The organism is Corynebacterium falsenii (genome assembly GCF_020099275.1).
Lineage (GTDB): Bacteria > Actinomycetota > Actinomycetes > Mycobacteriales > Mycobacteriaceae > Corynebacterium > Corynebacterium falsenii.
The window spans coordinates 1210050-1671422 of record NZ_CP083646.1 but is presented as its reverse complement, the minus strand read 5'-3'; the positions used below and the strand labels follow the sequence as shown (position 1 = coordinate 1671422).

386 protein-coding genes, 7 tRNA genes, 3 rRNA genes, 1 other RNA gene, 7 pseudogenes and 1 riboswitch (2 of these 405 running past the window's edge) are annotated in these 461373 nt (G+C 63.2%); of the genes and pseudogenes, 175 read left to right on the top strand and 229 right to left on the bottom strand.

Annotated features, from left to right (window positions below):
• A protein-coding gene (locus tag LA343_RS07360; protein WP_025402692.1) for an Lrp/AsnC family transcriptional regulator crosses the window boundary here: on the top strand, positions 1–430 show its 3' portion. 32 nt of this gene lie to the left of the window's left edge; the window shows 430 of its 462 coding nt (coding positions 33–462); its start codon lies off the left edge, out of view; its stop codon occupies positions 428–430.
• A gap of 42 nt (positions 431–472) precedes the next feature.
• Here LA343_RS07360 and LA343_RS07355 read toward each other — a convergent pair whose 3' ends face one another.
• From LA343_RS07355 to LA343_RS07335, 5 genes are all read right to left on the bottom strand, one after another.
• A complete protein-coding gene (locus LA343_RS07355) occupies positions 473–1228 on the bottom strand; it encodes a hypothetical protein (RefSeq protein WP_025402691.1) in 756 nt (251 codons plus the stop codon).
• An 80-nt stretch (positions 1229–1308) separates the two neighbouring features.
• On the bottom strand, positions 1309–2685 hold the full coding sequence (locus LA343_RS07350) for a PFL family protein (protein ID WP_025402690.1): 1377 nt from the start codon (positions 2683–2685) through the stop codon (positions 1309–1311).
• A 70-nt stretch (positions 2686–2755) separates the two neighbouring features.
• A complete protein-coding gene (locus LA343_RS07345) occupies positions 2756–3025 on the bottom strand; it encodes an ACT domain-containing protein (RefSeq protein ID WP_025402689.1) in 270 nt (89 codons plus the stop codon).
• Positions 3026–3164: 139 nt separating this feature from the next.
• On the bottom strand, positions 3165–3758 hold the full coding sequence (locus LA343_RS07340) for a TetR/AcrR family transcriptional regulator (RefSeq protein WP_025402688.1): 594 nt from the start codon (positions 3756–3758) through the stop codon (positions 3165–3167).
• Positions 3759–3977: 219 nt separating this feature from the next.
• A complete protein-coding gene (locus tag LA343_RS07335) occupies positions 3978–6785 on the bottom strand; it encodes an aconitate hydratase (protein ID WP_025402687.1) in 2808 nt (935 codons plus the stop codon).
• Between the two features lie 338 nt (positions 6786–7123).
• Here LA343_RS07335 and LA343_RS07330 point away from each other — a divergent pair, with 338 nt between their 5' ends.
• Together LA343_RS07330 and LA343_RS07325 are read left to right on the top strand one after the other, a co-directional pair.
• Positions 7124–7696, top strand: a complete 573-nt coding sequence (locus LA343_RS07330; RefSeq protein ID WP_317986375.1) for an Rv1476 family membrane protein — start codon at positions 7124–7126, stop codon at positions 7694–7696.
• 481 nt (positions 7697–8177) lie between these two features.
• Positions 8178–10043, top strand: a complete 1866-nt coding sequence (locus LA343_RS07325) for a DIP1281 family NlpC/P60 protein (RefSeq protein ID WP_025402685.1) — start codon at positions 8178–8180, stop codon at positions 10041–10043.
• A gap of 38 nt (positions 10044–10081) precedes the next feature.
• On the opposite strand, the gene LA343_RS07320 is transcribed toward LA343_RS07325, so the two are convergent.
• Positions 10082–10918: an Rv1486c family protein gene (locus LA343_RS07320; protein WP_025402684.1), complete on the bottom strand. Its 837-nt coding sequence runs from the start codon at positions 10916–10918 to the stop codon at positions 10082–10084.
• Positions 10919–10943: 25 nt separating this feature from the next.
• Between LA343_RS07320 and LA343_RS07315 the strand changes: the two genes are divergently transcribed.
• The 3 genes from LA343_RS07315 (at position 10944) to LA343_RS07305 (ending at position 13737) form a co-directional block, all read left to right on the top strand.
• Positions 10944–11789 carry a DUF3097 domain-containing protein gene (locus tag LA343_RS07315; protein ID WP_025402683.1) on the top strand — a complete coding sequence of 282 codons (846 nt, stop codon included), beginning with the start codon at positions 10944–10946 and terminating at the stop codon, positions 11787–11789.
• Between the two features lie 26 nt (positions 11790–11815).
• Positions 11816–12256, top strand: a complete 441-nt coding sequence (locus LA343_RS07310; RefSeq protein ID WP_025402682.1) for an NfeD family protein — start codon at positions 11816–11818, stop codon at positions 12254–12256.
• 251 nt (positions 12257–12507) lie between these two features.
• Positions 12508–13737 (top strand): SPFH domain-containing protein, encoded by a 1230-nt coding sequence (locus tag LA343_RS07305; protein ID WP_025402681.1) that lies wholly within the window; start codon positions 12508–12510, stop codon positions 13735–13737.
• Positions 13738–13761: 24 nt separating this feature from the next.
• Here LA343_RS07305 and LA343_RS07300 read toward each other — a convergent pair whose 3' ends face one another.
• Together LA343_RS07300 and LA343_RS07295 are read right to left on the bottom strand one after the other, a co-directional pair.
• On the bottom strand, positions 13762–14436 hold the full coding sequence (locus LA343_RS07300; RefSeq protein ID WP_025402680.1) for a hypothetical protein: 675 nt from the start codon (positions 14434–14436) through the stop codon (positions 13762–13764).
• A gap of 113 nt (positions 14437–14549) precedes the next feature.
• A complete protein-coding gene (locus LA343_RS07295; protein ID WP_025402679.1) occupies positions 14550–15410 on the bottom strand; it encodes a TVP38/TMEM64 family protein in 861 nt (286 codons plus the stop codon).
• A 499-nt stretch (positions 15411–15909) separates the two neighbouring features.
• On the opposite strand from LA343_RS07295, the gene LA343_RS07290 reads away from it, so the two are divergent.
• Positions 15910–17808, top strand: coding sequence for an HNH endonuclease signature motif containing protein (locus LA343_RS07290; RefSeq protein WP_025402678.1), 1899 nt, complete (start codon positions 15910–15912; stop codon positions 17806–17808).
• Between the two features lie 193 nt (positions 17809–18001).
• On the opposite strand, the gene LA343_RS07285 is transcribed toward LA343_RS07290, so the two are convergent.
• A tRNA-Leu gene (locus tag LA343_RS07285) sits at positions 18002–18087 on the bottom strand.
• Positions 18088–18446: 359 nt separating this feature from the next.
• On the opposite strand from LA343_RS07285, the gene LA343_RS07280 reads away from it, so the two are divergent.
• Positions 18447–19010: a YbhB/YbcL family Raf kinase inhibitor-like protein gene (locus LA343_RS07280; RefSeq protein ID WP_025402677.1), complete on the top strand. Its 564-nt coding sequence runs from the start codon at positions 18447–18449 to the stop codon at positions 19008–19010.
• Between the two features lie 216 nt (positions 19011–19226).
• Here LA343_RS07280 and LA343_RS07275 read toward each other — a convergent pair whose 3' ends face one another.
• On the bottom strand, positions 19227–20384 hold the full coding sequence (locus tag LA343_RS07275; protein WP_025402676.1) for a quinone-dependent dihydroorotate dehydrogenase: 1158 nt from the start codon (positions 20382–20384) through the stop codon (positions 19227–19229).
• Between the two features lie 159 nt (positions 20385–20543).
• The gene (locus tag LA343_RS07270; RefSeq protein WP_025402675.1) at positions 20544–21686 is read right to left on the bottom strand and encodes a hypothetical protein; all 1143 of its coding nucleotides are present in this window, start codon (positions 21684–21686) and stop codon (positions 20544–20546) included.
• Between the two features lie 79 nt (positions 21687–21765).
• Here LA343_RS07270 and LA343_RS07265 point away from each other — a divergent pair, with 79 nt between their 5' ends.
• The 3 genes from LA343_RS07265 to LA343_RS07255 are packed head-to-tail and all read left to right on the top strand — an operon-like array spanning position 21766 to position 24671.
• Complete coding sequence (locus LA343_RS07265) at positions 21766–22638, top strand: undecaprenyl-diphosphate phosphatase (protein WP_025402674.1); 873 nt, start codon at positions 21766–21768, stop codon at positions 22636–22638.
• A gap of 11 nt (positions 22639–22649) precedes the next feature.
• Positions 22650–24041, top strand: coding sequence for a cysteine--1-D-myo-inosityl 2-amino-2-deoxy-alpha-D-glucopyranoside ligase (gene mshC / locus LA343_RS07260; RefSeq protein ID WP_025402673.1), 1392 nt, complete (start codon positions 22650–22652; stop codon positions 24039–24041).
• Between the two features lie 39 nt (positions 24042–24080).
• A complete protein-coding gene (locus LA343_RS07255) occupies positions 24081–24671 on the top strand; it encodes a hypothetical protein (protein ID WP_025402672.1) in 591 nt (196 codons plus the stop codon).
• Positions 24672–24719: 48 nt separating this feature from the next.
• Here LA343_RS07255 and LA343_RS07250 read toward each other — a convergent pair whose 3' ends face one another.
• Positions 24720–25577 carry a thioesterase family protein gene (locus tag LA343_RS07250; RefSeq protein ID WP_025402671.1) on the bottom strand — a complete coding sequence of 286 codons (858 nt, stop codon included), beginning with the start codon at positions 25575–25577 and terminating at the stop codon, positions 24720–24722.
• Between the two features lie 219 nt (positions 25578–25796).
• On the opposite strand from LA343_RS07250, the gene LA343_RS07245 reads away from it, so the two are divergent.
• The 3 genes from LA343_RS07245 (at position 25797) to aspA (ending at position 30291) form a co-directional block, all read left to right on the top strand.
• Positions 25797–26903: a phosphoribosyl-ATP diphosphatase gene (locus tag LA343_RS07245; protein ID WP_039910914.1), complete on the top strand. Its 1107-nt coding sequence runs from the start codon at positions 25797–25799 to the stop codon at positions 26901–26903.
• An 85-nt stretch (positions 26904–26988) separates the two neighbouring features.
• Entirely contained in the window at positions 26989–27834 is an 846-nt protein-coding gene (gene hisG / locus LA343_RS07240; RefSeq protein WP_025402669.1) for an ATP phosphoribosyltransferase, read from the top strand.
• Between the two features lie 900 nt (positions 27835–28734).
• The gene (gene aspA / locus LA343_RS07235; protein ID WP_025402668.1) at positions 28735–30291 is read left to right on the top strand and encodes an aspartate ammonia-lyase; all 1557 of its coding nucleotides are present in this window, start codon (positions 28735–28737) and stop codon (positions 30289–30291) included.
• Positions 30292–30358: 67 nt separating this feature from the next.
• On the opposite strand, the gene LA343_RS07230 is transcribed toward aspA, so the two are convergent.
• A complete protein-coding gene (locus tag LA343_RS07230; protein WP_052337650.1) occupies positions 30359–31153 on the bottom strand; it encodes a RecB family exonuclease in 795 nt (264 codons plus the stop codon).
• A gap of 191 nt (positions 31154–31344) precedes the next feature.
• Here LA343_RS07230 and LA343_RS07225 point away from each other — a divergent pair, with 191 nt between their 5' ends.
• From LA343_RS07225 to LA343_RS07150, 17 genes and pseudogenes are all read left to right on the top strand, one after another.
• Positions 31345–32178, top strand: coding sequence for a tRNA (adenine-N1)-methyltransferase (locus LA343_RS07225; protein WP_025402666.1), 834 nt, complete (start codon positions 31345–31347; stop codon positions 32176–32178).
• Between the two features lie 45 nt (positions 32179–32223).
• Positions 32224–33894 (top strand): proteasome ATPase, encoded by a 1671-nt coding sequence (gene arc, locus LA343_RS07220; RefSeq protein ID WP_025402665.1) that lies wholly within the window; start codon positions 32224–32226, stop codon positions 33892–33894.
• A 53-nt stretch (positions 33895–33947) separates the two neighbouring features.
• Positions 33948–35714, top strand: coding sequence for a depupylase/deamidase Dop (dop, locus tag LA343_RS07215; protein ID WP_081737309.1), 1767 nt, complete (start codon positions 33948–33950; stop codon positions 35712–35714).
• 52 nt (positions 35715–35766) lie between these two features.
• Entirely contained in the window at positions 35767–35970 is a 204-nt protein-coding gene (locus LA343_RS07210) for a ubiquitin-like protein Pup (RefSeq protein ID WP_025402663.1), read from the top strand.
• A gap of 98 nt (positions 35971–36068) precedes the next feature.
• On the top strand, positions 36069–37478 hold the full coding sequence (pafA, locus tag LA343_RS07205; RefSeq protein ID WP_039911366.1) for a Pup--protein ligase: 1410 nt from the start codon (positions 36069–36071) through the stop codon (positions 37476–37478).
• Entirely contained in the window at positions 37475–38563 is a 1089-nt protein-coding gene (locus tag LA343_RS07200) for a helix-turn-helix transcriptional regulator (RefSeq protein ID WP_025402661.1), read from the top strand. Before pafA ends, LA343_RS07200 begins: the two co-directional genes overlap by 4 nt.
• The gene (locus LA343_RS07195; RefSeq protein WP_025402660.1) at positions 38560–39645 is read left to right on the top strand and encodes a WYL domain-containing transcriptional regulator; all 1086 of its coding nucleotides are present in this window, start codon (positions 38560–38562) and stop codon (positions 39643–39645) included. The genes LA343_RS07200 and LA343_RS07195 overlap by 4 nt, the downstream gene beginning before the upstream one ends.
• A gap of 94 nt (positions 39646–39739) precedes the next feature.
• On the top strand, positions 39740–40138 hold the full coding sequence (tatA, locus tag LA343_RS07190; protein WP_025402659.1) for a Sec-independent protein translocase subunit TatA: 399 nt from the start codon (positions 39740–39742) through the stop codon (positions 40136–40138).
• A 133-nt stretch (positions 40139–40271) separates the two neighbouring features.
• On the top strand, positions 40272–41333 hold the full coding sequence (gene tatC / locus LA343_RS07185) for a twin-arginine translocase subunit TatC (RefSeq protein ID WP_025402658.1): 1062 nt from the start codon (positions 40272–40274) through the stop codon (positions 41331–41333).
• 113 nt (positions 41334–41446) lie between these two features.
• On the top strand, positions 41447–44173 hold the full coding sequence (locus LA343_RS07180) for a DEAD/DEAH box helicase (protein ID WP_025402657.1): 2727 nt from the start codon (positions 41447–41449) through the stop codon (positions 44171–44173).
• Positions 44166–44939, top strand: a complete 774-nt coding sequence (locus LA343_RS07175; RefSeq protein WP_025402656.1) for an SDR family NAD(P)-dependent oxidoreductase — start codon at positions 44166–44168, stop codon at positions 44937–44939. Before LA343_RS07180 ends, LA343_RS07175 begins: the two co-directional genes overlap by 8 nt.
• 668 nt (positions 44940–45607) lie before the next feature.
• A pseudogene (locus LA343_RS11750) lies at positions 45608–45913 on the top strand (Na/Pi symporter); the annotation flags it as partial.
• Positions 45914–45946: 33 nt separating this feature from the next.
• On the top strand, positions 45947–46603 hold the full coding sequence (locus tag LA343_RS11780; protein ID WP_396021880.1) for a Na/Pi symporter: 657 nt from the start codon (positions 45947–45949) through the stop codon (positions 46601–46603).
• A gap of 13 nt (positions 46604–46616) precedes the next feature.
• Positions 46617–46901, top strand: a complete 285-nt coding sequence (locus LA343_RS07165; RefSeq protein ID WP_025402655.1) for a hypothetical protein — start codon at positions 46617–46619, stop codon at positions 46899–46901.
• A 207-nt stretch (positions 46902–47108) separates the two neighbouring features.
• The gene (locus tag LA343_RS07160; RefSeq protein ID WP_025402654.1) at positions 47109–47636 is read left to right on the top strand and encodes an FxsA family protein; all 528 of its coding nucleotides are present in this window, start codon (positions 47109–47111) and stop codon (positions 47634–47636) included.
• Positions 47636–49201 (top strand): apolipoprotein N-acyltransferase, encoded by a 1566-nt coding sequence (gene lnt / locus LA343_RS07155; RefSeq protein ID WP_025402653.1) that lies wholly within the window; start codon positions 47636–47638, stop codon positions 49199–49201. The genes LA343_RS07160 and lnt overlap by 1 nt, the downstream gene beginning before the upstream one ends.
• Positions 49202–49266: 65 nt before the next feature.
• Positions 49267–50064 carry a polyprenol monophosphomannose synthase gene (locus LA343_RS07150; protein WP_025402652.1) on the top strand — a complete coding sequence of 266 codons (798 nt, stop codon included), beginning with the start codon at positions 49267–49269 and terminating at the stop codon, positions 50062–50064.
• Between the two features lie 110 nt (positions 50065–50174).
• On the opposite strand, the gene LA343_RS07145 is transcribed toward LA343_RS07150, so the two are convergent.
• Positions 50175–50555, bottom strand: a complete 381-nt coding sequence (locus LA343_RS07145) for an RNA polymerase-binding protein RbpA (RefSeq protein WP_025402651.1) — start codon at positions 50553–50555, stop codon at positions 50175–50177.
• A 157-nt stretch (positions 50556–50712) separates the two neighbouring features.
• On the opposite strand from LA343_RS07145, the gene LA343_RS11775 reads away from it, so the two are divergent.
• The 4 genes from LA343_RS11775 to mgtE all read left to right on the top strand — a co-directional run bounded on the left by LA343_RS11775 (position 50713) and on the right by mgtE (position 53641).
• On the top strand, positions 50713–51165 hold the full coding sequence (locus LA343_RS11775; RefSeq protein WP_317986376.1) for a hypothetical protein: 453 nt from the start codon (positions 50713–50715) through the stop codon (positions 51163–51165).
• Positions 51166–51292: 127 nt separating this feature from the next.
• Positions 51293–51988 (top strand): YceI family protein, encoded by a 696-nt coding sequence (locus tag LA343_RS07135; RefSeq protein ID WP_025402649.1) that lies wholly within the window; start codon positions 51293–51295, stop codon positions 51986–51988.
• 96 nt (positions 51989–52084) lie between these two features.
• The gene (locus LA343_RS07130; protein WP_182840924.1) at positions 52085–52261 is read left to right on the top strand and encodes a hypothetical protein; all 177 of its coding nucleotides are present in this window, start codon (positions 52085–52087) and stop codon (positions 52259–52261) included.
• Positions 52262–53641 (top strand): magnesium transporter, encoded by a 1380-nt coding sequence (gene mgtE, locus LA343_RS07125; protein ID WP_025402648.1) that lies wholly within the window; start codon positions 52262–52264, stop codon positions 53639–53641.
• 161 nt (positions 53642–53802) lie between these two features.
• Here mgtE and LA343_RS11855 read toward each other — a convergent pair whose 3' ends face one another.
• Positions 53803–53931 carry a hypothetical protein gene (locus LA343_RS11855; RefSeq protein WP_374957143.1) on the bottom strand — a complete coding sequence of 43 codons (129 nt, stop codon included), beginning with the start codon at positions 53929–53931 and terminating at the stop codon, positions 53803–53805.
• Between LA343_RS11855 and LA343_RS07120 the strand changes: the two genes are divergently transcribed.
• Positions 53923–55872, top strand: a complete 1950-nt coding sequence (locus tag LA343_RS07120) for a heavy metal translocating P-type ATPase (RefSeq protein ID WP_025402647.1) — start codon at positions 53923–53925, stop codon at positions 55870–55872. The two genes, LA343_RS11855 and LA343_RS07120, sit on opposite strands and share 9 nt — an antisense overlap.
• A 108-nt stretch (positions 55873–55980) precedes the next feature.
• Here the strand turns inward: LA343_RS07120 and LA343_RS07115 are convergent, their stop codons facing one another.
• The 4 genes from LA343_RS07115 to LA343_RS07100 form a co-directional block, all read right to left on the bottom strand.
• Entirely contained in the window at positions 55981–56694 is a 714-nt protein-coding gene (locus LA343_RS07115) for an MOSC domain-containing protein (protein WP_081737307.1), read from the bottom strand.
• A 176-nt stretch (positions 56695–56870) separates the two neighbouring features.
• Positions 56871–57080, bottom strand: a complete 210-nt coding sequence (locus LA343_RS07110; RefSeq protein WP_025402645.1) for a hypothetical protein — start codon at positions 57078–57080, stop codon at positions 56871–56873.
• A gap of 91 nt (positions 57081–57171) precedes the next feature.
• Complete coding sequence (locus tag LA343_RS07105; protein WP_025403885.1) at positions 57172–58542, bottom strand: dihydrolipoyl dehydrogenase family protein; 1371 nt, start codon at positions 58540–58542, stop codon at positions 57172–57174.
• 198 nt (positions 58543–58740) lie between these two features.
• Positions 58741–60186 (bottom strand): lipase family protein, encoded by a 1446-nt coding sequence (locus tag LA343_RS07100; RefSeq protein ID WP_224209144.1) that lies wholly within the window; start codon positions 60184–60186, stop codon positions 58741–58743.
• Between the two features lie 167 nt (positions 60187–60353).
• Here LA343_RS07100 and LA343_RS07095 point away from each other — a divergent pair, with 167 nt between their 5' ends.
• Positions 60354–61145 carry an SDR family NAD(P)-dependent oxidoreductase gene (locus LA343_RS07095; protein ID WP_039910909.1) on the top strand — a complete coding sequence of 264 codons (792 nt, stop codon included), beginning with the start codon at positions 60354–60356 and terminating at the stop codon, positions 61143–61145.
• Here LA343_RS07095 and LA343_RS07090 read toward each other — a convergent pair.
• Positions 61142–62977, bottom strand: a complete 1836-nt coding sequence (locus LA343_RS07090; RefSeq protein WP_052337542.1) for an NAD(P)/FAD-dependent oxidoreductase — start codon at positions 62975–62977, stop codon at positions 61142–61144. The genes LA343_RS07095 and LA343_RS07090 overlap by 4 nt on opposite strands.
• A 181-nt stretch (positions 62978–63158) precedes the next feature.
• Complete coding sequence (locus LA343_RS07085) at positions 63159–64868, bottom strand: FAD-binding dehydrogenase (RefSeq protein ID WP_039911354.1); 1710 nt, start codon at positions 64866–64868, stop codon at positions 63159–63161.
• A gap of 277 nt (positions 64869–65145) precedes the next feature.
• On the opposite strand from LA343_RS07085, the gene LA343_RS07080 reads away from it, so the two are divergent.
• Positions 65146–66531: an MFS transporter gene (locus tag LA343_RS07080; RefSeq protein ID WP_025402643.1), complete on the top strand. Its 1386-nt coding sequence runs from the start codon at positions 65146–65148 to the stop codon at positions 66529–66531.
• Between the two features lie 80 nt (positions 66532–66611).
• On the opposite strand, the gene LA343_RS07075 is transcribed toward LA343_RS07080, so the two are convergent.
• The 3 genes from LA343_RS07075 to LA343_RS07065 all read right to left on the bottom strand — a co-directional run bounded on the left by LA343_RS07075 (position 66612) and on the right by LA343_RS07065 (position 70092).
• Positions 66612–67304 carry a potassium channel family protein gene (locus LA343_RS07075; RefSeq protein WP_025402642.1) on the bottom strand — a complete coding sequence of 231 codons (693 nt, stop codon included), beginning with the start codon at positions 67302–67304 and terminating at the stop codon, positions 66612–66614.
• On the bottom strand, positions 67297–68658 hold the full coding sequence (locus LA343_RS07070) for a TrkH family potassium uptake protein (RefSeq protein ID WP_025402641.1): 1362 nt from the start codon (positions 68656–68658) through the stop codon (positions 67297–67299). The genes LA343_RS07075 and LA343_RS07070 overlap by 8 nt, the downstream gene beginning before the upstream one ends.
• A gap of 132 nt (positions 68659–68790) precedes the next feature.
• Complete coding sequence (locus LA343_RS07065) at positions 68791–70092, bottom strand: class I SAM-dependent methyltransferase (RefSeq protein WP_025402640.1); 1302 nt, start codon at positions 70090–70092, stop codon at positions 68791–68793.
• A 229-nt stretch (positions 70093–70321) separates the two neighbouring features.
• Between LA343_RS07065 and LA343_RS07060 the strand changes: the two genes are divergently transcribed.
• Positions 70322–71752: an NAD(P)/FAD-dependent oxidoreductase gene (locus LA343_RS07060; protein ID WP_025402639.1), complete on the top strand. Its 1431-nt coding sequence runs from the start codon at positions 70322–70324 to the stop codon at positions 71750–71752.
• 106 nt (positions 71753–71858) lie between these two features.
• On the opposite strand, the gene LA343_RS07055 is transcribed toward LA343_RS07060, so the two are convergent.
• Entirely contained in the window at positions 71859–72416 is a 558-nt protein-coding gene (locus LA343_RS07055) for a PaaI family thioesterase (RefSeq protein ID WP_025402638.1), read from the bottom strand.
• Between the two features lie 184 nt (positions 72417–72600).
• On the opposite strand from LA343_RS07055, the gene gndA reads away from it, so the two are divergent.
• The 6 genes from gndA to LA343_RS07025 all read left to right on the top strand — a co-directional run bounded on the left by gndA (position 72601) and on the right by LA343_RS07025 (position 80555).
• Complete coding sequence (gene gndA, locus LA343_RS07050) at positions 72601–74097, top strand: NADP-dependent phosphogluconate dehydrogenase (RefSeq protein ID WP_025402637.1); 1497 nt, start codon at positions 72601–72603, stop codon at positions 74095–74097.
• A 369-nt stretch (positions 74098–74466) separates the two neighbouring features.
• Positions 74467–75669, top strand: a complete 1203-nt coding sequence (locus tag LA343_RS07045) for a DEAD/DEAH box helicase (protein WP_052337645.1) — start codon at positions 74467–74469, stop codon at positions 75667–75669.
• A gap of 9 nt (positions 75670–75678) precedes the next feature.
• Positions 75679–77046, top strand: coding sequence for a hemolysin family protein (locus tag LA343_RS07040; RefSeq protein ID WP_025402635.1), 1368 nt, complete (start codon positions 75679–75681; stop codon positions 77044–77046).
• Complete coding sequence (locus LA343_RS07035) at positions 77046–78107, top strand: hemolysin family protein (RefSeq protein WP_025402634.1); 1062 nt, start codon at positions 77046–77048, stop codon at positions 78105–78107. The genes LA343_RS07040 and LA343_RS07035 overlap by 1 nt, the downstream gene beginning before the upstream one ends.
• Complete coding sequence (locus tag LA343_RS07030; RefSeq protein WP_039910907.1) at positions 78100–79077, top strand: hypothetical protein; 978 nt, start codon at positions 78100–78102, stop codon at positions 79075–79077. Before LA343_RS07035 ends, LA343_RS07030 begins: the two co-directional genes overlap by 8 nt.
• A 116-nt stretch (positions 79078–79193) precedes the next feature.
• Entirely contained in the window at positions 79194–80555 is a 1362-nt protein-coding gene (locus LA343_RS07025; protein ID WP_025402632.1) for a vWA domain-containing protein, read from the top strand.
• 18 nt (positions 80556–80573) lie between these two features.
• On the opposite strand, the gene LA343_RS07020 is transcribed toward LA343_RS07025, so the two are convergent.
• The 6 genes from LA343_RS07020 to secA2 all read right to left on the bottom strand — a co-directional run bounded on the left by LA343_RS07020 (position 80574) and on the right by secA2 (position 87428).
• A complete protein-coding gene (locus LA343_RS07020; protein ID WP_025402631.1) occupies positions 80574–81104 on the bottom strand; it encodes a MerR family transcriptional regulator in 531 nt (176 codons plus the stop codon).
• 171 nt (positions 81105–81275) lie between these two features.
• Positions 81276–82595, bottom strand: coding sequence for an alpha/beta fold hydrolase (locus LA343_RS07015; protein ID WP_374957147.1), 1320 nt, complete (start codon positions 82593–82595; stop codon positions 81276–81278).
• Positions 82596–82740: 145 nt separating this feature from the next.
• The gene (locus LA343_RS07010) at positions 82741–83457 is read right to left on the bottom strand and encodes a hypothetical protein (RefSeq protein WP_025402629.1); all 717 of its coding nucleotides are present in this window, start codon (positions 83455–83457) and stop codon (positions 82741–82743) included.
• Complete coding sequence (gene ftsR / locus LA343_RS07005; RefSeq protein ID WP_025402628.1) at positions 83450–84202, bottom strand: transcriptional regulator FtsR; 753 nt, start codon at positions 84200–84202, stop codon at positions 83450–83452. Before ftsR ends, LA343_RS07010 begins: the two co-directional genes overlap by 8 nt.
• A gap of 154 nt (positions 84203–84356) precedes the next feature.
• Positions 84357–84791 carry an oxoglutarate dehydrogenase inhibitor Odhl gene (odhI, locus tag LA343_RS07000; protein WP_025402627.1) on the bottom strand — a complete coding sequence of 145 codons (435 nt, stop codon included), beginning with the start codon at positions 84789–84791 and terminating at the stop codon, positions 84357–84359.
• A gap of 234 nt (positions 84792–85025) precedes the next feature.
• The gene (gene secA2, locus LA343_RS06995) at positions 85026–87428 is read right to left on the bottom strand and encodes an accessory Sec system translocase SecA2 (RefSeq protein ID WP_025402626.1); all 2403 of its coding nucleotides are present in this window, start codon (positions 87426–87428) and stop codon (positions 85026–85028) included.
• 185 nt (positions 87429–87613) lie between these two features.
• Between secA2 and LA343_RS06990 the strand changes: the two genes are divergently transcribed.
• From LA343_RS06990 to LA343_RS06980, 3 genes are all read left to right on the top strand, one after another.
• Positions 87614–88492 (top strand): alpha/beta hydrolase family protein, encoded by an 879-nt coding sequence (locus LA343_RS06990; RefSeq protein WP_025402625.1) that lies wholly within the window; start codon positions 87614–87616, stop codon positions 88490–88492.
• Between the two features lie 106 nt (positions 88493–88598).
• The gene (rraA, locus tag LA343_RS06985) at positions 88599–89099 is read left to right on the top strand and encodes a ribonuclease E activity regulator RraA (RefSeq protein ID WP_025402624.1); all 501 of its coding nucleotides are present in this window, start codon (positions 88599–88601) and stop codon (positions 89097–89099) included.
• A gap of 149 nt (positions 89100–89248) precedes the next feature.
• Positions 89249–89325, top strand: a tRNA-Pro gene (locus LA343_RS06980).
• An 836-nt stretch (positions 89326–90161) separates the two neighbouring features.
• On the opposite strand, the gene LA343_RS06975 is transcribed toward LA343_RS06980, so the two are convergent.
• Complete coding sequence (locus LA343_RS06975; RefSeq protein ID WP_025402623.1) at positions 90162–91625, bottom strand: glyceraldehyde-3-phosphate dehydrogenase; 1464 nt, start codon at positions 91623–91625, stop codon at positions 90162–90164.
• Between the two features lie 162 nt (positions 91626–91787).
• On the opposite strand from LA343_RS06975, the gene LA343_RS06970 reads away from it, so the two are divergent.
• Together LA343_RS06970 and LA343_RS06965 are read left to right on the top strand one after the other, a co-directional pair.
• Complete coding sequence (locus tag LA343_RS06970) at positions 91788–93575, top strand: formate--tetrahydrofolate ligase (RefSeq protein ID WP_025402622.1); 1788 nt, start codon at positions 91788–91790, stop codon at positions 93573–93575.
• A gap of 53 nt (positions 93576–93628) precedes the next feature.
• Positions 93629–93976 carry an antibiotic biosynthesis monooxygenase family protein gene (locus LA343_RS06965; RefSeq protein WP_025402621.1) on the top strand — a complete coding sequence of 116 codons (348 nt, stop codon included), beginning with the start codon at positions 93629–93631 and terminating at the stop codon, positions 93974–93976.
• Positions 93977–93985: 9 nt separating this feature from the next.
• Here LA343_RS06965 and LA343_RS06960 read toward each other — a convergent pair whose 3' ends face one another.
• A complete protein-coding gene (locus LA343_RS06960) occupies positions 93986–95323 on the bottom strand; it encodes a thymidine phosphorylase (protein ID WP_025402620.1) in 1338 nt (445 codons plus the stop codon).
• 146 nt (positions 95324–95469) lie between these two features.
• Between LA343_RS06960 and LA343_RS06955 the strand changes: the two genes are divergently transcribed.
• From LA343_RS06955 to LA343_RS06945, 3 genes are all read left to right on the top strand, one after another.
• Positions 95470–95907 carry a cytidine deaminase gene (locus LA343_RS06955; RefSeq protein ID WP_025402619.1) on the top strand — a complete coding sequence of 146 codons (438 nt, stop codon included), beginning with the start codon at positions 95470–95472 and terminating at the stop codon, positions 95905–95907.
• 38 nt (positions 95908–95945) lie between these two features.
• Entirely contained in the window at positions 95946–97160 is a 1215-nt protein-coding gene (locus tag LA343_RS06950; RefSeq protein WP_025402618.1) for a NupC/NupG family nucleoside CNT transporter, read from the top strand.
• Between the two features lie 290 nt (positions 97161–97450).
• Positions 97451–99688: an AAA family ATPase gene (locus tag LA343_RS06945; RefSeq protein ID WP_081737305.1), complete on the top strand. Its 2238-nt coding sequence runs from the start codon at positions 97451–97453 to the stop codon at positions 99686–99688.
• Between the two features lie 80 nt (positions 99689–99768).
• Here LA343_RS06945 and LA343_RS06940 read toward each other — a convergent pair whose 3' ends face one another.
• From LA343_RS06940 to steA, 15 genes are all read right to left on the bottom strand, one after another.
• Entirely contained in the window at positions 99769–100425 is a 657-nt protein-coding gene (locus LA343_RS06940; protein ID WP_081737304.1) for an IS30 family transposase, read from the bottom strand.
• A complete protein-coding gene (locus LA343_RS06935) occupies positions 100379–101587 on the bottom strand; it encodes a DUF3322 domain-containing protein (protein WP_224207684.1) in 1209 nt (402 codons plus the stop codon). The genes LA343_RS06940 and LA343_RS06935 overlap by 47 nt, the downstream gene beginning before the upstream one ends.
• 40 nt (positions 101588–101627) lie before the next feature.
• Positions 101628–104969, bottom strand: coding sequence for an ATP-binding protein (locus tag LA343_RS06930; RefSeq protein WP_025402615.1), 3342 nt, complete (start codon positions 104967–104969; stop codon positions 101628–101630).
• The gene (locus LA343_RS06925) at positions 104966–105589 is read right to left on the bottom strand and encodes a DUF4194 domain-containing protein (protein WP_025402614.1); all 624 of its coding nucleotides are present in this window, start codon (positions 105587–105589) and stop codon (positions 104966–104968) included. The genes LA343_RS06930 and LA343_RS06925 overlap by 4 nt, the downstream gene beginning before the upstream one ends.
• Entirely contained in the window at positions 105576–107090 is a 1515-nt protein-coding gene (locus tag LA343_RS06920; RefSeq protein WP_025402613.1) for a DUF3375 domain-containing protein, read from the bottom strand. The genes LA343_RS06925 and LA343_RS06920 overlap by 14 nt, the downstream gene beginning before the upstream one ends.
• A gap of 36 nt (positions 107091–107126) precedes the next feature.
• Positions 107127–109523, bottom strand: a complete 2397-nt coding sequence (gene der / locus LA343_RS06915) for a bifunctional cytidylate kinase/GTPase Der (protein ID WP_025402612.1) — start codon at positions 109521–109523, stop codon at positions 107127–107129.
• Between the two features lie 114 nt (positions 109524–109637).
• Positions 109638–110513: a pseudouridine synthase gene (locus LA343_RS06910; protein ID WP_025402611.1), complete on the bottom strand. Its 876-nt coding sequence runs from the start codon at positions 110511–110513 to the stop codon at positions 109638–109640.
• A 616-nt stretch (positions 110514–111129) separates the two neighbouring features.
• Positions 111130–111705, bottom strand: coding sequence for an SMC-Scp complex subunit ScpB (gene scpB / locus LA343_RS06905; RefSeq protein WP_039910905.1), 576 nt, complete (start codon positions 111703–111705; stop codon positions 111130–111132).
• A gap of 77 nt (positions 111706–111782) precedes the next feature.
• Positions 111783–112601, bottom strand: coding sequence for a segregation and condensation protein A (locus tag LA343_RS06900; RefSeq protein ID WP_025402609.1), 819 nt, complete (start codon positions 112599–112601; stop codon positions 111783–111785).
• Between the two features lie 79 nt (positions 112602–112680).
• Positions 112681–113568: a ParA family protein gene (locus LA343_RS06895; protein ID WP_039910904.1), complete on the bottom strand. Its 888-nt coding sequence runs from the start codon at positions 113566–113568 to the stop codon at positions 112681–112683.
• An 82-nt stretch (positions 113569–113650) separates the two neighbouring features.
• A complete protein-coding gene (locus LA343_RS06890) occupies positions 113651–114586 on the bottom strand; it encodes a tyrosine recombinase (protein ID WP_025402607.1) in 936 nt (311 codons plus the stop codon).
• A 9-nt stretch (positions 114587–114595) separates the two neighbouring features.
• A complete protein-coding gene (locus LA343_RS06885; RefSeq protein WP_025402606.1) occupies positions 114596–115255 on the bottom strand; it encodes an NUDIX domain-containing protein in 660 nt (219 codons plus the stop codon).
• An 85-nt stretch (positions 115256–115340) separates the two neighbouring features.
• On the bottom strand, positions 115341–117005 hold the full coding sequence (locus tag LA343_RS06880) for a CTP synthase (protein WP_025402605.1): 1665 nt from the start codon (positions 117003–117005) through the stop codon (positions 115341–115343).
• 223 nt (positions 117006–117228) lie between these two features.
• Positions 117229–118146, bottom strand: a complete 918-nt coding sequence (locus LA343_RS06875) for a copper transporter (RefSeq protein WP_025402604.1) — start codon at positions 118144–118146, stop codon at positions 117229–117231.
• Between the two features lie 91 nt (positions 118147–118237).
• Positions 118238–119425: a putative cytokinetic ring protein SteA gene (gene steA / locus LA343_RS06870; RefSeq protein ID WP_039910903.1), complete on the bottom strand. Its 1188-nt coding sequence runs from the start codon at positions 119423–119425 to the stop codon at positions 118238–118240.
• Between the two features lie 581 nt (positions 119426–120006).
• On the opposite strand from steA, the gene LA343_RS06865 reads away from it, so the two are divergent.
• Positions 120007–121089, top strand: coding sequence for a cation diffusion facilitator family transporter (locus LA343_RS06865; RefSeq protein WP_317986476.1), 1083 nt, complete (start codon positions 120007–120009; stop codon positions 121087–121089).
• 56 nt (positions 121090–121145) lie between these two features.
• Positions 121146–122060 carry a ribonuclease HI family protein gene (locus tag LA343_RS06860; protein WP_025402601.1) on the top strand — a complete coding sequence of 305 codons (915 nt, stop codon included), beginning with the start codon at positions 121146–121148 and terminating at the stop codon, positions 122058–122060.
• 32 nt (positions 122061–122092) lie between these two features.
• On the opposite strand, the gene recN is transcribed toward LA343_RS06860, so the two are convergent.
• From recN to LA343_RS06805, 11 genes are all read right to left on the bottom strand, one after another.
• Positions 122093–123799 carry a DNA repair protein RecN gene (gene recN, locus LA343_RS06855; RefSeq protein WP_025402600.1) on the bottom strand — a complete coding sequence of 569 codons (1707 nt, stop codon included), beginning with the start codon at positions 123797–123799 and terminating at the stop codon, positions 122093–122095.
• A gap of 12 nt (positions 123800–123811) precedes the next feature.
• Positions 123812–124723: an NAD kinase gene (locus tag LA343_RS06850; protein ID WP_025402599.1), complete on the bottom strand. Its 912-nt coding sequence runs from the start codon at positions 124721–124723 to the stop codon at positions 123812–123814.
• Positions 124720–125553 (bottom strand): TlyA family RNA methyltransferase, encoded by an 834-nt coding sequence (locus tag LA343_RS06845; RefSeq protein WP_025402598.1) that lies wholly within the window; start codon positions 125551–125553, stop codon positions 124720–124722. Before LA343_RS06845 ends, LA343_RS06850 begins: the two co-directional genes overlap by 4 nt.
• A 26-nt stretch (positions 125554–125579) precedes the next feature.
• Positions 125580–125753 carry a hypothetical protein gene (locus LA343_RS06840; protein ID WP_224209143.1) on the bottom strand — a complete coding sequence of 58 codons (174 nt, stop codon included), beginning with the start codon at positions 125751–125753 and terminating at the stop codon, positions 125580–125582.
• Positions 125750–126766 (bottom strand): HAD-IIA family hydrolase, encoded by a 1017-nt coding sequence (locus tag LA343_RS06835; protein WP_025402597.1) that lies wholly within the window; start codon positions 126764–126766, stop codon positions 125750–125752. Before LA343_RS06835 ends, LA343_RS06840 begins: the two co-directional genes overlap by 4 nt.
• 3 nt (positions 126767–126769) lie before the next feature.
• The gene (locus tag LA343_RS06830; RefSeq protein ID WP_081737301.1) at positions 126770–127756 is read right to left on the bottom strand and encodes a tetratricopeptide repeat protein; all 987 of its coding nucleotides are present in this window, start codon (positions 127754–127756) and stop codon (positions 126770–126772) included.
• Positions 127757–128019: 263 nt separating this feature from the next.
• Positions 128020–128137: ribosomal RNA gene (rrf, locus tag LA343_RS06825) — 5S ribosomal RNA — on the bottom strand.
• Between the two features lie 196 nt (positions 128138–128333).
• Positions 128334–131415: ribosomal RNA gene (locus LA343_RS06820) — 23S ribosomal RNA — on the bottom strand.
• Between the two features lie 384 nt (positions 131416–131799).
• Positions 131800–133323: ribosomal RNA gene (locus LA343_RS06815) — 16S ribosomal RNA — on the bottom strand.
• Together the 16S, 23S and 5S rRNA genes form the textbook arrangement of a ribosomal RNA operon.
• Before the next feature lie 542 nt (positions 133324–133865).
• The gene (gene tyrS, locus LA343_RS06810) at positions 133866–135137 is read right to left on the bottom strand and encodes a tyrosine--tRNA ligase (protein WP_039911341.1); all 1272 of its coding nucleotides are present in this window, start codon (positions 135135–135137) and stop codon (positions 133866–133868) included.
• A 200-nt stretch (positions 135138–135337) separates the two neighbouring features.
• Positions 135338–135514: a Trm112 family protein gene (locus LA343_RS06805; protein ID WP_039910902.1), complete on the bottom strand. Its 177-nt coding sequence runs from the start codon at positions 135512–135514 to the stop codon at positions 135338–135340.
• A gap of 157 nt (positions 135515–135671) precedes the next feature.
• Positions 135672–135786, top strand: a riboswitch (TPP riboswitch).
• A 2-nt stretch (positions 135787–135788) separates the two neighbouring features.
• On the opposite strand from LA343_RS06805, the gene thiC reads away from it, so the two are divergent.
• From thiC to LA343_RS06770, 7 genes are all read left to right on the top strand, one after another.
• A complete protein-coding gene (gene thiC, locus LA343_RS06800) occupies positions 135789–137660 on the top strand; it encodes a phosphomethylpyrimidine synthase ThiC (RefSeq protein ID WP_025402594.1) in 1872 nt (623 codons plus the stop codon).
• Between the two features lie 44 nt (positions 137661–137704).
• Positions 137705–138379 carry a thiamine phosphate synthase gene (locus LA343_RS06795; protein WP_396021879.1) on the top strand — a complete coding sequence of 225 codons (675 nt, stop codon included), beginning with the start codon at positions 137705–137707 and terminating at the stop codon, positions 138377–138379.
• Positions 138376–139605 (top strand): glycine oxidase ThiO, encoded by a 1230-nt coding sequence (gene thiO / locus LA343_RS06790; RefSeq protein ID WP_025402592.1) that lies wholly within the window; start codon positions 138376–138378, stop codon positions 139603–139605. Before LA343_RS06795 ends, thiO begins: the two co-directional genes overlap by 4 nt.
• Positions 139606–139611: 6 nt before the next feature.
• Positions 139612–139815: a sulfur carrier protein ThiS gene (gene thiS, locus LA343_RS06785; RefSeq protein WP_025402591.1), complete on the top strand. Its 204-nt coding sequence runs from the start codon at positions 139612–139614 to the stop codon at positions 139813–139815.
• Positions 139816–139824: 9 nt separating this feature from the next.
• Positions 139825–140643 carry a thiazole synthase gene (locus LA343_RS06780; RefSeq protein ID WP_025402590.1) on the top strand — a complete coding sequence of 273 codons (819 nt, stop codon included), beginning with the start codon at positions 139825–139827 and terminating at the stop codon, positions 140641–140643.
• The gene (locus LA343_RS06775) at positions 140643–141818 is read left to right on the top strand and encodes a ThiF family adenylyltransferase (protein ID WP_025402589.1); all 1176 of its coding nucleotides are present in this window, start codon (positions 140643–140645) and stop codon (positions 141816–141818) included. The genes LA343_RS06780 and LA343_RS06775 overlap by 1 nt, the downstream gene beginning before the upstream one ends.
• Before the next feature lie 127 nt (positions 141819–141945).
• Positions 141946–142419: a hypothetical protein gene (locus LA343_RS06770; RefSeq protein ID WP_025402588.1), complete on the top strand. Its 474-nt coding sequence runs from the start codon at positions 141946–141948 to the stop codon at positions 142417–142419.
• 67 nt (positions 142420–142486) lie between these two features.
• Here the strand turns inward: LA343_RS06770 and LA343_RS06765 are convergent, their stop codons facing one another.
• From LA343_RS06765 to infC, 15 genes are all read right to left on the bottom strand, one after another.
• A complete protein-coding gene (locus LA343_RS06765) occupies positions 142487–143203 on the bottom strand; it encodes an AMIN-like domain-containing (lipo)protein (protein ID WP_025402587.1) in 717 nt (238 codons plus the stop codon).
• Positions 143204–143321: 118 nt separating this feature from the next.
• Positions 143322–144785 carry an argininosuccinate lyase gene (argH, locus tag LA343_RS06760; protein WP_025402586.1) on the bottom strand — a complete coding sequence of 488 codons (1464 nt, stop codon included), beginning with the start codon at positions 144783–144785 and terminating at the stop codon, positions 143322–143324.
• Positions 144785–145978, bottom strand: a complete 1194-nt coding sequence (locus LA343_RS06755) for an argininosuccinate synthase (RefSeq protein WP_025402585.1) — start codon at positions 145976–145978, stop codon at positions 144785–144787. The genes argH and LA343_RS06755 overlap by 1 nt, the downstream gene beginning before the upstream one ends.
• Before the next feature lie 91 nt (positions 145979–146069).
• Positions 146070–146534, bottom strand: coding sequence for an arginine repressor (argR, locus tag LA343_RS06750; protein ID WP_025402584.1), 465 nt, complete (start codon positions 146532–146534; stop codon positions 146070–146072).
• Positions 146519–147469, bottom strand: coding sequence for an ornithine carbamoyltransferase (gene argF / locus LA343_RS06745; RefSeq protein ID WP_052337538.1), 951 nt, complete (start codon positions 147467–147469; stop codon positions 146519–146521). Before argF ends, argR begins: the two co-directional genes overlap by 16 nt.
• 1 nt (position 147470) lies before the next feature.
• On the bottom strand, positions 147471–148688 hold the full coding sequence (locus LA343_RS06740) for an acetylornithine transaminase (RefSeq protein WP_025402582.1): 1218 nt from the start codon (positions 148686–148688) through the stop codon (positions 147471–147473).
• Positions 148681–149604, bottom strand: a complete 924-nt coding sequence (gene argB, locus LA343_RS06735; protein ID WP_025402581.1) for an acetylglutamate kinase — start codon at positions 149602–149604, stop codon at positions 148681–148683. Before argB ends, LA343_RS06740 begins: the two co-directional genes overlap by 8 nt.
• 79 nt (positions 149605–149683) lie before the next feature.
• The gene (argJ, locus tag LA343_RS06730; protein WP_025402580.1) at positions 149684–150937 is read right to left on the bottom strand and encodes a bifunctional glutamate N-acetyltransferase/amino-acid acetyltransferase ArgJ; all 1254 of its coding nucleotides are present in this window, start codon (positions 150935–150937) and stop codon (positions 149684–149686) included.
• A 12-nt stretch (positions 150938–150949) separates the two neighbouring features.
• Entirely contained in the window at positions 150950–151966 is a 1017-nt protein-coding gene (argC, locus tag LA343_RS06725; protein WP_025402579.1) for an N-acetyl-gamma-glutamyl-phosphate reductase, read from the bottom strand.
• A gap of 104 nt (positions 151967–152070) precedes the next feature.
• Positions 152071–154629, bottom strand: coding sequence for a phenylalanine--tRNA ligase subunit beta (gene pheT / locus LA343_RS06720; RefSeq protein WP_025402578.1), 2559 nt, complete (start codon positions 154627–154629; stop codon positions 152071–152073).
• A gap of 87 nt (positions 154630–154716) precedes the next feature.
• Positions 154717–155772: a phenylalanine--tRNA ligase subunit alpha gene (pheS, locus tag LA343_RS06715; protein ID WP_025402577.1), complete on the bottom strand. Its 1056-nt coding sequence runs from the start codon at positions 155770–155772 to the stop codon at positions 154717–154719.
• A gap of 97 nt (positions 155773–155869) precedes the next feature.
• Positions 155870–156709, bottom strand: coding sequence for a TrmH family RNA methyltransferase (locus LA343_RS06710; RefSeq protein ID WP_025402576.1), 840 nt, complete (start codon positions 156707–156709; stop codon positions 155870–155872).
• A gap of 78 nt (positions 156710–156787) precedes the next feature.
• Positions 156788–157171: a 50S ribosomal protein L20 gene (gene rplT / locus LA343_RS06705; RefSeq protein ID WP_025402575.1), complete on the bottom strand. Its 384-nt coding sequence runs from the start codon at positions 157169–157171 to the stop codon at positions 156788–156790.
• 64 nt (positions 157172–157235) lie between these two features.
• A complete protein-coding gene (gene rpmI / locus LA343_RS06700) occupies positions 157236–157430 on the bottom strand; it encodes a 50S ribosomal protein L35 (RefSeq protein ID WP_025402574.1) in 195 nt (64 codons plus the stop codon).
• A 62-nt stretch (positions 157431–157492) separates the two neighbouring features.
• Complete coding sequence (gene infC / locus LA343_RS06695) at positions 157493–158014, bottom strand: translation initiation factor IF-3 (RefSeq protein ID WP_081737300.1); 522 nt, start codon at positions 158012–158014, stop codon at positions 157493–157495.
• Between the two features lie 711 nt (positions 158015–158725).
• Here infC and LA343_RS06690 point away from each other — a divergent pair.
• On the top strand, positions 158726–160636 hold the full coding sequence (locus tag LA343_RS06690) for a DUF2339 domain-containing protein (RefSeq protein WP_224209142.1): 1911 nt from the start codon (positions 158726–158728) through the stop codon (positions 160634–160636).
• 28 nt (positions 160637–160664) lie between these two features.
• On the opposite strand, the gene uvrA is transcribed toward LA343_RS06690, so the two are convergent.
• Positions 160665–163511 (bottom strand): excinuclease ABC subunit UvrA, encoded by a 2847-nt coding sequence (gene uvrA, locus LA343_RS06685; RefSeq protein ID WP_025402571.1) that lies wholly within the window; start codon positions 163509–163511, stop codon positions 160665–160667.
• A gap of 64 nt (positions 163512–163575) precedes the next feature.
• On the opposite strand from uvrA, the gene LA343_RS06680 reads away from it, so the two are divergent.
• From LA343_RS06680 to LA343_RS06670, 3 genes are all read left to right on the top strand, one after another.
• Positions 163576–164280 carry an MBL fold metallo-hydrolase gene (locus LA343_RS06680; protein ID WP_081737299.1) on the top strand — a complete coding sequence of 235 codons (705 nt, stop codon included), beginning with the start codon at positions 163576–163578 and terminating at the stop codon, positions 164278–164280.
• Between the two features lie 61 nt (positions 164281–164341).
• Entirely contained in the window at positions 164342–165061 is a 720-nt protein-coding gene (locus LA343_RS06675; RefSeq protein WP_025402569.1) for a DoxX family membrane protein, read from the top strand.
• A 3-nt stretch (positions 165062–165064) separates the two neighbouring features.
• Positions 165065–167377 carry a helicase domain-containing protein gene (locus tag LA343_RS06670; protein WP_025402568.1) on the top strand — a complete coding sequence of 771 codons (2313 nt, stop codon included), beginning with the start codon at positions 165065–165067 and terminating at the stop codon, positions 167375–167377.
• A 39-nt stretch (positions 167378–167416) separates the two neighbouring features.
• Here LA343_RS06670 and LA343_RS06665 read toward each other — a convergent pair whose 3' ends face one another.
• The 4 genes from LA343_RS06665 to LA343_RS06650 form a co-directional block, all read right to left on the bottom strand.
• Positions 167417–167857: a universal stress protein gene (locus LA343_RS06665; RefSeq protein ID WP_081737298.1), complete on the bottom strand. Its 441-nt coding sequence runs from the start codon at positions 167855–167857 to the stop codon at positions 167417–167419.
• 10 nt (positions 167858–167867) lie between these two features.
• Positions 167868–170054, bottom strand: a complete 2187-nt coding sequence (gene uvrB, locus LA343_RS06660) for an excinuclease ABC subunit UvrB (RefSeq protein WP_025402566.1) — start codon at positions 170052–170054, stop codon at positions 167868–167870.
• A 23-nt stretch (positions 170055–170077) separates the two neighbouring features.
• Positions 170078–170668: a dephospho-CoA kinase gene (gene coaE, locus LA343_RS06655; RefSeq protein WP_025402565.1), complete on the bottom strand. Its 591-nt coding sequence runs from the start codon at positions 170666–170668 to the stop codon at positions 170078–170080.
• Positions 170669–170984: 316 nt separating this feature from the next.
• Positions 170985–172301, bottom strand: coding sequence for an acetyl-CoA C-acetyltransferase (locus LA343_RS06650; protein WP_025402564.1), 1317 nt, complete (start codon positions 172299–172301; stop codon positions 170985–170987).
• A gap of 187 nt (positions 172302–172488) precedes the next feature.
• Between LA343_RS06650 and LA343_RS06645 the strand changes: the two genes are divergently transcribed.
• Positions 172489–173838, top strand: a complete 1350-nt coding sequence (locus LA343_RS06645; RefSeq protein WP_025402563.1) for a 3-oxoacyl-ACP reductase — start codon at positions 172489–172491, stop codon at positions 173836–173838.
• Positions 173839–173916: 78 nt separating this feature from the next.
• Positions 173917–174846 (top strand): MaoC/PaaZ C-terminal domain-containing protein, encoded by a 930-nt coding sequence (locus LA343_RS06640; protein ID WP_025402562.1) that lies wholly within the window; start codon positions 173917–173919, stop codon positions 174844–174846.
• Between the two features lie 794 nt (positions 174847–175640).
• On the opposite strand, the gene LA343_RS06635 is transcribed toward LA343_RS06640, so the two are convergent.
• Positions 175641–176036: a hypothetical protein gene (locus LA343_RS06635; RefSeq protein WP_025402561.1), complete on the bottom strand. Its 396-nt coding sequence runs from the start codon at positions 176034–176036 to the stop codon at positions 175641–175643.
• Between LA343_RS06635 and LA343_RS06630 the strand changes: the two are divergent.
• Positions 175923–176198: pseudogene (locus tag LA343_RS06630) on the top strand (CPBP family glutamic-type intramembrane protease); the annotation flags it as partial. The gene LA343_RS06635 and the pseudogene LA343_RS06630 overlap by 114 nt on opposite strands.
• A gap of 299 nt (positions 176199–176497) precedes the next feature.
• Here LA343_RS06630 and rpsA read toward each other — a convergent pair.
• Positions 176498–177961 (bottom strand): 30S ribosomal protein S1, encoded by a 1464-nt coding sequence (gene rpsA / locus LA343_RS06625; protein WP_025402560.1) that lies wholly within the window; start codon positions 177959–177961, stop codon positions 176498–176500.
• Positions 177962–178204: 243 nt separating this feature from the next.
• Here rpsA and LA343_RS06620 point away from each other — a divergent pair, with 243 nt between their 5' ends.
• Positions 178205–179113, top strand: a complete 909-nt coding sequence (locus tag LA343_RS06620; protein ID WP_224209141.1) for a DUF368 domain-containing protein — start codon at positions 178205–178207, stop codon at positions 179111–179113.
• Positions 179114–179142: 29 nt separating this feature from the next.
• Here the strand turns inward: LA343_RS06620 and polA are convergent, their stop codons facing one another.
• Complete coding sequence (gene polA, locus LA343_RS06615; RefSeq protein ID WP_081737296.1) at positions 179143–181794, bottom strand: DNA polymerase I; 2652 nt, start codon at positions 181792–181794, stop codon at positions 179143–179145.
• Between the two features lie 112 nt (positions 181795–181906).
• Here polA and LA343_RS06610 point away from each other — a divergent pair.
• The 5 genes from LA343_RS06610 to LA343_RS06590 all read left to right on the top strand — a co-directional run bounded on the left by LA343_RS06610 (position 181907) and on the right by LA343_RS06590 (position 185997).
• Positions 181907–181983 (top strand) — tRNA-Leu (locus tag LA343_RS06610).
• A gap of 305 nt (positions 181984–182288) precedes the next feature.
• Positions 182289–182924 carry a TetR/AcrR family transcriptional regulator gene (locus LA343_RS06605; RefSeq protein WP_025402558.1) on the top strand — a complete coding sequence of 212 codons (636 nt, stop codon included), beginning with the start codon at positions 182289–182291 and terminating at the stop codon, positions 182922–182924.
• 199 nt (positions 182925–183123) lie between these two features.
• Positions 183124–184155, top strand: coding sequence for an ABC transporter substrate-binding protein (locus LA343_RS06600; protein ID WP_025402557.1), 1032 nt, complete (start codon positions 183124–183126; stop codon positions 184153–184155).
• A 2-nt stretch (positions 184156–184157) separates the two neighbouring features.
• Positions 184158–185108: an amino acid ABC transporter permease gene (locus LA343_RS06595; RefSeq protein ID WP_025402556.1), complete on the top strand. Its 951-nt coding sequence runs from the start codon at positions 184158–184160 to the stop codon at positions 185106–185108.
• A gap of 97 nt (positions 185109–185205) precedes the next feature.
• Positions 185206–185997 carry an amino acid ABC transporter ATP-binding protein gene (locus LA343_RS06590; protein ID WP_025402555.1) on the top strand — a complete coding sequence of 264 codons (792 nt, stop codon included), beginning with the start codon at positions 185206–185208 and terminating at the stop codon, positions 185995–185997.
• A 34-nt stretch (positions 185998–186031) separates the two neighbouring features.
• On the opposite strand, the gene LA343_RS06585 is transcribed toward LA343_RS06590, so the two are convergent.
• Positions 186032–186409, bottom strand: a complete 378-nt coding sequence (locus LA343_RS06585; RefSeq protein ID WP_025402554.1) for a hypothetical protein — start codon at positions 186407–186409, stop codon at positions 186032–186034.
• Positions 186410–186479: 70 nt separating this feature from the next.
• On the opposite strand from LA343_RS06585, the gene LA343_RS06580 reads away from it, so the two are divergent.
• Together LA343_RS06580 and LA343_RS06575 are read left to right on the top strand one after the other, a co-directional pair.
• Positions 186480–187838, top strand: coding sequence for a DUF4921 family protein (locus LA343_RS06580; protein ID WP_025402553.1), 1359 nt, complete (start codon positions 186480–186482; stop codon positions 187836–187838).
• Positions 187839–187913: 75 nt separating this feature from the next.
• On the top strand, positions 187914–189167 hold the full coding sequence (locus tag LA343_RS06575) for an amidohydrolase (protein ID WP_025402552.1): 1254 nt from the start codon (positions 187914–187916) through the stop codon (positions 189165–189167).
• Here the strand turns inward: LA343_RS06575 and pyk are convergent.
• The 7 genes from pyk to LA343_RS06540 form a co-directional block, all read right to left on the bottom strand.
• Complete coding sequence (gene pyk, locus LA343_RS06570; protein WP_025402551.1) at positions 189164–190582, bottom strand: pyruvate kinase; 1419 nt, start codon at positions 190580–190582, stop codon at positions 189164–189166. The two genes, LA343_RS06575 and pyk, sit on opposite strands and share 4 nt — an antisense overlap.
• Positions 190579–191472, bottom strand: a complete 894-nt coding sequence (lgt, locus tag LA343_RS06565; protein WP_025402550.1) for a prolipoprotein diacylglyceryl transferase — start codon at positions 191470–191472, stop codon at positions 190579–190581. Before lgt ends, pyk begins: the two co-directional genes overlap by 4 nt.
• A 1-nt stretch (position 191473) precedes the next feature.
• Positions 191474–192268, bottom strand: coding sequence for a tryptophan synthase subunit alpha (gene trpA, locus LA343_RS06560; protein WP_025402549.1), 795 nt, complete (start codon positions 192266–192268; stop codon positions 191474–191476).
• On the bottom strand, positions 192268–193623 hold the full coding sequence (gene trpB / locus LA343_RS06555; protein ID WP_025402548.1) for a tryptophan synthase subunit beta: 1356 nt from the start codon (positions 193621–193623) through the stop codon (positions 192268–192270). Before trpB ends, trpA begins: the two co-directional genes overlap by 1 nt.
• A gap of 31 nt (positions 193624–193654) precedes the next feature.
• Positions 193655–194464, bottom strand: coding sequence for an indole-3-glycerol phosphate synthase TrpC (trpC, locus tag LA343_RS06550; RefSeq protein WP_025402547.1), 810 nt, complete (start codon positions 194462–194464; stop codon positions 193655–193657).
• Positions 194465–194572: 108 nt separating this feature from the next.
• Positions 194573–195262 carry a TIGR02234 family membrane protein gene (locus LA343_RS06545; protein ID WP_025402546.1) on the bottom strand — a complete coding sequence of 230 codons (690 nt, stop codon included), beginning with the start codon at positions 195260–195262 and terminating at the stop codon, positions 194573–194575.
• Between the two features lie 61 nt (positions 195263–195323).
• Positions 195324–196862 carry an anthranilate synthase component I gene (locus LA343_RS06540; protein WP_025402545.1) on the bottom strand — a complete coding sequence of 513 codons (1539 nt, stop codon included), beginning with the start codon at positions 196860–196862 and terminating at the stop codon, positions 195324–195326.
• An 87-nt stretch (positions 196863–196949) separates the two neighbouring features.
• Here LA343_RS06540 and LA343_RS06535 point away from each other — a divergent pair, with 87 nt between their 5' ends.
• Positions 196950–197963 (top strand): TIGR00730 family Rossman fold protein, encoded by a 1014-nt coding sequence (locus LA343_RS06535; protein ID WP_081737295.1) that lies wholly within the window; start codon positions 196950–196952, stop codon positions 197961–197963.
• Positions 197964–197983: 20 nt separating this feature from the next.
• On the opposite strand, the gene hisI is transcribed toward LA343_RS06535, so the two are convergent.
• The 9 genes from hisI to hisD form a co-directional block, all read right to left on the bottom strand.
• Positions 197984–198343 carry a phosphoribosyl-AMP cyclohydrolase gene (gene hisI / locus LA343_RS06530; RefSeq protein WP_025402544.1) on the bottom strand — a complete coding sequence of 120 codons (360 nt, stop codon included), beginning with the start codon at positions 198341–198343 and terminating at the stop codon, positions 197984–197986.
• Positions 198340–199119 (bottom strand): imidazole glycerol phosphate synthase subunit HisF, encoded by a 780-nt coding sequence (hisF, locus tag LA343_RS06525; protein ID WP_025402543.1) that lies wholly within the window; start codon positions 199117–199119, stop codon positions 198340–198342. Before hisF ends, hisI begins: the two co-directional genes overlap by 4 nt.
• A complete protein-coding gene (locus LA343_RS06520) occupies positions 199116–200081 on the bottom strand; it encodes an inositol monophosphatase family protein (RefSeq protein ID WP_025402542.1) in 966 nt (321 codons plus the stop codon). The genes hisF and LA343_RS06520 overlap by 4 nt, the downstream gene beginning before the upstream one ends.
• On the bottom strand, positions 200078–200827 hold the full coding sequence (priA, locus tag LA343_RS06515; RefSeq protein ID WP_025402541.1) for a bifunctional 1-(5-phosphoribosyl)-5-((5-phosphoribosylamino)methylideneamino)imidazole-4-carboxamide isomerase/phosphoribosylanthranilate isomerase PriA: 750 nt from the start codon (positions 200825–200827) through the stop codon (positions 200078–200080). Before priA ends, LA343_RS06520 begins: the two co-directional genes overlap by 4 nt.
• A gap of 87 nt (positions 200828–200914) precedes the next feature.
• Positions 200915–201631, bottom strand: a complete 717-nt coding sequence (hisH, locus tag LA343_RS06510; RefSeq protein WP_052337643.1) for an imidazole glycerol phosphate synthase subunit HisH — start codon at positions 201629–201631, stop codon at positions 200915–200917.
• A 28-nt stretch (positions 201632–201659) separates the two neighbouring features.
• Positions 201660–203066, bottom strand: a complete 1407-nt coding sequence (locus LA343_RS06505; protein ID WP_025402539.1) for an MFS transporter — start codon at positions 203064–203066, stop codon at positions 201660–201662.
• Positions 203067–203687: an imidazoleglycerol-phosphate dehydratase HisB gene (gene hisB, locus LA343_RS06500; protein ID WP_025402538.1), complete on the bottom strand. Its 621-nt coding sequence runs from the start codon at positions 203685–203687 to the stop codon at positions 203067–203069.
• Positions 203688–203860: 173 nt separating this feature from the next.
• Positions 203861–204970: a histidinol-phosphate transaminase gene (locus LA343_RS06495; RefSeq protein ID WP_025402537.1), complete on the bottom strand. Its 1110-nt coding sequence runs from the start codon at positions 204968–204970 to the stop codon at positions 203861–203863.
• Complete coding sequence (gene hisD / locus LA343_RS06490) at positions 204963–206384, bottom strand: histidinol dehydrogenase (protein ID WP_052337536.1); 1422 nt, start codon at positions 206382–206384, stop codon at positions 204963–204965. The genes LA343_RS06495 and hisD overlap by 8 nt, the downstream gene beginning before the upstream one ends.
• Before the next feature lie 71 nt (positions 206385–206455).
• On the opposite strand from hisD, the gene LA343_RS06485 reads away from it, so the two are divergent.
• Positions 206456–207616, top strand: a complete 1161-nt coding sequence (locus LA343_RS06485) for a hypothetical protein (protein WP_025402535.1) — start codon at positions 206456–206458, stop codon at positions 207614–207616.
• Between the two features lie 29 nt (positions 207617–207645).
• On the opposite strand, the gene LA343_RS06480 is transcribed toward LA343_RS06485, so the two are convergent.
• Together LA343_RS06480 and LA343_RS06475 are read right to left on the bottom strand one after the other, a co-directional pair.
• Positions 207646–208131, bottom strand: a complete 486-nt coding sequence (locus tag LA343_RS06480) for a hypothetical protein (RefSeq protein ID WP_025402534.1) — start codon at positions 208129–208131, stop codon at positions 207646–207648.
• Positions 208132–208141: 10 nt separating this feature from the next.
• Entirely contained in the window at positions 208142–208795 is a 654-nt protein-coding gene (locus tag LA343_RS06475; protein ID WP_025402533.1) for an Rv0361 family membrane protein, read from the bottom strand.
• Between the two features lie 19 nt (positions 208796–208814).
• Here LA343_RS06475 and LA343_RS06470 point away from each other — a divergent pair, with 19 nt between their 5' ends.
• The 3 genes from LA343_RS06470 to LA343_RS06460 are packed head-to-tail and all read left to right on the top strand — an operon-like array spanning position 208815 to position 212421.
• Positions 208815–209396: a TetR family transcriptional regulator gene (locus LA343_RS06470; RefSeq protein ID WP_052337535.1), complete on the top strand. Its 582-nt coding sequence runs from the start codon at positions 208815–208817 to the stop codon at positions 209394–209396.
• A gap of 10 nt (positions 209397–209406) precedes the next feature.
• Positions 209407–211590, top strand: coding sequence for a glycogen debranching protein GlgX (gene glgX / locus LA343_RS06465; RefSeq protein ID WP_039910897.1), 2184 nt, complete (start codon positions 209407–209409; stop codon positions 211588–211590).
• A gap of 60 nt (positions 211591–211650) precedes the next feature.
• Entirely contained in the window at positions 211651–212421 is a 771-nt protein-coding gene (locus tag LA343_RS06460; RefSeq protein WP_025402530.1) for a BRCT domain-containing protein, read from the top strand.
• Between the two features lie 46 nt (positions 212422–212467).
• Here the strand turns inward: LA343_RS06460 and LA343_RS06455 are convergent, their stop codons facing one another.
• Positions 212468–213904: a cation:dicarboxylate symporter family transporter gene (locus LA343_RS06455; protein ID WP_039910896.1), complete on the bottom strand. Its 1437-nt coding sequence runs from the start codon at positions 213902–213904 to the stop codon at positions 212468–212470.
• Positions 213905–214246: 342 nt separating this feature from the next.
• On the opposite strand from LA343_RS06455, the gene treY reads away from it, so the two are divergent.
• A complete protein-coding gene (gene treY, locus LA343_RS06450) occupies positions 214247–216580 on the top strand; it encodes a malto-oligosyltrehalose synthase (protein ID WP_025402528.1) in 2334 nt (777 codons plus the stop codon).
• A gap of 43 nt (positions 216581–216623) precedes the next feature.
• Positions 216624–217631, top strand: coding sequence for a GTP pyrophosphokinase (locus LA343_RS06445; RefSeq protein ID WP_025402527.1), 1008 nt, complete (start codon positions 216624–216626; stop codon positions 217629–217631).
• Here LA343_RS06445 and LA343_RS06440 read toward each other — a convergent pair.
• Genes LA343_RS06440 through LA343_RS06430 form a run of 3 tightly spaced genes read right to left on the bottom strand, consistent with a single transcriptional unit; the run spans position 217603 to position 218856 of the window.
• Positions 217603–217956, bottom strand: coding sequence for an RNA-binding S4 domain-containing protein (locus LA343_RS06440; RefSeq protein ID WP_025402526.1), 354 nt, complete (start codon positions 217954–217956; stop codon positions 217603–217605). The genes LA343_RS06445 and LA343_RS06440 overlap by 29 nt on opposite strands.
• Positions 217957–217960: 4 nt before the next feature.
• Entirely contained in the window at positions 217961–218197 is a 237-nt protein-coding gene (locus LA343_RS06435) for a hypothetical protein (RefSeq protein WP_025402525.1), read from the bottom strand.
• 14 nt (positions 218198–218211) lie between these two features.
• A complete protein-coding gene (locus LA343_RS06430; protein ID WP_025402524.1) occupies positions 218212–218856 on the bottom strand; it encodes an IMPACT family protein in 645 nt (214 codons plus the stop codon).
• Between the two features lie 31 nt (positions 218857–218887).
• Here LA343_RS06430 and treZ point away from each other — a divergent pair, with 31 nt between their 5' ends.
• Entirely contained in the window at positions 218888–220525 is a 1638-nt protein-coding gene (treZ, locus tag LA343_RS06425) for a malto-oligosyltrehalose trehalohydrolase (RefSeq protein ID WP_025402523.1), read from the top strand.
• Here the strand turns inward: treZ and LA343_RS06420 are convergent.
• The 4 genes from LA343_RS06420 to dnaE all read right to left on the bottom strand — a co-directional run bounded on the left by LA343_RS06420 (position 220444) and on the right by dnaE (position 227205).
• Positions 220444–221850: a PepSY-associated TM helix domain-containing protein gene (locus LA343_RS06420; RefSeq protein ID WP_025402522.1), complete on the bottom strand. Its 1407-nt coding sequence runs from the start codon at positions 221848–221850 to the stop codon at positions 220444–220446. The two genes, treZ and LA343_RS06420, sit on opposite strands and share 82 nt — an antisense overlap.
• Positions 221851–222044: 194 nt before the next feature.
• Positions 222045–223148 carry a HoxN/HupN/NixA family nickel/cobalt transporter gene (locus tag LA343_RS06415; RefSeq protein ID WP_025402521.1) on the bottom strand — a complete coding sequence of 368 codons (1104 nt, stop codon included), beginning with the start codon at positions 223146–223148 and terminating at the stop codon, positions 222045–222047.
• Positions 223145–223633 (bottom strand): hypothetical protein, encoded by a 489-nt coding sequence (locus LA343_RS06410; protein ID WP_025402520.1) that lies wholly within the window; start codon positions 223631–223633, stop codon positions 223145–223147. Before LA343_RS06410 ends, LA343_RS06415 begins: the two co-directional genes overlap by 4 nt.
• On the bottom strand, positions 223630–227205 hold the full coding sequence (dnaE, locus tag LA343_RS06405) for a DNA polymerase III subunit alpha (RefSeq protein ID WP_025402519.1): 3576 nt from the start codon (positions 227203–227205) through the stop codon (positions 223630–223632). The genes LA343_RS06410 and dnaE overlap by 4 nt, the downstream gene beginning before the upstream one ends.
• 102 nt (positions 227206–227307) lie before the next feature.
• Here dnaE and LA343_RS06400 point away from each other — a divergent pair.
• Both LA343_RS06400 and LA343_RS06395 read left to right on the top strand, forming a co-directional pair.
• Positions 227308–228544, top strand: a pseudogene (locus tag LA343_RS06400) (alanine racemase).
• Entirely contained in the window at positions 228544–229878 is a 1335-nt protein-coding gene (locus LA343_RS06395) for a D-arabinono-1,4-lactone oxidase (RefSeq protein ID WP_025402518.1), read from the top strand. The pseudogene LA343_RS06400 and the gene LA343_RS06395 overlap by 1 nt, the downstream one beginning before the upstream one ends.
• Here LA343_RS06395 and rarD read toward each other — a convergent pair.
• From rarD to lspA, 4 genes are read right to left on the bottom strand one after another with little or no spacing between them, the layout of a single operon-like run.
• The gene (gene rarD / locus LA343_RS06390) at positions 229875–230768 is read right to left on the bottom strand and encodes an EamA family transporter RarD (RefSeq protein WP_025402517.1); all 894 of its coding nucleotides are present in this window, start codon (positions 230766–230768) and stop codon (positions 229875–229877) included. The two genes, LA343_RS06395 and rarD, sit on opposite strands and share 4 nt — an antisense overlap.
• Positions 230765–231430, bottom strand: coding sequence for a hypothetical protein (locus tag LA343_RS06385; RefSeq protein WP_025402516.1), 666 nt, complete (start codon positions 231428–231430; stop codon positions 230765–230767). Before LA343_RS06385 ends, rarD begins: the two co-directional genes overlap by 4 nt.
• A complete protein-coding gene (locus tag LA343_RS06380) occupies positions 231423–232337 on the bottom strand; it encodes an RluA family pseudouridine synthase (RefSeq protein ID WP_025402515.1) in 915 nt (304 codons plus the stop codon). Before LA343_RS06380 ends, LA343_RS06385 begins: the two co-directional genes overlap by 8 nt.
• A gap of 28 nt (positions 232338–232365) precedes the next feature.
• Positions 232366–232884, bottom strand: coding sequence for a signal peptidase II (lspA, locus tag LA343_RS06375; RefSeq protein WP_025402514.1), 519 nt, complete (start codon positions 232882–232884; stop codon positions 232366–232368).
• Positions 232885–233032: 148 nt separating this feature from the next.
• Here lspA and LA343_RS06370 point away from each other — a divergent pair, with 148 nt between their 5' ends.
• Positions 233033–233821, top strand: a complete 789-nt coding sequence (locus LA343_RS06370; protein WP_025402513.1) for a DUF6263 family protein — start codon at positions 233033–233035, stop codon at positions 233819–233821.
• Here the strand turns inward: LA343_RS06370 and LA343_RS06365 are convergent.
• The gene (locus tag LA343_RS06365; RefSeq protein ID WP_025402512.1) at positions 233818–234327 is read right to left on the bottom strand and encodes a WKL family lipoprotein; all 510 of its coding nucleotides are present in this window, start codon (positions 234325–234327) and stop codon (positions 233818–233820) included. The two genes, LA343_RS06370 and LA343_RS06365, sit on opposite strands and share 4 nt — an antisense overlap.
• Positions 234328–234390: 63 nt before the next feature.
• Here LA343_RS06365 and LA343_RS06360 point away from each other — a divergent pair, with 63 nt between their 5' ends.
• Entirely contained in the window at positions 234391–235458 is a 1068-nt protein-coding gene (locus tag LA343_RS06360; protein ID WP_025402511.1) for an asparaginase, read from the top strand.
• On the opposite strand, the gene LA343_RS06355 is transcribed toward LA343_RS06360, so the two are convergent.
• From LA343_RS06355 to LA343_RS06250, 22 genes are all read right to left on the bottom strand, one after another.
• Positions 235455–236774 (bottom strand): DNA polymerase IV, encoded by a 1320-nt coding sequence (locus LA343_RS06355; protein WP_081737293.1) that lies wholly within the window; start codon positions 236772–236774, stop codon positions 235455–235457. The genes LA343_RS06360 and LA343_RS06355 overlap by 4 nt on opposite strands.
• A gap of 3 nt (positions 236775–236777) precedes the next feature.
• Positions 236778–239981 carry an isoleucine--tRNA ligase gene (ileS, locus tag LA343_RS06350; protein ID WP_025402509.1) on the bottom strand — a complete coding sequence of 1068 codons (3204 nt, stop codon included), beginning with the start codon at positions 239979–239981 and terminating at the stop codon, positions 236778–236780.
• Positions 239982–240581: 600 nt separating this feature from the next.
• Complete coding sequence (locus LA343_RS06345; RefSeq protein ID WP_025402507.1) at positions 240582–241679, bottom strand: DivIVA domain-containing protein; 1098 nt, start codon at positions 241677–241679, stop codon at positions 240582–240584.
• Positions 241680–241965: 286 nt separating this feature from the next.
• Complete coding sequence (locus LA343_RS06340; RefSeq protein ID WP_025402506.1) at positions 241966–242256, bottom strand: YggT family protein; 291 nt, start codon at positions 242254–242256, stop codon at positions 241966–241968.
• Between the two features lie 19 nt (positions 242257–242275).
• Positions 242276–242812, bottom strand: a complete 537-nt coding sequence (gene sepF / locus LA343_RS06335; RefSeq protein ID WP_025402505.1) for a cell division protein SepF — start codon at positions 242810–242812, stop codon at positions 242276–242278.
• Between the two features lie 29 nt (positions 242813–242841).
• Positions 242842–243540, bottom strand: a complete 699-nt coding sequence (locus LA343_RS06330) for a YggS family pyridoxal phosphate enzyme (protein ID WP_025402504.1) — start codon at positions 243538–243540, stop codon at positions 242842–242844.
• Positions 243541–243545: 5 nt separating this feature from the next.
• Positions 243546–244322, bottom strand: coding sequence for a peptidoglycan editing factor PgeF (gene pgeF, locus LA343_RS06325; RefSeq protein ID WP_025402503.1), 777 nt, complete (start codon positions 244320–244322; stop codon positions 243546–243548).
• Positions 244322–245587: a cell division protein FtsZ gene (gene ftsZ, locus LA343_RS06320; RefSeq protein WP_025402502.1), complete on the bottom strand. Its 1266-nt coding sequence runs from the start codon at positions 245585–245587 to the stop codon at positions 244322–244324. The genes pgeF and ftsZ overlap by 1 nt, the downstream gene beginning before the upstream one ends.
• 173 nt (positions 245588–245760) lie before the next feature.
• The gene (locus LA343_RS06315) at positions 245761–246417 is read right to left on the bottom strand and encodes a cell division protein FtsQ/DivIB (RefSeq protein ID WP_025402501.1); all 657 of its coding nucleotides are present in this window, start codon (positions 246415–246417) and stop codon (positions 245761–245763) included.
• Entirely contained in the window at positions 246417–247811 is a 1395-nt protein-coding gene (gene murC / locus LA343_RS06310) for a UDP-N-acetylmuramate--L-alanine ligase (RefSeq protein ID WP_374957155.1), read from the bottom strand. Before murC ends, LA343_RS06315 begins: the two co-directional genes overlap by 1 nt.
• A gap of 109 nt (positions 247812–247920) precedes the next feature.
• A complete protein-coding gene (murG, locus tag LA343_RS06305) occupies positions 247921–249006 on the bottom strand; it encodes an undecaprenyldiphospho-muramoylpentapeptide beta-N-acetylglucosaminyltransferase (RefSeq protein WP_025402499.1) in 1086 nt (361 codons plus the stop codon).
• A complete protein-coding gene (locus LA343_RS06300) occupies positions 249006–250481 on the bottom strand; it encodes a peptidoglycan glycosyltransferase FtsW (protein WP_025402498.1) in 1476 nt (491 codons plus the stop codon). The genes murG and LA343_RS06300 overlap by 1 nt, the downstream gene beginning before the upstream one ends.
• Positions 250482–250483: 2 nt before the next feature.
• The gene (murD, locus tag LA343_RS06295) at positions 250484–251935 is read right to left on the bottom strand and encodes a UDP-N-acetylmuramoyl-L-alanine--D-glutamate ligase (RefSeq protein ID WP_025402497.1); all 1452 of its coding nucleotides are present in this window, start codon (positions 251933–251935) and stop codon (positions 250484–250486) included.
• A gap of 27 nt (positions 251936–251962) precedes the next feature.
• Positions 251963–253072, bottom strand: coding sequence for a phospho-N-acetylmuramoyl-pentapeptide-transferase (mraY, locus tag LA343_RS06290; protein ID WP_025402496.1), 1110 nt, complete (start codon positions 253070–253072; stop codon positions 251963–251965).
• A 7-nt stretch (positions 253073–253079) separates the two neighbouring features.
• Positions 253080–254597 (bottom strand): UDP-N-acetylmuramoyl-tripeptide--D-alanyl-D-alanine ligase, encoded by a 1518-nt coding sequence (locus LA343_RS06285; protein WP_025402495.1) that lies wholly within the window; start codon positions 254595–254597, stop codon positions 253080–253082.
• Positions 254597–256165, bottom strand: a complete 1569-nt coding sequence (locus LA343_RS06280; protein WP_025402494.1) for a UDP-N-acetylmuramoyl-L-alanyl-D-glutamate--2,6-diaminopimelate ligase — start codon at positions 256163–256165, stop codon at positions 254597–254599. The genes LA343_RS06285 and LA343_RS06280 overlap by 1 nt, the downstream gene beginning before the upstream one ends.
• Before the next feature lie 2 nt (positions 256166–256167).
• Positions 256168–257985, bottom strand: coding sequence for a peptidoglycan D,D-transpeptidase FtsI family protein (locus LA343_RS06275; RefSeq protein WP_025402493.1), 1818 nt, complete (start codon positions 257983–257985; stop codon positions 256168–256170).
• Positions 257986–258109: 124 nt separating this feature from the next.
• Entirely contained in the window at positions 258110–259060 is a 951-nt protein-coding gene (locus tag LA343_RS06270; RefSeq protein WP_025402492.1) for a cell division protein FtsL, read from the bottom strand.
• Positions 259057–260100, bottom strand: a complete 1044-nt coding sequence (rsmH, locus tag LA343_RS06265) for a 16S rRNA (cytosine(1402)-N(4))-methyltransferase RsmH (protein ID WP_025402491.1) — start codon at positions 260098–260100, stop codon at positions 259057–259059. Before rsmH ends, LA343_RS06270 begins: the two co-directional genes overlap by 4 nt.
• A gap of 288 nt (positions 260101–260388) precedes the next feature.
• On the bottom strand, positions 260389–260820 hold the full coding sequence (gene mraZ / locus LA343_RS06260) for a division/cell wall cluster transcriptional repressor MraZ (RefSeq protein WP_025402490.1): 432 nt from the start codon (positions 260818–260820) through the stop codon (positions 260389–260391).
• Positions 260821–261206: 386 nt separating this feature from the next.
• Positions 261207–261596 (bottom strand): DUF3040 domain-containing protein, encoded by a 390-nt coding sequence (locus LA343_RS06255; RefSeq protein ID WP_025402489.1) that lies wholly within the window; start codon positions 261594–261596, stop codon positions 261207–261209.
• A gap of 205 nt (positions 261597–261801) precedes the next feature.
• On the bottom strand, positions 261802–262188 hold the full coding sequence (locus LA343_RS06250) for an SAV_6107 family HEPN domain-containing protein (protein ID WP_025402488.1): 387 nt from the start codon (positions 262186–262188) through the stop codon (positions 261802–261804).
• 157 nt (positions 262189–262345) lie between these two features.
• On the opposite strand from LA343_RS06250, the gene LA343_RS06245 reads away from it, so the two are divergent.
• On the top strand, positions 262346–262957 hold the full coding sequence (locus tag LA343_RS06245; protein WP_025402487.1) for a GNAT family N-acetyltransferase: 612 nt from the start codon (positions 262346–262348) through the stop codon (positions 262955–262957).
• Here LA343_RS06245 and metF read toward each other — a convergent pair.
• Entirely contained in the window at positions 262954–263922 is a 969-nt protein-coding gene (metF, locus tag LA343_RS06240) for a methylenetetrahydrofolate reductase [NAD(P)H] (protein ID WP_025402486.1), read from the bottom strand. The two genes, LA343_RS06245 and metF, sit on opposite strands and share 4 nt — an antisense overlap.
• A gap of 127 nt (positions 263923–264049) precedes the next feature.
• Here metF and LA343_RS06235 point away from each other — a divergent pair, with 127 nt between their 5' ends.
• The 3 genes from LA343_RS06235 to LA343_RS06225 are packed head-to-tail and all read left to right on the top strand — an operon-like array spanning position 264050 to position 268370.
• Positions 264050–265144, top strand: coding sequence for a polyprenyl synthetase family protein (locus LA343_RS06235; protein ID WP_025402485.1), 1095 nt, complete (start codon positions 264050–264052; stop codon positions 265142–265144).
• The gene (crtI, locus tag LA343_RS06230) at positions 265144–266784 is read left to right on the top strand and encodes a phytoene desaturase family protein (RefSeq protein WP_039910894.1); all 1641 of its coding nucleotides are present in this window, start codon (positions 265144–265146) and stop codon (positions 266782–266784) included. The genes LA343_RS06235 and crtI overlap by 1 nt, the downstream gene beginning before the upstream one ends.
• Positions 266781–268370 carry an alpha-(1->6)-mannopyranosyltransferase A gene (locus LA343_RS06225; protein WP_025402483.1) on the top strand — a complete coding sequence of 530 codons (1590 nt, stop codon included), beginning with the start codon at positions 266781–266783 and terminating at the stop codon, positions 268368–268370. Before crtI ends, LA343_RS06225 begins: the two co-directional genes overlap by 4 nt.
• Here LA343_RS06225 and LA343_RS06220 read toward each other — a convergent pair.
• Positions 268270–268644 carry an Rv2175c family DNA-binding protein gene (locus tag LA343_RS06220; protein ID WP_081737292.1) on the bottom strand — a complete coding sequence of 125 codons (375 nt, stop codon included), beginning with the start codon at positions 268642–268644 and terminating at the stop codon, positions 268270–268272. The two genes, LA343_RS06225 and LA343_RS06220, sit on opposite strands and share 101 nt — an antisense overlap.
• A 168-nt stretch (positions 268645–268812) precedes the next feature.
• Between LA343_RS06220 and pknB the strand changes: the two genes are divergently transcribed.
• Complete coding sequence (gene pknB / locus LA343_RS06215) at positions 268813–271116, top strand: Stk1 family PASTA domain-containing Ser/Thr kinase (RefSeq protein WP_025402481.1); 2304 nt, start codon at positions 268813–268815, stop codon at positions 271114–271116.
• Positions 271117–271211: 95 nt separating this feature from the next.
• Here the strand turns inward: pknB and LA343_RS06210 are convergent, their stop codons facing one another.
• The 8 genes from LA343_RS06210 to LA343_RS06175 form a co-directional block, all read right to left on the bottom strand.
• Positions 271212–272600 (bottom strand): class II 3-deoxy-7-phosphoheptulonate synthase, encoded by a 1389-nt coding sequence (locus LA343_RS06210; RefSeq protein WP_025402480.1) that lies wholly within the window; start codon positions 272598–272600, stop codon positions 271212–271214.
• A gap of 31 nt (positions 272601–272631) precedes the next feature.
• A complete protein-coding gene (locus LA343_RS06205) occupies positions 272632–273150 on the bottom strand; it encodes a polyadenylate-specific 3'-exoribonuclease AS (RefSeq protein ID WP_025402479.1) in 519 nt (172 codons plus the stop codon).
• 8 nt (positions 273151–273158) lie between these two features.
• On the bottom strand, positions 273159–274259 hold the full coding sequence (locus LA343_RS06200; RefSeq protein ID WP_224209140.1) for an acyltransferase family protein: 1101 nt from the start codon (positions 274257–274259) through the stop codon (positions 273159–273161).
• Between the two features lie 144 nt (positions 274260–274403).
• A complete protein-coding gene (locus LA343_RS06195) occupies positions 274404–275132 on the bottom strand; it encodes a lysophospholipid acyltransferase family protein (RefSeq protein WP_025402477.1) in 729 nt (242 codons plus the stop codon).
• A 9-nt stretch (positions 275133–275141) separates the two neighbouring features.
• Positions 275142–276101, bottom strand: coding sequence for an ROK family protein (locus LA343_RS06190; RefSeq protein WP_025402476.1), 960 nt, complete (start codon positions 276099–276101; stop codon positions 275142–275144).
• 25 nt (positions 276102–276126) lie between these two features.
• The gene (locus LA343_RS06185; RefSeq protein ID WP_025402475.1) at positions 276127–277332 is read right to left on the bottom strand and encodes a glycosyltransferase family 4 protein; all 1206 of its coding nucleotides are present in this window, start codon (positions 277330–277332) and stop codon (positions 276127–276129) included.
• A 158-nt stretch (positions 277333–277490) separates the two neighbouring features.
• A complete protein-coding gene (locus LA343_RS06180) occupies positions 277491–278633 on the bottom strand; it encodes an NlpC/P60 family protein (protein WP_039910893.1) in 1143 nt (380 codons plus the stop codon).
• Positions 278634–278798: 165 nt separating this feature from the next.
• The gene (locus LA343_RS06175; protein ID WP_025402473.1) at positions 278799–279413 is read right to left on the bottom strand and encodes a C40 family peptidase; all 615 of its coding nucleotides are present in this window, start codon (positions 279411–279413) and stop codon (positions 278799–278801) included.
• Positions 279414–279829: 416 nt separating this feature from the next.
• On the opposite strand from LA343_RS06175, the gene LA343_RS06170 reads away from it, so the two are divergent.
• Positions 279830–280441, top strand: a complete 612-nt coding sequence (locus LA343_RS06170) for a 3'-5' exonuclease (protein ID WP_039910892.1) — start codon at positions 279830–279832, stop codon at positions 280439–280441.
• Between the two features lie 176 nt (positions 280442–280617).
• Here LA343_RS06170 and qcrB read toward each other — a convergent pair whose 3' ends face one another.
• From qcrB to ctaE, 4 genes are all read right to left on the bottom strand, one after another.
• Entirely contained in the window at positions 280618–282255 is a 1638-nt protein-coding gene (qcrB, locus tag LA343_RS06165) for a cytochrome bc1 complex cytochrome b subunit (protein ID WP_025402471.1), read from the bottom strand.
• The gene (gene qcrA, locus LA343_RS06160) at positions 282252–283457 is read right to left on the bottom strand and encodes a cytochrome bc1 complex Rieske iron-sulfur subunit (RefSeq protein WP_025402470.1); all 1206 of its coding nucleotides are present in this window, start codon (positions 283455–283457) and stop codon (positions 282252–282254) included. Before qcrA ends, qcrB begins: the two co-directional genes overlap by 4 nt.
• Positions 283454–284353, bottom strand: a complete 900-nt coding sequence (qcrC, locus tag LA343_RS06155; protein ID WP_025402469.1) for a cytochrome bc1 complex diheme cytochrome c subunit — start codon at positions 284351–284353, stop codon at positions 283454–283456. The genes qcrA and qcrC overlap by 4 nt, the downstream gene beginning before the upstream one ends.
• A 72-nt stretch (positions 284354–284425) precedes the next feature.
• Positions 284426–285037 (bottom strand): aa3-type cytochrome oxidase subunit III, encoded by a 612-nt coding sequence (ctaE, locus tag LA343_RS06150; protein WP_025402468.1) that lies wholly within the window; start codon positions 285035–285037, stop codon positions 284426–284428.
• A gap of 364 nt (positions 285038–285401) precedes the next feature.
• Here ctaE and trpD point away from each other — a divergent pair, with 364 nt between their 5' ends.
• Positions 285402–286478, top strand: coding sequence for an anthranilate phosphoribosyltransferase (trpD, locus tag LA343_RS06145; RefSeq protein WP_025402467.1), 1077 nt, complete (start codon positions 285402–285404; stop codon positions 286476–286478).
• A 120-nt stretch (positions 286479–286598) separates the two neighbouring features.
• Here the strand turns inward: trpD and ctaF are convergent, their stop codons facing one another.
• The 3 genes from ctaF to LA343_RS06130 form a co-directional block, all read right to left on the bottom strand.
• Entirely contained in the window at positions 286599–287030 is a 432-nt protein-coding gene (gene ctaF, locus LA343_RS06140) for an aa3-type cytochrome oxidase subunit IV (protein WP_025402466.1), read from the bottom strand.
• A gap of 24 nt (positions 287031–287054) precedes the next feature.
• A complete protein-coding gene (gene ctaC / locus LA343_RS06135) occupies positions 287055–288164 on the bottom strand; it encodes an aa3-type cytochrome oxidase subunit II (RefSeq protein ID WP_025402465.1) in 1110 nt (369 codons plus the stop codon).
• Positions 288165–288447: 283 nt separating this feature from the next.
• Positions 288448–290208: a pyruvate dehydrogenase gene (locus tag LA343_RS06130; protein ID WP_025402464.1), complete on the bottom strand. Its 1761-nt coding sequence runs from the start codon at positions 290206–290208 to the stop codon at positions 288448–288450.
• 117 nt (positions 290209–290325) lie between these two features.
• Between LA343_RS06130 and asnB the strand changes: the two genes are divergently transcribed.
• On the top strand, positions 290326–292263 hold the full coding sequence (gene asnB / locus LA343_RS06125) for an asparagine synthase (glutamine-hydrolyzing) (protein ID WP_025402463.1): 1938 nt from the start codon (positions 290326–290328) through the stop codon (positions 292261–292263).
• Between the two features lie 197 nt (positions 292264–292460).
• Here the strand turns inward: asnB and erpA are convergent, their stop codons facing one another.
• Positions 292461–292805, bottom strand: coding sequence for an iron-sulfur cluster insertion protein ErpA (erpA, locus tag LA343_RS06120; protein ID WP_025402462.1), 345 nt, complete (start codon positions 292803–292805; stop codon positions 292461–292463).
• 231 nt (positions 292806–293036) lie between these two features.
• Between erpA and LA343_RS06115 the strand changes: the two genes are divergently transcribed.
• Entirely contained in the window at positions 293037–293792 is a 756-nt protein-coding gene (locus tag LA343_RS06115; RefSeq protein ID WP_081737291.1) for a DUF3043 domain-containing protein, read from the top strand.
• A gap of 3 nt (positions 293793–293795) precedes the next feature.
• Positions 293796–294794 (top strand): nicotinate-nucleotide--dimethylbenzimidazole phosphoribosyltransferase, encoded by a 999-nt coding sequence (locus LA343_RS06110; RefSeq protein ID WP_025402460.1) that lies wholly within the window; start codon positions 293796–293798, stop codon positions 294792–294794.
• On the opposite strand, the gene LA343_RS06105 is transcribed toward LA343_RS06110, so the two are convergent.
• Positions 294770–295891 (bottom strand): branched-chain amino acid aminotransferase, encoded by a 1122-nt coding sequence (locus tag LA343_RS06105; RefSeq protein ID WP_081737290.1) that lies wholly within the window; start codon positions 295889–295891, stop codon positions 294770–294772. The two genes, LA343_RS06110 and LA343_RS06105, sit on opposite strands and share 25 nt — an antisense overlap.
• Before the next feature lie 233 nt (positions 295892–296124).
• Here LA343_RS06105 and LA343_RS06100 point away from each other — a divergent pair, with 233 nt between their 5' ends.
• Positions 296125–297741, top strand: a complete 1617-nt coding sequence (locus LA343_RS06100; protein ID WP_025402458.1) for a leucyl aminopeptidase — start codon at positions 296125–296127, stop codon at positions 297739–297741.
• Here LA343_RS06100 and LA343_RS06095 read toward each other — a convergent pair.
• On the bottom strand, positions 297738–298175 hold the full coding sequence (locus LA343_RS06095; RefSeq protein ID WP_025402457.1) for a hypothetical protein: 438 nt from the start codon (positions 298173–298175) through the stop codon (positions 297738–297740). The genes LA343_RS06100 and LA343_RS06095 overlap by 4 nt on opposite strands.
• Before the next feature lie 251 nt (positions 298176–298426).
• Between LA343_RS06095 and sucB the strand changes: the two genes are divergently transcribed.
• The 4 genes from sucB to LA343_RS06075 all read left to right on the top strand — a co-directional run bounded on the left by sucB (position 298427) and on the right by LA343_RS06075 (position 303708).
• Positions 298427–300730: a 2-oxoglutarate dehydrogenase, E2 component, dihydrolipoamide succinyltransferase gene (sucB, locus tag LA343_RS06090; RefSeq protein WP_025402456.1), complete on the top strand. Its 2304-nt coding sequence runs from the start codon at positions 298427–298429 to the stop codon at positions 300728–300730.
• A 177-nt stretch (positions 300731–300907) separates the two neighbouring features.
• Complete coding sequence (gene lipB, locus LA343_RS06085; RefSeq protein ID WP_025402455.1) at positions 300908–301624, top strand: lipoyl(octanoyl) transferase LipB; 717 nt, start codon at positions 300908–300910, stop codon at positions 301622–301624.
• 90 nt (positions 301625–301714) lie between these two features.
• On the top strand, positions 301715–302764 hold the full coding sequence (gene lipA / locus LA343_RS06080) for a lipoyl synthase (RefSeq protein WP_025402454.1): 1050 nt from the start codon (positions 301715–301717) through the stop codon (positions 302762–302764).
• 170 nt (positions 302765–302934) lie between these two features.
• A complete protein-coding gene (locus tag LA343_RS06075; RefSeq protein ID WP_025402453.1) occupies positions 302935–303708 on the top strand; it encodes a DUF4191 domain-containing protein in 774 nt (257 codons plus the stop codon).
• Between the two features lie 178 nt (positions 303709–303886).
• Here the strand turns inward: LA343_RS06075 and LA343_RS06070 are convergent, their stop codons facing one another.
• On the bottom strand, positions 303887–304363 hold the full coding sequence (locus LA343_RS06070; RefSeq protein WP_025402452.1) for an RDD family protein: 477 nt from the start codon (positions 304361–304363) through the stop codon (positions 303887–303889).
• 331 nt (positions 304364–304694) lie between these two features.
• Here LA343_RS06070 and glnA (LA343_RS06065) point away from each other — a divergent pair, with 331 nt between their 5' ends.
• From glnA (LA343_RS06065) to LA343_RS06055, 3 genes are all read left to right on the top strand, one after another.
• Positions 304695–306131, top strand: coding sequence for a type I glutamate--ammonia ligase (glnA, locus tag LA343_RS06065; RefSeq protein ID WP_025402451.1), 1437 nt, complete (start codon positions 304695–304697; stop codon positions 306129–306131).
• A gap of 290 nt (positions 306132–306421) precedes the next feature.
• Positions 306422–307147, top strand: a complete 726-nt coding sequence (locus tag LA343_RS06060; RefSeq protein WP_025402450.1) for an ATP-binding cassette domain-containing protein — start codon at positions 306422–306424, stop codon at positions 307145–307147.
• Positions 307144–309279: a YhgE/Pip domain-containing protein gene (locus tag LA343_RS06055; RefSeq protein ID WP_025402449.1), complete on the top strand. Its 2136-nt coding sequence runs from the start codon at positions 307144–307146 to the stop codon at positions 309277–309279. Before LA343_RS06060 ends, LA343_RS06055 begins: the two co-directional genes overlap by 4 nt.
• A gap of 160 nt (positions 309280–309439) precedes the next feature.
• On the opposite strand, the gene LA343_RS06050 is transcribed toward LA343_RS06055, so the two are convergent.
• The 4 genes from LA343_RS06050 to LA343_RS06035 all read right to left on the bottom strand — a co-directional run bounded on the left by LA343_RS06050 (position 309440) and on the right by LA343_RS06035 (position 312479).
• Positions 309440–309958: a DUF421 domain-containing protein gene (locus LA343_RS06050; protein WP_224208602.1), complete on the bottom strand. Its 519-nt coding sequence runs from the start codon at positions 309956–309958 to the stop codon at positions 309440–309442.
• Between the two features lie 207 nt (positions 309959–310165).
• Complete coding sequence (locus LA343_RS06045) at positions 310166–310858, bottom strand: hypothetical protein (protein ID WP_224207751.1); 693 nt, start codon at positions 310856–310858, stop codon at positions 310166–310168.
• A 12-nt stretch (positions 310859–310870) separates the two neighbouring features.
• Positions 310871–311395, bottom strand: coding sequence for a hypothetical protein (locus LA343_RS06040; protein ID WP_224207752.1), 525 nt, complete (start codon positions 311393–311395; stop codon positions 310871–310873).
• Positions 311396–311576: 181 nt separating this feature from the next.
• Entirely contained in the window at positions 311577–312479 is a 903-nt protein-coding gene (locus LA343_RS06035) for a fructosamine kinase family protein (RefSeq protein WP_052337533.1), read from the bottom strand.
• A 161-nt stretch (positions 312480–312640) separates the two neighbouring features.
• Between LA343_RS06035 and bioB the strand changes: the two genes are divergently transcribed.
• From bioB to LA343_RS06010, 5 genes are all read left to right on the top strand, one after another.
• Positions 312641–313678: a biotin synthase BioB gene (gene bioB / locus LA343_RS06030; RefSeq protein WP_025402446.1), complete on the top strand. Its 1038-nt coding sequence runs from the start codon at positions 312641–312643 to the stop codon at positions 313676–313678.
• Positions 313679–313721: 43 nt separating this feature from the next.
• Positions 313722–314081, top strand: coding sequence for a biotin synthase auxiliary protein BsaP (gene bsaP, locus LA343_RS06025; RefSeq protein ID WP_396021861.1), 360 nt, complete (start codon positions 313722–313724; stop codon positions 314079–314081).
• A gap of 188 nt (positions 314082–314269) precedes the next feature.
• Positions 314270–315457 (top strand): aminotransferase class I/II-fold pyridoxal phosphate-dependent enzyme, encoded by a 1188-nt coding sequence (locus LA343_RS06020; RefSeq protein WP_025402444.1) that lies wholly within the window; start codon positions 314270–314272, stop codon positions 315455–315457.
• 47 nt (positions 315458–315504) lie between these two features.
• Positions 315505–315999 carry an SRPBCC family protein gene (locus LA343_RS06015; RefSeq protein ID WP_025402443.1) on the top strand — a complete coding sequence of 165 codons (495 nt, stop codon included), beginning with the start codon at positions 315505–315507 and terminating at the stop codon, positions 315997–315999.
• A gap of 36 nt (positions 316000–316035) precedes the next feature.
• On the top strand, positions 316036–317283 hold the full coding sequence (locus LA343_RS06010; RefSeq protein ID WP_081737289.1) for a glycosyltransferase family 87 protein: 1248 nt from the start codon (positions 316036–316038) through the stop codon (positions 317281–317283).
• Between the two features lie 24 nt (positions 317284–317307).
• On the opposite strand, the gene LA343_RS06005 is transcribed toward LA343_RS06010, so the two are convergent.
• The 4 genes from LA343_RS06005 to glnA (LA343_RS05990) all read right to left on the bottom strand — a co-directional run bounded on the left by LA343_RS06005 (position 317308) and on the right by glnA (LA343_RS05990) (position 323375).
• Positions 317308–318057 (bottom strand): sulfite exporter TauE/SafE family protein, encoded by a 750-nt coding sequence (locus tag LA343_RS06005; protein WP_025402441.1) that lies wholly within the window; start codon positions 318055–318057, stop codon positions 317308–317310.
• Positions 318058–318075: 18 nt separating this feature from the next.
• Entirely contained in the window at positions 318076–318747 is a 672-nt protein-coding gene (locus LA343_RS06000) for a hypothetical protein (protein WP_025402440.1), read from the bottom strand.
• A gap of 84 nt (positions 318748–318831) precedes the next feature.
• A complete protein-coding gene (locus tag LA343_RS05995; RefSeq protein ID WP_025402439.1) occupies positions 318832–321948 on the bottom strand; it encodes a bifunctional [glutamine synthetase] adenylyltransferase/[glutamine synthetase]-adenylyl-L-tyrosine phosphorylase in 3117 nt (1038 codons plus the stop codon).
• A gap of 86 nt (positions 321949–322034) precedes the next feature.
• Positions 322035–323375 (bottom strand): type I glutamate--ammonia ligase, encoded by a 1341-nt coding sequence (gene glnA, locus LA343_RS05990; RefSeq protein ID WP_025402438.1) that lies wholly within the window; start codon positions 323373–323375, stop codon positions 322035–322037.
• A gap of 68 nt (positions 323376–323443) precedes the next feature.
• Between glnA (LA343_RS05990) and panB the strand changes: the two genes are divergently transcribed.
• The gene (gene panB, locus LA343_RS05985) at positions 323444–324343 is read left to right on the top strand and encodes a 3-methyl-2-oxobutanoate hydroxymethyltransferase (RefSeq protein WP_025402437.1); all 900 of its coding nucleotides are present in this window, start codon (positions 323444–323446) and stop codon (positions 324341–324343) included.
• On the opposite strand, the gene LA343_RS05980 is transcribed toward panB, so the two are convergent.
• From LA343_RS05980 to LA343_RS05945, 8 genes are all read right to left on the bottom strand, one after another.
• Positions 324321–324665 carry a DUF202 domain-containing protein gene (locus LA343_RS05980; protein WP_025402436.1) on the bottom strand — a complete coding sequence of 115 codons (345 nt, stop codon included), beginning with the start codon at positions 324663–324665 and terminating at the stop codon, positions 324321–324323. The two genes, panB and LA343_RS05980, sit on opposite strands and share 23 nt — an antisense overlap.
• A gap of 17 nt (positions 324666–324682) precedes the next feature.
• Positions 324683–325090, bottom strand: a complete 408-nt coding sequence (locus LA343_RS05975) for a YidH family protein (protein ID WP_025402435.1) — start codon at positions 325088–325090, stop codon at positions 324683–324685.
• Positions 325074–325247, bottom strand: coding sequence for a hypothetical protein (locus tag LA343_RS05970; protein WP_224207756.1), 174 nt, complete (start codon positions 325245–325247; stop codon positions 325074–325076). The genes LA343_RS05975 and LA343_RS05970 overlap by 17 nt, the downstream gene beginning before the upstream one ends.
• Before the next feature lie 52 nt (positions 325248–325299).
• Positions 325300–326763, bottom strand: coding sequence for an RNB domain-containing ribonuclease (locus LA343_RS05965; protein WP_025402434.1), 1464 nt, complete (start codon positions 326761–326763; stop codon positions 325300–325302).
• A gap of 39 nt (positions 326764–326802) precedes the next feature.
• Positions 326803–327272, bottom strand: an RNA gene (rnpB, locus tag LA343_RS05960) — RNase P RNA component class A.
• Positions 327273–327286: 14 nt separating this feature from the next.
• Positions 327287–328084: a histidine phosphatase family protein gene (locus tag LA343_RS05955; RefSeq protein ID WP_224209139.1), complete on the bottom strand. Its 798-nt coding sequence runs from the start codon at positions 328082–328084 to the stop codon at positions 327287–327289.
• On the bottom strand, positions 328060–328848 hold the full coding sequence (locus LA343_RS05950; RefSeq protein WP_025402433.1) for a zinc ribbon domain-containing protein: 789 nt from the start codon (positions 328846–328848) through the stop codon (positions 328060–328062). The genes LA343_RS05955 and LA343_RS05950 overlap by 25 nt, the downstream gene beginning before the upstream one ends.
• A 3-nt stretch (positions 328849–328851) precedes the next feature.
• The gene (locus LA343_RS05945) at positions 328852–329976 is read right to left on the bottom strand and encodes a Nif3-like dinuclear metal center hexameric protein (protein WP_025402432.1); all 1125 of its coding nucleotides are present in this window, start codon (positions 329974–329976) and stop codon (positions 328852–328854) included.
• Between the two features lie 105 nt (positions 329977–330081).
• Here LA343_RS05945 and LA343_RS05940 point away from each other — a divergent pair, with 105 nt between their 5' ends.
• Together LA343_RS05940 and LA343_RS05935 are read left to right on the top strand one after the other, a co-directional pair.
• The gene (locus LA343_RS05940) at positions 330082–330798 is read left to right on the top strand and encodes an HAD hydrolase-like protein (RefSeq protein WP_025402431.1); all 717 of its coding nucleotides are present in this window, start codon (positions 330082–330084) and stop codon (positions 330796–330798) included.
• A gap of 30 nt (positions 330799–330828) precedes the next feature.
• Entirely contained in the window at positions 330829–331329 is a 501-nt protein-coding gene (locus LA343_RS05935; protein WP_025402430.1) for a low molecular weight protein-tyrosine-phosphatase, read from the top strand.
• A gap of 12 nt (positions 331330–331341) precedes the next feature.
• Here LA343_RS05935 and LA343_RS05930 read toward each other — a convergent pair whose 3' ends face one another.
• From LA343_RS05930 to LA343_RS05920, 3 genes are all read right to left on the bottom strand, one after another.
• Positions 331342–332466, bottom strand: coding sequence for an SURF1 family cytochrome oxidase biogenesis protein (locus LA343_RS05930; protein ID WP_224209138.1), 1125 nt, complete (start codon positions 332464–332466; stop codon positions 331342–331344).
• Between the two features lie 142 nt (positions 332467–332608).
• Positions 332609–332681, bottom strand: a tRNA-Val gene (locus LA343_RS05925).
• Positions 332682–332822: 141 nt separating this feature from the next.
• Positions 332823–333266, bottom strand: a complete 444-nt coding sequence (locus LA343_RS05920; protein ID WP_025402428.1) for a DUF3052 domain-containing protein — start codon at positions 333264–333266, stop codon at positions 332823–332825.
• Positions 333267–333899: 633 nt separating this feature from the next.
• Here LA343_RS05920 and aceE point away from each other — a divergent pair.
• Positions 333900–336680, top strand: a complete 2781-nt coding sequence (gene aceE, locus LA343_RS05915) for a pyruvate dehydrogenase (acetyl-transferring), homodimeric type (RefSeq protein ID WP_025402427.1) — start codon at positions 333900–333902, stop codon at positions 336678–336680.
• A gap of 66 nt (positions 336681–336746) precedes the next feature.
• On the opposite strand, the gene LA343_RS05910 is transcribed toward aceE, so the two are convergent.
• The gene (locus tag LA343_RS05910; protein ID WP_259342716.1) at positions 336747–337526 is read right to left on the bottom strand and encodes an alpha/beta fold hydrolase; all 780 of its coding nucleotides are present in this window, start codon (positions 337524–337526) and stop codon (positions 336747–336749) included.
• A complete protein-coding gene (locus tag LA343_RS05905) occupies positions 337514–337768 on the bottom strand; it encodes a hypothetical protein (RefSeq protein ID WP_025402425.1) in 255 nt (84 codons plus the stop codon). The genes LA343_RS05910 and LA343_RS05905 overlap by 13 nt, the downstream gene beginning before the upstream one ends.
• A gap of 118 nt (positions 337769–337886) precedes the next feature.
• Here LA343_RS05905 and LA343_RS05900 point away from each other — a divergent pair, with 118 nt between their 5' ends.
• Together LA343_RS05900 and LA343_RS05895 are read left to right on the top strand one after the other, a co-directional pair.
• A complete protein-coding gene (locus tag LA343_RS05900; RefSeq protein ID WP_025402424.1) occupies positions 337887–338294 on the top strand; it encodes an acyl carrier protein in 408 nt (135 codons plus the stop codon).
• A gap of 11 nt (positions 338295–338305) precedes the next feature.
• Positions 338306–339181 carry a serine hydrolase domain-containing protein gene (locus tag LA343_RS05895; RefSeq protein ID WP_025402423.1) on the top strand — a complete coding sequence of 292 codons (876 nt, stop codon included), beginning with the start codon at positions 338306–338308 and terminating at the stop codon, positions 339179–339181.
• Positions 339182–340030: 849 nt separating this feature from the next.
• Here the strand turns inward: LA343_RS05895 and LA343_RS05890 are convergent.
• A protein-coding gene (locus LA343_RS05890; RefSeq protein ID WP_224209234.1) for an IS3 family transposase occupies positions 340031–341190 on the bottom strand; the annotation gives its coding sequence in 2 pieces (ribosomal slippage) (positions 340031–340915 and positions 340918–341190; 1158 coding nt in all).
• Positions 341191–341501: 311 nt separating this feature from the next.
• On the opposite strand from LA343_RS05890, the pseudogene LA343_RS05885 reads away from it, so the two are divergent.
• Positions 341502–341756: pseudogene (locus LA343_RS05885) on the top strand (tyrosine-type recombinase/integrase); the annotation flags it as partial.
• Positions 341757–341780: 24 nt separating this feature from the next.
• On the opposite strand, the gene LA343_RS05880 reads toward LA343_RS05885, so the two are convergent.
• A tRNA-Ile gene (locus LA343_RS05880) sits at positions 341781–341857 on the bottom strand.
• A 382-nt stretch (positions 341858–342239) separates the two neighbouring features.
• Here LA343_RS05880 and LA343_RS11740 point away from each other — a divergent pair.
• The gene (locus LA343_RS11740; protein WP_263437054.1) at positions 342240–342374 is read left to right on the top strand and encodes a hypothetical protein; all 135 of its coding nucleotides are present in this window, start codon (positions 342240–342242) and stop codon (positions 342372–342374) included.
• Positions 342375–342466: 92 nt separating this feature from the next.
• On the opposite strand, the gene LA343_RS11735 is transcribed toward LA343_RS11740, so the two are convergent.
• On the bottom strand, positions 342467–342595 hold the full coding sequence (locus tag LA343_RS11735; protein ID WP_263437052.1) for a hypothetical protein: 129 nt from the start codon (positions 342593–342595) through the stop codon (positions 342467–342469).
• Positions 342596–342804: 209 nt separating this feature from the next.
• Here LA343_RS11735 and LA343_RS05875 point away from each other — a divergent pair, with 209 nt between their 5' ends.
• Entirely contained in the window at positions 342805–343098 is a 294-nt protein-coding gene (locus LA343_RS05875) for a sulfate permease (protein WP_224209233.1), read from the top strand.
• A 101-nt stretch (positions 343099–343199) separates the two neighbouring features.
• Complete coding sequence (locus tag LA343_RS05870) at positions 343200–344447, top strand: AlbA family DNA-binding domain-containing protein (RefSeq protein ID WP_025402418.1); 1248 nt, start codon at positions 343200–343202, stop codon at positions 344445–344447.
• A 19-nt stretch (positions 344448–344466) separates the two neighbouring features.
• On the opposite strand, the gene LA343_RS05865 is transcribed toward LA343_RS05870, so the two are convergent.
• Positions 344467–345617, bottom strand: a protein-coding gene (locus tag LA343_RS05865; protein WP_144084486.1) for an IS3-like element ISAar43 family transposase whose coding sequence is annotated in 2 segments (ribosomal slippage) — positions 344467–345347 and positions 345347–345617 — 1152 coding nt in all. Because the reading frame shifts where the segments join, the coding sequence is not laid out codon by codon here.
• Positions 345618–345759: 142 nt separating this feature from the next.
• The gene (locus tag LA343_RS05860) at positions 345760–345963 is read right to left on the bottom strand and encodes a hypothetical protein (protein WP_224209232.1); all 204 of its coding nucleotides are present in this window, start codon (positions 345961–345963) and stop codon (positions 345760–345762) included.
• On the opposite strand from LA343_RS05860, the gene LA343_RS05855 reads away from it, so the two are divergent.
• On the top strand, positions 345952–346647 hold the full coding sequence (locus tag LA343_RS05855; RefSeq protein WP_224209231.1) for a hypothetical protein: 696 nt from the start codon (positions 345952–345954) through the stop codon (positions 346645–346647). The two genes, LA343_RS05860 and LA343_RS05855, sit on opposite strands and share 12 nt — an antisense overlap.
• Positions 346648–347084: 437 nt before the next feature.
• Here the strand turns inward: LA343_RS05855 and LA343_RS05850 are convergent, their stop codons facing one another.
• Both LA343_RS05850 and LA343_RS05845 read right to left on the bottom strand, forming a co-directional pair.
• Entirely contained in the window at positions 347085–347510 is a 426-nt protein-coding gene (locus tag LA343_RS05850) for a hypothetical protein (protein WP_025402416.1), read from the bottom strand.
• Positions 347510–347731 (bottom strand): SHOCT domain-containing protein, encoded by a 222-nt coding sequence (locus LA343_RS05845; protein WP_025402415.1) that lies wholly within the window; start codon positions 347729–347731, stop codon positions 347510–347512. The genes LA343_RS05850 and LA343_RS05845 overlap by 1 nt, the downstream gene beginning before the upstream one ends.
• Before the next feature lie 512 nt (positions 347732–348243).
• Here LA343_RS05845 and LA343_RS05840 point away from each other — a divergent pair.
• From LA343_RS05840 to LA343_RS05780, 13 genes are all read left to right on the top strand, one after another.
• Positions 348244–349212: a YncE family protein gene (locus LA343_RS05840; RefSeq protein WP_091971431.1), complete on the top strand. Its 969-nt coding sequence runs from the start codon at positions 348244–348246 to the stop codon at positions 349210–349212.
• Positions 349213–349294: 82 nt separating this feature from the next.
• Positions 349295–349999: a response regulator transcription factor gene (locus LA343_RS05835; protein ID WP_039910887.1), complete on the top strand. Its 705-nt coding sequence runs from the start codon at positions 349295–349297 to the stop codon at positions 349997–349999.
• Positions 349996–351096, top strand: coding sequence for a sensor histidine kinase (locus tag LA343_RS05830; protein ID WP_025402409.1), 1101 nt, complete (start codon positions 349996–349998; stop codon positions 351094–351096). The genes LA343_RS05835 and LA343_RS05830 overlap by 4 nt, the downstream gene beginning before the upstream one ends.
• A gap of 80 nt (positions 351097–351176) precedes the next feature.
• Positions 351177–351425: a hypothetical protein gene (locus LA343_RS05825; RefSeq protein ID WP_025402408.1), complete on the top strand. Its 249-nt coding sequence runs from the start codon at positions 351177–351179 to the stop codon at positions 351423–351425.
• Positions 351426–351583: 158 nt separating this feature from the next.
• Positions 351584–353179: a multicopper oxidase family protein gene (locus tag LA343_RS05820; protein WP_025402407.1), complete on the top strand. Its 1596-nt coding sequence runs from the start codon at positions 351584–351586 to the stop codon at positions 353177–353179.
• A gap of 35 nt (positions 353180–353214) precedes the next feature.
• Positions 353215–353706 (top strand): DUF3105 domain-containing protein, encoded by a 492-nt coding sequence (locus LA343_RS05815; RefSeq protein WP_025402406.1) that lies wholly within the window; start codon positions 353215–353217, stop codon positions 353704–353706.
• 210 nt (positions 353707–353916) lie between these two features.
• Positions 353917–354258: a hypothetical protein gene (locus LA343_RS05810; RefSeq protein WP_025402405.1), complete on the top strand. Its 342-nt coding sequence runs from the start codon at positions 353917–353919 to the stop codon at positions 354256–354258.
• 50 nt (positions 354259–354308) lie between these two features.
• On the top strand, positions 354309–356807 hold the full coding sequence (locus tag LA343_RS05805; protein ID WP_025402404.1) for a copper-transporting P-type ATPase: 2499 nt from the start codon (positions 354309–354311) through the stop codon (positions 356805–356807).
• Positions 356808–357059: 252 nt separating this feature from the next.
• Positions 357060–357704 carry a TlpA family protein disulfide reductase gene (locus LA343_RS05800; protein WP_224209230.1) on the top strand — a complete coding sequence of 215 codons (645 nt, stop codon included), beginning with the start codon at positions 357060–357062 and terminating at the stop codon, positions 357702–357704.
• Between the two features lie 52 nt (positions 357705–357756).
• Positions 357757–358953, top strand: coding sequence for an NRAMP family divalent metal transporter (locus tag LA343_RS05795; protein ID WP_025402403.1), 1197 nt, complete (start codon positions 357757–357759; stop codon positions 358951–358953).
• Positions 358954–359106: 153 nt separating this feature from the next.
• Entirely contained in the window at positions 359107–359415 is a 309-nt protein-coding gene (locus LA343_RS05790) for a thioredoxin domain-containing protein (protein ID WP_025402402.1), read from the top strand.
• Positions 359412–360359, top strand: a complete 948-nt coding sequence (locus tag LA343_RS05785) for a cytochrome c biogenesis CcdA family protein (RefSeq protein ID WP_224209229.1) — start codon at positions 359412–359414, stop codon at positions 360357–360359. Before LA343_RS05790 ends, LA343_RS05785 begins: the two co-directional genes overlap by 4 nt.
• Positions 360356–360985, top strand: coding sequence for a peroxiredoxin family protein (locus LA343_RS05780; protein WP_025402400.1), 630 nt, complete (start codon positions 360356–360358; stop codon positions 360983–360985). The genes LA343_RS05785 and LA343_RS05780 overlap by 4 nt, the downstream gene beginning before the upstream one ends.
• Before the next feature lie 234 nt (positions 360986–361219).
• Here the strand turns inward: LA343_RS05780 and LA343_RS05775 are convergent.
• Positions 361220–362089, bottom strand: a pseudogene (locus LA343_RS05775) (IS3-like element ISAar43 family transposase); the annotation flags it as partial.
• Positions 362090–362187: 98 nt separating this feature from the next.
• Here LA343_RS05775 and LA343_RS05770 point away from each other — a divergent pair.
• Both LA343_RS05770 and LA343_RS05765 read left to right on the top strand, forming a co-directional pair.
• Positions 362188–363156, top strand: coding sequence for an IS481 family transposase (locus LA343_RS05770; protein WP_127822715.1), 969 nt, complete (start codon positions 362188–362190; stop codon positions 363154–363156).
• Between the two features lie 112 nt (positions 363157–363268).
• Positions 363269–364528 (top strand): IS256 family transposase, encoded by a 1260-nt coding sequence (locus LA343_RS05765; RefSeq protein WP_025402398.1) that lies wholly within the window; start codon positions 363269–363271, stop codon positions 364526–364528.
• A 125-nt stretch (positions 364529–364653) separates the two neighbouring features.
• On the opposite strand, the pseudogene LA343_RS05760 reads toward LA343_RS05765, so the two are convergent.
• From LA343_RS05760 to LA343_RS05715, 10 genes and pseudogenes are all read right to left on the bottom strand, one after another.
• Positions 364654–364929: pseudogene (locus tag LA343_RS05760) on the bottom strand (transposase); the annotation flags it as partial.
• A gap of 143 nt (positions 364930–365072) precedes the next feature.
• Entirely contained in the window at positions 365073–367592 is a 2520-nt protein-coding gene (locus LA343_RS05755) for a S8 family peptidase (protein ID WP_224209228.1), read from the bottom strand.
• An 83-nt stretch (positions 367593–367675) separates the two neighbouring features.
• Positions 367676–368632 carry an AAA family ATPase gene (locus tag LA343_RS05750; protein ID WP_025402395.1) on the bottom strand — a complete coding sequence of 319 codons (957 nt, stop codon included), beginning with the start codon at positions 368630–368632 and terminating at the stop codon, positions 367676–367678.
• A 111-nt stretch (positions 368633–368743) separates the two neighbouring features.
• Entirely contained in the window at positions 368744–372292 is a 3549-nt protein-coding gene (mobF, locus tag LA343_RS05745) for a MobF family relaxase (protein WP_025402394.1), read from the bottom strand.
• 109 nt (positions 372293–372401) lie between these two features.
• Entirely contained in the window at positions 372402–373463 is a 1062-nt protein-coding gene (locus LA343_RS05740) for a DUF3644 domain-containing protein (RefSeq protein WP_025402393.1), read from the bottom strand.
• Positions 373464–373506: 43 nt separating this feature from the next.
• Positions 373507–376587: a type III restriction-modification system endonuclease gene (locus LA343_RS05735; RefSeq protein WP_025402392.1), complete on the bottom strand. Its 3081-nt coding sequence runs from the start codon at positions 376585–376587 to the stop codon at positions 373507–373509.
• A 5-nt stretch (positions 376588–376592) separates the two neighbouring features.
• A complete protein-coding gene (locus tag LA343_RS05730) occupies positions 376593–378455 on the bottom strand; it encodes a site-specific DNA-methyltransferase (RefSeq protein WP_025402391.1) in 1863 nt (620 codons plus the stop codon).
• 4 nt (positions 378456–378459) lie between these two features.
• Positions 378460–379125, bottom strand: coding sequence for a DUF4391 domain-containing protein (locus LA343_RS05725; RefSeq protein ID WP_025402390.1), 666 nt, complete (start codon positions 379123–379125; stop codon positions 378460–378462).
• Entirely contained in the window at positions 379118–382390 is a 3273-nt protein-coding gene (locus LA343_RS05720; RefSeq protein WP_025402389.1) for a helicase-related protein, read from the bottom strand. Before LA343_RS05720 ends, LA343_RS05725 begins: the two co-directional genes overlap by 8 nt.
• A gap of 5 nt (positions 382391–382395) precedes the next feature.
• On the bottom strand, positions 382396–382596 hold the full coding sequence (locus LA343_RS05715) for a helix-turn-helix domain-containing protein (RefSeq protein ID WP_025402388.1): 201 nt from the start codon (positions 382594–382596) through the stop codon (positions 382396–382398).
• A gap of 134 nt (positions 382597–382730) precedes the next feature.
• On the opposite strand from LA343_RS05715, the gene LA343_RS05710 reads away from it, so the two are divergent.
• From LA343_RS05710 to LA343_RS05650, 13 genes are all read left to right on the top strand, one after another.
• Positions 382731–383699 (top strand): helix-turn-helix domain-containing protein, encoded by a 969-nt coding sequence (locus LA343_RS05710; protein WP_025402387.1) that lies wholly within the window; start codon positions 382731–382733, stop codon positions 383697–383699.
• Positions 383700–383895: 196 nt separating this feature from the next.
• On the top strand, positions 383896–384975 hold the full coding sequence (locus tag LA343_RS05705) for an ArdC-like ssDNA-binding domain-containing protein (protein ID WP_025402386.1): 1080 nt from the start codon (positions 383896–383898) through the stop codon (positions 384973–384975).
• The gene (locus tag LA343_RS05700; protein WP_025402385.1) at positions 384975–385913 is read left to right on the top strand and encodes a bifunctional DNA primase/polymerase; all 939 of its coding nucleotides are present in this window, start codon (positions 384975–384977) and stop codon (positions 385911–385913) included. Before LA343_RS05705 ends, LA343_RS05700 begins: the two co-directional genes overlap by 1 nt.
• A gap of 29 nt (positions 385914–385942) precedes the next feature.
• Positions 385943–386704: a DUF2637 domain-containing protein gene (locus tag LA343_RS05695; protein WP_052337637.1), complete on the top strand. Its 762-nt coding sequence runs from the start codon at positions 385943–385945 to the stop codon at positions 386702–386704.
• Positions 386701–387072: a hypothetical protein gene (locus tag LA343_RS05690; protein WP_025402383.1), complete on the top strand. Its 372-nt coding sequence runs from the start codon at positions 386701–386703 to the stop codon at positions 387070–387072. Before LA343_RS05695 ends, LA343_RS05690 begins: the two co-directional genes overlap by 4 nt.
• Before the next feature lie 96 nt (positions 387073–387168).
• Complete coding sequence (locus LA343_RS05685) at positions 387169–388035, top strand: hypothetical protein (protein ID WP_025402382.1); 867 nt, start codon at positions 387169–387171, stop codon at positions 388033–388035.
• Between the two features lie 6 nt (positions 388036–388041).
• On the top strand, positions 388042–389061 hold the full coding sequence (locus tag LA343_RS05680; RefSeq protein ID WP_025402381.1) for a ParB N-terminal domain-containing protein: 1020 nt from the start codon (positions 388042–388044) through the stop codon (positions 389059–389061).
• A 33-nt stretch (positions 389062–389094) separates the two neighbouring features.
• Positions 389095–389778, top strand: coding sequence for a hypothetical protein (locus tag LA343_RS05675; RefSeq protein WP_025402380.1), 684 nt, complete (start codon positions 389095–389097; stop codon positions 389776–389778).
• Between the two features lie 16 nt (positions 389779–389794).
• Positions 389795–391432, top strand: a complete 1638-nt coding sequence (locus LA343_RS05670) for a M23 family metallopeptidase (RefSeq protein ID WP_025402379.1) — start codon at positions 389795–389797, stop codon at positions 391430–391432.
• Positions 391432–391698, top strand: a complete 267-nt coding sequence (locus LA343_RS05665; protein ID WP_025402378.1) for a DUF6112 family protein — start codon at positions 391432–391434, stop codon at positions 391696–391698. The genes LA343_RS05670 and LA343_RS05665 overlap by 1 nt, the downstream gene beginning before the upstream one ends.
• Before the next feature lie 139 nt (positions 391699–391837).
• A complete protein-coding gene (locus LA343_RS05660) occupies positions 391838–392158 on the top strand; it encodes a DUF6112 family protein (protein WP_025402377.1) in 321 nt (106 codons plus the stop codon).
• Positions 392159–392188: 30 nt separating this feature from the next.
• Entirely contained in the window at positions 392189–393595 is a 1407-nt protein-coding gene (locus tag LA343_RS05655) for a TrbL/VirB6 family protein (RefSeq protein WP_025402376.1), read from the top strand.
• A gap of 5 nt (positions 393596–393600) precedes the next feature.
• Positions 393601–395061 (top strand): SCO6880 family protein, encoded by a 1461-nt coding sequence (locus LA343_RS05650; protein WP_025402375.1) that lies wholly within the window; start codon positions 393601–393603, stop codon positions 395059–395061.
• Positions 395062–395075: 14 nt separating this feature from the next.
• On the opposite strand, the gene LA343_RS05645 is transcribed toward LA343_RS05650, so the two are convergent.
• Positions 395076–395600: a hypothetical protein gene (locus tag LA343_RS05645; RefSeq protein WP_025402374.1), complete on the bottom strand. Its 525-nt coding sequence runs from the start codon at positions 395598–395600 to the stop codon at positions 395076–395078.
• Between the two features lie 108 nt (positions 395601–395708).
• Here LA343_RS05645 and LA343_RS05640 point away from each other — a divergent pair, with 108 nt between their 5' ends.
• From LA343_RS05640 to LA343_RS11850, 11 genes and pseudogenes are all read left to right on the top strand, one after another.
• Positions 395709–396488 carry a hypothetical protein gene (locus LA343_RS05640; RefSeq protein ID WP_025402373.1) on the top strand — a complete coding sequence of 260 codons (780 nt, stop codon included), beginning with the start codon at positions 395709–395711 and terminating at the stop codon, positions 396486–396488.
• A complete protein-coding gene (locus LA343_RS05635; protein ID WP_025402372.1) occupies positions 396485–397975 on the top strand; it encodes a VirB4 family type IV secretion system protein in 1491 nt (496 codons plus the stop codon). The genes LA343_RS05640 and LA343_RS05635 overlap by 4 nt, the downstream gene beginning before the upstream one ends.
• Before the next feature lie 166 nt (positions 397976–398141).
• Entirely contained in the window at positions 398142–398507 is a 366-nt protein-coding gene (gene cmtR / locus LA343_RS05630; RefSeq protein WP_025402371.1) for a Cd(II)/Pb(II)-sensing metalloregulatory transcriptional regulator CmtR, read from the top strand.
• The gene (locus tag LA343_RS05625; RefSeq protein ID WP_025402370.1) at positions 398504–400474 is read left to right on the top strand and encodes a heavy metal translocating P-type ATPase; all 1971 of its coding nucleotides are present in this window, start codon (positions 398504–398506) and stop codon (positions 400472–400474) included. Before cmtR ends, LA343_RS05625 begins: the two co-directional genes overlap by 4 nt.
• 170 nt (positions 400475–400644) lie before the next feature.
• On the top strand, positions 400645–400824 hold the full coding sequence (locus tag LA343_RS05620; protein WP_224209226.1) for a hypothetical protein: 180 nt from the start codon (positions 400645–400647) through the stop codon (positions 400822–400824).
• 345 nt (positions 400825–401169) lie between these two features.
• Complete coding sequence (locus LA343_RS05615; RefSeq protein WP_052337635.1) at positions 401170–401700, top strand: hypothetical protein; 531 nt, start codon at positions 401170–401172, stop codon at positions 401698–401700.
• Positions 401697–403478 carry a type IV secretory system conjugative DNA transfer family protein gene (locus LA343_RS05610; protein WP_025402368.1) on the top strand — a complete coding sequence of 594 codons (1782 nt, stop codon included), beginning with the start codon at positions 401697–401699 and terminating at the stop codon, positions 403476–403478. Before LA343_RS05615 ends, LA343_RS05610 begins: the two co-directional genes overlap by 4 nt.
• A gap of 89 nt (positions 403479–403567) precedes the next feature.
• Positions 403568–404026, top strand: a complete 459-nt coding sequence (locus tag LA343_RS05605; protein WP_025402367.1) for a single-stranded DNA-binding protein — start codon at positions 403568–403570, stop codon at positions 404024–404026.
• Positions 404027–404045: 19 nt separating this feature from the next.
• Complete coding sequence (locus LA343_RS05600; protein WP_025402366.1) at positions 404046–404627, top strand: hypothetical protein; 582 nt, start codon at positions 404046–404048, stop codon at positions 404625–404627.
• Between the two features lie 5 nt (positions 404628–404632).
• Positions 404633–404833, top strand: coding sequence for a hypothetical protein (locus LA343_RS05595; RefSeq protein ID WP_025402365.1), 201 nt, complete (start codon positions 404633–404635; stop codon positions 404831–404833).
• Positions 404834–404977: 144 nt separating this feature from the next.
• Positions 404978–406057 (top strand): annotated as a pseudogene (locus tag LA343_RS11850) (recombinase family protein); the annotation flags it as partial.
• Positions 406058–406685: 628 nt separating this feature from the next.
• Here LA343_RS11850 and LA343_RS05580 read toward each other — a convergent pair.
• Together LA343_RS05580 and LA343_RS05575 are read right to left on the bottom strand one after the other, a co-directional pair.
• Positions 406686–406761, bottom strand: a tRNA-Ala gene (locus tag LA343_RS05580).
• A 208-nt stretch (positions 406762–406969) separates the two neighbouring features.
• Positions 406970–407494 carry a hypothetical protein gene (locus LA343_RS05575; protein WP_025402364.1) on the bottom strand — a complete coding sequence of 175 codons (525 nt, stop codon included), beginning with the start codon at positions 407492–407494 and terminating at the stop codon, positions 406970–406972.
• A 271-nt stretch (positions 407495–407765) separates the two neighbouring features.
• On the opposite strand from LA343_RS05575, the gene LA343_RS05570 reads away from it, so the two are divergent.
• A tRNA-Asn gene (locus tag LA343_RS05570) sits at positions 407766–407838 on the top strand.
• A gap of 323 nt (positions 407839–408161) precedes the next feature.
• A complete protein-coding gene (locus tag LA343_RS05565; protein ID WP_144084484.1) occupies positions 408162–408608 on the top strand; it encodes a hypothetical protein in 447 nt (148 codons plus the stop codon).
• Positions 408609–409061: 453 nt separating this feature from the next.
• On the opposite strand, the gene LA343_RS05560 is transcribed toward LA343_RS05565, so the two are convergent.
• The 4 genes from LA343_RS05560 to LA343_RS05545 all read right to left on the bottom strand — a co-directional run bounded on the left by LA343_RS05560 (position 409062) and on the right by LA343_RS05545 (position 413775).
• Positions 409062–409418: a metal-sensitive transcriptional regulator gene (locus LA343_RS05560; RefSeq protein WP_182840935.1), complete on the bottom strand. Its 357-nt coding sequence runs from the start codon at positions 409416–409418 to the stop codon at positions 409062–409064.
• Positions 409418–411880 carry a heavy metal translocating P-type ATPase gene (locus LA343_RS05555; RefSeq protein WP_025402361.1) on the bottom strand — a complete coding sequence of 821 codons (2463 nt, stop codon included), beginning with the start codon at positions 411878–411880 and terminating at the stop codon, positions 409418–409420. Before LA343_RS05555 ends, LA343_RS05560 begins: the two co-directional genes overlap by 1 nt.
• Positions 411881–411994: 114 nt before the next feature.
• Positions 411995–412678 carry an MBL fold metallo-hydrolase gene (locus LA343_RS05550; RefSeq protein ID WP_025402360.1) on the bottom strand — a complete coding sequence of 228 codons (684 nt, stop codon included), beginning with the start codon at positions 412676–412678 and terminating at the stop codon, positions 411995–411997.
• Entirely contained in the window at positions 412678–413775 is a 1098-nt protein-coding gene (locus LA343_RS05545; RefSeq protein ID WP_025402359.1) for an S-(hydroxymethyl)mycothiol dehydrogenase, read from the bottom strand. Before LA343_RS05545 ends, LA343_RS05550 begins: the two co-directional genes overlap by 1 nt.
• A gap of 264 nt (positions 413776–414039) precedes the next feature.
• On the opposite strand from LA343_RS05545, the gene LA343_RS05540 reads away from it, so the two are divergent.
• Positions 414040–414351 carry a hypothetical protein gene (locus tag LA343_RS05540; RefSeq protein WP_025402358.1) on the top strand — a complete coding sequence of 104 codons (312 nt, stop codon included), beginning with the start codon at positions 414040–414042 and terminating at the stop codon, positions 414349–414351.
• Positions 414352–414392: 41 nt separating this feature from the next.
• Here LA343_RS05540 and LA343_RS05535 read toward each other — a convergent pair whose 3' ends face one another.
• Together LA343_RS05535 and dnaG are read right to left on the bottom strand one after the other, a co-directional pair.
• Entirely contained in the window at positions 414393–416516 is a 2124-nt protein-coding gene (locus LA343_RS05535; RefSeq protein WP_025402357.1) for a RecQ family ATP-dependent DNA helicase, read from the bottom strand.
• 29 nt (positions 416517–416545) lie between these two features.
• Entirely contained in the window at positions 416546–418528 is a 1983-nt protein-coding gene (gene dnaG / locus LA343_RS05530) for a DNA primase (RefSeq protein ID WP_025402356.1), read from the bottom strand.
• 225 nt (positions 418529–418753) lie between these two features.
• On the opposite strand from dnaG, the gene LA343_RS05525 reads away from it, so the two are divergent.
• Complete coding sequence (locus LA343_RS05525; protein ID WP_025402355.1) at positions 418754–420508, top strand: FAD-dependent oxidoreductase; 1755 nt, start codon at positions 418754–418756, stop codon at positions 420506–420508.
• Between the two features lie 7 nt (positions 420509–420515).
• Entirely contained in the window at positions 420516–421109 is a 594-nt protein-coding gene (locus tag LA343_RS05520; RefSeq protein ID WP_025402354.1) for a ribonuclease domain-containing protein, read from the top strand.
• 12 nt (positions 421110–421121) lie between these two features.
• Here LA343_RS05520 and LA343_RS05515 read toward each other — a convergent pair whose 3' ends face one another.
• The 4 genes from LA343_RS05515 to LA343_RS05500 all read right to left on the bottom strand — a co-directional run bounded on the left by LA343_RS05515 (position 421122) and on the right by LA343_RS05500 (position 425096).
• Positions 421122–422120: a PrsW family intramembrane metalloprotease gene (locus LA343_RS05515; RefSeq protein WP_025402353.1), complete on the bottom strand. Its 999-nt coding sequence runs from the start codon at positions 422118–422120 to the stop codon at positions 421122–421124.
• Positions 422121–422765: a hypothetical protein gene (locus tag LA343_RS05510; protein ID WP_119664568.1), complete on the bottom strand. Its 645-nt coding sequence runs from the start codon at positions 422763–422765 to the stop codon at positions 422121–422123. It abuts the gene before it with no gap.
• 355 nt (positions 422766–423120) lie between these two features.
• Positions 423121–424404: a deoxyguanosinetriphosphate triphosphohydrolase gene (locus LA343_RS05505; protein ID WP_025402351.1), complete on the bottom strand. Its 1284-nt coding sequence runs from the start codon at positions 424402–424404 to the stop codon at positions 423121–423123.
• Positions 424398–425096 carry a YdcF family protein gene (locus tag LA343_RS05500; protein WP_119664675.1) on the bottom strand — a complete coding sequence of 233 codons (699 nt, stop codon included), beginning with the start codon at positions 425094–425096 and terminating at the stop codon, positions 424398–424400. Before LA343_RS05500 ends, LA343_RS05505 begins: the two co-directional genes overlap by 7 nt.
• A gap of 50 nt (positions 425097–425146) precedes the next feature.
• On the opposite strand from LA343_RS05500, the gene LA343_RS05495 reads away from it, so the two are divergent.
• Entirely contained in the window at positions 425147–427147 is a 2001-nt protein-coding gene (locus LA343_RS05495; RefSeq protein ID WP_025402349.1) for a TPM domain-containing protein, read from the top strand.
• Positions 427148–427317: 170 nt separating this feature from the next.
• Here LA343_RS05495 and LA343_RS05490 read toward each other — a convergent pair whose 3' ends face one another.
• From LA343_RS05490 to LA343_RS05475, 4 genes are all read right to left on the bottom strand, one after another.
• Positions 427318–428961, bottom strand: coding sequence for an inorganic phosphate transporter (locus LA343_RS05490; protein ID WP_025402348.1), 1644 nt, complete (start codon positions 428959–428961; stop codon positions 427318–427320).
• Between the two features lie 212 nt (positions 428962–429173).
• Entirely contained in the window at positions 429174–429761 is a 588-nt protein-coding gene (locus tag LA343_RS05485; RefSeq protein ID WP_025402347.1) for a DUF1990 domain-containing protein, read from the bottom strand.
• Between the two features lie 48 nt (positions 429762–429809).
• Positions 429810–430352, bottom strand: a complete 543-nt coding sequence (locus LA343_RS05480; protein WP_025402346.1) for a hypothetical protein — start codon at positions 430350–430352, stop codon at positions 429810–429812.
• 4 nt (positions 430353–430356) lie between these two features.
• The gene (locus LA343_RS05475) at positions 430357–431736 is read right to left on the bottom strand and encodes a glycine--tRNA ligase (RefSeq protein ID WP_039910883.1); all 1380 of its coding nucleotides are present in this window, start codon (positions 431734–431736) and stop codon (positions 430357–430359) included.
• Positions 431737–432261: 525 nt separating this feature from the next.
• On the opposite strand from LA343_RS05475, the gene LA343_RS05470 reads away from it, so the two are divergent.
• Both LA343_RS05470 and LA343_RS05465 read left to right on the top strand, forming a co-directional pair.
• The gene (locus LA343_RS05470; protein ID WP_025402344.1) at positions 432262–434136 is read left to right on the top strand and encodes an HNH endonuclease signature motif containing protein; all 1875 of its coding nucleotides are present in this window, start codon (positions 432262–432264) and stop codon (positions 434134–434136) included.
• A 1003-nt stretch (positions 434137–435139) separates the two neighbouring features.
• Complete coding sequence (locus tag LA343_RS05465) at positions 435140–435601, top strand: Fur family transcriptional regulator (protein ID WP_025402343.1); 462 nt, start codon at positions 435140–435142, stop codon at positions 435599–435601.
• Here the strand turns inward: LA343_RS05465 and LA343_RS05460 are convergent.
• The 14 genes from LA343_RS05460 to LA343_RS05395 form a co-directional block, all read right to left on the bottom strand.
• Entirely contained in the window at positions 435598–436464 is an 867-nt protein-coding gene (locus tag LA343_RS05460; RefSeq protein WP_081737408.1) for an isoprenyl transferase, read from the bottom strand. The genes LA343_RS05465 and LA343_RS05460 overlap by 4 nt on opposite strands.
• A 39-nt stretch (positions 436465–436503) precedes the next feature.
• Entirely contained in the window at positions 436504–437274 is a 771-nt protein-coding gene (recO, locus tag LA343_RS05455; protein ID WP_052337526.1) for a DNA repair protein RecO, read from the bottom strand.
• Positions 437275–437279: 5 nt separating this feature from the next.
• Positions 437280–437816: a DUF4282 domain-containing protein gene (locus tag LA343_RS05450; protein ID WP_025402340.1), complete on the bottom strand. Its 537-nt coding sequence runs from the start codon at positions 437814–437816 to the stop codon at positions 437280–437282.
• 3 nt (positions 437817–437819) lie between these two features.
• Positions 437820–438659 carry a DUF4282 domain-containing protein gene (locus tag LA343_RS05445; protein WP_025402339.1) on the bottom strand — a complete coding sequence of 280 codons (840 nt, stop codon included), beginning with the start codon at positions 438657–438659 and terminating at the stop codon, positions 437820–437822.
• A 289-nt stretch (positions 438660–438948) separates the two neighbouring features.
• Positions 438949–439905, bottom strand: coding sequence for a GTPase Era (gene era / locus LA343_RS05440; RefSeq protein WP_052337634.1), 957 nt, complete (start codon positions 439903–439905; stop codon positions 438949–438951).
• A gap of 119 nt (positions 439906–440024) precedes the next feature.
• On the bottom strand, positions 440025–441440 hold the full coding sequence (locus LA343_RS05435; protein ID WP_025402337.1) for a hemolysin family protein: 1416 nt from the start codon (positions 441438–441440) through the stop codon (positions 440025–440027).
• A gap of 26 nt (positions 441441–441466) precedes the next feature.
• Positions 441467–442093, bottom strand: coding sequence for an rRNA maturation RNase YbeY (ybeY, locus tag LA343_RS05430; protein ID WP_025402336.1), 627 nt, complete (start codon positions 442091–442093; stop codon positions 441467–441469).
• Positions 442090–443250, bottom strand: coding sequence for a PhoH family protein (locus LA343_RS05425; RefSeq protein ID WP_025402335.1), 1161 nt, complete (start codon positions 443248–443250; stop codon positions 442090–442092). The genes ybeY and LA343_RS05425 overlap by 4 nt, the downstream gene beginning before the upstream one ends.
• A 20-nt stretch (positions 443251–443270) precedes the next feature.
• Positions 443271–444029 (bottom strand): 16S rRNA (uracil(1498)-N(3))-methyltransferase, encoded by a 759-nt coding sequence (locus LA343_RS05420; protein ID WP_025402334.1) that lies wholly within the window; start codon positions 444027–444029, stop codon positions 443271–443273.
• A gap of 32 nt (positions 444030–444061) precedes the next feature.
• Positions 444062–445207: a molecular chaperone DnaJ gene (gene dnaJ, locus LA343_RS05415; protein ID WP_025402333.1), complete on the bottom strand. Its 1146-nt coding sequence runs from the start codon at positions 445205–445207 to the stop codon at positions 444062–444064.
• A 188-nt stretch (positions 445208–445395) separates the two neighbouring features.
• Complete coding sequence (hrcA, locus tag LA343_RS05410; protein WP_025402332.1) at positions 445396–446421, bottom strand: heat-inducible transcriptional repressor HrcA; 1026 nt, start codon at positions 446419–446421, stop codon at positions 445396–445398.
• A gap of 139 nt (positions 446422–446560) precedes the next feature.
• Positions 446561–447913: a radical SAM family heme chaperone HemW gene (gene hemW / locus LA343_RS05405; protein ID WP_039910882.1), complete on the bottom strand. Its 1353-nt coding sequence runs from the start codon at positions 447911–447913 to the stop codon at positions 446561–446563.
• Between the two features lie 40 nt (positions 447914–447953).
• Positions 447954–448841 (bottom strand): hypothetical protein, encoded by an 888-nt coding sequence (locus LA343_RS05400; protein WP_025402330.1) that lies wholly within the window; start codon positions 448839–448841, stop codon positions 447954–447956.
• A gap of 182 nt (positions 448842–449023) precedes the next feature.
• A complete protein-coding gene (locus tag LA343_RS05395; protein WP_025402329.1) occupies positions 449024–450856 on the bottom strand; it encodes an AMP-dependent synthetase/ligase in 1833 nt (610 codons plus the stop codon).
• Positions 450857–451328: 472 nt separating this feature from the next.
• Here LA343_RS05395 and LA343_RS05390 point away from each other — a divergent pair, with 472 nt between their 5' ends.
• Positions 451329–453581: a 4-alpha-glucanotransferase gene (locus LA343_RS05390; RefSeq protein ID WP_025402328.1), complete on the top strand. Its 2253-nt coding sequence runs from the start codon at positions 451329–451331 to the stop codon at positions 453579–453581.
• 117 nt (positions 453582–453698) lie between these two features.
• On the opposite strand, the gene LA343_RS05385 is transcribed toward LA343_RS05390, so the two are convergent.
• Entirely contained in the window at positions 453699–453977 is a 279-nt protein-coding gene (locus LA343_RS05385; RefSeq protein ID WP_025402327.1) for a hypothetical protein, read from the bottom strand.
• A 4-nt stretch (positions 453978–453981) separates the two neighbouring features.
• Positions 453982–456117 carry a M3 family metallopeptidase gene (locus LA343_RS05380; RefSeq protein WP_025402326.1) on the bottom strand — a complete coding sequence of 712 codons (2136 nt, stop codon included), beginning with the start codon at positions 456115–456117 and terminating at the stop codon, positions 453982–453984.
• A 60-nt stretch (positions 456118–456177) separates the two neighbouring features.
• Between LA343_RS05380 and LA343_RS05375 the strand changes: the two genes are divergently transcribed.
• The 4 genes from LA343_RS05375 to LA343_RS05360 form a co-directional block, all read left to right on the top strand.
• The gene (locus tag LA343_RS05375) at positions 456178–457737 is read left to right on the top strand and encodes a carboxylesterase family protein (RefSeq protein WP_025402325.1); all 1560 of its coding nucleotides are present in this window, start codon (positions 456178–456180) and stop codon (positions 457735–457737) included.
• A 64-nt stretch (positions 457738–457801) separates the two neighbouring features.
• Positions 457802–459055 carry a MalY/PatB family protein gene (locus LA343_RS05370; RefSeq protein WP_025402324.1) on the top strand — a complete coding sequence of 418 codons (1254 nt, stop codon included), beginning with the start codon at positions 457802–457804 and terminating at the stop codon, positions 459053–459055.
• 12 nt (positions 459056–459067) lie between these two features.
• Positions 459068–461008 (top strand): ABC transporter ATP-binding protein, encoded by a 1941-nt coding sequence (locus LA343_RS05365; protein WP_025402323.1) that lies wholly within the window; start codon positions 459068–459070, stop codon positions 461006–461008.
• 24 nt (positions 461009–461032) lie between these two features.
• Positions 461033–461373, top strand: partial view of an aminotransferase class III-fold pyridoxal phosphate-dependent enzyme gene (locus LA343_RS05360; RefSeq protein WP_025402322.1) — the 5' end (the start) only. Its footprint extends 1060 nt past the window's final position; only the first 341 of its 1401 coding nucleotides appear in the window; it begins with the start codon at positions 461033–461035; the stop codon falls past the right edge of the window.

Below are 461373 nucleotides of genomic sequence, written 5' to 3'. Positions count from 1 at the left end.
CCTCCAGCTCGTCATGTCCGAACCCAAAGCCGGCGTGCGGGAGTACTCCCGCAGGCTCGGCATCGCCCGAGCCACCGCGCAAAGCAGGCTGGACAAGATGGTGGAAGCGGGCGTGATCCGCAGCTTCGCCCCACACATCGACCTGGCCAAGGTCGGTTTCCCCTTGAGCGCCTACATCCACCTCACGCTGCGCCAGGTCGATTTCGACAAGGTCATCGCGCGCGTGGGCACCATTCCCTACGTCACCCAAGCGGATTCCATGGCCGGGGCAGAAGACCTCACGTGCCGGGTGGTCGCCCGCGACCACGAGCACCTCGAGACCATTTCCCTCGGCCTCATGCGCATCGAGGGGGTAGAACGCATCCGAACGGACATCGTGCTGCGCCACCGCATCCCACACCGGCTCTCGCAACTCATTCGGGAGCTGTAGTTGGGCGCGCCTGGTGGCGTCGAGAAAAAAGAAAGAAACAGCCTAACGCACGCCAGCGGCTGCAAGAGCGGCGGCGATCTGACGACGGGACAGGTCCGTCGTGATCGTGGCACTGTTGGGCTGACCGGCGATGTAGCGACAGATCGTCCACCCATTGAAAAACTCGGGTTCGAAGACGTCCAGCGGCCCATAGGCTTGGTTGAGATCCACGGGCATGCCCTCCCACGACGCGATCGCTTCAAACTCCGTGCTGGTAAACGTGAAGGGCTGGGAACCATCCGTGGGAAACACCTGCACCGCAGCACGGTAGTAATAGTTCCGATGGTAATTCAGGCGGTCTTGGTGCGGGTTATGGTGGACCACCCGGTTGATCCACACACCACCCACGCGAGCCGGAGCGAAGCGAACCCAGCCCTGGCGCCACGCTGTACCCAGCACACTGACGTTGCGACGCCGCTGAGCGGTACTAATCACGGCAGTCATCAGCAGCAGCAAGGCTACGCCCAGGATGACCACGCCGATGACCCGCGTACCACCGCTGCCTAATGCTGTTGCCAGTGTGCCAATCGTACCCACCACAAGCGCTCCCACACCCACGACCACCTGAATGGGCGATAGCGGCCACTTACTTCCCGCAACGGGCATGGTGCCAGCGGATTCGAGCGCTGCCACGATCGCTGGATTATCCGACGGAAAAGGACAGCGATTGTTGAAAAGACCCGCTGCGGCGCCGTGGGACAAGACATTGCCGGGGTCATCAATCATGGAGGAGGTTCGGGCGTACTGGAAAATCTTCATGGGTGCTCTGTGCTCGATCTCGTGGACAACAGGGGCTGCCTAGTGGCGCTCGTCGCGCTCTCGTTGCGCTTGCTAATGCGCTAGTTGCGGAAACCGTGAATCGGGGCGGGAATGAAACCGCCGCGATTGATGAAGTTCGCACTCGAGGCAGTGTTGACCGGGATCACCGGCGCGTAGCCCAGCAGACCACCAAAATCGACCTCGTCGCCCACCTTCGTACCGGGGGCGGGGATGACGCGCACAGCGGTGGTTTTATGGTTCATCACACCGATGGCAGCTTCATCGGCAATCATACCGGCGATGCTCTCGGCTGGGGTGTCACCGGGGATGGCGATCATGTCCAGGCCCACGGAGCAGATGGCCGTCATTGCTTCGAGCTTGTCGATGGACAGCGTTCCCGCACGGACGGCGTCGATCATGCCCTTGTCCTCGGAGACCGGGATGAAGGAGCCGGACAGCCCACCCACGCGCGAGCAGGCCATCATGCCGCCCTTCTTCACCGCATCGTTGAGCAGCGCGAGTGCTGCTGTGGTGCCGTGCGTGCCGACCTGGCCGAGGCCCATGTGCTCGAGGATGTGAGCGACCGAATCGCCCAGCTCCGCGGTGGGAGCCAGGGAGAGGTCCACGATGCCAAATGGCACGCCGAGGCGCTGCGCCGCCATCACTCCCACGAGCTGACCGGAGCGGGTGATCTTAAACGCGGCGCGCTTGATCTCTTCCGCGACCTCGTTGAGGGTGGCGTTCTCTAGGGATCCCACGGCCCGGTCGACCACGCCGGGCCCGGATACGCCCACATTGATGACCACGTCTTGTTCCTCGACACCGTGGTAAGCGCCGGCCATGAACGGGTTATCGGACACGGAGTTTGCGAAGACCACCAGCTTGGCACAGGCGATCGCGCCCTGGTCGGCGGTGGCTTCGGCACATTCCTTGATGACCGTTCCCATCTTCTTGATGGCGTTCATGTTGATGCCGGCCTTGGAGCTGCCCACGTTCACCGATCCGCAGACCACATCCGTGGTGCTCAGCGCCTCGGGAATGGAGGCGATGAGGTTCTTCTCACCCTGGGTTGCGCCCTTTTCCACGAGCGCGGAGTAGCCGCCGATGAAGTTCACGCCGACAGCGCGGGCCGCCCGGTCGAGGGCCTCGGCGATGCGGACGGGATTGCCTTCCACAGCGCTGGCGAGCACGCCGACGGGCGTCACGGAAATGCGCCTGTTGACGATGGGGATGCCGAGTTCGCGCTCGATGCCTTCGCAGACGGGAACGAGGTCACCGGCGCAGCTTACGACGCGGTCGTAGACGGCCTCGCACGTTTGCTCCATGGTGGCGCGGATGCAGGGAATGAGGTTGATTCCCATGGTGACGGTGCGGATATCGAGGCGGTAGCGCTCGATCATCTCGATGGTTTCAAGGATGTCTTGGCTGAGCGTGCCTGCGCTGAGACGGGGCTCCATGCTGGTGTGTTCTTACCTTTGTCTTTTTGTTTTGTCTTTTTGTCTTGTCTTTGAGGGAGCTGGGCGGGCCTTAGATCTCGTGCATGGCGCTAAACAGTGCGTCAGACTGCACGCGGATCACGAGCTGTTCCTGCTCTTCCACGGTGGTCATGCGTTCTTGGACCGCGGTGATGTCCGTGGTGTTGTCGTCCAGTTCCACGCGCAGGATCATGGTGAAATAGTTGTCCATGATCGTCTGGGAGACGTCGAGGATATTGACCTTGAGCTCGGCCAGCGCAGTGGAGACGGCCGCGATAATTCCGGTGTGATCGGGGCCGGTCACAGTCATAATGGCAATCATGGCCCTTATGCTACAGAGGAGCTATCGGCGGCCTGCGCATTGGGGCGCAGGGTTGAATGCAGGGTTAGGTGCAGGTTTTTCGTTCGACGCCACCAGCCAGCATCGTTTCCAGCATCCACTTGGCTTGCAGCGAGCGCTGCTAACGGGCCGAGGTGTCGCGCAGCGTGTGCTCGACCGTGTCGAGGGCGGCGTGGATCCTGGCCGCCGATGCGCCCTGCGACATCTGCGCCAGTACACCGTCGAGGAGGAGCTCCAACAATTGAGTCTGGGTGTCGATGTCGATATCCGTACGCACCCTACCAGCCTGGCGTTGTTCACTGAGGCGTTCCACGATGACGTGGCGCAGCCCGCGTTGATCGTCCTGCCAGTGGCGTGCGAAGGTCGGATCGGTGTTGATGCGGCGGATAATTTCCACGCGCATTCCCCACCAGTCGCGGAAGTCGGTGGAGTCCACGAGGAATCGGATAGCTCCGATGAGACCGTCTTCGGCAGCCAGCTCGGCCATCATGTGCATGTCCTGGTGGGCGACGGCGAGAAACAGCGCATCCTTGTTGTCGAAGTGGTGGAAGATGGCTCCCCGTGATTTGCCGGTCGCGTCCTCGAGTCTCGCCACCGTGGCGCCGTCGTATCCGAACGTGGCGAAGCAGCGCCGAGCGTCCACGATGATATCGGCACGCTTATCCCGCGGGGTGTCGCCGGCGTTAGGCGTTGGGGTGACGGCTGAATTCTTCACGGTGTCGGTCCTCTAGTTAACCTCTGCTGAACTGGGTGCGCTGAGTGCTTGGTCTGGTTGGGTGCGGCTGGTTCGGTGGGGAAGTAGTCGGAGAAGTAGGAGGGAAACAGGTAAGGCGGTGGCTCCACACAGATAATTCTGTGGGAACCACCGCCTTACGTCTGATACAGCAGCATGACCGTGCCTAGAGGCACGGTGCTATGCGTGGGAAGAAGAGTGTTACTGCTTCTTCATCATGTTGCGCAGCACGTACTGCAGGATGCCGCCGTTGCGGTAGTACGCAGCCTCACCGGGGGTGTCGATGCGGGTCACGGCGTCGAACTCGATGGTCTCGCCGTTCTCCTTGGTTGCGGTGACCTTGACGGTCTTCGGGGTCTTGCCCTCGTTGAGCTCCTCGATGCCGGAGATGTCGAAGGTCTCGGTGCCCTCGATGCCCAGGGACTTCCAGGACTCGCCTTCGGGGAACTGCAGCGGGATAACGCCCATGCCGATGAGGTTGGAGCGGTGGATACGCTCGAAGGACTCGGCGATGACGGCCTTCACGCCCAGCAGCAGGGTGCCCTTGGCAGCCCAGTCGCGGGAGGAACCGGTGCCGTACTCCTTGCCGCCGAGGACGACCAGCGGAGTGTTCTCCTTCTGGTAGTTCATTGCGGCGTCGTAGATGTAGGACTGCGGTCCACCCTCCTGGGTGAAGTCGCGGGTGTAGCCGCCGGAGACACCGTCGAGCAGGAGGTTCTGCAGGCGGATGTTGGCGAAGGTACCGCGGACCATGACCTCGTGGTTACCACGACGGGCACCCAGGGAGTTGTAGTCCTTGCGCTCCACACCGTTTTCATCCAGGTACTGCGCGGCGGGGGTGCCGGGCTTAATGGTGGATGCGGGGGAGATGTGGTCGGTGGTGACGGAGTCGCCAAGCAGTGCCAGCACGCGAGCGCCCTGAACGTCGTTGACGGGCTCCGGTTCCTTGCTCATGCCGTCGAAGTACGGTGCCTTGCGGATGTAGGTGGACTTCTCATCCCATGCAAAGGTCTTGCCGGACGGAACGTCCAGGGAGCGCCAGCGCTCGTCGCCCTTGAACACGTCGGCGTAGTCCTCGGTGTACAGGTCGCGGGAGATGGAGGATGCGATGACGTCCTCGATGTCCTGGGTGGAGGGCCAGATGTCCTTCAGGAAGACATCGTTGCCGTCCTCGTCCTGACCCAGGGGCTCGTTCTCGAAGTCGAAGTCCATGGTGCCGGCGATGGCGTAGGCGATAACCAGGATCGGGGAAGCCAAGTAGTTCATCTTGACGTCCGGATTGATGCGACCCTCGAAGTTACGGTTACCGGACAGCACAGCGGTGGCGGACAGGTCGGCCTCGTTGATGCCAGCGGAGATCTCCTCGGGCAGCGGGCCGGAGTTACCGATACAGGTGGTGCAGCCGTAGCCTACGAGGTAGAAGCCCATGGCCTCCAGGTCCTTCCACAGGCCGGCCTTCTCGTAGTAGCCGTTCACAACCTGGGAACCGGGGGCGATGGAGGTCTTGACCCACGGCTTGGACTTCAGACCCTTGGCAGCAGCGTTGCGTGCAAGCAGGCCAGCGCCGACCATGACGGACGGGTTGGAGGTGTTGGTGCAGGAGGTGATGGAGGCGATAGCCACCATGCCGTGATCCAGCTCCATCTTCTCGCCGTTGTACTCGACGGTGATGGGGTTGGAGGGGCGGCCGTCAGCGCCAGCGGCGGCGGACGGGATGTTGCCCTTGGCGTCTGCAGCGCTAGCGGGAACCTCAGCAGCAGAGGAGGTGTCGTCGGTGGACGGACCCTCGGCGTCGAAGTCGCTTGCGGTCTCCTCGGTGGAGTCGTCCACGTAGTTGTGCAGATCCTTGCGGAACTGTGCCTTGGCATCGGTCAGCTCGATGCGGTCCTGCGGACGCTTCGGGCCGGCGATGGACGGAACAACGGTGGACAGGTCGAGCTCGAGGTACTCGGAGTACTGAACCTCGTTCTCCGGGTCGAGCCACATGCCCTGAGCCTTGGCGTATGCCTCGACGCGATCCAGGGTCTCCTGGTCGCGGCCGGTGAGCTCGAGGTACTTGATGGTCTCCTCGTCGATCGGGAAGATCGCGGCGGTGGAGCCGAACTCGGGGGACATGTTGCCGATGGTGGCGCGGTTGGCCAGCGGAAGCTCGGCCACGCCCTTGCCGTAGAACTCAACGAACTTGCCCACAACGCCGTGCTGGCGGAGCATGTCGGTGATGGTGAGCACCACGTCGGTGGAGGTCACGCCGGGGTTGATCTCGCCGCTCAGCTTGAAGCCGACAACGCGGGGGATGAGCATGGAAATCGGCTGGCCGAGCATGGCAGCCTCGGCCTCGATGCCGCCCACGCCCCAGCCCAGGATGCCCAGGCCGTTTTCCATGGTGGTGTGGGAGTCGGTACCGACACAGGTGTCGGGGTATGCCAGGCCGTTGTTGTCGAACACGGAGCGTGCCAGGTACTCGATGTTGACCTGGTGGACGATGCCGGTTCCCGGGGGAACAACGCGGAAGTTCTCGAAAGCGCCGGTGCCCCAACGCAGGAAGCGGTAGCGCTCGTCGTTGCGCTGGTACTCGATCTCAACGTTCTTTTCGAGGGCGTCGGAATCGCCGAATGCCTCGATGATGACGGAGTGGTCGATGACCATCTCGGCCGGGTTCAGCGGGTTGACGTCGTCGGCGTCTCCACCCAGGGCGACGACAGCGTCGCGGATGGTGGCGAGGTCAACGATGCAGGCAACACCGGTGAAGTCCTGCATGATCACGCGAGCTGGGGTGAACTGGATCTCGATGCTCGGATCTGCGGACGGATCCCAGTTAGCAACAGCTTCGATGTGCTCCTTGGTGATGTTCTCGCCGTCTTCGTTACGCAGCAGGTTCTCACCCAAGACCTTGAGGGAGTAGGGCAGCTTCTCCATGCCGGGAACAGCGCTGAGGGCGAAGTAGTCGTAGGACTTGTCTCCAACCTCGAGGGTGCTCTTGGCATCAAAGGAGTTAATGCTTTCGGTCACGATAAGCTCCTTGGATTCTCTTCTTTTAGTCGTTTCGTCGCCACCACAGGAGTGGCCGGCGCATGTATGCCCCGGTTCGTCCTCGGTGCCGTCACGGACGCAAGCACGGTGGCTACACCATCCATTGTTGCAGCATTTGCTCCGCCACGTATGTTCGACAGGGTAACAGTACGTTCGTTATGCCGCCGAATTACCTCGTGATCTGCGCGTGTCCCACCTACCCCCAGGGGGCACAATCGGGTAGAACCAGGTAGAAGCATTAATTCTGAGATATCTTTCGAACCATTATTGTTGTCCCAGCGCACCGCACCTAACCACTCATTTCCGGGAGCCCCGCAGTGATTCCTTCTGACGTCGACATCGCGAAGCTGACGCATTCTCTATCCGACGCCAACGTGGTTATAGAATCAGGTTTTCCTTTGGGACCTGACGTTTCTCCGTCATCAGTGAAAACAGCTCTGAATGTTTCCACCCAGGGGGAGACCCCGGCGGGAACTGTAAAGACGGCATACATCGCGAATGATGGCCTCACGGCTCCGGATCTGCGCGATATCGCACAGAAGATCAAGGACGCCACGGGCGCCGACACTGTTATCGTCCAGTCGCCATCCCTATCGGCTGTCGTCTCCGATAGTGCCTCGCGGTTCACGATCGAGTCCAAGACTCCTACTTTGGTGAATCCCGCCAACGCGCAGAGCGTCAATGAGATCACAGCGAGCGAGCAGGCCTTCTTTCAGTCTTTGGCCGACTCCCACCCACCCGTGGCAATGACTAATGCCCTCGTGGGTGCCGTGCTCGTAGTGGCAGTTGCGTGTGCGGCAGTCTTTGCCGCCTTGTCTCGCACGTTCACCGGGACCAGCGAGCCGACGGCCCGTGACACTAACGAGACGCGACGATCAATGAACGCATAGCTCAATAGCTATAACGTCAACATCATCTGGTCACAACTGTCACATCAGCCCCATGAGTCACATTTAGCTCATGGGGTCTTTTCGTTCCCGCAATTCACCGTAGTCAAGCCCTGAGACGTGACCTACCTCAATCAAGTATTTAGACTTGAGTAGGGTTTGCTAGCAATAATCAAACCAACACGCCACCGCGCTAGTTTTTGTGATGTATTTCACAGTAAATCTTTTTACGACTAATAACGCAGGTCAAGGCAATAGCTATGACTCAAGGGACTTACGAGACAGCTGTTACTTATGTTGAAGAAGTTCACTTCTCTGATCACCGTGCCCTAGGGTTCCACATGTCAACTTTTGTAACGGGTTGATCTCAAAGTGACATTTGAGACTGAGACCTCGGGACCGGTACTGATCACATGGGGAAGTGTGGCCAGCCGGACCGGGTCCAAGCCTGTTACGAAGCCTAAAGTTTGCAGGAGTAACCAACGTGAACCTTCGTCCACTCAGCCGTCCGCGAGCGGCGACCAACATCGCCCGGTCTTCCCGAGCCCTGCTGGCCTTCGCCGTCACCGCCGGCGTGACGTTCCAGGGCACAACGTTCGCCTCTGCCCAGGATGACGCATCTGTCGAAAGCTACCTAGCCGATCTGGTGAACCAGGCGACCGATACCAAGAATCAGGTCACCACCATGGAAGGTGAGATGGGCGGCCTGCGCGAGAGCGCGAACAAGGCCCGCGTCGATCTCACCGAAAGCCAGAAGAAGGCGCAAGAGGCGCAGAACCAGGTGCTTGATGCCCGTGGTCGCCTCAAGCAGTCTGATAAGGACGTGCAAGAGGCGCAGAAGCGACTGGATGAGATCGCTCGCTCTGCCTACGCGCAGGGCGGCGACGCTACGCCCGTGCACCTTGCGGCAGGCGGCGGCGATGCCGCAGCCGACACGTTGGATCGTGCGAGCTACATCCGCATGGCGAGCGAGAAGCAGCAAAATGAAGTCCAGAGGCTTGACCTGGCTCGCACGCAAACGGCCAACGAGGAATCCACCCTTCGCGATTCCCGCAACTCCGCCGACCAGGCAGTGTCCGCCGCTCTGGATGCGTACAAGGCAGCATCCGAGGCGCTCGCTTCCTCCCAGCAGAAGCTCAAGGACATCCAGGCTGCCTACAAGAAGCTCGTCGCTGAACGCGACGCAGCCCAGAAGCGACTGGAAGCCGCACGCAAGGCTGTTGACGCTTTCAGCAACACGCACCCGCAGGCATCGAGCTGGGATAAGCGCCGCGTTGCCGAAGCCGCAGCTGATGGTGCGGGTAAGGCTGCTGACTCGAAGGCTGAGAAGCCGGAGAACTCCGCAACGACCACGGAGTCCGCAGCTCCTGCCGAGGCTACGAAGCCCAATGAGCCCACCGAGCCCACCGAGCCCACCGAGTCTGAGTCCGCGAACTCAACCGAGCAACAGGACGCAACTGCTGAGAGCAAGACCGAGGACAAGACTCCGGCGTCCGAAGACCCGGCAACCTTGCCAGAGATGCAGGACGTTCCAACCGACTTCGAAGGTTCCGCTGCCGGCGATAACCAGCGCCAGCAGGCACTCGACGGCCTCGCAGCAGCTGGCCGAGATGCCGCCATGGCAGGCTTCGCAACCGCCAACGCGGGTGGCAGTGCTCAGAGCGCCATCAGCGCCGCAGCCAATGCCGGTCGGGAAACTGCCGGAAACGCCTACGACGCGGCGATGGGTGTCGACAACACCGGAACCGGTGGCACCGATGGCATCACCGGTACCGAAGGTGGCGCCGCGGACACCAACGCACCCCAGCGTGAGGATAACGCCCCTGTCGATGCCGTGGCCGACCCAGTTCAGGATGCCGTCAACCAGGCTCAGACCAACCAGGATCTGCCACCGTCCGATGCCTCCGTCGATTCCAGCGGCACGGCTGCCCAGCAGATCGAGCGAGTCATCGAGCGGGCCCGCAGCCAGCTGGGCGTGACATACGCCTGGGGTGGTGGCAACTACTACGGCCCCACGAAGGGCATTCGCGACGGCGGCGTTGCCGACAGCTACGGAGACTACGCGAAGGTTGGTTTCGACTGCTCCGGCCTCATGATGTACGCCTTCTACGCCGTGGGCATCGAACTGCAGCACTACTCCGGTTACCAGTACACCTCCGGCCGCCAGGTGCCGGTGAGCGAGGCCAAGAGGGGTGACATGCTCTTCTGGGGCCCGGGTGGTTCCAACCACGTGGCTCTGTACCTGGGCGATGGTCAGATGATCGAGGCGCCACAGTCCGGCTCCACCGTGCAGATCTCGCCAGTCCGCTGGGGTGGCATTGCTCCCTACGCGGTTCGCATGATCGAGTGATTCAGACCATCTGAGGCTGAAGGCTTGAGGCTGAAGCCCTAAGACAGCTGCTCACGCACCAGCTCCCGCATCGCGTAATCAATCGCCACCATGCGCGCGGTACGCACCGCCCGCATGAGAGGCAACACGTGCGGATCCACACTAGCTCCCACATGGGAGCTTTTTGTGACTTCGACAATGGCCGCCACCGTATCGGCCCGCGCCATGAGTCCCGCCGCTCGCGGCGCCATCCCCGGTGGCAGGCCTGGCAGTCCAAAGGCATCATGCAGCGCACCCACGGCCAACCGAGCTCGATCCACCTGCGACCGCCCCTGAGGCACGTAGCCGGAGGCCCTAATCAGCTGAGTAGCCCGGTCAGAGGCCTCCCGCAGCATCTGATCCGCCTCGCCAGGGCTGTACACGGGCAGGGCAGCGGTCGGACCCACAGCACGGATGTGCCGCCACTCCACGATGCCTTCGGGGTGCACGCTGGGGATGAGCACGTGGGTCACGTCGGGGTCAGCATCGGCCACCACGAGCCCCGCCCCAGCGGCGATGAGTTCCCGGGCCGCATCCGATCCCGCTGGTACGAACGCGGCATCCCCAGGCCCGGTGAGGGACAAGCTCACGAGCGGCCGCTGCTCCACACCCACGGGCGCGCCGTCCGTGGCCGCACGGACAAAGCGCAGCATCTCGGTGATCCCGGGGCGGGCTGGGGAATCGCCGAGGTTGGCGTCGGGAATAAAAGAATGAGCCTTGCCCTGAACGGCGGCGAAGGCGTCGATGAGCTCATCGGTGCTGATTGCCCCGTGGGCCCACCAGCCCAGCCATGCCGCAGTGTTCTGCACGGGCGACCACAGTTGCTCCCGGAGGGAGACTGACTCGGGATGTGTCATTCGCTCTAGCCTAAGCTGGTTGACCATGAGCTTCAACAATCGCGACCCGTACTCGGGCGATATTCTTCGTGGCCATTCTCGCAATGCCTCACCTCGTTACCCTAGGGTGACGCCAGAACTCGGCATGGTCGTGGAAGTCATTGCGGATGATTTCGTGGGTGCCGTCATCGGAGGCGAAAAGACGGCGGAGGGCGACTTCATTCGGCTCGAAGACCGCCACGGGCGCAGCCGGTTGTTCAAGCTGCGCGAGGGGGCATTCCTCCTTGAAGGCAAGCCAATTACCTTGACTCGTTACGTGGATCCCAGGATGATCCCGGCGCAGCCACAGCGAAGCAATTCGGGTTCCCGGCGGGTGGCCAACGTCCAGGCGAAGGTGGCGGCACCCTCGCGCATTTGGGTGGAGGGCGTGCACGATGCCGCGATTGTGGAGAAGGTGTGGGGTCACGATCTGCGCGTGGAGGGCGTAGTGGTGGAGTACATCGAAGGCCTCGATAATCTGCCCGCGATGCTGAAAGAATTCCAGCCGACCGCCGAGCGGCGCGTGGGCGTGCTGGCAGACCACCTCATCGAAGGCACCAAGGAAACTGCCTTGACCCGCAACGTGGGGCCGCACGTGATGGTGACCGGCCACCCTTATATTGATATCTGGGAGGCCGTGAAGCCGGCGAGCGTGGGGATCCGGCAGTGGCCCAAGGTGCCGCGCGGCATCGATTGGAAGACGGGTGTGTGCCAGCAGCTCGGGTGGGGCGACCCGCGCGACGGGTGGCGGAGAGTGTATTCGTCGGTGCACACGTTTAGGGATCTGGACTCCACGCTCATCGGAGCCGTGGAGCGGCTCATCGACTTTGTGACGGTGCCGCCGGAATTCTGAGACCGTTGCCTTTAGACTCGGTAGGCATGGGACCGATTATTTGGCTGATAGCCGCGGGAGTTCTGGCACTCGCCGAATTCGCCGTGATGGACTTTTCACTACTTATGCTGGCGGTGGCTGCATTGATTACCGCCGGAGTGGCTATCGCCGACATTCCCGTGTGGGCGGAGGTCGCCGTGTTCGCAGTATCCGCGGCAATCACGATCCTGGGAGTGCGGCCCATATTGCGCAAGCGTCTGCTCACCCCCCAGCAGCAGACTCAGTTCACCCCGAAGCAGTTGGAGGGGCAGAAGGCCACCGTTGTGGAGCCCGTGACCGATGCTGATCACGCGGGCGGCATGGTGCGGATCGCCGGCGAGTTGTGGTCGGCCCGGGCGGCGAACCCCGGCGATACCTTCGCGGAGGGGGAGACGGTTAGCGTGCTGCAGATTGACGGCACCACGGCTGTAGTGTGGAAGCACCTGTGAAGCATGTGGCGTACTCGGCAGCTCGGGCAGTTCACATGCCGTAGGGCAGTCGCGCGATAGGTCAGTCATAGGTCAGCCATAGGTCAGTCATAAAGTTAAGGAATGACCGTTTATCGGTCGAAGGGCTGACCAAAATGCTGACCAAGATTAGGTCGAAAGGCAGAACAAGAGACAAGTCAAAAGATAGATTCAGAGATAAGTCCGAAGAAAGATCCAGAGACTAACTTAAAGACAGATCGGAAGGCACGAACATGAGTGGAATCATTGTTCTCGCAGTTGTGCTTGTCCTCGTTGTCATCATCGCGATGAAATCTATTGCGCTGATCCCGCAAGGCGAGGCGGCCATTATTGAACGTTTGGGAACGTACACCCGCACGGTGTCCGGGGGACTGACGTTCCTCATTCCCTTCATTGACCGCATTCGCGACAAGGTCGACACCCGCGAGCAGGTTGTGAGCTTCCCGCCGCAGGCGGTGATTACGCAGGATAACCTCACGGTGGCCATCGATACCGTCGTGACATTCCAGATCAACGACCCCGCGCTGGCTATTTATGGTGTGAACAACTACATCGTGGGTGTGGAGCAGATCTCCGTGGCCACACTGCGCGACGTGGTCGGTGGCATGACGCTGGAAGAAACCCTCACCTCCCGCGAAGTGATCAACCGCCGCCTGCGCGGAGAGCTCGACGCCGCCACGACCCGCTGGGGTCTGCGCATCGCCCGCGTGGAGCTCAAGGCCATTGATCCGCCACCGTCCATTCAGCAGTCCATGGAGATGCAGATGAAGGCGGACCGCGAGAAGCGCGCGATGATCCTCACCGCCGAGGGTCGGCGCGAGTCGGATATCAAGACCGCCGAGGGTGAGAAGCAGGCTCGCATCCTGTCCGCTGAGGGTGAAAAGCACGCGCACATCCTCGCCGCTGAGGCCGAGCGACAGGCGACGATTCTCCGCGCCGAAGGCCAGCGTGCTGCGAAGTACATCGAGGCACAGGGCCAGGCGAAGGCTGTTCAGAAGGTCAACGCCGCCATCAAGTCTGCCCAGATCACACCGGAGGTCTTGGCCTACCAGTACCTCGAGAAGCTGCCGGAGATGGCCAAGGGCTCGGCGAACAAGACGTGGATGATCCCCATGCAGTTCGGGGATTCCCTGGAGCAGTTCGCCCGAGCCATGGCCAAGAAGGACGAGGAGGGCGTGTTCCGCTACGAGCCCAGCCCAGTGGATGACCACACGCGCGAGCAGGCCGAAGAATCCAGCTCCGAAGATTGGTTCAGCACCGCTTCGTCCCCGGAGATCGCAGAGGCGGTCGCGGCCGCCAACGCTGTGGCCAACCGCCCGGTGGATACCGAGGGCGATGTCGGGGGCGGGGTCGGGGAGACCTCTCAACGCTCGATCGGCTCGCAGCCTGCACATCGCGCGCCCGCCCCGACAGATGCTTCACAGCCGAACGCCCAGGCTGACGGGGATGCTCAACCGCAGTAGCTGCAGTGGCTGCTGCTGCGGCGGTTAGTATCCGGTTGCCGCTAGCTCGTCCACTCGCGCCAGCATGTGCACGGCCAAGCTCCACCCGGCCTGCTCCGCGTGCCAGCCAGCGGCATGGAGCCGTTGGCTCATGGCTTGCTTGCTGATGCCCACGATCTGCGCCGCTTCGGACTGCAGGTGCCCGGCCCGCAGCAGGGCAGTGGCCTCGCGGCCCTCTTTTGTTCGACGCCCCAAGACGTGCGCTAGCAAAGTAAATGCCGAGGTAATATCTTCGGCGATGTCTGCAGCCCGGCCAGGGGCGAGTACGCCGCCAGGGCCTGCCTTCTCTACCCGTACGGCCACCGATCCAGCTTTCGCTGCAGGCTTCATCGCTCGCTGAGCGGCCGCGATCGTTTCTCGGCGAAGTTCGGCCTCCTCAGCGGATTCTTCTGTTGCGTCATCGCTGGCGTCGTCGTCGAGAATAAGTTGTTCCGCACCCACAACCGCACCGATGGAGATGGCGAAGTCCCCGGCCTGAAGCAGGGAGAGTACAAGGCCCCCTGTGTCTTCTGGTCCGGTGGTCACACAGACAAAATCTTCCACGCCTTTGGCATAGATGGCGTCGACCATGCTGGACTGTTCGAGGGCGCTAGCGACATCCCGAACATAGTCAGCCCGCCGACGAGAGCGGCCGCGGTAGGAGGCGTGAACGGCAAACATGCCTTCAATGTACTCCACCTGTGGTTTATTCCGGGTTGTCTACCCCTGTGTCTTGACTATTCAGGTGCGCGTGGTCTGCTCGTGTGCGTCGGCTGAAGTGCTTGGCCTGCTGCCTAAAGTGCTTGGCTTGTTGCCGTGCGTCGCCTGATGTACTTGGTCCACAGGCGGAACTCCCGCGCGGACAGAATGAAGCCAGCGGTTACGACCACCAAGCTCACGAGGAGGACCCACGGACTACTGCCGGTTGCCACGGCATCCGTGGCCATGACAGTTGCGACAGTATTCGGAGCAGAGCCGAGGACCGTGGCAGCGAGGAACGGGATGACGGGGAACGCGCCGAGACCGCAGGCATAGTTGAGAAGGAAGAACGGGACCGCAGGCACCATCCGAAGCCCTAGGACGGCTACCCACCCGCGCTCCACGATGACGTCTTGCAGGCTGGCAAGTCGGCCGTCGGATGTGACGCGTTTGTTGACCCAACTTCGGCCGAGCAGGCGAACGAGGGTGTAGGACAATGCCGCGGAGATCGCGAGCCCAAGCAGTGCGAGCATGCTGCCTTTAAGGCTGCCGAAAAGAACGCCCGCAGCGATGGTCCACACGGTCCTGGGGACGGGGAATTGGGTGAAGGCGACCATGAGTACAAGGTAGGCGAGTGGCGCCCACACGCCGGTGGATCCGACCCACGTGCGAATGTCGTCGACGGCGGGTGTGGGGACAGCAATGACGGCGACCACGAGCGCTACGGGGATCAGAATGCTCAGGAGGCGGTGCTTGAGTTTCCAGCTCCACCACGCACGGAACGCGCGGAGGACTACGTTGCGAGGGCGGTTGCTGGAGCGGGGATTGCTGGTGGTGCGGGAGCGGTTGGTGGAGCGGGAGCGGTTGCTCGTGTCGGCGTTGGTACCGGAGCCCGAGCCATCGTGTGCGCCGAATTGGCGTTCCGCGTTGGGCGGAAAGTTCCGCTCTGAGTTCATACGCATCATTGTAGAACGGAGGATTGACGAGCCAGTAGGGAGGTTCACTAGACAGCGTGGGGCTAGTTGAGGCTCGTGTTGCTTGAGGGGCTGGAACTTTAGTAACGGTGATCAAGGGGCGGGGGCTGTAGAAATGGTGGTCAGGGGGCGGGGACTGTAGAAAGCGGGGCGACAAGTGGGGAATCTGCAGGCTAGACGCAGCGGGCAGTCACTGTAGAGACTTAGGCGGCTCCTGCCAACCGCACCTAATAGGCGTTCGCTTGGAACTCCCCTTTTGAGTGCTTGCCGGAACCAAATATTTTCGAAATTGTTTCCGAAACCTCTTGCTGGGTGTCCCACACGCCTGTACTATAGAAGGTAACAACACCACACGGGGGCACCGCACTGCGGGGAAACGCCAACCATCATCCGAAAACATTGGTTTTCTACCAGCTATAGCGAGTTATGCTTCAAGCCAAGTCAGGGACCACAATAGGGGAATCGTCGGGGAACCACCATCATGGCCACCACACCACACACCATAGAACCAACCAGAAAAGACGAACACACAAACGATACCAGTATCGACAGTGTCGCTGATCTGACCACGCATGTTGATGTCATCGAAGCGTCCATGGCCACGGTCACTGACATCCTCACCACACCGACCGCCGAGTTGTTCCACACCCACCGCGCCGACATCATCCGCCTGTTGAAAACCATCAGCCACACCGACACCCTGTACGCCGCATTCGCTTACGCCGCCCACGAAGCGGGCATCTCCCGTGTGGCGGGCACGACACGCACATCGACCTACCTCGCCAGGTTGTTGGACACTTCCGAATACCAAGCACGACAGTGGATCAACCTTGGGATAAGCCTGTATAAACCACCTGAACCACCCGCAGATAAGACCACCACCACCCCTGAGGATGACGCAGCCAACAATGACGACGATGGTGATGGTGCTGCCCAGAGTCGTGCCGACCAATTCGCCGAACGCCGCCGGGCACACGAGGCCCACCAAGCCCACCTGGCCGCCCAAGCCCAGGCACGGAAACAAGCCCGCAAGCTCTCTGATGCGAAACTGGCGGAGATCAACCGCGAACTCGAACACCTCCACCCCAGCCTGCACACCGAGCATCACCACATCCTGTTCGACAACGCCACCACCATGGCAACCACCACCACCGTCGACGACCTCAAACTCCACCTGCGCACCCAAGTCCGCACGTTGAATAGCACTGTGGTGGATCCGACCGCTGACTACCGGGCGCGCAAACTCCTCTGGTCACCCGCCGACACCCACGGCAACATCCGCCTCACCGCCGTCCTACCTAGGACTGGGCATGCATTGTTGGAAACCCTGATGTCCCCGGCACGGCTAGCGGCCTTCGATCGCAGTCGTGGGGTGAACACAGACGAGGACCGTAGGACCATGGCGCAACGCCGGGCGGATGTGTTCATGTCCATGTTGGAAACCTGGGCCGAGGATGCTGACGCCGCCACCGCCCCACGCACACGAGGACTCGCCTCTTTGGTGGTGGCACTGTCGGCCAAGGACCTCACCACACTACCCACCACCAATGATGACGCCGGTGATGGTGCCGGTGATGGTGCTAGTGCCATCACTAGCGGCACTGCCACCAGCGTCGCTACCGGCAGCATCTCGAGCGGAGCCGTTGACTCGGCACCCGTGGCACCTGGTACTGCCGAGTCGCTCAACGCACCTAGCGTGTGGTTTCCCACCAACACCAACGCCCGGCTGCACCCGATCGATATTCTCCGACTGGGGTTGGCTGAGCATGATCTGGGGGTGGTTCTCGATCCGGATTCCGGACGCGCCCTTGCTTCAGCGCGGATGAAGCGGCATGCCACGGTGGAGCAGAAACTCATGCTTGTTGCTGAGCAGCTGTGTTGTGCGTATCCGGGGTGTAACCGGGCTGCGGTGGACTGCGATGTTCACCACATCAAAGCCTGGTCCCATGGGGGACGAACGAGCATTGATAATTTGACGTTGTTGTGTCGGACGCATCACCGGATGAATAGGGATCAGCATGATGGTGGTGTGGGTATGGGCCATGCCGAGGTTGATCCGGATTCCGGACGCGTCGGCTGGCGCGAAGCCCGCCACACTCATGAGGGCTTACCGGACCTGCCTGGGGCGCCACCACCAACCACATCAACCACCGCGCGGGAAGGATCAGGCACTGTTCAAGAGCAACCATCCCGTGGTGGCTCTGGCGCACGCCCGCGTCCGCACCCGCGGTTGAGTGACACAGTGGTGGTCAATACGTCCACCACCGCCAGCCAAGCCCCCGGAGCCAAAGTGACCGACCAGGACTGGGGTAGCACGGAGGTTCAAGCACTGTTCGACCCACCACAACCCACACGGCGCCGCAGTGATCGAGCATCATGACCGACCACCAACACCCAGCAACCCTGCACCGAACCCCACCCCAAACCCGAACCAAACCAATCCGAGCCGGTCCGGAATCCGGACGCAGCCACACGAGAACGAAAGAACTGGGAGAGCCTTAAACCTTGCCCCGAAGCATTAGCCACGCAAAAAGAAAAACCACCACCGGTCGAAAACCGATGATGGTGAAGTGTGTCCGGAGGGGGACTTGAACCCCCACGTCCGTTAATAGGACACTAGCACCTCAAGCTAGCGCGTCTGCCATTCCGCCACCCGGACAGGGATGCGATCCGACCCCGTGGGCCGTAGCTCCCGTCACTTTAATGCCACCCGTGTCTTTTTACAAATTCCCAGGTAAATTACCCCTTTCGGCACGATCAATTCACCGAAGAAGATTCGTCGCCAACACCGCCGACCACAGATCGGTCCGACCGAGCGCCGAACAAGTACCAAACGAGTGATGAACTAATGACAGGGAGCGTCCCCACGTGCAATCAACAAGCAAGCATCCAGCAAGCGGATAGCAAGCGGCCATCCAGCAACCGAATCAAGCAAGGACTGAGCAGCCCAGATAGTTTTTGATATATCCCCATAACCTATACCTGCAGGCTAAGGCCCATTTCAGTATTCTTGGGCACATGTCGAACGCGAACACCAATCACAAGCCCACGTACATCGACGATCGGTTCCCCGGTCCTGATCCGTACGCCCCCTTGGCCGACCTTCCCGCGCTGAAGGTGACCAGCGAATCCTTCAACGATGGCGACCGCCTTCCCGAAGATCAGCTGGCCGAGAAGAGCATCTCTCCGCAGCTGTCTTGGGAGCCCGGCCCCGAGGGAACCAAGACCTATGCGGTTACCTGCTTCGACCCCGATGCCCCCACCGCCAGCGGTTTCTGGCACTGGGCCGTGTTCAACATCCCCGCCGATGTCACCTCCCTGCCACTGGACGCAGGAAACGACAGTCTCACCGAACTTCCCGAGGGCGCCGTTGCCTTGCGCGGCGATAGCCGCTCCTGGGGTTACTACGGCGCCGAGCCCCCAGCAGGCCACGGACCCCACCGATACCTGTTCGCCGTCCACGCTGTAGGCGAGGAGCTGGATATCAACGACCGGCAGACCCCCACGGTCCTGGGCTTTAATTTGAATTTCAAGGCTACGGCCCGCGGCATTATCTGGGGATGGGCCGAGACCGAAGCCTAGGTGCGAATGGTTGGGCTCAACCGCCACAGTTGGCACCGAGCCCAACCACGCTCCACAACTGGGCGTCGACCCCCAATCCGACGCGCGCTTATCCCGGCGTGCGATCTCATCTCGGCGCGCACCCCTAACCCGGCGTGCGAGCCTATCCCGGCGCGCACCCCAAACAGGCACGCGCCTAGCCCAATGATCTAACCCAGCGACCTATAACCCAGCGACCTAATCCAGCGTCCACTTCAGTTCCGTACCCACGGCCTCAGAGATATTACTCAGCCCGTGGGCGCGCAACTGCTCGCCCAATCCCAGATGGATGTCGCGGATCCAGTCCGGGCCGCCGTAGATCAGCTGCGTGTAGCCCTGCAGCAACTGGGCACCCGCCGCGATGCGCTCCCAGGCGTCCTGTGGCGTCACGATGCCACCCACCCCAATGAGCACCAGCTCGCCATCAGCAGCAGCACTGCGCCGAGAGATCCGCCGCAGCACCTCCATAGCCCGCTTCGCCACCGGCGCCCCCGAGATGCCGCCCGCGCCCAGAGACCGCACGTAACCGGGGTCAGTCTTCAACCCCGCCCGACTGATCGTAGTGTTCGTCGCGATGAGGCCCGTGACCCCCAGCTCCAGGGCGAGATCCGTCACCGCGTCTACGTCGTCATCGCTAAGGTCCGGCGCGATCTTCACAAACAGCGGGCGATCCGACTCGTCCTGCACCGCCGCAATAATCGGGCGCAAGCTATCGACCGCTTGGAGATCGCGCAAACCCGGCGTATTGGGGGAGGACACGTTGATGACCAGGTAGTCCGCTGTGTCGCCCAGCGCCTTAGCCGACTCCCGGTAGTCGTTCGCCGCCACCGCGGGGTCCGTGAGCTTCGTCTTGCCCAAGTTCGCACCAATCGGCACCGACGTGCGCCGGCGTTCGAGGCGCAGAGCCGCAGCCCGCGCGCCCTCATTGTTGAATCCCATGCGGTTGAGCAGGGCCTTGTCTTCGGGCAGTCGGAACAGTCGGGGAGTGGGGTTACCCGGCTGTGCGACCGCAGTCACCGTTCCCATCTCCGCGAAGCCGAAGCCCAGTGGCCCCCACACGTTGACCTCCAGCGCGTCCTTATCGAACCCCGCCGCCAAACCCAGCGGCCTAGGGAAGGTCAGACCCGCAACGGTTTGCACCAGCGCTGGGTCGTGCACCGCCCACATCTTCTCCACCGCAGCCAGCGCACTGGGGGATTGGGACAGCCGAGACAACGTTCCGGTCATGCGTCCGTGAATCCGCTCGGGAGCCATGCGGAACATAGCCCGCAGCGCTGCGTCGTACCCCACACCACGAGCAGTGCGCAGGATGCCGCCGCGGTGCGCGGAGCGTGGGGTGTCTGTTGTGTCGGCCATCGTTCGTTCTCCTAGTTTTCCGTGCTATCCGTGCTCTACGGTGCTTGCGGTGCTTTCGGTGCTTTCGGTGCTTTCCGTGCCCTACGTGCTACCCGTTCTTTTCGGGGTTTTGGGGCTACTGTGCCCAGCGAGTCTACTGTGGCATTCAGGCAACCCGCGTCAGTTCCCGTCACCCACCGGACGGGCAGGGTAATCACCATCACGCTGATTGGGCGGTCCCGGCTTGACCAGCCCCTTCACCTCGTCGCCACTGAGCTTCTGCACATCGCCGGTCTTGCCCACCACAACGAGCCCGCCGTCACCAGTCACGAACAACCCCCGCACGTTGGCGATGCTGTCGAACTGCGCCACCTTCTCGGGCGTGCCGTTGGGGACCTTGTAGGCAGTGATCTTATTGTCGTGAGTCGTGGACACCCACACCACCGAACGGTTGCTATCCCACGCCACGGCCCACGGCGAGGCCCCGGTGGGAGCCGACTGGTGCAGCCGCACCACATCGTTCATCGTGTAGAGCATCACTTGGTTCTGGCGCGTGTCGCTGGCCACGACCACGCCGTCGTCGCCGCGTCCGCTGGCCGCCATGCCCACGCCCTGGCCGATGCGCAGCGAGGCGGTGTATGCCTCGTCCGCGAGCGAGACGTCGTTGATGCTCGTTTGCCCGCGGTCAATCACAGCGACCTTTTCCTTGCCCTCGGTGGGGCGCACCAGCACGGTTTGGTCGATGCTGCGGCTGACGATCTCATCCTTCGTCTGCTTGCCGTCTGGGTTGATGAAGTACACGCGGTCGCTGTCCTTCTTGCCGAGCAGGGCATCGCCATCTTGGGCGATGGTCGCGCTCGTCACCGTGCCGTCAGTGTTGATCGTCCGCGTTTCTTCGCCCTGTGCGTTGTATTCGATGACCTTGTCTTTGCAGCTCACGGCCACGCCGGTGGCGGTGGTGGAGATGTGGTCGCAGCTACCGTCCACGGTCCGCGGGTTCGGGGTTTTTTGGTTCGACGCCGCTACGTAGTCCAATTTTCCGGGGCTCAACACGGCCACCATGTCGTTGTTCCCCGTGCCGTTGAGCCCAACGCGCGCCGCCCCGATAATGGTGGCACCGTTTGCCACGCTGTTGACCTTGGAGCTCGAGCCGGGCAGGTTCGCCGCGGCGGGCGGCGAGACTTCGGCCTCGGCGGGAGTGCCTGCCACCGGCGCTTGGTTGTCGCCTTGGCCGGATCCTTGGTCGGATGGGGCGTCTCCAGTGCCGTTGGAGCTGCATCCGGCTACGAGGAGAGTCGCGCAGGCGATAGCTGGCAGGATCATTCGAGTTCGTCGGGAGCTTCGGCTGAGTTTCACATGGTCAACGCTACCAGCAGTGCTTCAAGGGGTAAGCTCTGTGCTCATGACTACTGACATGTCGTGGGCACAGACAATCATTTTGTCTCTAGTACAGGGCCTCACCGAGTTTCTTCCGGTGTCTTCTTCCGGGCACCTCCGCATCATTTCTTCGCTCTTTTGGGGCGAGGACGCCGGCGCCTCGTTCACCGCTGTGATCCAGCTGGGTACGGAGCTGGCTGTGCTCGTGTACTTCGCCAAGGACATTTGGAACATTCTCACGGCATGGTTCAAGGGCGTGGGGGAGCAGATCACGGACTGGCAGCGCAAGCACGGCGTGCGTACCTACCGCGACCGCTTCGACTACCGCATGGGGTGGATGGTGATTGTCGGCACGCTCCCGGTGGCCATTCTTGGGTACTTGGGCAAGGACGTCATCCGCGAGAATCTGCGCAACCTGTGGATCACTGCCGCCATGCTGGTGCTGTTTTCTTTCGTGTTCATCGTGGCCGAGCGTGTGGGCCGCAGACAGCGCAGCTTCGGCGAACTGACGATGAAGGACGCCGTCATCATGGGCCTGGCTCAGTGCCTGGCGCTGATTCCCGGTGTGTCCCGCTCCGGTGGCACCGTGTCCGCAGGTTTGTTCCTCGACCTCGACCGCGAGGTTGCCACGCGCTTTTCTTTCTTGCTGGCGATCCCCGCGGTGTTAGCTTCCGGACTGTTTTCCCTGCCCGATGCGTTCGCTCCGCAGGCGGGCCAGGCCGCCAGCGGCATGCAGCTGCTCGTGGGCACGGCCATCGCCTTCGTGGTGGGTTATGCCTCCATCGCCTGGCTGCTGCGCTTCGTCGCCCACCACTCCTTCGCCTGGTTTGCTGCGTGGCGTATTCCCTTCGGCCTGTTGGTTATGGGTCTACTGGCATTCGGAGTTCTGCAACCATAAACTTGGCTTTCATGCACTCGTGGCCGAATCCTGAAATACCCAAGCTCGACATTGCAGATACTGCTAATACTGCTGATACTTCTGATACTTCCGGTGTTCAAGCACCAGAGCTCTTTCTCTACGACACCGCAAATGACGCGGTGAAACCCGTCAAGCGCCCCGATCCCGGCCACGAGGTCGGGGTGTACGTCTGCGGAATCACCCCGTATGACTCCACGCACCTGGGGCACGCGGCCACCTACCTCACGTTCGACCTCATCAACCGTTACCTCATTGCGACGGGCTCGCCGGTGCACTACGTACAGAACATCACCGACGTTGATGATCCACTATTCGAGCGCGCCGAGCGCGACGGCGTGGACTGGCGAGAACTCGGAACCAGCCAGATCAACCTGTTCCGCAGTGACATGGAGGCACTCGAGGTCATCCCGCCTCGCGATTACATTGGCGCGATGGAATCCATCGATGAAGTGGTCGCGATGGTTGAGCGTCTCCTCGAGGTCGGCGCCGCCTACCAGCTCGATGACGAGTACCCGGACATCTACGCCGACCACACCTTCACCTCCCAGTTCGGTTACGAATCTCGGTACGACGAATCCACCATGGATGAACTGTTTGCCGAGCGCGGTGGAGATCCCGACCGCCCCGGCAAACGGCACCCGCTCGATGCCCTGCTCTGGCGCGCCCACCGCGAAGGCGAACCCGCGTGGGAGGCGCCCTTCGGCGCGGGCCGACCGGGCTGGCACATCGAGTGTTCCGCTATCGCCACCAACCGCCTGGGGGCGTCCTTCGCCATCCAAGGTGGCGGCAGCGACCTGCGCTTTCCTCATCATGAGTACTCCGCAGCCCACGCCGAGGCCGCGCACAACACCCCCCGGATGGCTGAGCACTACGTGCACGCCGGCATGATCGGCCTCGATGGCGTGAAGATGAGCAAGTCGCTGGGCAACCTCGTCTTTGTGTCTAAGCTCACCGCGCAGGGGCACGACCCGTCAGCAATTCGCCTGGGCGTATTTGCTAGCCACTACCGCGGCGATCGCGACTGGTCGGACGAGGTTCTCGCCACCGCCGAGCAGCGACTTTCCACCTGGCGCGAGGCGCTTCGCCGTGCCGAGGAGTCCGCACTGAACGGATGGACCGCACCAACAGCAGAGGAGGTGCGTGACGTCATCCAGGACATCACAGCCCGGATTGCTCAGGATCTCGACACTCCGGGGGCGCTCGCCGCGATGGATCAGTTCGCGCAGCGCCTCCTGGCACGCCCCGACGAGGAGGCACAGGATGGTCGGAGCCTGGCGGCGTCGGATATAAAGGTGGAGACTACTGCGGAGACAACCGCGGCGACAACGGCGGCACAAAAGGTGAGGAGCGCGCTGTATGCGCTGCTAGGAGTGCGGGTGTAGCGCTACCATGAGTGCAACCACAACCGAAAGGCTTGCACCATGACTCCACGGACTGGACGGACTGAACGGACTGAACGGAACTCGCACAAGGCGCAGACGTCGCTGAGCACAGCCACCGACGCCGCCGCGCGCGAGTTCCTCGACAACCTCACCGCGATGGCGACGGGCAGCTACCTCCGGGACGAAGACAAAGAATTCTGGGAACCGCCGTATCCCGCGGAGGTCGTCGACGAGGCGCAGAAGATCGTCCACAGCCTGGTATCCGCCGGCCGGGCGATCGGACAGAAGGACCCGGCGGCCTTGGCTCGGATCGCTACGAGCGCGGAGATCATGCTCGACGACACTCCGGTGCACCGCGGTCAGAGCTCAACGGTGGTGCGCGGAGAGACCGACCAGGGCCCGGACGAGACCGCAGGGGCGAGCCAGCCGGACGCGATCTCGCTGGCGCTGGCCGCGGTGATCACGCCGGATCTGCGGAAGCTGGCGGACCTGTCGGAGGACCACGACAATGCGATCCTCGATGACGAGGAGATTCAGGATCTGCTGGAGCTCATCGGCGCGCTGGCCAGCGAGGTGCACGCGAGCCCGGCGGTGCTGCGGGCGCATACCGAAGCGGTGCTGATCGATTAAACGCGGGGACCAGCGGCGGGGACTAGACGCGTGGATTAGTGGCGGGGACTAGCGTCGGTTGAGGATCAGCCCCTGGTTGCAGCTACCGATAGGGCCGTGCTCGTCGTAGATGCGCGTCACGGTGGTGCCGATGCCGTCTGCGCCATAGTTGGCCTCCGCGTTGAGCCCCAACCACTCGCCGCGCATGAGACGGTGCAGGTACACAGTGGTATCCACGTTCATGTAGGTCCACTCGTCGGTGTCGAGGATGTTGTTGAGACCATTGGCGATATCGACGGTCTTCATCACGCGCATCCACGGGGAGTCCTCGCGGCCGGCGACCACGGGCAGGTCGGTGCGGCTCCAGTAGATGTTGCGATTGCGGTTTTTCTTGATCGCAAGCTGCTGGTCGGATAGCGGGGCGCGGGTGACCTCGATGGAGTCGATGTAGCCCGAGGACCACCGGCCGAGGAAGTCATCGGCCGAGGTGGCGCCTTCCGGACCCGGCATGTCCTCGCCGACGCCCCGCTCGATGGAGGCGGAATCGGAGCCCTTGATCCACCAGCCGGTGCCACGGATGTACTCGCGCCCGGATTCGTCTTCCACCACGGCCTCGAGCAGGGAAATGCGCTTGCCCGGGCGGATGACCTGCGCGCGGGTGCGCAGCTCAGTGAGCGGCACGGCGCCGAGGATTTCGACGGTCATGCGGGAGAAGCGGCCCGCGTTGAGATCGAGGCCGTTGTCGCGGGCGCCATCCTCGAGCACCGTGGCCACCAGCGCGGCAGGCGGGGAGCCGTGCTGGAATCCCTCGCCCCAGGGGCTTTCGGTGTGCTTCGTGGGCTGGTAGTCGCGGTAGGTGAGCCCGTCTGCGTCGTGGCTGCCGTTGGCGATGAAGTAAGCGTTGTCGGTGGGTGGGGTGGCAGTCATCGTGTGCGGTGGTCCTTTGCGGTTGTTTGTGATTGTTTGCGTTTAGGGAGTCGGTTTCGGGTTACGTTTCCGCCCGAAACGTACGTATGCGTACGAGCCTACAAACCTCCGGGGTTCCCGCGGGGCTAATTCGGGGCTATTCCGGGGCTAACTGAGGGGATCCCACCGACCCGTGCCCATTCTGCGGTTGCCGCCGGGCTGCCTTAGGGTGGAACCATCATGAAGGCAATCTTGTGGGATATGGACGGCACCCTCGTGGACTCGGAGCCACTGTGGGGCATCGCAACGTACGAGCTAGGGGAGGCGATGGGCCGCCCGCTCACGCCCGAGGTCAGGGCAAAGACCGTGGGTTGCACCACGCCCAACACTGTCCGGATCTGTGGCGCTCACGCTGGTCTTTCTATGGACGACGCCACAGTGGACCACTGGGTCGCATGGATGTATCGGCGTGTCGAGGAGCTGCTCTCCACCCAGCTACCGTTCCGCCCTGGTGTGCCGGAGATCCTCGCTGAGGCGGATGCGTTGTCAGCAGCAGGGCAGGGGACCCCGATGGCACTGGTGACGAACACGAATCGCGCGTTGACGAACGTGAGCTTGCGATCGATCGGTGTGGAACACTTCGATTTCACGCTGTGTGGTGACGAGGTCCCGGCTGGTAAACCTGAGCCGGATATTTATGAGGAGGCGGCTCGCCGGTGCGGTGTGCACCCGAACGAGTGCCTAGTGTTGGAGGATTCCACCACGGGCATGTTGGCTGCTCAGCGGGCTGGATGCCGGGTGGTGGGCATTCCGACGGATGATTCCACGCAAATCCCCGAGGGCGTGCCCACCTTGGAGCAGCTTCGGCCCGGCCACAAGGATCTGAAGGGTTTCACCTTGGCGGACCTCCGGGGTTTGTATGAGGACGCGGAGGTTACTTCTCCGTCAGCATCGTCGACTTCCGGCGTGGAGTCTTCTGGTACCGCAAAGTCGGAACCGACACTCGCGATGGATCACGGTCATGAGACAATGAAGCACGTGAGCGAATCAAAGAGTGAATCAACAAGTGAATCAGAGAACGCACTAAAGAACTTTGAGTCTTTGTTCAAGGAACTAGCCACCAAGGCGGAGCAGCGGCCCGAGGGTTCCGGCACCGTCGAGGCCCTCGACCGTGGCGTGCACTTCCTGGGCAAGAAGATCATGGAAGAAGCCGGCGAGGTGTGGCTGGCCGCCGAGTATCAGTCGGATGATGAGCTGTCCGAGGAGATCTCCCAGCTCATTTACTGGCTGCAGGTGGTTATGATCAACCGTGGGCTCAAGCCCGAGGACGTCTACAAGCATCTGTAGACCTCGGGGCCCATCGGTGGGGTTTCCCCGTACTCTTCTCCTCTCATTCCTCTCTTCATGCGATAGAAAGGCTGGCAGCGGTTCTATGCTCCGCGTTGCAGTTCCCAACAAGGGCTCGCTTTCGGAAAAAGCGACCGAAATTCTCAAAGAAGCAGGTTACGCAACCCGCGGCGACTCCAAGTCCCTCACCGTGGCCGACGAGGCCAACGGTGTGGAGTTCTACTTCCTGCGCCCCAAGGACATCGCCATCTACATCGCTTCCGGCCACCTAGACATGGGCATCACGGGACGCGACCTCGCCGCCGACTGCCGGGAAGAGGTCGACGAGCTGCTAGAACTAGGCTTCGGCGCCTCGACCTTCCGCTACGCCGCGCCAGCTGACGAAGAGTGGAGCATCGACAAGCTGGAGGGCAAGCGCATTGCCACCAGCTACCCGAACCTGGTTCGTAAGGATTTGAAGGAGCGGGGCATCTCTGCGGAGGTCATTCGCTTGGACGGGGCAGTGGAGATTTCCACCCGCCTCGGCGTGGCCCACGCAATCGCCGATGTGGTTTCGACCGGGCGGACCCTGCGCAAGCAAGGCCTGAAGCCGTTCGGTGAGGCACTATGTGTGTCGGAGGCTGTGATCGTGGGCCGCAAGGGCGCCACGGTAACGGACGAGCAGCGTGTCTTGATCAAGCGCATCGAGGGCATCCTCCATGCGCAGACGTACCTGATGCTCGATTACAACGTGCCGCGCAAGAACCTAGATCAGGTCTCGGCCATCACTCCTGGCTTGTCCGCTCCGACGGTCGCCCCTTTGGCGAATCCCGAGTGGGTCGCGGTGCGTGCCATGGTGCCGCGTGCCCAGGCTAACTCGCTCATGGACGAGCTGTCTGCGCTGGGTGCGGAGGCGATCTTGGCCTCTGACATCCGCATCGCCCGCATCTAGAGCCCTCTAGCTATCGAGCTACCGAGCTATTTAGCGCGCCCTGCACCCACCCACGACCACCGCGCTCGGACTCGGTGCGCGTTCAAGTGACCCGCGCCTAGGGCTCGGTGCGCGGCCAAGTTGCTCGTGCCCAGGCCCGAAGCACGGCCAGGTTACTCGTGCCTGGGGCTCGAGGCGCGTCCGGCCTGCCCAGGCGCAGGATCGAGCCGTCCCACACGCTAGGTAGCAGATCTGCTGCGAAATGTTGGCCCGAAATGTACAAAAATCAGCGCTCAACGTACCCCTTCGGTAGATATTTTCGCAGCACATCCGCTTCCTATGGCCTACCTTAGAGACCGCCACAGCGCCAACCCTCCGTCCGCTGAGGTCCTTTACACCGGAGCACCCTCGGTTCCTCGCAGAGACCAACCTCCATGACGCAGCCATAGGACCCGCCGCGCAACACTTCGCAGAAGTCAGCACCAGGACCCACCGCGCAACACGGCGCCCACATGCTCAACACGCCACGGACTCACAGCACCGGGACGCACGGTCACCCCCATAGCTCACCCCCTCCCGCGACAACCGAGCGCCCATCGGCGGTGTCTACCGGCGTGACTACATCGCTGCAGCAAACAGGCGTCGACAATAAGGTGAATGTGTTGAACAATACACGTGTAAGGTTGGGATTCCTCGCGAGAAATAGAGCTGCAAATATAACTGTGATCTGGGAAAACGCACGCATCCACCGAGCTTCCACACCAACCACCAAATTCGCGTTAGGGTGGGGTAACTGACGCGACTAAGCCGCCACAAAAAATGGCCTGGTCGCCGATAGCAGACCCGTCGATAGCTGATCGCACGTCGATTGCACGCCGATCCAACGTCGATCGCACGCTCACCGTACAAAGGACCCCACCCATGTCTGAAACCCCAACCCCGTCACCGAACGCGCTTGCCTCCACCTCCGGCAAGGTCGTGGCGTCCACCGACATCATCACCTCTGCCGAGACCTACTCGCAGAAGGCACGATCCGCCGAGAGCTTCCGCACGGAAGTAGACCTGCTCGGCCCCATGCAGGTGCCGGAGGAGGCCTACTACGGCGTGCACACCCTCCGCGCCGTGGACAACTTCCAGATCTCCCGCACCACCATCAACCAGATCCCGGAGTTCATCCGCGGGATGGTCATGGTGAAAAAGGCCACGGCCATCGCGAACCGGAATGTACATGCGCTTCCCAACCACAAGGCTGAGGCCATCATCTGGGCATGCGACGACGTCCTCACTAACCACCGCTGCATGGATCAATTCCCCATCGACGTGTTCCAGGGCGGCGCCGGCACGTCGGTGAACATGAACACTAACGAGGTCATCGCCAACCTCGCCCTCGAGCACCTCGGCGAGCCCAAGGGCAGCTACGACGTCATCAACCCCAACGATGACGTGAACATGTCGCAGTCCACCAACGATGCGTACCCTACGGGATTCCGCCTGGGCCTCCACTTCGCTATCGACCAGCTCACCAAGCATCTCGACGCCCTCGAGCGCGCGTTCCTTGCAAAGGGCAATGAGTTTCGGAACATCCTGAAGATGGGGCGCACGCAGTTGCAAGACGCCGTGCCGATGTCCCTGGGCCAGGAGTTCCGCGCCTTCGCGTTCAACCTCGCGGAGGAGAGGCTGCAGCTCGAGCGCGCACAGGAGCATTTGCGTGAGGTCAACATGGGCGCCACCGCGATCGGCACCGGGGTCAACACGCCACCCGGCTACCAGGCTGCCGTGATCGAGGCGTTGAACGAGGTGACGGGCATCGAAATCAAGCCTTCACGTGATCTCATCGAGGCCACCAGCGACACGGGAGCGTACGTCAACGCCCACGCCGCGGTGAAGCGGGTGGCGATGAAGCTATCGAAGATTTGTAACGACCTGCGCCTGTTGTCCTCCGGGCCGCGTGCTGGGTTGAATGAGATCAACTTGCCGGAGCGTCAGGCCGGTTCGTCGATCATGCCGGCCAAGGTCAACCCGGTGATCCCGGAAGTGGTCAACCAGATTTGTTTCAAGGTGTTCGGCAACGATGTAACCGTCAGCATGGCGGCCGAGGCCGGACAGCTGCAGCTCAACGTCATGGAGCCGGTCATCGCTCAGTGCGTGTTTGAGTCCGTGCGCTACCTGGCTCGCGCCTGCACAACGCTGCGCACGCTGTGTGTCGTGGGCATCACCGCAAATCCCGAGGTCTGCCGCCACTACGTGGACAATTCCATCGGCATCATCACGTACCTCAACCCGCTCATCGGCCACCACAACGGTGACGTGATCGGTAAGGAAGCCGCCAAGACCGGTAAGCCCGTTCGGCAACTGGTTCTGGACAAGGGCTTGCTGGATGAAGAGACCCTCGATGAGGTTCTCAGTGTCGAGAATCTCTTGAGCCCCACGTTCCAGGGCACGCTCTATGACGACCAGGATCAGCCGATCACGCGCTAGTCGGCGCGGAGTTGGCGGGCAAAGTTGGCGTGGAGTTGGCGGGCAGAGCCGGCGCGCAGCTGACTGGCTAGCCCGGCGCGCCCGGGTACTCCGGCGGGGTGCCGCCGAACGCGGGGCAGAGGTCCTGGTGGGGGCACCAATCACACAGCTTCGACGTGCGCGGGGCGAACTCACCCGTCTCGACGTCGTGCATGATCTGGGCCCACAACTTCTCCACGTCACGCTCGAAGTAGTTCAGCTCGGCGGGGGACGGGCTGAGGACCATGTCGTCGGCCACCTTCAAGTACATCAGGCGCAGCTGAGCCGGAATCTCCCCGGTCATGCGCCACCACACCAGGGCGTAGAACAGCATCTGGAACTTGGCCTGCTGGGAGTAGCGGGGAAGTGGCTTCTTACCCGTCTTATAGTCCACCACGCGCACCTCACCGGTGGGAGCAGTATCCACTCGGTCGATGAATCCGCGCACCGGCACACCGTTGGGCAGAGTGAAGTTCACGTATTTTTCGCAGTCGGTGGCATCAAAACCCTCGGGGTTCTCCATGCGGAAATACCCTTTAACGAGTTCGCGGCACTCCACGAGGAAATCCATGGTGGCGTCGACGGGAACGAGTTCCTTCAGCTCAGCGTCCTTGTCGACCATGGTTTCCCACCGGGGTTTGAGCATCTTCACGGCGGCCGGGTAGGTGCGCTCACCGCGGGGTAGCTTGTGGAGGTCCTCGAGAACGGCATGAACCAGCGTGCCCTTGACCTGGGCGACAGTCTTCGGCTCCGGCAGCTTGTCGATGGCCCGGAAGCGGTACAGCAGCGGGCATTGCTGGTAGTCGTTGGCGCGGGATGGGGAAAGGGCAAGGCTAGGTTTCACAACGACCAAGTCTAACGACCTTGAAACCCAGCCCGACGTCCGCGCCTACTACCCCCTTACCAACCGCGCCTACCGTCCGGCACCGCAGTCATCGTCCGGCACCCCGGCTCCTAGGTTTTACGCCCCTCCTCACCTAGGATGGAGCACTTGACGAAGCCTTAGCTCCTAGCAGAAAGTTCCACCCTAACCCCATGGCATACTCCGGCCGATTCACCGCAGGCGACCGCGTTCAGCTCACCGATGCCAAGCGCCGCCACTTCACAATCACCCTGGAAGAAGGCAAGAGCTTCTTCACCCACAAGGGCGAAATCAAGCACGATGACATCATCGGGCAGCACGAGGGCACGGTGGTGACGTCGTCCGGGGCGGGGGAGTACCTATGCTTCCGCCATCTGCTCGTGGACCACGTGCTGTCCATGCCGCGCGGCGCCGCCGTGATCTACCCGAAGGATGCGGCGCAGATCCTCGTCGAAGGCGATATTTTCCCCGGCGCGACTGTGCTGGAAGCCGGTGCCGGTTCGGGTGCAATGAGCATGTGGCTGCTCCGCGCAGTCGGCGAGCACGGCAAGGTCATCAGCTACGAGATCCGCGAAGACCACCTGGAGTACGCGGAGAAGAACGTCTCAGAATACATGGGTGGGCACCCCGCGAACTGGGATCTGCGCCTAGGCGACCTCAAGGAGGTTCGTAAAGAAGACGTTGGCGAAGTGGACCGCGTTCTGCTCGACATGCTCGAGCCGTGGGAGATGCTCGATACCGTCAAGGACATCCTCATCCCCGGCGGCGTGTTCATGACCTATGTGGCCACCGTCCCGCAACTTATGAAGGTCATGGAGGGCATCCGCGAGACCGGGTGCTTCACCGAACCCAAGGCGTGGGAGTCCCTGGTTCGCGAGTGGAAGGTCGAGGGGCTCGCCACCCGACCAGAGCATCGCATGAATGCGCACACGGCGTTTCTTATCTGGGCGCGTCGCCTCGCCGATGGTGTCACGGCCCCGCGGCCACAGCGCAGGGCACGCCGCTAACCCCGGCACTCCACCGCTGTCTCTGGGCTTAGTATGGTTATAACTATGACCCAGAACACGCCGGAAGCACATGACAGCAGCTCCGCCGCGGCCCCGCAGTCGTCGCAGGGGCCAGCTCAGCGCACGTCGCAGGGCCCCACGTCGCTGCGCGAGCTCCAAGCCGCCAACCGCACCCTCGGTGCCCGCAACGCGAAGCTCGTCGACATGCTGCAGGCCAGCCGCGCCAAGCTGGCGGAGCTCAACGGCCGCCTAGAGGCACTCGCTGAGCCACCCAGCACCTACGGCACCCTCCTCGAGGTCGGTCCTAAGGCCGAGACCGCGGAAGTGTTCACCGCGGGGCGTCGCATGCGGCTCATGGTCTCACCGCTGGTCAACCGCGCTAGCCTCACCCCCGGTTCCACCGTGCGCCTCGGCGAGGGTCAGCAGGTCGTGGAGGCCACCGGCTATCAGGATTCCGGCGATATCGCCCAGGTGGTTGAGATCGTCGGCAATCGCCTCATCGTGGCGGACAAGGTCGGCGAAGAATCCGTGGTCAAAGTCGCCGGCGAGTTGCGCGAGGATGTGCTTGCCAAGGAGGTCGGCACGGGCGATTCCGTCATCGTCGATCGGCGTTCGGGTTGGGCGTTTGAGGCGCTGCCTCGCCAGGAGGTCAGCTCCCTTGTTCTGGAGGAGGTCCCGGACGTCTCGTACGAAGATATCGGCGGCCTATCCCGCCAAATTTCCCAGATCCGCGACGCCGTGGAGCTGCCCTTCCTCCACCCGGAGATCTACACCCAGTACGGCTTGCGCCCGCCCAAGGGTGTGCTGCTGTACGGCCCTCCCGGCAACGGCAAGACCCTCATCGCCAAGGCCGTGGCCAACTCGCTGGCCAAGTCGATGGGAACGGACGACACCTCGTACTTCCTCAACGTCAAAGGCCCCGAGCTGCTCAACAAGTTTGTCGGCGAGACCGAGCGCCAGGTGCGCCAGATCTTCGAGCAGGCCCGCCGCGTAGCCAGTTCCGGCCGGCCAGTGATCGTCTTCTTCGACGAGATGGAGGCCCTGTTCCGCACCCGCGGCACGGGCGTGTCTTCGGATATGGAGTCCACGGTCGTCCCGCAGTTGCTCAGCGAGCTCGATGGTGTGGAGGCCGTCGGCAACGTCATCATCATCGGCGCCTCGAACCGCGAGGAACTCATTGATCCCGCCATTTTGCGCCCCGGTCGCCTGGATGTGAAGATCCGGATTGAACGTCCTGATCTCGACGCCGCTACGGACATTCTTGCCAAGCATCTCACCAGCGACATCCCGGTGAGCCCCGCCCTAGTGGAGGAACAGGGTGGCGTGGTTCAGGCGGTGGATTTCCTGCGCCGCCGGATCGCCGAGCAGCTGTTCGCCAAGGATCCCGCGCATCGTTACGTCACACTGCACTTCGCCGATGGCACGACCCAGGATCTGTACTGGGCGGATTTCGTCAGCGGCGCGATGCTGGCGAACATCGTGGATCGGGCGAAGACTCTGGCCATCAAGGAAGCGCTGCACAGCGTGGAAGCAGCAGACAGTGGCGCGGACACCACCCACGGTATTGCGGCGCGCCATGTGGATCAGGCCGTGCTCGCCGAGGTGGGCGATACGGAGTCCCTGCCGGACACCACGAACCCGGCGGAGTGGGCACGCATTTACGGCCACACCACCAAGCGCGTGGTGGACATCAGCGTGGCGGCTGCAGGGCGCTAAACCACTCGGGCACAACACCGCTGGTACTAAACCGCCGGCAAGACAACACTGGCATGAGACCCCAGGGTGCACTCCACGGCGGCGCACCCTGGAACGACGAAAGGCACAACGTGGAGTATCGGAACCTGTTGGCGTCGAATAACGAAGGCAACAACGCCCAGAACGACCCGGCGCGAGACGCCGCGACCGGGCCGTACATCATCGGTTCGGAGACTGAATACGGCATCGTGGCTGTCAATGAGCCGGAGGCCAGCCCCATTGTGACCTCCACCCAGGCCGTGGTGGCGTGGGCGGAGCACTCGGGTCAGGGCGTGAACCGGCGGACGCGGTGGGACTACGAGAACGAGTCACCGCTGCGGGATATTCGCGGCTTCGACCTGCGGCGGTATCGCAGAGGCTCGGCGCCGGTGCTGGATCCGAATGCGGTGGGCGCGGCGAACGTCATCGCTGCAAACGGGGCGCGATTCTACGTGGATCACGCGCACCCGGAATACTCCTCGCCGGAATCGACCACGGCGCGCGCGGCGGTGATCTGGGATAAGGCTGGGGACATCATCATGCACCAGGCGGCGCAGGCCTCCGGCGCGATCGAAGGGCAGCCGGAACTGAAGATCTACAAGAACAACGTGGACGGCAAGGGTGCCTCCTACGGTTCGCACGAGAACTACTTGTACCCGCGCGACTGGGACGTGGAGAAGGTCAACCAGGCGCTGATCCCGCACTTCGTCACCCGGCAGATCTACACCGGGGCGGGGCGGATCGGGCTGGGGCAACAGGGTCAGCAGCCGGGATTCCAGATCTCGCAGCGTGCCGATTACATCGAGACGGACATCTCGCTGGAAACCACGCTGAACCGCGGCATCATCAACACTCGTGACGAACCGCACGCAGTGGGGGCGCAGTGGCGCAGGCTGCACGTGATCATTGGTGATGCGAACATGAGCGAAACCGCGGCGTACCTGAAGTTCGGTACCACGGCGCTGCTGCTGCGCGCTGTGGGTGCGGGAGCGGATTTCTCGGATATGGCGATGTACGAGCCGGTATCGGACGTGCAGAAGATCTCGCGAGACCTGACGTGCTCGGAGCCGCTGCGCTTCTACGGCAACACCACGATGACGGCCATTGAGGTGCAGCGGGAGATCCGCCGACGGGTTATCGCTGCGTTGACGGGGGAGTCTGGGGCAGATGCTGGCGCAGAGCTGTCCGCCGATGACCGCAATGTTGTGGACGTGTGGGAGCAGACCCTCAACGACCTCGAGTCCGACCCGCTGAGCACCGCGGACCGGCTGGACTGGACCGCGAAGCTGGCTCTCATCAATGGCTACCGGGCGCGCGGTATCGAGTGGACCGATCCTCGGCTAGCCCTCGTGGACCTGCAGTACTCGGATATCGATCCCGCCCGCGGGCTGTATCACGCGCTGGTGGCACGTGGCCGGATGCGCACGATCGTGGAACCTGAGGCCATTGAGCACGCGGTGCACTGCCCGCCCCGGGATACCCGCGCGTGGCTGCGCGGCCAGCTAGTGGCGGCGTATTCGGACCATGTGCTGGCGGCCAACTGGGATTCCGTGGTGGTGGACACTCCATTCAACGGACAGCAGGCCGCCCGGATCGTCATGGATGATCCGCGCGCTTTCACCGCTTCCGAGGTGGCGGGGATCTTTCCGTGCTACAACCAGAAGAGTGCTGGCGCGAACGGTGGAGACGGCGGCGACAGCGGCGACAGCGCTGGCGGAGCCACCCTGGACATCGCCGAGGTCGTGCAGACGCTGGCCGCCCTGCGTCCCGACAAGGTGGAGGGCGTCGGCACCTTCGTGTAGCTCGGCGCTAACCTAAACGTTAAGAATCCAACTTTTTCTCAGGAGGTTCCCCATGACGACTGGTGGACAGTCTCAGGTCACCGGCGGCGGTGGCCGCGACGACGATCAGGACGATTTCTCGCAACCAACCGGCGGCTCCGGCACCGAACAGCTCCACGTCACCGGCACCGACGACCTCCTGGACGAGATCGACGGCCTGTTGGAGAACAACGCCGAAGAGTTCGTGCGCTCCTACGTGCAAAAGGGCGGACAGTGAGCGCCCCAGCACCGGAGGCATCATCGGAGGCAGTATCGGAAGCAGCAGCACACGCTGCGCAGCCGTCCCACGAGAGCGCAGCACACGTGCGCCGCATCATGGGCCTGGAGACGGAATACGGCATCACCAACGTGATGGAATCCAGCCGTCGATTGGGCCCGGACGAGATCTCGCGGCAGCTGTTCAGCCCCATCGTGGAGAAGTACCGCAGCTCCAATATCTATGCGGATAACGCCTCGCGGTTGTACCTGGACGTGGGCGCCCACCCGGAGGTCGCCACGGCAGAGTGCGATAGCCTCCATCAGCTCATCACCTACGACCGCGCCGGCGACATGCTGGTCCAGCAGCTCGCCACCGGGGCCGAGCAGGCTCTTGCGGACAAGGGCGTGGGCGGCAGCGTCTACCTGCTGAAAAACAACACCGACTCCCTGGGCAACTCCTACGGCTGCCACGAGAATTACCTGGTCAGCCGCGATATTCCGCTGCGCAGCCTCGGCGCACAGCTGCTGCCGTTCTTGGTCACCCGCCAGCTCATCTGCGGTGCGGGCAAGCTGTCCATCCCGTATGCCGGCGCGCCGAACGAGAACTTCGGACCGGGCTACACCATGAGCCAGCGCGCCGACCACGTCTGGGAGGGCGTGTCGAGTGCGACCACCCGCTCGCGGCCGATCATCAACACCCGCGACGAACCGCACGCGGATTCCTCTCGTTATCGCCGCTTGCACGTGATCGTGGGTGATTCCAACATGTCGGAGGTCACCACCGCTCTCAAGGTCGGCTCCACCCTGCTGGTGCTGGAGATGATCGAGGCCGGAGTAGCGCTGCCGGACTTCGAAATGGCCAACGAGATCCGCTCCATCCGCGAAATCGCCCGCGATTTCACCGGTCAGATCCCCCTGGACTTGCGCCGACGTGGCACGGCCACCCCGTTGGAGATCCAGCGTTCTTTCTTTGACGCCGCCACGCGCTACCTCGATTCCAGGGAAGAACCGGAGTTCACGGAATTCGGTTGGCAGGGCACGCCGCGGGAGCAGCTGCAGCCAGTGGTGGATCTGTGGGGCCGTGTTCTCGATTGCTTCGACACAGGCGATTTCACTCCCGTAAGCCGGGATATCGATTGGGTGATTAAGAAGACCCTCATGGACAAGATGGCCGCCCGCCCCGGGTTGGAGCCGACGGATCCGCGACTGTCCCAGGTGGACCTGACCTATCACGACATTCACCCGGACCGGGGCTTGTTTAACGTGCTGGTCAAGCGCGGTTTCGCCAACACGGTGGTAGATCCTCAGGCTGTGCAGGCTGCGGTGAACGAGGCTCCGGCCACCACGCGCGCCGCCCTGCGCGGCCGTTTCCTGGCCGCGGCGCGGGCTCACGACGTGCCCGTCACCGTGGATTGGATGCGCCTGAAGATCAATGGCGAAAGTGGCTGCGAGGTCCTGCTCGGTGATCCGTTCGCCAATTCCAACGAGGCCGTGGATCGCATGATCGCGGCGATGGAGGGTCAGTGACTCCAGCCGCGTCGTCTCGCTCCAATGCGCACAATCGCCCGACCAAGCCCCAGTGGAAGCAGGGCGCCGAGCGCCTGTTCAACCTCATCATCGCCTTGGTCAATGAGCGCCGGCCACGATCGGTGAAGTGGATCCTCGACAATGTCGCGGGCTACGAGGGCGAGCCGCGCTCCGCCGAGAAGCGCTTCCAGCGCGACCGCAAGGCACTCAGCGACATCGGTGTTCACCTGACACGCAGCATGGATGTGGACGTCACGGATGAAGGGAGCAGGCCCCGCGAATTGTGGAGCTTGGATCCATCCAGCCTGTTCCTCCCAGAGATCGAGTTCACCCCAGAGGAATCGGACGTGCTTGCGGTGGCGGGCAGTTGGGCGCGTAGCGGTGAGATGGCCGAAGCCGGCGCATCGGCTTTTGCCAAGCTCGCGGCCGCAGGCGCGCGCAGTGCCGTGCGGGATACGCCGGGAGAGCAGAGTTCGCTGGTGGCCACTCTGCCGGATGCGTTGCGGTTGGATTCGCAGTCTTTCGATGCGATCTTCCGTGCCCTCGAATCTGGCCTGGTGGTGAGCTTTTTCTACTACCCCTCGCTGCTCGAAGAACCGCAGGAGCGCACCATCGAGCCGTGGGCCTACGGTGCCGTGGGCGGCAAGCTCTACCTGACGGGGTTCGACCGGGATCGTGGTGGCCAGCGCACGTTCCGACTCGCGCGCATCGACAACATCGAAGTCCACGCCGACTTCGCCGAAGCGCAGCGCCCTTCGCTGCCCGCCACGGATCTCATCATGCAGGGGCTGCAGCGCGCCGGTGAGATGGTCACCGCCACGGTGGAGTTTCCGGGCGAGGGGGCATACGAGCTGCGCACCAAGATGAACGCCGATGGAACCATCGGCCCGGTGGAGCGGGCCTGGTTGGTGCGTACGGCGGCGGCCTACGCCCCGAACGCGCTGGTGACGTCGCCACCCGACGTGGTGCAGGACATCGTGGACACCCTCGCGTGCGCCGCCAGCACCGGTAGCACCGCCAGCACTGGCAGCACCGGAAGCACCGGCAGTTCCGTCAACTCAGCCGAGCACGAGGAGGACCATTGAGCACAGCCGTGACGAACGCCGAGCAGTTCCAGCGCACCCTTACCGTGCTCGCGTGGTTCCGCAACCACCCGGACGGCACCTTCATGGAGGCAGCCGCCGACCTGAGGATGAAGACCACCCAGATCAAGCACGAGCTGCACCAGATCACTCTGTGCGGCCTGCCCGGCCACTACCCGGGATCGCTCGTGGAAGTGTCGATGGACCGGATGCGCGCGACCGTGGAGTACACCGCCGGGCTGGATCACCCCGTGCGCCTGAGCCCCATGGAGGCCGGCGTGGTGTTGCTCAGCCTGGAGGCGATCCGTTCCACGCTGCCTGCGGACAAGCAGCCCGCCGTGGCGAGCGCCTCAGCGAAGATTCAGCGCGTCCTTCCGCACGGTGGTCAGGGCACCAGTGATACCCCGGATGAGGCTGGGGAGGTGCCGGCTGGTGGCGTCGAGAAAAGGGAAGTAGCCGAACCATCGCCGACGATCCTTGCGCTCCGCACGGCCATCGACGAGCGCCGGACGGTGGCCATGCTGTACCACTCGGTATCGAGTGATTCTTTTCGACGCCGCCACGTGCGCCCCGATTATCTCGGGCTTATCGATGGCGAGACCTACCTGTGGGCGAGGGAAGAGAACGAGCACCGGGCTGACCAGGGCGACGAGGGCGACGAGTCAGTGCAGAAGCGCTTTGCCGTGTCACGGATTGACGATGTCACCCTCGGCGAGGAGGGAAGCGCCGGGGCCGCGGTCCAGCCCACGATCGACCGGGAGGATCCGTTCGACTTTGCGGAGTCGGAGGAGTGGGCGCGCGTGCGGGTGCGAGCCGATCATGCCTGGATGTTGGAGTACTACCCGATGTGGTTGGTTGACGGTGACGGCGACGATGCCAACGATGGCGACGGCGCTAGCGATAGCGAATTTTTCGACGTCTACCTCCCCAACACGGGGCCATGGACGGTTCGGCTTCTCACGGCGTTTTCACAGGGATTACGTGCGGTGGAGCCGCTAACATTGGCCGAAGAGGTCCGCCAGCGAGCGGAAGATGGACTGAACGCCTATGCTGAACATTTAGGCGTGAAGCCCTCACAGCCTTAACAGTATTTTCGATCGCAGATATTGCCGGTGGCGGTATCGGGTCGCACACCTCCCACGAACGTGGGCGAACGATTGCTAAAGGACACAGACTTTCATGAACCTAGGCCCCTGGGAACTGCTGATCATTGCGCTCGTCATTTTCCTGCTTTTCGGAGCCACGCGGCTGCCTAACGCAGCTCGCTCCCTGGGACGGTCGATGCGCATTTTCAAGTCCGAGATGGACGAGATGAAGAACGACAAGAACCAGCCGGAAGCACAGCAGCAGGCTCAGCAGGATGCTGCGATCACCCAGGCTCAGCAGCAGGCACCGGTGCAGGGTGAAACCCCGGAGCAGACCCGTATGCGCCTGGAGGCTCAGCAGCAGGCGCAGCAGGGCTACCAGCAGCCGGTTCAGCCGCAGCAGCCCATCCAGCCGCAGCAGGCTCAGCAGCCCGTTCAGCCGCAGCAGCCGGTTCAGCAGCCCAACCCGAACGCCAACGGGCAGAACAACTAATCCACTGTCATAGAACTAGGGAAAGATCTTGACTGATTCTTCCTCCGCCATGGTGCCCGCATCTTCAGCGAAGAAGGTGCGGGTTCCACGGCTAGTGCGCAAGAACAAACCCAAAAAGCCCGCCGATGGCAGCATGACCATCGTCGAGCACATCAATGAGCTGCGTCGGCGCATCCTCATCGGCCTAGCAGCCATCGCTGTCGGCACGATCATCGGCTACATCTGGTATTCCAAGGGCGTTGGCCCCGTGCCCTCGCTGGGTGAGATTCTGCGCCAGCCGTACTGTAACTTGCCACCGGAATCGCGTTTCGGCGCCAGCGACGGCGAGTGCCGCCTCCTGGCGACCAGCCCGTTTGAGATGTTCATCCTTCGTCTGAAGGTGGGCGCCTTGGCTGGCTTGGTCTTTTCCTCCCCGGTCTGGCTCGGCCAGATCTGGGCGTACATCACTCCCGGCCTGAAGAAGAACGAGCGGCGCTGGACTGCAGGTGTGAGCACCGCCGCAGGCATCCTGTTCGCCATCGGTGCCGTGCTGGCCTACTTCGTGCTGTCCTTCGGCCTGGAATTCCTCATGACCATCGGCGATGAGGCCCAGATCGCGGCACTGAACGGTGAGAAGTACTTCAATTTCGCCATGGCCCTGCTGCTGATCTTCGGCGTGAGTTTCGAGGTGCCGTTGATTACGGTGCTCATGAACATGGCGGGCGTGATCTCCTACGAGCAGCTGAAGTCGAAGCGTCGCTACATCTGGGCTTTCCTCTTCCTCTTCGCAGCCTTCATCACCCCTGGTCAAGATCCCATCTCCATGGTGATCCTCGCCATAGCCCTGTGCATGTTGATGGAAATGGCAACGCAGATCGCCCGCGTGCACGATAAGCGCAAGGCAAAGCAGCAAGAGGAATGGCTGGATCTTGACGACACCGTGGGGTCCACCATTGACCGTGCAGCTCCCATCAACGGCAGCGGTTCAGCCGGTACGGGGGCATCCAGCGCAGTGGGCCTTGCACCTGCACCGATCGCTGCGCCCGAGTCGCTCGATGGTGTATCGGCCACCCCGGCGCCGCAGTCCAGCAGTGGAGCACGGCCTCGCCAAGATGGCGTGTCCGGAACGTATGGTCGCCGGGATTCGCTGGATCTGCGTCACGGCAGTGACAACGACAAGTCCAACGGATCGGACTTCTTCGGGGACGTGCTGTAGCAAACGCGTGCTGCAGCAGCCGCCCCAGAGCAAACGCGAACTGCAGCGCCCTCGTCTGCAGCCCCCTCGGCGTGCCACTCCGCGATGCCAACGCCTAGAGTGGTGGAAGAACTATGGCACACATTATTAATTCTTCCGCCCTCGGCGACTATCCCCAGCAAGTGAGGGAGTTCGCCGCTGGATACGATTTCCCGCTTGATGAATTCCAGCTCTCCGCAGCGTCGTCCATTGCGCAAGGCCGCGGAGTTCTCGTCGCCGCACCCACGGGTGCAGGCAAGACCATCGTGGGGGAGTACGCCGTGTACGCCGCCTTCCACAACGATGGAACGTGCTTCTACACCACGCCGATCAAGGCGCTGAGCAACCAGAAGTACCACGACCTCGTCCGCCGCTACGGCCCAGAGGACGTCGGCCTGCTCACCGGTGATGTCACGCTTAATGGCGATGCTCCCATCGTCGTGATGACCACCGAGGTCCTGCGCAACATGATCTACGCCGAGTCGGATCGCCTCGATACCCTCACCCATGTGGTGATGGACGAGGTGCACTTCCTCTCGGACAAATCCCGCGGCCCGGTGTGGGAAGAGGCCATCCTCAACCTCGATCCGCGCGTCATTCTCGTGTCATTGTCCGCGACGGTGTCCAACGTCGAGGAATTCGGTGGTTGGCTATCCACCGTGCGTGGCGAAACTGACATCATCGTCACCGAAAAGCGGCCGGTTCCTCTGAACCAGTTTATGATGGTGGGTCGGCACATCCTGCCGCTGTTCGAAGGAGATCAGCAACACATCGGCGCGATCAACCGCAAGGTCGTGGCCGCCGCGGCCAAGGCAGAGGAAACAGGCAAGCGCCGCGGCCCCAAACGCGCCGACGTGGTGCAGCACATGGCCGCCGCGGGAATGCTGCCGGCGATCTACTTCATCTTCTCCCGCATCGGCTGCGATAGTGCGGTCAAGCAGCTCTTGCTCGACCGGGTGGATTTCACCACCGAGGCCGATCGCAAAGAGATCCTCCGCACGGTCGATGAGGGCGTGGCCGACCTGTCCGAGGAAGACCTCAACGTTCTCGGATTCCGCCAGTGGCGCCGGGCGCTGTCCTGCGGTTTTGCGGCCCACCACGCCGGCATGCTGCCCGCGTTCCGGCACATCGTGGAGGATTTGTTCTCTCGGGGGCTGCTCAAGGTGTGCTTCGCCACCGAAACCTTGGCGTTGGGTATCAACATGCCCGCCCGCTCGGTCGTTCTGGAAAAGCTGACCAAGTTCAACGGCGAGGAGCACGCAGATCTCACACCTGGGCAGTACACGCAGCTGACCGGTCGTGCGGGTCGGCGCGGCATCGATACCAAGGGCAATGCCGTGGTGTTGTGGAGCCAGGGCTTGGATCCCTACGGGGTGGCGGATTTGGCCTCCACCCGCACGTATCCGCTGGATTCCACGTTCCGTCCCGGCTACAACATGGCTGTGAACCTGGTGAATACATTGGGTCTGGAGGACGCACACCGCCTGCTACTGCGTTCTTTCGCGCAGTACCAGGCCAACGGCTCCATTGTGGAGCAGGCCGAGCAGGTGGAAAAGCGCCGCCGCGAGCTCGCGGACATGGAAAAGCAGCTCAAGCGCGAAATTGCTCATCAGCGCCGCCAGGAACACGACCGGGACCGCGATTTCGAGCTCGTTGTGGAGTATGCCGGGCTTCGCCGCAAGCTCAGCCAGGAGGAGCGCCGCGCCAAGCGTGAGGCCGTCGATGAGCGCTCGCAGGAGACCATCAAGCTGCTGCAGTCGCTCAACACGGGCGACGTGATTGCCCTGCCCACCGGAAAGAACCCCATGACGGCCGTGGTCGTCCGTTCCGATTCCGCTCCGCATTTCCCGCGGCCGACCATCATCACCGAGGACGGGTGGGTGGAGCGCGTCAACCCGGACATGTTTGGCAACACGCCCGTGGTCGTGGGGCACATGCGCCTGAATAGGGGTGTGTCTCGCGCCCCGAAGCGCCAGGCCCGCAGCGTGGCCGCGAATCTGCGCCGCCTGAACGTGGATAAGCCGAAGCGCCTCAAGCCCCGTGCCAAGGGCAATACGGCCCAGACTCAGGTGTTCCGCGACCAGGTGCACATGCACCCAGTGCACGCGTGGGAGGGTCGCGAAGACCTGACCCGAGCTGCAGAGCAGTTCCTCAAGGCCCAGCGCCGCCTGGCTTTCCAGCTGGACGAGACCACGCCGAACACCGATTCGCTATCGAGCCAGTTCAACCGCATTTTGTTGCTGCTACAGGAGCTAGATTACGTGGAGCTGGACATTGACCCAGCCACCGGTGATCCCACGTCCGCCAGCATCACGATGGAGGGTGCCCGTCTGGCGCGGGTGCACCACGAGTCCGATCTCTTAGTCGCGCAGTGCTTGCGCCGCGGGATCTGGGATCAGCTCGATCCAGCCGAGCTCGCGGCGGCAGTGAGCTGCTGCGTGTTTGAGAATCGCCGGGAGACGGAGAACTCGATGGAGGTTCCCACCGAGGAGCTCTCCGATGCGATCTCGCAGACCTTGCGCATTTATCAGGAGCTCAGCTCTGATGAGCGACGCCACAATCTGTCGGTGACGCGCGAGCCTGAGCTGGGCTTTGCCACCGCGGCTCATCAGTGGACGGCGGGTGCGCCGCTGGAGTATTGTCTCTTGGCCGCCGAGGCCTCCGGCGCATCGTTGACCCCGGGCGATTTCGTTCGGTGGTGCCGCCGCGTCATCGACTTGTTGGAACAGATTAAGCACACTGGCTATTCGGACGAGGTCAAGGCCGCCTCCCGCGCGGCTGTGAAGGCTATGAAGAGGGGAGTTGTGGCACTCGATGCCTAACACGTCACCAAGTACTGGTCAGGAAATCACCGGTCAGAAAATCGCGATCTTCGGAGCCACCAGCGAGATCGGCGGCGAGATCGCACGCCGCGTCGCCCGTGGCAACACCGTTGTGCTCGCGGGGCGTCGCATGGATGCCCTCGAGCAACTCGCCGCTGAGCTGCGGAGCCTTGGCGCTGCGGAGGTTCGCTGTTTCTTTTTCGACGCCGCTACGACCGATTCTCACGAAGCCGTCATCGGCGATATCGAGTCGGATGGGCCCATCGATGTGGCCTTGGCGATGTTCGGTGTGCTGGGGGATCAGGAAAAGGCGGAGGCCGACTGGCGGGAGGTCCAGCGCGTGCTGCATACGGATTTCACTGCCCAGGCGGTGTTGCTGACGGAGTTAAGCACTCGGATGAAGCGCCGCGGTGCTGGCACGTTGGTGGCATATTCCTCTATTGCGGGTGCGCGGGTGCGTCGCCCCAATTATGTGTACGGGTCGGCCAAGGCGGGTCTCGATGGGTTCTGCCAAGGCATGCAGGACGCGCTGCGTGGCACGGGAGTGCGGCTCGTGGTAGTCCGACCCGGCTTTGTGATTGGCCGGATGACGGAGGGCATGTCCCCGGCGCCGATGTCCACCACGCCGGGCGTTGTGGCTGATGCCACAGTGGCGGCGATTGCCGATGCTTCGCGTACGGATGTGTGGATTCCCCGCAATCTGGAGGTGCTGGCTCGGGTGATGCCGCTGGTTCCGCGCTGGTTGTGGCGCCGGGCTCCCCGCTAGTGGGCCACTCGCAGAAACACACACGGTGGCGGTCCTAGGCCGTACCGCTCGATTCGTCACCCGCTTAGTCGCCTGCTTTGTCGCTGCATCTCCAGCCTTTCACCTGATCCTCATTGTTTATTAGCGTTTTTCTTACGTTTCAGTTACCTGTCCTCTGAAAAATGCGAACCACCCTGACGCATATATGACGCCAACGGAGGATGCATGCCCACCGATCGACATTCCGCTGATGACGCGGATCATAACCAGAGCACGAGCGGCGAGCAGAGCTCGCACAACACAACCGCGACGGTGATTCCTGAGGTCGATTCGGACTCCTCGGAGACCTCAGCAGCCTCATCGTCCCGACCCTCCCACAGCCAACGCCCCGCCAACAGCCAGTCCCGCAACGTCGAGGAGTCTGCGAAAGCTGAGGCCCCTGAAGACTCAGAGGTTTTTGAGGGCTCTCAAGGTTCTGAAGACTCACAGCGCTCTGCAGATACTGCAGACACTTCAGAATCCGAGGAAGGGAAGGATCAGCAGAAGCTGAAGAAGCTCCCTACCTGGAGCCTCGCCATTCTCGCGATCGGCGCCCTCTACATGCTGCTGGTCGCGATCGGCGTGATCGGTGACGGCTTCAAGGAGATGGGGTCGGATACCGCCAAGGGCCTTTTCGACTTCGCACCAACCCCTTCATTGCCCTGTTCGTGGGCATTCTGGCGACCTCGATCATCCAGTCTTCATCAACGACGACGGCCATCGTCGTCACCATGGTTGCCGCGGGAGCGGTGCCCATGGAGGTCGCCATCCCCATGGTCATGGGTGCGAACATCGGCACATCGGTGACGAATACCCTTGCCTCGCTGGGACACGCCGGTAAAGATAACGAGTTCAAGCGGGCAATCACGGCCGCGACGGTACACGACTACTTCAACCTGTTCGCCGTCATCATCCTGCTGCCTATCGAGCTGATTTTCCACCCCATTCAGCACAGCGCGCAGTGGTTGAGCAATGCGCTGTACGGCAATGTGCTGCCCAACCCCGAGGAGGCGGATTTCCTCGGCATCATCACCGACCCGGTCGTGGAAGCCATCGGCCCGAAGGGGCTGCTGGGGAACCTTCCTGGATCCAACGTGGTGGTCGGCGCCGTGACCATCCTGCTCGGTGTGGTCATGATCTTCCTGGCGGTGCGTTGGTTGGGCAAGATCCTGCAGCTCATCGTCGTCGGCCGAGCCAAGAAGCTGTTGGAGAAGTCCATCGGCGGCAATCCCATGGTGGCCATGGGTGCTGGCGCGGCAGTGACGGTGGCGGCTCAGTCCTCGTCGGTCACAACGTCTGTGATGATTCCGTTTGCTGGATCCGGTGCGCTTACTCCGCGCCAGATCTACCCCATGACTCTCGGTGCCAACGTCGGCACCACGGTCACTACGATCATCGCCGCCATGGCCGTCACGGGCGGCGGCGGGGAAGCGGCTCTGACGATCGCTTTCGTGCACCTTCTGTTCAACGTGTTCGGCATCGCGATCATCTACGGTATCCCGTTCCTACGCCCCATCCCGCTGCGCTGTGCCGAGCTGTTGGCCAAGGTGGCCGCACAGCGCAAGTACATCGCGATTGCCTGGGTGCTCGGCGTTTTCATCATCCTTCCCACTGCCATGATCTTCGCCAAGGTCGTTTTCTTCTAGAAGGGGTCAACCATTGAGTGACAACAACACCACCACCAACAACACCACCACCGACACGGCACTGCCGGCCCCCGGGTCCCCCGACCTCGACCACGCCACGCTGGACCAGCTCGAGGCAATGCTCAAGCAAGCCGAGGAGAATCTCCAAGCGGTCTACAGCGAGATTGAGCACCGCCGCCGAGACCAGCTCGAAGAACAGCACAGCCAGCTGCCAAACGATATGTCGAGCTTCAAAGGAAGCTGGCGCAGCCTCGTCACAGCGTTCCGCCAGGTTGCTCACCGCAAGGATTCCGAATAGGCCGCCGAATAATCCGCAGAAGTAGGCCGCCGAAACCAACCAGCAACCAACAACCAACACAGAGCCCGCGATACCCCGCGATACCGGCGGGGCAGTAGTCGCAGGGAACTTTCCGTGGCATAGAGTCGTTCTCAGGTTGTAAGCCTCAACAGGCACCCCCTTATCGCGCACCTTTGTCACGCACCGTATGCAACGGAAGGAACCACCATGCCAGTCATCGGCGCGGCCTATCTCATCGTAGAAATTGCCGCTTTCATTCTCCTCGGCGTTTCCCTCGGCTGGGGTTGGGCTCTGCTCATCGTGCTGGGTCTGTTCGTCATTGGTCTGTTCGTCGCCACCTGGCAGATGCGTGCTCTCGCCGTGCGTGCCGTGAACCAGCCCGATCACCCCGGCCAGCTCACCGCAGACGCCGCCCTGTCCGCCGTGGGTGCGGTCCTCGTGGCACTGCCGGGCGTGGTCACCTCCGTGCTGGGAATTCTCCTGCTCCTGCCGCCGACCCGCTCACTGACCCGCAAGATGCTGGGCAGCGCTGCCCGACGCACCCTGGAGAACTTCGGTGGCACCACGTTCACCACGGTCTCCCGGTTCGGAGCCCCCGAAAGCCGGAATATCCCCGGCTGGGGTCAGGTCATCGATCACCGCACGGACGAGTTCCGCCCCAAGGATTCAGGCAGCCAAGATTCCAGCAGCCGGGATTCCAACAACCAAGATAAGCCCAAGGGAATCTCCGAGTAATGCCCACGACACTCTCCTTCGGGCAGAGACTGCGCCACTTCTTCACCCCCGCCAACCTCCTCAGCATCCTTGCAGCCGCGTTCAGCGGCCTCATGCTGTTTGCCGCCTACCAGCCCACCGGATTGTGGTGGGCAGCGCCGTTGGCTTTCGGCTTGTTCTTCGCCGTCGTCCGGTCTCACAACGCGGTGCTATTGGCATGGGTCCAAGGACTCAGCCTCTACGGCTTCCTTTTGCCGTGGGTCGGCGAGTTCGTCGGCCCCATCGCATGGATCGGCCTAGCCGTGGCCCAGTCGCTGTATAGCATCCTGTTCGGGCTCGGCCTGCGCTACCTGTTGCGCCGACGCTTCCTCCAGGTCGCGATCCCATTCTGGTTCGTCGCCGTGGAATACCTACGCTCATCGTGGCCGTTCGGCGGGTTCCCGTGGGGTCGCATCACGTGGAGCCAGGTCGGCGGCCCATACGCCGAGCTGATCCGTTGGGGTGGCCCGTCCCTCGTGACGTTCGCCGTGGTCGTCACCGGCCTGGCTCTCGCCGTCGCGACCCGGCGCGCCTGGGCCGCCAGCCTGCCGGTTCTCGCGGTGGTGGCCGCGGCCTTGGTTGTCGCCACCGTCACCGCTCCATCGTCTGCGTCGTCTCCATCGTCTCAATCCGACGCCACCATCATCAACGTCGCCGCAGTCCAGGGAAACGTGCCTCGCATGGGCTTGGACTTCAATGAGCAACGCAGGGCTGTGCTGGACAACCACGTCCACGAGACGGACAAGCTCGCCCAGGCCGTCAAGGCAGGGGAGGCGCCCCAACCGGATCTCGTCATCTGGCCGGAGAATGCGTCGGATATCAACCCGTTTGTCAATGAGGATGCTTCCCAGCTCATCAGCCAGGTGCAAGGCAACATCAATGCGCCCATTCTTGTGGGCACCATCACGCCCGAGCACAACACGATGGTCGTGTGGGACAACGGCCCGCAGGAACGCCACAACAAGAAGTTCCTGCAGCCCTTCGGCGAGTACATGCCGCTGCGGGACCTCCTTCGCCACGTCAGCCCCTATGTTGACCGAGCAGGAAACTTCCAGCCGGGGGAGGGTAACGGCGTCGTGACAATGACACCCCACACCGGCAAACCGCCCGTGGCAGTGGGTGTGGCGACGTGTTATGAGGTCAGCTTCGATGGAGCATTCCGGCAAGCCGTGCGGTCCGGGGCTCAGGTGCTCACGAGCCCCACAAACAACGCCACGTTCGGCTTTACGGATATGACATACCAGCAGCTGGCGATGTCGCGCATGCGAGCCATCGAGTATGACCGGGCGGTTGTGGTCGCGGCGACCTCGGGTGTGTCCGCAATTGTGATGCCAGACGGACAGGTCGTGGAGCAATCGCGCATCTTCACTCCGGACGTGCTCCAAGCCAATGTCCCATTACGGGATACAATGACACTGTCTGCCCGGATCGGACCGTGGCTGGAATGGGTGGTCAGCGCTGTAGGACTCGCCGGTGTGATTATCGCGTGGTTCCTGAGGAAGCGGCCCTCGCCCCAGCAGGCGCGGCGAACGTCGCGCACGAAGTAAGAGATCCACGCTGCACTAGTAGAAACGTGCACTAGTAGAAACGAAGGAAAGGTTGACATCGCACCATGGCGAAGCTCAGTGACTCCACGCTGGTTATCATCCCGACGTACAACGAAAAGGAAAACCTGCCGCTCATTATTAAGCGTCTGCTCGAGGCCGAGCCCGAGCGCGTGAACGTGCTGGTAGTGGACGATGCCAGCCCGGACGGCACCGGTGACATCGCCGACAAGCTCGCAGCCGATAACGACAAGATCCACGTGCTGCACCGCCAGGGCAAGGGTGGTCTCGGCGGCGCGTACATCGCCGGTTTCCGCTGGGGCCTGGAGCGTGACTACCAGGTTCTCTGCGAGATGGATGCCGATGGTTCCCACGCTCCCGAGCAGCTCCACCTGCTGCTGGACCGCATCGACAAGGGCGCTGAGCTGGTCATCGGCTCGCGTTACGTGCAGGGCGGCAAGACCGTGAACTGGCCGGCCTCCCGCCAGCTGCTGTCCCGCGGTGGCAACCTGTACGCTTCCGTGGCGCTGGGTGCTGGTCTGTCGGACATCACCGGTGGTTACCGCGCGTACCGCCGCGAGGTGCTGGAGGCCATTGACCTCGACGCTGTGGATTCCGCAGGCTACGTCTTCCAGGTCGATCTGGCATGGCGTGCAGTGCAGGAGGGCTTCGACGTGCGCGAGGTTCCGATCACCTTCACCGAGCGTGAGATCGGTGATTCCAAGATGAGCGGCAACATCGTTGGCGAGGCCATGATGCAGGTCACCAAGTGGGGCGTGGAGTACCGGCTGACCCAGGCGAAGAACCTTTTCAGCGAGTTCTACCGCATCGGCTCGGGCACCCTGGGCGCCATGCTGGAGCGCTAAGAGTTCGAGGGCGCTGGAGCTAAGAAAACCCTCGCGCCGATGACCCTGTCATTGGGGTCATCGGCGCGAGGGTTTTGTTGTGGCGGAACGCTGCAGCCTGTTGGGAAGTCTTAGGACTTCTGCTGCGCGGCTTCCTGCTCCTTCATGAGCTTGACTGCGTTGCGGCGGCGCTTGCGGAGCAGCTCGATGCGCTCCTCGAGGAGCTCGTCGAGCTCTTCGAGGCTGCGGCGCTCACGCAGCATATCCCAGTGGGTGCGCGGGGGCTTGGCGGGCTTAGACTCCTGGCCTTCACCCTCCATCAGGGTGCCCGGCATGCCGTTCTTGCACATCCACTCTTGCGGAATTTCGGCGTCGTCGGCAAAGGGAACTTCGAAGACCTCTCCGTTTTCCGTCTGGTACTTCACCATGCGGCGGGGGGCTAGGTCGTGGTCGCGGTCCGTCTCGTACGAGACCGCACCCATCCGACTTCCGCGGAGAACTCGATCAGCCATCTTTACCTCACTCCTTAGTATCTGTGGACCCTTGCAATAGTAGCTGGTGCCCGTTGGTTCGTGTCAGGTGCCTCACGACTGGCACGAGTGCCCAGACCCAGCTGTTGCTTCTGCCGCTTCTGTTACCTACAACGGTTGGGCAGTAGACTTTGTTCCCGTGACCACCGAATCCGCCGCTGATCCAGGTACTAATCGAGCCACTGATCGAGCCACCACTCCAGGGACTAGCCCGGGCTCCGATGTTGCCGAGCCTTCACCTGACACATCGCCCCGGCGCTCGCGGGGGTCCGTGTTGCACTGCGCGTGGTGCGGAAAGACGATGGAGGCTAACACGCGGGGGAGGAAGCGGAAGTTCTGCTCGCAGTCCTGTCGGCAACGCTCTTACGAGCAGCGGCACCAGGTTCAGGGCACCGGCATTCCAGCAGATGCGCTGATCCTGCGGCCCGAGCTGGCGGAGCAACTGCACGATGAGCTGTTCGAACTGCGGTGCGCCGCCGAGGATGTCCAGACGGCAGCGCGAGATCGGGAGGATTATCACAGCATCGAGGAGTTGGCCGAGGAGCTGGTGGATATAGCCCGGCGCATCGAACAGATCAGAGGACAACGCTAGAACGCACCCCACAGATGCAAGACAGATGCGGGACAGTTGCAGGGTTTCCACCAAGTGTGGGGCTCGAGCTGGGGCGGCGTAGTCTATGGATTATCACCAAGGCTAAGGCGCGGATAGGGTAGAGGGTATGCGTAAGGCAATCATCACACTGGGTGCAGTCGCCATCGTCGTTTTGGCGCTCATGGGCATCGGCCCACTGGTCATGAACTTCTTCAACGACCGCGGACTGCAAACGGCAGATATCACTGCGGGCGGGGAGCCGGCGTCGGTAGGGATGAACGGCACCTGGCATGTGGTCAAGGGGGCTGGCGCCAACCATTCGCAGGCGGGGTACACGTTCGATGAGAAGCTTCCTGCGGGCAGTAAGACCACGTCCGGGCGCACCGACAACATGGAGCGCGACAACATCACGGGTGAGTTCGTGGTGGCCAACGACGTGCTCAAGGAGGGCGGGGTGAAGGTCGATGTTGCCTCCATCTCCTCGGACGTGGAGAAGCGAGACATCAACGTCCGCAACCACATCCTGCACACCGATGAGTTCCCGTATGCCACGTTCACGCTGACAAAGCCCGTCGACGTGGCGGATCTTCCAGATAACGGCACCACTGTAACGAAGAAGGTCACCGGCAAGCTCACGCTCATGGGCACGACGAAGCAGGTCACCGCTGATCTGAAGATCCTGCGCACCGGCCCGCACGTCATCGTGGCGGGCAATATCCCCTTCAATAGGGACGACTTCGGTATTAAAACTCCGCAATTTGTCGCCTCCTCAATCGCCCAACGGGGTACTATCGATCTGCTTTTGGTACTCGACCAGCAATAAACCTGGCTGCTGCGGTTGAGAAGGCCCCCAAGCACCCACAAGCACCTACAAGTGCCTACAAGTGCCCGCCCACCTACAGAAACGAGGTCTCACACCGTGTCACCTGAACTGGTCAAACTCATGCGCATCATGCGCTTAGTTGTCCTCGTCGTCTTTATCGGCATTATGCTCTGGCAGGCAACCACCGTGTCCTATATCTTCGCGGCAGTGGGTGTGGCGTTCTTCGCCGCCACCGTGTGGCAGCTGTGGGTGACTGCAAAGGACGGTGACTAGATGGCAGCACGCACTGCGCAACTGCGGGATCTCATTCGCGACGAGGACTTCGAGGGCGCACGCGCTGTGCTGTCCGACCTAGGCCCGGTGGATACGGCCGAGGAGTTCGGCTGGCTGGATTCCGAGGAACAAGCGATCGCATTCCGCTTGCTTCCGAAGGATCGCGCGCTCGGCGTGTTCGAGTACCTCGATCCGCCGCACCAGGCCGAGCTCCTCCAGGCGCTGCGCAAGGATCACGTGTCGGAGTTGTTCGCCGGCCTGGAGGCCGATGACCAGGCGCGCTTGCTCGATGAGATGCCCGCCAAGGTAGCCACCCGGTTGTTGCAGGGGCTGCCCAAGAGCGAGTATCAGGAAGTCGCGTCCCTGCTGGGATATCCCCAGGATTCCGCCGGACGCCTCATGATCCCCATGGCCACCGTGCTGGATCCGGAGGTGACCAGGGAAGAGGCGATGAAGAAGCTGCAACAGCGTCGCGCCGATCCAAACCTCAAGAGTTTGGAGCGAAGCCCCATCGCCGTACTGCCTGTGACTGATCGTTCTCGACGCCTCATTGGAATGGTTCGCTTGGCGGATCTTATCGAGGCACCAGACGGAACTCCGATCAAGGAGATCCTGGAGCCGGAGAACCACCAGGTGACGGCTCATGTGGACCAGGAAATCGCCGCTCGCCTCATGCAGGAAGCCGACTTGCTGGCGCTTCCTGTCGTCGACGATGAAAACCGCCTCCTGGGCATCATCACCGTTGACGATGCGATGGAGGTCCTCGAAGCCGAGGCGACCGAGGATGCGTTCCGTTCCGGTGGTTCCGAGCCATTGAACGAGCCGTACCTCTCGGCGACGGTGCTGACATTGGCCAAGAAGCGTGGCGTGTGGCTCATCGTGCTGATCTTGGCGGCGTTTTTGACGATCAACGTCATGGAGGTGTTCGAGTCCACTCTGGAAGCCGTGGTGGTGCTGAGTGTGTTCGTGCCGATGGTCATTGGTGCCGGCGGTAACGCGGGCTCCCAGGCAGCAAGTTCCGTGGTCCGCGCGCTCGCCGTTGCCGAGGTGAGACCGAGAGACGTGCTGCGCGTCATTTGGCGTGAGGTTCGCGTGGGGTTGATGCTCGGGCTATTCCTGGGCGCAATCTTGTTCCCGATCATCACGATCATGTATGACCCGCAGGTTGCCATCACGATTTCGATCACTGTGGTGTTCATTTGTGGTTGGGCCTGTGTGGTGGGTGGCGTGCTGCCGTTGGCCGCGCGGAAACTTGGCGTGGACCCGGCGGTCTTCTCCACGCCTGTGGTGTCCACGCTGGTCGATGCTACTGGTTTGATCATTTACTTCACGGTCGCTGGGATCATCATGGCTGATCAAATCGCTGCCGCGACAGGGTAGCAGTGCAGCGATGCGGCCGAGTAGCGCAGGGTAGGTGCGCGCTCGGTTGCTGACACATCCTTGCAACATACCCCATGGGGGTATACGGTGGTTGGTGAACCTAACCACTGACAATAGGGAAGAAGCTGGGGGACAGAGCATTGCAATCCCACGACGAACATTCAGCCAGCGATCATCACGATCACCACGATCACGCTGATCACCACGACGCAATCCACAGCGAACACGCCAGCCACGGCGGACACGGTGATCACGGTGGCCACGGTGGCCATGCCGGGCACGTGGCGCACTTCCGCCGCTTGTTCTGGATCATGACCGTCATCGCCATTCCCGTTGTGGCCTGCAGCGCGATGTTTGCCCAGCTGATCGGCTATTCACTTCCAGATAACCCAATCATCACGTGGGTCTCGCCGATCCTCGGCACCCTAATGTACTTCTGGGGCGGGAGGCCGTTCCTCAGCGGTGGGGTAGAGGAGATCAAGAACCGGCAGCCGGGCATGATGCTGCTTATCGCTCTGGCGATCACCGTCGCCTTCGCCTCGTCTTGGCTTTCCACGTTGTCCATCATCTCGGGCGATCTGGACTTCTGGTGGGAGCTGGCGCTACTCATCGTCATCATGCTGCTGGGGCACTGGATTGAGATGCGCTCGCTTGCCCAGACCAGCTCCGCGTTGGACTCGCTCGCCGCCCTGCTTCCCGATGAGGCTGAGCGTGTCGTCGACGGCGAGATAGAAAAGGTTGCTCCCGCTGACCTTCAGGTTGATGATGAAGTTCTCGTTCGCCCCGGCGGTTCCGTACCGGCCGATGGCGACATCATCGACGGTTCGTCCAGCATGGATGAGTCGATGGTCACGGGTGAATCGACCACGGTCAGTAAATCCGCAGGTGACCACGTGGTCGCTGGCACCATCTCGACGGACTCCAGCATCCGCGTGCGCATCACTGCGGTCGGCGACGATACCACGCTGGCAGGCATCAACAAGCTCGTGGAGGATGCACAGGAGTCATCCTCGCGCACGCAGCGCCTGGCCGATCGCGCGGCGGCATGGTTGTTCTGGTACGCACTCGGCGCGGCCATTCTCACAGCCATCGTGTGGTTTGCGATCGGTCGGCCGGATAGCGCGGTCGTCCGCACCATCACTGTGCTCGTCATCGCGTGCCCGCACGCCTTGGGTCTTGCTATCCCGCTGGTCGTGTCCATCGCCACGGAGCGCGCCGCCCGTCACGGCATCCTCATCAAGGATCGCCTCGCGCTCGAAACCATGCGCAAGGTCAATGCCGTACTGTTCGACAAGACCGGCACACTCACCGCAGGTCAGCCGCAGGTTCTCGACGTCGAGGCAGTGGGCGAGCAGTCCGCAGACACCGTGCTGGCGTGGGCCGCTGCCGCGGAAATGGAGAGTGAGCACCCGCTCGCGAAAGCCATCGTTTCCGCAGCTCAGGACAGGAATGTTACCATTCCAGATGCCTCCGATCACAGTTCTCAGCCGGCTGTTGGGGTTTCTGCGACCATCGACGCCCATACGGTCGAGGTGGGCGGACCAGCGCTTTTGGACAGCCACGGGCGTTCCGCCGTGGAGGCAACAGATCAGTGGAGCAAGGACGGCGCCATTGTGCTGCACGTACTATCTGATGGCGAGGTCGTGGGAGCCATCAAGCTGGGCGACGAAGTCCGACCGGAATCGCGTAAGGCCATCGAGGATTTGCATGCGTCCGGTACCGAGGTCGTCATGATCACGGGCGATGCTGAGGCCGTCGCCCACAAGGTCGCTGACGAGCTGAACATTGACCGTGTGTTTGCGGGCGTGCGCCCGGAGGATAAGGCCAGCCAGGTCGAGAAGCTCCAGCATGAGGGCAAGACGGTGGCCATGGTTGGCGATGGTGTCAATGATGCGCCGGCGCTGGCGCAGGCCGATGTGGGCGTGGCGATTGGTGCCGGCACGGATGTCGCAATCGGCTCAGCGGGTGTCATCTTGGCGTCCGATGATCCGCGCGGCGTGTTGGCGGTGCGGACGTTGTCGCGGGCGACCTACCGGAAGATGAAGCAGAATCTGTGGTGGGCAGCGGGATATAACCTCATCTCGGTGCCGTTGGCGGCCGGTGTGCTGGCCCCAATCGGGTTCGTCATGCCGATGAGCGTGGGCGCGCTGTTGATGTCTGCATCCACGGTGATTGTTGCGCTCAACGCTCAAACGTTGCGCAAGGTCGATCTGGGCGCCGCGGATTACTGAGTACAGATTCGAGGAAGAGCACAAGTACAGCAAGCAGATCGCACTATATTCGTCACAGTGACAAAATATAGGGTAGATTTCCATCACGGGAACGCGCCCAGTTTTTACCTAGGAGAGCCGTTTTCTCAGCTGTTCGAGGTGATGCTCGGGCAAACACGCAGCCTCGAGTACGCGAAGCGCGAGATCATTGTCGCCCATCTTGGCGAGGAAGGCATCGCGCATCGTGACGCCGTGGTCCGGCGCAAGACCGAACTCCACGGCATCGCCGGGACGAATCCGCCCGGATGCGATGACACGAAGGTAACTTCCGGGGTTTGCTCGGTGAGTGAACGCCTTCATCCAACCGCGTTGCTCGAGCCATGCACCGAAGGTGCGGCAGGGCTGGCGCGGAACTGACACCTCAAGTTCCGCGGTGCCGACGCTGACGCGCTGACCGATGACGACCGTAGCCCAGTCGATGCCTGTGGTGGTGAGGTTGTCACCGAAAGCGCCGGAGGCAACGGGCCGGCCGAGTTCTGACTGCCAGAAGTCGAGCTCTTCGCGAGCGAAGGCATAGACGGCTTTGTCGGCGCCGCCGTGGTGCTTGGTGTCGCCAACAAAGTCGCCGTGGACCCCGGAACCGTCGCCGTAGTGCGGTCCAGGCGCGAAGACGTCGATGAAATCCTGCGGGCGCTTGTCGATCCCGGTGAGCCGGTCGGCGCCGCCCGGATCCGACTGCGGCAGCGCGACATTGACCGACAGAATGCGGGCGGATGGCAGATCGTGCTCAACGGCAGTCACTGAGCTGGCAGTTCGGTCGGAGGGCGTGGCGGTGGCGTTCATAATTTGGGATAGTACACGGAAGAACACTGGTCAGACCCATAATCTCATGTTCCCGTTTTACCGATAATATACATTATGACACTTTAAGAAGATGGGCCACTGCCCGAGCAGGAATCTTTCCTACCCCGGCTCGTGGCCACTCTCTCACTGATGGGACACAGTGACGCCAAGCGAACTTAGTTGTCAGAGCCCGAGGTGTTCGTCCCGCCATCGGTCTGATCGAGGAATTCCCACTCACCGTCGTAGTTGACCTCCAGGCCGTAGCCCAGAGAATCATCGGCGGCGTCGGACTGCTCCTTGAACCAGTCGTAGGCCTTCTCGTTGGACTCAAACTCGGCCTCCTGGACAACGTCCTTATCGGCGTTGATGATCCGGAACTTCGGCATAAGAAACACTCCTTGTGTGTTGGTGGGGTCTCCTAGGCTCATACGACACATTCGTTGAACCTATGAGACGTGGCTTACACCATTGTGCCACCTATCCCAGCAGAGCGTTGAAAACCTCGGAACTGCTGGGGTGCGTGTAGATCCCGCCACCCAGAGCTGATGCCGACACACCATTGTTCATAGCAACCGCCACCGTGTTGATCAGCTCCTGGGAATCCACGCAATACAGCGTGGCACCCATAATGCGATCATCCTCGCGATCAACGAGGAACTTTGCCATGCCCTGGGGCTGTCCCACGATCTTCGGCCGCGGCATCACGGGAATGTCTGCCACCTTCTTTACCTTCACATCCAAGGTGTGTCCTCGGGACTCAGCGTCCTTGCGGGCTTCATCCTCCCCCATGCCGATCTGTGCCAGTGGCGGCTCTAGGAAGGTCGTCGTGGGGAAAATGCGCCCGCTCGTGGTGCGGCTACCGTCGCCCCACCGGTCGGACAGAATCACCCGGTGGTCGTCGAAGGAAATGTAGGTGAACTGCGGCCCACCGTTGACATCACCGGCGGCATAGACTCCATCGACCGACGTGCGCAGGTGCTCGTCCACCACGATCGCCCCGCGATCGCTGACGTCAACGCCAGCCGCCTCGAGGTTGAGCCCCTCGATGGCGGGCTTGCGACCCGTTGCGAGCAGCACGTAATCGACAGACAGGCTCTGGTCACCGCCCGACTCCCCTACGGTGTAGGTGACCGTAGCGGCGTCGTCGCCCGAGGAAAGAGACGACACAGCAGCGCCGGAGATGATAGTGACGCCGAGGTCAGCCAGGTCGCGGCCCACCTCCTCGGCGATATCGCGATCGGCCACGCTGAGAAACTCCGTGGAGCGATCCAGCACGGTCACGTCGGTGCCGAACTGGGCAAACATGGTGGCAAACTCCAGGCCGATGGGGCCGCCACCCACGATGGCCAGCGACGATGGGCGCTCCGGCAGCGTCTGCACGGCCGTGGAATCCACCACGCGGGAGCCATCCGCACCCTCGATCGGCGGAACCACCGGCGTGGCACCAGTGTTGATCACGATAGTCTCTGCCGTGATCTCGAGGGTCTCCTCCCCTCCCGTGACCCGCACGGAATGAGCGCCGGTGAATGCGGCGTGCCCGTCGATGATAGCCACACCCTTGCCGTTCGCGAGGTCATAGTTGGCGCGATTCATCTTCGCGGTCAGCCCATTGCGGCGCTGCTGCGCGGACGAGAACGCGTCATCGGCATCGGCCTCGGGGGTCTCGGCGAAGTGGTGGGCATCCGTCAGCAGGGTCTTGGTGGGCACGCAGGCGATGTTGATGCACGTGCCGCCGTACATGGCTCGCGACTGTTCCACGAGAGCCACCTTGTTCCCGGCTGCGGCGCGGGTCATGGCGATGGTCTTGCCGGCCTTGCCGAAGCCGATGACGAGCACGTCAACGTCCATGGTGGTGGACTGTGCGGCTCCAGCGGCGTGGGCGGCAGGGTTGGTGTCGTTGTCCGTCGATGCTGTTTTTTCGCTCATACTTAAGTGCAGCGCGAAAACTGCAGCGTTTATTCCACCGATTTCGCTGATTCCACCGATTCCACCGATTTCGCCTTGTACACCTCCCCCTACACAAGCCTCTGCCGCGCCACGACCCTCCTACCCCGCCTGCCAGAACTTGCTCATAATGAACGGCATACCAAAAGCCCCGCCGGAGACCGCTTGGGCAAAGTGGTTGTACTCCCCGATCGGCGGCAGGATGTCATCGCGATAGGTCACATCCCCACCGTGATCCCGCCAGTGCTGTGCGAGGTCGCGGCCTTGCTTGTACTCCACGTTCTGGTCGTAGCGGCCGGAGACGATCATCACCGGTGCCGCTGGTTTCCCATTACCGATGTACTGGTCGGCCATGGCGGCCTGCGCTTCCGGCATGGTCTTCAGCAACTCGTCGAGGGACTCCCCGGACTTCGTCCACTGATTCGTGCGCTGATAGCCGAACTCGTCCGTGATCTCGCCTGTGCACATGCCGGACAGGCGCTGCAGCGTGTCCTGCCCCTTCGCGGAGAGGTGCTGGTCCAATAGCGGGCGCAGGTGCGGGTAGCGCTCCAGCAATCCGTTGATCGTAAACCCGATCGCGCCCACCAAATCCGAGCCGTCGATGTTGCGCTGCACCGCGTCGAGATCCGCCGGTGGCGCGGACGCGTACCCGGCCGCGACCGTGAGATCTGGCGCATAACCTGCCACTTCCTCGAGTGCTGCAGCCGAGGCCCCGCCGCCCTGCGAGTGCCCGTAGAACGCCACCTTGCCGAACCCTTGTTTTCCTCGCGGCGACTGCGCACCCTCTGCGGCATTCGGGCCCGTCACGAGCTCCCGTGCGGCGCGCGCGGCGTCGATCATGGCATGTGCTTGGTCGAGGCGGTTCATATAGGTGTGCACGCCCGGCGTTCCCATACCCACGTAATCCGTCACGACCACGCGCACACCTTGGTTGGCGTAGACCCAGTCGTACAAGCCCTCGAGGTTGACCAGACGCTTCGCGCTGATCGGGTCGGGCTGCCCATCGAGCGGCCAGTTCCGTGACGGCGCGCACTGATCGCCCTGCCCCACCGTGCCACGCCCGATGACGATAGTGGGCCTCTCCCCTGGCCCCAGCCACGGTGCGACCGGCTCCACCACGTAGCCCGTCACCGGTGTGAGCTGGCCTGCCTGGTTTGTTGTGGTGTACATGATCTTGGTGGCGGTGCTCGGCAGGTTGTAGTCCAGGGTTCCGAACACGCGCGTGTAGGGCGCCACCTGTGTGCGCAGCACTTCGCCTGGTCGCTGCGGGCTCACCGTCGACGTGTCGTAGAACGGATCCTGCTGCCTCGCGGCCACGGGCGGGGTGTGGTTGCTGGAGCCCATGCTGCTGGATCCCATGCTGCTCTGCGCGGCTGCGACGGGCACGAGTCCCAGCATCGCTGCCGTCGTTGCGCCCACCACGGCCGCTGCCATTGTTCTCGACGCCACCCCGCGCCTCCCCGACTGTCGAGACGTGTGATGGGGAGTGTCAAACCGCCCACCTTTCGGGGCGCGGAGCGATTCGTCATCCTTCTTGAAGTATGTCATGGGTCACATTGTTATCCCCTATCGTTGTTTTGCGTATGAAAACACCAAATCTTTTGACCAGCTCTTTGGTGGTTGCTGGATGGGGCTCGGCAAACCCTGCACCTCCGCCCTAGAGTTGCGTGCGGTCGCGTCTGCACGCTCGAGAAATCGCCTGTACAACTATAAGTATGACTTCTGTGGACTACGCGTCAGAAACCGTGATGATTACCGGAGCCAGCTCCGGGTTGGGCGTGGAATTTGCCCACCAGCTAGCCGCCAAGGGCGCCGACCTTGTGCTCGTCGCACGCCGACAGGACCGTCTCGAAAAGGTCGCCAAGGACGTACGCGACCGCCACGGCGTGACCGTCACGGTCATCGCCAAGGACCTCTCCAAGCCCGGCATCGCGGGTGAAATCGCGTGGGAGCTGTCTCAGCGGCAGGTCACGGTGACCTCGCTGATCAACAACGCCGGCTTCGCCAATTACAAGCCTTTTACCGAGATCCCCACGGATCGTCTGCGTAGCGAAATCGCCGTCAACATCGGCGCCCTTGTGGAGCTCACTCACACCTTCCTGCCGAAGTTCGAGGAGCGCGGCAGCGGGTTCATCATCAACATCTCGTCCATCGCCGGTTTCCAGCCCTCCCCAGGAATGGTCGTTTATGGCGCGTCCAAGGCCTTCGTCCTCTCCTTCACCGAGGGGTTGTGGTCCGAGCGTAAGGATAAGGGCGTGCGCTTCTTGGCGATCTGCCCCGGCCCCACGGAAACGGAGTTCTTCACCGTGGCCGGCAGCGACAAGGCGGACGGCGGTCTCAAGCGGATGGAATCCGCCGAGGTCGTTTCCATCGGTCTCGATACGCTGGACCGCAAGACTCCGCCACCGTCCGTGGTGACCGGTCTGCAGAACAAGGTGCTCACCAGCGTGTCTCAGCGGATGCCGCGCCGCCTGGTGGCGTCGGTGCTCGGAAAAATGATGGGCTAGCTGGCGTGGTACACCGGTGCTAGCTTGTAGACCGGTGTATCCATACCCTCGTACCTGGCCTTGAGCTGCAACGACAGATACCTGGAGTAGTGCCTGGATTGGTGCAGGTTTCCGCCATGGAACCATAGGTGTGGCACTTGAGTTGGTTTCCACATGTTGCGTAGCTCGCCTTCCCACGGTCCGGGATCCTTGGCGGTCTCGGAGCCGAGACCCCAGCACTTTCCGACCTTGTCTGCCGTATCCTGATCGACGATTTGCGCCACCCACCCGTTCATGGATCCGAACCCCGTTGCCAGCACCACAACATCCGCGGGAAGCTCAGTGCCGTCCGTGAGAACGACGGAATCTTCCGTGAGATGATCGATGCTGACCCGTGAATGCACTGGGATCTTCCCCTCGGCAACGAGTTGTGACGCGCCGACGTCGATGTAATAACCAGATCCACGCCGGAGATACTTCATGAACAGGCCGGAATCGTCATCACCGAAGTCAATGAGGAAGCCCGCATCCTCCAGTTGTTGATAAAAGTCGCTATCGTCCTCGCGGATCTTGTCGAAGATCTGGCGCTGCGGATTCGGCAATTCCTTGTAGGGCCACGAGGCAAACAGGAGGTCAGCATCGTCAGTGGACAGACCCGCCTCCACAGCATCTTCGGAGTACAGGGGTCCAAAGACTTCTCGCATAAGCGAGTCAGACTTCACGATGTGAGTTGACGATCGTTGGACCATCACCGGATGCGCTCCGTTGTTGTACAGATCTGCGCAAATGTCGTGAGCAGAGTTGTTTGCGCCTAGAACAATGACGTTCTTTCCTGCGTCGCCCTCGCCACCTGGATGCTCAGATGAGTGCCGAATCTCTCCCGCAAACTTCTCTTCACCCGGGATGTGTGGCTTGTTGGGTACACCAGACATTCCCGTCGCAAAGACCAGATGGTGTGGATGCAGAGTGACTTCCTCCCCCTCGCGATTCACACTAACGGTCCACGTTTCCGATGCGTCGTCATACGTCGCCTGCTCGCACTCGGTGTTAGTCCAGTAATCCAGATCCATGATTCCCACGTAGTGTTCCAGCCAATCCCCCATCTTGTCCTTGGGGGTGAAAACCGGCCAATCATCGGGGAACGGCAGATACGGCAGGTGGTCGTACCACACTGGATCATGCAGACACAACGAGTGATAGCGGCCTCGCCACTGATCTCCTGGTCGGTTGGACTTCTCGACGATGAGAGTAGGTACACCCAATCGCTTCAGCCGTGCGCCGAGTGCAATGCCTCCTTGGCCTCCGCCAATGATGACTACGTATGGCTGATCGGAGTAGCCCAGGTTCTCCTGACGCTCACGCCTCCTGTCAGCCCAGTTCTTCTTGCTTTGTTCTGGCCCATGCTGGGCACCCATGATGCGCTTGCGGCCCTTCTTTTCTGGGTACTCGATGAGTTCTCGGGCAGAGGTGAGGACTGTCCACGTCTGGCCGTTCTTGAGGCGGGCAATTCCGTGGCAGTGGAAATCCTGGCTATCGCAGGTGAAATGCACCCGAACGACTCCTTCACCCTCATCGTCGCTGCTCGTGAGGTTGAAGTTGGAAAGACGAGACGCGGGCCAGGTCGCGGATATCATGTCGCGAACTGCAGGCAATCCCTCTGCGGTGGTGAGGTTCCAGGAAAAAGCGGTGAGATCCCTCCAATAGCAGTCATCCAGAAATAGGCTGCCCAGTGCTTCCGCAGCGTCGTCACCGCTGGCGACATCGAAAGCTGCAGAGAATTTCTCTAGCCAGTTGTGAGCAATCTCGTGGGCAGTGGTGCTAGTTGTGCTCGTCGAGTGGGCATCGTTGGACACGGGTGTTCCTCCTTGTTCAAGATAGTCACGCGCGAGCACCCAGGGAATTTCCGGTCGCTCACGCGTGTGGGCGTCGCACGAAGAAAACTATCCCCGAACCAACCAAACCGGCGAGCACGAGAATCATTCATCAAGCGTGTGGAGCAGAGTGTAGGTGATCATTTTGTGTACAAAGGTTGTTTTAGTGATTTCCGAACTCTGCGGCGAGCGCCTCGCCCACACGTTTGCCGGAGTGGATGCAGCCGCCAAGGAACGTGCCCTCGAGCGCGTTCTTGCCGTGCATGCCACCGCCACCGAAGCCTGCGACCTCGCCCGCGGCGTAGAGGCCTACCAGCGGTTTTCCGGCTGACGTCTGGCAGCGCCCGGAGAGGTCGGTCTCGATGCCACCGAGGGTTTTGCGGGTGAGGATACGCAGCCGAACGGCGATGAGCGGGCCGTGGGAGGGGTCCAGGATCTTGTGCGGTGGGGCGCAGCGCACGATCTTGTCTCCCAGGTAATTGCGGGCCGTGCGAATGTAGTTCACCTGCGCATCCTTGCTGAATTTATTATCAATCTGGGAGTCGCGGTCGTCGATGATCGCCCGGAGGGCGGCGACGTCAATGACGTGAGGCTCAGCCTGTTCCGCTGCCAGGCGGTTCATCCCCTCGACGAGCGTGCCCAAGTCGTCGGCGATCACCCAGTCCTCGCCGTGATCCATAAACGCCTTGACCGCCGGATGGGTTCCCGGCCCGATCTTCGTCAACAAATCCTTGACTTTGCGGCTGGTCAGGTCCGGGTTTTGCTCGGAACCGGAGAAGATGAATTCCTTGTCCACGATGGTCTTGTTGAGCACGAACCAGCTGTAGCCGTGCCCGGTGGCACCGATGTGTTTCAGCGTGGCGATGGTGTCGCCGCCGGGGATGAGGTGCGTGGGAAGGCGGCGCCCGTCGGCGTCGAGCCACAGCGACGACGGCCCCGGGATAATTCGGATGCCGTGGCCTGGCCAGATGGGATCCCAGTTCTTCATGCCCTCGGTGTAATGCCACATCCGGTCGGTGTTCACCAGGTTCGCACCGGCCGCGTTGCTAATCCCGATCATGCGGCCATCCACGTGCGCGGGCACGCCGGTGACCATGTCCGCCGGCGGCTCACCCCACGATTCGACGGGCCAGGATTTCCGCACGAGGTCCAGGTTGCCGCCAATGCCGCCGGACGTCACCACGACCGCGTCGGCGCGCAGCTCGAACTGGTCCACCACGGTGCGAGTGCTGGCCACGCCGCGTTCGGCGTCGGTGGGTTCGAGGATGCTGCCGCGCACGCCGACCACGCGCTGCTCGCCGCCTTGCTCGCCACTCTGCTCCTCAACGATGAGCTCATCGACCCGGTGGCGGAAGCGGTAATCCACCAGCCCCTCCTTCTCAGCGCGCGCCACCTGCTCGGCGAACACGCGCACGACCTCCGGGCCGGTCCCCCACGTCAGGTGAAACCGCGGCACGGAGTTGCCGTGGCCACTCGCATCCCCGCTGCCGCGCTCTGCCCATCCCACGGTCGGCAACACTCGAAGACCAAGTTGGCGCAGGTAGTCGCGCTTTTCGTGTGCGGCGAAGCGGACGTATTCCCGCCCCCACCGCCTGGGCCAGTAATCGTGTGGGGCGTCGTCGTAGTCCGCAGAGTTCTTCCAATCGCGCCAGGCGAGTTCTTCGGAATCCTCCACTCCCATGAGCTTCTGCTCCGGACTGTCGACATAGAACAACCCGCCCAGCGACCAGAACGCCTGACCGCCGAGATTGTTGCGATTTTCCTGATCGAGGATGGTTACGCGCACCCCGCCCCGCGTCGCCTCGTACGCCGCGACCAACCCCGCGAGCCCCGCGCCGACAATTATGACGTGTCCCGCGCCACCATTTTCCACGATCCGTCCCACCGCTTTCTATAAAATCATTTCCTTTTGCAACCCATGCTAAATGGCCGGGTGTAGTTGGGTAGGGGTTTTGCTGTTCTTTTCTCGACGCCACCAGCCAGTTGTTTTGTCTATTTCCCACTAGGTGAGATACATTTCTCATTATTGGAAACGACGCACGGGAGGACACTTCCGCGCGCAACGATTCAAGACAACATTCCATGGCTGCTTTGGATGCCACGGATTGCCGTCCACCCCTGATGTTTCTACGAGAGATGGAGGAAGACCGATGACTTCGGCCACCCCCACCAGCACCTCCCCCGGAGGCCAGCCTGTCGCTGGAGGAAAGCGACTAGTCGACAAGAAGACTCGGCGACGAATCATCATCGCCTCCACCGTGGGTACCACGATTGAGTTCTACGACTTCTACGCCTACGCCACCGCCGCGGTCGCGGTGTTCCCGTTCCTGTTCTTCCCCAAGAACGAAAACCCAACGGTGAGCCTGTTGGCCTCCTTCGCCACCTTCGGTCTGGCCTTCGTGGCCCGCCCCTTGGGGTCCGTGGTGTTCGGCCACTTCGGCGACCGCGCCGGGCGCAAGGTGACGTTGGTTGCCTCCCTGCTGACCATGGGTATCGCCACGTTCATCATTGGCTTGCTGCCCACCTACGCCTCCATCGGCATTGCCGCCCCGGCACTGCTGGCGCTGATGCGCTTCTGTCAGGGCTTGGGACTGGGTGGCGAGTGGTCCGGCGCTGCCCTACTGGCCACGGAAAATGCGGAGCCGGGCGCCCGCGCCCGGGCCGCCATGTGGCCTCAGTTGGGCGCGCCGTTCGGCTTCATCCTGGCCAACGGATTGTTCCTGATCCTCGTGCTGTTCATGGGTCACGAGAACGGCCAGCGCGATGGAGCCTTCATGGAATGGGGTTGGCGTATTCCCTTCCTTCTGTCCGCAGTCATGGTGATCGTGGGCCTCTACGTACGCTTCAAGCTGGAGGAGACCCCCGTGTTCAAGGCCGCGGTGGAAAGCGGCAAGAAGGCCGATTCTCCCCTCGGCGAGGTTTTCAAGACCGCGTGGCGCCCGATGATCCTGGGCACCGCGGTGATGCTGTCCACCTACACGCTGTTCTACCTGGTCACCACGTGGGTACTTTCCTACGGCATTGCCAACCCGGCCAAGTCCGCCGGCCTGGGTATCCCCTACGTGACCTTCCTGAAGATGCAGCTAGTCACCATCTTATTCTTCGCCGCGGCAGTGCCGCTGGCGGGGCGCTGGGCAGACCAGATTGGCCGCAAGCGCTTCCTGGGGATCGTCTCGGTGCTCATGCTCGTCTTCGCTGCAACCTTCGCGGTGTTCCTCACGCAGGGTAGCGCAACCATCGCTACCGTGACGGTGTGGCTGGCGATTGGCATGTTCCTCATGGGACTCATCTTCGGTCCCATGTCCGCCGTACTGCCGGAGATGTTCCCCACCAACGTGCGCTACACGGGCTCCGGCATCGCCTACAACGTCAGCTCCATCCTGGGTGCTGCGGTAGCGCCGTTCATTGCAACCGCACTGGTCAACGCCTACGGTGTGGGCAGCGTGGGCCTCTACCTGGCGGTTGTCACGGGCATCACGCTCATCGCGATTTTCCGCATGACGGAGACCAAGGACATCGACCTCCACCACGTCTAGCCGCGGGGAGAGACACCCCGCGCAAGCGACGGTATCTAGACGGTTATCTGGCCGCTAGGTCCGACCGCTAGATCCGGCCATTAGATCTCCGAGAACTTCTCCAAGTTCTCGGGGTTACCGGCCACGATAATGAGATCCTCGGTACTCAGTGGGTGGTGCGGCAGGAATGGTGCCCAGCCGCCGTCCTTGGTGTGCACCGAGACAATAGCGACGTGGTGTTGATTCCACAGCCGCTCGGCGTCGATTTCCCGCGAGCACAGGCTTGATGGTGGTGCCATCTTGATCATGCCGTAGCTCTTGTCGAACACGGCGAAATCCTGGAACTTGCCGCCCAACAGGTGAGCGACACGACGGCCCGTGTCGCGCTCAGGGTGAACCACGTGGTGCACACCGAGCTGGGTGAGGATGCGTGCGTGCGCCGTGGAATCGGCTTTCGCCCAGATATCCGGGATGCCCATTTCCACGAGGTGTGACGCGGTGAGGATCGATGCCTCCAGGTCGGAACCGATCGCCAGAACCACACGATCGACGTCGTGGACGCCAAGTTGCTTGAGAGCCTCGATATCGGTGGTATCGGCCATGGCAGCCTCGGTGAGCACCGCAGAGTGCTCTGCAATGACCTTCTCGTGCTCATCGATGCCCTGCACCTCAACACCGTTGTCGATGAGCTCCTGGGCCAGCGCGGAACCGAACCGGCCAAGACCGATGACCGTTACCGGCGGGATGTTGATGCGGTGCTTCGTCCGGAACAGGTTGTTGAACGAATTAACCAATGAACGGCCTTTCTACTGGGTATTCGAAACGTCTCTTGATGTTGCGCATAGCTAGCGAAGAAACGAGTGTGATGGGTCCGATACGGCCCAAGTACATCATCGCACAGAGAACAAGCTGGGAACCGGTGCTCAGTTGTGCTGTAATGCCGGTACTCAGGCCCACGGTGGCGAAGGCCGAGACCACCTCGAAGGTGACTTGGTCTCCATTGAATTGTGGGTCCATCCACCGCAGAGCACCGATGGCGATAACGACAAACGTCACACCTGCAGCGGCCACAGTCATGGCCTGACGGATCACGCCACTGCTAATCCTGCGCTTGGCAACGATGGCGCTCTTCTCGCCCTTGAACTCGGCCGCCATGCCAGCCGCGAGCACCACGATGGTGGTGATCTTGATACCACCGGCGGTACCGGCAGAACCACCACCGATGATCATGAGGATGTCCGTACCCATGAGCGTGATGGGGTGCATTTGGCCGTAGTCCAGGGAGTTGAAGCCTGCGGTACGTGGTGTGACGCCCTGGAAGAAGGACGCGAGGAGTTTTTCCCCGAACCCCATTCCGGACAGCACGCCGGACCACTCAAGAGCCAGCACCATGAACCAACCGGCGAGGACGAGGATCGTCGTGCCGAACAGCGTCATCTGGCACGTCACCGAAAGGTGGCTGGGCACCTGGATTCCCCTGAGCTTGCGCAAGGTGCGCGAGACGAGCTCTGACAGCACGGGAAAGCCGAGGCCGCCGATCATGAACGACAGCGCGATGGGAATGATGATCCAGGCATCGCCCACGTAGGGCACCAAACTATCCGACCGCAGTCCGAAACCAGCGTTGTTAAACGCGGACACGGAGTGGAAGATGCCCTCCCAGATGGCGTGTTTGAAGCTCATGTCGTAGTTGATCATCATTCGTCCCGTGATGATCACGGCAACGAAGGCCTCGGTCGTGAACGTCAGTGCCAATGTCCACCCGAGAATGCGGCGCACCCCGCCGGCGGATTGGCTACGCCCCTCCGCAGCGGCATTCATGCGGGACTTCAACCCCACTCGGCCCGTCAAAAGCCAACCGGCGACGGACGTCATACTCATGATGCCCAAACCACCGAGCTGAATAAGGATGACCACGACAGCCTGGCCGAGAAGATTCCAGTGTGATCCCGTATCCACGGTGATCAGACCGGTCAGGCTCACTGCGGACGTCGCAGTGAACAGGGCGTCCTTGAACGACGTCGATGTACCGCTGGCAGTCATGACTGGCAGCGTGAGCAGTAGCGCTCCTGAGAAAATGAGTACTAAGAAACCAGCGGCGACGACTCTGGCCGGACCGAGCTTCTTGAGACTCCCTTCGTTACCCACCCGGATAATGCTAGAACCGCAGGTGTCAAATGTCTATTAAAATCCTTGCCGTTGCCATTGTGTGGTGCTAATCACCCATCTATTCAGCCTGTTTGTTCAGCTTCTCCGTTGGGTTCTTAGCGCCAGGGATTGTCACCGTCGAGGCCGCAGCACAAACTGAACACAATCAATGTCCCCACCGGCAACCAATGCATCATGCAGAGCCAGCTGATAATCCCACAGCCTGCGGAAAACCTGGTCAAAGCCCGCTGCCGCCGCCTGCCGCTCGCGTGCCATGAAGTTGGCTCGCCACAGGGGAATAGTGGCGGCCAGGTGCGCCCCCATGTAGTTTTCGGCGGCTACCCGCAGCCCCGTGTGCCCCGCGACCGTGGTCCGCACCGCTTCCACCGTCGGATACTCGAGGGCTGGCCACACGTACGACCGCATCACGTCCAAGGATTCTCGCGCAGTCTCCCGCATTGATTCGGTGGCCACCACCGTTTGAATGACCGCCACTCCATCTGCTGCGAGCATCCGGTCAACGGCTCTCAGGTACTGTCGCAGACCTGCAGTACCCAGCGTTTCCATCCGCTCCACAGAAAATACCGCGTGGTAACGGCCGGACCACTGCCGTGGCGAGGGAATCGGCTGGTCAATGACCTCGATCTGGATGGCCCCGCCCACCCCAGCTGCCCGCACACGGGCTTCCACAGCGAGGGCGTGATCCTCGTCCGAGCACAGAATATCCACGCTGGCCCCGCGCAGGGCTGCCTGGATCGCCAGCTGGCCGCCGGTGCTTGGGAGCTCCAGCACTCGGTCACCGCGGCCTACGCTGGCCTCGGTGAGCATTCCCTCAATCCGCCTCATCTGGCAATCGTCGAGGTCCAGCCGGTCTGCTCCATCGGGTTCCCCGAACCATGTGAAGTCCACGGTGGCGGGAACTGTCTTCCGGGATCCCTGCGCCACCGGAACTTCGATCATCTCGGTAGCCGTTGTTCTCGACGATGAACTGAATTGCGCCGCTCCGGTTGCGCGCGTGGCTCCGGCGTAGAGCTCCACCAGTCCTTCGGGGAGTTCACCGGTTCCGGGCACTGTACCTTTCGCCCGCTGCTTCGCTGCCCGACGGGCGAAGACCCGCCCGAGTTTTCCCTCCAGTGGCTGGTCCAAGAGCGCGCTGAGGACGTCGGGCAAAGGATCAGCCGTCCACTCGCCCAGCATGTACCCTTCGGCCAACCCCAGCCATCCCCGAGCGACCATCCGGTCGATCACTTGGCCGTCGTACATGTGGAAGTAGGGCACCGTGCGGGAGTCCAGGCCAATGCCGTGAGCGACGAGGCTCTGCTCGAGCCGCTGCGACACGTCCTGCGCACGCCGACCCATCAACGGCGCTTGCGGCTGGTCTACGAGGTAGGGCCAACGGCGCGCGTCAACGTACGACCGGTTGTACTCCGGCATAAACCGATACCTCCTCCGTTGGCGCTGCTCCCCCGAAGTTACTAGGAAAACAACATTTTCCCACGGAGGCACAACCACTTTCTGCTCATTCTTTGGCCACAAGTGGCTATTTGGGTGTCTTTTTCCCTCAGCTTTCCCTAAGCACAACTTTTCAATGTGAGGCATTCCGCACAAAGGGCTAGGATGGGGCGAACGAAGTGTTTGTACATTTTTTAGGAGAGCCAACCATATGAGCAGCACACCCCACCGCCCGGCTGGCGGACGCCACCACGTCGTCATCATCGGCGCGGGCTTTGGCGGACTTTTTGCAGCTAAGCGTTTCAAGGACGAAAACGTCTCCGTGACGATCGTCGATCGCACCAACCACCACCTCTTCCAACCGCTGCTGTACCAAGTAGCGACCGGTATTCTCTCCGAGGGCGAAATCGCCCCCGCCATCCGCCAGATCCTGGCGGACCAGGACAACGTGCGCGTCGTCAAGGGCGAAGTGCGCAACGTCGATCTGAAGGCCCAGACCGTCACCGCCGACCTGGGCGGCAAGGATGCCGTCCTGGAATTCGATTCCCTCATCATGGCAGCGGGCGCTGGCCAGTCCTACTTCGGCAACGAGCAGTTCGCCGAGTTCGCGCCGGGCATGAAGTCCGTGGATGATGCTCTGGAGATCCGCGCTCGCCTCACTGGCGCCTTCGAGCGTGCGGAAATCACCGAGGATCCCGCTGAGCGTGAGCGCCTGCTGACCTTCGTGGTCGTCGGCGCCGGCCCCACCGGTGTGGAGCTGGCCGGCCAGCTCGCCGAGATGTCCCACCGCACCCTGCGCGACGAGTTCCGCGAGATCGACACCGAAAACACCCGAATCCTCCTCGTCGACGGCGGTTCCCAGGTTCTCGCCCCGTTCGGCAAGCGCCTCGGCCGCAAGGCTGCCCGCCGCTTGGAAGACCTCGGCGTCGAGATCGTGCTCAACTCCCTCGTCACCGACGTCAACAAGCAGGGCGTTCGCTTCAAGAACATGAAAACCGGCGAGGAGACCTTCGTTCCCTCCTACGCCAAGATCTGGTCCGCTGGTGTGGCCGCATCCCCGCTGGGCAAGCACGTTGCCGAGCAGGCTGGCGTGGAAGTCGACCGCGCTGGTCGCGTTCCGGTCAACGATGACCTGACTCTGGGCGAGTACCGCAACGTCTTCATCATCGGCGACATGATGAGCAAGGATCGCCTCCCGGGTGTGGCTCAGGTTGCCATGCAGGGTGGCCAGTACGCCGCCAAGACCATCATCGATGAGGCCACCAACGGCACCTCCCCCGAGGCACGCGCGCCGTTCAGCTACTTCGACAAGGGCTCCATGGCCATCGTCTCCCGCTTCAGCGCTGTGGTGAAGATGAACAAGGCCGAGGTATCCGGCTTTGTTGGCTGGGTCATGTGGCTGATCCTGCACCTGCTGTACATGGTTGGCTTCCGAAACCGCGCGGTCGCAGCCTTCAGCTGGGGCCTGAACTCCGTTTCTCGCCGACGTTGGCAGCTCGTGGCTACCCGCCAGCAGCTCCACGCCCGCAACGCACTGCGTAAGCTGCGCGAGATGGAGGATAAGGAAGGCATCCGCTCCATCGAGGTTCGCGATAACCTGCGCTTCGGCGAGGGCCGCGATACCCGCGCCATCTCCGACTAGGGGCTGTAGCGCGGCTGGACTGCCTACTAGCTGCTGCACACCGCGCCCGACGGACTCACAAACCCTGAGTCCGGCGGGCGCGGCTTTTTGGTTCTACTTGTTGGTTCTACTTGTCCGAGAATGACTTATCTACGACCACGGTCGTCTTGAGGAAAGTCAAGGCGCACAACTTGCCCGAACCCTCGTTGCGGTGCTCAATCCGCCACAGGTGCGAAGTTCTTCCCAGGTTCTCCGGGGTCGCCGTCGAAACAATGACATCCCCGGCCGAGCTCGGACGCAGGAAGTGCGTCTCATTCGAGGTGCCCATGACGATCGGCCCCGAACCCGCGGCCAAGAAGCTGGCCATGGACCCCGCCGTCTCCCCGAGCGATGAGTACACGCCACCATTGGTGATGCCCCACGGTTGCAGGTGATCTTCTCGAATGGTCAGCGCGATCTGGATGCGCTGTGGCTCCACCACTCGGTAGCGCACGCCGAGCAACCTATCCAGGGATGGGTGCCGCGCGGTGAACTCGTTGACCTCCGCCACTTCATCGTCGGTCAGCGGACGTTGTGCGCCAGCGACCGACAACTCTTGGAACCGCTGAAGCGCGCGCAGCGCTTGTTCCGCTGCCTGCTCGGGCGACTGAGTTGATTCTGGCGCCTGTCCGTCGGATGTGCTCACTCTACGATCTCCTCTTTCCTTCATCCTCGAGCTTCGGTTGTCGACCCTTGTCCCTTGGCCGACTGCTATCGACGGCCACTAGCAACGATCAACAACAACTGAATCTAGTTATTACTGTGTGTGACTCTGTGTGAGTATGGTCTGCCAACCATAACCCAGCGTTTGGCCTGTAGAATATGAAACCATGACTATTGCTTCGGACAATTCCTCGGATTCTGCACAGGATGCTTCCGCCACCACCGGTTCTGCACAGATTGGCGTGGTCGGTCTCGCCGTGATGGGATCCAACATCGCACGTAACTTCGCCAGCAAGGGTCACACTGTGGCCGTCTACAACCGCACCACGTCCAAGACGGACGCTTTCATGGAGGAGTTCGGCTCCACCGGCAGCTTCGTCCCGTCTGCAACGATCGAAGAGTTCGTCGCCTCCTTGGAGCGCCCTCGCCGCGCTCTCATCATGGTCCAGGCAGGTAAGGCCACGGACGCCGTCATCGGCCAACTTGCCGATGCCATGGAAGAGGGAGACATCATCATCGATGGCGGCAACTCCCTCTACACCGACACGATCCGGCGTGAAGCTGAGATGTCCAAGCGTGGACTGAATTTCGTCGGCGCCGGCATCTCCGGCGGCGAGGAGGGCGCCCTCAACGGCCCGTCCATCATGCCCGGCGGCCCGGAGAAGTCCTGGGAGGCTCTCGGCCCGCTGCTCGAGTCCATTTCCGCCCACGTGGATGGCACCCCATGTGTCACCCACATTGGACCCGATGGGGCCGGCCACTTCGTGAAGATGGTTCACAACGGCATCGAGTACGCGGACATGCAGGTCATCGGCGAGGCCTACCAGCTTCTCCGTTACGGCGCTGGCATGGAGCCCGCGGAGATCGCTGAGGTGTTCAAGCAGTGGAACCAGGGTGACTTGGATTCTTACCTCATTGAGATCACTTCCGAGGTTCTCGCTCAGGTCGACGCCACAACGGGCAAGCCACTGATCGATGTCATCGTGGACTCTGCAGGCCAAAAGGGTACCGGCCGTTGGACGGTGAAGGCCGCCCTCGACCTGGGTATTCCTGTGACCGGCATTGGCGAGGCCGTGTTTGCCCGCGCTCTGTCGGGTGCTCGCGCTCAGCGTGATGCGACCATCGGCAACCTGCCCTCCGGCGAACTCACCACCCTCGAGGAGCTGGGCGTCGATCGCGATGCGTTTATCGACGACGTTCGCCGCGCGCTGTACGCCTCCAAGTTGGTCGCGTACGCGCAGGGCTTTGACGAGATCAAGGCCGGGTCGGATGAGCACAACTGGAACGTGGATCCCCGCGATCTGGCAACGATCTGGCGCGGCGGTTGCATCATCCGCGCGAAGTTCCTCAACCGCATTCGCGATGCCTACGACTCCAACCCGGATCTCGCCACGTTGCTGCTGGCTCCGTACTTCAACGACGAGCTGAAGGGCCTGGTGGACTCGTGGCGTCGCGTGGTCATCGCTGCTACCCAGCTTGGTCTGCCGGTTCCGGTGTTCGCGTCCTCGCTGTCGTACTACGATTCCCTGCGTGCCGAGCGACTACCGGCCGCTCTCATCCAGGGGCAGCGTGACTTCTTCGGTGCGCACACCTACAAGCGCGTCGATGCCGAGGGCACGTTCCACACTCTGTGGTCTGGTGACCGTAGCGAGGTCGAGGCGTAAGTGCCGTCTCGGTCTCATTCCGCATCTGATTCACCCTCAGACTCCTCGTCCGGCTCCAGATCGGGGTCCTCTCGGGGATCTGGGGGTTCATCCCGTCCTCGGCGTCGCGTGGTACGTCGAGGCAGCCGCGCTGTGCAGCGCAACAACCCCCCGGGTCGCTCGAAGCGCAGCTCTCAGGGCAGCTACCAGGGCGGCTCTCAGGGAAGCGCGAAAAATGGCGCTAAGGCAGGCTCAAAGCGCAGTTCAAAGAAGAGCTCAACAAGCCGGCCAAAGAACGCTGCCAAGGGCAGCTCAAGGAACCAGCCCCGCTCCCAGCGGAGCAAGCAGGCTCGGCAGCCCCAGAAGCCCCAGCGACTCCAGCCAACGCAGCTGAACCAGCGCAGCCAACCGGCCCAGCAGCCATCCCAGCTTGCGGATACCGGCACAACGTTTGCGGACTTGGGGTTGTCCGACCCCATCGTCCGCGCCCTGCGGGCCGAGGGACTCACTCACCCCTTCCCCATCCAGGCTGCGGCGATCCCGCAAGCTCTGGAAGGTCGCGATGTGCTCGGCCGCGGCCCTACGGGGTCGGGCAAGACGTTCACGTTTGGCCTGCCCATCATCCAGAAGCTGGCTCAGGGTGCATCCAAGCCGCGCCGTCCACGGGGCGTCGTTTTGGTCCCTACGCGCGAGCTGGCCGCCCAGGTCCGCGAACGGCTCGAACCGCTCGCGAACGCCATGGGCCAGCGCGTGCTCGAGGTCATTGGTGGCGTGAAGATCCAGCGCAACATCACGGCACTCGCCCGCCCTGTTGACATCCTCATTGCCACACCGGGCCGGGCGCAAGACCTGCTCAACAATAAGGAGCTGAGCTTTGACGACGTCACCATCGTCGCCCTCGACGAGGCCGATCAGATGGCGGACATGGGTTTCCTTCCGCAGGTCACCAAGCTGCTCAACGCGATGCCCCCACGCGCCCAGCACCTGTTGTTCTCCGCAACGTTGGATGGAGATGTCCAGGTGCTCGTGGATAAGTTCATGCACGATCCGGTCACCCACTCAACCGGTGAAGCTGAAGCAACGGTCGATTCCATGACCCACTTCCTTGCCGTGGCGCAGGACCGGGAGGATCGTTCCCGGACGGTTATTGATCTTGGTTCTTTGGGCGTGAAAACGGTAATGTTCATGCGAACCAAGCACGCGGTTGACCGGCAGGTAAAAAAGCTCACTCGCGCGGGGATCACGGCAGTGGGGCTGCACGGGAACAAGGGCCAGGGAAGCAGAACGTCCACTATGGAGAATTTCGCTTCTGGCAAGGCCAGTGTTCTCGTCGCCACCGACATTGCCGCCCGAGGAATCGACATTAAGGGAGTCGAACTCGTGGTGCACATTGATCCTCCCGCCGAGCACAAGGCCTACGTCCACCGTGCCGGTCGCACGGCCCGGGCGGGAGCCTCGGGTACGGTCGTCACACTCACATTCACAGAATCAGAAAGCGACACTCTGACGATGATGCGCAAAGCCGGGGTGGAACCCACAGTCGTTCCGGCCCACGACATTGCAGCAGTTGTTGCGCGGGACATTCGCGCGTAAGGGGCAACTGTGGAAATTCTCTTATCGATAGTCGGGCTCATCCTGTTCGTCCTGCTCACCGCGGCAACAGGCATGTTCGTGGCGGTCGAGTTCGCACTCACGGGCGTGGAGCGCTCCACCGTGGAACAGCACGTCCGGGAGAAAAATGACAGCACTGCCAAGCTCATCCGCAAGGCGCACGGTGATCTCTCGTTTGTGCTCTCCGGCGCTCAGCTGGGCATCACGATTACTACCCTTGCCACGGGTTACCTCGCAGAGCCCATCCTGGCGAAGTTCTTCACCCCGCTTTTCCGGCTCATCGGTGTGCCGGATTCTGCCTCCGTTGCCATCGCACTCGTCCTCTCGCTGATCGTGGCGACGATTCTGTCGATGGTCTTTGGCGAGCTGGTGCCCAAGAACCTCTCCATCACCAACCCAATGGGTATGGCGCGGGCGACCGTTCGCCCGGTGTGGATTTTCAACACCATCTTCAAGTGGTTCATCAACCTCTTGAATAAGTGCGCCAATGCGGTCGTTCGCAAGCTCGGCATCGAGCCCGCCGATGAACTGGCCTCGGCACGATCCGCTGAAGAGCTATCGGCACTTGTCCGAAACTCCACCGGCTCCGGCGGTTTTACTCAGGCAAAGGCCCGCATTCTTGATCTTTCCCTGCGCTTTAGCGACGCTACCGCCGAGGACATCATGACCCCGCGCTCCACCGTGGAATCCCTCAACCAGGATGACACCGCGCTGGATCTCATCAAGCTCGCCTATGACACGGGATACTCCCGCTTCCCCGTCACCCGCGGCGACCTGGACGACACCATGGGTGTGGTTCACGTCAAGGATGCTCTCACCATCCCTGCTGATGAGCGCGCCACCACCACGGTGGCGTCCATGGCAAAGCCCGTCCCCTCAGTCCCCGATTCCCTCTCCGGCGACGACGTCCTCAACCAGGTACGCAGGGCCGGTTCTCAGCTGGTCCTCGTCGTCGACGAATACGGCGGCACCGCCGGTCTCGTCACCATCGAAGACGTGGTGGAGGAAATCCTCGGCGAAGTCTGGGACGAACACGACAACAAGGAAGAGGACGAAGAAGTCCGCCGAAATGGCTCCACCTGGGAGATCTCCGGCCTTGTTCGCACGGACGAGCTGCACGATGCCGTGGGGTACACCGCCCCCGAAGGTGACTACGAAACCCTCGGTGGCCTCATCATGGCCACGCTGGGCCGCATCCCGAAGGAGGGCGACACCGTGCTACTCCCCCTCGGCGACAACGAAGGCATGGACAGCTTTGAAACAGGCATCCCCAACCGCTGGGAAGCCACGGTCACGACGATGGACAATCGCCGCATTGACCGCGTCACCCTCCAACCGATCAAGGAGGGGGACAAGTAATGGGAACCTCTGATATCTTCGCAGTTCTCTTTGCGATCTTCCTGCTATTCCTCAATGGCTTCTTCGTGGCCGTGGAGTTCGCGCTCATTTCCAGCCGCAAGGACCGCCTGGATTCGATGATCGCCTCGGGTAACCGCCGGGCAGGCAAGGTGTTATTCGCCACCGAGCACCTGTCCATCATGCTTGCGGGCGCTCAGTTCGGCATCACCGTGGCCTCGCTGCTTCTGGGTAAAGTCGGCGAGCCCGCCATCGCGCACATCATCGAGGCCCCCTTCAACGCCCTAGGGCTCCCGGAAGAGTTGCTCCACCCGGTCGGCTTCGCCATCAGCTTGCTCATCGTCACGATGCTGCACATCATCATCGGCGAGATGGTGCCGAAAAACATCGCGTTGGCGGGCCCGGAAACCGTCGCCACGTCCCTGGTGCCTGCGCACCTGCTGTTCGTCAAGATCACTCACCCGATCATGGTGATGCTCAACTGGATCGCCCGGCAGACGCTGAAGCTCATGGGTGTGGAGCAAAAGGACGAGCTGGACTCCACCGTGTCCGCCTCCGAGTTGGCCAGCATGATCCAGGAATCCCGCTCCGAGGGCCTCATCGCTCCCGCTGAGGCGGCCCGCCTTGATAAGGCGCTGACTAGTTCGAAGCGCACACTCCAGGAGGTTCTCATCCCCGTCGACCGCGTGCGCACCATCGTCCGCACCGGGGAATGCGTATCCGTCAAGGACGTCGAGGAAGCCGTGACGGAAACGGGTTTCTCCCGCTTCCCCGTCACCGATCCGGACGGAAAGTGGGTCGGCTACGTCCACGTCAAGGACGTGCTCGATAACCTCGCGCCCATCGCGGATCCGTCCACCACCATGCTGGATTCCCTTGATGTTCGCCCCCTCATTGAGGTCGAGGCTGGTGTGAACTTCGACGTCGCCATGCGCCGCATGCGCCTATCCTCCAACCACGTCGCAGCAGTGGTGGACGACTCGAACACGATCATCGGCATGGTCACCCTTGAGGACATCATTGAGGAATTGGTGGGAACCGTGCGAGATTGGACGCATGACTAACTCCCCCATCCGTCGCGTGCTCACAGCCGGCGAGTGGACCGCCCGCCAACAGGCACACCGTGCTCGCGTGGAAGAGCTCACCGCCGCACATCTGCGCCGCCGCAGCCACGGCGAGCGCCACCCCGTGTGGGATTTCATGTTCAACTACTACCCCACCACCCCGGCCAAGCTGGGGCGCTGGCACCCCGGTGCTGGGGTCGGGCTGGAGGTTCCATCGGACTCCGCGAGCGAACAGGGCGCTGGTGCGCCCTCCCGGTCGTTGCCCTCGTTTAAGGACCAGTATGGCTGGTGGGAATGGGAGCGTTGTGGCGTCGACTATGAAGGGCATGCCGAGGAAGGCACGGCCTGGGCACTCGATGTGACGGCTCACCTGGACCAGCGCGGGAAGACAATCGACTACATTGAGCGCCTGCTGCGGGCCACGGCCGGGCGCGCACCTCAGCTCGGGTGCTTCGGGTTGCACGAGTGGGCGATGGTGTACCGCGACACTCCCCGGCATCCGGAACCGCTGCGGCTCGGTCGGGAGGAAACGGACGCTGTGGTGGAAGCTAGCCAGCTCAAGTGCACGCATATCGACGCGTTCCGCTTCTTTACCCGCGAGGCCGCACCGCGCAACGCGCACGCACCCACGCGGGAGACGCAGATCCAGATGGAGCAGCCCGGATGCCTGCACGCAACGATGGATCTGTACAAGTGGGCCACCAAGCTCGGGCCACTCGTGCCGGGCGAACTGTGGCTAGAGACGTTCGAGTTGGCGTGCGACGTACGTCGGCTCGACATGGAAGCCAGCCCGTATGACTTGCGCGAGTGGGGGTTCGACCCAGTGCGGATCGAGACTCCTGCAGGGCGGGCGGAATACGTGCGGCGCCAGCAGGGACTCATGGAGCGGGGCCAGCGGATGCGGGTTGAGTTGTTGGACGTCATTGCCGAGGCGCGGGAGATTGCTGGGGCCACGGCGGCTGCACGCTGAGCTGGCCTAACAGCCCCATATTTCGGCCCAGCACTGTGGCCGATGTGAGTGCTTTAGACTAGAGGGACAGTACCGAATAACAAACATGAGCAGAACTGATCGCGGAAAGGTTGTCCATGGGTCGTCACGGAAGCGGAAAGTCGAACTATCGCATCGCGGGGTGGATCTGGGCTGCCATCGCAGCGCTCATCGCGATCGTGGCGGTAGTGATCGCGTGGACGGTTGTCGATAACCGCAACAACGACAACCTCGCCGCGCCCGAATGCACGGGGCAAAAGTTCGACCTCACCGTGTGGGCGGCACCGGAGGTGGAAAACGCCGGGGCCAAACAGCTCGTCGATTCCTACAACGAGTCCAATCCTTCGGCGATGGATACCTGCATCCACGCCACCGTGGTGTCCATGCCGGATAACGAAGCGCTGCAGCGCTACCGCGAGTGGACCCCGGATACGCCGGCGGCCAACCTTCCCGCCGCGGTGTGGATCCCCAACGATGGTCCGCAGATGGTTCGAGCCCTCGGAGATACCACCACGACCATTCGCAACACCAAGGCACCGGTGATCAACAACGATCACCCAGTGTTGGCTCCTCAACTGCAGGGCACGCCGTCCCCGGAGATCGAGCTGCGCGCCTCCGACCTGCTGGTGGACTACGGCGAGAATGACTTCCCCAGCGTTGCCACTGACGATGGTCTCAACGTCACCGTGGAAAATGTCGGCGAGTTCGCATCCAAGACCGCTGGTGATCCGAATAATGCGAATAATTCGAACCCGGTTGATCCGGCCGCCACGCCGAACACGCTGCCTGCCACGCCGGATCCGTCGGCACCATCCCCCGCTGCCCAGGGCAACACTGCCCCGGCAAAGCCCCAGAATGTCACCTTCGTGCTCGATACATCCGGCTCGATGGGCCTAGTGGAGGGCAACGGGACCCGCATGGATAACGTCAAGGCCCCGCTTACGGACGCGATGCGCAAGGTGGGCTCCACCGGAGGGTCCGTGGGGCTGTGGAACTACTCTTCCCCGCTGAACCCGAAGACAGTGAATCCCTACCGGGACAACGTGGACATCACGGTCCGCGATAACGGCGATGCGTCCGCTGCCGCGCTGCAGCGGCTGACCTTCGGCGGCGCAACGCACACCTACAGCTCAATCATGGCTGCCTATGGTTCCGCGGCCGCCGGTGCGGAGCAGTTCGCGAATGAGGCGAAGGCGGATAATCGCCAGCCGCTGCCCAACAAGGTTGTGCTGATTACTGATGGCCCCAACGATGGTGGCTCCGCCTCGCTGGAGCAGGCAGTGGCGGCAATTAAGGCGCGGTACGCGCAGACCCCCGTTGCTTTGGAGATTGTGCCCATTGGCGATCGCGTGGATCGCGGTGCGCTCGATCAGCTGGCCGCCGCTGCCGGCGGCAAGGTCTTCCCCGCTGCGGATTCTCTGCAGCTCGCCCCCGCGCTGCAGTCTGCCCTAGCGGCGTAGAAGAGCTAGGCAGAAAGGCTAGGCCATGCGGCGACGGCGGCGCTCAGCCAGCTCGTCGATGGCCGGGTCCTGCACGACCTTCTCCGACGGGAAGGACGTGATGGTGCCGGTGAGCTCCTTCATCAGGCCCGGAACGCCGATGCCGAACACTCCCTGACCGCCGTTGAGCAGGTCGATGACCTCCTCGTTGGAGCGGCATTCGTACACCGTGTGGCCATCGGAGACCAGCGTGATGCCGGCGAGGTCATCGACTCCCAGGTTCTCCAGCTTCTCCACGGCCTTGCGGATGTTCTGCAGAGAAATGCCGGTATCGAGCAGACCCTTGACGATCTTCAGCACGAGGATGTCGCGGAAGGAGTACAGGCGCTGCGATCCGGAACCGGCAGCGTTGCGGATGGAGGGCTGCACGAGCTTGGTGCGGGCCCAGTAGTCGAGCTGGCGGTAGGTGATGCCTGCGACCTGGCATGCGATGGGCACGCGGTAGCCGACCTCGTCGTCGGGGCCGTGAACGTCAAAGAGCGCGTCTTGCTGCGGTGCGTTCTTACTCATGGGAGTCTCCTGAGGTGCGGCGCCTATTGCACGCCTGTTATTTAGTCTGCTTGAAACTTTAGACCGGTTTGGGTGGGAGTCAACTGCTCACAACCAAACCTTCAACGTCAACTTCAGACTTTACACTAACATGAGTCACAAATTTCACATATGTAACAACACGCGTGTTGTCTAGTACTCGTTCACCTTCTCCCGCAGCGTCCGAAACAGCTCGGCCCCGTCGGTCCGAATCCCATCGTGTTGCAGGGCATTGGTGACGTGGATGCGCATATCTCTATATTTCGACGCCGCCACGCGCGACCTTTCGAAAGGCACAAACGCGTCGTCCAGGTAGACCACCCCGGCGCCAACGGGAGCGCGTTCGGCGAGCACGTCCGTATCGTATGGACTCGAGCTCCACTGCCACTGCGCCAGCGCCTCCGCGCTCTCGGCGAAGGCGTGCAGGGCTGGATCCTCCTGGAATTGCCACGGGTAAATGTGCTCGCCGGTCAAGTAGTAAGGATCATCACCGCGCGGATCAGCATTCTCCTCGAACCCGGGGATCTCTTCGCGGATACGATGTGCCGACCAGCGCGTCGCGCGCTGGTCGGCTTCTCCGCTGACGGCCACTCCGCCGTAAATGGATTCGTGAATCGCCGCATACAGCGGCGCTCCGGCGAACGACACCTGCGCACCAATGGCAGTCAGCACATCCGTGGTGAGGCGCTTGTCCCCGCGGACCGTGCGGAACGGGTCCTCCAGCAGGTAAGCCAGCGAGTGGAGCCCATGACCCCGCCCCAGGTTGATGCCGATGGTGCGGAAACGCCGGGAGCTCAGCCGTTCACCGGTCGGCAAGATCTCCTGGGAGTTATCAAGGTGGTGCCCGATCTCGCGAATGCGCCGATCCATCCACGGGAAGCGCTCATACAGGTGGCCGTGACGCACAGCGATCGCACCGTAGGTCTCCCGGTACACATCGTCAATCGGCCGATCAAGCGAGGGAAGCCCGCCCGTGAGGAAGCATTCGCGCACGGACTCTGGAAACAGCGAGCAGTAGCTGGTGATGCAGAAACCGCCGAAACTCTGGCCATACAACGACCATTGTTCTTCCCCAAGGGCCTCGCGCAGCCGTTCTGCGTCTCGAACAATGTTGTCTTGGCGCAAGTGCACCAGCCGCTCGAGGCTGAGGTCTTCCGGCTCGCACCCCTCGTCGATCCGGTGCGAGCGGCCCGTGCCTCGCTGATCCAGCAAAACCACTCTGTAGTGCTTCAGGGCTTCGCCAATGAGGCCGGAGGTGCTATCCAGTGGCCGCGGCGCCGGTGAACCGGGCCCGCCTTGCAAGTACAGCAGTGCGGGGAGGTCCTCGCCGCCATCGGGCACGAGCTCTCGGGCGTAGAGGGTGAAACTCTCGGAAGCCCCAGAAGACGCAGCGCTATCAGAGTAGTCCCACGGGCACTCCAGCCAGTGGTTCTTCACGGTAAGACCCATGGCTCGGCTCTGTTCGGTATGCACTGAACGGGCGGAATGTGCAGAATGTTCGGTCATGCTTTCCGATTGTAGAGCCGAGGGTGGACAACGGGCCGTTACCGCTCCTCGCTCCCGATACTCTTAACAGTCCCCGCGACTCTCCCGGCCCCACTGCACTCACACGCTCGGGTCAGGCGTGGGGGTCCTCCGGATTGTCCCGAGTTTGGGAATCAAGCCAATCATCCAACTCCTTCGACAGTCCCATCCCCTCCCACAGTTCTTTAAAGCCCTGCTCAGGGTCAGCGGACGAAGTGAATCCCATGTCCTCGGGATTCCACAGCAGATCAAACTCAATGGGGTCGCCGTCTTCGTCCACGGCGCTGAGCTTCTCCGCGAGCTCGCGCGTCCACTCGGGGTTGACGTCCAGCAGAGCCGGCACCACAGAAGGCTTCAACCGAATATCGAACAGCACACCCGCGTGCCACAACGGCTCCAAGGTGGAGGGGCGCACATCGATGTAGCGCTCCACGTATTCGCCGCTGAACTCCCCATCGTCGTCGATGATCTCATCCTCCGAGTCTTCAACGGGCACGCCGTTGACGATCCGCTGGCTCAAGCCAGCGGTGAATTGACCACGGGAATTCGTCACGATCTCTGCAAACCAAGGCTGCTCGAACTGATTAGACGCAAGAAGGTCGGCGAGGATCTCCGCGTCTGTCGGCCGCCCGCCCAAATCAGCTGGCGGATCCACCCAGACGGGAAGAAGCGCCGTGTGGTCCGGCGTCGAAAAGAACAAAACATCCACACCGCGCCCAGCAAGATCCGCGGCGGCCCGGCCGAGGAAAATGACCTCGATATCCTCCGAGCCCATAGAGTGCTGGTCGGCGTGCGGGTCGTTGCTAGCCAAGGTTGCTCTTCACCAGCGCGGTGTTGAGGGAAATGATGAGCGCCGAAACCTCGCGAGCGGTTTCCAGTGCTCGCTGCTTCGCGTTGACGTCCCGGCCATGAGCCAGTGGTTCGGACACGCGGGAGACCATATCGTACTGGCGATTCGCGATGGTCATCAGCGACTTCAGATGGCGGGAATCAAGGCCGTGATCCGCAAGCCGTGCGGAGAGCTCCACAATGGTGACGTCATCGACGGAGTAGAAACCCGCGTGATCGGCGGTGATCAGGCCCATGCGGATGAGCGAACCGGTGAAGGAATCCTCGACACCTGCGCGAGCCGTAACATCGGCGCGGGTAAGGCGGCGGGATTCCGCAGCCTTGAGCTGCTCGGCGGACACGGCGCCACGAGCGGACTTGGCTCCAGCGGTGACCGGGGTGACCTTGCCAGCGTCCATAGCTTCGAGCTGCTCGCGGATCACCTTCAGCGGAAGGTAGTTATCCCGCTGGTGCGTCAAGATGTAGCGCAGGCGGGCAATATCCTCAGGGGAAAAACGGCGGTATCCACTCTGGGACCGCCGGGGGCTGATGAGCCCCTCCGACTCTAGGAACCGGATCTTGGACACAGTCACGTCTGGGAAGTCGGGGGTAAGCTGCTTCATCACGTCACCGATGGACGATGTGGGGAGTACGCCACCCGGCTTTGCTGCCGATGCGCCTGCAGCTGCCTGTGCAGCATTCGCGCGGGGCGTTGCCTTAGCCGACATTGATTCTTTGGGCTGTGCACTCACGGGGTGGATCCTCACACTGTCTTCACGCCGAGCCTTCGAGTGGAAGGCTTCAGGCGACAACTAGCCGATGGGTGGAAGCAGGACTATGCGGCAGGCGGGGCGTTTCATCGCCTCCACCTGCGCGAAAACCTTAGGACTCCTTGGAGCCGTTCAGGAATACCAGACGGAACTTGCCGATCTGGATTTCGTCGCCGTTGGACAGCACGGCGCTGTTCTTCGGCTCGCGGTTCACGTAGGTGCCGTTCAGCGATCCCACGTCAACGACCTCGTACTCGTCACCGTTGCGGCGGAACTCAGCGTGGCGGCGGGACACAGTCACGTCGTCGAGGAAGATGTCGCTATCGGGGTGACGACCGGCTGCGGTGGTTTCCTGGTCAAGCAGGAAACGGGAACCCGCATTGGGTCCGCGCTTCACGACGAGCAGTGCGGAACCCTCGGGAAGGCCCTCCACACCGGCGGGAGAAGCGTCTGACTGCGAACCAGACTCCATCTCCTTCAAGAGGTCTGCGCGGAAAACCGAGGTGGTCTCGACAGATGCCTCTGGCGCTCCGGTGTTATCGCTCATGTCTTGGTCCTCTCTGGAACTAATTGGTTCACCGCCGAGTACGAGTCCGAGCCCTGCGAGCTGCGCACATACAGTGCGAACCGTCTCGCTCGCCGAACTCACGGCGGTGTTAATGGATCACGCTCAACAATACTACTTAGAGCGACCACGCGAGCGCGCAGTCCCTAAGTTGGAATCAAACCTTTATAAAACCCAGGCGGATACCGGGCGAATTGTAGTTTGATGTGAACGAATTTAACGGAACATATTGGCGATCGATCCCATGACCGAACCGCCGCCGGAAGACAAGGGATTATCGTTGACCATGTAGGTCCACGTGGCGCTCGGCTTGTGCAGACCGAGATCATCCAGCTGGGCGCCGTCTTCCGTGATCACGACCGTGTCGAACGTCTCCCGGGCCTTGCGCACCGCCGTCTCGGCGAGGTCGCCGAAAGCCGCGATGGACATGCGGTGGAACTCGTCGATGGGCGATTCGCGTGCGATGGCACGCAAGTGAATCGACTCACGGATATCGTCCAAGTAAGCCAGGTGCTCCGACCACTGGTAATCCAGGTGGTACAGCATGATCTCGCGGGCGGCCTGCTCGAGAACGTCCTGGGGAATGCCCTGCTTCTGCAACTGGGCGGCCTTGTCCACGTTGTGGTAGCTCAGATCATCCCACGCTGCGGCAGTATCGAGCAGCACGTCGCGACGATCGTTGATGATGTCGCGCTGATCCTTGACCAGCTTGTTGTACTTCCACGTCGTCGCATGAATATCGAGCATTTGCCCCTCGGTGACGCGCTGGCAATGGTCCACAAACTGCAGAACCTTCTTCTGCGGCAAGCGGCCATCAGCCTCGGGCTGAGCCTGCAGCTCCTCCCCGGCGCCTCCGACTGCCACCACGTCGTCTTCCAGGCTTACGAAGAACACAGAGCTGCCGGGATCTCCCTGGCGCCCCGCGCGGCCGCGGAGCTGGTTATCCAGGCGCTCCGAGCGGAATCGCCCCACGCCTACGACGCGCAGGCCACCGGCCTCCACCACCTCGTCACGGTCCTGTTCCTGGGCACCGCCGAGCTTGATGTCCGTGCCTCGACCGGCCATCTGCGTGGATACGGTCACTTTTCCTGGTCGACCTGCTTCGGCGACGACGGCAGCCTCTGCCTCGTGATTCTTTGCGTTAAGCACTGAACACTCCACGCCCGCAAGAACCAGTTGGTCGGCGATACGCTCGGATTCCGCGACGTCCTGGGTACCGATGAGCTGCGGCTGACCCGTCTTTTGCACCTCAACGATGTGCTCGATCACGGCTGCATCGCGCTCCGCAGCGGTGACGTACACCCGATCCTGCTCGTCGAAACGCTGAGTGGGCACGTTCGGCTCGATAACAGAGACATCGAGCCCGTAGAACTGGCGCAGCTGGTCCCGGGCAGCCAGCGCCGTACCGGTCATGCCGCAGACCTCGGGGTACATGCCCACGAGCGCTTGAATGGTGATCTGGTCCAAGATGCGACCACCATCCGTTACTGCCAAGCCCTCCTTGGCCTCCACCGCAGCCTGCAGACCGTCGGGCCAGCGCTGCAGATCGGCCACACGCCCGCGCGAGCCGTCGATCAGTGCAACCTTGCCGTCGCGGACGATGTAGTGCACGTCGCGGGTGAGCAGGTGCTCGGCGTGCAGTGCCACGTTGATCTGCACCAACGTCTGGCCTGCGTCGTCCGCTGTCCCCCCGTTGCCACTGTGGCCACTGTCACCGCCGTTGCCAGCGCTACCTGCGTTGCCAGCGCTCCCCGACTCAGCGGTGCCGTACAGCGACTCGATCCCCAGCTCGCGCTCGACAAACTCGGCGCCATCGTCAGTGAGAAAGACGTTGCGCTGATCCTCCGACACGTTGAAGTGCTCGCCCTCCACCATGCGCTTGACCAGATCGGTGATCTGACCGGCCGGTGCAGGGCCGGGCTCGGAACCAGCGAGCACGAGCGGGACGAGCGCCTCGTCCACCATGACGGAATCCGCTTCATCGATGACGGCTACGTCTGCATCCACCCGGACGGCATCTTCCCGGCGCGTGATGAGCTGATCGCGCAGCACGTCGAAGCCCAACTCATTGATCGCGCCGAAGATGACATCGCGTTGGTAGATATTCCGGCGCTCATCAGTGGTCAGATCCTCGTGAATAGCACCGTGAGACAGCCCGAAGAAGTCGAACATGGGCCCCATCCACCGGTCGTCACGACCGGCTAGGTAGCTGTTCACGGTGATGATGTGGACGCGCTTGCCCTGGAGAGCAAAGCCGACGGCTGCCATGGCGCCGGCCAGCGTTTTACCTTCACCGGTAGCCATCTCCACCACGTCACCGTGGAGCAGGCGGTAGGTGCCCTGCATCTGCACGTCGAACGGCGGCAGGTTCAGGGTGCGGCTGGCAACTTCGCGCAAAGCTCCCAGTAGTTGCGATGCTTCCTTAACGTATGCCGGGCGCTCCCCATGCTCGTCGCCGGAAGAGCCCCGGACGATGGCCGACGTAGCGGCGTCGCGAAGCTCATCATCGGTCATGGCCGAAAACCGCGACGAATCGGCTTGCTCGACCACCGCCTTGCTCTTCTTCTGATTCTTATTGGGCGAAGAACCCATGGCCTTCCAGAACCAGTCAAATGCCATTCGACGGCCTAACCTTTCCGATCCGTGCTGGGTGCTCCCGGATACTACGGGGCACTGCGGACTGTGTGGACTACGTTGCAATAATGAAGCGATGGCGGAATATGCGGCCACGGCACTCACCGAGCGGCTGCATAACCGGTATCACCTAATAGTCCCACGATAGTCCACAGCGAAAGGGAGGGGTCATGTCCCACGGCGACAACACTGCAAGCGGTGGCCCTGATGGACGCTCCGTACGCCCTGTGTCGGTCAAGTCCGTGCAGGTGAAGATACCTACCGAGCGCGGAATCACGTTGGCCGGAACCCTCGACCTGCCTGGGTGGGTCAGTGCCTCTGAGCGTAGGAATCTTCCGACGGCGGTGGTTGCGCACTGCTTTACGTGCAACAAGTCGTCCCCTGGGGTGTCGCGGATCTCGAAGACGCTTGCACGCCACGGGATGGCAAGCCTGCGGATCGACTTCGCTGGTCTGGGCAAGTCCGAGGGCGAATTCGCACGGTCGAGTTTGGATACGAACGTAGCTGATGTGGTCGCTGCCGCCGACTGGCTGGCCGAACAAGGCAGCTCTCCCCTGCTGCTGGTGGGCCATTCGCTGGGTGGCGCGGCCGTGCTGCGTGCGGGGTCGCTCGTAGACAGTGTGCGGGCTGTGGCGACAGTGGGCGTACCCTACGATCCGCGCTATGCCGCAGCAACCATCCCGGATGTGGTGCGGGAGCTCAGCGACAATGATCTCGAGGAGGCTGGTCTGGCTTCTCGGCCCATCAAGATCGGGGTGGAGTTGCTACAGAGTCTGGCTGCCTACGACCCCGCCGAGGTGCTGCGGAAATTGGGATCCGTGGAGGATCGCCGCACAGACGGCAGCGGGGTGTCCCTGCTGTTTGTGCATTCTCCCCTGGACCGGACGGTGCCGTTCCGCAATGCTCTGCAGCTGATTGAGACCGCGGACCAACCGGCGAGCTTGATCGCTGTGCCCGAGGTTGATCACCTGCTCACCTGGAAGGGTGCGGGAACACGCGTGGGTGAACTCATTGCGACCTGGGCCGAACCCCTCGTGCAGAAGGGCTAGAGACAAGAGGCCAATGGACCAAAGGGCCAGGCCTAACTGGTCGCGTCCAGTGATCGTCCAGTGATATCGGGAAGCTGTGCGCCGGGCTGCCAGTAGAGTGGAGACTATGAGCACTATTGATTTCATTCCCACCGCTGACCTTGTCGACATCATCGGATCGGACGTGCGCAGTTGCGACACTCAGTTCCGCAACCTGGGTGGCACCGTTGAATTCTGCGGCCCCATCACCACCGTGCGTTGCCACGAGGACAATGCACTGCTGAAGTCCATTCTCCAGGAGGATAACCCGGGCGGCGTTCTCGTCATCGACGGCGGCGCATCCATGCGCACGGCGCTGATTGGAGACATTATTGCAGGGCTTGGCAAGGATCACGGCTGGGCCGGAGTGATCGTCAACGGCCCCATTCGTGATTCCAAGGTCATCGGCGAGATGGACTTCGGCTGCAAGGCTCTGGGAACTAACCCTCGCAAGTCCAGCAAGACCGGTGAGGGCGAGCGCGACATCACCGTGGAGCTGGGTAGCGTGGAGTTCGTGCCGGGACACATCGCCTACTGCGATTCCGACGGCATCGTGGTGACGGAGAAGCCGGTGGCCAAGCCGGAGTAGCAGACTGACCCAACGCACGCAGTCGCGCGACTGCTCTCTACTTACTCTCGGCTCTTTACCCCCGCTCTCCCCTTAATTTTCCCCCTCTACGCTGGCGATTAGGGCGGAGAATCATCGTGATGTAATCTGTTGAGCGTCCTTAAGGACGGCGGACTGTGGCGCAGCTTGGTAGCGCACTACACTGGGGGTGTAGGGGTCGCAGGTTCAAATCCTGTCAGTCCGACCACCAGCAGCCACTCCACACGGGGTGGCTGTTTTGTTATTTTCGCGCCCTTCGAGGCTCCCCTGCCAAGTGGAAAAACCTCTAACTGAACGCGGTTTCACCTGATTTTTTCAACTTTCTTCGAGCCTAATAACCAAAGGTCACGGCACCTTTTCAGTCATACGGCACAAAAATCTCAGAATTTTCTCAAAGCTTTGTGTAACGAAACAGAAACACGAGCGTTGTAGTAGGTGAAGGTTCCAGAAGGCACAAGGCACTGGGATCAACTACACACTCGAAAGGAATTGATCTCACATGATCGACATTCTCTCCGACTTCTTCACCTCCGCCATCGAGCTCGTTGCTAAGGGTCTGGGCGGTTTCCTCGGCGCCATCGCCAACCTGCTCAAGGGCTAATTCCTAGCCTCACGAGCAACCCTCTGGAGGCTCCCACACACCGCCTCCACCCCATTGCTCTGTCACCGGAGCAATTGCGTTGAGCTCGCACCCCACAGGCGAGTTCAACTCACTCACTACACACGATATCTCCCTCAGTGGCTCATCTCTCACATCTCCGATGAGTACACATCACTCGAAAGGACAGATCCCATGATCGATCTCTTTGCTGAATTCTTCACCACCGTTGTCAAGCTGATCGCCACCGGCGCAACCGGCGTGGTTGACCTCTTCTCCAACCTCTTCGGCGGCAACAAGTAAGTCGTTGTTGGCCCCGCGCCAACAGTGCTGACAGCGCCAGCATCGCTGTCAGCGCCTATAGAGCAAACAGCGCCCGTGCAGGAAATTTCCTGCACGGGCGCTGTTTCTTATCTCACATCGCTCCCGCGGTACCGCTGCATTAACTACAGCTCAACAGCCTCCACACGCTGCGGCAGCACGCGCGGACGCACGCCGGCGATTTCCTCCACGATGCGGATGACCTGGTTGGAGTAGCCGAACTCGTTGTCGTACCACACGTACAGCACCAGGTGGTTGCCGGACGCGATGGTGGCCAAACCATCGACGATGCCTGCGTGGGTGGTGCCCACAAAGTCGGTCGACACAACTTCCGGGGACTTGATGAAGTCGATCTGCTGGCGCAGCGTCGAGTGCAGGGACACGCGGCGCAGGTAGTTGTTCACCTCGTCGGCGTCCACCTCCTTGTCCAGGGAGAGGTTCAGCACCGCCATAGACACGTCCGGGGTGGGCACGCGAATGGCGTTACCGGTCAGCTTGCCCTCGAACTCCGGCAGGGCCTTAGACACGGCCTTCGCCGCACCCGTGGCGGTGAGCACCATGTTCAGGCCGGCTGCGCGGCCGCGGCGCTCGCCCTTGTGGAAATTGTCGATGAGGTTCTGGTCGTTGGTGAACGAGTGCACCGTCTCCACGTGACCGTGCTGCACGCCGTAGCGGTCGTTGATGACCTTGAGCACTGGGGTGATGCCGTTGGTGGTGCAGGATGCGGCCGAGAGAATCCGGTCGTCGTCGTTGATCGTCTGGTGATTGATGCCGTAGACAATGTTCTTGATGTCGCCCTTGCCCGGCGCGGTTAGCAGCACGCGGGACACGCCCTTGGACTCGAGGTGCTGCTCGAGGCCCTTGCGATCGCGCCACACACCGGTGTTATCCACCACGATGGCATCGTTGATGCCGTATTCGGTGTAGTCGATCTCTGCCGGGCTGTTGGCATAAATCACCTGGATCGGCGTGCCGTTGGCCCAGATGATGTTGTTCTCCAGGTCGGTGGTGATCGTACCGTCGAAGGCGCCGTGCACGGAGTCACGTCGCAGCAAGGATGCACGCTTGATCAGGTCGCCTTCGCCCTTTGAACGCACGACGACAGCCCGCAGGCGTGCCCCGCCGTAGGTGGCTTCACGGGCAACCAGGATGCGCGCCAACAGGCGGCCGATGCGGCCGAATCCGTAGAGCACGACGTCCTTCGGCTCCAGCTGAGCGCTGGTTCCCACCACGTCCTTCAGCTCGCGCTCGAGGTACTCGCGCAGGCTCAGACCCTCATCGTCCTTGTTGTAGCGGCTGGCCAGGGATCCGATGTCGATGGAGGCCGTGCCCAGGTCCATGTCTACGAGCTCCTGCAGGACCGGCAGGGTCTGCTCCAACGGCAGTTCCTTTTCCACCACGCGGCGGGCGTAGCGGTGAGACTTGATGATGTCCACATCCGTGCAGTTGACCAGCAGGCGACCGAAGATGGAGGTCACCACGTTGTGCTCGCGGTGCAGGCGGCTGATCAGGGGCAGCATCTCCTGCGCCAGGTGCAGGCGGTGGTTCCAATCATTCTGGATTTCCTGAGTGTTCCTCGGCAGAGTCATCGATCCTCATTTACTGGTTGCGGATGGGTACATGCGAAAGCTAGGCGGGGGTCACCCGTCTACCCCTTAAATGATAAATCCTTTGGTGGTCAATACTGGTATTTGGGGGTGTTGGGTGCCTCACCCAAGGCCCGCAACTCCCCCCGATATAGTCTGGAGGCCATGAGCCAGAAGAAGACCCAGACCCCGTCCCAACCATCAGACGTTGAGATCGCCCAGGCCCACTCGCTCGAGGACATCCACACCATCGCGGAGCGCGCCGGAATCCCAGAGGACGCGTTGATCCCCTTCGGTAAGACCAAGGCAAAGATCGATGTGCCGGCGCTCAAGGAAGCGCTGCATGGTGGCGTCGAGAATGAAGAAAGTAAGGAAGCCACACGGGGCAAGCTCGTGCTGGTCACGGCGATGAGCCCCACACCCGCGGGCGAGGGCAAGTCCACCACCCTGATCGGGCTGGCCGATGCGATGAGCATGGCCGGGCACAAGACGATGGTGGCGATCCGCGAACCATCGCAGGGGCCCGTCATGGGTATCAAGGGCGGCGCAGCCGGTGGCGGTTATGCGCAAATCGTGCCCATGGAGGACATCAACCTGCACTTCACCGGTGATATGCACGCCATCACGGCGGCGACAAACACGCTGGCCGCGATCATCGACAATCACATCCACCACGGCAACGCCCTCAACATCGACCCGCGGCGAGTCACGTGGCGGCGATGCTTGGACGTCAACGATCGCGCTCTGCGCAACATCGTGACCGGGCTGGGCGGCCCCGCCCACGGCACGCCGAAGGAAGCCGGGTTCGACATCACCGCAGCCAGCGAGATCATGGCCATTCTGTGTCTGGCGACGGATCTGGAGGACCTCAAGAAGCGGATCTCCCGGATCGTGGTCGGCCAGACGTACGACCAGGCGCCCGTCACCGCAGGCGACCTGCAGTGCGCTGGGGCGATCACGGCGCTGCTCAAGGACGCGATCAACCCGAACCTCGTGCAGACCCTGGGCGGAACCCCGGCGCTGTGCCACGGCGGGCCGTTCGCCAACATCGCGCACGGCTGCAACAGCCTCATTGCTACGACCACCGCGCTGGACCTGGCGGATGTGGTGCTCACCGAGGCCGGTTTCGGTTCCGACCTGGGCGCGGAGAAATTCTTCGACGTGAAGTCGCGGGCGGGTGGCTTGGACGTCTCGGCGGCAGTGGTGGTTGCCACGGTGCGATCGCTGAAGTACAACGGCGGGGTGGCCCGGGAGGACCTCGGCGCAGAGGACCTGGGTGCGCTCAAGCGAGGCATGGCAAACCTGGAGCGGCACGTTTCCAACATCCGGAAGTTCGGCGTGGAGCCGGTCGTGGCCCTCAACGTTTTCGATTCGGATACCTCCGCAGAGAAGAAAACCGTGCTCGAGTGGGGAGACAGCATCGACCCGGCCGTGCGCGTGGTGGAATGCCGCGTGTGGGCCGAGGGCGGCAAGGGCGCCGCTGAGCTAGCCGAGGCCGTGGGCCAGGTGATGGAACAGGCCGAAAGCGGCACGCCGGATACCACGCACGCGCCGGCGGACTCCCCCGCTGCCGACCATCAGGGACACCAGATCTACTACCCGGTGCACGGGTTGGAGGCGTCCATCAACACGATCGCCACGGAGATCTACGGGGCGAAGGACGTGCAGCTGAGCGCTCAGGCGCGCAAGGACCTGGCGTTCATCAAGCGCCACGGTTGGGACAAGCTGCCGGTGGTGATTTCCAAGACGCAGTACTCGTTCTCGGACGATCCCACGCAGCTCGGCGCGCCCAGCGGTCACACCCTGCACGTGCGCCAATTGGTGCCGAAGGTCGGCGCTGGGTTCGTGGTGGCGCTGACCGGTGATGTGATGACCCTGCCGGGGCTTCCGAAGCGCCCGGCCGCTGAGAAGATCGACGTAGACTCCCAGGGGCGGATCTCCGGGCTGTTTTAGCCGGGTGGCTGTTCCGCAGTGCTCATCTGCGGTTCGTCGGTATGCTCGAGCGCATGAGCATCATCAAGATCAACGCCATTTCCGTTCCCGAGGGCAAGGGCGAAGAGCTGGAAAAGCGCTTCGCCGCTCGCCAGCACGCAGTCGACAAGGCACCAGGGTTTGAAGGATTCGAGCTGCTGCGCCCCGCCAAGGACGGCGACCGATACTTCGTTGTGACCCGCTGGGCCGACGAGGAATCCTTCGCCAACTGGCGCGATAGCGATCCACACACTCGCAAGCCCTCAGACGGGGACGACCACAAGCCCCAGGCCGGCGAGCACACCGGTGGTCAGAAGCCCGTCGCCACCGGGGCGGAACTTCTGGAGTTCGAGGTCGTGTTGAGCTCCTACCCACAGAAGTAAAAGCCGCGGCTACCCGCCGATGCGGTCGATAATCACGCTCCCACGCGTTTGCGGCTCCTCGGACGTGATGGACCAGCCGGAGTTCAGCGATTCCAGCGCGCGGTCGAAGCGCTCTGGCGTGTCCGTGTGCAGGGTGAACAGCTTCTCCCCCGCCTTCACGGGCTCGCCAATCTTCTTGTGCAATTCAATTCCCGCGCCCAGCTGCACGGGATCTTCCTTGCGGGCACGCCCCGCGCCCAAGCGCCACGAGGCCACGCCGACGGCCAGGGCATCGAGGCTGCCCAGGTAGCCGTCCTTGTCGGCCGTGACGGTGTGTGTGTGCGCGGCGGTCGGCAGCGGCGCGTCCGGGTCCCCGCCTTGGGCCTTGATCATCTCCCGCCAGGTGTCCATCGCCTGACCGTTGTCGAGGGCTTCTTGGGGGTCGGCGTCGGATAAACCGGCGGCATCCAGCATCTCACGGGCGAGTGCGAGGGTCAGTTCCCGCACGTCAGCCGGGCCCCCACCGGCGAGAACCTCCACGGATTCCTCGACTTCCAGAGCATTGCCGACCTTGCGGCCCAGTGGGGTGTCCATGTCGGTGAGCAGCGCGGTGGTCGCACAACCGGCATCGTTGCCGAGGGTGACCATCGTGGTGGCGAGCTCGCGGGCCAGGGCTTCGTCCTTCATGAATGCGCCGGAGCCGACCTTGACATCCAGCACCAGCGAGGCCGTGCCCTCCGCGATCTTCTTGGACATGATCGAGGAGGCGATGAGCGGGATGCAGTCCACCGTGGCGGTGATGTCGCGCAGTGCGTACAGCTTCTTGTCCGCGGGCGCTAAACCCGAGCCGGCGGCGCACACGACCGCGCCGGGTCCGCGCAGAATCTCCATGAGCTCGTCGTTGCTGATGTCCGCGCGCCAGCCGGGGATGGCTTCCAGCTTGTCGAGCGTGCCGCCGGTGTGGCCCAGCCCGCGCCCGGAGAGCTGCGGCACGGCCACGCCGAAGGAGCCGACCAGGGGCGCGAGCGGCAGGGTGATCTTGTCGCCCACCCCGCCCGTGGAGTGCTTGTCGGCGGTGATTTTGCCGAGGCCGGAGAAGTCCATCGTCTCGCCGGAGCGGATCATTGCCTGGGTGAGGCGCAGGATTTCGGGGGATTCCATGCCGCGGATGAAAATGGCCATGGCCAGCGCGGCCATCTGCTCATCGCCGACGACACCGCGCGTGTAGGCATCAATGATCCAGTCGATCTGGTCGTCGGTGAGGCGGTGGCCGTCGCGCTTGGTGCGGATGACGTCCACGGCGTCGAACGGTTCGGCAGCGGGTGAGCTGGGGTTTGGGCTTGGGTCTTGGCTGGGGGTGTGAGCCATGTCTATTCCCTCTTTTACTTTTGTTCGAGTGAAATGTGCCATAAGTGCCTATCCATTGTGTAGCTTAATACACATCCGAGTGCTGCAAATAGCCTTTCGCACACCGGACACGACTTCGGCCACACATCACGAGGAAGGACACCCCCATGTCCCCCGAAGCTCTTCTTGACAAGGCTCGCGAAGCCGCAGCCAGCGCTTATGCCCCCTATTCATCCTTTCCCGTGGGGTGCGCTCTTCTTCTCGACGACGGCAGAGTCATCACCGGCTGCAACGTCGAAAACGCCTCGTACGGGCTGACCTTGTGCGCGGAGCGCGGGGCGGTGAGTCGCATGATCATCGACGGTGGCCGCGAGCCCGCTAGCTCGGATGCAGCTGGTGCCGCTGGTAGTGGTCGGCCGCGAATTGTGGCTGCTGCCATCGCTGGGCTGAAAGCGGCTCCCTGCTACCCGTGTGGCGCGTGCAGGCAAGTGCTCCACGAGTTCGATTGCGAACGTATTGTCGTCGAAAATAACGAGACGGAAAAGCCGGTCGTTATTGATTTTGCTGAAATTCTCCCCCACGCATTCGGGCCCAACGATCTGTAAGACGCGGATCGGCCCGCCAAACTGACTAGGACACGCTGATGGATAGGCTCCAAGGCTTAATTGGCATCGCGCTGATTTTCTCCTTTCTGATTTTATTTTCGCGCCACCGCAAGCACATTAAGTGGCGCACATTGGGCGTGGGTCTGTTGCTGCAGATCGCATTCGCCTTGCTGGTGCTCAAATGGGAGCCCGGATTCCAAGCGCTCAAGGGTGTGGCGCATGGGCTGGAAAAGCTCACTGAGTTTACGAATGAAGGCACGAAATTCGTTTTCGGCGGGCTTTTCCCGGAGGATAAGGGATTTGTTTTTGCACTGAATGTGCTGCCGGTGATTATCGTGCTGGGTGCGATTATCGGCGCGCTGTACTACTGGCGAGTGATCCAGTATTTCGTGGATTACCTCGGTGGTGCGCTGAAGTGGCTGCTGGGTACGTCCAAGGTGGAGAGTGTGTGGGCGTCCACGGTAATCTTCCTGGGGCAGTCCGAGGCGCCGCTGGTTATTCGGCCCTATCTGCCGAAGCTGACGAAATCTGAGCTGTTTACGTGTATGTCGGGCGGGTTTGCGTCGGTGGCGGGCTCCACGCTGATCGGTTACTCGCTGCTGGGTGCGCCGCTGGAGTACCTGCTGGCGGCATCGCTGATGAACGCGCCGGGCTCGCTGATTGTGGCGAAGGCGTTTTGGCCGGAGACAGAGGAATCCTCGCTGGACGCCACCGTAAAGGACGTCCGCGACGAGGATTCGCGGAACATCATCGACGCGATCGGCGCCGGTGCTATGGCTGGTGGCCGCATTGCCGTGGCGGTGGGCTGTTTGCTTATTGCGTTCATCGCTATCATCACCATGCTGTCCGCAATGATCGGCGGCGTGGGTGGCTGGTTCGGCCACCCGGATTGGTCGCTGCAGGGCCTGTTCGGCTGGGTGTTCGCGCCGCTATCCTGGGCGATAGGTGTGCCGTGGGATCAGGCGCCGCTGGTGGGCTCCTTCATCGGTGAGAAGACCGTGATCAACGAGTTCGTGGGCTTCACCTCGATGGGTGAGCACCTCAAGCAGCTGGACGAGAAGTCGCTGATGATCTCCACGTTCGCGCTGGCAGGCTTTGCGAACTTCTCCTCCATTGCGATCCAGATCGGCTCGATCGGCGGGCTGTGCCCGGAACGCCGCGGCGAGGTGGCGAAGCTGGGGCCGCTGGCGCTGATGGCTGGCTTCCTGGTGAACATGCTAAACGCCGCGATTGTGGGCGTGGTGGTGTTTTAGGAGCGTGGTGGAATAGATAGAACTCCAAACGAGAATCGAACACGCAAATTTGCTGTCTACATTCTCGCACCCCCAATGTACGCCAAGACTAACAACTATCGCTGGCCACAACAGGACTATATATAGGAATCGAGTATATCTCAACCGTCACAGAACGCGCGAACTTATAAAAACAAATTCCAAATGCCCTGCAACTCCCATCAGCTTGCAGTAAGATTATTCTAGCCCCTTGCACCTAACCCAAGAATAATCGCCACAGCCCACCAGAGGAACTAACCCGGAGGAAGAAAATGATCAGGTCAATTACACTCAACCAAACCCACTGCTTTGCTCCCAATACAACAATGAGAGAGCTAAGAAAAGTCAATCTCCTCTATGCAAATAATGGATCTGGGAAAACTACACTTTCGAATGCAATTAAAAATTGCACTTCAGGAGTAGAAATATCATGGAAAAATGACGAGCAAAAGGTTTATGTCTACAACCGAGATTTCTATCGAGCGGCTTTCACCAACAAGGATAATGACGAGCCAGGCGTGTTCTTACTAGGAGAAGAGAGCCCTGCTGCCCACCTCAAGATCAGCGAGGCCCAGGAAGCGAAAGATACCGCTTCTAAAAAAATAGCGAATATTGAAACACAAATAATAGACGTCTCGGATGAGCTCCAGAAACATAGAACTACGGCTAAAGAAGCATTGTGGAAGGATCGGGCGGCTATCCCTAGTAAGATCGGCAAAGAACTCAGCGGATTCAAAAGCAATAAAAGAGTATTTCTCGATAGTTCTATAGAAGCTTATGAGAAGAGCTCAAACAAAAATGATCCTTTAGAAGCTGACTACACAGATCTATCTGAAGAGTGGGAAATGACTCTGACGCCCGAGAGTCAATACCCCCAGAAGGTTCCGCCGCTCCCGGACTTTAACTTCGATTGCGAGATTATTCAAGAAGTACTAAATAGAACACCAGAAGTTGGCTCCCTTTCATGTTTTGCAAACAGGGCCCACGAACTGGAGCTCGACTGGATACAACAGGGATTGAAACTTTTTCACGCAGACGCAGACTCTCAGAACTGCCCATTTTGCCAACAGGATATCACTTCAAATATTCTCGAGGAACTTAGTAAGCTTTTTAGTCACGCATATGAAGACTTATCGGAAGATATCAAAAATTGGATTAATCTACTCGAAATAGATATAAGAGAAATCGCGAACTATAGAGCGCTCACTATCCAATTCAATAGTGAATACAACGGAGAGCAGTATGATACCGACGCCCTCGGCGCTTTCGAAAGGATACTATCGTCAACAATTTCCCAACTCAAATCTAAGCAACAAAAACTTTCTCAGCCACTATCTTTCCCCTTTACGGATAAAGAACTTCTGGATATCGTGACCCATCATAATCGGGTCAGCAATGACCTATCAGTCAGACGCGAAAAAGCGCGAAATAAATGGTCCGAGCGTAAACGGATAGAGAAGCGAACACTAGAGCGCTTTGCCCTTGGTAACGGGCGAACAACAATTGAGAGATGGATCAAGGATAGCAGAGAACTGCAATCCAGGCTTACCGGCCTCAGAAAGTCAAGAGACAAGCATTTAGCTAGAGAGAGAGCATTCGCCGAAGAAATTCGCAATCTACAGAATTCGCTCAAGAGCAGTAAACATGCGATTGACGGAATTAATAAGCTACTCAGGTCTTGCCAGTTTTACAGTTTCCGCCTCGCTCCATCTATTAAAATTAGAGACGGCTACACCGTAATCCGAAGTGACGATAGCGTTGCAGATATAGAATCGCTGAGCGAAGGCGAGCGAACCTTTCTCACTTTTCTTTATTTTTATTATCAGCTCCGTGGCGTTGGCGAGGATGGTGGCTCATACTCGCGCGTGGCCGTAATCGATGATCCGGTATCGAGTTTGGATCTAGAAGTGATGTTCGTTGTTTCATCATTGATTCGAACCTTAATTGAGAGCGTCGCAAACGGCTCAAATCGAAATGTATCGCAAGTTTTTTTATTCACTCACAACGCACGATTCCATAACGAGATATCTGAAAGGCACCCGGATTCCATAGCTAATGAAATTAAGTTTTTTCGTATCATTAAGAAGTCGCCTGAGCCTAACGTTATCTCCGATCTAGGTTCAAAAAGTTCGGTAAGAAATGCTTACCGGCAACTCTGGGATCTCGCTGCTGAGGCTGAGCTTTGTAGCGATTTAAATCACGCTTGGTTACCAAACACACTTCGTAGAATTTTGGAGACTTACTTTACGGAGCTGGGCGATGCCAAGAACTTATACACCATTGGCGACACACTTGATTTTGAACAGCGACATTTCCACTATGCTCTTACTGCCTGGTCACACAGCGGTTCGCATAGTGTGCTAGACGGTGAAGGGTTCGAGCCAGATTCGAGTTCGTCGTTCCGTTGGCTCGAAGCTTTTGAAAATATTTTCCGTTTAGCGGAGGGTGGTATTCATAAAAGGCATTACGATTTAATGTTAGGGCGAGCACGGCATTTCATCGGGAAATAGTGCCGCCGGGTTCGAGCTTTAACCGTGTGGTGGTGTGAATGTCGTTTTTGGTTCCTTTTTAGGGCTACTACCTTGCCGGTTCAGCTCGCGGCCGATTTCTCGGCGGCGGCGCAGGTTTCTTTATTGCCGTCTCGGAGAGCAACCCTAGGCGTATCGTTGATCAACTCTTGAACCCGGTGAAGATCGGCGTCAGTGACATCATCAAAGTCGGTCTTCTTGGGGTGAAACCGCCGCAACTCAGCATTGATGTTCTCATTGCTGGGCCGCTGCCACGGTGAGTGAGAATCGCAGAAGTACACGTTCAGTCCATCAATCTCGGATTCAAGCTCAGCAACTCGAGCCATTTCCGTCCCCTGATCCCAGGTCAGGGTGTCAATTCTGCCCACACCAGAGGCTTGCATCTGATTAATTTCCAGCAGCACGGATTTCAGCATGTCAATGACCATCAGCGAGCTACGGTCGCCAGTCAACCGACGGCAGAAAAACATCCTGCTCCGACGCTCAACTAACGTCACTACCGCAGTTTTACCCCCTCGTCCGATGACCAAATCGCCTTCCCAATGCCCAGGAACGCTCCTATCATCCGCCTGCGCAGGCCGATCAGAATTCCGCTCTTCGTGTTTTGGAGTGCGTAGACGTCCGACATGGTGAGGAAAGGTCCCGTCCAACTCAGAAGTGCAGGGTTTTGGCTCACTCGAAAATGTCCGGCCAATGCCGGGCAATCTCGGCGAGGACATGGCGCACGGGGAGGCGCTCCTGCTCCAAGCGAAGAGTCCCAATGCGCTGGTAGGTGGCCTGCTCGGCTGGTGTGAGGCGGTCGAGGATGCGGTCTGGGTTCACCGCCCGGCTGGCTACGAGCGTCTCGCCCCTCTCTCCAGAGGTCACGCTTTCTACGCTGAATTTCTCAAAAGCATCCCACGTCTCCGAGTCCATACAGATGCTCGGCGCGTCCGGAAGTACTGCTCGGATGCCGTTCACGATTGCGAAACCATCGGCGTCGAGGTCGCTCCACAGCAGGGCCTCACGGCACCACGGCAGGCCTGCCACCAATGCGGGAGCCTGGTAACCACTCCCCCACACCGCCACCACCCGGCTACCCGGTTTGGCCTGTGGCAGAAGCTGAAATGGCAGCTGGTTCTCGACCACGATTACACGGACCGGCTCGGGAAACATCCTCGCTGCATCTGCAAGGGGCACGTTGATGTCCCGCAAATATTGCGGCAGTCGGCCGCCCTCCGGTTGCAGCTCCGGATCCAGCAACCGCACCGAGACGCGCACGCTCGGGCGTGCTGCGGCGGGAATATTCACGAGTGCGCGGACTGCGCGGGTGTTTCGCTCGATCCACTTCGTATCCACCCCTGGTACATCCCACTGCCGGAAAGGCACATCGTCGTAGGGATTCTCGAGGGCCCAGCGGCACACGCGCACCAGCGGATTGATATCTGCGCGCCGCCATTGCTTCACCGTGGCCTCTACGTGCGCCCGGAACGTCGGATCCGGGGATACCTGAGCCAGCAGGCGAGCTGCTTCGCGCAACCGGTGTATCTCCTCCGTAGCTCCGGCCACCTCCACGATCTCATCACCAACAAGCGTGATGCGCACAGGCAACTCCTGAGTGCCCAAGCCCACGCGGTTCCACCTCCGCTGCCCCCACTCCACGCCCGGGTAGCCCTGCCAGCTCGCCACAAACTGCCGGACCGCTTCTAGATCCTCCACCGCCTCTTTCTGATTAGGTGGCTTCAACCCAACCGTCACCGTACGCTCAGGGGCAGGGACGGGCGTGGGCGCCGAAAAATCGATGGAGGATGCGGAGTCTGGGGTGGCGTCGGCGATAAAGAGTCGCAAATGGCGCTCGATGTGGCGGCGGCAGCGCTCCCGGATTTCAGAGGGCAAAAGCATAGACCCCGCAGAGTTAACAGAGCCAGCGGGCCGAGGGGAACTAGGCATCCTCATCCCCCCCATCCTTATCAGTGGTCATGGTCACGTTGGTGATCAGCGACTGGGGCTTATCATCGCGCGTATCCAGGGAAACGATCGCCACGCCGTCGACGTAGCGGGAAAGCGTCTGGACCTGCTTGCCCGGGGTCACCAAAATCATGTGGAAACCGAAAGCAACGAAAATGTCCATGGCCATGCGGGTGAAGGCGGCGTCCGCGCGGTCGAATGCCTCGTCCAGCACCACCGTCGCGTAGGTGGGGTACTGCGCACCCGCGTCCGCCAAGCGGTAGCGGAGGGCAGCGGCGAGGCAGAAAAAGACCAGCTTCTGGGCCTGGCCGCCGGACAACGAGGCCGAGTTAACGTGGGTGCTGACCGTCTCCCCCTCCGGGGAGACCTCGTTGCCCACGAAAGACACGTGGCGGCGGGTGTCCAAAACTGCAGAGCGCCAGCGGCGATCACCAGACTCGCGGGAACCGAGGCGCTCCAACAGCTTGGCCAAAACGTGGTAGCGCTTCAACGCCAGGGCCTCATCCGTAGTATTCAGCCCACCCGAGACGGCCTCGTTGAGGTCTGCCAGAAACTGAATGACCTCGGCGCCGCGGCGCTCACGGGTCTCAATGGCTAGGAAACGCCCCGGCGCGAACTGAGACTTGGACAGGGAGGCATTAATCGGCTCCAGCCTGCGGTCGATGGCGGCCTTGGCGCGCCGAATGTCGGCGTTAATCTGGGAGAGGTTGCGCGTCGCCGTATCGTTCATGAGCTCCAGGAACTTGCGGCGGAACTCGCCCAGGCGCTCAGAGGTGAGGTGATCAAGAAGGGCCAGTGCCTCACCGGCGAAGGTCGGCTCAGCCGCCAGGTCCGCGAGTTCCGAAGGCCAGCGGCGCAGGAACTCGCTGAGGATTCGACTGATAGCGACGTTGGCGGTGTCGATCCGCTGCTCGGCGCGCGCGATCTCGGTTTCGAGGTCCTTATCAACCTCCTCAGCGTAGGTGCGGATATTCTCTGCGGAGCGGTTGCGGCCTTTGGCATCGATCCGCTCGGAAATCGCACGTCGGACATCCTGGTCGATATCTTCCGTGAGGGTTATGCGGTCTCTTTCCCCGTGCAGTTTCTGCAGATGATCCTCGAGAGAGGAGCGCCGGGTCAGTTCCCCATCGCGGGCGACCTCAGCCTGCCGGAGCTGCTCGCTGGCGCGTTCATGCTGGGCGCGGAGCTGGGCGTGCTCGGGATCGCTCAGAGCCTCGTCATACTCTTCATTGAGCCGGCTGAGCTGCTCCTCAACGCTGCGGACATCGATGTCGGCCCAGCGGAGCATCTGCAGCTCATTACCTGCGTTCTGGCGGTTCTGCAGCTGGGAACGCTCGGCGCTCAATCGCTCGCGTTGGCCTTGGAGGGACTGGATCTCGGCGGTCACCTCGTTGAGCTGGCTGCGCAAGAGCTCTAGCTTCTCATCATTGCTGGACCCCAGGCAGTACTGCCGACGATCCCCCAGTGCGAAGCGATCGTCCTTGTCATACCGGCGGGACCTCGTTCGATCCTCCGGATAGCGCACCATGCCCTCCATAGTGACCGCGCGGATGCGGTGGTCTTCGAGGTCCTCCACGGAGTCCACACAGATGTACTGCCAGTAATCCTGGATGTGGGCCCGCAGCCACTGCTGCATGGGGTGGTCCACGACCTGCAGCTTCAAGCTCAAGCTCCGGCGGTTGCTGACCTTCTGCGGCTCAACCTGATCCTGTGGAACAGAGCGCAGCGTCAACCGCTGGCCGATGTGGTGGGAGTTCACCCAGGCGATAACATCCCGCCGGTAATTCTCGGGAACCAGCAGTGTGCTGCCGAGTGGGCGGAGTAGGCGCTGGATCACCGGTTCCCAGTTGGCTTCCTCCCGCTTGATGTCAATGAGTTCACCAGCGAACGGCAGCAGGCTGGGGCTAAGCCCCAGCTCCTCGCACATGCGGGTACGCAGCTCGATCATCGGACGGGCGATGTTGCTGCGCCTGCTCGCCAAAGATGTGATGTCCTGATGCAAGCCCGCGCCCTGTTCTTGCAGGGTTCTGATGGTGCTAGCCAGTTCATCGCCTCCGGCAACCATGGCCTCCAGCTCCGCCGGGTAGTCCTGCAAGAAGGCCGCAACTCCGGCCAGGATCTCCCGGTAGGACGCACCATCGGTGAGCTCCACTGTGCCGAGAGTCTCGCAATAGCCCTGCGCACGCGCCCGGTTGGCACGAACGGTGACGAGTTTCTCCTTGATTGAGTCAATGGCAAGCTGCAACCTCGCGGTATCGTCGGTCTGCGTAGCGGTCATCCGTGCATAGAGCCTCCGCTCTGTGTCCCTCACACGAGCCAGCTCCGCATCCGCCTGTGCGAGAGCCTCCTTCTGGTCACGCAGCGCCGTCTCCGTGATCTCGATGGCGGCAGTGAGAGCTTCATGAACCCGCAGGTCACGCACACTCGTGACATTCTCCCGCAGCTTCGAGGCGTAGTCCTTCTTCCCCACCGCAGCACTGCGTGCGTTGAACTGTGCGCGGAGTGGCTCCAGCACGTCAATCTGCTGCTTCACTTCATCCACTCGCCGGTAGGCCTCGCGGAGATCTCCGAATTGTTCCACGGCCACGTCGGCGAGATCGAAGGTCTGTGGCTTGGGCAGCATGTAATCCCGGAACAACTGATCAAGGCTACCCAGAGACTTGGCGGACTGAGTGCGGTGTAGCAGCAGCTGCGCTTCCTCCGAGTACAACCCCAACAGGCTCCGGAAATACGCGGCGAAAGGGCTATAGGTGGTAAACCAGCGTGCTTCTTCAAGTTCCTCCTTGAGGCCCTTCTTGTCAACGCCATGGCCCAAGTGGGCGACCAGACGGCGCAGATCCACGGCACCAGGGGCCACCGCGAAATTCTTCACGATCTCGTCGTCCCGCATCACGCCAGCACGGACGTAGTAGATGGCCATGAGCGTGTACGTGCACTCCTTGCCACCTTCCTCGATGCTGCGATAGGTCAGCCCCACCACGCTGTACGTCGCCCGCGGCCGGAGAAACATGTCACGGATGTCGCCGGTCTGTGCATCCTCGATGGTCTTCCACGCGCCGCGCACATAGCCGATGAGGTTGCGTCCGTCTTTCTTGCGCCCCTCATACTGCGTGGCAGCGTTGAAGCGCACATGCCCAGGGGGAACCAGCACGGTGGACATGGCATCCACCAGCGTGGATTTTCCCGTGCCGGACTCGCCGTTGATAAGGAAACCACGCCGCGTCACGGGAATGTCAAAATGGCCATTGAAAGTTCCCCAGTTAATCAGCTGGATCTTCTCGAGGCGGAATTGGCCATACAGCTCGTCTGCGCTCATAGATCTACACCCCGTCCTTGCTCTGCCAGGCGCCGATATTCCTCAATAATCGACGTGGTGGTCTTGACATCAAAGACGTGGCGTAACGCTCGGCTAATCTCGTAGCGCTGGGGTGTTTCCGTCTTCTTGAGCAGGCTAAACGTGTCGCTAATTCTTTTCATTGCCGCGTCGAAGCGCTTATTAAACCCGGCCTCATCCCTATTGTCTGGGTTGCGCATGGACCAGATTTGCTGCCGCAGTTCATCGGCATCCACAATCACACGCTCACCCGGATTGTTCAGTGCGAGCTCCTGCCGCAGCTGCAGCAAAATAAGCGTGTCAATATGCTTGAGCGTTTCCGTTCGCAGCACCCGCGGGATTGTCACCCCTTCCGCCGGCTCCACCATCCGGGTAAAAGCAATCTGATCGGTCTCGTCCAGCACGAGGTCGAGGAACACGTTGTGCAGCGCCGACGTGATCGCCGCCGTATCCGTCACCACCGCGTTCCACAAGTGCGGCTCGCCCTGCGCCGTCAGCAGCGGACCTTTCAACAGCCGCGCCAGCGCGCGTCTCGAGTCCAATGAGAGCGTCCCCGTATCACCCTCAAAGATCTGCTGCTCCGGTGAGTTACTCTCGCTCATCGCCTCTCCTCTCCCTGACAAACACTAGCCGCGGAATGACCGCCCGCCGGGTTGTGCCTTCTTCATCCCAACTCACTGTCTCGGTGTTTTTCTCGCCGACGCCACCAAGCATCCCCACCTCACCCAACTCTTCCATCTCAGCATGGTGCGCTGCCTTTCGGACAAGAATGATGAGCCCCACCACGCTAGCCAACCCCTGTGTCGCCGGATGGCGCTCGAGCACGTCTGCGATAGACGCCTCCGGCTGCTCCTCCAGCACCTCAGCCACACAACTCTCCAGCTCGGCGAAGTCGATCTCGCTCTCGCGCACCGCTTCCAGCAGGCCCTCCAACGTCTCCGAGCCGCTGGAATACTCAACGAGAGGCTCCTCGACAACCTCAGCACCTGGATTGCGAAGTTGCAGCGCACCGACAGAGCGCACCTCCATGCCCATACGCATCAGCGGCGTGGCCATCTTCTGAAACGCTTTGAGATCCGCAGCCTCCACCGCTTCGGAGGCATACTTGCGTGCGGTGCGGATCAGTTCGATGAGCCGCCGATCCTCGGCGAACTGCTCACTAGCAACATAGTGCCGCAAGTTCCGGGCCAGCGAGGTGATAGCGCTATTGACCGAGTATGCCTCTGACTCGAAGGTGGTGAGGAGGGTGACGAAGCGCTCGCGTTCCTGAGCGCTCAGCTCCGCCGCCACGCGCTTGGCTACGTTGTCAATGTAGTGCTCCACGTAGGCGATGGTTTCGTTGTCCACCAGCACCTCGAAAAAGCCATTGAAGCTCCGTCCGGCCTCGGATTGGCTAATGAGGTCCACGCCCTCGAAGATCTGCTCCAGCACGGTGCCTCGGCCGCCGTCGCTATCAAGCAAGCTGCGGCGGAGATCCAGGTTGAGCCGCTCAAGCTCCTGGCGCACCCGGGCAAAGTCCGCGGGGATGCCAGCGGCCTGGTTGAGAATGTCCTGCACGCGCTCCCGAGCAGCAGACTGCGGGAGGACATCCACCACGTTGCTGTCCAGCTGCTCCAGCTGCCGGTCGATTGCCTCGCGCTGGCGCAGCAAGCTGGCTCGCCGAGTCTCAATATCCGGGTCCGTCTCTCGATCCAGCTGGGCCAGCGCCGTGGTGATGGATTGAATACGTGAGGCCGTGACCGTCGATCGCCCAGCGTCCACCTCTTCCACAAGCTGCAGGGCTTGGAGGCCTTCTCGAGTGGGCTCCAACGTCTCGCCGGTGGAAGGAGATCCTGCCCTCCGGATTAACCACCCGGCTTTGATCCACTCCGCGGCATACTCCGCCGGGGTGCGGCGAATTGTGAAACCGGCATTGCGAAGCACGTCGAAGGCCCCAGCCATGTACTCGTACGTCGTGGAGGCAGGAACCTGGACGGAGCCATGCGGAAAGATCTCGCCAAGGACGGCAAGAACAATCGGGGCGTTATCGGCTCGAAGCAGGCGGACGACAGGCGACTCTTCACAGATGCGCTTCGCCGAAAGCGCGCGGGCCTCCACTGACACTGTGAGCTCCTACCACCACCGATCCGCCAGGCCGGGCTACTTCCGCTTCCCCTTCTTCTCCCGCACGCGCACAGCGATGCGCACCGGGGAGCCCTGGAAGCCGAAGGCCTCACGCAGCTTGCGCTCCAGGAACCGCCGGTACCCGTGCTCCAGGAAGCCCGTGGTGAACAGCACGATCACCGGAGGCTTCGTCGAGGCCTGCGTGGCGAACAGCACGCGCGGCAAGCGTCCACCACGCATCGGCGGCGGCGTCTCCGCAATCACGGCGCGCAGCCACGTATTCAGCTGGCCCGTGGAGATGCGCTGGTCCCAGCTATCCAGCGCCTCAATCATCGCCGGCTCCAGCTTATTCAGCGCGCGCCCCGTCTTGGCGGAGATATTCACCCGCCGCGCCCACGGAACGTGCGCCAGCTGCAGCTCGATCTCGCGCTCCAGCAGATCGCGGCGATCCTCGTCCACCAAGTCCCACTTGTTGTAGGCCACCACCAGGGCCCGCCCGGAGTCTAGGATCATGCGCAGCACTCGCTGATCCTGCTCGGCGATCGGCTCGCTGGCGTCGACCAAAAAGACCGCAACTTCGGCCGAGTCAATCGCCGCGCGCGTGCGCAGCGACGCGTAGAACTCGTGACCGCGGGCCGTCTTCGTCTTCTTGCGGATACCTGCGGTGTCCACAAACCGCCAGGTGCGCTCGTCGAGTTCCACGATGGAGTCCACGGGGTCCACGGTGGTGCCGGCCACGTTGTCCACCACGGAGCGCTCCTCGCCCGTGATCTTGTTAAGCAGCGAGGACTTGCCCACGTTCGGCCGTCCCACCAGCGCCACGCGCCGCGGGCCGGACACGATCGACGTCTCGCGCGGAGTCTCCGGGAATTTCTTCAGCACGGTATCCAGCACGTCGGCCGCGCCGCGTCCGTGCTGCGCTGAGACTGGGAACGGATCGCCCAGGCCCAGGCCCCAGAACTCGGCCATGTCCGCGTACTGGTTGTCGGAGTCGAACTTGTTGGCCACGAGGATCACCGGCACGTCACTGCGTTGCAGCTTCCGAGCGATGACCTCATCGGTGCTGGTGATGCCCACCTTCGTGTCCACCACGAACACGATCACGTCGGCGGTGGCCATCGCCGTTTCGGCCTGGCGGGCGATGGCGCCGTGGATGCCCTTGGCGTCCGGGTCCCAGCCGCCGGTGTCCTGCACCCAGAATCGCCGGCCAGTCCACTCGCCGAGGTAGGAGATACGGTCACGGGTCACGCCCGGGAAGTCCTCCACCACGGCCTCGCGGCGGCCGATGAAGCGGTTGACCAGCGTGGACTTGCCCACGTTCGGTCGGCCCACGATCGCCACGGTGCACAGGGCCTCGCGCTCTTCCTCGTCGGCGCCGAGCACGCCGAACGCTTCCTCCACGGCATCCCAGTCGGTGCTGCCGTCGTCTGCACTGAGCAGGTCGAAGTCATCGGCGTCGGTGAAGTTTTCTACGTAGAAGTTCTCGGCGGCGTCGAGGTCTTCGAACTTGCCGTCGATGTCGTCGTACTCTTCGTCGTCGCCATCGCCGTAGTCATCGGCGGCGTCGCCGAACTCATTGGTGTCATCGCTATATTCGACGCCACGCCGCGCCTCCCCATCAATCATCGCCCCATCGGCGGTGCGGAAGACGAGCGGGTCCAAGTCCTCGGCGGGGTTCTCCCCTGCGGCGCCAGCAGCCTCGGCGCTGTCCAGCACCAAGCTTGCCAACGTCTCCACGACCTCATCGATGGTGAGGTCACCGGTATCGATAATCGTCGCGTCCTCCGCAGGCCGCAGTGGCGAGGTTGCCCGCGAGGAGTCAGCGGCATCCCTGCGCTCAACGTCGGCTAGAACGGCGTCGAAATTAACATCACGACCAGCGGCTACATCCTGATCGAAGCGGCGCTGAGCCCTGATCTCTGCAGACGCCGTCATGAACGCCTTGACCGGCGCATCCGGCAGCACAACGGTGCCGATGTCGCGGCCCTCCACCACGCAGCGACCGGCCGCGTCGGCGAGGTCGCGCTGCAGGGCAACGAGGTTCTCACGCACCTCGGGAATCGCCGAGACGGCCGAGACGTGCGCGGTCACTTCCCTGCCACGGATCTCCCCGGAGACGTCCTCGCCATCGAGGATCACCTCCGTAGACGCCGGATCTTCGTTAATCTGCAGCGGCAGATCTGCGGTGGCTTCGATGATCTGCTGCTTCTGCTCGTCGGACGGCTGCGCATCGGGGGTGATGCCCTGGCGCAGCACATGCAGCGTGGCCACGCGGTACATCGCACCGGTGTCGAGGTACTTCGCATCCGCCGCCTGGGCGAGCCTGCGGCACACCGTGGATTTGCCGGTGCCGCTGGGGCCGTCCACGGCGATGATGAGGCCGCCGCCCGGGATGTTGGTCGCTGTGGTGAGCTGGTCAATCGCGTTTGTCATAGTTCTTAAGCTCTGCTGTTCTTGTTTGTGTTGCTTCGGTGGTCTGTGTTCGCTGCGGGCGCTGTTGGCGCTGCAGGCTCTGCTGGCGCTGTGCGCACTGGGCGCTGCAGCCGCTTACAGCCCCACCGCCTTGTACAAACTCTGCAACTCGGACTGGTTCAATGCGCGGATGGTGCCGGGGCGTTGCTCACCCAGCTGCACGGTGTGGATCTTGGTGCGCACCAGTTGCTGCACCGGGAATCCGGCTTCCTTAAGCATGCGGCGCACGATGTGCTTGCGTCCCTCGTGCAGTTCAATCTTCAGCAGGGACTTGCCTTGCCACACGTCCACGATCTGCACGTGGTCGGCGCGGGCGATGCCGTCGTCGAGGTCCACGCCTTCCTTGAGCTGGCGGATGAGGTCGCGCTTCGCCTCGCCGAGCACGGTGGCCATGTAGGTCTTGGTGATCTCGTAGCGTGGGTGCATGAGGCGGTTGGCCAGCTCGCCGTCGTTGGTGAGCAGCAGCAGTCCTTCGGTCGCAGCATCCAGACGCCCAACGTGGAACAGCCCCTGCCCCTCCTTCAGGCGCGTGCCGATGAGGTCGCCCACGCAGGGGCGGCCCATGTCGTCGCTCATTGTGGAGTGCACGCCCTGCGGCTTGTTCAGCGCGAAGTAGACGTTCTCCTCGTTGACCTGGATGCGTTGGCCGTCCACGCGCACCACGTCCACGCTGGGGTCGATGCGGGTGCCCATTTTCTGCACCACTTCCCCGTTGACCTCCACGCGACCTGCGGCGATGAGCTTCTCACTCATGCGTCGGCTGGCCACGCCTGCGGAGGCGAGGACCTTCTGCAGGCGGACGAGATCCTTCTCGTCCTTCTTCCCCTGCGACGCCTGAACACGCGCAGCCTCATCCGGCATCAGGTGCTGACGCTTGGCGGGCTTGGCTTGGGGGATGAAAATGTCTTCGATGTTTTCCGGTGTACCGTCTCGGCGAGCGGGTTTATTCAATTGCGTTTCCTCTGCGCTTTCTCACGCTGGGCCTTGCTCGTTACTGATCGCAAGGCGTGGGTGTTCACCATCCGAAGTGATCCGTCGGGATCGGTAGGTGTCAAACGCCCAGTCTATCCCACGACACCGCAATTCCCCACGTCCCTGGCCCCCACCGTCACAACGGCCCCTCGTACCACACGTGCCATGCACACCACGTCCCAAGACTTCCCAGTCACAGAAACCCCACGTTTCCGACCTCAGCACCCCACGTTCCCCGAGCCTCCCCGTCACAGTAGACCCACACACCACACGCACCACACCGCATCTCGGCGGTGGAGGCTTCACATGTGACAATGTTGTGTTTTGACCACTTTCAAAAAATCCGACCTGGGCTTTTGCAACGCGCAAAACCACAAAACACAACATTGTCACACCTGCAGCCCCGAGCGGCATGCAACAGCGGTGTCAGAGCTCGCCGGAATTGACGGAAATAAGCCGGAACAAGCGGGAACAAGTCGTCACTGCTCCAACCTGTGGCCGCAATAGCCCCGACGACAGCAACGGCCGCAGTGTGCACAGTGGCTGCGGTGGCAGTGCTGAGGCAGCCGTGTACGAGTGACGCGGTGGAGGGATGCTAGTCGTCGATGCTGTCGACGTCGGGCAGCAGTGGGGCCAGGTCCGGGAGCTGCGACAGCGACTCAATCCCCAGCTGTTCGAGGAACATCTCGGTCGTGGAATACAAGTTCGCACCGGCCTGCTCGCCCGTGACAGCGATCAGGCCGCGGAGGGCAAGGGTGCGCATGACGCCGTCGCAATTAACGCCGCGAACAGCGGCAACCTGACTGCGGGTGACGGGCTGCCGGTACGCCACAACAGCCAGAGTCTCTAGGGCAGCGCGGGACAGGCGCTGCTGGGTGCCATCGAGGAGCTTCGCCTCAACGGCATCGGAGTTCGCGCGGCGGGTGTGGAGGCGGTAGGCGCCGTCGTTGTCGCGGAGTTCGAAGCCGCTGCCGCGGGCGTCGAATTCATCGGCGATCTCGGTGAGAGCGGCGCGGGCATCCGCTTCACTGACCGGAGAATCGTCCGTGCTGAGCACGCGCGCGAGTTCCTCCGGGGTGACCGGCTCGTCGCTGACCAACAGCAAGGACTCCACCCGGGAGCGCAGCGTGGAGATGATCGGCAGCGAGGTGGAGGGGTCAGGATGAGTCATAGTGAGAGAAAATCCTTTCGCGTCATCTGGACTCTAGCAGCGAGGCGTGCGGCAGGGGCTCAGCCCCGGTCCCTGGCCTACGCCCAGTTTGAGGCGGCAACCACAGCCGGGTCAACGTCCAGCCCAGTCCAGGCCACGGACATGTCCTCCAGCGGTTCGGGCTGCTCAATGCCGATCGCGCGAGCCTTGTACAGCTCCAGCAACGCGAGGAAACGGCCGACAATGACCATGTTCACCTCACAGTCACTGACCAGCGACGCGAAGCTCACCCAGTGGTTCTCCCCCGCTACCTTGAGCGTATTGAGGATGTGACCTGCCTGTTCGGGCACGGACACTGCCACCTGGTGAATGTGGCCCGTCTCCACATGCTCCGCTTTGGGCCGGAAGACTGCGGCGGCGAGTTCGGCAAAACTGGTGGCGTCGTGATCAATCTCCACCGGAGGAAGCAGACCAGCTTGCCAGGGTTCCAGCGACAGATTCACGGGATACGAGCGAGCGGCCTGGCGCTGCCATTCCGCGAACATGTCCGCGACCTTCTTGTACGCGCGGTACTGCAAAAGGCGGGCGAACAGGAGGTCTCGGGTCTCGAGGAGGGCAAGGTCCTCCTCGCTTTCGACCTCGCCACGGGGCACCAGGCGGGCGGCCTTGAGGTCCAACAGCGTGGAGGCGACGACGAGGAACTCAGTCACCTCGTCCAAGTCCTCCGCGCTCTGGGACAGGCCGCGAGTGTAGGCGATGAATTCGTCCGTGACCTGGGCGAGGGCGACCTCGGTGATGTCCAGCTTGTGGGAGTTGATGAGCTGCAGCAGCAGGTCGAAGGGACCGTCGAAGTTAGCCAAAGCCACGCGGAAGCCGGTGATCTCGGGCTGCACGGCGTGGTCGGGCTCGGTTGTCATGATCTCCTCAGCCACGCGCCATCACCGCCGACCCCACACACCCCGCACGCATCACACACTCACGCACCACCAAAGGCCCCTACGCCTGCCGCGATACGCGCTCGATGACTTCCTTCGCCAGGTTCCGGTACTGCACCGCACCGGAGGAATTCGGCGCCCACGTGTTGATCGGCTCGCCGGCCACGGAGGTCTCAGGGAACCGCACCGTCCGGGTGATGACCGAATCGAAGACCTTATCACCGAAGGCCTCCACCAGCCGCTCCATCACCTCGCGGGCGTGCAGCGTGCGCCGGTCAAACATCGTCACGAGGATGCCCAGCACCTCCAGCTTGAAGTTCAGCCGGTCTCGCACCTTATCCACCGTGTCCATGAGCAGCGCCAACCCGCGCAGCGAGAAGTACTCCGACTCCACCGGGATAATCACCGAATCCGCACACGACAAAGCGTTGACCGTCAGCAGCCCCAGCGACGGCTGGCAGTCCACGATGATGAAGTCGTAATCCTTCATCACCGGCCGCAGCGCCCGCGCCAGAGCCTGTTCGCGGCCCACTTCGTTGACAAGCTGGATCTCGGCCGCCGACAAGTCGATGTTCGCCGGCACCACGTCTAGACCGTCGACGGGGCTGTCGTAGATGGCGTCGAGAATAGTGGCCGAGTTGTCGACGAGCAGGTTGTAGACGGTCACATCGAGTTCGTCGTGGCGGATCCCCAGACCTGCCGACAACGCACCCTGCGGGTCGAGGTCAACGAGCAGCACCTTGCGCCCAAACGCCGCCAGCGCTGCACCCATATTGATGGTTGAGGTGGTCTTTCCCACCCCGCCCTTTTGGTTGCACATGGCGATGATGGCCGCGGGGCCGTGGTGGTCCAGCGGTTCCGGATCGGGGAGCTCATGGAGCGGTCGCCCGGTCAGTCCAATCTGCTGCTCGGGCTTATCGAACAACGCGTCTGCTTCTGACACTGTCAAGCCCTTTCCCTTGTCTGTGACGCCTGCGGCTACACGTCAACCTTGTCGCGTTGATAATTACACTTTAGAGATTATCAGCACATTAAGCACGGGGGTGAGTCGCCGCCATCGTGGACTGCAAATGCTGCGCCGTCACCTTGGTATAGATCTGTGTTGTGGAGACATCCACGTGCCCCAACAGCTCTTGAACCGTGCGCACGTCCGCCCCGCCGTCGAGCAGATGCGTGGCGAACGAGTGCCGCAGACTGTGCGGCGATACCGCCCCCAGCCCCGCCGCCTCGGCCGCCTCCGACACCACTTTGAACCCGGATTGCCGCCCCATCCGCGCCCCGCGGTTGTTGACGAACAGCGCCGCGATGCCCTTCTTGTTGAGGCTCGGCCGCGCCCGCACCACGTAGGCTTCCAGCGCTGCCAGCGCGTACGAGCCGAGCGGCACCAGCCGTTCCTTGTTGCCTTTGCCATGCACGATGACGGTCTGGTCGTCGCTATCAACGTCGTCGACGTCGAGGTCCAGCAGTTCCGTAATGCGCGCTCCGGTCGAATACAGCATCTCCACAAGCGCCCGGTCGCGTAGCTGAATCGCCGTGGCGGCCTCGCCGTTGGGGATCGCCTCGATGAGCGCGGTCACCTCGTCCACGGTGAGGGCCTTGGGGATCGACGCACTCCTCGCCGGGACGGGCACGCCCCTGGCCACGTTATTTTTTAGCCTTTTTTCTTCGACGCCAAAAGCATGCAATCCCCGGATCGCCGCGAGGTGTCGCGCAGCGGAGCTGCGCGACAGTGAGCGGACGTCCTGCAAGTGGATGAGGTATTTTTCGATGGTGTCCGTGGTGACCTCACCCAAGGGGGTGGGGCCGAGCCATTCGCAGTACCGAGTGATGTCTCGCGTGTAGTTGCTGATGGTGTGGGGCGACACGCCCCGTTCGATCCGGAGGTGGGTGATCCAGTCCCGCACTAAGGCCGAGTTGGCTGCGCTGGCTGCGTTAGCCGTGCTGGCTGCGTTGGCTGCATTGGTCACAGCCGCGCGCTACCTGATCTTCTTCATGTCGTCACCGGGATGCACCCCGGGACGGGACGACCGGCGTGCGGCCATACCGGAGCGGTACGCAAACGGCTCGTCGGCCTCCCGCCGCGTCCCGGCAGCCAGGTGCAGGATCGCTGCCACGGCGATGGAGTTTTCCACCCGCCCGGTCTGCACCCACTCGATAGCTTCTTCGACGGGCACCCAGCGGCGCTCCAGGTCGGCCTCTTCGTCGGCGGGTTCCTCAAGTTCCATATCGCCCACGCCGTCCTCGATATTCTCCGCGAGGTAGATGCGGCACATCTCCTCGCTGAACCCCGGCGACGTCACCACGTCACCCAGCAGCGCCCAGCTCTTGGCGCGCACGCCCGCTTCCTCGGCGAGTTCACGCCGGGCGGCATCGAGGGGTTCCTCCCCCACTTTGTCCAGCAGACCCGCCGGGATCTCCCACAGGTAGCGACCCACGCCGTGCCGATACTGACGAATCATCATGATCCGCCCCTCACGCACTGCGGCGATCGCTACCGCGGAGAAATGTTCCACGATCTCGCGGCTGGCTGATCCTGTGGGCGTCGAAATAGTGTCTTTGCGAACAGCAATAATCGGGCCGTCGAACAGAATGTCGCTGTCCGAGACCCGATAGAGATCTTCTGCGTGGCTAGCCATAAGCCCTAGTGTAGCGCTTGCGCCGACGCTCGCTCGGCGCTTGCACCGGCGATCGCCCAGCGCTCATTGAGTGCTTGCTCGACGGCTAGCGAGCGGCCTGGTGCTCCAGGGCCGCGTCCATGAGACCCTGGAACAGGGGGTGCGAGCGGGTCGGGCGGGACTTGTACTCCGGGTGCGCCTGGGTGGCCACGAAGTAGGGGTGCACGTCCGTGGGGTACTCCACGAACTCCACGAGCTGGCCGTCCGGGGAGGTACCGCTGAACTGCAGCTGAGACCCCTCGGTGATGGCATCGCGGTAGGCGTTGTTGACCTCGTAGCGGTGACGGTGACGCTCGGTGACGTCCTCCCGACCGTAGAGCTTGGCCACGAGAGAATCGGGCTTGAGGGTGGCCGGGTAGGAGCCGAGACGCATGGTGCCACCGAGGTCAGCCTTGCCGGAGACTGCTTCCTTCTGCTCCTCCATGGTGGAGATCACCGGGGTGGCGGCGTCTGGATCGAACTCGGTCGACGAGGCATCCGTCAGACCAGCGTTGCGGGCGGCCTCAATGACGATGCACTGCAGGCCAAGGCAGATGCCGAGCAGCGGCAGCTTGTGCTCGCGGGCGTAGGTGATCGCACCGATCTTGCCTTCGATGCCGCGGATGCCGAAACCACCGGGGATGACAACTCCGTCGACATCCTTGAGCGCCTCAGCGGCGGACTCGGGGGTTTCGCAATCGTCGCTGGCGACCCACTTGACCTTGGCACGGACGTTGGCGCCGAAGCCACCGGCGCGGATGGCCTCCGCCACGGACAGGTATGCATCGGGAAGATCGATGTACTTACCGACGATTCCGATGGTGACCTCACCCTTGGGGTTGTGCACAGACTCCAGCAGTGCGCCCCAGGTAGTCCAGTCCACATCGCGGAAGGGCAGGTTGAGGCGACGGATCACGTAGTTATCCAGGTGCTGAGAGTGCAGCACCTTCGGGATGTCGTAGATGGAGGCCGCATCCGGGCAGGAGACCACGCCTTCCTCATCGACGTCACACATGAGGGCGATCTTTTCCTTCATGGCCTGCGGGACCTCGCGGTCGGCGCGCAGAACGAGGGCATCCGGCACGATACCGATGTTGCGCAGGGCGGCCACGGAGTGCTGGGTGGGCTTGGTCTTCAGCTCACCGGACGGTGCGAGGTAGGGCACGAGCGAAACATGGATGAAGGCGATGTTTTCGCGGCCGACCTCGTGGCGCACCTGGCGGGCGGCCTCAAGGAACGGCTGGGACTCAATATCGCCCACGGTGCCGCCGACCTCGGAAATGACGACATCGGGGACAATGCCCTCGGCGTCCGGAAGGGCCATGGCCAGCACGGATGCCTTGATCTCATCGGTGATGTGCGGGATGACCTGCACGGTCTTGCCGAGGTACTCGCCGCGGCGCTCCTTGGCGATGACGTTGGAGTACACCTTGCCGGTGGTCACGTTACCTGCGGCCGACAGGTTGCGGTCGAGGAAACGCTCGTAGTGTCCCAGATCTAGGTCAGTCTCGGCGCCGTCCTCGGTGACGAAAACCTCGCCGTGCTCGAAGGGGTTCATGGTGCCGGGATCCACATTGAGGTAGGGATCCAGCTTCTGCATGGTCACCCGCAGTCCCCGCGAGGACAGCAGCTGGCCGAGGCTCGCTGCGGTCAGTCCCTTTCCCAGGGAGGACGCTACGCCGCCCGTGACGAAAATAAACTTGGTCTTGTGTTCTCCACGGTGGTTGGACAACGGCGCTCCCGAACGTCTCGAAAAGCGGGACCTTGTGCCAGCGCGCACCTCGTCGTGTGGGTGCGGATGTCCTGGCAAAAAATAATCCCGCAGGTGGTTACCTACGGGATTTCAGCCTAACACAGAGTGACGCTCAGCAACGATTTTTCTCACGCCAGCGCGACGCTCCGGCTCGGCTCCTGCTTGGCAATTACTTGGCGACTACGTGGCAGCTACTTGTCGACTACTTGTCGATGCCAGGAGCCGCGGCGTTCGCAGCCGCGCCGTAGTGGCCAGCTTTCTTGTCTTTTTGCTGCTGAAGGGCTCGAATGACCGTGATGCGACCTGCTTCGGAGTCCACGTTGTCGACGGTGGAGACTTCCTCCTTGTACTCGCCGCTGACTCGCACCATGCCCAGGGCGCCCTGCGGCTCCGCACTCCCCTGCTGCCCGGCGAGCACCACGCCACCCATGCGGGAATCCAGCCCGGCAGCGAAATCGGCCAAGAATTGCGTGGAGTAGTTGCCGTTGCCCGCGTCTCCGGACGAGTTACCCGTGATGACGACGGCCAGGTCAGCCGGGGCGGGAGCGTCGCCTTCTTCCTGCAGGTAGCCATCCTTCGTCAAGGCGCCGAGAACAACCGCGCGATCAGACTCGCTGGCTGCCTTGTCGCCATCCTGCAACGCGGCACCGAGAACCTGGCCGGTGTGCATACCCGGATTCAGGTTCTTCTCCGACAGCTTCGCGCCGGACGGCAAGGAATTCGCCGCGATGGACTTGAGATTGTCGCCGGAGTCGGGGTTGAGCATCTTATCGGTCAGCTTCGCCGTGCCGGTGACCGTGCCGCCAGCATCCTTGATGAGCGATCGGACACTGTCGACAGCCTTCGGTTCGGCGTCGGAGGTAACAAACACCGCAACCGACGCGCCATCCAAGCGGTTGCGCACAGCAACATCGGCGACGGAGGTCAAGACGTTATCCGCGGCCTTGGCCTGCCCCTCAGCCTCATCGCGCTGCTTCTCTGCCTCGGTGAGCTGCGTCTGCACCTCAGCCGACGAACCCGACGGGCCACCCTCCACGTTGGGAGCCAACCCGTAGAAACCGAACGCCGTGCCGATGGCAATGCCGAAGCCGAGGCCGGCAATGACCTTCGCCTTACTCATACGCTAACCGCCCTTGTTGAAACCTGATCGAGAAAACCTATTTGAGGAAAAGCCTGAAAAATGGAACCTAACACCACGAAGCTACAGCCAGCTATCCGTTGCCACCAAAGAGGTTCTGGAAGCTGATCGCCAAGCTATTCCACGAATCGATGAGGTTCTGAACGAAGTCGCCGTCACCGGTGAAGCCAGCGATAGCGATGATCACAGCGATGGCCACGAGGATGCCGACGAGAGCCCACAGCCAGCCGCCGCCGGACTTCGACACGCGGTACAGCTCCGCCACGGCGGTGGAATCCACGAACCGCGGTCCCACGCGCAGGCGAGACATCAGCGCCGAAGGCGTGTCCTGCCCCTCCGACTCGTTGAACACGTAGCCGAGGTCGACGGGGTGGCCGAGGTTCACGATCATGGATGCGCCGTGGTAGTTGGCCAGCAGGATCGCCAGGTCGGTCGGATCTTGCGTGGCGGCCGGGAACGTCATGGCACCCACACCCAGGTCCTGGATGCGCTCAAGACCCACGGCGTGGCCGTCCGGTTCGGCGGGCAGAATGACCGTGGCGCCGGAGCGCAGGGCGTTGCTGGAAATCCGTTCGGGATCGCCGATGATGACCTGTGGCTTGTGTCCATCGTCCAGCACGTCATCGGCGGCGGTGCCCACGGCGATGATGATCGGGTCGTACTCGCGGATGAAGTAGCGCAGATCCTTGAGCTTTTCGCGGATCTGCGGGTCCGGGCTGACGACGAGCACCTTGCGATCGTCCATGTCCACATCGACCTCGGGGATACCCAGGCCGTCAATCAGCAACGGCGCCTCCGAGCGAACGAACTCGGACATGTTGCCGGACAGCGCCTCCATGTGATCGCCGAGGGCCTCCCGAGCCTCCTCGAAACGATCCATGGCGGTGTCCATATCCAGCAGCTCGCCGCCACCGATGGATCGCTCACCGTAGTAGACCTGCCCGTTGTCCAGGCGGCCCTTCTTACCGTTTTTCAGGCGCTTGACCACGGTATCATCGGCGTTTTCTACCAACACGATGCCGGAATCGAGCATCATCTGCGGCCCGAAGTTGGGCACCTTACCGCTGGTGAACGGGCGGGTGTTGACCACCGCGCCCACCTTCGCATCGATCAGGCGCTGCGCGACAGCACGGCTGATGTCTTCCTGTTCGATGATAACAATGTCGCCCGAGGACATCTTCGCTTTGTGGAAGCCCTTGGGTCCGGTGAGGTCGCGGGTAGCGCCATGCAGGCCAGGCAGATCTGATCGGGAGAAAATCATAGCCCCTATTGTGAGGCCAATGTGACAGATGTTGTTTAAGGCGCGCCGGGCACGCTGGGAAAATTCGTCAGATGTGCTCCGCTTACGGCTCGTTCCACATCACCGTGACTGTCGTCACAAACCACCGCTGCCGGTTACACCACCGGTTACACCACCTGTTGCCAACATCAGGGCGCCTCGGTAATCTCGACATCTGTTGAAGGGGAGTAGTTCTTTCCCTCGTTCGCACCCCGCCCGGTGGGAATCCCTCGCGGGATTACGTCACGGTGGCGGCGCGAACAGCCAGTGGAACGTTCTGTCGACATACTGGTGGCCTCCGCGCTCGTCGCGGTTGGTAACCCGGCAGCGCGGTCACGATCCCGCCCTAGGCGGGACCACGTGGTGAACGAGACCTTCGGCCAGCTATCAAACGACTCGCTGACCGAAGTGACCGTCCGTTGAAGCTCGCAACTAGGTGCCCCATGCACATCCGTGCAATCCGTGCAGATCCGTGCTCGGCTCCCGTGTGCTCCCGCGTGCCCTCGCCCCGGCCAGCGCGTCGAAAGTTTCGTACTTTCTTCGTACTTCAAAGGACAGCGACCGTGGCCTCAACTCATCAGACGCACCAAGCGCACCAGACGCACCACCCCCACCCCGCCCCGTACCCGGCTCCCGACGCGCCCATGGCGACCTCCAACAGCCCCGTCCCCCAGCAGCCCGTCGAAAACGCCACCCTCTACAAGTTCATCTACCTCTCCATCGCCGCCGCGCTCATCACGATCATCCTCAAGTTCGCGGCCGCAGGCGTGACCGGTTCCATGGGCTTCCTCTCTGACGCCCTCGAATCGACCGTCAACCTCGTCGCCGCTGTCGTGGCGCTCTTCGCCCTCAAGGTCGCCGCCAAACCCGCCGACGAGAACCACCACTTCGGCCATAGCAAGGCCGAATACATCTCCGCACTCGTCGAGGGTGCCATGATCTTCGTCGCCGCCGCGGTGATCCTCTTCACGTCCATCCAGCGCTTGTTCCGCCCCCAGGAGCTGGAGCAACTCGGCATCGGCTTCATCTTCACCATCGCCGCCACCGCGGTGAATCTCACCGTGGGTGTGTTGCTGCTCCGCGGCGGCCGTAAGCATCGCTCCACCACCCTCACTGCCGACGGCAAGCACCTCCTCACGGACGTCTGGACCACCGTCGGCGTGGTCGCCGGTGTTCTGGCCGTGATGCTCACCGGGTGGTTGTGGCTGGACCCCGTCATCGCCATTGTCGTGGGTGTGAACATTCTTTTCACCGGCTTCCAGTTGGTTCGCGAGGCGATGAGTGGCCTGCTCAATGTTGCTTTTTCGGATGACGACGCCGCAACGCTCAACGAAACCCTGCGGATCTTCGCGGAGGATCACGACGTGGAATTCGCCAGGCCACAGACGGTGGAATCTGGCCAGCAGCGCTTCGTGTATGCCACCATGTTCGTTCCCGCCACGTGGACTGTGGGGGACTCCCACAAGGTCGCGGATCAGCTGGAGATCGCCGTCTACAAGGCCCTGCCCGGGGCACGGACGTTCATCCACCTGGAGCCGATGGAGCTCTCGCACGTCGCACCCGGTGCGCAACCGGCCCGTGAGAATGGCGAGCACGATGCACACAGCGGAGACAATTCCACTGACTCTTCTGGGTCGAAGGCCTAGCTGAGCCACCTCAATCGCCGCGAAGGGGTGTCCGGGACGGCTGCTACAGTCGTTGTGTGGAATCTTTAGTTGTCGCTGCCGATGGGTCATCTCTATCGAACCCGGGGCCGGCCGGATGGTGCTGGTTCGTCAACGAATCATGTTGGCACGCAGGAGGCTGGACCAAGGGGACGAATAACCAGGCTGAGCTCACGGCCGTTCTGGATCTTCTCCGCGAGACCCGTGAATTCTCCGGCCCGATCACGATTCTGTGCGACTCCCGCTACGTCATCGACTGCTGCACCAAGTGGATGGCTGGGTGGAAGGCACTCGGTTGGAAGAAGGCCGATAAGAAGCCGGTTCTCAACCGCGACATTCTCGAACAGCTCGATAAAGAACTGGCCGACCGCGACATCACGTTCAAGTGGGTCAAGGGGCACGCCGGGCATGACCTCAACGAAGCGGCCGACGACCGTGCGCGTGCCGTCGCCACTGCTTTCAAGAAGGGCACCGCGCCCGATGAGGGCCCGGGTTTCACGCTGAGCGCGCAGAATGCAAAGAGCGCAGAGAGCACACCGGTCGCCGAGCCTCATCAGGACACAACAGAAGCATCGACCGAGTCTGCAACCATCGATACGTTCGCACGTCTCGAGGCCGAGCTGGTCTCCGATGAGGTTCGCAGCCAGCCAGACGTTGCAGCCACCTACCTGGCAGACGATTTCGTTGAGCATGGCACCTCCGGGGCCGTGCGCAACCGCGCCGAGGTGCTGCGAGCGTTGCGCCCCATTGGCTCCCCGGTAGAGGTCACCCCACTCGAGCTCGTCGAGCTGGGTGCTGACACGTACCTGTTCCGTTGGCACTCCGCCGTGCGCGGTTACGGCGCCAACCGCGCGACGATCTGGGTTGCAGGCGGGTCTCACGGCTGGCAGGCGCGCTTTCACCAGGGCACCACAGCGCCCATCACCCCGCCGTCCTCGTCACCGTCCTCGTAGCTGTCTACGACCCCCGACAACTAACTAGGCAACTAGTCCTGCAGCTCGGCCTTGGCCTTCCGCGCCATCTCCACGAGCTCCTCGGCGTGAGCGCGCCCCGTCTCGGACTCCAAGCCCGCCAGCATGCGCGATAGCTCCTCGACCCGCGCATCCTCATCGAGCGTCACCACCGACGAGCTCACGGTGGAGTCCGTCGCGGACTTCGCCACGTACACGTGCGCATCGGCAAACGCGGCAACCTGCGGCAAGTGAGTGACAACAATGACCTGATTGTCCACGGCCAGCTTCGCCAACCGGCGACCGATCTCCACCGCGGCTTTGCCACCCACACCGGCATCAACCTCATCGAAGACCATCGTGCGCCCGCCCTCCGTGCCAGCGGCGAGCACCACCTCGAGCGCCAGCATCACGCGAGATAGCTCACCACCGGAGGCGGAGCTGGCCAGCGGGTTCGCGTTGCCGCCCTGAACAAGCTGGAACTCAACCTCATCAATGCCCCGCGGTCCCGGGGCCGGGCTGGCCGGCTCCCACGAGTCGCTGATCTTCTGGGCTGTCACCTCGACCCGGATCTCGGCCGACATGTGCAACCCACGGATCTCCTCGGTCACGGCAGCGGCGAAGGCGGAAGCGGCCTTCGCCCGACGCGCGGAAAGCTTCTTGGCGCTGGCGATCATCGCCGCCCACGCCTCGGCAACCTGCTCTTGAAGCTTCTCGATCGCCTCGCCCGAGACGTCGATGCTGGCCAGCCGCTCGCGCGCCTGATCCCGCCACGCGATAGCGCCATCGACATCGACCGCGTACTTGCGGAGCTCCCGCAATTCCTGCTGGCGTTGCAGCAACTCCTCGAGCGAATCGGGGTCCGGCACGTCGATGAGGGCCTGGCCCACCTCAGCGGAGATGTCGCTGAGCAACACCGCCACCTCGTCCAACCGCTCGGCCAAGGCCTGCAACTGCGCGTCATCGCCGCGCAACTGTGCCGCGGCCTGGGCAACCAGCTCGCTGGCGCCCTGAGCCTCCATGTCGTCTTCCGCACCGTCGATCGCGGCCAGGGCCTGCTGCATTGCCGCGCGAAGATCATCGGCATCCTGCAGCCGCTGGATCTGGGACTTCAGATCCTCGTCCTCACCCGGTTGCGGGTCGATCGCGTCAATGGTCTCGACAGCCCGAGCCAGGGTTTCGGATTCCAGCGCCAGCTCGCGGCGCGTCTCCAGACGGGTGCGTAGATCCTTCGCCAGCTTCTTCCACTGCGACCGCAGCTCGCGGTACGCCGCCACGGCGTCCTCGAGGCCCGCGTACTGGTCCAGCGCAGCCAACTGCCGCGCCGGATCGAGCAGCCGCAGCTGATCATTCTGGCCATGGATGGTGATGACGTGGCCGGAGAACTCCCCCAGCACGCCTGCCGCCACGGTCTTGCCCGCCAGGTGAGCCCGCGAGCGCCCGGCCGCCGTTACCGTGCGGGAGGCGATGACTTCGCCGTCCTCCATGAAGCCCCCGACCTCATCGACCATCGCACCCACGGCGGGTGAATCCGTGGTGAAAATCCCCTCCACCACAGCCTTGTCCATGCCGGAGCGCACGCGGGAGGCATCCGCGCGGTGGCCGGACAGCAGGCGTAGCGAACTAATCACCATCGTCTTGCCGGCACCGGTTTCACCGGTCACGACCGAAAGGCCACCGGCGAACTCCGCGGTGGCCTCCTGGATCACGCCCAGGTTTTGAATGTGCAGTTCATTGAGCATATCGGAGCGACCCTAGTGCAGCGGTCCCCGCCACCCGGTCACCGGCAGGCGGAACTTGTGCACCAGCCGGTCAGTAAACGGCGCGGAATCCAGGCGCACCCAACGCACCGGCTGCGGTCCCCTGCGGATCTCCACGCGCGCTCCCGGGGGCATGTGGATCTGGCGGAACCCATCCATGACCGCCGTCGCCGGCGAGGTCGTGGGGTTCGTCTCCACAGCAATGGAAGAATTCGGAGACACCACCAACGGACGGCTAAAGAGCGTGTGAGCGTTCGACGGAACCACGAGGATCGCGTCCAGTTCCGGCCACAGAACCGGCCCGCCCGCACTGAAGGCATAGGCGGTGGAGCCTGTCGGCGTCGATACCAAAACCCCGTCACAGCCGAACGACGAGACAGGTCGCTCATCTACTTCCAGAATCGTGTCCAACACGCCCTGGCGGTTGAGGTTTTCCACCGAGCACTCGTTGAGCGCCCAGCCCGTGCCGAGCACGCGGCCGTCCATGTCCCGGGCGGTGATGGACAGCGTCATGCGATCCTCCACCCGGTAGTCCTTGGCGATCACCCGGTCGATCGCTTCCTTCAGCGACTCCTGCTCCCACTCCGCCAAAAAACCGATGTGGCCCATGTTGATGCCCAACACGGGCACGTCCGCGGAGTGCGCGATATCGGCGGCGCGCAGGAACGTGCCATCGCCGCCGAGCACGAGCACCATCTCCACGCCCGTGGCGGCCTCGCGCGTGTGGCCGTAGCGCTTGAAGCGCCCCAGGATCTCGTGGCGGGCCACCGGTGCAGGATCGGCCGTGGCCATCACACGCACGTTAATGCCGCCATCTTTCAGCTGGCTCGCCGCTTCGGCGGCCAGGCCCAAGTTCTCGTGCACGCTCGTGTGTGCGACGAGAAGAACCTCGCGCTCTTCGGTCACTGTGGGCCCTCCTCAATCGCCGTGGCAACCATCCGGTCTAGATCCTCCATGCTAGGTGAACAAGCGCCCCCATCTTTGACCAACCAGAGGAAATATTCAACATTTCCACTCGGCCCGGGTAGCGGGGACGCCACCACACCCTTCGTAGATAAACCATACTGCACCGCTGCCCGTGCGATGCGGCCAGTGACTTCGGCCCGCAGCTCCGGGCTGCGCACGACTCCCCCGCTCCCCAGCCGATCCTTGCCCACTTCGAATTGTGGTTTGACCATCGGCAGCAGGTCACCGCCTTCGCGCACGCACTCGGCGATGGCGGGCAGCACCAGCTCGATGGAGATGAAACTCAAGTCTCCAACCATGACATCAACCTGGCCGCCGAGCTGCTCCGGCGTGAGGGTGCGCACGTTGGTGCGATCCAGCACGTCCACGCGCGGGTCGTTTTGCAGCCGCCAGATGAGCTGGCCGTAGCCCACATCCACGGCCTTGACGCACTCCGCGCCGCGGTCGAGGCACACGTCTGTGAAACCACCGGTGGAGGCGCCGGCATCGAGCACCGTGGCGCCGGCCAGGCTGAGGCCGCGCGGCTCGAACGCCTCGAGGGCGCCGAGGAGCTTATGCGCACCGCGGGAGGCCCAGCGGTCGTCCTCCGACTCGGCAACCTTGATGGACATGTTGCCGTCCACCCCCGTGGCGGGCTTCGTGGCGGCCATGCCGTTGACGGTCACGCGCCCGGCCTTGATCATCTCCTGAGCGTGCTCGCGGCTGCGGGCGATCTTGCGCTTGACCAGCTCCGCATCGAGGCGGCGCAGCGCAGGGCTTTTCTTTGCCAACTAGCGGGCCTTCCTGTGCTGGTGGTTTAGTGGTTGCTGCCGAGGGCGTCGTTGACGAGTTCCTGGGCCTGTTCCAGGATCGCTGCTTCCTCAGCGCCGGTCACATCGTGGGCGAGCAGCTCGTCGACCTGTTCGGCGAGTCGCCGGGCGGTGGTCTCCGGCGATTGGGGGCTGGGATGGGGTGCGCTGGGGTGGGTCACTTGCGCCATCCTTCCACTGCAGCCTGGGCGGCCTCATCGGCCCCGTTGATGGTGAGATCGTTGAGGCTTTGGGCGTCGACGCCACCATGATCAATCAATTCCCACACCACCGGGGCCACCACAGCGAGTGCCTCGGCGGCCATGACGGCGGTGGGTCCGTGCTCGCCGGAGCGCACCTGAACCGTGGTCCCCTCGGCGGAGGCCGACCAGCCGGTGAGGTGGTCACGCATGTTCGCCGCGATGAAGGTGGGGCGGTGTTCCGGGGTGCAAGTAAGCACGTCCCAGTGGGAGGACACACCCGTGACAGTGCAGAGCGTGTCAAAGCCAGCCGCGTTGCCACCGGCGATATCGGTATCGAGGCGGTCGCCAACCACGAGCGGCTTCGTGGAACCGAGTTTGTCGGCGGCGACGTGGAACATGGCGGGGCCGGGCTTGCCCGCGCTCGACGGGCGCACGCCGGTGGCGGAGGTCACGGCCGCGACCATTGAGCCGTTGCCGACGAGCAGGCCGCGCTCGGACGGAAGCGTGGTGTCCAAGTTCGAGGCGATGTACCGGGCACCGCGGCGAATGGCCAGGGCGCCTTCGGACAGGCGCTTCCAGTCGTTGTCCGGGCTGTGGCCCTGCAGGACAACGGCAGGTTCGTCATCGGCGGAATCCACGATCGAAAAGCCAGCGCGGCGGGCGAGTTCTTTGAAGGAGTCGTTGCCGATCACGTAGGCCTTGACCTCACCGTGGGAGGAGGGGTCTTGGTCTGCGAGGCCGAGCTCCGCCCGTGCCATGTCGCAGGCTGCCATCGCGGAGGTGAGCACCTGGTCGGCAGAAGTGGCAAAACCAATGCTGGTGAGGTGTTCGGCCACCTGCTCCGGAGAGCGTGAGGCGTTGTTGGTCACGTAGATGACGTCGTGGTGAGCCAGGCCCTCGGCGGCACCGTCGATGGGATGGCTGCCTTCAAAGACGGTGCCATCGAGGTCGACGAGCAGGGCATCGTAGTGCGCCAGAATGGGGTGAGCCATGGGTTAGCTATCTGCCTCGGCGGGGTTGGTGATGGCGTTGATGCGTTCTTCGGAATCCATCATCTCTTCCGTATCGAGTTCTGCGGATGCCTGGAACCACTCCACGGCGTCCTCGGGGCGACCGGCTGCTTCGAGGGCATCGGCGTAGGCGTAGAACAGGCGCATGCGGGTCACGGCTGGTGCTTCCTTGTTATCCAGCTGCTCCTTGAGCGCCAGCAGGGCTTCATCCAGCTCGCCGAGATCGTGGTGCGCACCGGCGACGACAATAGCCAGCTCTGCCTTGGACTCAGCATCGAGTTCATCGGCCTGCGGATCGGCTGCCACTTCGAGGGCCTTACGCGGGCGGCCGAGGCCACGCTCTGCGTCTGCGAGGACGGGCAGCAGGCCGGGGCCGCCGGACATGCGGCGGGCGGCGCGGAGCTCCGAGATGGCTTCCTTCCATTCGCCTGTGTGATAGGCGACGATGCCACAGGTCTCGCGAGCGACGGCGACGCGACCGGCTCGGTCCTTGGCTGCTCGGGCGTGCGCGAGGGCCTTCTCCGGCTCCTCGTCGAGGAGCAGAGCTGCCATGATCAGGTGCTTCGCGGTCATGTCCGCGTTGTCCTTCGACAGGCTGCGGAGTTCTTGGCGAACCGATGGATCCAGATCCTTGGGATCAATTCCCTCGGGGATCTGAGGCTCGTTCTGACGCTTGTTCAGGCGCTCCTCACGATAGCCGGGACGCTGGGGTGCAGACCGAGGACCGCCTCCTTGGTTAGAGCCACCGCGGTTGGGCTTGTAACCGCCCTTGTTGCGATGCGACGGCTTGCCGCGGCGGTTGCCGCCGTCGCCGTTGTTGCCCCTATTTCCCCTGTCGCCTCTGGCGCCCCCATTGCTACGGCCACCGGCATTGCCGTAGCCACCACGGCCAGACTGCGAACTACCGCCGCGATATCCCCCGCTTCGGCGGTCGCTGCCGCCGTTATTTGAGGACCTGGAGGATTCAGCCATCCTGGGTAACACCTTCCTAGTTGACCAGTGCGACGGTGTGGTGCGCACGACGGGACTTTCAAGACACAATCGAGGCCAATCTTACGTGGCCTTGCCGTCTTTGGATACGTTGGGGCTACTTGGGCAGCAGTAGCTGCCATCACCAGAGCACCCCGAATTGGAAAAAGAAAATCACAGAAAAAAGGGGTGTGGGTGGTGTGCGACCATGACCATCAAGGCCACGATTGCACACCACCCACACCCACAATATTTCTTAAGTTTAAGGCCGGCGGTGACTTACTCTCCCACACCCTCCCAGGTGCAGTACCATCAGCGCAGGTAAGCTTAGCTACCGGGTTCGGAAAGGGACCGGGCGGATCCTTACCGCTAACAACCACCGACACAACAAACGGAACCAAAACACACCCACCCACACACACTGTGGTGGTGTGCCGTGTCGTTCCAGACACTGCATAACAGACGCGAGCAACCCACAAACAGGGCAACAAATATTCATTCATCCAACACGCTAGGCGTAACCAGCCGAACACCACCAAACGGGTGCCACGGGTGTGATCCACACAAACCAACAATATTATGTGTGTTGAACATTGGTAAATTAGTACCGGTCACCTCCACACCTCACAGTGCTTCCAGATCCGGCCTATCAACCCCATCATCTCTAGGGAACCTCAAAAGAAACCTCATCTCGAAACAGGCTTCCCGCTTAGATGCTTTCAGCGGTTATCCCTTCCATACGTAGCCAACCAGCCATGCCACGGGCGTGACAACTGGCCCACCAGAGGTATGTCCGTCCCGGTCCTCTCGTACTAGGGACAGCCTTTCTCAAGTTTCAACGCGCACGGCGGATAGAGACCGAACTGTCTCACGACGTTCTAAACCCAGCTCGCGTGCCGCTTTAATGGGCGAACAGCCCAACCCTTGGGACCTACTCCAGCCCCAGGATGCGACGAGCCGACATCGAGGTGCCAAACCATCCCGTCGATATGGACTCTTGGGGAAGATCAGCCTGTTATCCCCGGGGTACCTTTTATCCGTTGAGCGACACCGCTTCCACAAGCCGGTGCCGGATCACTAGTCCCTACTTTCGTACCTGCTCGACCTGTCAGTCTCACAGTCAAGCTCCCTTGTGCACTTACACTCAACACCTGATTACCAACCAGGCTGAGGGAACCTTTGGGCGCCTCCGTTACTCTTTGGGAGGCAACCGCCCCAGTTAAACTACCCACCAGGCACTGTCCCTAACCCGGATCACGGGCCGAGGTTGAGATGCTCAATACGATCAGAGTGGTATTTCAACAACGACTCCACCACCACTGGCGTGATAGCTTCACAGTCTCCCACCTATCCTACACAAACCGAACCAAACACCAATACCAAGCTATAGTGAAGGTCCCGGGGTCTTTTCGTCCTGCCGCGCGTAACGAGCATCTTTACTCGTACTGCAATTTCGCCGGGCCTGTGGTTGAGACAGCAGGGAAGTCGTTACGCCATTCGTGCAGGTCGGAACTTACCCGACAAGGAATTTCGCTACCTTAGGATGGTTATAGTTACCACCGCCGTTTACTGGGGCTTAAATTCTCCGCTTCGACCCAAAAGGGTCTAACAGGTCCTCTTAACCTTCCAGCACCGGGCAGGCGTCAGTCCGTATACATCGACTTCACCGTCTTCGCACGGACCTGTGTTTTTAGTAAACAGTCGCTTCCCTCTATTCTCTGCGACCACCACCAGCTCAAAACCAGTCTGTCACCAGCAGTGGCCCCCCTTCTCCCGAAGTTACGGGGGCATTTTGCCGAGTTCCTTAACCACAGTTCACCCGATCGCCTTAGTATTCTCTACCTGACCACCTGTGTCGGTTATGGGTACGGGCCATGTATGCACTCACTAGAGGCTTTTCTCGACAGTACAGGATCACCAACATCCCCACAACGGGTACGCATCACGCCTCACACATCATGTGCCCCGGATTTACCACTGGGCACGTGCCACACGCTTACACCACAATCCAATAAGTGGCTTGGCTACCAACCTGTGTCACCCCATCGCTTGGCTACTACCAGATCAGGTCCCACGCATCACCACACACCACACACCAAAGGTGCGTTAGTGGCGGGTCAGGGTGGTTAGTATCCCCGATTCACCATTGGGCGCACATACACGGGTACGGGAATATCAACCCGTTATCCATCGACTACGCCTGTCGGCCTCGCCTTAGGTCCCGACTCACCCTGGGAAGATTAGCTTAACCCAGGAACCCTTAGTCATCCGGCGGACAAGTTTTCCACTTGTCATTCGCTACTCATGCCTGCATTCTCACTCGCATAGCCTCCAGCACTGGGTCACCCCGCACCTTCACCGGCCACACGACGCTCCCCTACCAACCCACACAAAATGCGAGTTCCGCGGCTTCGGCGGTGTACTTGAGCCCCACTACATTGTCGGCGCAGAACCACTCGACCAGTGAGCTATTACGCACTCTTTCAAGGATGGCTGCTTCTAAGCCAACCTCCTGGCTGTCTTCGCGATCCCACATCCTTTTCCACTTAGTACACTCTTAGGGGCCTTAGCCGGCGATCTGGGCTGTTTCCCTCTCGACTACGAAGCTTATCCCCCGCAGTCTCACTGCCGCGCTCTAACTTACCGGCATTCGGAGTTTGGCTGATGTCGCTAAGATGATAGTCCCGCTAAACCAACCAGTAGCTCTACCTCCGGCAAGAAACACACGACGCTGCACCTAAATGCATTTCGGGGAGAACCAGCTATCACGGAGTTTGATTGGCCTTTCACCCCTACCCACAACTCATCCCCTCAGTTTTCAACCTAAGTGGGTTCGCGCCTCCACAACCTCTTACAGCTGCTTCACACTGGCCATGGGTAGATCACCCCGCTTCGGGTCCAGGACATGCCACTACAAACACACTAGTTAGTATTCGCTTTCGCTACGACTACCCCACATACTCGGGTTAACCTCGCGACATGCCGCTGACTCGCAGGCTCATTCTTCAAAAGGCACGCCATCACCCCACAAGAGGGCTCTGACGGATTGTAAGCACACGGTTTCAGGTACTATTTCACTCCCCTCCCGGGGTACTTTTCACCATTCCCTCACGGTACTAATCCGCTATCGGTCACAACAAGTATTCAGGCTTACCGGATGGTCCCGGCAGATTCACAGCAGATTCCACGAGCCCGCTGCTACTCGGGAACAAACACACACCACCACAGTCATGCTTTCACGTACCGGACTCTCACCGTCTACGGCAGGCCATTCCAAACCACTTCCGCTAACACACTATGACAATGCACGGCATGGCAGCACCGCACGCATTCGTCCCACAACCCCACACACGCAACCCCTGCCAGGTATCACACGCATATGGTTTAGCCACATAATCCGCGTTCGCTCGCCGCTACTAACGGAATCATTATTATTTTCTTCTCCTACGGGTACTGAGATGTTTCACTTCCCCGCGTTCCCTCCACACCAGCTATGAATTCACTGGCAGGCGACCACCCATAACGATGGCCAGGTTTCCCCATTCGGACACCCTCGGATCAACGCTCTATTGGCAACTCCCCGAGGCCTATCGCGGCCTTACACGTCCTTCATCGGCTCATTGTGCCAAGGCATCCACCGTGCGCCCTTCACAGACAACACACACAAACAATCAGGTTTCTATGGATACACCACAAACAAAATCACACTAAACAAGAAGAATAAAGAATATTCAACACCCACCACACACAAACACACACAAGCATTCACGCGTGGCGAGTAAAGATACTCGCGTCCACTATACAGTTCTCAAACAACACGAACCCCACACCCACACACAACCAACCAGTCATGCGCAAACCATGGGAATCCCACTCCAAGGAACAACACAAGCCGTTCCAGACACCCAACAATATGACAAACCAAGAACAAACAACAATTCACATCAACCACTGGTGTTGATCATCCACCACACCAACCCCACACCAATCGTGGGGCACGGTCCGTGAACTACCCAGATGAAAATAATGAAAATATAACTCCTTAGAAAGGAGGTGATCCAGCCGCACCTTCCGGTACGGCTACCTTGTTACGACTTCGTCCCAATCGCCGATCCCACCTTCGACAGCTCCCTAACGAGTTTGGGCCACTGGCTTCGGGTGTTACCAACTTTCATGACGTGACGGGCGGTGTGTACAAGGCCCGGGAACGTATTCACCGCAGCGTTGCTGATCTGCGATTACTAGCGACTCCGACTTCATGGAGTCGAGTTGCAGACTCCAATCCGAACTGAGACCGGCTTTCAGGGATTAGCTCCACCTCACGGTATCGCGACCCTCTGTACCGACCATTGTAGCATGTGTGAAGCCCTGGACATAAGGGGCATGATGATTTGACGTCATCCCCACCTTCCTCCGAGTTAACCCCGGCAGTCTCTCGCGAGTCCCCACCATAACGTGCTGGCAACACAAGACAAGGGTTGCGCTCGTTGCGGGACTTAACCCAACATCTCACGACACGAGCTGACGACAACCATGCACCACCTGTATACAGACCACAAGGGAAACTACATCTCTGCAGCGATCCTGCATATGTCAAGCCCAGGTAAGGTTCTTCGCGTTGCATCGAATTAATCCACATGCTCCGCCGCTTGTGCGGGCCCCCGTCAATTCCTTTGAGTTTTAGCCTTGCGGCCGTACTCCCCAGGCGGGGCGCTTAATGCGTTAGCTACGGCACGGAAATCGTAGAAAGATCCCCACACCTAGCGCCCACCGTTTACGGCATGGACTACCAGGGTATCTAATCCTGTTCGCTACCCATGCTTTCGCTCCTCAGCGTCAGTTACTGCCCAGAGACCTGCCTTCGCCATCGGTGTTCCTCCTGATATCTGCGCATTTCACCGCTACACCAGGAATTCCAGTCTCCCCTACAGCACTCCAGTTATGCCCGTATCGCCTGCACGCCCGGAGTTAAGCCCCGGGATTTCACAGACGACGCGACAAACCACCTACGAGCTCTTTACGCCCAGTAATTCCGGACAACGCTCGCACCCTACGTATTACCGCGGCTGCTGGCACGTAGTTAGCCGGTGCTTCTTATCCAGGTACCGTCACCACAAGTGGCTTCTTCCCTAGCGAAAGAGGTTTACAACCCGAAGGCCGTCATCCCTCACGCGGCGTCGCTGCATCAGGCTTGCGCCCATTGTGCAATATTCCCCACTGCTGCCTCCCGTAGGAGTCTGGGCCGTGTCTCAGTCCCAATGTGGCCGTACACCCTCTCAGGCCGGCTACCCGTCGTCGCCTTGGTAGGCCATTACCCCACCAACAAGCTGATAGGCCGCGGGCTCATCTTGTACCGAAAAAACTTTCCACCACACACACTAAAGCATGGTCCTATCCGGTATTAGACCCAGTTTCCCAGGCTTATCCCGAAGTACAAGGCAGATCACCCACGTGTTACTCACCCGTTCGCCACTCGAGTACCCCTGCAAGCAAGGGCCTTTCCGTTCGACTTGCATGTGTTAAGCACGCCGCCAGCGTTCGTCCTGAGCCAGGATCAAACTCTCCATAAAAACGTTTTCAGAACAAAGAGCCTGAACAACTGGCAAAATAACCAAAAATTACTGACAAAAAATCAAAACATTCATCATCAGACCCCCACCCACAAAAACAATGGGAAGGGGATTACGCACCAAAATATTTAACGCGGCGGCGTTACCCACCCGCGCTGGCACGAACCACACCAACCACACACCCATACTGGTATGCAGCCATGCGGCCAACGATGAACAATCAACAAGGTTGAAAAAATAATCATTCAACAGCACACAACAACAAAAAACATGCCATCATGCACTGCACTTGGTTCATCACACTATTGAGTTCTCAAACAACTTACGCACACAGACGCTCGCTGGGATCTTGTCCCGCTCGCTCTCTGCGACTTGGATAAATCTACACACCATCACGCATCTACACAAATTCCCTGGTCAGAGCGTTAAAACCGTTAACACTCTGCCAGGGAATCGTAGTCGTGGCCGCTAGCTTCGGCTCACTGCCACGCAATGCAGTCGGCAACCGCGCTCATGCGTCTACCGTGCTCGCACGCCCGCTGCTACTGCACCCGGGCGCCAGCGAAGCGCTTCTTGCCCTTGCGCAGCACCAGCCAGGAACCGTGGAGCAGATCCTCAGCGGCAGGCGCCCACTCAATATCTTCGATGCGCTGATTGTTCACGTAGGCACCGCCCTCGCCCACGGTCCGTCGAGCAGCACCCTTGGAGGATTCCAGCCCGCTTTCCACCAGCAGGTTCACGATGGTGGTGCCCTGAGCAACCTCAGCAACCTCGGTCTCCTGCAGCGCGGCAGCGAGCGTGGCCTCGTCCAGGTCCGCCAGGTCGGCCTTGCCGAACAGCGCCTGCGATGCCAGCTCCACCTTGGTCACCGCATCCTCGCCGTGCACCAGTGCGGTCATCTGCTGTGCCAGCACTCGCTGCGCCTCTCGCTTGAATGGGCGCTCCTTGACCTCTTCTTCCAAGCGTTCCAGCTCAGCCTGGTCTAGGAAGGTGAACCACCGCAGGTAGCGCACCACGTCGGCGTCGGCAGTATTAATGAAGTACTGGTACCAGCTGTAGGGGCTGGTCATCTCCGGATCCAGCCACAGCTTGCCGCCGCCGGTGGACTTGCCGAACTTGTTGCCTTCGCTGTCGGTCACCAGCGGAACGGTCAGCGCATGGACGGTTTCGCCGTCGAGGCGTCGGTTGAGGTCCACGCCGGAGACGATGTTGCCCCATTGATCCGATCCGCCCATCTGCAGGCGCGCATCGTAGGTGCGGCGCAGGTGCACGTAGTCGTTGGCCTGCAGCAGCATGTAGGAGAACTCCGTGTAGCTGATACCGTCGGCTTCCAGGCGACGCTTAACGGTATCGCGGCTGAGCATCGTGTTGAGCGAGAAGTGCTTGCCCAGGTCACGCAGGAATTCGATGACGTTCATCTTCGAAATCCAGTCGTAGTTATTGACCATGATGGCCTTGTTCTCGCCCTCGAAACTGACGAAGCGGCTGAGCTGTCCGCTGATCCGCTCGGCCCAGCCGGCTACGGTGTCTTCGTCGTTCATGGAGCGCTCGCCCACGTCACGCGGGTCGCCGATCATGCCGGTAGCACCGCCTGCGAGCACGATGGGAGTGTGCCCCGCCATCTGCAGTCGCTTGAGCATGAGCAGCGGCACGAGGTGCCCGGCGTGCAGCGACGGCCCGGTCGGGTCGAATCCCACGTAGGCCGTGGTGGGCTTATTCATCTGCTCGCGCAGCGCTTCCAGGTCCGTGGACTGCGCGATGAGCCCGCGCCATTCCAGTTCGTCGATGATGTTCTGCGACTGCTGTTCAGCCATGCCTTCTTCCTTCTCGCTTTCTCTGTAATCCATCATGGGATCCAACAAGGGATCCATCTGCCACCCGCCCGTGCGGCTGGTGATTGTGCTTCTTTTTTGTGTTCGACGCCACCCCGAACCCACTTCTTCTCCCAGTGAGCGTAAGTAGCTTCCGACCTGCCCTTCCTCGGGCGAGTCTAGGTTTCTGACTTGTCTGGAGGCTAGTTTGATGCCTCGAGCGGCCAGTCCACGGCCTCATCGACGAGCAGTACCGGGATTCCCTCCTGAACCGGATAGGCCTTGCCCAACCGGGGGTTGACCAGATAGTCCCCGTGGTCCTCCAGCGGCTGTTTGTCGACAGGGCACGCGAGGATCTCCAAAAGTTTGTGGTCAATCATGCCGTTCAGTCTAGCCCCTCCCCTAGTTTCCTGCGGCTTATGACCCCGTGTTGCGCGCTCCCTGCGATTCCCCGCAGTGGCATAGGGGGCGGGGGTGCGTGGGGTGGCGTCGGATATTTTCCCGCACGAGTTTTCGTTTTGGGCTACGGTGGTTGCCAAGACCGAACACGGGAGCTCGATGGCAACGAGCTGAGATCCGCGCTGAAACCCGCGCGCCAACCGTTTGAACCTGTCTGGTTAGCACCAGCGAAGGAAGTATCAGGAGTGTCCCTTCATGGACGATTACGCAGCTGAAATCCACCCGAAGCACAGCTTTGCCCCCATCGAGAAAAACGGCCTGTCGGTTCCGGAAACCGCCATCCACCTCGATGATTCCCCGACTGGCCCGAACGAGCCACTGAAGATCTACCGCACTCGTGGCCCCTGGGCCGAGCCCACCGAGGGCCTGCCGGGGCTGCGCAGTGATTGGATCGCTGAACGTGGTGACGTCGAGGAGTACGGTGGCCGCTCCCGCAACCTGCTTGATGATGGCAACCGTGCCGTCAAGCGTGGCCAAGCCAGCGAGGAATGGAACGGTACCCGCCGCGCGCCGCTGCGGGCCAAGGAGGGCAAGCGCGTCACGCAGATGCACTACGCGCGCAACGGACAGATCACCCCGGAGATGGAGTTCGTGGCGCTGCGCGAACACTGCGACGTGGAGAAGGTGCGCAGCGAGGTCGCGGCGGGCCGGGCGATCATCCCCAACAACGTCAACCACCCGGAGTCCGAGCCGATGATCATCGGCAACGCCTTCCTCACCAAGATCAATGCGAACATCGGTAACTCGGCGGTGACGTCCTCCATCCGCGAGGAGGTGGACAAGCTGCGCTGGGCGACCCGCTGGGGTGCTGACACGGTGATGGACCTGTCCACCGGCAACGACATCCACACCACGCGCGAGTGGATCCTGCGCAACTCGCCGGTGCCGATCGGCACGGTACCGATCTACCAGGCGCTGGAGAAGGTCGATGGCGTAGCGGAGGACCTCACGTGGGAAATCTTCCGCGACACCGTCATCGAGCAGTGCGAACAGGGTGTGGACTACATGACCGTGCACGCGGGTGTGCGCCTGCCGTTCGTGCCGCTGACCACTCGGCGTGTGACCGGCATTGTCTCGCGCGGCGGTTCCATCATGGCCGGCTGGTGTCTGGCGCACCACAAGGAGTCCTTTCTCTACGAGAACTACGACGACCTCTGCGAGATCTTCGCTGCCTACGACGTGGCGTTCTCCCTGGGCGATGGCCTGCGCCCCGGCTCCATCGCGGATGCCAACGATGCCGCGCAGTTCGCCGAGCTCAAGACCATCGGCGAGCTGACCAAGCGGGCGTGGGAGTACGACGTGCAGGTGATGGTGGAAGGCCCCGGCCACGTTCCGCTGAACATGGTGCAGGTCAACAACGAAAAGGAACAGGAATGGTGCGGCGGCGCCCCGTTCTACACCCTAGGCCCGCTGGTGACGGATATCGCGCCTGGTTACGACCACATCACCTCCGCCATCGGCGCGGCGAACATCGCGATGGGCGGCACGGCCATGCTGTGCTACGTGACCCCCAAGGAGCACCTGGGCCTGCCGAACAAAGACGACGTGAAAACCGGTGTGATCACCTACAAGGTGGCCGCCCACGCCGCCGACGTGGCCAAGGGGCACCCCGACGCCAAGGACTGGGACGATGCCATGAGCAAGGCCCGCTTCGAGTTCCGCTGGCACGATCAGTTCGCCCTATCGCTGGATCCCGATACCGCGCAGGCCTACCACGATGAGACCCTGCCCGCGGAGCCGGCGAAGACCGCGCACTTCTGCTCGATGTGTGGCCCGAAGTTCTGCTCCATGCGCATTTCGCAGGACATTCGCGACACCTTCGGCACCGACCTCAACGACCTCGGCATGCCCGGCATGGGAATGCCCGCGGAGGTGGCGGAGTCCATTGCCGAGGGCAACCAGAGCGCTGACGGGCTCGGTGAAGGGCTCGACAAGGAGACCGCCGAAGCCGGCATGGAGCAGAAGTCCCGCGAGTTCCGCGAGGCCGGGGCGAAGATCTACATGACGGACGAGGAGGCCCACGAGCTCGCCGAGAAGCCCGACCTCCCGCAGCACCAGGAGGCCTAGGAGGCACCGTGAGCGTTTCCGCAATCGGGGCACCGGCACACACGCTGGACCTGCGGTGCTACTTCGTCACGGGCACCGGGGCCGACGGTTCCATCGCGTCCGTGCCCGCCATCGCCGCGCAGGCCGCAGCCGGTGGCGCGGGCATCATCCAGGTGCGCAGCAAGCCGATCAGCGTGCGGGACCTCACGGCCCTGGCCATCGACGTTGCCGCCGCCGTGCACGAGGCCAACCCCGCCACGCGCGTGGTCATCGATGACCGCGTGGATGTCGCCGCCGCTCTCATGCCCCACCACCACATCCACGGCGTACACATCGGCCAGGACGACCTCGACCCGCGCCTGACCCGCCAGGTCCTCGGCCCCGATGCCATCATCGGTTTGACCACCGGCACTCTCGAGCTGGTCCGGGCCGCCAACGAGTACGCGGACGTCATCGACTACATCGGTGCCGGCCCCTTCCGCCCGACCCCCACGAAAACCTCTGGCCGCACGCCGCTGGGTCTGGACGGCTATCCCCCGCTCGTCGCGGCCTCTGCCGTGCCGGTCGTGGCCATCGGTGATGTGCAGCAAGACGATGCCGCCGCTCTCGCTGCCACGGGTGTCGCGGGTGTAGCTATCGTCCGCGCCTTCATGAACTCTGCTGATCCCGCAGCGTTGGCGGCCGCTGTGGTTCGTTCCTTCGATTCGACGCCCAACCACGGCGCCACCCCCCGCTCATGACTAGTGCTTCACATTCCCCTAATTCAGTCGATAACGCTTCAGCCGATAACGCTTCCGGCCGCTCCTTCGAGCATGTCATCATCGGCGCTGGCATTATCGGCTTGACCACGGCCTTCGAGCTGGTGGATGCCGGTGTGCCGCCGCAGGCCATCGCCGTGGTGGATCCCCAGCCCATCAGTGGGGCCACGTTCGTCGCCGGTGGCATGCTGGCACCAGTCGCCGAGGTGCAATACCGGCAGGAGCCTTTGTATCCGCTGATGGTGGCGTCGGGTGAGATGTACCCCGATCTGCTCCGCCGACTGGGAGGCAAGACGGACGCGCCCACGGGGCACCGACGCGAATCGACCCTGGTGGTGGGCGCGGATCGGGCCGATGGTGTGCACGTGCGGGAGCTGCTCGCGGTGCAGCACAAGCACGCGATGGATGCGCAGGCGCTGACGATCCGGCAGGCGCGCAGGTTGGAGCCGGGGTTGAGCCCGCAGCTCGCGGCGGCGGTCGAGATCCCTGGCGACCACCAAATCAACCCGCGGATGTTCACGGCGAGCGTCATGGGTTACCTGCAGCAGGCCGGCGTGCGGTTCATCGCGCGGGCGGCCGAGCACGTTGAGGGGCAGACGGTGAACCTGTCCGGCGGCGAGACGATCACCGGCTCGGTGATTTACCTGTGCAACGGGCTGGGCGCGCGGGAGGTCACTGGGTGGTACGAGGGTGAGTGCCCGCTGGCGTTGCGGCCCGTCTACGGCGACATGCTGCGGCTGCGCGTACCGGATGCCCTGGTGGCCACGAGCGGCGAACCGCTGACCAGGGTGGTGCGGGCGTTCGTGGAGGACCGGCCGGTGTATGCCATCCCGCGCACGGACGGCACCATTGCAGTTGGGGCGACGAGCCGGGAGGATGACCGGGGCGGCCCGGCTGTGGACGGGGTGTACACCCTGCTGCGGGATGCGATCCGCGTGGTGCCGGGGCTGGAGGAATGCGAGTTCATTGAGGCCATCGTGGGCGCGCGACCCGGCACGCCCGATGATCTGCCCTACCTGGGGTTGGTGCGCGACGGGCTGGTGGTATCCACGGGGTATTTCCGGCATGGGATCTTATTGTCCGCACTGGGCGCTAAGGTGGGTGCCGAGTTGGGCCTGAGTACCACGCCGGGGGTCGATATCTCAGCGTGCGACCCGCTGCGACACGCGCACCGTAGACAGCACCCGCGCCAATCCGGAAGGAAGTAGAAAGACATGAAGTACACACTCAACGGAGAGCCGCGCACGGCCGCAGGATCGGTAACTGTCGCGGATGTTGTGGAAGAGCACACCGGAGATGCGGCACCCAAGGGTGTTGCGGTTGCCGTCAACGGTGAGGTTGTGCCCGCCAGCGACTGGTCGCGCGTCATAGCAGATGGCGATGGATTGGACATCCTCATCGCGGTCCAGGGCGGATAGGAGTAGGCCATGCTCACGATCGCGGATAAGACCTTCGACTCGCACCTCATCATGGGAACCGGTGGGGCGAGCAGCCAGTCGATTCTCGAGGATTCCCTGGTTGCCAGCGCCACCCAGCTCACCACCGTGGCGATGCGCAGGCACAGCGCGGCTGGCGCGGGCGCGGGCTCGGGTGCGGACGGAGGCGCAGGCGGGCGCGGGGAATCGATTTTCGAGCTACTGCAGCGCCTCGGCATCGACGTGCTCCCCAACACCGCGGGGTGTCGCACGGCACGCGATGCCGTGACCACCGCCAAGTTAGCGCGGGAGGCACTGGGCACAAACTGGGTGAAGGTGGAGGTCATCGCCGATGATCGCACGCTGCTGCCGGATGTCGTGGAGCTGGTCGATGCGTGCGAGCTACTCATCGCGGAAGGATTCGTGGTGCTGGCCTACACCAGCGATGATCCCATCGTCGCCACTCGCCTGGAGGATGTGGGAGTGCATGCCGTCATGCCGCTGGGCTCGCCCATCGGCACTGGACTGGGGATCCTCAACCCGCACAATATCGAGCTAATCTGCTCCCGCGCATCCATTCCTGTGTTGCTCGACGCCGGGGTGGGCACGGCCTCGGATGCAGCGCTGGCTATGGAGCTAGGTTGCGATGGCGTGCTGCTCGCCAGCGCGATCAACCGCTGCCAGGACCCCGTGGCGATGGCCGCGGCGATGCGGCATGCCGTGGAAGCCGGGCGGCTTGCTAAGTCGGCGGGCCGGATTCCGCGCCGGGAGCACGCGGTGGCGTCGTCCTCCTTTGACGGCCTGGCTAGCTGGGCGGACGAGGTGCTGTGATGAGCCAGTTGCCCCGCGAAGAGCTCCAGCGCGTCGCCCGGCAGACCCTGCTTCCGGGCTTCGGTGTTGCCCAGCAGGAAGCGCTGCACGGCACGCACGTCTTCGTCATCGGTGCCGGGGGCCTGGGCTGCCCGCTCATGCAGCAGCTCGCCGCCGCCGGCGTGGGCGAAATCTCGGTCATTGACGATGACACAGTTGACATCACCAATATTCACCGCCAGATCCTGTTCGGCGCAGGCGACGTGGGTCGACCCAAGGTTGAGGTGGCATCCGAACGGCTGCGGCAGCTCCAGCCGGGCATTGTGGTTCACGCCATCCGCGACCGCTTCAGCGCCAGCAATGCCCTAGAGTACTTGCGCGGCGTGGACATCCTCGTCGATGGATCCGACACGTTCGCCACCAAATTTCTCGCGGCGGACGCGGCCGAGGTCACCGGTATTCCGCTGGTGTGGGGATCAGTCCTGCGCTTTCGCGGCGATTGCGCCCTGTGGTGGTCCGGCCCCGGCGCCAAGGCATGCGTCGGCATGCGGGACCTCTACCCCACCCAGCCCGATCCGGATTCCGTCCCAGACTGCGCCACCGCGGGCGTGCTGGGCGTGACCACCAGCGTGGTCGCCGGGCTCATGGCCACCGAGCTCATCCAATTCGCCAGCAGGATGAACCGCGAGCGCACGGGCTTGCTCAGCATCTACGACGCTCTGACCGCATCCATCACACACTTCCGCGTGCCGCACGATCCCGCCCGGGAGCTCGTCACCGAACTGCCCGACGGCTACGCCCCCACGGCCTGCTCCGTTCCCGAACCCGAGGACGATGCACACACCATGCTCCGCGACCTTCGCGATGGTGCCGTGGCCATCGACGTGCGCGAGGCCGGTGAGAAGGCCATCGATGATTTCTTTTTCGACGCCACAACCGAGCACTACCACCTTCCCACCTCGGTATGGCACGACGACCCCACCACAGCACTGTCGCTGCTCGATGCCATTGCGGGTGAGGATTCCCGGCACGTTTGGGTTTATTGCGCGTCGGGGAAGCGCTCCGGTGACTTCGTCTCCACCTTCGCCGAGGAGGCAGCGGGCCGCAGCATCACAGTGCACAATCTTCCGGGTGGGATTTCGGCCCAAGACGGCACGCTGCACGGCATGCCGGGAACGTCACCGGGAACACCATAGTCCCGGTGGGTGGGCTCATAATTGACGGTTAATTGACGGTGCAATCACCTAGTAATACGTTATAACCAGTAACAGTGACCCAATGCACAAGCCGAGCATTGTTCGCTCGTGAAAGGTGGTTAGTCCCGTGACGTCGTGGCCAAAGCGAGGTGCCGTGCTTGCCTGTGCAGCCGGCGCGCTGGCGCTGACCGCGTGCAGCTCCGATGTGGAAAATTACCTCGTTCATAACCACGAGTCCCTGGCGAAAATCTCCATGCGGGACGTGTACGGCCACGACTGGGAAGACTTTGCGGTCCAGTGCCCCGGTGTCAGTAAGGAATCCATGGTGGCGTCGCTTCATATCAGCCCCGACGACGCGAAAGATACCGCCAAAGACGAGGGCGTGGAGTATGTCTACCTGCGCAAAGCCGACGGCGAGTTGAAGACCGAGGAGCTGGAAAGCGAGCACATCACGATGTGCCCGAACAAGGCCGACCCGACGTTCACCGCGCTCAAGGGGTGGACCCCAGCCACGAAGGAATTTTATTTCTACCGCGCCGATCCTAAGGCTCAGTGGCAGATCATGAACGATGCGTCAGTGATGACGGACAAGCACGACTGAGCCCCGATACCCCCTTAGGCTCCCCCAAGCCTTCATCTTAATGCTTTTGGGTTCTCGCGTGTGAACCCTAGTGCATGATGTCGATGACCACGCGGGTGGGGCCGCGCAGGAGGTTTACCTTGAACTCGGGGTTGCGCTTCTTCAAGCCGATCACGAAACGCTGCCCGCCTTCGAACCAGCCCTCGTTACTGATGGAATCAATGACCTTCGTGTGAGCCTCCACCTTCGGGGCTTCCACCTTGGGCCTGATCGAACCATCCGGGTTGATGGGGGCCTCGATACCGCGGAGGCCGATCACCATCGCCTGAGCTCCGTTGTACTCGATGGGGAGACCGGAACCCATGCCACGCGGTTCCTCGGTGAGCTGAACAAACCAGCCAGGTTGCCCTTCCCCATCCAGTTCGACAACAAAACGGTCGAAATCGCGGTGGCCACCATCGCGGACGTCGACAACCTTGAGGTGGGCACCCTGCCCTGGGAGCACGTCCAAAGGCTGGGAGCCAGCCATGGGCTCAAGCTCGTTGGAGGCGGTCACGCTGGACTGGGCGGCGGCGGACGATTCACTGTCTGCGGAATCCTTCGACGAGGACTGTGAGGACTGTGTGGCCTCTGCTGAAGCGGTGCTCGTGGTCTGATCGACTTCAGCAGTGTTCTGACCAGCGATCGAAGACGGGGCTTGGCTAACGCTATCGCCATCGTTGCACGCTGACACAGTAAGGCTCACCGCAGCAAGTGCGGCGATCAGAGCCGTCGATCGGAGGGGCTTTCCTTCTGTCCGGTTCATAGGTATCCAGGGTACAAGACGTGTCCCCCGGCTCCGAAGAAAGGCCACATTTCTGCTGCAATTGTTATAGAAAAGCAACAGCAGGATGTGGCCTTGAGTGTGACGTTTGGTGCAAGAGTTACGACGGGATCGGGGACTCCTGGGCCCACTGACGATCCTGAGCCGCGCGTTCCCGCACGCGTTCCTTCTGCTCAGCGACACGCACGCCGGCGGTGCCACCGCGGGTGCTGCGGCTGGCCACAGCACCGTCGATGGTGAGAACCTCGCGTACCTCGGGGGTCAGCGCCTCGTGCACGCCAGCGAGCTCCTCGTCGGTGAGATCAACCAGGCCCACGCCGCGGGACTCAGCAATGCGCACGCACGCCCCCGAGGCCTCGTGGGCCACGCGGAACGGCACTCCCTGTCGCACCATCCACTCGGCCAGGTCGGTGGCCAGGGTGAACCCGGCAGGGGCCAGCTCGCGCAACCGCTCCGGGTGGAACGTCAGCGTACCCACCAGGCCCGCCATCGCCGGCAGCAGCAGGTTGAGCTGGGTGACGGAATCCACGATGGGCTCCTTGTCCTCCTGCAGGTCGCGGTTGTAGGCCAACGGCATGGCCTTGAGCGTGGCCAGCAGGCCAGCGGCGTTGCCGATGAGTCGGCCTGTCTTGCCGCGCATGAGCTCCGCGACATCCGGGTTCTTCTTCTGCGGCATGATCGACGATCCGGTGGACCACTCATCCGCCAGAGTCACATAGCCGAACTCCGGCGTGGACCAGGCGATGATTTCCTCAGCCAGGCGCGAGAGATCCACTGCGGTCTGCGCAAACACGAAGGCCGCCTCAGACGCGAAGTCGCGGGAGCTGGTGGCGTCGATCGAGTTATCGGCAGCCGAGTCGAAACCGAGCTCGGCGGCAATAGCCTCCGGATCCAGGGCCAGGGACGACCCTGCGAGCGCACCGGAACCATAGGGAGACACGGCCAGTCGCTTGTCCAGGTCCTGGAACCGGTCGACATCGCGCAGCAGCGGCTGGGCATGAGCCAGCAACTGGTGGGCCAGTAGGACCGGCTGGGCGGCCTGGAAGTGCGTCTTGCCCGGCATGATGGCATCCGGGTGGGCATCAGCCTGAGCCACGAGGGCATCAACGACATCGAGGATGCCCGCCGACACGTCGCGGATTGCGTCGCGCACCCACATGCGGAACAGCGTGGCCACCTGGTCGTTGCGGGAACGACCGGCACGCAGTCGCCCGCCCACCTCGGGGCCCACGCGGTCGATGAGGCCGCGTTCCATCGCGCCGTGCACATCCTCATCGGAAGGCTCGGGGCCGAAGGCACCGCTGGCGACATCCTCGCCGAGCTTCTGCAAGCCCGCGAGCATCGTCTCCAGGTCCTCGTCGGAAAGCAGGCCAGCGCGGTTGAGCACGCGAGCGTGGGCCTGGGAGGCCAGCACGTCGTACGGTGCGAGAACCCAGTCGAAGTGCGTGGACTTCGACAGCGCCGCCATCGCCTCCGTGGGGCCGCCGGAGAAGCGGCCGCCCCACAGGGCGCCTTCGTTGGTGCCGTGCGGCTGATTACCGGGGGTGGATTGTGCCGGTGCCATTAGGCCAGGTCCCGCTTCGCAGCGATCTTGGAGGACAGTCCGTGCAGCTCCACGAAGCCGCGGGCCATGGACTGGTCGAAGCTATCGCCCTCGTCGTAGGTCGCCAGGTTGAAGTCGTACAGGGACTCGGTGGAGCGGCGGCCGTTGACGGTGATGGAGCCAGCGTGGAGCACCAGGCGGATGTCGCCGGTGACGTGCTCCTGGGTGGACTCGATGAAGGCGTCCAGGCTGCGCTTGAGCGGGGAGAACCACAGGCCGTCGTAGACCTGGTTGGACCACTCGGCCTCAACGTTGCGCTTGTAGCGAGCCAGCTCGCGCTCCACGGTGACGGCCTCGAGGGCCTCGTGGGCGCGGATGAGGGTGATGGCACCCGGTGCCTCGTAGACCTCGCGGGACTTGATGCCCACCAGGCGGTCTTCCACCATGTCCAGGCGGCCCACACCCTGGGCGCCTGCGCGGCGGTTGAGCTCCTCGATGGCTTCGAGAACGCTGACCTTGCGGCCGTCGATGGCCACGGGCTTGCCCTTCTCGAAGGAGATGATGACCTCGTCCGGGGCCTGGCCGAGGGCGGGGTCCTCGGTGTAGGAGTAGACGTCCTTGGTCGGGGCGTTCCACAGGTCCTCGAGGAAGCCGGTCTCCACGGCGCGGCCCCACACGTTCTGGTCGATGGAGAACGGGGACTTCTTGGACTGCTCGATCGGGATGCCGTTTTCCTCGGCGAAGGCGATGGCCTTCTCGCGGGTCCAGGCGTAGTCGCGGACGGGGGCGATGATATCCAGGTCAGGAGCGGTGTTGGCGAAGCCAACCTCGAAGCGCACTTGGTCGTTGCCCTTGCCGGTGCAGCCGTGGGCCACGGCGGTGCCGCCGTGCTCCTTGGCGGCGTCTGCCATGTGCTTGACGATGAGCGGGCGGGAGATCGCGGAGACCAGCGGGTACTCCTTCATGTACATGCCGTTGGCCTTGATGGTGGGCAGGCAGTAGTTCTCTGCGAACTCGTCGCGGGCGTCCACCACGATGGACTCCACGGCGCCGGCGCCGAGTGCGCGCTGGCGCACGGTCTCCATGTCTTCGCCGCCCTGGCCGAGGTCGATGGACACGGCCACGACCTCCGCGTTGCGCTCCTTGGCGATCCAGCTGATGGCGACGGTGGTGTCCAGGCCGCCGGAGTATGCGAGTACGACGCGATCCTTCATGGAATTGCGATCCTTTCGGTTATTATGAGTAGTTAAGTTGAGTGATATGCACTTGTCGGAATGTCACACGTAAATCTGCTACGCCACGAGTTTAACTGTGCGAGAGGTTGTAGAAATACTCCCCTAGCTCTTTGCCGTTGAGCGGCTCCCGAGCCAGCACGAATACGGTGTCGTCGCCGGCGATCGTGGCGACCACCCGGCTCATGTCGGAGCGGTCGAGGATGCTCGCCAGATACTGGGCCGCCCCTGGTGGGGTGCGCAGCACGGCGATGTTTCCCGAGTGGTCGTAGTCCACCAGCAGCTCCGTGAGCACGCGGCGTAGCTTGTCCGGCCCATCGACCCGCACGTCATCGGACAGGGAGTAGTAGGTCTCCCCGTCGCTGCGCACCTTCTTCGCGCCGAGGTCCACCAGATCGCGGGATAGCGTGGCTTGTGTGACGTCGATGCCGCGGTTGAGCAGCAATTCCAGCAGCTCCCGCTGGCTGGAGACCTTCTCTGCCCCGATGATGCGGCCGATGAGGTCTTGGCGCGCCGTGCGGGTTAGCGGAGTAGCCATGTCAGCAGTGCCTTCTGTGCGTGGAGTCGGTTTTCGGCTTCGTCGAAGACCACGGACTGATCGCCGTCGATCACCTCGGCCGTCACTTCGGAACCGCGGTAGGCAGGCAGGCAGTGCATGAAGATCGCATCGTCGGCAGCGGTCTTCATGACCTCGGCGTTGACCTGGTAGGCCTTGAGCGCGCTGCGGTCCAGGCTGGCATCCATGCCCATGGAGACCCAGGTGTCGGTGATGACCACGTCTGCCCCGGCGGCGTCCACCACATCGGTGACGGTCACGGTGGCCCCGGTCTGCTCGGCGCGGGCCAGCGCCCGGTCCACGAACTTCTGCTCCGGCTGGAAGCCCTCGGGCGCGCAAATGGTGATGTTCACCCCAGCGTTGGCGAAGCCCAGCATGTAGCTGTTGGCCATGTTGTTGGCACCGTCGCCGAAGTAGATGGCGTTGATGCCTTCCAGTCGGCCCTTGTGCTCCTTGATGGTCTGCAGGTCGGCGAGGATCTGGCAGGGGTGGAAATCGTCGGACAGCGCGTTGACGATCGGCACCGTGGCGGTCTCTGCCATCTGTTCCAGGTTCGATTGTGCGCTGGTGCGCCACACGATGGCGCTGACGAAGCGCGAGAGCACTGCGCCCGTGTCCTGGTAGGTCTCGCCCTTACCCATCTGGGACGCACCCGAGTCGACCACGATGGCGTTGCCGCCGAGCTCGTTGATGCCGGCATCGAAGGAGAATCGCGTGCGCGTGGAGGTCTTGTCGAACAGCACGGCCACCGATTCGCGCTCGAGCAGGTTGCGGTGCTTGCTGTAGTAGCGGTCCTTCTTCAGGTCCTCGGCCAGCGCCAACACCTCAACGAGTTCATTGGGCTGCAGATCATCATCTGCCAGGATGTGCCGCAGCACTCGCTTGTTCACCGTCTCATTACCCGTCGCGTTGGCCATGTCATTCTCCTTGCTTCGCACGGTTGTCATCCAACATTGTCGTTATTTTTTCGACGCCATCATGCGCCTGCTCCGCCGTGATGTTCAACGGTGGCACGATTCTCAGCACCTGTGGATTCGGCCGGTTGAGGATCAGCCCGTAGTCCAGCGGATCCACGGTGAGCGGCTGGTCCAGCACCACACCGAGCATGAGCCCACGGCCGCGCACTTCGGTGACGCTCGGGTGCTCGGCGAGTGTCGCGAACACCTCGGATTGCTCGCGCACGTTGGCGAGGATGTCCTCGGCCTTGATGGTCTCAATGACGGCGTTGGCGGCGGCGCAGACCACGGGGTTTCCGCCGAAGGTCGTGCCGTGCATGCCCTTGGCAAGTAGCTGTGCCGTGGGCAGTGCCACGCAGGCGCCGATGGGCAGGCCGCCGCCGAGGCCCTTGGCCATCGTGATGACGTCCGGCACGATGTCTTCCACCTGGTAGCCGAACCACTGCCCGGTGCGTCCCATGCCGGCCTGGACTTCGTCCACGACCATGAGGATGCCGAGCTCATCGCACAGCGCGCGGACGTCGGTGAGGAAGCCCTCCGGTGCGGGGATCACACCCGTCTCGCCCTGGATGGATTCCAGGAAGATCGCGGCGGTGGACTCATCGGCCATGTCCCGCAGCGCATCGATATCGCCGTATGGGTAGAACTCCACCCCGGCGGGCAGGGGCTTGAATGGCTCCTGCTTGTCCGGCTGCCCGGTCAGCGCCAGTGCGCCCATCGTGCGGCCGTGGAAGCCGCGCTCGGCGGCGAGGATCTTCGTCTTGCCGGTGGCGCGGGCGATCTTGAAGGCGGCCTCGTTGGCCTCGGCCCCGGAGTTGCAGAAGAACACCTTGGCATCCTCGGCGGCGGGGCCGATGAGGGTCTTGATGTTCTCCGCCAGGGCGATGACCTGGGGGTGGGCGAAAATGTTAGACGTGTGGCCGAGTGTGGAGAGCTGACGCGTAACGGCGTCGATAATAGCGGGATGACCATGGCCCAGGGCGTTCACGGCGATGCCGGAGAGCAGGTCGAGGTAGGTCGCGCCAGCGGAGTCGGTGACGATAGCGCCCTGGCCGCTGACGAGCTCGCGTTGCGGGGTGCCGTAGGTGTCCATCACGGCGCCGTTCCAGTGCTGCTCCCACGAGGCAGCAGCAGAGGCAGGGGCAGGTGTTGTAGCAGAGTTTGCCTCAGAATTAGACATGGATTCCTTCCCAATCTTCTGGGGTGATCATGGTTCCGATGCCGCCCTCAGTCATGAGCTCGAGAAGCACGGAATGGGGGATGCGGCCGTCGATGACATGCGCGGCATTCACCCCGGTGCGCAGGGCGGAAAGGCAGGCCTCCATCTTCGGGATCATGCCCGAATCGAGGCTCGGCAGCAGCTCCTCGAGCTCGTCCGGGGTGAGGCTGGAGACGAGGGAGTCCTTGTCCGGCCAGTCGGTGTACAACCCCTGGACATTGGTGAGCATGACGAGCCGCTCGGCACCGAGCGCGGAGGCCAGAGCGCCCGCGGCGGTGTCGGCGTTGATGTTGTAAATCCGGCCGTGCTCGTCCGGGGCGATGGTGGAGACCACGGGAATGCGGCCGGCATCGATGAGGTCGAGCAAGCTCTCGGCGTTAACGTGTTCGATCTGGCCGACCCGGCCCAGATCCACCTCTTCCCCATCGATCTCAATGGTGCGCTTGGTGGCGGTGAACAGGCCGGCATCTTCGCCGCTGGTGCCCACGGCGTAGGGGCCGTGTTCGTTGATCAGGCCCACGAGTTCGCGGCCGACCTTGCCGAACAGCACCATGCGGACGTACTCCATGACCTCAGGCGTGGTCACGCGGAAGCCGCTCTTGAACTCGCCTTCGAGCCCCACGGTCTTGAGCATCTCGTTGATCTGCGGGCCGCCGCCGTGAACCACGACGGGCCGGGCACCCACGGCGCGGAGGAACACCATGTCCGCGGCGAAGGCGCGCTTGAGGTTGTCATCGATCATGGCGTTGCCGCCGTACTTGACCACCACGATCTTGTCTCGGAAGTGCAGCAGCCACGGCAGCGCCTCGGCGAGGACGTGGCTGCGCACCTCGGGGGTGAGCCCTGTGGTGTCTATTGCCTGGTGAATTTCAGCCATTGTTGTTCGGTTTCTCTTGTCGCGTTCTGGCTCGTGTGCTGGGTTGTGTTGGGTTGTGCTGGCTCGTGCTGCACTCGCCCTAGGACGAGTACGCCGAGTTGATCTCCACGTAGTCGTGGGACAGGTCCGTGGTCCACACCGTGGCACGCCCCTCGCCCACCGCCAGGTTGACCTCCACGGCGATGTCCGCGCCGCTCAAGTCCACCTCGCGGGCGCCGGGTGCTCCCGTGGCATTGACGCACACGGGGTGGCCGTTGAAGGACACGCTGATCCGATCCGGCTCCATCTCCACTGGGGCCATGCCCACTGCGGCGAGCACGCGGCCCCAGTTCGGGTCGGAGCCGAACATGGCGCACTTGAACAGGTTATCGCGACCAATGACCCGGGCTGCGTCCTTGGCCTCGGCGTCCGTGGCCGCTCCGCTGACGGTGATGGACACGCGTTTGGTCACGCCCTCGGCGTCTGCCTGCAGCTGCATGGCGATGTCCAGGCACACCTGGTGCACGGCGGCGGCGAATTCCTCGGGGTCCGGGGACACTCCGCTGGCGCCATTGGCCATGAGGATCACCGTGTCGTTGGTGGAGGTGGATCCGTCCACGTCGATGCAGTCGAAGGTGGTGGAGCTGGCCCCAGTCAGTGCCTTCTGGGCCTGGTCGGCGGATTCGATGGTGGCGTCGGTCGTAAGAACCACCAGCATGGTGGCTAGCGACGGTGCCATCATGCCCACGCCCTTGCCCATCGCGCCGATGGACCATCCGTCGCCGTGGTACACGGCTTCCTTGGAGACGAGGTCGGTGGTCATAATCGCCTCAGCCGCCCTGTGACCTGCGGACTCCTCGCTGCTGAGCTGCGGCACCATCGCGTCCACTCCGCCCAGCACCTTGTCCATGGGCAGCACGTCGCCGATGAGGCCGGTGGAGCACACGGCGACCTCGGCGGCGTCGATCCCGAGCTTGTCTGCCACAGCCTGAGCCGTGGTCTCGGCGTCGCGGTCGCCCTGGGCGCCGTTGCAGGCGTTGGCGTTGCCGGAGTTGAGCACGACCGCGTGGAAGGTGCCATCGTTGTGCGCCCGGGTGTATTTCACCGGGGCGGCCTGCACCCGGTTGCGCGTGAACACTGCGGCCGCGGTGTATTCCGGGCCTTCGTTGACGACGAGCGCCATGTCTGGCTTCCCCGAGGGCTTAATCTTCGCGGTGGTCGACGCTGCTACGAACCCCTTGGGTACCGTCACGCCCTTGGCGGCCTGGCGGGAATCCTGGCTTGAGCCGTGCGGTGTGGGGTGCTGGTTCTGCTGATTCTGCTGCTGTTGGTTCTGCTGATTCTGCTCGTTCATGGGGTTGTGCTCCTACATTCCCGTTTGCGGAAGACCCGCGGTTTCCGGCCACCCCAGCATGAGGTTGAGGCACTGAATGGCGGCACCGGCGGTGCCCTTGGTGAGGTTGTCGATGGCGCTGGTGGCGATAATCATGCCGTCCGATACCTCCACCTGGAGGTGCACCATATTGGACCCCATGACCGACTTCGTTTCCGGCTGTTGACCCTGCGGCAGCAGGTGCAGGAAGGGCTCGTCGGCGCAGAAGTCCTCGTAGGCGTGGCGAATGTCCTTGTCCGTGCCGCGGGCGGGCGCGGTAACGGTGGTGAGGATGCCGCGCGTCAGTGGCGCGAGGATGGGGGTGAAGGTCACGTGCACGCCGTCGGTATCCGGCACGAGCTCTTCGAGGTTCTGCTTGATCTCCGGGGTGTGGCGGTGCGTGCCCACGCCGTAGGCGCGCAGGTTGGCTTGGGTTTCGCTACCGAGCAGGTTGACCGCGGCCTTCTTGCCCGCGCCGGAGGTACCGGTGACCGAGACCACGCTGATCTGCGGTGCCATGAGGCCGGAGGCGATGCCGGGCATGGCGGCGAGGGTGGCGCCGGTGGGGAAACAACCGGGCGCCGCGACGTACGAGCTGGCGGCGATCTCTTCCCGGTGGCCGGGCATCTCGGGGATGCCGTAGGTGCGCGACCCGGCGTGTTCGGTGCCGTAGAACCTGGCCCAGTAGTTGGCGTTGCGTAGCCGGTAGTCTGCTCCGCAGTCCACGACCTTCATGGTGTCGGGGAGGTTGAGATTGGCGGAGACTCCGTGCGGGAGCGCGAGGATGGCGGCATCGTGGCTGCCGAGGATCTCCTCGGTGGTGTCCTCGAGGCGGCGATCGGCCAGAGCCGGGAGGGAGGGCACCAGGTCACCGAATCGGGTGCCTGCGTTGGACCCTCCGGTGAGGGCTCCGATGGTGAAGTCGGTGCCATATCCGGGGTGGTTGAGCAGGAGGCGAAGTGCTTCGCCGCCTGCGTAACCGCTGGCTCCTGCAACTGCAATCGAAATCATTCTGCCTACTTTAGCAGAGAATGAAAATTATGCAGAAACATGAAATTTATGCACCCCTGGGGGTGGGGTGGACACCACCATGGGTGGCCGATCACGGAGGGTGGCTACGCGCGGAGCGTGGCGCCCACTTCGCGAGTGGCGTTCTCCAACGCGGCCTCGCGGGCCTCGCTGGCCTCCTCCTCCGTGAGCGTGCGATCCGTCGCGCGGAAACGCAGCGAGAAGGTCAGAGAACGCTTGTCCTCCCCCAGCGAGTCACTGCGATACACATCGAACAACCGGATCTCCTCCAGCAGCTCGCCAGCGCCAGCCCGCAAAGCGTCCTCGACGGTCTGGGCGGGCGTGGCGGCGTCGACCACAACGGCAATATCCTGCAGCACGGCCGGGTAGGCGGAGAGCACCGGGCGTGGGAACGTTTCCTTCAGCGGCAGTGCGTCCAGGTTCAGCTCCACGGCCACCGTGCGGGCCGGGATGTTCGCGCGCTCGCAGACCTGCGGGTGCAGCTCGCCGGCGTGGCCCACGACCTCGCCGTCCACGAGAACCTCAGCGCACCGGCCCGGGTGCCACGGCAGATACTCGGCATTGCGGAACTCCACGTCCACGCCAGCGGCACGAGCGATGATGCGGGCGGCCTCGATCGCGTCGGCGGCCTCGAACGGCACGGCCTGGCCCCACGTGCCCTGCAGCTCGCGGGCGCCGGATGCGACCACCGCGACGTGCAACGGCTGCTTCGGCAGGGAGTCCATGAGCTCCTGAATCTCCTCGGCAGACGGGCGCTGCGCCACGCTCGGCATCGGGGAATGCTGCTCAGAGGTCTCCGGGATAGCGACCTGCTCCACACCGTAGAGCGCCACATCACGCTGACCGCGGGTGACGTTGCGGCGCAGCGACTCGATCATCGACGGCAACAAGGTGGTGCCGATCTGCGCGTAGTCGCTCTCCAGGGGATTTTGCACCTTGACGGTGACGCGGCGGGGATCATCCGCGGGAAGATCCCACACGTCGAACACGTCGTTGGCGATGAACGGGGTGGGCAGAATCTCCGCGTAGCCCGCCCAAGCCAGGGCGCGGCCAACGCTGCGGCGCATGCGCTGGCGCGGGGTCAGGCCGGTACCAGCGGGTGCGGTCGGGACGATCGATGGGATGTTCTCCAAGCCCTCGAGACGCAGGACCTCCTCCACGAGGTCAGCGGGCATCGTGAGATCCGGGCGCCACGTCGGCGGGGTGACCTCGATCTCGCGGGCGCCGTTGTCATCCCGGGAACCGGTTTCGCGCACGGTGCAGCCGATCTCCGTGAGGCGGGAGATCGTGGTGCCGTCCGGGTAGATCGTGCCAGCGACCTTGCCGGGGCGGGACGTGTGCATCGTGATGGTGGGCATCTGCGGGACGGAGCCCACGATGGTGCGGCCCTCCACGATGGTGCCACCGGCGATCTTGGCCAGCAGCGCCACAGCGAAGTCGAGGGCTTCCTCGATGACCGCCGGGTCGGTGCCACGCTCGAAGCGGCGGGAGGCCTCGCTGGACAGCTTGTGGCGGCGGCAGGTGCGCGCCACCGTGATCTGATCCCAGTGCGCGGCCTCGAACAGCACGGTGGTCGTGGAATCCGTGACCTCGGAGGTCGACCCACCCATCACGCCAGCCAGCGACTGGATGCCATTGTCATCGCAGATCACCACGTCTTCGGCATCGAGGGTGCGCTCCACATCATCAAGCGTGGTGAGCTTCTCACCGGACTGCGCCAGACGGACGTGCAGGTCGCCGCTGACCTGGTCGGCGTCGAAGGCGTGCATCGGCTGGCCGAGCAGGAACATGACGTAGTTGGTGATGTCCGTGGGCACGTTGATGGGTCGCTGGCCGCAAAGCATGAGCTCGCGCTGCAACCACAGCGGAGACTCCGCGGTGGGATCCACGCCGGTGACCTTGCGCATGCCGAACATCGCGCACTTCGTATCCTCGTCCACCCGAATGGACTGCACATCGCCCTGGGTGCCGGGCAGGCCCGCGAAAAGGTCGTCATCGAGGGCGGCTGCGGCCGGGTCCGTGGCGGGGTCGCGGAACTGCAGATCGAAACTGGAAGCGAGTTCGCGAGCCAGGCCGCGAGCAGACAGGGCATAGCCGCGGTCAGGGGTGATGTTGACGTCGAAAACCGTGTCATCGAGGCCGAGCAGGCCGCGGGCATCGTCGCCGATGCTGAGGCCATTGGCGGCCAGCTCGGCGCTAGAGATAGTCATGATGCCGGGGTTCTGCTGGCTGGCTAGGCCCACTTCCATGGCGGAGCAGATCATGCCTTCGGAGATCTTGCCGTAGGTCTTGCGGGCAGAGATCTCGAACGGGCCGGGCAGCACGGTACCGGGCAGAGCTACGACCACGTTATCGCCCTCGGCGAAGTTCCGGGCGCCGCAGATGATGTGCTGAGGCTCGCCGGTGCCGTTGGCCTGGCCGACGTTGACGGTGCAGTAGCGGATGGGCTTTTTGAAGCCTTCCAGCTCCTCGATGTTGTCCACATGGCCGATCACGAGCGGGCCGGTGGTGTTGGGGATGGCCTGGTATCCCTCAGTTTCGAAGCCCACGCGGACGAAGCCCGAATCGAACTCCTCGGCGCTCACAGACCAATTGGGGTTGGAGGTCTGCAGAATGCGCGTCAGCCAAGACTGTGAAATCAACATGCTTTAGGTTTCCTCGAGTTTCTTCGTGGAGGTAGTGGGAGGTAGTTGGGAGTTAGTTGGAAGTGGTGGAGACTAGCTGGGATCCGGTTAGCTGCGCACGCCGAACGGCAGCGTGAAGCGAACGTCGCCCTCGACCATGTCGCGCATGTCCGGCAGGCCATTGCGGAACTGCAGGGTGCGCTCGATGCCCATGCCGAATGCGAAGCCGGAGTACTCGTCCGGGTCAATGCCAGCCGCGATCAAGACGTTGGGGTTGACCATGCCGCAGCCGCCCCACTCGATCCAGCCTGCGCCGCCCTTCTTGTTGGCGAACCACACGTCCACCTCAGCGGAGGGCTCGGTGAACGGGAAGTAGTTGGGCCGGATGCGGGTCTTGGCTTCCGGGCCGAAGAGGGTCTTGGCCAGGTGATCGAGGGTGCCCTTGAGGTGAGCCATCGTCAGGCCGCGGTCCACGGCAAGTCCCTCGACCTGGTGGAAGACCGGGGTGTGTGTGGCGTCGAGCTCATCGGTGCGGAACACTCGCCCAGGGCAAGCGATGTAGATGGGCACATCGCGGGAGAGCATGGTGCGCATCTGCACCGGGGAGGTGTGGGTGCGCAAGACCTGCTTGGAGCCGGTCGGGGCAATGTGGAACGTGTCCTGCAGCGTGCGGGCCGGGTGGTCCGGGATGAAGTTGAGAGAGTCGAAGTTGAAGTACTCCGCCTCAATCTCGGGGCCGTCTGCGATCTCCCAGCCCATGCCGACGAAGATGTCCGCGATCTGCTCCGACAGGATAGTGATCGGGTGCTGCGCGCCGTTTTGCCCCCGGGTGGTGGGTTGGGTGACGTCGATACGCTCGGCCTTGAGGACTTCCTCGTTGCGCTTACGCTCGAGGGCTTCCTTGGCCTGGGCATAACTCTTCTCGACGCGACCACGCGCCATGTTGACCATTCGGCCCGCGTCCTTGCGCTGATCCTTGGGCAACGAGCCGAGGCTACGGCGTGCTGCCGGGATGGGCGCGTCATCGCCCAGGTGGTCGCGGCGTGCAGCGGCCAGGTCATCCAAGTCCTGTGCGGACTCGAAAGCAGACACTGCAGCGTCGGCAGCTGCATTCAGGTTCGCCTCGGTCAACTCTGTGGTTGGAGTTTCCGTGGAATCAGACACTATGTGTGCTCCTCTAATGGCATCTCATGACCCCGTGGGGGTTCCCGCGCCGTAACGTCAGACTTTTAACCGAAACAATAATACCCGCTCCGGTCCGTTACGGCTTACTTGGTTGTGCTTTGGCGGCGGACGACTGGTACATGCAAATCGAGGCGGCCGTTGCGAGGTTCAACGATTCGGCGCGTCCGCGGATGGGGATGGAGACGCGGTGATCCGCCAGCTGCTGTACCTCATCGCTAAGGCCATGCGCTTCGTTGCCGAAGAGCCAGGCGGTGGGCCCGGACAGCATTGGGGCAGCATCGTCGAGGCTGACCTCGCCGTCGGCGGTCGTGGCCAGGATGGTAAGACCCTGGGCGCGGAGCTGGCCGATGACGTCCTTGATGTTCGTTGAGCGTGCCACGGGGATATGGAACAGCGAGCCCGCGGAGGCCCGTGCGGCTTTGCAGGACTGCGGATCGACTGTCTCGCCGGCGAACACCACGGCGTCTGCACCCATGGCGTCTGCCACCCTCATCAGGGTGCCTGCGTTGCCGGGATCGTTGGTTTCCACCGGGACGCTGACCAGCTGCGGGTTGCCGGCGAGGGCCTTGCCCACGCTCCATGTCACGGGCTTGCACAGGGCGAACAGGCCCGTGGTGGTGACGGTGTCCGAGAGGTGCTTGGCGGCCTTGTCCGTGATGAAGTGGATGTAGACGTTCATGTAGGAGGCCGTGCGCAGCACGGGTTCGAAGCGCTCTGCGGCATCCAGCGTGGCGAAGATATCGGTGGCAGAGCCGGTCGATACTGCTGCTTCCACGCAGTTTTCGCCTTCGACGATGAACACGCCTGCCTTCTTACGGGCTGCCGCGCGGTGGAGCTTCGCGGCGTTGACGATCCGCGGGGTGCGCTCGGTGAATAGTTCAACATCGTCTGGCGGCTGGAAACGCAGGGAACTCATGGCTTCTCATCCTATCCGTTCGGCGCCTAGACATGCGAAAAGGACCCGGATGGTCATCCGGGTCCTGGCATCACGCTCTTAGGAAGCGGCGGGGGCGTTAACATCCTCCGGCAGTGCGGCCTTGGCGGCGTCGCACAGAGCGGTGAAGGCGTCAAAGTCGTTGACGGCCAGCTCGGCGAGGATCTTGCGGTCGACCTCGATCTCGGCCAGGCGCAGGCCCTGGATCAGGCGGTTGTAGGTGATGCCGTTCTGGCGAGCACCAGCGTTGATGCGCTGGATCCACAGCTTGCGGAAATCGCCCTTACGAGCGCGACGATCGCGGAACTCGTAGGTCTTGGAGTGGAGCATCTGCTCCTTGGCCTTGCGGTACAGGCGAGAGCGCTGACCACGGTAGCCCTTTGCGGAATTGAGTACTTCGCGACGCTTCTTCTTTGCGTTCACTGAGCGCTTGACACGTGCCACTGTGATACGTCCTTTGCTTGAAAAATGTGTGGTTTAAGGGGCAGCTTTGGGGGCGGGAAGTGTCTTAGGACTTGCCCAGGAGGCGCTTGATGCGCTTGACGTCAGCAGGAGCGACGTCCTCGGTGCCCTTCAGGCGACGGGTGCGCTTGGACGGCTTGCCCTCAAGGAGGTGGCGGCGGTTAGCCTGCTCGCGGCGGAGCTTGCCGGAACCGGTGATCTTGATGCGCTTGGCGGCACCCTTGTGAGTCTTCTGCTTCATTGGTGAAAATCCTCTAAACGAATAGTTGAGTGTGGACAGGCCCGGCGGGGTCCTGCCAGGAACTACTTCTTACCCTTGCGGATGGGGCCCAGGACCATGGTCATGTTGCGGCCATCCTGCTTGGCGCGGGTCTCGACGACGCCGTATTCTTCGACGTCATTGGCCAGCCGCTCCAGCAGACGGAAGCCCAGTTCCGGACGAGACTGCTCACGTCCGCGGAACATGATGGTGACCTTGACCTTCGAGCCCTTCTCCAAGAAACGAATCACGTTACCCTTTTTGGTTTCGTAATCGTGATCGTCGATCTTCGGGCGGAACTTCTGTTCCTTCACCACGGTCTGCTGCTGGTTCTTCCGAGCTTCGCGGGCCTTCTGAGCCTGCTCGTACTTGAACTTGCCGTAGTCCATGATTTTTGCCACGGGCGGCTTGGCGTTCGGCGCCACCTCTACGAGGTCGAGGTCAGCTTCATAGGCCAGCTTTCGCGCATCATCAGTCTTGACGATGCCGACCTGTTCGCCGCCTGGACCGACGAGACGGACCTCATGGACTCGAATGCGGTCGTTGATGCGAGCTTCTGCGCTAATGTGAACTCCTCAGTAGCAGTTGGTTTACGTGTTGTACCGATTGCTCCGAGTGAAACTCCCCATATCCCCCAACATGGCACATCCTGATGAACGCGCACCGCCTTAGCGATGCACAATGTATTGTGTGCCAACGACCCGCGCCCAACCCAATTCCTCGGGCGGTCACTAGGTGGGAGAAGGAACTCCACTTGCAGCATGCAGGCAGTCAAAATATCCCCGCATGACGGTAGTGGGTAAGAGCTTAGCAGCTCGACCCCGATAATTCAAAAAGAGCCACGCCATAGTGCGATGCACTCCTTTACCCCTCTTTGGGACCATTGTGTGTGAGTTATCCACAGGCTGATTGTTTTGAAAAGAAAAAAAGGCAGTAATCCTGCTACTTTCCGAATTATGAAAGGCACTGATCCCAGGTTAGAGGCTATTCGACACGCTGCCATCGACTCCGCACGAGCCAGCGCCCGCCTAGCTCAACTTATCGAACGCTACACGCTCGAGACGGCGCAGTCACCACCCACTGCGCCGTCTCCGTCTCCGAATAATTTAGATAATCCAGCTCAACGGTCGCACGAGGGCCCTCCACCACAGGGTGCGCCACAGGCCTCATCTCAGGGCTCACCACAACAGCCTCCGCAACAGGGCCTCCCGCTGCCCCAACGACTGTCTCCGCAGCAGGGCTACCCGCTACCGCAGCAGCCAGCTCCTAGGCCTCCGATGGGATACCCGATGGCGCCGCCGCAGGCCGTCCAGCGACCATCATGGTGGAAGCGAGAAGATCTCGTCACCAAAATCCTCGCCATCACTGGAGCGATCATCACCGTCATGGGACTCACGATCTTTGCATCGCTCGCGTTTTCATCCGGCAGATCCGGACAAATCGTCACAGTGGTGATGGTCGCGATGGTGTGTCTCGCGGTAGCCGCCGCATCAATACCCGCCCATCGGCGCAATCCTCACAGCGCCGTCGCTCCCGCCATGATGATCACAGCCACGCTGGGTGCACTGGCAGATATTTGGGTTTCGGCATTTGCCGAGCCTCTACCGCTTATCGGACCGGACATCGGCGTTCTTCTGACCACCATCACGTGCGCAGCCTCCTTGGGCGTCGCATACATGTGGCGCAACCAGCCTCAGGCAATCCTCGTCACAGTCCTGGCTCCCCTATTCATCGTTCCGGTGTCGATCTACATCCTCATGCATCCTGAGGACTACTCCATCCCCGCCGTCTTCTTCCCCAGCTGTTTGGCCCTACTCGGCGTTTTGGGTATCGCCACTCGGTGGAACCGCCCGTGGTTTGCTCAACAGGTCGTCGCAACCATTACTTTCCTCGCAAGCATCTTCATCGTCGACGGCAATCCATTTGTGGTCTTGTTCTGTGGCGTACTTGGCATCATTGTTGTGATTGCCATCGGCTATTCACACCCTTATTCGTCTACCGCACTCACACTGGCCACCACGGTGGTTGTTCTCGCAACCCCAGCCTTGGTTCTTGTTAACTCCCGTATCTATTGGTTTGCCCTCATCATCCCCGTCGCCACGGCGTTGCTGGCTGGTTTCCTCATACTTCCCAAGACCAAAGCCCTGGCACTTCCACCTCTGAAGACGCCCGCAACACTCGAGGTGACACTTTCCGCGACAACTCTTGCTGCAGGCATTACAGTGGCGATCACGTTGTGGGCCATCTCGGCACGCCCTGAGCCCATCCCGGTCGTATCTGCGGCATGCATCGTAGGGGTTGCAGCTCTTGCTGCATGCGCTGTCAGCGCCATTCCACGATTCTTCGCCTCGGGAGCATGGGCGTTCCTCATTATTGCGCTTCTTGCAGGAGTGCCCTATGCCCTGAGCAGTTGGCAGATGGATCGAGTTCGGGCATCGGTCCCCAACGTGCTGGTGACCGCAGCTCTGGTCGGCGTGCTGGGAATTGCCATTGCGAAGCGACGGGTGCTCATCGGACAGCGTCTTACGGTTGACCCGTGGCTTCTTGGAATCATTTTCGCGCCTGGCTTGCTATACGCCTCGTCCACCGTGTTGGCGATTTTCACGTTGGTCAATCCCACCGAGCAGTTCTACATGATTGCGCAGGTTGTCATTTCCATTGGCTGGATGGTTGCCGGAGTGTACGCGCTGAACCGTCGGCACAACGTAGTCGGACTGGCGCTGGCCGGGTTCGCAACGATGAAGCTGGTGTTCTTTGACCTTTCAGTCCTCGGCGGCTTGGTCCAGGTCATTGCCTTCCTGGTGTCCGGAATTGCGCTGCTTGTCGCGGCGATGGCGCGGGACAAGCCAAGTCAACTCCCCAATGGAAACGTGAACGGCGGCCCCAATGGCGGCCCCAATGGCGGCCTAGGAAATTTCCGGGGCCCATTCAATCAGCCCGGCCCGATGGGCACTGGCGGACCAATGAGCCCTGGTGGACCGATGGGGCCCGGTGGACCAACCGGCCCAGGTGGCACGGTGGTTCCCGGTGGACCAATGGGACCGGGTCAGCCATCAGGACCTGGTCAACCACTAGGCTCCGGGCACCCCGCAAGCCCCGGGCGCCCCGCAAGCCCCGCGAGCCCGGCCACCCCTCCCGAGCAAATGGGACCCAAGAAGCCCATGGGACCAGGTGCCCCACGCCCCTAGCGCTACTCCCCCAGTCCCCCGCTCGCCGCTACACCAGCGAAGCCAGGTAGCGGCCCGTGTGGGATTCCTTCACCTTCGCGATCTGCTCCGGCGTGCCCTCCGCAACCACGGTGCCGCCGCCAGATCCGCCCTCCGGACCCATGTCCACGATCCAGTCGGCAGCCTTGATCACGTCCAGGTTGTGCTCGATGATGAGCACGCTGTTGCCCTTGTCCACCAGCCCCTGGATGACCAGCATGAGCTTGCGAATGTCCTCGAAGTGCAGGCCCGTCGTCGGCTCGTCCAGAATGTAGATCGTCCGGCCGTTGGATCGCTTCTGCAGCTCCGCGGCCAGCTTCACGCGCTGGGCCTCGCCACCGGACAGCGTGGTGGCCGATTGCCCCAGGCGCACATAGCCCAGCCCCACGTCCACGAGGGTGTCCAAGTACCGCGAGATCGAGGTCACGGGCGCGAAGAACTCCGCTGCCTCGGTGATCGGCATGTCCAGCACTTCGGAGATGTTCTTGCCCTTGTAGTGCACTTCCAGGGTCTCCCGGTTGTAGCGGGCACCGTGACACACTTCGCACGGCACGTACACGTCCGGCAGGAAGTTCATCTCGATCTTCAGGGTGCCGTCGCCGTGGCAGGCCTCGCAGCGCCCACCCTTGACGTTGAAGCTGAAGCGCCCAGCGGTGTAGCCGCGCACCTTCGCCTCGGTGGTTTCGGCGAACAGTTTGCGGATCTTGTCGAACACGCCGGTGTATGTGGCCGGGTTGGATCGCGGCGTGCGACCAATCGGCGATTGGTCCACCTGCACCAGCTTGTCCAGGTGTTCGGTGCCGCTGATCTTCTTGTGGTGCCCCGGCACCAGCCGCGCGCCGTTAAGCGTGTTGGCCAGGCTGCGAGCCAGGATGCCGTTGATCAGCGAGGACTTGCCACTGCCGGATACGCCCGTGATGCATGTCAGTACGCCGAGCGGGATGTTCACGTCCACGTTTTTCAGGTTGTTTTCCTGCGCCCCGTGCACGGTGAGCATGCGCTTCTTATCCACCGGCCGCCGGCTCTCCGGCACCGCCAGCACCCGCGCGCCCGAGAGGTAGTTGCCCGTGAGGGATTCCTCCACGTCGTAGATGCCCTGCGGCTCGCCTTGGTACACCACCTCGCCGCCGTATTCCCCGGCGCGCGGACCGATATCCACCAGCCAGTCGGCGGTGCGGATCGTGTCTTCGTCGTGCTCCACAACGATCAGTGTGTTGCCCAGGTCGCGCAGGTGCTCGAGTGTGCGGATGAGCCGTTCGTTGTCGCGCTGGTGCAGGCCAATCGAGGGCTCGTCCAGCACGTACAGCACGCCCGCCAGGCCGGAGCCGATCTGCGTGGCCAAGCGGATGCGCTGTGCTTCGCCACCGGATAGCGTGCCTGCGGAGCGGGACATGGAGAGGTAGTTCAGGCCCACGTCCAGCAGGAATTTCAGCCGCGCTTGGATCTCGCGCAGCACGGCTCCGGCGATCATTTCTTGCCGCTTGGTCAGTGTGAGGTTGTCGAGGAACTCGCTGGCGTCTGCGATCGAGAGGTCGGAGACTTCGGCGATGGACAGTTCCTTCTTCCCCGAGGCGATCGTTACTGCCAGCACCTCGGGCTTCAGGCGCGTGCCGTTACAGGTGGGACAGGCTACTTCGCGCATGTAACTGCGGTAGCGATCCTTGGCCCAGTCGGAGTCGGTCTGGTCCATCTTCCTGGTGAGGAATGGCATCACGCCTTCGAACGGTGCGCTGTAGTTGCGGGCACGTCCGTAGCGGTTGCGGTAGCTCACCTTGATGGTGGCGGAGTGCCCGTGCAGCACGGCCTTGCGCTGGGTTTTGGTGAGCTTGCTCCAGGGCGTGGTGGCCTCAATGCCCAGTTGTTCGGACAGTGCGGTGAGGAGCTTGACAAAGTATTTGCTGTTGGGGCTGGATGCCCACGGCGCGATGGCGTGGATCAGCGGCGCGTCTTCGTCGGGGATCACCAGCTTCTCGTCCACTTCAAGGCGGGTGCCCAGGCCATCACACGCCGGGCAGGCGCCGTATGGGGAGTTGAAGGAGAACGTGCGCGGTTCCAACTCGTCCAGGGTGATGGGGTGTCCGTTGGGGCAGGCCATCTTTTCGGAGAATCGCCGGGTACGGTTCGGGTCGTCGTCGCCAAGCCCCACGAAGTCGAGCACCACGATGCCGTCGGCGAGGTTCAGTGCGGTCTCTACGGAGTCGGTGAGGCGCTGCTTTTGCGTGGGCTTGACCTGTAGGCGGTCCACCACCACGTCGATATCGTGCTTGACCTGCTTTTCCAGCTTCGGCGGGTTCGAGAGCTGGTGGACTTCCCCGTCGACCATCACGCGGGAGTAGCCCTGGCTGGCCAGGTCCTCGAACAGGTCCACAAACTCGCCTTTGCGGGTGCGCACCACGGGCGCGAGCACCTGGAACTTCAGCCCTTGCTCCATGGCGAGGATCTGGTCCACGATCTCCTGCGGCGTTTGCCGCTGGATGACTTCGCCGCATTCCGGGCAGTGCGGCACGCCCGTGCGAGCGTAGAGCAGGCGCAGGTAGTCGAAGATTTCGGTGACGGTGCCCACGGTGGATCGTGGGTTGCGGTTGGTGGATTTCTGGTCGATGGATACGGCCGGCGAGAGGCCTTCGATGAGGTCTACGTCCGGCTTGTCCATCCGTCCGAGGAACATGCGGGCGTAGGAGCTCAGCGATTCCACGTAGCGCCGCTGCCCTTCGGCGAAGATCGTGTCGAAGGCCAGGGAGGATTTGCCTGACCCCGACAGTCCGGTAAAGACGATCATCTTGTCGCGGGGCAGATCAATGTCCACGCCCTTGAGGTTGTGCTCTCGTGCACCGCGGACGACCAGCGTGTCAGCCACCACAACTCCTTTATTTTTGCGTTAGTCGCGTTCGACCTGCCTAGTGTACGCGTAGCCTGGGACCATGACTATTTCGATTTCTTCGGTCAATGAAATTGCTTCGCTATCTTCTCCCCGTGAGGTTCAGGCTGTGTGCCTTTCGGGTTCGCCTTCTTCGGTCGACGCCACCAGCCTGACCCACACCACCGTCGGCGATATGGATAACAACGTGTGGATCCTGTCTCGGGGTGGTCAGGCGTTGCTTATTGATGCGGCTACTGATGCCCCACACCTGTTGGAGCTCATTGATCAGCTCGGCGTGACGGTCACGGATGTGCTCACCACTCACCGGCACCATGATCACGTCCAGGCGTTGCAAGAGGTTTTGGAGGCCACGGGCGCCCGTCACCACGCAGGCCGCAAGGATGCCGAGGCGTTGCCGGCGTCCGTGGATGAGGTCTACGGCAACGATGAGGGCACGCCGGAGCCGCTGCGTTTGGCCGGTGATCAGCTGGCTGATCTGGGACTCAAGGCCGTGGAGCTGCGTGGCCACACACCGGGTGGCATTGCTGTGCTGGGGCTGGGCCGCGCCTTCGTGGGAGATAGCGTTTTCCCTGGTGGTGTGGGTAAAACGAATTCGTCGGAAGATTTCGCCCAGTTGCTGGATGATGTGGAGTCCCGCATCTTTAGCCTGCCTGGTGAGACGATCATTCACCCCGGTCACGGCGATTCCACCACGGTGGCTGAGGAAAAACCCAAGGTCGATGAGTGGCGCCAGCGAGGCTGGTAGGCTAATTCTTCGTGAGGCGTACCATAAGACGTACCCACCAACTAATAGGAGTGTGTAGAACATGATCCGTACTCTCGCCCGCCCGCTGCTGGCTTCTTCGTTCGCCGTTGACGGCGTGCAGATGCTGCTGCACAGCAACAAGTACTCCAAGGATGCGAAGGCTGTGAACTCCACCCTCCGCTCCGTGATCCCCGCTGGTTACCGCAGCTTCATCCCGAGGGATCCCGATACCACCGTGCGCGTCGTGGGTACCACCAAGGTTGTGGCTTCCCTGGCTCTCGCCAAGGGCAAGTCTCCGCGCTTGGCTGCCGCTACCCTGGCTGCCCTGCAGATCCCCACAGCCCTGTCCCGCCACGCTTTCTGGAAGGCGTCGAACGAGGGCGAGAAGAAGGAAGAGGTGCGCGGCCTCGTCACCGACCTGGCTCTGCTGGGCGGCCTGGCCATCACCAGCGCTGACACCGCTGGCAAGCCGGGTCTGAAGTGGCGCGTGCAGAAGGCCATGCCGGGCAAGTCCGAGCAGCAGAAGATGCTCGAGAACGCTCAGGGCCAAGCACAGTCCTTCTTGGAGAAGACCAAGGACGTGGCTTCCCAGGTGCAGGAGAACGTGGCTGACTACGTGGATGACCACTCCGATGAGTGGAAGGAAGCCGCTGGCAACCTCAAGGATCAGGCCGTTGTTCTCGGCGCTCAGGCGCAGGACATCGCTTCTGACTTCATTGGTGACGTAGACACCAAGAAGCTGAACAAGAAGGCCAAGAAGCTGCGTAAGAAGCTCGGCTAGCACTTGGATAATTCCGCAACTGATATCGCCGCGGAGCAGGAACACCTCGACCAACTGTTGGCTCGGGTGGACCATGCTCGCGGCGTTTTGGAATCTCGGTTCAAAGATGTGCGCAAAGAAGCGGACATTGACGATCCTCAGGGCCTGATGATGCGCGACCGCGAGGCGCGCGATATCGCCCTGCGCCTCGAGTCGTACAGCGCCGCCGAAGTGGGCCTCATGTTTGGCCGCATCGACGTGCACGACCCTGAAGCGGAGAACCCTGTCCCCGGCCACCCGGATGTGGACCGGCGCTACATCGGCCGCATCGGTCTGCACGATTCCGATGACACCATGCGCACACTCCTCATGGATTGGCGTGCACCCATGGCGCGGCCGTTCTACCTCGCCACCACAATGCACCCCGATGGCGTGACCACGCGGCGGCACATTAAGACCCGCGGCAGGACCATTGTTGGGGTGTCGGACGAGACCCTGTCTGCGCCAACCGGGCAGGCTGAATCGTCTGACTCCGCCGAGTCCCGTAGTGGCATGGTGGAGGGGGATGCGCGGGGTGGCGTCGGGAAAGAAACAGCTCTGCTGGAGGCCGTGACGCGCGCACGTACGCCACAGATGCGCGACATCGTGGAGACGATCGCGGCGGAGCAGGATCAGATCATCCGCAGTGAGCACCGGGGCGTGACCGTGGTGCAGGGCGGACCCGGCACCGGTAAGACGGCGGTGGCGCTGCACCGCGCGGCGTACCTGCTGTACACGTGGCGTGAGCAGCTGAAGAACACGGGCGTGCTCATCGTGGGGCCGAATGATCGGTTCCTCACCTACATTTCGCAGGTGCTGCCCTCGCTGGGTGAAACGGGCGTGGTGCTGGCCACGCCCGGCACGCTGCTGCCTGGGATCCAGACCACGCCGGAGACCGACCTGCTGGCGCGGGAGGTCAAGGGCTCCACAGAGATGCTCACGATCCTGGCGAACGCGGTGAAGACGTGGCAAACGGTGCCGGATGCCGAACGGCGGCTGCGCATCGACGGAGTGGAGATCACTCTCACCCCGGCGATGGTGCGCGCGGCGCGGACGCGGGCCAGGCGGTCGCGCAAGCCGCATAACCTCGCCCGGCCGGTGTTCGCCGAGCACCTGACGGGGTCGCTGACGGGGGCCTTGGCGGACGCGATCGGTGCCGATCCGCTCGATGAAGCCGGTGGCGGCAATCTGCTCTCGCGGGCGGATCGGGCGCAGCTGCACCAGGATCTGGCGCAGGAGCCGGTGGTGGAGGAACTCGTGGAGGAGTTCTGGCCGGAGGTCACGCCGGAGCAGGTGCTGCGCCGGTTGTACGAGGAGCCGGAGGCGGCGGCGAGCGATTACGACGATGCCACGCTCGACGGCTTGCGGCGCGGCGGTTCGGCTGAGTGGGAGTGGACCGATGCCGACGCTCCCCTGCTCGACGAACTCACCGACCTCGTCGGCTTCATCGACGACGAGGAGGCAGCCCACGCCGAGCGCGAGCAGTGGCTGGAGAAGATCGCTGAGGCGCAGGAAGCGCTGGACATTCTGTCGGGGTCGGCGTCTCAGGACTTGGATGACGGGTTCGCCCCCGAGATCCTCATGGCCTACGACGTGCTGGATGCGGAAACGTTGGCGAAGCGGCAGCGCACCACGGATAACCGCTCCACCGCGCAGCGCGCGGCGGCGGATACCCGCTGGGCGTTCGGGCACGTCATCGTGGACGAAGCCCAGGAGCTGAGCCCGATGGCGTGGCGCATGATTTTCCGCCGCTCCCCCAACCGGTGGATGACGGTGGTGGGCGACCCCGCGCAGACCGGTAACCCTGCCGGAGTGGAGGCATGGTCGGACACGTTGGAGCCCTTCGTGGCCGACCGCTGGAAACTCCACGAGCTCACGGTGAACTACCGCACGCCGCAGGACATCGCGTATGTGGCGGCGCAGTTGCTTCCGGAGATCGCCCCGGAACAGCGGGAACCGGTGGCGTTGCGCGCCACCGGCACAGGTGTGCGCTACGCCCCAATGAGCGAGCTCGAGCGCGAAGTTCACGGTGCCATGGATCGGGCCGGCGAGGGACTAGTCGGCGTGATCTCCGCTGACCCCGGCAATATGTCCGCCCGGCTGGGCCTGGGCGACGAGCGCGTGATCGTCGCGGACACGTCGCGGGCCAAGGGCTTAGAGTTCGATGAGGTGGTCGTGGTGGAGCCTGCGGACATCGTTGGTGCGTCTCCTCAAGGGCTCAACGATGTGTACGTGGCCATCACGCGCGCCACGCAGGGCCTCACGGTCGTGCACGACGAGCCGCTGCCCTGGGACTAAGCGGGACCACGCCGGGCTAAGCCAGATTAGACCGAGCGGCTAGTCTACCGTGTGAACAATCATCACGTCGCAGTGCGCCTGCCGGGCCACATCGGCCGGGACGCTGCCCAAGAGGCGGCCGGTCAGGGAATTGATGCCGCGGTTGCCGACCACCAGAAGGTCGGCGTTTTCGCTGGTCACCACATCCATGAGAGCCTCAACGGGCGTGCCTTCGCGGAGCACGGTGCGTACCCGCTCCGCGCCCTTTTCCCGCGCGAAGTCCTCCGCCGCCGCCAGAACGGACGAGGCAGCCTGTTCCCCATCCAGGGTGGCTGAGCGCCCCTGCATTGCGGCTTTGTCTGCCTTGTTGGCCGAATCTCCGATATAGGCGCTGGCCAGCACGAGCTCCGCCCCCACGACGGCCGCTATGCCTGCCGCTCGGCTGACTGCCAGCATCGAAGAATCGGAGCCGTCGGTACCCACCACTACAACGTTATACATAGGTGCCATCCTACATTCCGGCTTCCTTCATGCCGCGCAGTTCCTTGCGCAAATCGGCGATCTCATCGCGCAGCCGACCGGCGAGCTCGAACTTCAGCTCCTTGGCGGCTTCCTTCATCTGGCGGGTCATGTCCTCGATGAGCTTTTCCAACTGCGGTCGAGCCATCGACCCATCGGCATCCGCCCCACCGGCACCAGAGCCGCCCCCGAATCCCTGGTTGACCAGCCCCTCGGAGGCCAAGATGGCATCGGAGCTGGGCGAGCTGGCGGCGTCGGCGGCAGCATCGGAATCGGAATCGACACCAGCGCCGGCAGCGGCTTCCAGCTCGGCGACCTGATCCAGGATGTCCGCGATCTTCTTCCGCAATGGCTGCGGGTCGATGCCGTGCTCCTTGTTGTAGGCGATCTGCTTTTCACGGCGGCGCTCGGTCTCGTCGATGGCGTATTGCATCGACTCGGTGACCTTGTCCGCGTACATGATGACCTCGCCGGAGACGTTACGGGCGGCGCGGCCGATGGTCTGGATCAGCGAGCGGGTGGAGCGCAGGAAGCCTTCCTTGTCGGCGTCGAGGATCGCGACCAGCGAGACTTCTGGCAGGTCCAGGCCCTCGCGCAGCAGGTTGATGCCCACGAGCACGTCGTATTCGCCCAGGCGCAACTGGCGCAGCAGCTCCACGCGCTTGAGCGTGTCGATATCCGAGTGCATGTACCGCACCTTCACGCCGTGTTCCAGCAGGTAGTCGGTGAGGTCCTCGGCCATCCGCTTGGTCAGCGTGGTGACCAGCACGCGCTCCTTCTTTTCCACGCGCTGGCGGATCTGCTCGATGAGGTCGTCGATCTGGCCGTCGGTGGGGCGCACCTCCACCTTGGGATCCACCAGGCCGGTGGGGCGAATGACCTGCTCCACGTATTCGCCCTGGGCGGCGGCGATTTCGTAGTCGCCGGGGGTGGCGGACATGTACACGCATTGGCCCTTGCGGTCGTCGAACTCCTCCCACGTCAGCGGGCGGTTGTCCAGCGCGCTGGGCAGGCGGAAGCCGTGCTCCACGAGGTTGCGCTTGCGGGACATGTCGCCTTCGAACATGCCGCCGATCTGCGGCACGGTCACGTGCGACTCGTCGATGATGGTGAGGAAGTCCTCTGGGAAGTAGTCAATGAGCGTGGCCGGTGCGGAGCCCGCGGGGCGGCCGTCGATGTGCCGCGAGTAGTTCTCAATGCCGCTGGTGAAGCCGACTTGCTGGATCATCTCCAAGTCGTATTCCGTGCGCATGCGCAGCCGCTGGGCCTCCAGCAGCTTGCCGCGGTTTTCCAGCTCCGCGAGCCGGTGGTCCAGCTCTTCCTTGATGTCCTTCATCGCGCGTTCCATGCGGTCGGGGCCTGCCACATAGTGCGTGGCCGGGAAGATCCGCAGCTCTTCGACCTCGCGGATGACATCGCCGGTGAGGGGGTGGATGTAGTACAGCGCGTCGATCTCGTCGCCGAAGAACTCCACGCGCACGGCCAGTTCCTCGTAGGCCGGGATGATGTCCACCGTGTCGCCCTTCACGCGGAAGGTGCCGCGGGTGAAGGAGATGTCGTTGCGGGAGTACTGGATGTCTACCAGCAGCCGCAGGAACTGGTCGCGCTCCACTTCCTCGTTGAGCTTCAGCATCACTGATCGGTCCAGGTAGGACTGCGGGGTTCCCAGGCCGTAGATGCACGAGACCGAGGAGACCACCACCACGTCCCGGCGCGACAACAGCGCCGATGTGGCGGAGTGGCGCAGTCGCTCTACGTCCTCGTTGATGGACGAGTCCTTTTCGATGTAGGTATCCGTCTGCGCGATGTACGCCTCTGGTTGGTAGTAGTCGTAGTACGAGACGAAGTATTCCACCGCGTTGTTGGGCAGCAGGCTGCGCAGCTCGTTGGCGAGCTGCGCGGCGAGGGTCTTGTTCGGTGCCATGACCAGCGTGGGCCGCTGGACTTTCTCGATGAGCCACGCGGCGGTGGCCGATTTGCCGGTACCCGTGGCGCCCATGAGCACCACGTCTCGTTCTCCCCGGTCGAGCCGTTCGGCCAGTTCTGCGATGGCGGCGGGCTGGTCACCAGCGGGTTCGTAGTCGCTGATGACCTCGAAGGTGCCCTTCGCCCGTTCCACGTCCCCCACGGGACGGAATTCTGAATAGGACAGTTCCGGACGTTCTGCTGCAAAGGCCATAGTGGCCTATTCTACCGCGCCTTCTACTGCGCCCGTTCCTGCCAGGCCCTGTCCACCTGTGCGAGCAGTTCTTCTACGCTGCCGCCGTTATCCAGCACGGTGTCTGCGGCTGCCAGGCGAGTCTCGCGGTCGATTTGGGCGTTGATGCGCCGGCGGGCGTCGTCTTCATCGAGTCCTCGGTGGTCGACGAGCCGTTGGATGCGCACCTCGTCGGGGGCGTCCACCACCCACACGGCATCCATCTTTTCTGCCTCGCCGTTTTCGATGAGCAGTGGCATGTCGTAGACCACCACGGGCTCCCCTTGCGCTTCGGCTTGGTCGAATAGTTCTTGGGTGCGGGCGCGGATGCGCGGGTGGGTGATGTTGTTGAGTACCTGGGTTTTTTCTTTGGTAGCGAAGGCTTGCCGCGCGAGTTCTTGGCGGTTGAGGGTGCCATCGGGGTTGATCACTCCGTCAAAGGCGTGGTCTAGCTCCGCTAGTGCTGGTTGTCCGGGTTCTACGATCTCGCGGGCGATCTTGTCGGCGTCCACGATGAACGCGCCGTGTTCTGCGAGGCGGCCGGAGACGGTGGATTTTCCTGAGCCGATTCCGCCGGTTAGTCCGATTTTTTTCATGTGCCCTCCACGAATCGTGTGTCTGCGTGTGTACCCGCTGGGTGCTGTTGGAGCGAGCGGTTGCCCCGGCGGGTCGGTGGCCAGGGGGTTCCTGGCATACATCTTTTGATCATACGACGCCGCTACGTGCGCGCTCTCCCCCGAATCCCCGTGGCGGTGACCAGTGGTGGCTGAATGATGACGGGTTGGAGGCAGTGGGGTCCTGGTGGCGTCGAATAAAAGAATCCCCCGCGACCCACGCGCCATAAGGGGCGCGGGATCGCGGGGGTTGCACTCGCGGGGGTGCCGGTGCGCGAGTGAGCTAGGTACAGTGCGCCTAGCGCTCGATGATGGCGACGATGCCCTGACCACCTGCGGCGCAGATGGACACGAGGGTGCGGCCGCCACCGTTTTGCTCCAGAACCTTCGCGGCGGTGGCGATGATGCGACCACCGGTGGCGGCGAAGGGGTGGCCGGCTGCCAGGGAGGAGCCCTTAACGTTGAGCTTGGAGCGGTCGATGGAGCCCAGCGGCTTGTCCAGGCCCAGGCGGTCCTTGCAGTACTCGGCGCTTTCCCAGGCCTTCAGGGTGGCCAGGGTCTGGGAGGCGAAGGCCTCGTGGATTTCGTAGAAGTCGAAGTCCTGCAGGCTCAGGCCGTTGCGCTCCAGGAGGCGAGGCACGGCGTAGGTGGGGCTCATGAGCAGGCCGTCGGGGGTCATGCCGTTGCGGCCGTGGATGAAGTCCACCGCGGCGATTTCGGAGTCGACCAGGTAGGCCTGCACCGGGATGTTGTGTTCCTTGGCCCAGTCCTCAGAGGAGATGAGCACGGCGGAGGCGCCGTCGGTCAGCGGGGTGGAGTTACCGGCGGTCATAGTGGCCTTGGTGCCGTGCTGCTCGGCATCGCGCTTGCCGAAGACGGGCTTGAGCTTGGCCAGCTTCTCCACGGTGGAGTCGGGGCGCAGGTTGGTATCGCGCTGCACGCCGAGGAATGGGGTGACGAGGTCCTCGAAGAAGCCCTCCTCGTAGGCCTTGGCGAGGTTCTGGTGGGAGGTGGCAGCCAGCTCGTCCTGCTCCTCGCGGGTCAGGCCGAACTCGCGGGCGGTGATGGCGGCGTGCTCGCCCATGGACAGGCCGGTGCGGGGCTCACCGTTGGAGGGCTGCTCCGGGGCGAGCTGGCCTGGGCGGATGGAGCCCAGCAGCTTCACGCGGGCGCCGGCGGTCTTGGCGTTGTTGAGCTTGATGAGGGTCTTGCGCAGCTCGTCGTTGACGGCCAGCGGGGCATCGGAGGTGGTATCCACGCCGCCGCCGATGCCGGACTCGATGCGGCCCATGGCGATGGCATCGGCGACCTGCACGATGGAGGCCAGGCCGGTGCCGCAGGCCATCTGCAGATCGAATGCGGGGGTGGTCGAGGACAGGGCCGAGCCCATGACAACCTCGCGGGTCAGGTTGAAGTCGCGGGCGTGCTTGAGCACGGCGCCGGCCACGACCTGGCCCAGCTCCTCACCCTGCAGGCCGTAGCGTGCGACCAGGCCGTCGATGGCGGCGGTGAGCATGTCCTGGTTGGATGCGGAGGCGTATTCCTTGTTGGAACGGGCGAAGGGAATGCGGTTGCCGCCGAGGATGGCGACCTTCCGGGGGGATCCTTTAGTCAATGTAGTCACTCCAATAAAGTTTGTGAGCTGTGTAGTCAATTCGTTACACGGTGCGCTCAATCACACTCTAATGTTATACATGAGAGTATAGATTGTCTCGGTTTTTCCGCATGCGCGGTGAACCTGCTGCGACTGTCCCGATGACAGCCCCAGTGCAGACGAGCACTTTGTGAGGAGTTGAACACCCGTGCCATCCAATCAGGACGCATACCTGAAGTTCATTAATTCGAATGCTGGCAAGAAGATCGCCAAGAACGTGGGCATGCCTGTGCCCACGAAGTTGCGCCGTTACAAGAAGGGCGAGCCTGCCTTGGACGGTCGTGTTTTGCTCGGCGGTTCCGGTCGCTTGGCGGACGGCATTGAGAAGGCCCTGACCGGGGATTACAAGATCTCCCGCACTGCTGGTGATAGCAAGTACGCTGCTTTGGTGTTCGACGCCACCGGCATCACCAAGCCCGAGGATCTGAAGGAACTGTACGATTTCTTCCACCCCGTGATGCGACAGATTCAGCCTTGTGGCCGTGTCCTTATTATTGGCACCACTCCGGAGTTGGCCGAGTCTTCGGACGAGCGCATCGCACAGCGCGCCCTCGAGGGCTTCAGCCGTTCCGTGGCTAAGGAGCTGCTGCGCGGCGCGACGGCGCAGTTGGTGTACACCGACCCGAAGCTGACTGGCGACAACATCGCCGGCCTGGAGTCCACCCTGCGCTTTATCCTTTCGGGTAAGTCTGCGTTTGTGGATGCTCAGGTGATCCGCGTGGGTGACGAGAAGACGGAGACGCCCGCCGATTGGGATAAGCCCTCCGAGGGCAAGATTGCCGTGGTCACCGGTGCTGCCCGCGGCATTGGCGCGACGATCGCTGAGGTCCTAGCCCGCGATGGCTCGAAGGTCATTTGCGTGGATGTCCCCCAGGCGGGCGAGGGCCTTACCGAGACCGCCAACAAGGTGGGCGGCACTGCCCTGCCGCTGGATGTCACCGCGGCCGATGCTGCCGACAAGCTCAAGGCTCACGCGGAGGCTCGCCACGGTGGACCGATTGACATCATCGTGCACAACGCTGGCATTACCCGCGATAAGTTGCTCGCCAACATGGATGATGCTCGCTGGAGCTCCGTCATCGCGGTGAACTTGGTTGCTCCCGTGCGCATCACCGAGGGCTTGGTTGCCAACGGTGGTTTGGCGGATAACGGCCGTGTTATTGGTGTGGCTTCCATCGCCGGTATCGCAGGTAACCGTGGCCAGACCAATTACGGCGCCACGAAGGCCGGCGTGATCGGCTTCGTTGATTCCTTCTCTGAGGAGTTGGCCGCTAAGGGCATCACCGTCAACGCTGTGGCTCCGGGCTTCATTGAGACTCAGATGACCGCTGCCATCCCGTTCGGCACCCGTGTTGCTGGCCGCGTGCTGTCTTCCCTGAACCAGGGTGGCGAGACCATCGACGTTGCCGAGACCATCGCCTACTTCGCCTCCCCGGCCTCCCAGGCTGTCTCGGGCAACGTTGTGCGCGTGTGTGGCCAGGCTCTGCTGGGCGCGTAAGAACACAACCTCGGCTCAAGGACGAACTTTCCGCGGCCGAGGGTTGAGAGAATCACTACCGTCAAGGAGAGCAGGCGAATGCCGCAATACACAGAGTTGAAGTCCATTCCCGTCCTCATGGATGAGTACCGCAATGCGGTGCGCGATGTGCTGCCCGTGGTGGGCACGAAGCACGTTGCCAAGGACAACCCCACCACCGCCTTCGAGGTCAAGGGTGTGCAGGTTAATCCGAAGCACCTGGCGGAGTACACCAGCGCCACGGGTCTGCGCCTGGGCAACGAGTTGCCGCTGACCTATCCGTACGTGCTGAGCTTCCCGCTGGTCATGAAGATCCTCACTGCGAAGGATTCCCCGCTGAATGCTGTGGGGTTGGTCCACTTGACCAACAAGATTGAGCAGACCCGTCCGCTCACTGTGGATGATGTGTTGGACATCCGCGTTCATGCGGAGAACTTGCGCCCGCACACCAAGGGTGTGTTGTTGGATCTGGTCACCGTTGTCAGTGTTGCTGGTGAGGATGTGTGGACGCAGACCTCCAGTTTCCTGTCCAAGGGCGCGAAGCTTTCCAGCAGCTCGCCGTTGAAGGATCAGCAGCCCACGGATGGTCGCATCATCGAGCCCATCGCATTCGATGAGTACGAGGACACGATGACGGCGACGTTCCGCGTGACCCCGGCCGATATCAAGGTCTATGCCGATGCATCCGGCGATAAGAATCCCATCCACGTCTCCGGCGCAGGCGCGAAGGCCTTTGGCTTCCCGTCTGTCATCGCCCATGGCATGTGGACTGCTGCGGCCATGCTGCGCCCCCTGGAGGGTGTGCTGCCCAGCGCTGCCCGCTACAGCGTGGAGTTCGCCAAGCCGGTCACACTGCCGGCATCCGTGGCACTGTTTACGTATGCGGCAGGCGATAAGGCCTACCCGAATCCATCTGAGTGGAAGCTGCAAGCCCGAAAGAGCTCGAAGCTGGGAACGCTGCACGCCAGCGCGACCATCGAAAAGCTCTAGGAACTAGAGCCAAAGGCACTGGAACCTGGAGGGCCAGTTCGCGATTGCGCGGGCTGGCCTTTTGCTCGTTGATAACAGTGTGTGCACCTCTTGCGCTGAACGACCCCCGAGACGCTCCGAGGACACATATAGTGTCACCGCCCCGCACCGTTCACGTGACCGAACTGCGCCAATAACCTCACTAGATGGAGAAACGCCTTCCTGAGTTGTGAAACTCATTTCACGTTGTCATGCCCATGTTGCTGCTTTTCTAAATGCAAAGACGTAACATGTTCTTCTCCGATCGTGAAGTTTGGGCAGCTCAGCGAAATCTTTCCGAGTCTTGCTAGGTCGGTTGCCATCACCAACATCGGCTGAGCGCATCCACTCATGCAAGGTCACCGCGTGGATACCGAACTTCCTGGCGATTCGGGTGTGCGTGATGCCGTCTCCACGGGCGCGGGCCACGCGTACGACATGATCACGCAACGCTTAGGGTGGGAAATAGGCATGGGATTTATCCTTCGACGCTGCTGGGGAGCCAACCCAGATCAGATGTCACCAGACAGGCCTCAGCCCCCTTCCAGACCAGCAAATCTTCCGACCGATTTGGCTATTGCTATGGGCCGCTTCGGCTGGGATGGCGACTCCCACTTCGATTAAGCAGGTTTCTACGCCGACCGCATCCTATCCGTCACCATTTTCTCGGGGAACATTCAGCAGCCACCCAGCAGAATCGAACGGGCACACGCCTCCACGTCGGCTACATTGATTGTTCAACAACTTTCACCCTGTCGACGAAAGGACGGTTCCAGTCACGTGCTCCCCAAACTAGCCACGATGACAGCCATATACGCCAGCATCTCCGCCATCGGCTTCGCCCTCATGCGCACCGTATTCGGCGTGGAATACAGCGACCCGAAGATGCAATACCTCGGCATCAGCTTCATGCTGGTCTCCGCAGCATTCGTGGCATTGCTGCTCCGCGGCCGTCTCACACCCCTGCGCTGGAACGGCCCCGCACCCTCCCGAAGCGCTACCGCATCGCCCTCGGCGCGCTCACAATCACCACCATCGTCACCTTCGCCGCCGCCCCCATCGAATTCGCCCTGCGCGGCACGCTCAGCCCGCTCATTGTCGCCGCTGCCGTCCTCAGCCTGCTCATCGGCTTTTCCGAGGAGGGATTCTTCCGCAAATACCTCCTCGATCACGCCGCCCCTTCGGCCCCGATGCGCACGAAGGCGCTGTGGCTGGTGGCGTCGGTGCTCATCTTCGGGCTGCTGCACATGACCAACGTGTTCAGTGGAATGGACGTGGCCTCAGCATTCAATCAGTCCGTGAAGGCGATGGCGATGGGGCTGGTCGCCGGCCTGATCTACCTCCGCACCCGGGCGCTCCTGCCGCTGGTTCTGTGGCACGCGAGCGTAGACTTCACGCTCTTTGCGAACCTGGAGCAACCCTACTTCTTCGGCGGGGTGTGGGGTTTTCTTATCGACGCCACCATGGCCATCCTCACCCTATTCGTCCTCTGGGATCTCACGCGGGAGCTTCTTAAGTCCCGCTCCCGCACGCGGCACCGCACAGAGCTAACGCGCCTCAGACAGCGCAAAAAGACCCCGCCCCATCCCTTCACAGGGATCGGGCGGGGTCTGCGCTTAGCGCTTCTTAGTGCTTACTCACCACCGGCGAGCTTCTCGCGCAGAGCGGCGAGCTGCTCATCGGAAGCCAGGGTGCCAGCATCGGAAGCCGGAGCCTCGGAGGAGGAAGCGGCCTCAGAACCGGACTCGGAGGAGTAGCCGCCGTCGCCGGCTGCTGCAGCCTCGGCAGCAGCGGCGCGGTTGCGCTCGATCTGAGCGGTGTGCAGGCGGTGGCGACGCTCGGACTCTGCGTAACGAGCCTCCCACCCCTGACGCTGCTCGTCGAAGCCCTCGAGCCACTCGTTGGTCTCCGGGTCGAAGCCCTCGGGGAAGATGTAGTTGCCCTGCTCGTCGTAAGAGTCGGCCATGCCGTACTTGGACGGATCGAAGTCCTCGGTGTAATCCTCGTCAGCCTGCTTGAGGGACAGGGAGATACGACGACGCTCGAGGTCGATGTCGATGACCTTGACCATGGCATCCTGACCCACGGTGACAACCTGATCCGGAACCTCAACGTGGCGCTCAGCCAGCTCGGAGATGTGAACCAGGCCCTCGATGCCCTCTTCCACGCGGACGAATGCACCGAACGGAACCAGCTTGGTGACCTTACCGGGCACGATCTGGCCGATAGCGTGGGTGCGTGCGAAGACGCGCCACGGATCTTCCTGGGTTGCCTTCAGGGACAGGGACACGCGCTCGCGGTCCAGATCCACATCCAGAACCTCAACGGTGACCTCGTCGCCCACAGCGACAACCTCAGACGGGTGATCGATGTGCTTCCAGGACAGCTCGGACACGTGCACCAGGCCGTCTACGCCACCCAGGTCCACGAAGGCACCGAAGTTGACGATGGAGGACACAACGCCCTTGCGGACCTGGCCCTTCTGAAGCTGGTGCAGGAACTCGGAGCGGACCTCGGACTGGGTCTGCTCGAGCCATGCGCGGCGGGACAGCACAACGTTGTTGCGGTGCTTATCCAGCTCGATGATCTTGGCCTCGATCTCCCGGCCGATGTAGGGCTGCAGGTCGCGAACACGGCGCATCTCGACCAGGGAAGCGGGCAGGAAGCCACGCAGACCGATGTCCAGGATCAGGCCACCCTTGACAACCTCGATGACGGTACCGGTGACCGGCTCTTCGTTCTTCTTGAGCTCCTCGATCGCGCCCCAAGCACGCTCGTACTGAGCACGCTTCTTGGACAGGATCAGGCGGCCTTCCTTGTCCTCCTTGGTGAGAACCAGTGCGTCGATCTCGTCGCCGACCTCAACAACCTCACCGGGGTCTACGTCGTGCTTGATCGACAGTTCACGGGAAGGGATGACACCCTCGGTCTTGTAGCCGATGTCCAGCAGGACTTCGTCGTGGTCGACCTTGACGACGGTGCCTTCGACAATGTCACCATCATTGAAGTACTTGATGGTGGAGTCGACGGCAGCGAGGAAATCCTCAGCGGAGCCAATGTCGTTGATGGCTACCTGAGGGACGTTGTTGGTGGGCATGTGTTAAATGTCTCCGAAACGGATAAATATAGAGATGGACAGTTTCTTGGTGTCGCTCCCCCGCAACACGCTCTCACCTGGAACTTTGCCAGTTGATCGGAAGACGTCCAGCATGGATCGGCTGGGCGTCGAAAAAGAAAAACAATCGAAGAACCAGTTCGCGGCGCGCGCAGAAATAGCGAACAACAGCGCTAACGGTACACCAGCAATCTGATCTGCGCAAACATGTACAATACCCAAACGATGAATATTCTATGGAACATGATCCGCGGCGCCCTCATCGGCATGGCGGAATTGGTACCCGGAGTCTCTGGCGGAACGATTGCACTCGTGACGGGGGTGTACGAGCGCGTACTCTACAACGCCAACCTTGTCCTCGACGGAATCAAGAGCCTCGTCAAAGACCGCTCCTCCGCCGGTGAAAAGTTCAAGGCAGTGGACTGGAAACTCCTCATCCCCCTGGCCATCGGCATGGGCATCATGGTCCTGACCATGGCCGGAGTCCTGGAAAGCTTCGTCACCGACCAGCCCCAGGCCTCCCGCGGCCTGTTCTTCGGCATGGTGCTGGTGAGCATCAGCGTGCCCATCATGATGATGGACAAAGCCGAGCTGCGCGCCAAAGCCGTGAAGGCAGGCCTCGGCTTCGCCATCGCGGCGATCGGCACCTTCATCCTCACCGGCCTCACCAGCGCCCCGCAGGAAAACCCCAACCTGCTGTGGGTCTTCTTCGCCGCCGCCATCGCGGTGTGCGCCCTGGTTCTGCCCGGCGTGTCGGGATCGTTCTTCCTGCTCGCCGTGGGCCTGTACTCGGCCACCATGAGCGCCGTCGACAACCTCAACGTGGCCTACCTCGGCGTGTTCGCCCTCGGCGCGATCACCGGCCTGATCTCCTTCGTTCGCCTGCTCGAACATCTGCTGACCACGCATCGCACGGTCACCCTGATCGTCATGTCGGGCCTCATGTTCGGCTCCCTGCGTGCCCTCTGGCCGTGGCAGACCGGCGACGCCGAACTGCTCGCTCCCAACGAAAACATCGGGATCGCACTGATCCTGTTCGTGGTGGGGGCGCTCGCAGTGCTGGCGATGCTGGTGGCGGAGCGCATGTTCACCGCGCCGCCGGCCCCGCCGCAAGAAGAGGCTGCGCGGAGCTAGTGCGGAGCTGGTGTGGAGCTAGTTCGTCACTAGTGCCCAGCCAGATCCCAGTTATCGCCGTGGCCCGCGGACACATCAAGCGGCACGCGCAAGTTCGCCGCCTCATCCATCTCCCGCTCCACCAAGGCCTGCACGTCGTCTAGCTCACCCTCGGCGACTTCCACCACAAGTTCATCGTGCACCTGCAGCAGCACGCGCGAGGCGAACTCCCCAGCCGCGAGCGCACGATCCACCCGAAGCATCGCCAACTTGATGATGTCCGCGGCCGTGCCCTGAATCGGCGCGTTCAACGCCGCCCGCTCAGCGTTCTCCCGAGCCACCCGATTGGAGCTCTTGAGTTCGGGAAGGTAGCGGCGTCGACCATAAAGAGTCTCCGTGTACCCAGTTTCCCGCGCGATCTCCACCACGTTATCGAGGTATTTCTTCACCCCACCAAAGCGCTCGAAGTAATTGTCCATGATGCGCTTGGCCTCGCCCGCACTGATCTTCAACTGCTGAGACAAACCGAAAGCAGACAGGCCATACACCAAGCCATAGCTCAACGCCTTCACCTTGCGGCGCAGCTCCGGAGTGACCTCATCGACGGGCACGCCAAACACCCGCGAACCCACGAAATTGTGCAGGTCCTCGCCGGACTTGTAGGCCTCGATGAGCCCCTCATCCTGGGACAAGTGAGCCATCACACGCATCTCGATCTGCGAATAGTCGGCCGTGAGCAAGGTCTGGTAGCCATCCCCCACCTGGAACGCGGCGCGGATCGTGCGCCCGGCCGACGTGCGCACCGGAATGTTCTGCAGATTCGGGTCGGAAGACGACAACCGGCCGGTCGCCGCACCCTTCTGGTTAAAGGTGGTGTGGATGCGCCCATCATCGGCAATCGCGTCCACAAGACCGTCGATGGTGGTCTTCATCTTCTGATATTCGCGGTGCGCCATGAGGTGCCCGAGGAACGGGTGATTGCTCTGCGCGGCCAGCTTCTCCAATTCCGCGGCCGCGGTGGAATAACCAGTCTTGGTCTTCTTCGTCTTCGGCAGATCGAACGTCTCGAACAACACCTTCTGGAGCTGCTTCGGAGACGACAAATTGAGCTTCGGATCGTCCGCCAGCGACCGAGCGGCAGCGGTCTCCTCCTCGATCTTCGCGCCGTACTCCTCGGAGAGTTCGCGCAGCGATTCCTCGTTGACAGCGATTCCCGCGTGCTCCATCCGAGCCAGAATGAGGCTCAGCGGCACCTCCATGTCGTAGTACAACTCCGCGGCGCCGATCTTCTCGATCTCGGGGGCCAGGGCCTTCACCAGCTCCGCGACGGCCTGGGCGCGCTCGAGGCCGCTGGCCTTCTCCGACAACTCATTGCCCACATAGCGCTGCACCGTGTCTTCCAAGCCACTCGTGCGCACGTCCGGGCGGATGAGGTAAGCCGCGAGCGACGTATCGTGCTCCACCCCGTCAAGCACGAGGCCTTGATTGATCAGCCCGTGGTACATGGCCTTGGCGTCGTGAGTCCACTTGCTCACCGTGGGATCGGCGAGCCACTCCTTCACGGCCTTCTCGTCCTTGGGATCCACATCGGCAAGGTCAATGGTGGTGCCGGTGTTGTCGTGATCGAGCAGCGAGAGCTTCTCCCCCGTCAGGTCCACCGCAATACCGCGAGACCGCTTGCGCAGCCACGCGCCGAGCCTGCCGGGCTTGGGGTTTTCCTCGCTGATCGGCAGCGCCGCGGACTCCTCGAACTCCACGCCCAGGATCGAAAACGTGCGGCTGCGCAGCCGGTTACCGAACTGCAGATCGTCGAATACCTGCATCGCCTCGGCGGCATCGACTGCGGAGGGGCGCAGCTCGTCCAGATCGCCCACGAGGTCCAGATCGCGCACCATCTCCGTGACATCGCGGGCCAGCACCACGTTGTCGATGTTGTCGCGCAGGCTGGTTCCCACCTTGCCGCCGATGCTGTCCATGTTGTCGATCACGCCCTGCAGGCTGCCGTACGTGTGAATCCACTTCTGCGCGGTCTTCGGCCCCACACCAGGTACGCCCGGCATGTTGTCCGACGTATCGCCACGCAGCGCGGCGAGGTCAGGGTACTGCTTTGGGGTGACGCCATACTTCTCCTCCACCGCAGCCGGCGTAAACCGGTGCAGTTCGGACACGCCCTTGAGGGTGTAGAGCACGGTGACGTCGTCCGTGACAAGCTGCAAGGAATCCCGGTCGCCGGTGCAGATAAGCACCTTCATCCCGGCCTTCGCGCCCTCGGTGGCCAACGTGGCGATGATGTCATCGGCCTCGTAGGACTCCTTATCCAGGGTCACCACGCCGAAGGACTCCAACGCGGAGCGGATCAGCCCGATCTGGCCCTTGAACTCTGCCGGAGGCGACGGGCGCTGGGCCTTGTACTCCGGGAACGACTCCTCACGGAACGTCGGGCCGGACAAGTCGAACGCCGCGGCCACGTGGGAGGGCTTTTCCTTCTCCAGCAGGGTGAGGAACATGCCGAGGAAACCGTAGACGGCGTTGGTGTGCTGGCCGCCGGTGGTGGACATCTTATCCGCAGGTAGCGCGTAGAAAGCGCGGAACGCCAGGGAGTGCCCATCGAGAAGCAACAGCGTCTTTTCGTGGGCGTTGTTCTGGAGCGCTTCATTGAGGCCAGAGCCGGCCGCGTCCTTCAGACTCACGTTGTCACTCATGCGCCCTAGCCTAGTGGACAGCGGAGGTGCGACAGGGGTTCGGCAGGAGTTCTGCCGGAGCCGCGGGTGTTTTTGGAATGGGTTGGCGCGTCGCGTATGATCTTCCCGGTACGCCCCAGTAGCCCAATTGGCAGAGGCAACGGATTCAAAACCCGTCCAGTGTGAGTTCGAGTCTCACCTGGGGCACCAAGAACGATTAATCCCGGCGGCTTCAGATCTCCTTTGAGCTTTCCTTGGAACACGGTAATACGGCACCAAGAAAAAGGATTCTGAGGTCGCTTTTTCTCTACGGTGATTCTCGCGTAGTCCCCACGATGACATTCATGAGATTTACGTCACCGTTTTCTCCCCCAAAGAGAATTTAAGAACTACGATGGGTTAAGTTCTTCATCACAACAACACACGACTGTGGGTTCGCACGCCCGCAGAGTTTCACTGTGGATCCACTTCACCTCATCACTGTCCCTGTCCCCTTCGACATACTGGATATCCTCATGCAAACTACCTCTCGCACCCCTCGCAAACGTACCGGCCCGAAGCCCAGCTTCGACAAGCAGGATGTTATCCATGAGGCCCTCAAGCTCGGCCTCGATTGCTTCACGATGTCCGAGATTGCGAACCGCCTCGGCGTGGCCACCTCCGCCCTCTACCGGATTTGCAGCACGAAAACTCTGCTCGACTTCTGCCTGGAACAGGCCGCAGAACACTTCCCTTTCAGCCCCACCGGCGACTGGCACCACCTCGTCCGCGACTACGCCCGGAATACGTGGCTGATCTGCGAAAACTACCCCGGCATAGAAAACATCCTGCTGACCAACCCGCGGTCGCACCGCCACTTCGAGAAGCACCTCGCAGCACTCGTCAGCGCACTGATCACGGAAGGCTTCAGCGCCGATGAAGCTCGCAACATAGTGGAGCTCGTTTCCACAATAACAGTGTCCATTCACCTGGCGGCCCGCGCCTACCGGCTGGCCGAAGAGCGCGTTTCCCCCGTTGATCCGGTCAAGGGTGTGTACCCAGAATCCTTCCCACTGCCCGCTCACGAGAGAGAGGAGAGCTGGTCGCACCTCAACGACAAGATCGATCTCATCATCGATGGCCTGAGCGCGCGGTGTGCCGCCGCTGCCTAAGCACGCGGTCCCAACCCCGGCCCCAGGCCCAACCCCCGCCTCCCCGGGGCCACAGCGGAAAATCGACACGATTTTCCGCTTATTTTTATGCGCGCAGACGTTGCGGCTACAAGAGAGCTGCGGGCAAGTTTCGAGTAGGTCATAGGAAATTAACGTGGGAAATGAATGAATTTCGACTATTCGTATATAATTACCGCCCATGAGAAAATCCCTACCTGCTCGCGCGGCCATCGGCGCGGTTGCCATTGCGGTTGCCGCCAGTATGGCTGGGTGTGTCACCAACGAAGAGCTGGGGAATCCTGACGGCTGGAAGAAGATCATGCCAGCCAAGGATCCGCAGTTAGCGGCGCTCGTCCCCGCTAACATCGCCCAGAGCGGATCAATCAGCGTGGGAAGCAACACTCCCTACGCCCCCAACGAGTTCAAAGACTCCTCCGGCAACATCATCGGCTTCGAAATGGACCTCATCCGCGCCGCCGGGTCGATGCTGGGACTAAAGGTGGACGTCCGCCAGATGGACTTCAACCTCATCCTCCCCGCCATCTCGGCAGGCTCCATCGACGTGGGAGCCTCCGCCTTCACCGACACCGAAGAGCGCCAGAAGCAATACGACTTCGTCGATTTCTACAATGCCGGTATCTCCTGGGCCACCCAGCCCGGCAACGAGCGCAACGTTGATCCCAACAACGCCTGCGGCCTCACCGTCGCCGTGCAAAAGGGCACGTACTCCGACACGGACGAGGTGCAAGGGCGCTCCGATGAGTGTGTAGCTCAGGGCAAGGAACCGATTTCCAAGCTGGTCTACGACAAAGCCGATGCCGCCGCGACCGCAACCATCTTGGGTAAGGCTGATGCGTATAGCTCGGACTCCCCGGTCATCGATTTCGCCGTTGCACGCTCCGATGGCCGTCTGGCGGCTGTCGGTGAGCCATTCGATACCGCACCCTTCGGCTGGGCAGTGAAGAAGGGCTCCGAATTGGGCCCCGCGCTCGCGGCAACGCTGCAGGTGATGATGGACGACGGCACGTACAAGCAGATCCTCAAGCCCTGGGGTCTGGAAAAGTGCGGGTTGAAGAAGGTCACATTCAACCTGCAGCCGTACTCGTTACCACCGAATATCAACCCCAACCCATTCAGCGCGAGACGCACGCAACGCAAAAAGCGCACCCCACGTGATTCCGGCGGGTTCCAAGGTTCTACTGCCGCCCGATCCTCCCGAAAGAAGGCATAGTGATGAGCACGACCGTATCACCCGATAGCCCGAACGCGGCGCGGCCAGAGGAAAACAAGGCCGTCCCGCTACGCCATCCCGGCCGCTGGATCGCAGCGGCGGTGCTCATCGTTCTGCTGGTCTGGTTCATTATCAGCGCAGCGGGCAACGAGAACTACCACTGGGATACGTACTTCCAGTACATTCTTGACACCCGCATCGCCAAGGCCGCGCTGCACACCATTGCCCTGACCATCCTCGCCATGATCGTGGGCGTGGTCTTGGGCGCCATCATTGCGGTGCTGCGCATGTCTCCCAACCCCGTTTTGCAGGGCATTTCGTGGCTGTACCTGTGGATCTTCCGTGGCACCCCGGTGTACGTGCAGCTGGTGTTCTGGGGTCTGCTCTCCAGCCTGTACCAGGGCATCAACGTGGGCTTCGCCGAGATTGACCTGCAGGAAGTCCTGAAGAATGCGTTCATCCTCTCCATCATCGGCCTGGGCCTCAACGAAGCTGCCTACATGGCTGAGATCGTGCGAGCCGGTATCCAGGCCGTGCCCGAGGGGCAGTCGGAGGCATCGAAGGCCTTGGGCATGACGTGGTGGCAGAACATGCGCCGCACGGTGCTGCCCCAGGCGATGCGCATCATCATCCCGCCCACGGGCAACGAGTTCATCAGCTTGCTGAAGACCACCTCGCTGGTCATCGCCGTGCCCTACGCCGGTGAGCTCTACGGTCGAGCCACCGATATCTCCAATGCCCTGTTCCAGCCGGTTCCGCTGCTGTTGGTGGCCGCCACGTGGTACCTGGTGATCACCAGCGTGCTGATGGTGGGTCAGTTCTACCTGGAGCGCTACTTCTCCCGCGGATCGACCCGCCAGTTGACCAGCCGCCAGCTGGCCGCCCTGGCTGATGCCGAGGGCGTTCCGCCGCGCAACACCACCGTGTCCGATACTCGGAACACCGATCGTTAATCCACTGCACAGAATCCGACAGAGTCAGTCACAGTCCGACAAGCAGACACAGTCAGACACAGTCAGACAGACCACGAAACCAAGGAAGGCACACACAATGACCAGTGCATCTCGTGCAGCACACGGCACAACCCCCATGATTGCCATCAAGAATGTGTGGAAGCGATACGGTCGCCTGGACGTCCTTAAAGGCATCAACCTTGAGGTCCCCGTCAGCGGCGTCACCTGCCTCATCGGCCCCTCCGGCTCCGGCAAGTCCACCCTACTTCGCTGCGTAAACCACCTGGAACAGGTGACCTCCGGCCGCATCGAGGTCGATGGGGAGCTCATCGGCTACCGCGAAAAGAACGGGACGCTCTATGAAATGTCGGCCAAGGACGCGGCGAAGCAGCGCGTAGGAATCGGCATGGTGTTCCAGCAGTTCAACCTATTCACCCACCGGACCGTCCTGGAGAACATCATCGAGGCACCCGTGCAGGTGCTCGGTGAGAACAAGCAGACCGCCGAGAACCATGCGATGGAGCTGCTCCAGCAGGTGGGGTTGGCGCATAAGGCCGATGCCTACCCCGTTCAACTCTCCGGCGGTCAGCAGCAGCGCGTGGCCATCGCCCGTGCACTCGCCATGCGCCCCAAGCTGATGCTCTTTGATGAGCCCACCTCGGCCCTCGACCCGGAGCTCGTCGGCGACGTGCTCAACGTGATGCGACGCCTCGCCGACGACGGCATGACCATGCTGGTCGTCACCCACGAAATCGGGTTTGCCCGCGAGGTGGCAGACGAAGTGGCCTTCATGGATGGCGGCGTGATCGTGGAACACGGCCCCTCCGCCGAGGTGCTGGGCAATCCGCAGCACCCGCGCACCCAAGAGTTCCTCTCGAACCTGCTCTAACCCCCGGGCTCAAACCCCAGACTCCAACCCTGGGCTAGGGCCGAACCTCCACATGCCAGGGCACGCGCGGCGTGCCCTGGTCGTCCTTTACCTGCCGCAAAACCGGCTCTGCCGGTTCCTTCTCCCGCACCGTGAGAAGCTCGGCGAAGTTCATCGCCAGAGACGAGATCGAGCCGATATCGTAGCGGCGCACGGTCACGGTGAGTTCGGCGCCCTCCCCCGCCTCCGCGGGCTCCTCACCGAAGATCTCCACCCACGTGGCGACCAATTCCGGATCCGGCGTGCGGTGAGCCGACACGCTCAGATCAGCATCCAACGCCCCCTCGAGGGCAGACATCATCGAACGGAAATCCTGCTCGATCTCCTCCAACTGGCGCTGCGTGGCCAGAACCCTAAACACAATGCGTGGCATGTGCCCCAGTCTTGCACAAGCGCCCACACCCTCCACCACCCAGGGTGGTTCGTGGACTAGAATTTAGACTGTGATTGGTTCCCACGCACCCCGCCCTGCCCCCGTTCCGCCGCTCACGACGTTGCCAGACGGAACAATCAAGCAAGTCAACCCCTTTTCCGGCACCGAGGTCTGGACGGTGCCGGGCCGCGGGAACCGGCCGATCGCGGAACACCGTAGCGGCGTCGAACCAATAGGCGACCGCGATGCCACCACGGCATTTGGGCTCAAGCGCAAACTGGATACCCCGCCCGAAAAATCGCGCCTCATCATCGACGAGGACGGCGAAGCGCACATCCTGCGCGGACTGCCCGTGAGCAAGCTCGAGGACACCACACCGCTGTTCCGGCGCGTGGCCAACCTCTTCGAGATCCTCACCTACGAATACTGGTCGATGAACTACGGCTACCGGATGAGCCCAGCCTCCGCGAAGCACATGACCGACTACCTCTCCGAGGAAGCGGGCATCGACCACGTGGAGAAGATCCTGCGGATGAAGTGGACCGCCGCCGGCATGCCCGCCGCCGAGATCGACGAAGCGTTTAACGACGATAACCGGATGATGACCATCCAAGAGAAGGCACCCGCCCTGTTCGCCGGCGGCCACGACGTGATCATCGCCCGCGACCACTACGTCCCCGGTGCCGAAACCACCGATCAACTGGCCTCCAGCGGCCAACTGAGCTGGCAGGACCACCGGCACTTCATTGCCTTCACCGTGGACGGGATGGACCAGCTCTACCGCGCCAACCGCTACGTGCGCTACGTCGCCGCGTTCCAAAACTGGCTGGCACCGGCCGGCGCCAGCTTCGAACACCTGCACAAGCAACTGGTGGCCATCGACGAGCACGGGCTGCAAAACGAGATGGAAATCGCGCAGGTGCGCAGCAACCCGAACATGTACAACGAATGGGCCGTGGACTACGCCTCGCGGCACAACCTCGTGTTTGCGGAGAATGACCACGCCGTGGCCTTCGCCGGGTTCGGGCACCGCTGGCCCACGCTCGAAGTGTTCTCCAAGTCCGCGACCACCGAGCCGTGGCTCATGAGCGCTGAGGAACGCGATGGCGTGGCCGACCTCGTGCACGCCTGCCACGTGGCGGCTGGCCCGCACGTGTCCTGCAACGAGGAATGGCTGCACCGCCCGCTCGATGTGGACATTCCCATGCCGTGGCGCATCGTGATCAAGTGGCGCGTGTCTACCGTGGCAGGATTCGAAGGTGGCACGAAGATCTACATCAACACCATCTCCCCCGCTGACTTGAAGGATCGGGTGCTCAGCGCGCTCGAGGAGGCTCGCGAGGACGGGCGCCTCGCCCCAGGCATCCGCTTGGGAGATGAATGTGCGCACACCCCGAACATGCTGAAGTACAACCCGGCGATCCGCTGATCCGATCCGATAACCGGACCAGCCGCGGGAGCCACAACGACGCTCCACACACTGCCTAGGAGGCACAACCACCCCATGACCGACTCGACCGACTCCACTTCCCACGAGGCCGCCACTGCCGATGCAGCATCCATTGCCGAGTTCGTCCACTCCCACGGTGTGGATATGGACTGGCAGGAGGACTTCTACCAGTGGATGCACAAGCACCCAGAGCTATCGCTGCAGGAGGAGAAGACGGCGGAGTTCCTCGCCGAGAAACTGCGCGGCATGGACTGCGAGCTCACCACGGGCATCGGCGGCCACGGGATGACCGCCGTGTTCCGCAACGGCGAGGGGCCGGTCATCCTCATGCGCGCGGACTTTGACGCCCTCCCCGTCCACGAGACCACCGGCCTGCCCTACGCATCCACCAACGAGGGCGTGATGCACGCCTGCGGTCACGACGCCCACTCGTCCGCGCTCATGGGTCTGTGCGCGATTCTCAATGAACGCCGCGATGTATGGAGCGGCACGTTCATCGCACTATTCCAACCCGCTGAGGAAGTCACCAAGGGTGCGGGCATGATGGTGGACGACGACCTCGCCAGCATCATTCCCCGCCCGGACGTGTGCCTGGGCCAGCACATCGTGCCTGGCGAGGCGGGGACCGTGATGTCTGCACCAGGTCCGGTGCTGGCCGCGTGCGACACCATCACCATCACCCTCCACGGCCGCTCGGCCCACGGCTCCCAGCCGCACGAATCCATCGACCCGACCTTCCTGGCCGCCATGATCGTGGTGCGCCTCCAAGGCATCGTGGGCCGCGAGACCGCCCCGGACGAGTTCGCCGTGATTACCGTGGGCACCCTGTCTTCCGGCCACACCAACAACACCATCCCGGATTCAGCCACGCTGGTGCTCAACTGCCGGTTCTACGACACTGCCGTGCGCGACCGCACCTACCGAGCAATCGAGCGGGTGGTGAAGGCTGAGTGCGATGCCTCGGGCTGCGAGCAGGATCCCGACATTGAGTACTCGGCCCACGGCGAGCTCACCGACAACGATTCCTCTGTCTTCGAGCATGTTCGCCCGGTGTTCGACGCCACCTTTGACCAGCGCTCCCTCACCGCCGAGCCGTGGACTGCCTCGGAGGATTTCTCGGAGATCCCGCGCCACTTCGGCGTTCCATACCTGTTTTGGACGGTCGGCGCGACGGATCCGGAGCTGTGGAACTCCGGCAAGCCGGTGCCGGGCAACCACCACGGCACCTTCGCCCCGGCTCCGGGCACAGTAAAGGCGGCAACGGACGCTGCCGTCGCCGCCTGCCTGAGCTACCTCTTCACGAGCTAGCGGTGGCGCTCCTGCCCCAGCAGGTGCACCTGGATCATGTTCGTGTTGCCGGAGATTCCGGGGGGCGAGCCGGCCACGACGACCATCATGTCATCGTGCTTGTACTCCGGCATGTGCAGCAGTGACTTGTCCACGGTTTCCATCATTTCGTCCGTGGACTTCACGTCGTTGGTGAGGAACGTCTCGACACCCCACGTCAGCGCCAATTGTGAGCGCACGGCCTGTGACGGGGTGAACACCAGCAGCGGCAGCCGCGAGCGCAGGCGGGCCACGCGCTTGGCGGTATCACCCGAGGAGGTGAAGGCCACGAGGGCGCGGGCGTTGAGGCGCTCGCCGATGTCCTTAGCCGCGTAGGAAATCACGCCGCGGCGGGTGCGCGGGCGGTGAGTCAGCGGCGGCACTTCACCATCGATCTCGGCGGCGGCCACGATGCGGGCCATCGTCTCCACGGTGGTGATGGGGTGCTTGCCCACGGAGGTTTCGCCGGAGAGCATCACGGCATCGGCGCCGTCCAGCACGGCATTGGCCACGTCCGAGGCCTCTGCGCGGGTGGGGCGCGAGTTTTCGATCATGGAATCCAGCATCTGGGTGGCCACGATCACGGGCTTGGCGTTTTCGCGGGCAATCTGGATCGCGCGCTTCTGCACCAGTGGCACGTCCTCAAGGGGAACTTCCACGCCCAGGTCACCACGGGCAACCATCACCGCGTCGAAGGCGAGGATGACCGGCTCGAGGGCGTCCACGGCCTCCGGCTTCTCCAGCTTGGCGATGACCGGCACGCGGCGGCCGACCTCATCCATGATCTCGCGGACCAGCTCCACATCCGATGGGCTGCGCACGAAGGACAGCGCGATGAAATCCACGCCGAGCTGCAGGGCGAAGCGCAGATCGTCGCGGTCCTTCTCGCTCAGAGCCGGCACGGAGATGTTCATGCCGGGCAGGGATACCCCCTTGTTGTTGGAGACGGGGCCACCCTCGATGACCTCGCACACCACGTCGTTGCCGTCCACTTCCTTGCAGACGAGCGCGACCTTGCCGTCGTCGACGAGAAGGCGGTCACCCGGGCGGGCATCGTTGGCCAGGCCCTTGTAGGTGGTGGAGACACGGTCGTGGGTGCCCTGCACGTCCTCAACCGTGATGCGGACCGTTTCGCCCGTAGCCCACACCGTAGCGCCCTCAGTGAAGCGGCCCAGGCGGATCTTCGGGCCCTGCAGGTCGGCCAAGATACCCACAGCCTTGCCGGACTCGTCCGTGGCCTCGCGGACCCACTTGTAGTTCTGCTCATGGTCCGCGTGCTCGCCGTGGGAAAAGTTCAGGCGAGCCACATTCATGCCAGCATCAACAAGGTCCCGGATCTTCTCCTTGGAGGCGACGGCGGGACCTAGGGTACAAACGATCTTGGTTCTTCTATTCACTCTGTCGAGGATAACCGCGACGCAGACTGTTCGCCACCAGAGCCCTCGCGCTTACGCTGGCGCCAACCCGTCCAGATGAACAGGGCCATCGCGGCCACGAAGACCACCGCGGAGACCACCACGTTGATGCGAATATCGCCGAAGACGGTCGTGGCCGGATCGGTGCGCAGGTTCTCGATGAAGAAGCGGCCGAAGGTGTACAGCGCCACGTAGAGGATGAAAAGGCGCCCACCGTGGATCCGGAAGCGCTTTTCCAGCACCAGCAGTGCCACCACGACCGCGAGGTTCCACACCAGCTCGTAGAGGAAGGTGGGCTGCACAGTGGCGATGACCTCGCCCGTTGAGTGCCCATAGATCGGATCCACGTACCCCGCGTCATTGACGCGGCGGTAGATTTCCAACGCCCACGGTGCGTCGCTAGGCCCGCCGTAGAGCTCCTGGTTGAACCAGTTTCCCAGCCGCCCAATGGCCTGGGCCAAGATGATCGTGGGTGCGGCGGCGTCGGCGAAAGTAGCAAGATCCAGCTTCTTGACGCGAAACAGGATCCATACCGCCAGCGAACCGGCGATCACACCACCCCAGATGCCCAAACCACCGTTGGTGATTTTGAACACGTCCATGGGGTTGCGGCCGGGCCCGAAGTACTTATCGTGGTCGGTGATGACGTGATAGAGGCGCGCACCGATGATGCCGAACGGAATGGCCACGAGCAGCGCGTCGATGGTGACCTCCGGATTACCGCCCTTGGCGGCGTAGCGCCGGCGGGTCCAGAAGTACGCCACGATCACGCCCGTGAGGATGCACAGCGCGTACGCGCGGATGGGGATGGGGCCCAGCATCCACACGCCCTGCGGCGGTGAGGGGATGGTGGCCAGGATGTCGGTGTGCATGTTAGGAACGCACTCCCTCGGCGAGCTCGCGGGCCAGGTCCTCCAAGGTTCCGGCCTCCGCGGCCTGAATCAGCGCGGAGCCCACGATCACGCCGTCGGCGAAGCGAGCGATGTGCGCGGCGTGCTCGCCGGTACGCACACCTAGGCCCACGGCCACGGGAAGGTCAGTGCTCTGGCGCACGCGCTGCACAAGATCCTCGGCGGAGGAGGCAACCTCCTGCTGCGCACCGGTGATACCCATGTGGCTGGCCGCGTAGATGAAGCCATCGGCGGCCTCCACGGTCAGCGCCATGCGCTCCGGCGTGGTCGAGGGAGCCACGAGGTACACCGGCGAAAGATCGTTGGCCCCGCAGGCTCGAGCCCAGCGCTCGGCCTCCTCCGGCAGCAAGTCCGGGATGATCGAGCCCAAGCCACCGGCCGCGGCCAGTTCCTCGGCAAACTTCTCCGGGCCGTACTGCAAGATGGGGTTCCAATAGGACATGACCACGGCGTTACCCCCGGCCTCGGTCACGGCGCGGACAACCTCGATGGTGTCTTTGACCCGAAAGCCGTTCCCCAGGGCGGTATCGGCGGCGGCCTGGATGGTGGGGCCGTCCATCATGGGATCAGTGAAGGGAATGCCCACCTCGATGAGGTCTGCGTGCTGGGCGAGGCTCGCCATGAGCTTCTTGGATTCCTCCACCGTGGGATAACCGGCGGGCAAATAGCCCACGAACGCGGCGCGACCCTCGTTGTTGGCGGTGCGGAAGACCTCGGCGAGGCGGGAGGTGGTGCTGGAGGTGGTGTTGTCGCTCATTACTTGCTGTCCTCCTGGTTGGTCGGGGCATCCGTGGCGGTGCTGCCCGTCGCATGGGCCTTCTCGTCGCCCTCGTCGTGTCCTCCGAGTTGGGCGTCCTGGGTGGCGTCGGGATCAACAAGCCCGAACCACTTCGCGGCCGTGTCCACATCCTTATCCCCTCGTCCGGAGATGTTGATGATCATCGTGCACCCCGGGCGATCCTGGGCAACCTTGACTGCGGCGGCCACGGCGTGGGCCGACTCGATGGCGGGGATGATTCCCTCCGTGCGGGAGAGCTGCTTAAACGCCTCCATCGCCTCGGTGTCGGTGATGGGCAGGTAACTGGCGCGCTTCTCGTCGTGCAACTTACTGTGTTCTGGTCCGACGCCAGGGTAATCCAGACCCGCAGAGATGGAATGAGACTCGATGATCTGCCCGTCCTCATTCTGCATGAGGTCGGAGAACGCACCCTGGAACACGCCTCGGGACCCCATGGTGATGGGGGCCGCGTGGCGGCCGGTGTCCATGCCATCTCCGGCAGCCTCTGCGCCGATGATGGCGACGGACTCGTCCTCGATGAACGGGTGGAACAAGCCGATCGCATTGGAGCCGCCGCCGACACAGGCGATGACGGCATCGGGCAGTTCCCCGGTCTCGTCGAGGATCTGCTGGCGGGCCTCGGTGCCGATGACGCGCTGGAGATCGCGCACCATCTGCGGGAACGGGTGTGGGCCGGCGGCGGTACCGAAGCAGTAGTAAGTGTCATCCGCGTGGGAGACCCAGTAGCGCATGGCCTCATTGATCGCGTCCTTGAGGGTGCGCGAGCCGATGGTCACCACTTCCACGTCCGCGCCGAGCAGGCGCATGCGGGCGATGTTGAGGGCCTGGCGGTTGGCATCGACCTCACCCATGTAGATACGGCATTCGATGCCCATGAGGGCGCAGGCGGTGGCGGTGGCCACGCCGTGCTGACCGGCGCCGGTCTCGGCGATGACGCGGTTTTTGCCCATGCGCTTGGCTAGAAGAACCTGACCGAGAACGTTGTTGATCTTGTGCGAGCCGGTGTGGTTGAGATCCTCGCGCTTGAGCCACACGTCTGCGCCGATGGCCTCGGAGAACCGAGTCGCATGGTACAGCGGGGAAGGCCGCCCGGAATACGTCCGGTGCAGCTCATCGAGCTCGTTGAGGTAGGCGGGATCTGCCTTGGCCTTGGCCCAGGCATCGGTGATTTCGTCGATGACGGCCATGAGGGCCTCGGGAACGTAGCGGCCACCAAATTCTCCCCAGTGACCACGCTCATCGGGCTCGTGGTGGGTGGGGGTGGCAAGGACCTGTCCCGCGGTGGGCAGTGCAGTTTGGCTCTGTGTACTCACAGCACGCCATGTTACCTGCTGCGATTTTTTCTTAGTGCACCTGTGGGCAGGAAGGGTGCCGACCGGCAGCCACGAGGTCGCGGCAGGCCTGCGCCGGGTTGCCTGCGGTGACGAGCCCCTCGCCCACCAGGACAGCGTCCGCGCCGACGGAGGCGTAGCTGAGCAGGTCGTGCTTGTTCTTCACGCCGGACTCGGCGATCTTGACTACGTCGCTGGGCAGGCCGGGGGCGATGCGGGAGAACACGTTGGTATCGACCTCGAGGGTCTTGAGGTTGCGGGCGTTCACGCCGATGACCTTGGCTCCGGCGGCAACGGCGCGCTCGGCTTCTTCCTCGGTGTGGACCTCAACGAGGGCGGTCATGCCCAGCGATTCGGTGCGGTCGAGCAGGGATTCCAACCGCTGCTGATCCAAGGCGGCGACGATGAGCAGAATGATATCCGCCCCATGGGCGCGCGCCTCGTGGATTTGATAGGGGTTGACCATGAAATCCTTGCGGAGCAATGGGATATCCACGGCCTTGCGGACGGCGTCGAAATCCGCCAACGATCCCTTGAAGCGGCGCTGCTCGGTGAGGCAGCTAATCGCGGTGGCGCCGTTATCCTGATACGCCTGGGCCAGAACCTCCGGCTCGGCGATGTCCGCCAGGTGCCCCTTGGACGGGCTAGCGCGCTTGACCTCGGCGATGACCTTCACGCAGGGGCCAGACAAGGCCTCGAAGGCATCGAGCGCCGGCGGAGCATCCAATGACATTGCCTTGATCTCCTTGTAGGGGATCTTGGCTTCCCGTTCGGCCTGGTCTTCCAGCACGCCTTCAATGATGTTGTCTAGAACGGTAGTCATTGTGGTTGATCCTGACATGGTCGATCGAACTAGGTGAGTACGTTGCCCCCGCACCAGGATGCTGTGCTGCAGTGTTACGGCGGTCACGTACCGTCTCACTCCATGAGCTTAACGGTGCTTGCTGGAGCTACGAAATTCGTCATCTTCAGTGGGGTCTACCCCCGCATCGAGCGCGTCCCACAGCACTCGCGAGGAATCCGGGTTGTTAGCGAGATCCTCTTCCGCATCCGCTCGGCGCACCTCCGGGGTCTCGTAGCGACTGTGGCCCTTGGACGCCTCACCAGGGCGCATCACCAGGATGATGCCGCCGACAAGCCCCAGCGCCGCGGCCACCAGTGCAATGATCACCGGTCCGTTGTGCACCGAGGCATCGACTACCCGCGCCCAGTCGGAAATCTGGACCGGGCTGGATTGCTTCTGCGTTGCGGCACCGGAGGCCAGCAGGCTCTGCGCGCGGCCCAGGTCCACGTCGCTGACGAGCAACTGCACCGCACGGAAGCTGGCCACCGCCGCGAGCAGCGCGATGATCACACCGAGGATGCGGCGGGCCAGGGGCTGCACTGCCATGGACAGGATGAGCGCGGCGATCATCGCCAGCGCCAACGGCGTGGCCGCGGGGTCCCATACGGAGCCGACGAGTTCCTTGACGGAATCGCCCGCTTTGTCGTCGGATACAGACACCGTGACAAACACCATGCGGCCAGATGCCCACAGCCCTGCTGCGGACAACACCACCAGCAGCAAAGCGATCCGCCGGTTCCGCTTGGCTACGTTCCCGGACTTAGCTTGTTCCGCCATGACTTCGGCGCCTTCTTTCTCTGTCTTGCCTTGTCTTGTCTTGACTGACGCTGAACTGTCGCTAGCTTTCCGACTGGCTCGTTGCAGCGCGCAGGGTCTCCGCCGCCGCCACGGCGCGGAGCACGGCGGCCGCCTTGTTCCGGGTTTCCTCATCCTCCGCGTCCGGGTTCGAATCGGCAACGATTCCACCGCCGGCTTGCACATAAACGGTACCGCCTTTGTACAAACCAGTGCGAATAGCGATGGACTGATCGGTATTTCCCGAAAAGTCGAAGTACCCCACCGTGCCGCCGTACACGCCACGGCGCGTGTCCTCGAGCTTGTCGATGATGCTTAGCGCACTCGGCTTCGGCGCGCCAGAGAGCGTGCCCGCAGGGAACGTTGCCGCAAACGCATCCACGGCAGTCTTGTCAGGCGCCAACTTGCCAGACACTCCAGACACCAGGTGCATGATCGCGCTGTAGCGCTCCACGTGGCGGAAATCATGCACCGCAACGGTGCCGGGCACGCACACCCGGCCCAGATCGTTGCGACCCAGGTCCACGAGCATGAGGTGCTCCGAGTTCTCCTTTTCGTCGTTGACCAGCTCCTTTTCATAGAGCTGGTCCTGCTCCAAGTTGTCGCCACGCGGCCGCGAGCCGGCGATCGGGTAGGTCGTCACCGTGCCTTCTCGCACCTGCACCAGGGACTCCGGCGAAGAGCCGATGATCTGAAAATCCGTGGCCGTGAAGTCCTCGTTCGGCACGTTGAGCAGGAACATGTACGGCGAAGGGTTGGCCACGCGCAGCATTCGGTACACATCGAAGGCATCCACATCCGTATCCATCTCGAAACGCTGCGACAGCACCACCTGGAAGGCATCGCCGGCGCGCACGTGCTCCTTGACCTGCTCGATACGGTTCTTGTGGTCCTCGAGGGTCCGCTGGCGCCGCGGCTCGGGGGTCGGCGTGTTGTACACGGCAACTCCGCTGGTGGGCAGCGGCTCGTTGAGTTTGGCCAGCATCGCGCCGATGCGCTCCACCGCTTCGTCGTAGGCCTCATCTACGCGGTGATCGGTGTTGTCCCAGTTGATGACGCTCGCGATGAGCCAAATCACCCCCTCATAGTGATCGACCACGGCAAGGTCCTCCACGAGCAGCTGAACCATGTCCGGAATGTCGAGGTCGTCTTCACACGTATCGGGAATGTCCTCGATGTAGCGGATCATGTCATAGCCCATGTAGCCCACCAGGCCACTGGTCAGCGGCGGCAGGTCCGGCATCGGGGCAGTCTTGAGGCTGTCGAGCGTGTTGCGGATCGCCGTGAGCGGGTCGGTGTCCGCCGGGATGTCCACTGGCGGGTCACCGATCCAGCGCGCGGCAGAATCCTTCGCCGTCAGGGCGCACCGTGCCCCCGTGCCGATGATGGAGAACCGATCCCATGATTGGCCGTGAGCTGCGGATTCCAGCAGAAACGTACCGGGCTTGCCGTCGGCGAGTTTCCGGTAGGCAGTCAGTGCAGTTTCCTGGTCCGCGAGGACTTTCTGCACGACCGGCACCACGCGGTGATTCGCGGCGAGGTGTCGGAAGGTTTCCCTGCTGGTCAGTTGCGCGTCAGACATGCCCTTTATTCTGCCTCATGAGGTTTCGCTTCGTCTCGACGCCACCCTCAAACTCCCCGCCCACCACGGTGGTCTAGGGTGACGATTATGTCTACTCCCATCATTCGCGTCAGCGCCGTGGTGTTGCGCGATCCGCATGGCCGTGTCCTCACAGTGCGCAAGAAGGGGACCTCCACCTTCATGTTCCCCGGCGGTAAGCCGGAGGCAGGGGAATCCGCGGCGGACGCGGCCGTCAGAGAAGTCCGCGAGGAAGTGGGCCTTCCGCTCAGCACGGATGACCTCATCGAACTCGGCACCTTCACCACTGCGGCGGCCAATGAAGCTCACCGCCGCGTGGAAGCTGTAGTCTTTGCCGCGCCGTTGACCGGTGCACCGCAGGCAGCCGCTGAGATCGCGGAGCTCGCGTGGGTTGATCCACGCCACCTCGGCTCCGATCATTCAGGCGATCTTCCGGGTGGTCTTCCGGGCGATCTTTCGGGCAACCGATCGTTGGCCCCGCTGCTCACCGACGCCGTCCTGCCAGCCCTGGCTCACCACCCCGTGCGCTTCCTCGCGGTGTTCATGGGCGCCCGTCTGGGCGTGGCCCCTGCAAACCTGCGATTGGCACAGGAGTTGGGGACCCTGATGGCGTCGAATAACACCCGCTTGATCTACGGCGGCGGAAAAGTGGGACTGATGGGAGCAGTGGCAGATGCGGTTATCGAAGCCGGTGGCCACGCCACGGGTGTGATCCCGCAGCACCTCGTGGATCGCGAGGTCGCACACCCAGGGCTGACCACGCTGGAGATAGTCCCCACGCTCAACGCGCGCAAGCAGCGGATGAGTGAACTCGCAGACGGGTTCGTGTGCCTCCCGGGCGGAGCAGGCACGCTCGACGAATTCTTCGACGCCTGGACCGGCCAGCAATTGGGAGAGCATACGAAACCGATCGCACTGCTCGGCCGCGAGTTCTGGGCACCGACCCTGGCAATGCTGGACCACATGGTCACCCAGGGTTATATCCGTAGCGAAGACCGCGACTCATTGATCGTCGCGGACACTGCCGAGGAACTGTTCACGGAATTTGCGGCCTGGCAGCCTCCGCTGCCGAAATGGGCCTAGGCCAGGCAGCCGCGGCAGTGCTAGAGCAGCTGGTCGGAATCGAAGCAGCTATGCGTGCCCGTGTGGCATGCGGCACCGGTCTGCTCAACCTCCATGAGGATGGTGTCCGCATCGCAATCCAAGCGCAGCGAGACCACGCGCTGGGTGTGGCCGCTGGTCAGGCCCTTAATCCAGTATTCGCCGCGAGAGCGCGACCAATACGTGCCTTGGCGCGTGGCCAGGCTGTAGGCCAGCGCGTGGTCATCCATCCAGGCCATCATGAGCACCTCGCCGGTGCCCGCCTCCTGGACGATCGCTGGAACCAAGCCATCGGCGGTGCGCTTGAGCCGGTCGGCAACTGCCGGGTCGAGCTCGTAATCAGCGGGGTTGGTGCTGCTCATCGGCGGACCTCGTAACCGGCCTCGGCCATCGCGTCTTTGACCTCGGGGATGCTGACCTCACCAAAGTGGAAGATCGACGCCGCCAGGACGGCATCCGCCCCAGCCGCCACGGCGGGCGGGAAGTGCTCCGCTGCTCCGGCTCCGCCGGAGGCGATGACGGGGATGGTCACAACCTTGCGGCATGCCTCGGTCATCTCCACGTCGAAGCCGGCCTTCGTGCCGTCGCCATCCATGGAGTTGAGCAGGATCTCCCCCACGCCCAGCTCTTCGCCCTTCTTAGCCCATTCGAGGGCATCCAATCCGGCGGACTTTGTGCCGCCGTGGGTGGTGACCTCGAAGCCGGAGGGGTACTGCTCGCTCGGGCCACCGGGCACGCGGCGGGCATCGACGGAGAGCACGATGCACTGCGCGCCGAAGCGCTGAGAAAGTTCGCGCAGCAGCTCGGGGCGGGCAACGGCGGAGGAATTGACGGAGACCTTGTCTGCGCCCGCGCGCAGCAGAGCATCAACGTCCTCGGCGGAGCGCACTCCCCCGCCGACGGTCAGCGGGATGAACACCTGATCAGCGGTTCGGCGCACCACGTCCAGCATGGTGCCGCGGCCGTCCTTGGAAGCAGAGACGTCGAGGAACGTCAGCTCGTCGGCGCCCTCCTGGTCGTAGCGCTTGGCGAGCTCCACGGGGTCACCGGCATCGCGGAGGCCTTCGAAGTTCACGCCTTTGACCACGCGGCCATTGTCCACGTCGAGGCAGGGAATAACTCGGACGGTCACACTCATCGGATTCCTCCCCGATCCATGATCTCTTGGGTTGAGCGAGCTGCGGTGCCGATGGGCACGCTTTGGATGTGTTGCAGCAGCGTGGCATGCACCTCCGGCTCGCCGGCCACGAGGCCGGAGACGCCGGGCCGCCACGGGTTCCCGGCGAAGTCGGTGGCGATACCGCCATTCTCCTGCACCGCGAGGATGCCCGCAGCGTTGTCCCACAGGTTGGGGCTGAACGTCACGGTGCCGCCGAAGACTCCCGCGGCGGTGAAGGCCAAGTCGATGCCAACCGATCCGGTGACGCGCATGCGCGGGTAGGACTTGCCGATCTCGGTGAGCATGTCCTGGCGGTAGGAAATGGGCAGGTTGCCGCGACGCTGGGACAGGATCGAGCCGAAGCTGATCTGGGTGACGCCCGGATCGGACGGTGGCATCGCGCGACACGGGTGGCCGTCGACGAACAGGCCGTGGCCCCGGCGGGCGGTGATGCGCTTGCCGAGCAGGGGCATCTCGGTGACGGACAGCTGCGTTTCGCCCTGGTGCACCAGCGACACGAGGATGCAGGCGAACGGGTTACCCACCGCGTAGTTGGCTGTGCCGTCGATGGGATCGACCACCCAGTAGGTCTGCGGCATCTCTTCATCCTCGAGGGCTCGACCCACGCGCCGGGGGCCGTCGAGGCCGTCTGCATCCTTGTCGCTGGGGTTGTGCTCGAGGGGCATCTCGCCGGGGCGCACGGTGCCGAACTCTTCGCCGTGCACGGGCAGGCCGGTGTACTGGGTCAGCAAAGTGCGCAGTTGGCGCTCGACGGTGAGGTCGGCCTCGGTGGCAAAGTCGCCGGGCGACTTGATGATTTCCGGTTCGGCCCCCACCGCGGCGGTGAAGGTGGTTTCTGCTTCGTCCACAGCCGCTTCAGCAATGGCGAGCAGAGCCCGGGTATCGAGTTCGTTCGATCCGGGCTGGGTGGGCAGGCTCATCGTCGTGCGACCTCCAGGGCCTCTTCCAGGGTGAACTTCCCGGCGTACAGCGCCTTGCCCACGATGGCGGAATCCACGCCCTCATCAACGACCTCCGCGAGGGCGCGGATATCGTCCAGGCTGGAGATACCGCCCGAGGCCACCACGGGAGCAGAGGTGGCCGCTGCGACGTCGCGCAGCAGGTCGATGTTGGGGCCGTTGAGCATGCCGTCGCGGCTCACATCGGTGACGACGAGGCGGCTCACACCTTCGGCGTCGAGCCGTTCCAGGACCTCCCACAGCTCGCCGCCGTCGGCGGTCCAGCCGCGGCCGCGCAGCCGCCACTCGCCATCGACCTCGCGGGTATCCAGGCCGATGGCCACGCGATCGCCGTAGCGCTCAATGACGGACTTGCACCAGTCCGGATCCTCGAGAGCGGCGGTACCAATGTTCACGCGGCGGCAGCCGGTGGACAGGGCGCGCTCCAGCGACTCATCATCGCGGATTCCGCCGGACAGCTCCACTTGGACGTCCAGCTGGCCGGTGACATCCCGCAGCAGCTCGAAGTTGCTGCCACGGCCGAAGGCCGCGTCTAGGTCAACCAAGTGGATCCACTCTGCCCCAGCGCTTTGCCACGCGAGGGCGGCATCGAGAGGCGAGCCGTAGGTGGTCTCGGTCCCGGCGGCGCCTTGGACGAGGCGTACTGCCTGTCCGTCCGCGACATCGACGGCGGGGAGCAGGGTCAGCGGGGTCTTGATTTCAGCCATGGAAAAGATCCTAACCTGTGTGAGCGGCCGGGAAGGCCAATTTATAAATTCAGAAATGAAGTCGGCACCGGGCCCGGCGCACCTTCTTTACCTGCGGAGGGTTGCCACCCAGTTGCGGAGCAGCTGGGCACCCGCGTCTCCCGACTTCTCCGGGTGGAACTGCGTGGCCCACAGCGGTCCGTTTTCCACTGCAGCGACGAAGCGGGAGCGACCGTGTTCCGCCCAATGCACCAACGGCGCTTCGGTGCGGCCATCCGTGACAAGCTCCCAATCTTTGACGCCATAAGAGTGCACAAAGTAAAAGCGCTCGTCGGGCTTACAGCCCGCGAACATGACAGACCCCGGAGCAACATCGATGGTGTTCCACCCCATGTGCGGCAGCACGTCGGCATCGAGCCGGCTCACCGTCCCCGGCCACTCGCCTGCGCCTTCGGTCACAGTGTTGTTCGTGGCCTCGGCAAATTCCTCGCCATACTCGAAGAGGATCTGCATGCCCACGCAGATGCCGAGGACGGGGCGGCCGCCCGCGAGGCGCTGGCCGATCAAGCGATCACCCTTGACCTGCTTGAGTTGGTCCATGCAGGCGCTAAACGCACCTACGCCGGGGACGAGCAGACCGTCGGCGTCGAGAACAGTAGCCGGATCGTTGGTAACAACAACGGTGGCACCGGCGCGCTCCACCGCGCGCTGCGCCGAGCGCACGTTACCGCTGCCATAATCCAGCAGTGCCACCGTGGGCTTACTGGTGGGCTGCGCCGCAGACTCTGCTGCAGACTGGGAGGCGGACTCGGAGATGGTGTCCATGGATTGTTCCTCGTTCATGTGCCGTATCTTACTTGTCCTTCTTCGCACCCGAACGCTGGCGTAGGCTGCGCAGAGTCTCGCGGACATTGTTGTACTCGGAAATGCGGTGGCGGCCCACGACACGGTCCAGACCGGCGGCGATAAGAGCCACCGTGACCACGGCAGCGGAAGCCACGAACGCGCCCTGGTACGCGAAGGCACCAGCCACGAAGCCCAGCACGACCGCGCCCAGGCCGGTACCGGAGTCGAAGGTCATGTTCCACAGTGCAGACGCCTTCGCGGATTCCTCACGGGGCAGGCGGTCGAACATCATGAGCAGCGCCTCGGTCTGAACCACACCGAACCCGGCGCCGAACAGCGCTGCCGACCCCAGAGCACACAACGCGAGCGTGAGGCCCGAGGAACCAGCCGTGATGGTGGCCGCCGCAGCCGCCAAGCCCAGCAGACACAGCAGCAGGCCGATGCCATACAGCCGGCCCGGCTCGCCGACACGGTCGGCATACCACCCGGAGAACAGGCGGGTCATGATCTGCATGCCGCCGATGATGGACAGCGTGAAGCCGGAGATGGTGGCGGCCGCGCTGGCGTCCAGCTGTGCTGCAGCGGGAGCCAGGAAGGTGGAGAACGCCGCGAAGCCGCCCGCGGCCGCTCCGATGGCGAAGCCGGGGATGGTGACGAGCTTCCAGGTGGATGCTCGCGGCCGGGCCGGGGTGAAGTCCATGGACTCTGTGGAGTGCTCGAGGGCTTCGGCATCATCACCTGTGCCGTGCCCGGCATGGGCGCCCGTTGCATCACCGTGTTCTGCGGCGAGCTCGGCGTGCTCGGCGTGCTCATCGCGGGGGCGAGGCAGCTGGAGAGCCGCGATGCCGCCCACCACGGAGTACACGGACGCTACGAGGAGCACCACGATCATGCTGAACGAGCCGTAGAGCCACATACCCAGCGGGAAACTCAACAATTGGGCAATGCCCACGGTCGCGCCGAACACGCCGGATGAGCGGCCGACCAGCCGCGGGGGAACGAGCTCAGCGATGAGCGCGGCCTCCGTGACCGTGGCCGCACCGAAGCCCACGCCACGGATAGCGGCGACGACGAGGACAGTGCCAGCGGACATGTCCGCCGCATAGATGATCGCGGGTATGCCCAACAACAGCCCAGCCACGAACATCACCGGCATATAGCCCACCGCCCGCAGCACGCGCGGGGTGAAGGCTTGGGTGAGCACGGTCGCACCCATGAACACGCCGGTGGACAGGCCCGCCAGTCCGTCCGACCCGCCGTTGTCGATGATCGCCAACGGGATCACCGGCAACAGCAGGGCCCAACCGCCGAAGGCGCAGAAGACCGCCACGAGTGTGGGCCTCAGGCCTGGGGCCTTCCACACTGAGTCGATCTGTTCGAGTTCTTCGGATGACAGTGCGGTTGTGCGCGCCATTTACAGGGCGCCCTTGGTGGAAGGGATTCCGCTGACGCGCGGATCGTCCTCCACGGCGGCCCGCAGGGCGCGGGCGACTGCCTTAAATTCGGCTTCGGTGATGTGGTGCGGGTCGCGGCCGTAGAGGCAGCGCACGTGCAGGGCGATCTTCGCGTTGAGCGCCAGCGATTCGAAGAAGTGCTGGTTGATCACGGTGGCGTAATGCCCACCGATGACGGCCGAGATCATGGCCTCGGGTTCCCCGGTGCCCACGTAGTACGGGCGGCCGGAGACATCCACAGCTGCGTGCGCGAGGGTTTCGTCCATGGGGATGAACGCATCCCCGAAGCGGCGGATGCCCTTCTTCTCCCCCAGCGCATCGGCCAGCGCCTGGCCCAGAACGATGGCGGTGTCCTCCACGGTGTGGTGGGCGTCGATATCAATGTCACCGGTGGCGCGCACCGTCAGGTCAAAGCAGCCGTGGGAGCCCAGGGCAGTCAGCATGTGATCGAAGAACGGGAGGCCCGTGGAGATGTCCGTCTGGCCGGTGCCATCGAGATTCCACTCGACGGAGATATCCGATTCCTTGGTGGTTCGTTGTGCGCGGCCGATGCGCTGTGGCGCATTGGTCTCCGGTGACATGGGGCCCTCCCTTTCTTCGCGTTGATGCACTGCGTACGTTGCAGGTGCGCTTTGCTGGTGTGCTTTGCTGGGTGATTCTCTTGGTGCCTACCCCGGGGCATCGACGGCCACCGGGATACGCATGCACCTACTAACACTAGTGCCCCGCACCCTCCCCAGCTCGTGCAGGTCAGCTAAGCAGACTCGGTGATGTCCCCAACGAGTTCCCGCGCTGCCGCCAGGAACGCATCGTTTTCCTCCGGCAGGCCCACCGTGGCACGCAGCCATCCGGGCACTCCGACGTCCCGGATGAGCACATCGCGGTCGAGGAAGCGCTGCCAGGTGGTGTGCGCATCGGCGAAGCGTCCAAAGAAAATAAAGTTCGCCTGGGAGTCGATCACGTCGTAGCCCATCGCGGTGAGCTCACCGACCACCCGATCACGCTCCGAACGCAGTGTCTCCACGGTGGCCAGAGTGTCGGCCGAGTGCCTCAGCGCCACCTCTGCCGAGGCCTGCGCCAGAACCGATAGGTGGTACGGCAAGCGCACCAGCATCACGGCCTCCACGAACGCGGGGTCGGCAACGAAGTAGCCCAAGCGACCACCGGCGAAGTCGAAGGCCTTGGACATGGTGCGGGAAACCACCAACTTGGTGGGATAGTCCTGCAGCAACGTGCACGCCGAGGGCTGATCGCAGAACTCTGCATAGGCCTCGTCCACGATGACGATGCCCGGCGCGGCCTGGATGATCTTCTCAATGTCTTCCAGCGGGGTCACCCCGCCCGTGGGGTTGTTCGGGGTGGTGACGAACACGATGTTCGGCTGGCGCTTTTCAATGGCTTCAAGCGCACGGTCCATGTTGATGGCGAAGCGCTCCTGCTCCAACCGTGGCTCGGAGATGAACTCCGTCTGCGTGCCGGTAGACAGGATCGGGTGCATCGAGTAGCTGGGGGTGAAACCCAACGCCGTGCGCCCGGGGCCTCCGAAGGCTTGGAGCAACTGCTGCAGTACCTCATTGGACCCGTTGGCCGCCCACAGGTTGTCCACCGTCACGGCCACGCCGGTCTGTTGGGAAATGTACTCAGCCAGGGCCGTGCGCAACTGCACAGCATCCCGGTCCGGGTAGCGGTTTAACGAGGCACCCAGTTCCTGAACGCGCTCCACCAGCTCGTTGATGATCGCCTCGCTCGGCGGATACGGGTTCTCGTTGGTGTTGAGCTGGTTAGCCACAGTCAACTGCGGGGCGCCGTAGGCGGACTTCCCGCGCAGTTCATCGCGCAATGGCAGATCGGATAGTTCAGTCATTGCTGGTCTCCTCACCGGTCTTTTCGCTGGTTTCCTCCGCAAAGCGTGCCTTGACTGCCTCGCCGTGGGCGGGCAGCTTCTCGGACTCGGACAGGGCGATGACGGTCGGTGCGATACCCCGCAGCGCGTCCTCGCCGTACTCGATCACGTGCACGGACTTGAGGAACGTCCGTGTGGACAGGCCGGACGAGTGCCGGGCCGTACCACTGGTGGGAAGCACGTGGTTCGAGCCAGCCGCGTAGTCGCCCAGAGGCACGGGGCTGTACCGGCCGATGAAGATGGCGCCCGCGTTGGTGATGCGCTGCGCCACCTCCGCCGCGTCGGCAGTGTGAATTTCCAGGTGCTCTGCTGCGTAGGCATTGGCCGCCTTGATGGCGTCGGCGATAGTGTCCACCACAACCACACCCGACTGCTGGCCTTCGAGGGCCTCCTTCACGCGCTCGGCGTTCATGGTGATCCGGTAGCGATCGCTCATCTCCTCCACCACGCGATCCGCCAACTCCGGCGAGGTGGTGATGAGAACCGAGGCGGCCATGGGGTCGTGCTCGGCCTGGCTGATGAGGTCGTAGGCCACGTCCACGGCATTGGCAGTCTCATCGGCGATGATGGCGATTTCGGTCGGGCCGGCCTCCGAGTCGATACCCACCACGGAGCGGCACAGGCGCTTGGCGGCGGTGACGAAGATGTTGCCCGGGCCGGTGATCATATCCACCGGCTCCAGCGCCTCGCTCACCTCGCTGCTCTGGCCGCTCTCGCTTCCCACGCTGCCGTAGGCCATAAGCGCCACAGCCTGGGCACCGCCCACGGCCCACACTTCCGTGACTCCCAGCAGCGAGCACGCCGCCAACACCGTGGGGTGCGGCCAGCCGCCCTCCTGCGGCGGTGAGGCCACCACCAGGCTTTCCACGCCCGCTTCCTGGGCCGGAACTACATTCATGATCACGCTCGAGGGGTACACGGCCTTGCCGCCGGGCACGTACAGTCCCACGCGCTGAATGGGAATCCAACGCTCGGACACGCGACCGTCCCCATCGAAGCTGACTTCATGTCCGTCCGGGACTAGCTGGCTGTGGAACGCCCGCACGCGGCTCATCGCCTCGTTGAGTGCATCCACGACCTCGGGTTCCAGCGTGGCGACCGCATCGTCGATGACCTGCTGGGGCACGCGCACGGATTCGGGCACCACGCCATCGAACTTCTCGCCGTACTCCACCGCCGCGGCGGCCCCGCGCTCGCGCACGGCCTCCACGATCGGTTCCACCGTCGGCAACACAGCATCCACGTCCGTGCCACCTCGCGGCAGGCTATGGCGCAGCTCGGCCGTACTGGGAGTGGATCCGCGGAGATCGATCCGGGAGAAATCCAACAACTCAACCGACTCCGGCAACTCGGTGGTCTGAGCCTTGCCTGGCATGGGATAACCTTTCACAACAAACGTCGAGATAACGAGATAACTGTCGAAATAACTACCGGGGAGTTTACGCCATGGCCAGCACGCTGGAATCACTACTCCAGGACAGCACCGCTGCGGCGCGCGCTGGGCGGACCGAAGACAGTTGGCAGCTGGCCTCCCGATTCGCCACAGAGTTCTGGTTGACCACCCCGCACGACGCCCCGGATGAGCTCCGCGGCGAGTATCTCGCCCTGCGTTCCGCGGCCGCCGATAACCTCGGCCTTATCGATGAGGCCATCGAGTCGTTGCTGGCTCTGCAGGACTGGGCACGCTCCAACGACGACCACGCAGTGGCTCTCATCGCCGCAGCTCACCTGGCATATCAATCGCTCAACCAGGACGATGACAGCCTCCACACCCTCTCCTCGCCCACCGAACTGCTGGCGCGCTTGGCCGAAGACTTCCGGAACTTCCGCCCCGACCCGGATTCGCCGACACTCGGCGAGGATTCGTCGCTTGACTGGCGCTCGCTGGAGCCGCGCATGGCCGCCAAGCTCACCCAGGCAGCGACCACGGCCTACACTGTCGCCACCAATCTTTCTTTATCCGACGCCACCACGCCCGAACTCATCAATGCGTTTTCCGGTTATATCCGGCGGTTCGGCCGGGCGGAGCCCAAGGAGGCCGACCGGATCTTGTGGTTTGCCCAGGAAGCTTGGATGAAAGGCGACAGCACCAAGGCCCGGGAGTTGGCGAACAGCGTGCTGGAACTGCCGCAGCCGGGGCGAGTCTCCCAGTTTGAGGCCCACGACATGCTGGGGCATTTCTGCCTCCTTCAGGCCACGGGACAGGCCGAGGTTCCGGACCAGCCGGGTGCTGATCCGGAACAAGAGCTGGCGAGCCACTGGCAGGCGTGCGCGCTTCTTGCCTTGTCTATGCAGGCGCCCGTGGTGGCGTTGAAGCGCACGGAGCTCTCCGGTCATCTGCTCATGGATGTGGGCCAGTCATGGCAGGCCAACGAGATGATTCGCGACACCTTGGAGGCCATGGAGGGCGCGCCGATGGGAGCGCCCGCAATGCTCAACCTGCGGCTGGCAGGCGCGCGGGCCGCCCTGGAGGTTGGCGATGTGGACCGGGCGGCCCAGCTGGCCAGCGGTGTGGCCGAGTGGTCGGCATTTACCGCCGATGACCAGCGCACGGAGGCAGCGCAGACGATCTTGACGATGGCACGGCAGCGCGGCGGGGAGAGCTAGCGCCGAGCTTGGACCGAACTGGGACCCAGCTAGAACCGCTGGGTCCAGCAGGCCTGCCCCCAATAGACCACCGCTGCAGCGGCGGGGGCGCACACAAGCACCACGGAGAAGGGCACCGTTTGGGCCACATAGGCGACCTGGCCGGGTTGGATCATGGTGGCGTCGAAAGAATGAAGATGCTCCACCACGATCGAGCCGAAGATCAGCGACCATACGGCACCGATGGCCGCGCAGAGCGTCACCCATAACAACATGCTGAGACTGCGAACGCGGGTGTGATACGCCCACAGCGCCAACAGAGCGCCGAGTCCCGTGCTGTACGCGGCGAAGATTGCGAAGGCGCGGAAGCCGGCGTCTTCGGTGCCGGGGGTCGGGTCGGCGCCGAGCGACGCGGTGATCGTGATTTCGGTGGACGGATACCCCCAGCCCCACAGGGCCGCGGCAATGGTGAAGGCAACGAGGGTCACGGCAAAAACAAGCGCGCCGTCGCCGACAGCGTGAGAGATTTTCTTCATCAACGTGCGGCTAGCCGGTCGGGCACATCTTCCACCGGCCGTCCTCGCGGGTGAAGTTCATCTTCTGCGAGAAACTCTGTCCACCCTGCTCGGCATGGACTACAGCGGTGGCCTGATCCCCATTGACGGTGATGTCATCGACGGAGGTGAACTTCGGCACGCGGGCGATGTCGTTGAAACTGCCTGCGTCCTGGACCGCGTTGGCGGACTGGCGCGCGGCTTCCTCGCCACCCTTGCTGTCGATGTAGGCCTTGCACGAGTTGTCGATCAGCTGATTGTTGAACTCGGCGGCGTTCTTGCTGCCCTGCCCCAAGGTCAAGACGAGATTGGTGATCTCTTCCTTGTCTTTTTGCGACGCAGACCCGGACATCGGCACCGGCGGCTGACCCTGGTTGGCCCCGCCCTGAGCTTGATCGTTCTGGCCCGGCTGACCCTTTTGCCCCTGCGCGCCGTCAGCATCGGGCGACTGCGGATCCTTCGACGGGTCGTTGGAAGACGCGGTCTTGTCGGTCTCGGACTTCTGCGTGGACGGCCCAGCGGTGGTGGTGGACGAGGATGCGCTCGACGATGCGGAGGAATCCCCCGAATCACCATCCGAGCCGCACGCCGTCAGCGCAAACGGCAACACGCACAGTGCAGCCGCGAAAGTCTTTCGATAACTCATGTGGTTCAGACTACCCTCTATGGGTGTGCAACTAAACAAGCCCGTCATTCTCGACGCCGCCCAGGCCATTCTTCAGGAATACGGCCTGGCGGACCTGACCATGCGGCGCTTGGCCACATCGCTGAGCGTGGCGCCGGGCGCGCTGTACTGGCATTTCCCCAACAAGCAGGCGCTGCTCGGCGGGGTGGCGCAGGTGATGATGGAGCAGGTGCCCAGCGTGACTGCTGGCGTAACTGGCGCGGCCGGGGCGGCCAATGCTGCCGGCGTTGCCGGGGCTGAGGAGTATTGCGCCGCGCTACTCACCGCCATCACCAGCGTGCGCGACGGCGCCGAGATCATGGTGGCGGCGCTGGCCTCCGAGACGATGGACCGCGACGTGGTCGCCGAGCTCGCCCACCTCTGCGAGGGTGGGCACCACCAGGCGCAGGCGCTCGTGCGCTTCGTGCTCGGCTCGGCCTGGGACCTCCAAACGCGCCAAACCGTCCGGGAGCGGCTGAACCCCGCCGAGGAAGCCGATCCTGCAGGTGACGCCGATGACAGCACCGACCGCCACGAGGTGCTAGCGGGAGTGCGCGCAATAGTGGCCGGTTGGAGCAGTTAAGATAACGCTTATGACTTCTGGTTTGTCAGATAAGAGCGGCCTTCGGGCCCCCGGTGAGCCCCTTCTCGTGTGGCCCGGAAAGGCCTATCCGCTGGGCGCCACCTTCGACGGAAACGGAACCAACTTCGCCCTCCACTCCGACGTGGCCGAGAAGGTGGAACTGTGCCTGTTTGATAAGGAAGGTGATGAAACCCGGATCCCCCTCACCGAGGTGGATGCCAACATCTGGCACGGTTTCATCCCCGGCATCACCCCTGGTCAGCGCTATGGATACCGTGTGCACGGCCCCTGGGATCCGGAAAACGGGCTGCGTTGCGATGCCTCGAAGCTCCTCGTGGACCCTTACGGTAAGGCCTTCGACGGCGAGTTCGATGGTGATAGCAGCCTGTTCAGCTACGACATCAACAACCCCGAGCAGCGCAACCAGGAAGACTCCGCCGCCCACACCATGCGCTCGGTGGTCATCAACCCCTACTTCGATTGGTCGAACGACCGCCGCCCCCGCATCGAGGCCAACAAGACGGTGATCTACGAGACCCACGTCAAGGGCCTCACCATGACCCACCCGGATGTGCCCGACCACCTGCGCGGAACATACGCCGGCTTGGCCCACCATTCGATCATCGATTACTTCACCGAACTGGGTGTGACGGCCGTGGAGCTCATGCCCGTGCACCAGTTCGTCCACGACGATCGCCTGCGCGAGCTGGGGTTGAAGAACTACTGGGGCTACAACACCCTGGGCTTCTTCGCTCCCCACCGCGATTACGCGGCATCCCAGAGCGCCGAGGGTGCAGTCGCCGAGTTCAAGCAGATGGTGCGCAGCTACCACGATGCCGGCATCGAGATCATCCTCGACGTGGTCTACAACCACACCGCCGAGGGCAACCACATGGGCCCCACCTTGAGCTTCCGCGGTATCGATAACGCCGCCTACTACCGGCTGGTCGATAAGGACGCCGCCCATTACATGGACTACACCGGCACCGGTAACTCCCTTAACGTCCGCCACCCGCACACGCTGCAGCTCATCATGGATTCGCTGCGCTACTGGGTGGAGGAAATGCACGTCGACGGGTTCCGCTTCGACTTGGCCTCCACCCTGGCCCGCGAGTTCCACGACGTCGATCGCCTCTCGGCCTTCTTCGACCTTGTGCAGCAGGACCCCACGGTCTCTCAGGTCAAGCTCATCGCCGAGCCGTGGGATGTCGGCGAGGGTGGCTACCAGGTAGGCAACTTCCCCGACCTGTGGAACGAGTGGAACGGAAAATACCGGGACACGGTGCGCGACTTCTGGCGCGGCGAACCCTCAACCCTGGGGGAATTCGCCTCCCGGCTCACCGGATCATCGGACCTCTATGCGGGTCGCCGGCCAGCGGCGTCGATTAACTTCATCACTGCCCACGACGGGTTCACTCTCACCGATTTGGTGAGCTACAACGAAAAGCACAACGAAGCCAACGGCGAGGACAACCGCGACGGCGAGAGCCACAACCGCTCGTGGAACTGCGGCGTGGAAGGCGACACAGACGATGAGGACGTGCTGCGCCTGCGCGCCCAGCAGCGCCGGAATTTCCTCACCACGCTGCTGCTGTCGCAGGGCACGCCGATGATTTCCCACGGCGATGAGCTCGGCCGCACCCAGCACGGCAACAACAACGTGTACTGCCAGGACAACGAGATCTCGTGGATCGACTGGGAGAACGCGGACGAGGATCTGCAGGCCTTCACCCGCCGCCTCATCGAGCTGCGCCAAAACCACCCGGTGTTCCGCCGCCGTCGCTTCCTCGCCGGTGGCCCCCTGGGCGAGGACGTGGCCAAGCGCGACATCGCCTGGCTGACCCACGACGCGAAGCTCATGACCGACGAGGACTGGAACTTCGATTTCGGCCGCTCGTTGATGGTTCACCTCAACGGCCAGGGCATCGTGGAGCCGGATCTGCACGGCCGCCCGATCGAGGATGACTCGTTCATCCTGTGCTTCAACGCCTACCACGAAGCGCTGACGTTCACGATGCCGCGCCGACACAACGTGATGCACGTGGAGCCGTCTGAGGAGGATAGCTGGACGGTGGTCATCGACACGTCCGTGCCGAAGGGCGTGCCCGAGGAGCGCCGCGAGCTGGCGCCCGGCGAGGAGATTGAGGTGCCGGCTCGCTCGGTGATCGTGATGCAGCGCCCGCTGTCAGATTAGTTCGTACTGGAACAGAGCTGGAACAGAGCCAGATCAGAGCCGGAAGAGATTGGAGACGCCATGACCGCACTACCCGCCCGAGGCGCCGAGGTGACGATCGAGCCCGACCGCATCCGCGTGCAGCGCTCGGAGTTGGCCGGATCCCTGTGGCCCGACGTGGATCGCGACCCGGCCGACCTCATCGGCTGGTATCGCCAATCTCCTGGCAATGGCTCTGTGGGCTACATCGAGCTTCTTTTTCCCGACGCCACCCCACGCATCAACTTCTCGCCTGGTGACGAAGAGTTGTACCGGGCCATCGACCACCGGTTGACGATGCTGCAGGCTGGCTACAGTCTCGACGACGTTTCCGAACAGGAGTGGATCGCCGCCGCATCGTCGGAGGCTGCCGTGTCGGCGTCGAACAACAACACCGACGGCGGCGATACCGTCGCGGAAGCAGGCGGCGACCATGGTGCCAAGAAAGGCGCCCAAGGAGGCGCCCGAGAGGGTGGCAAGAAGCGCCAGCCCGCACCGTGGGCGAAGGTCGCCACGCCGGACGAGGTGCCGGAGGCTAATAAGGATGCCGATATCGACGGGCCGATCTACGGCCAGGTCGTGTGCGTCACCGGCGACGTGGAGCCCTACGACAAGGGTGACGTGTGGGACATGATTGCCAGCCGTGGTGGCACGGTGGCGAAGAACGTGACAAAGAAGACGACCATGCTCATCGTCGGCGAGTGGTCCAGCATGACGACCAAGGAAAAGCGCGCCCGGGAGCTCAAAGACAAGGGTCAAGAGATCCAGATCGTGCCGTTCGCTCAGTTCCTAGAGATGGCTGGAAAGGCGTAAAGCCACGTGGCTCGGCTCGCTACAGCGAGCCGTTGCACGAAAGCTACTAGTGGGAGCCCTTGTACTCGTCGAGATCGACCTGTGGCGTAGGCTGAAGCTTGTCCGCGGGATTTTCCACCGTGGGGTTTTTCAGGTTGACGTGCGGATCGTCGTCGGACTCAACGAAGGGGATCTTGCCGTCAAGGACGTCGTTGACCCGCTGGCGATCGATCGTCTTGGTCCACGTACCGACCAGCAAAGTGGCGATGGAGTTGCCCGCGAAGTTGGTGAGCGCGCGGGCCTCCGACATGAAGCGGTCGATGCCGACGATAATGCCCACGCCGTCCAGCAGTTCGGGGCGGTGGGACTGCAGACCGGCTGCAAGGGTGGCGATGCCCGCGCCTGTCACGCCGGCTGCGCCCTTCGATGCGATCATCATGAACAGCAGGAGCCCGATCTGCTCCGAGATGCTCATGGGCTTGTGCATGGCATCGGCGATGAAGATGGACGCCATGGTGAGGTAGATGGCCGTGCCGTCCAGGTTGAACGAGTAGCCGGTGGGCACCACGATGCCGACTGTGGACTTGTCCACGCCTGCATGTTCCATCTTGCGCATGAGGTTAGGCAGCGCGGATTCCGACGAGGACGTTGCCACGATGAGCAGGAACTCTCGACCCAAGTACTTGAACAGCTTGAAGATGTTGAAGCGCCCGAACACCGCCAGGATCGAACCAAGGACGACGAAGATGAACAGGACACACGTCGCGTAGAAACAGAGCATGAGCACGGCCAGGGACTTCACTGCCTCGATGCCGGTCTCGCCGACCACGCCTGCGATAGCGCCAAACGCGCCGATCGGGGCGAGCCTGAGGATCATGACAAGGATCTTGAAGACGAGCTTTTGCAGGTGGGCGACACCGGCCAAGATCGGCTCACCGCCCTTACCCATGGACTGGATGGCGAAGCCCACGAGCAGTGCAACGAAGAGCGTCTGGAGGACTGAGCCCGACGTCACCGACGAAAACAGTGTGTCCGGAATGATGGAGTTCACGAAGCCGGCGATGCCGTGGCCGGCCTCGCCGGTGTCTTTGACGTACTTCGCGCCGGAGCCAGATGCTGGGATTGAGAGATTGGAGCCGGGCTCAATGAGGTTGCCCACCACCAGGCCAATTCCCAGTGCGAAGGTGGACATGACGATGAAGTAGGTGAGGGCAATCGCTCCGGCCTTGCCAACGGATGCGGCGGCGCGGACGGATCCGATGCCGAGCACGATGGTGCAGAAGATCACCGGGGCGATCATCATCTTGATCAGGTTGACGAACATGGTGCCCAGGACTTTGAAGCCCTTGGCGTGTTCGGGGTCAACGAGACCGAAGGCGATGCCGGCGATGACGGCAATGATCACTGCGATGTAGAGCCAGTGTGATCGGTCCTTGCGAGGCTTTTTCGGTTCCGCGATCTGCGGTCCGTTGTCCTCTTCGTAGGGGGAAGGTGAGCGTGACATAGCTGGAAAATTACTCCTTGCTGCACCCCGGGTGATCACTTCCGGGCAACACGCTGCCAAAGCGCTGAAAATTTGCATGACCAGGCGTCACAGCTACCCCCTGATGGGGTGATATCGGCGTCTCTCGCCGTATTTTTTCTGTATAAAGCTCGAGCTTTCCTCGGTCTTTTGCTCGTTCTTCTGCTCGCTTTGGTCGCTCGTTGAAGTTCTCTATCGTTCTTCACTGTCCGGCCAACTATCAAGAACCCCAATGGTGATCGCGAGCACCATTGTCCTCGCTGGGATCGACACTGGACTTCACCGCCTCAGATGATGTCCGGGCTAGGCACTAAGCTGGGGATCATGTCTGCCACCTACCGTTTGCAACTTCGCGGCCCAGCCTCCGACCCGTCGGAGGCGTTTACCTTCGCCGATGCCACTGAGCAGGTGGAATACTTCCAGCAGCTCGGGGTGAGCCACCTGTACTTGTCCCCCATCATGACGGCACCTCCGGAATCCACCCACGGCTATGACGTCACTGATCCGACCACCATCAATCCCGAACTGGGCGGCATGGAAGGGCTCCGAGAGCTGTCCAACGCTGTCCACGAAGCCGGCATGAAGATCCTGCTCGATATCGTGCCCAACCACGTCGGAGTGGATGTTCCCAAGCTCAACCCCTGGTGGTGGGACGTGTTGAAGTATGGGCAGGACTCCGAATTTGCCTCGTACTTCGACATCGACTGGTCCGACAACAACGGTGCAGGAGGCCGGCTGGGATTGCCCGTGCTCGGCAGCGAGGATGACGTGTCTGCCCTCACCGTCGAGGGCGACGAGTTGGTCTACTACGAGCACCGCTTCCCCATCTGTCCGGGTACCGAAGGCGGCACCCCGCAGCAGGTCCACGACCGGCAGCACTACAAGCTCATGTTCTGGCGCGATGGCATCATCAACTATCGCCGTTTCTTCAGCATCAACGGTCTCGCGGGTGTGCGGCAGGAAGATCCTGTGGTCTTTGAACACTCGCACCGCATCCTCAACCAGCTCATCGCCGCGGGCATCATCGACGGTGTTCGCGTGGATCACCCCGATGGCCTGGCTGATCCCTTCGGCTATCTGCAAAAGCTCCGTGCGCTCATCGGCCCTGATCGCTGGTTGCTCGTGGAGAAGATCCTGGGTGTGGAAGAGCCCCTCGATCCTCGCCTCAGCGTGGACGGCACCACGGGTTACGACGCGCTGCGGGAATTCGATGGTGTCTTCCTCAACCGCCGGGCTGTGCTTCCGCTCGGTGACATCGCCGCCGAGCATGCCGGGAGTCGGTGGGATGCCGAGGCCTTCAACGCGGCTGAGGAAACCCTCAAGGCAGAGGTGGCCCGCAACGAACTGGCCGCCGAGATCAGGCGCCTCGCCGCGGCTGTCCGACGCGACAACTGGTCCACCAATGGAGAGAACGTCTCCGATAAGGACCTGCAGGAAGCCCTCGTTGAGCTCATCGCATCGATGCCGGTCTACCGCGCCGACTATGAATCGCTCTCGCGCGTGACCTCAACCGTGATCGCGCAGATGATCATTGAGCACCCTGAGTGGGCAGACCCGCTCGATCTCATCGCTACCGCACTCATTTCCCGTGGCGAAGCGAACACGCGTTTCGCCCAGGTGTGCGGTGCCGTGATGGCCAAGGGTGTAGAGGATACGGCGTTCTACCGTGGCTCCCGTCTCGTGAGCCTGCAAGAAGTCGGCGGGGCACCGCAGCGGTGTGGCCTGTCCCCTGCTGAATTCCACCTCCTCCAGGCCGAGCGCGCCCGCTTGTGGCCGCACGCCATGACGACCCTGACCACCCACGACACGAAGCGCGGAGAGGTCGTGCGGTCCCGCATCGGTACCATCTCCGAGGCTCCGGAGGAGTTCGCGGAGCTGTGCGCCTCCATCGAGTACGTGGATGGCCCCACCTGCCACTTCCTGCTGCAAAACCTCATTGGTGTGTGGCCGCACGGGGAACCGCTGACCGATGAGCTGCGCGAGCGATTCCACGCCTATGCCGAAAAGGCCATGCGCGAGGCCGGGGTGCGCACCACCTGGTTCGACGTGGAAGAAGACTTCGAAGACAGCATCCACGCCTGGATCGACGATCTCTTCGACAACCAGGCGGACAAGATCTCCGCCTTCGTTGATCTCATCGCACCGGCTGCCCAGACCACGGATTTGTCGAAGAAGCTTGTGCAGCTCATGGCTCCCGGCATCCCCGACATCTACCAGGGCACCGAGTTCTTTACCGACTACCTGGTGGATCCCGATAATCGCCGCTCCATTGACTACGCCTCCCGCCGAGAGGCGCTGGATAACGTTGGCCGCGGCAACATCCAAACGCCAAATGATGAGCGCATGCACCTCATCGTCACCGCATTGAAGACGCGCACGCAGTACGAGTTGGATGATGCCAGCTACCTGCCGGTCATGGGCACCGGTCAGATGGAGCGCCACGTGCTCGGCATGATGCGCGGAGATAACGTCATCGTGCTGGTGACCCGCCGCCCGCTCGATCTCTACAAAGAAGGCGGCTGGGGTGACACCACCGTTGTGCTGCCGGAAGGCGTGTGGAGCAACGCCCTAGACACGGGCATGTGGCAAGGCGAAGCGCGCCTCGCCGAGCTGTTCAGCGAGCGCGGCCAGGCGATCCTCACACGGGTGGGGAGCTGATTCGACGGTGCCTACAGTGCCTAATAAGCCTAATGAGCCCAATGTGCCCAATGAACCCACCTCCCGCACGGCGTCCCAAGCCCTGAAAAACTACGACGCATGGCTCCGCCGCCACCCCAATGCCGACGAGCAGCTCCACGACCGCATCGAGGACATCCTGGAGGACGCGGGCCTGACCTACGACCGTGTCTCCGTGCGCATCAAGGACCGGGATAGCTTCAAGGCGAAGCTCGCCAACGACAACTACCCGGAGTATGTGGATTTCAACTCCGCCTACGATCTGCTCGGGATCCGCGTCATCACCTTCCATTCTTCGGAGATCCCGCAGCTCACCGAGGCGCTCAGCGACGAGTTCGACATTGTCTCCATCATCGATAAGGCCGCCGAGAATGCTCGTGCCGGTCGGTTCGGTTATGCCAGCCAGCACCTCATCGTGCGCGACCCCATCGCCGACAAGCATGGCCCTGCCCTGTTGGAAATCCAGCTGCGCACCGTGCTGCAACACGCCTGGGCCGAGTTCGAACACGACATTCGCTACAAGAACAGGGAGGACGTGGACCCCCAGATCAACCGCGCGTTCACCCTCGCCGCGGGCCTCATCGAACTGGCCGACCAGCAGTTCGACATGATCGCCGAGCACCTCGAGGAGCGCAAACGCGCGGAGATCGAACGAGCCGCGCCCATCGAGGCCGCCTCCCTACCGGGCGAAATCAGCTCCCTGGTTGGCGAGAAATACCCCACGTCCCGCTCGGAGTACTACTCCTACGCCGTGGAGATGCTCGCCACCCACGGCATCACCACCCACGGCCAGCTCGCCGACCTGCTCTCCGAGGAACACGTTGCCGCGCTCGAGGAGGCGATGAACTACCCCTACCGCCCCGGCCAGGTGCGCCTCATCGACGACATGCTGCTGTTCACCTACGGGCGCGACCACATCAAAAAGACCGTGCACATCGGCAAGTACACCGAATCCCGCCCCGGCAGGTTGGGCAACCGGTGGCAGAAGCTCGGTCAGACCACGCTCAAGGCTGCTTCCCCATCAAGCGATTAAGTTGCCGCCGCTCCCGCTTCGTCGGTCGCCCCGCTCCCCGATCCCGGCGCGGCATCGGCGGGATCACCGGCGGCGGTGGCGAATGATCAATGTAGGCCGTCCGGGCCACCGGCGCCCCCACGCGCTTGGAGAGCAATTGGGTGACCTCCACAATGTGCTCGCGGTGGTTCGCCCACACTCGCACCGTATCGCCCACCACCACGGGTTGCGCGGGCTTGACCGCAACGTCGTTGATTTTCACGTGCCCGGCGTTGCACGCCTGGGCCGCAGCTGTACGAGTCTTGAACAGCCGAACGGCCCACACCCATTGATCCACGCGGACCATTAACTCACCACTGATCCTTGTGGTTCACAATCTCCTTGATCTTGTACCCGCTGTAAGCCATGAATCCCAGCGCGAGCAGCGGCAGGATAATCGTGAAGAACGCGTTGTTGGCCACGGTCAAACCAACGAGCACGCTCACGGCGGCCACGCCACCGGCGATCTTGATGTTCTTGCTGTGCTTCCGGACCTCGGCCTTGCGCTGGGATACGGGATCGCTACCTGGGGTATTGCTCATTGTCATGCGCCCCATTCTAACTACGCCACGGGCGAATCGACCCACTGCTCCCCCGCGCTGGTCACCTCCGCGTCGCCACCGGTCAGGCTGGCCACGGCCCCGACAACATCAGTGCCCGGTTCGGCCGCAATCGTCATCGTCACCTCGGCAGAGTACTCAACATCCGCGATCGTATAACCCGCCACCCGCAGCTCTGCTTCCACCCGACCGGCCTTGTCATGCCCAACGGTGAACTGGTGAAGGGCAACGTGGTGGCGTCGAACGAGAGAAAGAGAATCCACCGCAGCCCGCGTGGCCTGTTGGTAAGCGCGCACCAACCCACCGGTGCCCAGCAGAACTCCGCCAAAGTACCGGACAACCACCACCGTGATGTCCAGAATCTCCCGGCCGCGCAGCACCTCGAGCATCGGCTGGCCAGCGGTGCCGGCGGGTTCCCCATCGTCGCTGGAACGCTCGATCGGCTGGGCGCCATCCTGGTGGATGATGTAGGCGGTGCAGTGGTGGCGGGCGTCCGGGTAGGTGGAACGCACGTCGTCGATGAAGGCGCGGGCGGCGGTCTCCGAATCGGTGCGCTGGGCCACGGCGATGAACTGGGAGCGTTTGATCTCCACGGTCTCGCTCACCTGGCCCTGGGCTGGTCGCAGATATGGTTGCTCGGTGGGCATTGCACCATTATCGCAGTTAGTCTTGGGAACCATGTATAGCGTGTGGGCTCCGAAGGCTAGGAACGTGGATGTCGTTGTGGACGGCACCTCCCATCCCATGACCGCCGGCGACGATGGCTGGTTCACCTGCGATATCCCCGCGACCGACGGGGCGCGCTACGGATTTTCCGTCGACGGCGGCCCGGTGGTGCCGGATCCGAGATCCCGGCGCCAACCCGATGGCATCCATGGCCTGTCCCAGGTATGGCACGGCAGCGCGGACCTCGCCCCGCTCGGGCGGGACCTGCAGGGCGAAGTGCTCTACGAAATGCACGTGGGCACGTTCACCCCGGACGGCACGCTGGATTCCGCCATTGAGAAGCTGGATTACCTCGCGGACCTCGGCGTGACCGCTGTGGAACTCATGCCCCTGCAGCCGTGCGGCGGCACCCGGAACTGGGGCTATGACGGCGTGTGCTGGCACGCGGTGGCCGAAAACTACGGCGGCCCGGACGCGCTCGAACGCTTCGTCGCGGCCGCGCACGACCGGGGGCTGGCCGTGGTCCTCGATGTGGTGTTCAACCACTTCGGCCCGGATGGCAATTACACGGGCATGTTCGGCCCCTACACCGCCGGCGGCTCGACCGGCTGGGGCGAGGTAGTGAACCTCCAAGGGCCGGATTCGGACGAGGTTCGCGCGTACATCCTAGAGGCCGTGCGCATCTGGACCGAGGAATTCGGGATGGACGGGCTGCGCCTCGACGCCGTTCACGCCCTAGACGATACCGGCGCAGTGAGCCTCGTGGAACAGATCCGCGACGTCGCGGAACCGTCCTGGGTGATCGCCGAGACGGACCAGAACGATCCGAAATACACCGAGGCGTTCCGCGTGGCGCAGTGGAACGATGACGTGCACCACGCCATTCACGCCGCGGTCTCCGGCGAGGACCACGCCTACTACGGCGACTTCGGTTCGGTGGAGGTGCTGGCCACCACGTTCCAGCGGGTGTTCTGGCACGACGGTCGCTACAGCAGCTTCCGCCGCCGCACGCACGGTAGGCCGGTGAGCGATCCGGACTATTGGCGGTTCGTGACGTACACGACCACGCACGATCAGACCGGCAACCGCGCCGCCGGTGACCGACCGAGCATGAACTTGACCGTGGAGCAGCAGATCGCCAAGGCCACCCTGGTCCTGACCAGCCCCTTTACACCGATGCTGTTCATGGGCGAGGAATGGGGCGCGTCCACCCCGTTCGCGTTCTTTGTGGATCACGAGAGCGAAGAGCTCAACGAGGGCACCCGCCAGGGCCGCACCCGCGAGTTCGCCCGCGCCGGGTGGGATCCGAAGGAGGTTCCCGACCCGGCGGCGCTGGAGACTTTCCTCGACTCGAAGCTGAAGTGGTCCGAGCTGGACGAGCCCGATCATGCCCGCGTGTTGGCGGAGTACCGTCGGCTTCTCGATCTTCGTCGACGCCACCAGCTGGACAAGGCCTCGCTAGTGGATATCTCGTGGTTTAGCGAGGACCCGGCTGACCGGGTTGACGGGGGTGTGAACCCCACGGTTCCGCCGGTGGATCACGGGTCAGGTCGCTGGATTGAGCTGACCTACGAGGCGCCAGAATCCGAGGTTGTGGTGCGGGTCAACTTGGGCGCTGGCTCCTGGGAGTCCACGGTAAACGTGCGCTGACGGGCGCGCTTGGCCAGCGCACGGTCGGCGAGGAGCATGGCGATGAGGCTGGCTCCGAACAGGGGCAGGAATGTGCCGACGATGCCGATGAAGGCCAGGATGATGAGCCAGTCCGTGGCGCTGAGCTCGGTGTTGGGGCCGGGCACGCCGGCCACGCCACCGAGGGTGGGTCGGCGCTTCCACCACATCATGTAGCCGGTGACCACGAGACCTGCAATGGCGAGTGCCACGAGGAACAGGAGGATCTGCAGCGGCAGGCCGAACATGATGCCCATATGCAGGTAGATGCCCCATGAGGTCAGCTTGGAGAACAGCGGGAGCTCGGAGAACGGGAGCCGGTCGACTACTTTGCCATTGCTGCCGTTGACGGTGATGGCATCGGAGCTGGTGCGGTAGGGAACCCAGCGTTCGCTGACCTGCCATGCGGTGTTGACGTCCTCGCCGGGGAACATGCGCACCGAGCCGGTGAGGCCTTCGGCGCGGGCGGTGGCCAGGACGGTGGCGGCTTGGTTGGCGACTTCCTTCGGCGTGACCGCGCGGGGCTCAGTCTTGGAGCCTGCTGAGCTGTCGGTGCCGGTGGCCTTGGAGCCTTCAGCCTTGGAGCCGTCTTCCGTGAGGGATTTGTTGATGGGGTCAGCCTTCCACTTCAGTGCCTTGACGGTGGTGCTGACATTCTGGCCGGCCACGTTGGACCAGGTGATACCGGTGGCGGATAGCCCCACCATCGCGATGAGCAGCCACACACCGGCCACGGCGTGCAGGTTCATGATGCGCTTGCGGGTGCCTTTGCCACCAGAGCCCAAGCCCAGGACCGCCTTCTTGGCGCTACGAGTGCGCTTGAGCCAGAGGTACAACCCGCCGAAGGCGATGAACCACATCCAGGACGCTGCGAGCTCGGAGTAGAGCGCTCCGGGATCACCGAGATGGAGGTCCTTGTGGAGCTGGGAGATCCAGAAGCGCATGGGGAGCTCGCCCCGCCCGGAGTAGGTCGGGGCATCCCCCACGATGTCGCCGGTGCCGGGATCCACAAAGACGCTGCGCAGGCGGTCTTCGCCCACGGACTCGTCGCTGAGCAGCACGCGGGTGGTCTCTCCTGGTTCGGAGGATGGCCAGATCTGCGCGACCGGCATGTCTGGGTGCTCAGCTTGGGCGGCGCTCACCTGCTGCGACAGGGGAACGCTGGTCGAGGATTCGGGGACGCGCAGCATGTCGCGGTACGCGATGGCTTCCATCGTGGGGGCGATGGCGTACAGTGCGCCGCTGATGGCGGCGACGAGCAGGAATGGTCCGATGAACATTCCGGCGTAAAAGTGAATGCGCCGCATCAGCGGGCCTAGCCCGCTGCGGCGTTGTGGCTCTTTCGTTGGAGCCGGTTCTTTTTGTTCAATCAGAACCATGAAACCCACCTGTCTACGTCAGTCAAGAGACCTGCGATCCGCAAGAAGTGCGGAATCTCGTGAAAAATAGTCGGAGATTCGGGTGGGTTAGTTCCCCTGACTTTTCGTGAAGGGGTATCCGGCTACCCCCGCCTGAGCCCGCTCGATAGCCTGCGTGTACGGACGTTCCACCGGATCCGAGACGCAGCATAAATGGCGATAAAGATTCCGAGAATCCAATACCCAGAATTATCGAGTTCGAGGTTATTGACCCACGAAACTGGTGTGAATCCGAGTTCGTCGGCAAGGAAGATGAGACCGGTAATTCCGATGAACAATGCAAAGACTACCGAGATGGTTGTCATGACAATGTTGTAGCGGAGCTTCATTTCCGGGCGGTCAAGTGCCCACCGGTATGCTCTCGCCATGAAAATGCCATCGGCGGAATCCATCGCGGCCATGCCAGCGGTGAAAGCAAGTGGCAGCAGCAGCATCGTCCACCACGGCACTCCGAGGGCCACGCCACTGGCAGCCAGAATAAGCAGCGAGATCTCCGTGGCGGTGTCGAAGCCGAGACCAAATAGGAATCCGACGGGGTACATGTGCCAAGGTTTGGACACGCGTTGCACCATCGGGCCGAGAATCCTGCCCAGAGGGCCAGATGGAAGCTGGTTCGAGGTCAGTGATTCGGGCGCCGCAGATTGTGTAGTTGAGGCATCAACCGGGCGGTTGGTTGCGCGGAGCTGCCGTTCCATTCGGAGCATGACCCGCAATTTGCTGAGGTTAATCAGGGCGAGGACCAGCAGAACAACCCCGGAAAACGTTGCACCCCAAATGCCCAGCGCCTGCGTGAACGGCGAGTCCTCGGTGAGGTTCGCCCAGCGAGCGGATGCTGCGATAAGTCCTGCCGCGATAATCACCACGGTGGAGTGCCCCAGCGCAAAGAACATTCCGATGTTCTGCGGCGTGCGCGCGTCGTTTTGCAGCGCCCTAGTGGTGTTATCAATCGCGGCGATGTGATCCGGGTCGAAGGCGTGGCGCAGCCCCAAGGTGTAGGCGGTGGCCAACAGCCCCACGGTGAATGCGCTCGTGAATAGTCCTTGGGACCACGCCACCAGGCAACCGATCAGCAGCAACCCATGGAGGATCACATTGACCCAGACCACCCGCAGCACGCCGGGGTCTCGCCACCACGCCGGTTGTGCCGGTGGACCGGCCAGTTGGACGTTCGATGTGCTTCGGTTCATTCGACTTTCCCCTTGCGGCGCGACGGACGTTCGGCGGGCGAATCCCTGGTGACGACCTCCGCCGATGCCCAGAGGTCAGTCAGGGTGCGTTTCATCGGATCCCTCGTGGACGTAAGCCACAACAGAAGCACCACGAACATTGAGGTTCCCGCCAGGCCCGGATTGATCAGCGGCAAGGCGATGGCAAGGAAGATCCACGAGTTGCGCTTCACAACATTGGCGACTCGCCTGCCTCCCTGACCGTCAATCTTCACGGTGGTGGCGAAGAAGCGCTTGGAGGAAATATTCTTCCCGGTGGATTCTCCGTACAGCCGGATGGCGAGCAGGAGGGCAAAAACAATGGCCTCTTTCACGTTCGTGGCGAGCGTGAAACCACTATCCGCCTTCGAGACACCGAATTCGCACAGGGACACGATGATCTGCAAGACCCACAGGTCAATGAAGAAGCACACCACACGGGTGAGAAATGGAGCGGGAACCGTCACAGGATGTCACCCCAGAAGTTGGCCTTCAGGGAGCCGATAAGTGAGGGGGTCTTGTCGACGCGCATCTCTGGAGCCAGCATGAACTGCAGCTCCTGCTCGCCATCGACCAGCGTGAGGTATACATCGGAATCACCCCTATTCTGGCCCAGCACTCGTTTGAGACGATCCATGTTCTCGGTCGTTGCCTGCTCCACGCGCATGCTCAGCCGCAGGGGCACGCCCTTGCCTGCACCCACGCTCAGCTCCGCGGACTTGAGGTCCTCGCAGAACAGGCTCATGCGATCGTCCTTGTAGCTGATCCGCGCCTTGGCCAACACGATGTTGTCCTCGACGATTTGCGGGGCGACCATCTGGTAGGTCTTGGCGAACACCAACAACTCCACCTGGGCACCGTGGTGATCCTCGAGGGTGGCGATCACCCACGGGGAGCCGTTCTTATCCACGCGCCGTTCCACCGAGCTGATGATGCCGCCGATCTTCACCTCCTTGTTGTTCGGAAGCTCACCGGAAAGCACACTGGTTAGCGGTGTATCGATCTGCGAATCCAGCGCATCCTCGAAACCATCCAGCGGGTGTCCACTGACGTACAGGCCCAGCATGTCGCGTTCCAGCGACAGCTCGTGCTTGCGCTCCCAGCGCTGATCGGGGATGTCCACGCGGAACACGTCCGACACGCTCGTGTCCTCATCGTCGCCGCCGAATCCGGCGAAGAGGTCGAACTGGCCCTTGGCCGCGGCCTTCTTTGTGGAAATCACGGAATCCACCGCGCCCTCGTGCACCAGCACCAAGCCCTTGCGCGGGTGCCCCAGCGAATCGAATGCACCGGCCTTGATCAGCGAGTCCGTCACTCGCTTCGAGCAGGCCACCACCTCGATCTTGTCGAGGTAGTCGGAGAAGTCCTTGAATAGGCCCTTTTCCTCGCGGGTCTGAACGATAGAATCCACCACGTCCTCGCCCACGTTGCGCACAGCGCCCAGGCCGAAGCGGATGTCCTTGCCCACCGGCTGGAACGTGTAGCGCGATTCATTGACGTCCGGCGAGAGCACCTTGATGCCCAGGTGGCGGCAGTCGGCCAGGTAGATCGCGGACTTGTCTTTCTTGTCCGCCACCGAGGTCAGCAGAGCCGCCATGTACTCGGCCGTGTAATTGGCCTTGAGGTAGGCGGTCCAATACGAGACCAAGCCGTAGCCTGCCGCGTGCGATTTGTTGAATGCGTAGCCGGCGAACGGCAGAATCGTGTCCCACAACGTCTTGATGGCGTCGGCGCTAAAGCCGTTGTCTTTCATGCCGGACTCGAAGTTGACGAACTCTTTTTCCAGCACCTCCGGCTTCTTCTTACCCATGGCCTTGCGGAAGCCGTCTGCCTGACCTGCCGAGTAGTTCGCGACCTTCTGCGAGATCCTCATGATCTGCTCCTGGTACACGATCAGGCCATAGGTTTCCTCCAGGATGTCCTTCAGTGGCTCTTCGAGCTCTGGGTGGATCGGGACGATCGGCTTGCGGCCGTTCTTGCGGTCGGCGTATTCCCAGTGCGCTCCCACACCCATGGGGCCCGGGCGGTACAGCGCCAGGGCGGCCACGATGTCGTTGAAGCCCGTGGGCTTCATGCGCTTCAGCAACTCCTGCATGCCGCCGGAGTCCAGCTGGAACACGCCCAGCGTCTCGCCGCGGGCCAGCAGTTCGTACGACTTCGTGTCATCCGTGGCCAAGCCCTCCAAATCGAGGTCCTCGCCGCGGTTGGCCTTGATGTTGTCGATGGCATCGCCAATCACCGTGAGGTTGCGCAGCCCCAGGAAGTCCATCTTCAGCAGGCCGATGGCCTCACAGGCCGGGTACGGCCAGCCCGTGATCAGCGCACCATCCTGCTTGCGCTTCCACATCGGGATGCAGTCCAGAAGCGGAACGCTGGACATAATCACCGCACAGGCGTGCACGCCGGCCTGGCGAACCACGCCCTCCAGGCCCAGCGCATCCTTGTAAATCTTCGCCACATCCGGGTCCGTCTCGATGAGCTGACGAACCTCGGCGGCTTCGTTGTAGCGCTCGTGCTCGGGGTTGGTGATGCCGTGCAGGGGAATGTCCTTGGCCATGATGGCCGGCGGCAGCGCCTTGGTGATGCGGTCTGCCATCTGGAATCCCGCCTGCCCGTAGTGGGCACGGGCGGAGTCCTTAATGGCCTGCTTCGTCTTCACCGTGCCGAAGGTGATCACCTGGGCGATCTTGTCCTCGCCCCAACGGTCCGATGCGTAGCGGATCATTTCACCGCGGCGGCGATCGTCGAAGTCGATATCGATATCGGGTGCGGAGGGACGCTCAGGGTTGAGGAAGCGCTCGAACAGCAGGCCATGTTCCATCGGGTCGATGTTCGTGATGGTCAGGGCGTAGGCCACCAACGCGCCCGCGGCGGAGCCACGGCCCGGGCCTACGCGGATGCCCACCGAGCGGGCATGCTTGATGAGCTCGGCCACGATGAGGAAGTAGGAAGGGTAGCCCTTCATGTCGATCACGCCGATTTCGTACTTCGCGCGGTCGATGTACTCCGTGGGCACGGGCTTGCCGGGGAAGCGTTCCTCCAGACCACGCATGACCTCGTGGGTCAGCCACGAGGTCGGGGTGTGTCCCTCCGGCACGTCGGCGATGGGCATGCGGTCGTGCGGGTGTTCCTCCCACACCTCGCTATAATCCTGCACGCGCTCGGCCACCCATAGGGTGTTGTCGCAACCCTTGGGCACTTCCTTGTCCCACTGTGCCCGCAGGTCCTCGGCCGTGCGCAGGTAGTAGCCACTACCGGAGAAGGCGAAGCGCTTACCGCCGTTGTCGATGGTCGGCTCGTCCAGGGTGGACCCGGTCTGCACACACAGCATCACCTCGTGCGCGGGTGCCTGCTGCTCGATCACGTAGTGGCAGTCGTTGGTTACCAGCGGCGGCAGCTCCAACTTCCGGCCGATCTCCAGCAGGTCGTCGCGCACCCGCTTTTCGATGTCCAGGCCGTGGTCCATCAGCTCGAGGAAGAAGTTGTCCTTGCCGTAGATGTCCTGCCACATCGCGGCGGCTTCCAGGGCCTTGTCGAATTGCCCGAGGCGCAGGCGGGTCTGCACGTCACCCGACGGGCAACCGGTCGTGGCGATGATGCCCTCCGCGTGCTCGGCGATGAGCTCGGCATCCATGCGGGGCCACTTACCCAGCTGGCCTTCATAGCTGGCCATCGAGGAGAGGTAGAACAGGTTGCGCAGGCCCGTCGCGTTCTCCGCGATCATGGTCTGGTGCAGGTAGGCACCGGAGGCCGAGACGTCGTCCGACTTCTGCTCCGGCTTGCCCCACCGCACGCGCTGCTGGTTGAAACGCGATTCCGGTGCGAGGTACGCCTCGATGCCGATGATGGGCTTGACCCCCGCCGCCGTCATCGCCCGGTAGAACGCATCGGCGCCGTACATGTTGCCGTGGTCAGTCATGCCCACGGCCGGCATTCCCTGGCGAACCACCTCTTCGGCGAGCATGTCCACCTTCGCCATGCCGTCCAGCATGGAGTATTCAGTGTGATTGTGCAGATGGACGAAGGAAGAACCGCTCATGCTGCGCCATCTTAGCGCGTGATGCCCCGCCCAAAAATACCGCCCAAAAATACCGCCAACGAGAATCACTCAAACCAGCAAATGTGATGTGCGCACAACTATATGCTTTTGGGTGTGAGACCATCTATCCGCTCCGCCGTCGCCCACCTCGATGCCCCCTTCGCCGTGCTGGATCTCGACGCCGCCCTGGACAACGCCCGCGCCATGACCATGCGCGCCTCCGGCGTGCCCATCCGCCTGGCCAGCAAATCCGTGCGCATCCCCGAGCTGCTCCGCCGCGTCGGCGAGCTCCCCGGCTACCGCGGCATCCTGGCCTACAGCCTCGAGGAGGCCCTGTGGCTGTTCGATACCGGCGTGAGCACCGACATCCTCGTGGCCTACCCCACCGCCAACCGCGCCAGCCTCCGCCGCCTCGCCGAGCACCCCACCGGCGCCGCCGCCCGGCGCGCCATCACACTCATGGTCGATAGCCCCGGCCATCTCGATCTCATCGCCCAGTGCTGTTCGGCCCCTATTCGTGTGTGTATCGACGTCGACGCCAGCCTCCGCATCGGCCCCGTTCACCTGGGTGCTCGCCGCTCCCCTGTCCACACGGTGGGCCAAGCAGTTTCCCTGACCCGGCTCATCAGCACGCATCCTGTCTGCACCCTCGTGGGGCTCCTGGCCTACGAGGGGCAGATCGCGGGCACCACGGACACCTCTGCCGCCGTCGGGGTGATGAAAAAGATCTCCGCCGCCGAACTGGCCACCCGCCGCGCGGCCATCGTGCACGCGGTGGAAGATGCCCTCGGCGCGCCCCTGGAGTTCGTCAACGGCGGCGGCACCGGCTCCATCGAAACGACCGCGGCGGAGCAGGTCATCACCGAAATCGGCGCCGGCTCTGGAATCTTGGGCCCGGGCCTGTTCGACCATTATCGCCACTTCTCCCCCACGCCCGCTGAGTGGTTACCACACCGTAGGGAGCGCGTCTTCGTCGTTGCACTTCTCCCCCACGCCCGCTGAGTGGTTCGTGCTGCCAGTCGTGCGGCGGCCAGCTACCGATACGGTCACCGTGGCAGGGGGCGGCAGGGTGGCGTCGGGAGTGATTGGCCGCGACCGTCTGCCCACGGTGGACTGGCCAGAGGGGCTCACGATGAGCTCGCTGGAAGGCCCCGGTGAGGTGCAAACACCGCTGACGGGAGCGGCGGCGCGCAACCTGCGCATCGGCGACCATGTCTGGCTTCGCCACGCCAAAGCGGGCGAACAAAACGAATTCAACAACGAGGTGCAGGTGGTCAGCGGTGGCGAAGTCATCGCCACGTGGCCCACCTACCGCGGCGAAGGAAAGGTCTTTGTCTAATGAGCAGTCTGAAAAGCACCACAGCGACGTGGCACAACTGGTCCGGTGTGGAAAAGGCCCAGCCCCGAGCCATCGTGCAGCCGACGAGCGAGGCAGAGCTCATCCGCATCATTGACCGCGCCGGGGCCAGCGCCGAGCGGGTCAAGGCCGTGGGTGCGGGCCACTCGTTCATGCCCGCCGCCGTCACCGACGGCACGCTGGTGAACCTGGACAAGATGGCCGGGCTGATCCGGGTGGATAAGGACGCGATGACCGCACGGCTGCGCGCCGGCACCCGGTTGCGGGACATCCCCGCGCTGCTGTGGCCCCACGGTGTGGCGCTGGCGAACCAGGGCGACGTGGACCCGCAGTCGGTCGCCGGCGCGATTAGCACCGGCACCCACGGCACCGGCATGGGCTTCACCGGTTTTGCGGGCATGGTGCGGGCATTCCGCATCGTCACCCCGGACGGGCAGGCCATTGAATGCCACCCGGATGCTCCCGGCCTGGCCGGGCGGCTGTTCCACCTGGCGCGGATCTCGCTGGGCGCCTACGGCATCATCACGGAGGTGGAGCTGGACGTGGTGGACACTTTCGTGCTGCACGCCGTGGAAGCCGCCGAGCCGGTCGGCCCCGTGGTGGCGAACTTCCCGCAGCGGGCGACGGCGGTGGATCACTTCGAGTTCTACTGGTTCCCCACCACCGGCGTGGCACACACCAAGACCAACACGCGACTGCCCGGGGACACTCCCACCCAGCCCTCCGCCCGGTGGAAGGCGGTTCTGGAAGACGAGGTGCTTAACAACGGCGTGTACTACGGCCTCAACACGCTCGCGCACTACGCGCCGGCGCTCACCCGCCCCATGGCGAAGCTCTGCGCGGCCACCCTGGCGCAGCGGGAGTACTCCAACGTGGCGCACGACGTGTTCGTCTCCTCGCGCCGGGTGCGCTTCAACGAGATGGAATACGCCGTGCCCCTGGCCGACGCGCCGGAGGTCATCAAGGACGTCATGCATGCGATGAACACCTGTGGCGAGCGCGTGCTGTTCCCCATCGAGGTGCGCGGCACGGCAGGCGATGATGTGCCGCTGTCCACGGCGAAGGGGCGCGAGAGCTGCTACATCGCCGTGCACCGCTTCCACAAAGACGATCACCGGGCGCTATTCCGCCACATCGAGCCGATCCTCAAGACCGCAGGCGGGCGCCCGCACTGGGGCAAGATCCACACGCTGACGCACGAGGATCTGCTGGAGCGCCACGAGGACTTGGCCGCGGCCTGTGAGCTGCGGGCGGAGGTGGATCCGGCCGGGATGTTTCGGAACTCGATGGTGGACCGGGTGTTCGGCTTGGCCTAAGCGTCTGCCCCGCCACGCCGCAGCCGCGTGACCCGCGTCGCCGAGCGCGGACGGTGGATCACCAGGTCCACCACGAACACGGTCACCGCCACCCAGATGATGACGAAGCCCACCCACCGCACGGGCTCAATATGCTCGTGGTTGATAAACACCGCCCACAGCATCTGCATCACGGGGGTGATGTACTGGATCATCCCCAAGCTGGTCAGCGTAATTTCCTGCGCCGCGCGGGCGAAACACAACAGCGGCAGGGCCGTCACCACACCCGCGCTCATGAGCAGCGCAGCGTGGCCAGCACCGAACTGCGTGAACGTGTTATCCCCACGTGTCTGCAGCCACCCCAGGTAGAGCAGCCCCACGGGTGCCAGCACCAGAGTTTCGGCGGTGAGGGATTGGGTGGGCGCCAAACGAACACGTTTCTTGACCAAGCCGTACAACCCGAACGAGAACGCAAGGGCCAAGGAGATGATCGGCGGCCGCCCCAGCGCCACCGTGAGCACGACCACGGCCACCGCCGCGATCGCCACCGACGTCTTCTGCAGTGGGCGCAGGCCCTCGCGCAGCACGATCACGCCCAGCAACACGCTGACCAGGGGGTTGATGAAATACCCCAGGGCGGCATCCGCCACGTGATCGTTGTTGACCGCGTAAATATACAGCCCCCAGTTCGCGCCGATGAGCACCGCCGCGACCGCCACGATGCCCCACTGCCGAGCCGTGATGGTGCGCAGCTCCCCGAGCCGCCGGACGATCAGCAGCACGATGAGCATGAACACCAACGTCCACACGAAGCGGTTCGCCAGAATCTCCATCGGGCTGGCCGGGCGCAGCAGCGGGAAGAATGCGGGGAACAGTCCCCACATCACATAGCAGGCGATTCCCCAGATCATGCGGCACCGATGGGGCGGATGCCGATGCGCCCGTAGGCGGCATCGGGATGTGCGGGTTCCACGGCGTAGACCTTCTTGGCCAACTCGCGCAGCACGCTCGGCGTGGCGTAGACAAGTACCCCGTCGAATCGAACGTCCGATACGGGGATTTGTGCTCTTTGGGCGACGCCCTCAGCCACCTGCCTAATCACGTCCGCTCGGGTATGCCCCACGGCTGGCTCGGCCACGGCTCGTTGCGTGCCCGGCCCCAGGTAGAACGTGCTCACGCGGGCGTCCACTCCCTTGAGGATCTCCGTGAGTTGGTCCACCGTCCACCAGTGGTTCGGATCGGGCGAGACCAGCGCCCAGCGGGGCTCATCACCGGTGGCCTTATCCAGTTGTTCCTTCGCGTAACCGGCGTATTGCTGGGCGGAGACATCGAGCGGGCCGAGCTGATCGCCGTTGACGTTCATGGGCTTGTTTGTGCGATCCGAATTCGCCAGCATGATGAAGCCCAAGAAGAGCACGATGAGGCATAGGACGGATACCCAGGCGACCCAGGCGGGCAGGCGCGTGTCTTCCCAGTCGAGCTCGCGCTGCCGTTTGCGGTCGGCGCGAACGTGTTGCGGGGAGCGGTTGCGGTAACCGGAGTTGCTGCTGTGATCTGTCCGGTTGTCACTCATTGGCTTGCCTCAAGGTGTCAAGGGCAGCTTGGAGATCATCTGGGTACGGGGAGGTCACGGTCATCCAGCGGCCATCTGGGTGGGGGAACCCCAACTCTACGGCGTGCAGCCACTGCCGCGTCAGCCCCAGCTTCTCCGACAGTGTCGGATCGGAGCCGTACATGGGGTCGCCGCACAAGGGGTGGTGCAGCGAGGAAAAATGCACGCGGATCTGGTGGGTGCGCCCCGTTTCCAGCTTCACCTTCAACAGGCTGGCCTGGCGGTGGGCCTCCAAGGTGTCGTAATGCGTGACAGCGTGTTTGCCATCATCGCGGACCGCGAAGCGCCATCCCGCGCTGGGGTGTCGCCCGATGGGGGCGTCGATCGTTCCGGTCGTGGGATCGGGGTGACCTTGCACGAGTGCGTGATACGTCTTGGACACTTCGCGGTTGCGGAAGGCCCGCTTGAGGACCGTGTAGGCCCGCTCGCTGGCGGCCACGATCATGGCCCCGGAGGTGCCCACGTCAAGGCGTTGAACGATGCCCTTGCGCTCGGGCGGGCCGGAGGTGGAAATGCGAAAGCCGGCCGCGGCGAGACCGGAGGTGACGGTGGGGCCCTCCCAGCCAAGGGTGGGGTGGGCGGCCACGCCGACGGGCTTGTCGATGACGATCACGTCATCATCGGAGTACAGGATCTCCATGCCCTCGACGTGCTGCGGCGGTTCGGCCGCGAGATCCCGTGGGGGCTCGGGCAGGGTCACATCGAGCCAGGCTCCTGCGACGAGCCGGTCGGACTTGCCCGCTGGTTTGTTGTCCTGGAGAACGTCGCCTGCGGAGGCGAGGTCGGCGACGACCGTGCGGCTTAGTCCCAGGAGCTTGGACAGGCCCGCATCGACCCGCATACCGCCGAGGCCGTCTGGAACGGGCATGAGCCGGTGCTCGCGGCTGCTGGAACTGCTATTCACTCACGGTCACCTCCTCGGGTTCTTCGGTAGCGCGGGCTCGCTGGCGGGGCTCCACGAAGAATGCGTAAATCAGGTACAGGATCACCCCCACCGTGATGGCGGCGTCGGCAACGTTGAAGATGGCGAAGCTGCCGAAGGAGAAGAAGTCCACCACGTGGCCGTGCAAGCCGCCCGGGCTGCGAAAAATCCGGTCGGTGAGGTTGCCAGCCGCGCCGCCGCCGATGAGGCCGATGGGCCACGCTGCCCACGTGCTCGTGTTCCGCAGAGCCAGGTAGATGCACACCACCACAGCGGCCATCTGGATGAAGGAGAACACGATGGTGGCGCTGGTACCGAAGGAAAAGGCGGCACCGGGATTGCGCACCAGGTAGAGGCGGAAGATATCGCCGATGACGGGGTAAGCGGTCTCCGGCTGGAGGTTTTCCACCACAGCCCACTTGCTGATCTGGTCAATGGCCAGGATTCCGGCCATCAACGCCAGGGCGAAAAGCTTGGCTGGTTTTGAAGTCACGCTTAAAGAGTCTAACGGCAGCCTGTTACGCTGTGAACTTGTGGGTATTTCAACCAAATCGGTGCTAGGACTGTGCAGCGCCCTTGCGCTTGCGTTATCAACCGCCGCCTGCTCGTCGGATAATTCCCAGCAGGCGAGGCCAGCCAACGTGAACGTCCCCGGCGTGAACGTGGAGCTCATCGATGCCGGCGCTGCGCCGCGCGAGCCACTGGTGTGGTTTTCCGACGATTCCGAGCAGAAGCTGACGTTCAGCGCCACGCAGGGGTTGGAACAGAAAACAACCGGCGGATCTGCTGAGAACGTGCCGTACGCCGAGGTGACGATGAACCTTCCTCTCACCGCGTCCGCCTCCACGGATGGCAAGGAGCGCACGTCCACCGTCACGGTTGGCAAGCCCTCCGGCACCAACAAGGAACGAAACGAGGACATCGCCTCGGCCGAGGGATTCCAGATGGTGTCCACCCAAGGAGTCGATGGGCGTGTGAAGACGCGCACCTACACCGCCCCCGATGCCGCCACGGATTCCGCGCGCGTGAGCATTGAAAAGGCCATGAATCAGATGAACGACTACCCGCTGGTGTTCCCTTCCGAGCCGGTAGGTGTCGGTGGCCAGTGGAAGGTCTCCAGCCGTGTTGATGACGGCATCTCCATGCTGCAGGACCTCACCTACACACTCGTGGAGCGCAAGGGGCAGGCCGTGTCGCTCAAGGTGCAGGTTCAGCGCCGCCCGGCGGTGTCCAGCCTGCCGGATACGGACCTGTCCGTCCTCAATGTGTCCTCCACGTCCAACGGCCAGTTGAACCTGGATCTCAACCGGCCACTTCCGGTGCGCGGCACCATCGACGTCACCACCAATGTGACATACGGAAAGGAGGACTCGGATGTCCGAGTCCTCCAAGAAATCACCGCCAAGAGCCGGTGGGAGCCGCGCAGCTAGACCTGGTTACACATCGGGGGAACCTGGTCCGGCAGCACGTTCTGCACCAGGGTGCAGGCCCAGCGCTGGTCAAGCTTCCACTTGCCGTTGTCGTTGACGAACTCCACCTCGGAGATCACCTGCGGGGGCTGATTCGGCAGGGTGATGTTCACCGTGGCGGATGCGTTGCCGGGGGTCAGGGCCGGAAGCACGGGGTCCACGACCTGCAAGGTGGCGCCGGACTGCTGCTTCGCTGCGGTCAGAGCATCGAACAGCTGCGGAGCCTGCTCGCCGTTGACCACAGTGTCAGTCTTTTCAGCGGTGGGGATGTTGGGGTCGACGGCGCGGTTGAGAACGTCGCTGAGCTCCTGGGCGGTGGGCAGCTGGGCCGCCTGCTGGGTGGCGGAGGTGCTTGCAGCCGTGCTGGATGAGCTGGAGTCCTTGGAGGAATCGTCGTTGCCACACGCCGCCAGCGTGAGGGTGGCCGTCAGTGCCGTGGTCACGGCTAGTGCCTTTGCGATGCGCACAGGTTGTGCTCCTTCACTGGAAACATTCTTGGGAATGGACGTTAACGATGTTACACATGTGATATGACTCTTCCCATTCGCGTGCTCGGCACCGGCGGCACGATCTCCTGCACCCACGATGCAGCCGGAGCACTTGTGCCCACCCTCGATACCGCCGCGCTGGTACGCCAGGCCGACTGCGACCGCGGGGACATCATCGCCGAGGACGTCATGAGCCTCGATTCCTCCTCAATCACCCTCGCGCAAATCGACGAGCTCCTCGACCACATCGAGGCCGCACAGCGCACCTCCCGCGCAGTCGTGGTGCTCCACGGCACCGACACGATGGAAGAAACTCTCATGGCGGCGCACCTGCTGCTCCCCCCTGCTGTTTCTTCTGTGTCTTCTGTGCCTGCCGGGTCTTCTGTGCCTCCTGTTCCCATAGTGTTCACCGGCGCCCAGCGCCCCGCCGACGACCCGCACCCGGACGGGCCGGCCAATATCTCCGGCGCTATTAACCTCGCCACCGAGCTCGCCACCAAGCTCGCCACCGAGCTCACCACAGCCCGAGCTGCATCCGGCACTAGCGGGGTCTTCCTCCACTTCGGTGGCCGCACACTCGCCGCCGCCGGTACCTACAAGTTCCACACCACGGACGACGACGCCTTCAGGTCCTCCTCCCCGCACCCCGCCGGGGTAGCACTCGGGGGCGCTCCCCTCAGGACACAGGGGCCGCGCCCCCGCCTGCAGGGTCGAACCGTTCCCATCATCACCACCTACGCCGGAGACGACGGCCGCCAACTCACCGCGCTCAGCGCCCGCCTCGAGGCCGAACCCATCGACGGGCTCGTCATCGCAGCCCTGGGCTCCGGCAACCTTCCCCTTCCGGTGGCCGATGCCCTGCGCGAGCTCCAGGCCACGCACCCCAGCCTGCCCGTGGTGTTGAGCACCCGCGTCCCCGAGGGCTCAGTCCACGCCGTGTACGGCGGCGCTGGTGGCGGTGCCTCCCTCGTGGAGGGCAGCGACGGCGCATTGAGCCTCGCAGGGTTCCTCAGCCCAGCGCAGGCCCGCATCCAGCTGCTCGCCAACGCAGCAGCCGCAGACACCACTGAGTCCGCTGAGTCCGCTGAGTCCGCTGGAGCCTCCCGCTAGTCCTCGTCATCGGCGGAGATGCCCTCCCAATCCAGGCTCTCCAGCGGATCCGCGTGGCTGAGCTTGGGATCGTCCACCGGGAACGTCCGCGTCTTCCCCGGCCCGGTCGAGCGGGTCTCGAAGCGGATGCTCACCACTCCCGAGCCCGTGCCCTGCACCCACCCATGTCCGTAGTCCTCGTGGTGAATGTCTTGGGTGACCTGCCAGCCAGAAATCACCGTAGCGGCGTCGGATATCTGCACAACGGGAGCCGGGGTGCGGTCGAGTTCGGGGAACAACAGCTCCTGGCGATCCGCGACCAACCCCGACACGCTCACGCCGACCAGCCGGAAGGCGCCGGCCTGTTCGGGCCGGGGCAGCAGCCGCTGGGCCAGCGCGAGGATCTGATCAAAGTCGTCCGTCGGTGCAGGTAGCCCGGCCGAGCGAGTGTGCAACATGAAATCAGCCGTGCGGGTCTTCACCGTGACCGTACGCGCGGCGCGACCGTCCTTGAGCAAGCGGCGGTGCATGGCACGGGCGGTGTCATCGAGGGCGTGGAGAGCCTCCGCGGTGGTGCGGGCATCCACGGCCAAGGTCTTCTCCGCGCTGACCTGCTTGGCGCGGGCACGCGGGGCCACAGGGCGTGGGTCGTCGCCGGAGGCCATGCGCTGCACCTCCACGCCCACCGAGCCCAGAAGCGTGGACACGTCGCCGGGGTCAAGATCCACGAACTGGCCGATGGTATCGACCCCGATGCTGTGCAGCTTGCCTTGGGCAACCTTGCCAATGCCCCACAGATCGCCGACGGGCCGGGGGCCGAAGACTTCCATCCGCTCGTCAGCACCAACCACGGCGATGCCGTGCGGTTTGGCCAGGTCGGAGGCCATCTTCGCGTCCAGCTTCGTCGAGGCCATGCCAACCGACGCGGGCAGACCCGTCTGCTCCTCCACTGCCGCCTGCAGATCCCTGGCCCATTGCTCGGCAGCGGCTGCGTCGGTGAGCCCCTGGGGTTCGGCGAAACCCTCATCCACAGATAGCTGCTCCACCAGCCCGGCATAGCCAGAGATGACCTCGAAGATGCGTCGCGACGCGGCGGAATACACCTGCTTGCGGGGGCGCACCACGACCGCGCGGTTGTGGCACAGCCGCACGGCCTGGCTCATGGGCATGGCCGAGCGGGCACCGTACTCACGCGCCTCGTACGACGCCCCGGCGACCACTCCCCGCCCGCCGATACCGCCGACGAGCACGGGCCGGCCGCGCAACGTCGGCCGCGTCAGCTGCTCGACGGATGCGAAGAACGCATCCATGTCGATGTGGGCCACCCAGCGGGTCACCGGTTAGTTGACCTCCACGTCCGCCGAACATCCATCGGCGACGTCGAAAGCCAGCGACTCGTCCACAACGATCTCGACATCCGTGGCGAGCACCTCACGGGCGATGTCATCGGCGTGCTCCTTCGCCCACTGCTCCTTGTCCTGGGGCACGGACAGGCGCAGCCGGATGCGGTCGGTGACCTCTAGGCCCTTTGCCTTGCGGGCTTCCTGCACAGCGCGCACGCGGTCGGCAGCCCAGCCTTCGGCCTCAAGCTCCGGGGTCACGGTGGTGTCCAGAACAACCAGACCGTTGAGCCCGGCGACCTCGGCGGTGTGATCGGGGTCGGCAGCCACGAGCTTGCGGCTGAACTCGCCATCCTGCAGCTCGATGCCGTCGGCGACGACGGTGGTGCTATCACCGTTGTCTTCGACGGTGTAGTTGCCGGACTTCACCGCCTTGATGACGCGCTGCATGTCCTTGCCCAACCGGGGGCCGGCCACGCGAGCGTTGACGACGACCTCGAAGCCACCGACGGAGGCCACATCCTCGGTCAAGACGACGTTCTTGACGTTGACCTCATCGGCGATGATCTGCGTAAAGTCGCTCAGCGCATTGGCATCCGGCAGGGCCACAGTGAGCTGCGGCAACGGCAGGCGGTTGCGCAGCTTGTGGGCCTTGCGCAGGGAGCTCGTGGCGGAGCTGACGGAACGCACGGCATCCATGGCAGCGACCAGCTCGGAATCGGCGGGCAGGTCGTTGGTATCCGGCCAGTCGGCCAGGTGCACGGAACGACCACCGGTGAGGCCGCGCCAGATGACCTCGCTGAGCATCGGCAGCAGCGGAGCCGCCACGCGGGTGAGCGTCTCCAGCACGGTGTAAAGCGTGTTGAAGGCCTCTGGGTGACCGTCCTCGCCCGTGTCGCCGGCCCAGAAGCGGTCGCGGGAACGGCGGACGTACCAGTTGGTCAGCGCGTCGCAGAACCAGCGGACCTCGTCGCAGGCAGCAGCCACGTTGGTGTTGTCCAGCGCGTCCGTGACGGCGGCGACGGTGTCGTGCAGCTTGGCCAGGATGTAGCGATCCAGCACGTTGGTGCTGCTGGTGTCCCACGTGGCCGGCTGCGAGGCGTACAGGCGCAGGAAGGAGTAGGCGTTCCACATCGGCAGCATGGCCTGGCGCACGCCCTCGCGGATGCCCTGCTCGGTGACGATGAGGTTGCCGCCGCGCAGGATGGGGCTGGACATGAGGAACCAGCGCATCGCGTCGGAGCCGTCGCGGTCGAAGACCTCGTTAACGTCCGGATAGTTGCCCTTGGACTTGGACATCTTCAGGCCGTCGTCGCCCAACACGATGCCGTGAGCCACAACCTTCTTGAACGCCGGGCGGTCGAACAAGGCGGTGGACAGGACATGCAGGGTGTAGAACCAGCCGCGGGTCTGGCCGGAGTACTCCACGATGAAGTCCGCCGGTGAGTGGGTGTCGAACCACTCCTTGTTCTCGAACGGGTAGTGCTTTTGCGCGAACGGCATGGAGCCGGACTCGAACCAGCAGTCCAGCACCTCCGGCACGCGCCGCATGGTGGACTTCCCGCTCGGGTCATCTGGGTTCGGGCGAGTCAGCTCGTCGATGTCCGGGCGGTGCAGAGAGGCCGGGCGCACGCCGAAGTCCGCTTCGAGCTCGTCGAGGGAGCCGTAGACGTCCATGCGCGGGTACTCGTCATTGTCCGAGACCCACACCGGGATCGGGGCACCCCAGTAGCGGTTGCGGGAGATGTTCCAATCGCGGGCACCCTCGAGCCACTTGCCGAACTGGCCGTCGCGGATGTGCTCGGGCATCCAGTCGATCTGTTCGTGGTTAAGCTCCACCATGCGATCGCGGAACTTCGTCACTGCGACGAACCAGGAAGGCAGTGCCATGTAGATCAGCGGCTCGCCGGATCGCCACGAGTGCGGGTAGGAGTGCTCGATGGTCTGGTGGCGCAGCACGCGGCCAGCCACCTTGAGGTCCTTGATGATGCTCTTGTTGGCATCGAACACAAGCTGACCCTGGTACTCGGGCACCTGGGAGGTAAACTTGCCGTCCATGTCCACGGGGATGACGAGGTCGATGTCCGCGGCCTCGCAGGTGTTCATATCGTCTTCACCAAAGGCGGGGGCCTGGTGAACCACGCCGGTGCCGTCCTCGGTGGTGACGTAATCGGCGGAGAGCACCTGGAAGGCGTTGCGGGTATCGCGGAAGTAATCGAAGACCGGCTCGTAGGTCAGGCCCACGAGCTTCTCACCGGGGAAGGTGGCCAGAACCTCGGGCTCGGAACCCAATTCCTTGGCGTAGGCACCGATGAGGTTCTCAGCCAGCACGAGGGTCTGGCCGACGAATCCCTCCTCGCCGTCCTCGGCGACCTTGACCAACGCGTAAGTCACCTTCGGGTTGACCGCGAGAGCCAAGTTAGAAGGCAGGGTCCACGGCGTGGTGGTCCAGGCGATGGCGGCGGCCTTGGACAGCTCCGGTACGTCCTGCAGGGTCGCCTCGGCCGGCGAACCCTCGCGAGCACCGGTGAACGGCATGGTGACCGTTAAGGTGGGGTCCTGGCGCATCTTGTAGGAATCGTCCAGGCGGGTTTCCTGGTTGGACAGCGGGGTGTGCTCCGCCCAGGAGTACGGCAGAACGCGGAAGCCCTGGTAGATCAGGCCCTTGTCGTAAAGCGCCTTGAACGCCCACATGACCGACTCCATGAAGTCCAGATCCATGGTCTTGTAGCCGTTATCGAAATCCACCCAACGCGCCTGGCGAGTGACGTAGTTCTTCCACTCGTCGGTGTAGCGCAGAACGGATGTGGCGCAGTAGTCGTTGAAGGACTTCATGCCCATCTTTTCGATGCCGGCACGGTCCTTGATGCCCAGCTGCTTCTCGGCCTCGAGCTCGGCGGGGAGGCCATGGCAGTCCCAGCCGAACACACGGCGCACCTGCTTGCCGCGCATGGTCTGGTAGCGCGGAACGATGTCCTTGACGTAACCGGTCAGCAGGTGGCCGTAGTGCGGCAGACCATTGGCGAACGGCGGGCCGTCGTAGAAAACGTACTCATCGGCTCCGTCGCGGGCAGTGATGGAAGCCTCGAAGGTCTTGTCCTTGGCCCAGTAGTCCAGAACGTTGCGCTCGAGGTTGGGGAATGCGGTCGAACCGCCTTCGGACATGTCTTCGCGGGGGTAAGCCCCGCCTGCAGGTGTACTCATAGCTGTTGTCTGTCCCTTTTGTCGTCCCTGTGATGTGGCTAAAAATGTGTTCCTGAACCCGGTCATTGCGGTTCAGTGTTTTTTGCCAGGGACGTCTTGTGCCTTCTCCCCGGTGACCGGGGATCAGGTGGGACGCGGTACCACCCTGCTTGGAACACCACAGCGTTCGCTTCGGCATTCCCTCTCATCATGCAGCGATATCGTGCTGCGAACCCGCCCGGTTCTACTAGGCCCCTCGAATCTTCCTGCGGCTGCTGGCAGAAAAACGTGGGCCGTTCTTCCGGTGACACTCCCCGGTGATGGCCGGATCATCGTGATGGTGGTCAACATACCGTTGACTGTTGACTCATGAAATTATCTGGTTGTTCCACGGCGCCCTTACAGCGCCTCACCGATACTGTCCCCGTTCGGCGGCACCCCGCCCTTATGAACGGTGACGCTTGGAACGGTGCTTGTACCAGTCGATGACGAACAGTATAACGCCAATGGCAGCCACAATGGTACACGCCCATGCCCACCCCGTGGATCCCATCCACAAGGCAAGGACAAGGCTGAGAAACCCAATGGCTGCCAGAAGAAGTGCTGCGACGAGCATGGAGTTTAGCGGTTGTCTCCATCAACATCGATGGAACCGGCCGGAGCGGCCGTTCCGCGGCTGTTGAGCTCATCGAGCTGAGACTCGAGGAAGGTCTTCAGGCGGGTGCGGTACTCGCGCTCGTAGGTGCGCAGCTCCTCGATACGAGCCTCCAGAGCAGCCTGCTGCTTCTTGACCGTGGTCATAATCTCGGTGTGCTTGCGCTCTGCGTCCTGCTGCAGGGCGTTTGCCTTCTCCTGAGCGGAGCGGATCTGGGCCTCGGACTGTGCGTTGGCGTCGGAGATCATGGTCTCGGAGCGCTGCTTGGCGTCACTGAGTTGCGCCTCGGACTTCTGCTTGGCCTCGGACAGCATGCGCTCGGAGCGCTCCTTGGCGTCGCTGAGCTGTGCGTCTGCCTTCTTCTGAGCGTCGGACAGGGTTGCCTTGGAGCTGGACTCCGCATCCTGCACGATCTTGCGGGCGGTGCTGCGTGCTTCCTCCAGCATGGAGCTGGCTTCGCTCTTGGCATCGTCGGTGAGGCGGTCTGCCATCTCCTGAGCCAAGGCCAGGACGCGGGTTGCCTGCATGTGAGTCTCGGCGGTAGCGACACCGGACTTTCCATCGCCGGACACAGCAGCAGCCGAAGCTGAGTTATCCTTCTGAGCGCTAGCCTGAGCGGCCTTCTTGGCCTGATCCTTAGCCTCAGCGGCCTCGGCCTCAGCCTTGCGGGCGCGCTCCTCAGCAGCGCGGACACGGTCTTCCGCATCCTTGGCGCGAGCCTCAGCACGGCGAACCTTCTCTTCGTACTCGGACTTCACGGAAGCATCCTGCTGGGACGAACGCTTGCGGTTCTCCGCCTCAACCTCGGCGCGGACCTCGGATTCGATCTGGCGGCGCAGGGCGGCCTCGTCAACCTTCGGAGCGGACGATGCAGCTGCAGCACTGGAGTTCTTGCCGAGCTCGTCGACCTTCTGCTTCAGGTCAGAGTTCTCGTCCTGCAGTTCAGCGAGGGTGTCCTCGACCAGGTCAAGGAACTGGTCGACCTCATCCTCGTTGTAACCACGCTTGCCGATTGGCGGCTTGCTGAACGCGACATTGTGCACATCAGCTGGAGTGAGCGGCATAGGTTGTCCCTTTCCAAGTCGGAGAGCCTCGCTGTGCAGGAGGACCTTCAGTTCACTTAAAGAATTTCAATTAGGTAAAAGTCTACCACTAGCTGCTAGCTAAGGCTCAACTTTAGGCTCAACTTTAACGACATATCTGCTGGGGAAATGAAAAACCGCCGCTCCCCGAGACCCACATTCTCAGGAAGCGACGGTTTTAATCACTACACACGACATCTCCGCGGCCTCACTCACATACCGCGAAGATGTTATAACCCTATCAGTTGATGGGAATAATTTCAAGTCCTTAGCGGACAAATGCTCCCAAAATCAATTGGAGCAGCTGCAGGATGAAAAACAGCACCAGAACCGACACATCAAGGCCCACATTTCCCATCCGCAGCGGCGGAATGAGGCGGCGCAACGCCTTCACCGGCGGGTCGGTAATAACAAACATGGGTTCGGCAATGATCGTGAACCACCGCTGTGGCCGCCAGTTCCGAGAGAAGGACTGAATCATCTCGATGATGATCCGCAGCAAGAGGATGAGGACGTAGAAGCGGATCAGCAGGATCAGCAGATAAATTACTTCGTTCACTGGGCTAAAATCTCACAGATCACAGATCATCTGCAACTGCGTCGAGCTGATCCTGCTCCAGGGTCACACCGTTCGGGATCAACACGAAGTTGCGCACGCCCTTGAGCTTCTCCAGCTTGGCGTCCAGTCCACGGGCCAGGCCAGCGGCGAAGTCCAGCACGCGGCGTGCTTCGGACTTCTCCAGACCACTGAGGGAAAAGGCAACGATGTCACCCTTCTTCAGCTCCGCAGCCAGGTCGCCGGCCTGGGTGTAACTACCCAGGGTCATCGCGGTGTAGCTAGGCTGAGCCGGCTGCACGGGCTGGCTGCGACGAGCCGGGATGTCATCCACCCGTGACGCTCCCGAGCCGCCGTAGCGGGCGCGGGGGCTGGGGGCGTCGTCGTAGGACGAGTAGCTGGAGTGGCGGGAACCGTAACGGTCCTCGCGAACGTCGGAGCGGTACGAAGGGTAATCGCGCTCCTCACGGAAGCGGTCGTCCTCGTAATCATTCTGGTAGCTATCTACCGTGCCGAAGCCGAAGAACTCTTTGATCTTGTCCATGGAGTTGTTTCCCATCCCGTTGATCCTTTCACCATTACTGCTGTTCAAATTACTGGTCGAGGGCCCATGATGTCCGTTCCGACACGCACCAGCGTGGACCCCTCGGCAATGGCGGTTTCCAGGTCACCGCTCATGCCCGCCGAGTACACCGGTGCGCCCAACACACGGTCGGCGATGCTGTCAAGCAGGCGCCGTCCGGTCGCAAAAACCTCGGCCGCGTTCGCCCCGAGCGGCGGAACCGTCATAAGGCCGCGCAACTCCAGGTGCTCGGCTGCGGCGGCGGCATCGGCGAGACGATCAATATCCTCAGCCACTGCCCCACCCCGATCCGGGTCGCCATCGGCACTGAACTGCAGCAACACCGGCAGCGCACCCTCACGATCGCCACGCTCAATGGCCAACCCGGCACCGCGATCGAGCGCATGCAGGAGCTTGTCGCTATCCACGGTGTGCACCGCAGCCGCCCATCGCGCCACGGAATTGGCCTTCTTCGTCTGAATCTGCCCCACCATGTGAATGGCAGGGTCGCCGCCGAGCTCGGCGTGTTTCTGCTTCGCTTCCTGCTCCCTGTTCTCACCCACAGCTCCGACGCCGAAAGCGCGCAACAACTTAATGTCCGCGACCGGGTGGAACTTGGTGATGGGTAGCAGGTCGGCCCCTCCGGCGTCCGCAATCCGCTGGCGGACAGCACGCAGGTTGGCAGCGAGTTCATCGGAACGGTTACCGCTAGGTGCTCCAGTCATTCCAGTCACTCCATCCAGACTACGCCGGCCTGGCGACCCGTCTTTCCTTCCCGGCGGTAGGAAAAGAAGTTGGGCGACTCGATGGTGCAGCGCGGGTCCGCGTCGATGCTGCGTACGCCCATGCTGAGCAGTTGGCGGGTGAGCCCGGCACGGATGTCTAGGCCGGTGGTCCCCTTCGAGGTGCGGGTCTTGGAGCCAGGCAGCTTGGACTCCACATCGGCTGCCATGGCGTCCGGAACCTCGTAGTTGGCACCGCTGGCGGCGGCCCCCATGAGCACGTGGATGTTCGCGGGGATCGCTCCCAGCTGCTCCATGCGATCCACGGTGCGGCGGACGATGCCATTGCGGGCACCCATCCGTCCGGCGTGGACGGCGGCGATCACGCCGGCATCCTCGTCGGAGAGCAACAGGGGCACGCAATCGGCGGTGAGCACCACTAGACCCACGCGGGGCACGGTGGTGATGAGGGCGTCGGTGGTCTCGACGGTTATACCGGTGCCGTTCGCACTGTCGGTGCCTGCTTCACCTGCGTTGCCGGCGACCGTCGCGGCGGTGACTTCGGTGACGTTGGGCGAATGGATCTGCTCCATAAACACCAGGTCCACACCCAACAACGAGCTCAGTCGCTCGCGGTTGGCGGCGACGGCGACTAGGTCATCGCCCACGTGATCCCCAAGGTTGAACGTGCCGAAGGGCTCAGCGGATGCTCCGCCGTTGCGGTCGGTGAAGACCTTGCGCACCCGGCGGGCCTTGCCAACCGTGGGGTCGTCACTGCGAGTCATTAGCGGAAGTCCGGGAGATCCAGGTCGTCTTCGTCGTCGACCGGTTCCGGCTCATGCTGAGTGAACAGGCCGCGGTCGGAAGCCGGTGCCGGGGTGGGCTCCGGGCGAGACGGGTTGCGCTTGGCGAAGCTGCTGACGGGCTCGCGGCGGGTCTCGGACTCGGGGGCCTTCTCGCCGTCGAAGATGCTGGTGGAGGTCCTAGCGGAAGCGGACTCGGCAGCGCTGTGGGCGCCACCCTGGGCGGCAGCGTGGGCACCGCCCTGGGCGCTGGCGGATTCCTGCTTCACGGAGCCTCGCTGAGCAGCGGACTCGGCTGAGGGAGAATCGTCGAAGCCGGTGGCGATGACGGTCACGCGCACCTCATCGCCCAGCTGGTCGTCAACGATGGTGCCGAAGATGATGTTGGCATCCTCGTCAGCCTGCTCCTCGACGAGCTCGGCGGCCTCGGAAACCTCCATGAGGCCCAGGTCGGAACCACCGGCGAAGGAGAGCAGCACGCCCTTGGCGCCGCGCATGGTGGACTCGAGCAGCGGGGAGTTGATGGCAGCCTCGGTGGCCTTCACTGCCCGTTTCTCGCCGCGGGAGGTACCAATGCCCATGAGGGCGGAACCTGCGTCGCTCATAACGGAGCGGACGTCGGCGAAGTCCACGTTGATCAGGCCCGGGGTGGTGATGAGCTTGGTGATGCCCTCAACACCGTTGAGCAGCACCTCATCGGCCTTACGGAACGCTTCCACCATGGACATGTCTTCATCGGACATGCGCAGCAGAGAGTCGTTGGGGATCACGATGAGCGTGTCGCACACTTCGCGCAGCTCTTCGATGCCCTCCATGGCCTGCTTGGCGCGGCGCTTGCCCTCGAAGCTGAAGGGGCGGGTCACCACGCCCACGGTGAGTGCGTGCTGCTTCTTGGCGATGTTGGCCACCACGGGGGCAGCGCCGGTGCCGGTGCCGCCACCTTCACCAGCGGTGACGAAGACCATGTCGGCACCTGCGAGGATCTCCTCGATCTGGTCCTTGTGGTCCTCGGCGGAGGTGCGGCCGACCTCGGGGTTTGCGCCTGCACCAAGACCGCGCGTTTCGTCGCGGCCGATTTCCAGCTTGACGTCCGCGTCAGTCAGCAGCAGCGCCTGAGCATCGGTGTTGATAGCGATGAATTCAACGCCCTGCAGCTTGGCGTCGATCATTCGATTGACGGCATTGACGCCGCCGCCACCCACGCCTACTACCTTGATTTCGGCGAGTTTGGGTCCTGGAGTTGTCATGAGTGTTACTCCGCCTTCCTTGAACACACGTATTCGATGGAGTCCGTTTTCGTGTTTTCCATCTTCCTTGGTAGGCGGTGATTTCACGCGCACATTTTTCGTGGCGTGTCGTATATCTAAAGCTCTACTTTAGGCTTATTCTGTGGTGATTAACGCGCACTGCAGAACTGCTGCTAGCCCCGCACGCTCGGCATAGCTGGATTAGACACATTCCACGTCGTACCCTCTTGGCCTTCCCTGCCTAGGACGATCCGCGTTGCTTCGGCCTTTTCCTTCTCCCGATCTGCCGAACCCCAGAACACAGTCTTGTTGTCCTTGAACTTCAGCGTTACAGCCTCGGCATTGGGCACATCGACCTGTTCCAACTGTTGGCGCAGCTCCGGCACCAGCGAGGCCACGGCGCCCGCCGCCGCCCTAATGGCCTGCTCGTCGTCCGGCTTCACCCGGGCGAATTCCACCGCACCGGGCGGCTGGATACCGGAGAGGAAAATATTTCCATGAGCATCCACCGCCAAGGGAGTGGAACCATCCTTGATGTATCCCACAGCGTCGTGTTCAGTCACGGTGATATTCACCGTGCGGGGCCAATTGCGCGCCACGGTGACTTTTTCCACCCACGGCACTTTCGCCACCCGCTGGGCGGCTGCGGCCGCGTCAATGCGCAGCATGTTCTCCCCCGCCGTAATACCCGCCGCGTCCTCGATGGCGGCCACGTCCGCGTTCGTGGCCCCTTGCACCTCCACCTTGTTCACAGTGATGACGGGGAAGAAAAACACCACCGCAGCAGCGATGGCGATCAGCGCCACGCCAATAGCCACGACCTTTTTCACTAGCTGTCCAACTCCCGCAGGATCTCGTCGGCCAGCATTGTCACAGTTCCGGCGCCCACGGTGAGCACCATGTCACCGGGCTGGGCGATCTCCGCCACTGCCGCCGGGACCGCAGAAAAGTCCTCCACGTAGTGCCAATCAGACGTGATCTTTCGGCCGATAATCCGCGAATCCACACCCTCCACGGGGTTTTCACGAGCTCCGAAGATATCGAGCAGCACCACCGAATCTGCCAGAGACAGTGCCTGCGCGAACTCATCGGAGAACGTGATCGTCCGTGAATACAGGTGCGGCTGGAAGGCCACGATGACCCTGCCCGCGCCCTTCGCAGAGATGCGCTCCCGCGCCGCGGTCAGCACTGCCGTCACTTCGGTCGGGTGGTGAGCGTAATCGTCGTAGACCTCCACACCACCGGCAGTGCCGTGGTACTCGAAGCGCCTGCGCACGCCATCGAACCCGCCGATGCCTTCCACCAACTTCGCCGTATCGGCACCAAGCAGGTGACCACCCAGCAGCGCCGCTAGGGCGTTGAGGACCATGTGCGAACCCGGGATACCGACCTTGAGCGTGTAGTGCTCATCGCTGACCACCACGTCCGAGGAGGTCCCATAGCTGGTCACGGTCGACGATTCGATCACCGCACCCACCGGCACGGTCGGATGAGCGTCGACGCCACTACGCGTGCCATAGCCGAGGACCGAGAAGGTGTTTTCCCGGGCGACCAGCTTCTCGGCGAGCTCGGCGGCACCCTTATCGTCCAGGCACAGCACAAGATACCCCCCGGGCTGGATGCGCTCGGCGAAGCGCTCGAACACTTCCCGGTAGGCCTCTTCCGACCCGAAGTAGTCCAGGTGATCCGGCTCGATGTTGGTCACCACGGCCACTTCCGGCGAGTAGGCCAGGAAAGAACCATCGGATTCGTCGGCTTCGGCCACGAAGATGTCCCCGGTGCCCTGGTGGGCATTGGTGCCGGCCCGGTTGAGCTGGCCACCGATGGCGAAGGAAGGATCTTCGCCCGCGGCCTGCAGCGCGGCCACGGCCATGGACGTGGTGGAAGTCTTGCCGTGCGTGCCCGCCAGTAGGAACGCGCGGTTATCCTCCATGAGCAGGGCTAGTACGTCCGAGCGGCGCAGCACGGGGATTCCGGCCTCGCGGGCCGCGACGAGCTCGGGGTTGTCCTGGGGAATCGCGGCAAAAGACGTCACCACGACGGTCGGCAGCTCTCCCCCAAGGCGAAGATTCTCGGCCGCGTGACCGATCTCGACGGTCGCGCCGGCGCTGCGCAGCGCGAGGATGCTGCGGGAATCCTTCATATCCGACCCGGTGACGCGGTAGCCGCGAGCCAGAAGAATACGGGCGATGCCGGACATGCCAGCTCCGCCGATGCCCACCATGTGAACCCGGCTGAGGTCAGCCTGGTCGGGGGTGGTGCCGCCCTGGTTCTGCGAACCGGATACCTCGTGTGGGTCAACCATTCGAATTCCTACCCTTCTCTGACCTTGTCTACTCTGTCCGCTGCCCGTGCGCGGCCTTCAGAAGCATGTCTGCGATTTTACCCGCTGCATCGCGGTGGCCGGCTTCCCGAGCAGCCTCGGATGCCGCGGCTAGGCGCTGCTCATCGTTGAACATCGGCACGACCTCCGCGGCCAAACGCTCCGGCGTGAGCTCTGCATCCGGGACGATCACCCCACCCCCGGCCTCTACGATGGGCAGAGCGTTGAGCGCCTGCTCACCGTTACCGTGCGGCAGCGGTACATACACGGCCGGCAAACCCACCGCCGACACCTCCGCAACGGTCATCGCTCCCGAGCGGCACACAATAACGTCCGCCGCGGAATACGCCAGATCCATCCGGTCGATGTACGGCACGGCCACGTAGGCGGGGTCACTATCAGGAGCCACCACCTCGTTTTTCTTCCCATACGCATGGAGCACGCCGATCCCGTTCGCCGCCAGGTCGGCTGCTGCGCCCGTAACGGCGTCGTTAATAGAACGAGCTCCCTGCGAGCCGCCAGTGACGAGCAACACGGGCGCGTCTGCGTCGAGGCCGAAGAACTCCCGAGCCTCGGCGCGGCGGGCGGCACGATCGACGGTGAGCACGGCCTCCTTGACAGGAATGCCAACCACAGACGAGCGCAGGCCGGAGCCCTTGACCGCCGCCAGGCCACGACCGCCCAGCGCCACGCCGAGCTTGTTGGCCACACCCGCGCGGGCGTTGGCCTCATGGACGAAAAAGGGAATACCCAAGGACTTCGCGGCCAGGTAAGCCGGGGCCGAGACGTACCCGCCGAAGCCAATGAGTACGTCGGCCTTCACACGCTTGAGCTCCCGGCGGGTGATCCACAGAGCGCGTGCCAGGCGGAATGGCAGCGTCAGTGCGTCCTTGTTGAGCTTGCGGGGCACCGGGACGGGCGGGATCATGCTCAGGTCGAAGCCACGGGCGGGAACCAGGGTGGATTCCAGGCCCTTTGGAGAACCGAGTGCGGTAATCCGGGCAGACGGGTCGGCGTTGCGGACCGCCTCGGCTACCGCCATTGCGGGCTCGATGTGCCCCGCCGTACCGCCACCTGCAACCACTACCGAAACCACTAGCGCCTCCTTGACCTGTTTGAGGGGTTGACCCTACGCTTGACGCTCCCGCTCGGGGGAAGCGTTTGTCTCCGCGCCCCATCGTAGCCCCGCCGTGGGGCACCACCAACGCGCTGCATCGACTGCTCCACGCGGTCGCGCTCGCGGCGCACATCCTGGCCGCTGCGGCCAGCGGAACGCTGCTGGCGCGTGACGGGCTCACCGTAGTGCTCGGTTGTCGTGCGGCGCTCTACACGGCGCTGAATGCCGGGAACGTACGGCTGCGGCTCCGGCAGCATGAAGATGCGGTCGAAGCGGCAGCGCCCCTCGTGCTGCATCGAGCTGATCGCCGCGGGCTCGTGCCGGGCGCAGTTACACAGCAACCCCAGCGACACCAGGGTGATGATCGCCGAGGAGCCGCCAGCAGAGATCAGCGGCAACTGCACGCCGGTCATGGGGAAGAATCCCACCACGTAGCCCATGTTATAGAACGCCTGCGCCACGATACCCACGGTGAGGGTGGCGGCAAGCAAGCGCAAGAACGGATCGACCTGTGCCATGGCCGTGCGGATGCCGAACCAGCCCAACAGCGCGAACAGCACGACCACACCGATGGTGCCGAGGATGCCGAGCTCCTCGCCGATCACGGCGAAGATGAAGTCGTTCTTTGCCTCGGGCAAGTAGAACCACTTCGCGCGGGATTGGCCCAACCCAGCGCCGGTGAGCCCGCCATCGGAGAGTGACAGGATGCCCTGGTAGGACTGGTACGCCGAACCCTGCGTGGTGGAATCGGGAAAGTTCAGCCTCAGGGTGCTCAGCCAGGTGGAGATACGAGCCGAACGGAAGCTCTGCGCCACGATCGAGGCAATGCCCGTCACTGCGATAACCGCGAGGGCGGCAAGCAGGGCACGCGAGTTCACCCCAGAGAAGAACATGATCGCGACCACCACGATGCCCACCGTAAGCATCATGCCCAAGTCCTTTTGCAACAGCACGAGAGCGAGGATCGCGGCGCTCACCGTGAGGAACGGACCTAGCACGGAATTGAAGCGGTGGGTTTGCCGCATCGCCTTGGACACCACCGTGGCACCCCACACGGCCAGCGCCAGCTTCGCGGCTTCGGAGGGTTGCACGCCCACGGGGCCGAGGCGGATCCAGGAGTTGGAGCCGACCTCTTCCCCACCGACACCGATGAACAGCACTGCGATGAGCAGCACAAACGCGATGGCCAGCATCCAGGGGGCAAGCATTTGGATGGTGGTGGGGCGCAGCCGCATCGCAAACCACATGCCAATCAGGCCGACGAATACAATGGCCGCCTGCTTGAGAAATTCGGCGAAGGCTGAGGAATCCTGGGCGTAGGAGACCACCATCGACGACGATTGCACCATCACGAGGCCAAACGCCACGAGGACGAACGAGACCAACAACAGCATGTAGTAGTTCGTCTGTGGCCGGCCCAGATAGGCGCGGATCTTATCCCTCAACATGGACATGGCTACTCTCCCCCTTCGGCGGTGGGCTGTGTAGTGGGCTGTGCATTGGGTAATGCGTTGGCGAACTCGGCAAACAGATCACCGCGTTGGGACATCCCGGTGTACATATCGAGCGACGCCGCCGCGGGCGCCAAAATCACCCTGTCACCGTCGGCGGCGTACCGGGCAGCCCGGGCCACAACCGCACGCATGGCGCTCACCGGATCAGTATCAGAGACAACCTCCACGGGAACCTCCGGAGCATGGCGCCGGACCTCGTCCGCGACGATTGCCCGATCCACACCGAGCACAACGACAGCCTTGAGGCCGTCCTTGATTTCGGAAACAAGGTCCGCCACGCTCGCTCCCTTGAGCTGCCCGCCAGCTACCCACACCACGTTCGACTGACCACGAAGTGCAGCCGCAGCGGCGTGCGGGTTGGTGGCCTTCGAGTTGTCGATCCACTCGGCCCCACCTGCGTGGGACACCACCTGGCCGCGGTGAGCCTGGACGGTAAAGGTCGACAACGCCGCGGCGATAGACTCCGGGCGCGCGCCAGCGGCGGTGGCCATCGCGGCGCTGGCGGCGGCGTCGGCGACACCGGCGGGGCCGGGCGGGCTGATGCCCTCCGCGCTGGCGAGTGGGGTGGAGTTGTAGGTCAGCATGCCGTCTCGAACGCCCACAACGTGATCGATCTCAGAGGCCACGGGTTCGCCCGTGGTGTATGCCCAGCAATTCGAGCTCAGAGCGCTACGGGCAGCAGGAAGGTTCATGACGGTGGGATCGTCGAGCGCCAGCACTGGATAGCGCGCAGTCAAGACCTTTGCCTTGTCTTCGACGTAGGCGCGGAAGCTACCGTGCCAGTCAAGGTGATCCTCGGCGAGGTTGAGCACGCAGCCGACATCCGGGGTGAAGGTCGGCGCCCAGTGCAGTTGGAAGCTCGAAACCTCGGCGACGAGCACATCCGCGCGCGGCTCGCCGCGGTGTTCCGCCGACAGAGCAACACCGGGCGAAGTGCCGATATTGCCCACCGACTGAGCAGCCCGGCCGTCTGCCACCATCATGGCGGTCAGCATGGCGGTCGTGGTGGTCTTGCCGTTGGTTCCCGTCACGGCGAGCCACTGGCGCGGCGCGCCGAATGCCCCCGCCTGGTCGGCGAGCCACGCGGCTTCGATATCGCCGATGACGGGGATGCCCTTGTCTGCGGCTGCGACGAGCAGCTCGGATCGTGAGCTCCAACCGGGAGAGGTGATCACGACCGCGGGACGGGTGTCAGTCCCGTCGAGACCGTCGAGACGCGCAATGGCCTCGGCGACCGTCACGTCTGCGTCAGGAGCATGATCGTCGACGACGACGACGTTGCGGGCATTGAGAGCATCCAGCATCGCCATCACGCCGCGGCCAGCCACGCCCAGCCCGGCGACGAGCACGGACTGCGTTCGCATGATGTCTACGGCTTCGTTTGGGCTTAACATGACTTTTGCTGTCTCCTGAAGAAGTTTTTATTGGGCTTGAAGGTCAGCGACGGTGAGCCACTGGCCGTAGAAGATGCCGAATCCGGTGAGGGCTGCGAGCACTGCGATGAGCCAGAACCGGATCACCACAGTGGTTTCCGCCCACCCTCCGTTTTCGAAGTGGTGGTGGATGGGGGCCATGCGGAACACCCGCTTGCCCGTTAGCTTGAAGGACACGACCTGAATGACCACGGACGCGGCCTCGGCCACGAACACCAGGCCCACGATGACCATGAGGAGCTCGGTCTGCGAGGTGATGGACAGGCCGGCGACGAGGCCGCCCAGTGCGAGTGATCCGGTATCTCCCATGAAGATCTTGGCCGGTGCGGCATTCCACCACAGGAAGCCCAGGCAGGCGCCCAGACCGGCGGAGGCGAGCATGGCCAGATCCAGCGGATCACGCACCGCGTAGCACCCCACTGCAGCGCCGTTCGCGCAGGAGTTGCGGAACTGCCAGAAGGTGATGAGAACGTAGGTGGCCATGACGATGGCGGTCACGCCGCCGGCTAGGCCATCCAGGCCGTCGGTCAGGTTCACGGCATTTGACCACGCGGAGATCACGAGGTAGATGAAGACGAGGAACAGGATCGTTCCGATCACCGCACCACCGATGGCAATGTCAAAGGTGGGAAGGTCGCGCAGGAACGACAGGTGCGTGGACCCCGGGGTGAGGCCGTTAGCGTTGCGGAACTGGAGGATCAGCAGCCCGAAGACCACCGCGGTCACGAGCTGTCCCACGAGCTTCGCCTTAGCGTTGAGCCCCAGGTTCCGGCCCTTGACGAGCTTGATGTAGTCGTCGGCGAAGCCCAAACCACCCAAGGCCAGGGTGAGTCCGAGGACGAGCCACCCGGATACGCCCGGGCCGGCACCCGTGGTGGCTAGGCCGATGACCACCGCCACGAGGTAGCCCACCACGATGCCCGCGAGGATGGCGATACCACCCATCGTGGGCGTGCCGCGCTTCTTGAAATGAGACTTCGGGCCTTCCTCGCGGATCTCCTGCCCCAAGCCCTCAGCGGAGAACTTGCGGATGAGGTACGGGGTGAGGAACACAGCGACGAGGAACGCGACTGCACCTGAAATGAAAATCTGCAACATAGCTGTTTTACGCTCCTTCGCTTTCCCCGAACAACAGGCCCTCGGCCACGGCCCAGAGGCCCTCGGATTGGGAAGCCTTCACCAACACCACGTCTCCCTCGCGCAGGTTGAGGTCAACGTAATTCACTGCGGAATCGATGTCCTCCACCTGACGGGCGTCCACACCGGCCTTCTTGGCGGCGGCTGTCAACGCCTGCTGGTTGACACCATTGCCCACCACCACGGCAGCCGTGATTCCCAGTTCGCCCAGGTAGGTGCCGAGTTCGGCGTGTTCGTCGTAGGCGTTGTCACCCAGCTCACCCATCTGGCCGAGCACTGCCCAACTGCGGCCACTCTCACCGGTCTCGCCGCTATTACCGCTCTTGGACGTATAGGCCAAGGCCTGCAAGCCCGCGCGCATCGATTCCGGGTTGGCGTTGTAGGAATCGTTGATGATGGTCACGCCGTCTCGGCGCTGGCGAACATCCATCCGGTTTGCGCTGGTAGCGCGGTGCGTACCGAGGGCATCTGCCACGGTCTCGGCAGACAATCCGGCTTCCATGCCCACCGCGGCGGCAGCCAGGGCATTGGATACCTGGTGTTCGCCGAAGACCTGCAGGGAGACCTCCACGGGTTCGCCGTGCGGATGATGCAGGGTGAACGTCGCGCGGGCCAGGGCATCGAGAGCAATGTCGGTCGCGTAGTAGTCGGCCTTATCCCCGCGTGCGCACCCAGTCTCCCCGTTCGTAGAGAAGTACACCACGCGGGCCTGCGTGCGCTCATCCATCGCGGATACCTGATCGTCATCGGCGTTCAGAACCGCAACGCCTGTGGCGGGCAGAGCTTCCACGAGCTCTCCCTTGGCCTGGGCAATGGCCTCGCGCGAGCCGAATTCTCCGAGGTGAGCGCTTCCCACGTTGAGGACAACACCAATCTTCGGCGGAGTGACCTCCGTGAGGTGGCGGATGTGCCCCACTCCACGGGCGGACATCTCAGAGACGAGGTACTTCGTGGTCTCCCCCGCGCGCAGCGCTGTGTAGGGCAAGCCGATCTCGTTGTTGAAGCTTCCGGGAGGGGCCACGGTCTCGCCGTCGGCCCGCAACACGGCCCCGATGAGGTCCTTCGTTGACGTCTTGCCTGCCGATCCCGTGACACCCACGACGGTGAGACCGCGAGCCGCCAGCTCATCGGTGTTGTAACGCGCGAGCTTATCCACGGCGGCCAACACAGCGGCTCCCTGGCCGTCCACGTCGTGCTCGAAGGCGGTCGCATTGGAGGACTCCTCCGAAACTTCCACGGGCTGCGCAACGATAGCCGGACGGCGCACATCGTGACCCACCAGCAGCAGCGCAGCACCCTGCTCCAGCGCCTTGTCCACGAAGTCGTGACCGTCGACGTTCGCACCCGGCAGCGCCATGAAGATGCTGCCAGTGGCGACCTTGCGCGAATCAAACTCGACGGGCCCCGTCACCACCTGGTCGGGATCAACGTCAACGCATTGCCCGCCGGTGATATCTGCGATCTTTCCTACTGTTAACTCAAGCATTACTTTTCTTCCACATTGTCGCCACTGTCGCCACTGTCGCCGCTGTCGCCGCTGTCACGGTTCTCGGGATTATCGCGCCCGACCTCAGGCGACATATCGTTCATCCGCCGCTTCAGGGCCTGCTTCACCACTTGGACATCATCGAAATCGTGCACCACGTCACCGACGATCTGACCAGTCTCGTGGCCTTTGCCCGCGATCACCACAGCATCACCAGTGCATGCCCAGCGCACCGCGGCATCGATCGCCTCAGCGCGCCCGGCGATATTCTCCACAAGTGCATCCGTCCCAGCCTCCACCGCTCCGGCGTACACCTCAGAGCGGATCTCAGATGGATCCTCGTCGCGCGGATTATCATCGGTGATGAACACCGCATCGGCGAGTTCACCTGCCCAACGCCCCATGATCGGTCGCTTGTCATGATCGCGGTTGCCACCGGCGCCGAGGACGATCCCGATACGGTTGTACTCGTGCAAGCTGCGTAGCATAGCGGCAACCGCACCAGGCTTGTGCGCGTAGTCCACCATCACCAAGAAGTCTTGGCCCTCGTCGACAAGCTGCATGCGCCCAGGGACGTGCACATCCGCCAGCCCTCGCGCCGCCGTCTCAACATCACAACCAAGCTCAGCAACGCACGCCAGCGCAACGAGACTGTTCGTCTGGTTGAACTCACCGGCCATGGAGATCGAATAGTCCAGTCGTTTATCCCCCATCCGAGCGTGAATGTCCTGCCGCCCGGAAGGCCGCACATCGGCGGACTCCACTGCCCAGTCACGGCCAATCGCAATCGTATTATCGGCGCCGGCATTGGCATCATCCTCGGCGATGGCCAGCATGCGCTCGCCCCAGTCATCGTCAACGCACACCACAGCGTGCGGCACGCCTCGGAACAACTTGGCCTTGGCCTGGAAGTAATCCTCCATCGTGGGATGGAAGTCCAGGTGATCCTGGGAGAGGTTGGTAAACGCGGCGACGTCGAACCGAATCCCCTTCACCCGGCCGAGCTCGAGAGCATGGCTGGATACCTCCATGACCACGTGGGTCACGCCCTCGTCCACCATGCGCGCGAGCAACGCCTGCATCGTCGGGGCCTCCGGCGTGGTCAGCTTCGTGGGGATGGGCTGGCCATTGATGCGCGTGCCCGTCGTTCCAATAATGCCGACTGACGCACCCGTTGCCATCAGGGCTGCTTCAGCCAGGTAGCTCGTGGTGGTCTTTCCGGACGTACCGGTGATACCGACGATCGTCAAGGACGCCGACGGGTGCCCATAGATCTCCGCCGCCACTGGACCCATCCATTCCCGCACGTCGCCAACAATCACAACGGGCAGGTCGGCCGTAGCGGCGTCGGACGAAAGGATATCCGCACCAGCAGCATCGGTGAGAACGGCAACAGCATCGGACGATGCGGCAAAGGTAGCACCGTGTGCCTTGGTTCCGGGGACGGCGCAGAACAGGCCACCCGGCTGAACATCCGACGAACCGATCGCGGCGGAGGTAACCTCAACGTCACCGGATCCGACGAGGTGGCCTCCGGTGATCTCGGCAATGGTGTGCAACGTTGTCATATCTAGTTCGCCTCCAGCATCAACTTGGGCCCGGGGTCGCCGGACAGCGGCACGTTGTAGTGGTCGAGCAGCCACGACGCGATCTCGTGGAACGTCGGGGCGGCCGACCCACCGCTTTGGGGATTATCCAACATTATGCCCACCACGAAGCGCGGGTTATCAGCCGGGGCGATGCCCGCGAACGTGATCCAGTAATTCGAGTTGGAGTACGCGCCGGTCTTCGGATCGGTTTGCTGAGCGGTACCAGTCTTGCCGGAGATCTGATAACCCTCGATGCCCGCGGCGGCGCCGGTTCCCTGCTGCACGCCGCTGGGGTCCGACTGGGTGACGGCGCGGAACATGTCGACGACCGTGCGGGCCGTCTTGGGAGACACCACGCGGGTTTCCTTCGGCGCATCCGGGGTGATCGTCTGGCCGTCCGGGGTGGTGATGCTATCGATGAGGCGCGGTTCGATGCGCACACCATCGTTGGCGAGGGTCTGGTAGATGCTCGTCATCTGCAGCAGGCTCGTGGACATGCCCTGGCCGATCGGGAGGTTGGCGAAGGTACCGCCCGACCACTGAGATAGTTCGGGCAGGTAGCCGGCCGTTTCGTACGGCAGGGCGGAGCCGGGCTGCTGGCCGATGCCGAACGTGCGGAAGTAGTCGTACATCTTCTCCTCGCCAACCCGCTGAGCCAACATGAGGGTGCCGACGTTGGAGGACTTACCGAAGATACCCGTGGTCGTGTACGGAACCACGCCGTGATTCCAGGCGTCCTTGACGGTGACACCGGCCATGTTGATGCTGCCCGGGACCTGGAGGACCTCGTCCGGGGTGGTCTTGCCCTCCTGGATCGCGGCGGAGGCAGTCATGATCTTGGCGACCGAACCCGGCTCGAACACATCGGTGGTATTGCGATCGCCGAAGACCTTGCCGGCCTTGAGCTGCTTTTCGATGTCACCATTGGGGTTGATCGTGTCGCTTGAGCCCATCGCGATGATCTTGCCCGTGTGGGCATCGAGCACCACGGCGTTCGCGGACTTGGCCTTGGTCTTGTCCTTGGTCTGCTGCAGCACCTGCTGGATATAGGCCTGCGCGTCTACGTCGATGGTCAGCTTGTAGTTCTCGCCGTTGACCGCAGGATGCTGGTCGCGGGTGGAACCGGGGATGAGGTAACCATCGCCGGCCACGTCCACGGTGCGAGAACCGTTGATGCCTTGAAGGCGAGAGTCCTGGGAGAGCTCAAGGCCGAACTGGCCCTGGTTATCCGTGTTGATCTTGCCGATCATGTTCTCGCCCACGGCACCGTTCGGGTATTGGCGCAGGTCTTGGCGCTCGGAAGTGATTTCCGGGAACTCTTCGGCAACCTTCTGCGCCACATCGGGATCCACGTTGCGAACGAGAACTACGTAGGGCTCGTTGGATTCGAGCTTCTTGCGCAGATCTTCCTTCTTAATATCGACACCTTCGCCGCGGATCATCTCCGGAAGCTTGTCGACGATCTCATCGATCCGCTTGTCAGGTTCGGGAACGGTATCCGGGTAGAGATCGTGGCGCTGCTGCATGAATTCGCGCAGCTTGTTGGGGTGCACGGACAGCGACCGGGCATCCATGGTGTAGGCAAGATCATTGCCGTTGCGGTCGGTGATGGTGCCGCGCTTGGCGGGTTCCACGATCACCGCGGTTCGTTGCTGCTGAGCCTGTTCCGACAGCGCCGAGCTGGCGACGAACTGCACCCAAACCAATCGCAAGACGAGGGCAATGACCAGGATAAAGATAACGAGGAGAATGAGGCGGACGCGCTTGTTGAATCGGCCAGACGAGGTATCCAGGATCATCCAGGAATTACCGTCTACCGAGCGTGGTTTGGCCAACGCTGCCCTCCTTTTCCATTCGGTTCATTCTCCCCTTGAAAAACACAAGGGGCCGGGGATTGTCCCCGGCGTGTTGCAAAGTTGTGGCTTAAGGCGCAGGAGGCGCGGTGGGAGCGAGTCGGTCACTATACGGCAAAGCTCCGGGCTGGGCAGCAGGAGCTGCAGGTGCGGCGGGCGCTGCCGGTGCGCCAGGGTTCGAGGCGGCAGGCGGCGCTGCCGGAGCGGGCTGGCCGGGTGCGGCGGGGTTGGGGGCAACCGCGTTGGGGGCAATGTTGCCAGCGGCCACGGCCTCGTTTGGAGCCAGGCCCTCCACGTGGTTAGTACGGTTCGGGTCACTCGTGGCGCCCCGGCGACGAACATCACCGTTGACATCCACCACCGGCGCGTCCTTGGACGAGTCGGCCGGACGGGCCTCCGTGACCGCGCCACTGTTGTCCACAAGAACTCCCGCTTGGCCGGGCTTGACCATACCCAGTCGGGTGGCCTCGGCCGTAATGTGGCCGGATGACTGCGCGTTGGCGACATCCTTCTCCAACGTGGCGAGCTCGTTAGCCAGGGTGGAGCTCTTGTTCTTCGCCGCTGCGATCTCGAAGCTCTGCTGGGTGGACAGGCCCGAGAAGTACATCACGCAGGTGATTCCCACAACGAGTGCCGCGATGCCAATGACCACGAGCCGAGTGAGGCGGCGGTCGCCTTCCTTGGCGATGATCCGGCGCCCGCGGATAGAGACCTGCTGCTGCGACCCCAGGCGGCGCGTCTTCTGCTTGCGCTGAGCGGGCAGCGGCGCTGCCGGGTGAAGGGGCTTCGCACGGCCGGGGGCGGTGCGCTGCGGAATCACGGCGGTCGATGCCACAGTCGCGCCGGCACCCGCGCCCGCGCGGGAGGTACCGCGGGGGCTACGTCGAACGGTATTCGGCCGTGAAGCACCACGAACTGTGCCTGCCGTTACTGCCGTGCCTACGCTGCCTGCAGCGCCTCGCGAGGCGCGTCCGGTCGCGGTGGCGCGCAGGTCGTGGAGGGAACCTGTGGTGGCGGTCATGCTCGATCCTTTGAACGGTGTAGTGGGAATGTGGTTTGCTCTCGTGCGCTTACTCGTTGGGCTGCCCGCACGCGGACTGGTGCGGCCCGCGGATTGGATTCGATCTCCTCCGGCGTGGCTTTTTCGCTGCCGCGGGTGATCATCTCGAACTCCGCTTCGGTGCCCGGCAGGTCCATGGGCAGCCCGGGCGGGGTGCTCGACGTGCACAGCTTCGTGAGCGCTTGCTTGACGATCTTGTCTTCGAGGGACTGGTAGGACATGAACACTCCCACTCCCCCGATCCCGAGCCAGCGGGTCGCCTCGGGGATGAGCTGCGAAAGGCTCTCCAGCTCAGCGTTCACCTCCACGCGCAGGGCCTGGAAGGTGCGCTTGGCGGGGTGACCGCCGGTGCGCCGGGCGGCCGCCGGGATGGTGGCGTACAGCAGCTCCACGAGCCGGGCGGACGTGGTGAACGGCTCTTTCTCCCGCTCACGTACTACGGCCGAGGCGATCTTGCCCGCGAAGCGCTCATCACCGTAGGTCTTGAGTACCCGGGCGATATCGCCGTGGCTGTACGTGTTGAGAATTTCTGCTGCGGTCAGCGACGTGCTGGGATCCATTCGCATGTCGAGCGACGCATCGACGCTGTAGGCAAACCCACGCTCGGGCTGATCCAGCTGCATGGAGGAGACACCCAGGTCGAAGAGGAAGCCCGAAATCCCGGTCTCCCGCACGCTCTCGGGTACGTCGCCGTTGGCGATGAGATCCTCGAGCGCGTCGGTAATGCCATCGAAGCGAGTGCGGTAGCTGCAGAATCGATCGCCGAATCGGGCCAGGCGCTCCTGCGCTTCAGCCAGTGCGTTGGGGTCGCGGTCCAGACCCACGACGATCGCATCCGGGAAGGCCTCCAGGAACGCTTCACTGTGACCGCCTGCGCCGAGTGTGCCATCAACGATGACGGGCGCAGCACCGTTCATGCCACGCCCAATCAACTCGACCATGCGGTCGCGCATGACGGGAGTGTGTCCGTGCTCCTTGTGCTGCTCCTTCTGCTGTTCCATGTGTGCCTCCTTTCTCGGATGGTGTCGTGAGTGCCTGCGCACTGTTGTTCTCTTTTGCGGTCTTTCTTTTCTCGACGCCACCATGGGGCGCTTGGCCCCTTGCGCTGTGGAGAAAAGCAAAGAGAGTGCGGACAGGGCCTCACCTGCGTGGGTGCGGGCTTGATATTGGGGAAGTACATCAAGTCACCACGTCGTCCACGCAGGTAAGGGCCTGCGCACACTCTCTGATCTCTATTAAGTTGTTCTCTTTCGTTAGGGCCGAGCCGTTGGAGTCGAGCAGCGGAGCTGCTAGAGGAACTCTGCGAAGGCTTCGTCGTCGGCCTCCGAGAAGTCTTCCTCGTGCTTGGCGCTGTAAGCCTCCCAGGCCTGGGCATCCCAGATCTCAATGAAGTCCACGTTGCCGATGACCACGCATTCCTTGTTCAACCCCGCGTAGGTGCGGTGGTTGGCGGACAGGGACACGCGACCTTGCGAGTCGAGCTCCTGCTCATCGGCACTGGCAGCGAGGTTGCGCAGAAACGCACGCGCCTTGGGGTTCGACCGAGAGGTGGCCGTTGCCTTACGCGCCCGGACGAGGAATTCATCCCGGGGATAGACAGCCAAGCTGTGGTCTTGTCCCTTCACGACCATGAGGCCATCGGCCAGGTCGTCCCGGAACTTGGCGGGCAGGGTCAAGCGACCCTTGTCGTCCAGCTTCGGAGTGAAGGTGCCGAAGAACATGTTCGGCCCCTTTCCTCGTGTGTGGTGCCTTGCCTAGTGAGACCTATCTAGCGCGCGGCATCTTCGCTGCTTATGCCGCATTCCCTATGAAGTTTGTCGTCGCTGCAGGCGCTCTACCCCTCCAGCACGCCCCACTTTACCCCACTCTCCCCCACGAACACCACCACACACGGCAAAGTTGGGAATATTTTCGCCAATTTTCTTGTTCTCTTAGCCCAGCTACCAGCACTAATGCATCCAGACTTCCTTGTGGGGGAAAGTGGGGCAAAAGGTGATCTATTATGCCTACGCCGACGCTCATGCAGGTTCCAGCAGAGCCAAGAAAAGCCCTACAGACACAAAAAACGCCCCCGAGGGGGCGTTTCGTGTTGAGTTTTTTTGGGGGGTTAGCGCTCAAAGCGGCGACGGAAGCTGTCTTCCATCTTGTCGCCAATCCCACCTTGCCGTGGCGAGGACTTCGGGGACTTCTTCTTGTTCTTGCCTGCGTTGCGCTGCACAGCACCACCGGCTCCGCCCCTGAAGGCCATGAGTCCGCCAACGAACATCACAATGAAGCCGAATACGCTCAGAACAACGAACCAGAGGGACGTTTGCGCGAGAGCAATGCCGCCAATCAGGCCAACGAGCCCCAGCATGATCAGCGCCACAGAACGGATGTTGAATGAGACGCCACCTGATTCAGCCTTGGATGCTCGCTTGGCGAAGCGGGGATCCTCAGCGATCAGAGCCTGCTCGATCTCCGCGAGCATCTTTTGTTCTTGCTCCGAAAGGGCCACTGTGACCTCCAGGGGTTGACCGATAGTCGTTGGAAACGTTGTTGTCCTTACTACAACGCGTAGCCCACGTGAAAAGTTCCACGACAGCCAATTTCTCAGCTGGACTACAGAATAGGAACTCCGCATGAGTTCAGCGCCGGACGTTCCCCCTCCACAGGAAGGGTGCGTCTATGTAAGCAATTGCACTAATCCAAGTCTACCGCAGCTAGGCAACGTCTGGTAGCGAATAAACCGTTCCCCTCACTTCACTGAGGAAGTTGACGGCATCCGTGTACAGCGCCCTCACGACCACTTCCGATATCTCTGACTCCAATCCCATACCCGCTCGGCTGGCAAGCCGGGCGTGAGCTTCGAATACGTCTGCCCACTCCGAGAACTCCGGTTGCACTTTGCGCAACTTAGCCCACGCACTTCCAGTAGGCCTCCGCTTCCGGTCTCGCATCCCCCACTCAATCAGGGCGCCGGCTGCGCGCAGCGCGGCACGGTAGGAGTAGATCAGCGATTCCGGCCCCCGTGTTTCCGCGGCGGCATACGCCAGCTGCTGCTCCGCGTTCGCGATATACGCCTCGGCAGATAGCTTTCGAGCTGCCATGACGCTCTCCTTTCCTTGTGTTATCCACAACGATACGAACGACTGAGACATTCCCTCGCAGGTCTCTCCCCCAATTAGGTCATGTGTTCTATTTAATGTCGATTCAGTTTCCCCGTATCGCCACCATCAGCACTCATGACGTGGCACGATAATCCCTATGAGCATCGAGCAGACCACAGCGTTCACGGTGGATACCGTCCCAGCGACTAATCGGGACTTTGTCCGCCGCCTGGACGAGCTCGTCGACGTGCACCTGCGGGCGATGGATTACCCAAGCAGCACGCGCGCCCAGCGCGCCTCACTGTGGCTCCATAATTCTTCCTACCCCGACTTCACCTGTGCCATGGCCATGCTCCACTCCACGGCAGCGCCACCGGACCCCAGCGACAGCCGGCAGCGCTGCGTGGGCATCGCCTTCACCTTCCGTGGCACCCCGGAAACGTGGTGGTACCGGCAAGTAGCCCGCGGACTCGCCGAGACCGAAATGACGCAATTGGAGATCTCGCACACCCTGACTGACTACGCGGAGCTGTCCGAAATCCACGTTCAGCCCAACATGCAGGGCCAGGGAATCGGGCGGGCCCTGTTCGAAAGCCTTCTGCCCCGTATCCCCCAAAGCACCGTGATGCTGTCCACGCCGGAAGTGCCCGGTGAGAGCAACGCGGCCTGGCGGCTTTACCGCAGGCTCGGGTTCACGGACGTGTTGCGCAATTTTCAGTTCCCCGCCGACCCACGCCCCTTCGGAATCCTGTCGCGACCCGTGCGCTAGCGAACCATGTCGTGGCCCAGGTCCGGTCCCCACGCCGGGGCCATGCCGAGGTTGTGGAGCACCTCCTGGGTGGCGCGTACGTTATTCATGGTCATGAAGTGCAGGTCGGGAGCACCCTCCGCGATGAGACGCTCGGCCATCTCGGTAGTGACCTCGATGCCGACCTCGCGGATGGCATCCTTGTTCTTCACCTCGTCACCGTTGGCGGCATCTAGGAGTCGACGCTCAAGATCGGATGGCAAGCTAGCCCCAGCCAACTCCATCTGACGACGCACACTGCGAAGCGAGGTGATGGGCATGAGCCCCGGAATGATCGGCTTCGAGCCATGCTCGCGATCCGCGCGGGCCAAGCGATCGCGCAGGCGCAGGTAGTGATCAATATCGAAGAACATCTGCGTAATCGAATACTGCGCCCCGGCGCGCAGCTTTTCTAGGGTGAAGGCGGTATCGGCATCTAAGTCTGGGGCACGGTAGTGGCCTTCAGGGAAGCTGGCGATGCCGATATCGAAGTTCTCACACTCCGGCATCTCGCGCACCAGCTCAATAAGTTCCTTGGCATACTCCAGGCCGCCCTCAGTCTTCACCCACGGCGCGTTCGGGTCACCCGGCGGGTCGCCACGCAGCGCCAGCAGGTTGGTGAGGCCGCGTTCGGCATAACCGCGGAGCATGTCCTGCAGCTCCTCGGTGGTGTGATTCACCAACGTCATGTGCACCAATGCGGTCAACGGCTTGGTGGCCAGGCGCTCGGCAACGCGCAGGGTGCGCTCCCGGGTGCCACCACCGGCTCCGTACGTCACCGAGGCAAAACTCACGCCAAGGTCATGGAAGGCCTCGGCCGCATTCCACAGTCGCTCCTCAGCGGCATCGTCACGCGGCGGCATGAATTCCACAGAAAAGGGCACGCGACCCGGGGTGTTCAGCGCCAGGGTCTGCGAAACAGCGATCTGCCTATTCATGCCAGTCATGGGTGTTGATCATATAGACAGAGCTGTTCATTTCAACCCGGATCGCCGAAATCACCCCCACGCTGACACATTCCAGCCCGCCGAGCAGTTCACGAAAGGACCCGGCAGCCAACTACAATGAACCACTATGAATGCGCCCTGGCACATGAACTCCTCCCTTCGCGACGTCCCGGACGCGGTGAACGCGCGACTCGATGACTACCTCACCAGCTCAGCTGAGGAATTCGGGCACATCAACCCGGCAGTCGACACGGCCATTGACATCCTGCGAGGGTTCATCCTCAACGGGGGTAAGCGGGTGCGCCCCACCTTCGCCTGGGCCGGCGTGCGAGCCGGGCTCAGCCACACAAACCCAGACGCGGAACTCCCCGCCGCCAGCTCCCTGCTCACCGCTATCAGCGCCTTAGAGTTCATCCAGGCCTGCGCCCTCATACACGATGACATCATTGACGCCTCCGACACCCGGCGCGGCCACCCCACCGCGCACCGGTCGTTCGAGGCCGAGCACCGGGAGAATTCCTGGCACGGTTCCGCCGAACACTACGGCGTATCGCAAGCCATCCTCTGCGGCGACCTCGCGTTTTCCTGGGCGGACGACATGTTCAACGGCGCCGGCCTGCCCGCCTCCGCCCTGGAGCGCACCCGCCCGGCATGGCGCGCCATGCGCACCGAAGTCATCGCCGGACAGATCCTCGATGTCGCCGTGGAGGCCAACGGCAGCGAGGATGTGGCCGATTCCATGTCGGTCATCACGTACAAGACGGCCTCGTACACGGTCGCGCGACCCTTGCACATCGGCGCGGCCCTGGTCGGCGCCGATCGACAGACCATCGACCTGCTCCGAGGCATCGGCCACGATATCGGCGTGGCTTTCCAGCTCCGCGACGACCAACTGGGAGTGTTCGGCGACCCGGCAGTCACGGGCAAGCCAGCCGGCGACGATCTGCGTTCCGGCAAGCGCACCACATTGATCAACTACGCGCTCAGCACCAACGACTCCGCAGCCGCCACCCGGCTCCGCGCAGGCCTGGGTGACCCGAATGCCAACGTGGACGAGCTCAAGAGCATCATCGTGGACACCGGCGCCGATCAGCGCGTGGAAAACCTCATCGCCAAGCACTCCACGCGGGCGATCGACGCTATCCACTCGGCGGACTTCGACCCAGATATCACCAACGAACTCGCTGCACTCGCCGAGAAGCTAACCCACCGGAGCTTTTAATGCCACGCCACCACCTCAATCTCCCCCGCCCGCTGGTTCCGATGACGCGCCCCACGGTGCGCGAACGCCTCGCCGGCCCCACCGACCGCGTCGTCATCATCGGCGCGGGCCTCGCCGGGTTGTCCGCTGCGTTGCGTCTCCGCGCCTCTGGGCGCGAGGTGACGGTCCTCGAGGCCAGCGACCAGGTCGGTGGCCGCTGCCGCACCGAAACACTCACCAGCCCCGCTGGCACATTCGAGGCAGATACCGGCGCCACGGTTCTCACGATGCCGGGGCTCATCGAGTCGGCCGTCTCCGCCGTGGGCATCGACCCCAAGGGCTTCCAGGTCAATCGCCTGCGCCCCGCCTACCGCGCAGAGTTCGCCAGCGGCCGCTACGCCGAGGTGTTCAACGACAGCAGCACCATGTGCGAGGAAATCCGCCGCTTCGCCGGGACCAAGAACACCCCGGCTCAACCGCTCATCGACGGCTACCTCGCCCACCGCAGCTGGGCCCAGGAAGTCTTCCAGGCCAGCTTTGAAAACTTCCTTGCAGCGGACTTCGATGGCGTAGCCGATCTGTTCGCCACTCCGGCCTCGGCCACCGATCTGGGCATGCTCGCCTCCCTCGGTGCTTTCGGCCGGATGGGCCGGATCGCTCATCGCCATATCGGCGACGCCGAACTCGAGCGCCTCTTCACCTTCCAAGCCCTCTACGCCGGCGCGGCGCCGAAGAAGGCCTTGGCGGTGTATTCGGTCATTTCCCACATGGACACGACGATGGGCGTGTTCTACCCCCGGCACAGCATGGGCGAGGTACCCGAATTCATGGCGTCGGCTGCGCAGGCTGCGGGCGTCGATATCAGGACAAACACGCCTGTGAGCAGCGCAACCTTCGCCGATAATCGGATCACCGGAGTGATCACGGCCGATGGTGAGCAGGTCCTCGCCGACGCGGTGATCGCCACCCCGGATCTGCCCGTCGTGGGGCAGATGCTGGCGGAATCGGGCCGGTCGAGCCAGCTCGTCTCGCACTCCGCCGCGCGTAGGTTGTGGCGGCGTTTCGCTCCCCTGCGCTGGTCGCCGTCCGCGGTGGTTGTCCATGGTTTGGTCTCGACGACACAAGCGGCAGCGTGGTCGTCACAGCGCCACCACACCATCAGTTTCGGCGAGGCATGGGACGAGACCTTCAAGGAAATCACCGGCTCGTCGCTGATGTCCGACCCGTCGATGCTCATCACCCGCCCTGCTATGAGCGCACCGACCCGCCGAGTGGGCGAGTACGAACCCATCAGTGTGCTGGCCCCCGCCCCGAACCTGCAGACTGCAGAGATCGATTGGGCGGCGATTCAGGACCACTACGTGGAGGACATGCTGGGTGTGCTGGAACAGCGTGGCTTTACGGGGATCTCCGACATGTCGATCGCCCGGGTAGACACGCCGCTGACGTGGCGGGCGCAAGGCTTCGGCGCGGGTACGCCGTTCGCACTGGCGCATACGTTCACGCAGACGGGGCCGTTCCGCCCGCGCAACGCGGAGGCCTTCGGCATCGACAACCTCATCTTGGCCGGTTCCTCCACCACCCCGGGCGTGGGCGTGCCGACCGTCATCCTCTCGGGCGCGCTGGCCGCGCGGCGAATCACCGGCGGTGGCGTGCGGTGATCTCCAACAAGCTGCGCGGTGCGACCTACCGGTCGGGCATCATCATTGGGCTGGTCGGAAGCATCATCATCATGCTGTGCTCGCACGCGGTGGGCGCGATCCGCGCGCGTGGCGGCATCATGCAGGGTTTGGGCCTGACCTCCCTGACCTTCGGCCACGCCGCGGGCATGCTGCTCACGGTGATGTGGGTGGGCGTGGCTGGTCTGCTGGTGAGCTGGATTATCGTCGGCGGCCGGATTCTTCGCTTCGGGGAGCACCTGCGGCCGTCCGCCGTGGCGGCGTGGATTGGTCCGCTCGTGTTCGCGGGACCACTGATGTCGCGGGACGTGTACTCGTACCTCATGCAGGGCACGTTGACGAGGGACGGCTTCAACCCGTACCACGACGGCGCGGCCTCTAACCCGGGCCCACTGTTGTACGAGGTCAGCCCGGATTGGCGCAACACCACGACCCCGTATGGACCGCTGCACCTCGGCATCGGCGATGCCATCACGTCCATCACGGGAGACAACATCACCGCGGGCGTGTTGGCCTACAAGGCACTGTCGCTGATTTCCGTGGGGATCATGGCGTGGGCCGTAGTGCAGCTCGCCCGCCATTTTGGCGCCCGGCCCGCCGTGGCGCTATGGCTCGGGGTGTTTAATCCGCTGAGCATCATTCACCTCATCGGCGGCATGCACAACGAGAACATCATGATGGCGTGCGTGCTGGTGGCGATTGTCCTGACGGTGAAATACCGCCCTGCGTGGGGCTTTGCGGGAGCAGCACTCATTGGCGTGGGCGTGGCCATCAAGGCCACGGCATTCATCGCGTTGCCCTTCATGGTATGGATGATGGTCTCGCGCTTCGGCGGCAACCGGTTTTTCACCTTGCTCTGGACCGGCGTGGTGTCCGTGGTGGCGATGCTCGCGAGCTTGGCGGGGCTGACCGTGGTGACGTCGCAAACATGGGGCTGGGTGGCCGAGGTCACCGGCAACACAAAGGTGATCAACCCCCTGGCACTGCCGTCGTTTATCGCATCGACGTTGGCGCCGGTGCTGTCCAGGTTTAACGACGACATCACGTTCAACGCGATTCTCGCCGTGGTGCGCCCCGCCACCGCCATCGCCATGGTGATCGCGATGGTGCCAGTGTGGCTGATCTACCGCAAGGACGAGATCACCGCGCTCAAGGGCATGACCATTGCCTACCTGGTCACGTGCGTGCTCAACTCCGTGACCCTGCCGTGGTACTACACGGCTCCCCTGGCGCTCATTGCGCTGTGGGCCAAGGATCGGCGCGTCATCTATGTCACTGCGGTGCTGTCGATGTGGATGTGCATGATGTTCGATGGCGGCGGCAACAACCGCCTCTACGAACTCTGGTGGGTCATTGGCCTCGCCGTGGCCATCGGATGGGTCGTCATGGTCACCCTGGGCTACCGGCCCGGGCTGCCACCGGCCAAGACGGACACGTGGTACCTGCGTTGCTCGGCCAGCGGCGAGTTTATAGAATCGCCATCGCCTGCGCCCGGCGCATCACCTCGCGAGCCAGGTGACCATGCAGGGCGTCTACCGGACGACCTGGCAGAGAATCATCGGCGGTGAACAGGTACTCCAGGATCTCCCGGTTTTCGTAACCGCCGTCGCTGAGCAGGGCGATCACGCCGGGCACGAACTTGTTGAGCTCGCCGGAGGGGTTGAAGAATCGCTCGGGAATGTGGCGGACTCCGTTGACCTCTACGGCTAGGACTCGCTTGCTGCGCAGCATGTCCATGACCTTGGTGACGACCACGTTCATGCGTTCCGCCGCATCCGGGACAGTGATCACGGGCTCGCCGGCGGGAACTCCATTGGTTTCTTTTTCAAGCGTTGTACTCACGGAGGTTAGTGTACTTGACTGTACTCATGCGACTTACGCGTCGACTCACGATCTGTGTGCGGCTGCGGCGCGGTTGCCGTTCGGTGGGTGTCTCTGAGGGCCGTATAATCGAGTAATCGAGATTTTCATATCAGCTAGCGAGACCAGTGAGATCGGCAAAGGAGAATTGTGAGCCAGTTGTATCCGGGGGACCTTCTGGAAGGTCGCTACCGCATTGGCGCGCAGATCGCCAAGGGTGGCATGTCCACCGTCTACATTGCGGTGGATACCCGTTTGGACCGGGAAGTGGCCGTCAAGGTCATGGATCCCGCACTGGCTACGGAGCCTGCCTTCCGCACTCGCTTTGAGCGCGAGGCCCGCGCGGTGGCCCGCTTGAACCACCCCTCCCTCGTGAACGTCTTCGACCAGGGCGTGGATCGGGACTACGTGTTCTTAGTGATGGAGCTCGTAGAGGGTGGCTCGCTGCGCGAGCTTCTCAAGGAACGCGGCCCGATGCCTCCACACGCGGCGATGGCGGTGATGCAGCCGGTGCTCACGGCGTTGTCCGTGGCCCACTCCGTGGGCATGATCCACCGGGATATCAAGCCCGATAATGTTCTCATCAGCGATCGCCACCGGGTAAAGCTGGCGGACTTCGGACTGGTCCGCGCCACCAACGCGGTGGGTGATCAGACCACGGGCCAGGTCATCGGCACCGTTGGTTACCTGTCCCCCGAGCAGGTTCGCGGCGAGCAGCTCACCCAGGCCAGCGACGTGTACTCCGCAGGCATCCTGCTGTTCGAGCTACTCACTGGCGCGGTTCCCTTCCGTGAGGACAACCCCACGGACACCGCCGTGGCTCGCCTGCACCGCGACGTTCCGCCGCCATCCAGCTACATTGACGGCGTTCCGGTCGAAATCGATGACCTTGTGCTCCGCGCGTGCCACTCCGATCCGGAGCTTCGCTTTGCCGACGGCGAGGAATTCCTCGATGAAGTCGGTCGAGTCGTCGATGAGCTGGACATCCCCGCCTTTAATGTCCCAGCGCCGCACGATAGCGCTGTGCACCGGGCCCTTGAGGGCACCGACTTCGGCGAGCGTAAGTCGTGGGATCACGAGTCCATGGCAACCCGCGTGGTGGACGTTCCCCCGCAGGAGGGGCCCGCCACCTCCCAGACGGCCCTGCAGAACTACGATCCGGCTGGGTATTCGCCCTATACGCCCCCGCCGCGCAACGAGGTCACTCCCCCGCCCGCGTCCGGCACCGCGGCGGCACCACTTCCTCCGCTGCATGCGCAGCCAACCAACCCCGCTCATCCACACAACCACAACCCGAACGGCCCGAGCGGCCCGAGCAGCCCGAGCAACGGCGCGCAGCAGCGGCCAGCGCCCAGCCGATCCGTTCCGGCCCGCGCCCCGCTGACGAACCGCTCCCCCGTGAAAACCATCGTGTGGTCTGCCACGATCGTCCTACTTGTGGCGGCTGTCGTTGTGGGCGCCTGGTGGTTCAGTAGTGGCCGGTACGGAACGATCCCTGATGTCGTCGGGATGGATACCACCACAGCCCAGGCAACAGTGGAAGATGCGGGCTTCACCAGCACGCTGGAGGAACGCTACGACAACATCGCAGCCGCGCAATCGGTGATGGGCACCGATCCCCCTTTTGGTGATCGAGCAACGCGAGGAAGCCGGGTAGCGGTGCTCGTATCACTCGGCAAGCCGACCGTGCCGCCGATTGGTGTGGCCGAGTCGGTAACTAGCTACACCCGGAAACTCCAGGAACGCACCCTTCGGCTCCGAGAATCCAGCGAGGTGTACTCCGACGACGTCGCTGCGGGTCATATCGCCTCGGTATCTCCTTCGGGCGGCACTGAAGTACCCGTCGATTCCGCGGTGGAAGTGCACGTGAGCAAGGGACCCAAGCCAGTCGATGTGCCGGACGTGAGAGGCAAGGATAAATCCAGTGCCGTGCGAGCCTTGGAGAAAGTGGGCCTTGAGGTCAAGGTCGTCGAAGAGTTCAGCAGCGACGAGGATGGCGGCGGTGCCATCCGCACCGAGCCAGCATCCGGGACGAAGGTTCCCGGCAAGTCCGAGGTCACCCTCGTGGTGTCCAACGCGATCAAGGTTCCCGACGTTGAGGGCAAGAGCCTCGACGACGCCATCCGGATCCTCCGCGACAAGAGCCTAATCCCGGTGGAGGGCGAGCCGGTCGCGGATAGCAGCGTTGACGCCGGAGACGTGGCACAGCAGAGCCCGTCGAAGGACTCGAGGCTCGATCCGAACGGCGACACGAGAGTGACGCTTCGCGTATCCAACGCGCAGAAAGTGCCGTTCGTGCTGGGCAAGACGGGTGAATCGGCGAAGCGCCAGCTACAGGAGCAGGGCTTTGATGTGAAACTCAACGGCGACCCGAACGGCAGGGTGTACCGGCAGTCCCCGAGCCCAGGGTCCACAGCCGAGGAAGGCGACACCATCGAGATCAGCACGATCTAGCTGACGCACCGTGAGATGACACACACGAAGGCCACATCCCAGGGGCTTGGATGACCTGGGGTGTGGCCTTTTGTTGTGCTTATATGCTTACGGTGCTAGTTGCGCAGCATCTCCGCCACGAGGAACGCCAGCTCCAGCGACTGCTGGGTGTTCAGGCGCGGGTCCACGGTCGTGGCGTAGCGCTCCGGCAGGTCCAGGTCGGTGATGGACTGGCCGCCGCCGACGACCTCGGTGACATCCTCGCCGGTGAGCTCCACGTGGATGCCGCCCGGGTGGCTACCCAGCGCGCGGTGCACCTCGAAGAAGCCCTGTACTTCGTCGATGATGCGGTCGAAGTCGCGGGTCTTGTATCCATTGGATGAGGTGTAGGTGTTGCCGTGCATGGGGTCGCACTGCCAGATGACCTTGTGGCCGGTGGCTTCCACGGCCTTGACGATGTCGGGGAGGACGTTGCGCACCTTGTCGTAGCCCATGCGCGAGATCAAGGTCAGGCGGCCGGGCTCATTATGCGGATCCAGGGCGCGCACGTAACCCACGGCCTCCTCGGGCGTGGTCGTGGGACCGATCTTCACGCCGACCGGGTTGGAGATCATGGCGGCGAAGCGGATGTGGGCATCGTCCAGACCGCGGGTGCGCTCGCCGATCCACACCTGGTGTGCGGAGAGATTGTAGAGCGCGTCGTTGCCCTCAGCGTCGTGAGCCAGGCGCAGCATGGAGCGCTCGTAGTCCATCACCAATGCCTCGTGGGAAGCGAAGATGTTGGCACTGTGCAGCGTCTCCGAGCTCACGCCACAGGCGGACATGAACTCTAGGCCACGGTCGATCTCCTGGGCCAGCGCCTCGTAGCGCGCACCGGCCGGGGACTGGGAGACGAACTCGCGGTTCCACGAGTGCAGCTTGTACAGGTCGGCGGTGCCAGAGGTAGTCAGGGCGCGCACCAGGTTCATCGCGGCCGATGCGTTGGCGTATGCCCGAACCATGCGGGAAGGATCGTGCTTGCGGGCTTCCTCGGTGGCTTCCACGCCATTGACGAGGTCACCGCGGTAGCTCAGCAGGCCGCTAGAATCGCGATCTGCAGAACGCGGCTTGGCGTACTGGCCGGCGATGCGGCCCATCTTCACCACAGGAGTAGAGGCACCGTAGGTCAGCACCACGGCCATCTGCAGCAGAGTCTTGACGTTGCCGCGGATGTGCGGTTCGGTGTTGGTTTCGAAAGTCTCGGCGCAGTCGCCGCCCTGCAGCAGGAAAGCCTTGCCCAGAGCAACGTCGGCGAGCTGCTTCTTCAGCGCGCGGATTTCCGGTGCCACCACGATTGGCGGGACGGATTCGAGGATGCGGCGCACGCGGGCAGCGTGGTCCGGGTCCCAGCTCGGCTGCTGCTTGGCGTCGCGGGAAAGGACATCGTCCAGTTGCTTGGCCAGCTTGTCGGGCAGTGGCGGGAGGTCGGGCAGTTCTTCTAGCGGTACATCAATATTCCAAGCCATAGGAAGAGCATACGTTACGTCGTTTCACTCTTTACCTTAAGGACCGCAAGGCAGCGGCACTGAGCCGATATTTCACGGCATTGAACCGCGCATCTGCCAAGGCGTCGTGCGCATTGGACGGCGCTTCGGGCAGCCGTGGCCGCCCGGCCAGCTCCCATAGTTGCTTGAGTTCGTGGGTGAATCGCGGCAGTTCTTGTGGAAGCTTGGTCATGTCGCCCCACAGTTGCGCCAGCGCTACGTGGTCGTAGGCACCAACCCAGGCCCATAGTTCGGGACGATCACTCGGGTGCAGCCGCTGCCCCGGCTGGTGTCCCGGCAACAGGAAGGCGTAGAGCTTGTCGCGCAGCTGTGCTCGGTTCATCCATACCTTGGATGAGCGCGGCGGCAACTGTGGCAACACGTTCTTGCGGACCCACGCTCCGGCCCGGCTGTCGTCGAATTCCGTGGACACGGCGTAGAATTCGCGGCCGTCTTCGGCCACGATCCCGATGCTCACGAGGTCGATTGTGGTGCCGTCTTCGATAAATTCTGTGTCGTAGAAGTAGCGCATGGGTGTGGCTAGACCGTCTTTCTTTCGTGCGTTCTTGTCTCTCGACGCCGCAAGGACGGCGGGTACAACACCCAGCGTAGGACCGGAATTTTACCCACGGTATAGAAGATCGCGCCGGCGAGGAAGCACACCGCCAATCCGTACCACGTGGCGCCAATGGGGGTGTCAAGGAATCCGAAGAGCTCGGGGTCGGAATTAATGAGCGCGGGAATTTCGGGCAGGAGGAAGAACAGGAAGGCTTGGTGTGAGACGTAGATCGGCAGCGTGATTCGGCCGAGAAATTCCACCACCGTTCCGATGAGCGGAGTGTTGCTCAGCCACGTGGCGACAACTATTCCGAAGGGAATGGCTGCCAGGGCCCGCACGAGGCCGGTACCGACCGTGACGGCTGCCACGGTGTCGTCCCACTCGGAGAAGACAGTCCGGTAGGCAACGCGGTGTGCGTATTCCGATGCGATGAACAAAGCTGCTGAGATGATAATCGGTGCTGGGCGGAACGCGTTGTCCGCCAGGGCGAAGAAGAACTTCCTGCAGTGCAGACCGATGAAGAACACCGGAGCCCACGTCAAGGCCTGCCGGAAGCTCTGCTCCTGCATGAGGCCACCTACAGATGCAATGAACATGGGAACAGTCGATAGGGCGATGGCCACCCAGGCGGGTTGTTTGCGGAGGAACCACGCAGCCACGTTGTACAGCATGAGGCAGTAGAGGAACCACAAGCCTGGGTCGCCGAAGAGAATTGCCCTGATGACGTTTTCCAGCGATAGCTTGTCATCCAATTGCAGCCGCAGAGCGGCCTGGATTGGGGTGAACACCAGGTAGGGCACCAGCAGGAACCACAGGCGGCGATACCAGAGATCCCCGAGGGTTCGCTCCAGGATCCGGTGGGAGAACAGGCCGGATACCAAGAAAAACAATGGCATCCGCAGGGGATCGAGGATGCTGGACAGCAGTCCCAGCGAGGTCTCGGTTCCCCCGGGAATGGCGGTTACCACGTGCATGAGGCACACGCCGATAATCGACATTCCTTTGGCGCTATCGGCCCACTCCACCCGGCGACGGGGGGCCACGGCCAATTCGGGGGTCAGAGATCTCTCTGTAGTTTTCATGGGTAGGGTGTCGGCTTCGTCCTGTTGGTCAGTCCTGGGGTGCAGGAAGCTTGGTGTTGATCACGGCGCATCCACAGCTGCGGTGTTTCTGCGTCGGGGCGGCGCTGGGTGTTCGACAGATGTGTGCTGGGCTACTGGTCAGGCCTAGTGCCTCGGCTCCGAGCCGGGCGGGTAACCGTGGCCTTGTTCCAACGATTTCTTCACATCCGCGGCATAAAAGTCCGGAACGTACTCCTGGCCGGACAATTCCGCCAGAGATTCCATGATCGCGTTGGTCATTGCGCGAGCCTGGGCGTACTCGTCGCCGGCATCGCGGAAGTCATCCGGGCTGATGGGATCTCCCACGTACACGCCACAACGGTACGGTCGCGGAATCCAACTGCCGATCGGATTGACCTTGTTGGTGTTGATCATGGCGACGGGGTAGACATCCACGTTGGATTCCAGCGCGATGCGCGCCAGCCCGGTCTTGCCCTTGTAGAGGCGACCATCGGGCGACCGGGTACCCTCCGGGTACATTCCCAGCGGGTCGCCCTTTTCCAGCACGCGCAATGCGGTCTGCATCGCCGCGTCCTGGGAGCTTTTGTCCGCCCGGTCGATCGGCACCTGCCCCACGGAGGAGAAAAACCACTTCTGGATCCCGCCAACAAGGCCCGGGGTGGTGAAGTATTCCTTTTTTGCCAGGAACGTCAACTGCCGCTTGGCCACCAGCGGCAGGTAGAAAGAGTCCATCACGGCGAGGTGGTTGGAGGCGAGGATCACCGCGCCTTCCTCTGGGATCTTGTCCAGACCTCGAGTGAAGGGACGGTTATACACGCGCAGGAAAGGGCCGATGAACACGTTCTTCAGCCACCAGTAGGTACGGTTTTGCATAGTTATCCCCTAGCCAATGAATTTCTTCCGCGCGAGTAGCGCCACGCCGATCATACCGGCGTCTCCGCCCAATTGAGCCGTCGCCACACGGGCAACTGGCCGATGACCTGCACCAACTACGTTATCGTGAAGCGATGCCACAGCCGAATCGAGGAACAAATCCGCATCGGAACTCAGGCCGCCACCGATGACGATGAGTTCGGGGTCCATGACATCTTGGACCAGAGCCAGGGCGTGTCCCAGCCACCGCCCCACCTCAGCGATGACACTCTGGGCAAGCTCATCGCCTTGACGAGCCAGGCGCACCACGGCTCGACCGCTAATCTCCTCCGGGTGCGCGGCGTACTCCCTTGCCAGGGGCGACTCAGGGTGCTGGCCCGTCGCGATGAGGTCTTGCGCCGTCAGCGCGAGCGCGGAGCCGGAGCAGTAGCGCTCTAGGCAACCCCGCTTGCCGCAGGGACAGGCGCGCCCGCCGGGCATGACAGTAAGGTGGCCAAACTCGGGCGCAGTGCCATAGGCACCGCGGTAGATCTCGCCATCGATCATGAGCGCCGCACCGATCCCCGTGCCCAGGGCAAACAGCACCCACGTGCCCGCGTCCTGTGCGGCACCGCTGAGGTATTCCCCCCATGCGGCAGAGTTCGCATCGTGCTCCAGCACCACCGGCAGGCCGAACTTCGAGCTCAGCCGAGACGTGATCGGCGAGTTGCGCCACGGCAGGTGCGGGGCAAAGCGCACGAACTGCTGATTCTCGTCGATGAACGCGGCGGCGGCCAGACCCACGCCCACAACGCCGGGGTTGCGGTCGCAGAGGGCCCGAACGGCACGCTCCAGCGCCGTCTCCAGCGCACGCGCGTTCGACGGAGTCGGTAGCTTCTCCACGTCTAGCACGTGCCCGTCTGCATCCACGACCGCTGCCCGCAGGTTGGTACCTCCGATATCGATACCAACGGTGAGCTTGTTGTCCACTCTGACCGCCTTTCTTGTAACCCCTCTACCCTACTGCACCGCTCAAGATCCTCCGCGCACGCTTCCCCAGCACGGCCCATGTCCACTGCTCGCGCACCCTTTCCAAGCCTGCACGGGCCAGGCCATCGCGGGTTTCGGCGTCGAGATAAAGAGAGACAACAGCATCGACGAGCTCGGACTTCGACGAGACGACCAGCCCCGTGGTGCCGTCCACCACCGTTTCGGGGGCTCCGCCGCCGCTTCCTGCTATCGTCGCGACGCCACAAGCCTGCGCCTCCAAATACACGATCCCTAGGCCTTCCACGGACAATCCGCCGAAACGGGTGCGCACAGGAAGCGCGAAGATGTCACCGGCGGAATAGTAGGCCGGCAGCTCCTCGTAGTCCACGGCGCCAGTGAAGGTCACGTGGTCGCTCACGCCCAGTTTCTGCGCCAGACGCTGGACCTTCTCGCCGTAGGCGCCGGGGCCTACCATGAGCACGTGCGCGTTTGGGATGTGCGTGCGGATCTCCGGAAGGGCCGCAACAAGGGTGTCCTGTCCCTTGCGCGGCACGATGCGCGAGACGGCGACGATGACGAACTTGTCAGCGAGGCCATGCCGCTTCCGAATCTGCACGGAGGCGGAGCTGGGGTGGAAAAAATCGGTGTCCACGCCGCCGGGCATGGCTTCCCAGGCGACGGTGGGACCGAAGGCGCCCGCGAGACGGTTGCGCGCGTAGGTCGAGACGTAGGTGAGGCAGTCGACGGATTCGCCGATGCGGCGCAGCACCTGGCGAGAGCCGGGAAACATTGACCAGCCGACCTCATGGCCGTGAGTGGAGGCCACCACCCGGCTGGCACCTGCCTGGCGAGCCGCGCTGGCCATGAGCGCCAGCGGGGCGGCGGCGGCGAACCACACGGTGTGGAGATCGTGCTCGCGGATGAGCTGCTGCATGCGCCGAGCCGTGGCGGGAGTGGGCAGCATGACAGAGCGGGGCCAGCGCGTGACGCGATAAGGGGTAGTCGCGTCCCATGCCTCGGCGGCCTCGCGGTCCTGAGTGGAGGCGAAGACCACGACCTGCTTAGGGTCTAAGGTGGCAAGGTAATCGCGCACATACGTCTGAATCCCACCCAAGGTCGGCGGATAGTCGTTGGTGACGACGAGGACCTTTGGGTGGGATTCGGGATGCGCCTTCCGCTGAGTCTCTGCGGAGTGAGTCTCTGCGGGGCTTCCGGGGCGACGTGCGTGCATGGCTACAGAGTTTAGCGGCTAGTGAGACACCCGCGGGGTTTGGCCTGGGGCACTGCGCTTGTGCGCCTTCAGTCTCCTCCCCTCTCACAGAGCTGTGCCCGGAGAGGGCCTCGGGGCGAACCTAGTAGAAAACCCTAATAGCAGGCCAGTAGCAGACCCTAGTAGCGAGCGGCGCCGGCGAACGGCATGGAGTCGAGGGACACGACCTGGACGGGGATGCCGTAGTCGGACGCGTGGACGATCTTGCCATCGCCGATGTACATGCCGACGTGGGTCACACCCGGGTAGAAGCCAACGATATCGCCGGGCTGAAGCTCGGACTTGGAGACGGGGGTGCCGCCAGCGATCTGTGCGCTCGAGGTGCGCGGAATGGACTTGCCGATCTGCTGGTACGACCAGAGCATGAGGCCGGAGCAGTCGAAAGCATCCGGTCCGGTAGCGCCCCAGGAGTACGGAGCTCCGAGCTTGGACATCGCAGCAGCGACAGCACCGCTGTAGTTGCCTGCAGGAGTGCCGGCGGTGGACTGGCGCAGCTTTCCGAGAAACTCGTTGACGTCCACGTTGATTGGGCCGTTGCGATCGACCCAGCGCTGGCGGTCTGCCGGGCTGAGGCCATCGACGACCTTCATGACCTGGCCCTTGAGCTCATCGAGCTGGGCGGAACGATCGTCGAGCTTGGTCTTCTGCTCGTTGAGGGTGCGCAGCTGGAAATCGGCGGTGGCCTTGGCGCGGGCAGCATCGCTCTTCGCCTTGGCTGCAGCGGCGATCTCGGAATCCAGCTCGGTGAGGGTGTTGGTGGTTTGCGATGCGATGGAGTTCAGGTAGGAGCTGCGCTCCATGGCGGCCTGGGGGCCTTCGGCGCCGATGATGGCGGAGACCGGATCCACGTTCGCTCCGCGGTACATCGCGCGGGACACGTTGGTCACCTCGCCACGGGTGCCTTCCATGCGGCCCATGACATCCTGAGCCTGCGCATTGGCATCGGCCAGGGCCTTGTTGGCTGCATCCAGTCGGTTCTGGTAGTCACCGATGTTGATCTTGGTCTGCTCGACCTCGTCGGAGGTCTTGGATGCCAGCTGAGAGATCTTGCCGAGGTGGTTGAGCAAGCCATCCACATCGGTGGGGATAGGCGCTTGGATCAGCGTGTCGACATCAGAGTCAAGATTCTTGCCTGGCTGAGCCGGTTGTGCCGGCTGTGCGGAAGCGATAGGTGCGGAGACACCCATGGCTACTGCCAGGAAAGTCGCGCTAACAACCTTGGCTCCCGAAAAGTGACGGGAGGGAGAGAAGGACACGTTCACTGGTGAGTACTTTCTTATGTGATCACGAAGCGTCTTGGGACGGGATTATTCTGCCACAAAAATGGGCGGAGGGTGTAGTTCCCTCCGCCCGGTGCGTTGCGTTGCCTAGACAGGCAGGAGAAGCAACTACAGCGCTAGCGCCGATTGGCGTTCGCTCGATGCGACTTAGAAGCGAACTGCGTTGTAGATCGGCATCATGTGCAGGTCGTCAACGCGAACCGGGGAGGACTCGTTGAGGGCCTGAACGACCTGGCCGTTGCCGATGTAGATGGCAACGTGGGAAGCGCCACCGTAGTAGGAGATGATGTCGCCGGGCTGCAGAGCATCCAGGGAAACCGGGGTGCCGGAGTTAGCTTGTGCGGAGGAGGTGCGGGGGATGGACTTGCCGTTCTGGGAGTAAGCCCAGGAGGTCAGGCCGGAGCAGTCGAAGGCGTTGGGGCCAGCGGCACCCCATGCGTAGGGGCTACCGATCTTGCTCTTTGCGGTGTCAGCGATGGCCTGGCCGATGGAGGTGATCGGAGCGGCAGCCGGAGCACCAGCGGCGTCGAGGCCCTGGTTGACGGCAGCGGTGGCCTGCTCGACGATGCCAGCCTGGTTGAAGTAGGACTTGACGTGAGGCAGAACTTCGTTCGGCACGTCGACGGTGATTCCGGTCTGCTCGTGCGTAACCGGAGTAGCGCTTGCAACAGCGGGGTTCACCAGTGCGGCGCCCACACCCACGGCAGCGATCACTGCAGCGTTGCGCGGGGTGTTGTTCTTCTTCACGTTGTGCTTGCCCATAGAGCCTGTCTTACCTTTCGATCCGTTGTCTGGGAGAATTTCTCCCTCGCCGGTAGTTATCGCCACTACCGCGGTGCGGTGCCAAAGCGTTTGTTTTGTTTCGTTCACCGCTAAGGTCTCAAAAAGATTACGAAATTGTTGCAACTCGTGTCTAGCCAAACGCCGAAAAAGTTGATGATTGGGCTTCGATATCGTTTCGTTATCAAGTCGTGGCCGTTTTGCGAGAAAACCCACACGTCCCGAAAAAGGCAGCCGCTCAAGCGTTTGACCAGCACATAAGCGGCACCCTGAAGGGCTATGGTCGGAGAATCCACCGAGCGATCGCCACAGCAGAGAGGCGCGTGTGAGGTTTGTCACAAACTTGGCGTTATCGGTCCGTTACCGCTCCGAAATGCAGCGGAAGTAGGGTGTTAGACGTGACTTCAGGAGATCGTTTGGACCCCACGCAGGCTCTACGACGCTGCATGGTGGTGGATGTTGAGACTACTGGATTAGACCCAGCGCAGGACAGGATTATCGAGATCGCTGCGCTTTCTGTTAGCCAGGGCCTTGTGGACCAATCGTTTCATACTCTCATCAATCCAGAAATATCTATCCCGGACGAGATCACGGATCTCACCGGGCTCTCAGACGGTCATGTTGCGGGCAGCCCCGCATTTCGGGACGTCGCCGTCGAACTGCACGACTTCCTTACGGATGGGGATGCAGCTACTCCTCCCCCACTCATCGGCCATAACGTGGCTTTCGATCTGACTTTTCTTCACAGGGAATTCCTCAGGGCTGAGTACGAGCCCCACGGAGACGAATTCCAAGCGGGTGAACCGCACTCCGAGACTCTCCCGCCCTATATCCCCCGTTTACTGTGTACCGCGGCCTTGTCCCGCGTCATGATCCCCAGACAGGCTGTGGGTCGATACAGACTCGCCAATGTCGCTGCGTATCTAGATACACCGCACCGCCCGCTGCACCGGGCGGAAAGTGATGCGACCGCCACTCTGGAAGTACTCCAGAGGCTCAGCGAGATGTAGACACCGTCTGTGTAATGTCCAGCGTAATGTCCGGCCACGGCCACCTTCTGCTCAATCTAGGGACCCTTCTGCGTCCGACGCGATGCCAAACTGCAGTCCCTAAGCAGAATCATCTATAGACATGAAGAATCCCGCCAGGATGAACCTGGCGGGATTCTTCATGTCGGAGCAGAGAGCTACTTATCGAGCTCTTCTTGATCCTTCTTGCGGTTGAACTCGGTGAGACGCTCGTACATCTCCTTCTGCTCAACATGGTTGCGGTGCTCGATGCGCTCGACCTTCTCCGCGATGTCCTCGGGATCGGGACGGAAGAAGGAACCGCGACCGGGCTGTCCGGCGGCACCCAGAGCGTTCATCGTCTTCGGCACCTCTGCACCCTGGTACTCCAGCGGAATCGGGTGGCCGTGCTCGTCGACCGGTCCCAGCGGCTGGTGCACCTCGATAAACTCGCCGGAGGGCAGCTGACGGATGGTGCCGGTCTCAATGCCGTGTTCCAGAACCTCACGGTCGTTACGCTGCAGGGCAACGCACAGGTGGTAGGTAATGAAGTACGCAATCGGCGGGCCGAGGACCAGGCCGATACGACCGAACCAGGTCATGGCGTTCAGCGAGATCGTGAAGTGGTAGGCGATGAGGTCGTTACCACCGGAGATCGTCAAAAGGACGTAGAACACGATAGCCATGACGCCCACAGCGGTACGCACTGGAACGTCGCGCGGACGCTGCAGCAGATTGTGGTGAGCTTGGTCGCCGGTCAGCTTCTGCTCAATCCAGGGGTAGGTGAACAATAGGACCACCAGCAGGCCGAGCAGCAAGGCTACCCAGAACACTGCGGGGATGGTGTGGTTACCGAAGTACAGCTCCCAAGCCGGCATGACACGAGCAGCACCGTCAGTCCACAGCATGTAGATATCAGGCTGAGAACCTGCAGAGACCTGAGACGGGTTGTAGGGTCCCAGGTTCCAGATTGCGTTGATCTGGAATGCGCCTGCCATGAAGGCGATGACACCGAAGGTGATGAGACCGAAGGAAGCGGCCTTCACGCCAAAGATCGGCAGGATTCGAACACCCACGACGTTGTTCTCGGTGCGACCCGGTCCAGGGAACTGGGTGTGCTTCTGGTACCAGACCAGAGCGAGGTGGGCCGCGATAAGAGCAAGCAGGATGCCGGGGATAATGAGGACGTGTGCGATGTACAGACGCGGGATGATGATATCGCCGGGGAAATCGCCAGCGAACATGATCCAGTGCAGCCACGTACCGATGATCGGCAGGCCGATGATGATCGCGGACATGATTCGCAGACCAACGCCAGACAGCAGGTCGTCAGGCAGGGAGTAGCCCATGAAGCCCTCAGCCACGGACAGCAGCAGCAGCACGCTACCGATCACCCAGTTAGCCTCACGCGGCTTGCGGAACGCACCGGTGAAGAAGATGCGGAACATGTGAACCATGATCGACACTGCAAACAGCAGTGCAGCCCAGTGGTGCACCTGGCGGATGAACAGGCCGCCACGAACCTCAAAGGAGAGGTTCAGTGCCGTCTTGTATGCGGCGGACATCTCCACGCCGTTCAGCGGGGCGTAAGCGCCGTCGTAGATCACCTTCGACATGGAGGGGTCGAAGAAGAGGGTGAGATACACACCGGACAGAATGAGGATCACGAAGGAATACAGCGCGATCTCACCGAGCATGAAGGACCAGTGGGTCGGGAATACCTTGTTGATCTGCGGTCGGATCAGACCAGAAGCGGTGTACCGCTCGTCGATGTTGTTGGCCGCATGTGCCATGCGGCTCTGTGTCTTATTACTCATGAACGACGCTCCCAGAATGCCGGGCCGACAGGCTCGATGAAGTCACCATCGGCGAATAGGTATCCATCTTCGTCTACGGAGATCGGAAGCTGCGGAAGAGCACGAGCAGCGGGGCCGAAGATGGGCTTGCAGTACTGCATCACATCGAACTGCGACTGGTGGCACGGGCACAGAATACGGTTGGTCTGCTGCTCGTACAGGGAGGTCGGGCAACCAATGTGAGTACAGATCTTCGAGTAGGCGAAGTATTCGCCGTAGTGGAAGGTCTCTTGACCCTGACGGGGAACTGCCTTGCGTGCGTCAGCCTCGCGGAGACGAATCAGCATGACAGCGTTACGGGAACCGTGGATGGAGTGCATGTGCTCTTCGTAAACGTTGCGCTTCGGAGAGTACAGCTCGCCATCGTTGACCATCTCCTCCGGCAGGGGGAAGACGGTTTCCATTGCGCCGGCATCCAGGTCCTCGGGACGAACACGGGTCAGGCGAGAAACGCCCTCGGTGTTGTAGTGGCCGTTCTCCATCTCAGCGATGGCGCCAGTGTCGCGACCGAGGTACACCTTCTGGCCCTCAGAAACCAAGGTCCAACCGGTGGTCCACAGGGTGCCGTCGCCCTGAATGCCCATGGCCTTGGCCTTCCAGGGGTTCTTGATGATGCCACCCAGCGGGAGAGCAATAACGAGACCAGCCAGGACGGCGCCGGTACCAGCGAGGCCCTTCAGCATGGGGCGACGCCCAAGGGTCGAGGTCTTCCACGAGTCGTTGAGGAGGGCCACGAGGGTGCGGCGGTCAACTTCGTCGGACGGACCATCGTGACGAGTCTGCACGGAGATCTCTTCGGGAATGAAGCTCTTCGTGTAAACGATGATGCCGATGCCGAGGCTGACGATACCGAGGCCTGCGGTAACACCCAGCAACGGGGTGTACAGGGAGTAAGTCCACAGGCCTTCCTGGCCCAGGTGCTTGTACTGCCACGGGTAGAAGAGGTAGATGCCGATGAAGGCAACTGCGAACACCACGGCGAGCACGAGCCAGATGCCGACGTGGCGGCTTGCCCGCTTTTCAGCCGGGTCATTAGCTACCGGGAAACGTTCCTTGCGGTACGCAACCGTCACCCCGTCGAGCTCGGTGCCGAGGCGAGCGAGCTCGTCGTTGCTCATCTTTGAGAGCTCTTCTTTGCTGTAATCACGCTTCTTGTCACTCATGAACGGGATCCAATCCACATAGCGAAGGCGATCATGATCACGATTCCTACGAACCACATCATCATGCCCTCAGTCACCGGACCGATGCCGCCGAGGGACCAACCACCCTGGGACGGGGTCTCCTTGGAGGACTTGATGAAAGCAATAATGTCCTTCTTTTCATCAGCCGTCAGCTGGCGGTCAGAGAAGCGAGGCATGTTCTCAGGACCGGTCAGCATGGCCTGGTAGATCTCCTGCTCGTTAGCAGGATCCAGTACCGGTGCGTACTTACCACTCGACAGCGCGCCGCCACGACCAGTGAAGTTGTGGCAGGATGCGCAGTTCAGTCGGAAGAGATCAGAACCACGGGCAACGTCCGCAGGGTTGATCTTTCCGTCCTTGTAGTTGGCACCGCGAAGCGATTCCATTGCCAACTGGCCGTTGCTGTCGCGAACCAGACCGGGGCCACCACCGTTGGCGTTGACGTAAGCGGCGAGAGCCAGGGTCTGCTGCTCGTTGTAGCGCGGGGGCTTACGGTGAGCCTGAGACTCGTTTCGCACCAGGGGCATACGACCGGAGTGAACCTGGAAGTACACGGCGCCCTCACCGACACCGATCAGAGAAGGACCGCGGTCCTTGACACCCTGCAGGTTGGAGCCGTGGCAGGTGATGCAAGCAACGTCGTAGATCTGCTTACCCTCGGTGATGAGTGCCGAAGTATCCTGCTCGGCTACTGCATTCTGCGGATCCGGGGTAAGCGCGTTGGCGATGAAGCCCGCGCCGGTCAGGGCGAAGACTAGCGCCAGTGCGCCGGCCAGCGTCTTGCGCAACTTGCGGCGACGGCGTGCCTTGGCGACACTGACCTTTTCGCCGCTAGTCACCTGGCTAGCGTCTGCTTTAGTGGAGTTGGTATCCATCTTGTTCCCTTTTATTTCGTCTGTGGAAGTGCGATGGGCTGTAGGCCGACTCAGGGGATCGGCCTGTACGGCCTACTGGATGAAGTAAATCGTGATGAAGAGGCCAATCCAGACCACGTCGACGAAGTGCCAGTAGTAAGACACCACGACGGCTGCGGTTGCCTGGGCGGGCGTGAACTTCGACTTCACAGTCCTCAGCAGGACAACCAGGAAGGCGATCACGCCAGCAAGGACGTGGGCGCCGTGGAATCCGGTTGTGATGTAGAAGACCGATCCGTAAACGGAGGAAGCGATCGTGGTGCCCTCTGAAACAAGGTTGCGGTACTCATTTCCCTGACCGAGCAGGAAGATGAAGCCCAGCAATGCTGAGATGGCGTACCACTTGCGGAGACCGAAGACATCACCCCTTTCCGCCGCAAACACGCCCATCTGAGCCGTGAATGAAGAGCTCACCAGAATAACGGTGACCACTGCCGCGTAGGGCACATTCAGCTCAGTGGGCTCCGAAGGCCAATTTCCTCCGGAGTTGGCCTTGGACACGAAGTACATCGCGAACAGACCAGCAAAGAACATCAATTCCTGAGACAGGAACACAATCGTGCCGACACTGACCATGTTGGGTCGGTTCAGTGTCGCAACACGTTGTGGTGCTGCCATACCTGGGTTTTCAACTGCGCTCGTCACGCCTATAAGTATGGCCGTTCCTGTGCTCAGAGTCGATTCACCACGCACTCTTTCTTTTAAGCAGCTGGAAAATCGCAGGTAAAACATTGGAACAACCTGGCAGTCTCCCCCGATAGGGGCTAACGGGAACTTTTTGCCCCTTCCAAACGACGGCCGAAAAATCACGAGGTCAACTGCATCATTAGTCAAGCCCCCTGTGCAATCTGCCCCGCTCCGGGGGTGATCGACATCCCAGATTCGTGTTAGCCGCTCTCAGCGTCGAGGCTCCGGCTCCTGCGACTAACCTTAAAAGCGCATTGAGTTTCTCGCCGATGAGATCTCACAGCCCACATCAGCCAAGAACAACACCGGAAGGAAGAACTGCATGTCCCCTACTGCCCAATCCCTGCGCTCATCTCAACTACCGGAGTCCTATTTCACCTGGCCGGGAGTTCTCGGCCGTCTTGGCCGCGGTGAAGAGCTCAGCGAGAGCCAGGTCCAGTGGGCCATGCAGGAGATCATGGACGCCCGCGCTACGGATGCACAAATCGCGGCCTTCGCATTCGGCCTGCGAGTACGTGGAATCACGGCAGCCGAGCTCGCCGCCGCTGCCTCGACCATGCGAAGCTTTGCCACGAACGTAGTCCTGGACAATAACAATTGTGTAGACATCGTTGGTACAGGGGGCGATGGCCACCATACGGTCAATATCTCGACGATGGCTTCTTTCGTCGTCGCCGCTACGGGAATTCCGGTAGTCAAGCACGGCAATCGAGCAGCATCATCCAGGTGCGGCGGTGCCGACATGCTCGAAGCGCTCGGGCTCGACATCGAGCGGTCGCCTGAGGACGTCGTGAAGGATCTAGAGGCATCCAAGTTTGCGTTCATGTACGCCAAGACCTATCACCCGGCAATGCGCTTCGCTGGGCCTGTCCGCTCCGAACTCGGGGTGCCCACGCTCTTTAACCTCCTCGGCCCCATGACTAACCCCGCATCTCCGAAATACGGACTCATTGGATGTGCATTCAAGGAGTTCATGCCGATCATGGGTGGCGCCTTCGCTCACCAGGGAAGTCGGGTGCTCGTTGTTCGTGGCATGGACGGCATGGATGAGATTTCGGTATGCACTCCCACGGAGGTTGTCACCGTCAATTCCGAAGGCGTGACTGGCGAAGAGATCATCAACCCACGCAGCGTCGGCCTCGACTTCCACCCTGAGGGATCGCTGGCAGGTGGCGATGCGGCTTACAACGCAGATGTTGCCCGCAAGCTCATGGCGAATGAGATCGACGGGGCCATCAAGGATGCTGTGCTGATTAACGCCGCCGGAGCGCTCACCGCATACCATGGATGGGAGGAACAAGGCTTCCATGAAAGCTTGCGGCGCAATGTGCAAGTCGCTCGGGAAGCTCTGGAATCTGGTGCAGCCGGCGCACAGCTGAGCGCCATTCTGGGTGAGTGACATCAAGTCCCAGATCACTCTGGACAACTAAGGCATGGCGAAAGCCGCCCTCCCCGTGTGATAGGAGGGCGGCTTTCTCGTGGGCTTAAGCCGGAGCTCTGGTAATTAGAGCTTCGATAACTAGTGCTTCTCCGGCGGAGCGCCGTACTGCAGGTTCAGCATGGTTGCGGCCCAGATCAGGATCACCGCGCCCATGACGATTAGCCAGTAGTGCCACCACGCGATGCCGGCGCCCAAGAGCACGATGGCGACGGTCATCACGAACGGCCAGATGGAGCTTGCGGAGAAGAAGCCGAGCACGCCAGCTCCGTCTTCGATCTCGGCCTCTTCCCAGTCGGCCGGGCTGATGTCAGTCTTGTTGTCGGTTAGGTGCAGGTAGCCCGCCAGCATGAAGGCCAACAGGGTGGACATGACCAGGCCGGTGGCACCGGCCCACTCGAGTCCGATGAGGTTGGCGGAGTCCTTCAGGTAGATCGTCGCCAAGATGTACAGCACCGTGGCCGACGCGAGGAAGGTGCCAACTGCGTAGAAGAGTTTTGCGCCAGAAGTCATTGGAGTCTTCTCTTTCTGCCTACCCTAGGCGGCGTTTGGATCCTTGTAGTTGTCGTTGAAGGAGCGGGTACCGGTGCGGTCCGTCTTGAACGGGTGCGTGGTCACCGCGTAGGGGGCCTCGCCGATCTTCTTGAGAGCATCAGAGTTCGGAGCCTGGGGGTTAGCCTCGCGGAACTGGATGTACTCCTTGAACTTCTCCGGGCTCACAGCACGCAGCTCGAAGTTCATCATGGAGTGGTAGGTACCGCACATCTCAGCACAGCGGCCCACGAATGCGCCTTCCTGGTTGATCTGCTCGATCTGGAAGCGACGCTCGGACTTGTTCTGGTCGGGGTGCGGGAACACGTCGCGCTTGAACAGGAACTCGGGGATCCAGAAGGAGTGAACAACGTCCGCAGATGCGAGGTTGAACTCGATCGCGGTGTTGGTCGGCAGAACCAGAACCGGGATCTCCTCGGTGGTGCCAACGGTCTCGATCTTGTCGAAGTTCAGGTAAGAGTAGTCATCTTCCGAGCGACCGTGGACGGGACCAACGATCTCGTGGCCGTGGGAGTCCACGCCCTCCTTGGGGTACTTGGAATCTTCGGCCTGCTTCTGAGCTGCCTGGTCAGTTCCGTCGTAGTTCTGGCCGAGGACGTCGCTGCTGATCATGCCGTAGCCGAACTTCCAGTTCCACTGGAAGCCGGTCGCATCAACGCGAACCTTGGGATCCTTGTCCAGAGCAGTAGCGCTGTCCTGAGCCTGCACGTTGAAGAAGAACAGACCCATGATGATCAGCACGGGCAGCGTGGTGAGAACCAGCTCCAGCGGCACGTTGTAGCCGGTCTGACGCGGGAATTCCTCAGTGTTGCCCTTCTTTGCCTGGCGCTTTGCGCTGTTGCGGCCCATGTTCAGGAACAGCAGGCCCCACATGACGATGCCGACGATCCAGGCGGTCACCCAGACCCACACCCACAGGTTGCCCATTTCTTTACTTTCCGGGGTGATGCCCGTCGGCCAGCCCATACGCAGGGCGTGGAAGAAGCCGTTATCCGGCGGGGCAACGTTACAACCGGTCAGCACGAGACCACTGAGGCCCAGAAGACCTGCGAGGCCAATACGGCGAGTCAAACCGTGATTATTTCGCTGTTTCACGCGAGTTTGCCTTCCTCGTTCACACGTCATTTGGTCTAGCGCCTTGAGGTTCTTAAAGAGAGCTGTGAACCTGCAGTGCGTTCATAGCCTCTGGCTCTAAACCACTTCACACTAGAACTCTAGACCATTGGCAGCTTCCTGCCACCATCACACCGCTGGAATTTCCCTTTTCGGGTGTGGTGCCCCTCCCCGTTGCCCCCACACGGGTTAGGTGGCGCCGGTCTTCGACCTTTGGTTTTTCGACGCCACCAGTCCCGCCCCTCCCCCAGTGTGCTTCACATCTCTAGATCTTGTTCGTTTCGATGGTGCCGGCTGCGCCCAAATTGCGAAGGTTGGACTTCGCCAGGTTGAGCATGCGACCCACGCCACCGGAGAACACCGTCTTGGTGGCGGCCTTGGAGAAGCCCATCATCATTTCCCAGGTGATATTCGGGGGAAGGCTCAGGGCATTCGGGTCGGTCACAACGTCGACGAGCACCGGACCAGGCGTAGCCAGAGCCCTGCGGATGCCGTCCTCGACATCCTCCGGGTTTTCGATACGGATCGCGGTGATTCCCACGGCCTCCGCGATCTTGGCGTAGTTCACCTCGTCGTGATCGGTTTGGAACTCCTGGAGGCCTTCGACGAGCATCTCGAGCTTGACCATGCCCAACGAGGAGTTATTAAAGACCACAGCCTTGATCGGCAGGTTGTGGAGCTTGACCGTGAGCAGCTCTCCCATGAGCATGCCCAGTCCGCCATCGCCGCAGAAGCTGATCACTTGGCGGTCGGGAGCAGCCGCCTGCGCGCCGATGGCGTGCGGCAGGGCGTTGGCCATGGTGCCGTGGCGGAAGGAACCGATTTCCTGGCGCTTGCCGTTCGGCGTGATGTAGCGCGCTCCCCAGACGTTGCACATGCCCGTGTCCACGGTGAAGATGGCGTCGTCGTCGGCCAAACCATCGATGATGTCCGCGACATACTCGGGGTGGATGGGCTTCATCTTCTCGACGTTCTCGGAGTAGACGTCCACGACACCCTTCATGGCGCGCTCGTGGTTGCGTAGCTGCTTGTCAAGGAACGACCGATCGGTCTTCTCCTCGACGTGCGGGAGGATCGACTCGATGACCGCTGCCACGTCGCCGACAACTGGGTGGTGCACGGTGGTGCGTCGGCCGATGTGCATGGGTTCGATGTCCACCTGGGCAACGTTGTTGTCCGGCAGGAAGTCGTTGTACGGGAAGTCGGTTCCCAGCAGGATCAGCAGGTCGGCGTCGTACATCGCATCGCGGCACGCGCCGTAGCCGAGGAGTCCAGACATTCCGACATCGAAAGGATTGTCGTACTGAATGAACATCTTGCCGCCGAAGGCGTGCCCGACCGGAGACTTAATCTTCTCGGCAAGCTTGAGGACTTGTTCGCGGGCATCCTTTGCGCCCACGCCACAGAACAAGGTGACGGTCTTGGCCTCGTTGATGGCGTTGGCGAGCTCGGCTGCCTGACGGGCATCCGGGAACATGACGGGACGGCCGGAGACGTATCCGCCATCGATGAAGCGCTCGTCGGCGGCTTCCTGGGAGGAGATGTCACCGGGGATCACGAGAACGGATACGCCGTTGCCGCCCACGGTCGACTGGATGGCGTTGTGAATCAGACGTGCACCCTGGGACGGGGAGTTGACCATCTCGCAGTAGGACGAGCACTCCTGGAAGATCTTTTCTGGGTGGGTTTCCTGGAAGAACTGCGAGCCAATCTGGATGCTGGGGATGTGCGACGCCAGCGCGAGAACCTTCGCGCCGTTGCGGTGGGAATCGTAGAGGCCCTGGAGGAGGTGGGTGTTACCCGGCCCACAGGAGCCTGCGCACACGGCGAGGGAGTCGGTGACGAGGGACTCGGCGCCGGCGGCGAAGGCCGCGGCTTCCTCGTTGCGCACGTGGATCCACTCGATGTTCGATCGACGCACTGCGTCCACGATGGGGTTCAAGCTGTCACCCACGAGTCCGAAGATGCGCTTGACGCCCTGCTTTTCCAATGTCTGTACTAGTTGATCTGCAAAAGTTTTAGCCATACCTCACAGGCTACGCTGGAATTGGTGGCGCTGCCGGTGCGTTTCCCGCGGGTGGATGGGCCGCTTCCGGCGAGTGAGCTAGCCCGAGGGGGCATGGCGCGCGTAAAGTCTTCACGCATGTGTGGATTGCTTGGATTCATCGCGGCAGATGGTGCCGCGGAGCGTTATGTCAGCGCAGTGGAGGATGCTCTTCCCTGCATGCATCACCGAGGGCCGGACGATAGCGGTACTTGGCACGATGACGATGTTGTCTTCGGCTTCAACCGCCTGTCGATCATTGACATCGCCCACTCACACCAGCCGCTGCAGTGGGGACCCGAGGGGCAGGAGAACCGCTATGCTCTGACGTTCAACGGCGAGATCTACAACTACGTGGAGCTTCGCCAGGAGCTTCAGGATGCAGGTTATACTTTTAATACTGAAGGCGACGGCGAAACCATCGTGGTGGGCTACCACCACTGGGGCGCGGACGTGGTCAACCACCTGCGCGGAATGTTCGGCTTTGCAGTGTGGGATTCTCAGGACAAGCAGCTGTTCATCGCTCGCGATCAGTTCGGCATTAAGCCGATGTACATCGCCACGACCGAGGCTGGCACCGTGTTCGCTTCGGAGAAGAAGTGCATCCTGTCCATGGCCGATGCTATTGGCCTGGACACCTCGCTGGATATTCGCGCCATCGAGCACTACACCGACTTGCAGTACGTGCCGGAACCGGAGAGCTTGCACAAGTCCATCCGCCGCCTCGAGTCCGGTAGCTACGGCTTCGTGCGCCCCGGATCCCAGATCGAAGAGTCGCGGTGGTTTGAGCCCCGCTTCCCCGTCAAGAAGGTTCCCGCTGGCGGCGAAGAGGCCGTGTTCCAGCGCATCGCCGAAGCCCTGGAGGACTCGGTTGCCAAGCACATGCGCGCTGATGTGACCGTGGGTTCGTTCCTTTCCGGCGGCATCGACTCCACTGCTATCGCCGCCTTGGCCAAGCGCCACAACCCCAACCTGCTCACCTTCACCACGGGCTTCGAGCGCGAGGGCTACTCCGAGGTGGATGTGGCCGCCGAATCGGCCGCAGCCATCGGCGCGGAACACATCGTCAAGGTCGTGAGCCCTGAGGAATACGCTGCCGCAATCCCGCAGATCATCTGGTATCTCGACGACCCAGTCGCAGATCCCTCCCTGGTTCCCCTGCACTTCGTGGCCGCAGAGGCCCGCAAGCACGTCAAGGTTGTGCTCTCCGGCGAGGGCGCAGATGAACTGTTCGGCGGCTACACCATCTACAAGGAGCCACTGAGCCTAGCGCCGTTCGAGAAGATCCCCTCTCCCCTGCGCAAGGTCCTCGCCACCGTGGGCAACGCCATGCCCGATGGCGTGCGCGGCAAGTCCCTGCTGCAGCGCGGCACCACGCCGATGGAGGATCGCTACTACGGTAACGCGCGATCCTTCAACTACCAGCAGTTGGAACGGGTGCTGCGCACCGTGCGTCCAGAGTGGGATCACCGCGAGGTGACCGCCCCCATCTACGCCAAGTCCAAGGACATGGATCCGGTGGCCCGGATGCAGCACCTTGACCTGTTCACATGGATGCGCGGTGACATTCTCGTCAAGGCCGACAAGATCAATATGGCCAACTCCCTGGAGCTACGCGTTCCGTTCTTGGACAAGGTGGTCTTCGACGTGGCCGAGACTCTCCCCCACGATCTGAAAATTTCCCACGGCACCACGAAGTACGCCCTGCGCAAGGCGATGGAGCGCATCGTTCCCCCACATGTGCTGCACCGCAAGAAGCTGGGCTTCCCTGTGCCGATGCGCCACTGGCTCGCTGGGCCGGAGCTCTACGATTGGGCGAAGCAGAACATCGAGGATTCGGATACCGACGGCATCTACAACAAGGCCGAGGTGCTGAAGATGCTCGAAGAGCACCGCGTGGCCATGAACACCGGGTCCGGCCCGGATCACTCCCGCCGGTTGTGGACGATCATCGCGTTCATGATTTGGCACGGCATTTTCGTCGAGGAGCGCATCGACCCGAAGATCGATCAGCGCGAATACCCCGTTGAGCTGTAGCTGATCGCTGGCGCCACTGGCCACGCCATGCGACACCGATACGCGCCTCCGGCACGTCGGGCACACCACAAAAGGGCCGCTGGTCTCCACACTCGTGGAGGCCAGCGGCCCTTTGTGCACGATCCTCAGACCGCAGGCTCGATCATGAACTCATACGCGGGGCTGAGCCCATGCTGCGAGCAAGATCGGGAGATCGATCAGGAGAAGGAATCGCCGCAGGCGCAGGAACCCGTCGCGTTCGGGTTATCGATGGTGAAACCTTGAGACTCGATCGTGTCGGCAAAGTCGATCTTCGCACCCATCAGGTAGGGGGAAGACATCCGGTCAACCACGAGCTTCACGCCCTCGTACTCGTCGACGAGGTCGCCGTCGAGGCTGCGGTCGTCGAAGTACAGCTGGTAGCGCAGACCAGCGCAACCACCCGGCTGCACAGCAATACGCAGAGCCAAGTCGTCCCGGCCTTCCTGCGCCAGCAAAGCGCTGGCCTTAGCGGCGGCAGCGTCCGTCAACTCAACGCCCGTGACCTTTTCTGGGGCAGTCATGTTTCCTCCTTATAAGGATGTACGCGTAGACATCCGTATCGACGTCTGTGGGTCAGGATCTATGGCCTTACTCACAAAATACTCTGTTCACAAACTACTCTGTGTTCGCCTTCAACGCCACACCACCTCGGTCTATTCCCGATCGCGGGAATCCGGCGCGGGGCCGGCTGGCGGCGTCGGAGTGTAGTTTTGCCCTGCGCACATCGCTGCTCTAGCCTAAAAGGCGTGAAAATGCCGTGGAAAAAGGACTCGACCGAAGGCGACCAGAGCGCCAGCACCAGCAATGCAGCCGCCGAGCACTACGCCGACGACCGCACTGTCGACGCTACCCAGGTGACGAACGAGAACGACGCGTCGCATCATGCGGATTCCGATCACGCGTCGAAGGCCTTCACCCCAAAGAAGGGTCGCCCCACCCCGAAGCGCAACGAGGTCGAGCGCCAACACGGCGTGCGCCGCACCGCCTACGATGCCCCGACGACCCCCGGCCAGGCCCGCAAGCGCCGCAAGGAGCTGAAGGCCTCGATGTCGAAGGCCGAGTACAAGGCCATGAAGCAACGCGAGCGCGACGAGAAGGCCCGCGAGCGCCGCAAGGTCAACGAGCGCATGATGGCCGGCGAGGAAGCCTACCTCATGGACCGCGACAAGGGCCGCGAGAAGCGTTTCGTCCGCGATTGGGTGGACGCGCACCGCTACCTCATGAACCTCTTCCTGCCCATGACGTTGGCCGTGATCGTGGTGATGATCTTCGGCATGTCGAACCCGAACCTGGCGAACCTGGCCAGCCTCGTAGTCATGGCCATCTTCCTCATCATGGTTGTCGAGGGCATCGTGCTGGGCCGTCGCATTAACCGCGAGGTCAACGAGCGCTTCCCCGACAACACCTATGGCAAGTTCGGGCTGGGCTTCTACGCCTTCACCCGCGCCACGATGATCCGCCGCCTGCGCACGCCAGCGCCGCAGAAGAATGTCGGTGATAAGGTCTAGTTCGTGACCAACCCGACTTTTCCTCCGATCGTTCCCCCGGATGATGCTGCTCGGTCGCGAGCGCGTGAATTGCGGGCGGCACTGCCCGCTTCTCTGGGGACCCCGCCACAGAGCTTAGGTCGGTTGGAGGACATCGGAGCATGGATCGCGGCATGTCAAGGTGAGCCCGCTCCCCGGCCGCTCGAGTCCGCCCGATTGCTCATCATCTCCGGCGACAACCCGATCGCCTCGGCGGTCCCGGAGATCTCCGCGCTGCCGCAGGACTACACCTCTGCTGTGTCCGCCAGCATCCGGCAGGGCGATGCCCCAATCGTTGATGCGTGCCGCCGCGTTGGTAGCAAACTTTCTCTTATCGACGCCACCACGGATCAAACTCTCGGCGCCATCGATCGGGAAGACGCCATGAGCGCTGACATCTACGCTGAACTGCTCAAGACTGGGCAGCAGAGGGCCGATCAGGAAGCCGATTCCGGCACGGACGTCATTTTGCTGGGGGACCTGGGCCGGGGGCTGACCACTGTTGCCGCTGCCATGATCGGCAGCGTGTGCGGCATTGAGCCGGTGAAGATCATCGGCCGGGGATCCGGGATCGGCGACGAAGCGTGGAAGGCGAAATGCGCGGCTATCCGCGACGCCATGTACCGCGTGCGGGATGACCGCGCGGTGGCTGAGCGCGTGCTGCGCCGGGTCGGTTCGGCGAACCTCGTGGTGGCCGCTGGTCTATTGGCCCAGGCCGCAGTGCGGCGCACCCCAGTGATATTCGACGGTGTGGGAATAACCGCAGCGGCGTTGTGCGCGCAGATGCTGGCTCCTGGGGCCAATGCATGGTGGTTGGCCGCCAGCGTGGGTGACGAGCCTGCGCACCTGCCGGCGCTGCGTGCGCTGGGGTTGACGCCCGTTCTGGACATGAAAATCGGCACCGGCCAGGGGCTCGGTGCCGTGTTGGCGCTGCCGATGGTGCAGCACGCGGTGGAGGTTTACTCGGCCTCGACCAGTGTGTAGAGCCAGCCGTGCTTGTCCTCTTCCACACCGCGCTGGATGCCGGTGAGGATCTCGCGGAGCTTCATGGTGATCTCACCTGACTTGCCCTCGTTGATGGAGAACTCGCCTTCCTTGCTCTTGACGGTTCCCACGGGGGTGACCACGGCGGCGGTGCCACAGGCAAATACTTCGCTCAGCTCCCCACTGGCTGCGGTCTTGCGCCATTCCTCCGTGGAGATGAGGCGTTCGTCCACGCTGTAGCCCTGGTCCTCGGCGAGCTGCAGCAGCGAGGAGCGGGTCACGCCGGGCAATAGCGAGCCGGACAGCTCGGGGGTCACGATCTCGGCGTTCTCGCCGGTGCCGTAGACGAAGAACAGGTTCATGCCGCCCATTTCTTCCACGAACTTCAGCTCGGTGGCATCGAGCCACACCACTTGGTCGCAGCCCTGCTCGGAGGCGTACTGCTGCGCCACAAGCGATGCCGCGTAGTTACCAGCGAACTTCGCGGCACCGGTACCACCAGGGGCGGCGCGCACATACTCGGTGCACAGCCACACGCTCACGGGGTTCACGCCGCCACTGAAGTAGGCACCTGCCGGGGAGGCGATGACGTAGAAGGTGTAGGCGTTGCTGGGGTGCACGCCCAGGCCAACCTCGCGGGAGATCATGAAGGGGCGCAGGTAAAGAGCTTCCTCGCCGCCTGCTTCCGGCACCCAGCGCTCATCGATGGTGACGATCTGGCGCAGCGATTCCAGGAAGAGTTCCTCCGGCAGCTCCGGCATGGCCAGACGGTCTGCAGAGTTCTGGAAACGCTTGGCGTTTTGATCCGGGCGGAACGTGGCGATGGAACCATCCGGCTGGCGGTAGGCCTTCAGACCTTCGAAGATGGCCTGGCCGTAGTGCAGCACGCTAGTCGCCGGATCCAGGGAGATCGGCTGGTAGGGCTCCACCCGGGCGTTGTGCCAGCCTTCGTCCTCGGTCCAGTCAATGGCCACCATGTGGTCGGTGTAGTAACGACCGAATCCGGGGTTCTCGAGAATCTGTGCGATCTGCTCGTCGGATGCGGGATTCTCCGAGCGGGTCACAGTGAACGTTGATTGTGCAGCAGAAGAAGTCATGTGATTCATGCTACTCCCAGATTGTGCACGCACAGGACCTCACCCTGGATTCCATCCTCCTTTGTCCCGTCTTATTCCCCGTTTCGGCGGCAACCGGCACAGAATCGGTAGGGTTTAACGTAAAAGTTGCTCACACGAGCCCCCGACCGGGCAGCGTTTTACGACTGTCCGTGATCGGGCGCGGCCCCCGCACCGCCCAGTATGGATATGTATAGATAAGCAAGGAGTTATTAATGACTGATTCTGTCCACGATTCCACCACCAATTCCGGGACTGTGAAGGGTGCCGTAGAAATGGTTCGCGGCCACCTTCCGGAATTAGCAACGGCCGCAGATGTCTCCGCCATCTCCGAGCACATCGACTACCTCGTGATTCCCGCGTTCACGGGAGACACCGGAATTGAGATCGCTGGTGGTCCCGGACAGGCTCTGGACAAGCAGTACCAGGTCGAAATGTGGAAGGTCCTCACGGCCGTGGGCGCAACCGGTGCCGAGGACGAAGTCACGGTCATCCCCGGTGATGTCCTGGCTGGGTCCGGTATCGAAGCTGACCGCATTCTCGCCGTTGGCCTGGGCTCATCTGAAGAGATCACAGAGGAGACTGTGCGCCAGGCCGCCGGTGTGGCGTCGAGAAAGGTCAAGGCCCCCACGACCGAGGAGGGCGACAAGCGAGGCGCCCACGTGGCCAGCACCCTGGGAATTCTGGGTACAGAGGCGGCGCTCGTTGGGCACGCGCTGGGTGCCTACCGTTACTCCGGCGCCAAGGCCGCCACGCCGGGCGTGGACAAAGTGACCGTGCTCGCGCAGAACGCCGAGGACGATGCGGCGAAGAAGGCCGAGATCGTCGCCGGTTCCGTGGCGATGGCCCGCGACCTGGTGAACACGCCCGCGAACGTGCTTTACCCCGAAAGCTACGCGGAGTTCATCCGCACCGAAGCCACCGCGGCCGGCCTGGACGTTGAGATCCTCGACGACAAGCAGCTCGAGGAGCTGGGCTTCGGCGGCATCATCGGCGTGGGTAAGGGCTCGGCGCGTCCGCCGCGGCTCGTGCGCGTCAGCTACACTCCCGCCGACGCGGGCGAATCCACTCCATTCGTGGCGCTCGTGGGTAAGGGCATCACGTTCGATACCGGCGGCATTTCCTTGAAGCCGGGCGCAAACATGTGGGACATGATCTCCGACATGGGTGGGTCTGCAGCCGTGGTCGCATCCATCATCGCGGCCGCGAAGCTGCAGCTCAACGTGCGCGTGACCGCCACGGTGCCGCTCGCCGAGAACATGCCGGGCAGCGCCGCCACCCGCCCCGGTGACATCCTTCGCCACTACGGCGGCCTAACCACCGAGGTCTTGAACACCGACGCCGAAGGCCGCCTTGTCCTCGCCGATGCCATCGTGCGGGCATGTGAGGATGGCCCCGATTACCTCATCGAGACCGCTACCCTCACAGGTGCGCAAATGGTAGCGCTGGGCCTGCGCACACCGGGAATCATGGGGTCGATCGACTTCCGCGACCGCGTGTCCATGCTTTCCCAGGAGGTGGGCGAGAAGGGCTGGCCCATGCCGCTGCCGGCTGAGCTGGGCGAGGCGTTGAAGTCTGACGTTGCCGATCTGCGCAACATCTCCACCACGCGCTGGGGTGGAATGTCTGTAGCCGGCCACTACCTCTCCAACTTCGTGGCCGAGGGTGTGGAGTGGGTGCACATCGACGTTGCTGGACCGGCGTACAACACCGGTTCGGCGCACGGCTACACCCCGAAGCGTGGCACGGGCGTGCCGGTGCGCACGATCCTGGCGGCGCTGGTAGACGTCGCCGCAGGTAACGCTACGAACACTGGGACGGAAAGGGGCTAGTGAGTCCCGTCCGGGTTGTGCTCGTTCGAGCCTTCCTGGCCCTCCTGCTGGGCGCGCTGCCGTTGTTCAAAACGGGCGCGCCTTTCGCGTTGTTCCAGGCGTTTTTTGATGATGCGATCGCGCTCCATCCGGTCGCGCATTCTTTGGGGGTAACCGGTTTCTTCGGCAAAATAGAGTGGTACTCCAACCTGCTGGGCGACCACGTCAATCCCCTTCGGCCCGCCGATCTTCCTGCGGGTCCACTCGCCCGTGCCGTCGACGAGGACGACTGACATCTCGTTGACAATGGTCTCGGGCTCGACAAAACCCTCAACACCAGTCCTGCCGGAGACCCATCGCTGCAGGTAATGCAGATCCTTGGCACGAATCGTGTCCCCGGGCGCCCTGGGTGGGCGGACTCCGGAGGACTGTCGACGGCCAAATAGGTTAAACACGGCTCCCCATCCTAAACGACCATCGTCGGCGATGCGTACCCCCTTTATGGAAGCTGCACTGTTGCTAGCCAGGACGTTCGTTATCCCCGGTTAGCGGAATAAACCCCGAGAATGCTGAGACGCGTCTCCGGACGCGGCACATTGCCCAGAGGTAGCTTCCTGGTAGGCCACGCATGGGGCGTAGACTTATGTAGTATTTCTACCAAACAATCAAAAGTTGATTTCCGTATAGCTTGAGGAGCTTCGACACCATGGCGTACTCCGTCGAAATGCCCGAACTGGGCGAGTCCGTAACTGAGGGCACCGTCACTCAGTGGCTGAAGAAGGTCGGCGACGAGGTTGCCGTCGATGAGCCATTGCTTGAGGTCTCCACCGATAAGGTCGATACCGAAATCCCGTCCCCGGCGGCTGGCGTGCTGCTGAAGATCCTGGTTGAGGAAGACGAGACCGTGGACGTCGGTGCCGTAATCGCAGAGATCGGCGAAGAGGGCGAAGAGCCTTCCGGCGACGATTCGTCCAGCAAGGACGATGCGGATGATTCCGACGAGTCGGATGACGCTGCAGACAAGGATGACGAGAAGGACGCTGACGAGGACGAGAAGTCTGACAAGGCTGAAAAGTCCGACAAGTCCGAGAAGAAGTCCGGCTCTTCCTCCAAGGGCGAGGCTGAGGACGTCACCATGCCGGAGCTCGGCGAGTCCGTCACCGAGGGCACCATCACCCAGTGGCTGAAGAAGGTCGGCGACGAGGTCGAGGTCGACGAACCGCTCCTCGAGGTCTCCACCGACAAGGTTGACACCGAGATCCCCTCCCCCGTGGCAGGCACCCTGGTCGAAATCCTCGCTGAGGAAGACGACACCGTGGACGTCGGCGAGGTCATCGCCCGCATCGGCGACGCCGACGCAGCCTCCGGCTCCGACGACGCTGATGATTCTGACGACTCCGACGATTCTGCCGACGAGGACAAGGACGCCGACAAGTCCGAAGAGAAGGACGAAAAGAAGTCCTCTGACGAGGACGAGAAGTCTGACAAGTCCGAGAAGTCCGAGAAGAAGTCCGGCTCTTCCTCCAAGGGCGAGGCTGAGGACGTCACCATGCCGGAGCTCGGCGAGTCCGTCACCGAGGGCACCATCACCCAGTGGCTGAAGAAGGTCGGCGACGAGGTCGAGGTCGACGAACCGCTCCTCGAGGTCTCCACCGACAAGGTTGACACCGAGATCCCCTCCCCCGTGGCAGGCACCCTGGTCGAAATCCTCGCTGAGGAAGACGACACCGTGGACGTCGGCGCGGTCATCGCCCGCATCGGCGACGCCGACGCAGCCTCCGGCTCCGACGACGCTGATGATTCTGACGACTCCGACGATTCTGCCGACGAGGACAAGGACGCCGACAAGTCCGAAGAGAAGGACGAAAAGAAGTCCTCTGACGAGGACGAAAAGGAAGACAAGAAGGCTGAAAAGGCTGAGAAGGACGACAGCTCCGAGGCAGCCAAGGAAGTCACCTCCTCCGAGAAGCCCAGCGAGGTCGAGGACAAGTCCGGCAAGACCGAGCCTGGCCACGGAAGCTCCTCCGAGCCCTCCGAGGGCAACCTGCCGTACGTCACCCCGCTGGTGCGCAAGCTGGCCGACAAGCACAACGTTGACCTCTCCACCATCGAGGGCACCGGAGTCGGCGGCCGCATCCGCAAGCAGGACGTTCTCGCAGCCGCCGAGGGTGGCCAGCAGGGCGGCTCCTCCGCGAAGGCTGCTACCGACAACAGCCCGGCCGCCAAGGCTGCCGCTGTGGCCGGTCCCCGCGCCTCCAGCTTCAAGGTTGATCCCGACAAGCAGGGCCTGCGTGGCACCACGAAGCGTGTCAACCGCATCCGCGAGATCACCGCGAAGACCACCCTGGAGTCCCTGCACTCCGCTGCTCAGCTCACCCAGGTGCACGAGGTCGACATGACTCGCGTCTCCGAGCTGCGCAAGGAGAACAAGAAGGCGTTCGCCGACAAGCACGGCGTGAACCTCACCTACCTGCCGTTCTTCGCCAAGGCCATCGTGGAAGCACTGGTCACCCACCCGAATGTCAACGCCTCCTACGACGCTGGCACCAAGGAAATGACCTACCACGGCAAGGTCAACCTGGGCATCGCTGTGGACACCAAGGACGGCCTGCTCAGCCCGGTCATCCACGATGCACAGGATATGAGCCTCGTGGAGCTGGCCAAGGCCATCGTGGACATCGCTGACCGCGTCCGCAACAAGAAGCTCAAGCCGCACGATCTGAGCGGTGGTACCTTCACGATCTCCAACATCGGCTCCGAGGGCGCCCTGACGGACACCTGCATCTTGGTTCCGCCGCAGGCAGCCATGATCGGCACCGGTGCCATCGTGAAGCGCCCAGTTGTTCTGTCCGAGGACAACGGCGAGGCCATCGGCATCCGCGACATGGTGTACCTGCCGATCACCTACGATCACCAGGTCATCGACGGCGCAGATGCCGGCCGGTTCATGTCCACCGTCCGGGATCGCCTCGAGAACATCGACTTCACCGAGGATCTCGAGCTGTCCTAACGGCCCCGGTAAGCAACCGGCACACAGCCGGTGAGCATTGAGCCCCGGCGCCCCCGCACTCGCGGAGGCGCCGGGGCTTCGCCATTGCCATAGTTTCCAGCACGAGCTTCCAGCACGTCCCCGCCAATCCCCCGGGAAGTGCCACCGCGCCTGCACACGGGGAGTAGCATTACGCCCATGGGTTTTCAGCATGGAAGTATCCGCCGCAGCTCTGAAGACATTGACGTCGAGGAGCTCGGACTCGTGGACTACGAAGAAACGTGGAAGCGACAGGCCGAACTCGCCGCCCAGCGCGCCAACGGGGAGATCCGCGACCGTATCCTCCTACTCCAACATCCGCCCACATACACCGCGGGCAAGCGCACTGAGGACTCCGACCGCCCCACCAACGGGCTGCCCGTCGTGGACGTCGACCGCGGCGGTCGCATCACCTGGCACGGTCCCGGTCAGCTCGTGGCTTATCCCCTCATCCAGCTAGCGGATCCCGTCGATGTCGTCGACTACGTCCGTCGGCTCGAGCAAGCTCTCATCGAGACGTGCCGAGGTTTCGGCCTCGACAGCGTCGGGCGCGTCGAGGGCCGCAGCGGCGTGTGGCTGCCCGCCGGCATCGTCGACGGGCAGCTCCAACCCGCGCGCAAGATCGCGGCCATCGGCATTCGCGTCACCCGCGGCGTCACGATGCACGGGGTGGCCTTGAACTGCGACAACACCATGGAGTACTACGACCACATCGTCCCATGTGGGCTGTCGGACGCCGGTGTGACCAGTATTTCCCAGGAGCTTGGGCGGGATGTTGGCGTCGACGATGCGCTAGAACCCCTGCGGGCAAACCTCATTGATGCCCTCAACGGGGACCTCCCGGTCGACACCGGCTCCGATACCGGCACCCAGTAGCCGTTCTCGCTCAGCGGACAGGCCAGCGCAGAGAGGTATTCGCACACTGGTATTCGCACAGCCCCACGGTTTAAGCGTAGGGTGGTGCGCATGAGTGTGACCGCAGATGGGCGCCGTATGCTGCGCATTGAGGCAAAGAATTCCCAGACCCCGATCGAAGCGAAGCCGAAATGGATTCGCGCCAACGCCAAGGTTGGCCCCGAATACCGGGATATGAAAAAACGGGTCGCGGGAGCGGGTCTGCACACCGTGTGCCAAGAAGCCGGCTGCCCCAACATCAACGAGTGCTGGGAGGACCGCGAGGCTACGTTCCTCATCGGCGGCGATACCTGCTCGCGCCGATGTGACTTCTGCCAGATCAAGTCCGGCCGCCCCTCCCCCCTCGACCGCGACGAGCCGCGTCGCGTGGCCGAGAGCATCCGCGAGATGGGGCTGCGCTACGCCACGATTACCGGCGTGACCCGCGACGACCTCGATGACGAGGGCGCGTGGCTGTACGCCGAGGTGGTGCGCAAGATCCACGAGCTCAACCCGAACACGGGCGTGGAGAACCTGACCCCTGACTTCTCCAACAAGCCGGACCTGCTGCGCGAGGTCTTCGATGCGAAGCCTGAGGTGTTCGCGCACAACCTCGAGACGGTGCCGCGCATCTTCAAGCGCATCCGCCCCGCCTTCCGCTACGACCGCTCCCTCGAGGTCATCCAGGCGGCTCATGATTATGGCTTGGTGACGAAGTCCAACCTCATCTTGGGCATGGGCGAGAAGCCGGAAGAGGTTCGGGATGCCATCCGTGACCTAGCCGATGCCGGCACGGATATCCTGACCATCACGCAGTACCTGCGGCCCAGCCAGATGCACCACCCGATCGAACGCTGGGTCAAGCCGGAGGAGTTCATGCAGCACTCCGATGCGGCCTACGAGCTGGGCATTAAGGCCGTCATGTCCGGGCCGTTGGTGCGTTCGTCTTACCGCGCAGGTCGCCTATTCGCCCAGGCCAAGATCGCCCGCGGCGAAGAGATCCCGGAGAACTTGAGCCACCTCAAGGACACGCTGGATTCCACGACGGCGCAGGAGGCTTCGAGCCTGCTCAAGCGCTACGGTGCTTCGGAAGACACGCCGGTGTCGTCCGCCCGCGTGTAGCTGCACCTCGCCGGTTCTGGTTGTTGCGTTTTCTCTTTTCCTTTTTGACGCCACCAGCCCGCACGAACCGGCCGCAAGCGATGGAGCGCCGCGTTTCCCCTGTGAAGAATGTGGGGAAACGCGGCTGCTTCTTTTTTAGCGCTGTTGTGTCATCGCCTATTGTGGTGATTATGGCGAAAGACATCCGCGAAAAGGAAAACAAGAAGGCTGAGAAGGCCGCCAAGCGGGAACGACGCAAGCAGACTCGTTCCCAGCTGTGGCAGGCCTTTAAGCTGCAGAAGGGGCGGGATAAGAAGCTGATCCCGTACATGCTGCTGGCATTCCTCGTGCCCGTAGTACTGTTGCTGCTGCTCAGCACCGTGTGGGGTTATTGGTGGCTGAACCTGATCCTCGGCATCTTCATCGGCGCGGCCGCGGCAATGTGGGTCTTCAGCCGCCGCTTGCAGCAGGGCGTGTACGACCAGATCGAAGGGGAGGCCGGTGCTGCAGCGTGGGCGCTGCAGAACATGAAAAACGGCGTGGGCATGAAGTGGATCACCGAGCCGGGCGTGGCCAGCAACACCCACATGGATGCCGTGCACCGCGTGGTCGGTACCCCGGGTGTGATCCTCGTTGGTGAGGGGTCGGAGCGTCGCGTGAAGCCGATGATTGCACAGGAGCGCAAGAAGCTCGCCCGCATCCTTGGCAAGACCCCGATCTATGACGTCATGGTCGGCGACGGCGAGGGCCAGGTTCCGATTAAGAAGCTGCAGAGCCACCTTATGCGGATGCCTCGCAACATTAAGAAGGACGAGGTGGACGCGCTGAACAGTCGCGTGGAGTCCATCTCTCGGTTGAACTCCCCGCAGAATGCTATTCCGAAGGGTTATATGCCCAAGGGCGGCCAGATGTCCGGTATGAACCGCCGTGCACGCCGCGCTGCGGAGCGCAGCAAGAAGCGCTAAAACTTACCCAACGCGCTAGCGCTTCTTGCTCTATAACCTCTATAACGAAGGCTCGCTTCCCCCTCCACGATTGCGATCGTGAAGGTGCGGAAGCGAGCCTTTGTTATGGGGCCAGCCTTTGTTGTGTGGGGTGAAGCGATGCCCCGAACGCTAGTGCCCTGCTGCTAGTGCCCTGCCGCTAGCGGGTGCGGATCACCGCGGTACCCGTGGCGCGGTCGTGCATGCCACGGCCGTCGGTGTCCTGGATGACCGGCGGCAGAAGGAAGATCGTAAAGATCACGCGGACCACCGAGCGCCACAGCCCCACTCGCTGGGAGGGGTCGTCGATGCGGGCCACACCGATGCCCATGATGGCGTGTCCGGGAGACTGGGCGAACAGCCAGACCGTGACCACGCGCCAGATGATGAAGAAGATCATGGAGGCGGTGGCGTTGTCACCGAACCAGTTGGTGTTGGGGGTGATGATGGCCGCCATCGCGTAGCAGATCGACCAGTCGATCAGCAGTGCTGCCATGCGGGGGAACAGCCCGGCCAGGGAGCCCTTGCCTTCGCGGGGCAGACCGAGGTTTTCACCGGGGTAGGAACTGAGCTTGGTGGGGTCTTCGTTTTCACCTGGAACCAGGGGGCCTTCGAGCCACGTGCGCTTTTCACTCATGATGCTTCAAACATTATCTGTCCTGGCTAGGTGCGCACAATCGCCACGCAATCCAACCCCCGCGTAGCCTTGCACGGCGTTAAAATCCCGTTGAACTGCGCGCGTTGTCCGCGTATATGCGTATGGTTGGTGGTGTGGCGCCTTTGTTACGCGATTACTACTTTGTGACAAGCGACACAACAGAGTTAATAAGCACGAAACATTGAGGTGACAGTTGAGCAACAACTGCTGGCTATCATCTCGTGGTGTGCAGAGGAGAACAGTGTTCATCCGGAACACCGTGCCCCCCGCTACTCAGCAAGATTCCAACTGCAAGGAACGGATTTAGACAGTGTCATTCAAGACAGCAGAAGATGTCGTCAAGTACATCAAGGATAATGACGTAGAGTTCGTCGATGTGCGCTTCACCGATGTCCCCGGCATCGAGCAGCACTTCACCATCCCCGCCGAAGCGTTCGATGAGGAGGTTGCTGAAGAGGGCCTGGCGTTCGATGGTTCTTCCGTCCGCGGTTTCACCACCATCGAAGAGTCGGACATGAACCTGCTGCCGGATCTGGCCACCGCGAAGATCGATCCGTTCCGCAAGGCCAAGACGTTGAACATCAAGTTCTTTGTCCACGATCCCTTCACCCGCGAGCCGTTCTCTCGCGACCCGCGCAACGTTGCCCGCAAGGCCGAGCAGTACCTGGCTTCCACTGGCGTGGCTGACACCTGCTACTTCGGCGCAGAGGCAGAGTTCTACCTCTTCGACTCCGTTCGCTACGAGGCAGAGACCAACCGCTCCTTCTACGAGGTTGACTCCGTTGAGGGCTGGTGGAACCGTGGCTCCGAGTTCAACCCGGACGGCACCCAGAACCGTGGCTACAAGACCCGCATGAAGGGCGGCTACTTCCCCGTCGCACCGTACGACCACTACCAGGACCTGCGCGACGACATGTCCCGCAACCTCATCAACGCCGGCTTCGACCTGGAGCGCGCGCACCACGAGGTCGGCACCGGTGGTCAGCAGGAGATCAACTACAAGTTCAACACCCTGCTGCACGCTGCGGATGACCTGCAGACCTTCAAGTACATCATCAAGAACACCGCATGGAACGCTGGCAAGTCCGCCACCTTCATGCCGAAGCCCCTGGCAGGCGACAACGGTTCGGGCATGCACGCTCACCAGTCCCTGTGGAAGGAAGGCAAGCCGCTGTTCTTCGATGAGTCCGGCTACGCTGGCCTCTCCGACACCGCCCGTTACTACATCGGCGGTATCCTCAAGCACGCTGGTTCCGTGTTGGCCTTCACCAACCCGACCCTGAACTCCTACCACCGCTTGGTGCCGGGCTTCGAGGCTCCGATCAACCTGGTGTACTCGCAGCGTAACCGTTCCGCTGCCGTGCGTATCCCGATCACCGGCTCCAATCCGAAGGCGAAGCGCATCGAGTTCCGCGCTCCGGACCCGTCCGGCAACCCGTACTTCGGCTTCGCTGCCATGATGCTGGCCGGCCTGGACGGCATCAAGAACCGCATCGAGCCGCACGCTCCGGTCGACAAGGACCTCTACGAGCTCCCGCCGGAGGAGGCCAAGGACATTCCGCAGGCCCCGACCTCCCTTGAGGCTTCCCTGAAGTCCCTGGAAGAGGATCACGAGTTCCTCACCGAAGGCGGCGTGTTCACCGATGACCTCATCGACACCTACATCGCCTACAAGTACGACTACGAGATCGCTCCGGTTCGCCTGCGCCCGACCCCGCAGGAGTTCGAGCTCTACTTCGACTGCTAGTAGCTCGCCCCCGATCGTTGAAGCCTCGGCCCGTCCTCGGGCCGGGGCTTTCCCTTTTAGTGTCGACGCCACCAGCTCGCACTGCTCACTTATTCCGACGGATCGTGGGGGTAATTCTGGGTTGAGCGGACGCAACTGGGCCGTGGCTATAAAGTATTGAGTGAGGTTTCACTTTTCGTTGCTTGGGGCGTAAATTGGCCTACATTGCACAAAAGATATATCCACATACATACCTGTCCTGACGAGCCGGGCCGGGTGTTGTTTTTACTGTGAGGAAGATGTGATCGCTGATGGCGGATAACCATGTGGCCGTGAAGGCGGAGGGGATCTCACTCACCGGTGACGAGGGTAAGGTCTTCGGACCGCTGGACTTCGAGATCCCCGCGCAGGGTCTCACCAATCTCCTCGGCGCCGGCGGGTCGGGCCGAACGGCCTTGGCGCTGGTTCTTTCGGGGCGTATGAAGCTCTCTGATGGGCACCTAGAGGTGCTCGGAATGACGAAACATACGCATATCCAAAAGCATGTCGCCATTGCTGGCGTCGACCAGATTGATCTGCTGGAACGCTCCGTGAAGGTGCAGGACATCCTGACCGAAAACAAGGCGTGGCAGAAGGTCTGGTTCGCACCAATCCGCAAGGCCGACGAAGACGACCTCCGCGAGTTCTGCGGTTATGTCTATGGCGACCGCGACCTTCCCCCGCTGGACGTCTACATCAGCCAGCTCACCAACCTCGACAAGCAGCTCATGCGTATCAGCCTGGCGCTGCACCCGGCTCACGGCGGACCGATCGAGATGCTCGTCATGGACGACCTCGAGCAGGTTCGTGAAATGGGCGACCGCGAAGTGCTGCTGCACATGCTGCAGCGCATCAGCAACGACATCCCCGTGGTCGTCAATTCCGTCAACCCGATCACGGACATGATCGAACCCGTGGAAGTCATTGAATTGGATACCAACCTCGGACACGCAGTGCCGGAGCACGTAGGGCTCGCACCAGAAGGAGATTACGCATGATCGCCGGGCTTCACTTCAACTCCGAGATTCGGAGCTTCAAGCGCCACAAACTCACCAAGGTGGCGCTCATTGCCATCGTCTTGATGCCGCTGCTCTACTCCGCGCTGTACCTGTGGGCATTCTGGGATCCGTTCAACAAGGTCAACGACTTGCCCGTGGCTCTGGTCAACTCCGACCAGGGCACCGTGGTCAACGGCAAGAAGCTCAACGCGGGCGATGAGGTCGTCCAAGGTCTGCACGACAACGATCAGATCACGTGGATCGACACCACCGAGGAGCAAGCCCAAGAGGGCGTGGCCTCCGGTAAGTACTACTTCTCCCTGCAGATCCCGGAGAACTTCAGCCGTGCGGTGGCTTCCCCGGCAACGTCGCCGGATCCGCAGAAGGCTCAGTTGATCAGCACCTACAACGATGCGAACAACTACCTGTCCACCATCATCGGCCAGAACGTGATGCGCGAGGTCATCAACGTCATCGGCTCGAAGATCAGCTCCCAGGCCGTGGATCAAGTCCTGGTGGGTATCCAGGATGCCGGTACCGGCCTGACCCAGGCGGCCGAAGGCGCCGGCAAGCTGGCGGCTGGTACCAACCAGCTCAAGGATGGTTCGGTTCAGCTCGACGACGGCGCCCACCAGCTGCAGGCCGGCCTGGTCCAGGCCAAGAACGGCTCCCAGCAGCTCGCCAACGGCGCGGGCCAGCTCAACAATGGCCTGGGTCAGCTGTACGACGGCTCCGGGCAGCTCGCCGCGGGCACCACGGAATTGGCCAACAAGGTCAATGAGGCCGCCGGCAAGATCAGCGGTCGCGGAAACGATCTGCGCCGCCTCGAAGATGGTGTGAACCAGCTCGCCGATGGCGCGGCTCAGATCAACAACGGCGTGCAGGAGCTTAAGGGCAAGGCTGATATCGTCACCCAGTTCCAGGCAGATCAGGCCAACAACCTGACCCTCGTCGCCAACCAGCTGCGTGCCTCCAATGATCCCATTGCGCAGCAGGCTGCAGGCCAGCTTGATATCGCCATCCGCGCTCTGCGCACCGAGGCGCTGGGACCGAAGTCCCAGAACGCCGCCGATATCGCACGCCTGGCGGACGGCACTGCGCAGCTGGCGTACCAGCTCAATAACCAGGACGCTCCGTTCCGCAGCGGTATCAACCAGATCTTCACCTTGCCGCAGCAGTTTGGCCAGCTCCAAGACGGTGTGAACCAGATCAACACGGGCGCGAATACCCTCCACGAGAAGATCGGCGAAGCCCGTGATGGTTCCACTCGCCTGGCAGATGGCGCCAATCAGCTCAACGAGGGCAACACGAAGCTGCTCGATGGCGCGAATCGTCTGACCGAGGGCACCACCCAGGCCCGCGATGGCGTACAGCAGCTCGATGCCGGAGCGAACGAACTCTACAAGCGCCTCGATGAAGGCTCCAAGCAGGTTCCGAAGTTCTCCAACGCCCAGCGCTTGGCCAAGGCCGATACCATCGGTGATCCGGTGAAGATGGATTCCTTCAATGACTCCGGCACGAACACCTTCGGCGCTGGCCTGGCTCCGTTCTTCTTCAGCTTGGCCATGTTCATCGGTGGCATCCTGACCTTCGTTCTGCTCAAGCCGCTGCAGGCTCGCACCGTCAACTCCGGTGTGCACTCCTGGCGCGCCGGCATGGATGGATTCCTGGCGCCCGGTATCATCGCCGCCCTGCAGGCCATCGTCATCGTTGCGGTGACGATCTGGGGCGTGGGCATGATGCCGCACAACATCCTGGGCCTGTTCGCCTTCGCCGTCCTTGTGGCGGGCGTGTACTCGGCCATGAACCAGATGTTTATCGCGGTGCTTGGCCCTGGACCAGGCCGTGTCACATCACTGGCGTTCCTCATGATCCAGGTGGTGGCCTCCGGCGGCCTCTACCCGGTGGAGACCCAGAACAAGATCTTCCAATGGTTCCACCCGTTCGACCCGATGACCTACGCCGTCAACGGCTTCAGGCAGCTCATATACGGCTTCTACGATGAGCGTCTGCCCATCGCCATCGGCGTGCTGATATTCATCGGAGCGCTCTCGATGCTCGGTACTACGCTCGCGGCTCGGAAACAGCGAACGTGGACCATGGACACGCTGCATCCGGTGCTCGACGCCTAACCGCCGAACCGGGGCTCACCACGGTCTGTGCCACACCGTGCGCCCCACCCCGCACCACAGCCTGTATCACAGCCTGCATCACAGCCCGGCATGCGCAAGGCCCGCCAGTGAAACATTCACTGGCGGGCCTTTTCCGATGGGTGTTCTTGCGCCCCTATCGCTAGTCTTCCTTCAGGACGAGGTGCGAGCCATCGGCGTCGAGAAAAATAAACGGGTCAAGGTCCTGACCCTCCTTGATCACGGACACAGCACCATTGGATTCCAACACCATCGCCGCGATGTCACTCAGGGAGCCTGCACCAGCCTGGCGGGCCGCGGCGCGAACATCCTCCAAGTCCGTGTGCGTGTGATCGAGAGCCTTCTGCACCAGCTGGCCGTGGGCGACCAGAACAATGGGACGGGCGTTGAGCATGCCAGAGGCGCCGCGAACGTGGCGCATGGCTCCGAAGACTGCCACGAGGGCCATGAGGGTCGTCAGGCCGAGCACACCGGCCGCCAGTGACGGCGGGTGGCCGATGATCACACGACCCGCGACGGCGCCGACCATGATGAGCAGAATGGCGTCGAATCCACCCATGGGGGAAAGAATTCGAGCGCCAAATATCTTCACCAATAAAAGAAAAGTGAGATAAATACCGATGGCGGAGAAAATCACCACCGGGATACGCCACAAGTCCATTCCGAGTTGCTCTTGAATTGCCGGCCCCCATCCCTGCTCCGGCGTAAACGATTCAAGGCCAAGAATGAGTGGCCTGCTATCCATGAGAATTCTCCCTATATGCGAACGTCACTAGCGAAGATCACTTCCCCTCCGCCTGCCAGCGACGTCCCTGATAGGCAGAGTGCAGGCGTTAGGACGCATGCACCCGGCGCGATATCAGCCGTGCTAATCCGACGACGAAGAACTGGAGGAGTTGGACGATTGTTCTGTTACTTCGTCCTCAATCTTCTCCTTCAATTGTTCATCGTCTCGCGGGGAATCGTCAATATGCTTCTTCAGTTCCTTCTCGTCATCCTTCGAGAAATCCGCATCCGGATTCTCGCGATTCTCCGTGAGCTCATGGATGCGATCGCGGCGCTTCGATTCTTCTTTGATGTGGTCACGGGACTTGATCCACCATGCGACCATTACGGCGATCATGACCAGGCCGATGTAACCCAAAACCGGGTAGACGTAGGTCATGAGGGTTTCGAAGCCCACGAAGGAGACGACGAATCCGAGGAGAGTGACCACGATGAACGTAGGGCGGAACGAGCGCTTTCCGTTAGCCGTCAGCCGCTTGCCGAGGGCGTAGAACATGCCGATGGCGGTGTTGAAGACCATGAAGAAGATGACAAAGGCCATGAGGAAGCCCAGCACCGGGTGGATGTGGTTGATGAGCTCCAGCATGGGAACATCCTGACCCGCCACCGTGCCGATGTTGAGGTACAGGGTGACCGCAGCGATGATCAGCATGATGGTGTAGATCGCACCGCCAAGCAGACCGCCAATTCCCGCCTCCTTCGGCGAGGCGTAGTTGCCGCCGATGACCAGAGACATCGACACGCCGAGCAGCAGGGCCAAGCCGTTGTAGTTCACGGCAGAGAGGAACTACGGGGATACCGGGGAAGCCTCCGCCTGCGCGGTGGCGTTAAGCGTGGACATATCAGTGGGCATGTTCATCAGCGTGTAGACGAAACCAATGAGGACCGCGACGATGATGAGAGGGGTGAGCATGCCGATGATCTGGCTCACCTTGTCCACGTCCAGCATGCCCGCTGCGATCACCACGAGGGTCATCACGGCTGAGCCAATCCATGCCGGAATGCCGAATTGCTGATTCAGGTTGGCACCTGCACCGGCCAGCATCACGAATCCCACAGCGAACAGCGTGATGGTCACGGAGAGATCCAAGAATTTGGACACAATGGGGTGGGAGACATTGCGGAACACGAAATTGTGCTCCTCGGCAAGGAAATAGCTGCCGATTTGAAGGATCACGGCTCCGGCAGCGGTCATGATTACGCCGGAAAGAACTGCTCCCCAGATTCCCATGGAACCGAAGGATACGAAGTACTGAATGACTTCCTTTCCGGTGGCAAAACCGGCGCCAACCGTGAGGCCGACGAAAGCCATGGCAATAGACAAAGATCTTTTCACGTTTAGAAACACCTCAGATTAGGAAAAGCATGAGCACAGAAAATCTGAACGTGATCAAACGTTACTACCCTCACCACAGGCCAGCCGAGTCAGCAGGGGCAGCACACGTGCTGTTGGTTGCCGTTGGTTGCTGTTGGTTGCTGTTGGTTGCCATTCGTTACAGCCTGAGTGCTCGATCCACAGCCGCCAGCGTTTGATCAAGATACCCACCACCGAACAACGCCGCATGCAACCAGAGGATGTACTGCTGATGCAGCGGCACCCGATTGCGCCAGCCCGGTTGCAGCTGGCCAGTGTCTTCGTAGGCTCCGAGGATCGCCCCGAGATGCGGGGCACCGAACATATCCAACGCGGCCAGGTCGGTTTCGGGATGGCCGCCGTGCGCCACAGGGTCGATGAGAATCCCTTCAACGTCGGCGTGCCGATCCGGGCTGCCACTGGAGTTCTCGCTGGCGCCTTCCGCCGAGATACTCCCCCACAGCACATTCCCGCTCCACAGATCACCGTGGATCCGCGCGGGCGCGGTTCCATCATCGAAATCACCGGCAGCAAGACGCTCTAGGAGCGCATCAATCTTGGCGTTATCGCCGCTGCTCATGCGGGGCCGCACACGGTCGACGAGCGGTTCTAGGCACACCGTTGCGAAAAACTCTCCCCAGCTGTCGAAAGGGCGCAGGGGAAGATCGAGGAGTTGATCGTTGGGCCCTTGAAAGCCGTGTCCACCACGACCGCTGAGGTCATCGAGACCACCGAGGTTGCTGAGGTCATCGAGGGGACTCGCCCCAAAGCTGTTCGCCCCGTAAGCATGCGTAGCCGCCAACGCCCGGCCGAAACGCTCCGCCGCTTCGCGCGTGGGGGTGGAAGGTTGCACGGACTCGATCGCAAAACCATCGCCGGTGACCTCGAGCACTCGCACTACCCTGGCTCCGCCGGCTTCCATCGCCTCCCCCAACCAGCGCAGCCCCGCCACCTCCCATTGCCCAGTGGCACCGGGGTTGTTTTTCCAATAGGAGTCCTGGGCTGAATGGTTCGACGAGTTGTGAGACGACCTATGAGACATAGTCCCCACCCTATCCCCACACAGAGATCGTGCAAGATGCTCGCAATCCACCGCAATCCCCTCCGCAAGACACGCCCCTGACCACGGTCGTTCCGGATTCTTGAACACAGTTCAAGGACGTCATTAGGATGTAAAACATTCCCAACAACTCAGGAGACGCGATGACGACCGCCACCACTGATTCCACCCAATCCGGCACCGAAAGCCCGGCCATCCTCAAGAAGGCTCGCGAGCAGGTCCTCGAAAAGGGCATCCCGCTGAACTACGAGGACACCCTCGAAGTCCTCAAGATCGACGACGAGCACCTTGACGAACTGCTCGACATCGCCCACCAGGTTCGCCTGCGCTGGTGCGGCGACGCCGTGGAGATGGAAGGCATCATCTCCCTGCAGACCGGTGGCTGCCCCGAGGACTGCCACTTCTGCGCCCAGTCCGGACTGTTCGAATCCCCCGTGCGCTCCGTGCAGCTGGACATCGCCCAGCTCATCGAGGCCGCCAAGCAGACCGCCAAGACCGGCGCCACCGAGTTCTGCATCGTCGCTGCCGTCAAGGGACCCGATGAGGACCTCATGCAGCAGATGGAAAACGCGGTCGACGCGATTCAGGCTGAGGTGGACATCAACGTAGCGGCGTCGATCGGTATCCTCACCCAGGAGCAGGTCGACCGTCTCAAGAAGGCCGGCGTGCACCGCTACAACCACAACCTGGAAACCGCCCGCAGCTACTTCCCCGAGGTCGTGACCACCCACACCTGGGAAGAGCGCATCAACACCCTCGAGATGGTGCGCGACGCAGGCATGGAGGTCTGCTGTGGCGGCATCGTCGGCATGGGCGAGACCGTTGAGCAGCGCGCCGAGTTCGCCACGGACCTGCAGCGCCTCAACCCCACCGAGGTTCCCATGAACTTCTTCGACCCCCGCCCCGGCACCCCGTTCTCCCACTTGGAGCCGATGGAGGCCAACGAGGCGCTGAAGACCATCGGCGCGTTCCGCCTGGCACTGCCGCAGGTCATGCTGCGCTTCGCCGGCGGCCGCGAACTCACCCTCGGCGACCTGGGTGCGGAAAAGGGCATGCTCGGCGGCATCAACGCCGTCATCGTGGGCAACTACCTAACGACCCTGGGCCGCCCCGCTGAGCGCGACATCGACATGCTCGGCAAGCTGCAGCTGCCGATCAAGGCTCTCAACGCGACCCTCTAAATCCGCCCCCTACAGATCGTAGGCTTGAACCCAAGGCACCGCCGTGAACACCATCGATAGCGCTCCCAGCGCGCACCCCAACCCATCGCCATCGGCTTTGCCGCTGCCGCATGGCACCAGCGAGCTGACGGCGGCCTACCTGCTGGGACAGGAGATCAGCTACGACCCGCACAGTGGTCAGCCACTCTGCGCCGAGGGCATCAAACCCGCCCGCGGAGCTTTGGCTGGGCGCAGCGTGGGTGCCCGCGCGGGTCTGGAGCCGCCGCGGTTCTGCCCACTGTGCGGTCGCCGAATGCAGGTGCAGGTTGATCCCATGGGATGGACCGCCGCGTGTTCCCGCCACGGGGATATCGACGCGACGATCTACCTCGATCGCATGCCCACCCTGCCCGAGCAGGGCTAGCCCCCCCGCACCTTTTCCTCTCCCATTCGCGCCCCCTCGTGGGGCGCTTTTTATACGCTAGGCACGTGATGACCACTCCAGATGATTCCTCCCGCTCTTTGTCCTCAGACGCCACCAGCTGCTCCCCCGCCTTCAGTGTGCATCGGGCGCACCGGGTTGCCTCCGTGGGCGAGACGATCTTCGCCACGATGAGTGCCTTAGCCGCACAGCACAAGGCCGCGAACTTGGGGCAGGGCTTCCCCGACGAGGACGGCCCCCAAGAGATGCTGGACATCGCCGCGCGAATGGTCCACGAGCCCGGCGCCACGATGAATCAGTACGGACCCGGCCGGGGGCTTCCGGAGCTGCGGCGGGCCATCGCGGCCGACCGCGCGCGCCGGCATGGCCACGAGCTGGATCCAGAGACAGAGATCGCCGTGACCGTGGGGGCAACCGAGGCCTTGGCCGCGAGCATCCTGGGATTGGTCGAGGAAGGATCCGAGGTCGTGGCACTGGAGCCGACCTACGATGCGTACCCCGCGGCCGTGGGACTGGCCGGGGCCACGCTGGTGCCGGTGCGCCTGCAGCGGGTGCAGGCCGACCAGGACAACTCTGCGGGACACACGTCCTTTGCCCTGGATCGGGAGGCCTTCGCGGCGGCGCTGAGCCCGCGCACCTCGGCGATTCTGCTGAATACTCCCCACAACCCCACCGGAACGGTGCTGAGCCGGGAGGACCTAGAGTTCATTGCCGACTGTATCCGGGGCACCCAGATCGTCGTGATTACCGACGAAGTCTACGAGCACCTCGTGTTCGAGGGCACGCACGTTCCCTTCGCCACGCTCACAGGGATGCGCGAGCGCACGGTCACGATTTCCAGCGCAGCGAAGAGCTTCAACGTCACGGGCTGGAAGATCGGCTGGGCGATGGCACCCGCCGAGCTGCTCGATGCCGTGGTGGCGGCCAAGCAGTTCCTCAGCTACGTGGGTGCCACGCCATTCCAGCCCGCGGTGGCGTGGGCCTTGGACAATGCCCACGACTGGTCGGTGCAGTGGCGCGACACCCTCGAACGCCGCCGCACCGAACTGGCCGAGGCACTGCGGGACATGGGCATGGAAGTCTTTGAGGCTCCGGGTACCTACTTCCTCATCTCCGACATCGCCCCGATGTTCCCTGGGGAATCCGCCGTCGATTTCTGCACCCGGCTGCCCAAGGATGCGGGTGTGGCCGCCATTCCCGTGAGCGTGTTCCTCGCCGACGGTGGTCCTGAGGCCACAGACTCTTCCTACTCGTCCTGGAATACCCTGGTCCGGTGGACATTCTGCAAGAACGACGAGACCATGGCCACCGCCATTGACCGACTACGCTCCTTCACCCGTGCTGCACAACTCAGGTAGTGCTAAACTAATCACGAACTTTTGTCAAAGAAAGGACGCCCCGCCCCATGGCCGCTGAGGAGATTTCCGTTTCGAAGACCATCAACGCCCCCATCGAGAATGTCTGGGCACTTATTTCGGACCTCGAGTCGATGGGCAAGCGCAGCCCCCAATGCAAGGTCATGAAGGTGGTCGGTGGGGCTCCCCGCAAGGGCTCGTGGACGATCAACCTCAACCGCAAGGGGCTGCTGTGGTGGCCCACGTGGTCGGTCGTCACCGCCTGGGATTCCCTCAAGACGCTGGAGTTCAAGATTCCTCTGAATTCCAGTCGCTGGCGCTTCGAGCTCACCTGCGATGAGCCGAACAGCATTGGCGGTCACCCCAAGACCACTGTGACCCACAAGCGCCTGGTCGATGGAAACACCACCGCTGTCTCTCGTGCCCTTGTCTCCGTGGCCCTCGGCGGCGAGAAGTCTTTCGAGACCGACTTGCGTGCAGGCATGGAGCAGACCTTGGAATCTTTGGCTAAGGAAGCCGAGTCGACCGAAAAAATCAATCCGTAGGCTAAAATCACCTGTTGTGAAAGGCAGCAGGTGGGCATGACCACGACAACTAGATCTCGGGCCGCAACAGTGCGCCCACCGCTGCGTTTGCGCAGCGTGCGCGCCGTATGGCTGAGCTGGGCCATCGTCCAGATCTTTTGGATTTCGATTCTCACCATCGCCCGCACGCCCACCGAGGACATCGGTTACTACTTCCGCGGGCTGCACCCTGAGCTCGATCCGCACGCTCAGCTGGACTCCACGCCGTCGCTTTCCGAATACCCCGATGCCGGCGTGTGGCCCCTGCGTCTCATCGACCTCATCACGCCTACGAACAACACAGCCTTCGTCATCGGGTTCGTCGCCACCATCGTGGCTTTGTCGGCGGCGTTTCTGGCTTTCCTCATCTACCTCGGGCGCCGTTCCTCAGCCGCCGGTAGTCTCGACGCCCCCACGTACTGGATCTTCTTTTCTGCCGCTGCGGGGCCCATATTGCTCACCCGCCTGGATTTGTATCCCGGATTATTGGTGGCGTTGACGGTGGCTTTTCTGTTCACTCGTCCACGGGTGGCATCCGCCCTCCTTGGACTGGCAACAATGTCCAAGCTCTGGCCGGGCGTACTGGCAGCGGCGCTGGTAGGCAAATGGAACAACCGCTCCACGTGGACCCGCCTGATCTGGTTCGCCCTCTCCGTCGTGGTCACCGCTGGGATCACCATTGCCACCTCGGGGTTCGAACGGCTGACTTCCCCGCTGTCCTACCAGGGGGATCGCGGCCTGCAGGTGGAATCGATCGCCGCGACCCCGCTCACCCTCGCCAACTCCTTCAACAAGGATGGCTGGGTGATCGAGTACGCGGCGTCGAAGAGCTATGAGATCTTTGGACCCGGTGTGAGCGCGGGCATCGTTGTATCGAACGCGCTCATGCTGGCCACGCTCGCGCTAGCACTCGGCGTGGCCTGCGTGCGCTTCGTGCGCGGAGGCTGGACCCCGGACAAGGCAGCCTCCTTCTTCCTGCTGCTCGTGGTCCTCCTCATCGTGAGCAACAAGGTATTCTCCCCGCAATATCTCACGTGGTTCGGCCCGCTGCTGGCGGTCGTCCTTGCCGTGATACCGACCCACGGACTCGGTAAGATCCCCCGCGTCGCCATCATCATCGCGGCGATGACCACGCTGCTTTACCCGTTCCTGTACTCCCAGCTGGTCTTCGGTCCGAACCCTGTGGTCGCCCTCATCTTGGCTGCACGCAATGTTTTGATGATCTACCTGGCGTTTCTCTGCGGCCGATTCGCGCTGCGCCGCTAACCCACCGCCGCTAACCCACTTCCGCTAGCCCACCAGCAAAGTCAACAATCCGCGCACCAACACGCTCGCCGCGCCGGCCGACGCCATCGCGATAGCCATGCGGTGTGCCCACAGCCTGGGCACACGCTCGGCGAAGCGACTCGCTAGCACGATCCCCAACGCCATGGACACCAGGCTGACCGGCCAGATCTCCATGGGGATGCCGGAGAAATCCCCCGTCCCGGCACCGAGTTTCACCCCAAAGCTCAGCAGACCGGACACCACGAACAGCGGTTGCAAGGTCGCGGCGAAACTGCGCTGCTCCCACCGCGCGGCCTGGGCGTACACCGTAATGGCTGGGCCGGCGACACCGGCGATGGTGTTCATGAACCCGCCCGCAACGCCAGCCGCCACGGCCGGTGCCAACCCTCTCGCCTGGGGCACGTAGCGCTTGCCCAACGTCACCAGGCTCAGCGCGCTGAGCAGCACGCCGCCCACGATGACTTGAAGCACTGCCGCGGACACCACGGAAATGAGCATTGCCCCCGGTATCACGCCGACGATCATCACCGATCCGATGAGCGCGAACTTCCGCCAATTGACCATGGAACGCACACTGAGCGTGGACATGAAGGCGTTGGCGCTGGCCAGGATATTGACCACCAGCACCCCCACGACGGGATCAATCGCAATGGAGAGCACGGGCGCAGACAGTAGCCCCAGCCCCATGCCCGAGATACGCTGCATCGCCGCGCCGATAAACACCACAACGGCTACTAGAACGATGAGCGACATGCCCGTAGATTATAGCAGCTACATGAGCGCCTGGCGAATAGCCGCCGCGGTCACCGCACAACTCGAACTGCGCATGGAGTTGTGGTAGCTGCGGCACACATCGGACCCGTGCGCCAGCACCAGCAGCGTGGCGGCGGAGAGTTCTTCGGCGAAGTATTCCTCGTCCTCATCGGTGCGCACGCAGGTCACGGGAGGGATGGCAATGTGCGTGGGTTCGCCCGGCATCGGGCAGGATTTCACCGCGGCCAACCGCACCACCGCGTGGGCGGCCAATCCCACGGCGTCCCGGGCCTCGGTCATCTCATTAACTCGACGCCGAAACTCCAGCATCGCCGGCATTGTCACATGGTGCTCGCGCCATGTCGCCGTGGTATGGGAACGGTCGAGTGCTCCCCCGAGGCGTTCCACGGTGTCGGTGAGCGCGGGCCGCAGCTGAGCACACAGTCCCGTCGATTCCAGAGAGTTGCGCAGCACACGCAGGCCCTCCCAGTGCTGCTCCAAGTAGGCAGCCCGGCCCATGAACGGCAGGCTGCCGTCGATCATGCGGGCCCATACGGTGGAGCGCCGCAGCGCGTCGCCCACCATGGTCACGCTGGCATCGATCATGGGTTGTACGCAGCGATGAGCACCGGCCGGTGCTACCACCTGGCCGGTGCCGGTACTGGTGTGAGTGCCCACGCTGTCTTCCATGACCAAGAAGTTAGCATAGCCTTGTTTGTCTGCGCTAGATCAAAGTTAAGTTCTGCGCCAGACCAGAGCGAGACCAGATCTAGGTCAGAATGCCTCGTCGAAGCCGATATCCTCGCCCCAGAAGATCCGGTCCACCACGCGGCGAGACTTGCGGGTCTTCTTGAGGTAATCATCGAGGAATTCTTGGGCATCCTGCGGCGCCCAGTGCGCCGCAGCGGCGACCTGGCGCAGCTGGCTGCCCTGGCTCGGCAGCTGATCCTTGCGCTTGCCCTTGACCAGCACAATCGCGTTGCGCGCGATCGTGGCGGTGATCCAGGCTTCCTGCAGGATCTGCGAATCGGCCTCGCTGATGAGCTCGGCTCCGGCCATCTCGCGCAGCAGCTCCAGCGTGGAGGTGTTGCGCAGGCGCTGGGAGCCTTCACCATGCTGCATCGCCAGCAGCTGCACGGTCCACTCCACGTCCGTCAGCGCACCTCGACCCAACTTGGTGTGGGTGTTGCGGTCGGCGCCGCGGGGCAGGCGCTCGGCGTCAACGCGAGCCTTCATGCGGCGGACTTCCTGCACGGTCTTCTGGTCCACTCCCCCAACGGGATAGCGATACTTGTCGATCATGTGTAGGAAGCGGATGCCCAAGTCCTTGTCGCCGGCAATCCACGTGGCGCGCAGCAGCGCCTGCATCTCCCACGTCTCGCCCCACTGCTCGTAGTAGCGCTCGTAGGATTCCATGGTGCGCACGATGGCGCCGTTGCGCCCCTCCGGGCGCAGGTCCATGTCCACCTCCAGCGGCGGGTCCTGGCTGGGCTTGCCCAAGCGCGAGCGGACGTTATCGCAGATCGTGGTGGCCCACTTGACGGCCTCGCTATCGTCGACTCCCTCACCGGGCTGGGTCACGAACATCACGTCGGCGTCGGACCCATAACCAAGTTCCGCGCCGCCGAGGCGGCCCATGCCGATCACGCTGATTAACGCCGGGGCGTTCTTGGCGTGCTCATCCTCCCACCAGCGGATTTCGGCCTGAAGTGCGGCCTCCAGCACGGCGTCCCACACCCACGACAGCGACTGGCAGACCTGCTCCACATCCATGAAGCCCAACAGATCCGCCGAGGCGATGCGGGCGAGCTCGGCGCGGCGCAACGAGCGCGCCACGGAAATCGCCTTCTCCGGATCGCGGTGCCGAGCGGCTGCGGCGACCAGCGAGTGCGTGACCACCGCCGGGTTCTTGTCCAGCAGCTTCGGGCCATTCGCACCGTCGGAAAGCAGCTTGATGGAATCCAACGAATTAAGAATCAGCTCGGAGGCGTACGGCGAGGTACCCAAGATGGTCATGAGCCGCTGCCCCACCACGTTCTCGTCGCGCAGCAGTCGCAGGAACCAGGCGCGATCCTCCGCTGCCTCGGAGACCTTGCGGTAGTTGAGCAGGCCGGCATCCGGGTCCACGGTCTTACCCAACCATTCCAGCAGCGTGGGCATGATGATGGCCTGCAGCTTGTGCTTGCGCGAACTGCCGGAAGCCAGCGCACTGAGGTGCTCGTAGGCGCGGTCCGGGTACTGGTAGCCCAGCGCAGCCAGCTGGCGCTTCGCGGCCTCCGGCGACAGGCGCACGGTGTCGGCGCTCATCGCCGCCACCGAGCTCAGCAGCGGGCGGTAGAACAGCTTGGTGTGCAGCTGGTTGATCTCCACACCCACGCGGCGCACGTCGCTGAGCAGCTGCTGCATCGCGGTCCGCGAGCCCTCCGGCCGCCGGCCTGACGTGCGGGCCAGCCAGGTCAGCGCCGCCTCGTCGTCCTTCGGCGGCAGCGTGTGGGTGCGCTTGAGGCGCTGCAACTGCAGGCGGTGTTCCAGCATGCGCATGAAGGCGTAGTGATCGATGAGGCTATGCCCATCCTCGCGGCCCACGTAACCACCGTCCATGAGCGCCCGTAGCGCGGCAACGGTGGAGCGCACGCGCAGGGATTCGTCGGTGCGTCCGTGGACCATCTGCAGCAGCTGCACGGCGAATTCCACGTCGCGCAGGCCACCGGGGCCGAGCTTCAGCTCACGGGACCGGATCTCCTCCGGCACGTTGTCGATCACTCGACGCCGCATCGCTTGCACGTCTTGCACAAAGTCTTCGCGCTCGGAGGCATTCCATACCTTTGGGGCCAAGGCCTCGATGTACTGCTGGCCGAGCTCCAAGTCACCGGCCATCGGGCGGGCCTTGAGGAGCGCTTGGAACTCCCAGGTGGCGGCCCACCTGTCGTAGTAGGCGATGTGCGATTCCAGAGTGCGGACCAGGGCGCCGTTTTTGCCTTCGGGGCGCAGGGCCGCATCGACTTCGAAGAACACGCGCGAGCCGATGTTGATGAACTCGCCGGCCCAGCGGGTGGCCTTCGTATCGGCGGGCTCGGCGACGAAGATCACGTCCACGTCCGAGATGTAGTTGAGCTCTTGGGCGCCGCATTTGCCCATCGCCATGACTGCCAGGCGGGCTGGCTCGTGCTTGGTCTCGGAATCCGCGGTGCCGTAGACCACGGCGCAGGCCACGGCCAGGGCTGCGGTGAGCGCGGCATCGGCGGCGTCGGCCAGCGCGCGGGAAAGGACCTCGAAGTCCACGGGCTCCGGATCCGGGTTGGCGCGCTGAATCATCGTGCCTGCCACGTCGATCGCGGCGATGCGCGACAGGATCGTCCGGTACGTCACGCGCATCGCGTCATCGGCCTCGCTGCCGGTGATGGCGGCGCGGTAGACCGTGCGGCCATCCTCCGTTTCGTCGGCGACGGCGTGGACGGAATCGAGCATGAGCTCCATCATTTCCTCGCCGCTAGGCAGATCCAGGGACAGCCGGACCCAGCGCAGCGGGTGTGCCACGATGTGATCACCCAGCATGGAGGACGCGCCGAACAGGCCGAACAGTCGGGTTCGGAACGTCTGATTGTCCTTAATGGCCTGTTGCAGGGACCGCGTTGAGGCGTCGGAAAAAGACGAGACAGTAGAGGTCAGATCGCCGCCGTCCTCGGCAATACTGTCCAGGGCGGCAAACAACCGGACGAGGTTGTTGAGCGCCAGATCGGGATCGCCGGTCGCGGCCAGGGACCACAGCACATCCGCGTGTTCCGCATTGCTCCACCCGAGGTTGTCGAGGTCCTCCTGTGCCCGGGGATGGGTCAACCCCAAGTTGCGGGCGGTGGGGACGGCAGAACGGGATGTCCGTGGACGAGTCAACGTGAAACTCCTCTGTCACTTCGTCTGTGAGCCTTCGCGGAGGCCGTGAAGGTGAGCCCCGGTAGATGGATGGGGCTCGGGTGTTGTTAGAAGGCCAAGTTGTGGCGCAGCTCCCACGGCGTGATCTGGCCCTGGTAGTCGTACCACTCGCGCCACTTGTTGCGGAGGAAGTACTCGAAGACGTGCTCACCGAGGGCGTCGGCGACCAGCTCGGAGCGCTCCATGTGGCGCAGCGCGTCCGCCAGATCGCTGGGCAGGTCCTTGAAGCCGGCGGCGCGGCGCTCGCGGCGGGTCATGTGCGACACGTCGTCCTCGGCGGGGGCCGGGAGCTCGTAGTTCTCCTTGACGCCCTTCAGGCCGGCGGCAAGCAGCACCGAGTACGCGAGGTACGGGTTGCAGGCGGAGTCTGGGGAGCGGACCTCGATGCGGCGGGATGCGGCCTTGTTCTGGGTGTACATGGGCAGGCGAACCATCGCGGAGCGGTTGGAGGCGCCCCACGCGGCGGCGCGAGGAGCCTCGGCGCCGGAGGCGATGCGCTTGTAGGAGTTCACCCACTGGTTGGTCACGGCGGAGATTTCCGGGGCGTGCTCCAGAATGCCCGCGATGAAGGACTTGGCGGTCTTCGACAGGCGCAGCTCGTCATCTGGGTCGTGGAATGCGTTTTCATCGCCCTCGAACAGCGAGATGTGGGTGTGCATGGCCGAACCGGGGTGCTCGGTGAACGGTTTGGGCATAAACGTTGCGGACACGCCGTTTTGGCGGGCCACCTGCTTGATGAGGTAGCGGAACGTCATGATGTTGTCGGCCATGGACAGCGCGTCGGCGAAGCGCAGGTCGATCTCCTGCTGGCCCGGCGCGGCCTCGTGGTGGGAGAACTCCACAGAGATGCCCATGCGCTCTAGGGAGCTGATGGCGTGGGCGCGGAAGGCCGGGGCATCGTCGGTGACGGCCTGATCGAAATAGCCACCCCAGTCGGTGGGAACCGGCGGGTAGCCGTCAGTATCGAGGCTCTTGATGAGGAAGAACTCGATCTCCGGGTGGATGTAGCAGGTGAATCCCTGGGTGCCCGCGTTGTTCATCTGGCGGCGCAGCACCTGGCGGGGGTCGGCCCAGGAGGGCTCGCCGTCCGGCATGGCGATGTCGCAGAACATGCGTGCCGAGAGGTGGCCGTCGGGGCTGTCGCTAAACGGCAGGATCTGGAAGGTCGACGGGTCGGGGCGGGCAATGGTGTCTGATTCTGCGATGCGGGAGAAGCCCTCGATGGCCGAGCCATCGAAGCCGATTCCTTCCTCGAACGCTCCCTCGAGTTCCGCGGGCACAACGGCCACGGATTTCAGGAAGCCTTGGATGTCCGTGAACCACAAGCGGACAAATCGAATATCGCGTTCCTCGAGCGTGCGGAGGACGAATTCCTGTTGGCGATTCATGAACCCTATTGTAGGCACGGTTGTGGGTGAAGTTTTGAGAAGCACGGCATCGTGGCACAATTTGATCCATGACAGTCGCAGATTCCCCGACAGATTCTTCAGTAGATTCTTCAGCTCACTCCTCCGGTCAGCCCGCCGGATACTTGGTTCCCACCAAGCAGGTGCGCATTTCCGACCTTAAGGCGCGGAAGGGTTCGGGAGACCCGTTTGCGATGCTCACGGCCTACGATTACTCCACGGCCTCGGCGTTTGCGCAGGCTGGCATTGAGGTCATGCTCGTGGGGGATTCTGCGGCGAACGTTGTCTACGGCTACGACACGACCCAGCGCGTGTCCATGGACGAAATGGCTTTCCTCGCCGCGGGGGTAGTGCGCGGGGCGGGTAATGCTTTGGTCGTCGCCGACCTTCCCTTCGGCACGTACGAGGCCTCCGAGGAACAGGCCGTGCGCTCCTCCACCGAGATGCTGCGCCGCTCCGGGGCACACATGGTCAAGATCGAGGGCGGGGTGCGAATGGCCTCCAAGATCCGGGCGATCACAGACGCCGGCATATCCGTCTGCGCGCACATAGGTTTCACCCCGCAGTCGGTCAACCAGCTGGGTGGCTTCAAGATTCAGGGCCGCGGTTCTGGTGCGGATCAGTTATTTGCCGACGCCGAAGCCATCCAAGAAGCCGGGGCCGACATGGTGGTCATGGAAATGGTGCCCGCCGAGGTGGCGAAGAAGGTCACCGCTGCCTTGGAGATCCCCACCATCGGCATCGGCGCGGGCCCTGATTGTGATGGGCAGGTGCTGGTGTGGCACGACATGGTCGCGCTGCCCGACAACGGCCACCGCCCGCGATTCGCCAAGCAGTGGGCTCACGTGGGTGCGGATCTCACCGCTGCGGCTGCGGCGTACAAGAAAGAGGTTGCGCAGGGCACGTTCCCGGCTGAGGAACACTGCTTCAGCGATTCAGTGCTTCGATAAGCACAAAAACAATGGCCGCTCCGCCGAACAGCACCATCGCGGCCGTCAGCAGCACCACGGCCATGACATTGGGGGTGACCTGCTCGTGGCCCAGCCCCTTGGCAGATCTCACGTACCGCTTGCGCTGTGTCAACAGCACCGTCGCTGCGGTGCACATGAGGAAAATCGAGACGCCCACGATGTAGGGGCCGTAGAGGTGCGCCCACCTCAGCAGCACAGTGCTGGCCACCATGAGGGCCACGGTGGTGCGCGTCCACGCCAGCGAGGTGCGCTCGGGCTGAAGCCCGGGGTCGGAGTGGAAGTGCTCCTGAGTATTTGCCATTGTCTGTGCCCCCTCCCCTAGCTGAGGACGAAGGCCAACACGGCGGTGCAGGCGAGGACCGCCACGCCGGAGAGGAAGGGAATAAGGGCAGGCAGAGGCAGGGGCCTGCCGGTGCGCATAGCGCGTTCCACGCGCACCCAACGGATCGCCGCCCCCACGGCGATGAGCAGCCCCACGACGAGCACCAGCACTGCCGCGCCACTCCAGATGTGCGCCGGGATCCCCGGAATGCGGAACGCCTCGAGCGCCACGCCACCGGCGAGGAAGGCTAGCGACGTGCGGATCCACGCCAGGAAAGTACGCTCATTGGCGAGCGTGAACCGCGGATCGGGGTCCGTTCCCTCGGGCAGAACAACCCGAGCGAACCACGACCGATCGGGCTCGTGGGATGTGTCGGAGGAAGACTCGTTAGTCTTCTTCGTCATACTCGTCGGCAGCCTTGTTGCGCTGGCGGACGATCTCAAGCGCGTGGGAGGCCTCTTCCTTGCTGTCGTAGGGGCCCATGCGGTTTTCCCACGAATCGGTCTTGCCCTGGGTGACCTCACCCGTTTGCGTATCGAAGTACCACTTGTTTTCGCTCATGCCTTCTTTAGTACCACACTTCCGTACTCCGCGAACGCACCTCCAGCGCCTGCTAGTCGGCAGGCCACGCGAATTCGACCTCGCGGCTGGCCGGGTCCGCAGTAATGAGTGTCACCACGGCGGTGGTGGCCTCGTGCGGCGTGCCCTGGCAATCCGCGATGACCGGGGGCTGTTCCAGGAACACCTGCGCGCTGGAATCCCCGGAATGCAGCACGGTGGCGGAGAAGTTCTGCCCAACCCAGGGCCGCAGCACCACGGCCTCCGTGAGGTTGAGGCAGGCCCTGTCGACCTTGTTAGCCTTTTGGCTGCTGGAATCCATTGCTTCCACCACGGCCGGAAGCGTCTCTTCCACCCAATCGGGCACGGGGCGTTCCTCGGCGATGGCAAGGCAGATTTCCGTGCCGAAGCGGTCCACGAGCCTGCGCAACGGCGCGGTGACGTGCGCATAGTAGCCGCCGATTCCGGCGTGGATTTCCGGCTCCCCCGGCGCGTCGGTGAGCCCGATCGGCACGTAGCCCGCGCCGCGCAGTAACCGCTGGGCATCGCGCATGACGGCCATGCCGCGCGGCGTGGAGGCATCCACCTCGGCGAGCAGCTCGCCGACGTGTCGGCCCGCGCGGTCGTATCCCAGCGCGGTGGCGGCGGCATCGAACTCGGCCAGAGCCTTGTCGCTGGCTGGGGGCAGTGTGCGCAGCACGCCGCGTCCGGCGGCGACCATCATCTGCCCAGCACACATGCCTGCGAGCAGAGAGAGCTCCGCGTTGTAGTCATTCATCAATCCCCTGGGATCCACCGTCAGGGAGTACACCCGGTCGTCACCTACAGATGATGGGGCGGGGCGCTGCGGGGTGGCGTCGGAGGTGGTGGTGACCACCGAGACGGACGGAAGCCGCAAGTTGATCGCATGCCGTCGCAGGTCAGAGCGCTGCCGAGCAGCGCCGAGGGCAGGCAGTTCCGCGATGGCGGGGTGTAGGGTTCCGGCGAGCATGTCCGCCTCTGCATCGTCGTAGTCGAAGCGGGCGACGGACCGCACGCGGGCGCGGTAGACGGTGAAGGTGTCGACCTCGCCGTCGGGGGCAACGTGAATGTCCCACACCACGGCTGGGCGGATCTGGTCGGGCAGCAGGGAGGCGCTGCCTTCCGAGAGCGCGGTGGGGTGCAGCCGGACGGGCTCGTCCGGTAGGTACATGGTCTGGCCGCGGTGGATGGATTCGGCCTCGAGGGCGCTGCCCGGGGTGATGAAGGCGGCGACGTCCGCGATGGCGTAGCGGACGCGCCAGCCGGTCTGCCCGGTGGCGGGGTGCGGCTCGGCCTCGATATGCACGGCCTGGTCGAGGTCCATGGAACCGGCCGGATCGATGGTGACGAAGGGAACGTCCACGAGGTCGCGGCGCTCGTCGGGGAACCGGTCGGTGGCGAGTTCGGCTTCCCGTTCGACGTCGGCAGGAAACGATGTGGGGAGGTCGAATTCCTCGGCAACGGGGCGGAAATCCAACTCGGCGGCGAATAGTTTCATGCCCACTAGCGTAAACGTATGTGGCCCTCAACGTTTGGGGCGCAAAGGTGGCCTGTGAGCCGGATTCTGTCGTACACCGCCTTAAGTCCCCGTGGGGTGGGCGGCGCGAGGTGATCATCCATCTGGACACTCCATTGCTGGAGGTCTCAAGCGGTCTACCTGTCCCTGAAAAAGCGAGCGGGCAGCTCTGGAACTGCGTCGCACTGCTGGACGGCTTACATCCGTGTGCAACGTCTTGACCTTGCTCCCAGTGGGGTTTACCAAGCCACCGCAGTCACCTGCAGTGCTGGTGCGCTCTTACCGCACCTTTTCACCCTTACCGCGCTGCTACCGTGCGCCCGAAGGCGTGGGTGGCACGCGGCGGTTTGTTTTCTGTGGCACTAGCCCGCGGGTCGCCCCGGGTTGCTGTTAGCAACCACCGTGCCCTGTGGAGTCCGGACTTTCCTCCGCACCTGGCCTCCCCCAACGTGTGGGATGGTTCCACGTGCCGCGATCACCCGGCCACCTTTGCGCGCTAGTCACTCTACCGCAGATAGTGGGTATCGTTAACCAGCCTGATCACGGCCTGATGCTCGGGATAGAACTCCACCACCGACAACCCCGCGAGATCCAGGTGCAAGCTGCGGTAAATCGATCCGCTGCAGCCCAGGGCGTAGCGGAGAATGGATTTGATGGGGGTCACGTGGCTGACGAGCAGCACGTTGGCGCCCGGGTATTCCTCGGTGAGCTCGTCGATGACCGGAAATACGCGCTGGTACACCTCTTCCGGGCTCTCCCCGCCGTGAGGTTTGGCGGTGATATCGATGAGACAGGTGGCGTGGTCGCTGGGGTATTCGTCGCGGACCTCGCCGAAGGTCTTGCCCTCCCAGTCGCCGAAGTCCATTTCCACTAGCCCTTCGTGGGTGCGTACGGCATCGGGTATGCCCAACGCTGCGGCGGCTGCCTGGGCGGTCTGCTGGCAGCGGTGCAGCGGCGAGGCGACGATCGCCTCAATGTTGCCGTGTGCCGCAAGGTAGCGGGCGGCGCGGGCGGCCTGCTGCTCGCCGTGTTCGGTCAGGGCGGGGTTCGACAGTCCGGAATACTGGCCCTGCACGCTCATCGCAGTCTGACCGTGGCGGAGAAGGAGGAAACGGGTGGGGCGGGCGCCGCCGTGCCAGGCTGGTGCCGCAGAGGGAACCGTGTGTCTCCGCAGATGCGGTTGGCTTTTCCATCGCTGGCATCCTTTCGCGCACGTGAACTCGAGCCCCACCGGCGGGCAGTTAGGGGTGCAGTCGGTGGTGCTCACCACCTTAACCGCTAGGTGAGTAGCAGCACGTTGCATTCCGGGCAGCGAAGCACCACGTCCGCCGGGGAGTTCTTGACTTCCCGCAGGAAGGCGGGGTCCAGTTCCATGAAGCATCCCTGGCACGTCCGGCCCTTGAGTTCGGCAGCACCCACGCCGTGTTCCGCCCGCTGGCGATCGTAGGCACCGAGGACATGCTGGCAGATCTTACGGCGAGCGGCCTGGGCTCGGGAGGTCGCTGCCTGGATATCTGCGTGGATAGCATTCTGTGCACGCTCCACGTCCCGGCGCGCGTCAGCGATGGCGTCGGCCAGGTCGCGATCCGTATCATCGCCAGCTGCCTCCCCGGCGGAGGTGTGCGTGACGATCGGATCGGCAAGGTGGCCGGAATTGAACGTACCTGCCGATTCCTCCTGCTCGTCCGCGAACATCGCTGCCACTTCGTCGGCTTTGCGCAACCGCTCTTCCAACACGGCTAGGCGGGTGTGCGTGGCGGCGAGGTCGTGCTTGAGATCGCGGCGGCGCTCCCGGTCCACCTCGGCGCTCAGCGCCTTGACGTTGGCCTTCGCCCGCGCGCGCAGTTTGCCGACGTCCTGGCGCAGCCGTTCAACCGATTGCTTCTTCTCCCGGGCGCTGCTGCGCCGCAGAGCCACCTGCTGGCGGCGCTGCGCCTGCTTCTCCAACAGATCGTCCAGGCGAGCCTGCTCCGGCAAGCTGTTCAGACGTGCTTCAAGCACGCTGATCTCATCATCGCTGGCTGCCAATTGCGCCAGGTAGGGCTTATATTCCGGATCACACCGCATCGCTTATGCCTCCTCGCGGCCAGCGTGCAGTGTCCACGGATCCGTGCGGATCTCCAGCACGGTGGTCTCCGCCCCGGTCTCGCGGGCAATCATGTCCGCTGCCTGCTGGCACCACGGGAACTCGCTGGCCCAGTGGGCCGTGTCGATGACCGGGCACCCGCCCATCCGCAGGTGCTCATCCACGGGGTGGTGCCGCAGGTCGGATGTCACGAAGCAATCCACCTCCATCCCCGCCACCTGGGTGAGGAAGCTATCCCCAGCCCCGCTGGCAACCGCCACGGTGCGGATCATCGCGTCCGGATCACCGGCGACGCGCACGCCCCAGCGCGTGGTTGGCAATCGATCGGCCACCCGCTCGGTGAACTCCCGCAGGGTCATCGGGGTATCCAGCTCCCCGACCCGGCCGATGCCGAGATCCGAGTGGCCCGGATCCGTCTCCACCACGTCGAAAGCCGGTTCTTCGTACGGGTGGGCCTCCAGCAGCGCCTCGCGGACCTTCGAGCGCAGTGCCTTCGGCGCGATGAACTCCACGCGACGCTCCTCCACGGTCTGCTTCTGCCCCACCGTGCCGATGTGCGGCTGCGCCCCCTCCACAGGAGTGAACTGGCCCGTCACGGTGAAGCTGAACCCGGCCTCTTCGTAGTCGCCCTGCCTGCCAGCACCCGTGGCAAAGATGGCGGAGGTGACCCTGGTGGCGTCGGATACAGGGACGGTGAACCCCCACTTATCCATGGGCTGCGGGATCGGGCGCAACGGCCGACCCGGGGTCACGCCCAAGATCTCTGCGAGGCGATCGTTGACACCGGGGCGGGCGGAATCGGCGTTCGTGTGGGCGGCGAACAGTGCCACATTGTTGCGGATCAGCTTGTGAATGATCCGGCCCTTCGGGGAGTTCGCGGGCACGGAGGTGACCCCGCGCAGCAGCAACGGGTGGTGCACGATGAGCATTTGGGCGCCGGAGTCAATGGCGGCGTTAGCGACCTCGTCCGTGCAATCGAGGGCGAAGACCACCCGATCGGCGGGTTCCTCGGGGTCGCCACAGATCAGGCCCACGGCATCCCAATCCTCAGCGAGATGCGGCGGGTAGGCGGAATCCATGGCGGAAACGATCTGGCCAACGGTGGGCACGGCAGCTCCTCATGCGGGGTCGGTGTGTGTCTGGTGTCAGTCTGGGTTGTCTGTTGCCAGACGGTGTTCTGCACCCAGCCTAGCTAGTTCTGTCACACTAGAGGGGTGCGTGAGTTACCAATTTTGCTAGTAGACGTTGACGGAACCCTCATGGATTCCTACCCCGGAATCCGCGATAGCTTTGTGACGGCCCTCGAGACCCACGGGGTCGAGGTGCCCGATGAGCAGCGGGTTCGCCAGATCCCCGGGCCGCCCATGTGGGAGACGCTGACCGACCTGGGGCTGGAGGGGCAACTGCGCGACGACGTGTTCGCCACCTACCTGGAGCACCAGGAAAACGGCGGGTGGAACAATGCCACCCCGTTCCCCGGCATGAAGGATCTGCTGGCCAAGTGGCAAGACGAAGGTATTATCCTGTCCACCGCGACCTCCAAGTCTGAGGTCTCGGCGAAGCGGATCCTTACCGAGCACGACATGCTCAAGTACTTCACCGTGCTGGGCGCGGCCCAGGAAAATGGCACTCGCCGGTCCAAGGCCGCGGTCATCGAGTACGCGCTGACTCAGCTGAAGGAGGACCCGGAGATCCGGGAGATCCTCAACGCCATGGATCCCAACGAGGCGCTCAAGGCCTTGGAGCCCACCCACATGCTGCTCATCGGCGACCGCATCCACGATGTTGAGGGCGCCGCGCAGGCGGGGATCCCGTCTGTGTTGGTGGGCTGGGGATACGGCTCGGACGAGGAACGGGCGAAGGCCGCCTACACGGTGGATACCCCGGAGGAATTAGATGCGCTCGTGCAGCGTTGGGCTAACGAGGGCTAGCAGAACCGAGTTTCGAAGGAGAACAACGCAGTGACTGAGAAAACAGACAACGCAACCGACAACAACCAGCCCACGACCATTACCGTGGTGTGCACCGGCAACATCTGCCGCTCCCCCATGGGCGAGGTAATGCTCCGCGCTGCCCTCGAGGACGCCGGCGCGTCCAACGTGGAAGTGAACTCCTGCGGCCTGGGCGGTTGGCACGTGGGTGACCCGGCCGACGAGCGCGCCCTGCGCCAGCTCTCCCACGATGGCTACGACGGCTTCGCCCACCGCGCTTCCCAATTTGGCCCCGAGTTTGCCGATTCGAACGTGTTCCTCGCGATGGATGCGGGCCACGTTCGGGGCCTACGGGATCAGGGCGTGGATCCGGCGAAGATTCACCTGTTCCGTAGCTTTGATCCGGATTCCCCCGACGGCGCGGAGGTCGCCGACCCGTACTACGGCACGCCGGAGGATTTCGCCCGGGTCGCCGAGGAGATCTCGGCGGCGCTCCCGGGCCTGGTCAAGGAGTACGGCTCGGACCACTAGCCGCGGGGGCCGCTAGAACCGCTCCTGGCCCTTCTTCTGTGCTCGCCGTTCCTCGAACCGGCTGCGGGTGCCGCCGTAGCGGTTGGCCAGCTTCTCCGAAGCTGTGATGTTCGACGCCGCCCCGCTGCCATCCTCGGTCTTCGTGCCGCTGAGGTCATTGGCGGGGGCGTCCTCGGCAGGAGTGTCGGGGGCTGTGGTGCCGGGGGTTATGGGCTGAGGGTCGACGCTGCGAGCAGCTGAGTGTTGGGAATTCGCGATTTCTTCCTTCTCGCGGCGGCGCTCGCGGATTTCAGAGAAGATGAACCACCCCAAGCCCACGGGGGCAAGGATGCCGAAGGCGATCCATTGGATGCCGTAAGACAGGTTGGTACCGCCGTCGAGATGAGGGAGTTCGAGGGCGTTGAGCTTGTCCGGCGAGGGGGTCAGTTCGTTGACTTTGTCCACGCTGGGCTTATCGAGCTGGACGTAATCGGTGGCAAGCTTGGTGCCGGTGGCTTGGCCAACCTGCTGGGTATTCATGCCGGTGACCTGCGTGAAGCCGTTCACCTTGGCTGGAGTGGTCTGTGGCTTCGGTTCGTTCATGCGGATGAAGCCGGTGACCGTGATGTCCTTGCTGGGTGGAGCGGGGACGGCGGGCTTCGAGGAACCATCGCCGGCGGGTACCCACCCGCGGTTGACCATGACCGTGCCGCCGGAATCCAGCGCGAAAGGCGTGAGTGACTGGTAGGCCGGTGAAGAATTGACGGGGCGGTTGCGCAGAAGAACCTGCTTGTCGGGGAGGAAATGGCCTTGGAGTTTCACCCGGGTCCATTCGCTATCGACGCCAGCAGAGGCACCATCGGCTGGAATGACATCGCTGATCGGCACGGGGTCGACTTCCAGGGCGTGTTCGAGGCGCTGGTTGAACTCGTTCTTGTCCCGATTCTTCCCCAGCTGCCAGGGGGCCAGGAAGGTGAAGGCAAAGTAGGTGAAGGTGAGAACGAGGACTGCGGTGAGGATCCAGCCCGGAGTTAGAACGCTGCGCAGGCCGCCCCGCCGCCGCCCACTGGAGTTGCGCGGGGATGCCGGGGTGCGCGGGGTTGCTGGAGCTGCTGATTCTGATGGCTCCGACCCGGGCGATGTTGGCGATGTAGGCACAATGTCCAATGTACCCAGTGCTGCGCAGGCAGTTACAAACTCATCGCGGCCCGTGAGGGCTCTCAACGGGACGCGACGACCCGTGAGACGACCCATGACACGGGAAACCCACCAGCACCGGGGTGCTGGTGGGTGAAAAGTGTGCGCCCTGACGGGTTCGAACCGCCGACCTGCTGGGTGTAAACCAGCTGCTCTTCCAGCTGAGCTAAAGGCGCTCATCGCTAACTTGTGCGCGAAGCGGTTAGAAGAATAACACGGATGTCACAGAGTTCACCAAAGGCGCAGGTGAACACCGAAGAACGACCCTCGTGCCGGGTGTGCGCTAGGAGTGCAGCGGGGCGTGGTGTGCGCCGGAGCTAGCGCTTAGTTCCGGAGGACACGAGGCACGCCCCCTGCCACGCGCCAAGACGCTCGGACTTGGTCTGCACCATGCCAGCGAGCTGAGCGGATTCCGCCACGTCGCCGGGCTCCACGGAACCGGGCTTGCCCACGGCCGGGGTGAGCAACCAGATGCAGCCGTCCTCGCCGAGGGAACGGGTCGCATCGACCAGTCCGTCCACGAGGTCGCCGTCTTCGGTGCGCCACCACAGCAGCACCTTGTCCACCACTTCGTCGGTATCTGCTTCGAGGAGAACGGATCCAGTGGCGTCTTCCAATGCCTCGCTGATGCTGGAATCGCAGTCTTCATCCCAACCAATTTCTTGGATGATGTCGTCTGCCGAGACGTTCAGCAGGGATGCCCAATCTTGCTGGTCCTGCTCCGAAGCCTTTTCAGGGGCCGATCCTGGGGCCTTCGCCACTGTGCTTTCGTACCTTTCTCCATGTGCATCGATCCGAGGCTAATGGAGCTCGCAGTGGATTCTCCGGCACACGGATCGACTGGTGTGTGTCAACCGCTGCCCCGCAGGGGGCATTAGTTATGCACCTTACGTGTGATCCATTCCCTATTGTCAAGCCTCATTGTTTGCATTGATCTCAGCGTAGATCTCAGCCTGGATCTCAATGCTTTCAACGTTAAGGCCTGCTCAGGGAACTCTTGTGAAGTCAAAGTTACAAGGTTCCGGGCCAAAGCGCAGCAATTGTGGGGTTAAAATCCTGCTAAAACGCAGCGCGACGTCTGTAAGCAGCGCGTGAAAGGGCGAGAAAGCGCATTGAATCGCACGAAGTTAAGGGGAAAGGTTATAGGAAAAGCCACAGTTACGGCAGGCCGGGGCTGGTCTCAGCAGCGGCTCTGTATTTGCATGGTCTCTCCATGGCCCCTGTATGGCCCTTGCACGCCAGTGTGACAAGTTTGTTTCGTGTTCCGTTTCACGGCCGTTTTTCCGCCTTCCCGGGTGGAACTTCCGTAGTGTGGAATCCACACAAACTTTGCGCCATACAACCAGTTCGTGGCGCAGGGTCAGGACCGCACGTGCTCCAAGGAGGCCTTGATCATGGCTGATGATTCTCGCAACCCCAGCGACAGCAACTTCGCCCTTATCCGGGACGGTGTCGCTTCATACCTCAAGGATTCCAACCCAGAGGAAACTCAGGAGTGGATGGAATCCCTCGATGCTCTGCTGGAGGCAGCAGGACCGGACCGGGGACGCTACCTCATGCTCCGCCTGTTGGAGCGCGCCACCGCCAAGCGCGTTCCCCTGCCGCCGCTGCTGTCCACGGACTATGTCAACACCATTCCCACCACCCAGGAACCCGAGTTCCCCGGTGACGAGGAAATCGAAAAGCGCTACCGCCGCTGGATCCGATGGAACGCCGCCATCATGGTGCACCGTGCGCAGCGCCCCGGCATCGGCGTGGGCGGCCACATCTCCACCTACGCGAGCGCAGCTCCGCTCTACGAAGTGGGCCTGAACCACTTCTTCCGCGGCAAGGATCACCCCGGTGGCGGCGACCAGATCTTCTTCCAGGGCCACGCCTCCCCCGGCATGTACGCCCGCGCTTTCCTGGAGGGGCGCCTGTCCGAGGACGATCTCGATGCCTTCCGCCAGGAGGCCTCCAAGCCGGAGCACGGCCTGCCCTCCTACCCGCACCCGCACGGCATGAAGGACTTCTGGGAATTCCCCACCGTCTCCATGGGCCTGGGCCCGATGGATGCGATCTACCAGGCGCGGTTCAACCGCTACCTGCATGATCGCGGTATCAAGGACACCTCCGACCAGCACGTCTGGGCATTCCTCGGCGACGGCGAGATGGACGAGCCGGAATCCCGCGGCCTCATCCAGATGGCTGCGCTCAACAACTTGGACAACCTCACGTTCGTCATCAACTGCAACCTGCAGCGCCTCGATGGCCCCGTGCGCGGCAACACGAAGATCATCCAGGAGCTGGAGTCCTTCTTCCGCGGCGCCGGCTGGAACGTCATCAAGGTCGTGTGGGGTCGCGAGTGGGACAAGCTCCTCGAAAAGGACACCGAGGGCGCCCTCGTGCAGGTCATGAACACCACCCCGGACGGCGACTTCCAAACCTTCAAGGCCAACGACGGCGCCTACGTGCGCGAGTACTTCTTCAACAAGGACCCGCGCACCGCCAAGCTCGTGGAAGACATGACGGATGAAGAGATCTGGCACCTGCGCCGCGGTGGTCACGACTACCGCAAGATCTACGCCGCCTACAAGCGCGCCCTGGAGACAACCGATCAGCCGACCGTCATCCTGGCCCACACCATTAAGGGCTACGGCCTGGGCCATAACTTCGAGGGTCGCAACGCGACCCACCAGATGAAGAAGCTCACGCTCGAGGATCTCAAGCTCTTCCGCGACAAGCAGGGCATCCCGATCTCCGACGAGGATCTGGAGAAGGACCCCTACCTGCCGCCGTACTACAACCCCGGTGCCGATTCGCCGGAGATCGAGTACATGGTCAACCGCCGCAAGGAACTCGGCGGCTTCCTGCCCGAGCGTCGCGAGAAGTACACGCCGCTGAAGACCCCGGACATGGATGTACTGCGCCTCGCCCTCAAGGGCTCCGGCAAGCAGGAAGTGGCCACTACGATGGCCCTGGTGCGCATCTTCAAGGACCTCATGCGCGACGACGAGATCAAGAAGCGCCTCGTACCGATCATCCCGGACGAGGCCCGCACCTTCGGCATGGACTCGTGGTTCCCCACCTTGAAGATCTACAACCCGCACGGCCAGAACTACGTGCCGGTGGATCACGACCTCATGCTCTCCTACCGGGAGTCCACGGACGGCCACATCCTCCACGAGGGCATTTCCGAGGCTGGTTCCATGGCGTCGTTCATCGCCGCAGGCACGAGCTACGCCACCCACGGCGAAGTGATGATCCCGCTGTACATCTTCTACTCCATGTTCGGTTTCCAGCGCGTGGGCGATTCCATCTGGGCCGCAGGTGATCAGATGACACGCGGTTTCCTCATCGGAGCCACTGCGGGCCGGACCACGCTGACCGGCGAGGGCCTGCAGCACATGGATGGCCACTCCCCCGTTTTGGCGTCGACGAACCCGGCGGTCGTGGCCTACGACCCGGCGTTTGCCTACGAGATTGCCTACATCGTGCGCGAGGGCATCGACCGGATGTACGGCGAGGGTCGCGGCGAGAACGTGATCTACTACCTCACCGTCTACAACCAGCCGATTCACCAGCCGCCGGCTCCGGAGGATCTGGATGTGGAGGGCCTGCTCAAGGGCATCTACCTGTACTCCCCGGCCAGCCGTCAGGTCGGCACCGGTGTGGACAGTGCTGGCGATGTCGGCCCCGCGGACGAGGCCGAGCACACCGCCAGCATCCTGGCCTCCGGCGTGGGCATGGAGGCCGCCATCAAGGCGAAGACCATGCTCGCCGATTATGGAGTCAACGCCAACATTTACTCCGTGACCAGCTGGAACGAGCTTGCCCGTGACGGCCAGGCCGCCGAGCTCGAGCAGCTCCGCAATCCCAGCGCCGACGTGCGCACGCCGTACATCCAGCAGGTGCTCGACGGCGTGGATGGCCCCTTCGTGGCCGTCTCCGATTTCGCCACGACCCTGCCCGAGCAGATTCGCCGCTGGGTACCGGGCGAGTACGTGGTCCTCGGCGCGGACGGCTTCGGCTTCTCTGACACTCGTGAAGCCGCTCGGCGGTACTTCAATATCGACGCCGAATCGGTGGTTGTCGCCGTTCTGCTGGGGTTGGCCCGCGAAGGCAAGATCGACCGGTCTGTGGCGGCGGAAGCTGCGGAGAAGTTCGAAATCGACGATCCGACCGCGACCGTCTAGGGAGTCTGAGCACTAGGCTTCCCTGACCTCGCTGCTGCGGGGTCAGGCCCTAGCGATCCACCGACGCTAGCCCGGGCAGGACTCATCAATGAGGCGGATGAGCTGCGTGTTCACCGCCTCTGGGCACTCTACGGGCAGCATGTGGCCAGCCTCGCGAATCGTTTCCGAGCTACTGCCCGGCCACATCTTCGCGATCGTGCGCGTCTGTTCCACCGGCGTCACGTCGTCCTTCTCCCCCGCCATCAGCACGCCACGGATGGAGCCCAGGTAGTCCGCAGCATCCGTCTCGTCATGCTCGGCGAGATCGTCGGCGAAGCCGAGGATCGTGGACATCGGCGTGCGCCCAATCTCAGCGGCGTGGAAGTCCACCACATCGAACTGCGCAGAGGCCCCCTCCTCCAACTTGCCGTGGTACACCCCGGAGGCCAGCACAGGCTTCAATAGCCACTCGAACGAGTCCTTCAGCTTATCCATCCCCTTCGGCGTCGCCTTCCACGCATAGCGCAGCGACCGCACCGGCAGGGAGTTCAGCATTGTCGTCAGCCCCGCCGACGCGAACGTGGAAATCGCCCCGTTGAGCAGCATCATGCCCTTGACCCGCTCGCGCATCTCCTCCGGCATCATGCGCACCGCCCCGAGCATCGTCATCACACCCATGGAATGGCCCACGAGAATCAGCGGCCCCTCGGGCGCCAGCTGCTCAATGATCGTGATGATGTCCCTGCTCGTCGCGGGAATCGTAAGGTCCTCGATCTCCCGGTCGCCGGGCTGCTCCACGCTGCGCCCGTGCCCGCGCATATCCGGCACGATCATCCGCAGCCCCGGTTCCTTCTTCAGCCTCTCCACCTGGAAAACCACGATTCGCCCGACAGGTTGAAACCGTGAGCGAACACCACCGTGGCACGCACCTTCGCGGGCTGATGTTGTGTGTGCGGTGTGGCGTCGGAGTAAAAGGAGCGAACGAAAAGTTCGCCGCCGTCACCGGCGGTGACGGTGTTGACCTCGTCTGGTTCGGGCAGGCCGGGCAGGTCGGGGTGCGGGTTGGTGAGGCGGTGCCACACCACCCGGAAGAAATTATTAGTGCTCATGAAGTAATCCGATCGGGCGCAGATTGTTACACTTTGAGCTAAAGCATAAACCCCGGCCACACCCCCTCCAGGAACCGGTAACAACGAGCACGGGGCGCACCACAACGAAGGGACCTCCATGGCACGCGACAAAGGCAATGAGACCACTCACGACCAGGCCGGGACCGAGGATTTGAAGCACAAGCTGGCGGCCGCATTGTCCGGCCATAGCCACCACGGCGACCGCGCGGGCGGATCGGGATCGGGAGCTGGTCAGGACGGCAACGGGTCTATCCAGCCCGCCAGCGACGACGTCCATGGCAACGTCCTCCAGGAGATCGAGGCTGCCACGGGCATCGAGAAGGAGGAAATCGTCGACGACAAGGCGCTCGGCGATGACATTGGAGTGGATTCGCTCTCGCTCGTGGACCTGAGCGTGCGGCTGGAGGAGCGCTTCGGCGTGGAGCTCAGCGACGATGACGTCAACGACTCCACCACCGTGCGCGACCTCGTCAACCTCGTGCAGCGCAAGCTCGATGCAAAGTAACGGCGGAACCGATGGCAACCACGGAACTCGATGACCTCATCGCACGCGTCGATGAATGGCCGGTCGGCTCTGCCGCCGTTGGTGTTCTTCACGCCGACGCCACAACGATCCACGGCCCCACAGAAAAACCTTTCGCTCTAGCGAGCGTGAGCAAACTGCTCACCGCGTATGCGGTCATGCTCGCGGTGGAAGAGGGCGCAATTGAGCTGGACGAGCCCGTGGATGTTTCCGGGCTGGAGGACTTCCAGCAGGTGCCGACCATGCGGCAATTGCTCGCACACGCCGGTGGAGTGGCCTTTGGGGAGCGCACGCAGCAGAAGGCACCGGAGACTCGGCGCATCTACTCGTCCGCGGGCTACGAGATGCTGGCGGAGCATGTGGAACGTGCCACGGGCATGTCTTTCGAGGAGTACTGCCAGATGGGGCTGAACGACACCCTGGGCATGTCCGTGGACTTCAGCGGCAGTGCTGGGCACGGGTTTACCGGCAGTGTAGAGGACCTGGTGGCGTTTGCCGGGGAGGTGCTGCATCCGCGGCTGTTGGACGAATCCACGGTGGCAGAGATGCTGACGGTGCAGTATCCGGACCTCAACGGCATCGTGCCGGGATATGGCATGCAGAAGCCGTGCCCGTGGGGGCTAGGGTTTGAGGTGCGAGGCTCCAAGGGCGGGAATGGCGATAGCCACGAGGGTGCTGGGGGTGGTCACTGGCTGGTGGCGTCGATGCCAAAGGATGTAGCCGGACATTTCGGGCAGTCGGGCACGTTTGTGTGGGCGGCGCGGGAGCAGGGCCTAGCGGCGGTGGTGCTGACGGATCGCGATTTCGGGGAGTGGGCAAAGCCGCTGTGGAGCGAGTTCAACGCGGATCTGTGGGCGGCTCTGGGATAGCTGGAGGCATGGGGGCTTGGGTTGCCGGGGCGGCTGATTTTTCTCGGGTTGCCGGGTTGGGAGTGACTGCAGCAGCGTGAACTGTCTGGAATCGCAGGAGTGGAGTAGGACGGTTCAACGGCGGGGTCAAAGGTGCTTTCATTGACTGTTACGACGCTCGAAAAATCTGCCTCGCCCGAGCTTGGTGAGAAATATCCCAGTTCAGCACAGTTTTCACGTAACATCTGGAACCGGTTTAACCCATTTCTAAGTTTCGCCGACAACCAGAGTATTCATCCGCTGCACGAGCACCATCGATTTGTCTAACTATGAGCTTGGTAAAACAACTAAGATGCGAGCGCAATTCACAAACGGCGAGTGACCACTGACGACAACGCGATTTCTTAACCTGCAATGTTGACGAAAACCGCGCTGCTCAACGAGCCAGGCAAGGCTAACGTGCCTCATACACGGCCAACCGCTCCGCCGAAAGCAGTGAGACTTCCGGTTAGAAACAAGCCATCGACCGTAGGACAGTGGCCACCCCGACAGTTTCAAGAGAAACCTCTGACAAATCAAGTCCACGCTTGGGACGCTAACCGGCCACACAGCAATGGATCTACGCTGTGTTACCCGTCGAAGAACCATCTCGTCCGCGGCCATTGGCGAGCCATGATGACAGCTTCTGATCGCAAACTCCGCCTCAATCCAATCGCCCTACCATTACTGTCAGCAGACTTGCCTGGGACCTTGTTGTTCCCACCGAATGTGACGCGATTGTTAAACATGGAGCTAGCCTTAAGGCCTAGCACCTCAGCTGTCACCTAAAGGGACTGCTGAAGGTTTGGTTGACAGTTTTCCTTCTGGTTTTTAGGCCGCGATTGATACGGCTGGTTTCATGATTGTTTCGTATTCGATGGGTGTCAACTTCCCCAGCGCTCGCTGGCGTCTTTTCCTGTGATAAGTCCGTTCGATCCAGTGGGTGATCGCTGCTGACAGCTCACGCCGGCTCGCCCAGGATTTGCGGTCAAGGACATTCTTTTGCACGAGGGCGAAGAAAGATTCCATTGCGGCGTTATCCCCACACGCTCCGACTCTGCCCATCGATCCCTTCGCACCGAAGGCTTTCAACGCGGCACGGAATTTCCTGGATCGGAATTGCGAGCCTCGATCCGAGTGAACAATCACGCCCTTGGGCTCACCGCGCTTCCTCATTGCGTCCTCGAGTGCCGCCACCGCGAGGTGTGATTTCATCCGCGCGCTAGTCGCATAGCCAACGATTGTGCGTGAACACAGGTCCTTGATCACGCATAGATACAGTTTCCCCTCCCTCGTCCAGTGCTCAGTGATATCCGTGACCCAGGCCGTGTTTGGCGTATCGGCGTGGAAGCGGCGTTGGAGCAAATCATCATGAACCGGAGCACCCGACTTCCTCCCACGCGGCTTTCGCCGAGCAATGACAGAAAACGCCTGGATCTTCGAGCACAAGCGCCATACGCGCCGCTCGGAAATCTTCACGCCTTGCCCGTGAAGCTCATCAGCAATGAACCGGTAGCCAAACTCTGGATCATCAGCGTGGATCTGGCGAATCTTGGCAATGATTTCCTCGTCTTGGGCTTGCCTTCCTGAAACAGGGCTGGCCAGCCATTTGTAGAAAGCTTGGCGAGAAAACTTCAATACCCGAGCCGCGATCGTCAGGGTTGCCTTGCCCTGAGCGATCAGCGCTTCCACGGTCGGGAAGATCCTTTTGGGCGAATTGCCTCCTGGCTCAAGTAGGCTGCTGCGGCGCGCAGGACTTCGCTTTCCATCTCTAGCTCACGAATCCGCTTCAAAGCAGCGCTCATCTCCTTGGCGACCTCCGGATCACTTGACGGGCTCATCCCGTGAGCCTGTAGGCGGGCGTCAGTGACCCATTTCTGTAACGAGGACCGTGAGACACCCAGATCGGCACACACTTGTCGGCGGCTCATCCCTGATTCAACCAGCGCGACCGCGTCAGCCTTGAACTGCTCGTTGTAGATCTTTGGCATGTCAACATCCTTTCGTGCTCCACACCTGTGAAGCAACCCTGGTGTCAACCAAACCTTCAGCAGTCCCGCATGTCGAGATCTGGGAGCCTGCGTGGTTACTGGGAACCAGTGTTCTGCTGTTCCACGAAGCCGCCGCGCTGAGAATCAACATGCTAATCCAGATCGTGGCTGAATCACCGAATCCTACGTCGCAGTGACAGCCGGGAGAACCGTGGAGATTCGAACCACAAAGAACCTGGAGCTCTGCACAGTGTCGATAGCTCCACCACTGGTACTACGCCGGGTTGCAGCGGGCGATGGATGACTACGATCTCCCGCGCGTAACCCCGCACGGTTTGAGGCATGTCGCGGCGGGGCTGCTGGTGAGCGCGAGCGCGAATGTCAAAGTTGTTCAGCGTCAGTTAGGGCACGCTTCAGCGGCTATGACACTGGATGTGTACGCGGACCTTTTCGACGGTGATCTTGATGAGGTGGCGGAGGTGATGGATGGGCAGATTTCCAGCTACGTCAAATTTACGTCAAATGCAGAAAAGGCCACGCAATCCGGTGGGGAAAACGTGGCCTGAGCGGGTGTTTTATATGGTTGTTGTTGGTGGGGCCAGCGGGGCTCGAACCCGCGACCAGCGGATTATGAGTCCGCGGCTCTAACCGACTGAGCTATAGCCCCTTCAGAAGAAGATTGAACCACAGCGAGGGTTGCTGATAAGCGTTGACCCCCTCAAAAAGTGCTTGTCCCCCGGAAAGTGTTTGTGGACCTACGGGGACTGTTTTCGAAACTTGCCCCGCGGCTCCGACGTGCACTGATGGTCGTTCGATCGGTCCGGCGACGTCCGATCGGGGGCGAGGCGCGCTCGTTCCGTGAGACGCACCAAGTTATTCAGCCGAGTGAGCGACTACTTGCAGCGGCTGAGGTTCGGTACGCCGAGGGGGCCAAGCTCAGGGACCTCGCACCGGAACTTGGCGTCAGCCGAGTCCGGCTCGCCGACCTACTCCGTCTGCGAGGCGTACGAATCCGCAATGCCTCTCCGACGCCCGACGAGATCACGGAGATGGCACGCCGCTATGAGTCCGGTGAGTCGCTGGAGCAAATCGGAGGGCGTCTCGGGTTCAACGGCGGCACCGTGCGAAACCACCTGACGGCCTGCGGCGTCGCCATGCGCGACTCGCACGGGCGCCCCAGGTAGGACGCTGGCCCTGTCAAAATGGAAGGGTATAGGACCGCGCCTCAATCATCGGGCGGGTCATCCTCTTCGAGCGGGAGGCTTGGAAGCTCTCTTTATAGCGTGGGCACAACCTGGGCGCGTTGCTCGTACCACTGCGCGACCTCTTCGGTCCGCCCCCGTGTCTGGAACCAGGAGGCATCCCGGTCCGACAACTGCGGTGGCTCCCGCGCTGCCGTTGCCATGCCAGGTCTTCCCGACACTCGGTGCTCGCGGTAGAATGGTACCGGCGATCTTCATCAGCTTGCCCCGCCGCTGGATGCGGTGGGACGGCGAGCCTCTCGGCTGGCCGATCCTCTTTATCCTTGTCGCCGCAGACTCGGAGAGGACTGTCGCCGTGCTTCGACTGATCTGGACTGTTAGCGTCCGCGTGAGAACCATCATGCGTCGGTACATGCCGACCAACATCGCGCTCGATGCGCTCCGCTCGCGCCGCGGCCTCAAGTGGGGCATCCCAGCCATGCTCCTCGCGATCCCATACCTCTACGCCGCATCGCTCCTCATGGCACTTATACACGGCGGAGCGCCCAGATGGCTCTTCGCCGTCACTGTCATCTTGATTTGGGACTCATTCAAATTCATCGCTATGGGACCGGTCAGCCTCGTGGCGCTGCTCCGCGTCCGCGCCGCGGAGTCCCGTGAGCGTCGAGCACTCCGGCGCCCTGTCGGCCCACTCGTCCGCTTGTAGGGCAAGATCTTTGCCCAGCGAAGTGAGCCTGAGCGCGCTTTGGGAGCCTCATATGGCCTCGGGCCCAGCGCCGTGTCGGTGGTCAGATCTACGCTTGGCCTATGAGCTTCACTGCCCTCCATCGCGTCCTCGGCGTCGGACCCAGTCCAGTCACGGACGAGCTGCTCAGCGCGGCAGTCACACTGGGTGCAACCGAGTCGGACGACCTGGACTGGAAGTCGGAACTCCCTCCGCAGAAGGGGCTACCTCAAACGGATTTTCCGAAAGATGTCGCCGCCATGGCGAACAGTGGGGGCGGAGTCATCGTCTTCGGAGTAACTGAGTCCCAGAAGGCCGCGACGGCGCGCGTCGACGTTGGAAACTTCGACGAAGGATACGAGCGCACGCTTCGTAGCGCTGCGATCACAGCGATTACCCCACCTGTCTTCGGCTTGAACGTGGTCCGGCTGTGTTCGCCTGACGACAAGCATGCCGTCGTAGTAGAGGTGCCCGCGAGCGTCGATGGGCCACACCTCATCTACAAGGGTGACTACTTCGGCGCGCCAGTCCGGAACGACGCCGACACGGTGTGGATGAAAGAACGCCAGATCGAAGCGATGTACCGTGCCCGCTTCGACGAGCGTCGCCACGCCACCGAGGCCCTCGACAAGCTATATGTGGAAGCAGCAGGTGGACGAGACGCAGGGACGCGCGCTTGGCTGATCGCTGTTGCCCACCCGCGCCTCCCGCGCGTCGGGGGTCGCCTCAAACGCGACGAAGCTCGCGAAATTCTTACGAAGACCGAGAGCCTTGCACTCCACTATGCCGGTCGCGGCGGCATTCATCCGCTGGAGAGTGTTGACCGCTTCAACCCACGCCCAGGCCTGCGCAGATGGCAGGCCGTCAATACCGCTACTAGCGAGGGCTCGTCGTGGAAGGAATCTTGGATGAGCATCCATCATGACGGATCAGTGACCCTCGCATCTGCCGTCGGTGGACACCGCATGAGTAGCGACGGTTACTTCGACGGCTGGCACGTTCAATCCGCAGCGATTGAGTGCGCTGTGGCCGATTTCATGGCACTCGTTCGCAGGACCGCAGAGGCGACTGGAGGTGAGGAGTACGACATCCGGGTTGGAATCGATTGGACTGGCGAACAACAGCTGATGATCTCAACGGTCGACAATTTCGGATTTCACTTTGATGGTTCATCTGTCCCGCTCAGTAGGTACACGCCAGTTGAAGCCACAGTGAACGCAGCAGAGTCTGACCTCGACTTCTACTGGCGCGTGCACGATCTCGCGGAGGACTGCATCAATCAGGGCGGCATCTCCAACTTACAGATGATCCATCCGTCAGATCACGACTAGTCGGGCTGGGCCGCCCCCTTCATTCGGTCCGGTCGCTGTGCGAGTCGTCGGTTTCCGATTGATGGGTGCATTGCCGAGCGTAGTCGACGGGTGCGAGGTAGCCGAGCGATGAATGCCGGCGGTCGTGGTTGTATTCGGTCTTCCAGTCGCCGATCGCGACCTGGGCGTGGAGCAGCGAGTAGAAGCTGTTGATGTTCAGGCACTCGTCGCGGAGCCTGCTGTTGAACGACTCGACGTACCCGTTGTGCCAGGGCGAGCCGGGTGGGATGTAGAACAGGCCGGTGCGGGTGCCGGCCCAGTGGGCCATCGCGTCGCTGATGAACTCGGGGCCGTTGTCGGATCGGAGCACCGCGGGGGCGCCGCGGACGGCGACGAGGTCCTCGAGGTGGGCGGTGAGCCGGTCGGCGGTGATCGACCGTTCGACGAGCCCGCCGATGCATTCGCGGGTGTGCTCGTCGACGATGGAGCAGATCTTGATCGGACGGCCCTGCTCGTCCGCGTCGAACTGGAAGTCCACCGCCCACACGAGGTTCGGTGCGACCGCTGCCGGGGCGTCGACGGTCGAAGACCCAACGCGTTTGCGGCGACGCCGCTGCGGGACGCGCAGCCCTTCCTCGCGCCAGAGCCGTTGGATCTTCTTGTGGTTCACGACCCACCCCTCGCCGCGGGCATCGTGGTAGGCCCTGCGGTATCCCCACCGCGGGTGCTTCTTCGCATACGCCCGCAGCCAGTCCCGCAACGCCAGGTCCGGGTCGGCTGTCGTCTCGCCCTGGAGCGGGCGACGGTATGCGGACCTGCTCAGCCCGGCCAGACGGCACGCCATTCGTTCGCTCACCCGCAGCTTGCGCTTGAGGTGGTCGACGGCGGCGCGGCGCCTGCCCGGGCCTAGAAGTTTCCCTCAGCCAGCTCCCGCAGGGCAGCCTTCTCGAGCTCTGCCTCGGCGAGCAGCCGCTTGAGCGTGGCGTTCTGCTTCTCGAGCTCCTTCAGCCGCTTCGCGTCGTCGGCCTTCAGTCCGCCGTACTGGTTACGCCACCGGTAGTACGTCTGCTCGGACACTCCGAGCTCTCGACACACCGCGGCGATGTCGCTACCGCCCGCGAGCATCCTGTCGGCCTGCCCGAGCTTGCGGACGACCTGCTCCGGGGTGTGACGCTTCCTGCTGTTCGTCATGATCTGACCAGTCTCCCTGCCCGGACCCCCGGGCAACAGGACGACTCACACAACCACCGGACCTACCAGACGGGGTCAGCCCACCCCTACTGTTGGCCTCCGGGGCAGCCACGAGCGTCGGGAGATGGCCATGGGTCTGTTTTCACGTCTGTTGGGCGGGCAGACAGGCGACCGCTTGAGCCGGGAGGAGATCCTCTTGGTGGCGCCCGAGGCCAGTGATGCCCGGGGCCCCGGGCTCAGCGTCATCAGCACCGACGAGGTCGCGAAGCTGCAGCAGGTGGTGGGCCCGACCACCTTCTGCCGGCCACATGCGCAACAGGTGGCACTTGCCCTCTTGCGGGACCATGACGGCTACCTCGAAGACGTGGGCACCCTTGAACACGTCGCTGCTGACGACCAACGTCCCGAAGCATTGGACGTCATCTACCAAGGGCACTGGATCGGCGCTTTGGCAGGGCATGCAACCGATCGGGTCAACCTGCCCATAGGAGCCCAGGTGGGGATCCCGGTGCAGCTGTGCGCCGCTCAGACGGCGAAGGGGCCTCGACTGGACGCGTGGGCCTGGCTCGGCGACGACGCCCCGCAGTGGGAGTACAGCGCCGAACACCGCCCTCCAGTCACAGCAAAGGAACGCTCCGGGGAGACCGCCTTCAGGGCCCGAACCATGGTTCGGGAGGCGTTGGTTGAGGGCGGTCAGCGAGGCGAAGACTTCGTGGCTGGCAGCGAGCACGGCATCCACTATCTCGAGACGGTCGGTCCGATCGAGCAGCTGAAGCGAGAGGGACAGCTCGAGGCAGCCTTGAAGCTCTGCTACATCGCCATTGAAGGAGCCGAGGGCGATGCCCGGTTCGGGGAGCCGGCACCGTGGTACACGATCCAAGCGGCGATCATCCACCGCAAGCTCAAACAACGTGAGGAGGAGATCGCTGTACTGCAGCGGTGGCTGGACCACTGCCCCGCCGAGGATCGTGAGGGCAGCGGGGTGCAGAAGCGGCTCGCGAAACTTCTTGGGCCGGGGCGCTCCTCGTGATCCGACCCCGGTCGAGATGCCGGCCGAGGGTCGAGTGCCTCCCTGGGCTGCTGTGATGCCGTGGGCTGGCGTCGGTGCATGTCAGCCCTGCCGTCACCGAGTGAGAGCTCGCGGCGCGTGGCCCCCGTAGGATCGCAGCAGGTGTTGGCCCAGCATGCCGGCGCGGGCCTCTATAGCCCTGAACGAGAAGGAGCGGCCGATGGACACGGACTTCGTCCCGACCGGAGACCGGCGACTGCGACAGGTCATGGCAGCTGTCGTGGCGGAGGGGGATGCGGCCGAGTACATGGGCCTTGAGGCCAAGAGCGACATCGACATCAGCAAGAAGGGAGTCGGTGTCGCGAAGGTGCCATGCCCGCGGCTGTTCTTCTTGTGGCCTGATGCCCTTGTGCATGTTGTGCCGGTGCTCTCGACAGGGGCGTTTGCCCAGGGAGAGGTCAATGGTGGTGCTGGCTGTGTTGGTCCTGGGTCATGGTCTGGGTCGTGGGGGCGGGGGTGGTGTTCTTGGGTGAGCTGATCGCGGGGCCGATCACGAAGGCTGACAGGGCGAACAGGGCGGTGAACACGACGACGCCGATGGCGGGGGCCTTCCAGGTGCGGTAGTGCCGTTGCAGGCGGTGCAGCATGGGGACGCTGAGCGCGAGGCCGACGACGAACAGGAGGCTGTTGCCGAACACCCCGGTGAGGAACGCGGCGCCGGCGATGATCCCGATGTGGTGCATCACGTGCGGGACCAGGCCGAGGAGGACGCCGACGGCGGAGCGGATGGCGGCCCAGGCGCGTGCCAGGACGGATCCCTTGGCGGGCTGCGCTCCTGCCGGTTGGGTGGCGGTCGGCGGTTCGATGAGGGCGGTGGCGGTCATCACTGCCTCTTGTCCAGGCCGGTGCGGATGCGCACCCACTGGTCCTCGTCGATCTCGCCGCGGGCGTAGCGCTGGTCGATGATGTCGACGGCCTGGGCGCTGGCGATGCCGGCGCGGGGCCGGTTGTCCTTGACGAGCCAGACGACCAGCGCGACGATCGCGAGCCAGAACAGGACCATGCCTGCCATCATCGGTAGTGCGTTCCATGCGTAGGTCATCATGATGAGTTTCCTTCCGTCGAAGTGCTTGTGTCTCCACTGTTGCGGGCTGGTGTGACGGAACCCGTGGCTGTTGTGTCAAGAAGCCATCAAGGTTGGGACGGGGGCTGGGCTGTGGGCCGGCGCGGCGGCTGGCGTGCGGTTTCTTCACCGTTCCTTGACGAATAGGTCAGGCGATCTCCGTGCCGGTCGAGCAGGGTTGCTGCAGGCAGCGTATGGTGCGCTGAGATTCCTGCCCTCCGCAGGGTTCCTGCCGCCCGGCAGGGACGACCGATGGGGGCGGGTGCACTGTTCCAGGAATGAGGGGATCGATGACTCGAGGCAAGAAGCTCGGACGCCGGCTCGCGGTGGCGGGGGTGGCCACAGCGGTGGTGGCGGTCGCGGCGGGGTGTTCCGCCTCGACCGGTGCGGGCGGAGGGACCTCGTCTGCGAGCAGCGCGGCTGGCCCGGCAAGCAGCCGTCCGAGCACCGGACCGGCGGGGACGGTGTGGGTCGCGAACGAGGACGGCAACTCCTTGACCGCGATCGACGCCGCCAGCAGCACGGTGGCCGCGACGGTCAACGGCGTCGCGATGCCCCACAACGTGCAGGCGACCCCGGACGGGTCGACGGTGCTGGCCGTCAGTGTCGGCTCGGGTGCCGTCGTCTCCTTGGACCCGGCCCGGTACTCGGTGCGGGCCACCGCGCAGACCGATGCGCACCCCGCGCACGTGATCGCCTCCCCCGACGGGCAGCGAGCCTACGTGACCAGCGGCGCGGCGAACGCGGTGGACGTGTACCAGCTGCCGTCGTTGAAGCGCGTCACGGCCGTGCGGGTGGGTGCTGGCCCCCACGGACTGCGGCCCTCCCCGGACGGCACGAAGGTGGTCGTCGCGGACGCGAAGGCCGACACGGTCGACGTGATCGACACACGCACATTGGCCTCGTCGAGGATCACGGTCGGCGCCAACCCGGTGCAGGTGGCTGTGTCCCCTGACAGCCGGTTCGCCTACGTGAGCCTGGGCACGCCGAAGAAGGTCGTGAAGGTGGACCTGGCCGCCCGGAAGGTGGTGGCCAGCGCCAGCGTTCCCGACGCGCCGGTCCAGGTGTACGTGTCGGCCGACGGCAAGCGCTTGCTGGCCGCTGACCAGGGCACTGAGCAGGAGCCGGGCCATGACGTGTCGGTGATCGACCCGCAGACGATGGCGGTGACTGCGACGATCCCGGTGGGTGCGGGTCCGCACGGGGTGGTGATCGATCCGTCAGGCACGCGCGCGTGGGTCACGAACACGTTCGCAGACACGGTGTCCGCGATCGACCTGACCAGCAACACGGTGGCCGCGACGATCCCGGTCGGCAAGGCGCCCAACGGCATCAGCTTCGGCACGACCCCACCCATCAAGGCCGGGTCGGTGGGCGTCGAGATCCCCACCTATCCGACCGGGGACATGGAGGGGATGGCCGGGATGAGCTCGAACCCCTCGCCGGCGGCGAGCCACACGTGACCACACCGACAGTCCGGTGCCGGTGGACAAGGCCCGGGGGCCTCGGCCCCGGGTTGGGCAAATCAGACGGGAGGAAAGCGACATGAGTGGCGGACCCACAGCACGTGTGGTGGTCGTGGACGACGAGCCGGTCCTGGCCGGGATGGTGAAGAACTACCTCGAGCGGGCCGGCATGGAGACCCGCACCTGCGGTGACGGGCTGCAGGCGGTGGAGCTGGTGCGCGAGTGGCGGCCCGACGTGGTGGTGCTCGACCTGGGCCTTCCCGGGTTGGACGGGGTGGAGGTGTGCCGGCAGGTGCGCACCTTCAGCGACTGCTACGTGGTGATGCTCACCGCCCGCGCCGACGAAGTCGACACTTTGGTGGGCCTGTCGGTGGGGGCGGACGACTACGTCACCAAGCCGTTCAGCCCGCGGGAGCTGGTGGCGCGCATCCAGGTGATGCTGCGCCGTCCCCGCGCCGCACGGGACCAGGCCACGCTCTCAGAGCGCCGTTTCGGTGACCTTCTGGTCCGGCCGGAGGCCCGGGAGGTGCTGGTGGCCGACGTTCCGGTGGAGCTCACGCGCACCGAGTTCGACCTGCTTGACGCGATCTCGGCGAACCCGGGCCGGGTGCTGTCACGCCGGCAGTTGACCGACGAGGTGTGGGGCAAGGACTGGCGCCGTGACGACCACCTGGTCGACGTGCACATCGCGCACCTGCGCAAGAAGCTGGGCGACGACCCGTCGGCGCCCCGGTTCGTGGTGACGGTACGGGGCGTGGGCTACCGGATGGGTTCGGGCCGGTGAGACGCGGCTCCTGGTCGCGGCGGCTGGTCCTGACCCAGTTCGCGGTGCTGGTCACCATGGCGTTCATGGTGGCCGGCACGGCGCTCGTGGTCGGCCCGGTGCTGTTCGACAGGCACATGGTCGAGTCCCGGCACGACGAGCCGGTGGTGGTGGCGCACGCGGAGCAGGCCTTCCGCGCGGCCGGGCTCGTGTCGCTGGCTGTGGGCCTGGCCGGGGCGCTGGTGGTGGCAGCGTTCACCGCGTGGGTGTTGAACCGGAGCCTGGCGCGTGGCCTGGACGCGCTGGTGGAGGGCGCCGCCCGGGTGGCCGGCGGCGACTACGACCATCCGGTGCAGATGCCCCCGGCGACCGCCGAGCTGGAACGGGTCGCGGCCGAGTTCAACAACATGGCCGACCAGGTGGCGCACACCGAGGTCACCCGCCGCCGATTGCTGACCGACCTGGGCCACGAGCTGCGCACCCCGCTGGCCGCGACCCGAGTGACGTTGGAGGGCCTCGAGGACGGTGTAGTGGACTTCACCCCCGAGACCCTCGGCGTGCTCCAACGCCAAAACCAGCGGCTCGAGGCCGTGGCGGCCGACATCTCCGAGGTGTCGCGGGCCGAAGAGGGACGTATCCCACTCGACCTGCGCAGGGTCGCTGTCGACGACGTGGCCCGGGCGGCCACCACGGCCTTCCTGCTGCCCTGCCAGTCCGCCGGCGTGAGTTTGCAGGTCGATCTCGGCGCCGGCGACGCGGCGAGGGCCGACATCGACCCGGCCCGTATCGGACAGGTGCTGGACAACCTGCTGCGCAACGCGTTGCAGCACACCAGTGCCGGCGACACCATCCGCGTCTCGAGCCGCGTCGACGACGGGCACGTCGATGTGACCGTCGCCGACACCGGTGTCGGTATCAGCGCCGAGGCGCTGCCCCACCTGTTCGAACGCTTCTACCGGGCGGCTGACTCGCGCACCCGCGACCAGGACGGCGGCACCGGCGTGGGCCTGGCCATCGCTCGCGCCATCGCCCGCGCCCACGGCGGCACCCTGGACGCCGCCAGTGACGGGCCCGGCGCCGGCGCCACCTTCCGGCTGCGACTGCCGCTGGTTTCTTGACGACCTCTTGACCACGGCCCCCGGCCACCGTCAACCTCGGCGCGCTGGACTGGAAACACCAACCACCACAGGAGGTTCCCATGTCCCACTCGTCCTCGCGTCACCTGCTGCTCATGGCAGCACCCGCGCTGGTCACCTGGATCGTGCTGGTCGCCTTCGGCGCCAGCCCGCTGCTGGCCGTCGCCTACGCGCTGCTGCTCGCCTGCCCCGTGCACATGCTGATGATGGTGCTCATGCCCTCGCACCAGCACCAGCCCGCCGCCGTCCCCGCCGTCCCCGCCGACGCCCGGCACGCCGGGCACGGCACCGGCCGCCGCTCCTGCCACTGACCTCCACCCCCTGCCTGCCCGCCGGGCAGGGACCATCCCGGCGCTGCGCCCCGGACCGCCCCGGTCCGGGGCGCAGCCATGCCCGGCCGGCACACCTTGAGCGGATCTTCACCAACACGGGGGCCATGTCTTGACAACGGCACGCCACCATCGAAGACATGAACACCATGTCACGCCGTCAGGTCCTGCTCGCCGGTCTCGGGGTCGCCTCCACGGGCGCCCTGAGCGCCTGCGGACTCAAGACCGGCTCCTCCGCCTCCGCCAGCGGCTCTACCTCGCCCCTGGCACTGCCCACCCAGAGCCCGCTGAGCCCCAGCAGTGGCGCCCACACCGTCACCAAGACCCTCATCCCCCGCCAGCTCACCCTCGACCTGGGCGGCGTCAAGGCCACCACCTGGGCCTACCACGACGAGCTCGACACCCCGGTGCTGCGCGCCACCGCCGGCGACCTGCTGCGGATCCGCGTCGACAACAAGCTGCCCGCCTCCACCTCGGTGCACTGGCACGGCATCGCCCTGCGCAACGCCAGCGACGGGGTGCCCGGCGTCACCCAGCAACCGATCGATCCCGGCACCCGGTTCACCTACGAGTTCGTGGCCCCCGACCCGGGCACCTACTTCTTCCACCCGCACAGCGGCGTGCAGATCGACCGCGGCCTCCACGCCCCACTCATCATCGACGACCCCCGCGAACCGGGCGACTACGACCGCGAGTGGATCATCACCCTGGACGACTGGACCGACGGCATCGGCAAGAGCCCCGACGACATCCTCGCCGCGTTCAAGAAGCAGAACGGGCCCGTCTCCACCGGCATGGGCAGCATGGGCGGCATGCATGGTTCCAGCATGCCGAGCTCCGGCGGCATGGGCGGCATGGGTGGGATGGACGGCTCCAGCAGCATGCCCAGCGCCAGTTCCAGCGGCATGGGCAGCATGGCCGGTTCCAGTGGCATGGCCAGTTCCCCGCTGGGGGATGCCGGAGACGTCACCTACCCGCACTACGTCCTCAACGGCCGTGTCCCCGCCGCACCGCGGACGTTGACCGGCAAGCCCGGGGACAAGGTCCGGCTGCGGATCATCAACGCCGGCTCCGACACGATCTTCAAGATCGCACTGTCCGGCCACGTCCTGACCGTCACCCACGCCGACGGCTACCCCGTCACGCCCACGAAGGCCACCAGCGTGTACCTGGCGATGGGCGAACGCCTCGACGCCACCGTCACCCTCGGTGACGGCGTGTTCGTGCTGGCCGCCGCCCCGGAGGGCAAGAAGGGCACCCCGGCCCGCGCCATCGTGCGCACCGGCTCGGGCAGCGTCCCCGCCCCCACCGCGACCATCGCGGAGCTGTCCAGCACGGCGCTGCTGGCCACCCAGCTGGCGCCCGCCCCGTCCGAGAAGCTGCCCGACCGCAACCCCGACCAGACCCTCGAGGTACAGCTGAACGGGCAGATGGACCCCTACGGCTGGGGTTTGAACGGCAAGAAGTTCGGCGAGGACACCCCGCTGCGCGCCACCCGGGGACAGCGGGTGCGCCTGACCATGACGAACATGACGATGATGGCCCACCCGATGCACATCCACGGCCACACCTGGGCCTTGCCGGGCAGCAACGGGCTGCGCAAGGACACCGTCCTGATCCCCCCGATGCAGACGATCCAGGCAGACCTGCAGGCCGACAACCCGGGCACCTGGATGCTGCACTGCCACAACATCTACCACGCAGAGGTCGGGATGATGACCAGCCTGCGCTACTGACCCCATCCGGCCACACCACCGACAGAAACCCCGCCATGGACACCACCCCCGGCACCGTCCACCCACCACAGCACGCCAGCGCCCGCCTCCAGTGGGCCGAGAACTGGGCACGCAAGCAGCAGGCCCGCCGCTACGCCCACCGACTGCTGGGCGCCACCGGCACCCTGGCAGGAGCCACCACCCTCGCCATGGTCACCTGGGCCACCAGCCAGGCCGGGCCCGCCGCCGCACTGGCCCGGCCGCCCACCACGGGCTGGGCAAGCGCCCGCCCGACGGCCGCCACCGCCCCCGGGCACAGCCACGCCGAGCCCCACCACGCCGGCCACCATGGCGCCACCGCAGCCTGCAGCATCATCGACCACCCGACACGCGACGAGCAGGCTACGCACAGCCTCGCCCACGGCACCGTCTGGCTGCGCTACCAACCCGCCCTGGACGCCGAACAGGCCGCGACCCTGCACGTGGTGCCCACCAGCCGCCCCGCCGGCGCGCTGCGCCCACCCGCGCACCCGCCCACCGCCGCCTGAACCGGCCGAACCCGACCGTGGCGCGGCCCCACCCGGGGCCGCGCCACCGCCATGCCCCCGCGTGCCTCGCCGCCGTGCCGCCCGGGCACGGCTTGGCCGAATCTTGACCAACATGTGGGGAAGCTTGACCAAAGCAAGGGTCGTGTCTTGAGCGAGGACCGGCAGTGTTGTGGGTGAGGGCAGCACAGCCCCAGGCACACAGGAGAAGCCATGTACACCAGCCCCGACCAGACCCCCCGTTCCTTCGCCACCACGCCGCGTGAACCCCTCACCGGACCCGTGCTGGACCAAGACCCCGCCGCAGTGGGAGGACAGCCGCTCCAGCCGCACGGCGGCCACCAGCACGGCGCCGCCCACCAGCACGGCAAGGGCCACCACCTGATGCACCTGCTCATGTGCGCACCGATGCTGCTCGTCGTGGGCGCCTACCTGTGGGCGGGCCGTTCCAGCATCGGGGCAGGAGGGGCGCTGGCCGCCCTGGTGCCGGCCATCGGCTGCATGGTCATGATGGGGCTGATGATGCGCATGATGGACCACGGCTCCCGTCACTGACCACCACCCCGCGGCCTACCCGCCCGCGACACCCGCATCGAGGAGCAACCATGAACCACTCGGCCACCACCGCAGCCATCCACGACCAGACCATCGCCACCCACTACACGTGCCCCATGCACCCGGAGGTCACCAGCGACCAGCCCGGACGCTGCCCGAAGTGCGGCATGTTCCTCGAGGCCGCCGCGGCCCAGGACGCCGCCGCCCCGCCCCTGCAGCTGGTGGCCGAGCCGCAGGACACCGGCACGTGGACCTGCCCGATGCACCCCGAGGTCACCAGCGACCACCCCGGACGCTGCCCCAAGTGCGGCATGTTCCTCCAACCCGCCGACGGCGGGGACGCGCCGGCCGCCCAGCAGCACGATCACCAGCACGCTTCCGGCCACCAGCACGCTTCCGGTGAGCAGGTGGGGACAGTGGCGCACGACGGGACCCGTGCGGGGAGCTGGACCTGCCCGATGCACCCGGAGATCCGCCGTGACGGGCCCGGCGACTGCCCGATCTGCGGGATGGCGCTCGAACCGGTCTCCGCCGGGCTGGACGACGGCCCGAACCCTGAGCTGGTCGACATGCGGCGCCGGTTCCGGCTCGCGGCGGTGCTGACCGTGCCGCTGGTGGTCCTCACCATGGGCCCGCAGCTGGTGCCGGCGATGCGCGGGCTGCTGCCCGCCACCGTCGCCCCGTGGGTGGAGCTGGTGCTGTCCGTGCCGGTGGTGTGGTGGGCGGGCTGGCCGTTCTTCGTGCGCGGCGCCAAGTCGGTGGCCAGCCGCCACCTGAACATGTTCACCCTGGTGTCGCTGGGTGTCGGCGCGTCCTGGCTGTACAGCCTGGTCGCGGTCCTGGCGCCGGGGCTGTTCCCGGCGAGCATGCGCGGCGCTGACGGGCGGATCGGCACCTACTTCGAGGCGGCCGCGGTCATCGTCACCCTCGTGCTGCTCGGCCAGGTCCTCGAGCTGCGGGCCCGTGACCAGACCTCCGGGGCGATCCGCGCGCTGCTGGACCTCTCACCGGCCACCGCCCACCGCATCGAGGCCGACGGCACCGAGACCGACGTGCCGGCCGCCGACCTGCAGCTGGGCGACCGGTGCCGGGTGCGTCCCGGCGAGAAGGTGCCCGCCGACGGCACCGTCGTCGACGGGCACGCCTACGTGGACGAGTCCATGATCACCGGCGAGCCTGTCCCCGTCGACAAGAACACCGGTGACCGCGTCATCGGCGGCACCATCGCCAACGGCGGCAGCATGGTCGTGGAGGCCACCGGCCTGGGCGCCGACTCCACCCTGGCCCGCATCGTCGACCTGGTCTCCCAGGCGCAGCGGTCCCGCGCACCCATCCAGGGTCTGGTCGACAGGATCTCGGCCGTGTTCGTGCCGGTCGTCATCGTCATCGCGCTGGCCGCCTTCGGGATCTGGTTCGCGGTCGGGCCGCAGCCGCGGCTGCCGTTCGCGATCGTCGCCGCCGTCAGCGTCCTGATCATCGCCTGCCCCTGCGCGCTGGGCCTGGCCACCCCCATGTCGATCATGGTCGGTGTCGGCCGCGGCGCCGGCGAGGGCGTGCTGGTCAAGAACGCCGAGGCGCTGGAGCGGCTGCAGAAGATCGACACCCTGGTGGTCGACAAGACCGGCACCCTCACCCAGGGCCGGCCCAGCCTGGTCGACCAGCAGGCGGTCGACGGCCACGACCCCGCGACGGTCCTCGCGCTGGCCGCCGCCGTCGAGGCCGGCTCCGAGCACCCGCTGGCGCGGGCCGTGGTCGACGCCGCCCGCGAGGCGGGCCGGCCGGTGGCTGCGGCCGTCGACTTCGCCGCCTTCCCCGGCGGCGGGGTCAGCGCCACCGTGGACGGCCACCACGTGGTCGTCGGAAGCCCCGCCTTCCTCGACACCCAGGCCATCGACACCCACGCCCTGGCCCCCGTGGTGGAGGCCTACCGCCGCCGCGGCGCCACCGCCATCGTCGTGGCCGTCGACGACCGGCCCGCCAGCGTGCTGGCCATCGCCGACCCCCTCAAGCCGACCACCGCCGGCGCGATCGAGGACCTGCGACGCCGCGGCATGAGGGTCGTCATGCTCACCGGCGACAACGCCACCACCGCACGGGCCATCGCCGACGAGCTGCACATCGACGAGGTGATCGCCGACGTGCTGCCCGACCAGAAACACGGTCACGTGCAGGCGCTGCAGGCCCAGGGCCACAAGGTCGCCATGGCCGGTGACGGCGTCAACGACGCGCCCGCCCTTGCCGCGGCCGACGTGGGCGTGGCCATGGGAACCGGCACCGACGTGGCCATCGAGAGCTCCGACGTGACCCTGCTCGGCGGCGACCTGGCCGCCCTGGTCAAGGCCCGCGACCTGTCGGTCGACACGATGCGCAACATCCGCCAGAACCTGGTGTTCGCGTTCATCTACAACGTGGTCGGCATCCCGCTGGCCGCCGGGGTGCTGTACCCCGCCTTCGGATGGCTCCTGTCGCCCATCATCGCGGCAGCAGCCATGGCCCTCAGCTCGGTCAGCGTGATCACCAACTCGCTGCGCTTGCGTCATCACCGCTGACCGACCCCCAGGCTGGGGCCCCCGTCCACCGGGCGGGGGCCCCAGCTGTGCGTCCAGCCAAACGAAGACTTGAGCGAACCTTGACCGTCACGGCAGTCCCGCCACAACCTGCGCCGGCCACAGTGGGGCCATGAGCACCTTGCACCACGCCCCCGCCCCGGGCCCATCGGGCATGGCGCCGGCCGGATGCGGACGGCGGAACGACCTCCACGCCGGGTTCGGCCAGTGCGTCCCCACCACGGGGACGACGCGATGAGCGGCCTGACGCGCCGTGCGCTGTTCGGCCGCGCGTCGCTCGCCCTGTCCGGGGCCGGGGCGGCGGCCGCGCTCGCGGGCTGCTCCTCCAGCACCGGTGTGAGGGCCGAGGACGGTTTCGCCGCCGGGGACGGCACCGTCACCCTCGTCGACCCCGCCCAGCGCACGCCGCTGCCCAGCCTGTCGGGCACCACCCTGGACGGCAACCCGCTCGACCTGTCCCAGTACAAAAGAAAGGTCATCGTGCTCAACGTGTGGGGCTCCTGGTGCCCGCCGTGCCGGCACGAGGCCCCGCAACTGGTCGCGGCGTCAGCGAAGACCACGGGAGTGGCGCAGTTCGTCGGTATCGACACCCGCGACACCAACAAGGCCGCCGCGCAGGCGTTCGTCCGCAACGCGAGGATCGGCTACCCGAGCCTGTACGACCCCGACGGTGCGCTGCTGCTGCGGCTGCGGTCCGTGCCGCCGAAGGCGATCCCCAGCACCCTGGTCGTCGACCGGCAGGGACGCCGCCGCGCGGGTGCTCGGGGAGGTGCGTGCCACCACGTTGGTGGCCATGGTCCACGATGTCGCGGCGGGCAGGTGACGCCGCTCGACGTCCAGGCAGCGCTCTTGGCAGCCCAGTACGGGACGCCCATCTGAGGACGGGGCGCCATTGCTTGCTATTTAGGTAAGGCTTACCTAACTTGTTCTCATGAGCGCTGCTGCCCTGCCTTCCGCCCGGGTCCGCTCACGGGGGCGCCTGTCCGCGCTGTGGGGGCCGGGCCTGATCGTCATGCTCGCCGACACCGATGCTGGATGCCTGATCACCGCGGCCCAGTCCGGCGCGCAGTGGGGGTACGCGATGGTGCTGCCCCAGATCGCCCTGATCCCCATCCTGTTCATGGTCCAGGAGATCACCGTCCGACTTGGTGTGGTCACCGGCAAAGGGCACGGCACCCTCATCCGTGAGCACTTCGGCACGGGATGGGCATGGTTCTCCGGCGCCACCTTGTTCATCTCGGCGATCGGCGCCCTGCTGACGGAGTTCGTCGGCGTGGCCGGCGTGGGTGAACTGTTCGGCATCCCCCGCACCGTCACGATTCCCGTGGCGACCGCTGCACTGGTGGGAGTCTGTTTCACGCGCGGGTACGCGCGGGTGGAGCGGATCGGGATCGTCGTCGGGCTGGGGGAGCTGGCCTTCATCCCGGCGATGCTGCTGGCCCACCCGCGCTGGTCGGACCTGTCCCACGGCCTGCGCCAGTTCCCGGTGCACCATGCGTCCTACCTGTTCCTGCTGGCCGCCAACATCGGTGCCGTGGTGATGCCGTGGATGATCTTCTACCAGCAGAGCGCGATCGTGGACAAGGGCCTGCGGCGCGACCAGCTGGCGGATGAGCGTCGGGACACCGCTGTCGGGTCCGTGTTGACCCAGGTGATCATGATCGTCGTGGTGGTCGCCTTCGCTGCCACCGTGTTCACCACGCGGCGAGGCGCCCCGCTCAACAGCGTGGCGGACCTCGCGCATGGCCTGGCGCCGGCGACGGGTACCGGTGTCGCCGATGTGCTGGCCGGGTCGTGGGGGCTGGCCGAGGTGCTGCGGTGGCGGCACAGCCTCAACGAATCCCTCAACCGGGGCAACTGGAAGTTCTACGCCGTCTACATCCTCGCCCACGTGGTCGGGGCTGTGCTGGTGCTCGCCAGCGTCGACCTCGTCAGTCTTGCGGTGGACGTCGAGGTGATGAACGCGCTGCTGCTGCCCGTCACGCTGACCTTCCTGCTGCTGCTCGAGGCGAAGGCGCTGCCCGCAGAATACCGCATGCACGGCCCCTATCGCTGGGTGTGCACTGGGCTTTCCGTCGTCGTGATCGGTTTCGGGCTGTACATGATCCCCCAGGCACTGGGCTGGTGAGCCGCCGAACGCGCGGCTCGTCCCCCTCGACCGGTCCACTGCGCTGGCGCTGACGACACCACGTGGTGGAGCACCGGATGGCCGGCGTGGGATTGAGCAAACCTTGACCGTCGCGGCAGGTCCGCCGCAACATGCGGCGACGAGTGTGGAGCCGTGAAAACGTTGTTGAACGCGCCGGGCACGACCGGCGCCCCCACCCCGGCCCCGTTGGACGTGACGCTGGTCAGCGCACCGGGCTGCCACCTGTGCGAGGACGCCCGCGGCGAGTTGGGCCGCCGCGCCACCGCCGGGCAGGTCGCGGTGCGCGAGGTCGACGCGGAGTCCGACGAGGGCCTCGACCTGGTCACCCGCCACCGCCCGGCCCTCTTCCCGCTGGTCTTGGTCGATGGCGAGTTCTTCAGCGCCGGCAGGCTGCCGCGCCGCAAGCTCGACAAGCTCACCAGTAGCGCCGGGCGGCGATGATGGGAACCGACCTGCTCGCCACCGGCAGCATCCTGGCCGCCTTCTTCGCCGGCATGGTCGCACTGTTCGCGCCCTGCTGCATCGTGTTCCTCGCGCCCTCCTACCTCGCCGCGGCAGTCAAGAACAACCGCTGGCGGCTGCTGCCGCTGACCTTCGTGTTCGCTGCCGGGCTCGCCGTCGTGCTGGTGCCGATCACCCTGGGCGTCAGCCTCATCTCCGGCGCCATCGCCAAGTACCACCAGCCGCTCTACTGGGCCGGTGGGCTGCTGATGATCGGCCTCGGCGTCCTGGCCCTGTCCGGGCGGATGTGGTCGATGCCGTCCATGCTGCGCGCCCCAGCCACCGGCCGCGGCGACTCGGCCACCTTCTTCAGCCTCGGCGTGTTCTCCGGCATCGCCTCCAGCTGCTGCGCCCCCGTCCTGGCCGGAGTCATGACCCTCTCGGCCCTGTCCAGCAATCCTGTCGGTGGGCTGATGCTGGGGCTGGCGTTCGTGTTCGGCATGGTCATCCCGCTGTTCGTGATGGCGCTGGTGTGGGACGCCGCGAACCTCAGCCAGCGCCGCTGGGGCAAGGCGCATCCCCTCCACCTGCGCATGGCCGGACGCGACATCCACACCACCAGCATCAACCTCCTCGTCGCCGTCGCCTTCTGGGTGATGGGCATCTGGGTCATCGTCCTCGCCCAGGCAAGGACAATGACCGGCCCCGGCAACTGGTTCCAGCGTGCCGCCGGCGCCTGGGTCAGCGACACCGCCCGCCGGATCCTCACCGTGCTCGCACCCATCCCCGACCCGGTCCTCGGCCTGGCGCTGCTCGCCGTCGCCGCCGCGTTCGTCTGGTTCACGCTGCGCGAGCGGCGCCACGACACGCACACCCCCACCGGTTCCGCGGACCACGCCCACTGCCACGACCAGCACCACACCAACGTCAGGACACCCGCATGAGCACCACGCGCAACCCCCGCACCAGCAGCCGCCGCGAACAGCTGCACCAGCAACAACACGCCGATGCGCTGGCCCAGGCCAAACGGCGCCGCACCCGCCGGCTGCTCGGAGCACTCGCCGCCGTGATCGCGGTCGTCATCATCGGCCTCGGCCTGTGGAGCGCGCGCCCGAAGAACGGCGCAACCAGCGGCACCGCACCCCAGTTCAGCCTGACCACCACCGCCGGAACCACGGTGTCCCTGTCCGACTACAGGGGCAGGCCCGTACTGCTGTACTTCAACGAGGGAGCAGGCTGCGGAGCCTGCACCCAGCAGATGGCCACGATCGAGAAGGACCCGGCCTTCCAGAAGTCCGGCATCACCGTGTTACCCATCGTCATGAACACCAAGGCCCAGATCCAGCCCGACCTCGACACCTACGGCGTCAAGACCCCCTACCTGCTCGACGACGGCACCGTCTCCAAGGCCTACGACACCTTGGGCAAAGGCATGCACGCCGACCTGCCCGGCCACGGCTTCGTCCTCATCGACAAGTCGGGCAACAAGGTCTGGCAGGGCGACTACCCCTCCATGTGGATCGACCCCCACGACCTCCTGACCACCGCCAAGAGCCACCTCAGCAACTGACCGCCCAACCAGACCATCCGACCGCAGGGCCGGCGTGCACGCTCTACCCGGCCCCGCCGGTCACACGCCTGGACACCGCGGTTCGGGTCTGGGGAGACGGCCGTGGTGGTTGGCCATCCTGCGTCATTCGCCGTCCCCGCACTGGGCCTCTTTCGGTCATTTCCCGACGATGCCCGACAGTGAGCGCGCGAGCCCTCAACGCTGTGACGCCACTGTCGGACTGGGCCGCCCCCTTCATTCGGTCCGGTCGCTGTGCGAGTCGTCGGTTTCCGATTGATGGGTGCATTGCCGAGCGTAGTCGACGGGTGCGAGGTAGCCGAGCGATGAATGCCGGCGGTCGTGGTTGTATTCGGTCTTCCAGTCGCCGATCGCGACCTGGGCGTGGAGCAGCGAGTAGAAGCTGTTGATGTTCAGGCACTCGTCGCGGAGCCTGCTGTTGAACGACTCGACGTACCCGTTGTGCCAGGGCGAGCCGGGTGGGATGTAGAACAGGCCGGTGCGGGTGCCGGCCCAGTGGGCCATCGCGTCGCTGATGAACTCGGGGCCGTTGTCGGATCGGAGCACCGCGGGGGCGCCGCGGACGGCGACGAGGTCCTCGAGGTGGGCGGTGAGCCGGTCGGCGGTGATCGACCGTTCGACGAGCCCGCCGATGCATTCGCGGGTGTGCTCGTCGACGATGGAGCAGATCTTGATCGGACGGCCCTGCTCGTCCGCGTCGAACTGGAAGTCCACCGCCCACACGAGGTTCGGTGCGACCGCTGCCGGGGCGTCGACGGTCGAAGACCCAACGCGTTTGCGGCGACGCCGCTGCGGGACGCGCAGCCCTTCCTCGCGCCAGAGCCGTTGGATCTTCTTGTGGTTCACGACCCACCCCTCGCCGCGGGCATCGTGGTAGGCCCTGCGGTATCCCCACCGCGGGTGCTTCTTCGCATACGCCCGCAGCCAGTCCCGCAACGCCAGGTCCGGGTCGGCTGTCGTCTCGCCCTGGAGCGGGCGACGGTATGCGGACCTGCTCAGCCCGGCCAGACGGCACGCCATTCGTTCGCTCACCCGCAGCTTGCGCTTGAGGTGGTCGACGGCGGCGCGGCGCCTGCCCGGGCCTAGATGTACTTCCCCGGGACGTTGTGAACAGTTGAGCTGAGGGGGGAGGCCTCCGGCAGGATGTGGGTTACCACACACGCATCCAGGAACCGGAGGCCTCCGTGACCCACGCTAACGCACCCCTGACCCCCGCTGGAAGGCTCCGGCTGGCCGCCTGCATCGTCGACGACGGCTGGCCCCTGAGACGGGCTGCTGAGCGCTTCCAGGTGAGTCCGGCCACCGCGAAACGCTGGGCCGATCGCTATCGTGCCGGCCAGCCGCTGATCGATCACTCCTCCCGGCCGGCTCACAGCCCCAACCGGTTGTCGCGGCGCACCGAGCACCGGATTGTCGGGCTGCGGTTCACCCGGCGGTGGGGGCCTCATCGGATCGCCTACCACCTGCACATTCCCCGCTCCACCGTGGGGCGTGTCCTGGAGCGCTACCACATGCCTGTGCTGGCCAACACCGATCAGGCCACGGGCCTGCCCGTGCGCCGCCCCGACCCTGTCCGCTACGAGAAACAGGCCCCCGGGGACCTGATCCACGTCGACATCAAGAAGCAGGGCCGTATCCCCGACGGGGGCGGCTGGCGGGCCTTCGGGCGCGGATCGGTCCAGGACCGAACGGCACGGGCCGCAGGAGACCGCGCCGCGCGGGCGGGCGCGCCCGCATCTCGGGGCTACCGGTATCTTCATCACGCCGTCGACGATCACTCCAGAGTCGCCTACTCCGAGATCTGTGACGACGAGAAGAAGGAGACCGCTGCGGGGTTCATGACCCGGGCTCTGACCTTCTTCGAATCCATCGGGGTCGCCGTAAAGGCCGTGATGACCGACAACGGGGCCTGCTACCGGTCCCGGGTCTTCAGCCAGGTCCTCGACGACGCCAAGATCGGTCACAAGTGGACCCGGCCGTACCGGCCTCAGACCAACGGCAAGGTCGAACGGTTCAACCGGTCCCTGGCCGCCGAGTGGGCCTACGCCCGCGACTACACCAGTGAAACTGAACGCGAAGCGGCCTACACGGAATGGTTGCATCACTACAATCACCACAGACCCCACACAGTAGTGCCCCTTATGGTGGTGTAACCCGCTGGTGACCAGCCCGTCGGCCTCCGCGACTTCGTGGTGGACGGCAGCGCGGTCACCGTGTGATCCTTCGAGAAAGCTCTCTACTTCTCACTCGAAAGGAACAACCACGATGACCGCTGCCCATATTGTCGACCCGACGCGGGTCCTGGACCAAGCCCTGGGCCAGGCCTCCCCGGACCTGTTGCGCTCACTGCTGGCCACGATGATCAACATGCTGGCGTCGGCCGATGCCGACCAGGTCGCCGGCGCGGAGTACGGCCGCCCCGATCCCGACCGCCTCGTCCAGCGCAACGGCTACCGTCACCGCGACCTGGACACCCGGGTCGGCACCGTGGATGTGGCGATCCCCAAGCTCCGCCAGGGCAGCTACTTCCCAGAGTGGCTGCTGGAGCGGCGCAAGCGCGCCGAGTCGGCGATGATCACCGTGGTCGCCGACGCCTACCCGGCCGGGGTCTCCACCCGCCGGATGGACAAGCTCGTCAAGCAGCTGGGTATCGACTCCTTGTCGAAGTCCCAGGTCTCGCGGATGGCCGCCGACCTCGACGCCCAGGTCGAGGCCTTCCGCCACCGACCGCTGGGCGAGGCGGGCCCGTTCACGTTCGTGGCCGCCGACGCCCTGACGATGAAGGTCCGGGAAGCCGGACGGGTCATCAACGCGGTCGTGCTGACCGCGACCGGGGTCAACGCTGACGGCCACCGGGAGGTCCTGGGCCTCCAGGTCGCCACCGCTGAGACCGGGCCGGCCTGGAACACGTTCTTCGCCGATCTGGTGGCCCGGGGCCTGTCCGGGGTGCGGCTGGTCACCTCGGATGCCCATGCCGGGCTGAGGGAGGCGATCGCGGCGAACCTGCCCGGGGCGGCCTGGCAGCGGTGCCGGACCCACTACGCGGCCAATCTGATGAGCGTGTGCCCCAAGAGCCTGTGGCCGGCGGTCAAGGCCATGCTCCACTCGGTCTACGACCAGCCGTCCCCGGCCGCCGTCGACGCCCAGTTCGACCGGCTGCTGGACTATGTGGAGGCCAAGCTTCCCCAGGTCCATGCCCACCTGGACGCCGCGCGGGCCGACCTGTTGGCGTTCACGAGTTTCCCGGTCGACGTGTGGCGCCAGATCTGGTCGAACAATCCCCAGGAGCGGCTGAACAAGGAGATCCGGAGGCGTACCGATGCCGTGGGGATCTTCCCCAACAGGGAGGCCGTCATCCGGCTCGTCGGGGCCGTGCTGGCCGAGCAGACCGATGAGTGGGCCGAGGGCCGGCGCTACCTGGGCCTGGAGGTCCTGGAACGCTCACGGATCCCTCAGACCCCCGTCAGCGAAGACCAGACCCGCCTGGAAGGAGCAGACCACATCCCACCCGAACTGACAGCCTGACCCCGTATCGAAAGATCACGAAACGGATACACCACTACAAGGGACTTGACCCCCCACACCGGTATCGGCGGCCAGACCCCCTCAGAACGTGTTCACAACCTCACGGGGAAGTACACCTAGAAGTTTCCCTCAGCCAGCTCCCGCAGGGCAGCCTTCTCGAGCTCTGCCTCGGCGAGCAGCCGCTTGAGCGTGGCGTTCTGCTTCTCGAGCTCCTTCAGCCGCTTCGCGTCGTCGGCCTTCAATCCGCCGTACTGGTTACGCCACCGGTAGTACGTCTGCTCGGACACTCCGAGCTCTCGACACACCGCGGCGATGTCGCTACCGCCCGCGAGCATCCTGTCGGCCTGCCCGAGCTTACGGACGACCTGCTCCGGAGTGTGACGCTTCCTGCTGTTCGTCATGATCTGACCAGTCTCCCTGCCCGGACCCCCGGGCAACAGGACGACTCACACAACCACCGGACCTACCAGACGGGGTCAGCCCAGGGCCACCGCGTGGGACGAACAAACACGTGGCCCACGCAGGAAGGTGGACGCGGGCGCAGCTATGGTCTGATGCGATTCTGGACAAGGGCGCGTGCACGCAGACGGTCACGTACCTCTTCGTAGATCGTGTTTGACGTTCGTTCTGCGGTCTCGACGGAAACAACTAACGCATATCGGATTGTGCTACTGGTAGGAAGTCGTTGAGCATCATCCATGCATTCCACGTGTATTGGAAAACTATCTCCTTCGACGAAGGACATCGCCCGGGATCCCTGCACTATCTCGTGCTGAAGACTCCCCCTTCGAACTGCGTTGCGCTCGGCATCCGAACGATCTCCACCTGCAAGCTTCGTATCCGGCGTACTGAAGTAGACCTTCGCACTGCGATATCGAGCCAGCTGACCGACGGTTGGTGCCGCGAACGCGAGGGTGATCGTGAAGCGGTGCCACTCCGCCTTCGCGCGCAGCGAGATTGGCAGAGGAACCTCGTAAGTATGTCGCTCGTTTCGCCCGATATGACCACCAGCGAGCATCACCGCCCGGTTGGTCGCAGCCGTAGCGAGTCGATCCAAATCGAGACGACCATACCCGAGCATGGCGGTCAGCTGACGACGCGCTTCCTGGCCGCTGAGGCCCAAATCATGACGGAGCGTCTCCTCCCAGATTCCCCAGCTGCTTGCATGAGCGAGAAGGGCCCGAGCAAGAAGTGGATGGTACTGCGGGTCCGGCAGCGGGGCATCCTCAGCGTCAGGCTGGTCAGCTTCGAGGATGTCGAAGATTCTGCTGGCTTCGCGGGTCACGAGGGCGGTCGCATTGCTAGTGCCGTGCGTAAACGCCGTGCGGTTGACGGCCCCACCAGTTCCTGGAGCCGCTACTTGTTGCCCCGGCCCAGTTGCGCCGGTGCGCGCCAGGGAGATCGACACTCGTTCCTGATTTGGATCGATGACTGGTCGCGTGTAAAGCGCACGGCCACCACTGTGATGCAAGTCGGGCTTGATGGATCGGTCGACACCAGGCCCAACAGCTTCATAGAGAGCTGGAGCATCCGGCCGAGTGATGTCCCACACAGTGTCGGTCGCCTCAACCTCACCGAGTGCATCAGAGTGACTCGCACCGACAGTTAGCGCATTGAGCGCGTCACCGGGCGGCAGGATGCCACGGAGGAGGCCGGAACCGTACACGGCGCGCGTCGCAGCAACACGGGCCGCGGCGACGTCACGCGTGGCCTCGCTGGGAATCGTGAGCTCGTCTACGTGATTCCCCGCACTTACGACAAAAAGAAGGTTGTAAGAGCTTGCGAGCCAGTCCAAAAGCCGTCCAGCCGGACTCATTATTCGTGTCAACGCTCGCGTCTGCGCCCCAATAGACAAGTTGACAACCCGGACGCTCGGCGCTGCGGCAGGTTGATTGCCCTCGCCGACCATCATCCGTCTGATTGCGCGATGAAGCAGATCAGGAAGTAGACGATCCGGGACTACCTGCTCCTGCCCAGCAATGAACTCATGGGGTCGGAGGATTGGTCGGACGTATAGGGGACGGTCAAGAGGTTCCGAACCTTCTGTGATATCACCATGAATGATGAGCGATGCCATCGCTGTTCCGTGGTGACGTGCAGCGACAGGATAAGCTTCGCCCAATCCGTCGGGATCGTCGATCAGGAGACGCCCCTGGAGCGCGACATGGTTTGCAAACGGCAGCCCGTCGAGCAAAGCTACCCGAGGTTTGCCGTCACTCCGCTCGGCGGGTAGCAGGTCGGTCAACGCCTCTGGCTCAAGAGTAGTTGGAGAAACGCTCATCGGCGTGAAGGGGCTCACAAACATGACATCATCACTCGTGAGGAGGCGTATCGCCTCGGCCCCGTTGGCAAGCACATATTGAACCTGCTGGATCGGAAGCTCGACCAATAACGCATGGTATTCAATCTCGACAATTTGTGACCGGTCCACGACACGACCACCACTTGAGGTGACGATGTGTTCGACATGGGCTTCAGCTAACGTCCGCTGTTCAGAGTTCCGACGATGCCACAGCTCGACTTCGACCAGCACAGTGCTGACCGACTGCCCGATCATGCTGACAGTCTCTTCCCACCTCTCAAGAAGGCCAGTCTCTCGGATGCGGTCCTCAGCGCTCCATCGACGGATCGCAGTGAGTTGCTCGAACGCAGCCTTGAACTTTCCGAGACCATACTCGAACGCTGCCGACGGGCCTGCCTGCCACAGTGTGAAGAGACGAAGCAATTCGTCAATAGCCTTTGAGTTCGACATGACAAGGTATAGAGAGTGCGCTACGCGTTTGTCCGTTCGTGCACCAGTACGTTCAACCATGTGAAAGTCGTCGTCAGGAGTGGAGCGGTCGGCGACGAGTTCCGATAGAAACTCCAAACCTTCGACGCGGTTTATCGCGTTTTGAAAATCTTTGACGGTTCCAGCCAAATCGAACACGACAACGAGTGCCGGGTCGATCTCATCGGGCGCTTCGAGGCTCAGCCGAGCACGCTCGCTCGCGAACGCATCTTTGAGGACCTTGAACTGTGGCGTCAGCCGCTCGCCCTGCCGAGCCGCTCCCGGCCTGGACAAGCGCGGAAGGCTTCGTAGCGCCTGCTTTGGTCGAGCACTAGCAACTGGTGGTCCAAACGCCAGGAGCGGCCTACGGTCGGCCGTCACCAGCTCGCCTCTCCCCGGCGATGTTCAAGCCGCTCCTGGACGATTTTCCGAAGATTCACATCTGGAAGTTCCAGCACGGCACGTCTGCGGACATCGAGCGCAAACTCCTCCAGTTCGGCGAAGCTTGCGCCAGCCAACTTGTCCGCCAGAGTCCTTGGAGCAAATCCAAGGTCTCCACCGAAACGATCGGCAAGCCGCTCCAGGAATCTCGTAGCTTGAGATCGACTTGGACGTTCTAGCTCCGTTCTAATCTGGAACCTCCGCCATGCCGCTCTATCCAACAACTCGCCGTGATTCGTCGCCCCGATGAATATTACATGCGGTGGGAGTCGGTCGATTTGGAGAAGCAATGTGGAAACCACTCGCTTTATCTCGCCAGTTTCATGCTCGTCCGCTCGCTCCTTGGCGATGGTATCCAGCTCATCGAAGAACAGAACACAACGACGAGTGCGTGCGAATTCAAAGGCATTATCGAGGCGTGCGGCCGTTTCGCCAAGGAAACTCGACATCACACCCTCATAGCGAATCACGTAGAACGGCAGCATCAACTCCGTCGCGACCGCTTCCGCAACACTCGTCTTGCCATTGCCTGGAGGGCCAGACAGCAAGAGTCGATTCCGTGGCTCAATGCCGTAACTCCGCAACAACTCTGCGCGCTTCTGTTCTTCAATCAGCTCCGTCACGACCCGGTGTGGGACGGGCGCGAGTTCAAGATCGCTCAGCCGACGGTTGGGGACAACTTCATGCACGAGATCCCTGATGGCGGCCGCCCTGTCATCACGGACAGGGCCCTGCCCCGTCGTGGTGATGAGTTGAGATAAGCGGTCTGCCAGAAGGTGATGCTGGTTGGCACGCTCTTCCGCGATCACCGACTCAACGAGCACCTTAAAACGGTCCCTGTCGCCACGGCGTTCGGCTTCGACGAGATCCAGGAGGAGATCAGCGCGCGGCACCGCTCCACCTCCTTCAGTCGTTGGTCACATCTCATGTACAGTCTACCGGCGTTCGCCTTGGCGACCACGTGCCCGCGCCGACACTCGATCGAGCACTTGCTCGATGTTGCCTTACAGCGACCGCGCGGTGCTTCGTCTTGCTTGCCCCTTGGCCTCATGCGCAGCAGCCGCGGTGGTCGTCGGCGCTGCATCGACCGCTGCGCGTGCCCGCGCGGCGTCGAGCCTCTGTCCGTCGGATGCTGTCATGGTGCCGAGTGGTGTATCGCCGCTGATGTGGTACCGGTCCCGGTAGGCAGCCACCACCCGGGCGGAACCTCGCCAGGTGGTCAGCATCTTTGCGTTCGTGGGCCGAGGTCCCAGCTCCGCGGTCCACGGCGCGGCGCCAGCGAGCGCATTATCGAGGACAGCGTCGGCACGGGCTTCGATGAGGTCGCGGCGTTCGTTGAGGGCCTGTCGCATTTCGTCGCTCATGGTGCCGGTGGCTTCCGGGATGAGCCCGGCGATGAGGCGTGGCGCCTTGCGGGCGCGTCCCGATCCGGCTGGGCGTGCAGTGGCCATGGCGAGACGGTGGTGGAGAACTGCTGCGACGTCGTCTGCATCCTCGAGTCGCCGGGCTCGGACCAATCGCGGTAGGAGAGCATCGACGTTGTGATGGTTGGCTTCCGCCCGGCGCAGTTCTGCTGTGAGTGGCCCGAATGCGTCGGAGGCGAGCACTTCGGCTGTCTGGGTTTCGGTGAGGCCGGAGTTCTGGATGAGCGTGGCCCAGCGGTCGTGCTGAGCGGCAGCGGCGATGGTCTCGTATTCGGCAGCGAGCTGGGCGATCGACCCCCAAGTCTCCTGCTCGGCTGCGATCGTCTCGTGAGCCGACTGTTCCGCGCCTGCGTGTTGAAGGACGCCGTACAGGACGCTACGGCCCGTGGCAGCCTGATTGTCGCCAGGGTGCGGAACGTCATGGGCAGAATCGGGCTGGTCGACGGCAACGTAGGCGACATTCGCGTCCCGCCCGCGTGTCATGGCCACGTACAGGTTCTCCCGAGTCATCGCCGAATCGACGAGGACGTGGGCGGTGTCGGTGGTGATGCCTTGTGCCCGGTATGAGGTGACCGCGTACCCGAGTTCCATGTGTTCGGCGACATACTCGGCGGGAACGACGACGGTTGCACCCCATCTGGCTCCGGCACGTTGGAGGGCGATGGAGCCGTCCTTGCGCACGTCGAGCACGTGCCAGCGGTCACCGTTGCGCACCCATCCTCGCCCGGCCCGCAGTCGCCGGTCGTTGCGTCGGGTGATGACGACATCGCCAGTGGCAGCGCGAGTGCCATCATGGAGTTCTGCTTCCCGTGGCCCGTGGACGACGCCGTCAACGATGAGGTCGGTGCGCGCTCGGATGTTCAAGGCGGTGACCGACTCGTTGGAATCCGACACCAAGACCGTGGCTTTGCCTGCCAGTAGATCTGCGCGCCAAGCGGTGTAGGCGGAGTCGATCATCTCCTCGGTCTCCCCATCGTGGATGCGGCCGTGGGCGTCGTAGGTGTCGATGACATCGGTGTGTCCATGCCGCAGGTCCAGGGAGGCGGTCTTCTCCCATGCGTGGGTGAAGCGGTGGACATCGACCAGTTCGGGCGCGTCACCTCGGTCATGGACCAGGAGCCCGAATGCTCCGCCTGCATCAACGGACTGGAGCTGCGCGTAGTCACCGACGAGCAGCACCTTCGCGCTTGCCTCGGCTGCGAGGCCGGTGATTCGGTCAAGGGAGAGCGTGCCTGCGAGTGAGGCTTCGTCCACGATGACGAGTTGACCGGATTGGAAAGTGGCGCCGGTGGTCTGGTGGGTCTGCCACCACTTCGCCGTGTTCTCCGTCGCGATACCCAGGTCCTTCGCCAAGACCTGGGCGGCACCCGCGGACGGCGCCAGCCCGACGACCGAGCCTGCGCTGTGTTCGGTTTCCCAGACTCTGCGCAAGGCGTTCATCGCCGTGGTCTTTCCAGCGCCCGCGGGACCGACCAGTACGTCCAGGACGCGGCCGGAAACCGCGATCCGGACGAGGGCCTCCGCCTGGTCCTCACCCAGCACTCGTCCTTCGGGGTCTGGACGCCGTGCGATGCGTTCCATTGTCCCTAGGCTAACCGTCGGCCCGGTCGTGTCGTGGCTGCGCTCAAGGAGCCTGTCCTCGGCATCGAGAAGCTGGTGGGAGGAGTAGATGGTGGAGTTCTTCGGCCTGAAGACGGACGTGGTGTCTGGGCGGCGAAACGCGGCGGGACTGGAGGCCAACTCAAATGGTGTCAATCGCAGCGACACCGCCTCAGCAGCATCCACGACCAGTCCGACGATGGCTTCGCGGTCTTGGGCGGTAGCGAACCGGTAGCCCATTGTTTGCCGCGCGGCTTCGGCGGTGAGATTCCAACGCCGCCACGTTGACCGCTTCTCACCGACCGCATCGACGACGCTCTCGCCGAGGTTGCGGACAACGTCGAGGGGAATGTCGTCGGCCCTCAGCAACAGCGGCTGGTCGTTGGATGCAACCCGGCGTGCCCACCCGGTTGCATCCTCACCCAGGACTGCACTGGCGCGATTGCGCCATGCTGCGGTCAGGTCGGCCAGGGAGTGCACCGTCTTCTCGGGGCGGGTTGAGAGCGTTGCTTGGGCGCGTAGCTTCATGATCGTCGCCGCCGACGGTCGCCGCCCGTGCTCGGTCACATACTGGTCGATCAGCCGGTCGGTTGCCTCGTCGATGTGGCGTGCACGGGTCGAGAACTCCGCAACCAGCTCTTCGGGAACGTCTGCAATCGCCCACGTAGGGTTGCGGTCACGGCCACGTGCCCTTGACTCCCACTCCACACCGAGCATCCGCGTCAGATGGTCGGCAAAGACGGCCTCATGCAGCTCCGAGAGCGCCACGGTGGCTGCGTGTAGTGGTCGTCCGTCCAAGGATCTCCACTTCCCGTCCAGGACGGTCTGGACCTTGTTGCTGATCACCACGTGCGTGTGAAGATGTGGGTCACCAGCACGGGAGTCGTAGTGGTCGTAGGCGGTGGCGATGAGTCCCCGAACGTCAACCTGAGCGACAGCACCGTCTGCAGCGTTTGCACCAGTGCGAGTGGCTGCAACTTCACGCTCCATGTAGGCGATCATGTCCGCAACCGCGACGTGGTGCGCTTCGGCAATCAGGGATTGCGTGCCTGCATCGGCAACCGCCCACAGCACGCTGGCGGACTTGGGGATCGAGAACGTGAAGTCGAATCCTGCAACCGCCCGTCGCGTCCCGTGTTCGGCTTCCTCGGCTTCGATTGCAGTGATTGCGCGGGCTCGTGCAGCCGGATCAAGATACGGGTCGAGAGTTGCGGTGCGTTCTTCGATGCGTTGCGCGATGGTCTTGTAGACCGGATACGCGCGGCCCAGCGGCGCACCCGTCACGGGGTCTCGGCCCATCCCCACCAGCAGCTGGAGCTGCGCCTCGCTGACTTCGTCACCAGAGGCGATCTGGCCGGTCCCGAGTGCCTCCAGTCCGCTGCCCATCCATCGGCCCGGAGGAGTGCCCTCCGCTTTGTAGTAGCGGGTCAGCGGCGTCGACAATGACCGGTCCCCATCCCCCGCGACGACAGTGCGCACGAGGTACATGTAGCCATCCCCGGCCGACATCACCCGCATCGACACTGTCACGCCCGTTCACCTTCCCTCCGTCAGGAAGGAGGTGAGCTACCGAGACCACCGGACCTCGATCTGCAAGAGGCGTGGTGGCTCGAATTCGAGGTCGATGTCTGACCTCAAGCTACTGGTGGTCGGGCTTGACGGTCGGTCTATGTCCAACGAGCGACGTGTAGTCGTCTTCGACAGAAAGCGCCGCAACCATCCGGTCAACAAGCTTCGGGAGGTAGGCATACTGCTTGAACGTTGGCGAATAGAGACAGTACCCTTCAGAGTTCGGCAGTTGGTCCTTCGACTGTGACTTCACAGGACCGATTCCCCACTTCTTCCGGAGCCTAGTGAAATCGTTAACACCGAACTCGAACTGGATACGTTCTTGTACCTGATTTGCAGCAACACTGGGCAGCACCTCGTCGCCGTTCGCTGCATTCCTGAACTTCTCGGCGACAATAACGCTACCCTGCTGACCCACAAGCTCCTGAAGTTCGTCTGGAGTCAGCTCATCCTGTCGGACGAAGTTCAATGCCATGTCGGCATCGGTCTTCGGCCCCTTCATCGGCAACAACAGAAGACGGTACGCGTATCGTTCATCACTTCTAATCGACTCATCGAGTGCTTCCTGGAACTCTGCGATGAAGGTGGAAGTACCTTGCGGAAGCCCTCGCCGAAGTGAGCGCTGCTCTTCATACCGGGTCGGGCTGAGGGACTGCACGAAGACAGGAAACTTCAATTCAGTTCCGAGACTTGCCGCCGATCCAAACCGCCGGACCAACTCTGATTCAAAGTTGATGATGCAGGCGTGAGCTTCGGCTGCCGTTGCAACAAGGACCGAGTCCTGATAACGATGCTCCACGTGATTACGCAGGCCGATGAAGAACTCGACATTTTTCCGGATCGGATCGTTATCCTTGAACTCGTGCTTCAGGCACTGGCTAAGATCCCATGTCTTCTTTGATCCATCAGAGTTGCGCTTGAAGGTGCGCCGCTTGTCATTCTCTCTATAGAAGATTTCAACCTTTCGGCGCATCCGATCAGCGTGCATCAGGTTCTGCCATGCCAGGTGGATGTGGACTATGAAGTCAGCGAAGCTGCGCCGGTCACCTGGGCGATTGTAGAAGTCGATCGCCACCAGCGCTTGTCGACGTGCTTCCTCAAGAGTGTGCTTCCACGCTGGGGGTCTAGCCATGGATCAACAGACTTTCTGTCGAGAGTCGGAGAGGGACAATGAATCAGGCAGTAACCAGCTGCATCAGCTCGGTGTAGTCGGTGACGACGTCGTAGGTGACATCGCCGTCGTTCTTCTTGTTGAGGGATGCGAAGAACTTGCGGGCGCACTCGATCTTTGCGTCCTCGACGCCCTTCAGCTGGAGGGTCGAGAGTGAGCCTTTGGTCTCCGCGACGAAGTAGACGTGCTTGACGCTGCCTTCTTTGAACGCGATCGCCCAGTCTGGGTTGTAGTCCCCGACCGGGGTTGGGATGAAGAACCCGCGTGGGAGCTTGGCGTACACGGCGACCTCGGCGCTGGTGTCCAGTTCGTTGACGAAGGCACGCTCGACCTTGGAGTCGGTCACGACGTAGTCGTAGATGTGCTTGGTGAGCTTGCCACCGGCGTGGGTGAGGTCTTGCTTGGTCTGGTTCTCCGTGAAGATCGCCGAGTCGAAAGTCTCGTCGAGTGCGTCGTAGGCGAGGTGCTCCACGATGACGGTCGCCTTCTGCTCGTTGATCAGCCGCGCCGCTTCGGTGATGAACTGCTCCGGGTTCAGACGGAACTTCCCGAACGTATCCGGACGCACTCCCTTGAGCATCGCGGCGACCGTACGGCGGGTCAGCTTCGTCTTCTCGGCGATCTCACCCAGCAGGTCGTACTTCACCTGCGATCCAGCCGTCACCTTCTCCGTCACAGTCTCCGTGGTGGACACCGCAAACCCCGAACCCTTCGACAGGTCGTCGGCCTCCAGCTCGTCACGCTGCTTGCCCGATTGGATGACGTACTGCATGGACGCCACGTTGAGGTGCTTGTCCATGTGGTCGACGGCCTTGCGGATCAGTTCGTCTGAGTCGAACTCGACCTGGTAGACGGCCTTGTGGTTGATCCGGCCCCACAGGCTCTGGAACTCCTTGCGCGCGAAGTTGGCTTCGTTGAGGGGAACCTTCTTGGGCTTGCGGTCGTCAATGGGCTTGGGCACGTCGATGTACAGCGAGTCGACCAGCGGCCAGATGAAGTCCACCACCGGCCGCAAGACGTCTGACGTCGGGACTGCGAGTGTGCCCTCGGCCTTGGCTTCCTTGTATGTCAGGGTGATGTGGCCGTCGTCGTCGATGTAGTCGTTGCGCGCCAGGTAGTTGTAGAGGGACCGGGCCAGTTGCTCCTCCACGATCGACTCACCCGCGGTGGTCTGGATGGTCTTGCCCATGAAGAAGTTGACGCTCGCCTTGCGCGGACGGGCCGCCAGAGACTCGGAGATCTCCTTCTGGAGTCCATCGACGAAGCCGGTGTATGACTCGTCGGTCACGACGGTCAGCTCGTTGATGTCGTGAACCCGACCGCCGACGGTCGCTTCGTCCATGCGCTCGCCACGCTGGTCAACAGCCAAGCGGAGGCCACGGCCAATCTCTTGGCGCCTGGAGACTGTGTTGTCACTCTTCTTCAGCATCCCCATAACGAACACGTTCGGGTTGTCCCACCCCTCGCGTAGCGCAGAGTGAGAGAAGATGAACCGCACGGGTTCGTCGAAGGAGAGCAGTCGCTCCTTGTCCCTGAGGATCAGGTCGTAGGCGTCGATGTCTGTGGACTGACCCTTGTCATCACCGCGACCGGAGACCTTCCCGTCAACCTGATGCTTGGACTTCTTGTCGATCGAGAAGTAGCCCTGATGGACCTCTCGGATCTCGTCGCGGCGCAGGTAGGCCTGGTACGCGGCGGTCGCCTCGTCGAGGGCCAGCTCGCTGAGAACCTCGTCGCGAATCAGCGCATACTCTTCCTCGAACATGCGCGCGTACTCGCCGAGTGTGTCCTCGCGGGAGTAGTCACGGTACCTCGCCACCTCGTCGATGAAGAACAGGGACAGTACCTTGATGCCTTGGCTGAACAGTTCACGTTCCTTGTCCAGATGGGCGCGGATCACCTCCCGGATCTGGATGCGGCGCTTGGTGTCCTCCGTGACGTCGCGATCGGCGAGCTGACCAGCGAACACGATGTCTCCGTTGCTCAACTCGACCACGTCACGGTTCGCGTCGATGTCGAACACCACGAGGGGCTTGCCGTCTGGACGATAGGCCTCCAGCCCATTGGAGAGATCGTGGAGATTCGTGCCCTTCTCTACCCGCTTGACCTGACGCTTGATCCCAGTTTTGGTTTGGACCTCGATCTCAACCCGAGCCCGCGGTAGCGTACCCTTCGCGATCTCGACCGCCTCCAGGTACAGGTAGGCCGTAGACCCCGCCAAACCCTTGACAGTAATGCCACGAACGGCGATCTGTTTGACCAGCTTCTGGTTGTAGGCGTCCAGTGCGTCGAGCCGATGTACTTTGGTGTGCTCGACCTTGTGCGTTGCGGAGTACCGCAGCATCATCAGCCCGTTGAAGTTCGACAACGCCTTGAGAGATTTCTCTGCGCCGATCTTCTGCGGCTCATCGATGATGACGATCGGCCGGTTCGCGGCGATCACATCGATCGGCTTTCGTGACTGGAAGTCATCTAGTACGTCGTAGATGCGTCGATTATCCTTGCCGGTCGCGTTGAACGCCTGGATGTTGATGATCATCACCTGAACTCCAGCGTCCGAGCTGAACCGCTCCAACTCGTGAAGTTGAGATGAGTTGTAGACGAAAGATCGCGGCTTGGTGCCGTACATCTGCTGGAAGTGTTCAGCAGTGACGTCGAAGGACTTCTTCACACCCTCGCGGATCGCGATCGACGGCACGACGATGATGTACTTCGACCAGCCGTACCGCTTGTGCAGCTCCATGATCGTCTTGATGTAGACGTAGGTCTTGCCTGTACCTGTCTCCATCTCAACGTCGAGATTCGGGGCATGGGGCGCAGCCTTACTGTCCTTCAACGACGATGAAAGCGGCAGGTTCCGCGTCTGCTGAACCTTGTGCACGTTCTCCAAGAGCTGCGCATCGATGAGAGCAATCTCCGCGTTGCGCAGGCCCAAATCCGAGTACAGCGGAGCCATATCCGCTTGCGTTTTCCCCGGATCGACGCGATACGAGATACCGTCATACTTTGGCTGGCCTTCAAAGACCTCGACCACCGCATCAACTGCGTCCGTCTGATACTGCTGAACCTTAAACTGGAGCTTCATCCCGATCAGATCGCCTTCACTTCAGTCGAAGGCGACACTTCACGGAAAATCTGCTCGGCATTTATTCGTGCGGCATCCGAAGCGAATCCATCATCGCGGAAGACCGCGCGTATTGGGTGACGTGTAGCAATTGAGTGGACGACTTCTGGAATAAGAGACTTCTCAAAGCAGGCAATCAAAGCTCCCTCCTCAACGTCGAAGATTTCGTGCCCATCGACTGTCTCCTTCACGATAGGCATCGTAAGTTCCAGCCCCCAGTCGAGCAGAACCTGGAACAACAGATCTTCCGCTGTCCGATCATTCTTAATGCTCGGCTCAAGTTCCTCGATCGTCAGCTGATCGGTATCGTCCGCAGCTTTGGCGACATTAGACAATCCTGTGCTGTCAATTTGAACTGCACGAAATCCGATGTCACTTGCGCCAGCAGATAGCATGTTGTTCGAAATTGTATTCGTGCCCGCTCTCTTGATTCGTTCACGTGAAAGCGTTGCGATATCGGAAAATCCTGCCTTCGCGGCCTCAGAGCTTGAAGGCACCGGTTCTGCAATTTGAACAAGTATCCAAGATCTGCGCTTGCCATCTTTGGAGTTTGCGCGAAATACCGCATCAGCTGTGGTTCCGGAACCAGCAAAAAAGTCTAAGACCAAGTCGCCGTCTCCAACTCCAGCGATCCACATAATGCGTTCCATCAGCTTTGTCGGCTTAGGAGTGTCAAATAGGGCTTTACCCCCGAACAACTTCTTTACCTCATTGGCTGCCTCGCGCGTGGTACCGACTTCAGTTCCAAGCCATAGAGACTCCACTGCGCGGCCGTCCAGCGTGTCGAGATAGATCTTCCTAGTAATGGACGTTTCATCTTCATTAAAGATGATTTCTCCGGTTGCAATTTTCTTCTCGATTGTTTCTTTGCTCCAACGCCAGCCATTTTCCGGCGGATCTATAGTGCCGCCGCGGGGAGTTGGGAGTGGATAGCGCAGATTCGGTCGGTATAGGGCGTTCCTTACGTCACCCGCACGCCAGGGCCCGCGAGGATCGTTGTCTGGGTTACGGTAGTTCTTGTTGTGCTCGGCGGTTCGTTCGAGTGGTTGGAGAGCAAACGAGTCAGTGCGCCGATAGCAGAAGATCGTATTGTGATGGACAGATACAGTATCGGTGTAGCCCTTCGGTTGGACACTGTGCTGCCAAATAAACTCCGCAACTAGGTTCGTTCGGCCGAAGACCTCGTCGAGTAAACACTTGAGATTCCCGCTTTCGTGATAATCGCAGCTAACAAATATGGCGCCGTCTTCAGACAGAAGGCTACGGGACAGTTTCAGCCGTGGGTACAGCATGCTGAGCCAATCGGAGTTAAAGCGACCGTTTGACTCTGGGTTGGCAACCAGGCGATCGCCAGTTTCCGATTTCTGACTGGTGCGTTCTAGATACTCTGCGGCGGACTCCGCGAAATCGTCTGCGTAAAGGAAATCATTTCCCGTGTTGTATGGCGGGTCGATGTAGATCATCTTCACCTTGCCGAGGTAGGACTCCTGGAGGAGCTTGAGGGCGTCCAGGTTGTCCCCTTCGATAAAGAGGTTCTTAGTTGTGTCAAACTCGACGGACTCTTCACGGACCGGACGGAGCGTTTTGGCGATCGGTGCGTTGGCAGTGAAAGCTGCTGCGCGCTTGCCTGGCCAGTCGAGCCGGTAGCGCTCCTGGGGCCCTTCAACTACGTGGTCGGAGAGTTCTTGGCGGAGGAGGTCGAAGTCGACAGCCCGCTGCGGATTGCCTACGGCGTCGAGGGTCTCGGTGACAACGGTTGGGAACAGCTCGGCAAGCTTGTCGATGTTCGCTTCGGTCAGGTCGGGCGATGTCATGCGCAGTTTTTCCATGGTCTTACCTTTGCTGTTCCAGCTGTGCTTGTTTGGTCTTGAGGGTGCGGCGCAGTTCAACCTTCCGGTTGAACTGCTTTTCGGTGCGGAGCTTGCGCTCAAGTGTCTTGATTTCGCGTTCGAGCTTGCTGACGGTCTTCAGTCTGTCAGCGACCTCCGACATTCCTTCGCCGGGACGGGCCTCGACGTTGGCGAGGGGTTCGAGCAAGGCCGCGTAGAGGGCAGGCAAGGTGATGGCGGTCGGCAGTGGGTGACGCTCGGTGTCGGCGGGCTGCCATCCGGTGCTGAAGTACTGGCTGATCTTCGTAGCTCCCGCACCGAGCTGCTTGTGGGATGCGACCATGCGTGTCTCGCGCACACCGGCGACGTCGCGGTTGACCTCGAAGATGATCGGGCGAGGGATTGACTTGTCGATGGTGCTCAGCACTGGTTCGGAGACATCCGCCTCCTTGGCGTCGACCTGGAAGACCGCGACATCAGGGACCTCGTCAGTACCCGCCAGGTTGATCGTTGCTTGCGCGAGGTCGTAGGCCCAGAACACTCGGTCAACCTCGGAGATGAATTTCTCCCGCAGAGCAGTGTTCACGCTGGCGTGTTCGTAGAACTTCTCCTTGGGGACCCGTCGCCCGAAGCGGGCTGCGCTGGGCCATTGGTACAGCAGGTCAGTCACCAGCGTCCACCTCCTCCGTGGAGTTGACGAACGCGATGAACGCGGTGAGTTCGAAGTCGTCGAGTCCGGCGATGGTCTGGGTGAGGGCGGTGGTGGGGCCTGGGGTGAACAGGCTGTCGATGTCGCGTTCCTCGGTGACGTCGATCATCGAGTGGATCGCGTCCGTCAACAGCTGCGAGTATGCGCTCATGTCGGCGCCGTCGCGCGTTGCTTGGTTGAACGTGTGGACCGCGCTGGGGACGGGCTGGTCGTAGGGGCGGCATCCGGTGCGCAGGAGGTCGAGCAGGTGCTTGGCCTCTGTATGGTCGGCGACCACGTGGCCGTCCTCGTCGAGGTAGACGAGGTAGTGCGGGTGGAGACGGTTTCCACGGTTCATGTGCTCGTCCGCGTTGACGTTGCGCAACGCGAAGATCACCCCGGGCACCAGCCCCTTGGCAGGGTCGGCGGGGACGACGGCGTGCAGGCCCTTGGGAACGGTGGCCAGGTCGCCGTACTGCTTGATGTAGCCGAGCAGGTCCATGCGGAAGTCGTTGAGACCGAGGTCGGTGATGGAGACACCTGTGCGTACGTCTTCGAGCTCGATGACTTCGTCTTGGAGTTTGCGGAGCTGTTCCTTGCGGAAGGCTGCGTCCGGGTCTTCCTGGGTGAGGACGTTGTCGTCGGCGGTGCCCGCGATGTCGGCGATGACCATCCGGTTCTCGACGCGTTCCTTGAGGTTGATGTACTCGTCCAGGGAAATGTCGGGCCAGAAGTTCACCAGCTGAATGAAATCGTTGGTGGACCCGATACGGTCGATACGGCCGAACCGTTGGATGATGCGCACCGGGTTCCAGTGGATGTCGTAGTTGATCAGGTAGTCGCAGTCCTGGAGGTTCTGACCCTCGCTGATGACGTCAGTGCCGATCAACACGTCCAGCTCGCGGGTTTCTCCGGGCATGGTCACGTCGCGCTGCTTGGAGCGTGGGGAGAACAGGGACATGATCTGCTGGAAGTCGTAGCCCTTTCCTAGCGTGGTGTGGGAGCGGTTGCCACCGGTGATGACCGCCGTCTCCAGTCCAGCTGTAGCGAGGGCTGGCGCAAGGTTCTTGTAGAGGTAGTCGGTGGTGTCTGCGAAGGCGGAGAAGACCAGGACCTTGCGGTTGCCAGGGTTGATCGGATGCTGCTCTTTGGAGCGGATGATGTCCTTGAGCTTGCGGAGCTTGAGGTCGTGGTCTGGGGTGACCTTGTTCATCTCGTCGAGGAGTTCGCGCAGGGTCTCTCGGTCGTTCCACAGGTCGCGTTGCCAGGACTCGATGTCCAGGTCGTCCAGGTCGATGCGGATCTTGTCCCCGAAGGCGAGGGCCTCGATGTTGGCGTCGTCCTCGTCGTCGATGTCGAAGTCCTGGCCTGCCATGTCCGGCACCAGGTCGGCAAGATTCCCAGCGTGGTTGCTGATCCGGGACAGCGTGTGTGTGACCGAGTCCTGCACGTTGCCCAGCGTGAGGCGGAAGGCTTCCACTGAGCTTTCCAGGCGTTTGAGGAGGTTGACGGTCATGAGCTGCTTGAGGCCCTGTTCGCGGCCTGCCTGCCCCAGATTCGAGTGGGCGCTGCCTGCGGTGACGTCGTAGAGGTCCTCGTACTTGCTTCGACGGGACGGGAAAACGTAGGTCAGCGGGGTGTAGACCGCCAAGGTGAGGGCCTGGAGCTGTTCGAAGATGTCGTTGAAGCCCGGCACATCTGGAAGGTCCGTGAGAGGTTCACGCACGGAGATGGGCGTGAGGCGTTTGGGGAAGGCGCCAATCTCGGTGGTGTCGTAGAAGGCTTGGATGTGTTTGCGTGAACGGGCGATGGTCACCGAGTCGAGCAGTTCGAAGAAGTCGAAGTCCAGCATCTTCAAGATCTGGTCCGTGGTGCGTTGCTCGGCGTCGAGTTTGGACCATTCGTTGAAGACCCGCTGGGCGTCGGAGAAGACCTTCTCCACGCTGGTGGAGATGTTCAGGTGCTTGGCGAGGTTTTCCGACTCTCCTTCGTAGGCGAGCTGGAGCTGGTTTTTCAGGTCGTTGAACCGGTTGTTCACCGGGGTGGCCGACAGCATGAGGACCTTGGTCTTCACGCCTTCTTTGATGACCTGGCGCATGAGGCGCTGGTAGCGCGATTCCTTCTCTTCCGCGTAGTCGGCGTTGCGGAAGTTGTGGGACTCGTCGATCACCACCAGGTCGTAGTTTCCCCAGTTGATGCGGGCCAGGTCCAGGCCAAGGGATTCACCCTTCGTGCGCGACAGGTCGGTGTGGGCGAGGACGTCGTAGGCGAAGCGATCCTCGCGGAAGAGGTTGGTGGTGTAGTTGGAGTTGTAGTTCGTCCAGTTCTCCGCCAGCTTCTTGGGGCACAGCACCAGTACGGACTTGTTGCGTAGCTCGTAGTACTTGATGACGGCCAGCGCGGTGAAGGTCTTGCCCAGACCGACGGAGTCGGCGAGGATGCAGCCGTTGTAGGTTTCCAGCTTGTTGATGATGCCGGTGGCGGCGTCATGCTGGAAGTTGTACAGGCTCTTCCAGACCTTGGTTTCCTGGTAGCCGGTGCGGTCGTTGGGGAGGACGTCGTCGTTGATGTCGTCGAGGAAGTCGGCGAACAGGTTGTAGAGGATGAGGAAGTAGATGCGCTCTGGGGAGTTCTCCGCGTACACCGTGGCGATGTGGTCGCAGACCGCCTGTGTGACGTCGTCGAGCTGGTCGGGGTTGTTCCAGATCTGGTCGAACAAGGCAAGGAACGATTGGGTTTCAGCCGCGCCCTCGAACTTGGTGACGACGTTGGAGACTGCCGGGCCCTTTTCATAGCCCAGGTCAGTGGTGGTGAACCCTTGGATCGGGAAGTAGGCGGCGCGGTCGTCAACCGCTGCCAACGGCTGCATGGGGCTGCCTGTTGCGTTGGATCGGAAGGTGACCTTGTTGCGCACCCAGTCCGCGCACTCCCGTGCGATTGCTTTTTGGGTGAGCTTGTTGCGCAGCCGGATCTCGAACTCGGTCCCGGCGATTGCTGACTCGGCGTGCCCGGCAGGGATGAAGAACTGGCGACGTTCCTTGCGGACCTTGTCGGTCACATCCGCAGCTACGAACGACGGGGAGGTGAAGATGAACTCCAGTTCGTCGACGCGTTCCAGCTCCTTCTTCAGCGCTTCGAAGGCGAAGATGGAGAACGTGGAGGCCGCGATCCTGACCTTGGACCCTCGGGCCAGAACGGTCTTGAGGTCATCGCCAAGGAGGTCGGTGACGTTGTTGATGATGCGCACGTGAGTCAGTCACCTGCCTTGGCGGAGTCCGAGTCTGCGGCGCCGTAGTTGCGGACCCAGTCGTCGACCTCACTGGCTTGGAACTTCCAGAGGCGGCCGATCTTGTGGGCGGGCATGCCCTTGTCAGCGATCCACGTGTAGATGGTGTCCTTGGTGACGCCGAGGTGGGCGGCGATGTCGTCTGCTGACAGCCACGGCTCGGTCACGTTGGTCCTCCCTCGACGGTGCGGGCCCCACGGGCTGGGACGCCGTGCTGATTCTACCGAATCGGACCCCGTTTGTGCGGAGATGTCCCACCCAAGTGGGGTGCACCGCACAGGCGGGTGAGCGAAAATGAGGTATGGAGCGAATCTTCCCTGACGGCGGGGAGGCTGTCCGTGAGCGGGCGCCTGGGCCGATCCATGTTGAGACAAAGGTGTTTGACCAGGTCGTCGAGCCTGTGGCCTACATGTGCTTGAAGTTCATGTTGTTCCGCGAGGGCACCTCCTTGGTGCACTCCGCACACGGCAAAGTGCAGGCCCACCCGGGAACACTGGTGATCGTGTGCGCGGGCACGCTGTGCGGCGGTATCCCCGAGCCCAGCGTGAAGGTCACGACCGCCTACGTGACCTTGGACTACCTATTGGATCAGCTGACCTGGCGACTCAACGGTCTGCTGCTGGACCGCCGCGAGGCGGAGACGATCGCGGCGAAGTCCTTCCGCCACAACATGTGGGCCACCCGCCTCGACCGCGACACTGCGGCCCAGATGGGTGATCTGCTGGATCAGGTCGAACGCGTCCAGGCCGAGGGCGGTGGCTTCTACGAGGTGGAGGCCACGTTCATCACCCTACTGAGCCTGCTGGTGCCACTCATGCCGTACCAAGACATCCCTTCTGGCCCGGTGCGGTCATTGACCGGGGACGGCGAGGGCGGCCGGTTCCCGCCGCTGCGCCCTGAGATCGTCTCCGTCGGCCACGCCGTCCAAGCGAAGCTCTCGCATAAGTGGACGCTGGGTGACCTGGCGGAGATCGCCCACCTGTCCCCGCGTCAGCTCGGCCGCGCCTTCCGCGAGTCCTACGGCCTGCCGCCGATGTCCTACGTGTCGATGTTGCGGGCCAAGGAGATGGCTCGCCTGATCCGCGAGGAACCTGGCAGCTCCGTGGCGGCAGTGGGGCGTATGGTCGGCTGGAAGGGCCGCTCGAACGCACGGGAGAGGTTCGCGCGCCTGCTGGGCATCGGCCCGGATGAGTATCGGAGGCGGGCTCTTGGTCCGGATCTGGCCACACCTGGACCGGATACGGCCGAAACCGCCGCTGAGGGCTCGTAATCCTCCCGCGGGCTTGCTTGTCTGGTAGTGCGTCAGGTGTCACGCCGGGTCCCTGACGGCCAACCCCGCCAGCCACCCCAAGCGCTGCACCACCCCTATCTCTTCTTGACCGTCACTTTCTCGTTGGACTCCTCGGCGCACCTCATTGCCACAGCCCCACTTCGGGGCACCGGCAGTGGGCCAAGAGGAGAGCGAGATGGCGACACGACGAGAGGAACAGCAAGCGGCCCGTGAGGCGCGCCTGGATGAGCTGCACGACAAACTCACCGCGGCCGTGGACCAGCTCGTTTCTGGGGAGGACTGGAAGCGAGCGTTGGCGTTCGCCGCGAACTTCCGCTCGCGCAGTTTCAACAACACGCTGCTGATCTGGGCCCAGCATGCCGCCGCGTTCGAGCGCGGCCTGGTCCCTGAGCCGACGCCGTCGTACGTGGCGGGTTACAAGCAGTGGCAGGGCCTGGGGCGCCAAGTCCAGAAGGGCCAGCCGGGCTATCAGATCATCGCGCCGGTCACCGGCCGCTTCGCCTCTCCCACCCCACAAGATGCCGAGTCGTGGCGGCGACTGGGGAAGTTTGAGAAGCCGCGGCCCGGTGAGGCGGTGCGTTCGAAGATGGTCGGAGTGCGCCCGGCCTACGTGTGGGACGCCTCTCAGACAGCGGGCGACGACATTCCTGAGCCACCGCGGCCCAAGTTGCTGGAAGGCGAAGCACCCCAAGGTTTGTGGGAGGGGCTAGCCGCTCAGGTGAAGGCCGAAGGTTTCGACCTCGTCGATGTCACCGCGGCGTCGGAGATTTATGGGGCGAATGGGGTCACCGACTACGCCGCCCACACCGTCACCGTGCGCAGCGACATGGATGCCGCTGCGCGCGTGAAGACACTGGCCCACGAGTTGGGGCACGTCCTCATGCACGGACCCGACAATCCGGAGGCGCGCCAGCATCGTGGGATCAGCGAGGTCGAAGCCGAATCCGTCGCCCTCATGGTGGGAGCAGCCCATGGCATGGACACCTCCGGCTACACGATCCCGTACGTCTCCGGCTGGGCAGGACAGGTCGAGGGACGCGAGCCCGCTGAGGTCGTCAAGGCCACGGGAGAACGCGTCCGCACGGTCGCGCTGAAGATTCTCGACCAGCTCGACACCGCACAGACCAGCAACGGCACTCCTCCCGGGCTGGAACGCGACACCCCAGCGCGTAATGCGACGAGGCAGACTGTGGCGGCTGACCGAGCAGCACCAGCGCGGCGAGATCCTGTACTTGCCGAGGCCAGGGGCCTGTAATGCCTGACCTTTCCGCCTTCACTCAGACGCTGATGCGCATGCCGCCCGGAGCCTCGACGGGCGAAGCAGCGATGGCGCTGGGATCTGTTGGAGTTCCCGTGTTTCCGGTCGCGGTGGGTGGGAAGCAGCCGATGACCCGGCACGGCTTCCACGACGCCACCACAGACCTCGTCCAGATCCGGCAGTGGTGGTCCGCGACCCCTGGGGCGAATATTGGGATGCCGACCGGCGCCGCCTCGGGCCTCGTTGTCGTCGACGTTGATGTCCACGGGCAAGCCAACGGGTACGTCGCCCTGGACCGCGCCGATCGCGGAGGACTCCTGGCGGGATGGGAAGCCCTCATCCAGACCCCCACTGACGGGCTCCACGCCTACTACCCAGCCGACCCGGGCACCGAGCAACGATCGTGGCAAGCCGCACGTGCGGGGATCGACTTCCGCGGGGACGGCGGATACATCATCGTCCCGCCGTCCAGCCGAATCATCGGCGGCCAGCGGTGCTCCTACCGGCTGGAGCAGGTGACCCGCGACCAGCCTCAGCCCCTGGACGCTGGGCGGCTGCGCCGGTTCCTCGATCCACCTCCGCCGCGGACACACCGCCCGCAGCCGCAGGCGATGGATCGCGGGGTGAATCTTGAAAGTCTCGCCGCATGGGTCGGACGCCTCCAGGAGGGCGAACGCAACCACGGATTGTTCTGGGCGGCCTGCACCATGGCCGAACACCACGTCCCTCCCGGGCAAACACTCGACGTGCTCACTACCGCCAGTGGCCAGGCCGGGCTCTCCGTGCGCGAAGTGACCGTGACGGTGCGGTCGGCCTACCGCACTGTCACCACCGCACCCGTCAGCGCTACCGAAGTTGCGCCCAGCCAGCCGTCGCCGGTGGCTTCGCTGGACCGCTCACCACCACTGCCGCCTCCTGCTCGGAGCTTGTCGTGAACGGCCAGGCTGGGAGCCGCTGGGCCGTCATGACAGCTGTCGCAGGGACCGTGTTCATCGCGATGGGCGCGTTCTGGTTGTCCTTCACTTCCTTGGCCGACCTGGCGCGCCGCTCCGGGATCGGGGCGGGGCAGGCGTGGGCGTGGCCGCTGATCGTCGACGGAATCATCGTCGTCGCGACGGTCGCCGTCGTTGCCCTGGCCGGAACCCGCGCCTCCTGGTACCCGTGGGCTCTGCTCATCGGCGGGGCAAGTGTATCGGTGACGGCGAACGCCATTCATGCCGTCATCGCCGCCGACTCCGATGTGCCCGGCATTCTCGCTGGGGCCGTGGCCGCGGTCCCGCCCGTGGTGCTGCTGGCGATCACCCACCTGACCGTCATCCTCACCCGACCGCCCGAAGCCAGAGCCGACACGAATCCTCACGATGCTGCGGTCCGTCTGTGGCCCGACAGTGCCGAGGAACCGCTGACCGCCAGCCCGGAACTCTTTGAGGGTCGGGCCTCATCAGTACTGACCGCTGCCGGGACGGGTAACCAATCTGCAAACGGCGACTTTCACGCCCCGGATTTTTCGATGGATCGCCGCACCCGGGCGGCGGACCTACACGAGGCGGGGTGGTCGAACAAGCAGATCGCCCGCGAGCTGGGCGTCCACCCCTCCACCATCGGACGCTGGCTCACGGCGCTGACCGAATCCCCAGACGACGACGTGCCTGCCGATGAGGCGGACACAAACAACGCACCAGAAGCCCTGAGTGATCAGGCACCAACCATCGAGGAGAACTCATGAGTACCGACGAGAAGACCCCAGACCCCGTAGCCGGTGACATTGCTGGCGCTACGGGCACCCCCGACGCCATCGAAGCCACCAGCATCCACCACAACGACCCTGCCCTCGACCCGACGTTGTCTGTGCACCAGCGGGCGGGCCGCGGTGTGGACTGGGTGCGCCCCACCGACCTGATGGCACGCAGCGGCTCCCGGGTCGCTGGCGCCGGGATCGATTTCCAGGCCGACATGGCCCGCCGCTCCCGCCACGCCGCAGCCACCAGCGCCCGAGCCGTAGCGGCCAGGGCGCGCAGACTCCCACCGGTTTCCGCTTTCGGACGCGGGCACGCCACCGAGCCGATGACGAGGGATTCGGTCGGCATTCCCTGACCCGTGGAACTAAGACCAGCAGGACACCTCCGCTTACCGCCGTGTGATGACGTGGGAGCGGGTGCGCACCTGTTGGTCAAGGAGGTACCAGCAACCATGACCACCACCACGACCACACCATCAGAATCGGGTGAGGACTTCACGACCGGTGAGGGACTGCGCCAAGTCCTCATTCGGCTCCACGAGGCAGGCCCCACCAGTTGGGAGCACGACCGCACCGCCGACGCCCTCGTAGCCTATGCGGCCGACAAGTACGCGGGGCTGGCCCGCAAGCACGGGCTGGACCCGTGGGAGGCCGCCAGCGCCGCCTTCGAAGCGATGCGCAACGAATCCACCCGCACCGCGCGAGATCCCTGGGCCGTCGTCACCCACGCCGTCCAGCTGTCCTGCATGGCCGAGGAACGCGGCCAAGGGCTGCTGTGCTCAACCCATCAGGCCCGCCGCAAGAAGTACGAGGCCTTCCACGACCCCGAGCGGATCTCGGACCGAGAGACCCCGCTACCGGACTACCACCCGTCCTTCCAGGTCTACGACCACATCGACGACCCCACCCTCGACGACCGCGATGAGAGCACGGAAGCGGCATCCGAGGAAGCGATGTCGGCACTGAACGCGGTCGATGAATGTGTCGCCATGTTCATCGGGCTCGGCTGGCCAGCAGACACGGCCCGCATCGCCATCCACTACGTGACCACCGCTCTCTCGCGCACCCAGTCACGGATGGCGGCCTACGAGGGACTGCGCCGCGACAAACACGCGCTCGCATTCCTGGACATCCCGCAGAACTCCTGGCGTGTCCTCTTGCACGCTCTCCTGGGCCACCCACATCCCGCGTTGCAGGCCACCCCAGCCGGACGCGGGATTCTCATGCGCCTGGTCATCGGCGAACCCATCCGTTCGATCCTCCACGACGAGGACCTCATCCTCGCCATTGCGCTCGCCGCTCCGGGCAGGGCCGGGTGAACCGCTGTGGGTGCGAGCAATGGGCACATCGAACTGGACCGGACCGTCAGCTCGATCCAAGTCGGAGCACGCCACCGCCACGACCTCGGAGACATTGAGGGCCTCGCCGCGTCGGTCCAGAAGTATGGGCTACTTCAGCCGATCACCATCACCCCCGACGGGGTCCTCGTCTGTGGGGCCAGGCGCCTGGCAGCGATCAAGAAACTCGGGTGGGAGACCGTACGCGTATGGGTGCGCTCGGGAATCTCTGACCCGCTGGCCTACCTGTTGGCCGAGCAGGACGACAACGTGATGCACAAGCCGCTCACCCAGTTGGAACAGGCCGGACTGTATCGAGAGATTAACGACCTGCTACGGGAGGACGCCGACCGCCGTAAGGAAGCGACCCAGTTCTCCAGTGAGCGTCAACCTGGGAATGACGGTCCCGCAAAATTTGCGGGACCGTCAGAGTCTTCCGGGGACCGCCGCAAGCAGGCCGCCGACATGATCCCGGGCGGCGCCTCCTATGCCACGCTGGACAAGGTCACCTGGCTCCAAGATGTAGCAGCCGATCCCGACCAGCCCGAACACATCCGACACGTGGCCGAGCACGAGCTGGCGAGCATTGAGCAGGGTGCTCCCGTGCATCCGGCCTGGCAACGCGTCCGCGACCTCACCGCCGCAGCCAGCACCTCCCGTTCGGAGAACGCTGAGCATCTGGCGGAAGAGGCACTCGCGAAGCTCCAAGCCGAGCAGCGCGCCGCAGGCAAGAAGCGACCGGCCACGACCAAGCCGAAAGCTCCCGTCGTCTCGGAGCCGGAGGCGTGGCCGCCGCGTACGTTCGTCCACACGTGGCAGGGCTTCGCGCCCGGCTGGTGGGACCACTTCGACGTTGTGATCCTGGTCGAGAAGCTCACCACGGCCGAGATTGACGAGTTCTTCACCTTCGTCGATGACGCCACAGCCTTCGCCGAACAGATCCGCGCAGCCCTCACCACGCCCACGCTGACTGGCACGGAACAGCGTCCTCATCTCAAGGCCATCTGAGCGCAGTTGGGGCGCTCGGCGTACCTACGGCGTATGAAGACTCCAACCGACTTGCACCCTCAACGCCGACTCATCACCCTGATCGCCACCGGCACCGCACTGTTGGTGCTGGTGGCGTTCGGCGTCTACGGCCTCCTCGCCGGACCAGGGAAACCGTCGAGTCAGCCCTCGACGCCAGCGCCCTCCGCGACCGAAGCGGACACCCCGGGTGCCACGCCGACACCGTCGCAGCCGAAGGTGCCCGTCGTGCGAGGAAGCCGCGACCCGGAGACGTTCGCGGGCAATGTCGCCCTCGCTTTGTTCACCTGGGACACCACCACCGGCCTCATGCCCCTGGACTACACGGCTGTCCTCCTCGACGTCGGCGACCCGACCGGCCAAGAGCAAGCGGGCCTGGCCGCCGACATCGCCACCTACCTGCCCACCCGCGACGCGTGGATCGACCTGCGCCAGTACGCCACCACGCAGACGCTGACCATCGACTCGATCCAGGTGCCCGACGCTTGGAATGAGGCCGTCGAACAGGCGCACCCCGGCCAGCTCCCACCCGGAGCGATCGCCTACACGATTCACGGCACCCGGCAGCGCGACGGCGTCTGGAACGGCGCACCGACCTCAGCCGAACGCGACGTGGCGTTCACAGTGTTCATCGCCTGCCCACCCGAAGAGACGTGCCATCTGCTGCGCCTGTCCGGCCTCGACAACCCCCTGGACTGACAGGCAGGAGACCGTCATGTTGAAGAAGATAGCGCTCCTCGCCGCGGCCCTAGTCGTCCTGGGGCCGATGCTCGGGCTGGTCGGCGTCGCACTGATCGTCAACCCCGCCGCCAACGCGTCCTGCACCACCACCGGCAGCACGGGCATCAGCGTCGGAAACCTCCCGGACTCGCTGGAAGTGACCACCGCGGCCGGGGAAACATTCACCCTGAACCATCAGCAGCTCACCCACGCCGCGACCATCATCACCGAAGGCTCCAAGATCGACGGCGTCACCCGCGACGGTCTCCAGATCGCCCTGATGGCAGCGCTCACCGAGTCGACACTGCGCATGCTCGCCAACACCGGCACCTACCCCGAATCCGGGGACTACCCGAACGACGGGAACGGCGGAGACCACGACTCTCTCGGTCTGTTCCAGATGCGCCCCCAATCCGGGTGGGGCACCGTCGAACAACTCATGGACCCGACATACCAGGTCGCAGCATTCTTCGGCGGACCCACCGGACCGAACTACCCCTCACCGCGCGGCCTCCTCGACATCCCCGGATGGGAACAGATGGGCAAGGGCGAAGCCGCCCAAGCCGTGGAAGTCTCCGCCTACCCCGACCGGTACGACAACTACGCGCCCGTCGCCGAGAAGATCCTCACCACCCTCACCACTGGAGGGACTGGCACCGGTTCCGGCACAGTGCCTGTGGTGACGGGTGAAACCTCCCGGGTGGTGTTCCCACTACCGGAAGGAACGTGGGTGCAGACCTCAGAGTTCGGGCCGCGCGTCGACCCGATCAACGGGGAATCCCGCATCCACTCCGGCATCGACCTGGGCGCCCCCGACGGCACACCGATCATGGCCGCAGCTGACGGCACCGTCACCCGCGCCCAATACACCGAGACGGGCGGCGGAATCATCGTCATCGAACACCACATCGACGGCGGCACCCTCGCCACCGCCTACATCCACATGTGGGAGACCGGCATCCACGTCACCGTTGGACAACAGGTCACAGCGGGCCAACACATCGGCGACGTCGGATCGTCTGGCCATTCCACAGGACCGCACCTGCACTTCGAGGTCCGCCCCGGCGGCACCGACAGTGAGGCCATCGACCCAGCACCTTGGCTCAACGACCACAACGCCGCCGACCTGCCCGAAGCCACCGGCAACACCGACAGCGATGGCTGCTCGACGTCCAGCACGGCGGGCGACCCCGCTGCCTTCCCCGGAGGGGACCCCGATGCACTGGTGGAAGATCCGACGACCGGTGGGCAGATCACCGCCCGCATGGCCTACGTGATGGCCCAGACCCAGCAGGCCTTCCCCGACACCGCCTGGTCCTGCTACTCGCCACGCACCGGCACCAAGTCCGAGCACCCACTCGGGCGGGCCTGCGACATCACCTTCGGCAACCCCATCGGGAAGCGCCCCACGTCCGCGCAGCTGGAGGCCGGGTGGGAGGTCACCAACTGGGTCAAAGACCACGCCGAGACCCTCGGCGTCCACTACCTGATCTGGCAGGGCACCATCTGGAACATTGACCGCGACGCTGAGGGCTGGCGCCCCTACAACGGCGGCGGCATGCACGACCCCTCTGACATCACCGGAGGCCACTACGACCATCTGCACATCACCGTGAGGGAAGGAGCCCTGTGATGGACGTGTTCCCCAACTTCGGCGGCCTGAGCGGCATCGGCGACCTCAAGACCGTCATCGGCGCCACCCTCACCATCGTCCTGGTCATCGCGGTCCTCATGATCATCGTCTCCGCCATCATCTGGGCCATCGCCAGCAGCACAGGGAACACCAACGTGGCCACGAAAGCCCGCGCAGGCGTCCTCGTCGCCCTGGGCGCCGCAGCCCTGTCCGGGACCGGAGTCGCCTGGATCAACTGGCTCATCAATCTCGGCGAACAGCTCTGAGCTGCCCCGTCTTTAGCCCGCCTCGGATCGTCTCCCGGGGCGGGCCTTCTGCTGCTGTGGGGACGGATGGTGCACCTGCTGGTCGACCATGTTTCTCGTTTGCCGCCCGCCGGGTGGTTCTGATCTTTGGGAGTCCATCGTGATCGACCTCGCATCCGTCCTCGTCCAGCTGCCCGCCATACTGCCCATGGACATCGACATCAGCCCCAACGACTCCGGCCTGCCCGGGATCTCCCAGCTACGCACCATCGTTGGCGCCGTGATGACCATCGGACTGATCCTGTCCGTCCTGGCACTCATCATCTCGGCGATCGTCTGGGGCTTCGGCTCCAACTCCTCCAACCCGCACCTGGCAGGGCGCGGCAAGATCGGCGTCCTCGTCTCCTGCGGTGCGGCCGTGATCTGCGGCGCCGCCGTCACGCTCATCAACTTCTTCTGGAACGTCGGCCAACAGGTCTAACCCCATCCACTCACTCTTGGGAGGTTTGTGATGGGTGTCTGCGATGTTCCCGTCATCTCAACGGTGTGCGACGCCGCCGGAGAAGCCGCCGCCACCCTCGTGTCGGCGCCCTTCGACTGGCTCGCCTCCACCATGGGCCAGGCCGCCGGATGGCTCATCGAGGCCATGTGGAAAGTCTTCGACTCCACCACCCTCGTCGACGTCACCGCAGACGGCTACCTGGACGTGTACAACCTGCTCTTCGGCATCGGCGTGCTCATCGTCCTGCTCTTCTTCTGCTTCCAACTCATCCTCGGCCTCATCCGCCGAGAACCCTCCGCCCTCGCCCGGGCAGCCCTCGGCGCGGGCAAAGCTGTACTCGGCTCCTTCCTCGTCATCACCCTGACCGCCACCGCACTGGAGATCGTCGACCAACTCTCCATCGGCATCGTCCAAGCAGCAGGGGAAACCACCGGAACCATGGGCGACAAGATCGCCCTGCTCACCGCGGGCCTGACCGCGATCAACATCAGTGCGCCAGGCGTGGGCGCGATCGTGACGATCTTCCTGGCCGGGCTCATGATCTGTGCGGTCGCCATCGTCTGGTTCAGTCTTCTGATTCGCAAGGCGCTGCTGTTAGTGGCGATCGTTCTGGCCCCGGTCGCGTTCGCCGGTGCCGCGTGGGATGTTACCCGCTCCTGGATCGGCAAGTGGGCGGCCTTCGTCGTGGCATTGATTGTCTCCAAGCTGGTCCTCGTCGTCGTCTTCCTCATCGCGATCACCCAGGTCGCCACACCCATCGAGGCGGACCTGTCTGCGGTGACCGAACCCATCACGGGAATCGTGCTGCTGTTCATCGCCGCGTTCGCCCCCTACATGGTCTACCGGTTCATCTCCTTCCTCGGCTTCGACCTCTACCACGCCATGGGCACCGAGCAGGAAGCCAAGGGCGCACTCAACCAGCCCGTCCCTGTCCCGTCGAAGCCGCAAACCGATGGGGTGAAGAAGGTCCTCGACGGCGGCGACAGAGGCGGCTCCGGGTCAGGCGGCGGAGGAGGCGGTGGTGGAGGCGGCGGTGGTTCTGCACCACCCACGCAGGCCGCACCCACGTCGGGCTCCACAGCCGCCACCATTGAACCCGCAGGAGCCGGTGGAGGTGCTGCCGCGGCAGCAGGGCCCGCAGCGGCGGTCGTCGTTGCTGCTGAAGTCGCCGAAACAGCCGCTGAGGCCGGGCCCACGCTCGGCCACGAGGTCGGCGACCAGGCCGAGTCGGCCGCTGACGCTGCCGACCAGCCAGGAAGCACCCCGCCACCCGAGCAGAGTGACCCGGGTGTGCCACCGCCGTCGACGCCCCAACCGAACCCACCGTCGAGTGACCCCGCACCACCGCAGGACCCGCCACCCGCCGAGCCGAAGCCACCGGCTGATCCGCCCGCACCCCAGCCACCCAAGGAGTGAGCACCATGACGTCAAGCACTACTCCCGGGTCCGACCTGGTGCCAGTGAAGTTCTCCCGGCTGACACGCCGAGGCATCCTCCTCGGGCTCTCCCTGTCACAGCTGGTGACGTTGGGCGTCGGGATCGCCACCCTGGTGTGGGCGTTCTACGCAGGAGGCGGCATCCTCATCGCCCTGACCGCACCCATCTGGGTCCTATCCGCAGCCCTCACCTGGATACCCCTGGCCGGACGCCCGATCGTCGAATGGGTGCCCGTCGGATTCTGGTGGATCTGGAAGACCACCGGCGGCCAGCTGCTCTACCGCCGCCGTATCGTCAAACCCCGACCCGCGGGCACCCTCGCCCTACCCGGGGACACTGCACGGCTGCGCGAGTACCGCGACCCCATCACCGGGGCCGGAATGATCCACGACCCCACCGCGGCCACACTCACCGCCGTCATCTCCGTGACCCACCCGGCATTCGTCCTGCTGGACCCCGGCGAACAGGAACGACGCGTCACCTCCTGGAGCCGGGTGCTGGCCACCGTATGCCGCTCCGGACGGGTCTCCATGCTCCAAGTCCTCGAACGCACCCTGCCCGATTCAGGCACGGGGCTCGCCGAATGGTGGTCCACCCACGGCACCCATGACTCGTCCTGGGCATCCACCACCTACAGCGAACTCATCGACCGAGCCGGACCCGCAGGCGAACGCCACGCCACCACCTTGTCACTGTCTCTCGACATGAAAGCAGCCGCCCGGCAGATCCGCACCGCAGGCGGCGGCATCCGCGGTGGCGCCGCCGTCCTCCGCCAAGAAATGAACACCCTCGTCGCCGCGCTACGCTCCGCCGACCTGGCACCGTCCGCTTGGCTCACGTGCGGGCAGATCGCCGTCATCCTGCGCTCCGCCTACGACCCCGCCGTCGCCGCCACCCTGGAACGCCACGGGGAACTCGGACAGAACCTCGCCACCGCAGGACCCGTCGCCGTCAACGAATCCTGGAACCGGCTGCGCACCGACTCCGCCCACCACGCCGTTCTCTGGATCTCCGAGTGGCCGCGCTCAATGGTCTACCCAGGGTTCCTCGCATCCATCCTGCTCTCCAACGGCATCCAACGATCCTTCTCCCTGCTGTGCACCCCGATGCGCTCCGACCAAGCCGCCCGCGACATCCGCAAGAAGAAGACCGAGTACATCTCGGACGCCGCGCAGCGTCAGAAGATCGGACAGATCGAAGACGCGAGCCAGACCGCCGAATACCACGACGTCCTCCAGCAAGAAGCCGACCTCACCGCAGGCCACGGCATCCTCCGCTACACCGGTCTCATCAGCGTCTCCGCCGCCACAAGCGACGACCTTGACACCGCTGTCGCCGCCATAGAGCAAGCAGCGATCCAAGCCTCGTGCGAGACACGGCTACTCGTCGGCCAGCAGGCGCAGGCCTTCACCGCAGCAGCACTGCCGCTGTGCCGGATCGTGTAGTGCTGGGAGTGGTCCTACATGCGAAGGGTCGTAGGGGTCGTAATTGACTTGCCGGTGCCCAGCGCTACCGTCATGTAGACGCCGCTGATGTGCTCGTCGAGGGCATTCCTCGAAGCTGCGACCAGGCGATTGGCGAGGTCGGCGTCGACATACCAGCTTTCGTTCGTCCCCGCCTCAAGCCGGTGAGGCATCTGTGGTCCTATCAACTCGCCCTGCGGCATGAAGCGCATGGTGCCGCCTCGGGGGCACAACGTGATCGAGTCCACCGTCACTGGCGCACGGCCATGATTCGTGACCTGCACGCCGATGACCTCGGGGCCGTCGAATCCCTGCTCCCGGAGGTTCCCAACATTCCGGGCTGCTCCCGACTTCTCAACTGGGCCTGTTACGAGGCCGCCGCGGCCCTGCACGCCGTGGAGCAGCTTGGCCTTCGGGCGTCCAGCAGAGAGAAGCCACTGAGCCAGCTGCCATCCAAGAGACAACCCGGCAACGAGCAGCGAGATGCTCGCGATGACGAGCGCAATAGCTTCCGATCCCACGGTTCAAGCCTACGGATGGGCACCGACATCTAGCGTACGGATGGGGACCGACGTCTTGACGGGTCCAGTGGCGCACCTGTCTCCCACACGACCATGAGGGAGGCTGTCATGCCCACGTTCTATGATCCCGGCGCGGACGCCGGGGAAGCATCCGAGGCACTACGCGGGCTCGCACACGCCACCCGCACCATTGAGCATCCGCAGGACATGTACTCGGTGCTCGGTGATCTGCTGTCGGGGGTGAGGTCGCTGCGGCAGGTTCTCGACCAGCTTGCGTCGGCTCACGCCAGCAACCGGGAACTCGCATTCGACGACTACGGCGACCACGCGTCCGGATCGGCCGATGCTCTGGCCGCCGCGGACGAACTCCACCAGACCGCGACGTTGATCGACCAAGCAGAAGACCGGCTCAACGTCGCCTTGTCGGCAGCCGGGCGAATCGCCTGGCACACCGAACCCTCCACCGAACAGGTACCCGTCCGACGCTGGATCTCCGTCGTGTTCCTCCAAGGCTCGGAGGCCGACGAGGTGCTCGACATGATCGACCGCAACGGCCCCGACACCGCCATAGAGCATTTGAGGAATTGGGACTACGGGGACGAGACGACCGATGCGGCAATGGAGAACGGCCACGTCTACGACCTCCCACCCGCAGGTGTGCTCGACCGTGAAGTCCGCGATGGGGACTATCAGATGACCTACAACCACTCTTTCGGCCACGTCGGCCTCTACCGCCTTCACACCATCGAACCGGGCGACGTTCTCGACGACGAACCCACTCGTGCGGCCATGGCTCATGCTGAAGCGATGAGGGCGGTGCCCGACGGGTCCTGGTTCGAGCATCCGGGTGTCGCCGCGGTCAAGCAGTCGCGGGGGTTGGGACTGTGACCGCTCGCGAACCTGAGACCCTGCACACGGCGGTGCTTGTCGCCCCGGCGAAGGAACGGCGCCGCCTGCGGAAGCAGCGTCGTCAGGCTGCGGCCCGGCTCCAGGCCGAGCAGCGCGCCACCGAACGTGAGGCGGCCCGTGCGAAGGCCGAAGCGGAGCGCGCCGAGCGGAAGGCCACCACGTACCTGCCTGCCGCCGGTGATCCCGGACCCGCCCAGCTGCGTTCACCCGGACGGTTTCGGCTCCCGCGCCATCAGGACACCTCCGCCACCCTGGCCGGGGCCTACCCGTTCCTCGCCGAGGGCGGACTGGGCTCCGATGGGGTCTTCGTTGGGCAGGACCTCTACTCGGGCGGCAGCTTCGTGTACGACCCGTGGGTGCTCTACGCCCGCGGCATCATCACCGCCCCCAACCTGGTCCTCGCTGGCATCGTCGGCTCCGGGAAATCCTCACTGGCCAAGAGCCTCTACACCCGCTCACTCCCGTTCGGACGGCGCGTGTACGTGCCCGGAGACCCGAAAGGTGAACACACCGCCGTCGCCGAGGCCGTTGGCGGCCGGGCGATCGTCCTCGGACACGGCATGTCGACTCGGCTCAACCCGTTGGACGAGGGATACCGGCCCTCCGGGATGGATGATGTCGAGTGGGCGTCCACCATCGCGTCCCGCCGCCGTGATCTCATCGGGGCGCTGGCCGAAACCGTACTCACCAGACCCCTGTCTCCGTTGGAGCACACCGCGATCGACACCGCCCTGACGGAGACGGCGCACGGTAATGATGTGCCGATCCTGCCCATGGTCGTCGATCACATCCTCACCCCCAGTAGGTCGGCAGACCCGGATGGGCGGCTCGCCGAGGACGGGCGCCTCGTCGGCCACGCCCTGCGCCGATTGGTCGCAGGTGACCTGGCAGGGCTGTTCGACGGCCCCTCGACCGTCACGTTCGACCCGACCCTGCCGATGATCTCCCTCGACCTGTCCCGCGTCGCTGAGAACTCGACGTTGATCTCCGTGTTGATGACATGCTCCAGCGCGTGGATGGAGTCCGCCCTCCTGGACCCAGCCGGTGGGCAGCGGTGGTGCATCTACGACGAGGCCTGGCGACTCATGTCCCACCCCGCCCTCTTGAAACGGATGGATGCGCACTGGCGGCTCGCCCGCCACTACGGCATCGCCAACATGCTGATCTTCCACAAACTCACCGACCTGGAAAACGTCGGCGACCAAGGCTCCGCCATGCGATCCCTCGCCAACAGCCTCCTAGCGAACGCGGAGACCAGGATCATCTACCGCCAAGAATCCGACCAGCTCGGCACCACCGCCCGCACCCTCGGACTCACCGGCACCGAACAGAAGCTCCTACCCGGGCTGGGCGTCGGCCAAGGCCTGTGGCGCATCAAAGACCGCTCCTTCGTCTGCCAGCACCAACTCCACCCCGACGAACTCGCACTCTTCGACACCACCACCCGCATGACCAGCAAAGTTTAAGAGTTCGTCGAAATACTGGAGCTTTTCGCGGGAACTTGAGCACCCAATACCCTGCTTGCGCTATCTCGTACTCAAAGCTCGCGGAACCCGACGATGGCGGAGGCGCATGCGCTCTCGTGAGGTTCGACAGTTGCCGACTGTTCAGTGATTGCTGTACGGTCAGTGTATGCTGACTATTGCTTCGCACCTCGACGTCATGAACCGGCTCGGCCGGGCCATGGCGGACCCGACTCGTTCCCGGATCTTGATGACGCTGCTGGACGGTCCCAACTATCCGGCCGTGCTGTCGCGTGAGCTGGAGCTGACTCGCTCGAACGTCTCGAACCATCTGACCTGCCTGCGTGACTGCGGGATCGTGGTCGCTGAGCCGGAGGGTCGGCAGACCCGTTACGAGATCGCGGACCCGCATCTGGCCGCGGCGCTCACCGCGCTTGTGGATGTGACGCTGGCGGTCGACGAGAGCGCGCCGTGCATTGACCCGACCTGCTCGGTCCCGGGCTGCTGCGACAAGCGCGAGGAGGCCGGGGCATGAGCGCGGCATGCGGCTGCGAGCACGACGCTCCCAACGCTGCCGAGGAGCGCGAGGAAGCCGAGCGCCCTTGGTGGCGCGACCCCGCGATCCTCGTCCCGATCATGTCGGGAGTCTTCTTCCTCGCTGGGCTTATTACGGAGTGGACGGCTGGCGAGAGCGCCGCTGCCGAGGTGACGGCGCTGGTGCTTTTCTGGGTCGGCCTGTTGCTGGGTGCGTGGACGTTCGCTCCCGGGGCGCTGCGGGGCCTGTTCACGAAGGGCAAGCTGGGCATCTCCCTGCTGATGACGATCAGCGCCGTCGGCGCTGTGATCCTCGGCTACGTCGAGGAAGCGGCCGCGCTCGCGTTCCTCTACTCCATCGCCGAGGCGCTGGAGGACAAGGCGATGGACCGCGCCCGCTCGGGGCTGCGCGCACTGCTGAAGCTCGTGCCCGAGACGGCCACCGTGATGCGGGGCGGCACCGCCGTTGAGGTCCCCGCCCGGGAAGTAAAGGTCGGCGACGTCCTGCGGATCCGCCCCGGTGAGCGGGTCGCCACCGATGGCACCGTGTCGTCGGGCCGCAGCAGCCTCGACACCTCGGCCATCACCGGCGAGTCGATCCCGGTGGACGTCGCCGTAGGTGATCAGGTCGCTGCCGGGTCGATCAACGCCTCCGGCGCGCTGGAGATCACCGCGACCGCCGACGGTGCGGACAACTCCCTGACGACCCTGGTGGGACTGGTCGAGCAGGCGCAGCAGGACCGAGGCCAGCGGGCCCGCCTCGCCGATCGGATCGCCCGGCCCCTGGTGCCCGGCGTGATGGTCCTCGCCGTGCTGGTCGGCATGCTCGGCTCGCTGCTCAGCGGCGACCCTCAGACGTGGATCACCCGTGCCCTGGTCGTGCTTGTGGCCGCCTCGCCGTGCGCGCTGGCGATCGCCGTTCCCGTGACGGTGGTCTCTGCGATCGGCGCGGCCAGCCGGTTTGGCGTGATCATCAAGAGCGGGGCCGCGTTCGAGCGTCTGGGCTCTCTGCGCAGGATCGCGGTCGACAAGACCGGCACCCTGACCCGTAATGAGCCCGCGGTCACCGACGTCGCCACAGTCGCCGGGGTCACCCGCGAGGACATGCTTGGCTGGGCCGCGGCGCTGGAGCAGCAAAGCACGCATCCGCTTGCCACCGCCATCACCGAGGCGGCGTCGAGTGTGCCCGACGCGGCCGGAGTGGTTGAGGAGCCCGGCCACGGCGTGACCGGGCAAGTGGACGGCCACGAGATCACAGTAGGCAGCCCGCGATGGATCGCTCCCGGCGTGCTGGCCGACCGGGTCTCGGCGATGGAGGCCGAGGGGCAGACCTGCGTCATGGTCGCCCGCGACGGCGACCTGGTGGGCGCGATCGGCGTCCGCGACGAGCTGCGGCCCGAAGCGCCTGAGGCCGTCGCCGCGCTTCGTGAGCAGGGCGTCGAGGTCGTCATGCTCACCGGGGATAACGTTCGCACCGCCAACGCCCTGGCGAAGATCGCTGGCATCGCCGACGTGCGGGCCGAGCTGCGCCCAGAGGACAAGGCCTCAGAGGTCAAGGCATCGGTCACGCAGCGGCCGACCGGCATGATCGGCGACGGCATCAACGACGCCCCGGCCCTGGCCTCGGCCACGGTCGGGATCGCGATGGGCGCGACCGGGTCCGACGCCGCGATCGAGTCCGCCGACGTCGCCTTCACCGGCCACGACCTGCGCCTCATCCCGCAGGCGCTGCAGCAAGCCCGCCGCGGCCGGGCGATCATGAACCAGAACATCGTGCTGTCGCTCGCGATCATCACCGTGCTGCTGCCTCTCGCGATCACCGGGGTGCTGGGCCTGGCCGCCGTCGTGCTCGTGCATGAGGTCGCCGAGGTCGTCGTCATCGCCAACGGCCTGCGCGCAGCCCGCGCCGAGAAGGTCGCGCTGGCTGCACCCGCGGAGTCGCACTCCGCGTCGCTGGCGAGGGTTTGATCCCACATCATCACGAACAACGATCTAGAGAGGAAACTTCGGCTTGAAGATCACGATCCAGTCCTTCGAGGGCTGTCCGAACCGGGAACTGCTCGACCAGCGGCTCGCGGAGACACTGCGTGGCCGCCGCGACGTGACGGTCATCCATCAGAACATTGAGACTCCCGAGGATGCCGTTCGTTGGCTTCCATGGCTCCCCGACGGTCCTGATCGGTGGGATCGACCCGTTCGCCGATGTCAGCACGGTTGTCGGTCTCGCCTGCCGGTTCTACCGGACTCCCGACGGTCCAGCCGAGGTCCCGACCATCGAGCAGCTGCGCGACGCGATCCAGCGCGCATCCCGGGTGTAGGTCCAGGCGAATCCGAGGTGAGCCCCGGCAACAGTCATCGCTAGCGCGTACTCGTCGACGAGCTTCTGCTCGAAGTCCTCCGCATCTTGGGCGCTGCGCAGCACCTCGTCAACAGTGCCGACCCCGTTCGGCTACTCACCGCGTGAGAGCCCCCAACAAACAACGAACAACCAACACGGCCAAAAACGAAAGACATCTGCATGACACCACAGGACTTGAGCTGTCGTCCTGACACGGAGAACCTTGCACCACGTGGGAAGTAGATCCCTCGGCCAGCCGGGGCGTCAGAACAAACTTGAGTGGATGGAGATTTGAGCCGAGGGGTATCCGGTGCACCTGTTGGACATGAGCATTCACCACAGCCACTCCGTCAACCCCGACGAGACGCCAGTCAGTCTGCCGCTGGCCGTCATCACGGTCGATTCCTACGGTGTCCTCACCGTCACCCTGGACGGCGCCGACTACCCGCAGCCCTCGCCAACCGCGCCGTGGACGAAGGCGCGGTTCGGCGAACTCCTCGACGTCCTCACCGCAGACCGCACACGAACCATCCGGGTCGAGATTCACGAGTCCGACGGCAGCACATTCACTGACATCATTCATGCCGTCCGCACCCCACGCCCCGACCCAATCGACGGACCACCGACGCCTCGTCGGGCCCGTCACCGCCACACACCAGAAACCGCTGAGGTGGCCGGAGCCGGATTCCAGCCGGGCGAAGAGGTCACGGTCGCCCTCGTCCGGAGCACCGTTGAAGCCACTGCGGCGGGGACCGTCCGCGTGACACTAGATCTCAGGGAACTACCCTCGGGCGGCGCGGACATTCTGCTGGTTGGCATCACCTCGGCGCGGGTCGTGACGCGGCGGGTGCCATGAGCACGCAGCGCCAGTCCGGCTCGATGGGTGACGAGCTGACGAACATCCTCATGGTCGGGCTCGCGGCCCTCTTCGGACTCATCCTCGCCATCCGCGGCGCAGGCTCCGTCGCTGCATTCGTGACCGGCGCCGACCAGCCACAAGCAGGCATCACCGGTGGCCTGGCTGTCCTGTTCAATCCCGGCGATCCAGCGGGCGCGCTCCACGCCGACGGGCTCAACCCCATCGCCTACTGGACCACCCTGACACTCATGCTCGGCTTCCTCGGAGCCGCAGGAGCCTGGGATTGGATGAAGTGGCGACGTCACTCCCGCGCGGTCGACGTGGACCCACACCGGCTGGCCGGGACCGCCACCAGCCACGAAGTCACCACAGCAGCATCGGCGAAAGCACTGGTCCACCGCGCCAGGACACTCCGCCCGTCCCTGGTCGAGCCAGAACCTCGCGATGTGGGGTTCTTGCTCGGGCAGTCGAAGGGAAAGCAGGTGTGGGCCAGCGTTGAGGACTCCATCCTCCTCATCGGCCCGCCTCGATCCGGCAAGGGCTTACACATTGTTATCCCGGCGATCCTCGACGCGCCCGGTGCCGTGGTCACCACCAGCACTCGGCCCGACAATCTCACCGTCACACTCCGCGCGCGACAGAAGGTCGGGCCCGTCGCCGTATTCGACCCCCAGCACCTCGCCGAAGGCGTCCCCGCTGGATTGCGCTGGTCACCGATCCGCGGCTGCGATGACCCGCTCACGGCCATGATCCGCGCCACCGGGCTCGCGACCGCGACCGGCCTCGCTGACGGCGGGGTGGATGGTGGCGGGTTCTGGGAAGGCAAGACCCGCGTCGCCCTCCAAGCACTCCTGCATGCCGCCGCGTTGGATCACCGCACACCCGCCGAGCTGTTCCGTTGGACCCTTGACCCGTCTGCCGCGGCCGACGCCGTCGCGATCCTCACCGGTTCGCCCCACGCAGCAACCGGCTGGGCCGAATCCCTGGAAGCCATGATCGACGCCGACCCCCGCACCCGCGACTCCATCTGGCAAGGCGTCTCCCTGGCGCTGGCAGCACTGGCTGACCCCCGCGTCCTCGACGCGGTCAGCCCCGGGCCCGGTGAGCAGTTCGACCCCGAAGCCTTCATCCGCAACAAGGGCACCCTCTACCTACTGGCCACCGGAGCCGGGGCAGGCAATAGTGCCGCCCTCGTTGCCGCGTTCGTGGAAGACCTCGTCGAAACCGCCCGGCGGATGGCCGCCCGGAACCCGGGCGCACGGCTCGACCCACCACTCCTGCTCGCACTGGACGAGATCGGCAACCTCGCACCCCTCCCATCCCTGCCGACTCTGATGGCGGAAGGCGGCGGCACCGGGATCACGACCATGCCCGTCCTCCAGTCCTTGGCCCAAGCCAGGGACAAGTGGAGCGAGAACCAGGCCGGAGCCATCTGGGACGCCAGCATCGTCAAGATCATCCTCGGCGGCGCCTCCAATAGTCGAGACCTTCAAGACCTCGCCACCCTCATCGGCGAGCGCGACGAGTACACCGATTCCATCACCCTCGGCGACCACGGAACCCGCTCAAACCAGCGCTCCGTACGCCGGGTGCCAATCCTGCCACCCGACCGCATCCGCACCCTCCCATTCGGCACCGGAGTCATCCTCCTGCGCTCCACACCACCGATCATCACCGACCTGAAGCCCTGGCCGAAGCGCGGCGACGCCACGCATCTCACGCGAGACCGCGCGGGCATCGAAGCCCTCCTGCAACGGCCGCCCAGCGCCGAGTAGTTGAACGCTGGGAAGCCGCGTGCACCTGCCTGGCACAGCGGTCCTGATCGATGGGGCCGCCCCAATCTGAAGGGCAGGAGGACAGTCCCATGGCTATCCGTACCCAGCAGTCCATCTCTGGTTTCATCGCCACCGACCCGCAGCTGACGATGACCGATCGCGGGGAAGCCCGCTTCTACGCGAGGTTCGGTCAGGAGAACTTCCACCGCGAGGAGGACGGCTCGTTCACAAAGTTGGAGCCGAGCTTCCACAACCTCGTCATGTACCGGGCTACCGCCGAACGCGCTTTCGAGCGGTTCACCAAGGGCGACAGCTTCGTCGCAGAGGGATACGCCCACGAGTACTCCTACGAACGGGACGGTCAGAGCCTGTCGGGTGAAGAGTTCGTGGCCAAGAAGATCGGCCACGACACCGCCCGCACCCGCTACGAGGTCGATCGTGCTCCCCGCAAGGTCGCCGCCCAGGAGACCGTGCAGCGTGAGCAGGAGCGTGCGTTCGACCCTCCAGTCTCGCGGCCGACCACCAATACGCCGATGCTCGGCCGCTGAACAAGGACAGGAGCGCACCATGACTACTCACACCCCAGGCATCGACGACGAGCCCGACTACGACGACACGCAAAACCTGGTCGCCGAGCCTCCGCACCCGATCAACTGGAATCTGCTGACGGCTGACGATCTGGAACAGGAACTGCTGGAACTGAACCGGTGGGTCGACTGGCTGCGCCACACCTATGGCCTCCCGGCCTCCGTCGTCCCGCCCTACTGGCACCGCCACCCCGAACTGCTCTGGGAACTCTCCGCCCTCCACCTGCACTGGCTGTGCGCCTACGACCCCGATCAGAACGGCTCCGCACCGCTGGGCTGGCACCGCGACTTCGCCGACGCCCGCCAGCGCCTCCGCGACTGGGTCACCTCCTCCGGCACCAGGCTGGATCGCGACCGGCCGACCCGGCAAACGACCTGGCCCGGCGAAGCGTCTGCCGAACACGCCCTGGAGACCGTGATCACTGATCGGGATGCAGACTTCGTCCAGTACGTTCTCGACCAAGTTGAGGCACGCCAGCAGGCCGAAGACGCCTTCTACGCCAGCATCGACGAAAACACCGGAGAGATCCACGACCGCTCCGAGAGTCCCCAAGGTGAGTGAGCCTGATGGTTCGCTCCTACAAACGCACGACGGACCGGCCGGACGCCAACCGACCGGTCCGCGTGCGCTACCTCAAACGCGACCAGATCGACGCCGAGAAGGTCGCCGAAGTCCTCATCCGCATCGCCCTGCGTGCCGCAGGCAATGGCACCACAACCGGCAACGCCGGAAGCTACCTTCGTGACCTTCTCACGTCAGGCCGGTAAACTGGCCCCCAAAGCACAACGAACCGGCGTCGTTGGCACCAGACTCTTAAGCCCCGCAATCGGGGTGTTCTTCCTATTTACTGACGTGACCGCCATCCGGCGCCCCACAAGACCCTAACCAGGGTCCAGTGAAAGGCGGTCACCATGACACTCGCACCCCTACCCTCTGGCCTCGACATGGGCGAGCTGCATAAGCTCGCCGCCACAGCCGCCCAGATCCAGCGCACCTCGACCCCAGACAACGCTGATGGTCTGGTCCCTGCAATCAGTTACCTTCGGGTCTCCACCAAGGACCAGGCCACCCGAAACGGTCTTGAAGAGGGCCTGTCGATCCCCGCCCAGCGCGAGGCGGCTCAGCGAAAGGCTGACCAGCTTGGCGCCGTCATCGTCAAAGAGTTCATCGAACCCGGCGAGTCCGCCAAGACCGCGCAACGCCGCGCCCTCCAGGACATGCTCGACTACGTCACCGAGAACCCCGTCCAGTACTGCATCATCAACAAGGTCGACCGCCTGGCTCGCAACCGCCTCGACGACGCGATCATCCACGCGACACTCCGGGACGCGAACATCAGCCTGGTCTCCGTGACGGAGAACATCGACGAGACGCCCTCAGGGATGCTCATGCACGGCATCCTCGCCTCCATGGCCGAGTTCTACTCACTGAACCTCGCTCAAGAAGTCCTCAAAGGAATGACCCAGAAAGCCAGCATGGGTGGCACTCCTGCCAAAGCACCCCTCGGGTACCTGAACGTACGCACCACCGACGCGAAAGGCCACGAGATCCGAGACGTCACCGTCGATCCCGAGCGGGCCGAACTCATCACGTTTGCCTTCACCGCCTACGCCACCGGCAACTGGACCCTCTCCTCCCTCGCCACCGAGCTGGAAGCCCGAGGACTCACCACCAGGCCGACGCCGTCCTTCCCGTCGAAGCCCGTGACGACGAAGGCACTGCACAAAATCCTCACCAACCCCTACTACCAAGGCAGCGTCACGTTCCGCGGCGTCACCTACGACGGCGCTCACGACCCTCTCGTCGACACCGAGACATGGCTACGCGTCCAGACCGAACTGGCCGCCAAGAACCAGCGCGGAGAGAAGCCCCGCACCCACGACCACTACCTCAAGGGAACGCTCTACTGCTCGTGCGGGGCGAAGATGATGATCGAATGCCCCACCGGCAAGTCCGGCATCACCTACGAGTACTTCACCTGCTCCGGACGCCGCAAGAAGAACGGTTGCACGCGATCCGCCATCCTCACCGACCGCATCGAGGACCGGATCGACTCCACCTACGGCGCCAACGGCCTCACCCCCGACGAGGCCGATCGTGTCCGCGAAGTCCTCGGAGCCGTCTTCGACCAGCTCGAAGCCACCACCGACCACGAACGTGCACTCCTGACCACCCAGAAGGAGAAACTCGACGCCGAGCGACTCAAGCTCGTCCAAGCCCACTACGCCGACGCCATCCCGCTCGACCTCCTCAAGTCCGAGCAGGAACGCATCCGCACCACTCACGACGCCATCGAACACCGGCTGGAGAACCTCGCCACCAGCTACGAGGACACCCGTGAGGGCCTCGACCAGCTCGCCGACATCCTCACCGATCTCGGCGACGTCTACACGCGATGCGAACCTGCTGAACGCCGCATCCTCAACCGAGCCCTCTTCGACAAGATCATCCTTGACGACGAGGAGACCGTCCGCTACCAGCCCGACCAGGCCGTCCAGGCAGCGTTGGACTGCGTCATCCCTGGTCACGCACCGATCGCCGAGGCCGAAGCATCCGACCCCGAAGACACTTCGAACCCTGCCCGCTTGTCTGCGGGGCAGGGTTCGAAAATGTCACTTTTGGTGGAGCTACGGGGAATCGAACCCCGGGCCTCGTCATTGCGAACGACGCGCTCTACCAACTGAGCTATAGCCCCTCTCCACCTATATACAACCACACGAGGTGAAAGCCTCCATCACTCGCCCCCGCGTTACCCGGTTCGGGAAGCGAGTCTAGGAGGTTATTGGTGTTGCGTGCCGCTGGTTGTGGTGCTGGTGATGCGGCGTGGTGAGAGCCGCGGTAGTTGGGCGGTTGCCAAGTGGTGAAAGGTGGAGGTGGTGTGCTCCAGCTAGATTGTGGCCAAGCTAGCTGTTGTAGCCCGGAACCTTCACAGACAGGGGCACGGACACCGGCCCCTGGGGACCCTGGTAGATCACGCAGCCGGTGAGGCTCTGGAAGTCTCCAGCGAATGCGGCCGTGCCCTCACAGGTCACGGGAGCGTTGCCCCGGATCGTGACGGTGGTGTTGGGGCCAGCGATACCGATGGCCAGGCCGGGCTTCACTCCGTGGGCGTGCACCTGCGCGCCCTCGCCCACTGCAATACCAGCGGGACCGGAGAAGTTTTCGGCGGAAGCGTGGACCTGGCCGCCCTGCGCGGCAACGGCCAACGCGATGGCATCGCCTGCGGCACGTGCGTGAGCATCACCGTTGCGCAAGTCCCACTGGGGCAGGGCGCCTGCGATCTGCACGCCACCAATGGTGGGAGTGCCGATCGCCTCGGGGGCGATGTTGGGAAGCTGAGCAGTCTGTGCGGAAGCAACGCCGGTGCCCATTGCAGCGGCTACCAGGCCCAAGCCGGCGACAGCGGCGGCGCGTTTGAGCATCGTCATGATGAGGTCCTTTCCCTCGGTCTGTTGGTCGGCACGAGCTCCACTGGGGTGCCCGTCATTCAGTGATTCGTTGCAGTCGGTTGGAGGGTTGGGTCGATGGTGAAAAAAGTTTGGATCTTTTTCTACGTGGGTCATCACGGTCCAACAGGGAGCTGAAACTCCTCCCCCGAAAAAGTATCCCAACCTGCTGATTTGTAACTTCACGGAGTGTCGATATAAAGTATGGACTCGTTGCACAGCGCAGCCACTGCACTGGCAATCAACTTCATATTCCCCCATAGCTCAGTTGGCAGAGCATTCGACTGTTAATCGAAGGGTCACTGGTTCGAGCCCAGTTGGGGGAGCACAATAGAAACCCGCTTGACTAGGTTAAACACCTGGTCAGGTGGGTTTTTTGTTTCTCTGCGATCGCACGTCAGCTACTCGGGAACCATCAACCATGGAATCCACTCGGCAAACTATTAAACAATGGCCCCCCTACTTCGTTCAGGTACATCCATCTAAAAGCGGTCAGATGATTGGGCTGCGAAACTGCTAACCAAGCTTCACAATTGCTACAAGGCCGAATCGCTACACTTTGATCAAATGCGCCCCGAGTTCAGGAAGCTAACGCTGCTACCGACCCAACTCACGACTCTCGATGACTCCCTCAATCGTGAAAAGCATCATGACCGAACCCCAGAACCCACAAGACGGCGGGCAAAACAGCAGTCAAAACAACGCGCCGAACGGCGGCTACGGTGGAGACCAATCGCAATACCAGCAGGGATACCCGCAGAATTACGGTCAGCAGCAGTACCAGCAGCAGTACCCGCAGGGCTACCCTCAGAATTACGGCCCTCAAGGGTTCCAGCAACAACCCGCTAAGCCGTGGTACAAGCAGGTCTGGTTCATCGCGGTAGTCTCCATCGTTGCCCTGATCATTCTCTTCGTGGGCGGATGCATGGCCTTCTTTGGCAAGGTCGCCAGCGATGCCTCAGATGAGTTGGACCAACAGATAGGGCAGGAACACACCGTCACCTACGTCGTTGAGGGTGATATCACGGATGCCTCCGTTGGCTACATGAAGAACCTGAACGAAATGTCGGAGATCGGAAGCATTTCCTCCGTCTGAACAAAGGACGTTACCGTGAAAGGTTTCGGCAGTGCGAGCCTGATCGCCAATAATTCATTCAAGAGCAACGGGGCGATTACATGCAAAATTATCACCAATGGAAAGACGATTTCTGAGAACACGTCCTCGGGTCAGGGCGCAATGGCGTCCTGCTTCGCTACCCCCCCCAGGACATCGCGAAGGCTTTGGAGTAGGCGAGTAGGGCGCTAGGCCATTGAGGCTCGGCGTGATCTCCCCTACCCCCACGCCGAGTTGCCGAGCGCGTCACAGGCCACCTGGCCCATAATCAGCTCGCCTGGCCCTAAACCGGACCCTAGTAGCACACGTGCAGCTAAATTATGTACCGAAGGGGTACGCTCGGAGCTCGGAAATGTACATTTCGGGCTATCTTTTCGCAGCAGATTTGCTACACGGGGATCTGGCGGCCGCCCGATCCCCGTTTCACCGGCCGCCCTACTTCACCAGCCGCGCAATCGCAGCGGAAGCCTCATCCAGCTTCTCCTTGGCCTCGTCCCCGCCCTGCTGGGCCGCGTGGAGCACGCAATGCCCCATGTGATCATCCAGCAGCGCCAGCGACACCGACTTCAAGGCCGACTGCAGCGCGCTAATCTGCGTGAGGATGTCGATGCAGTATTGCTCCTCCTCCACCATGCGCTGAATCCCGCGCACCTGGCCTTCAATCCGGCGCAGGCGCGTCAGGTAGCGCTGCTTGTCCGACAGGTAGCCGTGCACAGCGTCATGCCCAGCGTCGTGCCCCGCACCATCACAAGCTTCGGCGCCGGCACCAACTCCAGCATCATCGTTCTGCATCAGTGGAATCCTCTCAGTCGCAGGCTGTTGCTCACCACGAACACACTCGACAGCGCCATCGCAGCGCCCGACAGCATCGGGTTCAGCAGCCCAAACGCCGCCAGCGGGATAGCCGCGGTGTTGTAAGCAAATGCCCAGAATAGGTTCATCTTGATCGTACGCAGCGTCTTGCGCGACAGACGCACCGCGTCCACTGCTGCATCGAGATCGTCGCGCACCAGCGTGATGTCCGCCGCCTCGATCGCGGCGTCCGTACCCGCGCCCATGGCGATGCCAAGGTCGGCCTGAGCCAGCGCCGCGGCGTCGTTGACGCCATCGCCGACCATCGCCACGACCTTGCCCTGCTGTTGCATCCGCTTGACGGCGTCGACCTTATCCTGCGGCATGACCTCCGCGAACACATCGTCGATGCCCACCTCAGCGGCCACGGATTGCGCTACGGCCTCCGAGTCGCCGGTCAGCAGCACGGTCGTGAGCCCCAGTTCCTGGAAGCGCCGGATCGCCTCAGCACTCGTGTCCTTGATGGTATCGGCCACCACGATCGTGCCGCAGTAGCGTCCGTCGATGCTGACGGGCACGGTCGTGGAGGTTTCGCCTTCTATATCCGACGCCACAACGTCCGCATCATCCCCCGTCACATAACCACGACCCACGGTGACCTCGGCCTCATGGGGCTCGCTGGAGTTTTGCGAGTCGCTGGAGGGGAGGGTGACCATGGCCCGCACTCCCCTACCTGCGGTGGTGTGGAAGTCGCGAGTGGCGGGCAGGGATGCGGAGTCGTCGTTCAGCGACTTCTTTGCGGCCTCGGCGATGGCCTTGGCGATGGGGTGCTCGGAGTTGTCTTCCACAGCACCGGCGATGCGGAGAAGATCGTCGGCGGAGTAGGTGCTCTCAGTGGCCTTAGCGTTCTCAGCGGCCTTAGTCGCCTCAGCGGTCCCAGTCGAGCCCTGACCGGAGCCGCGCGGGATGACCTTCTGTACGGACATGGTTCCCGTGGTGACGGTGCCGGTCTTGTCCAGCATGATCGTGTCGATGCCGCGCGCTTGCTCCAGCACTTCCGGCCCCTTGATGAGCACGCCCATTTGCGCGCCACGGCCGGTACCGACCAGCAGTGCGGTGGGTGTTGCCAAGCCTAGGGCGCAGGGGCATGCAATGATCAGAACAGCAACTGCGGTACTAAAGGCCGTTGCGGCGTCGGCGTGAACAACGAATAGCCACACTAAGAGCGTGAGCAGGGAAATCCCCATCACAACCGGGACGAATACACCGGAAACCTTGTCGGCAAGGCGCTGCACGTCGGCTTTGCCGGACTGTGCCTGCTCGATGAGGGCGGCCATTTGGGCGAGCTGGGTGTCGCTGCCCACCTTGGTGGCCTCTACGACGAGGCGGCCGGATTCGTTGATGGTTGCGCCGGTGACGGAATCGCCGGGCGTGACTTCGACGGGCACGGATTCGCCAGTGAGCATCGCTTCGTTGATGGCGCTGGAACCTTCGATGACGGTGCCGTCGGTGGCGATTTTCTCGCCGGGGCGCACGACGAAGCGCATGCCGACCTGCAGTTGGGAGATCGGGACGCGGGTTTCCTTGCCGTCGGTGAGGATGGCGACGTCCTTAGCCCCGAGATTGGTCAGGGCGCGGAGGGCATCACCGGCGCGGCGCTTGGAGCGCTTCTCAAAGTAGCGGCCGGCCAGGACGAAGGTGACCACGCCGGAGGCAACCTCGAGGTAGATGTCGCCCGCGGGATCACCGCCGCTGACGAAGATGTGCCAGCCGTGGGTCATGCCGGGTTCCCCAGCGCTGCCGAAGAACAGGGCGTAGAGGCTCCACAGGTAGGCAGCCATCGTGCCGACGGTGATGAGCGTGTCCATGGTGGCCGCACCGTGCTTGGCGTTGAGCCACGTGGCGCGGTGGAACGGCCAGCCAGCCCAGAGCACCACTGGGGAGGCCAGGGTGAGGCTGAGCCACTGCCAGTAAGTGAACTGCAGCGGCGGGATCATCGCGAGCAGGATCACTGGCACGGACAGCACCGTGGCGCCGATGAGGCGCTGGCGGAGGCTGGTGAGTTCGGGATCGTCCTTGATGCCCTGCTCGCCGGTTTCTGTGGCGGCGTTCTGGGTGGCGGCGCCCGCGGAGCCCGGCGCGCCTGCATCGGCGGCAGAACCCCCTGAATCAGCCTGGCCTCGCTGTCCCGGCTGGGACGAGGCGGCCTGAGTTGGCTCAGCCTGCTGGGCGGGAACCCGGGCGTGATATCCCAGCTTCTCCACGGTGTCGATGTAGCGCTGCGCGGAGGCCGGATCAGCGCCAACGTCACCGTCGGCTGCATCCTCGGCGTCGATGTGCGCCTTCTCGGTGGCGTAGTTCACGCTGGCGGTCACGCCGTCGAGCTTGTTGAGTTTCTTCTCGATGCGATTGGCGCACGACGCGCACGTCATGCCCTCGATCTCGAGATCGATGGTTGCCATTGCTCTCACCTAGTTACTGTTGCGTTGTCCCTCGTGGGGTTTCTTTCACTTCCCCACCATACCCCTAGGGGGTATGGGGTGCAATAGGTGATGCTTTAGCTCCCATCACATCCTTTAGTACCCGCGGGCAATCCATTCTTCGAGGTGGGGAGCTTCCTCGCCGATTTCCGTGGCGTCTCCGTGACCCGTGTAGACCTCGGTATCGCCCGGCAACGTCAGCAGCTTGTGCTTGATCGAATCGATGATGGTCGGGAAATCGCTGAAGGATCGCCCGGTAGCACCAGGTCCGCCAGCGAAGAGCGTATCTCCGGAGAACAGCACCTTCGCTTCCGGCAGATAGAACGTGCACGAACCCGGCGAGTGGCCGGGGGTGTTGAACACGTCTAGGCGAGTGCCCGCGATGCGGTAGTGCTGGCCCTCGTGAAGCTCCTGCTGTGGTGCGAACGCCGGATGGGTTTCGTTCCACAACATCCGGTCGCCCGGGTGCACGAAGATCTGGGTATCCAGCCCCCGCGCGAGCTGGGGTGCGACCGTGATGTGGTCATTGTGTGCGTGGGAGCACAGCACGCCGAGGACTTTCCGGTCACCGACAGCATCAATGATGGGTTGAGCCTCGTGGGCGGCGTCGATCACAAAGCATTCCGAGTCATCGCCGACGACCCAGATGTTGTTATCCACGTTCCACTCGCCACCGTCGAGGGCAAAGACGCCAGAGGTGACCACCCGGTCGATGCGCAGACCCGTTGCGGATCGGGCGCCAGACTGGGCACCGGTCTGTTGTTCAGAGTTGCCAGCCATTACAGTTCCACCACGCTTCGTAACACGTCGCCGGACTTCATCTTCTCGAAGGCTTCCTCAATGTCATCGAGGCTCACGCGCTCGTCGACGAAGCGATCCAGCGGGAAACGCCCCTCCTGGAACAGGTCCACGTACATCGGGAAATCCCGCTCCGGCAGGCAGTCGCCGTACCAGGAGGACTTCAGCGCGCCACCGTGGCCGAAGACATCCGCTAGGGGCAGTTCGAGGTTCATCTCCGGGGTGGGAACGCCCACGAGCACCAAGCGACCGGCAAGATCGCGCAGGTAGAACGCCTGCTTGTAGGTTGCGGGCAGGCCGACGGCGTCCACAACCACGTCCGTGCCGAAGCCACCGTTGATCTCCTGCACCTTGTTGATCAGCTCTTCGTCGCTGAGGTCCTTGGAGTTGATGGTGTGCGTGGCACCGAACTCTTCCTTGGCCCGCTTGAGCTTGGAATCGGAAATGTCAATGGCGATGATGGGGGTAGCACCCGCCAGCGATGCTCCCGCCACGGCCGCCATGCCCACGCCGCCGAGGCCGATCACGGCGATGGACTCGCCGCGGCCGACCTGGCCGGTGTTGACCGCAGCACCCAGGCCGGCCATCACACCGCAGCCCAGCAGACCTGCCACGGCCGGGTCGGCATCCTCGTTAACCTTCGTGCACTGTCCCTCGTGCACGAGGGTCTTTTCGGCAAACGCGCCGATGCCCAGCGCCGGTTCCAGCTCGGTGCCGTCCTCGAGCGTCATCTTCTTGGAAGCATTGTGGGTGTTGAAGCAGTACTTCGGCTCGCCCTTCTTGCAGGCACGGCATTCGCCGCACACTGCACGCCAGTTGAGCACCACGTAATCGCCGACCTTGACGTGGGTCACTCGATCACCGATTTGTTCGACGACGCCAGCAGCCTCATGCCCCAGGAGGAACGGATAGTCATCGGTGATGCCGCCCTCCTTGTAGGCCAGGTCGGTGTGGCATACGCCGCAGGCCTGAATTCGCACGATCACGTCATTGTCTCCGGGATCGGGGATCACGATGGTGGTCTTTTCCACCGGCTCGTTCTTCGCGCGGGAGATAATTCCCTTCACTTTGGTCGTCACAGCGTGCGCCTCACTAACTTGGTCACTTATTCGGTCATGTGCTTAGACACTTGCTCGGTCATCTTGTCGGCCACTGCCATGTGGGGTCGAGGACCTAAGCGTGCTTACTCCCCCATGGTTACCAAAAATGTGAACGCGCTGCTCAGAGCGCTTTTTGGCAATTGTTTCCATTAGGTTGAATGCAGTATGCTTACAGGGCGAACACGTTCGAGGGTCGGCCCACCAACCGACTCGTGAACCGTACTGATCCGAAGGAGTACAAGGATGATCCAGCTCGTAGTGGGAGCCGCCGCCGGTTACCTGATGGGTACAAAGGCGGGTCGCAGGCGCTACGAACAGATCCGCCGCGGGTACGAAACTGCCGTCAATTCGGATGTAACCAAGGCCGCCGTGCGCGCTGGCCGCAAGGCTCTCGCCAACCGTTTGGACCCGGATCCCCGCATGCACGAGGTGCGTGACCTCAACAAGGGAACGCGCGAGTCCTTGAGCGAGGGGCACGTCATCATCGAGCCCGATGATGCTCACCCGAATGATCAGGTAGATAAGCCCAAGCGCAACCCCTTCAAGCGATCCTAGAACGCTGCGGTCCGTTCGCGCGCATTGGCTTCGGTGGGGCTTTACCCTCGCTGCGCCAACGCAAATGGCAAGACGGCTCGTGCCCCCGCGAGCCGGAGCAGCCGGGCTGCCCATGCAAAACCCCAGCGGGACGAGAAATCGAGATCCACGAGCAACACCACCTTGCCTCTGACCGCGTCGGCAACATGATCAGGGACGTGCAGCGACGCAGCTAGGTTGCGTACTCGGTAGGCACTGTTGACGTCCCGCGGGCCCGGGTCGCTGATGTAGCTCAGTGCACCTGCATCCGTAAGGCGGCCCACGGTGGCGAGCCCTTCTGCCAAGGATCGCAGCGACCGCGGTCGATCATCGCTCGGCATACTCACCACGACCTCGGGGCGTTCCACCCAGTTCCATTCTGACAAGACCGTAATGCACGCTTGAGCTAGCGAGCGCGTCACAGGACCATCCTCGCCGCCCGGCTTAAGGAATTCCCGCAACTGCTGCCCCATGCCCAAATCTGTGAAGCGTGCGATGAATCGACCTTCCTCGCTGCGCTCCTCGCCAGGAATCTTGCCCTTAAGCTCCAGTCCCACCTTCGGAAGACCCGTCGGCCATTGCGCGCGCGGGTCAATGGGCTGACCGATCCGGCCGAGTTCCCCTCGGATCTTCTCCGTGGCGGCGTCATCAACGTCGGCGTCCCACCAGGGCGCGGTGCAATTATCGCAGCGACCGCAATCGCGAGCTCTAGGGTCATCAAGAGCCTCGGCTAACCAGCGCATTCGGCAGGTGGAGCTCCGCTCGTACTCAATCATCCCCTGGGCTTCTCGCTGGCGTGCCTCGGCCACGGCAGCGTAGCGCTGTGCGTCGTAGGTCCACGGCCGGCTGGTTGCGATGAACCCACCTTGTACCTGCTCGACCGCCCCATCGACCTGCAGCGTTTTCATCAACAAGGTCAGCCGACTGCGCTTGATTCCCACCATTGGCTCAATGGCTGGGATGGATAGCGGCCCCTGGGAGTCACGGAGAGCGCCGAGCACAGCGTTGGCCTCCTCCTCATCCGGCATGGATGCGGTCGCGAAGTACTCCCAAATGTCGGGATCCTCCGCGCCTGGCATGAGGAGCACGTCCGCGTGCTCGGTGGCGCGCCCCGCGCGACCAACCTGCTGGTAGTACGCAACGGCAGACGATGGCGCACCCAGGTGAATCACGAAGCCGAGGTCTGGCTTGTCGAAGCCCATGCCCAGGGCGCTCGTTGCCACGAGAGCCTTGACGTCGTTGTCTTGGAGCCTGCGCTCCAGAACTTCCCGGTCCTCCGCATCGGTTCGCCCTGTGTATGCGGCTACCTGCCAACCGGCCTCGGAGATCGCGCGTGCGACGTCCTCGGCCGCAGACACGGTGAGGACGTAGATGATTCCGCTGCCGGCCAGTTCCCCCAGGTGCTGCTGCAGCCAGGCAATTCTTCGCGCCATGGGTTGCGTGGGCATCACACCTAACCGCAACGAATCCCGGGCGAGCCCACCGCGGATCACGCGTGTTGACTGACCCAGTTGCGTGGCGACGTCGTCAACCACCCGCTCATTGGCGGTCGCAGTTGTGGCCAGCACGGGGAGTTCGGCGGGAAGTTCTGAGAGCAGCGTGCCGATGCGCCGATAGTCGGGGCGGAAATCGTGACCCCAGTCAGAGATGCAGTGAGCTTCGTCGACCACGATCATGCCGAGGCTGCTGAGAAGTTGGCCCAGCACCTCGTTGCGGAACCGTGGGTTGTTGAGCCGTTCTGGAGAGATGAGCAGAACATCCAGCTCATTGGAGTTGAGTTGCGCAACGACCTCTTGCCACTCCGTGACGTTGGAGGAATTGATAGTCGCGGCCCGAACCCCTGCCCTGCTCGCTGCGGCGACCTGGTCTCGCATTAGCGACAGCAGGGGCGAGATGATGACCGTGGGGCCGGCGCCGCGCTGTCGGAGAATCCGAGCGGCTACGAAGTACACGGCCGACTTGCCCCACCCCGTCCGCTGCACCACGAGCACTCGCTGGTGCTTGGCGACGAGCGCCTCGATGGCCTCGAACTGCCCGTCGCGGAAGTCGGCAGCGTCGTTCCCGGTCAGGTCGCGGAGGATTGACCTGGCCTCGGCGCGCAGGCTCTCGGACCCAGGAGCCCCGGTGGAGTCGTGGTGTTCTGGCATGGTCTTCACCCTAGCCAACACCCTCGCGCTTAACTGGTGAACTCCCCGTACGCTTCCGCCCGCTTGAGCAGCGATTGATGGTACTTCTCCAGCGCGATCACGTCCGCGAACAGCGCAAAGTACTCTTCCTTGTTTTCGTCCGCGCGCATGCGCTGAATCCGCGACTTCATCTCTGCGATCTCGTTGGCCACCCAATTGGCCTGCATCCGCGCCATGACGCCCGAGGCGTAGTACGGCAACCGTTCTTGCTGGCACCGAATGTCCTCGACCGCCAGCTCGCTGACCACCGCCGCGCCCATCGCATCGCCGAGCGCGCCGGCGACTTGGTCGATCCAGCCAGCTCCGCCCGCGGATTTCGCCGCCCCGCCGCTAGACGCAATAGCCTTCGCAATCGCCACATACGTGGGATGGAGGAAACTCTCCGGCGGCATGAGGTCGAAGATCGTACCGGCAAGCTGCGGCTCCTGCAGCGCCAGTTTGAGCACCTCTCTGGGGCCGAACAGCACGTCGTCGGCCGGGTTCGGCCGCTCCATGCCACTGACGGCCCGCAGGTTAGGTCGCCCACTTTCGTTCGACGCCACCCCGTGTCGACTAGCCTCAGCCTCCTGCTGCGCTCTGCGTTCGGCGCGGGCTGCACCTTGCTTGAGTTCCAGTTTCGGCTTCTGCGCGCGGGCGGACTTAATCGCCTTGGAGACCTCGGCGTACATCTCGTCCGGGTCCTGCACACCCACCCACTGCACGGCCTGCTGGGTGTACTTCATGCGGATCTGCTCGTCACGCACCGCAGCCAGCACGGGCGCCATGCGCCGAAGGGCGTTGACCTGTCCCTCCACGCTCGACGTATCGTATCCCGCGATGATGGAGCGGATCACGAACTCGAACAACGGTACCCGGCGCGCCACGAGGTCCCGCACGGCGGCGTCGCCGTGGTTCTGTCGCATGTCGCACGGATCCTGCCCGTCGGGTGCCACGGAGACGTAGCTGTATCCGGTGAGGTTCTGATCGCCCTCGAAGGCCCTGTTAGCGGCCTTCTGGCCCGCCTCATCGCCGTCGAAGACGTAGATGATCTCACCGCGGAAGAACTGGTCATCCAGCATGAACCGTCGCAACATCGCCAGGTGGTCGGTGCCGAAGGCGGTGCCACAGGCGGCCACGGCGGTTTCCACTCCGGCGGCGTGCATGGCCATCACGTCCGTGTAGCCTTCCACCACGACGGCCTGGTGGGAGGACGCGATGGCCTTCTTCGCGTGACCGATGCCGAACAGCACCTTGGACTTCTTGTACAGCATCGTCTCTGGGGTGTTCATGTACTTGCCCAGCTTGTCGTCGTCGAACAGCTTGCGGGCGCCGAAGCCGATCACATCCCCGGAAACGGACTTGATGGGCCACAGGAGGCGGCGATGGAAGCGATCGATGGGGCCGCGCTGTCCCATCCTTGAGAGCCCGGCGGCCTCCAGCTCCTTGAAGTTAAAGCCCTTTTGCAGCAGGTGCTTGGTGAGCTTGTCCCAGCCTGCGGGGGCGTAACCGCACCCGAAGTGGTGGGCATCGTCCATGGTGAAGCCGCGGTCGAGGAGGAACTGTCGCGCCACATCGGCGCCCTCAACGTCAGAGGTGAACTGCTGTTGGTAAAACTCGTGCGCGGCTTTGTTGGCGGCCACGAGGCGCTGGCGGGTTCCCGGTTCCTCGCGCCGCCCCGGTCCGCCGCCTTCGTAGTTGATGCGGTAGCCGATGCGCTCGGCGCACTGTTCCACAGCTTCGGGGAAGGTGACGTGTTCCATCTTCATAAGGAAGCTGAACACGTCCCCGCCCTCGCCGGTGGAGAAGCAGTGGAAGTACCCCTTGTTGGGACGCACGTGGAAAGAGGGCGTCTTTTCGTCCTTAAACGGGCTCAATCCTTTGAGGGAATCCACGCCACCGGGCTTGAGTTGGACATACTCCCCCACCACTTCCTCGATCGGGGTTTGTTCCCGGATCGCCGCGATGTCCCGCTCGGGAATACGTCCTCGTGCCATAACCGCCATGCTAGTTGTTCGACAAGACCGGTACCTCTTGTGGGACCGGAATCGGATGGGTATAGCCCCGTGGAGCTTTCATCCTGTTGGGGGCCCTTGTCCTTATCTAACCCAACGCGTCTAAAAAAATTCCTTTAACTACCCCCTCCAAATATGTTTTAGCGCATAAAGTTCTACCAAACACGAACATTCACCATCATTTCGCTCCGCGGGAGGACAACTATCATGGGTGGATCATCGACCCACTTTGACGTGCTTATCATCGGCTCCGGCTTCGGCGGATCCGTCAACGCTCTTCGGCTGACGGAGAAGGGCTACTCCGTGGGAGTCCTCGAGGCCGGACGGCGCTTCGAGGACAAGGAGTTCGCCAAGAACAGCTGGCACATCAAGGACTTCCTCTGGGCACCGAAGCTCGGCTGCTTCGGGATTCAGCGCATCCACCTCCTCAAGGACGTCATGGTCCTCGCCGGCGCCGGTGTGGGCGGCGGTTCCCTCAACTACGCCAACACGCTGTACAAGCCGGGATCGTCGTACTTCCAAGACAAGCAGTGGAACACCATCACGGATTGGGAGGAAGAGCTCTCCCCCTTCTACGACCAAGCCCGGAAGATGCTCGGTGTGGTGGACAACCCCACGATGACGCCCGCAGACAAGCTCACCAAGCAGGTCGCTGAGGAAATGGGCGTGGGCCATACCTTCCGGCTCACACCGGTTGGTGTGTTCTTCGGCGCCAAGACAGGGCTCGAGGGGGCACCTGGGAAGACGGTGAAAGATCCCTACTTTGGTGGCGTCGGGCCCGAAAGAACAGCCTGCACCGAATGTGGCGAGTGCATGACGGGATGCCGCCACGGAGCAAAGAACACCCTGCTGAAAAACTATCTTTACCTGGCCGAAAAGGGTGGCGCCAAGGTCTTCGACCGCACGACCGTCACCGATCTCGAGTTCGATGGGAACACCTGGACCGTCACCACCGAGGCCACCCGCACGGCGTGGAACCGGAAGAAGAACACGCGGACGTTCACGGCGGACAACGTCATCGTGGCCGCGGGCACGTGGGGCACCCAGAGCCTGCTGCACCGCCAGAAGGACAAGGGCAACCTGCCGAAGATCTCGGAGAAGCTGGGCCACCTCGCCCGCACGAACTCCGAGGCACTTCTGGGCGCGAACCGGATGACGTACGACCCCGACAACGATTACTCCGAAGGCGTGGCCATTACGTCCTCGTTCTTCCCCGCCCCGGACACGCACATCGAGCCGGTGCGCTACGGCAAGGGCTCCAACGCGATGGGGCTGCTGCAAACCCTCATGACGGACGGCGACAAGCTGCAGCCACGGTTCCTGGAATTCCTCAAGCAGCTCACTTTGAACGTCAAGGAAGTGCCGAGGATCTTCGATCTGCGGAAGTGGTCGCAGCGCACCGTCATCAACCTGGTGATGCAAACGCGCGACAACTCGTTGACGACGTTCACGAAGAAGATCGGCCCGTTCCGCACGCTGTCCTCGAAGCAGGGCACCGGGGAGCCGAATCCCTCGTGGATTCCGGAGGGCAATAAGGCCACGCGCATCCTGGCCAGCCTCATGCCCAAGGGCTTTGCCGGTGGGGTGTGGTCTGAGGTGTTCAATATCCCGCTGACGGCGCACTTCCTCGGCGGATGCGTGATCGGCACCTCGCCGGAACACGGTGTGGTGGATCCCTACCACCGCGTGTGGGGTTACCCCAGCCTCTACGTGTGCGATGGTTCCGCGATCACCGCCAACCCCGGTGTGAACCCCTCGCTGTCCATTACCGCCAACGCCGAGCGGTCCGCGGCCATGTGGCCGAATAAGGGTGAGGAGGATCCCCGCCCGAGCCAGCAGGAGGACTACCGCCGCGTGGCGCCGGTCGAGCCGCACAGTCCTGTGGTGCCGCCGAGCGCACCCGCTGCGTTGCGTCTACCCATTACCCCGGTGAAGACGGGCAGCGCTCAGCCTGTGGTTTAATTCCCCCATGGCATCGAAGGGCGCATCGTCACACAACTCGAATCGATCGACCAACCGGTCCGGCCGCAACGGCGGAGGAAGCGGAGGGTCGGGAAAAGGCGGAGGCAAGAAAAAGGGGCTCACGGCCCTCATTGGTGTCGCGGTTCCCATTGCTGCGGCGCTGGGCTGGTTCGGTACTCAGTCAGACGACGGGCACAGCAACGGCTCGAACTCTGCCTCCAGCACGGTCGCCAGCTCCACTGCTAAGCCTGGTTCACACAGTGGTTCGCAGAAGGGCTCGCAGAAGGGCTCGCCGAAGGACTCCTGCCCGTACAACTCCCTGCCGAAGGAAGCCCAAAAGCAGATCGACGATATCCTCACCGGTGCGCCGCCGGACGACGGCCCGAACGACGGCAAGCACTTCGGAAACTACGAAGGACGGCTCCCGAAGGAACCGTCCAGCTTCTACCGCGAGTACACGGTGAAAACTCCCGGGCTCAACCACCGTGGCGAGCGCCGCATCGTGGTCGGCGGCGGGTCCGATACCCGCCCCGAGGTGTGGTACTACAGCTCGGACCACTTCGAGAGCTTCTGCACCATCCCGCAGCCAGCGTCTCGCTAGGCGCTCACTGAGTTACCGGGCCTCGTGATCTCCCATAGCCGGAGTGGGGTTGGGGAGCCTGGTGGCGTCGACGGACGAAGGAACCTCGGTGAGAAAATCCCGCTCCTGCTTCCACACCCACCGCACGACGAAAGCCAGAGCGGTCAGCGTGAGGACAGCCTTAACGAGCATGCCGACCGGGCCGGAGCCGATGGGCATATTCCAGAAGAAATGCAGGAACCAGCCGAGGACAATTAGGCCGACGGCGGTGAGGAGCCCGGTGCGGAAACGACCCCAGATGCGGCCGAGAATGATCGCCACGCCGACACCGGCGATCGCAGACCACACCCAGTGCGAGCTCACGCCAATGATGGAGCGCAGGATCGTGGTGGACCAGGCGCCGGAGAGGTCGCTGTTGGCGTTATCGAAAGCGCCATTGGCTGCGTAGATGATGTTCTCCACGATCTGGAAACCCAAGCCCACGAACGCGCCGATGAGCAGGCCATGGATGGGGCGAGCCACCGCTGCCCCGGCGATGAGCATGATGAGGAGGATGCACAGGCCCTTGGACCATTCCTCCGTCATGGGGCCGGCCAACGCCGATTCCCACGCGGAACCGGCCTGCGCGCCGAGGATCTGTGGGACGGTGGCGTAGATGTACTCGTTGCCTTTGAGGGACACGGCGGTGGCAATCGTTCCACCAGCCACCGCGCCTGCGAGCAGGAGCCAGCCGGAGCGAGCGCCAAACGGGTCAAGGACGAGGATGACCAGGCCGAAGATGACCGCTGTGACGGCGATGAGCGGCAGCACGGTGCCGACTGCGAGCTGCGTGGAGCTCAACGCGGGCACTACGGCGGCAACGAGGTAGATCGTGCCGAGGCCGACGGCGAGGCAGTAGAGCCACCAGAGGGCGTTGGTCGGATGGAAGAACGCGCGCTCGGGGGTGGATGTAATGGCGGAATTGGAGGGCATGGAGGGCATGGAGGGCTTGGAGGGCATGGAAGGCGTGGGGGTGTTCATCGAGGTGGTCATTTACTTCGCCTCCTGGTTGTCCGACGGGCGGGAATCGTTCTGGGTGTTGGTGGTGCCGGTGTACAGGGAATCGAGCAGCGGCTGGATGTCGTAGGCGCTGGCCTGGTTCGGGCCGAGCGAGACGATGGAGACGACCTGCGAGCCGCTGGTGACTACTGCGCAGTCGCCGACGGTGTTGGCGGTGGGCTTAACTGCGATGCAACCCTTGCCGGTGAACCCCGCGCCACCGCGGCGGGTCTGGTCGGTGAAGGAGGCGCTGATGCCATCGCGCTCGAGCGCGGCCTTGCGGCGTTGCTGGGCGGCGGAGGCATCGGTGACTCCGCCGACGAGTTCGACGGAGACGGTGCGGTCACCCTTCGTGAAGGTGGCCGCCGACGCCTTGCGGGAGGTCGGGAAGGTCCAGCCTTCAGGTGCGGTGAAGGACACTGTGGAATCTGCTGCGGCGATGGTGACGGTGTCGTTCGCGCCGGTGGTCTTTTCGTGGGTACCCACCATGGCGGACACTCCCTGCGGGATGAGCCAGGTGGCACACAGACCTAGGACGATGGCACCGGCGAGGGGCCAGTGGCGGACAGAGCGAACCTGCGAGCTCGCGTGCGAGATGGTGGAACGGGTTCGTGCCCACGGTGAGGGCTTCGGAGCCAAATCTACTTTTCTGCTTTCTATGGTTTGTGGGTTGGCGCGGTCGCTAGGGCAGCTAGCGCCTTAAGGGGCCTGCGGACCGCTGAAATTGAGTGACCTGAGGGGTGTGGCACATCGTGAGGGGAAATGCGAGAGCTTGCGATGGAGCGCATGGCCGTGCAAGGCCGTGCAACGGAGTGCGAGGTCTCGATGGCCCTCTGGCGACACTGCGAATGCCAGAGGGGCTGTTAGTGCGCACTAACTTCCATCAAGATGTTGAACACTATAACTGATAAATTGTTGAACAATCTAAACGGGAAAATGTGATTTCCGACTCACATTCACCGTTTCGGGTTTTTGGCCCCAGGCCAGATTCAGCCTAGGCCCACGCGGCGCTCATGCCCCCAGCCTGCTTATCCAGCCGCTCCAACCGCGATTCCGTCAGCGACGCCACCTGGTCAATCACCACCCGCTTCGCCTCCGCATCTGAGCCCGCCGCCTCGAACCACGCTGCGAACTGTGGATCCAGCGCCCCCGCTCCGCTGCGCCACAGGAAGTCCGTCACGCGGAAGATCCGATCCCGCTGCCGCTCCTGATTCGCCAAGTGCTGCTGCTCGTCCATCACGTACAGCACGGCCACGGACTTCAGCAGCGTCACCTCCGCCTGCACGCTCTCCGGCACCACGAGATCGGCCGCGTACCGACCCACGCCCCCACCGGGAAACGCCTTCTTCGTGCTACTCACCGCAGCAGTCACAAACCGCGAGACCAGCTCGGAGGTCATGGCCTTCAACCCCGCCAGATCCGCCAGCGACCCGTGGAAGTCCGCCGCGCGGCTCACCAACGTCATGGCGCGCAGCCGATCAGCCGCGGCCAGCAGCTCCTCCGGGGTGCCGCCAAACGCGGCCGCTCCCTTCTCCGCCAGGGCAGCCAGCTCCACGAGGTCCCACAGCACCTCCAAGCTAATGCGGCCGGACAAGATGCCGTCCTCGACGTCGTGCACCGAGTAAGCCACGTCGTCTGACCAGTCCATAATCTGCGCTTCCAGGCACCGCCGCTCCCCCGGCGCGCCTTCGCGGGCCCACTCCAGCACGGGCAGGTCGTCGGCGTATGCGGAGTATTTCCGCCGCCGAGTGCCATCGGCCGCCACCGGCCCCCACGGGTACTTGCACGCCGCATCCAAGCTGGCGCGCGTGAGGTTGAGACCATACGATCGCCCCTCGCCATCCAGCGCCTTCGGCTCCAGTCGGCACAGGATCCGCAGCGTCTGCGCGTTGCCCTCGAAACCACCGCAGTCTGCCGCCGCCTCGTCTAGTGCCCGCTCACCGTTGTGCCCGTACGGCGGGTGGCCAATGTCGTGGCTCAACCCCGCCAGCTCCGTGAGGTCCGGGTCGGCGCCGAGTGTCTTTCCGATCCCCCGCGCGATCTGCGCGACCTCGAGCGAGTGCGTCAGCCGGGTCCGCGGCGTATCCCCCGATCCGGGCCCCACCACCTGCGTCTTATCCGCCAGTCGCCGCAGCGCCGCCGAGTGCAGCACCCTGGCGCGATCGCGGTCAAAGTCATCGCGACCATCGGTCACTGCCCCGGGCAAGCCCAGCGTTTTCGCCGGCACACCCAGCATCCTCGCGCGGTCATGGTCGGTGTAGCGGTAAGGGGTCACCATGGCGTCGAACTCCGAAGAGCGTTGATAACGGGCTCAGCGGAACCGGCGTTGATCCGCAGGCCCGGGCGCTCCCGCTCGATCACTTCGTAGTAGAGCATGCCGCCGGTCTCGTGGAGGATGCTGTTGAACTGCGCGCTGCGGGTCGCCACGCTAGGCCCCTGGCGGGTGGGCGAGCCCCACGCGATGATGCCCTGATCCTGCACCATGCGGGTGGCACGCAGGCTGTGGGCAGGGTCAGTAACAACGACCGCGCTCGTCCATCCATTGTCGCGCGCCATCGTGGCGAACGCCTCAGCGGAGGTGAGCGTGTCCACGCCCTCATTGACCTCCACCACCGCGCTGGACGGCACGTCGAGAGTGTTGACCAGGTAGTCCTTGCCCGCCTGCGCTTCGGTGAATCGGTCGCCTTCCCTCTTACCGCCGACGGTTACGATCGTGGGTGCCACGCCCTCCTCGTAGAGGTCCGCCGCATGCTGCAGCCGGGCGGCCAGCCACTCGCTGGGGCGTCCGTCGTATTGCGCAGCGCCGAGCACGAAAATCGTGTTCGCGTGGTCGTGGTTGTCCTGCCTTGCGAAGTACCACACATGCGCTGCCGTTGCCGTGGCGATCAAAGCCGCGACCAGCAGCGTGCCAAACACGAGGTAGACGATGGATCTGACGATCCAACCAATACCCTGAGAGAGAAAGCGCATGGTTTGCACCATACGCTGTCCCGATGCGATTTTCCGTTAAGGTGGGCTGCATGAGCGCGAATTTTCTTCCCCGCTGTGCCGCTTCGCTGGCCATCGCCGGTCTCGTTGGGATCGGGTCTGGCCTGCTCCCGGCCGCCGTGTCCCCCACCTCTTTTGTAGTTGACGCCGCAACGCCTGTGATGCTGAACTCACAGCTCGTTGACGACGCTGGCGTGATCAAGGGCTCGCAGAAAGGCGAGATCGAATCTGCGCTGAAGGAAGGCATCAGCAAGTCCAACATCAAGCTATACGAGGTCTTCGTCACCGACGCTCCCGGTGGCGTGAAGGTCTACGCCGAGCAGCTTCGGCAGCAAAACAACACGTCCAACGTGATGATCATGGTGGTAGACACCAAGAATTCCCAGGCCGGCTGGGCAGTCGGCTCGGACGTGCGCGACTCCGAAGCGAAGGATATTCTCAACGCCGCCCAGAAGTCCTTTACCAACGGCGATTTCACTCAAGGTGCCCAGGACGCCGCCGATGCGGTGGCAAAGAAGACCTCCGCCAGCTCGAAGGTCTGGATGGGCGCCGGTGCGGTGGTGCTTCTCGGTGGTGGCGCCGGTGCCGTAATCTGGTCGAAGAAGCGCCGCCGCCAGCAGGACAAGGAGCAGCTCGAGGCGGCCCGGACGATTGAGCCGGATGCCACAACCGATCTCGCCCAGCAGCCCACCCCCGTGTTGCGCACGCTCGCGCAGGAGGAACTGGGTAGTACCGACGAATCGATCCGCAAGGGCGAGGAGGAGTTGGGCGTCGCCGTTGGGGAGTTCGGTGAAACCCGCACCGCCGATCTGGCAAAGGCGCTCGCCCACAGCCGCACCACGCTGAACAAGGCCTACGGGAAGCATCAGCGCATCCGGTCTGGACTAGTCAGCACCGAGGATGAGGAGCGCGCGCTGCTGATCGACATCATCTCCAGTTGCGGCTCGGCCGATAAGAATCTGGACGAGCAGGCCGATCGGTTTGAGCAGCTGCGCCAGAAGCTCATCCACGCGCCCGAGGACGCGGACAAGCTCGTGCAGATGACCGTGTCGCTACGCAGCCGCATTCCTGGGGCTGAGGCGATCTTGGAAGATCTCAAGACCCGCGTGGACCCGGAACTGTTGACCTCCATCGAGCACAACCCGCAGATCGCGGAAGAGGAGATCAAGCAGGCTGAGGCGGCCATCGACAAGGCACGGCAACTGCTGAGCCGCCCGGCGGGCCAGCAGGGCGGACTTGTTGACGCTTTGGGCGCGGCGCGCATGGCCATCCAGCAGGCCGATTCGCAGCTCGTGGCGGTGGAGGAGGCCGAGGATCACCTCACTGCGGCGAGGACGAACCTGGGTGCCCTCATCACGGAAGTCGAGCAGGAAATCGGCGAGGCCGGGCAGCTGCGCAATTCCAGCGCGAGCGTCAACCAGCAAGCACTGGATGGTGCCGTTGCCCAGGCTCAGCAGGCTTTACAGCAGGCGCGGGAGCGCGGCGACAAGGACCCGCTGGGATGCTACTCTGCACTGCTCGAGGCAGACGGTGCGCTGGACATTCAGCTCGACGAAGCGCGCGGGGCAGCCAACGATTTCCGGCGCACCGTGGAAATGGTGGATCGCACCATCACCGACGTGGAGCAGCGGCTCAAGGGCGTGGAGGACACGATCCGCAACCGCCGCAGCATCATCGGCGTAGATACCCGCACGGCGGCGCAAGCGGCGCGGGATGCCCTGAACGCGGCCTACGATCTACGCACGAAGGATCCCAAGCAGGCGTTCCTTGCAGCTCAGCAGGCCAGCCAGTTGGCGAACCAGGCGCTGATGTCGGCACGTGACGATATCGACCGGTTCAATCGCCACAACTCCGGCGGCTACGGCGGCGGTGGCAACGGAATGCTCACCGGCTTGGTGCTGGGCTCGCTGTTGAGTGGCCACGGTGGCTTCGGCGGATTCGGCGGCTACGGTGGTGGCTTCGGCGGCGGATTCGGAGGCGGCGGCGGCTTCGATGGCGGCGGCTTCGGCGGCAGTGGAGACATGAGCTTCTAGTTCGGCAGCTCGGCCGGCTGGGGGCCGGCTGGAGGTCGGCTGGGGGCACAGTAACGCACAGCGAGGCACAGCGAGGCACGGAATAGCAAAGCCCGCCACCGCTCTTCCCCGATGGGAAGGCTGGTGGCGGGCTTTGCGGTGAGCTAGCGCTTGAGCGTTGAAGGTAGTGCTTAGAACACCACGCGCAGGATGGACACGGTGATCGCAGCAACGGCGGCGGCCGCGGGGAGCGTGATGACCCAGGCCATGGCGATGGGCTTCATCAGGTTCCAGTTAGCCGCGCGGTTCACCAAGCCCACACCGAGGACTGCACCAATAAGGATGTGGGTTGAAGACACCGGCAGGCCCAGTACGGAAGCGCCCATGACCACGGCCGCTGCCGACAGCTCGGCAGCGAAGCCGGATGCGGGGTGCATCTGGGTGATCTTGGTACCCACGGTGGCGATCACGAAACGGCCGATGAACCACAGGCCGGAGATCAGGGCCACGCCCATGACGATCATGACAGGCATGGGCACGGCGGACTCGCTGGCGATGTTGTTCGTCTTGAGCACGTCCAGGATGGCCACGAATGGGCCGAGGGCGTTAGCGATGTCGTTCGAGCCGTGGCTGAACGCGAAGGCCGATGCGGTGAACACCTGCATCCAGCTAAACAGCAGGAAGGTGGAGCGGGAGAGGTTCTGTCGCTTCAACGTGCGGGAGAAGATGTACACGGCCATCCACACCACAGCGGCGATCATGCCGATGATCATAAAGTTCGCCACGGAGTTGAGGCCGAAGTGCAGGTTCTTCAGACCCTTAAACAGCATCATGGCGGAGATGATGATGGATCCGCCAGCGGCGAGGAGAGGCACCCAAGTGTCGAGAGCCTTGTGGGCGTCAACGTCGTCGGCCTTCGCGTTGATCTTGTTCAGTTCCTTGAAGTAGTCAGACTCCAAGTCCTTCGGATCCCAGTCCTTTTCGCGCATGAGCATGGAGTCGCGAACCATCGCGTTGGTGTAGGCAATCTGCTCGGCCTCGCTGAGCTGATCGAAGGCGAGCTTGTGGCGGAGCTTAAGGTCCTTCTTCTCCACCTTGATTTCGCGCAGGCGGCGCTCCGCTTCATCGTTGTACACCAGAATCGAGTTCTTGATGATGCGGTACAGGATGTAGGCTGCGATGCCGCCAAGGACGGGCGAAAGGACCCAGGACATTGCGATGCGGCCGATCTCAGCCCACTGCACCATGTTCCAGCCACCCTTGCCGGTGATGAATCCCACGGCTAGGGCCGCACCGACGATGCCACCGACGATGGAGTGCGTGGTGGACACGGGCCAACCCATGCGGGTGGCAGCCAGCAGCCAGATAGCCGCGCCAAGGAGGGCGGCCATCATGATATAGACGAACTCGGAGGGATCGAGGCCATTGATGGCGTTGAGATCCACAATGCCGGAGCGGACCGTGTCCGTCACCTCGCCACCGGCCAGAACGGCGCCCGAGACTTCGAAGATTGCCGCCACGACCAGCGCTTGTTTGAGTGTCAGCGTTCCGGCGCCGACCGACGTACCGAAGGAGTTCGCCACGTCATTACCGCCGATGTTGAAGGCCATGAAGACCGCGAAGATCACGGAGGTGACGAGGATGATCTTGTTGGCGCCAGCGCCGACGAAGTCATTGGACCAGAAGAGGAACACAATGAGGGTGACGGCGAGGAGAGCACCGAAGAAAAGGTGCCACCATTTGTTGTTGCCGTCTTCGGGGAGTGGGTTGATCCCCGGCGGCAGATCACTCGAGGTGTGAGTGCTAGAGGCGGAGGAGGTACTCTGGGTCGACATTCAGTGGGGCACCTTTCACGTACGTCAGTAGCGACGAGTCAGGAACAAACATTCATGCTCGAAGTCGGAGAGAAGTCTCGAAGAAAAACTCGTCAAAGAAAACTCTTCTCCGCCCAGCACTTTACCCGCTGCGGTCTGGTTCAGCGCGTCGAGATCATGCTTGCAGGTGACACCCCATTTCTACTGCACCTTAGAAGCAGTCTATAGTGCCCTTACTGCGCTCCGAGAGCCCGCATAGCGCGCAGATATCGCCCGGTGTAAAACAACTGACCCGCCCGAGCCACGGGAAAACCGATCTTCGCCAGCAACCATGCCGGACGGGAAAACGCCACGCAATATCCACGAATGAGCGGCCGGCCCTGCCCATCCCGCCGGTCCGGCACTACGGCGATGGCGAACGTTTCCTCGCCCCGCTCCACGTGCCCCGGCAGGGTACCGTACGTCAGCACGGTCCGGTCCGGCTCCTTGATAAGCGCCACCACTTCGCACGACGACCGAATCGGGCCAATGGCGAGGTCGACCTGGCCGCCCTCGACCGCTCGCGTACCGAGCGACTCCCCCACCTTCACGCCCGCCCGGTCATGTACGCGCCATGAAAGAAGTGCGTCGCTGGCGGCGTCGAATATGCTCATTCCGAAACCCAGGTCACAGCTTCGGCGTGTGATGGTCCACCCGGAAAGATCTTTATTATCGACGCCATCAGCCTCCCCAGCGCCCGCGACGAAATCGGGCAACAAGGTGATGCTGGCTCGCCGCAGTGACGCAGGGTAGGTGAGCCGGGAAGGGTCGCTACGATTCATTGCTTGCCTTTTGCGTGTGCACCGCCGAAAGGGTGGGTGCCTGGCTAGCTAGATCGCGCCCAGCCACACGAGGATGATGAGCGGGATGCAGGCCACGAGGGCGAGCGTCCACATCCAAGTGTTGGAGACCACGCGGGATTCCATGCACAGCCGAGCCACCCAGGAGGTGAAGACTTGCACGTCCAGCGGCAGTTTCTCGCCGGGGCCTTCGAACTCCACGTGGAGGTTGCGCAAGCCACGGTTTTCGCTGCTGAACTGGCCGGCCTTTTCGCCGTCGATGTCGATGACGAAGCGGTTCTTAGTTTCAGCCGTGATGGTGAATTCGTGGCGGTCGGCGCGCAGGAAATAGGACGTCGAGCGGGCGAACGTGTCCGCATCGCCTTCAACGGTCCATTTCCCGGTCCCGGTCTGCGCGGATGCCATGGGGCCCTTGTCGGACTGTAGTGACCACGTGTCGCCGCCGAAGCGGATGTGGGTCACGCCGCGCTCGTCGGCGAATTCCGCGATGCGGTCCATGTCGTTGGCTGGGCCTGCGTAGATCGGGAAGGTGTGACCGTCGCTGGGCAAGCCCCATCGAATGTCGCCGTTCATAGTGCTAGCACCCAGCCAGTCGCTCGGCGAGGTAGGCGCGCAGATCCTCGATCTTCACGCGCTCCTGCTCCATGGTGTCGCGTTCGCGGACGGTCACGGCGTTGTCCTCGAGGGTGTCGAAGTCGACGGTCACGCAGAACGGGGTGCCGATCTCGTCCTGGCGGCGGTAGCGGCGTCCGATGGCACCGGAGACGTCGTAGTCCACGTTCCAGAAACCGCGCAGCTCAGCGGCGAGCTTCTCGGCGGTCGGGGTGAGCGTGTCCTTCTTGGACAGTGGCAGCACGGCGACCTTGACCGGAGCCAGGCGACGGTCGAGCTTCAACACCGTGCGGGTATCGGTGCCGCCCTTGGCGTTGGGCACCTCTTCCTCGTGGTAGGCATCCACGAGGAAGGCCATCATGGCGCGACCCAGGCCTGCCGCGGGCTCGATGGTGTACGGGATCCAGCGCTCGTCGGTGGTCTGGTCGAAGAAGCTGAGGTCTTCGCCGGAGCCCTCGGAGTGGACGCGCAGGTCGTAGTCGGTGCGGTTGGCCACGCCCTCGAGCTCGCCCCACTTGGAGCCGTTGAAATGGAACGCGTACTCGACGTCGACGGTGCGCTTGGAGTAGTGCGACAGCTTCTCCTTGGGGTGTTCGTAGAGGCGCAGGTTCTCCTCGCGAATGCCGAGGTTGACGTACCAGTTGTACCGGTCGTCAATCCAGTACTGGTGCCACTCTTCGTCTTCGCCAGGCTTGACGAAGAACTCCATCTCCATCTGTTCGAACTCGCGGGTGCGGAAGATGAAGTTGCCTGGGGTGATCTCGTTGCGGAAGGACTTGCCCACCTGAGCGATGCCGAACGGTGGCTTCATGCGGGAGGTGGTCATCACGTTCTTGAAGTTCGTGAAGATGCCCTGAGCGGTTTCGGGGCGCAGGTAGTGCAATCCTTCCTGATCGTCGACGGGGCCGAGGAAGGTCTTAAGGAGGCCGGAGAATGCGCGAGGCTCAGTCCACGCACCAGGCTGGCCAGTCTCGGGGTCGTTGATGTCCGCGAGGCCGTTCTCCGGCGGGTGACCGTGCTTCTCTTCGTAGGCTTCCAGCAGGTGGTCAGCGCGGTAACGCTTGTGGGTGTGCAGAGACTCCACCAGCGGGTCGGTGAAGACCTCCACGTGGCCGGAGACTTCCCACACGCGGCGCGGCAGGATCACAGAAGAATCAAGTCCCACGACATCGCGGCGGGAGGTGACCATGTGACGCCACCACTGGCGCTTGACGTTCTCCTTGAGCTCCACGCCGAGCGGGCCGTAGTCCCAGGCGGAGCGCGTGCCGCCGTAGATCTCTCCACACGGGTACACGAGCCCCCGGCGCTTGGCGAGGTTCACAACGGCATCAATGGTGCTGGCCATGCTCAGCAGTTCTCCTTGTTGTTCTTCGGTGTTCTTCTCTGGTGCTGCTTTTTGCTTTCAGAGAGGTTATGACGTTCTCCGGTCATCTTAGCCGGTCTTGCGACATGCTTTCGCGCCCGCCCGTCGTGTTGGTCGAATCCGGACTGGGTGCGGTGCGGCGGCGGTGTCTTTCGGACGGTTCCCTTAGTTCGACGCCACCAGCTCGCCGTTTGTCGAATCGCGCGCAGGCGGTTGTAGGTGGCGCCTGCCCAGGCATTTGTGCGGCCGCTGCTTCTTTTCAACCTAACCAGGGGACAAAATATTTTTCGAAATTGTTTCCGAAACCTCTTGTTCGATGTCGCACACGCCTGTACTATAGAAACCAACAACACCACACGGGGACGCCACACTACGGGGAAACATCAAACAACATCCGGACATGCTGGCTTTTAGCAGGTATATCTGGTTTTATCCCAAGTGGTGTCTCAGATACAGCAGGACCATAGCAGGAATTTTGTAGGGGAATTATTCAGGGGGAAGGTCACCATGACCACCACACCACACATCAAAGAGTCGATCAGTGCAGACGAACACACAAACGATACCGCTAGTGACTTAACTACGCTTGTTGATGTCATCGAAGCGTCCATGACAGCGGTCACCGACATCCTCACCACCCCCACCGCCGAGCTATTCCACACCCACCGCGCCGACATCATCCGCCTACTCACAACCATCAGCCACACCGACACCCTCTACGCCGCATTCGCTTACGCTGCCCACGAAGCGGGCATCTCCCGTGCGGCGGGCACGACACGGACGTCGACCTACCTCGCGAGGTTGTTGGACACCTCCGAGTACCAGGCACGACAGTGGATCAACCTTGGCATAAGCCTGTACAAACCACCCGAACCACCAGCAGACAAGACGACCACCAACGGTGAGGATGACGCAGCCAACGGTGAAGACTCAGCTGATGATGCTGTCCAGAACCGTGCCGACCAACTAGCCGAACGCCGCCGGGCACACGAAGCCCACCAAGCACACCTGGCCGCCCAGGCACAAGCACGCAAACAAGCCCGGAAGCTGTCTGATGCGAAACTGGCTGAGATCAACCGCGAACTCGAACACCTCCACCCCAGCCTGCACACCGAGCATCACCACATCCTGTTCGACAACGCCACAACCATGGCAACCACCACCACCGTCGACGACCTCAAACTCCACCTGCGCACCCAAGTCCGCACACTCAATAGCAGCGTGGTGGATCCAACCGCTGACTACCGGGCACGCAAACTCCTCTGGTCACCCGCCGACACCCACGGCAACATCCGCCTCACCGCCGTACTGCCAAGGACTGGGCATGCGTTGTTGGAAACCCTGATGTCCCCGGCACGGCTAGCGGCGTTCGATCGCAGTCGTGGGGTGAACACAGACGAGGATCATAGGACCATGCCGCAACGCAGGGCGGATGTGTTCATGGCGATGTTGGAAACCTGGGCCGAGGATGCTGACGCCGCCACCGCACCACGCACACGCGGGCTGGCCTCTTTGGTGGTGGCGTTGTCTGCCAAGGACCTCACCACACTGCCCACCAACACCACTGATGCTGATGCGGACCCTGGCGTGAAAGCCAGCCCCACGATCCGAGCTGAATCCGGAGCACCTGCCACCAGCGGTACCACTGGCTCCCCACCACCGGTATCCGGAGAGTCACTGAACACGCCTGGTGTGTGGTTTCCCACCAACACCAACGCCCGGCTGCACCCGATCGATATTCTCCGGTTGGGGTTGGCTGAACATGATCTGGGGGTAGTGCTCGATCCGGATTCCGGACGTGCCCTTACTGCCGCGCGGATGAAGCGGCACGCCACGGTGGAGCAGAAGCTCATGCTTGTTGCTGAGCAGTTGTGTTGTGCGTATCCGGGGTGTAACCGGGCTGCGGTGGATTGCGATGTTCACCACATCAAAGCCTGGTCCCATGGGGGACGAACGACCATTGATAATTTGACGTTGTTGTGTCGGACGCATCATCGGATGAATAGGGATCAGCATGATGGTGGTGTGGGTATGGGCCATGCCGAGGTTGATCCGGATTCCGGACGCGTCGGCTGGAGGGAAGCCCGCCACAATCACGAGGGGTTACCGGATCTGCCTGGGGCGCCACCACCAACCACATCAACCACCGCGCGGGAAGGATCAGGCACTGGTCAAGAGCAGCCATCCCGCGGCAGTTCTGGCGCACGCCCGCGTCCGCATCCTCGGTTGAGTGACACGGTTGTGGTGAACACGTCCACCACCGCCAGCCAGGCCCCCGGCGCCCAAGTGCCGGACCAGGCTTGGGGAAGTGAGGAGGTGCAGGCACTGTTCGACCCACCACAACCACAGTCTCCACGACACCACGGTGATCGAGCATCATGACCGACCACCAGCACACAGCAACCCAGCACCGAGCATCACCCCACCCCACCGCAAACCCGAACCAAGCCAATCCGAACCGAGCCGATCCGGAATCCGGACGCAGGGGCGGATGACACGATTACCCGCCAGAAAATAAGGATCCCGATCCGAATTCCGGACGCAATCCCCATCTAAACACTCAACAAACAACAGAAGTTCATTTGAGCCTTAAACCAATTTTTGCCCTTTTACCTACCCTTTACCTGCACTTAATCCACGTTGCCAGAAGGCATTAAAAAAAGGACCCGCGGATAGGGGGGGTAATTTCCGCAGGTCCCGGCCGCGCTTTCCTCCGGAGAGGATGGGGCCTGTTCCCCTTCAGTAGGGAGAGGCGAGGGGGGGATAACGCCAACTCCCAAGGGAACTGCCCTCAATCTAACGCCTGTTGTTCCACAGTGTCAAGTTCCACATCTAGCTGCACAAATAGGACAAAAATTAAGCAATTTGCCAACATGCCTTGCGCGCCCCCAGCCGCCACCGATAGCGCCTCGCCTTCTGCGCCCTCATCGTCGACGCCACCACGCACCCACCACCCCAACGATCCTCTGGCCACCCAAACCAATTTACCGCCAGTTAACCTCCTATTGACCGTCAATTGACCATCTATTGAAAATGGATGCCGAATCATCTACAGTCGTAATTAATCACGTTTCCACCCATTGAGCGGTCGGAAGGCTTCTCCGAGCCGTTGCGCGGATCTGTCTTGTCGTCGCAGCAGCAGCCCCGGCTGTAGTCGTACTCGTGGTAGGAGGAGCAATCGTCGCGGTCACCACCCACCGCACGCCCAACGAACAATCCCATCGAGCAACCCCATCGAGCAACCCCAACGAGACCTACACCGAAACCGATCCAGCCGAAGGCGCCAGCCAGACGAAGGCTTCACGATCAACGCATCTCAGAGCACAGCCAAAAGAGGGCACCAAGCAGGCGCCTAGGAAGCACCAAGTAAGGAGCGCACACCACGATGACAGCATCACAAGGCCCCGCGTCCACAGCAGCCACTCCCCAACAACCAACTCCCCCACGCCGCCCCAAGATCGGACAACGCAACACCCGCCAGCGTCGTGCCGTCATCGACATCCTCGAGGGCCTCACCACCTTCTGCAGCGCCCAGGATATCCACCAGGCCCTGACGAACCAAGGGCAAAAAGTGGGACTCACCACCGTATACCGCACCCTCCAGCAGCTCGCCGAGGTAGGCGCGATCGACACCCTGCACGACGATTCCGGCGAAACCCTCTACCGCAGCTGCGCCACCGACGACCACCACCATCACCTCGTGTGCACGTCCTGCCGCACCACCGTGGAGATCGACGGCGGCCCCGTCGAGGATTGGGCCGCGAAAACCGCCGCCGAGCACGGGTTCACCAAATCAGGCCACACCGCCGAGATCTTTGGCCTGTGCAGCAACTGCCAGCAGGCCTAGGACTTCACACCACCGAAGCGGCGATCACGCTTCGCGAACTCGAGAACCGCCGCCCGCAAGTCCTGCGGCGTGTAGTCGGGGAATAGCACGTCCTGGTAAACCATCTCGGCGTACGTCGACTGCCAGGGCAGGAAGTTCGAGGTTCGCATCTCCCCGGACGGCCGGAGGAACAAGTCAACGTCCGGCATATCCGGCTCATCGAGGTATTGGGCGAACAGCTTCTCGTTGATCTGGCGCGGCTTGAGGCGCCCGTCGCTGACCTGTTCGGCGATTCCCCTCGCGGCGTCGACGATTTCGGCGCGACCACCGTAATTGACGCACATCGCCAGCGTCATCACGGTGTTGTTTTTCGTCAGGTCCTCAGCTTTCTCCAGCTCGGCGATCACCGATCGCCAAAGTCGTGGGCGACGCCCCACCCAGCGCACCCTGACCCCCAGGCTGTTGAGGTAGTCACGTTGGCGCCGCAACACGTCCCGGTTGAATCCCATGAGGAAACGCACTTCCTCGGTGGGGCGTCGCCAATTCTCCGTGGAAAACGCGTACGCCGAGAGGTAGTCCACACCCAGCTCGATGCACTCCTCCACGAGCGAGATAAGAACCTTCTCGCCGCGCCGGTGCCCCTCGGTGCGCGGCAAGCCGCGCTCCTGCGCCCACCGACCGTTGCCGTCCATCACGAGGGCGATGTGGCGGGGAATCAGCTCGCGGGGGATGTCACTGCGCTCGACGTTTCGCTCGGCGTTGTGCTTAACCTCACGCTCGACGTTGCGCTGGGGATCTAGCGCACCCGGAGTGTGCGGGGCCGGGGTTGTCGTGCCTGAACTATCAGCGCCTGGGGTGTGGGAAGAAGTGTTCACCCCACCCATCTTGCCAAACGCCCACACAACCCCGGGCTAGGACCGCTGCTAAAGCGCCGCGTACACCGGGCAGGGCACCTCGAGCTGCTGGCGCACGTGCGCCAAGAGAAGGTCATGGGCCGTGGCCGCGAGATTAGCGTCGCCGAAAATGGTCGCCGCCTCCCCCAGGCGCCCCTTCGACAACATCCACAATCCCCGCATGGCCTGCGGCGGTGGGGTGAACGCTCCCGGCGGGCGGCATCGCACGCACACCGCTCCGCCCGCTCCCGCGTGGAAAGCGCGGTGCGGCCCCGGCGCCCCGCATTGCGCACAATCCACCAGGCTCGGGGCCCATCCCGCCACGTCAAGGCACTGCAGCACAAACCTGTCCACCACGGACACGGGGGTTAACCCACAGAGATCGTCGGTGGAGAGGAGACGCAGGGTGGCGTCAAGAAGAAGAAAAATCTCATCGGCGGCCGAGGGCTCCGACGCAAACAGCTGAGCCATCTCCAAGGCCGCCGAGCCTGCGTAATAGCGATCCACGTCGGCGATCAGGGGTGGGGCGTAGGTGGCGACGGTTGCGGCATCCGTGATCGAATACAGCGAACGCCCCGGATAGAGCTGCACGTTCACACGCGAGAAGCGGTCCAGCCGCGCGCCGAACCGAGACCTCGTCTTGCGGATCCCCTTCGCCACACCGCGCACGATGCCGTGTTCCTTCGTGAGCAACACGAGGATCAAGTCGGCCTCGCCCAACTTGTGGGTACGCACCACAAAGGCCTCGTCCCGAAAGTTGGGACGAGACCTGCCTGCTCCGCGGGCGGATGAAACCGGCATGAGGGTTAGAAAGTCACCGTTCCTGTATGAACTCGCTTCTGGATGCGTGCCCACGCCTCGGCGGTGCGCACCACGGCGTTGGCAACCTCGAGGGTAATGCGCAACGCGCAGATCTGGAAAAACGCAATGACGGCATAGACAAGTGCGGTGGTGAGAACTCCCACCGGCCCCACAGTGACCTTGGGTTGAGGCCCAAACTCGTTATAAAGGTTGTCCGAACCGCCGTACGCGCTGGAATTGGCCTGGTTGAGACTGTCGAATGCGTTGGAAATCATAGTGGTGCCCTGCACGGCAAAGACCGTGTTGAAGATGAAGTTCAACACAATGAAAACAATGCCGACAATGTACAGGGTCCGGAGGAATCCCGACGTGATGTACTTGGTGAAGGACATGTCGCCCAGGGAGCTCAGGAAGGAGCTGGTCTTGGGGCCGAACTGCGGGGGTGCGATGGGATTGGGGCTGGGGGCTTGATCGGGATTTTGGCCGTGCGTGGAGCCGTTGTCCGGGCCCGAACCCGGCCATGAACCATTCGGAGAAGTCATGGCCTAGCCTCCGTAGGTGTAGCCGGAAGAATCCTGCTGCTCCTGCTGAGCCTGACGCTGATCGATCGACTGCACCGACTGCGACGTGCGGATCAGCGACACGGCAACTTCCAAGCCGACGCGGTAAAACGCCAGCGTCACCACGGCGCCGACGATGATCACCGGGAGGCCGACGATAAACACGAAGATGCCGCCGTCTTGAGTCAGCGACGCGAGGATCAGGAACAGTCCAACGATGGACATGAGGGCCACCAGGACGAACAGCAGCGCGTAGATAACCTTCACCACGGATGGAGTGACGTACTTGGTGAAGCTGAAGTCGAACAGCGACTTGAAGAACGAATCCTGGTTGGTGCCGTGTTGTGCCTGTGCCTGCTGGCCCGCCGGGTAAGCGCCGAAGCCGGCCTGATTGTAGGCCTGGTTATAGGCGTTGTAGGCGTTGTTGGCGCCGTTGTAGGCCTGGTTGGCGTTGTTGTAGGTACTGGTGGCGTCGTGGGAGTTAGCGCTCTGGTCGAAGCCTCCACCGTTGTAGGCGTTTTGGTACGCAGTCTGATCGAAGCCTCCGTTGCCACCCGTGAAGGCGTTGGTGGCGCTGGTTTGCGCATCGTTCAAGGATCCCTCAGGCGAGCCGTAGCTGCTCGAGCCCCCATTCGAACCGAAGTTGTTTGTGGCCTGACCAGCATCGTAGTTCGTGTAGGGATTGGGCTGCGACGATGCACCCGAGTTGCCGGACAGGTTATCGGACGAGCCGCTAGCCGAACCGTGTGCGCCGCTGTAGTCGGAAGAGCCGCTGCTGTCTGCCGGCTTGTTGTCGCGGTCCTCGGGACCCTGGGGAGTGGTCATGGGTTCGTCTCCTTCTGTGCAGTTAGTGCAGTGTGCGGTTAGTGCAGTGTGCGGGTCGCGCACTGGCCATGTGTTCTATCAGATTGTTCTGTCTGTTCTGTCTGTTCAGTCAGTGCAGTCAGTTCTGTCTGTTTTCCGAGCGCTCAAGGAAGCGCCCGCTCACCGCCGAACGTCGGCCGCGATCACTCATTGTTGTGCCCAACAATGTACCCAATACAATCTACCCAACACTCGGACCGCGCGGAGGCCATAGCAGCATTTTCGGCCCCGCCCCCGCTCTCGACTGCTCCTAGAACCCCATTCGCCCCAGCTGCTTCGGGTCCGACTGCCAGTTCTTCGCCACCTTCAGGCGCACATCAAGGTAGACGTTCTGCCCCACAAGGTCGATGATCTCCTTGCGCGCCCGATGCACCGTCCGCGACAACCTGCGCCCATCCTTGCCGCGCAGGATGGCCTTCTGCCCCTCGCGCTCCACGTAGATGACCGCGTGGACCTGCAGCACGCCCTCGCGCTCGGGGTCGGGGAACACCTCGTCGATGGTCACCGCCACCGAGTGCGGAAGTTCGTCGTGCAGCCCGTCCAGCGCCGCCTCGCGGATCAGCTCGGCCATGCGCGTGTCGCGGTCCTCGTCCGTGACGTGATCCTCCGGGTAGTAGCGCGGCCCCTCGGGCAGATGCGTCGTGATGACATCCAACAGCACGTCCAACTGGATACCCGCCGTCGACGAAATGGGCACCACATCGGCACCGTCCAGCAGGTTGTGCAGCTCCAGGAGCTGCTCCCCCACCCGGTCTTTGCTGACTTTATCGACCTTTGTCACGACGCCGATAAGCGGCGTTGTCGGTGCCACCGAGCGAACGGCCTCGACGATCCAGCGGTCGCCAGGGCCGATCTTCTCGTCCGCTGGGATGCACACGGCGATGAGGTCGACGTCGGCGTAGGTTTCCTTCACCACCTCATTGAGGCGCTCGCCCAGCAGTGTGCGCGGGCGGTGCAGGCCGGGCGTGTCCACGAGCACGATCTGGGCATTGTCGCGGTTGACGATGCCGCGGATCGGGTGACGGGTGGTTTCCGGCTGATCGGCGGTGATGGCGATCTTCTGCCCCACCAGCGCGTTGGTCAGGGTGGACTTGCCCGTGTTCGGGCGGCCCACGAAGCTCACGAAGCCGGAACGGAAGCCTTCGGGGGTCTGGTACTCGGCGGGGATCTCGGCTGCTGAAGCGGCTGTAGCTGCTGAATCGTCCATGAGGTCCGATTCATCGGGGAACTCGGGGAACTCGGGCGGCCCGTGCAACTCGGGGAACTCAGGCAAATTGTCCTTGGTAGTCATTACCGACCATTGTTCCCTAATTTGGCCTGCTCGCGCTAATCTTCGCCCCGCCGCTCACCCCGGTTGTGTCTGTCTTCCTGCGACTCGTCAGAGTTGGGCTGGGAGTCAGAATCGTCCGTAGCGGCGTCGGACGAAGAAACACGGTGGAGCACCGCCGAGCGAATCTTCTGGCGACCACGGCGATCCGGCCCACCCTCATAGCGAATGTGCAGGCCAGCCGTGGTGATCTCCGCGCCCGGCAGCGGTACACGACCGAGCTCGAAGGCGCCAAGGCCGGCGATCGTGTCGACCTCCTCGTGCTGCTCCTCGGAGAACACGACATCCGGAACGCCGCTGGGGTAATCCGATTCGGCGCGGCGCAGCTCGTCGAAGAGCTCCTCGACCTCATCGAGGGACAGGCGGGCGACCACGCGGTAACTGCCATCGCCGAGGTCCTCGATGGGGGCGATCTCGGTGGCGTCGTACTCGTCGGCAATCTCGCCGACGATCTCCTCGAGGATGTCCTCGATGGAGATCAACCCAGCGACCGCACCGTACTCGTCGATGAGCAGGGCGATGTGCACCTGGTCGCGCTGCATGTCCTCGAGAAGGTCGTCGAGGATCTTGGAGTCTGGGATGAAGACGGGCTCGCGCATGACGTCGCGGACGGTGGCGCGACGGGCAGCATCGTCCGAGTGATAGGTCTTTGCGACGAGGTCCTTGAGGTAGACCACGCCCACGATGTCGTCGACGTCTTCGCCGATGACCGGCAGGCGCGAGTGACCAGAGCGGACGCACAGACTGGTGGCCTGGGCGGCCGTCTTGTCCGCCTCGATCCACACCATCTCTGGGCGCGGAACCATGACAGACCGAGCCGAGGTGGAGGCGAGGTCGAACACGGATTGGATCATGCGGCGCTCATCGTTTTCCACGATGCCGCGCTCCGAGGCGATGTCCACCATCTCCCGCAGCTCGATTTCCGTGGCGAACGGGCCCTCGCGGAACCCACGGCCCGGGGTGATGACGTTGCCGGCGGAGACCAGCAGGCTCGCGATCGGGCCCAACAGGCGGGTGACGCCGAGGAGGATCGGCGCCGAAGCCAACGAAATCGAGTACGGATTCTGCCGACCGAGCGTGCGCGAGAGCACCCCGACCACGAGGAAGGTAAACAGGGTGACCACGATGATCGCGGCCACGTAGGCCCACGAGGTGGCGCCGAGGATGTCAATGAAAACCGCGGCGGCAAGCACCGCACCGGTCACCTCGCAGATCGTGCGGAGCAGCACCAACAGGTTGATGTGCTGGGCGCGCCCGTTGACGACCTTGAGCAAACGTGGGGCGCCGGGGCGATCCTCCTTGACGAGGTTTTCCACCCGGGCAGGAGAAATGAACGACACCGCGGTTTCCACGAGGGAGAGCACGCCGCCAAGCAGCAGCGCGGCAACCGCGATGATGATGCCCACCACGGACATGGAATCGAATTGACCAACCATATCGCTTAGCGGGTCTCCTCATTGGGGGTATCCGGGTGGTCCGGGGTGTCCGGGTTGTCAGCTCGGTGGGCGGCGGGCTGCCCCGGCACACCCGAGTCATCGCGATCCGCGGCGGAAGGAAACGCCGCCGCGCCCGTGGGCTTGGGGGCGAAGGACACTCCACGCTCGGCCTGCGAGTCGTACCAATTGGCCAGGATCTCATTCTGCAGCGCGAACATGCGCTGCTCTTCCTCCGGGGTCACGTGGTCGAAGCCCAGCAGGTGCAGCACCCCGTGGACGGTAAGCAGATCAAGCTCGTGCGCAAGAGAGTGCCCGGCGCGATCCGCCTGGCCCTGAGCGAAATCGGGGCACAGCATAATGTCCCCGAGCGTGGCTGGGGAGACCGGCGGACCGTCCTTGCGGCCCCAGCCCGGGGTGAGTTCGTCCATGGGAAAACTCATCACGTCCGTGGGGCCGGGGAGATCCAGCCAGCGTTCGTGGAGATCGGCGATGGTTTCCTCGTCCACGATGTGGATGGACAGCTCCGCGGAGGGGTGCACATCGAGGGTCCACAGGGCGTAGCGGGCGACGTCAATGAGTTCCTCCTCATTAATCTCGCCGTGTCCGGACTCGTTGAAGACTTCGATGCTCACCAGCTGTATCCTTCTCTGTGTTGTGGGCTCTTGTGAGGGCTCTTGTGAGGGCTCTGTTGGGGATCGTGTCGAGTGTGCTGTTGCGGGCGAAAATTCTCTGTCCTCTTCTCTGTCCGCTGCTCCGCCTTCTTCTCCGCCCGATCGTCTGCCTTGAGCTGTTCCTCCGCCTCGAAGGCGTCGTACGCATCCACTATGCGGCTGACAAGCCGGTGGCGCACCACGTCCTCCGAATCGAACTGGGAGACAAACACCCCCGGCACATCATTGAGAATCATCGTGGCCACCTTGAGCCCAGATTCCTGCTTGTGCGGCAGATCCACCTGGGACATATCACCCGTAACCACCATCTTCGAGCCGAAGCCCAAGCGGGTGAGGAACATCTTCATCTGCGCCGGGGTGGTGTTCTGGGCCTCATCGAGGATCACGAAGGAATCGTTGAGCGTCCGGCCACGCATGTACGCCAGCGGGGCAACCTCAACCACGCCGGTCTCCATGAGGCGCGGAATGGTCTCCGGATCCACCATCTCGCGCAGCGCATCGTGCAGGGGGCGCAGGAACGGGTCAATCTTGTCGCCCAACGTGCCCGGCAAAAAGCCCAGCTTCTCGCCTGCCTCCACGGCGGGGCGAGTAAGGATGATGCGGCTGACCTGCTTGGACTGCAGCGCCTGCACCGCCTTGGCCATCGCCAGGTACGTCTTGCCCGTACCGGCGGGTCCCACGCCGAAGACCACGGAATTATCGTCGATGGCTTCTACGTACTCTTTTTGCCCCGGAGTCTTGGGACGCACTGCTTTGCCGCGGTAGGACACGATCGGTTCGGATGCCGAGCCCACCGATACCGGCACGGCGGCCTGCTCGACCATCGCGATGATGCGTCGAGTCGTATCCGGATCCACGGTGTGGCCGCGGTCGACCATGCTGATGAGTTCCTGAAGAACTCGCCGGGCCTGAGACACCAGCGCAGCCTCGCCGCGCATGACAATGTGGTTGCCACGGGTGAGAATGTCGACGTCGATGGAATCCTCCACAACCCGGAGGTTCTCGTCGGCTGGGCCTGCGACGGCCAACACTGCATCTGGCGGCAGCTCGACCGTGGTGCTGGCAATGCGGGGACGGGCAGAGTTACGCGCCGAACCCCCTGTAAACGGTGATGACATAATGCCCGATTCTATCGTTTCTATCGTTTCTTGTACGTCGTGTTCTGAGTCCCGTCCCAGCGCGCCGTGAGCACACCCAGCGCCCCGAGTGCCACCGCCGCAGCCGTGGCCGTGCGCAGCACCTCCGGCCCGAGCACCACCGGCTGCCCACCGAGTTCGCGGAAGGCCTCCAGCTCCTCCGGGGCGATGCCACCCTCCGGCCCCACGACGAGCACGACATCGTCCACGTCCAGATCCGCCTTCGCCAGCGGAATGCTCGCCTCCTCGTGCAGCAGCAGCACCGTCCGCGACTCCCCCGGCACCAGACGATCGAGGGCCTTCGGCTTCTTGAGCAACTCGGTGACCTCCGGAACCACGAGCCTGCGCGATTGCTTCGCCGCCGATCGCGCGGCGTTGCCCCACTTCGCCCGGGCCTTGTCCTCTTTAGCACCCCACTTTGCGATGCACCGCGCCGCCGCCCACGGGACGATGCGGTCCGCCCCAGCCTGAACCGCCAGATCGACGGCCAATTCCGCCCGATCCGATTTCGGGATCGCCTGCACCACCGTGACCCGGGGGCGCGGCTCTGGCATCGTCAAGGTTTCCGCAACCTCCACGAGCCCTCCGGCGCGCCACCGGCCGCGCACCGCATAGGATGTTCCATCGGTGACGACGACACGTTCCCCCTCCTCCAGCCTCTTGACCTCTGCGTGCTTGGCCTCTGCCCCGGTGAGGGAAAAGCACTCACCGGCTGCAGGGGTGGGGTCTGGAATTGGGTGAATGAAAACGGGATCGGTCACGGTGATGGGTGTTCCTCGTCGGCGACTGCTGCTTAGCGACTGAACTTCGAACGCAGGCGGGAGAACAGTCCCCCGGTGGAATCCTGCTTCGTGGTGACCTCGGCATGCTCCTTGGAGTGCTCGCGCAGCTTCTCCGCGGCCTCCCGCTCTGCTCGAGACAGGTCCTTCGGGATGGTGACGTCCACGTGGGCGACCAGGGAGCCCTTACCGTCGCGACGCATGTGCGGAATGCCCTTATCCCGCAGGCGGATCACGGAATCCGGTTGCGTTCCGGGCTCGATGTCGATGGTGGCCACGCTGTCGTCCAGCAAGGCGACCTCCACCTGCGCACCGAGCATCGCCTCGACGGCGGGAACCTTCACGTTAACGTGCAGGTCGTCGCCCTCGCGGATGAAGTAGGGGTGATCCTCGGTGGAGATTTCGATATAGAGGTCGCCGGAAGGGCCACCGCCTGGGCCGACCTCGCCCTCACCGGTCATTCGGATGCGCATGCCATCGGCGATGCCGGCAGGAATGTTGACCTTGAGGTCGCGGACAGAGCGCACACGGCCATCGCCCGCGCAGTTCTCGCAGGGATCCGCAATAATCTCGCCGGTGCCTCCGCAGCGACCACAGGGGCGGGCCACCTGGACGCGGCCGAGGATGGAGTTCTGTACCTCCATCACTTCGCCGTGGCCCTGGCAGGTCGGGCAGGTTTGCGGGGCGGCCTTGGACTGCGAGCCGGTGCCGTCGCACACATCGCACAGCACGGCAGTGTCTACGGTGACCTCGCGTTCCACGCCGGTGTAGATCTCTTCCAGCGTGGTCTTCAGGCGAACGAGGGCATCGTTGCCGCGGCGAACGCGGGATACCCGTGGTCCCCGCTGGCCGCCTCCGCCACCGCCGAAGAAGGCGTCGAAAATATCGCCCAAACCGGAGCCGCTGAAGCCGAAGCCGCCAGCGCCTCCCTGGCCGAAGCCCTGTTCTTCGGGGTCGCCGCCAGCATCGACGATCTGCCGCTTCTGCGGATCGGTGAGCACTTCTTGAGCCAGCGACGCCTCGCGGAACTTCTCCGCGGCCTCCTCGGATGGGTTGACATCCGGGTGATACTTTCGAGCGAGCTTGCGATATGCCTTCTTGATCTCGGCGTCCGTTGCGTCACGGTCCACGCCCAAGATGCCGTAGTAATCCCTAGCCACGATCCGAAATAACCTCTTCTACGTTGGTCGCCTATGTGGTCGTCTTTGTCGTTTTTGTCGGTATTGTCGTTTGCGTCGTTTATGTCGCTTATGTCGTTTTTGTCGCCGTTGATCTGGGTTGATCTGGTACGTGCTCTACACCCGGCGCAAGCCAGGCGTGTTAGACAACTGCCCCATCCTACTCCGACTTATTCGCCAGAGAGAATCTTGGAGATGTAATAAGCAACAGCAGTCACGCTGGAAATAGTCCCGGGATAGTCCAAGTGGGTGGGGCCCACCACGCCCAGGCCTCCCAGCATGGCGTGGCTGTTGCCGTAGCCGGCGGACACCACCGAGGCCTTGCGGAGCTCCTCGTCCTCGTTCTCCTCGCCGATGCTCACCTGCACATCCGGGTTGCGGACACTCGACAGGAGCTTGAGCACAACCACCTGTTCCTCCAGGGCCTCCAGCACCGGGGTGAGCTCACCGGCCCGCACGAGGTTGGGGGTTCCGGCCAGCAGGAGGCGGTCGTTGGGCCGTTCCAGCAGCGTGTCGATAAGCACCGCGGAAATTGCCACGGTGGGGTTGCGCAGCTCCTCCGGCAGCAGCCGCGATTGCGCGTCCTGGGCCACTGAGGCGATTCGAGCGCAGGCGTCGTCGAGGTTGCGGCCCACCATGGCGGCGTTGACGATGTCGCGCAGGCGCATCACATCCTCATCGGCCAGGGCTTCCTTGAGGTCGACGTTGCGCTGCTCCACCCGACCAGTGTCCGTGATGAGCACGAGCAGTACCCGGTGTGGGGTGAGCTTGACGACCTCGCAGTGCTTCACTCGGCCGCGCCGCAGATCCGGCATCTGTACGATGGCAACCTGGTGCGTGAGCTGCGCCAGCAGCTGGACGCTACGGCGCAGCACGTCCTCGAGATCCACGCCGTGCTCGAGGAACTCCAGGATTGCTCGGCGCTCGGGAGCGCTGAGGGGCTTGACCTGCTCAATGCCATCGACGAAGCGGCGGTAGCCCTTGGCCGTGGGGATGCGGCCGGAGGAGGCGTGCTGCTGCGTGATGTAGCCTTCAGCCTCGAGGGCGGCCATGTCGTTGCGAATAGTGGCCGAGGACACTCCCAGGTTGTGCCGGTCGACCAGCATCTTCGAGCCCACCGGTTCGTGGAGGGCGATGAAGTCGGAGACAATCGCGCGGAGGACGTCGTTCCTCCTGCTGTCGGTCCCTGATGACACTGTTGCTGTCTCCTTCCTTCTTCGCTTCTTTTTCTTCCTCGCATGCTGCGGGGTGGCGTTCTTAAGTTTTCGCCAGCATTCGCCAGCATTCGCCTGCCGTTCGCGAACCTCCGTGGCCGTGCTGCGTTGAGCGCGCCGGCTAATCCAGCGCCAGCACCAAGTCGGTCACGATCCCGTCCGCGAGATAGCGCCCCTCGTCGGTCAGCACCACCCGCCACGCGTCCGCGGAGCCACTCTGCTTCACCAAGTTTAGCCGCTCGTACTTATCGACCACCTCGGCCAGCCTCCGCCGCACAGCATCCGCCGACTCGTCATCCGCCGCCCCCGCATCCGAACCACCACTGACAAGCGCCGAGAGGTCCAGCCCCTCCGCCAGCCGCAAGCCCAGCATGATGCGTTCAGTGCGCACATCCTCATTCGTCAACCGTTCCACGGTGACGACAGACCCAGGCACCCGCGCCTCCGACCCAGTAATCGGCTTCGAGGCACTACCCTGCCCCAGCAGCCCTTCCCAGTACGTCGCCGGGCGCTTCGCGTTGACCAGGCGTGTCAGCCCCGAGAATCCATCCGGGTCCTCCGCTGCAGGCACGCCCGGAACATCATTGCGCAAGCGCACACACCCGTGCGCCCCGGGTCCAGCACCCCACCACTGCCCAGAGTGCCAATAGATGAGGTTGTGCTTGCATTCCCCACCGGGCAGTGCCCAGTTGGATACCTCATACCACTGGTAGCCGCGCTCGCGGAGGTAGGCGTCGATCATCGAATACCGATCAGCCAACACGTCCTCATCGGGAGCGGGGAGCTGGCCGCGGCGGACCTTGCGGGCCATCGCCGTGCCATCTTCGACAATGAGCGAGTACGCGGACACGTGGTCCACGCCGGCCTCCATCACCGCGTCGAGGGAACGCTGCACATCGACGTCGGTCTCGGTCGGTGTGCCATAGATGAGATCAAGGTTGACGTGCTCGAACCCGGCCGCGCGCGCCTCGCGTACCGCAGCGACGGGGCGGCCCGGCGTGTGCTGGCGCTCCAAGACCTTCAGCACATGCCCGGCTGCGGACTGCATGCCCAGGGAAACGCGAGTAAAACCGCCGGCGCGCAGGTTCTCAAAGAACTCGGGGCTGGTGGATTCTGGATTGGATTCGGTGGTGACCTCTGCGTCGGGGCTCAGGCCCACGGTGCGCTTGACCGCGTTGAGCGCTCGGTTCAGCCCCTCGTGCCCGAGCATCGAGGGGGTGCCGCCGCCGAAGAAAACGGTGTCCACTCCGCGCGTGTTTTCCCCGGCACCTGCGCCTTCGCGGTCCCACACCTCAGCGGCATAGTCGATTTCGCGCTCGAGGGCGTCGAGATACCCAGAAATCGTGTTGCCCTGGGCGGCCCCGGCCGATTCAGCCGATCCAGCGGCGAGTTCCTGGGGCGTGTACGTGTTGAAATCGCAGTAACCGCAGCGCGAGCTACAGAAGGGAACGTGGATGTAAAGGCCGTAGGGCATACCGCACACTCTAGCGTGCTGGGATCACACGGCTACGCGGCTACACAGCCGCGCCGCGGCGGCGGCGCTGGATGCGGGCCACCACCGAATCCACGCGGGCGCGCTCGCTGAGGAACGCCGGAGGGTTCTCGCCGCGCATCGACGTGGCCAGAGCGGGCTGACGATCCACCACGGCGATCCAGCGCTGGTGCAGCTCGATGCAGTGCTGTTCGGCGCGCATGTAGCACTGCGGAAGCAGCACGGATTGGGATTCCAGCGCGAGCTGGGTCTGCTGCACCACCCACGTCTGCAGCTGCTCGAGCTCGCCGATGAGCTCATCTGATTTCTCGCGCAGCCACAGCCGCCACGATGCGGTGGAGGCGACGGCGAAAGCGCCGCTGTCCGGGCCATCCGCTGGGGCCTGGTGATCTGTGGGCCCAGTTGCCTGCGCAGTGATCGACCCAGTGATCGACCCAGTGCTCAGACCAATGTTCAGACCAGTGCCCATCTCAGTGGCCCCCGCACCCTCGGCCGAATCGGTGTCGCCATAAGCCAGGCCCCGCACCCCGCGCAGTTGGGGCGAGTGGGTGGCGCTAGCGTCTCCGCGATGGGCAGCGCGGCCCGCAGGCTTGGCAATGAAGCTCAAAGTGCGCCCGGGGTGGTCCATATCCCGCCAGGATCCCCCACCCCACTCGTTGCTCATGCTGCCGGCGCGCACGCCAGAGACGAACGCTTGGCGCAGACCATTGAGCTCGGAGAGGTCGGGGCGCACCTCGGCACGACCCTCGGCGACGATGTCGTGGAGTTCCTCAAGGCAGTCGGCGACGAGCTCCCTGTCCCAATCGCGCATGGACTGGCAGATGTGGTCGATGTATTCGGCGATCTCGTCGCCGATGTCGTAGATGTTTTGGGTGAGCTCGCGAACACGAAGGGTGGCATCGTTGTGCACTCGTGTTCTCCTCTCCCAGGTCATGCGCCAGTCAGGTCGCCTTAGCCGCGTTATCGCAATCGCTAACCTTGGGGCTAGCTTGCGAACTACTGGCACCACCTTAAGACACGAAGCCCGGCCTGCAGTGGTGACAGGCCGGGCGGTCGTTATATTTTCGGATCGAGGCGGGAAAACGCTTGGGGTTACTTACCCTTGTAGATCCACGCGATGTCGTCCGCGAAGTTCTTGTTCACCACGAAGCGCTTCAGCTTCAGCGACGGCGTCACCTCGCCGCGCTCCTCGGTGAAGTCGCGGTGGACGATGCGGAACTTCTTGATGCCCTCGGCGTGGGAGACGGATGCGTTCGCTTCATTGACGGCGTCCTGGATCTCGCTGCGCAGCACTGGGTTCTTCGCCAACTCGCGGATGGAGGTGTTCTCCGGCACGTCGTGGCTTGCCTTCCACTTCTTCACCGCTTCCTCGTCGAGGGAAATGAGGGCGCCCACGAACTTCTGGTCATCGCCGACCACCATCGCCTGCGAGATGAGCGGGGCCGAACGCAGGATGTCCTCCATCGGTCCGGGAGAGACATTCTTGCCACCTGCGGTGACGAGGATCTCCTTCTTGCGCCCGGTGATCTTCAGGTGGCCGCTCGGCAGCAGCCGGCCCAGGTCGCCCGTGCGGTAGAAGCCGTCCTCGGTGAATGCTTCCTTGGTGGCTTCGTCGTTTTCCCAGTAGCCGTCGAAGACCACGTTGCCCTTGACCAGGATTTCGCCATCTTCGGCGATGCGGATCGTGACGCCACCCATGGGGCGACCCACCGTGCCGATGATGTTGTCCGGCGCGAAGTTGGTGCACACCGCAGCGGTGGTCTCGGTCAGGCCGTAGCCCTCATACACCGGGATCCCGGCACCACAGAAGAAGTGCGAGATCTGCGCGTTGAGCGCGGACCCGCCGGACACGGCGTACTTCAGCTGTCCACCCATGGCCTCGCGCACCTTGGAGAACACGAGCTTATCGGCGATGGCGTGGCGAGCCTTGAGCAGTGCGCTCGGGCCCTGTGGGGTGTCGCTGGCCTTGGAGTATTCCACGGCGGTCTTTTCGGCAGCCAGGAAGATCTTGGCGGCGATGCCGCCGCTCTCGGTGGCCTTGGACTTCACGCCCGCGTGGACCTTTTCGAAGATGCGAGGCACGGTGACGATGAGGTCCGGCTTGCTGCGCTGAAACTCCGTGACGAGGGTGCCCATGTCTCCCCAGTGGGTCTGCGTTGCGCCGCCGACCACGGCCGCGTGAGACATGGCTCGGGCGAACACGTGGGCCAGCGGGAGGAAGGTGAGCTTCTTGTAGCCCACCTTCGCGCCCTGCCCCACCGGGTGGGTGAGGATGGCGCGGGCCTCGGACAGCCAGTTCGCGTGGGTCAGGCGGCAGCCCTTGGGGCGGCCGGTGGTGCCCGAGGTGTACACGATGGAGCCCACGTCGGAAGACTTCACGTTGGTGATGCGCTCCTCGATCGTTTCGGAGCTCACGCCTGCTTCCTGCCCGTCGTTGACGAGGATGTCAATGGCACCGCCGCTGAAGCTCAGGACGCGGCGCAGGTGGCCGTCTCCGCCGCGGTCGGAGTCTTCGAGGAAGTTGCGCAGCTTCTCGCAGTGCTCGTCGTTTTCGCCGACGGCCAGGGTTGCCCCGGAGTTTTCCACGATCCATTCGCACTGGCTGGTGGAGGAGGACGGGTAGATCGGCACGGTCACGGCTCCGGCCGCCCAGATGGCGTAGTCCAGCAGGGTCCACTCGTAGCGGGTGCCCGACATGATGATCACGCGGTCCCCAGCCTCCACGCCGTTGGCCACGAGACCCTTGGCCACGGAGTAGACCTCCTCGAGGAAGTCGGTCACGGTCACATCCACCCATTCGAAATTCACCGGGCGGTTAAAGATGACCGTGTCCGGATGCTCGGCGCCGAGGTCGCGAAGAGCAGTGAGGCAGCTTTCGTTGTCTCCGATGGTGTAGAGCGCTTCAGATGTATATTCGGTGGTCATCATTCTCCTTTTCCACAGTCCGTGGGTGGTAGTGGCCCGTGGCGTTTGTCGCTCACATTCGGCCGCCGCCCACGATGTCCCACGTTGTCACCGTCGTTGCTACAAACACCGCGAACACTGCTAACGCTGTTGGCACTGTCGGCACCGTTGGCACTGTTTACGCTGCGACTGCGACTGCGATTTGTTGGTCCACAGACGGCATCGGGTCACGCAGGACGTGACTAACACTTCTACAAACATATATGAGTGTCCGAGATCACGTTTGTGACTTCAGCATAATCCTCTCAGATACACCTTCGCTTCCCACCCGCTGCCCCACCCGCTGCCCCACCCGTTCGTGCGCCCAACTTCGCCTGTGTGCCCACTCTTGCCTGCACCATCCTGCACAATAGCTTCTGTGACTTCTTCCGACCCCTCCTCCGCAACCCCCGCGTCGCCTACCCCCACTGGCTCCCCCGCCGGTGATCGGGACATCGCACCCGAGGTTTTCGACGCCCTTCGCCGCCTTGCCTCGTTGTGCGGTGTGGCCACAAGCTACACCGGCCAGGACGGCTCGGCGGTTCAGGTCAGCCCGGCCACGATCCTGTTTGCGCTGCGTGAGCTGGGCCTTTCTGTTCCCTCCCGCGTGTCGGAACTTTCGGCCTCTCTTCTCGACGCCACCATGGACGCCCACATCGCCACCCAGCTGCGGGCTGTCATTGCTCCGACGATCACGGGGACGGACAACGCGCCGCGCTCGGTGCAGGCGCATTGCGAGGATGACCAGCACCTGCGGGTGTGGTTGGAGCCGGAAGACGGCAGTGAGCCGATCGAGTGTGAGCAGCTCCCCAGTTTCGTTGAGCCCACGGTGGCGGAGGGGCGCACGTTTGTGACCTCCACGTTTTCCGTCCCGGCCATTGCCGCCGGATGGCACACGCTGCGCGCGGACGTGTACAACCGTGGTACCGGTGATGCCGAGCCGGATCGGTCGGTGTCTGCAACCTATATCGTTGCCCCGCAGCAGCTCAGCTCCACGAAGGACTACGTGGACAACCCCGCCACGGGTGTGATGGCTCAGCTGTACTCGGTGCGCCACGCTGGGGCGTGGGGCATTGGCGATTACCGGACGCTGCAGGTGCTCGGCGACTCGCTGCGGCAACTCGGCGGGGCGGATTTCGTGCTGGTGAACCCGATGCACGCGGCCGAGGCCACTCCCCCGGTGGAGGATTCTCCGTACCTGCCGACCACTCGCCGCTTCACCAACCCGATCTATCTGCACATCGAGGACATTCCGGAGTACCGAGACAACCCGGATCTGCAAAAAACCATCGATGATCTGGCCGCACCACTGGCGCCTATGAATTCGGCGGCTGCACTGTTGGATCGCACGCCCATCATGGAAGCCAAACTGCAAGCCCTGCAGCTGCTCTACAGCGCGGGTCTGAGCGAGCAGCGCCGCTCGGAGCTCGACGAATTTATCGACCGCGAAGGCGAAGGCCTCGAGGGCTTCGTGACCTGGTGCGAAAAGCAGACCAATGGTGAGCTGTCCGCGGACTTCTTCGCCTGGGTGCAACTGCTGTGCCAGCAGCAAGAAGGGCAGGCCCAACGTGCATTGGAAGAGCACATGCGCATCGGGCTCATGGCCGACCTGGCGGTGGGCGTGCACCCGGAGGGCGCGGATGCTTTCACCTTGCAAGACACGCTGGCGCACGGCGCGAGCGTGGGCGCCCCGCCGGATGGCTACAACCAGCAGGGTCAGGACTGGTCGCAGCCGCCGTGGCATCCGTGGCGGCTGGCGGAAGCTGGCTACGCACCGTGGCGGGACATGCTGCGGACCATCTTGCGCACGGCCGGTGGTATTCGCATCGACCACATCCTGGGGTTGTTCCGCCTGTGGTGGATTCCTCGCGGAGAATTGCCGACGGAGGGCACCTACGTCTCCTATGACCACGAAGCACTAATCAGCGCCCTGGTGCTGGAGGCGGAGCGGGCTGGTGGCGTCGTCATTGGAGAAGATCTGGGGACATTTGAGCCCTGGGTACAGGAGTACCTCGCGTCGCGTGGCGTGATGGGAACCACGATCGTGTGGTTCGAGGGCGATGAGAATGGCCCGAAGAAGCCGGAGACGTATCGCCAGCTGAGCCTGACCTCCGTGACGACGCACGATCTGCCGCCCACGGCTAGCTATCTGCAGGGCGGGCACATTGAGCTGCGCGATCGCCTCGGGGTGCTGACGCGCCCGGTGGATGAGGAGTTCGCCGACGACGCCCAGTGGCAATCCGCAGTGTTGGGAGCCATCGGGCAGGTAGGTGGGTTCTCGGGATACGAGTGCGAGGAATACTTCGTGGGGGCGACGTCCCCGAACGTGGCCGATGAGGTTGAGGATCCGCGGCATGGCCGGGACCGGCGACCGGGCGGGGCCGATGGGCTGTCCGGGAATGCTGCAGCTACAGCGGATGCGGCTGACACGGCAGATACGGCAGGTACAGCTCCCAGCAGCACAGGAATCATCGAGGGCATGCACGCCTTCTTGTCCCTGACCCCGAGCGCGCTGCGGTGCGTCGCCCTGGTGGATATGGTGGGCGACTTGCGTGCGCAGAACCAGCCGGGGACAACGCAGGAGCTGTACCCGAACTGGCGCATCCCCCTGTGCGATCACTCGGGCCAGGCGGTGCTGGCGGAGGATCTCCCCCGGTATGAGCTTGCTCGCGATGTGCTCGACGCGGCGAGGGGTGGGCGCCGCTAGAAGCTCACGACGAGAAGCGGGGAGCTAGGACAAGCTAGAACACAGACGTTGCGATCCAGGCCACGAGCAGCACGACAAGTAGCAGCACGAGGGCCTGGCGGACCTTGGAATGGTGTTTCATTCTGAGCGGCTTTCTTCCTCTGGGTGGTCGGCTTCGTGGTCGGCTATGGTGTCGGCTTTGATGTCGACAGGATCGTCGGTGGAAAAGGCTTGCAGCGTGGCGGTGGGGCCGTCGCTGGAAATCCCAAACGCTTCGCGTTCCTCTGCCGTGCTGGGCGCGATGGTGAACAGCAGGAACTGCAAACCATACGCGACCACGGAGCACACGGCCAGCAGCACGATGAGCACCACGGGGGTCTGGACCCACACTGGTGCGTTCACAATGCTGTCAATCATGGGTTTAGTGTACGCTGCCGCTCAACCCGCGCCGGCGAAGCAGCGGCTCCACGGAGCGTTGCTGGCCGCGGAACATCCAGAATGCATCCTCGTAGTCGATCGTGGCGCCGCGGGAGAGGATCATGCGGCGGAAGCGATCGCCGGCGAACCGGACGTCGTCTGGGTCGATGGTGACGGCTGCGTCGTCTGCGGCGGCATTCTCAGGACTCTCAGCACTCTCAGGACTCTCAGCATCCCCACGAGCAGCTCCGGTATCCACGAAGGCCTGGAAGCCATCGGCATCCAGCACCTCGGCCCACAAGTAGGACCAGTAATCGGCCGAGTAGCCGCCCGCGAAAATGTGGTTGAAGTAGGAGGAGCGGTAGCGCGGAGCAATCGCGCCGTTCATGTCCACGCCCGCCTCTGCCAGGGCTTCTGCTTCGAAGGCCTCCACATCCGTGACCTTTTCCGCCTCCGCGCTGCTCAGCGTGTGCCAGGCCAGGTCCAGCCAGCATGCCGCGAGGTATTCCGTGGTGGCAAAGCCCTGCCCCCACTTCGATTGCTCCCGCACGGCCTTCACCAGCCGGTCGGGCAGCACCTCGCCTGTGTCAACGTGCTTGGCGTAGTGCTGCAACACCTCCGGTTCCAGCGCCCAGTTTTCGTTGATCTGGGACGGGAACTCCACGAAGTCCCGCGGCACATTCGTTCCCGATAGGCTCGGGTAGCGCACATCCGAAAGCAACCCGTGCAGGGCGTGGCCGAACTCGTGGAAGACCGTGCGCACCTCGTCGATGCTCAGCAGCGCTGCCCCACCGGCGGCCGGCTTGGCAATATTCATGACGTTGACCACCACCGGCGCCTGCGCCGTGAGGTTGGCCTGCTCCACGAAGCCGCTCATCCATGCGCCGCCGCGCTTGGTGGAGCGAGCGTAGGGGTCGGTGAGCAGCAGGCCGATGCCGACCTGCTCGCCGTCGATGTCCTCGCTGAGCTCCCACACGCGCACGTCCGGGTGGTAACCCTTGAGGTCCGTGCGCTCAGTCACGTCGATGCCGTAGAGCCGCTTGGCCGCGTAGAACGCGCCATCGACGAGCACCTGTTCGTAGGGGAAGTACTTCTTCAGCTCGGCTTCGTCCACGTTGAGCTCTTCTTCGCGCAGCTTGCCTGCCCAGTACGGCCAATCCGCGGCCGACAGCTCGTCGGCACCGCCACTCACAGCCTTATTGTCCAGCGCCCGCTTGTACTCACCGTGCGCGTTATCCACCGCCGCCGGCGTGACCTGCCGCAGCAGATCCTCCACCGCCGCCAGGCTCCCCGCGGTCTCTTCCTTCGCCACAAAATCGGCGTGAGTATCGAAGCCCAGCAGTTCCGCCCGGTTGGCCCGCAACCGCACGATATTAAGCAGGGTCAGGTCCGTGATCCCCTTCGCCCGGTTCAGCGAGGCCTCGTGCACGCGTCGCCGCGCCTCCGGGTGATCGAGGCTCTCCAGGATCGGCTGCACGCTCGGCAGTCCGATGCGGATAAGCCATCCCTCGTGCCCAGCCTCCTTGGCCTCGGCGCGCAGGGCGTCCTTGTCGGAGTCGCTGAGCCCGGCCAGCAGGTCTTCGTCCTCGATGAGCACGGCCGCCTTTTCCATCTGCTCTTGCAGCATGGCCCCGAACGCGGTGGTCTTGTGCGCAAGGGTGGCGTCGATCTGCTTGAGGGTCTCGCGCTGCTCCTTATCGAGCTCCACGCCGCCGCGCAAGAACCGCTTGGCCCAGTACTTCTGCAGGGCCTCTTCCTCGCTCCCTTCGGGTGCCGGCGGGATCGCGCGGAGCCGGTCCCATAGTTTCGTGTTGAGCAGCATGTCGCTGGTGTGCGCCGCCAGCTCCGCGCTCACGGTCCCCTCGATCTCCCGGATCTGCGGCGTGGCCATCGTTCCCGCGTAGTTGAAAACGATGGCGAGCACGCGGTCCAGCATCGCTCCGGATTCCTCCAGCGCCTCGTAGGTGTTCTCCCACGTTGGTTCTGCAGGGTTGTCGGCAATCGCGGCCAGCTCTGCGGCGTGGTCGGCCAAGGCAGTGCGAAATGCCGGCACGATTGCGTGATTGTCTAGTTCCTCCTGGACGGCGTCGAAATCCGGGAGTTGGTAGGGCAATACGGAAGCGTTCTGGAAGTAGTCCATGGGCACCCACTTTAGTGAATGGCCCACCGAGGCAAGCCGTGCCCCTTTAGCCTGGGAATCATGAGTTCAGCTTCTGGCCCCACCACGGTCCGGGTCATCACCGAGGACACGACCATCGTGGGCACCACCGATGGCACCACTGATCGCTTCCGCTCGGTGCCGTATGCCACGCCGATCGTGTCGGTGGCCGATCGTTTCGCACCCGTCACTCCCATCGCGGGTCGGGGTCCCTGTATGGTCGACGCCACCAGCCACCCCCACCACCCCAATCCCCATAGCCTGTCGATCACGACCCCGGCCGGGGCCAGCGCACGCAGTGGTGCTGGGTTGCCAGTGGTGGTGTTCGTCCACGGCGGGCGCTACGAGGAGGGTGATGCGAACGAGGCGTGGTACCGCGGCACGTCGTTCGCCCGCTCGGGGTGCGTGTATGTGAGCGTGAACTACCGCATGGGCTTCGACGGATTCCTGCCGCTCGATGACGAGGACCAGCCCAGCGGATACGACCCGGCGCGTGAGCCGGGGTATTTACGCGGTGCGGAGGATATTGCCGAGGCACTGCGCTGGGTTCGCGCCCACATCGCGAGGTTCGGCGGGGACCCCACCAACGTCACGGCCATGGGGCAATCCGCCGGGGCGGCGCTGGTGTGTTGGTTGTTGACGAGCCCGCGCACTTCGGGGTTGATCCACCGGGCGGTGGTACTGTCCTGGGGCTTCCCGCGGCGTGGGTGGCAAGAGCGCAGGGCCACGGCCGCGCGCGTGCTCGGGTTGCGGTCGCTGGCTCAGCGGGTGGGCCTGGCGCCTGCGGCCATCACACGGGCGGATGTGGCGGGGCTCAGCCACGACCAGGTCGACCGCGCCTACCGGCGGTTTTCGCGGATCTACCCGCACGATTGCGCCGTGGGGCCCTCCCCCTTCCGGGCGGACACCATGGCCACCGTGCCGATGCTGGTGGGCAGTATGCGCGATGAATTCGTCAACATGGCTCCGGCTCCGGCATTCGATCGGCTCGCCGGGTCGCGCAACCGCGTGGTCTCCGGAATCGGGTGGGCACTGGGGTACGCGACGGCGACGTGGGTGGAGCTGCCCGTTGCGGCGTCGAGAAAAAAGAAACAACTGTGGAAGCGCTATGTGAGGCAAGCGGGTGCGCCACGGCCGATGGGGCGGGCGATCGGTGACGGCGTGATCCGGCGGTGGGTCAACGAGGTCGCCGAAGCGCATGCTCGGCGGGCGCAGACGTGGATGTACGAGTTCCACAATGACACGGCTGACCGGCACCTCGTGGCGCAGCACTGCGGCGACCTGCCGCTGGTGTTCGATGCGTTGGCGGTTACGGACGAGCGGGTGCGTCGGTTCTGTGGGCCGGATGCGCAGCGGAGGTTGCAGCCGCTAGCGGATGAGTTTCATCGGATCGTGGTGGATTTTGCTCATGGGCGGCGGCCGGAGTGGCCGGAGTTTCGTGCCGATGACGGGCGGCGGGCGATGATGTTCGACATGGGTGCGGTGAGTGAGGACGGGGGCAGCGTGGGTGACGTCGGGAGTGATCCGCTGCGGGTGGTGCGGGCGATCATGGAGCCTATGGAGTCTATTGAGTCTTCGGCGTTTTCGGTAAAGAACGAGTGAGCAGCCACACCGGACAGCGAGGCACGGCGGTGCGTCTCGGCGGTGAGGCTCTACAATGACGGGCATGAGTAAACACGCCTTGGATCACGCCCTCGATGCCAACTCGCACCCCAGCGACGAGGTGACTGTCGCCGACCTCGATACGCTGCGAGCGCGCGGGACGATGAAGTGGAGCGTCTACGAGGACGGGGTGTTGCCCATGTGGGTCGCGGAATCGGATTTCGAGACCTGCCCAGCGGTGAACCACGCCATCCACGAGGCGACCGACCGGCAATACTTCGGCTACGAAAAGCGCGACGGCGCCACCCAGAAGGCCCTGTGCGGGTTCCTGGGGGAGCGCTTCGGCTGGACAGTCTCACCGGAGTGGGTGCGCCTGGTGCCCGATGTGGTCAAGGGCGTGGCCGTGGCGATTGAGGAGCTCACGCCCCAGGGGTCGGATGTGATCCTGCCCGTGCCGAGCTATCACCCGTTCTTCGATGTACCGAGCGCAACACACCGCCCGAAAGTGGAGGTGCCGATGATGCGGCGCGGTGACGGCGGCAGTGACAGCGACAGCGACCACAGCGGCGAGTGGGCGTTCGACATCGCGGCGCTCGAGAAGGCATTCAGCAGCACGTCCAACCCCAATGGCGTGGGCGCCATGATCGTGTGCAACCCCTACAACCCGCTGGGTCGGGCGTGGCGCCCCGAGGAGCTCGAGGAGCTCGTCGAGCTGGCGGATAAGTACGGCGTGCGCCTGATCTCCGATGAGATTCACGCCCCGATCGTCTACTCGCCTGCCCGCCACACCCCGCTGGCCTCCCTCAGCGACCGCGCAGCAGAAGTCACGGTGACGGTCACCGCCACCTCGAAGGGCTGGAACACCGCCGGCCTGCACTGCGCGCAGATGATCTTCACCAACCCCAAAGACCGGGAAGTCATGGCGAAGGTCAGCCCGCTGCGGACTGGCTCGGCCTCCACGCTGGGACAGGTCGCCACCGAAGCCGCATACACGCAGGGCGGGGCCTGGCTAGATAACGAGGTGGAATACCTCTCCGGCAACTTGGATCTGCTGGAACGCCGCCTGGGTGAGGTTCTCCCCGGTGCCACGTTCACCCGCCCGGAAGCCAGCTACCTGCTGTGGGTGGATGTCAGCGCCGTGCCGGGCCTAGCCACGCAACCGGGAAAGAAGATCCTAGAAAAAGCCAAGGTGGCCTTCAACGAGGGCACGATGTTCGGCGCGGGTGGCGAGGGACACGTGCGCATCAACTTCGCTACCAGCCGCGAGATCCTCAACGAGGCTCTGGACAGATTGGCAGCTGCTGATTTCTCGCAGTAGTGTTAGCTACTCATGATCGCAGCTTTCAGCCGAATTATCCGGTCCACGCGTGAACTCTGGTCCTTCTATGTCATCGTGATGATCGCGAGCACCGTCACCGCGGTGCTCGCTCTCGTTTCTCCGTACCTGGTCAAGGTGGCCACGGACACCATCGTGGGCACAGTGAGCGGCAACGGGGATGTCGATGCCGCCACTCGTACGATCATCTGGCTGGCGCTGGGGCTGCTGGCGGTGGAGCTCACCAACACGGTTGTGCGCAACGTGGGCGGCTGGTTCGGCGACGTCATGGCTATGCGGATGCGGCAGATCCTCTCCAACCGCTACTTCGCGAAGCTGCTGGCCCTGCCGCAGGGCTACTACGACAAGCAGGTCACCGGCACGATCATCTCCCGCCTGGACCGCTCGATTCTGGGGTTGACGGACTTCATCAAGTCCTTCGCCAACAACTTCTTCTCGATGCTGCTGACGGTCATCATGATCCTGGTGATCACCGCGATCTACTACTGGCCGCTCGCTGTGCTGTTGGCCGTGATCTTCCCGCTGTATCTCTACCTGACGATGTTGACGTCGAAAAAGTGGATGGTCTGGGAGAAGGACAAAAACGAGCACATTGATACGGCCCAGGGGCGCTTCGCCGAGGTCATCGGCCAGGTGAAGGTGGTCAAGTCCTTCGTGACGGAGCTGCGCGAGCTGCGCCTGTTCCAGGGCCACTTCGCCTCCACCATTTCGCTCACCCGCGAGCAGTCCCGGTGGTGGCACTTCATGGACGTGCTGCGCATGGGTGGCATGAACATCATCTTCTTCGCGATCTATCTGATGCTGTTCTGGCGCACCCTGCGCGGCGACTTCACGCTGGGCGACATGGTTCTGCTGCTGCAGTATGTGCTCATGGCACGGCAACCAGCCGGAATGATGAGTTGGATGGTCGACGCCGCACAGCGCGCCGCCGCCGGTTCGCGCGAGTACTTCGAGACGATGGAGGAGCTGGAGGAGCCCTCGGCAACGAAGCCCCTGCTGGAGGCATCCCGCCCCGGTGGCCCGATGGTCATCGACAAGGCGGACATCGAATCCAGCGAAACCCCGCAGCTGCAGGCACCGGCCACGGGTCCGGTCATCGAATTTAACAACGTTGACTTCGGCTACGAGGCCGATGAACCAGTCATCCATGGTGTGTCCTTCTCCGCCGAGCGCGGCCAGCGGGTGGCGCTGGTGGGTGAATCTGGCGGCGGTAAGTCCACGCTGGTGAACCTGCTGCTGGGCCTCTACCGCCCCACCTCCGGTCAGCTGAAGGTGTGCGGGCAGGATGTGTCCGAGCTCTCGGCGGCTCAGCTGCGCAGCTCCGTGGGCGTGGTGTTCCAGGAGCCGGCGCTGTTCTCGGGCACCATCCGCGAGAACATTGCCTACGCCAAGCCGGGTGCCACCGACGAGGAAGTCGAGGAAGTGGCCAAGCGAGCCTTCGCGCACGATTTCATCATGAGCTTCTCCAAGGGCTACGACACGCTCATCGGTGAGCGTGGCCTGCGTCTGTCTGGCGGCCAGAAGCAGCGCATCGCAGTGGCTCGCGCAATGCTCAAGGATGCCCCGGTGTTGATCCTGGACGAGGCCACCTCCGCACTGGATACCAAGGCCGAGCGCGTGGTTCAGGCCGGTCTAGATCAGCTCATGGTGGGCAAGACCACGCTGGTCATCGCGCACCGCCTGTCCACCATCGCCGGCGTGGATACTATCGTGACGCTGGATAAGGGCCACGTGGATGAGGTCGGATCCCCGGCCGAGTTGGCAACCTCCGGTGGCATTTACTCCGAGCTGCTGCGCCTGACGAGCAGCTCGTCTGCGGAGGATCGCAAGCGGCTCAAGAAGTTCGGCTTCACCGACGGCATGGACGGCCTGGATGACGACGAGGACGAGGAAGATTACGCCGCCATCGAGGCTCAGCTCGCTGAGAAGGAATGAGGCTTCGGGGAGTAGGCTGTCACCATGACTTCGGCAACAGCTTCTGATTTCCCCCCTCACATCGATTCGTTCGAACTTCCCGACGGTTCCACCGTGCAGGTCGGCTCCCCCGAGGCGCAGGCTGCGGAAAAGGAGGTGCGCCGCAACGACCGCGGCCGTGTGTTCCACAGCTGGTCCGCGCAAGGCGCCATTAACCCGCAGCCCATCGCAAAGGCCGAGGGCGTGTGGATTTACGATTATGAGGGCACAGGCTACTTCGATCTCGCCAGCCAGCTCGTGAGCGCCAACCTGGGCCACGCTCACCCGGATCTGGTCGAGGCGATCCAGCGCCAGGTCACCCGCGTGGGCAACCTCAACCCGGCCTT

What these genes read in the sequence shown, in the direction of transcription:
- LA343_RS07355 (WP_025402691.1), bottom strand. Translation starts at nt 1,228, where the DNA reads ATGAAGATTTTCCAGTACGCCCGAACCTCCTCCATGATTGATGACCCC.
- LA343_RS07350 (WP_025402690.1), bottom strand. Translation starts at nt 2,685, where the DNA reads ATGGAGCCCCGTCTCAGCGCAGGCACGCTCAGCCAAGACATCCTTGAA.
- LA343_RS07345 (WP_025402689.1), bottom strand. Translation starts at nt 3,025, where the DNA reads ATGATTGCCATTATGACTGTGACCGGCCCCGATCACACCGGAATTATC.
- LA343_RS07320 (WP_025402684.1), bottom strand. Translation starts at nt 10,918, where the DNA reads ATGACACATCCCGAGTCAGTCTCCCTCCGGGAGCAACTGTGGTCGCCC.
- LA343_RS07315 (WP_025402683.1), top strand. Translation starts at nt 10,944, where the DNA reads ATGAGCTTCAACAATCGCGACCCGTACTCGGGCGATATTCTTCGTGGC.
- LA343_RS07310 (WP_025402682.1), top strand. Translation starts at nt 11,816, where the DNA reads ATGGGACCGATTATTTGGCTGATAGCCGCGGGAGTTCTGGCACTCGCC.
- LA343_RS07305 (WP_025402681.1), top strand. Translation starts at nt 12,508, where the DNA reads ATGAGTGGAATCATTGTTCTCGCAGTTGTGCTTGTCCTCGTTGTCATC.
- LA343_RS07300 (WP_025402680.1), bottom strand. Translation starts at nt 14,436, where the DNA reads ATGTTTGCCGTTCACGCCTCCTACCGCGGCCGCTCTCGTCGGCGGGCT.
- LA343_RS07295 (WP_025402679.1), bottom strand. Translation starts at nt 15,410, where the DNA reads ATGAACTCAGAGCGGAACTTTCCGCCCAACGCGGAACGCCAATTCGGC.
- LA343_RS07290 (WP_025402678.1), top strand. Translation starts at nt 15,910, where the DNA reads ATGGCCACCACACCACACACCATAGAACCAACCAGAAAAGACGAACAC.
- LA343_RS07280 (WP_025402677.1), top strand. Translation starts at nt 18,447, where the DNA reads ATGTCGAACGCGAACACCAATCACAAGCCCACGTACATCGACGATCGG.
- LA343_RS07275 (WP_025402676.1), bottom strand. Translation starts at nt 20,384, where the DNA reads ATGGCCGACACAACAGACACCCCACGCTCCGCGCACCGCGGCGGCATC.
- LA343_RS07270 (WP_025402675.1), bottom strand. Translation starts at nt 21,686, where the DNA reads ATGATCCTGCCAGCTATCGCCTGCGCGACTCTCCTCGTAGCCGGATGC.
- LA343_RS07265 (WP_025402674.1), top strand. Translation starts at nt 21,766, where the DNA reads ATGACTACTGACATGTCGTGGGCACAGACAATCATTTTGTCTCTAGTA.
- mshC (WP_025402673.1), top strand. Translation starts at nt 22,650, where the DNA reads ATGCACTCGTGGCCGAATCCTGAAATACCCAAGCTCGACATTGCAGAT.
- LA343_RS07255 (WP_025402672.1), top strand. Translation starts at nt 24,081, where the DNA reads ATGACTCCACGGACTGGACGGACTGAACGGACTGAACGGAACTCGCAC.
- LA343_RS07250 (WP_025402671.1), bottom strand. Translation starts at nt 25,577, where the DNA reads ATGACTGCCACCCCACCCACCGACAACGCTTACTTCATCGCCAACGGC.
- LA343_RS07245 (WP_039910914.1), top strand. Translation starts at nt 25,797, where the DNA reads ATGAAGGCAATCTTGTGGGATATGGACGGCACCCTCGTGGACTCGGAG.
- hisG (WP_025402669.1), top strand. Translation starts at nt 26,989, where the DNA reads ATGCTCCGCGTTGCAGTTCCCAACAAGGGCTCGCTTTCGGAAAAAGCG.
- aspA (WP_025402668.1), top strand. Translation starts at nt 28,735, where the DNA reads ATGTCTGAAACCCCAACCCCGTCACCGAACGCGCTTGCCTCCACCTCC.
- LA343_RS07225 (WP_025402666.1), top strand. Translation starts at nt 31,345, where the DNA reads ATGGCATACTCCGGCCGATTCACCGCAGGCGACCGCGTTCAGCTCACC.
- arc (WP_025402665.1), top strand. Translation starts at nt 32,224, where the DNA reads ATGACCCAGAACACGCCGGAAGCACATGACAGCAGCTCCGCCGCGGCC.
- dop (WP_081737309.1), top strand. Translation starts at nt 33,948, where the DNA reads ATGAGACCCCAGGGTGCACTCCACGGCGGCGCACCCTGGAACGACGAA.
- LA343_RS07210 (WP_025402663.1), top strand. Translation starts at nt 35,767, where the DNA reads ATGACGACTGGTGGACAGTCTCAGGTCACCGGCGGCGGTGGCCGCGAC.
- pafA (WP_039911366.1), top strand. Translation starts at nt 36,069, where the DNA reads ATGGGCCTGGAGACGGAATACGGCATCACCAACGTGATGGAATCCAGC.
- tatA (WP_025402659.1), top strand. Translation starts at nt 39,740, where the DNA reads ATGAACCTAGGCCCCTGGGAACTGCTGATCATTGCGCTCGTCATTTTC.
- tatC (WP_025402658.1), top strand. Translation starts at nt 40,272, where the DNA reads ATGACCATCGTCGAGCACATCAATGAGCTGCGTCGGCGCATCCTCATC.
- LA343_RS07180 (WP_025402657.1), top strand. Translation starts at nt 41,447, where the DNA reads ATGGCACACATTATTAATTCTTCCGCCCTCGGCGACTATCCCCAGCAA.
- LA343_RS07175 (WP_025402656.1), top strand. Translation starts at nt 44,166, where the DNA reads ATGCCTAACACGTCACCAAGTACTGGTCAGGAAATCACCGGTCAGAAA.
- LA343_RS07160 (WP_025402654.1), top strand. Translation starts at nt 47,109, where the DNA reads ATGCCAGTCATCGGCGCGGCCTATCTCATCGTAGAAATTGCCGCTTTC.
- lnt (WP_025402653.1), top strand. Translation starts at nt 47,636, where the DNA reads ATGCCCACGACACTCTCCTTCGGGCAGAGACTGCGCCACTTCTTCACC.
- LA343_RS07150 (WP_025402652.1), top strand. Translation starts at nt 49,267, where the DNA reads ATGGCGAAGCTCAGTGACTCCACGCTGGTTATCATCCCGACGTACAAC.
- LA343_RS07145 (WP_025402651.1), bottom strand. Translation starts at nt 50,555, where the DNA reads ATGGCTGATCGAGTTCTCCGCGGAAGTCGGATGGGTGCGGTCTCGTAC.
- LA343_RS07135 (WP_025402649.1), top strand. Translation starts at nt 51,293, where the DNA reads ATGCGTAAGGCAATCATCACACTGGGTGCAGTCGCCATCGTCGTTTTG.
- mgtE (WP_025402648.1), top strand. Translation starts at nt 52,262, where the DNA reads ATGGCAGCACGCACTGCGCAACTGCGGGATCTCATTCGCGACGAGGAC.
- LA343_RS07115 (WP_081737307.1), bottom strand. Translation starts at nt 56,694, where the DNA reads ATGAACGCCACCGCCACGCCCTCCGACCGAACTGCCAGCTCAGTGACT.
- LA343_RS07110 (WP_025402645.1), bottom strand. Translation starts at nt 57,080, where the DNA reads ATGCCGAAGTTCCGGATCATCAACGCCGATAAGGACGTTGTCCAGGAG.
- LA343_RS07105 (WP_025403885.1), bottom strand. Translation starts at nt 58,542, where the DNA reads ATGGACGTTGACGTGCTCGTCATCGGCTTCGGCAAGGCCGGCAAGACC.
- LA343_RS07100 (WP_224209144.1), bottom strand. Translation starts at nt 60,186, where the DNA reads ATGACATACTTCAAGAAGGATGACGAATCGCTCCGCGCCCCGAAAGGT.
- LA343_RS07095 (WP_039910909.1), top strand. Translation starts at nt 60,354, where the DNA reads ATGACTTCTGTGGACTACGCGTCAGAAACCGTGATGATTACCGGAGCC.
- LA343_RS07080 (WP_025402643.1), top strand. Translation starts at nt 65,146, where the DNA reads ATGACTTCGGCCACCCCCACCAGCACCTCCCCCGGAGGCCAGCCTGTC.
- LA343_RS07065 (WP_025402640.1), bottom strand. Translation starts at nt 70,092, where the DNA reads ATGCCGGAGTACAACCGGTCGTACGTTGACGCGCGCCGTTGGCCCTAC.
- LA343_RS07060 (WP_025402639.1), top strand. Translation starts at nt 70,322, where the DNA reads ATGAGCAGCACACCCCACCGCCCGGCTGGCGGACGCCACCACGTCGTC.
- gndA (WP_025402637.1), top strand. Translation starts at nt 72,601, where the DNA reads ATGACTATTGCTTCGGACAATTCCTCGGATTCTGCACAGGATGCTTCC.
- LA343_RS07035 (WP_025402634.1), top strand. Translation starts at nt 77,046, where the DNA reads ATGGGAACCTCTGATATCTTCGCAGTTCTCTTTGCGATCTTCCTGCTA.
- LA343_RS07030 (WP_039910907.1), top strand. Translation starts at nt 78,100, where the DNA reads ATGACTAACTCCCCCATCCGTCGCGTGCTCACAGCCGGCGAGTGGACC.
- LA343_RS07025 (WP_025402632.1), top strand. Translation starts at nt 79,194, where the DNA reads ATGGGTCGTCACGGAAGCGGAAAGTCGAACTATCGCATCGCGGGGTGG.
- LA343_RS07020 (WP_025402631.1), bottom strand. Translation starts at nt 81,104, where the DNA reads ATGAGTAAGAACGCACCGCAGCAAGACGCGCTCTTTGACGTTCACGGC.
- ftsR (WP_025402628.1), bottom strand. Translation starts at nt 84,202, where the DNA reads ATGTCGGCTAAGGCAACGCCCCGCGCGAATGCTGCACAGGCAGCTGCA.
- odhI (WP_025402627.1), bottom strand. Translation starts at nt 84,791, where the DNA reads ATGAGCGATAACACCGGAGCGCCAGAGGCATCTGTCGAGACCACCTCG.
- secA2 (WP_025402626.1), bottom strand. Translation starts at nt 87,428, where the DNA reads ATGGCATTTGACTGGTTCTGGAAGGCCATGGGTTCTTCGCCCAATAAG.
- LA343_RS06990 (WP_025402625.1), top strand. Translation starts at nt 87,614, where the DNA reads ATGTCCCACGGCGACAACACTGCAAGCGGTGGCCCTGATGGACGCTCC.
- rraA (WP_025402624.1), top strand. Translation starts at nt 88,599, where the DNA reads ATGAGCACTATTGATTTCATTCCCACCGCTGACCTTGTCGACATCATC.
- LA343_RS06975 (WP_025402623.1), bottom strand. Translation starts at nt 91,625, where the DNA reads ATGACTCTGCCGAGGAACACTCAGGAAATCCAGAATGATTGGAACCAC.
- LA343_RS06970 (WP_025402622.1), top strand. Translation starts at nt 91,788, where the DNA reads ATGAGCCAGAAGAAGACCCAGACCCCGTCCCAACCATCAGACGTTGAG.
- LA343_RS06965 (WP_025402621.1), top strand. Translation starts at nt 93,629, where the DNA reads ATGAGCATCATCAAGATCAACGCCATTTCCGTTCCCGAGGGCAAGGGC.
- LA343_RS06960 (WP_025402620.1), bottom strand. Translation starts at nt 95,323, where the DNA reads ATGGCTCACACCCCCAGCCAAGACCCAAGCCCAAACCCCAGCTCACCC.
- LA343_RS06955 (WP_025402619.1), top strand. Translation starts at nt 95,470, where the DNA reads ATGTCCCCCGAAGCTCTTCTTGACAAGGCTCGCGAAGCCGCAGCCAGC.
- LA343_RS06950 (WP_025402618.1), top strand. Translation starts at nt 95,946, where the DNA reads ATGGATAGGCTCCAAGGCTTAATTGGCATCGCGCTGATTTTCTCCTTT.
- LA343_RS06945 (WP_081737305.1), top strand. Translation starts at nt 97,451, where the DNA reads ATGATCAGGTCAATTACACTCAACCAAACCCACTGCTTTGCTCCCAAT.
- LA343_RS06940 (WP_081737304.1), bottom strand. Translation starts at nt 100,425, where the DNA reads ATGTCCTCGCCGAGATTGCCCGGCATTGGCCGGACATTTTCGAGTGAG.
- LA343_RS06935 (WP_224207684.1), bottom strand. Translation starts at nt 101,587, where the DNA reads ATGCTTTTGCCCTCTGAAATCCGGGAGCGCTGCCGCCGCCACATCGAG.
- LA343_RS06930 (WP_025402615.1), bottom strand. Translation starts at nt 104,969, where the DNA reads ATGAGCGCAGACGAGCTGTATGGCCAATTCCGCCTCGAGAAGATCCAG.
- LA343_RS06925 (WP_025402614.1), bottom strand. Translation starts at nt 105,589, where the DNA reads ATGAGCGAGAGTAACTCACCGGAGCAGCAGATCTTTGAGGGTGATACG.
- der (WP_025402612.1), bottom strand. Translation starts at nt 109,523, where the DNA reads ATGACAAACGCGATTGACCAGCTCACCACAGCGACCAACATCCCGGGC.
- scpB (WP_039910905.1), bottom strand. Translation starts at nt 111,705, where the DNA reads ATGACTCATCCTGACCCCTCCACCTCGCTGCCGATCATCTCCACGCTG.
- LA343_RS06900 (WP_025402609.1), bottom strand. Translation starts at nt 112,601, where the DNA reads ATGACAACCGAGCCCGACCACGCCGTGCAGCCCGAGATCACCGGCTTC.
- LA343_RS06885 (WP_025402606.1), bottom strand. Translation starts at nt 115,255, where the DNA reads ATGGCTAGCCACGCAGAAGATCTCTATCGGGTCTCGGACAGCGACATT.
- LA343_RS06875 (WP_025402604.1), bottom strand. Translation starts at nt 118,146, where the DNA reads ATGAGTAAGGCGAAGGTCATTGCCGGCCTCGGCTTCGGCATTGCCATC.
- steA (WP_039910903.1), bottom strand. Translation starts at nt 119,425, where the DNA reads ATGATTTTCTCCCGATCAGATCTGCCTGGCCTGCATGGCGCTACCCGC.
- recN (WP_025402600.1), bottom strand. Translation starts at nt 123,799, where the DNA reads ATGCTCAATGAACTGCACATTCAAAACCTGGGCGTGATCCAGGAGGCC.
- LA343_RS06835 (WP_025402597.1), bottom strand. Translation starts at nt 126,766, where the DNA reads ATGGCTCACCCCATTCTGGCGCACTACGATGCCCTGCTCGTCGACCTC.
- LA343_RS06830 (WP_081737301.1), bottom strand. Translation starts at nt 127,756, where the DNA reads ATGGCTGAATCCTCCAGGTCCTCAAATAACGGCGGCAGCGACCGCCGA.
- tyrS (WP_039911341.1), bottom strand. Translation starts at nt 135,137, where the DNA reads ATGGCTGAACAGCAGTCGCAGAACATCATCGACGAACTGGAATGGCGC.
- LA343_RS06805 (WP_039910902.1), bottom strand. Translation starts at nt 135,514, where the DNA reads ATGATTGACCACAAACTTTTGGAGATCCTCGCGTGCCCTGTCGACAAA.
- thiC (WP_025402594.1), top strand. Translation starts at nt 135,789, where the DNA reads ATGGACGATTACGCAGCTGAAATCCACCCGAAGCACAGCTTTGCCCCC.
- thiO (WP_025402592.1), top strand. Translation starts at nt 138,376, where the DNA reads ATGACTAGTGCTTCACATTCCCCTAATTCAGTCGATAACGCTTCAGCC.
- thiS (WP_025402591.1), top strand. Translation starts at nt 139,612, where the DNA reads ATGAAGTACACACTCAACGGAGAGCCGCGCACGGCCGCAGGATCGGTA.
- LA343_RS06780 (WP_025402590.1), top strand. Translation starts at nt 139,825, where the DNA reads ATGCTCACGATCGCGGATAAGACCTTCGACTCGCACCTCATCATGGGA.
- LA343_RS06775 (WP_025402589.1), top strand. Translation starts at nt 140,643, where the DNA reads ATGAGCCAGTTGCCCCGCGAAGAGCTCCAGCGCGTCGCCCGGCAGACC.
- LA343_RS06765 (WP_025402587.1), bottom strand. Translation starts at nt 143,203, where the DNA reads ATGAACCGGACAGAAGGAAAGCCCCTCCGATCGACGGCTCTGATCGCC.
- argH (WP_025402586.1), bottom strand. Translation starts at nt 144,785, where the DNA reads ATGGCACCGGCACAATCCACCCCCGGTAATCAGCCGCACGGCACCAAC.
- LA343_RS06755 (WP_025402585.1), bottom strand. Translation starts at nt 145,978, where the DNA reads ATGAAGGATCGCGTCGTACTCGCATACTCCGGCGGCCTGGACACCACC.
- argR (WP_025402584.1), bottom strand. Translation starts at nt 146,534, where the DNA reads ATGGCTACTCCGCTAACCCGCACGGCGCGCCAAGACCTCATCGGCCGC.
- argF (WP_052337538.1), bottom strand. Translation starts at nt 147,469, where the DNA reads ATGGCCAACGCGACGGGTAATGAGACGGTGAACAAGCGAGTGCTGCGG.
- LA343_RS06740 (WP_025402582.1), bottom strand. Translation starts at nt 148,688, where the DNA reads ATGTCTAATTCTGAGGCAAACTCTGCTACAACACCTGCCCCTGCCTCT.
- argB (WP_025402581.1), bottom strand. Translation starts at nt 149,604, where the DNA reads ATGGCTGAAATTCACCAGGCAATAGACACCACAGGGCTCACCCCCGAG.
- argJ (WP_025402580.1), bottom strand. Translation starts at nt 150,937, where the DNA reads ATGAACGAGCAGAATCAGCAGAACCAACAGCAGCAGAATCAGCAGAAC.
- argC (WP_025402579.1), bottom strand. Translation starts at nt 151,966, where the DNA reads ATGATTTCGATTGCAGTTGCAGGAGCCAGCGGTTACGCAGGCGGCGAA.
- pheT (WP_025402578.1), bottom strand. Translation starts at nt 154,629, where the DNA reads ATGTTGATTTCACAGTCTTGGCTGACGCGCATTCTGCAGACCTCCAAC.
- LA343_RS06710 (WP_025402576.1), bottom strand. Translation starts at nt 156,709, where the DNA reads ATGAGTTCCCTGCGTTTCCAGCCGCCAGACGATGTTGAACTATTCACC.
- rpmI (WP_025402574.1), bottom strand. Translation starts at nt 157,430, where the DNA reads ATGAAGCAGAAGACTCACAAGGGTGCCGCCAAGCGCATCAAGATCACC.
- LA343_RS06690 (WP_224209142.1), top strand. Translation starts at nt 158,726, where the DNA reads ATGGGATACCCGATGGCGCCGCCGCAGGCCGTCCAGCGACCATCATGG.
- LA343_RS06680 (WP_081737299.1), top strand. Translation starts at nt 163,576, where the DNA reads ATGACTATTTCGATTTCTTCGGTCAATGAAATTGCTTCGCTATCTTCT.
- LA343_RS06675 (WP_025402569.1), top strand. Translation starts at nt 164,342, where the DNA reads ATGATCCGTACTCTCGCCCGCCCGCTGCTGGCTTCTTCGTTCGCCGTT.
- LA343_RS06665 (WP_081737298.1), bottom strand. Translation starts at nt 167,857, where the DNA reads ATGTATAACGTTGTAGTGGTGGGTACCGACGGCTCCGATTCTTCGATG.
- uvrB (WP_025402566.1), bottom strand. Translation starts at nt 170,054, where the DNA reads ATGGCCTTTGCAGCAGAACGTCCGGAACTGTCCTATTCAGAATTCCGT.
- coaE (WP_025402565.1), bottom strand. Translation starts at nt 170,668, where the DNA reads ATGAAAAAAATCGGACTAACCGGCGGAATCGGCTCAGGAAAATCCACC.
- LA343_RS06640 (WP_025402562.1), top strand. Translation starts at nt 173,917, where the DNA reads ATGCCGCAATACACAGAGTTGAAGTCCATTCCCGTCCTCATGGATGAG.
- rpsA (WP_025402560.1), bottom strand. Translation starts at nt 177,961, where the DNA reads ATGCCCACCAACAACGTCCCTCAGGTAGCCATCAACGACATTGGCTCC.
- LA343_RS06620 (WP_224209141.1), top strand. Translation starts at nt 178,205, where the DNA reads ATGAATATTCTATGGAACATGATCCGCGGCGCCCTCATCGGCATGGCG.
- polA (WP_081737296.1), bottom strand. Translation starts at nt 181,794, where the DNA reads ATGAGTGACAACGTGAGTCTGAAGGACGCGGCCGGCTCTGGCCTCAAT.
- LA343_RS06605 (WP_025402558.1), top strand. Translation starts at nt 182,289, where the DNA reads ATGCAAACTACCTCTCGCACCCCTCGCAAACGTACCGGCCCGAAGCCC.
- LA343_RS06600 (WP_025402557.1), top strand. Translation starts at nt 183,124, where the DNA reads ATGAGAAAATCCCTACCTGCTCGCGCGGCCATCGGCGCGGTTGCCATT.
- LA343_RS06595 (WP_025402556.1), top strand. Translation starts at nt 184,158, where the DNA reads ATGAGCACGACCGTATCACCCGATAGCCCGAACGCGGCGCGGCCAGAG.
- LA343_RS06590 (WP_025402555.1), top strand. Translation starts at nt 185,206, where the DNA reads ATGACCAGTGCATCTCGTGCAGCACACGGCACAACCCCCATGATTGCC.
- LA343_RS06585 (WP_025402554.1), bottom strand. Translation starts at nt 186,409, where the DNA reads ATGCCACGCATTGTGTTTAGGGTTCTGGCCACGCAGCGCCAGTTGGAG.
- LA343_RS06575 (WP_025402552.1), top strand. Translation starts at nt 187,914, where the DNA reads ATGACCGACTCGACCGACTCCACTTCCCACGAGGCCGCCACTGCCGAT.
- lgt (WP_025402550.1), bottom strand. Translation starts at nt 191,472, where the DNA reads ATGCACACCGACATCCTGGCCACCATCCCCTCACCGCCGCAGGGCGTG.
- trpA (WP_025402549.1), bottom strand. Translation starts at nt 192,268, where the DNA reads ATGAGCGACAACACCACCTCCAGCACCACCTCCCGCCTCGCCGAGGTC.
- trpC (WP_025402547.1), bottom strand. Translation starts at nt 194,464, where the DNA reads ATGACTACCGTTCTAGACAACATCATTGAAGGCGTGCTGGAAGACCAG.
- LA343_RS06545 (WP_025402546.1), bottom strand. Translation starts at nt 195,262, where the DNA reads ATGGCGGAACAAGCTAAGTCCGGGAACGTAGCCAAGCGGAACCGGCGG.
- LA343_RS06540 (WP_025402545.1), bottom strand. Translation starts at nt 196,862, where the DNA reads ATGTCTGACGCGCAACTGACCAGCAGGGAAACCTTCCGACACCTCGCC.
- LA343_RS06535 (WP_081737295.1), top strand. Translation starts at nt 196,950, where the DNA reads ATGTCTACTCCCATCATTCGCGTCAGCGCCGTGGTGTTGCGCGATCCG.
- hisI (WP_025402544.1), bottom strand. Translation starts at nt 198,343, where the DNA reads ATGAGCAGCACCAACCCCGCTGATTACGAGCTCGACCCGGCAGTTGCC.
- hisF (WP_025402543.1), bottom strand. Translation starts at nt 199,119, where the DNA reads ATGAGTGTGACCGTCCGAGTTATTCCCTGCCTCGACGTGGACAATGGC.
- LA343_RS06520 (WP_025402542.1), bottom strand. Translation starts at nt 200,081, where the DNA reads ATGAGCCTGCCCACCCAGCCCGGATCGAACGAACTCGATACCCGGGCT.
- priA (WP_025402541.1), bottom strand. Translation starts at nt 200,827, where the DNA reads ATGGCTGAAATCAAGACCCCGCTGACCCTGCTCCCCGCCGTCGATGTC.
- hisH (WP_052337643.1), bottom strand. Translation starts at nt 201,631, where the DNA reads ATGGACACCATCTCCGAGTCCGCCTCCCAGTCTGCAGCAGAGTCTGCG.
- LA343_RS06505 (WP_025402539.1), bottom strand. Translation starts at nt 203,066, where the DNA reads ATGGCGCGCACAACCGCACTGTCATCCGAAGAACTCGAACAGATCGAC.
- hisB (WP_025402538.1), bottom strand. Translation starts at nt 203,687, where the DNA reads ATGTCACCGGAGACCAATGCGCCACAGCGCATCGGCCGCGCACAACGA.
- LA343_RS06495 (WP_025402537.1), bottom strand. Translation starts at nt 204,970, where the DNA reads ATGACTGAACTATCCGATCTGCCATTGCGCGATGAACTGCGCGGGAAG.
- hisD (WP_052337536.1), bottom strand. Translation starts at nt 206,384, where the DNA reads ATGCCAGGCAAGGCTCAGACCACCGAGTTGCCGGAGTCGGTTGAGTTG.
- LA343_RS06485 (WP_025402535.1), top strand. Translation starts at nt 206,456, where the DNA reads ATGGCCAGCACGCTGGAATCACTACTCCAGGACAGCACCGCTGCGGCG.
- LA343_RS06480 (WP_025402534.1), bottom strand. Translation starts at nt 208,131, where the DNA reads ATGAAGAAAATCTCTCACGCTGTCGGCGACGGCGCGCTTGTTTTTGCC.
- LA343_RS06475 (WP_025402533.1), bottom strand. Translation starts at nt 208,795, where the DNA reads ATGAGTTATCGAAAGACTTTCGCGGCTGCACTGTGCGTGTTGCCGTTT.
- LA343_RS06470 (WP_052337535.1), top strand. Translation starts at nt 208,815, where the DNA reads ATGGGTGTGCAACTAAACAAGCCCGTCATTCTCGACGCCGCCCAGGCC.
- glgX (WP_039910897.1), top strand. Translation starts at nt 209,407, where the DNA reads ATGACTTCTGGTTTGTCAGATAAGAGCGGCCTTCGGGCCCCCGGTGAG.
- LA343_RS06460 (WP_025402530.1), top strand. Translation starts at nt 211,651, where the DNA reads ATGACCGCACTACCCGCCCGAGGCGCCGAGGTGACGATCGAGCCCGAC.
- LA343_RS06455 (WP_039910896.1), bottom strand. Translation starts at nt 213,904, where the DNA reads ATGTCACGCTCACCTTCCCCCTACGAAGAGGACAACGGACCGCAGATC.
- treY (WP_025402528.1), top strand. Translation starts at nt 214,247, where the DNA reads ATGTCTGCCACCTACCGTTTGCAACTTCGCGGCCCAGCCTCCGACCCG.
- LA343_RS06440 (WP_025402526.1), bottom strand. Translation starts at nt 217,956, where the DNA reads ATGGTCCGCGTGGATCAATGGGTGTGGGCCGTTCGGCTGTTCAAGACT.
- LA343_RS06435 (WP_025402525.1), bottom strand. Translation starts at nt 218,197, where the DNA reads ATGACAATGAGCAATACCCCAGGTAGCGATCCCGTATCCCAGCGCAAG.
- LA343_RS06430 (WP_025402524.1), bottom strand. Translation starts at nt 218,856, where the DNA reads ATGCCCACCGAGCAACCATATCTGCGACCAGCCCAGGGCCAGGTGAGC.
- treZ (WP_025402523.1), top strand. Translation starts at nt 218,888, where the DNA reads ATGTATAGCGTGTGGGCTCCGAAGGCTAGGAACGTGGATGTCGTTGTG.
- LA343_RS06420 (WP_025402522.1), bottom strand. Translation starts at nt 221,850, where the DNA reads ATGCGGCGCATTCACTTTTACGCCGGAATGTTCATCGGACCATTCCTG.
- LA343_RS06415 (WP_025402521.1), bottom strand. Translation starts at nt 223,148, where the DNA reads ATGAACCGAAGCACATCGAACGTCCAACTGGCCGGTCCACCGGCACAA.
- dnaE (WP_025402519.1), bottom strand. Translation starts at nt 227,205, where the DNA reads ATGAGCGGTTCTTCCTTCGTCCATCTGCACAATCACACTGAATACTCC.
- LA343_RS06395 (WP_025402518.1), top strand. Translation starts at nt 228,544, where the DNA reads ATGAGCAGTCTGAAAAGCACCACAGCGACGTGGCACAACTGGTCCGGT.
- rarD (WP_025402517.1), bottom strand. Translation starts at nt 230,768, where the DNA reads ATGATCTGGGGAATCGCCTGCTATGTGATGTGGGGACTGTTCCCCGCA.
- LA343_RS06385 (WP_025402516.1), bottom strand. Translation starts at nt 231,430, where the DNA reads ATGAGTGACAACCGGACAGATCACAGCAGCAACTCCGGTTACCGCAAC.
- LA343_RS06380 (WP_025402515.1), bottom strand. Translation starts at nt 232,337, where the DNA reads ATGCCCGTTCCAGACGGCCTCGGCGGTATGCGGGTCGATGCGGGCCTG.
- LA343_RS06360 (WP_025402511.1), top strand. Translation starts at nt 234,391, where the DNA reads ATGACTCTTCCCATTCGCGTGCTCGGCACCGGCGGCACGATCTCCTGC.
- ileS (WP_025402509.1), bottom strand. Translation starts at nt 239,981, where the DNA reads ATGAGTACACCTGCAGGCGGGGCTTACCCCCGCGAAGACATGTCCGAA.
- LA343_RS06345 (WP_025402507.1), bottom strand. Translation starts at nt 241,679, where the DNA reads ATGCCGCTCACTCCAGCTGATGTGCACAATGTCGCGTTCAGCAAGCCG.
- sepF (WP_025402505.1), bottom strand. Translation starts at nt 242,812, where the DNA reads ATGGGAAACAACTCCATGGACAAGATCAAAGAGTTCTTCGGCTTCGGC.
- LA343_RS06330 (WP_025402504.1), bottom strand. Translation starts at nt 243,540, where the DNA reads ATGACTGGAGCACCTAGCGGTAACCGTTCCGATGAACTCGCTGCCAAC.
- pgeF (WP_025402503.1), bottom strand. Translation starts at nt 244,322, where the DNA reads ATGACTCGCAGTGACGACCCCACGGTTGGCAAGGCCCGCCGGGTGCGC.
- ftsZ (WP_025402502.1), bottom strand. Translation starts at nt 245,587, where the DNA reads ATGACAACTCCAGGACCCAAACTCGCCGAAATCAAGGTAGTAGGCGTG.
- murC (WP_374957155.1), bottom strand. Translation starts at nt 247,811, where the DNA reads ATGGTGGGCATCGGCGGAGCTGGCATGTCCGGCATCGCCCGTATTCTT.
- LA343_RS06300 (WP_025402498.1), bottom strand. Translation starts at nt 250,481, where the DNA reads ATGTCCATGTTGAGGGATAAGATCCGCGCCTATCTGGGCCGGCCACAG.
- murD (WP_025402497.1), bottom strand. Translation starts at nt 251,935, where the DNA reads ATGTTAAGCCCAAACGAAGCCGTAGACATCATGCGAACGCAGTCCGTG.
- mraY (WP_025402496.1), bottom strand. Translation starts at nt 253,072, where the DNA reads ATGTTGCAGATTTTCATTTCAGGTGCAGTCGCGTTCCTCGTCGCTGTG.
- LA343_RS06285 (WP_025402495.1), bottom strand. Translation starts at nt 254,597, where the DNA reads ATGCTTGAGTTAACAGTAGGAAAGATCGCAGATATCACCGGCGGGCAA.
- LA343_RS06280 (WP_025402494.1), bottom strand. Translation starts at nt 256,165, where the DNA reads ATGACAACGTTGCACACCATTGCCGAGATCACCGGAGGCCACCTCGTC.
- LA343_RS06275 (WP_025402493.1), bottom strand. Translation starts at nt 257,985, where the DNA reads ATGATCCTGGATACCTCGTCTGGCCGATTCAACAAGCGCGTCCGCCTC.
- LA343_RS06270 (WP_025402492.1), bottom strand. Translation starts at nt 259,060, where the DNA reads ATGACCGCCACCACAGGTTCCCTCCACGACCTGCGCGCCACCGCGACC.
- rsmH (WP_025402491.1), bottom strand. Translation starts at nt 260,100, where the DNA reads ATGGAACAGCAGAAGGAGCAGCACAAGGAGCACGGACACACTCCCGTC.
- mraZ (WP_025402490.1), bottom strand. Translation starts at nt 260,820, where the DNA reads ATGTTCTTCGGCACCTTCACTCCGAAGCTGGACGACAAGGGTCGCTTG.
- LA343_RS06250 (WP_025402488.1), bottom strand. Translation starts at nt 262,188, where the DNA reads ATGGCAGCTCGAAAGCTATCTGCCGAGGCGTATATCGCGAACGCGGAG.
- LA343_RS06245 (WP_025402487.1), top strand. Translation starts at nt 262,346, where the DNA reads ATGAGCATCGAGCAGACCACAGCGTTCACGGTGGATACCGTCCCAGCG.
- metF (WP_025402486.1), bottom strand. Translation starts at nt 263,922, where the DNA reads ATGACTGGCATGAATAGGCAGATCGCTGTTTCGCAGACCCTGGCGCTG.
- LA343_RS06235 (WP_025402485.1), top strand. Translation starts at nt 264,050, where the DNA reads ATGAATGCGCCCTGGCACATGAACTCCTCCCTTCGCGACGTCCCGGAC.
- crtI (WP_039910894.1), top strand. Translation starts at nt 265,144, where the DNA reads ATGCCACGCCACCACCTCAATCTCCCCCGCCCGCTGGTTCCGATGACG.
- LA343_RS06210 (WP_025402480.1), bottom strand. Translation starts at nt 272,600, where the DNA reads ATGGCTTGGAATATTGATGTACCGCTAGAAGAACTGCCCGACCTCCCG.
- LA343_RS06205 (WP_025402479.1), bottom strand. Translation starts at nt 273,150, where the DNA reads ATGCGCTACTTCTACGACACAGAATTTATCGAAGACGGCACCACAATC.
- LA343_RS06200 (WP_224209140.1), bottom strand. Translation starts at nt 274,259, where the DNA reads ATGAAAACTACAGAGAGATCTCTGACCCCCGAATTGGCCGTGGCCCCC.
- LA343_RS06195 (WP_025402477.1), bottom strand. Translation starts at nt 275,132, where the DNA reads ATGCAAAACCGTACCTACTGGTGGCTGAAGAACGTGTTCATCGGCCCT.
- LA343_RS06185 (WP_025402475.1), bottom strand. Translation starts at nt 277,332, where the DNA reads ATGCACGCACGTCGCCCCGGAAGCCCCGCAGAGACTCACTCCGCAGAG.
- LA343_RS06175 (WP_025402473.1), bottom strand. Translation starts at nt 279,413, where the DNA reads ATGGGCAAGCACAACGTGAAGAAGAACAACACCCCGCGCAACGCTGCA.
- qcrB (WP_025402471.1), bottom strand. Translation starts at nt 282,255, where the DNA reads ATGAGTAATAAGACACAGAGCCGCATGGCACATGCGGCCAACAACATC.
- qcrA (WP_025402470.1), bottom strand. Translation starts at nt 283,457, where the DNA reads ATGAGTGACAAGAAGCGTGATTACAGCAAAGAAGAGCTCTCAAAGATG.
- qcrC (WP_025402469.1), bottom strand. Translation starts at nt 284,353, where the DNA reads ATGGATACCAACTCCACTAAAGCAGACGCTAGCCAGGTGACTAGCGGC.
- trpD (WP_025402467.1), top strand. Translation starts at nt 285,402, where the DNA reads ATGTCCCCTACTGCCCAATCCCTGCGCTCATCTCAACTACCGGAGTCC.
- ctaF (WP_025402466.1), bottom strand. Translation starts at nt 287,030, where the DNA reads ATGACTTCTGGCGCAAAACTCTTCTACGCAGTTGGCACCTTCCTCGCG.
- LA343_RS06130 (WP_025402464.1), bottom strand. Translation starts at nt 290,208, where the DNA reads ATGGCTAAAACTTTTGCAGATCAACTAGTACAGACATTGGAAAAGCAG.
- asnB (WP_025402463.1), top strand. Translation starts at nt 290,326, where the DNA reads ATGTGTGGATTGCTTGGATTCATCGCGGCAGATGGTGCCGCGGAGCGT.
- erpA (WP_025402462.1), bottom strand. Translation starts at nt 292,805, where the DNA reads ATGACTGCCCCAGAAAAGGTCACGGGCGTTGAGTTGACGGACGCTGCC.
- LA343_RS06115 (WP_081737291.1), top strand. Translation starts at nt 293,037, where the DNA reads ATGCCGTGGAAAAAGGACTCGACCGAAGGCGACCAGAGCGCCAGCACC.
- LA343_RS06105 (WP_081737290.1), bottom strand. Translation starts at nt 295,891, where the DNA reads ATGACTTCTTCTGCTGCACAATCAACGTTCACTGTGACCCGCTCGGAG.
- LA343_RS06100 (WP_025402458.1), top strand. Translation starts at nt 296,125, where the DNA reads ATGACTGATTCTGTCCACGATTCCACCACCAATTCCGGGACTGTGAAG.
- sucB (WP_025402456.1), top strand. Translation starts at nt 298,427, where the DNA reads ATGGCGTACTCCGTCGAAATGCCCGAACTGGGCGAGTCCGTAACTGAG.
- lipB (WP_025402455.1), top strand. Translation starts at nt 300,908, where the DNA reads ATGGGTTTTCAGCATGGAAGTATCCGCCGCAGCTCTGAAGACATTGAC.
- lipA (WP_025402454.1), top strand. Translation starts at nt 301,715, where the DNA reads ATGAGTGTGACCGCAGATGGGCGCCGTATGCTGCGCATTGAGGCAAAG.
- LA343_RS06075 (WP_025402453.1), top strand. Translation starts at nt 302,935, where the DNA reads ATGGCGAAAGACATCCGCGAAAAGGAAAACAAGAAGGCTGAGAAGGCC.
- LA343_RS06070 (WP_025402452.1), bottom strand. Translation starts at nt 304,363, where the DNA reads ATGAGTGAAAAGCGCACGTGGCTCGAAGGCCCCCTGGTTCCAGGTGAA.
- LA343_RS06060 (WP_025402450.1), top strand. Translation starts at nt 306,422, where the DNA reads ATGGCGGATAACCATGTGGCCGTGAAGGCGGAGGGGATCTCACTCACC.
- LA343_RS06055 (WP_025402449.1), top strand. Translation starts at nt 307,144, where the DNA reads ATGATCGCCGGGCTTCACTTCAACTCCGAGATTCGGAGCTTCAAGCGC.
- LA343_RS06050 (WP_224208602.1), bottom strand. Translation starts at nt 309,958, where the DNA reads ATGGACTTGTGGCGTATCCCGGTGGTGATTTTCTCCGCCATCGGTATT.
- LA343_RS06040 (WP_224207752.1), bottom strand. Translation starts at nt 311,395, where the DNA reads ATGGCTTTCGTCGGCCTCACGGTTGGCGCCGGTTTTGCCACCGGAAAG.
- LA343_RS06035 (WP_052337533.1), bottom strand. Translation starts at nt 312,479, where the DNA reads ATGTCTCATAGGTCGTCTCACAACTCGTCGAACCATTCAGCCCAGGAC.
- bioB (WP_025402446.1), top strand. Translation starts at nt 312,641, where the DNA reads ATGACGACCGCCACCACTGATTCCACCCAATCCGGCACCGAAAGCCCG.
- LA343_RS06020 (WP_025402444.1), top strand. Translation starts at nt 314,270, where the DNA reads ATGAGTGCCTTAGCCGCACAGCACAAGGCCGCGAACTTGGGGCAGGGC.
- LA343_RS06015 (WP_025402443.1), top strand. Translation starts at nt 315,505, where the DNA reads ATGGCCGCTGAGGAGATTTCCGTTTCGAAGACCATCAACGCCCCCATC.
- LA343_RS06010 (WP_081737289.1), top strand. Translation starts at nt 316,036, where the DNA reads ATGACCACGACAACTAGATCTCGGGCCGCAACAGTGCGCCCACCGCTG.
- LA343_RS06005 (WP_025402441.1), bottom strand. Translation starts at nt 318,057, where the DNA reads ATGTCGCTCATCGTTCTAGTAGCCGTTGTGGTGTTTATCGGCGCGGCG.
- LA343_RS06000 (WP_025402440.1), bottom strand. Translation starts at nt 318,747, where the DNA reads ATGGAAGACAGCGTGGGCACTCACACCAGTACCGGCACCGGCCAGGTG.
- glnA (WP_025402438.1), bottom strand. Translation starts at nt 323,375, where the DNA reads ATGAATCGCCAACAGGAATTCGTCCTCCGCACGCTCGAGGAACGCGAT.
- panB (WP_025402437.1), top strand. Translation starts at nt 323,444, where the DNA reads ATGACAGTCGCAGATTCCCCGACAGATTCTTCAGTAGATTCTTCAGCT.
- LA343_RS05980 (WP_025402436.1), bottom strand. Translation starts at nt 324,665, where the DNA reads ATGGCAAATACTCAGGAGCACTTCCACTCCGACCCCGGGCTTCAGCCC.
- LA343_RS05975 (WP_025402435.1), bottom strand. Translation starts at nt 325,090, where the DNA reads ATGACGAAGAAGACTAACGAGTCTTCCTCCGACACATCCCACGAGCCC.
- LA343_RS05970 (WP_224207756.1), bottom strand. Translation starts at nt 325,247, where the DNA reads ATGAGCGAAAACAAGTGGTACTTCGATACGCAAACGGGTGAGGTCACC.
- LA343_RS05965 (WP_025402434.1), bottom strand. Translation starts at nt 326,763, where the DNA reads ATGAAACTATTCGCCGCCGAGTTGGATTTCCGCCCCGTTGCCGAGGAA.
- LA343_RS05955 (WP_224209139.1), bottom strand. Translation starts at nt 328,084, where the DNA reads ATGCAACGTGCTGCTACTCACCTAGCGGTTAAGGTGGTGAGCACCACC.
- LA343_RS05950 (WP_025402433.1), bottom strand. Translation starts at nt 328,848, where the DNA reads ATGCGGTGTGATCCGGAATATAAGCCCTACCTGGCGCAATTGGCAGCC.
- aceE (WP_025402427.1), top strand. Translation starts at nt 333,900, where the DNA reads ATGGCTGATGATTCTCGCAACCCCAGCGACAGCAACTTCGCCCTTATC.
- LA343_RS05905 (WP_025402425.1), bottom strand. Translation starts at nt 337,768, where the DNA reads ATGAGCACTAATAATTTCTTCCGGGTGGTGTGGCACCGCCTCACCAAC.
- LA343_RS05900 (WP_025402424.1), top strand. Translation starts at nt 337,887, where the DNA reads ATGGCACGCGACAAAGGCAATGAGACCACTCACGACCAGGCCGGGACC.
- LA343_RS05895 (WP_025402423.1), top strand. Translation starts at nt 338,306, where the DNA reads ATGGCAACCACGGAACTCGATGACCTCATCGCACGCGTCGATGAATGG.
- LA343_RS11740 (WP_263437054.1), top strand. Translation starts at nt 342,240, where the DNA reads ATGGCACGCCGCTATGAGTCCGGTGAGTCGCTGGAGCAAATCGGAGGG.
- LA343_RS11735 (WP_263437052.1), bottom strand. Translation starts at nt 342,595, where the DNA reads ATGGCAACGGCAGCGCGGGAGCCACCGCAGTTGTCGGACCGGGATGCC.
- LA343_RS05875 (WP_224209233.1), top strand. Translation starts at nt 342,805, where the DNA reads ATGCCGACCAACATCGCGCTCGATGCGCTCCGCTCGCGCCGCGGCCTC.
- LA343_RS05870 (WP_025402418.1), top strand. Translation starts at nt 343,200, where the DNA reads ATGAGCTTCACTGCCCTCCATCGCGTCCTCGGCGTCGGACCCAGTCCA.
- LA343_RS05860 (WP_224209232.1), bottom strand. Translation starts at nt 345,963, where the DNA reads ATGGTCCCGCAAGAGGGCAAGTGCCACCTGTTGCGCATGTGGCCGGCA.
- LA343_RS05850 (WP_025402416.1), bottom strand. Translation starts at nt 347,510, where the DNA reads ATGACCGCCACCGCCCTCATCGAACCGCCGACCGCCACCCAACCGGCA.
- LA343_RS05845 (WP_025402415.1), bottom strand. Translation starts at nt 347,731, where the DNA reads ATGATGACCTACGCATGGAACGCACTACCGATGATGGCAGGCATGGTC.
- LA343_RS05835 (WP_039910887.1), top strand. Translation starts at nt 349,295, where the DNA reads ATGAGTGGCGGACCCACAGCACGTGTGGTGGTCGTGGACGACGAGCCG.
- LA343_RS05825 (WP_025402408.1), top strand. Translation starts at nt 351,177, where the DNA reads ATGTCCCACTCGTCCTCGCGTCACCTGCTGCTCATGGCAGCACCCGCG.
- LA343_RS05820 (WP_025402407.1), top strand. Translation starts at nt 351,584, where the DNA reads ATGAACACCATGTCACGCCGTCAGGTCCTGCTCGCCGGTCTCGGGGTC.
- LA343_RS05815 (WP_025402406.1), top strand. Translation starts at nt 353,215, where the DNA reads ATGGACACCACCCCCGGCACCGTCCACCCACCACAGCACGCCAGCGCC.
- LA343_RS05810 (WP_025402405.1), top strand. Translation starts at nt 353,917, where the DNA reads ATGTACACCAGCCCCGACCAGACCCCCCGTTCCTTCGCCACCACGCCG.
- LA343_RS05805 (WP_025402404.1), top strand. Translation starts at nt 354,309, where the DNA reads ATGAACCACTCGGCCACCACCGCAGCCATCCACGACCAGACCATCGCC.
- LA343_RS05800 (WP_224209230.1), top strand. Translation starts at nt 357,060, where the DNA reads ATGAGCGGCCTGACGCGCCGTGCGCTGTTCGGCCGCGCGTCGCTCGCC.
- LA343_RS05795 (WP_025402403.1), top strand. Translation starts at nt 357,757, where the DNA reads ATGAGCGCTGCTGCCCTGCCTTCCGCCCGGGTCCGCTCACGGGGGCGC.
- LA343_RS05785 (WP_224209229.1), top strand. Translation starts at nt 359,412, where the DNA reads ATGATGGGAACCGACCTGCTCGCCACCGGCAGCATCCTGGCCGCCTTC.
- LA343_RS05780 (WP_025402400.1), top strand. Translation starts at nt 360,356, where the DNA reads ATGAGCACCACGCGCAACCCCCGCACCAGCAGCCGCCGCGAACAGCTG.
- LA343_RS05765 (WP_025402398.1), top strand. Translation starts at nt 363,269, where the DNA reads ATGACCGCTGCCCATATTGTCGACCCGACGCGGGTCCTGGACCAAGCC.
- LA343_RS05740 (WP_025402393.1), bottom strand. Translation starts at nt 373,463, where the DNA reads ATGGCTAGACCCCCAGCGTGGAAGCACACTCTTGAGGAAGCACGTCGA.
- LA343_RS05735 (WP_025402392.1), bottom strand. Translation starts at nt 376,587, where the DNA reads ATGAAGCTCCAGTTTAAGGTTCAGCAGTATCAGACGGACGCAGTTGAT.
- LA343_RS05730 (WP_025402391.1), bottom strand. Translation starts at nt 378,455, where the DNA reads ATGGAAAAACTGCGCATGACATCGCCCGACCTGACCGAAGCGAACATC.
- LA343_RS05710 (WP_025402387.1), top strand. Translation starts at nt 382,731, where the DNA reads ATGGAGCGAATCTTCCCTGACGGCGGGGAGGCTGTCCGTGAGCGGGCG.
- LA343_RS05705 (WP_025402386.1), top strand. Translation starts at nt 383,896, where the DNA reads ATGGCGACACGACGAGAGGAACAGCAAGCGGCCCGTGAGGCGCGCCTG.
- LA343_RS05700 (WP_025402385.1), top strand. Translation starts at nt 384,975, where the DNA reads ATGCCTGACCTTTCCGCCTTCACTCAGACGCTGATGCGCATGCCGCCC.
- LA343_RS05695 (WP_052337637.1), top strand. Translation starts at nt 385,943, where the DNA reads ATGACAGCTGTCGCAGGGACCGTGTTCATCGCGATGGGCGCGTTCTGG.
- LA343_RS05690 (WP_025402383.1), top strand. Translation starts at nt 386,701, where the DNA reads ATGAGTACCGACGAGAAGACCCCAGACCCCGTAGCCGGTGACATTGCT.
- LA343_RS05685 (WP_025402382.1), top strand. Translation starts at nt 387,169, where the DNA reads ATGACCACCACCACGACCACACCATCAGAATCGGGTGAGGACTTCACG.
- LA343_RS05675 (WP_025402380.1), top strand. Translation starts at nt 389,095, where the DNA reads ATGAAGACTCCAACCGACTTGCACCCTCAACGCCGACTCATCACCCTG.
- LA343_RS05670 (WP_025402379.1), top strand. Translation starts at nt 389,795, where the DNA reads ATGTTGAAGAAGATAGCGCTCCTCGCCGCGGCCCTAGTCGTCCTGGGG.
- LA343_RS05665 (WP_025402378.1), top strand. Translation starts at nt 391,432, where the DNA reads ATGGACGTGTTCCCCAACTTCGGCGGCCTGAGCGGCATCGGCGACCTC.
- LA343_RS05655 (WP_025402376.1), top strand. Translation starts at nt 392,189, where the DNA reads ATGGGTGTCTGCGATGTTCCCGTCATCTCAACGGTGTGCGACGCCGCC.
- LA343_RS05650 (WP_025402375.1), top strand. Translation starts at nt 393,601, where the DNA reads ATGACGTCAAGCACTACTCCCGGGTCCGACCTGGTGCCAGTGAAGTTC.
- LA343_RS05640 (WP_025402373.1), top strand. Translation starts at nt 395,709, where the DNA reads ATGCCCACGTTCTATGATCCCGGCGCGGACGCCGGGGAAGCATCCGAG.
- cmtR (WP_025402371.1), top strand. Translation starts at nt 398,142, where the DNA reads ATGCTGACTATTGCTTCGCACCTCGACGTCATGAACCGGCTCGGCCGG.
- LA343_RS05625 (WP_025402370.1), top strand. Translation starts at nt 398,504, where the DNA reads ATGAGCGCGGCATGCGGCTGCGAGCACGACGCTCCCAACGCTGCCGAG.
- LA343_RS05620 (WP_224209226.1), top strand. Translation starts at nt 400,645, where the DNA reads ATGCCGTTCGTTGGCTTCCATGGCTCCCCGACGGTCCTGATCGGTGGG.
- LA343_RS05615 (WP_052337635.1), top strand. Translation starts at nt 401,170, where the DNA reads ATGAGCATTCACCACAGCCACTCCGTCAACCCCGACGAGACGCCAGTC.
- LA343_RS05610 (WP_025402368.1), top strand. Translation starts at nt 401,697, where the DNA reads ATGAGCACGCAGCGCCAGTCCGGCTCGATGGGTGACGAGCTGACGAAC.
- LA343_RS05605 (WP_025402367.1), top strand. Translation starts at nt 403,568, where the DNA reads ATGGCTATCCGTACCCAGCAGTCCATCTCTGGTTTCATCGCCACCGAC.
- LA343_RS05600 (WP_025402366.1), top strand. Translation starts at nt 404,046, where the DNA reads ATGACTACTCACACCCCAGGCATCGACGACGAGCCCGACTACGACGAC.
- LA343_RS05595 (WP_025402365.1), top strand. Translation starts at nt 404,633, where the DNA reads ATGGTTCGCTCCTACAAACGCACGACGGACCGGCCGGACGCCAACCGA.
- LA343_RS05575 (WP_025402364.1), bottom strand. Translation starts at nt 407,494, where the DNA reads ATGACGATGCTCAAACGCGCCGCCGCTGTCGCCGGCTTGGGCCTGGTA.
- LA343_RS05565 (WP_144084484.1), top strand. Translation starts at nt 408,162, where the DNA reads ATGACCGAACCCCAGAACCCACAAGACGGCGGGCAAAACAGCAGTCAA.
- LA343_RS05560 (WP_182840935.1), bottom strand. Translation starts at nt 409,418, where the DNA reads ATGCAGAACGATGATGCTGGAGTTGGTGCCGGCGCCGAAGCTTGTGAT.
- LA343_RS05555 (WP_025402361.1), bottom strand. Translation starts at nt 411,880, where the DNA reads ATGGCAACCATCGATCTCGAGATCGAGGGCATGACGTGCGCGTCGTGC.
- LA343_RS05550 (WP_025402360.1), bottom strand. Translation starts at nt 412,678, where the DNA reads ATGGCTGGCAACTCTGAACAACAGACCGGTGCCCAGTCTGGCGCCCGA.
- LA343_RS05540 (WP_025402358.1), top strand. Translation starts at nt 414,040, where the DNA reads ATGATCCAGCTCGTAGTGGGAGCCGCCGCCGGTTACCTGATGGGTACA.
- LA343_RS05535 (WP_025402357.1), bottom strand. Translation starts at nt 416,516, where the DNA reads ATGCCAGAACACCACGACTCCACCGGGGCTCCTGGGTCCGAGAGCCTG.
- dnaG (WP_025402356.1), bottom strand. Translation starts at nt 418,528, where the DNA reads ATGGCACGAGGACGTATTCCCGAGCGGGACATCGCGGCGATCCGGGAA.
- LA343_RS05525 (WP_025402355.1), top strand. Translation starts at nt 418,754, where the DNA reads ATGGGTGGATCATCGACCCACTTTGACGTGCTTATCATCGGCTCCGGC.
- LA343_RS05520 (WP_025402354.1), top strand. Translation starts at nt 420,516, where the DNA reads ATGGCATCGAAGGGCGCATCGTCACACAACTCGAATCGATCGACCAAC.
- LA343_RS05515 (WP_025402353.1), bottom strand. Translation starts at nt 422,120, where the DNA reads ATGACCACCTCGATGAACACCCCCACGCCTTCCATGCCCTCCAAGCCC.
- LA343_RS05505 (WP_025402351.1), bottom strand. Translation starts at nt 424,404, where the DNA reads ATGGTGACCCCTTACCGCTACACCGACCATGACCGCGCGAGGATGCTG.
- LA343_RS05500 (WP_119664675.1), bottom strand. Translation starts at nt 425,096, where the DNA reads ATGCGCTTTCTCTCTCAGGGTATTGGTTGGATCGTCAGATCCATCGTC.
- LA343_RS05495 (WP_025402349.1), top strand. Translation starts at nt 425,147, where the DNA reads ATGAGCGCGAATTTTCTTCCCCGCTGTGCCGCTTCGCTGGCCATCGCC.
- LA343_RS05490 (WP_025402348.1), bottom strand. Translation starts at nt 428,961, where the DNA reads ATGTCGACCCAGAGTACCTCCTCCGCCTCTAGCACTCACACCTCGAGT.
- LA343_RS05485 (WP_025402347.1), bottom strand. Translation starts at nt 429,761, where the DNA reads ATGAATCGTAGCGACCCTTCCCGGCTCACCTACCCTGCGTCACTGCGG.
- LA343_RS05480 (WP_025402346.1), bottom strand. Translation starts at nt 430,352, where the DNA reads ATGAACGGCGACATTCGATGGGGCTTGCCCAGCGACGGTCACACCTTC.
- LA343_RS05475 (WP_039910883.1), bottom strand. Translation starts at nt 431,736, where the DNA reads ATGGCCAGCACCATTGATGCCGTTGTGAACCTCGCCAAGCGCCGGGGG.
- LA343_RS05470 (WP_025402344.1), top strand. Translation starts at nt 432,262, where the DNA reads ATGACCACCACACCACACATCAAAGAGTCGATCAGTGCAGACGAACAC.
- LA343_RS05465 (WP_025402343.1), top strand. Translation starts at nt 435,140, where the DNA reads ATGACAGCATCACAAGGCCCCGCGTCCACAGCAGCCACTCCCCAACAA.
- LA343_RS05460 (WP_081737408.1), bottom strand. Translation starts at nt 436,464, where the DNA reads ATGGGTGGGGTGAACACTTCTTCCCACACCCCAGGCGCTGATAGTTCA.
- recO (WP_052337526.1), bottom strand. Translation starts at nt 437,274, where the DNA reads ATGCCGGTTTCATCCGCCCGCGGAGCAGGCAGGTCTCGTCCCAACTTT.
- LA343_RS05450 (WP_025402340.1), bottom strand. Translation starts at nt 437,816, where the DNA reads ATGACTTCTCCGAATGGTTCATGGCCGGGTTCGGGCCCGGACAACGGC.
- LA343_RS05445 (WP_025402339.1), bottom strand. Translation starts at nt 438,659, where the DNA reads ATGACCACTCCCCAGGGTCCCGAGGACCGCGACAACAAGCCGGCAGAC.
- era (WP_052337634.1), bottom strand. Translation starts at nt 439,905, where the DNA reads ATGGACGATTCAGCAGCTACAGCCGCTTCAGCAGCCGAGATCCCCGCC.
- LA343_RS05435 (WP_025402337.1), bottom strand. Translation starts at nt 441,440, where the DNA reads ATGTCCGTGGTGGGCATCATCATCGCGGTTGCCGCGCTGCTGCTTGGC.
- LA343_RS05425 (WP_025402335.1), bottom strand. Translation starts at nt 443,250, where the DNA reads ATGTCATCACCGTTTACAGGGGGTTCGGCGCGTAACTCTGCCCGTCCC.
- hemW (WP_039910882.1), bottom strand. Translation starts at nt 447,913, where the DNA reads ATGCCCTACGGCCTTTACATCCACGTTCCCTTCTGTAGCTCGCGCTGC.
- LA343_RS05395 (WP_025402329.1), bottom strand. Translation starts at nt 450,856, where the DNA reads ATGACCACCGAATATACATCTGAAGCGCTCTACACCATCGGAGACAAC.
- LA343_RS05385 (WP_025402327.1), bottom strand. Translation starts at nt 453,977, where the DNA reads ATGATTGACAGCATTGTGAACGCACCAGTGTGGGTCCAGACCCCCGTG.
- LA343_RS05380 (WP_025402326.1), bottom strand. Translation starts at nt 456,117, where the DNA reads ATGGACTACTTCCAGAACGCTTCCGTATTGCCCTACCAACTCCCGGAT.
- LA343_RS05375 (WP_025402325.1), top strand. Translation starts at nt 456,178, where the DNA reads ATGAGTTCAGCTTCTGGCCCCACCACGGTCCGGGTCATCACCGAGGAC.
- LA343_RS05370 (WP_025402324.1), top strand. Translation starts at nt 457,802, where the DNA reads ATGAGTAAACACGCCTTGGATCACGCCCTCGATGCCAACTCGCACCCC.
- LA343_RS05365 (WP_025402323.1), top strand. Translation starts at nt 459,068, where the DNA reads ATGATCGCAGCTTTCAGCCGAATTATCCGGTCCACGCGTGAACTCTGG.